Annotated in this window: 440 protein-coding genes, 4 tRNA genes, 4 pseudogenes and 2 riboswitches (1 of these 450 cut by a window edge); of the genes and pseudogenes, 230 read left to right on the top strand and 218 right to left on the bottom strand. The window is 71.7% G+C overall.

What is annotated here, in order from left to right; genetic code table 11:
• Positions 1 to 200 precede the first annotated feature (200 nt).
• Positions 201 to 494: a hypothetical protein gene (locus BKE41_RS05275; protein WP_012317876.1), complete on the top strand. Its 294-nt coding sequence runs from the start codon at positions 201 to 203 to the stop codon at positions 492 to 494.
• Positions 495 to 540: 46 nt separating this feature from the next.
• On the top strand, positions 541 to 1497 hold the full coding sequence (gene gshB, locus BKE41_RS05270) for a glutathione synthase (RefSeq protein ID WP_070998660.1): 957 nt from the start codon (positions 541 to 543) through the stop codon (positions 1495 to 1497).
• A gap of 12 nt (positions 1498 to 1509) precedes the next feature.
• On the opposite strand, the gene BKE41_RS05265 is transcribed toward gshB, so the two are convergent.
• Positions 1510 to 3045, bottom strand: coding sequence for a sodium:proton antiporter (locus BKE41_RS05265; RefSeq protein WP_024830921.1), 1536 nt, complete (start codon positions 3043 to 3045; stop codon positions 1510 to 1512).
• A 57-nt stretch (positions 3046 to 3102) separates the two neighbouring features.
• The gene (locus BKE41_RS05260) at positions 3103 to 4548 is read right to left on the bottom strand and encodes a carbohydrate porin (RefSeq protein ID WP_012317873.1); all 1446 of its coding nucleotides are present in this window, start codon (positions 4546 to 4548) and stop codon (positions 3103 to 3105) included.
• 121 nt (positions 4549 to 4669) lie between these two features.
• Between BKE41_RS05260 and BKE41_RS05255 the strand changes: the two genes are divergently transcribed.
• Positions 4670 to 6268, top strand: coding sequence for a gamma-glutamyltransferase family protein (locus tag BKE41_RS05255; RefSeq protein WP_029360173.1), 1599 nt, complete (start codon positions 4670 to 4672; stop codon positions 6266 to 6268).
• 38 nt (positions 6269 to 6306) lie between these two features.
• Here BKE41_RS05255 and BKE41_RS05250 read toward each other — a convergent pair whose 3' ends face one another.
• The 3 genes from BKE41_RS05250 to BKE41_RS05240 form a co-directional block, all read right to left on the bottom strand.
• Positions 6307 to 7164: a class I SAM-dependent methyltransferase gene (locus BKE41_RS05250; RefSeq protein WP_029360174.1), complete on the bottom strand. Its 858-nt coding sequence runs from the start codon at positions 7162 to 7164 to the stop codon at positions 6307 to 6309.
• Positions 7165 to 7175: 11 nt separating this feature from the next.
• Complete coding sequence (locus tag BKE41_RS05245) at positions 7176 to 7685, bottom strand: OsmC family protein (protein WP_012317870.1); 510 nt, start codon at positions 7683 to 7685, stop codon at positions 7176 to 7178.
• 116 nt (positions 7686 to 7801) lie between these two features.
• Positions 7802 to 8926 carry an 8-amino-7-oxononanoate synthase gene (locus tag BKE41_RS05240; RefSeq protein ID WP_012317869.1) on the bottom strand — a complete coding sequence of 375 codons (1125 nt, stop codon included), beginning with the start codon at positions 8924 to 8926 and terminating at the stop codon, positions 7802 to 7804.
• Between the two features lie 91 nt (positions 8927 to 9017).
• Between BKE41_RS05240 and BKE41_RS05235 the strand changes: the two genes are divergently transcribed.
• From BKE41_RS05235 to BKE41_RS05225, 3 genes are all read left to right on the top strand, one after another.
• A complete protein-coding gene (locus BKE41_RS05235) occupies positions 9018 to 10283 on the top strand; it encodes an adenosylmethionine--8-amino-7-oxononanoate transaminase (RefSeq protein WP_070998659.1) in 1266 nt (421 codons plus the stop codon).
• A 134-nt stretch (positions 10284 to 10417) separates the two neighbouring features.
• Complete coding sequence (locus BKE41_RS05230; protein ID WP_012317867.1) at positions 10418 to 10807, top strand: response regulator; 390 nt, start codon at positions 10418 to 10420, stop codon at positions 10805 to 10807.
• A 135-nt stretch (positions 10808 to 10942) separates the two neighbouring features.
• A complete protein-coding gene (locus BKE41_RS05225) occupies positions 10943 to 11518 on the top strand; it encodes a MarR family transcriptional regulator (protein WP_071000636.1) in 576 nt (191 codons plus the stop codon).
• Between the two features lie 9 nt (positions 11519 to 11527).
• Here BKE41_RS05225 and BKE41_RS05220 read toward each other — a convergent pair whose 3' ends face one another.
• Complete coding sequence (locus BKE41_RS05220) at positions 11528 to 12748, bottom strand: GTP-binding protein (RefSeq protein ID WP_070998657.1); 1221 nt, start codon at positions 12746 to 12748, stop codon at positions 11528 to 11530.
• 185 nt (positions 12749 to 12933) lie between these two features.
• Here BKE41_RS05220 and BKE41_RS05215 point away from each other — a divergent pair, with 185 nt between their 5' ends.
• Positions 12934 to 15078: a TonB-dependent receptor gene (locus BKE41_RS05215; protein ID WP_070998655.1), complete on the top strand. Its 2145-nt coding sequence runs from the start codon at positions 12934 to 12936 to the stop codon at positions 15076 to 15078.
• A 24-nt stretch (positions 15079 to 15102) separates the two neighbouring features.
• Here the strand turns inward: BKE41_RS05215 and BKE41_RS05210 are convergent, their stop codons facing one another.
• Both BKE41_RS05210 and BKE41_RS05205 read right to left on the bottom strand, forming a co-directional pair.
• Positions 15103 to 16572 carry a peptidase gene (locus BKE41_RS05210; RefSeq protein ID WP_029360177.1) on the bottom strand — a complete coding sequence of 490 codons (1470 nt, stop codon included), beginning with the start codon at positions 16570 to 16572 and terminating at the stop codon, positions 15103 to 15105.
• Positions 16566 to 18749 carry a TonB-dependent siderophore receptor gene (locus BKE41_RS05205; protein ID WP_070998653.1) on the bottom strand — a complete coding sequence of 728 codons (2184 nt, stop codon included), beginning with the start codon at positions 18747 to 18749 and terminating at the stop codon, positions 16566 to 16568. The genes BKE41_RS05210 and BKE41_RS05205 overlap by 7 nt, the downstream gene beginning before the upstream one ends.
• A 284-nt stretch (positions 18750 to 19033) precedes the next feature.
• Positions 19034 to 19227: riboswitch (cobalamin riboswitch) on the bottom strand.
• A 104-nt stretch (positions 19228 to 19331) separates the two neighbouring features.
• Between BKE41_RS05205 and BKE41_RS05200 the strand changes: the two genes are divergently transcribed.
• Together BKE41_RS05200 and BKE41_RS05195 are read left to right on the top strand one after the other, a co-directional pair.
• Entirely contained in the window at positions 19332 to 19799 is a 468-nt protein-coding gene (locus tag BKE41_RS05200) for an NUDIX domain-containing protein (protein WP_070998651.1), read from the top strand.
• Between the two features lie 563 nt (positions 19800 to 20362).
• A complete protein-coding gene (locus BKE41_RS05195) occupies positions 20363 to 21352 on the top strand; it encodes an RluA family pseudouridine synthase (RefSeq protein ID WP_245295902.1) in 990 nt (329 codons plus the stop codon).
• On the opposite strand, the gene BKE41_RS05190 is transcribed toward BKE41_RS05195, so the two are convergent.
• The gene (locus BKE41_RS05190; RefSeq protein ID WP_053620726.1) at positions 21319 to 22032 is read right to left on the bottom strand and encodes an alpha/beta fold hydrolase; all 714 of its coding nucleotides are present in this window, start codon (positions 22030 to 22032) and stop codon (positions 21319 to 21321) included. The two genes, BKE41_RS05195 and BKE41_RS05190, sit on opposite strands and share 34 nt — an antisense overlap.
• 198 nt (positions 22033 to 22230) lie before the next feature.
• Here BKE41_RS05190 and BKE41_RS05185 point away from each other — a divergent pair, with 198 nt between their 5' ends.
• From BKE41_RS05185 to BKE41_RS31040, 4 genes are all read left to right on the top strand, one after another.
• Positions 22231 to 22611 carry a hypothetical protein gene (locus BKE41_RS05185; protein ID WP_012317858.1) on the top strand — a complete coding sequence of 127 codons (381 nt, stop codon included), beginning with the start codon at positions 22231 to 22233 and terminating at the stop codon, positions 22609 to 22611.
• A gap of 58 nt (positions 22612 to 22669) precedes the next feature.
• On the top strand, positions 22670 to 23335 hold the full coding sequence (locus BKE41_RS05180; protein ID WP_024830931.1) for an HAD-IA family hydrolase: 666 nt from the start codon (positions 22670 to 22672) through the stop codon (positions 23333 to 23335).
• A gap of 46 nt (positions 23336 to 23381) precedes the next feature.
• Positions 23382 to 24173 carry an ATP12 family protein gene (locus tag BKE41_RS05175; RefSeq protein ID WP_012317856.1) on the top strand — a complete coding sequence of 264 codons (792 nt, stop codon included), beginning with the start codon at positions 23382 to 23384 and terminating at the stop codon, positions 24171 to 24173.
• Between the two features lie 122 nt (positions 24174 to 24295).
• Complete coding sequence (locus tag BKE41_RS31040; RefSeq protein WP_133250908.1) at positions 24296 to 24631, top strand: hypothetical protein; 336 nt, start codon at positions 24296 to 24298, stop codon at positions 24629 to 24631.
• A gap of 12 nt (positions 24632 to 24643) precedes the next feature.
• Here BKE41_RS31040 and BKE41_RS05170 read toward each other — a convergent pair whose 3' ends face one another.
• On the bottom strand, positions 24644 to 25129 hold the full coding sequence (locus BKE41_RS05170) for a glutathione peroxidase (protein ID WP_024830932.1): 486 nt from the start codon (positions 25127 to 25129) through the stop codon (positions 24644 to 24646).
• 198 nt (positions 25130 to 25327) lie between these two features.
• Here BKE41_RS05170 and BKE41_RS05165 point away from each other — a divergent pair, with 198 nt between their 5' ends.
• A complete protein-coding gene (locus tag BKE41_RS05165) occupies positions 25328 to 25588 on the top strand; it encodes a hypothetical protein (protein WP_024830933.1) in 261 nt (86 codons plus the stop codon).
• A 44-nt stretch (positions 25589 to 25632) separates the two neighbouring features.
• Here BKE41_RS05165 and BKE41_RS05160 read toward each other — a convergent pair whose 3' ends face one another.
• Positions 25633 to 26166 carry a hypothetical protein gene (locus tag BKE41_RS05160; RefSeq protein WP_012317852.1) on the bottom strand — a complete coding sequence of 178 codons (534 nt, stop codon included), beginning with the start codon at positions 26164 to 26166 and terminating at the stop codon, positions 25633 to 25635.
• A gap of 146 nt (positions 26167 to 26312) precedes the next feature.
• On the opposite strand from BKE41_RS05160, the gene BKE41_RS05155 reads away from it, so the two are divergent.
• Positions 26313 to 27701, top strand: a complete 1389-nt coding sequence (locus BKE41_RS05155; RefSeq protein ID WP_012317851.1) for an aminotransferase — start codon at positions 26313 to 26315, stop codon at positions 27699 to 27701.
• Between the two features lie 63 nt (positions 27702 to 27764).
• Here BKE41_RS05155 and BKE41_RS05150 read toward each other — a convergent pair whose 3' ends face one another.
• Entirely contained in the window at positions 27765 to 29087 is a 1323-nt protein-coding gene (locus tag BKE41_RS05150) for an HlyC/CorC family transporter (RefSeq protein ID WP_070998649.1), read from the bottom strand.
• 60 nt (positions 29088 to 29147) lie between these two features.
• Complete coding sequence (locus BKE41_RS05145; RefSeq protein ID WP_070998647.1) at positions 29148 to 30725, bottom strand: hypothetical protein; 1578 nt, start codon at positions 30723 to 30725, stop codon at positions 29148 to 29150.
• A gap of 192 nt (positions 30726 to 30917) precedes the next feature.
• On the opposite strand from BKE41_RS05145, the gene BKE41_RS05140 reads away from it, so the two are divergent.
• From BKE41_RS05140 to BKE41_RS05110, 7 genes are all read left to right on the top strand, one after another.
• On the top strand, positions 30918 to 31316 hold the full coding sequence (locus tag BKE41_RS05140; protein WP_012317848.1) for a DUF3775 domain-containing protein: 399 nt from the start codon (positions 30918 to 30920) through the stop codon (positions 31314 to 31316).
• Between the two features lie 23 nt (positions 31317 to 31339).
• A complete protein-coding gene (locus BKE41_RS05135) occupies positions 31340 to 32629 on the top strand; it encodes a phosphatase domain-containing protein (RefSeq protein WP_012317847.1) in 1290 nt (429 codons plus the stop codon).
• Between the two features lie 125 nt (positions 32630 to 32754).
• A complete protein-coding gene (locus BKE41_RS05130; RefSeq protein WP_024830935.1) occupies positions 32755 to 33867 on the top strand; it encodes an alpha/beta hydrolase in 1113 nt (370 codons plus the stop codon).
• Positions 33868 to 34017: 150 nt separating this feature from the next.
• Positions 34018 to 34275 (top strand): hypothetical protein, encoded by a 258-nt coding sequence (locus BKE41_RS05125; protein WP_012317845.1) that lies wholly within the window; start codon positions 34018 to 34020, stop codon positions 34273 to 34275.
• 180 nt (positions 34276 to 34455) lie between these two features.
• Complete coding sequence (locus tag BKE41_RS05120; protein WP_070998645.1) at positions 34456 to 35622, top strand: MFS transporter; 1167 nt, start codon at positions 34456 to 34458, stop codon at positions 35620 to 35622.
• 65 nt (positions 35623 to 35687) lie between these two features.
• Entirely contained in the window at positions 35688 to 37877 is a 2190-nt protein-coding gene (locus tag BKE41_RS05115) for a primosomal protein N' (protein WP_070998643.1), read from the top strand.
• Between the two features lie 177 nt (positions 37878 to 38054).
• Positions 38055 to 38417 carry an STAS/SEC14 domain-containing protein gene (locus BKE41_RS05110; protein ID WP_012317842.1) on the top strand — a complete coding sequence of 121 codons (363 nt, stop codon included), beginning with the start codon at positions 38055 to 38057 and terminating at the stop codon, positions 38415 to 38417.
• A gap of 6 nt (positions 38418 to 38423) precedes the next feature.
• On the opposite strand, the gene BKE41_RS05105 is transcribed toward BKE41_RS05110, so the two are convergent.
• The 6 genes from BKE41_RS05105 to BKE41_RS05080 all read right to left on the bottom strand — a co-directional run bounded on the left by BKE41_RS05105 (position 38424) and on the right by BKE41_RS05080 (position 42913).
• The gene (locus BKE41_RS05105) at positions 38424 to 38813 is read right to left on the bottom strand and encodes a hypothetical protein (RefSeq protein ID WP_012317841.1); all 390 of its coding nucleotides are present in this window, start codon (positions 38811 to 38813) and stop codon (positions 38424 to 38426) included.
• 502 nt (positions 38814 to 39315) lie between these two features.
• Positions 39316 to 39522, bottom strand: a complete 207-nt coding sequence (locus BKE41_RS05100) for a Trm112 family protein (protein ID WP_024830940.1) — start codon at positions 39520 to 39522, stop codon at positions 39316 to 39318.
• A 12-nt stretch (positions 39523 to 39534) separates the two neighbouring features.
• Positions 39535 to 40200, bottom strand: a complete 666-nt coding sequence (locus BKE41_RS05095; RefSeq protein ID WP_012317839.1) for an LON peptidase substrate-binding domain-containing protein — start codon at positions 40198 to 40200, stop codon at positions 39535 to 39537.
• Positions 40201 to 40249: 49 nt separating this feature from the next.
• Positions 40250 to 41164, bottom strand: a complete 915-nt coding sequence (gene trxA, locus BKE41_RS05090; protein ID WP_012317838.1) for a thioredoxin — start codon at positions 41162 to 41164, stop codon at positions 40250 to 40252.
• An 82-nt stretch (positions 41165 to 41246) separates the two neighbouring features.
• Entirely contained in the window at positions 41247 to 41714 is a 468-nt protein-coding gene (locus BKE41_RS05085) for a hypothetical protein (protein ID WP_012317837.1), read from the bottom strand.
• 221 nt (positions 41715 to 41935) lie between these two features.
• A complete protein-coding gene (locus tag BKE41_RS05080) occupies positions 41936 to 42913 on the bottom strand; it encodes a glutathione S-transferase family protein (RefSeq protein ID WP_029360915.1) in 978 nt (325 codons plus the stop codon).
• Between the two features lie 271 nt (positions 42914 to 43184).
• Between BKE41_RS05080 and BKE41_RS05075 the strand changes: the two genes are divergently transcribed.
• Positions 43185 to 43409: a hypothetical protein gene (locus BKE41_RS05075; RefSeq protein WP_012317835.1), complete on the top strand. Its 225-nt coding sequence runs from the start codon at positions 43185 to 43187 to the stop codon at positions 43407 to 43409.
• On the opposite strand, the gene BKE41_RS05070 is transcribed toward BKE41_RS05075, so the two are convergent.
• The gene (locus tag BKE41_RS05070) at positions 43403 to 44371 is read right to left on the bottom strand and encodes a hypothetical protein (protein ID WP_043073196.1); all 969 of its coding nucleotides are present in this window, start codon (positions 44369 to 44371) and stop codon (positions 43403 to 43405) included. The two genes, BKE41_RS05075 and BKE41_RS05070, sit on opposite strands and share 7 nt — an antisense overlap.
• Positions 44372 to 44551: 180 nt before the next feature.
• Between BKE41_RS05070 and BKE41_RS05065 the strand changes: the two genes are divergently transcribed.
• The 5 genes from BKE41_RS05065 to BKE41_RS05045 all read left to right on the top strand — a co-directional run bounded on the left by BKE41_RS05065 (position 44552) and on the right by BKE41_RS05045 (position 48764).
• The gene (locus tag BKE41_RS05065) at positions 44552 to 45574 is read left to right on the top strand and encodes a spore photoproduct lyase family protein (RefSeq protein ID WP_085985332.1); all 1023 of its coding nucleotides are present in this window, start codon (positions 44552 to 44554) and stop codon (positions 45572 to 45574) included.
• A gap of 25 nt (positions 45575 to 45599) precedes the next feature.
• Positions 45600 to 46118: a 2'-5' RNA ligase family protein gene (locus BKE41_RS05060; RefSeq protein WP_012317832.1), complete on the top strand. Its 519-nt coding sequence runs from the start codon at positions 45600 to 45602 to the stop codon at positions 46116 to 46118.
• A gap of 31 nt (positions 46119 to 46149) precedes the next feature.
• Positions 46150 to 46908, top strand: a complete 759-nt coding sequence (locus tag BKE41_RS05055; RefSeq protein ID WP_012317831.1) for a phosphatase PAP2 family protein — start codon at positions 46150 to 46152, stop codon at positions 46906 to 46908.
• Between the two features lie 102 nt (positions 46909 to 47010).
• Positions 47011 to 47379, top strand: a complete 369-nt coding sequence (locus BKE41_RS05050) for a PilZ domain-containing protein (protein ID WP_024830944.1) — start codon at positions 47011 to 47013, stop codon at positions 47377 to 47379.
• Positions 47380 to 47465: 86 nt separating this feature from the next.
• Entirely contained in the window at positions 47466 to 48764 is a 1299-nt protein-coding gene (locus BKE41_RS05045) for a Gfo/Idh/MocA family oxidoreductase (protein WP_012317829.1), read from the top strand.
• Positions 48765 to 48770: 6 nt separating this feature from the next.
• Here BKE41_RS05045 and flgH read toward each other — a convergent pair whose 3' ends face one another.
• Genes flgH through flgF form a run of 4 tightly spaced genes read right to left on the bottom strand, consistent with a single transcriptional unit; the run spans position 48771 to position 52277 of the window.
• Positions 48771 to 49520 carry a flagellar basal body L-ring protein FlgH gene (gene flgH / locus BKE41_RS05040; RefSeq protein WP_012317828.1) on the bottom strand — a complete coding sequence of 250 codons (750 nt, stop codon included), beginning with the start codon at positions 49518 to 49520 and terminating at the stop codon, positions 48771 to 48773.
• A gap of 36 nt (positions 49521 to 49556) precedes the next feature.
• The gene (gene flgA / locus BKE41_RS05035) at positions 49557 to 50684 is read right to left on the bottom strand and encodes a flagellar basal body P-ring formation chaperone FlgA (protein ID WP_245295901.1); all 1128 of its coding nucleotides are present in this window, start codon (positions 50682 to 50684) and stop codon (positions 49557 to 49559) included.
• A gap of 47 nt (positions 50685 to 50731) precedes the next feature.
• Entirely contained in the window at positions 50732 to 51523 is a 792-nt protein-coding gene (gene flgG, locus BKE41_RS05030) for a flagellar basal-body rod protein FlgG (RefSeq protein WP_024830946.1), read from the bottom strand.
• A 13-nt stretch (positions 51524 to 51536) separates the two neighbouring features.
• Positions 51537 to 52277: a flagellar basal-body rod protein FlgF gene (gene flgF / locus BKE41_RS05025; RefSeq protein ID WP_063110197.1), complete on the bottom strand. Its 741-nt coding sequence runs from the start codon at positions 52275 to 52277 to the stop codon at positions 51537 to 51539.
• A gap of 255 nt (positions 52278 to 52532) precedes the next feature.
• On the opposite strand from flgF, the gene fliL reads away from it, so the two are divergent.
• From fliL to BKE41_RS04985, 8 genes are all read left to right on the top strand, one after another.
• Positions 52533 to 53087 (top strand): flagellar basal body-associated protein FliL, encoded by a 555-nt coding sequence (gene fliL / locus BKE41_RS05020; protein WP_012317824.1) that lies wholly within the window; start codon positions 52533 to 52535, stop codon positions 53085 to 53087.
• Positions 53088 to 53151: 64 nt separating this feature from the next.
• A complete protein-coding gene (fliM, locus tag BKE41_RS05015) occupies positions 53152 to 54369 on the top strand; it encodes a flagellar motor switch protein FliM (protein ID WP_085985309.1) in 1218 nt (405 codons plus the stop codon).
• Between the two features lie 19 nt (positions 54370 to 54388).
• A complete protein-coding gene (locus tag BKE41_RS05010; protein ID WP_012317822.1) occupies positions 54389 to 54919 on the top strand; it encodes a DUF6468 domain-containing protein in 531 nt (176 codons plus the stop codon).
• Positions 54916 to 55776, top strand: a complete 861-nt coding sequence (locus BKE41_RS05005; protein WP_245295900.1) for a hypothetical protein — start codon at positions 54916 to 54918, stop codon at positions 55774 to 55776. Before BKE41_RS05010 ends, BKE41_RS05005 begins: the two co-directional genes overlap by 4 nt.
• Before the next feature lie 148 nt (positions 55777 to 55924).
• A complete protein-coding gene (locus BKE41_RS05000; protein ID WP_070998639.1) occupies positions 55925 to 57562 on the top strand; it encodes an ABC transporter ATP-binding protein in 1638 nt (545 codons plus the stop codon).
• Between the two features lie 2 nt (positions 57563 to 57564).
• Positions 57565 to 58785 carry a phosphopentomutase gene (locus tag BKE41_RS04995; RefSeq protein WP_070998637.1) on the top strand — a complete coding sequence of 407 codons (1221 nt, stop codon included), beginning with the start codon at positions 57565 to 57567 and terminating at the stop codon, positions 58783 to 58785.
• A gap of 12 nt (positions 58786 to 58797) precedes the next feature.
• The gene (locus BKE41_RS04990) at positions 58798 to 58989 is read left to right on the top strand and encodes a DUF1192 domain-containing protein (protein ID WP_012317818.1); all 192 of its coding nucleotides are present in this window, start codon (positions 58798 to 58800) and stop codon (positions 58987 to 58989) included.
• A 3-nt stretch (positions 58990 to 58992) separates the two neighbouring features.
• On the top strand, positions 58993 to 60291 hold the full coding sequence (locus BKE41_RS04985; RefSeq protein ID WP_070998636.1) for a leucine-rich repeat-containing protein kinase family protein: 1299 nt from the start codon (positions 58993 to 58995) through the stop codon (positions 60289 to 60291).
• A gap of 48 nt (positions 60292 to 60339) precedes the next feature.
• Here BKE41_RS04985 and BKE41_RS04980 read toward each other — a convergent pair whose 3' ends face one another.
• Positions 60340 to 60939 (bottom strand): cysteine hydrolase family protein, encoded by a 600-nt coding sequence (locus BKE41_RS04980; RefSeq protein ID WP_012317816.1) that lies wholly within the window; start codon positions 60937 to 60939, stop codon positions 60340 to 60342.
• A 170-nt stretch (positions 60940 to 61109) separates the two neighbouring features.
• Between BKE41_RS04980 and BKE41_RS04975 the strand changes: the two genes are divergently transcribed.
• The 3 genes from BKE41_RS04975 to BKE41_RS04965 all read left to right on the top strand — a co-directional run bounded on the left by BKE41_RS04975 (position 61110) and on the right by BKE41_RS04965 (position 64505).
• Entirely contained in the window at positions 61110 to 62066 is a 957-nt protein-coding gene (locus BKE41_RS04975; RefSeq protein ID WP_053620738.1) for a lytic transglycosylase domain-containing protein, read from the top strand.
• A gap of 83 nt (positions 62067 to 62149) precedes the next feature.
• Positions 62150 to 63052 carry an alpha/beta hydrolase gene (locus BKE41_RS04970; RefSeq protein ID WP_012317814.1) on the top strand — a complete coding sequence of 301 codons (903 nt, stop codon included), beginning with the start codon at positions 62150 to 62152 and terminating at the stop codon, positions 63050 to 63052.
• Between the two features lie 127 nt (positions 63053 to 63179).
• Positions 63180 to 64505: an O-antigen ligase gene (locus BKE41_RS04965; RefSeq protein WP_029360069.1), complete on the top strand. Its 1326-nt coding sequence runs from the start codon at positions 63180 to 63182 to the stop codon at positions 64503 to 64505.
• A gap of 445 nt (positions 64506 to 64950) precedes the next feature.
• Here the strand turns inward: BKE41_RS04965 and BKE41_RS04960 are convergent, their stop codons facing one another.
• Positions 64951 to 66708 carry a PQQ-binding-like beta-propeller repeat protein gene (locus BKE41_RS04960; RefSeq protein ID WP_012317812.1) on the bottom strand — a complete coding sequence of 586 codons (1758 nt, stop codon included), beginning with the start codon at positions 66706 to 66708 and terminating at the stop codon, positions 64951 to 64953.
• Positions 66709 to 66769: 61 nt separating this feature from the next.
• The gene (locus BKE41_RS04955) at positions 66770 to 67303 is read right to left on the bottom strand and encodes an ankyrin repeat domain-containing protein (protein WP_070998634.1); all 534 of its coding nucleotides are present in this window, start codon (positions 67301 to 67303) and stop codon (positions 66770 to 66772) included.
• 134 nt (positions 67304 to 67437) lie between these two features.
• Between BKE41_RS04955 and BKE41_RS04950 the strand changes: the two genes are divergently transcribed.
• A complete protein-coding gene (locus BKE41_RS04950) occupies positions 67438 to 67656 on the top strand; it encodes a hypothetical protein (RefSeq protein ID WP_012317810.1) in 219 nt (72 codons plus the stop codon).
• A 16-nt stretch (positions 67657 to 67672) separates the two neighbouring features.
• Here BKE41_RS04950 and uvrB read toward each other — a convergent pair whose 3' ends face one another.
• A complete protein-coding gene (gene uvrB / locus BKE41_RS04945) occupies positions 67673 to 70444 on the bottom strand; it encodes an excinuclease ABC subunit UvrB (RefSeq protein ID WP_029360072.1) in 2772 nt (923 codons plus the stop codon).
• A gap of 313 nt (positions 70445 to 70757) precedes the next feature.
• Between uvrB and BKE41_RS04940 the strand changes: the two genes are divergently transcribed.
• The 8 genes from BKE41_RS04940 (at position 70758) to BKE41_RS04905 (ending at position 78793) form a co-directional block, all read left to right on the top strand.
• Positions 70758 to 71375 (top strand): hypothetical protein, encoded by a 618-nt coding sequence (locus BKE41_RS04940; protein ID WP_012317808.1) that lies wholly within the window; start codon positions 70758 to 70760, stop codon positions 71373 to 71375.
• Positions 71362 to 71751: a transcriptional regulator gene (locus BKE41_RS04935; protein WP_012317807.1), complete on the top strand. Its 390-nt coding sequence runs from the start codon at positions 71362 to 71364 to the stop codon at positions 71749 to 71751. The genes BKE41_RS04940 and BKE41_RS04935 overlap by 14 nt, the downstream gene beginning before the upstream one ends.
• Before the next feature lie 76 nt (positions 71752 to 71827).
• The gene (locus BKE41_RS04930; protein ID WP_012317806.1) at positions 71828 to 72550 is read left to right on the top strand and encodes a di-trans,poly-cis-decaprenylcistransferase; all 723 of its coding nucleotides are present in this window, start codon (positions 71828 to 71830) and stop codon (positions 72548 to 72550) included.
• 43 nt (positions 72551 to 72593) lie between these two features.
• On the top strand, positions 72594 to 73817 hold the full coding sequence (coaBC, locus tag BKE41_RS04925) for a bifunctional phosphopantothenoylcysteine decarboxylase/phosphopantothenate--cysteine ligase CoaBC (protein WP_070998632.1): 1224 nt from the start codon (positions 72594 to 72596) through the stop codon (positions 73815 to 73817).
• 317 nt (positions 73818 to 74134) lie between these two features.
• Positions 74135 to 76231, top strand: a complete 2097-nt coding sequence (locus BKE41_RS04920; RefSeq protein ID WP_070998630.1) for a methyl-accepting chemotaxis protein — start codon at positions 74135 to 74137, stop codon at positions 76229 to 76231.
• Between the two features lie 107 nt (positions 76232 to 76338).
• Positions 76339 to 76755: an FKBP-type peptidyl-prolyl cis-trans isomerase gene (locus tag BKE41_RS04915; protein ID WP_012317803.1), complete on the top strand. Its 417-nt coding sequence runs from the start codon at positions 76339 to 76341 to the stop codon at positions 76753 to 76755.
• A 48-nt stretch (positions 76756 to 76803) separates the two neighbouring features.
• Positions 76804 to 78174 carry a Wadjet anti-phage system protein JetA family protein gene (locus tag BKE41_RS04910; RefSeq protein WP_012317802.1) on the top strand — a complete coding sequence of 457 codons (1371 nt, stop codon included), beginning with the start codon at positions 76804 to 76806 and terminating at the stop codon, positions 78172 to 78174.
• Entirely contained in the window at positions 78167 to 78793 is a 627-nt protein-coding gene (locus BKE41_RS04905) for a DUF4194 domain-containing protein (RefSeq protein WP_012317801.1), read from the top strand. Before BKE41_RS04910 ends, BKE41_RS04905 begins: the two co-directional genes overlap by 8 nt.
• Positions 78794 to 78853: 60 nt before the next feature.
• Here BKE41_RS04905 and BKE41_RS04900 read toward each other — a convergent pair whose 3' ends face one another.
• Positions 78854 to 80530: a methyl-accepting chemotaxis protein gene (locus BKE41_RS04900; protein WP_059409634.1), complete on the bottom strand. Its 1677-nt coding sequence runs from the start codon at positions 80528 to 80530 to the stop codon at positions 78854 to 78856.
• 176 nt (positions 80531 to 80706) lie between these two features.
• Between BKE41_RS04900 and BKE41_RS04895 the strand changes: the two genes are divergently transcribed.
• Positions 80707 to 84144 (top strand): SbcC/MukB-like Walker B domain-containing protein, encoded by a 3438-nt coding sequence (locus BKE41_RS04895; RefSeq protein ID WP_058607707.1) that lies wholly within the window; start codon positions 80707 to 80709, stop codon positions 84142 to 84144.
• A gap of 70 nt (positions 84145 to 84214) precedes the next feature.
• Here BKE41_RS04895 and BKE41_RS04890 read toward each other — a convergent pair whose 3' ends face one another.
• Positions 84215 to 84430 carry a hypothetical protein gene (locus BKE41_RS04890; protein ID WP_012317798.1) on the bottom strand — a complete coding sequence of 72 codons (216 nt, stop codon included), beginning with the start codon at positions 84428 to 84430 and terminating at the stop codon, positions 84215 to 84217.
• A 428-nt stretch (positions 84431 to 84858) separates the two neighbouring features.
• Here BKE41_RS04890 and BKE41_RS04885 point away from each other — a divergent pair, with 428 nt between their 5' ends.
• The 3 genes from BKE41_RS04885 to BKE41_RS04875 are packed head-to-tail and all read left to right on the top strand — an operon-like array spanning position 84859 to position 87005.
• Complete coding sequence (locus BKE41_RS04885) at positions 84859 to 85989, top strand: trypsin-like peptidase domain-containing protein (protein ID WP_012317797.1); 1131 nt, start codon at positions 84859 to 84861, stop codon at positions 85987 to 85989.
• Positions 85986 to 86240 carry a hypothetical protein gene (locus tag BKE41_RS04880; RefSeq protein WP_070998629.1) on the top strand — a complete coding sequence of 85 codons (255 nt, stop codon included), beginning with the start codon at positions 85986 to 85988 and terminating at the stop codon, positions 86238 to 86240. Before BKE41_RS04885 ends, BKE41_RS04880 begins: the two co-directional genes overlap by 4 nt.
• A 3-nt stretch (positions 86241 to 86243) precedes the next feature.
• On the top strand, positions 86244 to 87005 hold the full coding sequence (locus BKE41_RS04875) for a DnaJ domain-containing protein (RefSeq protein WP_063110128.1): 762 nt from the start codon (positions 86244 to 86246) through the stop codon (positions 87003 to 87005).
• A 105-nt stretch (positions 87006 to 87110) separates the two neighbouring features.
• Here BKE41_RS04875 and BKE41_RS04870 read toward each other — a convergent pair whose 3' ends face one another.
• Complete coding sequence (locus tag BKE41_RS04870) at positions 87111 to 88580, bottom strand: D-alanyl-D-alanine carboxypeptidase (RefSeq protein ID WP_029361563.1); 1470 nt, start codon at positions 88578 to 88580, stop codon at positions 87111 to 87113.
• Between the two features lie 336 nt (positions 88581 to 88916).
• On the opposite strand from BKE41_RS04870, the gene BKE41_RS04865 reads away from it, so the two are divergent.
• From BKE41_RS04865 to BKE41_RS04845, 5 genes are all read left to right on the top strand, one after another.
• Positions 88917 to 89264: a phasin family protein gene (locus tag BKE41_RS04865; RefSeq protein WP_024830960.1), complete on the top strand. Its 348-nt coding sequence runs from the start codon at positions 88917 to 88919 to the stop codon at positions 89262 to 89264.
• A gap of 190 nt (positions 89265 to 89454) precedes the next feature.
• Complete coding sequence (gene clpS / locus BKE41_RS04860; RefSeq protein WP_024830961.1) at positions 89455 to 89856, top strand: ATP-dependent Clp protease adapter ClpS; 402 nt, start codon at positions 89455 to 89457, stop codon at positions 89854 to 89856.
• Between the two features lie 38 nt (positions 89857 to 89894).
• Positions 89895 to 92381 carry an ATP-dependent Clp protease ATP-binding subunit ClpA gene (gene clpA, locus BKE41_RS04855; RefSeq protein ID WP_012317791.1) on the top strand — a complete coding sequence of 829 codons (2487 nt, stop codon included), beginning with the start codon at positions 89895 to 89897 and terminating at the stop codon, positions 92379 to 92381.
• Positions 92382 to 92473: 92 nt separating this feature from the next.
• Positions 92474 to 92758 (top strand): hypothetical protein, encoded by a 285-nt coding sequence (locus tag BKE41_RS04850; RefSeq protein ID WP_012317790.1) that lies wholly within the window; start codon positions 92474 to 92476, stop codon positions 92756 to 92758.
• Between the two features lie 61 nt (positions 92759 to 92819).
• Entirely contained in the window at positions 92820 to 94100 is a 1281-nt protein-coding gene (locus BKE41_RS04845; protein WP_070998627.1) for an FAD-dependent oxidoreductase, read from the top strand.
• A 38-nt stretch (positions 94101 to 94138) separates the two neighbouring features.
• On the opposite strand, the pseudogene BKE41_RS30010 reads toward BKE41_RS04845, so the two are convergent.
• The 3 genes and pseudogenes from BKE41_RS30010 to egtB all read right to left on the bottom strand — a co-directional run bounded on the left by BKE41_RS30010 (position 94139) and on the right by egtB (position 97488).
• Positions 94139 to 95199 (bottom strand): annotated as a pseudogene (locus tag BKE41_RS30010) (adenylate/guanylate cyclase domain-containing protein).
• Between the two features lie 27 nt (positions 95200 to 95226).
• Positions 95227 to 96201 (bottom strand): L-histidine N(alpha)-methyltransferase, encoded by a 975-nt coding sequence (egtD, locus tag BKE41_RS04835; RefSeq protein ID WP_070998624.1) that lies wholly within the window; start codon positions 96199 to 96201, stop codon positions 95227 to 95229.
• An 18-nt stretch (positions 96202 to 96219) separates the two neighbouring features.
• Positions 96220 to 97488: an ergothioneine biosynthesis protein EgtB gene (gene egtB, locus BKE41_RS04830; protein WP_059409630.1), complete on the bottom strand. Its 1269-nt coding sequence runs from the start codon at positions 97486 to 97488 to the stop codon at positions 96220 to 96222.
• 298 nt (positions 97489 to 97786) lie between these two features.
• On the opposite strand from egtB, the gene murI reads away from it, so the two are divergent.
• Positions 97787 to 98662, top strand: a complete 876-nt coding sequence (gene murI / locus BKE41_RS04825) for a glutamate racemase (protein ID WP_012317785.1) — start codon at positions 97787 to 97789, stop codon at positions 98660 to 98662.
• A gap of 166 nt (positions 98663 to 98828) precedes the next feature.
• Here murI and BKE41_RS04820 read toward each other — a convergent pair whose 3' ends face one another.
• Together BKE41_RS04820 and BKE41_RS04815 are read right to left on the bottom strand one after the other, a co-directional pair.
• Positions 98829 to 99026 (bottom strand): hypothetical protein, encoded by a 198-nt coding sequence (locus BKE41_RS04820; RefSeq protein WP_012317784.1) that lies wholly within the window; start codon positions 99024 to 99026, stop codon positions 98829 to 98831.
• 422 nt (positions 99027 to 99448) lie between these two features.
• Positions 99449 to 99661, bottom strand: coding sequence for a hypothetical protein (locus BKE41_RS04815; RefSeq protein WP_012317783.1), 213 nt, complete (start codon positions 99659 to 99661; stop codon positions 99449 to 99451).
• Positions 99662 to 99919: 258 nt separating this feature from the next.
• On the opposite strand from BKE41_RS04815, the gene BKE41_RS04810 reads away from it, so the two are divergent.
• The 4 genes from BKE41_RS04810 (at position 99920) to BKE41_RS04795 (ending at position 102278) form a co-directional block, all read left to right on the top strand.
• Positions 99920 to 100132, top strand: a complete 213-nt coding sequence (locus tag BKE41_RS04810) for a hypothetical protein (RefSeq protein WP_012317782.1) — start codon at positions 99920 to 99922, stop codon at positions 100130 to 100132.
• Positions 100133 to 100238: 106 nt separating this feature from the next.
• Positions 100239 to 100496, top strand: coding sequence for a hypothetical protein (locus BKE41_RS04805; protein ID WP_012317781.1), 258 nt, complete (start codon positions 100239 to 100241; stop codon positions 100494 to 100496).
• Between the two features lie 138 nt (positions 100497 to 100634).
• Positions 100635 to 101276, top strand: coding sequence for a DUF47 family protein (locus tag BKE41_RS04800; protein ID WP_012317780.1), 642 nt, complete (start codon positions 100635 to 100637; stop codon positions 101274 to 101276).
• A gap of 15 nt (positions 101277 to 101291) precedes the next feature.
• Positions 101292 to 102278, top strand: a complete 987-nt coding sequence (locus BKE41_RS04795) for an inorganic phosphate transporter (protein WP_012317779.1) — start codon at positions 101292 to 101294, stop codon at positions 102276 to 102278.
• Between the two features lie 30 nt (positions 102279 to 102308).
• Here the strand turns inward: BKE41_RS04795 and BKE41_RS04790 are convergent, their stop codons facing one another.
• The 4 genes from BKE41_RS04790 to BKE41_RS04775 form a co-directional block, all read right to left on the bottom strand.
• Positions 102309 to 102629, bottom strand: coding sequence for a hypothetical protein (locus BKE41_RS04790; protein ID WP_070998622.1), 321 nt, complete (start codon positions 102627 to 102629; stop codon positions 102309 to 102311).
• Between the two features lie 66 nt (positions 102630 to 102695).
• The gene (locus BKE41_RS04785) at positions 102696 to 102959 is read right to left on the bottom strand and encodes a hypothetical protein (protein WP_012317777.1); all 264 of its coding nucleotides are present in this window, start codon (positions 102957 to 102959) and stop codon (positions 102696 to 102698) included.
• Positions 102960 to 103140: 181 nt separating this feature from the next.
• Positions 103141 to 104514: a HAMP domain-containing sensor histidine kinase gene (locus BKE41_RS04780; RefSeq protein ID WP_059409629.1), complete on the bottom strand. Its 1374-nt coding sequence runs from the start codon at positions 104512 to 104514 to the stop codon at positions 103141 to 103143.
• Complete coding sequence (locus tag BKE41_RS04775) at positions 104514 to 105248, bottom strand: response regulator transcription factor (protein ID WP_012317775.1); 735 nt, start codon at positions 105246 to 105248, stop codon at positions 104514 to 104516. The genes BKE41_RS04780 and BKE41_RS04775 overlap by 1 nt, the downstream gene beginning before the upstream one ends.
• Before the next feature lie 149 nt (positions 105249 to 105397).
• Here BKE41_RS04775 and BKE41_RS04770 point away from each other — a divergent pair, with 149 nt between their 5' ends.
• Positions 105398 to 106477 carry a tartrate dehydrogenase gene (locus tag BKE41_RS04770; protein WP_024830968.1) on the top strand — a complete coding sequence of 360 codons (1080 nt, stop codon included), beginning with the start codon at positions 105398 to 105400 and terminating at the stop codon, positions 106475 to 106477.
• A gap of 25 nt (positions 106478 to 106502) precedes the next feature.
• Here the strand turns inward: BKE41_RS04770 and BKE41_RS04765 are convergent, their stop codons facing one another.
• Entirely contained in the window at positions 106503 to 107558 is a 1056-nt protein-coding gene (locus BKE41_RS04765) for a zinc ribbon domain-containing protein (RefSeq protein ID WP_024830969.1), read from the bottom strand.
• 268 nt (positions 107559 to 107826) lie between these two features.
• On the opposite strand from BKE41_RS04765, the gene BKE41_RS04760 reads away from it, so the two are divergent.
• From BKE41_RS04760 to BKE41_RS32380, 4 genes are all read left to right on the top strand, one after another.
• The gene (locus BKE41_RS04760; RefSeq protein ID WP_024830970.1) at positions 107827 to 108279 is read left to right on the top strand and encodes a hypothetical protein; all 453 of its coding nucleotides are present in this window, start codon (positions 107827 to 107829) and stop codon (positions 108277 to 108279) included.
• Positions 108280 to 108283: 4 nt separating this feature from the next.
• Positions 108284 to 108703 carry a DUF393 domain-containing protein gene (locus tag BKE41_RS04755; protein WP_070998621.1) on the top strand — a complete coding sequence of 140 codons (420 nt, stop codon included), beginning with the start codon at positions 108284 to 108286 and terminating at the stop codon, positions 108701 to 108703.
• A 4-nt stretch (positions 108704 to 108707) separates the two neighbouring features.
• On the top strand, positions 108708 to 108923 hold the full coding sequence (locus BKE41_RS04750; RefSeq protein ID WP_012317770.1) for a hypothetical protein: 216 nt from the start codon (positions 108708 to 108710) through the stop codon (positions 108921 to 108923).
• Positions 108924 to 109338: 415 nt separating this feature from the next.
• Complete coding sequence (locus BKE41_RS32380) at positions 109339 to 109473, top strand: hypothetical protein (RefSeq protein ID WP_012317769.1); 135 nt, start codon at positions 109339 to 109341, stop codon at positions 109471 to 109473.
• 560 nt (positions 109474 to 110033) lie between these two features.
• Here BKE41_RS32380 and BKE41_RS04745 read toward each other — a convergent pair.
• Both BKE41_RS04745 and leuC read right to left on the bottom strand, forming a co-directional pair.
• Positions 110034 to 110118 (bottom strand) — tRNA-Leu (locus tag BKE41_RS04745).
• Positions 110119 to 110185: 67 nt separating this feature from the next.
• On the bottom strand, positions 110186 to 111598 hold the full coding sequence (leuC, locus tag BKE41_RS04740; RefSeq protein ID WP_012317768.1) for a 3-isopropylmalate dehydratase large subunit: 1413 nt from the start codon (positions 111596 to 111598) through the stop codon (positions 110186 to 110188).
• A 243-nt stretch (positions 111599 to 111841) separates the two neighbouring features.
• Between leuC and BKE41_RS04735 the strand changes: the two genes are divergently transcribed.
• On the top strand, positions 111842 to 112807 hold the full coding sequence (locus BKE41_RS04735; protein ID WP_012317767.1) for a 2-hydroxyacid dehydrogenase: 966 nt from the start codon (positions 111842 to 111844) through the stop codon (positions 112805 to 112807).
• Positions 112804 to 113694 (top strand): AprI/Inh family metalloprotease inhibitor, encoded by an 891-nt coding sequence (locus tag BKE41_RS04730; RefSeq protein WP_012317766.1) that lies wholly within the window; start codon positions 112804 to 112806, stop codon positions 113692 to 113694. The genes BKE41_RS04735 and BKE41_RS04730 overlap by 4 nt, the downstream gene beginning before the upstream one ends.
• A 28-nt stretch (positions 113695 to 113722) precedes the next feature.
• Here BKE41_RS04730 and BKE41_RS04725 read toward each other — a convergent pair whose 3' ends face one another.
• The 4 genes from BKE41_RS04725 to BKE41_RS04710 form a co-directional block, all read right to left on the bottom strand.
• Complete coding sequence (locus BKE41_RS04725; RefSeq protein WP_024830974.1) at positions 113723 to 114337, bottom strand: cytochrome b; 615 nt, start codon at positions 114335 to 114337, stop codon at positions 113723 to 113725.
• 67 nt (positions 114338 to 114404) lie between these two features.
• The gene (locus tag BKE41_RS04720) at positions 114405 to 114971 is read right to left on the bottom strand and encodes an NAD(P)H-dependent oxidoreductase (RefSeq protein WP_024830975.1); all 567 of its coding nucleotides are present in this window, start codon (positions 114969 to 114971) and stop codon (positions 114405 to 114407) included.
• A gap of 184 nt (positions 114972 to 115155) precedes the next feature.
• Positions 115156 to 115815 (bottom strand): methyltransferase, encoded by a 660-nt coding sequence (locus BKE41_RS04715; protein ID WP_012317763.1) that lies wholly within the window; start codon positions 115813 to 115815, stop codon positions 115156 to 115158.
• 2 nt (positions 115816 to 115817) lie between these two features.
• Positions 115818 to 116981 (bottom strand): glycosyltransferase, encoded by a 1164-nt coding sequence (locus BKE41_RS04710; RefSeq protein WP_071000633.1) that lies wholly within the window; start codon positions 116979 to 116981, stop codon positions 115818 to 115820.
• 136 nt (positions 116982 to 117117) lie between these two features.
• On the opposite strand from BKE41_RS04710, the gene BKE41_RS04705 reads away from it, so the two are divergent.
• On the top strand, positions 117118 to 118332 hold the full coding sequence (locus BKE41_RS04705) for a DNA topoisomerase IB (protein ID WP_024830978.1): 1215 nt from the start codon (positions 117118 to 117120) through the stop codon (positions 118330 to 118332).
• A gap of 35 nt (positions 118333 to 118367) precedes the next feature.
• Here the strand turns inward: BKE41_RS04705 and BKE41_RS04700 are convergent, their stop codons facing one another.
• A complete protein-coding gene (locus tag BKE41_RS04700) occupies positions 118368 to 119054 on the bottom strand; it encodes a response regulator transcription factor (RefSeq protein ID WP_012317760.1) in 687 nt (228 codons plus the stop codon).
• 212 nt (positions 119055 to 119266) lie between these two features.
• Positions 119267 to 120163: a diguanylate cyclase gene (locus BKE41_RS04695; protein ID WP_029360606.1), complete on the bottom strand. Its 897-nt coding sequence runs from the start codon at positions 120161 to 120163 to the stop codon at positions 119267 to 119269.
• 74 nt (positions 120164 to 120237) lie between these two features.
• Between BKE41_RS04695 and BKE41_RS04690 the strand changes: the two genes are divergently transcribed.
• Positions 120238 to 120594 (top strand): hypothetical protein, encoded by a 357-nt coding sequence (locus tag BKE41_RS04690; RefSeq protein ID WP_070998617.1) that lies wholly within the window; start codon positions 120238 to 120240, stop codon positions 120592 to 120594.
• Here the strand turns inward: BKE41_RS04690 and BKE41_RS04685 are convergent.
• Positions 120566 to 120955, bottom strand: a complete 390-nt coding sequence (locus BKE41_RS04685) for a hypothetical protein (protein ID WP_070998616.1) — start codon at positions 120953 to 120955, stop codon at positions 120566 to 120568. The genes BKE41_RS04690 and BKE41_RS04685 overlap by 29 nt on opposite strands.
• A 146-nt stretch (positions 120956 to 121101) precedes the next feature.
• Positions 121102 to 121332 (bottom strand): hypothetical protein, encoded by a 231-nt coding sequence (locus tag BKE41_RS04680; RefSeq protein ID WP_029360603.1) that lies wholly within the window; start codon positions 121330 to 121332, stop codon positions 121102 to 121104.
• Between the two features lie 292 nt (positions 121333 to 121624).
• Here BKE41_RS04680 and ruvB point away from each other — a divergent pair, with 292 nt between their 5' ends.
• The 3 genes from ruvB to ybgC all read left to right on the top strand — a co-directional run bounded on the left by ruvB (position 121625) and on the right by ybgC (position 124315).
• Positions 121625 to 122680 (top strand): Holliday junction branch migration DNA helicase RuvB, encoded by a 1056-nt coding sequence (gene ruvB, locus BKE41_RS04675; RefSeq protein ID WP_012317755.1) that lies wholly within the window; start codon positions 121625 to 121627, stop codon positions 122678 to 122680.
• Between the two features lie 367 nt (positions 122681 to 123047).
• Positions 123048 to 123773 carry a DUF4142 domain-containing protein gene (locus BKE41_RS04670; protein ID WP_012317754.1) on the top strand — a complete coding sequence of 242 codons (726 nt, stop codon included), beginning with the start codon at positions 123048 to 123050 and terminating at the stop codon, positions 123771 to 123773.
• 89 nt (positions 123774 to 123862) lie between these two features.
• Positions 123863 to 124315, top strand: a complete 453-nt coding sequence (gene ybgC / locus BKE41_RS04665; RefSeq protein ID WP_058608334.1) for a tol-pal system-associated acyl-CoA thioesterase — start codon at positions 123863 to 123865, stop codon at positions 124313 to 124315.
• Between the two features lie 14 nt (positions 124316 to 124329).
• Here the strand turns inward: ybgC and BKE41_RS04660 are convergent, their stop codons facing one another.
• The gene (locus BKE41_RS04660; protein WP_012317752.1) at positions 124330 to 125118 is read right to left on the bottom strand and encodes an aldolase/citrate lyase family protein; all 789 of its coding nucleotides are present in this window, start codon (positions 125116 to 125118) and stop codon (positions 124330 to 124332) included.
• Positions 125119 to 125426: 308 nt separating this feature from the next.
• Between BKE41_RS04660 and tolQ the strand changes: the two genes are divergently transcribed.
• The 4 genes from tolQ (at position 125427) to tolB (ending at position 129385) form a co-directional block, all read left to right on the top strand.
• Positions 125427 to 126143: a protein TolQ gene (gene tolQ, locus BKE41_RS04655; RefSeq protein ID WP_012317751.1), complete on the top strand. Its 717-nt coding sequence runs from the start codon at positions 125427 to 125429 to the stop codon at positions 126141 to 126143.
• Positions 126144 to 126170: 27 nt separating this feature from the next.
• Positions 126171 to 126617: an ExbD/TolR family protein gene (locus tag BKE41_RS04650; RefSeq protein WP_012317750.1), complete on the top strand. Its 447-nt coding sequence runs from the start codon at positions 126171 to 126173 to the stop codon at positions 126615 to 126617.
• Between the two features lie 9 nt (positions 126618 to 126626).
• Complete coding sequence (gene tolA, locus BKE41_RS04645) at positions 126627 to 127979, top strand: cell envelope integrity protein TolA (RefSeq protein ID WP_012317749.1); 1353 nt, start codon at positions 126627 to 126629, stop codon at positions 127977 to 127979.
• A gap of 68 nt (positions 127980 to 128047) precedes the next feature.
• Complete coding sequence (gene tolB / locus BKE41_RS04640; protein WP_012317748.1) at positions 128048 to 129385, top strand: Tol-Pal system beta propeller repeat protein TolB; 1338 nt, start codon at positions 128048 to 128050, stop codon at positions 129383 to 129385.
• A 198-nt stretch (positions 129386 to 129583) separates the two neighbouring features.
• Here tolB and BKE41_RS04635 read toward each other — a convergent pair whose 3' ends face one another.
• The 7 genes from BKE41_RS04635 to secA form a co-directional block, all read right to left on the bottom strand.
• Entirely contained in the window at positions 129584 to 130816 is a 1233-nt protein-coding gene (locus BKE41_RS04635) for an MFS transporter (RefSeq protein ID WP_012317747.1), read from the bottom strand.
• Positions 130817 to 130853: 37 nt separating this feature from the next.
• Complete coding sequence (locus tag BKE41_RS04630) at positions 130854 to 133442, bottom strand: PAS domain-containing sensor histidine kinase (RefSeq protein ID WP_012317746.1); 2589 nt, start codon at positions 133440 to 133442, stop codon at positions 130854 to 130856.
• Between the two features lie 372 nt (positions 133443 to 133814).
• Positions 133815 to 135215: an adenosylhomocysteinase gene (ahcY, locus tag BKE41_RS04625; protein ID WP_012317745.1), complete on the bottom strand. Its 1401-nt coding sequence runs from the start codon at positions 135213 to 135215 to the stop codon at positions 133815 to 133817.
• 157 nt (positions 135216 to 135372) lie between these two features.
• Complete coding sequence (locus tag BKE41_RS04620) at positions 135373 to 135777, bottom strand: CsbD family protein (RefSeq protein ID WP_070998614.1); 405 nt, start codon at positions 135775 to 135777, stop codon at positions 135373 to 135375.
• A gap of 307 nt (positions 135778 to 136084) precedes the next feature.
• Positions 136085 to 138028: a KUP/HAK/KT family potassium transporter gene (locus BKE41_RS04615; RefSeq protein ID WP_070998612.1), complete on the bottom strand. Its 1944-nt coding sequence runs from the start codon at positions 138026 to 138028 to the stop codon at positions 136085 to 136087.
• 114 nt (positions 138029 to 138142) lie between these two features.
• Positions 138143 to 138814, bottom strand: coding sequence for a dethiobiotin synthase (gene bioD, locus BKE41_RS04610; RefSeq protein WP_070998610.1), 672 nt, complete (start codon positions 138812 to 138814; stop codon positions 138143 to 138145).
• Between the two features lie 19 nt (positions 138815 to 138833).
• Positions 138834 to 141725: a preprotein translocase subunit SecA gene (secA, locus tag BKE41_RS04605; RefSeq protein WP_012317741.1), complete on the bottom strand. Its 2892-nt coding sequence runs from the start codon at positions 141723 to 141725 to the stop codon at positions 138834 to 138836.
• A 261-nt stretch (positions 141726 to 141986) separates the two neighbouring features.
• On the opposite strand from secA, the gene BKE41_RS04600 reads away from it, so the two are divergent.
• Positions 141987 to 142907, top strand: coding sequence for a peptidylprolyl isomerase (locus BKE41_RS04600; RefSeq protein ID WP_029360420.1), 921 nt, complete (start codon positions 141987 to 141989; stop codon positions 142905 to 142907).
• Positions 142908 to 142952: 45 nt separating this feature from the next.
• Here BKE41_RS04600 and BKE41_RS31535 read toward each other — a convergent pair whose 3' ends face one another.
• Together BKE41_RS31535 and hemH are read right to left on the bottom strand one after the other, a co-directional pair.
• A complete protein-coding gene (locus tag BKE41_RS31535) occupies positions 142953 to 143111 on the bottom strand; it encodes a hypothetical protein (protein ID WP_012317739.1) in 159 nt (52 codons plus the stop codon).
• Positions 143112 to 143204: 93 nt separating this feature from the next.
• The gene (gene hemH, locus BKE41_RS04595) at positions 143205 to 144287 is read right to left on the bottom strand and encodes a ferrochelatase (RefSeq protein ID WP_012317738.1); all 1083 of its coding nucleotides are present in this window, start codon (positions 144285 to 144287) and stop codon (positions 143205 to 143207) included.
• A gap of 282 nt (positions 144288 to 144569) precedes the next feature.
• Here hemH and BKE41_RS04590 point away from each other — a divergent pair, with 282 nt between their 5' ends.
• Positions 144570 to 145259, top strand: coding sequence for a uracil-DNA glycosylase (locus tag BKE41_RS04590; protein ID WP_070998608.1), 690 nt, complete (start codon positions 144570 to 144572; stop codon positions 145257 to 145259).
• A 28-nt stretch (positions 145260 to 145287) separates the two neighbouring features.
• Here BKE41_RS04590 and BKE41_RS04585 read toward each other — a convergent pair whose 3' ends face one another.
• Entirely contained in the window at positions 145288 to 145698 is a 411-nt protein-coding gene (locus BKE41_RS04585; protein WP_012317736.1) for a hypothetical protein, read from the bottom strand.
• A 402-nt stretch (positions 145699 to 146100) separates the two neighbouring features.
• On the opposite strand from BKE41_RS04585, the gene BKE41_RS04580 reads away from it, so the two are divergent.
• From BKE41_RS04580 to BKE41_RS04565, 4 genes are all read left to right on the top strand, one after another.
• A complete protein-coding gene (locus BKE41_RS04580) occupies positions 146101 to 146454 on the top strand; it encodes an AMP-dependent synthetase (protein ID WP_234741342.1) in 354 nt (117 codons plus the stop codon).
• A gap of 117 nt (positions 146455 to 146571) precedes the next feature.
• Positions 146572 to 147384: an enoyl-CoA hydratase gene (locus BKE41_RS04575; RefSeq protein WP_012317734.1), complete on the top strand. Its 813-nt coding sequence runs from the start codon at positions 146572 to 146574 to the stop codon at positions 147382 to 147384.
• 127 nt (positions 147385 to 147511) lie between these two features.
• Entirely contained in the window at positions 147512 to 147823 is a 312-nt protein-coding gene (locus tag BKE41_RS04570; protein WP_070998605.1) for a hypothetical protein, read from the top strand.
• 65 nt (positions 147824 to 147888) lie between these two features.
• On the top strand, positions 147889 to 149325 hold the full coding sequence (locus tag BKE41_RS04565) for a phospholipase D-like domain-containing protein (protein WP_029360418.1): 1437 nt from the start codon (positions 147889 to 147891) through the stop codon (positions 149323 to 149325).
• On the opposite strand, the gene BKE41_RS04560 is transcribed toward BKE41_RS04565, so the two are convergent.
• The gene (locus BKE41_RS04560; protein ID WP_179239977.1) at positions 149243 to 150028 is read right to left on the bottom strand and encodes an endonuclease/exonuclease/phosphatase family protein; all 786 of its coding nucleotides are present in this window, start codon (positions 150026 to 150028) and stop codon (positions 149243 to 149245) included. The two genes, BKE41_RS04565 and BKE41_RS04560, sit on opposite strands and share 83 nt — an antisense overlap.
• A gap of 307 nt (positions 150029 to 150335) precedes the next feature.
• On the opposite strand from BKE41_RS04560, the gene BKE41_RS04555 reads away from it, so the two are divergent.
• The 3 genes and pseudogenes from BKE41_RS04555 to BKE41_RS31955 all read left to right on the top strand — a co-directional run bounded on the left by BKE41_RS04555 (position 150336) and on the right by BKE41_RS31955 (position 155068).
• On the top strand, positions 150336 to 151574 hold the full coding sequence (locus BKE41_RS04555; protein ID WP_070998603.1) for a DNA repair exonuclease: 1239 nt from the start codon (positions 150336 to 150338) through the stop codon (positions 151572 to 151574).
• 22 nt (positions 151575 to 151596) lie between these two features.
• Positions 151597 to 152154 (top strand): annotated as a pseudogene (locus BKE41_RS31960) (AAA family ATPase); the annotation flags it as partial.
• Positions 152155 to 153490: 1336 nt separating this feature from the next.
• On the top strand, positions 153491 to 155068 hold the full coding sequence (locus tag BKE41_RS31955; RefSeq protein ID WP_245295899.1) for a hypothetical protein: 1578 nt from the start codon (positions 153491 to 153493) through the stop codon (positions 155066 to 155068).
• 48 nt (positions 155069 to 155116) lie between these two features.
• On the opposite strand, the gene BKE41_RS04545 is transcribed toward BKE41_RS31955, so the two are convergent.
• The 5 genes from BKE41_RS04545 to BKE41_RS04525 form a co-directional block, all read right to left on the bottom strand.
• Positions 155117 to 156616, bottom strand: a complete 1500-nt coding sequence (locus tag BKE41_RS04545) for a carboxypeptidase M32 (RefSeq protein WP_012317728.1) — start codon at positions 156614 to 156616, stop codon at positions 155117 to 155119.
• 43 nt (positions 156617 to 156659) lie between these two features.
• Positions 156660 to 158459: an ATP-binding cassette domain-containing protein gene (locus BKE41_RS04540; RefSeq protein ID WP_043073167.1), complete on the bottom strand. Its 1800-nt coding sequence runs from the start codon at positions 158457 to 158459 to the stop codon at positions 156660 to 156662.
• Between the two features lie 66 nt (positions 158460 to 158525).
• The gene (locus BKE41_RS04535; RefSeq protein ID WP_012317726.1) at positions 158526 to 158762 is read right to left on the bottom strand and encodes a hypothetical protein; all 237 of its coding nucleotides are present in this window, start codon (positions 158760 to 158762) and stop codon (positions 158526 to 158528) included.
• Positions 158763 to 158841: 79 nt separating this feature from the next.
• Positions 158842 to 159156 (bottom strand): polyhydroxyalkanoic acid system family protein, encoded by a 315-nt coding sequence (locus BKE41_RS04530; protein ID WP_012317725.1) that lies wholly within the window; start codon positions 159154 to 159156, stop codon positions 158842 to 158844.
• 124 nt (positions 159157 to 159280) lie between these two features.
• A complete protein-coding gene (locus BKE41_RS04525; protein ID WP_012317724.1) occupies positions 159281 to 159631 on the bottom strand; it encodes a septal ring lytic transglycosylase RlpA family protein in 351 nt (116 codons plus the stop codon).
• A 586-nt stretch (positions 159632 to 160217) separates the two neighbouring features.
• On the opposite strand from BKE41_RS04525, the gene BKE41_RS04520 reads away from it, so the two are divergent.
• Positions 160218 to 161408 carry a site-specific DNA-methyltransferase gene (locus BKE41_RS04520; protein WP_280944485.1) on the top strand — a complete coding sequence of 397 codons (1191 nt, stop codon included), beginning with the start codon at positions 160218 to 160220 and terminating at the stop codon, positions 161406 to 161408.
• A gap of 104 nt (positions 161409 to 161512) precedes the next feature.
• Here BKE41_RS04520 and mutY read toward each other — a convergent pair whose 3' ends face one another.
• Entirely contained in the window at positions 161513 to 162856 is a 1344-nt protein-coding gene (mutY, locus tag BKE41_RS04515; protein WP_063110043.1) for an A/G-specific adenine glycosylase, read from the bottom strand.
• 133 nt (positions 162857 to 162989) lie between these two features.
• Between mutY and BKE41_RS04510 the strand changes: the two genes are divergently transcribed.
• The 8 genes from BKE41_RS04510 (at position 162990) to BKE41_RS04475 (ending at position 168620) form a co-directional block, all read left to right on the top strand.
• Positions 162990 to 163472, top strand: coding sequence for a DciA family protein (locus tag BKE41_RS04510; protein ID WP_070998601.1), 483 nt, complete (start codon positions 162990 to 162992; stop codon positions 163470 to 163472).
• Between the two features lie 89 nt (positions 163473 to 163561).
• Positions 163562 to 164206: a DsbA family protein gene (locus BKE41_RS04505; protein ID WP_012317720.1), complete on the top strand. Its 645-nt coding sequence runs from the start codon at positions 163562 to 163564 to the stop codon at positions 164204 to 164206.
• Between the two features lie 191 nt (positions 164207 to 164397).
• Positions 164398 to 164772 (top strand): AtpZ/AtpI family protein, encoded by a 375-nt coding sequence (locus BKE41_RS04500; protein WP_012317719.1) that lies wholly within the window; start codon positions 164398 to 164400, stop codon positions 164770 to 164772.
• 74 nt (positions 164773 to 164846) lie between these two features.
• Positions 164847 to 165602, top strand: coding sequence for a F0F1 ATP synthase subunit A (locus BKE41_RS04495; RefSeq protein ID WP_012317718.1), 756 nt, complete (start codon positions 164847 to 164849; stop codon positions 165600 to 165602).
• Positions 165603 to 165668: 66 nt separating this feature from the next.
• Positions 165669 to 165896, top strand: coding sequence for a F0F1 ATP synthase subunit C (locus tag BKE41_RS04490; RefSeq protein WP_007566773.1), 228 nt, complete (start codon positions 165669 to 165671; stop codon positions 165894 to 165896).
• A 144-nt stretch (positions 165897 to 166040) separates the two neighbouring features.
• Positions 166041 to 166619 (top strand): ATP synthase subunit b 2, encoded by a 579-nt coding sequence (locus BKE41_RS04485; protein ID WP_012317717.1) that lies wholly within the window; start codon positions 166041 to 166043, stop codon positions 166617 to 166619.
• A gap of 15 nt (positions 166620 to 166634) precedes the next feature.
• Positions 166635 to 167120 (top strand): ATP F0F1 synthase subunit B, encoded by a 486-nt coding sequence (locus BKE41_RS04480; RefSeq protein WP_174805088.1) that lies wholly within the window; start codon positions 166635 to 166637, stop codon positions 167118 to 167120.
• A 219-nt stretch (positions 167121 to 167339) separates the two neighbouring features.
• Entirely contained in the window at positions 167340 to 168620 is a 1281-nt protein-coding gene (locus tag BKE41_RS04475; protein ID WP_070998600.1) for an NAD(P)/FAD-dependent oxidoreductase, read from the top strand.
• Positions 168621 to 168700: 80 nt separating this feature from the next.
• On the opposite strand, the gene BKE41_RS04470 is transcribed toward BKE41_RS04475, so the two are convergent.
• Together BKE41_RS04470 and BKE41_RS04465 are read right to left on the bottom strand one after the other, a co-directional pair.
• Entirely contained in the window at positions 168701 to 169570 is an 870-nt protein-coding gene (locus tag BKE41_RS04470) for a formate/nitrite transporter family protein (RefSeq protein WP_012317714.1), read from the bottom strand.
• Positions 169571 to 169613: 43 nt separating this feature from the next.
• A complete protein-coding gene (locus tag BKE41_RS04465) occupies positions 169614 to 170354 on the bottom strand; it encodes a molybdopterin-binding protein (protein ID WP_012317713.1) in 741 nt (246 codons plus the stop codon).
• 77 nt (positions 170355 to 170431) lie between these two features.
• On the opposite strand from BKE41_RS04465, the gene sfsA reads away from it, so the two are divergent.
• Complete coding sequence (gene sfsA, locus BKE41_RS04460) at positions 170432 to 171145, top strand: DNA/RNA nuclease SfsA (RefSeq protein ID WP_012317712.1); 714 nt, start codon at positions 170432 to 170434, stop codon at positions 171143 to 171145.
• On the opposite strand, the gene BKE41_RS04455 is transcribed toward sfsA, so the two are convergent.
• Positions 171132 to 171974, bottom strand: a complete 843-nt coding sequence (locus BKE41_RS04455) for an FkbM family methyltransferase (protein WP_012317711.1) — start codon at positions 171972 to 171974, stop codon at positions 171132 to 171134. The genes sfsA and BKE41_RS04455 overlap by 14 nt on opposite strands.
• A gap of 116 nt (positions 171975 to 172090) precedes the next feature.
• Here BKE41_RS04455 and BKE41_RS04450 point away from each other — a divergent pair, with 116 nt between their 5' ends.
• The gene (locus BKE41_RS04450; protein WP_070998598.1) at positions 172091 to 172855 is read left to right on the top strand and encodes an alpha/beta fold hydrolase; all 765 of its coding nucleotides are present in this window, start codon (positions 172091 to 172093) and stop codon (positions 172853 to 172855) included.
• A 4-nt stretch (positions 172856 to 172859) separates the two neighbouring features.
• On the opposite strand, the gene BKE41_RS04445 is transcribed toward BKE41_RS04450, so the two are convergent.
• From BKE41_RS04445 to BKE41_RS04390, 12 genes are all read right to left on the bottom strand, one after another.
• Positions 172860 to 173621, bottom strand: a complete 762-nt coding sequence (locus tag BKE41_RS04445; protein ID WP_041372495.1) for an ABC transporter permease — start codon at positions 173619 to 173621, stop codon at positions 172860 to 172862.
• 14 nt (positions 173622 to 173635) lie between these two features.
• A complete protein-coding gene (locus BKE41_RS04440) occupies positions 173636 to 174571 on the bottom strand; it encodes an ABC transporter ATP-binding protein (protein WP_071000632.1) in 936 nt (311 codons plus the stop codon).
• A gap of 172 nt (positions 174572 to 174743) precedes the next feature.
• The gene (locus tag BKE41_RS04435) at positions 174744 to 174995 is read right to left on the bottom strand and encodes a hypothetical protein (protein ID WP_012317707.1); all 252 of its coding nucleotides are present in this window, start codon (positions 174993 to 174995) and stop codon (positions 174744 to 174746) included.
• A 274-nt stretch (positions 174996 to 175269) separates the two neighbouring features.
• Positions 175270 to 175596 (bottom strand): hypothetical protein, encoded by a 327-nt coding sequence (locus tag BKE41_RS04430; protein ID WP_083374282.1) that lies wholly within the window; start codon positions 175594 to 175596, stop codon positions 175270 to 175272.
• Positions 175597 to 175896: 300 nt separating this feature from the next.
• Positions 175897 to 176229, bottom strand: coding sequence for a hypothetical protein (locus BKE41_RS04425; protein ID WP_012317705.1), 333 nt, complete (start codon positions 176227 to 176229; stop codon positions 175897 to 175899).
• A gap of 246 nt (positions 176230 to 176475) precedes the next feature.
• A complete protein-coding gene (locus BKE41_RS04420; protein WP_244413263.1) occupies positions 176476 to 176829 on the bottom strand; it encodes an SUF system Fe-S cluster assembly protein in 354 nt (117 codons plus the stop codon).
• 78 nt (positions 176830 to 176907) lie between these two features.
• Positions 176908 to 178152, bottom strand: coding sequence for a cysteine desulfurase (locus BKE41_RS04415; RefSeq protein WP_012317704.1), 1245 nt, complete (start codon positions 178150 to 178152; stop codon positions 176908 to 176910).
• A gap of 204 nt (positions 178153 to 178356) precedes the next feature.
• Positions 178357 to 179679, bottom strand: coding sequence for a SufD family Fe-S cluster assembly protein (locus BKE41_RS04410; protein WP_070998596.1), 1323 nt, complete (start codon positions 179677 to 179679; stop codon positions 178357 to 178359).
• A gap of 3 nt (positions 179680 to 179682) precedes the next feature.
• Positions 179683 to 180435: a Fe-S cluster assembly ATPase SufC gene (gene sufC / locus BKE41_RS04405; RefSeq protein WP_012317702.1), complete on the bottom strand. Its 753-nt coding sequence runs from the start codon at positions 180433 to 180435 to the stop codon at positions 179683 to 179685.
• A 15-nt stretch (positions 180436 to 180450) separates the two neighbouring features.
• Positions 180451 to 180690, bottom strand: coding sequence for a hypothetical protein (locus tag BKE41_RS04400; protein WP_024831006.1), 240 nt, complete (start codon positions 180688 to 180690; stop codon positions 180451 to 180453).
• A gap of 22 nt (positions 180691 to 180712) precedes the next feature.
• Positions 180713 to 182182, bottom strand: coding sequence for a Fe-S cluster assembly protein SufB (gene sufB, locus BKE41_RS04395; RefSeq protein WP_012317700.1), 1470 nt, complete (start codon positions 182180 to 182182; stop codon positions 180713 to 180715).
• A 69-nt stretch (positions 182183 to 182251) separates the two neighbouring features.
• Positions 182252 to 183421, bottom strand: coding sequence for a cysteine desulfurase family protein (locus BKE41_RS04390; protein WP_012317699.1), 1170 nt, complete (start codon positions 183419 to 183421; stop codon positions 182252 to 182254).
• Between the two features lie 273 nt (positions 183422 to 183694).
• Between BKE41_RS04390 and BKE41_RS04385 the strand changes: the two genes are divergently transcribed.
• The 3 genes from BKE41_RS04385 to BKE41_RS04375 all read left to right on the top strand — a co-directional run bounded on the left by BKE41_RS04385 (position 183695) and on the right by BKE41_RS04375 (position 186174).
• Positions 183695 to 184351, top strand: coding sequence for an alpha/beta hydrolase (locus tag BKE41_RS04385; protein ID WP_010686946.1), 657 nt, complete (start codon positions 183695 to 183697; stop codon positions 184349 to 184351).
• An 85-nt stretch (positions 184352 to 184436) separates the two neighbouring features.
• Entirely contained in the window at positions 184437 to 184823 is a 387-nt protein-coding gene (locus BKE41_RS04380) for a response regulator (protein ID WP_012317698.1), read from the top strand.
• A 58-nt stretch (positions 184824 to 184881) separates the two neighbouring features.
• Entirely contained in the window at positions 184882 to 186174 is a 1293-nt protein-coding gene (locus tag BKE41_RS04375; protein WP_012317697.1) for an O-acetylhomoserine aminocarboxypropyltransferase/cysteine synthase family protein, read from the top strand.
• Positions 186175 to 186304: 130 nt separating this feature from the next.
• Here the strand turns inward: BKE41_RS04375 and BKE41_RS04370 are convergent, their stop codons facing one another.
• On the bottom strand, positions 186305 to 187474 hold the full coding sequence (locus BKE41_RS04370) for an acetyl-CoA acetyltransferase (RefSeq protein WP_012317696.1): 1170 nt from the start codon (positions 187472 to 187474) through the stop codon (positions 186305 to 186307).
• 194 nt (positions 187475 to 187668) lie between these two features.
• Complete coding sequence (locus tag BKE41_RS04365) at positions 187669 to 188238, bottom strand: NUDIX hydrolase (protein ID WP_012317695.1); 570 nt, start codon at positions 188236 to 188238, stop codon at positions 187669 to 187671.
• Between the two features lie 129 nt (positions 188239 to 188367).
• On the opposite strand from BKE41_RS04365, the gene BKE41_RS04360 reads away from it, so the two are divergent.
• The 7 genes from BKE41_RS04360 to BKE41_RS04330 are packed head-to-tail and all read left to right on the top strand — an operon-like array spanning position 188368 to position 192573.
• The gene (locus BKE41_RS04360; protein WP_070998594.1) at positions 188368 to 188856 is read left to right on the top strand and encodes a hypothetical protein; all 489 of its coding nucleotides are present in this window, start codon (positions 188368 to 188370) and stop codon (positions 188854 to 188856) included.
• Entirely contained in the window at positions 188853 to 189104 is a 252-nt protein-coding gene (locus BKE41_RS04355) for a monovalent cation/H+ antiporter complex subunit F (protein WP_012317693.1), read from the top strand. Before BKE41_RS04360 ends, BKE41_RS04355 begins: the two co-directional genes overlap by 4 nt.
• The gene (locus BKE41_RS04350) at positions 189101 to 189385 is read left to right on the top strand and encodes a monovalent cation/H(+) antiporter subunit G (protein ID WP_070998592.1); all 285 of its coding nucleotides are present in this window, start codon (positions 189101 to 189103) and stop codon (positions 189383 to 189385) included. Before BKE41_RS04355 ends, BKE41_RS04350 begins: the two co-directional genes overlap by 4 nt.
• Positions 189382 to 189633, top strand: a complete 252-nt coding sequence (locus BKE41_RS04345; protein WP_012317691.1) for a DUF4040 domain-containing protein — start codon at positions 189382 to 189384, stop codon at positions 189631 to 189633. Before BKE41_RS04350 ends, BKE41_RS04345 begins: the two co-directional genes overlap by 4 nt.
• Positions 189630 to 190406 carry an MnhB domain-containing protein gene (locus BKE41_RS04340; RefSeq protein ID WP_012317690.1) on the top strand — a complete coding sequence of 259 codons (777 nt, stop codon included), beginning with the start codon at positions 189630 to 189632 and terminating at the stop codon, positions 190404 to 190406. The genes BKE41_RS04345 and BKE41_RS04340 overlap by 4 nt, the downstream gene beginning before the upstream one ends.
• Positions 190403 to 190822: a cation:proton antiporter subunit C gene (locus tag BKE41_RS04335; RefSeq protein ID WP_012317689.1), complete on the top strand. Its 420-nt coding sequence runs from the start codon at positions 190403 to 190405 to the stop codon at positions 190820 to 190822. The genes BKE41_RS04340 and BKE41_RS04335 overlap by 4 nt, the downstream gene beginning before the upstream one ends.
• Positions 190819 to 192573, top strand: coding sequence for a proton-conducting transporter membrane subunit (locus BKE41_RS04330; RefSeq protein ID WP_070998591.1), 1755 nt, complete (start codon positions 190819 to 190821; stop codon positions 192571 to 192573). The genes BKE41_RS04335 and BKE41_RS04330 overlap by 4 nt, the downstream gene beginning before the upstream one ends.
• 106 nt (positions 192574 to 192679) lie before the next feature.
• On the opposite strand, the gene BKE41_RS04325 is transcribed toward BKE41_RS04330, so the two are convergent.
• From BKE41_RS04325 to BKE41_RS04315, 3 genes are all read right to left on the bottom strand, one after another.
• Positions 192680 to 192755, bottom strand: a tRNA-Thr gene (locus BKE41_RS04325).
• Positions 192756 to 192864: 109 nt separating this feature from the next.
• Positions 192865 to 194004 carry a 3-dehydroquinate synthase gene (gene aroB, locus BKE41_RS04320; RefSeq protein ID WP_043073160.1) on the bottom strand — a complete coding sequence of 380 codons (1140 nt, stop codon included), beginning with the start codon at positions 194002 to 194004 and terminating at the stop codon, positions 192865 to 192867.
• 19 nt (positions 194005 to 194023) lie between these two features.
• A complete protein-coding gene (locus BKE41_RS04315; protein WP_076729417.1) occupies positions 194024 to 194647 on the bottom strand; it encodes a shikimate kinase in 624 nt (207 codons plus the stop codon).
• Positions 194648 to 194891: 244 nt separating this feature from the next.
• Between BKE41_RS04315 and BKE41_RS04310 the strand changes: the two genes are divergently transcribed.
• The 3 genes from BKE41_RS04310 (at position 194892) to BKE41_RS04300 (ending at position 196633) form a co-directional block, all read left to right on the top strand.
• On the top strand, positions 194892 to 195044 hold the full coding sequence (locus BKE41_RS04310) for a hypothetical protein (protein WP_012317685.1): 153 nt from the start codon (positions 194892 to 194894) through the stop codon (positions 195042 to 195044).
• A 65-nt stretch (positions 195045 to 195109) separates the two neighbouring features.
• On the top strand, positions 195110 to 195985 hold the full coding sequence (locus BKE41_RS04305) for a site-specific tyrosine recombinase XerD (RefSeq protein WP_245295962.1): 876 nt from the start codon (positions 195110 to 195112) through the stop codon (positions 195983 to 195985).
• 129 nt (positions 195986 to 196114) lie between these two features.
• Complete coding sequence (locus BKE41_RS04300; protein WP_012317683.1) at positions 196115 to 196633, top strand: MarR family transcriptional regulator; 519 nt, start codon at positions 196115 to 196117, stop codon at positions 196631 to 196633.
• A 76-nt stretch (positions 196634 to 196709) separates the two neighbouring features.
• On the opposite strand, the gene BKE41_RS04295 is transcribed toward BKE41_RS04300, so the two are convergent.
• Positions 196710 to 197075 carry a cytochrome c family protein gene (locus tag BKE41_RS04295; RefSeq protein ID WP_024831013.1) on the bottom strand — a complete coding sequence of 122 codons (366 nt, stop codon included), beginning with the start codon at positions 197073 to 197075 and terminating at the stop codon, positions 196710 to 196712.
• A 210-nt stretch (positions 197076 to 197285) separates the two neighbouring features.
• Complete coding sequence (locus BKE41_RS04290; protein WP_024831014.1) at positions 197286 to 198302, bottom strand: NAD-dependent epimerase; 1017 nt, start codon at positions 198300 to 198302, stop codon at positions 197286 to 197288.
• Between the two features lie 164 nt (positions 198303 to 198466).
• Between BKE41_RS04290 and BKE41_RS04285 the strand changes: the two genes are divergently transcribed.
• The 7 genes from BKE41_RS04285 to xseA all read left to right on the top strand — a co-directional run bounded on the left by BKE41_RS04285 (position 198467) and on the right by xseA (position 204539).
• Complete coding sequence (locus BKE41_RS04285; RefSeq protein WP_024831015.1) at positions 198467 to 198706, top strand: hypothetical protein; 240 nt, start codon at positions 198467 to 198469, stop codon at positions 198704 to 198706.
• A gap of 137 nt (positions 198707 to 198843) precedes the next feature.
• The gene (locus BKE41_RS04280; RefSeq protein WP_024831016.1) at positions 198844 to 199107 is read left to right on the top strand and encodes a hypothetical protein; all 264 of its coding nucleotides are present in this window, start codon (positions 198844 to 198846) and stop codon (positions 199105 to 199107) included.
• Between the two features lie 105 nt (positions 199108 to 199212).
• Positions 199213 to 199470, top strand: a complete 258-nt coding sequence (locus BKE41_RS04275) for a hypothetical protein (RefSeq protein ID WP_070998587.1) — start codon at positions 199213 to 199215, stop codon at positions 199468 to 199470.
• A gap of 67 nt (positions 199471 to 199537) precedes the next feature.
• Entirely contained in the window at positions 199538 to 199744 is a 207-nt protein-coding gene (locus BKE41_RS04270; protein WP_070998585.1) for an Rmf/CrpP family protein, read from the top strand.
• Complete coding sequence (locus tag BKE41_RS04265; protein WP_070998584.1) at positions 199744 to 201060, top strand: MFS transporter; 1317 nt, start codon at positions 199744 to 199746, stop codon at positions 201058 to 201060. Before BKE41_RS04270 ends, BKE41_RS04265 begins: the two co-directional genes overlap by 1 nt.
• 181 nt (positions 201061 to 201241) lie before the next feature.
• The gene (locus BKE41_RS04260) at positions 201242 to 202714 is read left to right on the top strand and encodes an MDR family MFS transporter (protein ID WP_012317675.1); all 1473 of its coding nucleotides are present in this window, start codon (positions 201242 to 201244) and stop codon (positions 202712 to 202714) included.
• Positions 202715 to 202838: 124 nt separating this feature from the next.
• A complete protein-coding gene (gene xseA / locus BKE41_RS04255; protein WP_059409047.1) occupies positions 202839 to 204539 on the top strand; it encodes an exodeoxyribonuclease VII large subunit in 1701 nt (566 codons plus the stop codon).
• Between the two features lie 51 nt (positions 204540 to 204590).
• On the opposite strand, the gene BKE41_RS04250 is transcribed toward xseA, so the two are convergent.
• Positions 204591 to 205343: a GNAT family N-acetyltransferase gene (locus BKE41_RS04250; protein WP_070998582.1), complete on the bottom strand. Its 753-nt coding sequence runs from the start codon at positions 205341 to 205343 to the stop codon at positions 204591 to 204593.
• A gap of 125 nt (positions 205344 to 205468) precedes the next feature.
• On the opposite strand from BKE41_RS04250, the gene BKE41_RS04245 reads away from it, so the two are divergent.
• Both BKE41_RS04245 and BKE41_RS04240 read left to right on the top strand, forming a co-directional pair.
• On the top strand, positions 205469 to 206896 hold the full coding sequence (locus BKE41_RS04245; protein ID WP_071000630.1) for an alpha/beta hydrolase: 1428 nt from the start codon (positions 205469 to 205471) through the stop codon (positions 206894 to 206896).
• Positions 206893 to 208440 carry a GMC family oxidoreductase gene (locus BKE41_RS04240; RefSeq protein ID WP_012317671.1) on the top strand — a complete coding sequence of 516 codons (1548 nt, stop codon included), beginning with the start codon at positions 206893 to 206895 and terminating at the stop codon, positions 208438 to 208440. Before BKE41_RS04245 ends, BKE41_RS04240 begins: the two co-directional genes overlap by 4 nt.
• Before the next feature lie 6 nt (positions 208441 to 208446).
• Here the strand turns inward: BKE41_RS04240 and BKE41_RS04235 are convergent, their stop codons facing one another.
• Together BKE41_RS04235 and BKE41_RS04230 are read right to left on the bottom strand one after the other, a co-directional pair.
• On the bottom strand, positions 208447 to 209163 hold the full coding sequence (locus BKE41_RS04235) for a GNAT family protein (protein WP_070998580.1): 717 nt from the start codon (positions 209161 to 209163) through the stop codon (positions 208447 to 208449).
• Complete coding sequence (locus tag BKE41_RS04230; RefSeq protein ID WP_012317669.1) at positions 209160 to 209786, bottom strand: FMN-binding negative transcriptional regulator; 627 nt, start codon at positions 209784 to 209786, stop codon at positions 209160 to 209162. The genes BKE41_RS04235 and BKE41_RS04230 overlap by 4 nt, the downstream gene beginning before the upstream one ends.
• 98 nt (positions 209787 to 209884) lie before the next feature.
• Between BKE41_RS04230 and BKE41_RS04225 the strand changes: the two genes are divergently transcribed.
• The gene (locus tag BKE41_RS04225; protein WP_070998578.1) at positions 209885 to 211426 is read left to right on the top strand and encodes a PLP-dependent aminotransferase family protein; all 1542 of its coding nucleotides are present in this window, start codon (positions 209885 to 209887) and stop codon (positions 211424 to 211426) included.
• Here the strand turns inward: BKE41_RS04225 and BKE41_RS04220 are convergent.
• The 9 genes from BKE41_RS04220 to BKE41_RS04180 form a co-directional block, all read right to left on the bottom strand.
• The gene (locus BKE41_RS04220; RefSeq protein WP_070998576.1) at positions 211398 to 212657 is read right to left on the bottom strand and encodes a hypothetical protein; all 1260 of its coding nucleotides are present in this window, start codon (positions 212655 to 212657) and stop codon (positions 211398 to 211400) included. The two genes, BKE41_RS04225 and BKE41_RS04220, sit on opposite strands and share 29 nt — an antisense overlap.
• 88 nt (positions 212658 to 212745) lie before the next feature.
• Positions 212746 to 213771 carry an ABC transporter ATP-binding protein gene (locus BKE41_RS04215; protein ID WP_107088342.1) on the bottom strand — a complete coding sequence of 342 codons (1026 nt, stop codon included), beginning with the start codon at positions 213769 to 213771 and terminating at the stop codon, positions 212746 to 212748.
• Between the two features lie 8 nt (positions 213772 to 213779).
• Positions 213780 to 214835 (bottom strand): ABC transporter ATP-binding protein, encoded by a 1056-nt coding sequence (locus BKE41_RS04210; protein WP_012317665.1) that lies wholly within the window; start codon positions 214833 to 214835, stop codon positions 213780 to 213782.
• On the bottom strand, positions 214832 to 215767 hold the full coding sequence (locus BKE41_RS04205; RefSeq protein WP_012317664.1) for an ABC transporter permease: 936 nt from the start codon (positions 215765 to 215767) through the stop codon (positions 214832 to 214834). Before BKE41_RS04205 ends, BKE41_RS04210 begins: the two co-directional genes overlap by 4 nt.
• Positions 215768 to 215781: 14 nt before the next feature.
• Entirely contained in the window at positions 215782 to 216735 is a 954-nt protein-coding gene (locus BKE41_RS04200) for an ABC transporter permease (protein ID WP_012317663.1), read from the bottom strand.
• Positions 216736 to 216805: 70 nt separating this feature from the next.
• Entirely contained in the window at positions 216806 to 218428 is a 1623-nt protein-coding gene (locus BKE41_RS04195; protein ID WP_012317662.1) for an ABC transporter substrate-binding protein, read from the bottom strand.
• 108 nt (positions 218429 to 218536) lie between these two features.
• Positions 218537 to 218920: an oxalurate catabolism protein HpxZ gene (gene hpxZ / locus BKE41_RS04190; RefSeq protein ID WP_024831028.1), complete on the bottom strand. Its 384-nt coding sequence runs from the start codon at positions 218918 to 218920 to the stop codon at positions 218537 to 218539.
• Entirely contained in the window at positions 218917 to 220317 is a 1401-nt protein-coding gene (locus tag BKE41_RS04185) for an AtzE family amidohydrolase (protein WP_070998574.1), read from the bottom strand. Before BKE41_RS04185 ends, hpxZ begins: the two co-directional genes overlap by 4 nt.
• Positions 220314 to 220508, bottom strand: a complete 195-nt coding sequence (locus BKE41_RS04180) for an AtzG-like protein (RefSeq protein WP_012317659.1) — start codon at positions 220506 to 220508, stop codon at positions 220314 to 220316. The genes BKE41_RS04185 and BKE41_RS04180 overlap by 4 nt, the downstream gene beginning before the upstream one ends.
• An 800-nt stretch (positions 220509 to 221308) precedes the next feature.
• On the opposite strand from BKE41_RS04180, the gene BKE41_RS04175 reads away from it, so the two are divergent.
• The 3 genes from BKE41_RS04175 (at position 221309) to BKE41_RS04165 (ending at position 222557) form a co-directional block, all read left to right on the top strand.
• Positions 221309 to 221689, top strand: coding sequence for a DUF6481 family protein (locus tag BKE41_RS04175; RefSeq protein ID WP_012317658.1), 381 nt, complete (start codon positions 221309 to 221311; stop codon positions 221687 to 221689).
• A gap of 170 nt (positions 221690 to 221859) precedes the next feature.
• Positions 221860 to 222165, top strand: a complete 306-nt coding sequence (locus tag BKE41_RS04170; protein WP_012317657.1) for a hypothetical protein — start codon at positions 221860 to 221862, stop codon at positions 222163 to 222165.
• Positions 222166 to 222269: 104 nt separating this feature from the next.
• On the top strand, positions 222270 to 222557 hold the full coding sequence (locus BKE41_RS04165; protein WP_012317656.1) for a hypothetical protein: 288 nt from the start codon (positions 222270 to 222272) through the stop codon (positions 222555 to 222557).
• A gap of 15 nt (positions 222558 to 222572) precedes the next feature.
• On the opposite strand, the gene BKE41_RS04160 is transcribed toward BKE41_RS04165, so the two are convergent.
• From BKE41_RS04160 to BKE41_RS04145, 4 genes are all read right to left on the bottom strand, one after another.
• Positions 222573 to 222779: a hypothetical protein gene (locus tag BKE41_RS04160; protein ID WP_012317655.1), complete on the bottom strand. Its 207-nt coding sequence runs from the start codon at positions 222777 to 222779 to the stop codon at positions 222573 to 222575.
• A 189-nt stretch (positions 222780 to 222968) separates the two neighbouring features.
• Complete coding sequence (locus tag BKE41_RS04155; RefSeq protein ID WP_070998572.1) at positions 222969 to 223634, bottom strand: HAD family hydrolase; 666 nt, start codon at positions 223632 to 223634, stop codon at positions 222969 to 222971.
• Between the two features lie 168 nt (positions 223635 to 223802).
• Entirely contained in the window at positions 223803 to 224243 is a 441-nt protein-coding gene (locus BKE41_RS04150; protein ID WP_070998570.1) for a DUF2934 domain-containing protein, read from the bottom strand.
• Between the two features lie 111 nt (positions 224244 to 224354).
• Positions 224355 to 224816 carry an atp-dependent helicase gene (locus tag BKE41_RS04145; RefSeq protein WP_106427809.1) on the bottom strand — a complete coding sequence of 154 codons (462 nt, stop codon included), beginning with the start codon at positions 224814 to 224816 and terminating at the stop codon, positions 224355 to 224357.
• Between the two features lie 183 nt (positions 224817 to 224999).
• On the opposite strand from BKE41_RS04145, the gene BKE41_RS04140 reads away from it, so the two are divergent.
• The 11 genes from BKE41_RS04140 to BKE41_RS04090 all read left to right on the top strand — a co-directional run bounded on the left by BKE41_RS04140 (position 225000) and on the right by BKE41_RS04090 (position 237271).
• The gene (locus tag BKE41_RS04140) at positions 225000 to 225566 is read left to right on the top strand and encodes a NifU family protein (RefSeq protein WP_012317651.1); all 567 of its coding nucleotides are present in this window, start codon (positions 225000 to 225002) and stop codon (positions 225564 to 225566) included.
• Between the two features lie 349 nt (positions 225567 to 225915).
• Entirely contained in the window at positions 225916 to 226590 is a 675-nt protein-coding gene (gene tsaB / locus BKE41_RS04135; RefSeq protein WP_012317650.1) for a tRNA (adenosine(37)-N6)-threonylcarbamoyltransferase complex dimerization subunit type 1 TsaB, read from the top strand.
• A complete protein-coding gene (locus tag BKE41_RS04130) occupies positions 226587 to 227102 on the top strand; it encodes a GNAT family N-acetyltransferase (protein WP_012317649.1) in 516 nt (171 codons plus the stop codon). The genes tsaB and BKE41_RS04130 overlap by 4 nt, the downstream gene beginning before the upstream one ends.
• 4 nt (positions 227103 to 227106) lie before the next feature.
• Entirely contained in the window at positions 227107 to 227973 is an 867-nt protein-coding gene (locus tag BKE41_RS04125) for a lysophospholipid acyltransferase family protein (protein WP_012317648.1), read from the top strand.
• Positions 227974 to 228257: 284 nt separating this feature from the next.
• Positions 228258 to 229994: an L-lactate permease gene (locus BKE41_RS04120; protein ID WP_012317647.1), complete on the top strand. Its 1737-nt coding sequence runs from the start codon at positions 228258 to 228260 to the stop codon at positions 229992 to 229994.
• Between the two features lie 209 nt (positions 229995 to 230203).
• On the top strand, positions 230204 to 231541 hold the full coding sequence (gene miaB, locus BKE41_RS04115; RefSeq protein WP_070998569.1) for a tRNA (N6-isopentenyl adenosine(37)-C2)-methylthiotransferase MiaB: 1338 nt from the start codon (positions 230204 to 230206) through the stop codon (positions 231539 to 231541).
• A gap of 118 nt (positions 231542 to 231659) precedes the next feature.
• Positions 231660 to 232685, top strand: coding sequence for a PhoH family protein (locus BKE41_RS04110; RefSeq protein ID WP_234742064.1), 1026 nt, complete (start codon positions 231660 to 231662; stop codon positions 232683 to 232685).
• Positions 232686 to 232687: 2 nt separating this feature from the next.
• Positions 232688 to 233167, top strand: coding sequence for an rRNA maturation RNase YbeY (gene ybeY / locus BKE41_RS04105; protein WP_029361556.1), 480 nt, complete (start codon positions 232688 to 232690; stop codon positions 233165 to 233167).
• 36 nt (positions 233168 to 233203) lie between these two features.
• On the top strand, positions 233204 to 234337 hold the full coding sequence (locus tag BKE41_RS04100) for a hemolysin family protein (protein WP_070998567.1): 1134 nt from the start codon (positions 233204 to 233206) through the stop codon (positions 234335 to 234337).
• An 88-nt stretch (positions 234338 to 234425) separates the two neighbouring features.
• The gene (gene lnt, locus BKE41_RS04095) at positions 234426 to 236057 is read left to right on the top strand and encodes an apolipoprotein N-acyltransferase (protein ID WP_245295898.1); all 1632 of its coding nucleotides are present in this window, start codon (positions 234426 to 234428) and stop codon (positions 236055 to 236057) included.
• Positions 236054 to 237271: an MFS transporter gene (locus BKE41_RS04090; RefSeq protein WP_012317641.1), complete on the top strand. Its 1218-nt coding sequence runs from the start codon at positions 236054 to 236056 to the stop codon at positions 237269 to 237271. Before lnt ends, BKE41_RS04090 begins: the two co-directional genes overlap by 4 nt.
• Here the strand turns inward: BKE41_RS04090 and BKE41_RS04085 are convergent.
• Entirely contained in the window at positions 237261 to 237737 is a 477-nt protein-coding gene (locus BKE41_RS04085) for a cupin domain-containing protein (protein WP_012317640.1), read from the bottom strand. The genes BKE41_RS04090 and BKE41_RS04085 overlap by 11 nt on opposite strands.
• Positions 237738 to 237821: 84 nt before the next feature.
• Positions 237822 to 239411 (bottom strand): catalase, encoded by a 1590-nt coding sequence (locus BKE41_RS04080; RefSeq protein ID WP_024831040.1) that lies wholly within the window; start codon positions 239409 to 239411, stop codon positions 237822 to 237824.
• A gap of 136 nt (positions 239412 to 239547) precedes the next feature.
• Here BKE41_RS04080 and BKE41_RS04075 point away from each other — a divergent pair, with 136 nt between their 5' ends.
• The 5 genes from BKE41_RS04075 (at position 239548) to ilvA (ending at position 245194) form a co-directional block, all read left to right on the top strand.
• The gene (locus tag BKE41_RS04075; RefSeq protein WP_012317638.1) at positions 239548 to 240483 is read left to right on the top strand and encodes a LysR substrate-binding domain-containing protein; all 936 of its coding nucleotides are present in this window, start codon (positions 239548 to 239550) and stop codon (positions 240481 to 240483) included.
• 89 nt (positions 240484 to 240572) lie between these two features.
• A complete protein-coding gene (locus BKE41_RS04070; protein WP_024831041.1) occupies positions 240573 to 242063 on the top strand; it encodes an argininosuccinate lyase in 1491 nt (496 codons plus the stop codon).
• A 110-nt stretch (positions 242064 to 242173) separates the two neighbouring features.
• Positions 242174 to 243232 (top strand): AbrB family transcriptional regulator, encoded by a 1059-nt coding sequence (locus BKE41_RS04065; RefSeq protein ID WP_012317636.1) that lies wholly within the window; start codon positions 242174 to 242176, stop codon positions 243230 to 243232.
• Positions 243229 to 243576, top strand: coding sequence for a diacylglycerol kinase (locus tag BKE41_RS04060; protein WP_012317635.1), 348 nt, complete (start codon positions 243229 to 243231; stop codon positions 243574 to 243576). Before BKE41_RS04065 ends, BKE41_RS04060 begins: the two co-directional genes overlap by 4 nt.
• Positions 243577 to 243664: 88 nt before the next feature.
• Complete coding sequence (gene ilvA, locus BKE41_RS04055; RefSeq protein ID WP_012317634.1) at positions 243665 to 245194, top strand: threonine ammonia-lyase, biosynthetic; 1530 nt, start codon at positions 243665 to 243667, stop codon at positions 245192 to 245194.
• 18 nt (positions 245195 to 245212) lie between these two features.
• Here ilvA and BKE41_RS04050 read toward each other — a convergent pair whose 3' ends face one another.
• From BKE41_RS04050 to BKE41_RS04040, 3 genes are all read right to left on the bottom strand, one after another.
• Positions 245213 to 245872 (bottom strand): MgtC/SapB family protein, encoded by a 660-nt coding sequence (locus tag BKE41_RS04050; protein ID WP_012317633.1) that lies wholly within the window; start codon positions 245870 to 245872, stop codon positions 245213 to 245215.
• Positions 245873 to 245954: 82 nt separating this feature from the next.
• Positions 245955 to 246893, bottom strand: a complete 939-nt coding sequence (locus tag BKE41_RS04045; protein WP_070998566.1) for an EcsC family protein — start codon at positions 246891 to 246893, stop codon at positions 245955 to 245957.
• A 25-nt stretch (positions 246894 to 246918) separates the two neighbouring features.
• The gene (locus BKE41_RS04040; RefSeq protein WP_070998565.1) at positions 246919 to 248304 is read right to left on the bottom strand and encodes an AmpG family muropeptide MFS transporter; all 1386 of its coding nucleotides are present in this window, start codon (positions 248302 to 248304) and stop codon (positions 246919 to 246921) included.
• Positions 248305 to 248579: 275 nt separating this feature from the next.
• Here BKE41_RS04040 and BKE41_RS04035 point away from each other — a divergent pair, with 275 nt between their 5' ends.
• The gene (locus BKE41_RS04035) at positions 248580 to 249584 is read left to right on the top strand and encodes a histidine kinase dimerization/phosphoacceptor domain -containing protein (protein WP_012317630.1); all 1005 of its coding nucleotides are present in this window, start codon (positions 248580 to 248582) and stop codon (positions 249582 to 249584) included.
• A 57-nt stretch (positions 249585 to 249641) separates the two neighbouring features.
• Positions 249642 to 250079, top strand: coding sequence for a response regulator (locus BKE41_RS04030; protein WP_029359876.1), 438 nt, complete (start codon positions 249642 to 249644; stop codon positions 250077 to 250079).
• A 40-nt stretch (positions 250080 to 250119) separates the two neighbouring features.
• Here the strand turns inward: BKE41_RS04030 and mutS are convergent, their stop codons facing one another.
• The 5 genes from mutS to BKE41_RS04005 form a co-directional block, all read right to left on the bottom strand.
• Positions 250120 to 252837 carry a DNA mismatch repair protein MutS gene (gene mutS, locus BKE41_RS04025; RefSeq protein WP_058607327.1) on the bottom strand — a complete coding sequence of 906 codons (2718 nt, stop codon included), beginning with the start codon at positions 252835 to 252837 and terminating at the stop codon, positions 250120 to 250122.
• Positions 252838 to 252979: 142 nt separating this feature from the next.
• Complete coding sequence (locus BKE41_RS04020; protein WP_026604979.1) at positions 252980 to 253288, bottom strand: hypothetical protein; 309 nt, start codon at positions 253286 to 253288, stop codon at positions 252980 to 252982.
• Between the two features lie 239 nt (positions 253289 to 253527).
• Complete coding sequence (locus BKE41_RS04015; protein WP_071000629.1) at positions 253528 to 254385, bottom strand: alpha/beta fold hydrolase; 858 nt, start codon at positions 254383 to 254385, stop codon at positions 253528 to 253530.
• A 69-nt stretch (positions 254386 to 254454) separates the two neighbouring features.
• Entirely contained in the window at positions 254455 to 254658 is a 204-nt protein-coding gene (locus BKE41_RS04010; RefSeq protein ID WP_029359879.1) for a hypothetical protein, read from the bottom strand.
• A gap of 101 nt (positions 254659 to 254759) precedes the next feature.
• Complete coding sequence (locus BKE41_RS04005) at positions 254760 to 256493, bottom strand: patatin-like phospholipase family protein (RefSeq protein WP_012317624.1); 1734 nt, start codon at positions 256491 to 256493, stop codon at positions 254760 to 254762.
• A 210-nt stretch (positions 256494 to 256703) separates the two neighbouring features.
• On the opposite strand from BKE41_RS04005, the gene BKE41_RS04000 reads away from it, so the two are divergent.
• From BKE41_RS04000 to mmsB, 4 genes are all read left to right on the top strand, one after another.
• Positions 256704 to 257453 (top strand): SDR family oxidoreductase, encoded by a 750-nt coding sequence (locus tag BKE41_RS04000; RefSeq protein WP_012317623.1) that lies wholly within the window; start codon positions 256704 to 256706, stop codon positions 257451 to 257453.
• A 575-nt stretch (positions 257454 to 258028) separates the two neighbouring features.
• Positions 258029 to 259102: a multiple monosaccharide ABC transporter substrate-binding protein gene (gene chvE / locus BKE41_RS03995; RefSeq protein WP_107088282.1), complete on the top strand. Its 1074-nt coding sequence runs from the start codon at positions 258029 to 258031 to the stop codon at positions 259100 to 259102.
• Positions 259103 to 259203: 101 nt separating this feature from the next.
• On the top strand, positions 259204 to 260739 hold the full coding sequence (mmsA, locus tag BKE41_RS03990) for a multiple monosaccharide ABC transporter ATP-binding protein (protein WP_070998563.1): 1536 nt from the start codon (positions 259204 to 259206) through the stop codon (positions 260737 to 260739).
• Positions 260736 to 261968 (top strand): multiple monosaccharide ABC transporter permease, encoded by a 1233-nt coding sequence (gene mmsB, locus BKE41_RS03985; RefSeq protein ID WP_070998561.1) that lies wholly within the window; start codon positions 260736 to 260738, stop codon positions 261966 to 261968. The genes mmsA and mmsB overlap by 4 nt, the downstream gene beginning before the upstream one ends.
• A gap of 216 nt (positions 261969 to 262184) precedes the next feature.
• Here the strand turns inward: mmsB and BKE41_RS03980 are convergent, their stop codons facing one another.
• On the bottom strand, positions 262185 to 263156 hold the full coding sequence (locus tag BKE41_RS03980) for a polyprenyl synthetase family protein (RefSeq protein WP_012317619.1): 972 nt from the start codon (positions 263154 to 263156) through the stop codon (positions 262185 to 262187).
• A 155-nt stretch (positions 263157 to 263311) separates the two neighbouring features.
• Here BKE41_RS03980 and mtgA point away from each other — a divergent pair, with 155 nt between their 5' ends.
• The gene (gene mtgA, locus BKE41_RS03975; protein ID WP_245295897.1) at positions 263312 to 263962 is read left to right on the top strand and encodes a monofunctional biosynthetic peptidoglycan transglycosylase; all 651 of its coding nucleotides are present in this window, start codon (positions 263312 to 263314) and stop codon (positions 263960 to 263962) included.
• A gap of 62 nt (positions 263963 to 264024) precedes the next feature.
• Positions 264025 to 264669, top strand: a complete 645-nt coding sequence (locus BKE41_RS03970; RefSeq protein WP_012317617.1) for a hypothetical protein — start codon at positions 264025 to 264027, stop codon at positions 264667 to 264669.
• 46 nt (positions 264670 to 264715) lie between these two features.
• Here BKE41_RS03970 and BKE41_RS03965 read toward each other — a convergent pair whose 3' ends face one another.
• Positions 264716 to 265954: an argininosuccinate synthase gene (locus BKE41_RS03965; RefSeq protein ID WP_058607323.1), complete on the bottom strand. Its 1239-nt coding sequence runs from the start codon at positions 265952 to 265954 to the stop codon at positions 264716 to 264718.
• Positions 265955 to 266155: 201 nt separating this feature from the next.
• On the opposite strand from BKE41_RS03965, the gene BKE41_RS03960 reads away from it, so the two are divergent.
• The 7 genes from BKE41_RS03960 (at position 266156) to BKE41_RS03930 (ending at position 273049) form a co-directional block, all read left to right on the top strand.
• Complete coding sequence (locus tag BKE41_RS03960; RefSeq protein WP_029359885.1) at positions 266156 to 266782, top strand: 2-hydroxychromene-2-carboxylate isomerase; 627 nt, start codon at positions 266156 to 266158, stop codon at positions 266780 to 266782.
• Between the two features lie 127 nt (positions 266783 to 266909).
• Entirely contained in the window at positions 266910 to 267608 is a 699-nt protein-coding gene (locus BKE41_RS03955) for a DsbA family protein (RefSeq protein ID WP_070998559.1), read from the top strand.
• A gap of 216 nt (positions 267609 to 267824) precedes the next feature.
• Positions 267825 to 268397 carry a F0F1 ATP synthase subunit delta gene (locus BKE41_RS03950; protein WP_012317613.1) on the top strand — a complete coding sequence of 191 codons (573 nt, stop codon included), beginning with the start codon at positions 267825 to 267827 and terminating at the stop codon, positions 268395 to 268397.
• A 54-nt stretch (positions 268398 to 268451) separates the two neighbouring features.
• Positions 268452 to 269984, top strand: a complete 1533-nt coding sequence (gene atpA / locus BKE41_RS03945; protein ID WP_012317612.1) for a F0F1 ATP synthase subunit alpha — start codon at positions 268452 to 268454, stop codon at positions 269982 to 269984.
• Between the two features lie 134 nt (positions 269985 to 270118).
• A complete protein-coding gene (locus BKE41_RS03940) occupies positions 270119 to 271009 on the top strand; it encodes a F0F1 ATP synthase subunit gamma (protein WP_012317611.1) in 891 nt (296 codons plus the stop codon).
• A 42-nt stretch (positions 271010 to 271051) separates the two neighbouring features.
• Positions 271052 to 272506, top strand: coding sequence for a F0F1 ATP synthase subunit beta (gene atpD, locus BKE41_RS03935; RefSeq protein ID WP_012317610.1), 1455 nt, complete (start codon positions 271052 to 271054; stop codon positions 272504 to 272506).
• Between the two features lie 141 nt (positions 272507 to 272647).
• The gene (locus BKE41_RS03930) at positions 272648 to 273049 is read left to right on the top strand and encodes a F0F1 ATP synthase subunit epsilon (RefSeq protein WP_012317609.1); all 402 of its coding nucleotides are present in this window, start codon (positions 272648 to 272650) and stop codon (positions 273047 to 273049) included.
• Between the two features lie 6 nt (positions 273050 to 273055).
• On the opposite strand, the gene BKE41_RS03925 is transcribed toward BKE41_RS03930, so the two are convergent.
• The 8 genes and pseudogenes from BKE41_RS03925 to hrpB all read right to left on the bottom strand — a co-directional run.
• Positions 273056 to 274294 (bottom strand): CCA tRNA nucleotidyltransferase, encoded by a 1239-nt coding sequence (locus BKE41_RS03925; RefSeq protein ID WP_024831052.1) that lies wholly within the window; start codon positions 274292 to 274294, stop codon positions 273056 to 273058.
• Positions 274291 to 274548: a DUF6111 family protein gene (locus tag BKE41_RS03920; RefSeq protein ID WP_012317607.1), complete on the bottom strand. Its 258-nt coding sequence runs from the start codon at positions 274546 to 274548 to the stop codon at positions 274291 to 274293. The genes BKE41_RS03925 and BKE41_RS03920 overlap by 4 nt, the downstream gene beginning before the upstream one ends.
• Positions 274549 to 274557: 9 nt before the next feature.
• A complete protein-coding gene (locus BKE41_RS03915) occupies positions 274558 to 275229 on the bottom strand; it encodes a CoA pyrophosphatase (RefSeq protein WP_024831053.1) in 672 nt (223 codons plus the stop codon).
• Entirely contained in the window at positions 275226 to 275810 is a 585-nt protein-coding gene (locus tag BKE41_RS03910) for a DUF1285 domain-containing protein (protein WP_012317605.1), read from the bottom strand. Before BKE41_RS03910 ends, BKE41_RS03915 begins: the two co-directional genes overlap by 4 nt.
• A gap of 90 nt (positions 275811 to 275900) precedes the next feature.
• Positions 275901 to 277124, bottom strand: a complete 1224-nt coding sequence (locus BKE41_RS03905) for an SMP-30/gluconolactonase/LRE family protein (RefSeq protein WP_070998558.1) — start codon at positions 277122 to 277124, stop codon at positions 275901 to 275903.
• Positions 277125 to 277197: 73 nt separating this feature from the next.
• Complete coding sequence (locus BKE41_RS03900; RefSeq protein ID WP_012317603.1) at positions 277198 to 277623, bottom strand: PaaI family thioesterase; 426 nt, start codon at positions 277621 to 277623, stop codon at positions 277198 to 277200.
• Between the two features lie 41 nt (positions 277624 to 277664).
• Positions 277665 to 278834: an ATP-dependent helicase C-terminal domain-containing protein gene (locus BKE41_RS31950; RefSeq protein ID WP_245295896.1), complete on the bottom strand. Its 1170-nt coding sequence runs from the start codon at positions 278832 to 278834 to the stop codon at positions 277665 to 277667.
• A 1-nt stretch (position 278835) separates the two neighbouring features.
• A pseudogene (gene hrpB, locus BKE41_RS31945) lies at positions 278836 to 280128 on the bottom strand (ATP-dependent helicase HrpB); the annotation flags it as partial.
• 184 nt (positions 280129 to 280312) lie between these two features.
• Here hrpB and BKE41_RS03890 point away from each other — a divergent pair.
• From BKE41_RS03890 to BKE41_RS03875, 4 genes are all read left to right on the top strand, one after another.
• Positions 280313 to 280948, top strand: a complete 636-nt coding sequence (locus tag BKE41_RS03890; protein WP_053620242.1) for a 4-carboxymuconolactone decarboxylase — start codon at positions 280313 to 280315, stop codon at positions 280946 to 280948.
• A 150-nt stretch (positions 280949 to 281098) separates the two neighbouring features.
• Positions 281099 to 281332, top strand: coding sequence for a hypothetical protein (locus BKE41_RS03885; protein ID WP_012317600.1), 234 nt, complete (start codon positions 281099 to 281101; stop codon positions 281330 to 281332).
• A gap of 106 nt (positions 281333 to 281438) precedes the next feature.
• Complete coding sequence (locus tag BKE41_RS03880) at positions 281439 to 281810, top strand: hypothetical protein (RefSeq protein ID WP_029361406.1); 372 nt, start codon at positions 281439 to 281441, stop codon at positions 281808 to 281810.
• Positions 281811 to 281921: 111 nt separating this feature from the next.
• Positions 281922 to 282620, top strand: coding sequence for a YoaK family protein (locus tag BKE41_RS03875; protein ID WP_012317598.1), 699 nt, complete (start codon positions 281922 to 281924; stop codon positions 282618 to 282620).
• Here the strand turns inward: BKE41_RS03875 and BKE41_RS03870 are convergent.
• From BKE41_RS03870 to BKE41_RS03855, 5 genes are all read right to left on the bottom strand, one after another.
• The gene (locus BKE41_RS03870; protein ID WP_070998556.1) at positions 282610 to 282858 is read right to left on the bottom strand and encodes a flagellar protein; all 249 of its coding nucleotides are present in this window, start codon (positions 282856 to 282858) and stop codon (positions 282610 to 282612) included. The genes BKE41_RS03875 and BKE41_RS03870 overlap by 11 nt on opposite strands.
• Positions 282859 to 282960: 102 nt before the next feature.
• Positions 282961 to 283125: a hypothetical protein gene (locus tag BKE41_RS31035; protein ID WP_012317596.1), complete on the bottom strand. Its 165-nt coding sequence runs from the start codon at positions 283123 to 283125 to the stop codon at positions 282961 to 282963.
• A gap of 43 nt (positions 283126 to 283168) precedes the next feature.
• A tRNA-Leu gene (locus BKE41_RS03865) sits at positions 283169 to 283255 on the bottom strand.
• Positions 283256 to 283288: 33 nt separating this feature from the next.
• Positions 283289 to 284482 carry an FAD-dependent monooxygenase gene (locus BKE41_RS03860; RefSeq protein ID WP_024831056.1) on the bottom strand — a complete coding sequence of 398 codons (1194 nt, stop codon included), beginning with the start codon at positions 284480 to 284482 and terminating at the stop codon, positions 283289 to 283291.
• A 12-nt stretch (positions 284483 to 284494) separates the two neighbouring features.
• Positions 284495 to 284752, bottom strand: coding sequence for a zinc-finger domain-containing protein (locus BKE41_RS03855; protein WP_024831057.1), 258 nt, complete (start codon positions 284750 to 284752; stop codon positions 284495 to 284497).
• Positions 284753 to 284949: 197 nt separating this feature from the next.
• Between BKE41_RS03855 and map the strand changes: the two genes are divergently transcribed.
• The 6 genes from map to BKE41_RS03825 all read left to right on the top strand — a co-directional run bounded on the left by map (position 284950) and on the right by BKE41_RS03825 (position 290728).
• A complete protein-coding gene (map, locus tag BKE41_RS03850; protein ID WP_024831058.1) occupies positions 284950 to 285780 on the top strand; it encodes a type I methionyl aminopeptidase in 831 nt (276 codons plus the stop codon).
• 6 nt (positions 285781 to 285786) lie between these two features.
• Positions 285787 to 286533, top strand: a complete 747-nt coding sequence (radC, locus tag BKE41_RS03845; RefSeq protein ID WP_012317592.1) for a DNA repair protein RadC — start codon at positions 285787 to 285789, stop codon at positions 286531 to 286533.
• Positions 286534 to 286629: 96 nt separating this feature from the next.
• Complete coding sequence (locus BKE41_RS03840) at positions 286630 to 288069, top strand: circularly permuted type 2 ATP-grasp protein (protein WP_024831059.1); 1440 nt, start codon at positions 286630 to 286632, stop codon at positions 288067 to 288069.
• Between the two features lie 65 nt (positions 288070 to 288134).
• Positions 288135 to 289082, top strand: coding sequence for an alpha-E domain-containing protein (locus BKE41_RS03835; RefSeq protein WP_012317590.1), 948 nt, complete (start codon positions 288135 to 288137; stop codon positions 289080 to 289082).
• 21 nt (positions 289083 to 289103) lie between these two features.
• Positions 289104 to 289931 carry a transglutaminase family protein gene (locus BKE41_RS03830; protein WP_012317589.1) on the top strand — a complete coding sequence of 276 codons (828 nt, stop codon included), beginning with the start codon at positions 289104 to 289106 and terminating at the stop codon, positions 289929 to 289931.
• A 44-nt stretch (positions 289932 to 289975) separates the two neighbouring features.
• Complete coding sequence (locus BKE41_RS03825) at positions 289976 to 290728, top strand: peptidase (protein WP_012317588.1); 753 nt, start codon at positions 289976 to 289978, stop codon at positions 290726 to 290728.
• 136 nt (positions 290729 to 290864) lie between these two features.
• On the opposite strand, the gene BKE41_RS03820 is transcribed toward BKE41_RS03825, so the two are convergent.
• The 4 genes from BKE41_RS03820 to thiO are packed head-to-tail and all read right to left on the bottom strand — an operon-like array spanning position 290865 to position 293756.
• Entirely contained in the window at positions 290865 to 291521 is a 657-nt protein-coding gene (locus BKE41_RS03820) for a thiamine phosphate synthase (protein ID WP_070998554.1), read from the bottom strand.
• Complete coding sequence (locus tag BKE41_RS03815; protein WP_024831061.1) at positions 291518 to 292321, bottom strand: thiazole synthase; 804 nt, start codon at positions 292319 to 292321, stop codon at positions 291518 to 291520. The genes BKE41_RS03820 and BKE41_RS03815 overlap by 4 nt, the downstream gene beginning before the upstream one ends.
• Positions 292322 to 292323: 2 nt before the next feature.
• Entirely contained in the window at positions 292324 to 292536 is a 213-nt protein-coding gene (gene thiS, locus BKE41_RS03810) for a sulfur carrier protein ThiS (RefSeq protein WP_012317585.1), read from the bottom strand.
• Positions 292533 to 293756 (bottom strand): glycine oxidase ThiO, encoded by a 1224-nt coding sequence (gene thiO, locus BKE41_RS03805; RefSeq protein WP_053620249.1) that lies wholly within the window; start codon positions 293754 to 293756, stop codon positions 292533 to 292535. Before thiO ends, thiS begins: the two co-directional genes overlap by 4 nt.
• A 64-nt stretch (positions 293757 to 293820) precedes the next feature.
• A riboswitch (TPP riboswitch) is annotated at positions 293821 to 293949 on the bottom strand.
• 233 nt (positions 293950 to 294182) lie between these two features.
• On the opposite strand from thiO, the gene BKE41_RS03800 reads away from it, so the two are divergent.
• Together BKE41_RS03800 and BKE41_RS03795 are read left to right on the top strand one after the other, a co-directional pair.
• The gene (locus BKE41_RS03800) at positions 294183 to 294698 is read left to right on the top strand and encodes a TIGR02281 family clan AA aspartic protease (RefSeq protein WP_076729403.1); all 516 of its coding nucleotides are present in this window, start codon (positions 294183 to 294185) and stop codon (positions 294696 to 294698) included.
• Positions 294699 to 295083: 385 nt separating this feature from the next.
• Positions 295084 to 296205 carry a glycosyltransferase gene (locus tag BKE41_RS03795; protein ID WP_106427808.1) on the top strand — a complete coding sequence of 374 codons (1122 nt, stop codon included), beginning with the start codon at positions 295084 to 295086 and terminating at the stop codon, positions 296203 to 296205.
• A gap of 96 nt (positions 296206 to 296301) precedes the next feature.
• Here the strand turns inward: BKE41_RS03795 and BKE41_RS03790 are convergent, their stop codons facing one another.
• From BKE41_RS03790 to BKE41_RS03775, 4 genes are all read right to left on the bottom strand, one after another.
• On the bottom strand, positions 296302 to 297561 hold the full coding sequence (locus BKE41_RS03790) for an adenylate/guanylate cyclase domain-containing protein (protein WP_071000627.1): 1260 nt from the start codon (positions 297559 to 297561) through the stop codon (positions 296302 to 296304).
• Between the two features lie 76 nt (positions 297562 to 297637).
• A complete protein-coding gene (gene rpoD / locus BKE41_RS03785; RefSeq protein WP_012317580.1) occupies positions 297638 to 299617 on the bottom strand; it encodes an RNA polymerase sigma factor RpoD in 1980 nt (659 codons plus the stop codon).
• Between the two features lie 198 nt (positions 299618 to 299815).
• The gene (gene dnaG / locus BKE41_RS03780; RefSeq protein WP_024831065.1) at positions 299816 to 301705 is read right to left on the bottom strand and encodes a DNA primase; all 1890 of its coding nucleotides are present in this window, start codon (positions 301703 to 301705) and stop codon (positions 299816 to 299818) included.
• A 114-nt stretch (positions 301706 to 301819) separates the two neighbouring features.
• The gene (locus tag BKE41_RS03775) at positions 301820 to 302281 is read right to left on the bottom strand and encodes a GatB/YqeY domain-containing protein (protein ID WP_012317578.1); all 462 of its coding nucleotides are present in this window, start codon (positions 302279 to 302281) and stop codon (positions 301820 to 301822) included.
• A 191-nt stretch (positions 302282 to 302472) separates the two neighbouring features.
• Between BKE41_RS03775 and carA the strand changes: the two genes are divergently transcribed.
• Both carA and BKE41_RS03765 read left to right on the top strand, forming a co-directional pair.
• Positions 302473 to 303705, top strand: a complete 1233-nt coding sequence (gene carA, locus BKE41_RS03770) for a glutamine-hydrolyzing carbamoyl-phosphate synthase small subunit (RefSeq protein WP_012317577.1) — start codon at positions 302473 to 302475, stop codon at positions 303703 to 303705.
• A gap of 205 nt (positions 303706 to 303910) precedes the next feature.
• Positions 303911 to 304288, top strand: coding sequence for a hypothetical protein (locus tag BKE41_RS03765; RefSeq protein WP_012317576.1), 378 nt, complete (start codon positions 303911 to 303913; stop codon positions 304286 to 304288).
• A 38-nt stretch (positions 304289 to 304326) separates the two neighbouring features.
• On the opposite strand, the gene BKE41_RS03760 is transcribed toward BKE41_RS03765, so the two are convergent.
• Positions 304327 to 304761, bottom strand: a complete 435-nt coding sequence (locus BKE41_RS03760; protein ID WP_024831066.1) for a pseudoazurin — start codon at positions 304759 to 304761, stop codon at positions 304327 to 304329.
• Between the two features lie 308 nt (positions 304762 to 305069).
• Between BKE41_RS03760 and carB the strand changes: the two genes are divergently transcribed.
• From carB to BKE41_RS03725, 7 genes are all read left to right on the top strand, one after another.
• Positions 305070 to 308543, top strand: coding sequence for a carbamoyl-phosphate synthase large subunit (gene carB / locus BKE41_RS03755; protein ID WP_024831067.1), 3474 nt, complete (start codon positions 305070 to 305072; stop codon positions 308541 to 308543).
• A gap of 90 nt (positions 308544 to 308633) precedes the next feature.
• A complete protein-coding gene (gene greA / locus BKE41_RS03750) occupies positions 308634 to 309110 on the top strand; it encodes a transcription elongation factor GreA (protein ID WP_170855149.1) in 477 nt (158 codons plus the stop codon).
• A gap of 4 nt (positions 309111 to 309114) precedes the next feature.
• The gene (locus BKE41_RS03745) at positions 309115 to 309615 is read left to right on the top strand and encodes a hypothetical protein (RefSeq protein WP_012317572.1); all 501 of its coding nucleotides are present in this window, start codon (positions 309115 to 309117) and stop codon (positions 309613 to 309615) included.
• A gap of 51 nt (positions 309616 to 309666) precedes the next feature.
• Positions 309667 to 310716: a mitochondrial fission ELM1 family protein gene (locus tag BKE41_RS03740; protein WP_012317571.1), complete on the top strand. Its 1050-nt coding sequence runs from the start codon at positions 309667 to 309669 to the stop codon at positions 310714 to 310716.
• Between the two features lie 14 nt (positions 310717 to 310730).
• On the top strand, positions 310731 to 311711 hold the full coding sequence (trxB, locus tag BKE41_RS03735; protein ID WP_058606284.1) for a thioredoxin-disulfide reductase: 981 nt from the start codon (positions 310731 to 310733) through the stop codon (positions 311709 to 311711).
• Between the two features lie 267 nt (positions 311712 to 311978).
• Entirely contained in the window at positions 311979 to 312869 is an 891-nt protein-coding gene (locus BKE41_RS03730; RefSeq protein ID WP_012317569.1) for a LysR family transcriptional regulator, read from the top strand.
• Between the two features lie 41 nt (positions 312870 to 312910).
• Entirely contained in the window at positions 312911 to 313171 is a 261-nt protein-coding gene (locus tag BKE41_RS03725) for a YARHG domain-containing protein (RefSeq protein WP_012317568.1), read from the top strand.
• A 96-nt stretch (positions 313172 to 313267) separates the two neighbouring features.
• On the opposite strand, the gene msrP is transcribed toward BKE41_RS03725, so the two are convergent.
• From msrP to BKE41_RS03705, 4 genes are all read right to left on the bottom strand, one after another.
• Positions 313268 to 314221: a protein-methionine-sulfoxide reductase catalytic subunit MsrP gene (msrP, locus tag BKE41_RS03720; protein WP_070998552.1), complete on the bottom strand. Its 954-nt coding sequence runs from the start codon at positions 314219 to 314221 to the stop codon at positions 313268 to 313270.
• Positions 314222 to 314382: 161 nt separating this feature from the next.
• Positions 314383 to 316083 carry an AMP-binding protein gene (locus tag BKE41_RS03715; protein WP_059408490.1) on the bottom strand — a complete coding sequence of 567 codons (1701 nt, stop codon included), beginning with the start codon at positions 316081 to 316083 and terminating at the stop codon, positions 314383 to 314385.
• Between the two features lie 153 nt (positions 316084 to 316236).
• Positions 316237 to 316968: a hypothetical protein gene (locus BKE41_RS03710; protein ID WP_070998550.1), complete on the bottom strand. Its 732-nt coding sequence runs from the start codon at positions 316966 to 316968 to the stop codon at positions 316237 to 316239.
• Positions 316969 to 317017: 49 nt separating this feature from the next.
• Positions 317018 to 318529 (bottom strand): leucyl aminopeptidase, encoded by a 1512-nt coding sequence (locus tag BKE41_RS03705; protein WP_043073116.1) that lies wholly within the window; start codon positions 318527 to 318529, stop codon positions 317018 to 317020.
• Positions 318530 to 318713: 184 nt separating this feature from the next.
• Here BKE41_RS03705 and lptF point away from each other — a divergent pair, with 184 nt between their 5' ends.
• The 5 genes from lptF to rsmA all read left to right on the top strand — a co-directional run bounded on the left by lptF (position 318714) and on the right by rsmA (position 325773).
• On the top strand, positions 318714 to 319874 hold the full coding sequence (lptF, locus tag BKE41_RS03700; protein WP_059408453.1) for an LPS export ABC transporter permease LptF: 1161 nt from the start codon (positions 318714 to 318716) through the stop codon (positions 319872 to 319874).
• 8 nt (positions 319875 to 319882) lie between these two features.
• Positions 319883 to 320971 carry an LPS export ABC transporter permease LptG gene (gene lptG / locus BKE41_RS03695; protein WP_024831071.1) on the top strand — a complete coding sequence of 363 codons (1089 nt, stop codon included), beginning with the start codon at positions 319883 to 319885 and terminating at the stop codon, positions 320969 to 320971.
• A 77-nt stretch (positions 320972 to 321048) separates the two neighbouring features.
• Positions 321049 to 323628 (top strand): LPS-assembly protein LptD, encoded by a 2580-nt coding sequence (locus BKE41_RS03690; protein ID WP_070998549.1) that lies wholly within the window; start codon positions 321049 to 321051, stop codon positions 323626 to 323628.
• A gap of 140 nt (positions 323629 to 323768) precedes the next feature.
• Complete coding sequence (pdxA, locus tag BKE41_RS03685) at positions 323769 to 324884, top strand: 4-hydroxythreonine-4-phosphate dehydrogenase PdxA (protein ID WP_070998547.1); 1116 nt, start codon at positions 323769 to 323771, stop codon at positions 324882 to 324884.
• Between the two features lie 10 nt (positions 324885 to 324894).
• Positions 324895 to 325773: a 16S rRNA (adenine(1518)-N(6)/adenine(1519)-N(6))-dimethyltransferase RsmA gene (rsmA, locus tag BKE41_RS03680; protein WP_012317559.1), complete on the top strand. Its 879-nt coding sequence runs from the start codon at positions 324895 to 324897 to the stop codon at positions 325771 to 325773.
• A 43-nt stretch (positions 325774 to 325816) separates the two neighbouring features.
• Here the strand turns inward: rsmA and BKE41_RS03675 are convergent, their stop codons facing one another.
• The 3 genes from BKE41_RS03675 to BKE41_RS03665 form a co-directional block, all read right to left on the bottom strand.
• Positions 325817 to 326791, bottom strand: coding sequence for a TIM44-like domain-containing protein (locus BKE41_RS03675; protein WP_029358422.1), 975 nt, complete (start codon positions 326789 to 326791; stop codon positions 325817 to 325819).
• A gap of 173 nt (positions 326792 to 326964) precedes the next feature.
• Positions 326965 to 328062 carry an ATP-binding protein gene (locus BKE41_RS03670; RefSeq protein WP_070998546.1) on the bottom strand — a complete coding sequence of 366 codons (1098 nt, stop codon included), beginning with the start codon at positions 328060 to 328062 and terminating at the stop codon, positions 326965 to 326967.
• Between the two features lie 106 nt (positions 328063 to 328168).
• Entirely contained in the window at positions 328169 to 328801 is a 633-nt protein-coding gene (locus BKE41_RS03665) for a helix-turn-helix transcriptional regulator (protein WP_012317556.1), read from the bottom strand.
• A 316-nt stretch (positions 328802 to 329117) separates the two neighbouring features.
• Between BKE41_RS03665 and BKE41_RS03660 the strand changes: the two genes are divergently transcribed.
• From BKE41_RS03660 to BKE41_RS03645, 4 genes are all read left to right on the top strand, one after another.
• A complete protein-coding gene (locus BKE41_RS03660; protein WP_024831074.1) occupies positions 329118 to 329468 on the top strand; it encodes a DUF952 domain-containing protein in 351 nt (116 codons plus the stop codon).
• Positions 329465 to 330541 (top strand): quinone-dependent dihydroorotate dehydrogenase, encoded by a 1077-nt coding sequence (locus tag BKE41_RS03655; RefSeq protein WP_070998544.1) that lies wholly within the window; start codon positions 329465 to 329467, stop codon positions 330539 to 330541. Before BKE41_RS03660 ends, BKE41_RS03655 begins: the two co-directional genes overlap by 4 nt.
• Before the next feature lie 245 nt (positions 330542 to 330786).
• Complete coding sequence (locus tag BKE41_RS03650) at positions 330787 to 333084, top strand: FdhF/YdeP family oxidoreductase (protein ID WP_059408458.1); 2298 nt, start codon at positions 330787 to 330789, stop codon at positions 333082 to 333084.
• Positions 333081 to 333389 carry a MarR family transcriptional regulator gene (locus BKE41_RS03645; RefSeq protein ID WP_059408459.1) on the top strand — a complete coding sequence of 103 codons (309 nt, stop codon included), beginning with the start codon at positions 333081 to 333083 and terminating at the stop codon, positions 333387 to 333389. The genes BKE41_RS03650 and BKE41_RS03645 overlap by 4 nt, the downstream gene beginning before the upstream one ends.
• Before the next feature lie 102 nt (positions 333390 to 333491).
• Here the strand turns inward: BKE41_RS03645 and BKE41_RS03640 are convergent, their stop codons facing one another.
• Positions 333492 to 334385, bottom strand: coding sequence for a CoA ester lyase (locus BKE41_RS03640; RefSeq protein WP_012317551.1), 894 nt, complete (start codon positions 334383 to 334385; stop codon positions 333492 to 333494).
• A gap of 215 nt (positions 334386 to 334600) precedes the next feature.
• Here BKE41_RS03640 and BKE41_RS03635 point away from each other — a divergent pair, with 215 nt between their 5' ends.
• On the top strand, positions 334601 to 334942 hold the full coding sequence (locus tag BKE41_RS03635) for a hypothetical protein (RefSeq protein WP_012317550.1): 342 nt from the start codon (positions 334601 to 334603) through the stop codon (positions 334940 to 334942).
• A gap of 29 nt (positions 334943 to 334971) precedes the next feature.
• Here the strand turns inward: BKE41_RS03635 and BKE41_RS03630 are convergent, their stop codons facing one another.
• Both BKE41_RS03630 and BKE41_RS03625 read right to left on the bottom strand, forming a co-directional pair.
• The gene (locus BKE41_RS03630; protein WP_024831079.1) at positions 334972 to 336336 is read right to left on the bottom strand and encodes an MATE family efflux transporter; all 1365 of its coding nucleotides are present in this window, start codon (positions 336334 to 336336) and stop codon (positions 334972 to 334974) included.
• 142 nt (positions 336337 to 336478) lie between these two features.
• A complete protein-coding gene (locus tag BKE41_RS03625) occupies positions 336479 to 336832 on the bottom strand; it encodes a DUF6460 domain-containing protein (protein ID WP_012317548.1) in 354 nt (117 codons plus the stop codon).
• A gap of 275 nt (positions 336833 to 337107) precedes the next feature.
• On the opposite strand from BKE41_RS03625, the gene BKE41_RS03620 reads away from it, so the two are divergent.
• From BKE41_RS03620 to pdeM, 3 genes are read left to right on the top strand one after another with little or no spacing between them, the layout of a single operon-like run.
• Positions 337108 to 338064 carry an alpha/beta hydrolase gene (locus BKE41_RS03620; RefSeq protein WP_070998542.1) on the top strand — a complete coding sequence of 319 codons (957 nt, stop codon included), beginning with the start codon at positions 337108 to 337110 and terminating at the stop codon, positions 338062 to 338064.
• Positions 338061 to 340742 (top strand): ligase-associated DNA damage response DEXH box helicase, encoded by a 2682-nt coding sequence (locus BKE41_RS03615; RefSeq protein ID WP_107645330.1) that lies wholly within the window; start codon positions 338061 to 338063, stop codon positions 340740 to 340742. Before BKE41_RS03620 ends, BKE41_RS03615 begins: the two co-directional genes overlap by 4 nt.
• A gap of 41 nt (positions 340743 to 340783) precedes the next feature.
• Complete coding sequence (gene pdeM, locus BKE41_RS03610) at positions 340784 to 341497, top strand: ligase-associated DNA damage response endonuclease PdeM (protein WP_070998539.1); 714 nt, start codon at positions 340784 to 340786, stop codon at positions 341495 to 341497.
• A 10-nt stretch (positions 341498 to 341507) separates the two neighbouring features.
• On the opposite strand, the gene BKE41_RS03605 is transcribed toward pdeM, so the two are convergent.
• Together BKE41_RS03605 and BKE41_RS03600 are read right to left on the bottom strand one after the other, a co-directional pair.
• The gene (locus BKE41_RS03605; RefSeq protein ID WP_024831083.1) at positions 341508 to 342968 is read right to left on the bottom strand and encodes a PAS domain-containing methyl-accepting chemotaxis protein; all 1461 of its coding nucleotides are present in this window, start codon (positions 342966 to 342968) and stop codon (positions 341508 to 341510) included.
• A gap of 208 nt (positions 342969 to 343176) precedes the next feature.
• Positions 343177 to 344163, bottom strand: a complete 987-nt coding sequence (locus tag BKE41_RS03600) for a CorA family divalent cation transporter (protein WP_029358410.1) — start codon at positions 344161 to 344163, stop codon at positions 343177 to 343179.
• 211 nt (positions 344164 to 344374) lie between these two features.
• Here BKE41_RS03600 and groES point away from each other — a divergent pair, with 211 nt between their 5' ends.
• Together groES and groL are read left to right on the top strand one after the other, a co-directional pair.
• Positions 344375 to 344665, top strand: coding sequence for a co-chaperone GroES (groES, locus tag BKE41_RS03595; RefSeq protein WP_012317542.1), 291 nt, complete (start codon positions 344375 to 344377; stop codon positions 344663 to 344665).
• 71 nt (positions 344666 to 344736) lie between these two features.
• A complete protein-coding gene (gene groL, locus BKE41_RS03590) occupies positions 344737 to 346377 on the top strand; it encodes a chaperonin GroEL (RefSeq protein ID WP_058606288.1) in 1641 nt (546 codons plus the stop codon).
• A 106-nt stretch (positions 346378 to 346483) separates the two neighbouring features.
• On the opposite strand, the gene BKE41_RS03585 is transcribed toward groL, so the two are convergent.
• From BKE41_RS03585 to BKE41_RS03550, 8 genes are all read right to left on the bottom strand, one after another.
• The gene (locus tag BKE41_RS03585; RefSeq protein WP_070998537.1) at positions 346484 to 346777 is read right to left on the bottom strand and encodes a hypothetical protein; all 294 of its coding nucleotides are present in this window, start codon (positions 346775 to 346777) and stop codon (positions 346484 to 346486) included.
• 403 nt (positions 346778 to 347180) lie between these two features.
• On the bottom strand, positions 347181 to 347693 hold the full coding sequence (gene fae, locus BKE41_RS03580) for a 5,6,7,8-tetrahydromethanopterin hydro-lyase (RefSeq protein WP_012317540.1): 513 nt from the start codon (positions 347691 to 347693) through the stop codon (positions 347181 to 347183).
• Between the two features lie 238 nt (positions 347694 to 347931).
• Positions 347932 to 348771 carry a triphosphoribosyl-dephospho-CoA synthase gene (locus BKE41_RS03575; RefSeq protein ID WP_070998534.1) on the bottom strand — a complete coding sequence of 280 codons (840 nt, stop codon included), beginning with the start codon at positions 348769 to 348771 and terminating at the stop codon, positions 347932 to 347934.
• The gene (locus BKE41_RS03570) at positions 348768 to 349676 is read right to left on the bottom strand and encodes a RimK family alpha-L-glutamate ligase (RefSeq protein ID WP_070998532.1); all 909 of its coding nucleotides are present in this window, start codon (positions 349674 to 349676) and stop codon (positions 348768 to 348770) included. The genes BKE41_RS03575 and BKE41_RS03570 overlap by 4 nt, the downstream gene beginning before the upstream one ends.
• 110 nt (positions 349677 to 349786) lie before the next feature.
• A complete protein-coding gene (gene mch / locus BKE41_RS03565; RefSeq protein ID WP_012317537.1) occupies positions 349787 to 350761 on the bottom strand; it encodes a methenyltetrahydromethanopterin cyclohydrolase in 975 nt (324 codons plus the stop codon).
• Entirely contained in the window at positions 350758 to 351909 is a 1152-nt protein-coding gene (locus BKE41_RS03560) for an ATP-grasp domain-containing protein (RefSeq protein ID WP_071000626.1), read from the bottom strand. Before BKE41_RS03560 ends, mch begins: the two co-directional genes overlap by 4 nt.
• Positions 351910 to 351931: 22 nt before the next feature.
• Positions 351932 to 352825 carry an NAD(P)-dependent methylenetetrahydromethanopterin dehydrogenase gene (locus BKE41_RS03555; RefSeq protein ID WP_056521160.1) on the bottom strand — a complete coding sequence of 298 codons (894 nt, stop codon included), beginning with the start codon at positions 352823 to 352825 and terminating at the stop codon, positions 351932 to 351934.
• Between the two features lie 86 nt (positions 352826 to 352911).
• On the bottom strand, positions 352912 to 353889 hold the full coding sequence (locus BKE41_RS03550; RefSeq protein ID WP_058606291.1) for a beta-ribofuranosylaminobenzene 5'-phosphate synthase family protein: 978 nt from the start codon (positions 353887 to 353889) through the stop codon (positions 352912 to 352914).
• Positions 353890 to 354330: 441 nt separating this feature from the next.
• On the opposite strand from BKE41_RS03550, the gene BKE41_RS03545 reads away from it, so the two are divergent.
• The 16 genes from BKE41_RS03545 to folK all read left to right on the top strand — a co-directional run bounded on the left by BKE41_RS03545 (position 354331) and on the right by folK (position 368169).
• Positions 354331 to 355401 (top strand): formyltransferase, encoded by a 1071-nt coding sequence (locus tag BKE41_RS03545; RefSeq protein ID WP_070998530.1) that lies wholly within the window; start codon positions 354331 to 354333, stop codon positions 355399 to 355401.
• Entirely contained in the window at positions 355395 to 357041 is a 1647-nt protein-coding gene (locus tag BKE41_RS03540) for a formylmethanofuran dehydrogenase subunit A (RefSeq protein ID WP_012317532.1), read from the top strand. Before BKE41_RS03545 ends, BKE41_RS03540 begins: the two co-directional genes overlap by 7 nt.
• 27 nt (positions 357042 to 357068) lie before the next feature.
• Complete coding sequence (gene fhcD, locus BKE41_RS03535) at positions 357069 to 358016, top strand: formylmethanofuran--tetrahydromethanopterin N-formyltransferase (protein WP_012317531.1); 948 nt, start codon at positions 357069 to 357071, stop codon at positions 358014 to 358016.
• A gap of 3 nt (positions 358017 to 358019) precedes the next feature.
• Positions 358020 to 358814, top strand: coding sequence for a formylmethanofuran dehydrogenase subunit C (locus BKE41_RS03530; RefSeq protein ID WP_012317530.1), 795 nt, complete (start codon positions 358020 to 358022; stop codon positions 358812 to 358814).
• An 84-nt stretch (positions 358815 to 358898) separates the two neighbouring features.
• Complete coding sequence (locus BKE41_RS03525) at positions 358899 to 359105, top strand: hypothetical protein (protein WP_012317529.1); 207 nt, start codon at positions 358899 to 358901, stop codon at positions 359103 to 359105.
• Positions 359106 to 359195: 90 nt separating this feature from the next.
• Complete coding sequence (locus BKE41_RS03520; protein WP_012317528.1) at positions 359196 to 360842, top strand: ATP-binding protein; 1647 nt, start codon at positions 359196 to 359198, stop codon at positions 360840 to 360842.
• The gene (locus BKE41_RS03515) at positions 360839 to 361543 is read left to right on the top strand and encodes a response regulator transcription factor (RefSeq protein ID WP_012317527.1); all 705 of its coding nucleotides are present in this window, start codon (positions 360839 to 360841) and stop codon (positions 361541 to 361543) included. The genes BKE41_RS03520 and BKE41_RS03515 overlap by 4 nt, the downstream gene beginning before the upstream one ends.
• A gap of 224 nt (positions 361544 to 361767) precedes the next feature.
• Positions 361768 to 361857: a pyrroloquinoline quinone precursor peptide PqqA gene (pqqA, locus tag BKE41_RS03510; RefSeq protein WP_012317526.1), complete on the top strand. Its 90-nt coding sequence runs from the start codon at positions 361768 to 361770 to the stop codon at positions 361855 to 361857.
• A 33-nt stretch (positions 361858 to 361890) separates the two neighbouring features.
• The gene (gene pqqB / locus BKE41_RS03505; RefSeq protein ID WP_070998528.1) at positions 361891 to 362790 is read left to right on the top strand and encodes a pyrroloquinoline quinone biosynthesis protein PqqB; all 900 of its coding nucleotides are present in this window, start codon (positions 361891 to 361893) and stop codon (positions 362788 to 362790) included.
• A 318-nt stretch (positions 362791 to 363108) separates the two neighbouring features.
• On the top strand, positions 363109 to 364194 hold the full coding sequence (gene pqqC, locus BKE41_RS03500; RefSeq protein WP_012317524.1) for a pyrroloquinoline-quinone synthase PqqC: 1086 nt from the start codon (positions 363109 to 363111) through the stop codon (positions 364192 to 364194).
• A complete protein-coding gene (gene pqqE / locus BKE41_RS03495) occupies positions 364191 to 365336 on the top strand; it encodes a pyrroloquinoline quinone biosynthesis protein PqqE (RefSeq protein WP_012317523.1) in 1146 nt (381 codons plus the stop codon). Before pqqC ends, pqqE begins: the two co-directional genes overlap by 4 nt.
• 11 nt (positions 365337 to 365347) lie before the next feature.
• Positions 365348 to 366058 (top strand): hypothetical protein, encoded by a 711-nt coding sequence (locus BKE41_RS03490; protein WP_041372250.1) that lies wholly within the window; start codon positions 365348 to 365350, stop codon positions 366056 to 366058.
• On the top strand, positions 366039 to 366401 hold the full coding sequence (locus BKE41_RS03485; RefSeq protein WP_012317521.1) for a hypothetical protein: 363 nt from the start codon (positions 366039 to 366041) through the stop codon (positions 366399 to 366401). Before BKE41_RS03490 ends, BKE41_RS03485 begins: the two co-directional genes overlap by 20 nt.
• Positions 366402 to 366485: 84 nt before the next feature.
• On the top strand, positions 366486 to 367322 hold the full coding sequence (gene folP / locus BKE41_RS03480; RefSeq protein WP_059408473.1) for a dihydropteroate synthase: 837 nt from the start codon (positions 366486 to 366488) through the stop codon (positions 367320 to 367322).
• Positions 367323 to 367324: 2 nt separating this feature from the next.
• Positions 367325 to 367702 (top strand): dihydroneopterin aldolase, encoded by a 378-nt coding sequence (folB, locus tag BKE41_RS03475; RefSeq protein WP_058606299.1) that lies wholly within the window; start codon positions 367325 to 367327, stop codon positions 367700 to 367702.
• Entirely contained in the window at positions 367699 to 368169 is a 471-nt protein-coding gene (gene folK / locus BKE41_RS03470) for a 2-amino-4-hydroxy-6-hydroxymethyldihydropteridine diphosphokinase (RefSeq protein WP_012317518.1), read from the top strand. The genes folB and folK overlap by 4 nt, the downstream gene beginning before the upstream one ends.
• Positions 368170 to 368189: 20 nt before the next feature.
• Here folK and xoxJ read toward each other — a convergent pair whose 3' ends face one another.
• From xoxJ to BKE41_RS03440, 6 genes are all read right to left on the bottom strand, one after another.
• Entirely contained in the window at positions 368190 to 369035 is an 846-nt protein-coding gene (xoxJ, locus tag BKE41_RS03465; protein ID WP_234741296.1) for a rare earth element methanol dehydrogenase accessory protein XoxJ, read from the bottom strand.
• Positions 369035 to 369646, bottom strand: coding sequence for a c-type cytochrome, methanol metabolism-related (locus BKE41_RS03460; protein ID WP_012317516.1), 612 nt, complete (start codon positions 369644 to 369646; stop codon positions 369035 to 369037). Before BKE41_RS03460 ends, xoxJ begins: the two co-directional genes overlap by 1 nt.
• Positions 369647 to 369779: 133 nt before the next feature.
• Positions 369780 to 371585, bottom strand: coding sequence for a lanthanide-dependent methanol dehydrogenase XoxF1 (xoxF1, locus tag BKE41_RS03455; RefSeq protein ID WP_012317515.1), 1806 nt, complete (start codon positions 371583 to 371585; stop codon positions 369780 to 369782).
• A gap of 703 nt (positions 371586 to 372288) precedes the next feature.
• Complete coding sequence (locus BKE41_RS03450) at positions 372289 to 372504, bottom strand: hypothetical protein (RefSeq protein ID WP_234741295.1); 216 nt, start codon at positions 372502 to 372504, stop codon at positions 372289 to 372291.
• A 181-nt stretch (positions 372505 to 372685) separates the two neighbouring features.
• A complete protein-coding gene (gene rnd, locus BKE41_RS03445) occupies positions 372686 to 373873 on the bottom strand; it encodes a ribonuclease D (protein WP_012317513.1) in 1188 nt (395 codons plus the stop codon).
• A 93-nt stretch (positions 373874 to 373966) separates the two neighbouring features.
• Entirely contained in the window at positions 373967 to 374365 is a 399-nt protein-coding gene (locus BKE41_RS03440) for a hypothetical protein (RefSeq protein ID WP_053620378.1), read from the bottom strand.
• Between the two features lie 144 nt (positions 374366 to 374509).
• Here BKE41_RS03440 and aspS point away from each other — a divergent pair, with 144 nt between their 5' ends.
• The 4 genes from aspS to BKE41_RS03420 are packed head-to-tail and all read left to right on the top strand — an operon-like array spanning position 374510 to position 378650.
• A complete protein-coding gene (aspS, locus tag BKE41_RS03435; protein WP_029358375.1) occupies positions 374510 to 376354 on the top strand; it encodes an aspartate--tRNA ligase in 1845 nt (614 codons plus the stop codon).
• Positions 376355 to 376375: 21 nt separating this feature from the next.
• Positions 376376 to 377248, top strand: coding sequence for a glycosyltransferase family 2 protein (locus BKE41_RS03430; protein WP_070998526.1), 873 nt, complete (start codon positions 376376 to 376378; stop codon positions 377246 to 377248).
• Entirely contained in the window at positions 377245 to 378321 is a 1077-nt protein-coding gene (locus tag BKE41_RS03425) for an acyltransferase (RefSeq protein ID WP_070998525.1), read from the top strand. Before BKE41_RS03430 ends, BKE41_RS03425 begins: the two co-directional genes overlap by 4 nt.
• Complete coding sequence (locus BKE41_RS03420) at positions 378318 to 378650, top strand: hypothetical protein (protein WP_024831100.1); 333 nt, start codon at positions 378318 to 378320, stop codon at positions 378648 to 378650. Before BKE41_RS03425 ends, BKE41_RS03420 begins: the two co-directional genes overlap by 4 nt.
• Here the strand turns inward: BKE41_RS03420 and BKE41_RS03415 are convergent.
• Both BKE41_RS03415 and BKE41_RS03410 read right to left on the bottom strand, forming a co-directional pair.
• Complete coding sequence (locus BKE41_RS03415; protein WP_020091812.1) at positions 378620 to 378871, bottom strand: DUF3297 family protein; 252 nt, start codon at positions 378869 to 378871, stop codon at positions 378620 to 378622. The two genes, BKE41_RS03420 and BKE41_RS03415, sit on opposite strands and share 31 nt — an antisense overlap.
• Positions 378868 to 379530, bottom strand: coding sequence for a CatB-related O-acetyltransferase (locus BKE41_RS03410; protein WP_182177515.1), 663 nt, complete (start codon positions 379528 to 379530; stop codon positions 378868 to 378870). Before BKE41_RS03410 ends, BKE41_RS03415 begins: the two co-directional genes overlap by 4 nt.
• Positions 379531 to 379596: 66 nt before the next feature.
• Here BKE41_RS03410 and BKE41_RS03405 point away from each other — a divergent pair, with 66 nt between their 5' ends.
• Complete coding sequence (locus BKE41_RS03405) at positions 379597 to 381924, top strand: NADP-dependent malic enzyme (RefSeq protein ID WP_012317505.1); 2328 nt, start codon at positions 379597 to 379599, stop codon at positions 381922 to 381924.
• Between the two features lie 82 nt (positions 381925 to 382006).
• Positions 382007 to 383452, top strand: coding sequence for an acetamidase/formamidase family protein (locus tag BKE41_RS03400; protein WP_012317504.1), 1446 nt, complete (start codon positions 382007 to 382009; stop codon positions 383450 to 383452).
• Between the two features lie 12 nt (positions 383453 to 383464).
• Here the strand turns inward: BKE41_RS03400 and BKE41_RS03395 are convergent, their stop codons facing one another.
• From BKE41_RS03395 to BKE41_RS03375, 5 genes are all read right to left on the bottom strand, one after another.
• On the bottom strand, positions 383465 to 385981 hold the full coding sequence (locus BKE41_RS03395) for a methyl-accepting chemotaxis protein (RefSeq protein WP_058606301.1): 2517 nt from the start codon (positions 385979 to 385981) through the stop codon (positions 383465 to 383467).
• 450 nt (positions 385982 to 386431) lie between these two features.
• Positions 386432 to 387985 (bottom strand): exopolyphosphatase, encoded by a 1554-nt coding sequence (ppx, locus tag BKE41_RS03390; protein WP_029358363.1) that lies wholly within the window; start codon positions 387983 to 387985, stop codon positions 386432 to 386434.
• A gap of 82 nt (positions 387986 to 388067) precedes the next feature.
• Entirely contained in the window at positions 388068 to 390440 is a 2373-nt protein-coding gene (locus BKE41_RS03385) for an RNA degradosome polyphosphate kinase (RefSeq protein WP_070998523.1), read from the bottom strand.
• A 98-nt stretch (positions 390441 to 390538) separates the two neighbouring features.
• Entirely contained in the window at positions 390539 to 391249 is a 711-nt protein-coding gene (locus tag BKE41_RS03380) for a hypothetical protein (protein ID WP_043073094.1), read from the bottom strand.
• A 13-nt stretch (positions 391250 to 391262) separates the two neighbouring features.
• Entirely contained in the window at positions 391263 to 392387 is a 1125-nt protein-coding gene (locus BKE41_RS03375; RefSeq protein WP_012317499.1) for an AI-2E family transporter, read from the bottom strand.
• A gap of 142 nt (positions 392388 to 392529) precedes the next feature.
• On the opposite strand from BKE41_RS03375, the gene purM reads away from it, so the two are divergent.
• Together purM and purN are read left to right on the top strand one after the other, a co-directional pair.
• The gene (gene purM / locus BKE41_RS03370) at positions 392530 to 393609 is read left to right on the top strand and encodes a phosphoribosylformylglycinamidine cyclo-ligase (protein ID WP_024831106.1); all 1080 of its coding nucleotides are present in this window, start codon (positions 392530 to 392532) and stop codon (positions 393607 to 393609) included.
• Complete coding sequence (gene purN / locus BKE41_RS03365; RefSeq protein WP_012317497.1) at positions 393609 to 394259, top strand: phosphoribosylglycinamide formyltransferase; 651 nt, start codon at positions 393609 to 393611, stop codon at positions 394257 to 394259. Before purM ends, purN begins: the two co-directional genes overlap by 1 nt.
• A 139-nt stretch (positions 394260 to 394398) precedes the next feature.
• Here purN and BKE41_RS03360 read toward each other — a convergent pair whose 3' ends face one another.
• A complete protein-coding gene (locus BKE41_RS03360; RefSeq protein ID WP_012317496.1) occupies positions 394399 to 394764 on the bottom strand; it encodes a hypothetical protein in 366 nt (121 codons plus the stop codon).
• A 168-nt stretch (positions 394765 to 394932) separates the two neighbouring features.
• Positions 394933 to 395355 carry a nucleoside-diphosphate kinase gene (gene ndk / locus BKE41_RS03355; protein ID WP_012317495.1) on the bottom strand — a complete coding sequence of 141 codons (423 nt, stop codon included), beginning with the start codon at positions 395353 to 395355 and terminating at the stop codon, positions 394933 to 394935.
• A gap of 269 nt (positions 395356 to 395624) precedes the next feature.
• On the opposite strand from ndk, the gene BKE41_RS03350 reads away from it, so the two are divergent.
• The gene (locus tag BKE41_RS03350; RefSeq protein WP_070998521.1) at positions 395625 to 396089 is read left to right on the top strand and encodes a DUF2147 domain-containing protein; all 465 of its coding nucleotides are present in this window, start codon (positions 395625 to 395627) and stop codon (positions 396087 to 396089) included.
• 7 nt (positions 396090 to 396096) lie between these two features.
• Here BKE41_RS03350 and BKE41_RS03345 read toward each other — a convergent pair whose 3' ends face one another.
• Entirely contained in the window at positions 396097 to 396732 is a 636-nt protein-coding gene (locus tag BKE41_RS03345; RefSeq protein ID WP_012317493.1) for a glutathione S-transferase N-terminal domain-containing protein, read from the bottom strand.
• 238 nt (positions 396733 to 396970) lie between these two features.
• Between BKE41_RS03345 and BKE41_RS03340 the strand changes: the two genes are divergently transcribed.
• The 4 genes from BKE41_RS03340 to BKE41_RS03325 all read left to right on the top strand — a co-directional run bounded on the left by BKE41_RS03340 (position 396971) and on the right by BKE41_RS03325 (position 400730).
• The gene (locus BKE41_RS03340) at positions 396971 to 397291 is read left to right on the top strand and encodes a hypothetical protein (protein WP_012317492.1); all 321 of its coding nucleotides are present in this window, start codon (positions 396971 to 396973) and stop codon (positions 397289 to 397291) included.
• Between the two features lie 126 nt (positions 397292 to 397417).
• On the top strand, positions 397418 to 399457 hold the full coding sequence (locus tag BKE41_RS03335; RefSeq protein ID WP_070998519.1) for an FUSC family protein: 2040 nt from the start codon (positions 397418 to 397420) through the stop codon (positions 399455 to 399457).
• Positions 399458 to 399480: 23 nt separating this feature from the next.
• Complete coding sequence (locus tag BKE41_RS03330; RefSeq protein WP_012317490.1) at positions 399481 to 399675, top strand: DUF1656 domain-containing protein; 195 nt, start codon at positions 399481 to 399483, stop codon at positions 399673 to 399675.
• Positions 399675 to 400730, top strand: coding sequence for an HlyD family secretion protein (locus BKE41_RS03325; protein WP_058606306.1), 1056 nt, complete (start codon positions 399675 to 399677; stop codon positions 400728 to 400730). The genes BKE41_RS03330 and BKE41_RS03325 overlap by 1 nt, the downstream gene beginning before the upstream one ends.
• A gap of 865 nt (positions 400731 to 401595) precedes the next feature.
• Here BKE41_RS03325 and gatB read toward each other — a convergent pair.
• The 5 genes from gatB to BKE41_RS30740 all read right to left on the bottom strand — a co-directional run bounded on the left by gatB (position 401596) and on the right by BKE41_RS30740 (position 405705).
• Entirely contained in the window at positions 401596 to 403068 is a 1473-nt protein-coding gene (gene gatB / locus BKE41_RS03320; protein WP_024831111.1) for an Asp-tRNA(Asn)/Glu-tRNA(Gln) amidotransferase subunit GatB, read from the bottom strand.
• A 184-nt stretch (positions 403069 to 403252) separates the two neighbouring features.
• The gene (locus BKE41_RS03315; RefSeq protein ID WP_012317487.1) at positions 403253 to 403552 is read right to left on the bottom strand and encodes a hypothetical protein; all 300 of its coding nucleotides are present in this window, start codon (positions 403550 to 403552) and stop codon (positions 403253 to 403255) included.
• Positions 403549 to 405027, bottom strand: coding sequence for an Asp-tRNA(Asn)/Glu-tRNA(Gln) amidotransferase subunit GatA (gatA, locus tag BKE41_RS03310; RefSeq protein ID WP_024831112.1), 1479 nt, complete (start codon positions 405025 to 405027; stop codon positions 403549 to 403551). The genes BKE41_RS03315 and gatA overlap by 4 nt, the downstream gene beginning before the upstream one ends.
• A gap of 75 nt (positions 405028 to 405102) precedes the next feature.
• The gene (gatC, locus tag BKE41_RS03305) at positions 405103 to 405390 is read right to left on the bottom strand and encodes an Asp-tRNA(Asn)/Glu-tRNA(Gln) amidotransferase subunit GatC (RefSeq protein WP_070998517.1); all 288 of its coding nucleotides are present in this window, start codon (positions 405388 to 405390) and stop codon (positions 405103 to 405105) included.
• A 174-nt stretch (positions 405391 to 405564) separates the two neighbouring features.
• Positions 405565 to 405705: a hypothetical protein gene (locus tag BKE41_RS30740; RefSeq protein ID WP_012317484.1), complete on the bottom strand. Its 141-nt coding sequence runs from the start codon at positions 405703 to 405705 to the stop codon at positions 405565 to 405567.
• A 173-nt stretch (positions 405706 to 405878) separates the two neighbouring features.
• On the opposite strand from BKE41_RS30740, the gene BKE41_RS03295 reads away from it, so the two are divergent.
• Both BKE41_RS03295 and ruvX read left to right on the top strand, forming a co-directional pair.
• Positions 405879 to 406448 carry an SMI1/KNR4 family protein gene (locus BKE41_RS03295; protein WP_053620280.1) on the top strand — a complete coding sequence of 190 codons (570 nt, stop codon included), beginning with the start codon at positions 405879 to 405881 and terminating at the stop codon, positions 406446 to 406448.
• Positions 406445 to 406957 (top strand): Holliday junction resolvase RuvX, encoded by a 513-nt coding sequence (gene ruvX, locus BKE41_RS03290; RefSeq protein WP_012317482.1) that lies wholly within the window; start codon positions 406445 to 406447, stop codon positions 406955 to 406957. The genes BKE41_RS03295 and ruvX overlap by 4 nt, the downstream gene beginning before the upstream one ends.
• On the opposite strand, the gene dprA is transcribed toward ruvX, so the two are convergent.
• From dprA to BKE41_RS03185, 21 genes are all read right to left on the bottom strand, one after another.
• Positions 406947 to 408158: a DNA-processing protein DprA gene (gene dprA / locus BKE41_RS03285; protein ID WP_024831115.1), complete on the bottom strand. Its 1212-nt coding sequence runs from the start codon at positions 408156 to 408158 to the stop codon at positions 406947 to 406949. The two genes, ruvX and dprA, sit on opposite strands and share 11 nt — an antisense overlap.
• A 46-nt stretch (positions 408159 to 408204) precedes the next feature.
• Positions 408205 to 408807, bottom strand: a complete 603-nt coding sequence (gene plsY, locus BKE41_RS03280) for a glycerol-3-phosphate 1-O-acyltransferase PlsY (RefSeq protein WP_041372485.1) — start codon at positions 408805 to 408807, stop codon at positions 408205 to 408207.
• Entirely contained in the window at positions 408807 to 410111 is a 1305-nt protein-coding gene (locus tag BKE41_RS03275; RefSeq protein ID WP_029360477.1) for a dihydroorotase, read from the bottom strand. Before BKE41_RS03275 ends, plsY begins: the two co-directional genes overlap by 1 nt.
• Entirely contained in the window at positions 410108 to 410911 is an 804-nt protein-coding gene (gene hisF, locus BKE41_RS03270) for an imidazole glycerol phosphate synthase subunit HisF (protein ID WP_012317478.1), read from the bottom strand. Before hisF ends, BKE41_RS03275 begins: the two co-directional genes overlap by 4 nt.
• A gap of 32 nt (positions 410912 to 410943) precedes the next feature.
• Positions 410944 to 411687, bottom strand: coding sequence for a 1-(5-phosphoribosyl)-5-[(5-phosphoribosylamino)methylideneamino]imidazole-4-carboxamide isomerase (hisA, locus tag BKE41_RS03265; protein WP_012317477.1), 744 nt, complete (start codon positions 411685 to 411687; stop codon positions 410944 to 410946).
• A 37-nt stretch (positions 411688 to 411724) separates the two neighbouring features.
• Positions 411725 to 412384 carry an imidazole glycerol phosphate synthase subunit HisH gene (hisH, locus tag BKE41_RS03260; protein WP_012317476.1) on the bottom strand — a complete coding sequence of 220 codons (660 nt, stop codon included), beginning with the start codon at positions 412382 to 412384 and terminating at the stop codon, positions 411725 to 411727.
• Positions 412385 to 412403: 19 nt separating this feature from the next.
• Entirely contained in the window at positions 412404 to 412889 is a 486-nt protein-coding gene (locus tag BKE41_RS03255; RefSeq protein ID WP_012317475.1) for a DUF2628 domain-containing protein, read from the bottom strand.
• A gap of 67 nt (positions 412890 to 412956) precedes the next feature.
• Positions 412957 to 413544 carry an imidazoleglycerol-phosphate dehydratase HisB gene (gene hisB / locus BKE41_RS03250; protein WP_012317474.1) on the bottom strand — a complete coding sequence of 196 codons (588 nt, stop codon included), beginning with the start codon at positions 413542 to 413544 and terminating at the stop codon, positions 412957 to 412959.
• Positions 413545 to 413628: 84 nt separating this feature from the next.
• Positions 413629 to 414504: an S-methyl-5'-thioadenosine phosphorylase gene (locus BKE41_RS03245; protein WP_070998516.1), complete on the bottom strand. Its 876-nt coding sequence runs from the start codon at positions 414502 to 414504 to the stop codon at positions 413629 to 413631.
• A 299-nt stretch (positions 414505 to 414803) separates the two neighbouring features.
• Positions 414804 to 415715 (bottom strand): cytochrome c1, encoded by a 912-nt coding sequence (locus BKE41_RS03240; RefSeq protein WP_024831119.1) that lies wholly within the window; start codon positions 415713 to 415715, stop codon positions 414804 to 414806.
• Between the two features lie 18 nt (positions 415716 to 415733).
• Positions 415734 to 417020, bottom strand: a complete 1287-nt coding sequence (locus tag BKE41_RS03235; RefSeq protein WP_012317471.1) for a cytochrome b N-terminal domain-containing protein — start codon at positions 417018 to 417020, stop codon at positions 415734 to 415736.
• 13 nt (positions 417021 to 417033) lie between these two features.
• A complete protein-coding gene (petA, locus tag BKE41_RS03230) occupies positions 417034 to 417618 on the bottom strand; it encodes a ubiquinol-cytochrome c reductase iron-sulfur subunit (RefSeq protein WP_234741283.1) in 585 nt (194 codons plus the stop codon).
• A gap of 182 nt (positions 417619 to 417800) precedes the next feature.
• Positions 417801 to 419666, bottom strand: a complete 1866-nt coding sequence (locus tag BKE41_RS03225; RefSeq protein ID WP_012317469.1) for an ABC transporter ATP-binding protein — start codon at positions 419664 to 419666, stop codon at positions 417801 to 417803.
• Positions 419667 to 419754: 88 nt separating this feature from the next.
• Complete coding sequence (locus BKE41_RS03220) at positions 419755 to 420342, bottom strand: AprI/Inh family metalloprotease inhibitor (protein WP_012317468.1); 588 nt, start codon at positions 420340 to 420342, stop codon at positions 419755 to 419757.
• A gap of 170 nt (positions 420343 to 420512) precedes the next feature.
• Positions 420513 to 421337, bottom strand: coding sequence for a succinate dehydrogenase iron-sulfur subunit (locus tag BKE41_RS03215; protein WP_024831121.1), 825 nt, complete (start codon positions 421335 to 421337; stop codon positions 420513 to 420515).
• Between the two features lie 85 nt (positions 421338 to 421422).
• Positions 421423 to 423240, bottom strand: a complete 1818-nt coding sequence (gene sdhA / locus BKE41_RS03210) for a succinate dehydrogenase flavoprotein subunit (RefSeq protein ID WP_012317466.1) — start codon at positions 423238 to 423240, stop codon at positions 421423 to 421425.
• 31 nt (positions 423241 to 423271) lie between these two features.
• Positions 423272 to 423691 carry a succinate dehydrogenase, hydrophobic membrane anchor protein gene (gene sdhD / locus BKE41_RS03205; RefSeq protein ID WP_024831123.1) on the bottom strand — a complete coding sequence of 140 codons (420 nt, stop codon included), beginning with the start codon at positions 423689 to 423691 and terminating at the stop codon, positions 423272 to 423274.
• Positions 423692 to 423701: 10 nt separating this feature from the next.
• Complete coding sequence (gene sdhC, locus BKE41_RS03200; protein WP_012317464.1) at positions 423702 to 424103, bottom strand: succinate dehydrogenase, cytochrome b556 subunit; 402 nt, start codon at positions 424101 to 424103, stop codon at positions 423702 to 423704.
• Positions 424104 to 424232: 129 nt separating this feature from the next.
• On the bottom strand, positions 424233 to 425534 hold the full coding sequence (locus BKE41_RS03195; RefSeq protein ID WP_070998514.1) for an SLC13 family permease: 1302 nt from the start codon (positions 425532 to 425534) through the stop codon (positions 424233 to 424235).
• Between the two features lie 425 nt (positions 425535 to 425959).
• Positions 425960 to 426526: a hypothetical protein gene (locus tag BKE41_RS03190; RefSeq protein WP_070998513.1), complete on the bottom strand. Its 567-nt coding sequence runs from the start codon at positions 426524 to 426526 to the stop codon at positions 425960 to 425962.
• 156 nt (positions 426527 to 426682) lie between these two features.
• Positions 426683 to 428176 (bottom strand): AMP nucleosidase, encoded by a 1494-nt coding sequence (locus tag BKE41_RS03185; protein ID WP_012317461.1) that lies wholly within the window; start codon positions 428174 to 428176, stop codon positions 426683 to 426685.
• Between the two features lie 113 nt (positions 428177 to 428289).
• Here BKE41_RS03185 and tsaA point away from each other — a divergent pair, with 113 nt between their 5' ends.
• Both tsaA and BKE41_RS03175 read left to right on the top strand, forming a co-directional pair.
• Positions 428290 to 428787 (top strand): tRNA (N6-threonylcarbamoyladenosine(37)-N6)-methyltransferase TrmO, encoded by a 498-nt coding sequence (gene tsaA / locus BKE41_RS03180; RefSeq protein ID WP_071000625.1) that lies wholly within the window; start codon positions 428290 to 428292, stop codon positions 428785 to 428787.
• Entirely contained in the window at positions 428784 to 429476 is a 693-nt protein-coding gene (locus tag BKE41_RS03175; protein WP_012317459.1) for a GDSL-type esterase/lipase family protein, read from the top strand. The genes tsaA and BKE41_RS03175 overlap by 4 nt, the downstream gene beginning before the upstream one ends.
• A gap of 52 nt (positions 429477 to 429528) precedes the next feature.
• Here the strand turns inward: BKE41_RS03175 and guaA are convergent, their stop codons facing one another.
• The 8 genes from guaA to BKE41_RS03135 form a co-directional block, all read right to left on the bottom strand.
• Positions 429529 to 431085 carry a glutamine-hydrolyzing GMP synthase gene (gene guaA / locus BKE41_RS03170; protein ID WP_024831126.1) on the bottom strand — a complete coding sequence of 519 codons (1557 nt, stop codon included), beginning with the start codon at positions 431083 to 431085 and terminating at the stop codon, positions 429529 to 429531.
• A 186-nt stretch (positions 431086 to 431271) separates the two neighbouring features.
• Complete coding sequence (locus BKE41_RS03165; RefSeq protein WP_012317457.1) at positions 431272 to 431691, bottom strand: hypothetical protein; 420 nt, start codon at positions 431689 to 431691, stop codon at positions 431272 to 431274.
• Positions 431688 to 432080 carry a hypothetical protein gene (locus BKE41_RS03160; protein ID WP_024831127.1) on the bottom strand — a complete coding sequence of 131 codons (393 nt, stop codon included), beginning with the start codon at positions 432078 to 432080 and terminating at the stop codon, positions 431688 to 431690. Before BKE41_RS03160 ends, BKE41_RS03165 begins: the two co-directional genes overlap by 4 nt.
• A gap of 240 nt (positions 432081 to 432320) precedes the next feature.
• The gene (locus tag BKE41_RS03155; protein ID WP_053620289.1) at positions 432321 to 433694 is read right to left on the bottom strand and encodes an MFS transporter; all 1374 of its coding nucleotides are present in this window, start codon (positions 433692 to 433694) and stop codon (positions 432321 to 432323) included.
• A 107-nt stretch (positions 433695 to 433801) separates the two neighbouring features.
• A complete protein-coding gene (locus tag BKE41_RS03150) occupies positions 433802 to 434557 on the bottom strand; it encodes an NADPH-dependent F420 reductase (RefSeq protein WP_012317454.1) in 756 nt (251 codons plus the stop codon).
• Positions 434547 to 435452 (bottom strand): aldo/keto reductase, encoded by a 906-nt coding sequence (locus BKE41_RS03145; protein ID WP_070998511.1) that lies wholly within the window; start codon positions 435450 to 435452, stop codon positions 434547 to 434549. The genes BKE41_RS03150 and BKE41_RS03145 overlap by 11 nt, the downstream gene beginning before the upstream one ends.
• 113 nt (positions 435453 to 435565) lie before the next feature.
• Entirely contained in the window at positions 435566 to 435904 is a 339-nt protein-coding gene (locus BKE41_RS03140; RefSeq protein WP_012317452.1) for a hypothetical protein, read from the bottom strand.
• Between the two features lie 74 nt (positions 435905 to 435978).
• Positions 435979 to 436434, bottom strand: a complete 456-nt coding sequence (locus BKE41_RS03135; protein ID WP_058606545.1) for a CHRD domain-containing protein — start codon at positions 436432 to 436434, stop codon at positions 435979 to 435981.
• Positions 436435 to 436693: 259 nt separating this feature from the next.
• Here BKE41_RS03135 and BKE41_RS03130 point away from each other — a divergent pair.
• Together BKE41_RS03130 and BKE41_RS03125 are read left to right on the top strand one after the other, a co-directional pair.
• Positions 436694 to 436770: transfer RNA gene (locus tag BKE41_RS03130), tRNA-Met, on the top strand.
• 268 nt (positions 436771 to 437038) lie between these two features.
• Positions 437039 to 438147: pseudogene (locus tag BKE41_RS03125) on the top strand (IS5 family transposase).
• A 153-nt stretch (positions 438148 to 438300) separates the two neighbouring features.
• On the opposite strand, the gene BKE41_RS03120 reads toward BKE41_RS03125, so the two are convergent.
• Complete coding sequence (locus BKE41_RS03120) at positions 438301 to 438816, bottom strand: hypothetical protein (RefSeq protein ID WP_142585087.1); 516 nt, start codon at positions 438814 to 438816, stop codon at positions 438301 to 438303.
• Positions 438817 to 438917: 101 nt separating this feature from the next.
• Positions 438918 to 439250, bottom strand: a complete 333-nt coding sequence (locus BKE41_RS03115) for a hypothetical protein (protein WP_142585088.1) — start codon at positions 439248 to 439250, stop codon at positions 438918 to 438920.
• A gap of 282 nt (positions 439251 to 439532) precedes the next feature.
• Between BKE41_RS03115 and BKE41_RS03110 the strand changes: the two genes are divergently transcribed.
• The gene (locus BKE41_RS03110; protein WP_059408488.1) at positions 439533 to 439886 is read left to right on the top strand and encodes a hypothetical protein; all 354 of its coding nucleotides are present in this window, start codon (positions 439533 to 439535) and stop codon (positions 439884 to 439886) included.
• A 23-nt stretch (positions 439887 to 439909) separates the two neighbouring features.
• Here BKE41_RS03110 and BKE41_RS31030 read toward each other — a convergent pair whose 3' ends face one another.
• Both BKE41_RS31030 and BKE41_RS03105 read right to left on the bottom strand, forming a co-directional pair.
• A complete protein-coding gene (locus BKE41_RS31030) occupies positions 439910 to 440050 on the bottom strand; it encodes a hypothetical protein (RefSeq protein WP_159392712.1) in 141 nt (46 codons plus the stop codon).
• Entirely contained in the window at positions 440050 to 440445 is a 396-nt protein-coding gene (locus BKE41_RS03105) for a hypothetical protein (protein ID WP_070998510.1), read from the bottom strand. Before BKE41_RS03105 ends, BKE41_RS31030 begins: the two co-directional genes overlap by 1 nt.
• Positions 440446 to 440707: 262 nt before the next feature.
• Here BKE41_RS03105 and BKE41_RS03100 point away from each other — a divergent pair, with 262 nt between their 5' ends.
• The 3 genes from BKE41_RS03100 (at position 440708) to BKE41_RS03090 (ending at position 443685) form a co-directional block, all read left to right on the top strand.
• Entirely contained in the window at positions 440708 to 442291 is a 1584-nt protein-coding gene (locus tag BKE41_RS03100; protein WP_059407724.1) for an AAA family ATPase, read from the top strand.
• A 10-nt stretch (positions 442292 to 442301) separates the two neighbouring features.
• The gene (locus BKE41_RS03095; protein WP_059407727.1) at positions 442302 to 443003 is read left to right on the top strand and encodes a hypothetical protein; all 702 of its coding nucleotides are present in this window, start codon (positions 442302 to 442304) and stop codon (positions 443001 to 443003) included.
• 184 nt (positions 443004 to 443187) lie between these two features.
• Entirely contained in the window at positions 443188 to 443685 is a 498-nt protein-coding gene (locus BKE41_RS03090; RefSeq protein WP_245295895.1) for a hypothetical protein, read from the top strand.
• 580 nt (positions 443686 to 444265) lie between these two features.
• Here the strand turns inward: BKE41_RS03090 and BKE41_RS03080 are convergent.
• From BKE41_RS03080 to BKE41_RS03070, 3 genes are all read right to left on the bottom strand, one after another.
• Positions 444266 to 444565 carry a hypothetical protein gene (locus BKE41_RS03080; RefSeq protein ID WP_059407730.1) on the bottom strand — a complete coding sequence of 100 codons (300 nt, stop codon included), beginning with the start codon at positions 444563 to 444565 and terminating at the stop codon, positions 444266 to 444268.
• A gap of 246 nt (positions 444566 to 444811) precedes the next feature.
• Positions 444812 to 445762, bottom strand: coding sequence for a hypothetical protein (locus BKE41_RS03075; RefSeq protein ID WP_059407733.1), 951 nt, complete (start codon positions 445760 to 445762; stop codon positions 444812 to 444814).
• A 147-nt stretch (positions 445763 to 445909) separates the two neighbouring features.
• Positions 445910 to 446115, bottom strand: the 3' end of a protein-coding gene (locus BKE41_RS03070) for a hypothetical protein (RefSeq protein ID WP_059407734.1). Its footprint extends 1834 nt past the window's final position; only the last 206 of its 2040 coding nucleotides appear in the window; its start codon lies off the right edge, out of view; the stop codon is at positions 445910 to 445912.

Below are 446115 nucleotides of genomic sequence, written 5' to 3'. Positions count from 1 at the left end.
CCGGCCGGTCCCGCCGGGCGGCGACGCTGTGCGACCCGCGCGCCACACCGCGGCGAAGCGTGGCCGCGACGTTCCCGCGCGGAACCCGTCGGGACCCTCGGCGCTTGCCTACCGCCCGGCCCGACCGATATGCCGGACTCGGGCGATGGCGGGACTGCCGCGTCGGTTCTCCGCCCGATCGAGATTGAGGACACCGCTGAATGCGACTGGTTCCGGAACGATCCCTGCGCGCCTCCCGCCGCCGCGGGCTGGCTAGTGCGGCGCTGGCGCTGTTCGCGCTGACCGCCGGCCCCGCCTATGCCCAACGGGAGGACCAGGGCCTGCAGCTCGGCTGTGCCAACGACTATTTCCGCCTCTGCGCGGGCGTCGATCCGAACAGCCAGGACGCGGACCGCTGCATGATGCGCAACCGCAAGCGCCTGTCCCCCGAGTGCCGGTCCGCGATCGGCGACTACGACAAGCGCACGGGCAGCAAGTCTCTGTCCGACGATTGAGACGGGACCCGGTCGAGTTGCCCGCCGTTGGCGAGAGGCGTTTCGTATGAGCCTGACCGTCGCGGTTCAGATGGACCCGATCCAGAATATCCGGATCGCGGGTGACACCACCTTCGCCCTGCTGCTGGAGGCCCAGCGGCGGGGGCACGCGCTCGTCTACTACACGCCGGACCGGCTCTCGATGCAGGGCCGGCGCGTGACGGCCCGCGTCGAGCGGCTGAAAGTGCAGGACGTCGAGGGCGCGCATTTCACCCTGGCGCCGCCGGAGCAGCTCGACCTCGCCGAGGCGGACGTGGTGCTGATGCGCCAGGACCCGCCCTTCGACATGGCCTACATCACGGCCACCCACATGCTCGAGCGGATCCATCCGGAGACGCTCGTGGTCAACGACCCTTTCGAGGTGCGCAACGCGCCCGAGAAGCTGTTCGTCCTCGACTTCCCCGAGTTGATGCCGCCGACCCTGATCAGCCGCGACAAGGCGGAGATCGAGGCCTTCCGGCTGGAGCACGGGACCGTGGCGATGAAGCCGCTGCACGGGCACGGCGGCGCGGCCGTGTTCAAGGTCACCGAGAAGGATCCGAATTTCGGCTCGATGTTCGACCTGTTCGCCACGACCTTCCGGGAGGCCTGGGTCGTGCAGCGCTACCTCGACCGGGTCACGGAGGGCGACAAGCGCATCATCCTGGTCGACGGCGTCGCGATGGGGGCGGTCAACCGCGTCCCGGCCGCGAACGACATCCGCTCCAACATGGTCCGCGGCGGCGCCGCCTCCGCCTCCGAGCTCACCGACCGCGAGCGCGAGATCTGCGCCACGATCGGCCCGGAGCTCGCGCGGCGAGGCCTGATCCTGGTGGGCATCGACGTGATCGACGGGCACCTCACCGAGATCAACGTCACCTCCCCCACCGGCATCCGGGCGATCCAGCGGCTCGGGGGGCCTGACCTGTCGGTCGCCGTCTGGGACGCGATCGAGGCCCGGATCGCGGCGCGCAAGGGCGTCTGACGGGGCGCGCCCTCACGTCTCCGCGCGCGGGGTCGCGCTGAGTTCGGCCCAGTCGAATTCCTCCTCCAGCAGGTAGTAGGCGTCGTCGCCGATCCGACCCTGGCGGCGCAGCGCGAGCACCGCGTCGCGAGCGGCCTCGACGGCGCGCCGCCGCGCGGCATCCGCCGGCAGGCTCTCCGGCGCCAAGCCCTCGTCGTGCGCCTCCGCCTCCGCGAGCGCCGCGCGGAACTCGGCGCGCAGGGCGTCGGTCGCCGGCTCGTTCTCGGCGTCGGCGAGGCTCTCGAGAGCGGCCTCGTAGGCGGCCGCGCGGGCCCAGCCCGTCTCGCGGCCCACCGGGTCGTCGTCCTCAAGCCGCAGATGGGCGAGCAGCGGCCGCAGGGTCAGGCCCTGGACGATCAGCGTGCCGAGCACCGTGACGAAGGCCGTGACCACCACGAGGTCCCGGTGCGGGAACTCGGCGGGCAGCGCCAGGGCGGCCGCCACGGTGACGATCCCGCGCATGCCCGCCCACGACAGGGCGATCCCCGGGCCCAGCCGCGCCGCGGCTCCGGCCTGCCGGAGGCCGAAGCCGCGGATCCCGGTGGTCGGCAGCACCCAGGCGAGGCGAGTCAGCACCACGGTGGCGAAGGTCGCGCCCGCGAGGATCAGGGCCTGCCACGCGTCCGCGCCGCTCAGCCGCTCCCGGATCGGGTCGATCTGGATGCCGATGAGCACGAAGGCCAGGACGTTGAGCACGAACACCGCCGTGTCCCAGACCGCGTAGGAGATCACCCGGGCGCGGGGCGCGGTGATGCCGGGTGCCCGGCGGGCGACCGTCACCGCGAAGGTCACGATGGTCAGGACCCCCGACAGCTCCAGCCGCTCGGCGGCGAGCCAGATTCCGAAGGCGGCGACGAACTGCAGCACGATCGCGCTCGCCGGATCGGTCACGCGCCGCGTCAAGGCCACGAACAGCAGGCCGAGGCAGGGGCCGACCACGAGGCTCGCGACGACGCCCAGGAGGAACGCCGGCGCCACCTCCGCCGGGTGGAACGTGCCGGCCATCGCGGCCGTCACGCCGAGCCGGTAGATCAGCAGCGAGGCCGCGTCGTTGAGGAGGCTCTCGCCGCGCAGGATCGTGGCGAGCCGGTGCGGCATCGGCGCGTGCTTGAGCACCGCCAGAGCCGCCACGGCGTCGGGCGGCGCGACCACGGCGCCGAGCACGATGCAGGCGGACAGCGGCATGTCCGGCACGACGAGCCGCGCCACGACCGCGACCGCGGCGGTCGTCACGGCGACGGCTCCGACCGCGAGCCCGAAGACCGGGCGCCAGTTCTCCTTCAGGTCCCGCACGGAGGCGTCGAAGCCGGCGTCGAGCAGGACCGGGGCCAGGAACAGGGCGAGCGCCAGTTCGGGATCGAGGCGCAGGTTCGGGACGCCGGGGACGAAGGCGAGGCCGACGCCGCCCAGCGCCAGGAAGGCGGGATACGGCGCGCCGAGCCGGCGCGCGACGCCGGCCAGGAGGACGGCGCCGAACAGGACGCCGACGACCCACTCGAAGATCAACATGCTGCTGAAAGAGGCGGAGGCCCGGGACCGTTCCGGGTGCCGCGGTCGCAGGCCCGCTCAGTACTGCACGGTCGCGCGCAGGCCGAGCACCGCCGCGTTGCGCAGCCGGCGGCCGTCCGGACCGGCGATGCCGGCGCCGGGCCGGATGACGTACTGCGCGTCGGGCTGCACCGTGAAGCCCGGCACCACCACCGCCTGATAGGTCGCCTCGATCACCGCCTCGGCGCGGCGGCGCGGCATCGGCAGGCCCGTGTAGAGGATCGTGTCCCGGTCGGCCCGCTGCGCCTCGTCGCCGATGCGGGCGTAGGCGAAGCTGAGGCCGATCGTGTCGTCGTCGCGCCCGTCGAACAGGCCCTTGTAGGCGAGGCCGGTATCCACGTAGGCGTCGATCAGGCTGGAGCGGGTCGGCGACCACGCGGCGCGCACGAAGAAGCCGAGACCCTCGTCGTCCTTGCCGGATTCGCGGTACAGGGTCTGGTCGTAGATCGCGTAGAGGCCGGCATTGCCGCGCACCGGACGGCCGATCCCGGTGGCGTTCGGGTCGGCGAGCGGCACGCCGGTGATGTCGAAGCGCAGGCTGTCGAACCGGCCGAAATGCTGCCAGCCGCCGAGGGTGATGTCGCCGGGCAGGCCCTTCGATCCGGGGGCGATGTTGTACGCGTAGGTTGCCTCGGCGATGACGAGGGCCGGATCGCGCAGGCGGAAATTGGTGCCCGTGCGGTCGAGACGCTGCGCTTCCGGGTCGTCTCCCGGGCGGTTGGCGCCCGCCGGATCGCCGTCGTAGAGCCCGACCTGCAGGGAGAAGCCGTTGCCCGGCACGTACTTGGCCCGGATCGCCGGCGCCGCGAGCGGGTAGGCCGGTCCCCCGCTCGGCAGGTCGAGCCCGGTGATGGCCGGCCAGCCGAAGGTGGAGTTCACGAACAGGGTCGCGGTCTGGCTGACGAAGAACTCGGTATCGGCGGCCTGCTGGCCGATCCGGATCCCGAGCTGGCCGTCCATCAGGCTCTGGTCGAGCCAGAGCACGTAGAGTCGACTCGAGGGCAGCGCCTCGATGACGCTCGTCGTCAGCAGATTGCCGACATAGTAGCGCGACAGGCCCGTGCCGTGGATGAAGTAGGCGTTGGCGTGAACCGTGGCGCCCTGCCAGCCGACGAGTCGGTCGAGGTCGAGATTGAGGCGGAGGTTGAGGCGATCCTCGACGATCGCGCCCTGGCGAAGGCCGCCGACCGGATTGCCGAGGACGTCGACGATGTAGGTGAGGCTGTACTCGATGCCCCGCGCCTTCAGGGCGGGGCGGAGGGCCAGCGGATCGCCGAGCGGTCCGAGATACGGCTCCACCGACCGGACGTAGCCGCCGGAGGCCTGGCTGGTCGTCTCCGGCTGTGAGACCGAGATGCGGGGATCGGCGCCCGCACCCTCGAAGGCCGACGGGACACGTTGCTGAGCCGTGGCAGGCACGACCGAAAGGCCGAGGGCGATCCAGGGGGTGAGCTTCGGGACCATGGGCCGCTTCTGGGCGACAGCGCGCGCGCAGCATAGCACGGCGCACCGCTTGTACACGGCCGGCCTTTGCAGGAGGCACCGGCTCGCCTAACCCTGCGGCCGGTACAGCACAGGACCGTCGATGCCCGAGACTCCCGTCTTCACGTCCGCCGCCGTCGCCGCGCCCCACAGCCTCGCCGCCCAGGCCGGCCAGACCGTCCTGGCGCAGGGCGGCAACGCCATCGAGGCGATGGTGGCGATGGCCGCCTCCATCGCGGTGGTCTACCCGCACATGAACGGCATCGGCGGCGACGGCTTCTGGCTGGTGCGCGAGCGCGGCGGTCGGGTGCGCGGCATCGAGGCCTGCGGTCCGGCCGGGCGCCTCGCCACGATCCCGCGCTACCGGGAGAAGGGCTACGACGCGATACCGGCCCGCGGCCCCGACGCGATGGTGACGGTCGCGGGCGCGGTGGGCGGCTGGCGCCTCGCCCTCGAGCTGGCGCGGGCGCTCGGCGGCCGCCTTCCCCTGGAGACCCTGCTCGCCGACGCGATCGCGCAGGCGCGCGGCGGCGTCCCGGTCTCGCCCTCCGAGGCGCGCTACGTGCCCCAGGAGCTCGATACCCTCCACGACGCCCCGAACTTCGCGGGGACGTTCCTGAAGGACGGCAAGCCCTACCCGGCCGGCGAGACCCGCGCCCTGCCGCTGCTCGCCGCCACTCTGGAGCAGCTCGCCCATGCGGGCCTCGGGGACTTCTATCGCGGCGATATCGGCCGGGAGATCGCCGCCGACCTGGAGCGCCTCGGCGCGCCGGTCACCCGGGCGGATCTCGAGGCCTTCGCGGCGGTGGAGCGGGCGCCCCTGTCGATCCGGCGCCGCGACGCGACCCTCTACAACTTCCCGCCGCCGACCCAGGGGCTCGCCGCCCTGCTGATCCTCGGGATCTTCGACCGGCTGAACGTCACGGAGCCCGAGACCACAGCTCATTACCACGGCCTGATCGAGGCGACGAAGCGGGCCTTCGCGATCCGCGACCGGGTGGTCACCGATTTCGCCCGCTTGCGGCACGACCCGGCCACCTTCCTCACGCCGGAGCGGCTCGCCCGCGAGGCCGCACTCGTCGACATGGGCCGCGCCGGTCGGGTGCCCCTGCCCGACCCGGGTCACGGCGACACGGTGTGGATGGGCGCGATCGACAAGGACGGCCTCGCGGTCTCCTACATCCAGTCGGTCTACTGGGAGTACGGCTCGGGGACGGTCCTGCCCGCCACCGGCATCTGCTGGCAGAACCGGGGCATGTCGTTCTCCCTCGACCCGAAGGCCGTGAACCCCCTGGAGCCGGGGCGGCGCCCGTTCCACACGCTGATCCCCGCGCTCGCCGCCTTCGACGACGGGCGGGTGATGAGCTACGGCAGCATGGGCGGCGACGGGCAGCCGCAGTTCCAGGCCCAGATCTTCACCCGCTACGCCGATTACGGGCTGTCGGTGGCGGATGCCGTCGACGCGCCGCGCCTGCTCTACGGGCGCACCTGGGGGGCGCCCTCGCTCAGCGTGAAGGTGGAGGACCGGTTCGATCCGGCCTGCATCGCGGCCCTCGGCCGCCTCGGCCACGAGATCGAGGAGCTCGGCGGCCCCTACATCGACTCGCTCGGGCACGCGGGCATGCTGGTCCGCCATCCCCGGAACGGTCGGATCGAGGCGACCCACGACCCGCGCTCGGACGGCGGCGCCCTCGGGCTCTGAGAGGACGCGCCGCCCGCCCGGCGGCGCGGGACGCCGGCTCAGCCCGCCTGCACGAGCCAGCACGCGGCGCGCAGGCGCACGGCGCCGCCCGACGCGTGCCGCGCGAGGGCCTCCGCCACGGCCGCCTCGGCGCGCCCTCTGAGATCCGGTGCGGCCTCGCGCACGAGGTGGGAGCTCGGGCCGAGGTTCAGGGAGACGTGGGTGGCCGCCGCGGCCGCCGCCGCGTCGGTCTCGCCCTCCCCGACGACGATGTCGCGGTCGAGGGCGTCGCAGGTCACGGCGTCGAACCCGGCACCGCGCAGGAGCGCGACGAGCGGGTCGGCCTCGGCGAAGCGGAACGGCCCCGGCGTGTCGGGCTGCGGCGGTGGCGGCACTTCCGGGAGGAGCGGCAGCACCGCGTCGCGCGGCACGCCCACCCACGGGTTCTCGGACAGGGCCCGCCAGCACAGGAAGGTCATCCGGCCCCCCGGCCCGAGCATCCGGCGCACGTTGGCGAAGGCGCGGGCGGAATCCGCGAAGAACATCACGCCGAACCGCGACACGATCCGGTCGTACCGGCCGAGATCGGCCGTCTCGACATCGGCCTCGACGAAGCGGATCGGGGCGGCCCCGGGCGGCTCCGCCCCGGCGCGGTCCCGCCCCACGGCGAGGAGCGGCGCCGAGATGTCGGCGCCGGTCACGCCGCCGCCGGGTCCGACCCGGCGCGCGGCCTCCAGGGTCGTGGCCCCCGCGCCGCAGCCGATGTCGAGCACCGTCTCTCCGGCGGCGAGCCGCGCGCGGGCGAAGAGCGCCTCCGTCAGCGGCACGAACATCGCGTCGAGGACGGCCTGATTGCGCGCCCAGCGCGTGCCGACCTCGCCGTTCCAGTACTCGGCCTGGGTGACGCCGCCCGCCATGGTGACCCCCGTCAGGCCGTCGTCGCAGCGACCGACAGTTCCGGCTTGTGGTTGAGGGTCTGGAAGACCACGCAGTAGCGCTCGGTCAGCTTCAGGAGCTGCGCGAGCTTGTCCTCCGGCGCGTCGGTGTCGAGTTCGAAGAACAGGCGGATGCTGCGGAAGCCCACCGGCGCCTCCTTGTCGACCCCGAGGGTGCCGCGGAAATCGAGGTCGCCCTCGGCGCTGACCGTGCCGGCGCGCAGCGGGATCTCGAGGGCGGTCGCCACCGCCTTGAGCGTCACGCCCGCGCAGGCGACGAGCGCTTCCAGCAGCATGTCGCCCGAGCAGAGCTCCGCGCCCGAGCCGCCCGTGGCCGGATGCAGCCCGGCCTCCGCGATGGCGCGGCCCGTCTCGACCTTGCAGGCGATCTTGGTGTCGTCCAGCGTGCCCCTGGCCTTCAAGGTGATGACCGCCGCGTCCGGCGCGGTGCGGTACTTGTCCTTGATCGGAGCCTGGAGGGCTCGCAGCGCGGTGGCGTCCATGGCGTCGTCCTCTCGATCCCGGGGCCGTCCCGCTTCTCGGCGGCGGGCCGGCCGGAGCGCTCCGGCTCCGTCAGGGCCTCGGTATAGGTGCGCGCCGCGCGGACGGGAAGCGGCTCTCAGGCGCGCCCGGTGAGGGCGGCCACCGCCTCCGCCAGGGCGTCGACCTGGGCCTCGTCGTGGGCGGCCGAGAAGGCCACCCGCAGCCGCGCGGTCCCGGCCGGCACGGTCGGCGGGCGGATCGCCACCACCAGGAAGCCGGCGGCCTCCAGCGCGGCCGAGATGTCGAGCGCCGCCTGCGCCTCGCCCACCAGGACCGGCACGACCGCGCTCTCGGCCTCCGGGAGGCCCAGACGGGCGGTGAAGCGCCGGGCCAGGGCGAGCGGCCGGGCCCGGCGCTCGGGCTCCGCCTCCAGGATCGCCAGTGCCTCCAGGGCGGCGGCGGCGGAGGCCGGGGGCAGGCCGGTGGTGTAGACGAAGCTGCGGGCGCGGCTCGTCATCAGGTCGACGACCGGGCGCGAGGCGCAGAGATAGCCGCCGTACGAGCCGAGCGCCTTCGACAGGGTGCCCATCTCCAGGGGCGCCCGCGGTCCGTCCTCGACCACGCCGATGCCGTGGGCATCGTCCACCAGCGTCCAGGCGTCGTAGGATTCGGCGATGCCCAGGATGTCGCCGAGCGGCGCCCGGTCGCCGTCCATGCTGAACACCCGCTCGGTGAGCACGAGGGCGCGGCCGTGGTGGGGCCGGTGCTCGGCGAGCCGCGCCGCGAGGTCGCCGGGATCGTTGTGGCGGAAGGTCATGACCTGGGCGCCCGAGAGCCGCGCGCCGGCCCACATGCAGGCGTGGGACAGCTCGTCCAGCAGGACGAGGTCGCCCCGCCCGGCGAGCGCCGGGGTGATGCCGAGATTGGCGAGGTAGCCGCTGCCGAAGACCAGGGCGGCCTCCGCGCCCTTGTGGCGCGCCAAGCCGTCCTCCAGCGCGCCGAGATAGGGGTGGTCGCCGGTCACGAGCCGCGACCCGCCCGCCCCCGCGCCGTGGGACGCCGCGGCCGCCTGAGCCGCCGCGATCACCCGCGGGTGGTGCGAGAGGCCGAGGTAATCGTTGCACGAGAAGGAGACGAGCGCCCGCCCCCGCCGCGCCGCCGCGGCGCCGGAGCCGCGCTCCGTCGGCACAAGCTTGCGGCGCAGGCTGCCCGCCTCGAGGGCGTCGAGTTTCCCGGTGGCGAAGGCGTCGAGGCTGTCCATGGGGACGGGGATGGGCGGTTCCGCGCCGGCAAAGTCAAGCGGCGGGTGCCGGACCCTTGACCCTCGTCCGAGGCGCCCCCATGCCGGAGGCATGACCCTCGCGACGCCCGCAGGCCATCTCTGGCGGCCCTACACCCAGATGCGACACGCGGCGGCGCCCCTGGAGGCGGTCGCGACCCACGGCACCCGCATCCGCCTCGCCGACGGTCGCGAGCTCGTGGACGGCATCGCTTCCTGGTGGACCGCCGTGCACGGCTACAATCACCCGCACATAGCGGGCGCGGTGGCCGAGCAGCTCGCGCGCATGCCCCACGTGATGTTCGGCGGCCTCACCCACGCGCCGGCGGAGGCACTGGCCCGGCGGCTCGCCGCCCTGCTGCCGGGCGATCTCGACCACGTCTTCCTCAGCGATTCGGGCTCGGTCGCCGTGGAGGTCGCGCTCAAGATGGCGGCGCAGATGTGGATCAACCGCGGGGTGAGCGGTCGGACGAAGGTCCTCGCGTTCCGCGGCGGCTACCACGGCGACACGATGGGGGCGATGTCCGTCTGCGACCCCGAGGAGGGCATGCACCGCCGGTTCGGAGCCTACCTGCCGAGCCAGATCTTCTGCGACCTGCCGCGGGGCGCGGCCGAGACCGCGGCGCTCGATGCCGCCCTGGCGGCTTATCGCGACACCCTGGCGGCGGTGATCATCGAGCCGCTGGTGCAGGGGGCCGGCGGGATGCGGACCCACCCGCCGGAGGTGCTCGCGACGATCGCCGGGCTGGCGCGCCGCCACGGCCTGCCGCTGATCGCCGACGAGATCTTCACCGGCTTCGGGCGCACCGGCACCCTGTTCGCCTGCGAGCAGGCGGGGATCGTGCCCGACATCCTGTGCCTGTCGAAGGCGCTCACGGGCGGCACGATGGCGCTGGCCGCCACGGTCGCCCGCACGGAGGTGTTCGCGGCGTTCTGGTCCGAGGATCCGGCGGCGGCGCTGATGCACGGCCCGACCTTCATGGCCAATCCCCTCGCCTGCGCCGCGGCCAACGCCAGCCTCGACCTGTTCGAGACCGAGCCGCGCCTGAGCCAGGCCCGCGCCATCGCGGAGCGCCTCGCCGCGGGGCTGGCGCCGCTGCGGCGCGTGCCCGGCGTGGCGGATGTCCGCGTCCTCGGGGCCATCGGGGCGGTGCAGTTCGCGCGGGCGCCCGACCTGGCCGTCCTGAAGGCGGAGCTGCTCGCCCGCGGCGTCTGGGTGCGGCCGTTCGGCGACATCGTCTACCTCACCCCCGCCCTCACGATCGACGCGGTGGATCTCGACCGGCTGATCGAGGCCGTCGCCGGGGTGGTGACCGAGCTGGCGCCGGGATCGACATGACGCCCGCGCGTTCCACATTCCCGTGACCGGCCCTGGCGCCGGCCTGCAACCCGGGACCGTTTCTGCCGTTGGGCCTACGGCTGGAGATGCGTGCGGCGGCCCGCGCGGCCGGGCGCTGCCGAAGGGAGTACACAGTGGCGAGCGAGCAGACGGGTTCGAGCGGCGACCGGCCGGTAATCCTCCTCGTCGAGGACGAGGCGCTGACCATCATGGACCTCGGCGACGTGCTGGAGGAAGGCGGCTACGACACCGTCCAGTGCGCCTCGGCCGAGCGGGCGCTCAGCATCCTGCAGGCGCGCCCGGACATCTGCGGGCTGGTCACGGACGTGCAGCTCTCGGGAAAGACCGATGGCTTCGACCTCGCGAGTTCCGTGGCCGAGGCGCGGCCGCAATTGCCGATCCTGATCGTGTCCGGGCGCGCGGCCCCCGACCCGGCCCGCATGCCCAAGCACGCCGAGTTCATCGCCCGGCCCTGCACCGGCGAGGACATCCTGGACCGTCTCCAGCGTCTCATGCACTGCTGAGCGGACCTCCGCGCCGGCCCCGTCATCCCACCGTCACCGGTCGTCGCCACAGGGACCTGGGCGGCCGCTTGATGGGGGTGGACGGTGCAGATTCAGGATCGTCCGGCGGCCGCCGGCACTAATTCGGGCGCTCCGGTGGGCGACAAGCAGAAGCGCGATCATCGGGACGAGGCGGCCGCCGTGCTCGGCCTCCCGTCGAAGAAGCTGAGGCCACCCGGCGTGCGCAGCGTCGGCTGGGCCCTGGTCCAGGCGGCGCGCCTGCACCGGGCGCGGACCGGCGACCGCTTGGCCAAGCTCGGCCTGTTCGCCGGTCAGGAACAGGTGGTGCAGGCGCTGGCCGCGGCCGGCACGATGACGATGGGCGATCTCGCCGCCCTGCTGCGCGTCCGACCGCCCACCGCCTCCAAGACCGTCACGCGGCTCGCCGCCCTCGGCATCGTCGAGCGCCGGGCCGAATCGGGCGACGGCCGCGTGGTCCGGGTCCAGCTCACGGAGGCCGGCATGGCCAAGGCCGAGGCCATCGAGCGGATCCAGGAGGAGGTCGAGGCCGAGCTGCTCGACCACCTCGACAAGACCGATCGCCGCCGCCTCCGGAAGCTTCTGCGGAAGGCGGCCCGCGGCCTCGCCGAGGCGGCCGGCGCCTCCGGTCAGACGGCCGAGGCGGATGCCGAGATCGAGGCCGAGGACGAGGCCGAGGCGCTGGCGACCTGACCGCCGGCCTCAGGCCGCGCGGCTCCACGCCGGGAACGGGTCCGGCAGGCCGCGATAGGGCGCGGGATCGAACGGCTCCCGGTCCGCACCGGTCTCGATCAGGCAGGCGTCCAGCGCCGCCGTGAGGGCCGCCGCGTCCATGCCGGCGCCGATGAACACCAGTTCCTGGCGCCGGTCGCCCCAGACCTCGCTCCAGACGTCCTGGAGGCGCAGCCGGAACTCGGGCGCCTCCGGCCAGCGCCGCCGCGGCACGGCCGACCACCAGAACCCCATCGCCGAGACCCGGGCCACGGCGCCCGCCAGGGAGAACTCGCCCACCCAGTCCGGCCGGGTCGCGAGCCAGAAGTGGCCCTTCGCGCGGATCAGGCCCGGCCAGGTGGCGTTGACGAAGGCGTTGAAGCGCTCCGGGTCGAAGGGCCGCCGGGCCCGGTAGACGAAGGAGGCGATGCCGTACTCCTCCGTCTCCGGCACGTGCGCGTGGGCGCCGTAGAGTTCCTTGAACCAGAGCGGGTGCTGCTGGGCCTTGTCCTCGTCGAACAGGCCGGTGTCGAGGATATCGGCGAGCGGCGCGCGCCCGTGGTCGGTCTCGAGGATGCGGGCATCGGCGTTCAGGCCGCGCACGACGGAGCGCACCAGCGCGAGATGCTCGGCCGACACGTCGCGCGCCTTGTTGATCACCACCACGTCGGCGAACTCGATCTGCTCCACCAGCAGGTCCACGAGCGTGCGCGTGTCCTCGGCGCCGGCCGTCTCGCCGCGCTCGCGCAGGAAGGCGGCCGAGCCGTAATCCTTGAGCAGGTTCACCGCGTCGACCACCGTGACCATCGTGTCGAGCCGGGCGAGATCCGCGAGGGAGCGGCCGGCCTCGTCCCGGAACGAGAAGGTCGAGGCGATCGGCAGCGGCTCGGCGATGCCGGTCCCCTCGATCAGCAGGTAGTCGAACCGCCCCGTCTCCGACAGCCGCCGGACCTCGGCGAGCAGGTCGTCGCGCAGGGTGCAGCAGATGCAGCCGTTGGTCATTTCGACCAGGGTCTCGTCGGTCCGGGACAGGTCGGCGCCTCCGGCGCGGACCAGGTCGGCATCGATGTTCACCTCGCTCATGTCGTTGACGATCACCGCGACGCGGCGGCCGTCGCGATTGTTGAGCACGTGATTGAGGAGCGTCGTCTTCCCGGCTCCGAGGAAGCCGGACAGAACGGTGACGGGAAGGCGGGTATCTCGCTGGGTCATGACGCTATCAAAACGTTATAACATTTCATAGTCAACCTGGGTTAAGGGGCCGACCTGCCGCACCAGACGAGCGGCTGTTGCAACGATGTAACGTTTCTCGACCGTGTCCGGCGCGCGCGGGATTAACGCTTGCACCCGGGCGACGCGCCGCAACAATGAAACGATATAACACTGTGTGAGTCTCGATGCCTCCCTCGCGCCGCTTCGGCTTCCTCGCCAGCACGGTCCTGTCCTCGGCTGTCTGCGCCGGCCTCCTGACACCGTCCGCCGTGCGGGCGCAGCAGGCCGTCGCCCTCGACGAGATCAGCGTCACCAGTCCGAGCCCGATCCAGCCGTCGCGCGGCGCGGTCGCGGCGGACGCGGCGGTGCCGATCGGCGTCCTGCCGGTGGCGACCAACACGTTCTCACCGGTGACGGTGGTGACCCAGGATCAGATCGCGCGCGATCAGCCCCGGACCCTGGGCGACGCCCTGTTCGACAGGCCGGGCATCTCGGGCACGACCTACGCGCCGGGGGCGGCGTCCCGGCCGATCATCCGCGGCCTCGACAATGCCCGGGTGCGGATCCAGGAGAACGGCATCGTCAACGGCGGCGTGTCCGACCTCGGCGAGGACCACGCCGTGCCGGTCAACCCGCTGGTCGCCGACCGGATCGAGGTGATCCGCGGCCCCGCGACCCTGCGCTACGGCTCGGGGGCCATCGGCGGCGTCGTCTCGGCCGACAACAACCGGGTGCCGACCTTCATCCCGGCGAACGGGGTGCAGGGCCAGGTCACCAGCGGCTTCTCCAGCGTGGATAACGGCCGGCTCGGTGCCGCCACGGTGGATGCCGGCGGCGACGGCATCGCGGTCCATGCCGACGGCTTCAAGACCGCGAACGACAGCTACGCGATCCCCGGCGGGATCCAGCGCAATTCCTACAACGAGTCGCAGGGCGGCGCGGTCGGCATCTCGGCGATCGGCGACCGCGGGTTCGTGGGCATCTCCTTCAGCCACTACGACGCGGTCTACGCGATCCCCGGCGGCGTTGCCGAGCAGGACCGGACCCGCCTGACCCCCAACCAGGACCGCGTCCTGTCGCGGGGCGAGTACCGCCCGCTCGACGGACCCTTCGAGGTGATCCGCTACTGGGCGGGCTACTCGGTCTACCGCCACAACGAGGTCGGGATCGGCGACGACGGGATCGAGGGCGTCCAGGCGATCTTCAAGAACCGCGAGGCCGAGGGCCGCTTGGAGCTCCAGCACGTCCCGGTCTTCACCGAGTTCGGCAAGCTCACGGGCGCGCTCGGCTTCCAGTCGGATCGGCGCGTGATCAACACGCAGCTCGAATCGTTCCTGCCGAAGACGGAATCCCGCGCGAACGCGGTCTACCTGTTCGAGGAGCTGGAGCTGCAGCCGGGCACGCGGCTGCAGGCGGCCGGGCGCTACGAGGTCGACCGGCTGTCGAGCACGGCGGCGCAGTTCCCCGCCGACTACGTGCCGGTCGACGGGCAGGAGCCGTTCCAGTACGCGCGGACCCGGCGCTTCGCCCCGAAGAGCGCCAGCATCGGCGCCCTGCAGGACCTGCCCTACGGCTTCGTGGCGAGCCTCACCGGCTCCTACGTCGAGCGCGGGCCCACGGGCTACGAGCTGTTCTCGCAGGGCCCGCACGACGCCACCGCGACCTTCGAGATCGGCAACCCGAACCTCAAGAAGGAGCGCGCCCGGACCATCGAGGCCAGCATCCGGCGGGCCGAGGGGCCGTTCCGCCTCGACGCCACCGGCTACTTCACCCGCTACACCGGCTTCATCTACCGCAACTACACAGGTCTGACCTGCGACGACGACTTCGCGTCCTGCGGCACCGGCACCGACAATCGGCAGATCGTCTACCAGCAGCAGAACGCGACCTTCTACGGCGCCGAGATCATCGGCCAGTACGACCTCGTGCCGGTGGGCAACGGCTTCGCCGGCGTCGAGGCGCAGTTCGACTTCGTCCGCGCCCAGTTCGACAACGGCACCAACGTGCCGCGCATCCCGCCCTACCGGCTCGGCGGCGGCGTCTACCTGCGGGCCGACGGGTGGTTCGCGCGGGTGAACCTGCTCCACGCCTTCAGCCACGACGCCACGGCCGTGTACGAGACGCCGACCCCCGGCTACGACGACCTGCGCGCCGAGCTGAGCTACACCAAGGCCGTCGATCCCGCGGTCTACGGGGCGAGCGCGATCACCCTCGGCGTCCAGGGCCGCAACCTGCTGAACGACGACATCCGCAACTCGACCTCGTTCAAGAAGGACGAGATCCTGCTGCCGGGACGGAACGTGCGCCTGTTCCTGACGGCGCGGTTCTGAGCGCCGCGTCGGTCATCGAAGGTCCTATGCCGAGAGGGTCCGGCGCAGCCTGCGCCAGCCCGCGACGAGCCCCGTCAGGGCGATGCCGGCTGCCAGGAGGTTCAGGAGCCACTGCGCCGCGTCGTGGAGCGGGCGGCTGCCGGTGAGCCCGGGCAGGTCGAGGCGGTGCGCGGCGTCGAACAGCCAGCGGTTGATCCGGCCCGAGCGGTCCAGGCGCTGGAGGATGGTCCCGTCCCGGGGATCGACGTGCAGCCAGGTGGCGTCCGGGTCGCCGAACCGCAGGCGCAGCACCGGCAGCGGGCGCGGATCGGACCCGTGCGGGTACCAGTAGAGATCGTAGGCGGTCAGGTCCGCGACCGCCCGCAAGCCGCCGGGCAGCACCGGGCCGGCGGCCCGCGCGATCGCGGCCGCGTCGAGGGCCGCGCCGTCATCCGCGCGGCGCGCCGGGACGCCGGCCGGGCCGTCGGCGACGATCCACCACGAGCCGCCGATGGCAACGAAGCGCAGCGCCCGAGTCCCGGGCCCGGCGAAGCCGCTCAGGGCCTCGGCGGCGAGGCCGAGGGCCGGAGGCTGTCCGGCGTAGGCGGCGCGGATGGCGGCGGGCGCCGCGGTCGACGAGAACCAGCGGTTCGGGTTCATCGAGATCCAGCCGCTGAGGATGAAGGTGCTGAGCCCGATCCCGCCCGCGAGGCCGAACAGGTGGTGGAAGCGGGCGAGCCCGCGATAGGGCGTGACCGCCCCGCCCGCGTAGCGCCGCCGGAGTCGCAGGCGCCAGATCCCGATCGCCAGCCCGCTCAGCGCGCCCAGGGCGGCGAAGCCCGACAGCCACAGCAGGACCGTCCGCCACAGCTCGGGCCGGGCGCGCAGCGGCGTGAGGTAGATCCAGTGCACCACGGCGCCGACCCAGTTCCACGCCCGCTCGGACCGGGTCGTGTCGAGGGCGATCGCGCCGGTGACCTGCGAGACGTAGAGCTCGGTCCCTGCCGGGTCCCCGAGGGCGACCTTCAGGAAGGGGCGGAGCGGGTCGTACCGGGCCGTGACGGTCCACTGGTCGCGCTCGACCGGCGCGACCCGAGCATCCGGAGCCCCGTCCGGGATCCCGTCGGTCGCGAGACGCAGCGCGTCTTCGGGCGTCACCGGGCCGAGCCGCGCACCGGTCCGCGCCGAGACCGTGGCCCGGGCGCCGTCGCGGTCGGCGATCCGGTAGACCGCCTCGCCGCCCCGCATCTCCAACGCGAAGGCGGCCGGCGCGCCGCCGAGCCCGCCGGCCCTCAGCGCCGCCTCGGGCGCGACCGTGACCTGATCCCAGGCGATCGGGGCGAGCCGTGACAGCCGCTCGGCCTCGGTGAGTGCCGGGAACGGCACGTAGAGCATCACCAGCCCGGATCCGATCCACAGGGCGAAGAACAGCCCCGCGACGATCCCGGCCCAGCGGTGGAACAGGAGCAGCCAGCGCCGTCCCGCCTTGCCGAACCGGCGCGGCCGGCTCACCACGTCACCGTGTAGGCGACCTCGACCGAGCGCGGGCGCCCGAGCAGCCAGTTGGTGCCGACCCCGTTCACCGCGTTGCCCGAGATCGCGTAGACCTTGTCGAACAGGTTGTAGACCCGCACGGACAGGCGCGAATCCGCCGTCACCTGATGGTCCAGGACCGCGTTGACGAGGTTGTAGGCGGGGCGCCGCGCGGTGTTGCCGAAGTCGCTGTAGACCTGCCCGACGTTCTGCAGCCCGACCCGCGCGGTCCAGTCGCGGGTGACGTCCCAGGTCAGCCAGAGGTTGGCCACGCGCTCCGGCACGTCGATCGGCTGGTTGCCGGCATACGAGACCGTGGCGCCGTTCACCGTCTGGTCGAACCGGTCGTACTGCGCGTGCAGGAGCGCGAGGTTGCCGTCGAGGCGCCAGCCCGACGCGAAGCGCCAGCCGAGCGCCAGCTCGAAACCCTGCGAGGACTGGCTCCCGACCTGCGTCGAGAGCGTCGGCTGTCCGGGGATCGCCGAGATCAGGTTGTCCTTGACGATCCGGTAGCCCGCGACGGTCCATTCGAGGGCGCCGTCGAAGGCCAGACCCTTGGCGCCGATCTCGACCTGATCGCCGGTCGCGAGCTTGAAGCCGGCCAGCGACTGCGACAGCGTGATCAGGCTGTTCACCGGGTCGGTGGCGAAGCTGTACTGGGCGTAGAGCGCGCTGTCCGGCGTCGGGTTGTAGACGAGGCCGAACCGGTAGCCGAGCGCCCGGTAGGTCCTCTCGAACCGCGATCCCGTCTGCAGGTCTTCTCGATTGAGCGTCGGCACGTCGAGGCGCACGCCGGTCAGGAACGAGAGCTTGTCCGACAGGATCAGCCGGTCCTCGGCGAAGACCGAGGCCTGGCTCGTCTGCGTGGCGTAGGCCGGACGGGCCCGGCCGTTCTGCGGGAACAGGCCCGGATCGTAGCCGGTGAGCGGCACGCTGGTGGTCTGGTCGAAGTAGAAGTTGTTGGTGTGGCGGAAATCGATGTGGTTCACGTCGAACCCGGCCACGAACTGGTTCGGCAGCCCGAACAGGCTGCCCCGGAACGTCGCGTCGAGGCGGTCTCCGACCTGCTCCTGGCTGTGGTAGATCTCCAGGTAGTCGCCCCGGTCCACGAGCCCGGTGCCGCGGTTGTAGCTGTACTGCTCGACGTCGAGCCAGTGGCGCCGGCTGGTGAGCCGGTAGGCGGTGTTGCGGATCGTGATGTCGGCCGAGGGGGACCACTCGGTCTTGAGCTGGGTCCAGTTGTCGGCCCAGGTGATCTTCGCGTCGCGGACGTTGTAGTTGTTGAACCTTATGAGATCCGGGATCCGTCCCTCGACCAGCGGGGTGCCCCAGTAGCGCGCGGGCTCTTGGTAGCCGAGATCGTGGCTCAGGGTGAAGGCGAGGTCGGCGCTCGGCCGGAACAGCAGGGCGGCGGAGACCGCGAGGTTGCGGAAATCGCCCTCCGGCCGCATCCAGCCGTCGGCGCGGTTGCCGCTGACGTTGAGGCGGTACGCGAAGGTGTCGCCGTACTCCGCCTGGCCCAGCGGGCCGCCGGAATCGAGGGCGAGCCGCGCGACCCCGTCGGTGCCGATGACCGCGCGGGCGGCGTTGATCGGCACGAAGACCGGCTTCTTGGGCACCACGTTGATGACGCCGCCGATGGCGCCGTCGCCGTAGAGCACCGAGGACGGCCCGCGCAGCACCTCGATCCGCTCGACGTTCCACGTGTCGAACGGGAAGGTCACGGTGTTGGCGCCGACGTAGAAGCGCGTGCCGTCGTAGAGCTGCTGGATCGAGTTCGGCCCGGCGAAGCCGCGGGACGTGAACGCGCCGTTGCCGTTGCCGGGCGCCGCGATGGTGGTGATGCCGGTCGCGTCCTGGGTCACGGCCTCGGCGATCGTATCCTGTCCGCGGAGCCGCGCGGTCTCGCCCGACACGATGTCGAGGCTGGCCGGCGTCTCCAGCGGCGTCAGGCCGAGGCGACTCGCGGTCCGGTCGGGCGTGCGCAGGTTGAGGCCGTTCGGCGGGAGGCGGCTCGGGTCGCCGCCCGCGCCCGCGACGGACAGCTCATCCAGGGTGACCGCCTCCTGGGCGGCGGTCGGGCCGGCGAGGAGCGCGAGGAGAACGCCGCAGAGCGGGGCCCGCCCGCCGAGGCGGGAGCGATAGGTCGAGAATGACATGGGAGAAGCGGTCCGTGCACGGCGCGCGCCGGCCCCCGCGTCGTACACGCATTGTAATAACATTACAACGCGTCGGCCGTCCGGATGGCTCAGCCTGTGCGGGCGCGCGACGGCGTCCCGGGACAGGGCTCGAGGGTCTCGAGGCGGCGGAGACGGGCATGGGAAACGGCGTCGCGGGCGCGCTTGCTGTGGCACGTCACCGCGAACGAGGCCTCGGCGACTGCCTCCCCTCGGGACTGGCGGCGCCTCGACACCCGCCAGGACACCCCGCCCGGCGCGTTTCGCGTGTGACCACGGCTGACGGCAGGTCTCCTGGCTCGCGGGTCGCCGCCCTCGCACCGTCTTCCCGGGGTGACCCAGTGACGTGGTGGTGAAGGGCTCGCCGCTCACAGTTGCGGGGGCAGCCGCGGCTTCGGGGCGAACCCCTCACCGCGTTCCCTTTTGATCCCCGAGGGGAACCGTCGAGCACAGCTTGGCCGTAGCGGGCCCGGGCGTCAACCGCGTGTCCGTTTGTTGCCGTGGATCGGCGCGCGGGGCACCGAGCCGTTGCGGCCTCGCCGACGACGGGCTAGCCGGTGCGGGATGACGGTCTGGCGGCCCCCTGCGGAGATTCGCGTGAAGGCGCCGGGCCTGCCCCGGCGCGGCAACAGCCTGCTCGTGGCGGAGGTCCGCGCGGATGACGGGCGCCTGAAAGGCGTCCGGCCCCTCGGCGGCAGCGTCGCCTTCGGCGAGCGGGTCGAGGACGCCCTGATCCGGGAGTTCCGGGAGGAACTCGGCGTCACCGTCTCGGTGCTCGGCGGCCCCCGCGTCATGGAGAACATCTTCACGCACGAGGGGCAGGTCGGGCACGAGGTGCTGTTCCTGTTCCCCGTCGCCCTGCCGCCGGGGCTGTTCGACGGGCCGGAGCGCTTCGTCTTCCACGAGGATTCCGGCACCGCCTGCGTGGCCCGGTGGTGCGATCTGGACGGGCTCGACGTCCCGGGCGGTCCGGATCTCTTCCCCGCAGGCCTGAAGGCCCGGCTCCGCGACGCGTGGGACGCGGAGCCCTGACGGACCGAGCCGGCCCACCGCCTTTGCCGCTCGGCGCGGGCGATGCTACAGCCGGGCAATCCCATCGGTCCGGACGTCCGCGACGCCGCGGCCCATGCGCTTGGACGCTCCGTCCGACGCGAAGACGGGTGCCGGCGGAAGCATGACGACACGACCTCCCAGAAGCGGCGGGCCGAAGGGGCGCAAGCCCCAGGCCGGCAAGTTCGATGCGGGCAAGTTCAGGGGCGGCAAGGCCCAGGCCGACGGCCGCGCCCGCACGGGCCCGCGCACCAGCGCCCGCGACGCCGCCGAGCGCGCGGCCCGCAACCGCGGCGAGGATGCCGGCACCCGCGATCCTTGGGGATCGCAGGCGCTGCGGTCTCCGCGCGCCCGGCCCCCGAAGCCGCGCGCGACGCCGCCGCACCGCGCGACGACGCACCGCGGGACGCCGCGCGGCCAAGCCCGGCAGCCGGCCTCCGGCCAGGCGCTCGGCGGCCCCCTCCCCCGCCCTTGCCGCCGCCCCCGCGCCCGGTCCGACCCGGCGCGAGCAGCGCGCCGCCGCCTCCGCGACCCTCGCCTCCGGCGTGCAGACCCTGACGGTCGAGCCGGACGAGGCCGGGATGCGGATCGACCGCTTCCTCACCGCCCGCTTCCCGCTCCTGCCCTTCACCCGCGTGCAGACCATCGTGCGCAAGGGCGAATTGCGGGTCGACGGCAAGCGCGCCAAGCCGAACGACCGGCTGGAGCCGGGCATGAGCGTGCGCGTGCCGCCGCTGCGCCTGGACCAGCCTACCGAGCGGCCGCGCAGCGCCGCCCGCGAGCAGGACGACGCGGCGTTCATCCGGTCGCTGATCCTCTACGAGGACGCCGACATGATGATCCTCAACAAGCCCTTCGGCCTCGCGGTCCAGGGCGGTTCGGGGACGGTCCGCCACGTGGACGGCCTGCTCGCCGCCCTCACGGGTCCGGACGGCCAGAAGCCGCGCCTCGTCCACCGGCTGGACAAGGATACGGCCGGCTGCCTGATCATCGCCAAGACCCGACTCGCCGCCGCGACGCTGGCCAAGAGCTTCCGGTCCCGGGCGGCGCGGAAGATCTACTGGGCGCTCACCGCGGGCGTTCCCCGGGTGCGGCAGGGGCGCGTCTCGACCTACCTCGCCAAGGAGGAACCCACGGACGCCGACGCGCGGATGCGGGTCGCCAAGCACGGCGACGAGGGTGCGAGCCACGCGCTGACCTACTACGCGATGGTCGATCAGGCCGCCCAGAAGCTGTCCTGGCTGTCGTTCAAGCCGGTCACCGGCCGCACGCACCAGCTGCGCGCCCACGCGGCCCATATCGGCCACCCGATCGTGGGCGACCCGAAATACTTCTCGGTGGAGAACTGGGAGCTGCCGGGCGGAATCCAGAACCGCCTCCACCTGCTCGCCCGGCGGATCGTCATCCCGCATCCGCGCACCGGCAAGCCGGTGGACGTGAGCGCGCCGCTCCCGCCCCACATGGCCCAGAGCTGGAACCTCCTGGGCTTCGACGCCGCCCGCTACGACCCGATCGTCGAAGCCCCGGAGGCCTGAGCCCGCAGCCAGGGCACGATCGCGTCCGCCAGGGCGTCGGGGGCTTCGAGCGGCAGCATGTGGCCCGACCCGTCGATCACCGTCAGGGTCGCGCCCGGGATGCCGTCCCGGAGCTCCCGCGCCTCGTCGAGGCTCCGCAGGGCGTCCTGGGCCGCCGCCACGACCAGGGTCGGGCATCCGATCGCGCCGAGGCGGTCGCGGTCGGAGTCTCGCGCCTGCCCGGCCTGGCGCAGGAAGACCTCCCCGCCGAGCCGGTCGCCCATCTGCCGGATCCGTGTCAGGAGCGCGCCGTCGCCGGCCCGGTCCGGGTGCACCGACTGGAGGATCGCCGCGCGGCTGAGGCCACGGTAGCCCTGCTGGCGGATATGGGCGACGGCGGCGGCCTTCCGGCGCGCCTGGGCGAGCGTGTCGGCGCGCGACGAGGTGGCGACGAGGACGAGCGCCTCCACCCGGTCCGGCACGAGCCGGGCGACCGCCCGGGCGACGTAGCCGCCCATGGAGAAGCCGACGAGCCCGAAGCGCGCGGGCGCCTCCGCGGCGACGCGGCGCGCCATGTCGGCGATGGCGGCGTCCCGCGCGAGGTCGCCGTGCGCGATCGGGCCGACCTCGGCGAGACGCGCGACGATGTCCGACCAGAGGTCGGTATCGGTCATGAAGCCGGGCAGCAGGACGAGGTTCATCACCGGATCACCTTTTTCGTCACTGCAATAACCGTCCCGCGCGCCCTGCCGCGCCGCGGCATGTTTGTGAAATTGGGGCGCGATCCGGGCGTCCCGCGTGACGCATGCCTTGGCAACCGGCCGCGCCGCCTCATATGCTGCCCCGCGCCCCGCCGATCCGCCGCGGGGCGTTTTCCCGGCGGTTCGAGACCCTGACACATGAAGCTCGCGATGCTGGCCTGCCTCGCCGCCCTGTGCCTCACCGGGCCGATCGCGCATGCCGCACCGGGCGAGACGACCAAGGCGGCGCCGGCGGCGAACGGCACTCACCCGCCCGAGACGGCGGCCCCGCATCCGGCCGCCTCGCCCGCACCGGGCGCGGCGCCCGCGCAGGCCGCCCCGCGGACGGCCAACAATGCCCGCGCGGAGCGCCGGCGGCGCTCCTACGCGGCCTGCAACCGCGCCTCGCACCAGCGCGGGTTGCGCGGCGGCAAGCGCCGGCGCTTCCTGATCCGCTGCCGGCTCGGCTACGAGCGGACCCGCGTCCCCGGCGGGCAGCCCGCCGCGGCCGCGCCGGCACAGCCGGGCCGGAAGCCGTGACGGAGACCAGGATCTACCCACCCGCGCCGTCGGGGCGGCTCTCGGCACGTCGGCCGCGATGAGGCTCGTCGTCTTCGACGTCGACGGCACCCTCGTCGACAGCCAGCACCTGATCGTGGCGGCCCAGGAGGTGGCTTTCGCGGAGAACGGTCTGCCGGCACCGGGGCGGCGGGAGGCCCTGTCGGTGGTCGGCCTGTCGCTGCCGCAGGCGTTCCGGCGCCTGGTCGGCGAGGACGGCCCGGTCGCGGAACTCTCGGAGAGCTACAAGCAGGCCTACAACCGCCTGCGGCTCGACCCCGCGCACGAGGAGCCCCTGTTCCCCGGCATGGCCGACCTGCTCACCCGGCTGCGCGGGCGCTCCGACGTGCTGATCGGCCTCGCCACCGGGAAGTCGCGGCGCGGTGTCGACCGGCTGATCGCGCATCATGGCTGGGCGGGCTGGTTCGCCACCACCCAGAGCGCCGACGACGCGCCGTCGAAGCCGGATCCGACCATGCTGCAGCAGGCGATCCGCGAGGCCGGCTGCGAGCCCGAGGCCACCGTGATGGTCGGCGACACCACCTTCGACATCGCCATGGGCGTGGCGGCCGGCGCCACCGCGATCGGGGTCGCCTGGGGCTACCATCCTCCGGACGCGCTCTACGGGGCCGGGGCCGTGACGGTGGTTCCGAGCGCCGCGGCGCTGGAGGCGCTGCTTCTGGAGGGGCTCGCGACGGGCGCCTGATCGCGAGAGGCTCGCGCGCGGGGCCGGAAGCGCCTATCTCGCCTCCATGAGCGATCAGACGACAGACTGGCTCGGGCAGCCGAGCGACGGTGAGAAGCCCGATCCGGTGCGGGCAGCCCGCGGCCACGCCAAGCCGGCCCTGCCCCGGCGGTTCTACGACGAGGCCGCCTTCGCCGAGGACCAGGGCGGGTACCGGCTGACCCTGGACGGACGTCCGGCCAACACGCCGGCCCGCAACCCGCTGAGACTCCCCAGCCGGATCCTGGCCGAGCGTGTCGCGGCGGAATGGGGCGCCCAGGACACCGCGATCGACCCGGCGCGGATGCCGCTGACCCGGCTCGCCAACACGGCGATCGACGGTGTGACGCCCCGCCTGGCCGAGGTCGCGGCCGATCTCTGCGCCTACGCGGGTACCGATCTCCTGGCCTACCGCGCCGGCGACCCGGAGCGCCTCGTGGCGGCCCAGGCGGAGGCCTGGGATCCCATCCTCGCCTGGGCGCGGGACGCGTTCGGTGCGCGGGTGATCCTGAGCGAGGGCGTCATGCACGTCGCGCAGCCGGCCGACACGATCCGGGCCCTCTCCGAGGCGGTGAACGCGGTGACCGACCCGTTCCAGATGGCGGGCCTGCACACGCTCACGACGCTGACCGGCTCCCTGTTGATCGCCCTGGCGGTTCTCAAGGGCCGTCTGACGCCGGCCGAGGCCTGGGCCGCGGCCCATGTCGACGAGACCTACCAGGCCGCCGTCTGGGGGCGCGACGCCGAGGCGGAGGCCCGCCTCGAAGCGCGCCGGACGGAGTTCGAGGCGGCCGCCGCGTTCGTCGGGGCCGGCGACTGAGACCGGGCCGCCGGCCGGGGCCGTCGCGCAGATGCAATTGGGCAACAACCCCGCATTCGCGACGCTCGCCCCGTGCGGGCTGCTGACAAAGTGCGAACACTGTTTTAGAGTCGACCCACATTGTGTTCGAGTCGATGATGCGTGCCGATCAGCCTGCCCGATGCAGTTTTGAAGGCGAACTGGCTAGTTTGATCGCGACGAAGCAGTCTTCCCGGGATCTCGACGCGCGGTGCGCACTCTTCGACGCCCTGTCGGACCTTGAGCGCCGTGCTCAGAGCGCCGGAGCGCCCGACATGACCTTGCGCAAGATCGCCGAAATCCGGTTCCTGACCGGGATCCTGCGCGAGTCGGTGCGTCCGTTCCCGATCGCGCCGCTGCGGACCGTGCTGCGCGCGCGTGAACGGGGCGACGCGCGCCGCGTCGCCTCCGCCGCGGCCGCGGATCTCGACGCGGTCTGACGCCGGCGCGGCTCAGGCGGCCAGGGCGGCCTGGATCTTCGCCTCCAGGGCCGCGGGCTTCGTCCCGGGGGCGAACCGGGCGATGACCCGGCCGTCGCGCCCCACCAGGAATTTGGTGAAGTTCCACTTCACCGCCCGCGTGCCGAATAGGCCTGTCCGGGCCCGGGTAAGATGGGCGTAGAGCGGATCGGCTCCCGACCCGTTCACCGCGATCTTGGCGAGCACCGGGAAGCTCACGTCGTAGCGCAGGGCGCAGAAGCTCGCGATCTCGGCGGCGTCGCCCGGTTCCTGCGCGCCGAACTGGTTGCAGGGGAAGCCCAGGACCGTCAGGCCCGCTTCCCGGTGCCGGCGCCAGAGCGCCTCGAGCCCCTCGTACTGCGGGGTGAAGCCGCAGCGTGAGGCCGTGTTCACGATGAGCAGCACCTGACCGCGATGCTGCGCGAGCGGGTACGGTGTTCCGTCGGCCGCGGAGACGCTGAAATCGTGAACGGTCGTCATGCCGGATCACTCGGGCAAACCGGCCGGAACCGCAAGGCGCGCGCGTCGCGACATCGCGTCGGCCGCGATCCTAACGCCGTATATGGTCGATCGGGCGCGCGTGGCGTAACAGGTCCGTCAATCGCGGCGACGAGACTCGGCAGGGCCGCGAGTGAGGGGTACCGTCATCCCCCGCCTGGACCCGCCCGGGACGTGTGGATGCCGCGCTACCACTTCCACATCCACGACGGATCCACGATCCTGGACACCGCGGGGACGGACCTGCCGGACTGGCAATCCGCCCGGCTGGAAGCCGTCCGGCGCGCCGGCGACATCCTGAAGCAGGACGCCCAGCGCGTCGCCCTCGGCGAGGATTGGCGGATCGAGGTGACGGACCAGACGGGGCTGATCCTGTTCCAGATGACGTTCCTGGTGGTCGAATCCCCGGTCATGCGGCGGCACTTCGGCACCGAGCGCTGAGCCGGCCCGGATCCCCGAGCCCTGCCGGTCGGCCGTCGGCTGGTTCAGGCCGGCACTTTCCGGACGTCGAAGCTCGGGCCCTGGGGCGTCATCCGGTCGGTGGTGACGATGCGCTCGTCGGCGCCGACGATCCCGAGGCCGACGTCGCGGTCGGGCAGGATGACGGTGGTGCTCTTGTTGACGTGGACCAGCACGTGCCGCCGCAGGGGCACCGAGGCCACGGCCCAGCGCTTGAGCTGGCCGTAATAGGGCTCGCGCCGCCACGCGCCGGCCTGTCCGGGATCGACCTGCACGTTCATGTTGCGGGTGAGCGGGTCGAGGCTCAGCACCATCTTGGCGCGATCCGGCTTCCATTCCGGGCCGAGCCAGCCCTCGGTCATCCAGAGGCAGTGGAACGCCCGGCAATGGTCCGGGCGGGTGGCGTGGATGGCGCAGCCCTGGCCGGCCCTGGTGTGCCGGCACCACGTGCCCGCGACGCTCTCGACCGCGGGCACGTCGTAGACCTTGCAGCACAGCGTGCAGGCGCCGCAGGCGCGGCCGGGGGCGGGTTGTGCGACGTAGGCTTCCGGGTTGAGCATCGGTCGGGCGCGGCGAGGGGCGGTGCTGGGGGCGGTCTGACGGCATGCGTGCGGCAACGGCCGGACGCGGATCCTGTGGGCTACCTGCCGGGGCATCGGGTCGGTAGTGTGGCGGCGGTCACCCGCGCACGAGGACCTTGCGAACCATGCTCTCGAACCTCGCGACCCGCGACGTCGAAACCCTCCTGCATCCCTACACCAACCTGTCGGCGCACCGACAGACGGGCCCGCTGGTTCTCGAGCGCGGCGAGGGCGTGCACGTCTACGACACCGAGGGGCGCTCCTACATCGAGGGCATGTCCGGCCTGTGGTGCACGGCCCTCGGCTACTCGAACGCGGAGCTCGTGGAGGCGGCCCGGGCGCAGATGGCGCGCCTGCCCTTCACGCACCTGTTCTCCGGCCGCAGCCACGATCCGGGCATCGAGCTCGCCGAGACGCTCAAGGAGCTGATGCCGGTCCCGACCTCGAAGATCTTCTTCACCTCCTCGGGGTCGGAGGCCAACGACACGCAGGTCAAGCTGACTTGGTACTACAACAACGCCCTGGGCCGGCCGAAGAAGAAGAAGATCATCGCCCGCCAGAAGGGCTACCACGGCGTCACGGTAGCCAGCGCCTCGATGACCGGGCTCGCGGCGAACCACGCCGACTGGGACCTGCCGCTGCCGGGCTTCCTGCACGTCTCGCCCGCGCACCACTACCGGGGCGCGGAGCCGGGCGAGAGCGAGGAGGCCTACTCGGCGCGCCTCGCCGCCGAGCTGGAGGAGACGATCCTGCGCGAGGGCCCCGACACCGTCGCGGCCTTCATCGCCGAGCCGGTGATGGGCGCGGGCGGCGCGATCGTGCCGCCGCGGGGCTACTTCTCGGCGATCCAGGCGGTGCTGGCGAAGTACGACGTCCGCTTCATCGCCGACGAGGTGATCTGCGGCTTCGGCCGGCTCGGCACGTGGTTCGGCAGCGAGGCGGTGGGGGCCCGGCCCGACTCCATCTCCTTCGCCAAGGCCCTGACCTCGGCCTACATGCCGCTCGGCGGCGTCAGCATCGACGAGCCCCTCTACGAGGCGCTGATCGGACAGAGCGAGAAGATCGGCACCTTCGGCCACGGCACCACCTATTCCGGGCACCCGGTGGCCGCCGCGGTGGCGCTGAAGGCGATCGAGATCTACCGCCGCGAGCGGGTGATCGAGGGGGCGGCCGAGAAGGCGCCCCAGTTCCAGCGCCGTCTCGCGGCCCTCGCCGGGCACGACATCGTGGGCGAGGCGGGCGGGCTCGGGCTGATCGGCGGCCTGGAGATCGTCGCCGACAAGGCCACCAAGCGGCAGTACGACCCGAAGAAGGGGGTGGCCGCCCGCTGCGTCGCCTTCGCGCAGGGCGAGGGGCTGATCGTGCGCGCGCTCGCGGGGGACCGCGTCGCCGTCTGCCCGCCGCTCATCATCGCGCCGGACGAGATCGACGCCCTGTTCGACCGGCTCGGCCGCGCGCTGGACCGCACCCGCGACTGGATCCGCGCCGAGGGGCTGGAGGCGATGCCGGGCTGAGGACCGCCCCGCGCGCGTGGCGGCGCGGGCGCACATCCCGGCCGCGCTCGGCGCGCGCCGCCGTCACACCGCGTCGCGCGGCGCGTCCGGCAGCGCGGCGGCCTGGATCCCCGCCGAGGTCAGCGGCGTGATGCGCAGCGTGGTGATGCGGTTCTTGGCCTTCCGCAGCACCTGGAAGCGGAAGCCGTGGAAGTTGAAGGCCGTTCCCTGATCCGGGATGGTCCGGGCCTCGTGGATGACGAGGCCGGCGATCGTGGTCGCCTCCTCGTCGGGCAGGTTCCAGTCCATGGCCCGGTTCAGGTCGCGGATGGGCACGCCGCCGTCGACGTTCACCGACCCGTCCCCCTGCGGGCGCACGCCCGAGACGGTGACGTCGTGCTCGTCGGCGATGTCGCCGACGATCTCCTCCAGGATGTCCTCCAGGGTCACGAGCCCCATCACTTCGCCGTACTCGTCGACCACCAGGGCGAAGTGGGTCTTCTTGGTCAGGAAGGCCTTGAGCTGGGCGCGTAGCGACGTCGTGCCCGGCACGAACCACGTCTCGAGGGCCAGCGCCTCGACCTTGAGGCCGGAGGCGTCGCCGCCCGCGGCGTCGAGCGCCCGCAGCAGGTCCTTGGCGTGGAGGACGCCGACGATGTTCTCGGGCGTGCCGCGCCACAGCGGCATGCGGGTGTAGGGCGAGGACAGCACCGCCCGGACGATGTCCTCGGAGGGCTGGTCGGCGTCGATCGCCCGCATCTTGGTGCGGTGGACCATGACGTCGGAGACCGACAGGTCCGACAGGTCGAGCAGGCCGCCCAGCATGTCGCGCTCGGCCTTGGCGACGCCACCCTCCCGGTGCATCAGCGCCACCTGGCCGCGCAGCTCCTCGGCGGCGGTGAGGATCGACTGGTGCTCGCCGATCGTGACGCCGAACGGCTTCAGCATCACCCGCACGACCTGCTCGATGGCGAGCGCCAGCGGGCCCATCAGCGCCACCGCGAAGGCCACGGGCCGGGCGGTGAGCAGCGCGGTCTTGTCGGGCTTCGAGATCGCCAGCGTCTTCGGCAGCACCTCGGCGAAGACGATGACCAGCACCGACATGCCGACCGTCGCGTAGATGACGCCGCTCTTGCCGAACAGCGCGGTGAGCACGCTGGTGGTGAAGGCCGAGGCGCCGATCGCCACGATGTTGTAGCCGATCAGCATCGCGCCGATGAAGCGCTCGCGGATCGCCAGGATGCGGTTGACGATCGCGGCGCGCGGGTCGCCCGCCTGCTCGAGGGCGTGCATCCGGGCCCGCGAGGCGGCCGTGAAGGCGGTCTCCGCGCCCGCGAAGAAGGCCGAGAGCAGCAACGAGATCGCCACGATGCTCGCGGCGAACCACAGGTCGATATGGGTTTCCATCGGGTCCGTCAGGCACGCCTCGCGCGGCTTGTCGGCCGCCCATATAGCGCCTCCTGCGACTTATTGCGCGCCGATCGGGCGCACCGTCCACGTCGCCCAGTAGACGGGCCGCCCGTACAGGCTCGACGCGTCGCGCCCGGAGGCGGTCGGGGCGAGCCGGTCGAGCCAGGTCAGGAAGCCCGCCTTGTTCGGGTAGATCGCCGGCGTGTCGAGGTTGCCCTCCGCGTCGGTCATCCAGAAATGCGCGCTGCGGTCGTACCGGCCGCTGCCGTCGCCCCCCGAGCGCAGCCCGAGATAGGCGGCGGAGCGGCCCGCTTCCACCGGATCGGCGTAGAGCTTGAGGGCGCCGATCCCGTCGAGGTTCAGGTCGGCCGTGTACTGCAGGCAGATATCCGCCACCGGGCCGCCCGGGGCATTGGCGGGCCGCTGGCACGTGTAGGACACGGCCCAGCGCTGCATGCCCTTGGCCCGGGCCACCCGCACCAGGGTTCCGGGCGGCAGCGGCCCGGCGAGCTTGCGCGCCGTCGACCAGACCTTCGGCCCCGACAGGTCCTGCGCCGTGCGCAGGAACAGCCCGGTGCGGCGCTTCTCGGGGGCGAGGCCGCAATCCTCGGGCAGCACGTCGGTGTAGACGTAGTGATAGGTGCGGTCGACGACGCTGATCGAGCCGGCGAGGCCGTGGGTCTCGAAGGCGGGCGCCGCGCAGGCCGACGTGACGGGCTTGCCCGCCTCGTCGACCACCGCGGCGGGGACGGGCGGGTCGGCGCGCCGGCCGCGGCCGGCGCCGGCCTCGAACGGCGTCCAGGTCAGCCCGTAGCCGTCGGCGGTGCGGGTCCGGATCTCGAAGGTCTGGAAGTCGAGGGTGCGCGCCTCGATCTGGACGCGGCGCCGGACGTCCGCCGGCCCCGTGGCAGGCTCGTCCCGCTCCGTCCGCCGGCGCCGGCGCCGGCCGCGGCGCTCGGTGTCGGCCCCGTCGCCGCCGGTGACGCCCACGCGCTCCTGCCCGAGCAGGAAGACGTAGCTGTAGGCCTCGCCGGCCCAGGTCCGGCCCGTCACCGCGATCGGGTCGCGCGGGCCGATGCCCTCGGCGGACGGCGTCGGTTCGGACCAGCCCCGCGTCCGCGCGCGCTCCTCCGGCAGGTCGACCCAGAATCGGTCGGCCGAGGGCGGCAGCGTCGTGACCAGGGCTTCGAAGGTGCGGCCGGTGCGCAGGGCGCCGCCGTCGCGGCTGTCCGTGGCGCGCCGCTCCGGGCAGGGCTCGTCCCGGCGGGACGCCGCCGGGGTCTGGCCCTGGAACACGGCCTGGAGCGGGCCGGGCGCCTCGGAGCGTGCGAGCCGCAGGATCTGCACGCCGCGCACGAAGGCGCAGGGGGCCGGCGCGATCAGGACGCCCTCGGCCTCCGAGCCCTCGCGGCAGATCTCGAGCGCGCCGCCGCCGGTCAGGAAGCAGCTCGGGGCGCTCCCCTCGTAGCCGGTGGGCCGGGCCTCGGCGGATCGCGTCCCGATGAGCGAGGATCCGGCCAGCGCCGCGAGCGCCGCGAGGTGCAGGCGGCCGCCCGACCGCCGGGACGCGACGCCGCGTGCAGGAGGAATGACGGTATCGGCCGGCGACGTCCTGACAGTCTTAATAGAAATCACGTCTATCGCCGATGTCGATCCGGGTGTCGGATTAGTCTCGCAGCCTCTATCCCAGGGGCGCTGAGCCGGAAAGTGGCGCGGACCACGCAACCCACCTTCGATGGGGACGGGGCGAACCCGGCGCCCGCTCGCCCGTTGTCGCGGCTTGAGGGCCCCGCTTGCCCGACCCCGTCAGCGTCCGGAGATCAGCGCATGGATATCGCCGTCGAAACCGTCACCGACATCGTCATGCGGCTGCGCGCCGTCGAGGTGAAAGAGGGCAACACCGACCCGGATTCTGGTTCGAACCCGATCGACGACGGCGCCACCGACGTCCTGGTCTCCGGCACCGACGACGCGACGGAATCCGAGGTCCGGGGCATGATCGCCGGGCTCGACGACGATTCCCGTGCCGAACTGCTCGCCCTCCTCTACGTCGGGCGCGGCGACATGGAACCGGAAGAGTGGAGCGAGGCGGTGCGCTTCGCCCGCGAGCGCGAGGCCGCCGGCGAGGGCGCCGTGCGGGAACTGCTCGGCAGCCCCGATGCCGGCGATCTCCTGGAGGAGGGCCTCGACGCGATGGGGCTCAGCCCCGAACTGCCGCAGGCCTGAGCGCCTGACGGCGGCCGGTCGCCATGGTCTCGCGCGCGCGCAGGGGCGCCACCAAGGCCCTGCGGGTCCTCACCCGGCCGGTCCGTCGCGCGCAGGGGCGTGGCGGCAAGGGCCGGGGCGGGCTCGTGGTCGAGCCGTACCGCGGCTACGGATCCCGCGACGAGGTGTTCCTGATCGGCCGCGTCTTCCGGCAGTCGCCGGGGATCCCCGGCGAGGATCCCGAGTCCCTGCGGGCGCAGTGGCGCGACCTGCGCCGCCGCATCGCCCGGCGGACGATCGCCGGCGCGGGCGTGACCGCCCGGTTCGGCGACGACGCCGTGCGGGTCGAGACCGACCGGGACGGCTATTTCCGCGTGCACCTGCACCCGCGGACGCCCCCCACCGAGGCGGGTGACTGGCACGCGGTCGACCTCCTCCTCGATGCCGATCCGCCGATCCCCGCCGAGGGCGCGGTGTTCATCCCGCACGACCGCTGCCGCTGCGTCGTGGTCAGCGACATCGACGACACGGTGATGCGCACCGGCGTCGCCAACAAGCTGAAGATGCTCTGGCGCCTGTTCGTCGAGGATGCCGAGAGCCGGGTCGCCTTCCCGGGCGTCGCCGCCCTCTACCGCGCCCTCCACGCGGGCGCCGGAGGCGACGAGGGCAACCCGATGCTCTACGTGTCCCGCGCGCCCTGGGGCCTCTACGAGATGCTGTCCGAGTTCTTCCAGCGCCACGGCATCCCGGCCGGGCCGGTGCTGTTCCTGCGGGAATGGGGCCTGTCCTGGACTCACCCGCTGCCGCGCCGGGCCACCGACCACAAGCAGGCGCTGATCCGGCACATGCTTGCCCTCTACCGCGATCTGCCCTTCGTGCTGATCGGCGACAGCGGCCAGCACGACCCGGAGGTCTACGCGCAGATCGTCGAGGAGAATCCCGGGCGGGTGCTGGCCGTCTACATCCGCAACGTGTCCCGCGACGCCGCGCGGGTCGAGGAGATCGTCCGGCTCGCCGGTGCCGTCGCCCGGGCCGGATCGAGCCTCGTGCTCGCCGCCGACAGCGTCGCCATGGCCGAGCACGCCGCCGCCATCGGGCTGATCGCGCCCGGGGCGGTGGCCGGCGTCGCCGACGAGCACGCCGCGGCGGCCGAGACCGGGCCGCGCCGGGAGACTGCGCGGATCACGCCGGAGCCATCGGGCGTTGCCGACGCGACGGATGACCCGATCGGGCCCGAGGCGATCGCCGAGGCGCTCGCCGGCGACGGCACCGTGCCGGCGACCCTGGTGGTCGAGCCGGAGACGCCGGCCGCGCTCCCGCGGCTCGGCGCGTGAACGCGCGGCCACGATCGTAACCCGGGCCGCTGTCGCGCTCGGCCCCGTCCCATAGTTTCCGAGCCGGCGCAGCGGGCACCCGCCGGGACGGGTTCGCAGGCCGGGCTGCCGCTGGAGGAACCGAGATGCGTTCGAGCCTGTCCGCGCTGCTGATGATCGCCTGCGGCACCCAGGTCGCCTTCGGGCAGGCCGCGCCGGCGGAGAGGCCGGCTCCGGGTTTCGAGCAACTGGAAGCCGAGATGGGTGCCGCCAACGCCGCCCCGGGTCCGCGGACGGTCCCGGCCAAGGTCGTGCCCGTGCCCGACACGACGAGCCCGCAGTTCCGAACCGCCGTGGCGGCGCCCTACCGCGTGCCGGCCTGGAACGCGAACCCGCCGGACGCCGCGGCCTGGAAGGCGCTGGTCGACAAACTCGCTGCTGCCGGAGCCGCCACCCTCCCGGCCCTGCGCGAGAAGCTCGGCGTCACCAGCGAGGCCGCGGTGATCGGCGGCGTGAAGGCCTTCGTGGTCCAGCCCCGGCAGATGCCCGAGGCGAACCGCAACCGGCTGCTCCTGCACATCCACGGCGGCGGCTACGTCTACAATCCCGGCGAAGCCGGCACGCTGGAGGCGATCCTGATGGCCGGCCTCGGCGGCTACAAGGTCATCTCGGTCGATTACCGCATGCCGCCGGATGCCCCCTACCCGGCGGCCATGGACGACGCCACCGCCGTGTGGCGGGCGATGCTGTCCATGCAGAAGCCCGGGAATATGGCGGTCTTCGGCACTTCCACGGGCGGCGGCATGACCCTGGCCCTGATGCTGCGCGCCAAGGCCGAGGGTCTGGCGCTGCCGGCGGCGATCGGCCTCGGAACACCCTGGTCGGACATGACCGAGACCGGCGACAGCTACCGGACCAACGAGTGGCTCGACAACGTCCTCGTCAGCTATTCCGGCTACCTGACGCCGGCCGCGAAGCTCTACGCCGCCGGCCGCGACCTGAAGGACCCGCAGCTCTCGCCGATCTACGGCGACTTCACCGGCTTGCCGCCCGCGATCCTGGTCACCGGCACCCGCGACCTGTTCCTGTCGAACACGGTGCGCACCCACCGGAAGCTGCGCGCCGCCGGGATCGACGCGTCGCTGCAGGTGTTCGAGGGCATGTCCCACGCCCAGTACCTGTTCACGCCGGACGCGCCCGAGACCCGGGAGGTGTTCGGCGAGATGGCGCGCTTCTTCGACGGGCATCTCGGGCGCTGAGGCGCGGCGGGGCGGGCTTGCGCGGAGCTTGCGCTCACGAAATGGTGCAATGCAGCATTTCGGTGGGATGGGTTCACATCGCGGCCGCGATGCCTAGGTTCGGGCGCTCGCATGCCGGTTCACGCTCCTCGAGCCTCCTGGAGGCCATCCGTGCAAACCTACACCCTCGCCATCGCCGACGGCGTCCTGTTCGCCTGCCTGCCCGACGAGGCCGACATCTCGGCCGCGATCACGGACGCGACCGCCACCAATTACGGGTTCGGACTCAGCCTCGACATCGTCCGCGGGGCGACCCTCACCGACGCGGCGGGTCCAGAGGACGAGGTCGTGTGGCAGGAGGGGCCCGACAGCGAGCTGCTCGACGCGCAGGGACGGCGTTACCGCTACGCCGTCCGCCGGCCCTGCTGAGAACGCCGTGCCGAGCCGCTGACGCGGGCCCGTCCCGCAATGCTAGGCTCCGCCCGTCCGGGCGGGAGACTGTGGCGTGCGGGACTTTGCTCGAGGACTCGCTCCGGGCGCCGTCGTCCCGGGCAGGCCGTCCCCCGCGCGGAATGACGGGGTGAAGACCCGTCCGGTGCGAACATCCCGATGAGGGCCGAGGGGAGCAGCGCGGAACGGCGCGGCGGGCTCGCCCGGTTTCTCGCCCTGTACGCGGCGCTCTACGGCGCCTACGGCGTCCTGTCGCCGGTGCTGCCGGGCTTCCTCGCCGCGCGCGGTCTGACACCCGGCGAGATCGGTCTCCTCCTCGCGGCCGCGGGCGCCCTGCGCCTCGGGATCGGGCCCCTGGCCGGCGCCTTCGCCGACCGCCACCGGGCCGGCCGATCCGTCCTGGCAGCGAGTCTCGCGCTGGCCGGGCTCAGCGCCCTGGCGCACCTGCCCGGCGCCGGGCTAGCGCAATTGATCGGTCCGGCGCTCCTCTACGCGGCGGGCACCGCGGCCCCGGCGCCCCTCGCCGACGCGCTCGCGCTGGCCGCCGCACGGGGCGGTGCGGCGTTCCAGTACGGCTGGGTCCGCGGCGCGGGCTCGGCCGCGTTCATCGCCGGCACAGCCGCGGCCGGCTGGCTGATCGGCCTCTACGGCCTCGCCGCCGCCCTCGTGGCGAGCGGCAGCCTGTTCCTGGCCGCCGGCGCGGCGGCCCTGGCCCTGCCCGCCGGCCCGGGCGTCGCGGCTCGGGCCGGGGCGCCGTGGCACGGCTTCGCCGCCCTGGTCGCCCTGCCGCGCTTCCGCCGCACGGTGCTCGTCGCCGGCCTGGTGATCGGCGCGCACGCGATGCACGACGGCTTCGCCATGATCCTGTGGCGGTCCGCCGGGATCGCGGCGACCACCGCCGGCCTGCTCTGGTCGGTCTCGGTGGCCGCCGAGGTCCTGGTGTTCCTGCTGGTCGGGCCGCCCCTGCTGGCGCGGATCGGCCCCGCGGCCGGCGTCGCGGTGGCGGCCTGCGCGGGGGCCCTGCGCTGGGCGGTGCTGGGATCCACGACCGCGATCCCGTGGCTCGCCGCCGCCGAGTCCCTGCACGGGCTGAGCTTCGCCCTCCTGCACCTCGCCTGCCTGAGGCTCATCGAGGCGTCGACGCCGGCCGATCTCAGGACGACCGCGCTGGCGCTCTACGGGACGCTGGGCCTCGGCCTCTCAGGGGTCGCGGCGACCCTGGCCTCCGGGGCTCTGTACGGCGCGTTCGGCGCACCGGCCTTCTGGGCCATGGCGGCGCTGAGTCTCGCGGCCCTGCCGCTCGTGCCGGCGCTGCGGGATCGCTGAAGCGGCGGGTTCTTTTCCCGCGCCTATGGTACGGACCCGGAACGGACCCGCCCGAAAAGCCCCGCATGCCCGTCGTCGCCGAGATCCTGATCCCGCTCGCCCTCGATACGCCCTACAGCTACGTGGCGTCGGCCGGGCTCGACCTCGCCGCGGGCGACGTGGTGCAGGTGCCGCTCGGCCCGCGCGAGATCGTCGGGGTCGTCTGGGGCGTCGCCGAGACGCCCGGCGGCTCGAACCTCCGGCCGGTGACCGGCCGCCTGCCCTACCCGCCCCTCTCGGACCCGCTGCGCAGCCTCGTCGACTGGATCGCCCGCTACACGCTGGCGCCCAAGGGCTCGGCGCTGGCCATGGTGCTGCGGCTGCCCGACGAGGCGGCGGCCGGCGAGACCGCCCGGGTCGCCGTGCGCCTCACCGACAAGCCCCCGTCCCGGCCGACTCCGGCCCGCACCAAGGTGCTCGCCGCGGCGGCCGACGGCGCCCTGCGCGGCAAGAGCGCGCTCGCCAAGGAGGCCGGCGTCTCGCTCTCGGTGGTCGACGGGCTGATCGATGACGGCGTCCTCGAGACCGTGGCGGTTGAGCCCGAGCCGGTCGCGCCGCGGCCCGACCCGGACTTCCCGCGGGCGCCGCTCTCGCCCGCGCAGGCCGAGGCCGTGTCGGCCCTCGTCGCGCCCTTCCCGTGGGACCGGCCGCAGCCGCAGGAAGCCGACGATCTCCGCCCGGTCCTGCTGGAGGGCGTCACCGGCTCGGGCAAGACCGAGGTCTACTTCGAGGCGGTGGCGGCCTGCATCCGCGCCGGGCGCCAAGCACTGATCCTGATGCCCGAGATCGCCCTGACGGCGCAGTTCCTCGACCGGTTCGCCGCGCGGTTCGGGGTCCGGCCGGCCGCGTGGCATTCGGGGATCGGCGGCAGGCGGCGCGAGCGCCTGCGCGCCGCCGTGGCCGAGGGCGAGGCGCTCGTCGTGGTCGGCGCGCGCTCGGCCCTGTTCCTGCCCTTCGCGCGGCTCGGCCTGATCGTGGTCGATGAGGAGCACGAGACCGCCTACAAGCAGGAGGACGGCGTCCATTACCACGCCCGCGACATGGCGGTCGTGCGGGGGCGCCTCGAGGGCTGCCCGGTCGTCCTGACCTCGGCGACGCCCGCCATCGAGACCCGCGTCAACGCCGCGCGGGGGCGCTACCGGCACGTCCTGCTCCCCGAGCGCTTCGGCGGGCGGCGCCTGCCCGACATCGCCGCCATCGACATGCGCCTCGACCAGCCCGAGCGGGGCCGCTTCCTGAGCCCGCCGCTGGTCAACGCCGTGAAGAACACCCTGGAGCGCGGCGAGCAGGCGCTGCTGTTCCTCAACCGCCGGGGCTACGCGCCGCTGACCCTCTGCCGGGCCTGCGGCCACCGCTACCAGTGCAAGAACTGCTCGACCTGGCTCGTGGAGCACCGGTTCCGCCGGGCGCTGGTCTGCCACCAGTGCGGCTACGCGGAGCGCCGGCCGGAGGCCTGCACCGAGTGCGGGACCTTCGACAATCTCACCGCGTGCGGGCCCGGCGTCGAGCGGATCGCCGAAGAGGCCGCCGAGATGTTCCCCGACCGGCGCATCGTCGTCCTGTCGAGCGACTTCCCCGGCGGCGCCGAGCGTCTGCGCCAGGAACTCGACGCCGTGGCGGCGGGCGAGTGCGACGTCGTGATCGGCACGCAGCTCGTGGCCAAGGGCCACAACTTCCCGTTCCTGACCCTGGTCGGCGTCCTCGACGCCGATATCGGCCTGACATCGGGCGACCCGCGGGCAGCCGAGCGGACTTTCCAGCTGCTCCAGCAGGTCACCGGGCGCGCCGGACGCGGCGAAAAGCCCGGGCGCGCCCTGGTCCAGACCTACCAGCCGGACCACCCGGTGATCGCGGCGCTCCTCTCGGGCGACGCCGAGCGCTTCTACGCGGAGGAGATCCAGGCCCGCGAGGCGGCCGGCCTGCCGCCCTTCGGGCGGCTCGCGGCCCTGATCGTCTCGGCGAGCGAGCGCGAGGTCGCGGAGGCGCACGGTCAGGCCTTGGCCCGCGCCGCCGAGCCGCCGGAGGGCGTGATGGTGCTGGGGCCCGCCGAGGCGCCGCTCGCCCTGGTGCGCGGCCGCTACCGCTTCCGGCTGCTCGTGAAGACCGAGCGCAACGTCGATCTCCAGGCCTACCTGCGCGCCTGGATCGCCCGGGGCCCGAAGGTGCGGGGCAACGTGCGGGTCGCCATCGATGTCGACCCGCAGAGCTTTTTGTAGGAGACTTCGCGGACCTCCCGGCCTTGTGAACGCCGGTTCGCCTTCGGGAGGCACGTCAGAGCGAGGGTCCGGGGCCATACCGGTTCGTCCCGCGATCGGGTATGGCTCAGGTCACGGGCGGCGGACCCTGGTCGGAGACCGGCTACGGGACGCGTGCGGTTCCCGGAGGAGCGATCAGTGCTGACCTACACCAAGACGCCGGATTCGAATGTCGCCGAGATCGTGGTCGACGGGAAGATCACCGACGAGGAGATGAACGCGGCGATGACCGCGATGAAGGCCGACCTCGACAAGGGCGGCAAGATCAAGCTGCTCGAGGATATCCGCGCCTTCGAGGGCATGGAGCCGGCGGCCTTCTTCAAGGACCCGCGCTTCGGGTTCTCGATGATGAAGAGCGTCAGCCACGTCGCCCTGGTCACGGACGCTCCCTGGCTGAAGGCGCTCGCCGAGACCTTCAACTTCGTCTCGCCGACCCAGATCAAGGTATTCGAGCGCGCCCGCATCGACGAGGCGCGCAGCTGGCTCGCCGCGGCGGCCTGAGCGACCTCAATCGGCCTGCGCGGTGCGGGTGTCGCTGCGCCGCGCGGTCCAGTGACCGGAGCACAGGGACGAGACCTTCCAAGTGCCGGCGCCGCTGCCGGCCTGGAGCCGCCCGGTGCCGGTGCCGCTCGCCGTCCCGTTGCTGACGGTGATGCCGACGCTGCCGTCGGGCCGCACGTGGCCGTTCACCTGCGCCCCGGCGCTGCCGGAAATGAGCTGCACCTGCCCCTCGCGGATGGCGAGCGCGTAGGTGTAGCGGGCGCTGCACAGGCCGCTCTCCGTCACGAGCTCCACCGACCACCGCCCGTTATGCGTGCTCGGCCCCGCGCTGGCGGGCAGGCACGTCGGGAGGGACAGGCCGGCGGCGAGAGCCGCGACCGCGGTCAGCTTAATCATGCGATGCAATCTTTCAGCGAAGCGAGCGCCGCCCGGAGCGGCGTGCACGGTCACAATCATCGATCGAGGATGACCCGACGCTGAACGATGGAAGCGGCAAGAGTATGGCCGCCTCCCGCCTGTTCAAGATAGATTACGGCTGAGGAGCCCGCGAAGAATGGTCAAGCTCGACGCCGCCGATGCTGTCGCCTGATCTGGCGATCGGGCCGTCCAGGTCTCCGCTCATCACGGACACGCGCGGAGGTAGCCCAGCATCTCAACGGGGAGGACCGGAGCCGCCGGGCCCGCGGACGAGCGCCTTCGAACTGTTCCTGATCCCCTCTCCGCGGGCGTGCCCCGGGCGCCGGAGGCCGAATAGGCTCTCGGCGAAATAGCATCGGAAGGTCCGGGCCGGCCGCGTTCGGATCTGCCAGCGGGCGCGGGCAGCATTCCAGTCCCCCGCCCGTCCCGCGCGTCGTGTCAGGCCGCTCCGCCGCGCGACGGCCGGAGCGGCCGGTGGCGCTCAGTCAATCAGCGGACGGGCTTCCTCGGGCAGCATGATCGGGATCCCGTCGCGGATCGGGTAGGCGAGCTTCGCCGAGCGGCTGATCAGCTCCTGCCGGGCCGAATCGTATTCGAGGGTGCCCTTGGTCAGCGGGCAGACGAGGATCTCCAGGAGCTTCGGGTCGACGCGGGTCGCCTCGACGGGGGCGGTGAGATCGTTGGACATCGGTGAGGCAACCTATTGCATCGGCGACTCGGGGCCCGAGCCGCGAACCAGTTCCATCTGCGTGACCGCGATCAGGATCTCGGCCCGGGTCTTCAGGTCGGGAGCCTCCAGCATCGCCTGCTTCTCGCGCACCCCGAACGGGCTCATCATGCACAGGGCGTTGACCAGCGCCTCGTCGGGCGCCTCGTCGATCCCGGCCCAGTCCACCTTGAGGTCGTTCGACTCCACGAAATCGCGCAGCGCCTTGAGGACGCCGTCACGGTCGACCTGCTCCTCGCCCGCCCGCGGCTCGAAGTCCACCGCGAACTCGTCGTAGGAGACGTGGCAGCGGCGATAGGGGCCGATCGAGGCCAGCTCGCTCTCGACCCGGAACCGGGTGACGCCGGTGAGCGAGATCAGGTACCGACCGTCGCCGGTCTCGGCGTACTGGGTCACGCGGCCCGCGCAGCCGACGCGGTAGAGCTTCGGGTTCGCCCCGCTCGAACCTTCGGGATCGGGCTGGATCATGCCGATGATCCGGTCGGTGCGCATGGCATCGTCGACCATCGCGAGGTAGCGCGGCTCGAAGATGTTCAGCGGCATCTGTCCCCGCGGCAGCAGCAGCGCGCCGGACAGCGGGAAGACCGGGATGACGGGAGGGCAGTCCGCAGGGCCCTTGTAGCTCGCATGGGTGCTCATGGCGCCTCCCAGAGGGGCCGATCGGTGGGCCGGGGTGCGAGCCGGTGCCTCACGAGAATAGAAGCGCCGAGAGCTTGCGGCGGCCGCGGATCGTGTCCGGGTCCATCACACCCCAGGCCTCGAAGAACTGCAGCAGCTGCTTGCGCGCCCCGTCCTCGTTCCAGTCCTTGTCGCGCTTGCGCAGCTCGATCAGGTGATCGACGGCCTGGCCGCGCTCACCCCGGGCGGCGAGCCCGAGCGCGAGGTCGAACCGCGCCTGATGGGCGTCGGGGTTCGCCTCGACCTCCCGCTGCAGGCCCGCGAGATCGCCCAGCGACGCGGCCTGCTCGGCGAGTTCCAGGGCGGCGCGGATGCCGACGAGCGCCGGGTCGCCGGCCTTCGCCTCCGGAACCATCGCCAGCACGCGCTTGGCGTTCTCGATCTCGCCCGCGTCGAGCTGCATCTTCGCGAGGCCGGCCAGCGCGGTGACGTTGTCGGGCTGCTGCTCCAGCACGGCCGCGTAGATCTCGGCGGCGCCGGCGAGGTCGCCCTCCTGGATCAGGGCGGCCGCGTCGGCGAGGGCCGCCTCCAGCGGATCCTGCTGCGGGCCGGCCACGCGCCCGATCAGCTCCTTGATCTGGCTCTCCGGAACCGCGCCCATGAAGCCGTCGACCGGCTGGCCCTTCTGGAAGACGATCACCGCCGGGATCGACTGGATGCCGAGCTGACCGGCGATCGAGGGATGCTCGTCGATGTTCATCTTGGCCAGGACGACCGCGCCCGCGGCCTCCCGGACCACCTTCTCCAGAACCGGCGTGAGCTGCTTGCACGGCCCGCACCAGGGCGCCCAGAAGTCGACCAGGACCGGCCGGTGCATCGACTCGGCGATGACATCCTGACGGAAGCTCGCCGTGGTCGTGTCCTTGATGAGGGAGCCGGTGTCGCCGGCCGGGGCACCGCCCGCGGCGAGGGTGTCGTTGAGCATCGGTCTGGCTTCGGAACCTTTTTCGTGGAGCCCCTTAAATGGGGCTTCCGCCCCGATCTGACCAGCCCATAGACCGGTATCCTCAGCGCGGCGGCGCGGCGGCCGGCGCTCCCGCCGCCGCCTTGGCGGCGGTCACGAACGTGCCGGCGAAGGGGCGCCCGTCGGCGGTGCTGGCCTCGCAGGTGATCGCGGTGCGCCCGGGCTCCGGTGTCGAGAAGCGGCAGGCGCCGATCGCGAGGATCGGGGCACCGTCCTTGCCCGTGGTGACGACGTTGATCGGCTGCAGCGGATCGGTCTCCTCGGTGGCTTCCTGCTGGGCGCCGTTGCCGCTGAAGCTGAGGGTCTGGCCGTCGGCGGTGGTGAAGTCGAAGCTCGTGCGGTTGCGGCTGACCGCGTTCGTCAGGACGTTGCTGCAGGCACGGCTCAGGTCCTGCGTGCCGATGACGAGCTTCTCGCAGGTCCCCTCCAGCCGCAGCGCCGCCTGGGCGTGGGCCGCGGAGGGCAGGCTGACGAGGGCGCAGAGCAGCGCGAGGCGCAGGCGGTCGGTCATGGCGTGTCGGGCATCCTCCGGTTGAGAGCCGAACTAGGCGCGCGGCGACTGCCGTCGAGGGTCTCCGCCCGAGAACCGGCTCGACGGCGGGTGAGTCGGGGGCCCGCCGGGCGGAACGACGCGCGGATCCCCCGCTCCCGCAGGGGAGAGGGGGCATGTCGCGGCCGTCCGGACCGGAGAGGCCGGTCTTGCAGGCCGTCGCAGCACGATCGGGGCCGGCCCTAGCCCGCGAACCGCAGGGCCCGATCGTTCGGCGCGGCGAAGTCCAGCTCCGGCCCGAGGGGCACGATTCCCGTCGGATTGATGGTCGGATGGCTCTCGTAATAGTGCCGCTTGATGTGGGTGAGGTTCACGGTCGGCGCGACGCCGGGCAACGCGTAGAGGTCGCGGAGATAGTTCGACAGGTTCGGGTAGTCGGTGATCCGGCGCTTGTTGCACTTGAAGTGCCCGACATAAACGGCGTCGAACCGCACCAGGGTGGTGAACAGCCGGATGTCGGCCTCGGTCAGCCGCTCCCCGCAGAGGTAGCGGCTCCGGTCGAGGCGCGCCTCCAGCGCGTCGAGTTCGGCGAACAGGGCCTCGAAGGCCTGGGCGTAGGCCTCCTGCTTCGTCGCGAAGCCCGCCTTGTAGACCCCGTTGTTCACGCGGTCGTAGACGCGGGCGTTCACGGCGTCGATCTCGGCGCGCAGGTCCGGCGGATAGAGGTCGGGGCCGGTCCCTCCGAAGGCGTCGTTCAGCATCCGCAGGATCTCGGCGGATTCGTTCGACACGATGGTGGCGCGCTCCCGGTCCCAGAGGGTCGGGACGGTGACGCGGCCGCTGTAGGACGGATCCGCCGCCAGGTAGACCTCGTAGAGGCGCCGGGCGCCGTGGATCGGGTCCGGCGTCGCGCCCGGCGTGTCGCCGAAGACCCAGCCCTCCGCGCCCATGTGCGGGTCGACCACCGAGACCGAGATCGCGTCCTCCAGCCCCTTCAAGGCGCGGCCGATCAGCGTGCGGTGCGCCCAGGGGCAGGCCAGGGACACGTAGAGGTGGTAGCGCCCCGGCGCGCCGCGGAAGCCGCCCGCGCCGGATGGACCGGGCGACCCGTCGGCGGTGACCCAGTTGCGAAAGACGGAGGCCTTGCGCTCGAAGCGGCCGCCCGTCGCGGCGGTGTCGTACCACTGGTCGCACCAGATGCCGTCCACGAGGAGGCCCATCGTCGTCTCCGCTTGCTCGAATTATCCGACCAGATGGGCTTCGCGCGGCCGGTGTGAAGGCGCGTGCGGAGCGGCGCGCGACGCGCCACGTCGATCCGGGGCCGCGCCGCCCTCGGGCGGTCCCCGGTAGCCCGCGAACGCCACGCAAGGCAGGCCTGCGCCCGCCCGTCTGTTGCGGTGCAGCAAACTCGGCCATCTGTCGCGTCACCCACCCGTCGCCGTGCGCGTGCCGCAGCTGCCCGACCCGGTGGGGATCGATGGAGGTGAAGTGATGTCGTTCGCGCTGGTGCCCGTCGCCGAGGCGGCCCTGTTCACGTTCGGGTGCCTGGTGATCCACGCCCTGCGGCGCCACGCCGACGTGGTCACCGCGACGCTCGCGTGCCTCGCGACGCTCCTCGTCCTGATGATCGGCATCGCGTGCGCGCCGGAATCCTTCGCGAAGTACCAGGCGGCGAGCGTCGCCGACTTCGCCCGTCTGGATCCGGCGATCTACTGAGGCGGCGCCCCGCGTCCGACGGCGGCGAGGCCGCCGGTCCGGAGCTTCGCGAGGCGGCCGCCGGTCCCGCGCTGGCCGGCGACGGCCACGTCGAAATCGTCCTTCGGCAGCTTGGCGAGGAAGCGCTCGGCCAGCTCGAACAGCAGGATGTCGGCCCGGACCCGCTCGATATAGGCCCAGTCGAGGCTCGACGACCAGACGAAGTGCACCTCGCTGAAGCTCTCGGCGAGCAGCCCGGTCAGCAGGAACGGGTCGAAATGGGCGCAGGAATCGCCGAACAGGACGAGCCGGCGCGGATCGGCCGTCGCTGACGCGTTCCGGTAGACGACATGCGCGCCGACATGCACCTCCCGGTCGCGCCCCTCCGCCTCGTAGGCGGCGAGCAGCGGCCCGGTCTCCACCCGCGTCGCGTCGCGCTGCAGCATGAACCGCTCCAGGCGCTCGCGCGGCCGATCGGGCAGCTTCTCGCCGAGGTCCATCAGCTGGTCCGAGACGATGCCCGGACGCGCGCCGATATCGGCCGGCGGGATCGCCCCGAGCGCCCGCATGATCTCGCGGTAGGCCAGCAGGCAGCCCTGCGCCGTCCAGTGGGTGTCGGTGCGCAGGTAGAGCGGCACCGGTCCGTTCCGGGCGGCGCGGAGCGGGGCGAGGAGATCGAGATAGGCCGGGTCCCGGGCGAGGCTCCGGGCCAGCCGCCGGGTCGAGGCCTTGCCGGGGGCGTAGCGCAGGCCGTCGGTCTTGTCGTCGTAGACCGACAGCTTCTCCGGCACGATCACGTGGAGGCAGCGGATGCCGAGGCCCTCGGCCCGCCGCGCGCGGGCCCTGATCAGCCGCGTCCAGCCGCGCAGCAGCAGCCAGTGCCGCAGGCCGCCGCGATACCGGTCCATGACCCGGTTGGTCCCTCCGGTGAGGAATAACCAGCCGTCGCGGCCGACATGTACGCTCTCCCTGCCTGCAGCCATGACGGTGCTTTAGCCGCACCGCGACCGGGCGACTAGGCCGGACCCGGTGCCGGCACCGCGCGTTCGTCAGGCATGCCGCCCTCGCCCGCCCCGGCCGTTGAGACCCGCGATCGCCCGGAGCGCCCGGGCCCGGCGCCCGATCGCCCGGCGCGCCTGTGGCGCCCGCGCCGGGTGCTGGTGATGCCCGCTGCCCTCGAGCACGCTCACGGGCGAGCCATGCTGGCCCGCGCCGAGGCGCTGGGCCTGCCGGTGGAGCGGCTGCCGTCGAACCGCCTGCCGAGCCCGCGCGAGGCGGATCCTCGCCGGGCCTACGCGGCCGCCAAGGCGACCCTCGCGCTCACGGTCGCGCCGCCGACCAAGCTGCGGCTGCAGCCGATCCCGCCCTCGGCCGACTGGCGCTTCGACCTCGCCGAGGGCTGCCCAGCCCACTGCCAGTACTGCTACCTCGCGGGCTCGCTGTCCGGGCCGCCGGTGACCCGCGCCTACGCCAATCTGGCGGCGATTCTCGGCAGCCTCGCGGACTACGCGGGGCGCGGCGCGGTGACCTCGGCCTCCGCCGAGCGGGCCCAGGAGGGGACCACCTTCGAGGCGTCCTGCTACACCGATCCCCTCGGCATCGAGCACCTCACCGGCTCGCTCTCGGCGGCGATCCGGCATTTCGGCGCCTGGGACGCGCCGGTGCAGCTGCGCTTCACCACCAAGTTCGCCGCGGTCGAGCCGCTCCTCGACCTGCCGCACAACCGGCGCACGCGCATCCGCTTCTCAGTCAATCCGCGGGCGGCCGCGCATTACGAGGGCGGCACCGATCCCCTCGACGCGCGGCTCGCCGCCATGGCGGCGGCGGCGCGGGCCGGCTATCCGGTCGGCCTCACCGTCGCGCCGATCCTGCCCGTCCCGGACTGGGAGGGCGCCTATGCCGGACTGATCCGCGCCGCCGCCGACGCGCTGGCCGGCGTGCCCGATCTGGATCTCACCGCCGAACTCATCACCCACCGGTTCACGCCGGGCTCGAAGGCGGTGCTGCGCGGCTGGTATCCCGGCTCGGACCTGCCCCTCGACGAGGCGGAGCGCGTCGAGAAGCGCACGAAGTTCGGCTCGGTGAAGCACGTCTTCCCGAAGCCCCTGATGCAGGCCATGCGCGCCCATCTCACCGCGTGCCTCGCCCGCGACCTGCCGGCAGCGCGGATCCTGTACTGGACCTGAGACCCGCGGGCGCCATCTGGCCCCGATGATCGACGCGGACCCCCTGATCCTGACGCTCGCCTTCGACGAACCGACCTTCGCGCGGTTCGACGGCGAGCGGCGGCGCCACTTCCCCGAAGCCCTGAACCGCATCCCGGCGCACGCGACGCTGTTCCACCACCTGCCGGGGGATCGGGAGCGGGGCGTGATCGAGGCGATCACCGCCCTCGCCCGCACGGTGCCGCCGCCGGAGGTCGCGGTGACCGGCCTGCGCTTCACCGGCCGCGGCGTCGCCTACGCGCTCGACTCCGACGCGTTGGCGCGGTTCCGGGCCCGTCTCGCACAGGAATTCGCCGCCCACCTGACCGCCCAGGATCGGCAGGGCTGGCGCCCGCACGTCACGGTGCAGAACAAGGTGTCGCCGGACACGGCCCGGGCACTGCACGCAGACCTCTCGGCCGGGTTCGCGCCGTTCCGCTTCACCGCGCCCGGCACCCTGCTCTGGCGCTACCGCGGCGGCCCCTGGGACGCCGTCGCCCGCCTGCCCTTCGGAGAGAATACCTGATGGTCATCGACGCGCGCCGGAGGACGGCAGCATGAGGGCGCCGGGCAACCTGCGGCAGAACCGGCTGATCGAGCCCGCCCTGGCAGTGTGGCTGCGGTTGCGCCTGAACGAGGTCGGCCCCCTCGTCGCCCTGCTCTGCCTGAGCATCCTCGGTTACGGCTTCTTCTACCTCGCGCACGAGGTCGGCGAGGGCTCCACCGCGGCCCTCGACCGGCGGATCCTGCTCGCCCTGCGCAACCCCGCCGATCTCGCCGACCCGATCGGGCCGCCCTGGCTCGAGGAATCGATGCGCGACATCACCGGGCTCGGCAGCGTCTTCACCGTGCTGTTCCTGACCTGCGCGGTGGCGGCCTATCTCGGCGTGTCCGGGCGCCGGCGCATCGGCCTCTACGTCCTCGCCGCGGTGGGCAGCGGCGAGCTGGTCTCGACGGTGCTGAAGATCTTCTACCATCGGCCGCGGCCGGACCTCGTGCCCCACGGCATGGAGGTGTTCACGGCGAGCTTCCCGAGCGGCCACGCCACGATGTCGGCGATCGCCTACCTGACCCTGGCGACGCTGATCGCCCGTGTCGAGCGCAACCGCCGCGCCAAGGCGCTGGTCCTCGCGCTCGGGGTGAGCGTGACGCTCCTCGTCGGCATCAGCCGCATCTATCTCGGCGTGCACTGGCCGAGCGATGTCCTGGCCGGCTGGTGCATCGGCGCCGCCTGGGCCTCCCTGTGCTGGTTCGTCGCCCTGCAGCTGCAGCGCCGCGGCGAGGTCGAGGCGCCCGACCCGCCGCCGCCCGCCTGAGCCCGGCGTTAAGGTAAACGCGCGGTTAAAGTGGACGGGCGGGGCTCGTCCAGGCTGGATGGTGGTTGTCCCCGCAACCGGAACCATCAGGGTCAAGCGATCGTGCCCGAGCGCCGCCGTACTGCCCGACGCCGCGTCTGCCTGGGCGGTCGGCTGCGCGTCGCGGCCTTCCTGCCGGAGATCGACTGCACGGTCCGCGACGTGTCCCTCGACGGGGCGCGAGTCCGGCTGCCGGCGGAAGCCGTGCTCTCCGACTGCGTCGAGCTGTTCATCCCCTGTCGCGGCGAGGCTCGGCGCGCCTTCGTGGCCTGGCGGTCGGGCGAGTCGGTCGGCCTCGGCTTCGCCGAGACCCGCGCGGCGACGGAGCCCGAGGCGATCGCGCGCCGGCTCGCCGCCAGCGAGGCGGAGGTGGCGCGTCTGCGCGCCGCGCTGCTCGACGGAAACAGCCCGGAGCCGGGTCGCGTTCACTGAGGGCGCGCGGTCCCGCCACCCGGCGGTTCCCGGCGCGGGCGGCGCCCCGGGCGCGGCCCTCCCGATCCGGCAACACGGCGAGGCACATGGCGGACGACACCCGGCTCTCACGACGCACTCTCCTCGCGGCCGGAGGCGCCCTGGCCGGCGCCGCGGTGGGCGGCGGCGCGCAGGCCGCCCCGCCTGGCCCCTCGGTTCCCGCCGATACCGGCGCCGTTCAGGGCGGACGGGTGATGTTCCCGAACTGGCGCGGGCCGGGCGACAGGCCGCCCGCCCCGAGCCCGGCGCCGCAGCCGCCGGCCCAGCGCGTCGGCTACTGCGTCGTGGGTCTCGGGCGCCTGAGCCTCGACGAGATCCTGCCGGCCTTCGGCGAGACCAAGCGCGCCCGTCTCGCGGCGGTGATGTCGGGCTCACCCGACAAGGCGAAGCTCGTGGCGCGGCAGTACGGGCTGCCGGAGGACGCCGTCTACGGCTACGACGCGTGGGACCGCCTGAAGGCCAACCCCGATGTCCAGGCGGTCTACATCGTCACGCCGAACGGCGTGCACCGGGACAACGTCGTGGCGGCCGCGGCGGCCGGCAAGCAGGTCCTCTGCGAGAAGCCGATGGCCGTGAACTCGGACGAGTGCCGGGAGATGATCGCGGCCTGCGCGAAGGCCGGCGTCAAGCTGATGATCGCCTACCGGTGCCAGTACGAGCCCCACAACCGGGCCGTGATCAAGCTCGCCCGCTCGGGCGAGTTCGGCCGGCCCCGGCTGATCCAGGCGTTCAACGGCCAGACCACGGGACTGCCGGAGCAGTGGCGCCTGCGGAAGGCGCTGGCGGGCGGCGGATCCCTGCCGGATATCGGGCTCTACTGCCTGAACACCGCCCGCGCGGTGCTCGGCGAGGAGCCGAACCTGATCCAGGCCCAGATCCACTCGCCGCCGGACGATCCCAAGTACCGCGAGGTCGAGGAGACGGCGAGCTTCACCCTCCACTTCCCGTCCGGCGTGATCGCCCAGTGCCTGTCGAGCTACGGGGTCTACGAGGCGCGGAGCCTGACCCTGCACACCGGTACCGCCTCCGTCGATCTCCAGAACGCCTTCGCCTACCAGGGCCAGCGTCTCTATGTCGGCCACCGCGACGGCAAGAACGCCGCCCGGGACGAGAAGGTCCTGAGCCCGAAGAACCAGTTCGCCCTGGAGCTGGACCATTTCGCGCGGTGCATCCAGGAGAACCTGCGGCCGCGCACGCCCGGCGAGGAGGGGCTGCAGGACCAGGTCCTGATGGAGGCGATCTACGAGGCGGCCCGGACCGGCACGCCGGTCAAGGTCGGGCCGCCCCCCGGCGCCGGTTCCGGCCTCGACGTCACGCGCGGGCCGGAGCCGGAGGAGCCGGGTTGAGGGGCCTCAGAACGGCAGCAGGATGTCGACGATCTGCTGGCCGTAGCGCGGCTGCTGCACGTCGGTGATCTGGCCCCGGCCGCCGTAGGCGATGCGGGCCTGGGCGATCTTGGCCGAGTCGATGGTGTTGTCGGACTCGATGTCCTCGGGCCGCACCACGCCGGCGACGATCATCTCGCGCACCTCGAAGTTGACCCGGATCTCCTGCTTGCCCTCGACCACGAGGTTGCCGTTGGGCAGGACCTGGGTCACCACCGCGGCGACGTTCGTGGTGACGGATTCGGTGCGCTGGACCGACCCGGCCCCGTCATTGGCGGTGGCCGAGGTGGCGGAGAGCAGCGCGGTGCTGCCGACGCCGAAGGACTTGCCGACCGTGTTGTTCTCCAGGCCCAGGGCGTTGGGCAGGCCGAAGCTCTCGGTGTTGGCCCGGGAGCGCTTGGTCTCGTTGCTGATGTTCGCCTGGTCGGTGACCTTGACCTTCACGGTCAGGATGTCGCCGAGCTTGGCGGCACGCTGATCCTTGAAGAACGCGCGGGAGCCCGTGCGCCACAGCGAGTTCGGGGCGTAGGAGACCGGCTGCACGTCCGGCATCGGCATCCGCACCGGCTTGTAGCCCGGCTGCGCCGTCGGGTCCTCGATCGCCGACAGCGCCGGGGTCGCGCCGACCTGCGAGAGGCGGTCGGCGGTGTTGCAGGCCCCGAGCGCGCCGGCGATCAGAGCGGCGGCGAGCGGGTTCAGGACGGTGCGACGGGCCATCGGGCAATCACTCTTCGACGCGTGCAGGGCGGGCGGTCAGCGCAGGGACGCGGTCGCCTGGACCGGGGCGGCGGCGGCCTGCTGAGCCGCGGGGCTGGGGCTCACCGAGACCCGGCCGGGGCCGATCACGGTGGCCTGCAGGATCTTCTTGGAGGCGACGTTGACGACGTTGACGACGGCGCCCATGCGGCCGGAATCGTTCGACAGGCCGCGCATCGACAGGCTGATGCTCGGCGTCTCGTACACGATGGTCACGGTCTCGCCGCGCGCCACCAGCTCGGGCGGAGCCGTGTCGGTGACCCGCAGCACGGTGCCGGCCATCAGCGTGTTCTGGGCGACCTCGCCGAGGATGGTCGTCACGCTCCCCTGCGCGTCGGGCGCGACGGAGTCGCGCGGGCGCTGCTCCAGGGCGACGTCGCCCTCCTTCACCGGCTCGCCGCGGTTGAGGTTCCGGGTGAGCACCGCGACCTCGCGCAGCTCCATGACCACGCCGGAGACGCGCAGCGACGCCTGCCGCTCGCCGAGGCTGACGAGGCCCGCGACGCGGCGCGTCCGCGGGTCGTAGGTCAGGTCCAGGGCCACGGCCTGCCCTTCGAGGTCCACCGGCGCCAGCAGGGTCGGGCCGTCCCCGTCGAAGCGAACCGCGATGTTGCGCACGTTGAGCCCGTAGCCGGCCTCGAGGCCGCGCTTGAGCGCCGCCTCGATCTCCGGCGGGCCGAGGCGGCGGGCGGCGCGCTGCACGGCGATCTGCAGCCGACCGCCGGTCTCCAGGCCGGTGAGGCCCAGGGCGGACGCCGCGTCGAGGATGCGACGGGTCTGGATCGTCCCGGTGGCGCCGAGGGCGGGCGCGCGGAACAGGGGGCGCGTGGAGAGGCGATCGGGTGCGCCCTCGACGAGATCGGCCAGAGTCAGGACGTCGCCGCGGGCGGTGACGTCGCCGCGCAGCCGCAGGACGTCCGCCCGCGCCATGGCGGGGATCGCCAGGGCGCCGAGGACCGCGAAGGTCAGGAAGGCCAGCACCGCGCGCAGGATGACGGCGCCGCCGAGGGGCATCACCCGCGGCGGGACGCGCCGGACGATCGGGCTGATGTCGTCCCCGTCCCCCGCGGCGACGCGGGGCAGGTCGAGGGTCTCGAAATCGGGATCGAGCGGGTCGGGATGCATGCCGGCATACATGGTCAGGGGCCTGAAGCGGGGTGCGGGTCGCGCGGTTAGCTGCGGAACATCTGCGTGGTGGTGGAGAGCATCTGGTCGGCGGCGGTGACGACCTTCGAGTTCATCTCGTAGGCGCGCTGCGCGGCGATCAGGGACGAGATCTCCGTGACGGCGTTCACGTTCGCCTCCTCCAGGTAGCTCTGCTGGAGGTTGCCGAAGCCGTCGGCGCCCGGCAGGCCGCTGATCGCCTGTCCGGAGGCGGCGGTCTCGACGAACAGGTTGTCGCCGATCGACTCGAGGCCGACCTTGTTGACGAAGCGCGACAGCTGGAACTGGCCCAGCGCCTGCGGCGCCGTCTGGCCCGGGATGTTCGCCTGCACGGCGCCCGTGGCGCTGATCGTCACGGACGTCGCGTTCTGCGGCACGGTGATCGCCGGATCGAGCAGGTAGCCGTCGCGGGTGACGAGCTGGCCCTGGGCCGAGAGGTCGAAGGAGCCGTCGCGGGAATAGGCGGTGCGGCCGTCCGGCAGCGTCACCCGGAAGAACCCGTCGCCGCGGATCGCGACGTCGTAATCCTTCTCGGTCGAGGAGAGCGTCCCCTGCGACATCACGCGGGCCGTCGAGGTGGTCTTCACGCCCGAGCCGAGGCTGAGCCCGGCCGGGAGCTGGGTGTTCTGCTGCGAGGTCGAGGCGCCGGCCCGGCGCAGGTTCTGATAGAGCAGATCCTGGAAGTGCACCTGCTGGCGCTTGTAGCCGGTGGTGCGCAGGTTCGCGATGTTGTTGGAGATGACCTGGACGTTGAGTTCCTGGGCCGCCATGCCGGTGGCGGCGGAGTAGAGGGCGCGCATCGGTCAGGCCTCCTCAGGCGACGTCGGCGAGGCGGCGGATCGCCGTGCCCCGCAGGTCGTCGAGGCGCGAGATCATGCTCGACACCATGGCGTAGGACCGGTTCACGTCCATGAGCCGGGTCATCTCGATCACCGGGCGGACGTTGGAGCGCTCCAGCGACTCGGGCTCGAGGCGCCCGTCGATCCCGGCGGCGCGCGCGGGCTCCGGCGAGGCGTAGAGGTTGGCCCCCTCGTTGGTCAGCCGCTGCGGGTTGGCGAAGGTCACGAGCTTGATCCGCCCGCGGATGCCGAGATTGGTCGAGACGGTGCCGTCGGGCCCGATGGCGAGGCCGGTCTCCTGCGGGTTGATGCTGATCGGCCCCCCCTCGCCCACGACCTTGTAGCCGTCGCTGGTGACGAGCGTGCCCTGCGCGTCGAGTTCGAAGGCGCCGTTCCGGGTGTAGCGCTCGCCCTGGGGGGACTGCACGGCGATGAAGGCCGCGCCCTTGACCGCCACGTTGAGCGGGTTGCCGGTCTGCTCGATCGGGCCCTGCCCGAGGTCGAGGGTGGTGCCCTGGTCGATGACGTAGGACAGGCGCCGGTCGGGCCGGGCGAACGAGTCCGCGCTGGCCACCGGCATGAGGTACTCCTCGAAGCGGGTGTTGCGCGCCTTGAAGCCCGTGGTCGAGACGTTCGCCATGTTGTTGGCGATCACGTCCAGCTCGCGCTGGAGCGCCATCTGACTCGACACGCCGACGAAGAGGGCATTCTGCATCGTGGACTCTGGGACTCGCGGGCCGCGGAGGCGGCAACGATCCATTCAGCATCCGCTGTGCCAACCTCAATCGCGGCAAATTCTATCGCTGTGACAGAGACTTGATTAGCTTTGCCGGGGACTTCCGGCCGCGCCGGGGCTGCGCCGCGGCAAACCTGACCCGGCAGGAATTGCCTCCTTAACGGCGCGTTAACCGTGATGCTCCGATATCCAGGTGTACCTGGCGCGCAGTCTCCCGCGAGAGAGCATTATTCCATGGCCAAGAAGCCGAAGAAGGCCTCCGCCGAGGAAGGCGAGACCGGAGCCGAGGGCGCCCCGAAGGGCAAGAAGAAGCTCATGATCATGGTGGCCGTCGCGGTCCTGGTCGTGGGCGGCGCCGGCGCTGGCGCGTTCGTGATGATGGGCCGCGGCGACAGCAAGCAAGCCGCGCAGGGCGGCGACCACGGCGGGGGGCACGGCGGCGGCGACGCCAAGGGCGCCGGCCCGGAGGGCAAGAAGCCCGTGGTCTTCGTCGACGTGCGCGAGATGCTCCTCAACCTCTCGCCCGAGCTGCCGCAGGACAAGGGCCGGTTCGCGAAGGTCCGGATTTCCCTGGAGCTGAAGGACGCCAAGGTCGAGGAGGAGGTGCGGCCTCTGATGCCCCGGGTCGAGGACGCGCTGCAGGTCTACATGCGCGAGCTGCGCGCCAGCGACATCACGAACTCGGTGGGCCTGTTCCGGCTGCGCGAGGAGCTGCTGCGCCGGGTCAACATCGCCCTGTACCCCGCCAAGGTCGACGCGGTGCTGTTCAAGGACGTGATCGTCCAGTGAGCGCGCCCGCGATTCCGGTCCTCTCCTCGAGCGCCGCGCCGCGCCGGGCCCCGATCGAGCACGCCTGATGGAACCCGAGGACGAACTCCCCGAGGACGACTGGTCGGCAGCACTCCTGGAGCAGGGTGCCGAGGGCGGCGACACGTCGCTGGCCGAGGAATGGGGCGCGGCGCTCGCCGAGCAGGGCACCACGCGCAACGCGGGCGACGTCGCCGCCGAATGGGCGACGATGATCGAGGACGGGGAGAGCGACAACCTCCCCGAACTCGCCGGCAACGACCGGGTGCTGAACCAGGACGAGATCGACGGCGTCCTCGGCTTCTCCATGCGCGAGCTCTCGGCCTCCGGGGCCGGTGGCGTGCAGGCCATCGTCGATTCGGGCGTCGTCCAGTACGAACGCCTGCCGATGCTGGAGATCGTCTTCGACCGGATGATCCGGTTGCTGTCGACCTCCCTGCGCAACCTGTTCCAGGACAACGTCGAGGTGACCCTCGACAACATCACCTCGGTGCGCTTCGGCGACTACCTGAACGCGATCCCGCTGCCGACGCTGCTCGGCGTGTTCCGGGCCGAGCAGTGGGAGAACTCCGGCCTCGTCACGGTCGACTCGAACCTCGCCTACGCGACCTTCGACCTGCTGCTCGGCGGCAAGCGCGGCGGCTCGTCGAGCCGCCTCGACGGGCGGCCCTTCACCGCCATCGAGATGACGCTGGTGCGCCGCCTCGTGGAGATCGTGCTTGGCGACCTGGAGATGTCGTTCCAGCCGCTCTCGCCCGTGAGCTTCGGCATCGACCGGATCGAGACCAACCCGCGCTTCGCCACCATCACGCGGCCGGGCAACGCCGCGATCCTGATCAGCCTGCGCCTCGACGTCGATGGGCGCGGCGGCATGCTGCAGATCCTGTTCCCCTACGCGACGATCGAGCCGATCCGGGAGCTCCTGACCCAGAGCTTCATGGGCGAGAAGCTCGGCCGCGACCACGTCTGGGAGGGTCACCTCGCCACCGAGATCTGGCAGGCCGACGTGACCATGGACGCGGTGCTGCACGAGATGATGCTGCCGCTGAAGCAGGTCATGAGCCTGAAGGTCGGCGAGACGCTGATGTTCGACGCCAAGCCCTCGGACCTCATCACCGTGCGCTGCGGCGACTGGGCGCTCACCCAGGGGCGGATCGGCCGGGTCGACGGGCATATCGCCGTCCAGGTCACCCGGCCGCTGCGCCGCTCCCGCACGACGATCCAGGCCTACGAGGCCTCGATGAACAACCGCTCGGACAGCTAGTGCCGATGAGGGTCCGGTCATGAGTCTCTTCGTCACCCTCGCGGCCGACATCCTGGTCGCCGTCCTCCTGGCGGCGACCATCGTCACGTCCCTCCGGCTCTCGCGCCGCATCGGTCAGATGAAGGGCGACGAGGCCGCGCTCCGCCAGACCATCGGGGACCTGATGGTCGCGACCGGAACGGCCGAGCGGGCGATTGCGGGCCTGCGGGCGGCGATCGACGAGGGCGACCGCACCCTGAATGCGAGCCTGGAGACCGCGACGATCCGCGCCGGCGAGCTGCGGCTGCAGGTCGAGGCCGGCGAGGGCGTGATCACCCGCATCGGCGCCATCGTGGCGCAGATGCGCGCCGTGCCGGTCCGTCCCGAGCCCGCGCCGGAGCCGAGGCCCGCGCCGCAGGCCGTCCCCGAGCCGACGCGCGCGCCGGAGATCCCGGCCGAGCGCCGGCCGGAGCACGCCGGTCCGAACGGGGAGCGCCTCGGCGTGGCGGCCGCGGCGGCCCTCGCCATGAGCGAGCGCGCCCTCGCCCGCGTCCGGGCGCGCGCCGCGTGACCGGGGTCAAGGCCCCGAAGATCCCGCCGCCGAAGCCGGATCCCGAGGAGAGGATACGCCGCGCCGCGACGCCGGAGCGGCGCGCGCGCCGGAAGCCCGTCCGGCAGTTTCGGCTGCGCCTCATCGACGCCGTGGCGCTCGCGGCCGGCGGGCTGCTCGTGCTCAAGCTGCTCAGCCTGCTGCAGGCCGGCCTGCCGGAGAGCGCCGCGCTGCCGGAGTACGGGCGCGCGGTCGCCCGGGCGCGCACCGGCTACGAGCCCTTCGACCCGGTGACGACCGGATCGGTGGGCGCCAAGGAGGCGCCGGCCGCCGCGACCGAGAAGGCGCCGGAGCCGCCCCCGCCGCGGCCCGGATCGCCCGCGGCCGGGAGCCCGGCCTCGCCGACCGAACGCCTGCTCCTCGAGAAGCTCGGCGCCCGGCGCGACGCCCTGCGCCAGAAGAGCGACGAGCTGGAGCTGCGCGAGAAGATGCTGGGCGAGGCCGAGCGCAAGCTCGAGACCGGCCTCGGCGACCTCAAGAAGGCCGAGGACAAGGTCGACGCCGCCGCGAAGGCCAAGGAGGAGGCCGAGAAGCAGGGCCTGAAGAACATCGTCACGATGTACGAGGCGATGAAGCCCAAGGACGCCGCCCGGGTGTTCGACCGGCTCGGGCTCGACGTGCTGGTCCCGATCGTGCTGGCCATGAACCCCCGGAAGATGTCCGAGGTGCTGGCGGTGATGCAGCCCGAGACCGCCGAGCGCCTGACCGTGGCCCTCGCGAACCGCGCCCGTGGCGCCGCAGGGCCGCAGGCCCAGGCGGGAACGGGGCTCCCGGCGAACGAGCTGCCGGCGATCGATCCCGGGGCGCCCGTGCGGTAGCTCCGCGGCGCCGCAGGGCGCCGAGCCGATCTTCCGAGGCTGCCGGCGGATCCGTCCGGCCGGCTCTGTCCGCGCGGCCCTCCCCGCTCGACCCCGTGCGGCGTCCGCGCGGACTAGGGTCCGGGGCCGGGCGCGCTATAAGGGGCTCATGTCAGAGGCCGATCCCCAGCCGCTCCTCGCCGTCGAGGACCTCTCCGTGGCGTTCCGCGCGCGGGAGGGCGAGACCGTGGCGGTCGACGGCGTCTCCTTCACCATCCGCCGGGGCGAGACCGTCGCGCTCGTGGGCGAATCGGGGTCCGGCAAGTCGGTGACGGCGCTGGCGATCCTGCGCCTCCTCGACCCCGCGGCCCGTCAGGACGGGCGGATCCTGTTCGCGGGCCGCGACCTCGCACGGCTGCCCGAGCGGGCGATGCGGGACGTGCGCGGCGCCGACATCACCATGGTGTTCCAGGAGCCGATGACCTCGCTGAACCCGCTCCACACGATCGAGCGGCAGATCGGCGAGGTGCTCGGCCTGCACCGCGGCCTCACCGGCAAGGCGGCCCGCCGGCGGATCCTGGAACTTCTGGAACTCGTGGGCCTGCGCGACGCCGAGCGGCGCATGGGCGCCTACCCGCACGAGCTCTCCGGCGGCCAGCGCCAGCGCGTGATGATCGCCATGGCGCTCGCCTGCGAGCCCGACCTCCTGGTCGCCGACGAGCCGACCACGGCCCTCGACGTGACCGTGCAGGCGCAGATCCTGGCGCTGCTCGCCGACCTGCAGAAGCGCCTCGGCATGGCGATGCTGTTCATCACCCACGATCTCAGCATCGTCGAGCGCATCGCCGACCGCGTCTGCGTGATGCTGAAGGGCAGGATCGTGGAGGCCGGCGCCACCAAGGCCGTCTTCGCGGACCCGCAGCACGAGTACACGCGCCGCCTGATCGCGTCCGAGCCCAAGGGCCGGGCCAACCCCGTCCCGGCCGACGCCGCGCCGCTCCTGGAGGCCGGCCCCCTGAAGGTCTGGTTCCCGCTGAAGTCGGGCCTGCTCCGGCGCGTTACCGGCCATGTCAGGGCCGTGGACGGCGTCTCCCTGCGGGTCCGGACCGGCGAGACCATCGGCGTCGTCGGCGAGTCCGGCTCGGGCAAGACGACCCTCGGCCTCGCCCTCTTGCGGCTCACGGGCTCGGAGGGGCCGATCGTCTTCCTCGGCCAGGCGATCGACGGCTACGGCGTGGCGCAGATGCGCCCGCTGCGGAAGGACATGCAGGTGGTCTTCCAGGATCCCTACGGCTCGCTGTCGCCTCGCATGTCGGTGGCCGACATCGTGGCCGAGGGGCTGGTGGTGCAGGGCGCCGCGCGCTCGCGGGCGGAGCGCCGGGCCGTGGTCGCCAAGGCACTGACCGATGTCGGGCTCGATCCGGCCGCCATGGACCGGTACCCGCACGAGTTCTCCGGTGGCCAGCGCCAGCGCATCGCCATCGCCCGGGCGATGGTGCTCAACCCCCGCTTCGTCGTCCTCGACGAGCCGACCTCGGCCCTCGATCGCTCGGTCCAGGCACAGATCGTGACCCTGCTGCGCGACCTCCAGCGCGAGCGGGGACTCGCCTACCTGTTCATCAGCCACGACCTGAAGGTGGTGCGGGCGCTCGCCAACTACGTGATCGTCATGCAGAACGGCCACGTGGTCGAGGAGGGCGCCGCGGAGACGATCTTCGCGAATCCCCGGACCCCCTACACCCGCGCCCTGTTCAAGGCCGCCTTCGCCCTCGAGAGCGACGCGGCCGCCGAGCTGGAGTCCGCCTGACCGTGGCGCGCGCCCTCATCATCGTCCTCGATTCCGTGGGCGTCGGCGGGGCCCCGGACGCGGACCGCTACGGCGATGCCGGGTCCGACACGCTGGGGCACATCGCCGAGCGCTGCGCGGAGGGCCGCGGCGACCGGGCGGGGCTGCGCGCGGGTCCCCTGCGCCTGCCCCACCTCGCCGAACTCGGGCTCGGCCTGGCGGCCGCCGGGGCCTCGGGCCGCATCCCGCCGAACCTCACCCCGGTCGGCCCGCCGCGCGGCGTCTACGGCCACGCGGTGGAGACGGCCGCCGGCAAGGACACGCCCTCCGGTCACTGGGAGATCGCCGGCCTGCCCCTGACCGAGCCCTGGGGGCATTTTCCCGATACGCGGCCGGCCTTCCCGCCGGAGCTGACCCGCGCGCTCGTCGCCGAGGGCGACCTCCCGGGCATCCTCGGCGATTGCCACGCGCCGGGCGTCGCGATCATCGACGCGCTGGGCGCCGAGCACCTCCGGACCGGCCGGCCGATCTGCTACACCTCGGCCGACAGCGTGTTCCAGATCGCCGCCCACGAGGAGGCGTTCGGGCTGGAGCGGCTCTACGACCTGTGCCGCGTGGCGCGCCGCCTGTGCGACCCCTACCGCGTCTGCCGGGTGATCGCCCGGCCCTTCGTGGGCTCGCCGGAGGCGGGCTTTCGCCGGACCGGCAACCGCAAGGATCTCGCCGTCGCCCCGCCCGGGCGCACGCTGCTCGACCGCGCCGAGGCGGCCGGTCGCGCGGTCGTGAGCGTCGGCAAGATCGGCGACATCTTCGCCCACCGCGCCACAGGCCGCGAAATCAAGCCGGGCCCGAACGCGGCCTGCGTGACGGCGGGGCTCGACGCGCTGGCGACGCTGCCGGAGGGAGGCCTGATCTTCGTCAACCTCGTCGATTTCGACACGGAGCACGGCCACCGCCGCGACGTGCCGGGCTACGCCGCGGAGCTGGAGGCGTTCGACGCCCGGATCCCCGAGATCCTGGCGGCGCTGGCACCGGGCGACCTCGCGGTCATCACGGCCGACCACGGCAACGACCCGACCTGGACCGGGACCGATCACACCCGCGAACAGGTCCCGGTCTTGGCCTTCGGCCCCGGCGTGGCCGCCCGACCGATCGGGCGGCGCGAGACCTTCGCGGATATCGGCGCCACCGTGGCGGCCCATCTCGGCCTCGCCTGGGACGGGGCCGGAACACCGTTCCTGTAGGGAGGACACGACGTGCGGGACGACGACGACCGGCCGCGCAAGGCCGTTGCCCACGAGATCGGGCAGCCCCTCGACACGCTCTCGCTCGGGGATCTCGACGAGCGCGTCGCGCTCCTGCGCGCCGAGATCGCCCGGCTCGAGGCGGCGCGGGCCGCCAAGCAGGCGGCGCAGGGCGCGGCCGACGCCTTCTTCAAGCGGGGCTGAGGCTTGGACCGGAGCGAAACCCTCGCCGCCCTGCGGCGCGGCGAACTCGGCGGCGCGCGGGAGCTGCGGCTGCCCGACGGGCTGACGGCGGTGCCGCGCGAGGTCTTCGCCCTCGCCGACACGCTGGAGGTACTGGATCTCGGCCGGGGCAGCCTCGTCGACCTGCCGGACGATCTCGGCCGCCTCCACCGCCTGCGCGTCCTGTTCTGCTCCGGCAACCCGTTCCCGCGCCTGCCGCCGGTGCTCGGCGCCTGCCCGGCGCTGAGCCAGCTGGGCTTCCGCGGCTGTGGCATCCGCGAGGTTCCGGCGGAGTCGCTGCCGCGCGAGCTGCGCTGGCTGACGCTGACCGACAACGCGATCGCCGAGCTGCCCGCCGCCCTCGGCGAGCGGCCGCGCCTGCGGAAGCTGATGCTGGCGGGCAACCGGCTCACCGCGCTGCCCGACAGCCTGTCGGGGGCGGACGAACTCGAGCTGATCCGACTCGCCTGCAACCGTCTCGCGGCGCTCCCGCCGTGGCTCGCGCGCCTGCCCCGCCTCGCCTGGATCGCCTACGCCGGCAACCCCGCCGAGCCGCCGACGGCGCCGGTGGCGGCGCCCGCGGTGCCGTGGGCCGACCTCGCCCTCGGCGAGCTGCTCGGCGAGGGCGCCTCGGGGCGGGTCCACCGGGCCCGCTGGCGGGGGCCGGCCGGCGGGGAGGACGTGGCCCTGAAGCTGTTCAAGGGCGCGATGACCAGCGACGGCCTGCCCGAGCGGGAGATGGAGGCCTGCCTCGCCGCCGGGATGCACCCGGCCCTCACGGGCGCGCTCGGCCGGCTCGACGGCCATCCCGACGGCGCGACGGGATTGCTGCTCCGGCTCCTGCCGGCGCACTGGCGCCCGCTCGCCGGGCCGCCGAGCCTCGCGAGCTGCAGCCGCGACGTCTACGACCCGGACCTGCGCCTCGACGGCGACGCGGCCCTGCGGATCGCCCGCGCCGTGGCCGAGGCGGTGGCGCACCTGCACGGGCGGGGCCTGCTGCACGGCGACGTCTACGCCCACAACACGCTCTGGGACGCCGGAACCGGCGCGGCCGTGCTCAGCGATTTCGGGGCGGCCTCGGCCCTGCCGGACGGGCCGCTCGGCGCGGCTTGGGCGCGGGTCGAGGTCCGCGCCGTCGGCATCCTGATCGGCGAGCTGCTCGACCGCTGCGCGGCGCCTCCGGAAACCCTGCGCGCCCTGGCGCAGGCGTGCACGGGGCCGGATGTCGACGGGCGGCCGGACCTCGGGGCGGTGATCGCCGAGATCGGGCGGCTCCAGGCCTGAGCGCGGCGTCGACCGGTCCCGGGACCCTTCCGCCGCCCTCGCCCCGGCTCAGTCCGGGATGTCGCCCTGCCCGCGCGCGACCACCGCGAACAGGTCGCCGAGGGCCGCGAGGCTCGCCGCCTGGAGCTGGGCCGCCGGCACCACGCCGCCGTCCGGTCCGGGCAGGTCCCGCGTCGCCGTGGCGGCGGCCACGACGGTGGGGCGGAACCCGAGGTTGAAGGCGCTCCGGGCCGTGGAGTTGACGCACATGTGCGTCATGAAGCCCGCCAGGACGACGTCCTTTACGCCGGCCTGCTCGAGCCGCGCCTGGAGGTCCGTGCCCACGAAGGAGCTCGGATAGGCCTTGGTGATCACCGGCTCGTCGCCCTGCGGCGCCACTTCCGGGCTGATCTGGCCGATCGGGGCGGTCACGTCGTAGGGCGTGCCCGGCCCGGCATCGTGGCGGACGTGGATCACCGGGATCCCCGCGTCGCGCGCCCGTCGCAGGAGCGCGGCCGCCTCCCGGAGCGCGGGCTCGACGCCGTCGAGCCGCATCACGCCCTCCCGGTAGGTCTGCTGCAGGTCGATCATCACGAGCGCCGAGCCCTTGAGCGGGGCCGGCGCGGGGCTCAGGCCGGACAGGCCGCGCAGGGTTGCCAGATCGGACATCGGCGGTTCCTCCAAGGGGCCGCCTCGGAGGCGGCTCTCTGAACCCGGGACGCTACGACGGTGCGGCCCGGTCGCGCCAGTGGGCAAAGGTGCAACGCTCGGGCACGCGGGCCGGATGTTCCCCCAGGAAGGTTGGCCGCGCGGATTGATCCGCCCCGGCGCGTCGCTACATGCGCGGCGTGACCGCCCCGCCCCTGCGCCTCGGCGCGCTGCTCCTCGCCCTCGCCTGCGCGCATCCGGCCGCGGCCGCCCCGTCCGAGGGAGCGACCGAGACGGTCGAGCAGGCGCTGTGCCGCCTCATCGACGACTCCGCCAAGGCCCGCGGCCTGCCGGTGCCGTTCCTGACACGCCTGATCTGGCGCGAGAGCAGCTTCCGCGTGGGCGTCGTCAGCCCGGCCGGGGCGCAGGGCGTCGCGCAGTTCATGCCCGGGACGGCCCGCGAGCGCGGCCTCCTCGACCCGTTCGACCCCGAGCAGGCGATCCCGCACGCGGCCCATCTGCTCGCCGACCTGAGGACCCAGTTCGGCAATCTGGGTCTTGCCGCCGCGGCCTATAACGGCGGCGCCGCGCGGGTCAGCAAGTGGCTCGCCGGCGACGGTGGCCTGCCCGCCGAGACCCGGGCCTACGTGGCCGCCATCACGGGCCGGCCGGTGGACGACTGGCGGACCGGCCCGGCCAAGGGGATCGAGTTTCCGGAAGGCGGCGCGCCCGCCAAGCCCGAGAGCAAGCCCGAGGGCAAGGACGCGAAGGACCAGAAGGACGCCAAGGTGGAGGTGAAGCCGGATGCGCCGCAGACCTGCCTGCAGGTCACCGCGAGCCTGCGCGTCCCGTCGCGCGGCGACCGCTTCGCCCTCGGCCTCAACGAGGGGCCGGCCGCCCCGTGGGGCATCCAGCTCGCCGGCAATTTCTCCAAGGCGCTGGCGCTGCAGAGCTTCAACCGCGCGCGGAGCGCCTACGCGGGGGTGATCGGCGAGGTGCGGCCGATGATCATCGGCACGCGCCTGCGCAACCGCGGGACCCGCGCCTTCTACCGGATCCGCATCCCGGCGCAGAGCCGACAGGCGGCCGACGACCTGTGCGGCCGCATCCGCAAGGTCGGCGGCGCCTGCATCGTGCTGCGGACCTGATTTTTCGTGCCCCGCCCCGAGACCGTCATCAATCCGCCCCGAGGGCGGTGCGGTATGGCCCGGTCGGGACAACCGGATGGGATATGACACGTCTCCTCACCGCGCTCGCTAGCCTCCTCTGCCTCGGGCTCGCCGCGTTCGGCTTCACCGCTGCCTCGCCGCTCGCGCTGTTCGACGCGATCGGCCCGCGCGATCCGGGAGGGCGGCTCGCCGCGAAGGACCAGCCCTTCGGCGAGGGCCCGCGGCGGCGGCTCGACGTCTACGTACCCACCGCGGGCGCCGAGAACGCGCCGGTCCTGGTGTTCTTCTACGGCGGCTCCTGGCAGAGCGGCGCCAAGGACGACTACGCCTTCGTCGGGCACGCCCTCGCGGCGCAGGGCTTCGTCACGGTGCTGCCCGATTACCGGCTCTACCCGGAGGCGCCGTTCCCCGGTTTCCTCGAGGACGGCGCCGAGGCCATCGCGTGGGTGCGCGACAACATCGCCGGATACGGCGGCGACCCGCGCCGCATCGTGCTCGCCGGCCACTCGGCGGGCGCCTACAACGCCGTGATGCTCGGCCTCGACCCGCGCTACGTGATCGCCGCCGGGGTCGATCCCAAGGTGATCAAGGCCGTCGCCGGCCTGTCCGGCCCCTACGACTTCCTGCCGTTCGACCAGGACACCACCGTCAAGGTGTTCGGCAAGGCCCCCGACCCGGAAGCCACGCAGCCCGTCGCCTTCGCGGGCCCGCTCTCGCCCCCCGCCTTCCTGGCGACCGGCGACGCCGACACCGTGGTGAAGCCGCGGCACACGGTCAGCCTCGCCGCCAAGCTGCGGGCGGAGCACGTTCCGGTCCAGGAGCGGCTCTACCCGGGCCTCGACCACAAGGACACGCTGCTGGCGCTGTCCGTCACCTTCCGCTCGAAGGCGCCGGAACTCGCCGAGATGGCGTCCTTCCTGATGCGGCAATCCGCCGGGCGCTCGCAGTACACGATGCGGCGGTGATCGCCCCGGGCCCGCGTCAAGGTTATCGCGCGATCGTCGGCCGCAACCGTCCGATTTCCCGTCGCCCGGCACCCGCGGCCCGCTAGAATGATCCTGGCCGCGCGGCGCGGCCTCGCGGTGGGACGGCATGGCTTCTGCGGACGCGGCGATCGGGATCCCGGCCGACGGGCGGCAGCGCGGCGTCGCGGGCCGCGACGTGCCGGACGTGCTGCGCGTGCTCCTGAACGGAGCCGTCTTCGTCCTGCTCTGGAACCACGTCTGGCTGAAGGACCTGTCCGACCGGTCGATGCTGGCGGCCTCCGAGGACGGCAGCCTGCTGACGCAGATCCTGTTCCTCTCCGCCGGCGCCGCCATGGCGGCGGCGATCCACCGGATCGGCGTGCGCCACCTCCGTCCTCTGGTGACGCGCCCGCTCGTGCTCTGCGCCCTCTGGCTCGGGGCGACGGCGCTGCTCTCCATCGAGCCGAGCCTGTCGCTGCGGCGGCTCGCGCTGTTCGCCATCGCCGCGATGCTCTCGGCGGGCGTGCTGATCGTCGCCCGCTCCCCCCGGCAGCTGGCCCTGACCATGGCCGGGTCCGCCCTGGTGATCGTGCTCGCCTCCTACCTCGCGGTCGGTCTCGTGCCGAACCTCGCGATCCACTCGGCCTTCGATGTCAATTCCGATCCGAGCCATCCGGGTCTCTGGCGCGGGATCTTCCCGCAGAAGAACGAGGCCGGCGCCGCCATGGTTATACTGGTGATCGTGGGCCTCTACGTCGCCACCGTGGCGAGCCGCGTCCTCGGCTGGGCGATCGTCCTGCTGGCGACCGGGTTCCTGGTTGCGAGCGGCTCCAAGACCGCGATCCTGCTCCTGCCGGTCATCCTCGCCGTGACCGGCCTGTGCCAAGTCCTGACCGGCGGGTTCCTGCGCCGCCTGCTGCTCCTCGGCCCGGTGATCGGGTTCTCGCTGATCTCGATCGGCTCGGTGCTCGCGCCGCCGATCCAGGAGGCGGTGGGCTCGCTGCTCACCGACGCGACCTTCACGGGCCGAAGCGAGATCTGGCAGTTCGCTATCGACAACATCATGATCCGACCCTGGCGCGGCTGGGGGATCGGCGCTTTCTGGATGACCGAGCGGACCATGTATGCCGGCTCCGAGGAGCTGACCTGGGTCAATACCGTCGACCACGCCCACAACGCCTATCTCGACACGGCGCTGATCGGCGGCCTGCCGTTCCTCGCCCTGACGGTCGTGGCCTTCGTGCTCGCCCCGGTGCGCGACCTGCAGCGCGTGGCCGGCGGCACGCGCCTCGACGCGGAGACCCTGCTGTTCCTGAGGCTGTGGTTCCTCGGGCTCGTCTCGGCCTCCTTCGAGACGGTGCTCTACAACGGCAACAACGCCACCTGCTGCATGTTCATGATGGCGGTGTTCGGCCTGCGCCTGCGCACCCGCTACGCCGTCGCGGCGGGCTGAGGCGGTCCAGGCGCCCGGAAGTCGCGCGCCGTCCGCGGGGGTCCGCGCGTCGTGGGCGCGCCTGTCCCGGCCGGCGCCCCCGCGCGAACGCCCCGTCGCCCCGCGCTGACGGCTTCTGTCCGGTAGCGGACGGCAACAACTTGTCCGGGAATTTGTTGTTCAGAATTCTCGCGGAGATTCTGCATGCCGGGCAGGACTCGTTTCGCTTGGACCGACGTGACGTTCGCCCTGGGTGTGAGCATCCTGTGCGCACTGTCCCTCTTCGTAGCGCACTAGCCGCGGAGCCGCGTCGAGGCCCGTCACGCGGATCGGTCCGCGCGGCCGCTCCCGTCACGCCGCGCGCCGCGGCGTCGAGAGCCCGGCGCGCCGTGACCTCCGAACGCGCCGGCCGCCAGCCCGCGAGGACGTCGCCGGCGGACTTCCGCGAACCGTCGCCCGGCCGCGGTCAGTCGGGCAGTGCGAAGACCAGCAGCGCGTCGCCGGTCCCGAAGCCGGACGCACGGGTGAAGGAGGCGCCGCCCGCCGCCACCGCGACGTACTGCTTGCCGTCGAGTGCGTAGGTCATCGCCGGCCCGCTGATGCCGGCCCCGCACTGGAAGCGCCAGAGGATCCGGCCGTCCCGCGCGTCGTGGGCGTCGAGATGCCCGTCCTCCTCGCCCGAGAAGACGAGCCCGCCGGCGGTCGCCAGCGTGCCCCCGGACAGGCGGCTCGCGCCGCGGACCGACCACGCGATGCGACCGCCCTCCGCGAGGTCGACGGCGGTGAGCGTGCTGAAGGACGGCTCGCCCCTGGCCTCGCCGGTCTCCGTGTAGCGGATCTCCGGTCGCCCCGCGGCGGCCGGCACGGTCTTCACCGTGTAGGTCGTCGCGCCGTGGCGGACCTGCACGTAGGCGCGCGTCCCGTCATAGGCGGTCGGCGGCCACGAGACGGCACCGAGGGGGCCGGGCGCCACCACCGTGCCCTGCGGGGTCGGCGGCGCGAACAGGTTCTTCTGCGCGAGGAGCGGGGCCGAGCGGGCTAGCAGTTTCCCCGTGGCGCGGTCGTGGACGTAGATCCAGCCGGTCTTGCTCGCCGAGGCCACCGCCCTGGCGCCGCCCGGCATGTCCAGCAGGAAGGGCGGCGCGGCGACGTCGTAGCCCCACTCGTCGTGCGGCACCTGCTGATAGTACCAGCGCAGCGTGCCGGTTTTCACGTCGAGGGCGACGAGGCACATCGTGTAGAGGTTGTCGCCCGGACGCGACAGGCCGAAATTCTGCGGCGCCGGGTTGCCGGTCCCGAGGAAGATCAGGCCGAGATCGGGGTCGTAGGCGGGCGTCATCCAGAGGGAGCCGCCGCCCACCCGCCACGCGTCTCGGTTGGCGGGGGCCGCCGCCTTCTCGGCGGCGATGTCGCGGTGGAGCGCCGTGCCGTCGGCGGTCCTCTCCACGAAGCCCCCCTCCCAGCCCTCCGCGGGCGTGACGTACCAGCGCCAGCGCTCGTCGCCGGTCTTCGCGTCGTAGGCCGCGAGCCAGCCGCGCCGCCCGTAGCCGCCCTCGATGCCGACCACCGCGCCGCCGTCGAGGCCGCCCGCCTCGTCCTCGATGTGGAGCCCGTAGCCGGCGCCGGTGACGCCGACGATGACGAGCCCGTCGGCGACGAGCGGCGGCATCTTGAAGCCGAGGCGGCTCGAGCCCTGGACGGGCTTGCCGCCGAGGGTCGCGGCGAGGCCCGAGGCGGTCTCGGTCTCGCCCTCCTCCGGGCGCACCGCCTCCTTCTCCCAGACGACCTTGCCGGTCTTGGCGTCCAGGGCGATCAGCTGCCCGTCCATGGTCGCCTCGTAGACCAGGCCCCCCGACACCGCGACCCCGCGGTTCGAGGGCGGCCCGAAGATCTTCTCGGTGCGCGGCCTGTGGGTGTAGGTCCAGAGGGGCTTGCCGGTCCGTGCGTCGAGGGCGGCGACGTTGTTCTGCGTCGTAGAGACGTAGAGGGTGCCGTCCACCATCACCGGCTGGGCCTGGAAGTAGCCGGTCACCCCGGTCTGGAAGATCCAGGCGGGGCGCAGACGCCCGACCGTGTCGCGGTTGATCTGGGTCAGGTCGGAGAAATTGCGGTTGCTCGGATCGTGCCCGAAGGCCGGCCAGGGCGTCTCGGCGGCGGAGGCCGGGCCAAGGGAAGCAGGTCCTGCAAGGCAGGCCAGCAGGGCGGCCCCGATCCATCGCGTCAAAGCTGTGCTCCCGTGTGCGGCGACCGTGGCGCCCGAGCAGGTGTGTTCCCGAAGCGTGGCCTTAGGCCTCCCGACGGACCGCCGCGTCGAGCTGCGCCAGCGTCGCCTGGGCGCCCATCGCCCGGGCCATGTCGGCGGCGCTCTGGCCGGAGGCGTCGCGGCGATCCGGGTCGGCGCCGTGCTGGAGGAGCAGGTCGATCATGTCGGTGCGGTCGAACATGGCCGCGGTCATCAGGGCCGTGCGGGTGCCGTCGCCGGTCCCGTCCACCGCGGCCCCGTGCCGGAGCAGGAGCTGCGCGATGGCGAGGTCGTTCTTGAAGGCCGCGCCGGCGAGCGGCGTCTGGCCGCGGTCGTTGGCGAGTTCCGGGTCGCCGCCGGCCTCCAGGATCACCCGGACGGCGTCCGCCTGGCCATTGTAGGCGGCCAGCATCAGCAGGCTGTCACCCTTGTTGTTGCGCAGGTTCGCCGGCAGCCCCTGCCCGAACAGGTCGGCGAGTTCCTCCGCGTGGCCCATCCGCGCGTACTGGAAGACCCGGGCCGCGAAAGCCAGGGTCGCGTCGTCGAGGGTCGGGGGCGTGTTCGTCTCTGAGGCCATCGCGTGCTCGTCTCTCATCGCGGCTGATCTGGGCCGCTGCGGCATCGACGTCCAGCGGCGGCGGGAACAGTTTCGTCGCGCGGCTCGTTCCAGCCGCCAATCCGGGCGAGGCCCGGCGTCTCCGGAGCGCGACGATGCCCCGACCGTTTGAGCCGTACGCCGACGCACTGCGCACCGCCCGCGAGATCGTGCGCGAGCGGGCGGGAGCCGTCGTCGAGGCGGCGGTCCGCGCGGATTCCCAGGCCTTCGACGAGGCCTGCAACGTCCTGGTCGTCCGCATCGCGGAAGCCATCGTCGATGCCGGCGAAGCCGGGCGCGGGCACGGCCTCGGCCGGGGCAGCGAGGCCGCCTGAGACGCGGGCCGCCGGGTCAGCCCCGCCGTCGCCCGCCGCCGCCCTTGTACTTGGGCTTCTGCCCGCCGAGCCCCTGCGTCGAGCGCGGCTTCGGCCGCTCCTGCCAGACCGGCGCCGCGCCGCCCACCGGCAGCTCCCGGTCCGTGCCCGGGCCCATATGGTCGAGGTCGGGCTTGGCGATGCGGCTGCCCCCGCCCCCGCGCGGCGCCTTCCGGCCGAACTTCCCCGCCTCGCGCTCCACGTCGCTCTGCCGCGCCATCGGGTCGTCCGAGACCAGCAGCTCGGTCGCCTGAAGCCGCTTCAGCTCGTCGCGCAGCCGCGCCGCCTCCTCGAAGTCGAGGTCCGCGGCCGCCGCGCGCATGCGCTTCTCGAGGTCCGCCATCACGGCCTTGAGGTTGTGGCCCACCGTGATCGCGTCCTTGGCGAGCCCGGTATCGACCTGGACGTGGTCGCGCTCGAACACGCTGCTCAGGATGTCGGCGATCCCGCGCTTCACGCTCTGCGGCGTGATCCCGTGCTCTTCGTTGTAGGCGAGCTGCTTGGCGCGTCGGCGCTCGGTCTCGGCCATCGCCCGCTCCATCGAGCCGGTGATCGAGTCCGCGTACAGGATGCAGCGCGCGTCGGCGTTGCGGGCGGCGCGGCCGATCGTCTGGATCAGAGAGGTCTCTGAGCGCAGGAAGCCCTCCTTGTCGGCGTCGAGGATCGCCACCAGGGCGCATTCCGGGATGTCGAGGCCCTCGCGCAGCAGGTTGATGCCGATCAGCACGTCGAAGGCGCCGAGCCGCAGGTCGCGGATGATCTCGATCCGCTCCAGCGTGTCGATATCGGAGTGCATGTAGCGCACCCGCACGCTGTTCTCGTGCAGGTACTCGGTGAGGTCCTCGGCCATGCGCTTGGTCAGCGTGGTCACGAGCGTCCGGTAGCCGGCCTGCGCCACTTCGCGGACCTCGCCCAGCAGGTCGTCGACCTGGCTGCGGGCCGGGCGCACCTCGATCACCGGATCGACGAGGCCGGTCGGGCGGATGACCTGCTCGGCGAAGACGCCGCCGGTCTGCTCCATCTCCCATTTGCCGGGCGTGGCCGAGACGTGGACCGTCTGGGGCCGCATCGCGTCCCACTCCTCGAAGCGCAGCGGCCGGTTGTCCAGGCAGGAGGGCAGCCGGAAGCCGTACTCGGCGAGCGTCGCCTTCCGGCGGAAGTCGCCCCGGTACATGCCGCCGATCTGCGGCACGGTGACGTGGCTCTCGTCGGTGAAGACCAGGGCGTTGTCGGGCAGGTACTCGAACAGGGTCGGCGGCGGCTCGCCGGGCTTCCGGCCGGTGAGGTACCGCGAATAGTTCTCGATCCCGTTGCAGGCGCCGGTGGCCTCGATCATCTCGATGTCGAAGGTGCAGCGCTGGTCGATGCGCTGCGCTTCGATGAGCCGGCCCATCTTGGTCAGCTCCTCGATCCGGCCCTTCAGCTCGTGCTTGATGCCCTTGATCGCCTGCTGCAGCGTCGGGCGCGGCGTGACGTAGTGCGAGTTCGCGTAGACCTTCACGAACTTCAGCTCGGAGATGGTCTTGCCGGTGAGCGGGTCGAACTCGACGATGCTCTCGACCTCGTCGCCGAACAGCCCGATCCGCCAGCCGCGATCCTCCAAGTGGGCCGGCCACAGCTCGATCGAATCGCCGCGCACCCGGAAGGTGCCGCGGGCGAAGTCGGACTGGATGCGCTTGTACTGCAGGGCCACGAGGTCGGCGATCAGCTGGCGCTGCTCGATCCGCTCGCCGAGCGAGACCGTGAACGACATCGCCGTGTAGGTCTCGACCGAGCCGATACCGTAGATGCACGAGACCGAGGCGACGATGATGACGTCGTCGCGCTCCAGCAGGGCGCGGGTGGCGGCGTGGCGCATCCGGTCGATCTGCTCGTTGATCGAGGATTCCTTCTCGATGAACGTGTCGGAGCGCGGGACGTAGGCCTCGGGCTGGTAGTAATCGTAGTAGGAGACAAAGTACTCGACCGCGTTGTCGGGGAAGAACGCCTTGAACTCCCCGTAGAGCTGCGCGGCGAGCGTCTTGTTGGGGGCGAGGATCAGCGCCGGGCGCTGCGTCTCCTCGATGATCTTCGCCATCGTGAAGGTCTTGCCCGAGCCGGTGACGCCGAGCAGAACCTGGTCGCGCTCCAGCGCCTGCACGCCGCCGACCAGTTCGGCGATGGCGCGGGGCTGGTCGCCGGCCGGCGTGAAGTCGGATTTGAGCGTGAACCGGACGCCGCCCTCGGATTTCTGCGGCCGCTCAGGCCGGTGGGGCGTCCAAGTCTTGCCGTCCTTGAAGAGCGGATTGCCCTCGGTGAGCAGCCGCTCCAGCGCCGTCACCGTCGCCGAGGCGCCGCCGTCGCCGCCGGGATCCGGCAGGTCGGCACCCTCCGGCGCGGGGCCGTCCTCGGGCGGCGTCAGGCCGAGCGCCTGGGCCAGGCGCGGGTCGACGTCGGCCGCGTCGCCGAGGGCGTAGCCGGCCTGGGGCGCCTCCGCGAAGCCGTCGCGGGCGATCTCGGCCCTCCGGGTCGCGGCCGCCGACGTCCCGTCCTTCGGACCACCCTTCCCGCCGCCCGGCTTGCCGCCTGTCTTGCGGCCGGGCCGCGCGGGCGCCTCGGGCGGCGGCTCGACGGCGGCCGGACGGTTCCGGTTGAGCGCTGGGTTCAGCAGCTCCGCCAGATAGGTGTCCAGGGGCTTTAGCTCGGGCTTCGACGCCTTGGCGGACGTGGCCGTCACGGAGGCGGCGCGCGGTTTCTTCGGTGCGGGCATGAGAACAATATGGGCCCGGACCGCGCTCCGAGAAACCCTGCGCGGGTGCGGTTTGACGGCTTTCGTCTGCCGCCGGCGGCAGCGGGGACCGGCTGCGGACCGGCCGCGGAGCGCCGCGCCTTTCCACTAAAGACGGTGTGGCGAATACAACCGTTAGGTAGAATTCACCCGGGAGCGAACTCGACCGCGGTCCCGGATGCTGAGAAGATCCGCCTCCGTACACGGGAAATCGGCTTGCCGTGGGCCGACCCCGGCGATACTTTGCGATGCAAAGCGGGGTGGACGGCATGCTGCGGCCGGGGGCTTGAGGCACATGCAGGACCTGGACAAGGCGCTGGCCGACATCGTGGCCATCCGGTCGCAGATCGCCCGCGATACGGCGTTCCGCGGATTGGGAGCGGCGACGGTGGCCGGCACCGGCGGCCTCGCGCTCGCCTGCGCGGCGGGACAGGCCCTGTGGCTCGGGGATCCCGCGGCGCGGCCGGGCCTGTTCTTCGGTCTCTGGATCGCGGCGGCGCTGGCGGCCTTCGCGATGATCGGCGTCGAGGCGGTCCGGCGCAGCCGGCGCCTGCATTCCGGCCTCGCCGACGCGATGGTGTGGAACGCCATCGAGGTTTTCCTGCCGGCCGCGGGCGCGGGGGCCTGCCTCGCCCTGGTCATCGCCCGCTTCGCCCCCGACGAGGTCTGGATGCTGCCGGGTCTCTGGCAGGTGCTGGTCGGCCTCGGCCTGTTCGCCTCGGCGCGGATCCTGCCCCGGGCGGTCCAGGGCGTCGGGGCCTGGTACCTGCTCGCCGGGCTCGCCGTGCTGGCGATCTCGGCCGAGACGCGGGCCCTGTCACCCTGGACGATGGGCCTGCCCTTCCTGTTCGGCCAAGCGTGGCTGGCCGGGATCATCCATCACGGGGCCCGGGCCTTCGATGACGACCGCTGACCGTTCCGACGGGCGCTTCTCCTACGAGGGGCTCGACAGGATCATCCACGAGCGGGCGCGCCTCAGCGTCCTGACGTCGCTGGTGGCGCATCCGAAGGGGCTGCCCTTTCCGGACCTCAAGCGCCTGTGCGGGCTCACCGACGGCAACCTGAGCCGCCACCTCGCCGTGCTGAGCGAGGCGGACCTGGTGAGTCTCGAGAAACGCTTCGCGCAGAGCCGGTCGCAGACAATCTGCCGCCTAACCCCGGTCGGGCGTCAGCGCTTCATCGGCTATCTCGGTGTGCTGGAGCAGGTGGTGCGCGACGCCGCGGATGCGGCCGAGCGCGGCCCCGAATCCGGTGTCCGCGGCCTCGATCCGGCCACGAAAACGGCGTGAGACCGCCCGTCCCGCCGGGAATGTTAACCCCGTTTCGATAGACCTCTGCGCCACGCCCATGCCGGGAGACTTTACGATGCAAAGCGAAGCGGTGCCGGGAGCCCTGCACGCCGCGATCATCATGGACGGCAACGGGCGCTGGGCGACGCAGCGCGGCTTGCCGCGGCTGGCCGGCCACCACCGGGGCGTCGAGGCGATCCGCCGCACCGCCGAGGCCTGCCCGGATCACGGCATCGGCACGCTCACGCTCTACGCCTTCTCGGCGGACAACTGGCAGCGGCCGGCCGAGGAGGTGGGCGGCCTGATGCGGCTCCTGCGCTCGTACCTGCGCAACGAGACGCAGCGCCTCGCCCGCACCGGTACCCGCCTCAGCGTCGTCGGCCGGCGCGACCGTCTGCCGGACGGCATTCCCCAGGCGATCGCGGCCGCGGAGGCTGCCACGGCGGGGGGAACCCGGCTGCACCTGCGGATCTGCGTCGACTACTCGGCCCGCGACGCGATCATCGCGGCGGCCCAAGGCCTCGCCGGCGAGGAGCCGACGCGCGAGAGCTTCGGCAAGCTGGTCGCCGGCCCGATGCACGGCTCCCCGGTGGATGTCGATCTGCTGATCCGCACAGGCGGCGAGCGGCGCCTCTCCGACTTCATGCTGTGGGAAGCCGCCTACGCCGAGCTGCTGTTCACCGAGCGGATGTGGCCCGATTTCGGCCCCGACGACCTCGCCGAGGCCGTGGCCGAGTTCGGCCGCCGCGAGCGCCGGTTCGGCGGGCTGAAGGCACCGGCCGTTCCGGCCGCGGCCTGAGGCCGCTTGACGCGCGCGCGCCGGCGCGCAGAGGGTCGGCGGCATGACCGAGACCCTCGCCCAACGCCGCGTCCTCCTCGTCATCGGCGGCGGCATCGCGGCCTACAAGGCCCTCGACCTGATTCGGCGGCTGCGCGAGCGGGGCGCCAGCGTCTGCCCGGTGCTGACCGCGGGGGCCCAGGAATTCGTGACGCCGCTGGCGGCGGCCGCGCTCGCGGGTGAGCGGGCGCATACCGACCTGTTCGACCGGGCCTCCGAGGCCGAGATCGGCCACATCAAGCTCGCCCGTCAGGCCGATGCCGTGGTGGTGGCGCCCGCCACCGCCAACCTGATGGCCCGCATGGCCGGCGGCCACGCGGCCGACCTCGCGACCACGATCCTGCTGGCCACGACCCTGCCGATCCTGATCGCGCCGGCCATGAACGTCCAGATGTGGGCGCACCCCGCCACCCGCCGGAACCGCGCGATCCTGGAGGGCGACGGCGTCCGGATCGTCGGCCCGAACGCCGGCCGGATGGCCGAACCCGAATCCGGGCCCGGCCGCATGGCCGAGCCCAACGAGATCGCCGACGCGCTGGAGCGGATGCTCGGCGCCCCGGCCGGGGACAGGCCCCTGGCCGGCCGCCGGGTGCTCGTGTCGTCGGGGCCCACCCACGAGCCGATCGACCCGGTCCGCTACATCGCCAACCGCTCCTCCGGCCGCCAGGGTCACGCCATCGCCGCGGCCGCCGCTGCGGCCGGTGCCGCCGTGACCCTGGTCTCCGGGCCGGTGGCGATCCCCGACCCGCCGGGCGTCGCCGTCGTGCGGGTCGAGACCGCCCGGCAGATGCTGGCCGCCGTCGAGGCGGCGCTGCCGGCCGACATCGCGGTCCTCGCCGCCGCGGTCGCCGACTGGCGCCCGGAGCAGGAGGCCGGCAGCAAGAAGATCAAGAAGGACGGCACCGGGCCGGCGCCGATGCCGCTGGTCGAGAATCCCGACATCCTCGCCACGGTGGCGCGCCGGCCGTCCGGGCGCCCGCCCCTCGTGGTCGGGTTCGCCGCCGAGACCGACGCGGTGGTCGAGCACGCCCGGACGAAGATCGCCCGGAAGGGCTGCGACCTGATCGTGGCCAACGACGTGTCGGCCGAGGGCGGCGTCATGGGCGGCGTCGACAACACGGTGCACCTGATCGGGCGGGACGGCGCGGTAGAGACCTGGCCGCGCCTCGGAAAGGACGAGGTCGCGCGCCGGCTCGTGGCCCATCTCGCGGCCCTGCTGGCCGGCTGACGCCGCCCTGCGGGTTCGCCGCCAGTATCCGAGCCGGACTCGCCAAACGGCGTGACTCGTTCCGGGGCCGAAGGCCGTTGCGCACAGGGAAGATAGAAGTCTCTCTCGCGCCGTCTGCGCTGTCTATCGAGAGCAGGCACAGTGTTTCGGTAGAGATGAGCGGTCGTTTTCGGGCCGTTCCGCGACATATCCGGGTGCGAAAAGTCAATTCGAGATCGGACGCTGCCTGCGTCCTCGCGCGTTGCCCGGATCGTTCCGGGAAAAACTTGCTATGATCCGGTTCGCCCGGCCGATCGGGCGACCGGAGACCAGGCACGATGCGCGTACGGGACCTGTCCATCCGGACGACCATGAGCCTCGTCCTCGTCGTCATGGCCACGATTCTGCTCGGCTTCGCGACGGGCACCGTGCGGGAGGCGCGGCAGCAGGCCGCCGAGGCCGACCGGGTCATCGCGCTGGTGCGGGCGAGCCGCGCCCTCCTCCAGACGCTGAACGTGACCCGGTTCGAGCGGGGCGCGACACTGCAGTTCCTGGCCGCCGCCGAGCCGGTCGAGGCCGAGACCCGCGCGTCGCTCTACGCTGACCGGGAGCGGGCGGTCGCGGGGCTCGCCGCGGCGCGGCCGCTCCTCGACGGGCTGGAACTTCCCGCCGTGACGGCGACCCTCGGCGGGCTGCACGAGGCGAGCGGACGCGTCGAGCGCCTCCGGCCGCGGGTCGACGCGGTTCTGAATGTGTCGGGCGCGCAGCGCGACGGCGCGGTGATGGCGGAGGCGAGGGCCGCCTTCCAGGCCATGCTCGATGCCCTGATCGCGACCAGCGACGCCGTGGACGGCGCGATCCCGCTGTCCGACGCGATCCTCCGGCGCGACCTCGCCCTGAAGCGGGCGGCATGGGCGACCCGCATGGCCAACGGCGCCGTCGCGCTGCGCGTGCAGACGTCGCTGGCGGCCGGGGCATCGTGGTCGCTGGACGAGACCGTCGCGGCCGCCGAGGAGCGGGGACGGCTCGACGCGGCGTGGAGCGCGGCGACCGAGGCGGCGGCCGAGGCCTCGGAGACGGTCGGGGCCGCGTTCCGACGGGCCGGGGAGAACAATTTCGCGGGTAGCCCCCTCGCCCGCCGGCGCGCCGTGGCGCAGGCACTGGCTCGCGGCGCGCCGCCGGGGCTGACGCTCGCGCAGGCGCGCAAGCTCGACACGCCCGAGCAGGTCACCCTCGTCGACCTCGCCTTCGTCTGCCTCGACGAGATGGTCGCGCGGGCCGAGACCCTGGCCAACGCGGCGCGCAGCACCCTGTGGCGCGACGGAGCGGCCCTGGTCGCAACCCTGCTGCTCGTCGCGCTCGGTCTGCTCGCCCTGTTCCGCGGCGTGCTGCGGCCGATCCGGGTGATCACTGCGGCCATGGAGGCCCTCGCGGCCGGAAACGCCGCCGTGGCCGTCCCGGGCCTGAGGCGGCGCAACGAGATCGGCGCCATGGCGGCGGCCGTGCAGGTGTTCAAGGACAACCTGATCCGCAGTCGGCAGCTCGAGGCCGAGGCCGAGGCGGCCCGGCAGGACGCGGAGCGCCAGCGCAGCCTCGTCATGCGGCAGATCGCCGACCGGTTCGCCGACACCGTCGGCGGGATCGTCGCGCAGGTCTCGGCCGCGGCGACCGGCCTGCAGGCGACGGCCCGGAGCATGACCGAGACCGCCGCGCAGACCGCCGAGCAGTCGAGCACCGTCGCGGCCGCGGCCGAGCAGGCGGCCAGCAATGTCGGCACCGTGGCGGCGGCGGCCGAGGAACTCGGCACTTCGGTCCAGGAGATCGGCCGGCAGGTCGACGGCTCGGCCAGCCTCGCGCGCGCGGCCGTCGCCGAGGCCGATCAGACCGGCGCGCTGGTCCAGGAGCTGAGCGAGGCGGTGACGCGGATCGGCGACGTGGTCGGGCTGATCTCGACCATCGCGGGCCAGACCAACCTGCTGGCGCTCAACGCCACGATCGAGGCCGCGCGTGCCGGTGCGGCCGGTCGCGGTTTCGCCGTCGTGGCCACCGAGGTGAAGGCGCTGGCCGAGCAGACCGCCCGGGCGACCGAGGAGATCGCCGGCCAGATCGGGCGGGTCCAGGCCTCGACCGGTCAGGCCGTGGCGGCGATCGGGACGATCACGGCGCGGATCCGCGACATCGACGGCGTCGCGACCTCCATCGCGGCGGCGGTCGAGCAGCAGGGCGCGGCCACCCACGAGATCGTCCGCAACGTCGGGCAGGCGGCGCAGGGCGCGGCCGCGGTCACCGGCCACGTCGCCGGCGTCGCCGCGGCCTCCGGCGCGACCGAGGCGGCCGCGGGCGAGGTCCTGGGCGCGGCCGCCGCCCTGTCGACCCAGGCCGTGCAGCTGACCGCCGAGGTCGGCCGCTTCCTCGACGGCGTCCGGGCCGCCTGAGAGCGCCCCGGGGGGCACCAACCGTCTCTCCCTGGCCTGGACGGGTCCGAGGCGATAGAAGGCCTCCCGACGGCCGGCGCGCACGGCGCCGGCTCCAGGGAGAAACCATGCCTCGCCTGTCCCCCCTCTTCGGAGCCGCGTTGATCGCCATGACCACTGCCGCCAATGCCGAGACCGTGACCACCCCGTCGGGCCTTAAGTATCAGGACGAGGTCGTCGGCACCGGGCCTGAGCCGAAGGCCGGCCAGACGGTCACCGTCCAGTACACCGGCTGGCTCGACGAGGGCGGCAAGAAGGGCAAGAAGTTCGACTCGTCCCGCGACCGCAACCAGCCCTTCAGCTTCCCCCTGGGCGCCGGCCAGGTGATCAAGGGCTGGGACGAGGGCGTCGCCACCATGAAGGCCGGCGGCAAGCGCACCCTGATCATCCCGCCGCAGCTCGGCTACGGCGCCCGGGGCGCCGGCGGCGTGATCCCGCCGAACGCCACGCTGATCTTCGACGTCGAGCTCCTCGGCGCGAAGTAAGGCAACGATCGGGGCTCGGGCTGCGCGACGGCGAGAGTTCACAGTACCATGCTGTTCGCGCAGCTGTCCGACGAGCTGTTCAAGCCGCTGGCCTCGCCGAGCCGCGGCTTCAACGCCGCCCTGCTCCTGCACCTGCACCGGCGCGTCCTCGGGGCCGAGCCGGTGCGCAAGGCCGAGCTCCTGGCGGAGATCGGCGACTTCGCCGCCGGCTGGAGCGACCCCGAGGTCAGCGGCGACGAGCCGATCTCGGCCGACCCGGCCGAGCGCCGCACGGCGCTCTACCGGCGCCTCCTCGACACCGGCTGGCTGATCGAGCGCCGCGAGCGCTACGTCCCGGTCGCGGAGTTCGACCCCGAGGCCCGCCTCCTGCTGGAGGAGCTGTCCCGGCTCGAAAGGGGCGAGACGCGCTCCTACGGCGGCGCCGTGCTGGAGGTGCTGGGCGGGCTCGAGAGCGCCCTGTCGGACCCGGCGAACCGCTCCGAGGCGCTGTCCAACGCCGCCCGGGCCGCTGCCGCCTTCCTGTCGCACGTGCGCGGCCTCGCGGCCGGCATGCGCAAGGTCGAGGAGCGCATCCTGCGCGAGCCCGACCGCGCCAAGACCTTCCGGCTGTTCTTCGAGGATTTCGTCGAGCGCCACCTGATCAGCGACTACCGGACGCTGCACACCCGCTTCAACCCGTTCCGCTTCCGCGCCAGCGTGGTGCGCGAGGCCGGTCGGGCGCTGCGCGACGCCCTCACGGTCCGGGCGCTGGCCGAGGGCCTGATCCGCGAGGGGCGGAGCGCCGACCTCGACGCGGCGCAGAAGGCCGTCCGGGCGGATCTCGCCCAGATCCTCGCGGTGTTCGAGGGCCTCGACAACCACCTCGACGCCGTCGACGCCGTGGTGGCGCGGCTGGAGCGCCGGATCGCTTCCGCCCTGCACGTGATGGACCGCCCGGACCCGAGCGGCGTCGAGCGCGTGGCGGCGATGCTGCGCGCCGTCGGCGGGTCCGAGATCGCCCCCGAGGTGCCGGGGGACGTCTCGCTGCTGCGGCCGCCGATCGGCCACGCGCATCTCCAGGCGCCGCGGGCCCGCAAGTCGGCCATCGACATGGAGCCCCTGCCCGACATCGAGGACGACCCCGTGGTCGACGCCTTCGCGGCCGCCAAGGCGGAGTTCCGGCGCCGCACCACCGTGACCCCGGAGAGCATGAGCGCCTTCGTGGAGGCCCGCCTCGGCAAGGCCGTGCGCCTGCGCGGGTCGCAGATCGTGATCGCGGGCGTCGACGACTTCATCGTGTTCCAGCGCCTGCGCGAGATCGACGTGCTGTTCGACGCCAAGCTCGGCGCGCGCTACGCCCTGACCCGGCTGCCCGAGCGGGTTGTCAACGGCTGGCTGGACTGCCCGGACTTCCTGCTGGAGCGCCGTCCCCGTGCTTGAGGGCTTCCGCGCGATCATCGACGGCGACGAGCCGCCGCCCCCCGGCGCCCGGGCGCCGGACGCCGAGGAGCTGTGCCGCGCTCTCCAGGTTCTGCTGAAGGGGCAGGTGATCTACGCCGAGACGCAGGGGATCGGACGGTCCTACGAGCTCGCCCGGCACTACGCGCCGTTCTTCACCGACTACTTCGCCTGCCTCGGCTACGCGCTGACCGTCTCGCACCGCGACCAGATGGTCTCGCTGAGCCCGGCCGCCGACGCCCCGCGGCACGACATCGTCTCGGAGCGCCTGCGCAAGGACGAGACCCTGGTGCTGCTGGCGCTCCGGCTCCTCTACGAGGAGGGCCTGCGCGACCACCGGGCCGGCACGGACGGGATCGTCGACTGCACCACCGACGAGATCGTCGAGAAGATCCGCGCCGTGGCCCGCAACGAGCCCCCCGAGGAGGGCCGGCTCGCCGACATCCTGCGCCTCTACGCCAAGCGCGGCGGCCTGCGCCTCGGCGAGCGCGACCGGGTCGAGCGGGTCACGCCGCTTTCGCTCCTGCCGGGCGTGACGGTGCTGGCCTCCGACGCCTGGATGGAGCGCCTGCGGGCGTGGTCCGAGGCCGGCGAGGCCTGAGCTCACCGCCGATCGCTCCGGAGGGAGCGACCCGGACCACCGCGCCCGCCGGTTCCCGGTTCAGGCCGCCCGGACCGTCGCCAGGAAGTGCTCGACCTCGCTGCCGAGATGGGCCGCTTGGCGGGCCATCTCGGACGCCGAGGCCAGAACCTGCGCGGCGGCCGCGCCGGTCTCCTCGGCGGCGCCCGCGACGCCGCTGACGTTGGCGGTCACCGACTCGGTCCCGGTCGCGGCCTCGGCGACGTTGCGGACGATCTCCTGGGTGGCCGCGCCCTGCTCCTCCACCGCCGCCGCGATGGAGTTGGCCATGCCGCTGATCTCGCGGATGCGGCCGGCGATGCCGTCGATGGCCTGGACGGCCTGGCCGGTCGAGCCCTGGATCTGGGCGATCTGGGCCGAGATCTCGGCCGTGGCCTTGGCGGTCTGGTCGGCCAGCGCCTTCACCTCGGTGGCGACGACCGCGAAGCCGCGGCCGGCGACCCCGGCCCGGGCCGCCTCGATCGTGGCGTTCAGCGCCAGCAGGTTGGTCTGGCTGGCGATCGCCGAGATCAGGTCCACCACCTCGCCGACCCGGCGCGCGCCGGTGCTCAGGGCCTGGACGAGGTCGGCCGTGGCGGCCGCCTCGCGGACGGCGGCCTGCGCCAGGTCCGCGGAGGAGCCGACCTGGCGGCCGATCTCGTTGACCGAAGAGCCCAGCTCCTCGGCCGCCGCCGCGACCGTGGTGACGTTGGAGGAGGCCTCCTCGGCGGCGGCCGCGGCGCTGGTCGACTGGCCGGCCGTCTGCGTCGCCGTCGCGGTGAGGCTCTGGGCGGTAGACTGGAGCTGCGTCGCTGCCGACGTCACCGAGCCGACGATACCGCCGATGGCCGACTCGAACCGGTCGGCGAGTTCGCGCGTCGCCTGCCGGCGCTGGGCCTCGGCGCCGGCCCGGGCCTGCGCGGTCTCGGCCTCCAGGGCGCGGGCGTGCAGCAGGTTCTCGCGGAAGACCGCGACGGTCGCCGACATGGCGCCGATCTCGTCCCGCCGCGCGGCGTAGGGGATCTCGGCCTGCGTGTCGCCGTCGGCGAGCCGCCGCATCGACAGCGTCATCCCGGCGAGCGGCCGCGAGACGCCCGTGAAGGCGTACAGCATGGCGCCGAGCGCGATGACGAGGCTGACGAGCAGGCTCACGACGGTAGTCCGAACCGCGTCCGCCTGGCTGTCGCGGGCCGCGCGTCCGGCCGCCTCACCGTTCCGGATGTTCAGGTCGGCGAGGGCGCGGGTCGCGGTCGAGGCCGCGAGGTAGTTGGCGTTCATCGGCCCGCGGAAATAGGCGAGCGCCTGGTCGTGCTGGTCGGCCGGGAAGGCGCGCAGACGGGTCCAGTCGGCCTGCTGCACCGCCAGCTTGGCGAGCAGGTCGTCGTAGATGGTCTGCTCCTCCTTCGACGCCACCAGGCCGCGGTACGCCTCGGCCTTCGCCTGGCGATTCCGTATCATCTCGTCGGCGTTCTTCAGGCTGGTCTCGCGCTCGGCGTCGGTATCCGCCGTCACGTAGCGGAACTGCCACAGTCGCGAGCGCATCACGAGGGCGTTGATCGCCTGGGCCTCGTTGATCGACGGCACGGCGTTGTCGATCAGCTCCGCGAGCCGCTGGTCGACCGCCTGCATCTTGTAGAGGGTCACGCCGCCCTGAACCATCGCCGCCAGGAGCATGAGGGCGAAGAGGCCGCTGAGTTTTGCTTTGAGACTGAGACGCATCGGTCGGTTCCGGTCGTGCGAACGGCACCCGCAGGACATGAACGGCTTGTGCTAACAGTGTCATAACCTGAGGTAGGATCAGGCATCATGGGTTCGCGCGTGTCGGCTTGCATACGCGGCCGAGTCCGGCCAACTGGGCCGCACATCCCTCATCACCGGTCCGACCCACCGACACCGTGTACGTCCTCACCGACATCGCCATCTCGAACTGGTACCTGATCCGCCGCGAGCAGATCCGCCTGCGCGGCGCCGCGGCGCTGGTCGGGCCGACCGGGGCCGGGAAGTCGACGATCTTCGACGCGGTCGGCACCGTGCTGGCCGGCAACAACGCCAGCCGCCTCGCCCTCAACGCCTCGGCCTCCGGCCGCAGCGCCCGCACGGTGCGCGACTACTGCCTCGGCTGGATCAGCGACCCGGCGGAGGGCGGCCGCCCGACGCGGGAATCCTGCGAGACCGTGCTGGTCCTGGTCTTCGAGAACCCCGATTCCGGCCGCGTGGTCTCGGTCGGCCTCGCCCTGGCGGCCCGGGCCGTGGAGCCGAAGGAGACCGTGCTGTCGCGCTTCATCGCGGTCGGGCACCGGTTCGAGGTCGCCGACTACGCGCGCACCGCTCCCGGCGGCACCTACACGGCGCCCTGGAGCGAGATCGCCGCCGACCTGCGCGCCCGCGCGTCGAGCTTCACCGAGTACCGCACCTCCGGCGAGCGCTTCACGGCCGACGTGCTCGCGACCCTGCGCGAGGGGGCGCCGGCGCCGGAGCCGCGCCACTTCCTGCGCAGCTTCGCCAACGCGGTGGCGTTCAAGCCGATCTTCGACACCAGCGCGTTCGTGCGCGCCTTCGTGCTCGACCCGGAGCCCCTCGACGTCGAGCGCGTGCGCCACTCGATCGCCAACTGGCGGCGCCTCCTGGAGACCATCGCCGAACTGGAGAGCCGGCTCGGGCGCCTGCGGCGCCTGCGCGACCGCTACGAGGCCTGGGGCGAGGCGGTCCTGGCCGCCGCGACCCACGAGCTGCGGGCGGCGAGCGCCGAGCTGCGCCGCCGCAGCCTCGACCTCATCGCCGTCCGGAGCCGCCTCCGCGAGGGCGCCGACACCCTGCGCATCGCGCGCGAACGCGTCACCGCGAGCCGAGGCTACGTCCGCGAGATCGACGGCGAGATCGCCGAGAAGAAGGCGCTGGCCGCCGCGAGCGCCGCCGAGGGCCGGCTCGCGGCCTCGACGCTGGGCCTGTCCATGCTGGAGCGGGACCGGAAGGAGCTGATCGGCCGGATCGGCGACCTCGTGGGGCTCGTCGGGCAGATGGCCAAGCTCCAGCCCGTCGCCCCGCTCCTGCGCCAGAGCTGCCCGCAGGCGGCCCGCCTCGCCGAGGCCTGCGCCCGGGCGGGCCTGCGCCGGGAATCCTCGCCCGAGGAGATCCTGCGCCCCGAGGGCCCGCTGGCCGAGCTGGCAGACGGGCTGGCGCGCCTGCCCGATTTCGACGAGGCTTTGGAGCGGGCCGCCGAGGACGCGGCGCTCAAGGCCCGGGCCCAGGAGAGCGAGGCCGAGCGCACGGCCCCGCGCACCGGCGGCGGCCCGGCGGCGCGCCTGTCCTCCGATACGGTGGCGTTTCGCGGCGAGCTGGAGCGGCGCGGCATCGACGCGCTGCCGATCTGCGAGCTGGCCGAGATCGTCGATCCGACCTGGGGCCCGGCCCTCGAAGGCCTGCTCGGGCGCGCCCGCGAGGCGCTGGTGGTCGCCCCCGACCGGCTGAGCGAGGCGCTCGGCGTGCTGCAATCGGGCCGCGACCGCTTCAGCCGTTGCATCCTGGTGAAGACCACCGACACCGCCAAGCAGCGGTCCCGCCGCTACGACGACGGGCCGCTCACCGTGATCGAGACTAGCGACCCCCATGCGGAGGCCTTCCTCGGCGTGCGGCTCGGCGGCTACGACCTCGCCCGGGACGATGCCGAACTGGCGCGCCTGTCCCGCGCCGTGGCGCCGAGCGGTCGGACCACGGCCGGCATGGCCTACACGGTGACCCGCAACGTCGACCTGCTGATGACTCGCGGTCATCGCGGGCCGACCGCCGACAGCCGCCGCGCCCACGAGATCGCCGTCGCGGAGGCGCGGCGCCTGCGCGGCGAGGCCGCGGTCCTGCGCGAGGCCGCCCGGACGGCCGCCGCGATCCGGGCCCGCGTCGCCCGGGGTCTCGACGACGTGGAGGCCTTGCGGGCCGAGCTCGACGGGCTCGAGGGACGGCGGCGCACGCTCCAGACCGAGCGGGAGGGCATCGAGAAGCGCGACACGGCGGGGCTCACCGCCGAGATCGCCGCGCTGACCGCCGAGCGGGTCGGCTACCTGCGGGAACTGTCGGAGGAGCTGGAGCCGAAGCTCGATCGTCTGCTCGCCGACGAGGCGGCCCTGCGCGCCCGGATGGGACCTGTGCGCGAGGCCGTCCGCGCCGCCCTGTCGGCCCGCCGCGCGGCCCTGCGCCAGCTGAGCGGGGGCGACGCGGCGCGGGTGCGCCTCGCCCGCGCCGAGCCGTTCGACCTCGGTGCGGTCGCCGAGGCGCGGCGGTCGCTTGCCGGACTCGACGCCAAGGCGGCCGGGGCCCGGGTGAGTGCCGAGCGCGGCCTCGCCCGCGATTCCGCCGAGGCCGCTCGCTCGCACGGCCGGATCGCCGAGCGCGAGCTGGCGGAGGCCTGCGCCGCCTGGCGGGTGGAGAACCCGCTCGCCTCCGGGGACGCCCCGGCGATCGACGGCTTCGCCTGGGTGCGGCGGGAATACGAGGCGGTCGAGGGGCACGAGCTGCGCCGCTACCGGGCGCAGGCCGAGCGGGCCGAGGCCGAGATGCGCCGCCTGATGACCGAGGACCTGCTGACACGCCTCGCCGACCGGTTCGAGCGGGTCCACGCCCGCCTCGCGGCCCTGAACGAGCGGCTCTCGGCGCGCAGCTTCACCGGCCAGACCTACGCGTTCGAGGCGGCGGTCGACCGCCGCTACGCCGCCGTCCACGCGCTGGCCACCGAGACCGCCCGCTCGCCCGAGGCCGCGCAGGCGCTGCTCGCCGGCGAGGCCGAGGGGCCGATGGCGGCCGCGCTCGAGGAGATCACCGCGCTGATCGCCGGCGAGGAGGACGCGGCGCGGCTCGCCGATTACCGCAACTACTTCGTCTACGAGATCGGCATGCGCGACCGGGCGGGCAACCGCACCACCATGTCGGCCCGGGCGCTGCGCGGCTCCGGCGGCGAGGCGCAGGCGCCGTTCTACGTGGCGATCGCCGCGTCGCTGGCCAGCGCCTACTATCCGGGCGACCGGCCGGGCGACGAGAATCCGGGGCTCGGCCTGTGCCTGCTCGACGAGGCGTTCTCGAAGCTCGACGTGCGCAACAGCCAGGCGCTGGTCGATCTCTACCGCGCCTGGGGGCTGCAGCTCCTCATCGCCGCCCCCGAGGACAAGCGCACCACGCTGACCGAGGTGATGGACACGATCGTGACGGTCTACAAGAGCCCGGATCTCACCTCGGTGCGGATCGAGGCCGAGCACCCCCTCGAGGCGGCCCGGCGGGCGCTGCACGCGATCAATCCCGACCAGATCGGGATCGAGGGCTTCCGCCGGTCGGACGCCGCCGAGTGAACCCGCGGGGTACCGGGGCGGGGCTTCGCGCCGCCGTCCCCGGTATCCCCGTTCTTCGGGTGACGGATCGTCAGTTCAGGTAGGTGCGGATCCAGTTCGGCGAGAGGATCTCGCCCTCTTCGGTGATGATCCAGGGCTGCTTGGCCGGGTCGGCCAGGGCGCCGGCCGCGGCGGCGATCGCCTCCCGCAGGGTTTGGTAGCGCTCGGGCTGCGCGAGCGGGGCGCTCGCCGGGGCCGTGCGCCAGATCGTCAGATCCGCGGGCCGTTCCAGAGCTTCGGTTTCCATCTGTACTCGTCCTTCCGAACCGTTTTGGACCGTTCAGACCGCCGCCGCCGGGCTCTGCCGAGGGGCTGCGGCGATCGATGGTCTGAGCGTCAATGCAAGCATCTCTGCGGCAGCTTTGCGATCAATTCGGGCGGTTTTCGAAACCAGCATCCGGTGCCGAGGCAGGAGTCCGGGCGCGGCTCGGTGTTCCATGTCCGTATTGAGCGCAACTGAGCTGCCCTGGACTTGCGAGAATTGTGGCTCCTGAATGATGACCATTCCGTTAGCCAGTCTGCGCCGGTCGCCGACGTGCGCCAGAACACGTCAGGGGCCTGTCGGCGGCGGTGCCCCTCTGTGTTGACGCCCCGATCCTGAACGCGCACTTAAGGCTCCGCCCGTCGCGGGCCCGCCCGCGCGCGTTCCCGCGCGCCCATGCATCGGAGACACCCGTGCCGGATCGTACCGTGCGCATCCTGTTCGCCGCGGTCGTGGTCCTGCTGGCGCTCTACGTCGCCCAGCCCTACCTGCAGCCGCTGCTCTACGCGGCCGACACCCCCCGGGCCGTGACGGCCCGCGGCGATCTGGCGCCGGCCGAGGCCTCGACGGTGGCGCTGTTCGAGCGCGCGAGCCCGTCCGTCGTTCACGTTTTCGCGCAGAGCGCCGCTCAGAACCGCGACCTCCTCGACCTCGACGACCAGGGCGGCGAGCAGGGCGGGACCCAGACCGGCACCGGCTTCGTCTGGGACGGCGCCGGCCACATCGTCACCAACACCCATGTCGTGCAGAACGCCGCGCGGAGCGGCGGCTCGGTCTCGGTCCGGATGAGCGACGGCGAGGTCGTGCCCGCCACCCTCGTCGGGATGGCGCCGTCCTACGACCTCGCGGTCCTGCAGCTCGGGCGGGTGCGGAACATGCCGCCGCCGCTGGCGATCGGCACCTCGGCGGATCTCAAGGTCGGGCAGTCGGCCTTCGCCATCGGCAACCCGTTCGGCCTCGACCACACGCTGACGACCGGCGTCATCAGCGCCGTGCGGCGGCGGATGCCGACGAGCGAGGGCCGCGAATTGTCCGGCGTGATCCAGACGGACGCGGCGATCAACCCCGGCAATTCCGGCGGCCCGCTCCTCGATTCCGCGGGCCGGCTGATCGGGGTCAACACCGCCATCGTGTCGCCGTCCGGCGCCAGCGCCGGGATCGGGTTCGCGATCCCCGTCGACGTGGTGAACCGGATCGTGCCGGAGCTGATCAAGGCCGGACGGGTGCGCAATCCCGGCATCGGCATCATCGCCGCCCAGGAGGCGGCCACCGCGCGGCTCGGCATCGACGGCGTGGTGATCGTGCGGGTGCTGCCCGGCTCCCCGGCCGCGCAGGCCGGCCTGCGCGGCGTCGATCCGCAGACCGGCGACATCGGCGACGTGATCGTCGAGGCCAATGACCGCCCCGTCCACCGCCTCGCCGACCTGACGGCGGCCATCGAGGAGGCCGGCCTCGGCGCCGGCGTGACCCTCAAGGTCGAGCGCGACGGCCGGATCCGGCAGGTCCGGGTCACCACCGCCGAGGTCGCGGAGAACCGGCGATGACGCCCCCGAACCGCCGCCTGCTCCTGCCCCTGCTCCTCGTCGCCGGCGCCGCGCAGGCCGGCGACGCCCCCACCCGCGCGCGCCTCTGCCCGGAGAACCTCCCCGAGGGCGTGCGCCTGCCGCCGCAGCCCGGCTGCGACACCGCGACCCGCCCGCCGAGGCCGCCCCGGCCGGGCCACTTCGATCTCGGCGACGGCACGAGTATCCGGATCGGCGGGAGCGCGTCGGCCATCTACGGCGTGCGGCGCTGAGCGATGGCGCTGTTCGCCGGCCTGCTCGCCTGCCTGACCCTGTGGTGGCTCTCGAAGAACTCGGGCGGCCTCGGCCGTCGGCTGCGCCGCGGTCTCCGGGCGGGCCTCGACGCCGCCCGCGGGCGGGCGCGTCTGCCGACCTTCGGCGCCTTCGCGCTGCTCGCCGCGGGGTTCCTGCTCCTGCGCGGGAACATCGTCCTCGCGGCGCTGCTCGGGCTCAGCGGCGTCTGGATGATCGAGGGTCAGGCGGCTATGACCGCGCGGCTCCGCCGCCTGATCCAGCCGCGATCCGGCGACCGCCCCCGCGACCCGCAGGACCGCCGCTTCCGCACGGTCCTGATCGACGCCCTCCTGCGCCCGGACGGCAGCCTGCGCACCGGCCGCGTCATCGCGGGGCCGGGCGCCGGCGCGTGGCTCGACAGCATGCCCACCGGGGCCGTGGTCGAGCTGCTGCGGCTCTGCCGGATCCGCGACGCCGCGGGCGCCGCCCTGCTAGAGCCGTATCTCGACCGCCGGGCGCCCGGATGGCGTGTAGACGCTGAGGGCGATCGCGACCCGCGGCCGCGCCGTCCGCCGCACCCAGGGACGATGACGCAGGAGGAGGCGTACGAGATCCTGGGGCTTCAGCGCGGGGCGACCGCTGAGCAGATCCGGTCGGCCCACAGGTCTCTCATGAAGCGCGCCCACCCCGACCAGGGCGGCAGCGCCGAGGGAGCGGCGCGCGTCAACGCGGCCCGGGACAGGCTTCTGAACCGACATCGCTGAACTCCACGCGCGTTGTCAGAGAGATACCGATCGTCGGCCGCGGGCGAACTCGGTCGCGGCCGTTCCGTATCCGGCGCGCGGGCGCGCCGTCGGGTCTCGCGGGCCTCAGCTCCGGGTGGCGAAGCAGCTGAAGCCGCTGCGCTTCAGGGCCGAGCAGGCCTCCTGGGCGGAATCCTGCTCGGCGAAGCCCGAGAAGCGGGCGCGGAACAGCGTGGTGCCGCCGTGCTCGACCTTGACCGTGTACGGCGCCGCCTTCGACAGGCTGCCGCCGACCTTGGCGCGCGCCTCCGAGAGCATCGAGCGGGCCTTGCCCTCGTCGTCCATGGCGCCGAGCTGGATCACCCAGGCGGTCGGCACGACGCGGGCGCCGGAGACCGCCTTCGGCGGCTCGTCGCGCTCGAGGGAGGCCACCCGGGCCGTGGACTTGGACGCGCCCGGGAAGGGCGGCTGGGCGTTGCCGCCGCCGGCATAGGCCTGGGCCGCCTTCGGGATCGCCTGCGGGCCCGGCTTCCAGGTGCCGCCCGGCGTCGTCGTCTTGGAGGGAGACAGGTCGAGGGGCTCGCCGGTGGTGCCGGTGGTCTCGACGTCCTCGTCGTCCGCGGAGGCGACCTGCGTGCGGGTCCGCGAGACCGCGTCGGCGACGACCGCCGGGCGGGCGCGCTCCGCGACCTCGGTGACCGGCGCCGAGATCCGGGCACCGGCATAGGCGCGCGGCAGGCTGGATCGGACGAGGTCGGCCATGATCCGGTCGCGGCCCGCTCCGGACTTGCCGCCCAGCACGATCGCCACGATCTGGCGGCCCTCGGACTTCGCCGCGGTCATCAGGTTGAAGCCGGAATCGCGGGTGTATCCGGTCTTGATCCCGTCGACGCCCTGGACATTGCCCAGCAGGTGGTTGTGGTTGCCGATCACGCGCCCGCGGAACGCGAAGGACCGGGTCTGGAAGTAGCGGTAATAGTGGGGGAAGCGGTCCTGGATCGCCCGGGCCAGCACGGTCAGGTCGCGGGCGGTGGTGAGCTGCTCCGGATCGGGCAGGCCCGAGGCGTTGGCGTAGTGGGTCCGGCTCATGCCGAGGGCGTGGGCCTTCGCGGTCATCATCTGGGCGAAGCGCTCCTCGGAGCCGGCGATGTTCTCGCCGATCGCGCAGGCCACGTCGTTCGCCGACTTCGTCACGATCGCCTTGATGGCGTCCTCGACCGAGATGGTCTGGCCGGGGCGCAGGCCGAGCTTCGACGGTGCCTGGGCGGCGGCGTGGGCCGAGATGGTCAGATCGGAATCGAGGGCGAACTTGCCCCGCTCCATCTGCTCGAACAGCAGGTAGAGCGTCATCACCTTGGTGATGGAGGCCGGGTGCCGCAGCGCGTCCTCGTTGACCGCGTGCAGCGTCTTGCCGCTCTTCACGTCCACGACCATGGCGGCGTAGGGCGGGTTGTAGCCGCCGGCCGCGCGGGCGTGGTGGTGGTGCCGGCCGCGCCGGGCCTCCGCCGGCGAGGCCAGTGCCGTCAGGACCGCGGCCGCCAGGATCGCGGCCGGGAGCGCTGGAATCGATCGAGAGCGGCCTACTACGCTACGCATCACGCCTGATTGCCTCGCGAGACCGGTCCGGCCGGTCGTATCCCCTGCGGAGCCTCCCGCCGATCGCGTGGCCCCGCTGCATCAGTGGAGAGTTAGGCAAGTGCAGTTACAGGCCCGTTAATGCGGTCGCGGCGAATGCCGGATCGTGTCGTCCCTGCCATCGCTTACCGGTCGTCCCCGACCCGCTGTCGCCGCGCGGCCATCGCCAGCCGGCTCCTGGCAGGGGGCTTACCGGCCCGAGCTTGACGCTGGCTGTCGTGCCGCACACTCTCGCGGCGGTCCGAAACGGCCGGTCGCCCATGGCCAGCCGGCTCGGCTGCGGTCCGGAGATCGGCGATGCAGAGACCCCCTGCCCTTCCTCTGGGCCCGGCCGTCCTCGGGTTCGGCACGCCGCTGCGGCGGTTCGGGATCGCGAGCCGGGCGGCCCAGTCCCTCGGCATCGAGTATCTCGACTCGTTCAAGACGGCTCTCGACGACCTCGGCGCCACCTGGGGGGCGCTGGCGGCGGCCCGCAGCCCGACCGAGATCCTGGCGGTGCAGACCGCGTACCTGCACCGGGCCGGAGAGCGCGCCGCGGCCCGCTCCGCCGCCGCCGGCGACGCGCTGCTGGGCCTGAGCGGCGAACTCCTGCGGCCGAGAGCGGGGTCGCCGGCGCCCGCGGCCCGTCCCGGCCCGACACGCTAGCGGGTCGGCGGTGATGCGCCGAAGACGCGCCGTGCGGGGCGGACAAGTGCGCACAGGCGTCTGGCGAAGTCGGCTCACCGTCTGTAGATTGATCGGCGCGGAGCTGAGCGCTGCTCCCGGCAGGCCAGGATCAGGATCGGCCGTCAGGGCCGGCGGCGCCCGCTCCGAGCGAGGGATCGGTTCGACGCACATGACACAGGTCCCCATGCAGGGCACCGCGACTTCGACGAGGGACCACCGGCCGGCGCGCATCGCGGTCACGGCATCCGGTTCGCGCGCCCCCGGGGGCGACGACCGGTCCAACACCGCGATCATCACGCGGACCAAGCCGCGGACAAAGCGGCCCAGCCTGTACCGGGTACTCCTTCTGAACGACGACTATACGCCGATGGAGTTCGTGGTCCTGGTGGTCGAGCGGTTCTTCAACAAGAGCCACGAGGACGCCTACCACATCATGATGCACGTGCATCAGAACGGGGTCGGCGAGTGCGGGGTCTTCACCTACGAGGTGGCGGAGACCAAGGTGACGCAGGTCATGGACTTCGCGCGCAAACACCAACATCCTCTCCAGTGCGTTATGGAAAAGAAATAGGCGCCGCTCGCGGTAGGCACGAAGGACAGAGGCCAGCTTTGCCAAGCTTCTCACGCAGCCTAGAACAAGCCCTCCACCGCGCCCTGGCGCTCGCCGGCGAGCGCCGGCACGAATACGCGACGCTGGAGCATCTCCTGCTCGCCCTGGTGGATGACCAAGATGCGGCCGCGGTCATGCGCGCCTGCAACGTCGAGATCGACACGCTCAAGCGCAGCCTGGTCGACTACGTCGACACCGAGCTCTCCAACCTGACCGGCGACGGCCGTCAGGACGCCAAGCCCACGGCCGGATTCCAGCGCGTCATCCAGCGCGCGGTGATCCACGTCCAGTCCTCGGGCCGCGAGGAAGTGACCGGCGCCAACGTGCTGGTGGCGATCTTCGCCGAGCGCGAGAGCCACGCCGCCTACTTCCTGCAGGAGCAGGACATGACCCGCTACGACGCGGTCAACTACATCAGCCACGGCATCGCCAAGCGGCCCGGCGCCTCCGAGGCGAAGCCGGTGCGCGGCGCCGACGAGGAGGGCGCCTCCGAGCGGCCGAGCGACGACGGCGATCCCCGCGGCGCCAAGAAGAAGGGCGACGCGCTCGACGCCTACTGCGTCAACCTCAACAAGAAGGCGCGCGACGGCAAGATCGACCCGCTGATCGGCCGCGAGAGCGAGGTCCAGCGCACCATCCAGGTGCTCTGCCGGCGGCAGAAGAACAACCCGCTGCTCGTGGGCGATCCCGGCGTCGGCAAGACCGCGATCGCCGAGGGTCTGGCGCGCAAGATCATCCAGCACGAAGTGCCGGAGGTTCTGGCCGACGCGACCGTCTTCTCCCTCGACATGGGCACGCTGCTCGCCGGCACCCGCTATCGCGGAGACTTCGAGGAGCGCCTCAAGCAGGTGATGAAGGAGATCGAGGCGCACCCGAACGCCATCATGTTCATCGACGAGATCCACACGGTGATCGGCGCCGGGGCGACCTCGGGCGGGGCCATGGACGCGTCGAACCTGCTGAAGCCTGCCCTGGCCTCCGGCACGCTGCGCTGCATCGGCTCGACCACCTACAAGGAGTACCGCCAGTACTTCGAGAAGGACCGCGCCCTGGTGCGCCGGTTCCAGAAGATCGACGTCAACGAGCCGTCGATCCCCGACACGATCGAGATCGTGAAGGGCCTGCGGCCGTACTTCGAGGAGTTCCACAAGCTCAAGTACACGACCGAGGCCGTGAAGGCCGCGGTGGAGCTGTCGGCCCGCTACATCAACGACCGCAAGCTGCCCGACAAGGCGATCGACGTGATCGACGAGACCGGTGCCTCGCAGATGCTGGTGCCCGAGGCGCGCCGCAAGCGCACCATCGGCATCAAGGAGATCGAGGCGACCATCGCCACGATGGCCCGGATCCCGCCGAAGACCGTCTCCAAGGACGACGCGGTGGTGCTCCAGCACCTGACCGAGAACCTGAAGCGGGTGGTCTACGGCCAGCCGAACGCCATCGAGGCCCTGACCTCGGCGATCAAGCTGGCCCGGGCCGGCCTGCGCGACCCGGACAAGCCGATCGGCTCGTACCTGTTCGCGGGCCCGACCGGCGTCGGCAAGACCGAGGCCGCCAAGCAGCTCGCCGCATCCCTCGGCGTCGAGATGCTGCGCTTCGACATGTCGGAGTACATGGAGCGCCACACGGTGAGCCGCCTGATCGGCGCGCCCCCCGGCTACGTGGGCTTCGACCAGGGCGGCCTGCTCACCGACGGGATCGATCAGCACCCGCACTGCGTGCTGCTCCTCGACGAGATCGAGAAGGCGCATCCGGACCTGTTCAACATCCTGCTGCAGGTGATGGACCACGGGAAGCTGACCGACCACAACGGCAAGCAGGTCGATTTCCGCAACGTCATCATCATCATGACGTCGAATGCGGGCGCGTCCGATCTGGCCAAGGCCGCCTACGGCTTCACGCAGTCGAAGCGCTCCGGCGACGACGTCGAGGCGATCAACCGCCTGTTCGCGCCGGAATTCCGCAACCGGCTCGACGCGATCATCTCGTTCGGCCACCTGCCGAAGGAGGTGGTGGCGAAGGTGGTGGACAAGTTCGTCCTCCAGCTCGAGGCGCAGCTCGCCGACCGCAACGTCACGATCGAGCTCTCCGACGAGGCTCGGGACTGGCTGGTGGAGCACGGCTACGACGACGCGATGGGCGCCCGGCCCATGGCCCGGCTGATCCAGTCGACCATCAAGACGCCGCTCGCCGACGAGGTCCTGTTCGGCCGGCTGAAAGACGGCGGCGCGGTCCGCGTGGTCGTCCGCAAGCCGGAGGACGGCGAGGCCAAGACCGGCGCGAAGGACGGCCTGACCTTCGAGTTCCCGGCCGGCCCGGTCACGCCCAAGCCCGAGAAGGACGTGACCAACGCCGCCAAGCGCCACAAGCGCGCCAAGCCCCGCACCGCGTCCCGGAAGAAGACGCCGAAGGACAACAAGGGTGGCGGCGGCAGCTCGGGCGGCGGCGTCCGGACCGTGCCGAAGGTGCCACTCGTGCGCGCCTAATGCTGTGCGCGCCGGCCGGCGGCCTTCCGGACTCGGGGGCCGCCGGTCTATGACCGCCGCGACGCGCATGCGCCGCGGCGAGGAGGCGCCCGATGACTGACAACCTGCACGAGGGACCTCTGTCCCCCGTCGCGCAGCCGGCGCCCCCCAAGAAGCTCACCCGGCGCGAGGAGCGGCGCCGGCGTCGCCAGCGGCGCCGCCGCGGCGAGGAGGTGCTCGCCTGGGTGCTCGTGCCGTTCATCTGCTTCGGCATCTACTGGGGCATCGCCGCCGGCTTCGACTTCTTCGGCACCTCGCCGGGCCAGGTCTGGGACCAGCTGATGCAGGTCAAGGCCATGATGGAGAAGCGCTCGGGCAGCCAGGGCGCGCGCGGGTAGCGCGCCGCGCAGCCCGCGCGCGGAGGCCGACGCCTCCGGACGGATCCGCGCGGGCGCGTTCATGACACCGACTCGACGATCGCTTCTCGCTGCTCCCCTCCTGGCGATGCCGGCCCTCCGCGGCCGGGCCAGCGGCGGACCCGTGGTCGTCGTCGGCGCCGGAGCCGCCGGGCTCGCCGCATCCGCCCTCCTGCGGGCCGCCGGGCAGAGTTTCACCCTCGTCGAGGCGCGGGAGCGGATCGGCGGCCGCGCCTTCACCGACCGGGCGCTCGGCGCCGCGTGCCGGTTCGACGCTGGCGCCGAGTACATCCACTGGGCCGAGCGCAACCCCTGGGCCCCGATCGCCCGGGCGGCGCAGGCGCCCGTCGCCCGCGAGGACGGCTGGGCGCGCAAGCTCGTGATCGACGGCCGTCCCGCCACCGCCGCCGAGGCGGCGCAGCGGCGCGCCGGCTTCTCCGGCCTCGACGCGCTGCTCGCCCCGAAGGCCGGCGACCCGTCCCTGGCGGAGGCGGCCCGGGCCGGCGGTCCGGACGCCGCCACGGCCGCGGCCGGTCTGAGCCGGCTCTCCCTCGGCGAGGATCCCGAGCGGGTCTCGGCCGTCGACTACGACCGGCTCTGGTCCGGCTCCGACCTGTGGATCGACGGCTACGGCGACCTCGTGGCGCGGCACTTCGCCGACCTCCCGGTCAGCCTCGGCTGCCCCGTGCGGGCGATCGACTGGTCGGGCCGCGGGGTCCGGGTCGAGTCGGCGCGGGGCACGATCGCGGCCGCCGCCGCGATCGTCACGGTGCCGGTCGGCGTGCTCAAGGCCGGGGCCGTGGCGTTCATGCCGGCCCTGCCGGAGCCCGCCCGGACGGCGCTCGACGGCCTGTCGATGGGCGCCTACACCAAGATCGGCCTGCGCCTCGACCCGGCACGCCTCGACGGGTCCGCCCTCGGCGACGCGGTCTCGGCCGCGACGGGCGGACCGACCATGTACTTCGAGATGCAGCCCTTCGGCCGGTCCCTGGCGGTGGCCAATCTCGGGGGCGACTTGGCGCGGGACCTGTGCCGGGCCGGCGAGGCGGAGGCGGTGGCGCTCGCCACCGAGCGACTCGTCGCGGTGCTCGGCGGCGGCGCCCGGAGCGCCGTCGAGGCGGGCCGTCTCGCCGGCTGGTGGACGGACCCGCACGCGCGAGGCTCCTACTCGATCGCCGCCCCCGGCCACGCGGAGGCCCGCGACCGCCTGCGGGCGCCGGTGGGCGGGCGCCTGTTCTTCGCCGGCGAGGCGTTGGCCGGCGGCGGCGCCATGACGGTCGGCGGGGCGACGCTCGACGGCGAGCGCGCCGCGCGGCGGTGCTGAAGGCTGGGCGCCTGAGCGGCCGACCGCCGCGCGCCGGATCAGGGCGTCGCGCGCGCGCCCGCAGCGCCGCACGGCGCCGCGACGGCGACCCGGCGCCGGACGCCGCGCCACGCCAGGGGCTCGGCGCGGCCGGCAGGGCGTGGCTGCCGAGATCCTCCGCCACGAGGTCGTCCGGCAGCGGCCCCATCCGGGCGAGGAGGTCGGCCGAGACGAGGACGTCGACCCCCAGGGTCTTCGACAGCGCCTCCAGCCGGGCCGTCGTGTTCACGACGTCGCCGAAATACGCGATCTTGTGCCGCTCCAGCCCGATCTCGGCGGTGACCACCGGCCCGCAATGCAGCGCCGCGCGGAACTGCGGCACCTGTCCGAAGCGGCCGCGCCAGTTCTCCGCCTCGGCGGCGAGCCGCTCCTGGAACGCGAAGACGCAGCGCAGGCAGGCGGCGTCGCGCAGGCCCCGCTCCATCGTCCAGGTCACCAGCGCCAGGTCGCCGACGTAGTCATCGATGGAGCCGCGGGCGCGCGCCACCGGCAGCGCCAGGGCGTTGAAGACCTGCCCGAGATAGGCCTGCGCCGCCCGGTCGCCGTACCGGTCGGCGAAGCGCGTCGACCCCGTCACGTCGAGGAAGAGGAAGATCCGCTCCTCGCTGATCGGCCGGTGGTAACGCCCGATCAGCAGGTTGGCGAAGACGCCGGGGCCGATCAGGTCGCGGACCCGGAACACGAACACCACCAGGGCCGAGATGCCGAGCGCGTAGAGCAGGCCGGACTGCGACATCAGCATCGCGTTCCGCTCGCTGTACATGAAGCGGAATAGCTGGTTCAGCACCGTGCTGGCGACCGCGTTCCCGACCACGATCAGCGCGATGTAGAGCGCCACCGTGGCGAGCAGGAACAGCGGCGTCGCGAGGCCGCGAATGCGGTCGCGCAGGCGCGGCGCCAGTAGCTGGCGCTCGTAGAGCAGGATCGGCGTGCCGATGATCGCGCCGCGGATCGCCGTCCCGGTCAGCGGGGCGATCCCGAAGATCACCCCGTAGAGGAGCCCCGCCAGGGCCCCCAGGGCGGGCGCCACCAGCAGGAACCAGCGCGGGCCGTAGCACATGAATCCGCGTGCCCCGCCCGGCCCCGCTCAGTCCAGCCGGAGCGCGTGGACCGAGAACAGCTGCTCCGGGTCCGTCCAGACCGTCAGCCACGTCCAGCCGGCGCGCTCGGTGAGCGCCCGGAACGTGGCCGGCGTGTACTTGTAGCTGCTCTCAGTGTGGATCGTCTCGCCCGCCGCGAAGCGGAAGGTGTCGGCGCCGACCCGCACGGCCTGCGCGTCGCGGGCCACGAGATGCATCTCGATCCGCGACGCGTCGGTGTTGAACACCGCCCGGTGGCTGAAGGCGCCGGGCTCGAAGCGGCCGGCGAGCTCCCGGTTGATCCGGGTCAGCAGGTTGAGGTTGAAGGCCGCCGTGACGCCCTGCGCGTCGTCGTAGGCGGTCTCCAGTACCGCGGCGTCCTTCACGAGGTCGACGCCCACGATCATGTGGGCGCCCGGCCCCAGGATCCGGCCGAACCGGCGCAGCAGCGCCTCGGCCTCGTGCGGGTCGAAATTGCCGATGGTCGAGCCCGGGAAGAACCCGGCGCGCGGCAGGCCGTTCAGGCTCTCCGGCAGGTCGAAGTCGCGGGTGAAGTCGGCGACGACCGGCTCGACCCGCAGGTCGGGGAAGTCGCCCCGCAGGACCTCCGCCTGCCCGCGCAGGAACTCGCCCGAGACGTCCACCGGCACGTAGGCGGCCAGCGTGTCGAGATGGTGCAGGAGCCGGCGCAGCTTCACGGTCGAGCCGCTGCCGAACTCCACCAGCGCCGCGTGGGCCGGCATCAGCGCGGCGATCTCGGGGCCGCAGGCCTCGAGGATGCCGATCTCCGTGCGGGTCGGGTAGTATTCCGGCAACTGCGTGATCGCCTCGAACAGCGCGGAGCCGGCCGCGTCGTAGAAGTATTTCGGCGACAGGCTCTTCTGGGGCTTCGAGAGGCCCGCGCGGACGTCGTCGAGGAAGCTCAGCGGCGGCGCGTCCAGCGTGACCGGCGTCGCGTCGGTGAAGGTAGGCTTGATGGTCAAGGGCGGCTCCGGGGCGCGTCAGGCGGCATCGGCGAGGCGCAGGCCCGTGAACTGCCAGCGCTGGTGCGGATAGAAGAAGTTGCGGTACGGCAGGCGGGCATGGCCCTCGGGAGTCGCCACCGACGAGCCCCGCAGCACGAACTGGTTGGCCATGAACTTGCCGTTGTACTCGCCGAGCGCGCCCGGGAGCGGCCGGTAGCCCGGATACGGGACGTAGGCGCTGCGGGTCCATTGCCAGACGAGGCCGAAGGCGTCCGGCAGGCCGCCGTCGCGGGCCGCGACCTCCCACTCGAACTCGGTCGGCAGGAAGCGGCCGGCCCATCGGGCGTAGGCGTCGGCCTCGTAGTAGCTGACGTGGGTGACGGGCGCGTCGAGGTCCACGGGGCGCTCGCCGCCCAGCGTCATGGTCGCCCACCCCTCCCCGGCGCGGCGCCAGTAGCCGGGAGCCTCCCAGCCCTCCGCCGGCCCGGCATACCAGCCGTCCGAGAGCCACAGCTCCGGCTTGGCGTAGCCGCCATCCTCCATGAAGGCGAGCCACTGGCGGTTGGTCACGAGCGCCCGATCGATCCGGCCGGCCGGGATCAGCGTCTCGTGCCTCGGGGATTCGTTGTCGAACGAGAAGCCCTCCCCCGCGTGCCCGATCCAGGCGATCGCGCGGTCGAGCGTGACTTGGCCGTCCTGCGCCGCCGCCTTCGGGAACCGCCAGTCCGGGTCGTAGGCCGGGTTGAGCGGGTTCTGCGCGAAGGCGTGCAGGATGTCGGTGAGGAGGAGCTCTTGGTGCTGCTGCTCGTGGTAGAGGCCGATCTCTAGGATCGGCAGCACCGCCTCCAGGGCGCGCTCGGAGGCCTGGCCCAGCAGGGCCTCGACGGCGCGGTCGATATGGGCCCGGTAGGCGGCGACCTCCGCCATGGTCGGGCGGGTGATCATGCCGCGCTGGATGCGCGGCTGACGGGGACCCGCCGCCACGTAGTACGAATTGAACAGATAGTGCAGCCGCGCGTCGTAGATCGCGTAGCCCGGCAGGTGCTCCCGGAGCAGGAACTGCTCGAAGAACCACGTGACGTGCGCCCGGTGCCACTTGGTCGGGCTGGCGTCGGCCATGGACTGGACCTGCTGATCCTCCGGGGAGAGCGGCGCGGCGCGGCGCTCGGTCTCGCTCCGGACCTGCCGGTAGGCGGCGATCCAGGCGGCCCGGTCGATCGGCCGGGCGGTGACCGGCGGCGGCGGGAAGGCCGGTGCCGCAGGGTCGCGTGTCTCGTCCGGGCGCAGTGCGGCTGTCGCTGCCATGACGATGGTCCCTTGTTTCGGGCCTGACCGAGAACCGTCTTCTCGACCTTGGCCGGCGCGCAGAAGATATGTTCCGGCCGTGCTCCGACAACCTCTGCGACAGCGCTCTTCCGCGACAGGGGGCTCGCTCGACGTCGAGGTCGGGCGGCCACCTGCGCGTCCCCGGCTTCTTCGCCGCGGCCGCGCGGCGGTTAACGGAACGGGTTGGGGATCACGGGTCTTTCTCTCGCCGCAGTGAGACTGCCTTAACCCTCGCTGCCGAGATTTTGGGACGCTCTTCGAGGAGTCCGGGGTTCTCATGCGGATCGATCTGATGGCCGGGGCCAGCCTGTCCGCCGCCGCGCTGCGCTGCGCCGCCGAGCCGACCATCCTGGTGTTCGATTCCGGCCTCGGCGGCCTGACCGTTCTCGACGCCGTGCGCCGCGCCCGCCCGGACGCCCGCTACGTCTACGTGGGCGACGACGCGGCCTTCCCGTATGGCCGGCTCTCGGAGGCGACCCTCGTCGCGCGCGTCCTCACGGTGATGGAACGGCTGGTCGCGACCCACCGGCCCGACCTCGTGGTGATCGCCTGCAACACCGCCTCGACGCTGGTCCTCCCGGCTCTGCGCCAGCGCTTCACCACGCCCTTCGTGGGGGTCGTGCCGCCGATCAAACCGGCCGCCGAGGCGACGCGCTCGCGGCTCGTCACGCTGCTGGCGACGCCCGGCACGGTGGCGCGCTCCTATACCCACGACCTGATCGCGACCTATGCCGGCACCTGCGCGGTGACGCTGGTCGGCTCGCAGAACCTCGCCGGCTTCGCGGAGGCCGAGCTCGCGGGCGCGCCGGTGGACGACGCCGCCCTCGCCGCCGAGATCGCCCCCTGCTTCGTCGCCGAGGCCGACGGGCGGCGCACCGACGTGGTCTGCCTCGCCTGCACCCATTACCCGCTGCTGCTACCGCGCCTCCAGGCGGTGGCGCCCTGGCCGGTCACCTGGATCGACCCGGCGCCCGCCATTGCCCGGCGCGTGGTGCAGCTGATCGGCCCCCGCCCCCGCGAGGCGGACCGGCACGGCTCGGCGCTCGGCGCCTTCACGGCCGGCACCTGCCTGACCGATGCCCTGCGCGCGGCCCTCGCCGACCGGGGCATCGGCGACGTCGCCGTCGAGGCGGTCCCGCTGCCGATGCAGTGAGGCGCCGCGGCGCCTCGCGTCCTGCCAGGACTCGATCGACCAGGACTCGATCGATCAGGACTCGATCGGGGCGTGACCGGCTCAGCCCGGCAGGTCTCTCGCTGCGCCGCTTCGGCCGGACAGGTCGCTCGGGTGCCGCGTAGGGCGTCCTCCGAGAGGGCGCTGCCTACCGAGTGGTGTGCTCACCCGCGGTCTGCGCCGTCGCGACCGGGGCCGCGGCCGCGTCTGCCTCGGCGGGGACGACGAGATGGACGAACAGCATGCCGGCCGCGACGATCAGCGCGAGGGCGAGGATGCGCCACAGCTCCAGGATCGGCTCCTGCGCCGGGGCATCCTGAGTCACTCGGTTCGTCTCGCTCGGCATCGCTTCCGCTTTCCCGCCTCTGACAACCCGGATCGGACACCCGGAGGATGAACGCTTCGTAAAACCCGCCCCGATCGGGCCGGCCCGCGACGACGGCGCTGGGCGCGGCGTCGGGATCGTCGCCGCCACCGCGAGGCACCGGGAGCGGACGCTGGCGATCGCCACGCCGATCCGGGCGCTGTCGCAGCGGAATGGGGCCACAGCAGGACGGGCTCGGTTCCGCGGCGTGCGGTGCCGCACCGGGCGACGCTGCGGTCGGGGTGCGGTCTATGTCTCGAGGCCGAGCGGAGGCAGCACCCCGTCATCCCGGGGCCGCGTCGCGGAGCCCGGGCGCCGGATCCGCCGGATTGTCCCGGTCGTCCGGGCCGGAGATGCCTGTCTGCCGGATCGATCTTCTCGCCCGCGGGGCCGCTCCGGCGGGCCTACGCGGCGACCGGCAGGGCCGCGACCTCGCAGCTGTCGGCGCGCAGGCGCCAGTCGACCACCCGGGCGTCGGCGCAGAGAAGCGCCTTGGCCTGCCAGACGGCCGACACCTCCGACGACGCCCGGACCAGGATCGAGCGCTGCCGCACCCGGTGCTCGTGGCCAGTATCGTCCGCGACGGTCTTGTAGAAGGTGACGCGATAGAGGCGCATGGTTCGGGCTCCGGTCTGGCGCGGGGATCGTCGGAGACCTGGGCGGCGCGCGCATTGATCCCGCGCAAGGACAGATCCTGCGCAAGGACACGGCGCCCGCGTCGACCCTGGGCGGTCGAGGTGACGCAATCAGTTGTCGACAGTTGAATACCGCTCGATACAGAGCGTTGATTGCACTACCGGGAATGTTCTAGCTTCCTCCACGATCGTGCGCGTCCCCGAGTGGTCCGCGGCGGGGCTCCGGTCCGGGAGTGCCTGATGTTCGAGAGTGTGTTCTGGGGCGCGGTACTCGTCGCGCTGATCGGGTCAGCCGCGCTGGTGGCGATCGGCGCCAGCGTCCAGCCGCGGTTGGGTCGCAAGATGGACGTGGACGCGCGCCTCTCCGATTCCCGCCGGACCTTCGGGCGCAAGCGGCGCTGGGCGCGCCCGCCGCGGACAACGCGGCGCCTCCGCCTGCTCCCCCTGCGGTGACGGGCGCTGCACCAAAGACGTACATCTCCCGCCGACGGCCCGCGTGATAGCCTCCGATCGACTGCGGAAATGCAGTGTTCACGCCGGGCTGGAGGGATCGGTACTGATGAGCGTGCGTCAGATTTGTGATCAGGTTCGGATCGCCGAGCAGGCGTTCACCGCCGCGCTCGGCAACATGAAGGCCACAGGCCTGCGCGAGGCGCTGACCCGCGAGCTGCAGGAGATGGAGAGCGCCGAGATCGACGCCGGTCAGGACGCGGCCTCGGCGCGGTCGGCCTCGTGGAAGCGGGTGAAGATGCTGCACGGGCTCGGCTACCCGGTCGATTTCGGCTGGCTTCACGCCGCCGCCAGCCCGGCCCGCTGAGCGGGGCCGGCCGCCGGCCGGCGATGCTCCCGACGGATTGTTTGCCGGCTTCCGGATCGGGTCGGCGCGTTCGCCCGTTGTGCCTGCCGGGTGTTGTCGCACCCGGCCGACGCGCCGACCTCTCGATCCGGACACGACATGCTGGCTTGGTTTCGCGCCCTGATGCCGCGGGAGGACCGGTTCTTCGACCTCTTCGAGCGCCACGCGCGAACGCTCGAGGATGGCGCGGCCGCGCTGCGTTCCCTTCTCGACGGGACTCAGGCCGTGCCGGCGGCCTACGCGGCGATCGCGGCCCACGAGGACGCGGCGGATGAGATCACCCGGGAGGCGCTGCTGGCGGTCCGCCGGACCTTCATCACGCCGTTCGACCGCGGCGACATCCAGGCCCTGGTCGGCTCCCTCGACGACGCCATCGACCAGATGCTCAAGACCGCCAAGGCGGTCCAGCTCTTCGAGGTCAGCACCTTCGAGCCGGCGATGCGTGAGATGGGCGCGGTCATCCAGGAAGCCGCACAGGTCACCGCCGAGGCGCTGCCGAAGCTGCGGGCCCTCGGCGAGAACGCCGCCGCGCTGAACAGCCTGACCGAGCGCGTCATCGAGCTGGAGGGGCGGGCCGACGACCTGCACAATGACGGCCTGAAGGCCCTGTTCAAGGCCTCGGGGCGGGACCCCATGGCCTTCCTCGTCGGGTCCGAACTGTACGGCCATCTGGAGAAGGTCATGGACCGGTTCGAGGACGTGGCGAACCAGATCAGCAGCATCGTCGTCGAACATGTCTGAGCCGCAGGTCGCCGCGTGACGCTCCTCGTCGTCCTCATCGTCCTCGCCCTGGTCTTCGACTTCCTGAACGGGCTGCACGACGCCGCCAACTCCATCGCCACCATCGTGTCGACGCGGGTGCTGGCGCCCCGCTACGCCGTGTTCTGGGCGGCGTTCTTCAACTTCGTCGCCTTCCTGGTCTTCGGCCTGCACGTCGCCGGCACGGTGGGCTCGGGCATCATCGACGTCGCCACGGTGGACGACCGGGTCATCATGGGCGCCCTCGGCGGCGCCATCACGTGGAACCTCGTCACGTGGTACGCCGGGATCCCGTCCTCCAGCTCCCACGCCCTGATCGGCGGCCTGCTGGGCGCCGGCATCGCCAAGGCGGGAGTCGGCGTGATCGTCTGGCCCGGCGTCATCGCCACCAGCGCCGCCATCGTCCTCTCGCCGGCCCTCGGCTTCGCCCTGGGGCTGCTGCTGATGCTGGCCGTCTCGTGGATCTTCGTCCGCGCGACGCCGCACGCCGTCGACCGCCTGTTCCGGGGCCTGCAATTCGTCTCGGCCTCGCTCTACTCGCTCGGCCACGGCGGCAACGACGCCCAGAAGACCATGGGCATCATCGCGGCCCTGCTCTACGCTCACGGCGAGAGCGGGGCCTTCCACGTGCCGCTCTGGGTGGTGCTGTCCTGCCAGACCGCCATGGCCCTCGGCACCCTTCTGGGCGGCTGGCGCATCGTCCACACGATGGGCTCGAAGATCACGCGGCTGTCGCCCATGCAGGGCTTCTGCGCCGAGACCGGCGGCGCCGCGACGCTGTTCGCCGCGACCGCCTTCGGCATCCCGGTCTCGACCACCCACACGATCACGGGCGCCATCGTCGGCGTCGGCGCGGCGCGGCGGGTCTCGGCGGTCCGCTGGAACGTCGCGCAGGGCATCGTGATCGCCTGGGTGATCACGATGCCGGCCGCGGCCCTGGTCGCGGCCCTGACCTACGCGGCGTCGGGGCTCGTCCTGCCATAGGGGACGGGCGCGGCCGGATCCGGCACCGGTTCACCAGCGATGGCGCCAGCCGCCATGATGCCAGCCGCCGTGCCATCCCCCATGCCAGCCGGCATGGCGGAACCCGCCCCAGCGATAGCCGCCCCACGCGAACCGCCGGTGCCAAGGGTAGCGGTAGCCGTAGTGCCACCGATAGCCGACCCGCGGATAGACCGGGACGTAGCCGAACGGCCGATAACCGAGATTCGGGCGGCACCAGCCGTAGGGATTGCGGTGAAAGCCGGGACCGCAGCCGTCGCGCGCCTCGGCGCTCGAACCGGCCATCAGAACCCCAGCGGCGAGCGCCACGGGCATGACGAGGGTGCGGATCATGACTCAACTCCAGCGAAGTCTCGACGGGAGTCCGGCCGCGGGGCCGGGCGAGGAACGGGGGGCGGCTCAGTTCGGCCAGCAACGGCGCCCATAGGGACCGATGTGGAAGCCCGCCGGGCACGAGCGGCCGCGAACGTAGCCGCCCCACTGGCCGCCGGTGCGGCAGCCGCCGTAGGGGCCGCGATGCCCGTAGGGACCGCAGCCGCCGTAGACCTGGATGATCCGGGCGCCGTCGGCCCCGTCGGAGACCGCGTCCTGAACCAGCGGCAGCGCCGAGGCGGGGACCGCGAGGCCGACGAGGAGCGCGGCCGGGACGAGAACCTTCAACATCGATGATCTCCTTCCGCTCGATCGGGCAGTCCGGCCTTGAGCCGACCGCCGCCGCCGGGGCGGAGGATCCGCCGCGGCGTGTGAGCGAAGGTTCGTCCGCGCGCGCTTCCCGGATGTGACCGGGCCGCGCCGTCCTGTAACGATGTGTAACGGCCGGTTGCCTGCTCGTTGCCGCCCGCGTTCAGGACAGGCTCGGCAGGGTCACGACGAGCCGCGCGCCGCCTTCCGCACCGGCCTCCGCCACTACCGTGCCGCCGTGGGCCTCGGCGATCTGCCGGCTGATGGCGAGGCCGAGGCCGGTCCCGCCGGTCTGCCGGCTGCGCGAGCGCTCGACCCGGTAGTACGGGCTGAACACCGCCGTCCGCTCGGCCTCGGGAATGCCCGGCCCGTCATCCTCGACCACGATCCGGCAGACCGTCCCGGCCCGGCTCACCGCCACCGCCACCGAGGAGCGCCCGAACTTGACGGCGTTCCCGATCAGGTTGGCGACGACCCGGCGCAGGGCGACCGCGTCGCCGGCCACCGTGGCGTCCCGCACCTCCTCGCCGGTCAGGCTGATCGTGGCGCCCTGCGCGGCGTGCTCGGCCACCTCGACGGCGACGAGATCGGCGAGGTCCACAGGCGCCCGCGTCGCCTCGACCGCGGTGCCGCGGGCGAATCCCAGCGACGCGTCGATCAGCTCGGTCATGGCGTCGAGATCCGCCACCAGCTTGTCCCGGAGCGTCGGCTCCGCCACCGCCTCCGCGCGCAGGCGCAGCCGGGTCAGGTAGGTCTTGAGGTCGTGCGAGATGGCGCCGATCAGCAGCGAGCGCTCGGCCATGAGGCCCGCGATCCGCTCCTGCATGCCCTGCACCGCCTGGGCGAGGCGCCGGATCTCCGGCGCGCCCCGGGGCGCGCTCACCCGCTCCGGGGCGCGGCCGTCGAACCGGGTGACCGCGTCGGTCAGGCGCCGCAGCGGCGCGAGTTCGTGGCGCGTGCCGACCAGGACGAGTCCCGCCGCCGCGGCGCCCAGCACCGCCACCCAGAGGCTCAGCGGCTGGCCGAACAGCCACGGCATGAGCGAGCGATGGTGCTGGGCCGCGGTGATCACCGCGTACCGGCCGTCGGGCAGCCGGTAGGTCGCCAGCGCGAGGCGCCCGACCGGTCCGGTGCGCTCCGCTGGGTCGATGTTGGCCGGATCGACGCCGCGGCGCAGCAGGGTGGCGTCGGTGTAGGCCTGGACGCGGTCGGCCGGCTCCGCCGTCATCCGGCGAAGCCGGGCTTCGAGGTGGGGCTCGCGGATCAGGTCGGTCGTCTCGGGCGACGCGTCGACGATCTCCGCCCGCAGCACCTCGCCGCTCACCGCCCTCAGGATGGCCGGTCTCTGGGCGGGATCCGCGTCGCGCAGCAGCGTCATGATGCCGGCAGCCTGATCGACCCGCGGGAAGCGGGAGCCGGTGGGCCACCGCTCCTCCCGGCGCTGCCAGTGATCCAGGGCCACCGTGGCGAGGACGAGGAGTGAGAGGGCGCCCAGCAGGAGCAGCATGATGCGCCCGAGGAGCCCGATGCGGCCCATCACGGGGCTCCGGAGCGGACCGGGGCGGCGAGGATGTAGCCGGCGTTGCGCACGGTCTTGAGCAGGGACGCGGCCTGGCTGCCCGAGGCGTCGAGCTTGTGCCGCAGTCGGCTCACCTGGACGTCGATGGTGCGATCGAAGGCGTCGGCGGTCCGGCCGCGGGTCCAGTCGAGGAGCTGGTCGCGCGAGAGCACACGCTGCGGCCGGGTGACGAAGCAGTGGAGCAGGTCGTACTCGGCGCTGGTCAGCGGGACCTCGGCGGCGGGCTCACCGGTGAGCACCGTGCGGGCCGCGAGATCGACCACGAGGTCGGCGACGCTCAGCCGCTCGCTCGCGGCCTCGGCGGCCTGGACGCCGGCGCCGTGGGCCCGTCGCAGGACCGCGCGGATCCGGGCCAGCAGGACCCGCGGGTTGAACGGCTTCGAGACGTAGTCGTCGGCGCCCATCTCCAGTCCGAGGACCCGGTCGATGTCCTCATCCTTGGCGGTCAGCATCACGATGGGTGGCCCGCCCGATTCACGCAGGCGGCGGCAGATGGACAGGCCGTCCTCGCCGGGCAGCATCCAGTCGAGGACGACGAGGTGCGGCGCGACGCCCGACGCGAGCAGGCGGTCGAGGGCCGCGCCACCGTCGAGGGCGACGGTGCGGAACCCCTCGCCCTCCAGGTAGCCGGCGAGCAGGGCCCGGATGTCGGGATCGTCCTCGACGATGGCGATGGTGGTGCCCTCGTGCATCGGGCGAGCATAGGGGCGGCGGACGGCACGGCAACGCGAAACTGCGCGGTGTCACAAAACGTTACACGTCCCGATCCGGACGCCGAGCCCGCGCCACCGTCAGGGTTCGCTTACTCGCCTCGCCCCCGAAGACGCTCGAGAAGACACCTATGACGAAGACCTACACCATCGCGGCCATTCCCGCGGACGGCATCGGCGTCGAGGTCATCGCCGCCGGCATCGAGGTGCTCGACGCGCTGGCCGAGAAGGCCGGCTCCTTCGCCTTCCGGTTCGACCATTTCGACTGGGGTTCGGACTACTACAAGAAGCACGGCGTGATGATGCCGGCCGACGGCCGCGAGCAGATCCGGAACCACGACGCGATCTTCTTCGGCGCCGTGGGGGCGCCGGACGTGCCCGATCACATCACCCTCTGGGGCCTGCGGCTCGCGATCTGCCAGCCCTTCGACCAATACGCCAATGTCCGCCCGACCCGGATCCTGCCGGGCATCACCAGCCCGCTGCGCAACGTCTCGGGTCCGGAACTCGACTGGGTGATCGTGCGCGAGAACTCGGAGGGCGAGTATGCGGGCGTCGGCGGCCGGGTCCACCAGGGCCATCCCAACGAGGTCGCCACCGACGTCTCGATGATGACCCGCTCGGGCGTGGACCGGATCATCCGCTACGCCTTCGAGCTCGCCCGCACCCGCCCGCGCAAGTTGCTCACCGTCGTCACCAAGTCCAACGCCCAGCGCCACGCCATGGTGATGTGGGACGAGATCGCCGCCGAGGTCGCGAAGGACTTCCCGGACGTGACCTGGGACAAGATGCTGGTCGACGCCATGACGATGCGGATGGTGACGAAGCCCGAGACCCTCGACACGATCGTGGCGACGAACCTGCACGCCGACATCCTGTCGGACCTCGCGGCGGCGCTCGCCGGGTCGCTCGGCATCGCACCGACCGCCAACATCAACCCGGAGCGGACCTTCCCGTCGATGTTCGAGCCGATCCACGGCTCGGCCTTCGACATCGCCGGCAAGGGCATCGCCAACCCGATCGCGACCTTCTGGACGGCGTGTCAGATGCTCGAGCACCTCGGCGAGAAGCCGGCGGCCGACCGGCTGATGCGCGCGGTCGAGCGGGTCACGGCGGATCCAGAGTTGCACACGCCGGACCTCGGCGGCACGGCGACGACCCGTCAGGTCACCGACGCGGTCATCGCGGCGATCCGGGGCGACAACGCCTGAGGCGCAACCGGGTGTCCGGGCGGCCTCAGGTCACCGCGCTCGCGAGATCCGGGCTCCGGGTGCCGCAGGCGCGGCAGAAGCGCTCGAAGGTGCTCTTGCGCTGCGCGCAGGACGGGCAGTGCGCGAAGATGCCGAGGCCGCAATGGGGGCAGAAGTTCGTGCTCGCGTCGTCGAGGGCGATCGGCCGCTCGCAGCCGGGGCACGCCTTCTTGGCGAGGCGCGCCAGGGCCTGGTCGGTGGCGATCTCGGTCCGCCGCTCGGCGTCCGGGCGCGCCTCCACCACCGCCTGCCTGGTGCGGTAGGCGTGCAGCGCGTTGATCGCCGCGCGACCCGCGACCAGCGTGACGATCACGCCGACGCCGTACTGCACGTAGCCGCCGTAGCTCGGCATGTAGGGGACGAGCTCGACGAAGAACGCGAAGGCCGCCGCGAAGGCGAAGCCCCACACGAACGGCCAGTTGCGGGTGCGGCGGCGCTTGAGCAGGAGCCATCCGGCGAGGGCCAGCAGCGGCAGCGTCAGGGCGAGGCGATAGCCGAAGACGCGCAGTTCCTGGCCGCGCTCGGCCGCGTCGAGCCGCGCCTGCGCCGCCGCCCGCAGATCGCTGTCCACGCGCAGCTGCGCCGCCTCGCGCTCCGACAGGTCGAGCCCCGTCCGCGCCAGGGCCGCGAGCCGCTCCTCGACGCTGCGCTCGGCGGCCTTCAGCGCGTCGAGTTGCTGGGTGCGCGCGACGAGGCCGGGATCCTGGTCGACCCGCTGGGTGGCGTCCCGAGTCTTCAGCCAGTTGGCGAAGGTCTCGCGCGCGCCCTCGGAGGCGGACTGCGCAGCCTCGAGGGCGAGCTGATCCTGCTCGACCTTCCGTCGGTTGTCGTCCTGCTCCCGGCGGATCTGCTTGAGGGCCTCGGCCGACGCCGTGCCCTGGTCGGTGTCGAGGAACTGGTCGAGGGTGTAGCGGTGCTCCACCTGCGGCAGATCGCCGACGACCAGCGATCCCAGCCCGATCAGGAACCACGCGAAGACGAGCGCGACGAGCCAGAGCGCCAGCGTGAACCAGCGTTCGGAGAGCCTTGAACCGGACCGCACGCGAATCGACCTCGCCGAAAACCGTAGCGGGTCCTTATATCCCGCGTCGCGTTCCGGGATACGCGGGCCGAACCTGAGGGGAGAGTGCCGCCACCGCGGACGGGCGGCTCCACCGGGGCCGCGAGCGCGATCGGCGGCATCCCGACAATCGGACCCCTCCGTACCCGGACGGGTGCGGCGTTGCGCCCGGGAACGTCGCCGAGCGCACCGCCTTTTCCGGCGGTGCGCTCGCGGGCCGCGCCGACCCTCCAACCGGGACTGACTCCACATGCTGACACTCGTGCGCGGATCGGCGACGCTCCTGGTTCTCCTGGCCGCAGGGCCGGCTCTCGCTCAGGGCAAGCCCCTGCCGCAGCCTGCCACCGACGCGATGCCGCCCGTGGAACTGACGATCAGCCTGAAGGACGGCAAGCCGGTCTGCGCCCCGGCCGAGCTCAAGCTTCCGGCCGACACCAACGTCGCGCTGAACATCGTGAGCAGCGCCGACGCGCCGGTCACGATCACCGCGCCCGGGCAGTTCGAGAACGGCCTCGTGCTGCACGCCGACGGCGACCTGGTGCATGTCGCCAGCGAGAAGGGCTACACGGTCAAGCAGAACGGGAAGGGCACGCTGCGCCTGCGGACGATGAAGGCCGGGCAGGAAGAGTACGCCTGCACCAGCACGCGCAACGCCGACGCGCCCTTCAAGGGCAAGCTGGTCCTGAGCCCGGCGGCGAACTGAGACCGTGGGCACCGGCGCGGCCACGGCCGACGAACGCTCCGACGGGCCGCTCAGCGTCTACTACGACGGCGGCTGCCCGCTGTGCCGCGCCGAGATCGACCAGTATCGCCGATGCGCCGGCGCGGGCCAGGTCGCCTTCGTCGATGTCGGCCGCGGAGCGACCGAGCCGGTGCTCGGCCCGGATCTCGACCGGGATCGGGCCCTGCGGCGCTTCCACGTCCGGACCGCGGACGGGCAGCTGATCTCCGGTGCGGCCGCGTTCGCGCGCCTCTGGCGGACCCTGCCCGGCTGGCGCTGGCTCGACCGCGTGGTCGACCTGCGCGTCCTGGGCGCGCGCCCGGTGCTCCCGCTCGCCGAATTGGCCTACCGGCTGTCCCTGCCGCTGCGGCCGCGCTTGGCCCGGCTGATCGCCCGCCTGCGGTGAGCCGATGGCCACCCGCTGCGTCCACTACGTCGGCTTCCGTGATGACCGGTACTGGAACGCCTACCGGATCTTCGGCGGCCCGCGCGTGATCCACCGGCGCTGGGATTTCTACGCGACCCGCGATGTCGGACCGGACGACGTGGTGGTCTTCGCCGAGGGTGACGAGACGCAGCCCGTCGCCGACCGGAACGCGACCGACCTCGACGAGCGCTGGCTGTAGCGGCCCAGCCCGGCCTGCGCACTCCTGTCGCGACGCGGCGCGGGCGGCAGGTCGGACATAGGATCGGGACGCGGCAGAAGGCTTGCCAGGCCGCCGCCCGCTCTCGGCCCCGCCCCGATCTGCTCACGGGGCGGGGGAGCGCCTGATCTCACCAGCGAGTGAGCCGAGCCGATACGCAACTTGGCTCGAGGATAGATTGACCGACCGGGGTTACCGATACGTGCCCGTGCCGCGGAACGGCGGTCCCGCGCGGGGATTCCGGAAACAGGACCGGCGCCGGTGGACCGGGCGCTTCCGCGGACGGCGCCCCGCGCGTCCGCGTCGGGCGCCGTCCAGCATCTTAAGAGGTATTGATCCCGCACAAGAAATCGTCAGTCTGACAGCAAGGTTCTACCCGAGATCGAGGAGGTCCGCGGTGGTCGAGATCCGTATGTCGGAGGACAACGACGGCCGCTGGACGGTCTACGCGCCGGGGCTCGTGGTCACCGATCTGACGCACGAGGAAGCCGAGGCGTTCGCCGCGAGCTACCGTCGCGTCACCGCAGCCTGATCGAGGACGCTCCGCGCGGCGGTGCCGGCGGGGCCGAGCGACGATCCCCGGAGGGATGTCGCGCCGTCGCGAGCACCGCGCCAGCGGAACGCCCGGCGCGAAAAAACCGCCGCGGCCGGAGCCGGGCGGTTCGAGGTGATCTCGCTGGGGAATGTCGAGGCCCGGTCTACGCGCGGGACGGTGGCGCGGTTCCGTGGCCGCGGCGCACGGCGGCTGGCCCGGGCCCGGGATCTTCCGTCGAAACGGCCAGGCCCCTCGCCCCTCAGCCTGTCCGACGGCCGCCAGCACGATTCGCGTGAGGGCCGGCAGACCACGCCATCGAGCGCCTCGTTCTGCAGACCACTGCCTCCGCGCGCCCGATCCTCGGCAGGTCCGCGTCGGCGAAGACCCGACACCCGGATGCGCGCCGCCGATCCCCGAACGAGGGAGGCGCGACCGGTATCCGGGCCGTCAACCGAACCTCGACGGCTCGCGGCGGGGTCCCGGAGACCGGTCCGGAGTTCTCGGCCTCTAGAAACAACAAAGCCCGCCAAGGCTTTGGCGGGCTGCTGTCAGGCATTTGGTGCCCAGGAAAGGACTCGAACCTTCACCTCTCGCGAGACTGGTACCTGAAACCAGCGCGTCTACCAATTCCGCCACCTGGGCTCGCCGTCGGCCATCGGCCGGCGACGGCTCCGTTTAGGCAACGGAGCCGCCGGCGTCAATCGGGATTTCAGCCCTGCGGCCACTCCCGGATGTCGACGAAGCGTCCGGCCACCGCCGCGGCCGCCGCCATGGCGGGAGACACGAGGTGTGTGCGCCCGCGCGGACCCTGCCGGCCCTCGAAGTTGCGGTTCGACGTCGAGGCGCAGCGCTCGCCCGGACGCAGCTTGTCCGGGTTCATGCCGAGGCACATCGAGCAGCCCGGCTCGCGCCAGTCGAAACCCGCCGCCTTCAGGATCTTGTCGAGACCTTCGGCCTCCGCCTGCGCCTTCACGAGGCCGGAGCCCGGCACGATCATCGCCGAAACACCCTCGTGCACCTTCCGGTCGCCGACGACCCGCGCGACCTCGCGCAGATCCTCGATGCGGCCGTTGGTGCAGGAGCCGATGAAGATCCGGTCCAGGGTGATGTCGGTGATCCGGGTCCCCGGCGTCAGGCCCATGTAGGCCAGCGCCTTCTCCTTCGACTGCCGCTTGTTCTCGTCGGCGATCTCGGACGGGTCCGGGATGCGGCCCTGCACCGAGATCACGTCCTCGGGGCTCGTGCCCCAGCTGACGATCGGCGGCAGGTTGGCCGCGTCGAGGCGCACCTCGCGGTCGAAATGCGCGCCCGCGTCGGTGACGAGGCTCTCCCAGTAGCGGCGGGCCGCGTCGAAGGCCGCGCCCTTCGGCGCCTTGGGGCGGTCCTTCACGTAGGCGAAGGTCGTCGCGTCGGGGGCGACCATGCCGGCGCGGGCCCCTCCCTCGATCGACATGTTGCAGATCGTCATCCGGCCCTCCATCGAGAGGGCGCGGATCGCCTCGCCGGCGTACTCGATGACGTGGCCGGTGCCGCCGGCGGTCCCGATCTCGCCGATGATCGCCAGGATGATGTCCTTCGCGGTCACGCCGGGCGGCAGCGTGCCGTCGACGGAGACGCGCATGTTCCTGGCCTTGCGCTGCACCAGCGTCTGGGTGGCGAGCACGTGCTCGACCTCCGAGGTGCCGATGCCGTGGGCCAGCGCCCCGAAGGCGCCGTGCGTCGAGGTGTGCGAATCGCCGCACACGATCGTCTGGCCGGGCAGCGTGAAGCCCTGCTCGGGGCCGATGATGTGGACGATGCCCTGGCGGCGGTCGAGGGCGTCGTAGAACTCGATGCCGAAGTCGCGCACGTTCTCGGCGAGCGCCTCAAGCTGCGTGCGGCTCTCGGGATCGTCGATGCCCTGCGACCGGTCGGAGGTCTGGACGTTGTGGTCCACGACGGCCAGCGTCTTCTCCGGATGGCGCACCTTGCGGCCCGCCACGCGGAGACCCTCGAACGCCTGCGGGCTCGTCACTTCGTGAACGAGGTGCCGGTCGATGTAGAGGAGGCTGGAGCCGTCCGGCTGGACATCGACGACGTGGTCGTCCCAAATCTTGTCGTAGAGGGTGCGCGGGCTGGTCATCGGTCTTCGTCTTCGGCGAATGGGGTCGGTGCAGAACTCTCGCGATGATGCGTGGTCCTTAGTAGGCATCGCGCGCGGTTTTCGAAAGAGGCGAGCCCTGTGCCGGTCGATTGGCCGCCCGGCTGATCCGCGCGGTTGTCACCGCGGCGGCTCCGACGCGCTGGCGCGCCACCCCGCACAGGCTCTATGCCGGGACGGGGGAGGCGGCCGGCACCGACGAACGGCCGAACGTGGGAGTGAACGATGGCTGAGGCCCCGGCAGAGATCCTGTTGCTCCGGAAGATGCACCCGCTCGTGGAGAAAGCCTTCGACGGACGGTACGGGGTCCACCGGCTGGCGGAGGCCGCGGACCCGGAGGCTCTGCTCGCCGAGATCGGCCCGCGGATCCGCGCGCTCTGCGTCGGCGGCGCGGTGGACGGGGCGCTGATGGATCGGCTGCCGAACCTCGAGCTGATCGCGAATTTCGGCGTGGGCTACGATGCCGTCGACGCCGCCGGAGCGCGGCAGCGCGGCATCGTCGTCACCAACACGCCGGACGTGCTCACCGACGAGGTCGCCGACCTCGCCCTCGGCCTCGTCCTCGCCACCCTGCGGCGGATCCCGCAGGCCGACCGCTACCTGCGCGACGGCCACTGGCCCAAGGCGCCCTTCCCGCTCACGGCGTCCCTGCGCGGGCGGCGGGTCGGCATCCTCGGGCTCGGCCGGATCGGGCGGGCGATCGCCCGCCGGCTGGAGAGCTTCGGCGTCGAGATCGACTATCACGGCCGCAGCCGGCAGGCGGACGTGCCCTACACGTATCACGACACGCTGCTCGGCCTCGCCCGCGCGGTCCACATCCTGATCGTGGTGGCGCCCGGCGGCGCCGACACGCGCAACCTCGTGAACGCGGCCGTGCTGGAGGCGCTCGGTCCCGAGGGCATCCTGATCAACGTCGCCCGCGGCACCCTCGTCGACGAGGCGGCGCTGACCGCGGCGCTGCGGGCCGGTACGATCCTCGGCGCCGGCCTCGACGTGTTCGAGAACGAGCCGCACGTGCCCGCGGATCTCGCCGCCCTCGACAACACGGTGCTGCTGCCGCATGTCGGGTCGGCCTCCGAGCACACCCGCGCGGCGATGGCCCAGCTCGTCGTCGACAACGTCGTCTCGTGGTTCGAGGGGCGGGGTCCGCTGACGCCCGTGGCCGAGACCCCCTGGAGACCCACCGCGTGAGACAGGCTCAGGCCGCCCTGCTGACCGCGTCGGCACTGATCGCGACCGCCGCGATCGTCCGGCCGGCCGCCGCCCAGGACGTGCCCGACGCGACCGACCTGGCCGCGCCCCCGCCCCCGGCCGCGGAGACGCTCGCGGCGCCTCCGGCTCCGACCGCGCCGCCGAGCCTGCCCGAGAAGCTCGGACAGGTGCCGGGCACCTGGGACCTGTCCCGCGACGGCACCAACCGCCGCTGCGTCATGACCCTGGTGCTCGACAGCGGCGAGGCGGGGCAGCGGCTGCGCTTCCCGGCCGGTTGCCGGCGGGCCCTGCCGGTCCTGAACGGGGTCGCCGGCTGGCTCTTCGTCGACGGCGCCCTCCGCCTCGTCGACCGCAACGTCCGCCCCGTCCTCGAATTCGCCAGGCGGCCGGACCAGCGCAGCCTCGTCGCCCAGGCCGAGGGCGGCGAGCGCTACAGTCTCGTTCCCCTCGACATCGTCGCGATGCGGCCGGCCGACGCGGCGGCCGCGCCCGAGATCGCGCCGGCGGATCCGGCAAACCCGGCCCCCTCCCCGCTCCGAACGGCGGCCCGGGTCCCGGCCGAGCTGCAGCCGGCGGCGACCGCCTCGGCGGGGCCGGCGCCGGGCCTCTACGCCCTCGACCGCTTCCAGCAGCGCGACACCTGCCGGATCAACCTCGATGGGAGCGGCGGCGGCGTCCACATCGTTCCCGGCTGCCACGACAGTGGCCTGGAGGTGTTCGACCCGGTGCGCTGGCGCTACACGAACGGCCGGATGACGCTGACCGCCAAGCGCGGCCACAGCATCGACCTCGTGCCGAGCGGCGACGGTCGCTGGCGGCGCGATCCCGAGGTCGGCACCACCTTCGTCCTGCGCCGCGTCGATTGACCGCCCGCGCGGCCCGATGTCGGTCGGGTCAGCGAGACGAGCCGCGCCCGTCCTGGACCGGGAGCATCCGCTCCAGCAGCCCGTCGCGCCGGATGACCAGGTGCCACGCCGTGCCGGCGATATGCAGCAGGACCAGGGCGTAGACGAGCCACTGGCCGAAGACGTGGATCGACTCGAAGACCTTCTGGGTCGCGTCGTCCTTCGGCAGTCCCGGAATCGTGAACAGCCAGAAATACGGCGTGTCGCGTCCCGACAGCGCGCTCAGCAGGTAGCCGCTGATCGGCATGATCAGGAAGATCGCGTACAGCAGGTAGTGGTTGACGCGCCCGATCAGCGTCAGGAGCCGGGGCGCCTGCGGGTCCGGCGGCGCGGGCCGGACCATCCGCCAGACGATCCGCAGGACCACGATCGCCAGGATCGTCAGGCCGACCGACTTGTGCAGCACGAACATGCTGCCCTTGGCGGGGGTCGGCGGCAGGCTGATCGCGACCCAGGCGAGCGGCAGCACCGCCAGGACCAGGGCGGCGTTCAGCCAGTGCAGCGCCTGCGACACCGGGTGGTAGCGCGGCAGTCCGGACGCCGTGACGTAGGTGGCGGGCAGCGCGGTCGGCGCCTTGCCGGCCGTGAGCGGAGAGCCTGACATGATCCCTCGCGGATGAGCGTGGTCCCGCATCGATCTAGGGCCCGCCTCAGGTCGGGGGAGTCTCCCGTCAGGCTGATGGGCCGGAGGCGGCCGTCCGCGACACGTCGAGCAGGGCGGATAGTTCCGCGGCCGCGGCGCGCAGCCGGACCGACACGGTCTCGTCGACGATGCGTCCGTCCACGAGGTCGTCGGAGCCGGCATAGACCGAGGTCGGCGCGACATGGGCCGCGAAGAAGCCGAACAGCGGCCGGAGCCCGTGCTCGACCACCAGGGCGTGGCGCAGGCCCCCGCCCGTCGCGGTCAGCGCCACCGGCATACCGATCATCCGGGCCGGGTCGACGAAGTCGAAGACGTGCTTGAACAGCCCGGCATAGCCGCCCTGGTAGACGGGCGTCCCGACGATCAGGGCGTCCGCCGCCTCGATCGCCTCGATGAGGCGCGCGGCCGGCGCCGACAGGTCGTCCCGCTGCGTCGCGCCGAGGCCCGGACCGGCATCGATCAGGTCGTAGACGGCGAGGTCGATCCCGCGCAGGCGCCCGAGCTCGGCGCCGAGGGCCTCGACCAGGATGCGGGTGCGCGAGGGCCGCTTGGCGCTACCCGAGAAGGCGACGACGCGGGCACGGCTGGGCTTCACACTCGACTCGACACTCACCACGAAACCTTCCGCCGCAGCACGCCCCGATCCGGGCCTTCCAACACTCTGGCGCATGCGCGGCACGCGACACGAGTCGATTCGACGGTAACGCATTCCCGCGCCGGATAAAGCCTCGGCGCGGCCGCGCGGGTGGCGGTCCGGCGGGACGGTCTCGACGGAACCGTCATCCCCGGAGCCGCCAGACATGGCTGCGCTTGATCTCGGAATCCTCCAGCGTGCGCGAGACCGGCACCGCGTAGGTCGCGAGGCAGTCGAGGCGGTCCCGTGGCAGGTAGGTGCGGCCCGGGTCGCCGATCAGCACGGTGACGCCCCGCGCCTGCAGGCCGACGAGCCAGGCGGTCACGGCCTCGGCCAGGTCGCGCTCGTAGAACACGTCGGCCGCCAGGACGAGATCGGCCTGGGGATCCGTGGCGAGGAGATCGTCGGAGGTTGCGGCGACGCGGTCGCCGACGCCGTTGGCCGCGGCGTTCAGCCCGATCGCCGCGACGGCGAAGGGGTCGAGGTCGCTGGCGACGACGTGGCGCGCCCCGGCGCGGGCCGCCGCGATCGCCACCAGGCCGGACCCCGAGGCAAAATCCACCACGCGCGCCCCGTCCGCGACGTCCGGGTTGTCGAGGACGTAGCGGGCGAGCGCCTGGCCGCCCGCCCAGGCGAATGCCCAGAACGGTGGCGGCAGCCCGATCGCCTGCAATTCCTCCTCGGTCCGCTGCCAGAGATCCGTCGCCTCATCGGCGACGTGCAGGCGGATCTCGGGCGCGTGGGGGACGGGCAGCAGGCGGGTGTTGCTGCGGATGAAGCCGGCGGGATCGTCCGGTGCGCGCACGGTCAGGCCTCCAGCAGGTCGCGCCACACGGCGCGGACCCGGTCGGTCACCGCGTCCTCGGTGAAGCCACCGGTCTCGATCCGGGCCCGCGCGGCCGCGCCCAGGCCGGCGACGAGACCGGCATCGCCGCTCAGGCGCGCCAGGGCGGCGGCCAGGGCCGGCGCGTCGTCGGGGGGGACCAGCAGGCCCTCGACACCGTCGCGCACGAGGCTGCGGCAGCCCGGGACGTCGGACGCGACCAGCGCCCGGCCGCAGGCGGCGGCCTCCAGCAGCGTCCGCGGCAGGCCCTCGCCGCCGCGGGACGGCAGGCAGGCGACGTGGTGGCCGGCCCAGACCGCCGCCACGTCGGTCGTCGGCCCGTGCCAGACGATGCCGTCGCGGCTCCAGGCGCGCAGGGTGGCGGCGTCGATCGCCCGCCGGTTCGACGGGTCTGGCGCGCCGTACAGCGCCAGCTCCACCGGCGCGCCCTCGGCCCGGGCGAGGCGGACCGCCTCGACGGCGACGTCGATCCCCTTCGACCAGAGCATCCGGGCGACGAGTGCCACTCGCAGCGGCGGCATCGGCGGCAGCGTATGCGGGACGAAGATCGTCGGATCGACGCCGGCGCCGCCCACGACGGTCACCGACCGGTCGAGCGGGTCCAGGCCCAGGGCCACGGCGTCGTCGGGGTTCTCGAACAGGAAGCGCGTGCGGGACGAGGCCAGCGGTCCCCGGATCAGCGCGCGCAGGGCGAGGCGCGCCGCCCGCCCGAGCCGGTCGCTGCGGGCGCCGACGAGGCCGAGGCCGGTCAGGGCGAAGACGCGGGCCGGGATGCCCGCCATGGCGGCGGCCGTGCCGCCGACCAGGATGCCGCGCAGGGCGATGCAGTGGACGACGTCGGCCTTCAGCGCCTTCAGGATCGCCGCGAGCTGCCCGGCCGCGTAGCCCGCGGCCATGGGGTTGAGGCTCGCTCGCTCGGCCTCCAGGGGGACGACCTGCGCCCCGGTCGCCTCGATGGCGGCCCGGTGCGCGCGGACCCGCGTCACCACCGCGACCGAGAGACCCATGCCGATGGCGGCGCGGGCCATCGGCAGGAAATGGGAGGCGAAGAACCAGTCCTCGGTCACCACGAAGACCAGGCGGCGCATCGGAACGGGCAGATTCCCGGGGGCGGCATCGGCGTGCATCCCCCCCTCTAGCACGGCGCCGCGGCCCGTCCTGCGGCGGATGTGCAGGCCCGGAACGGCGATCGCGTGCCGCCGGTTGTCCAAGGCCTTCTCGCCGGGCGAGGCAGCCGGGCGGCGTCGATGGGAGGGGCAGGTCATGGCGTGTGTCGAGACGGCGGAGAGCGGCGGAGACCTCCGCGCCGCGGCCGAGGAGGCCGGACTCGTCTACGTCGACGACGGCCGGCCCGGGCTGACCCGCCGCCGCAGCGGCACCGGCTTCCGCTACCTCGACGCGAAGGGCGCGCCGGTGCGCGACAAGGCGGTGCTGGCCCGCATCCGCAGCCTCGCGATCCCGCCGGCCTACACGGATGTCTGGATCTGTCCCCGCCGCAACGGCCACATCCAGGCGACGGGCCGCGACGCCAAGGGGCGCAAGCAGTACCGCTACCACCCGGACTTCCGGCAGGCGCGGGAGGCCAACAAGTTCTCGCGGATCATGGCCTTCGCGGACGCGCTGCCCGGGATCCGCCGGCGCGTCGACGCCGACATGAAGCGGCCGGGCCTCTCCCGCGACAAGGTGCTGGCCACCGTGGTCCACCTGCTCGAGACCACGCTGATCCGCGTCGGCAACGACGACTACGCGCGGACCAACAAGAGCTACGGCCTCACGACCCTGCGCGACCCCCACGTCCGGATCGAGGGGGCGGCCCTGTCGTTCCGCTTCAAGGGCAAGAGCGGCAAGACCTGGGACGTGTCGCTGAAGGACCGGCGGGTCGCCCGGATCGTCAAGGCCTGCCAGGATCTGCCGGGGCAGGAGCTGTTCCAGTATCTGGATCCGGACGGCACCCAGCGCGACGTCACCTCCTCGGACGTGAACGCGTACCTGCGCGAGATCACCGGCGAGGACTTCACCGCGAAGGATTTCCGCACCTGGGCCGGCACCGTGCTGGCGGCGCTGGCGCTGCGGGAGTTCGAGACCTTCGACAGCGAGGCGGGGGCCAAGCGCAACATCCGCGCGGCCATCGAGAACGTCGCGGGCCGCCTCGGCAACACGCCGACGATCTGCCGCAAGTGCTACATCCACCCGCAGATCCTCGACTGCTATCTGGAGGGCGGTCTGCTCCTGCAGGTGAAGGACGCGGTCGAATCGGAACTCAGCGAGGACCTCTCCAGCCTCCGGCCCGAGGAGGCGGCGGTGCTGGGACTGCTGCAGGCGCGCCTCTCAGCCGCGGAGGACGCCGTCAAGGCCAAGGGACGGGTCAAGCCGGCAGGCGCGCGCGGGCGGGGGGCGAAGGCACCCGAGCGGTCCAAGAGCGGGACGGCAGCGGCCAAGCGCGCGTCCGGAGCCCGGAAGGCGGCCGCGGCCGCCTAGGGGGGCGGTCTCCACGAGACCGCCCGATCCCCCTCTCAGTGCCGGGATTGGTTGTCGTTGCCCGAGGAGCGGCTGTCGGTGCCGCGCCGGACCTGGTCGCCGGAGTCGACCACGGGGGCCAGGCCCAGCTGGCGGGCCAGCGAGACCAGGTCCTTCAGCCGGCCGGTCTGGGTCTTGCGCCGCAGGTTGAGCCGGTGGGTCTCCACCGTGCGCACGCTGAGCGCCAGCCGCCGCGCGACCTCCTTGTTGCTGAACCCGGAGCTGAGGAAGCGCAGGACCTCCGCCTCGCGGGGCGTCAGCCCGAGGCTCTCGCCCGCCTCCGGCGGCATCGCCACCGGCTGCTCCGACGGGACCAGGACGTCGGAGCCCTCCGCGAGGGCGAGCAGTGCCGCGCCGAGCTCGCGCGGCGACTTGGAGCGCGCCACGAAGGCGTCGGCGCCCGCGGCCAGCAGGGCGCGGAGGTCGTCCGCCGTGAGGGCGCCGAAGGCGACCAGCGTGCGGAGCGCCGGCTGACGCTCCTTCAGGGCGACGATGCGGGCGATCCCGTCGGCCAGCCGGATCTCGTCGAGGAAGACCAGGGCGACGCTGCTGCCGGCGTCGGCGCGGTCGAGATCGGCCTCGCCGATGGTGTGGAATTCGGGCATGTGCTCGAGGGTGGCGCGAACCGTCGCGCTCAGGTCCTCCGGCTCATCCAGGATCAGGACGCCAACGGCCGTACTCATGACCTCGCACCTCTCTCTCCCGGCTTGATACAGGCGGCCGGGATCGAAGGCGAAGTTCCAAGATCCGTTCCAGCAACAGCTCGCGAATATTAAGCTTTATATGGGCAGAATCGCTGCCCGAAAACGGATACTCGGCGGATCAATGCGCCGATCTGGGACGACCGTGGGACACCGCCCGACCGACTGTGCCGATCTGGTACGGGCGGTCCGTGTCAGCCCGCGACGGCGTGGACGCCCGCGCCCTGATCCGGGACCACCCGGTTCCGGCCGCCGCCCTTGGCCGCGTAGAGCGCGACGTCCGCCCGCTTGACCAGGGCCTCGACGCTGTCGCCGTCACGCCACGTGCTGACGCCGAAGCTGCAGCTCAGCGCGATCGGACCCTTGGCCCCGCGGATCCGCAGGGCCTGGACGTCGCCGCGCAGGCGCTCGGCATGCGCCACGGCCTCCCCGAGGCCGCGCCCCGGGAGGATGACGGCGAATTCCTCGCCGCCGAGGCGTCCGGCGATCCCGGAGCCGGAGATCAAGTCGGCCACGGCCTTGATCGCCACGTCGCCGACATCGTGCCCGTGCTCGTCGTTGATGCGCTTGAAGTGATCGATGTCGAGGAGGATGGCCGAGACGGCGTCCGGCCGCGGGTCCTGCGCCACGGCGGCGCGCGCGCGGTTGAAGAAGGCGCGCCGGTTGTAGGAGCCGGTCAGTGGATCCGTCTCGGCGAGGCGGATCAGTTCCTCCTGCATGGTGGTCAGGCGCTCGGCCGCGCGCAGGCGCGCGTTCAGCTCCTCGGCGCTCGGCGGCTTCTCGATGAAGTCGTCCGCGCCGCTGTCGAGGGCCTCGGCGAGGCTGCGGACGTTGCGCGCCGACGACATGGTGATGACGTGCAGCGGCCCGCGGGATTCCGCGAGCAGCCGTGCCGACCAGCAGAGTTCGAGTCCGCAGAGCGGCCGCACCTCCAGGCTGGTGATGAGGACACGGACCGCCGGCGTCGCCGCCAGGAATTCCAGCGCCCGCTCCGAATCCGTGAAGGGGTGCACGGCGTGGCCGCGCGGCTCGATCAGGGACGCGATGATCTGCAGCACAACGCGGCTCGAGTCGACGATGACGATCTGCATGGCGTGACCCGCAACTGATATCCGCCGTGTAAGCTGGAAGGCTTAACCTCCCCCCAACGGAGCTGAACCCCGGCATGAGCCTGGCCATTACCACTCCGGATCGGCGCTACATCGTTGTCTGGGGTCGTCTGTGGCGCCGCGCCAATCCCGATCTGTCGGACGCCTGCCGCGCGGCGCTGGTGAAGCGCCTCATGGCGGCGCGGCGGGGTGTGAAGGAGGCCAAGCGGGCCGAGCGGGCAGGCGCGGCGGCCGCGGCGGGCGCGCTGGCTTCCGCCAGGGCCGAGGTCGACGCGGCCAAGATCGCGCTCGGCGAGCGCGGGCCGGTCTGGTGGACGGACGGTGCCCCGGACCTCAACCGGCACCTCGTCCGCAACACGCCCTACGCGGCGTGGTTCGCGGCGCTCAGCGCCGGGGAACCTGAACCGCGATGACCCGGGCGCCCGCGACCGGGGCGGCGCCGGCGGCGCGCTCGCCGCGGCGGCCGCGGGGGACGGCGTCGATCACCGTCAGGGTCGGCTGGGCCGCCGGAGCGGCCGGGATGCCGGTCACCGTCGGGACGCCGTAGGTGCCGTAGCTCCAGGGACTGGGCACGATCTGGGTCGGGCGCGGCACCCGCGTCAGCGGGGCGCCGATATAGGTCCCGCGCACGAACTCGCCGGCGAAACTCGGATCGGCGGCGTAGCCGGGCGCGTAGGCCACCGGTGCATAGGGATCGGGGCTCCGGACAGTCTGCGCCGAGGCGGTCGTCGCGGCCGCTACGGCGAGCACCGTCAGGATCATCCGGTTCGCCATGGGGCCGGCTCCGATGGTTGTCGGCGCGCGGTCCGCGCCGGATGCAGGGCCAACAGACCGGATCATCGGCCGTTCCGCGTCTCCAGTCGCGCAGAGTGCGTAAGGCCCCGTCATCCCCGACCGATGGCCCCCAGAGGTGGGCCCGGTCAGCGGCAGGTGGTGATCCGCCGGACCACCCAGCCCTCGCCCTCGATCCACAGGCGACGGCGGGCCCGACTGCAGGTGACGTCGTCGTCCCGCTCCGCCGAGACGGGATGAACCTGCGGATTGGCCTCGGCGACCTTGGTCTCGGCCGGGCCGTTGGCGGCCTGGGCCGCGAGCGGCCCGGCGAGCATGACGGTGCCGGCTGCGGCGGCAGCGATCGTACGGAGTCTCATGGGGAAATGCGCCCTGCGGCCGTGCTTGGAGGTTCGGTCCAGGAATGCGCGGGCCGACGGTTCGGTTGCATCGCGGTTGCACCGACGGCGCGGCCGGTGCGCTCGCTCACATCGCCGGTGACGGTACCCGGCCAGCGCCGGGTCATGTCGTCGGGGCATGCCGCCCGGCGACGGCGCTTAGACTTCGCGGCTTTCACGGGTAAGGAAGAACAAAACCGGACGCGCCGGTGCCCAGCCGTCCTGCGTGGCCGCCCATCGCGGGCCGCGCGGCACGGTCCACGAAGCAGGGTTCATGAGCAAGCCGAAGCCTCCGACCAACGCGCTCCTGACGCCGGAGAAGCGCACCGACGACGTGGACCAGACGATCCGCCCTCTGAGCCTGTCGGAGTTCATCGGTCAGCGTGCGGCGCGTGCGAACATGCAGGTGTTCATCGAGGCTGCGAAGAAGACCGGTCAGGCGCTCGACCACGTGCTGTTCGTCGGTCCGCCGGGGCTGGGCAAGACGACGCTGGCCCAGATCGTGGCGCGCGAGCTGGGCGTGAACTTCCGCTCGACCTCCGGGCCGGTGATCGCCAAGGCCGGCGACCTGGCCGCGCAGCTCACCAACCTGGAGGAGCGCGACGTCCTGTTCATCGACGAGATCCACCGGCTCAACCCGGCGGTCGAGGAGATCCTCTACCCGGCCATGGAAGACTACCAGCTCGACCTGATCATCGGCGAGGGCCCGGCGGCGCGCTCGGTCAAGATCGAGCTGCCGAAGTTCACCCTGGTCGGCGCCACGACGCGGGCGGGGCTGCTGACGACGCCGCTGCGCGACCGGTTCGGGATCCCGATCCGGCTGGAGTTCTACGAGATCGACGAGCTGGAGCAGATCGTGGCGCGCGGCGCGCGGGTCCTGGGCTTGGGCATGTCGGCGGAGGGCGCCAACGAGATCGCCCGGCGGGCGCGGGGCACGCCGCGGATCGCGGGGCGGCTGTTGCGGCGGGTGCGGGATTTCGCGGTCGTGGCGGAGGCCGAGACGGTGACGCGGGCGATCGCCGACCGGGCGCTGCAGCTCCTGGACGTGGACGGGGCGGGTCTGGACGTGATGGACCGCAAGTACCTGAGCCTGATCGCGCGCGCGTTCGGGGGCGGCCCGGTGGGGATCGAGACCATCGGCGCGGCCTTGTCGGAGCCGCGCGACGCCATCGAGGACATCATCGAGCCCTACCTGATCCAGCGCGGCTTCGTGCAGCGCACGCCCCGCGGCCGCGTCCTCACACGACACGCGTACCGGCACATGCAGATCCCGGAACCGACGCGCGAGACCCCCGGGCAGTTCGGCTTCTTCGGCGACGAGGAGCCGTGAGGCGGCCCCGACCGCTCTATGCACTGAGTTCGGACCAGCGTTTCCCGCGGCACATGCGCTCCGCGCGCCCCGATCCGCGCCCCTGCCGGCGCGATCGCGCCCCGCGGCATCGGCAAGTCGCTGCGACGCAATCCGTTTTCCCGACGGTTGCCGGACAATATTGCCAAGCTTAGGTCGGGTCATCACGGATCTGTGTACTGTAAAAATGTGCCGGATCGCGTGGAACAGGCCCGAAACGCGACAGTTGTGGAGGCGGCCGCGCCGGGTCCGCTCGGCGCCGGCAAGGCTGTCTCGATCGGGGTCCTGCCTCTGCGATCGCGGCAGATCTTCGCGATCTCAAGAACAACGTCAGGGATAAACTTCCGCCATGAAGAAGCTCACGCTCGCCGTTCTCGGCCTGTCCGTCGCCGCGATCTCGGCGCCCGCCTTCGCGCAGGACGCCCTGCCGATCCGCGTGCTGCCCTTCGCCAACCAGGACGGCGTCGGCGCCGCCGCGACCGAGACGCCCGCCTTCCGGGCCGAGGCGCTCCGTTCGGACGCCGCCAGCATCGAGGCGAGCCGCATCGCCCTTCAGCGGTCGCGCAACCCGCAGGTCCGCAACTACGCCAACCGCGTCCTCGTCGAGCGCAAGGCGACCACGGACGCGCTGCTGCCGCCGAACACCTCCCTGACCCGCAACGGCTCGGTGGTCTCCGACAACCAGGGCATCCGCACCGACCTGAGCAACCCGGTGGGCCTCGTGCTCGCGCCGGTGACGGTGGCCGCCAACATCGGCACCGGAATCGTCGGCGGCGCCCTCGGCGCGGTCGGCATCGTCGACAACAGCCCGGCCGAGCCGGGCCGTCGCGTCGCCCTCGGCGAGCGCGGCCAGGCGCGGCTGGCGCAGCTCCAGGCGGCCCCGAACGGCCGGGCCTTCGACCGGACCTACATCGATCAGCAGGCCCGCTCGGACGCCCGCACCCTGGCGCTCTACGACGCCTACGCCAAGCAGGGCGACAACGCCCAGGGCCGCAAGTTCGCCACCGAGGCCCTGCCGTACATCGCCGACGAGCACGCCCACTCGGCGACCATCGCGGCCCGCATCGGCGGCTGAACCGCGCGCACCGCGTGACCCCGCGAGGGCCGCCCCAGGGCGGCCCTCGTCGTGTTGCGCCCCTGCGCCGCCCGTCGCTAAAGGGGCGCATGAGCGCGATCGAGCCCGGCACCGACCGACCTTCGGAGGACGGCACCCCACCGCACCGGCTGGGCGTGCGCGTCTACTACGAGGACACCGACTTCTCGGGCTTCGTCTACCACGCCAGCTACCTGCGCTTCCTCGAGCGCGGCCGCACGGAGCTGCTGCGGGCGCTCGCCGGCGACCAGTCGGACCTGCACCGCGACGCGCGCGGCCTCGTCTTCGTGGTGCGGCGGATGAGTCTCGATTTCCTCCGCCCGGCCAGGATGGACGACCTGCTGACCGTCGTCACCCGCACGCGCGCCCTGCGCGGGGCCTCGATGCAGCTCGCCCAGGAGGTGCGGCGGGGCGACGCGGTGCTGGTCGCCGCGGAGGTCACCGTCGCCTGCGTGCGCGACGGCCGCGCCGTTCGCCTGCCCGACGCGCTGCGGCGGCAGCTCGCACCGGGCGACGCCGCCTAGGCACCGGCCGGAGGTCAGCCGGCCCGCGACGGGTCGGCCTCGCAGAGGACCCGGGCGAAGGCGTTGACGATCGTCAGGGCGTCGTACTCGACCGAGACCAGCTGGTAGCCCATCCCGACCATCTCCCGGGCCCGCGCCGGCGACGGCGCGAAGGCGCAGGGAATCTTGCCCGCCGCCCGCGTCTTGCGCGCGATCTCGCCGAGGGCCGCCGTCACCGCCGATCCCAGGGGGTCGATGACCGCCCCCTTCGACAGGGCGATCGACAGGTCGGCGGGCCCGACCAGCACCCCGTCGATGCCCGGCACGGCGAGGATCGCCTCCAGGTCGGCGATCCCCGCCTCGGTCTCGCACATGGCGATCGTGAGCGCCCGGTCGTTGGCGCCCGCGAGGTAGTCCGCGCCGTTCCGGAGCCCCGAGAGCCACATGGCCCGGTCCGGTCCCCAGCTCCGCTGGCCCACCGGCGGGAACTTCGCGGCGGCGGCCAGGGCCTCGGCATCCGCGACGGTGTTGATCATCGGCGCCACGATTCCGGCGGCGCCCGCGTCGAGCATCCGCGAGACCATGGCGAAGTCGCCCACCGGCACGCGCACGAGGCTCGATTTGCCGGCGAGGGCGACCTCGGTGATCGCCGCACAGGACGATTTGTAGTCGTAGGTGCCGTGCTGCTGGTCCAGCAGGACGGCGTCGAATCCCGCGCGCGCCAGGAAGCCGGCCAGCATCGGGTCGGCGATCATGGACCAGCCCAGGAACCGGGCCGGGCCGGTGGGCAGCAGATCGGGCAGGCTGGGAACGGGGAGGGTCATGCGCGTCCTGCGTATCTCAGGGCTGTCGACTCGGCGCCGCTTGCCGCGACCATACGGGAGGCGCTTTCGGCAGGTCCAGCCCGCACGGCCCGGCCTTCGCCGCCGCGTGCCTCAGGATCGCCCGGATCGAAACCGATCCTTAACCCTGCCGCGCCCTTAACGGAGGCGATGCCACGGCGGGGCGCGGGGGTCGTCGACGGCCCTTACTTTCGACAGATTCGCGGGCGACAGCCTTGATATCGCTCACGGATCCGGCGGACGCGGGCCTCGCCCGGCGCATCGCGATCCGGAGCAGGAGACCTCGACGGATGAACCCAGCCGACGCGATGCAGGCCGCGCCTGTCGCCGACATGACGCTGCTCGGCCTGTTCCTTCAGGCCCACTTCGTCGTGAAGATCGTGATGATCGGGCTGCTCAGCGCCTCGATCTGGTGCTGGTCGATCATCGTCGACAAGACGCTGCTGTTCCGCCGGACCAAGGCCGAGATGGACGCGTTCGAGGACGCGTTCTGGTCCGGCCGCTCGCTGGAGGAGCTGTTCCGCTCGTTCAACGACCGGCCGGCCACGGGCCTCGCCGCCGTGTTCGTCGCCGCCATGCGGGAGTGGAAGCGCAGCTTCGAGGGCTCCGGCCGGCAGATCCAGTCGCTGTCGCAGCGCATCGAGAAGCAGCTCGACGTCACCATCCACCGCGAGGTCGAGCGGCTCGAATCGCGCCTGCTGTTCCTCGCCTCGATCGGCTCGGCCGGCCCGTATATCGGCCTGTTCGGTACGGTCTGGGGCATCATGACCGCGTTCACGTCGATCGCCGCCTCGAAGAACACCTCGCTCGCGGTCGTCGCCCCCGGCATCGCCGAGGCGCTGTTCGCCACCGCCATCGGCCTGTTCGCCGCGATCCCGGCGGTGCTCGCCTACAACAAGCTCCAGGCCGAGGTCTCCAAGGCGCAGTCGCGGCTGGAGAGTTTCGCCGACGAGTTCTCCGCCATCCTCTCCCGCCAGATCGACGAGCGGCTGCCGCTCGCCGCCTGAGCCGGCTGATCCAGAGGAGACCGATCCATGGGCATGGCAGCGGGCGCATCGCAGGGCGGCAAGCGCCGCCGGCGCCGGGGCCGCCGCGGCGGCCCCATCAACGAGATCAACATGACGCCGTTCATCGACGTCGTGCTCGTGCTCCTGATCATCTTCATGGTCGCGGCGCCGATGATGACCGTGGGCGTGCCCCTCGACCTGCCGCAGTCCAAGGCCGCGCCGCTCAATTCGGACGTGAAGCCGATCACCCTGTCGATCCGCCAGACCGGCCAGGTCTTCCTCGGCGAGGACGAGCTCACCGACGACACGATCGTGCCGAAGCTCATGGAGACCGCCAAGACCGGCACCGAGGAGCGCGTCTTCGTGCGCGGCGACAAGCGGGTCGATTACGGCCGGGTGGCGCAGGTGATGGCGATCGTGACCGGCGGCGGCTTCAAGAAAGTCGCCCTCGTCACCGAGCCTGAGCATCAGTAGGGCCGTCCCGTGGAGTTCCGCTTCGACCGCAAGGAACCGGGTGTCTGGATCTCCGCCGGCACCCACGTCGCGCTCCTCGCGCTGGCGCTGGTCAGTGTCGCGGCCCCGGCCCTGCCGGAGGCCCAGGAGGGCGTGCCCGTCGAGGTGATCACCGAGAACCAGTTCTCCGAGATCACCAAGGGCGAGCGTCAGGCCGACAAGCCGATGCCGAACGCCACGTCGCGGGCCGACCGCAAGGCGGAGAAGTTCGAGGATCGCGAGCCCGAGAATGCCAAGCAGGACGCGCCCACCGCGCCGACCCGCACGGCCGAGATGAAGCTCGCCAACGCGGACGAGATGCCGCTGCGCGGCGAGCCCGACCCGCAGGAGGCGGCCCAGGCCGCCAAGGCGGCGGAGAAGGCGGCGCAGGAGAAGCGCGACGCCGAGAAGGCCGCCGCCAAGGCGGCCGAGAAGGCAGCAGAGAAGGCGGCCGAGAAGGCCGCGGCGGAGAAGGCTGCCGCCGCCAAGGCCGAGGCGAAGGCCAAGGCCGAGGCCGTCGCGAAGGCCGAGGCCGAGAAGCGCGAGCAGCTCGAGAAGCTGATCGAGAAGCAGGAAGCCGAGGCCGCGGCGGCCGCCCAGAAGGCCGCCGCCGCGAAGAAGGCCGAAGCCGCCAAGGAGGCGGCCAAGGAGGCGGCCAAGAAGGCCGCCGACGCGAAGGCCAAGGCCGAGGCGGAAGCCGAGCGCCAGAAGGAGATCGCGGAGGCCAAGGCCGAAGCCGAGCGCGAGAAGGCGGAGGCCGCCGCCAAGGCGAAGGCGGAGGCCGCCAAGGCCGAGGCGGCCGCCAAAGCCGAGGCCGCCGCCAAGGCGAAGGCGAAGGCCATGGCGGACGCGAAGGCCAAGGCCGACGCCGAGGCCAAGGCACGCAAGCAGGCCGAGCTCGCCGACAAGTTCAACGCGGGCGACATCCGCTCGATGCTCGCCTCGAAGGCGCCGTCGCAGTCGACCGGCGCCACCGGCCACGCGGTGCAGAAGGTGGCGGCGCTCGGCGCCGCGACCGGCAACGCGCAGCGCCTGTCGCCGTCGCTGCGCGACGCCCTGGTCGGGCTGCTCCAGCAGCAGATCGAGCGCTGCTACTCGGCGCCGCCCGGCGCGGCCCAGGGCGTGGTCCTGCCGGTGCTCGACATCCGCCTGAACCCCAACGGCTCGCTCAGCACCGAGCCGCGGATCATGCGCGGCGGGGCGAGCGCGGTGGACCAGTCGATCGCGCAGGCCGCGCTCCGGGCGGTCCGCCGCTGCGCGCCGTACAACATCCCGGCCACCTACGCGCCGTACTACAACGACTGGAAGGCCATCAACGCGGAGTTCGAGTTCACGGCGACTTGAGGGCGTCCAGCCCTTCTTCCGCCCTGATCCGGCCGCCTCGTCAGATCGTCACTCGGATCCGACCCACCATGCTGCACCTGCCCTCCGTCGGGCGACTCCCGACGTCCTTCGCCGCGCGCCTGATCGCGGTCTTCACCCTGCTGACGGCCGTCCTGGCCGGGCCCGCCCAGGCGCAGCTGCAGCTGCGCATCGGCGGCGGCAACTTCCAGCCGATGCCCATCGCCATCGCGGATTTCGGCGGCGATCCGAGCCTCGCCGGCCTCGTCTCCGGCGTGGTCACCAACGACCTGCGCCGCTCCGGCTACTTCACGCCACTCGATCACGCCCGCTTCCCCGAGCAGCCGAACTTCGACGCCGCCCCGAACTTCGAGAAGTGGCGCGCCACCGGCGTCCAGGGCCTCGTCACCGGCCGCGTCGTCCGCGAGGGCGGCCGGGTCAAGGTCGAGTTCCGGCTCTGGGACGTGACCAACGGCCAGCAGATGACCGGCCAGCAATACGGCACCGACGCCGCCAACGTCCGGCGCACCGGCCACCTGATCTCCGACGGGGTCTACACCAAGATCACCGGCCTCGGGCCCTGGTTCGACAGCCGCATCGCCTTCGTGGACGAGACCGGCCCGAAGGAGAACCGCCGCAAGCGCCTGATGGTCATGGACCAGGACGGCGCCAATGTCCGGGCGATCACCACCGGCGAGATGTCGATCGTGGCGCCGCGCTACTCGCCGGCCACCCAGGACATCGCCTTCATGGCCCAGGCCACCGGCCACCAGCCGCGGGTGCAGATGATCAACCTGGAGACCGGCTCCCGCCAGGCGCTCGGCAACGTCGATTCGATGAGCGCGAGCCCGCGCTTCTCGCCGGACGGCCGGAAGATCGTGATGAGCGTCCAGCAGGGCGGCAACGCCGACATCGTGACGATGGACCTCGCCTCGAAGGCCCAGCGCTCGATCACCAACGGCATGGCGATCGACACCTCGCCGACCTACTCGCCGGACGGATCGCAGATCGCCTTCGAGTCCGACCGCGGCGGCTCCCAGCAGGTCTACGTGATGGGGGCGGACGGCTCGAACCCGCACCGGATCACCTTCGGTCCCGGCTCGGCCTCGCAGCCGGCCTTCTCGCCCCGCGGCGACCTGATCGCCTACACGCGCCAGCGCAACGGCGGCTTCGCCATCTGCGTCTCGAAGCCCGACGGCTCGGGCGAGCGCGTGCTCACCGAGGGCTTCCACAACGAGGGCCCGACCTTCGCGCCGAACGGCCAGTACGTGCTGTTCTTCCGCGATCCGGGCGGCCAGGGCGGCGGCAAGCTGTTCATGGTCGACATCACCGGCAAGGTGGAGCAGCCGGTCCCGACGCCCGCCTACGCGTCCGACCCGACCTGGTCGCCGCTGCTGTCGGGCCGCTGAGCCCGTCGCGGAGCCCGGCTCGCGGGGCGGGCTCCGGGACCGTTCCCGGTCGTGGTGCAACGGTTCTGAAGTGGGCGCGCCCCTCACCCTGTCCCTCGCCCGCACGGGAGAGGGGCCGCGCGCTCCGTGCGGCGCCGGCTCGCGGCGCTACGATCGCCACCGCGGTCATCCGAGACGCGCCGTGTCCGGAACCGCGCGCTAACCCTGCACCATCAGCCGGTCGCGGGCCCGCAGCGCCGGGAAGAGCTTGCCCCAGAGCAGCGCGACCCCGACCGTCGCGGCGCCGCCGACCACCACCGCCGGGACCGCGCCGATCGCGGCGGCCAGCAGCCCCGATTCGAACTCGCCGAGCTCGTTCGAGGCGCCGATGAACACCGTGTTCACCGCCGAGACGCGGCCGCGCATCGCGTCCGGCGTCTCGCCCTGCACGAAGGTCTGGCGCACGTAGACCGAGATCATGTCGGCGGCGCCCGTGACGAACAGGCAGGCCATCGACAGCGGCAGCGACGTCGACAGCCCGAACGCGACCGTGGCGGCCCCGAACACCGCGGCGGCGCGGAGCATGCGCACGCCCGCGTGGCGCCGCAGGGGGTAGTTCGCCAGCAGCACCGCCATGGCGACCGCCCCGAAGGCCGGCATGCTCCGCAGCGCGCCCAGGCCCAGGGGCCCGACATGCAGCACCTCCGCCGCGTAGATCGGCAGGAGCGCCGTGGCGCCGCCGAGCAGCACCGTGAACAGGTCGAGGCTGATCGCCCCGAGCACCACCGGCTGCGAGCGAATGTAGTCGATGCCGGCCGACAGCGCCGCCCAGGTGATCGGCGGCCGCTCGCTCACCGCCGCCGGCCGGAAGCGGATCAGCAGGGTCAGGACGCTGGCCAGGGCGAAGCTGCCCCCTGCCAGGCCGAACACGACCCCGGGACCGAGGGCGTAGAGGAAGCCGCCGAGCGCCGGCCCCATCACGGACGCGCTCTGCCAGAGGGACGCGTTCCACGCGATCGCCGAGCTGAATTGCGGTCCGGGCACCAGGGTCGGCAGCAGCGCCTGCAGGGCCGGATTGGCGAAAGCCCGGGCCGTGCCCACGACGATGACGAGGGCGTAGATCGGCCAGACGGAGTGCACGCCCGTGAGGGCGCAGGCGAGGAGCCCGAGGCTCGCCGCGCTCTGCAGGGCGAAGGCGGCGCCACCGACGAGGCGCCGGTCGTAGGCGTCCGCGACGTGGCCGGTGATCAGCGCGCACAGAACCGCCGGCAGGAAGCCCGCGAGGCCCACGAGGCCCAGCGCCAGGGCGGAATGGGTCAGGTCGTAGACGAACCAGCCGATCGCCACGGCCTGCATCTGGTAGGCGAGGCCCGTGAGGAACCGCGCCGAGCCGAACAGGCGGAAGTCGCCGATGCCGAAGACGGCCCAGCCGGAACGATCGTGCGCGGACATGCCCCCTGCTGCGCGGGACCGGCCGAAGAATCAAGCGCTACGGCGAGGTTCGCCGGTCGGATGTCGGGGGTTCCGGCCGGATCGGCTGCAGCGTCAGGATGGGCTTGCGCGGCGGTGGTGGCGGGAGCGGCGCTTTGGGTTCGGGCGGGGCGCGCCGGGCCTCGCCCGCATGGTCGGTCGGGAACGTGCAGGTGACGCGGGTGCCGCTGCCCGGCGCCGTCTCCAGCAGGACGCGGCCGCCGTGCAACTCGACGAAGGAGCGCACGATCGACAGGCCGAGGCCGACGCCCCGGTGCCGGGTTCCGAGCGTGTGGCTCTCGAAGCGGTTGAACACCGAATCGGCGATCTCGGGCGGCATGCCCCGTCCGTGGTCCCGCACGCTCAGGAGCAGCTCCTGCGCGGTCCGGCGGGCCTGGACCTCCACGCGCTGGCCGGCATCCGAGAAGCCGACGGCGTTCGAGAGCAGGTTGAACAGGATCTGGCGCACCCGCTTCCCGTCGGCGTGGACGCTGCCGATATCCTCCGGCACGTCGAGGGCGAGGGTGATGTGCGATTCCGCGAGCCGGTCCTCGATGCCGCGCACCGCGGCCTCGACGGTGGCCTGGACGTCGACCTCCTCCCGCTGCAGCTCGAGCGAGCCGGCGTCGATCGAGGCGAGGTCGAGGATGTCGTTGATGATGACGAGCAGCGCCGCCGAGGAGCGCATGATGTGGTCGGCGTACTCGCGCTGCCGCTCGTTGAGCGCGCCGACGGTCTCGTCGCCGAGAAGCTGGGTGAAGCCGATGATGTTGGTGAGCGGGGAGCGCAGCTCGTAGGAGACGTGGTGCACGAAGGTGTCGCGCAGCTGCGCGGCCTTCTCCAGGGCGTCGTTCTTCTCGGTGAGCGCCCGCTCGACGTTCACGCTCGCCGTGACGTCGATCAGGGTCAGGAGCGTCGCGCCTTCCGGGAGCGGCTGCGCGGCGCAGTCGAGGACCGTGCCGTCCACCACCTCCAGGCGGCACGTCCGGGCGGTGCGAGCTTCGAGGCCGACCACCGCGTCGCGGATGTCGAGCCACGGCTCCTCGGCGGGGGCAAGCGCGCGGCAGGCGGCGATCACCGCGTCGACGTGCGGGCGCTCCTCGACCATCTCGGGGTCGAGCCGCCACACGGTGAAGAAGGCGCGGTTGGCGAGGGACAGGCGCCCGTCCGCGCCGAACACGGCCACCGGCTCGGCCAGCGTGTCCAGGGTCTCCGCCTGCAGGCGGCGCAGGGCGTTGTAGCGCGATTCGGCGTTCAGGCGGTCGGAGACGTCGTCGAACAGGTAGGTCAGGCCGCCCTGCGGGTTCGGATCCGCGACCACGCGCAGGGTCCGGCCGTCGGGCAGGTACCACCAGGTCTGGTTCGCCTCCGCGGCCCGGTAGGCGGACAGAACGCCCTGCTTCCAGCCGCGGAAATCCGCGTGCTCCTCGAGCTTCCGCTCCGCCCGCAGGTGGTCGAGGATCTCCCCGTCGGAGGGCCGGCTGTCGAGGAAGGCCTGGTCGAGGTCCCAGAGCTGCCGATAGGCGGCGTTGTGGAAGATCAGACGCTGCGAGACGTCGAACATCGCGACCGCGGTCGGAAGCTGGTCCAGGGTCCGGACGTTGGCGTTCATCTGCCGCTGCAGGTCAGCGCGCACGCTCTCGAGTTCCGAGACGTCGATGGCGATGCCGACGCGGCCGGTCTCGAGCCCGGTCTCGAACACGTCGAGCATCCGCCGGTTGCCGGCCACGATGGCCGAGAGGCGCGGGACGCTCCGGGTCAGGCCGGCGAACCGGGCCGCCTCCTCGCGGGCGATCGTCTCCCGGGCCGGGCGGTCGAACAGCTCCAGGCCGGCGTCGAGGGCGGCCTCGCGGCTCTCCGCCTCGACCGCCGCCACGTAGGCCGCGTTGACCCAGCTCAGCCCGCCGTCGCGGTTGCGCCGCCAGACCGGCTGCGGGATCGCGTCGAGGAGTCCCGACAGGGCCGAGAGCCCGCGGCGGGTCTCGTCCAGGGCCGCGCGCAGGTCGGCGATCTCGCAGCGCTCCTGGCTGGTCTCGCGCAGGCGCAGGAGCGCCCGCCCCGCCACGGCCTGCCCGTGGGCCTCGATGCTCCGGCCGGTCTGGCTCCGCAGGCTCAGCGCGAAGCCGGTGCCGCGCGCCCGCAGGGTCTCCACGGCGGTCTCCACGGCGGTCGCGTCCGCGGGGACGAGCCACGTGCCGAAAGCCAGCACGCGGCGGGCGTAGCCGGAGGTCGGCCGCTCGCCGTGGATGGCGAGGCTGATGTCGCCCTCGACCACCGGCTCGCTGCGCTGATCCCAGGTGACGATGATCTGCCGCTCGGCGTTGAGCAGCATCTCGGCCCGGTCGTGGGCGCCGCGCAGGACGTCGAGGGTCGCGGCGAGCTCGCGCTCGCGGCGGGTCCACCGGCCGCGCTCGTAGAGGTGGAGGAGCGACAGGATCACCGCGAAGGCCACGAGCCCGCCGAAGATCGCCAGGGCGGCCACGCTGTGAATCTCCCGCGCGGGATGCGCGGCGGCGGCCTCCGGCAGCTCGGCGAAGGCCGCGCTCGCCGTCGTCAGCGCGAGCGCGCCCACGCCGATCCGAACGTGTGTCGCACGACCGACACCCATGGTTTGCCCCGCCCCCGTACCCGATGGCTGTCCGACCGGCGCGCGTCGCCGCGCGGCGCAGAAGGCACCGATCCCGCGGCGCTCGTCCCGAACTGCCGCAGCCCCATCGATCTAAGATTCGCCCGCACTCTACAGTGCGGCGGAATCGCCCCGGAAGGGGAACGAAGCGTGGCTTTGGGCGAAGTCGGCATAATCAGCCGTTAACGACACACAGAAGACACAGTTCGATTCGGCCGTCGGCGGTTGACAAACGAGAAAGCCCGGCGCAGCACGCCGGGCTCTCGGATCGTCCGATCGGACCTCTCCGCCGGATCGCGGCGGCGCGGTGCTGACCCCGGGAACGGGGCCGTCCGCGCCGTCGCCGATGCGGGCTCAGTAGCGGTAGTGCTCGGGCTTGAACGGGCCGCTCTCGGAGACGCCGATATAGGCGGCCTGATCGGGGCGGAGCTTCGAGAGCTTCACGCCGATCTTCTCCAGGTGCAGGGCCGCGACCTTCTCGTCGAGCGTCTTCGGCAGGGTGTAGACCTGCTTCTGGTACTTGCCCGGGTTGGACCACAGCTCGATCTGGGCCAGCGTCTGGTTGGTGAACGAGGCCGACATCACGAAGGACGGGTGACCGGTCGCGTTGCCGAGGTTCACCAGGCGGCCCTCCGACAGGAGGATGATCCGGTGGCCGTCCGCGAAGGTGATCTCGTCCACCTGCGGCTTGATGTTCGACCACTTGAGGTTCTTCAGGCCGGCGACCTGAATCTCGTTGTCGAAGTGGCCGATGTTGCAGACGATCGCCCGGTCCTTCATCGCCCGCATGTGGTCGATGGTGATGATGTCCTTGTTGCCCGTGGCGGTGACGAAGATGTCGGCGCGCGGCGCGGCATCCTCCATGGTCACGACCTCGTAGCCCTCCATGGCGGCCTGGAGCGCGCAGATCGGGTCGATCTCCGACACGAGCACGCGGCAGCCGGCGTTGCGCAGGGACGCGGCCGAGCCCTTGCCCACGTCGCCGAAGCCCGCGACCATCGCGACCTTGCCGGCCATCATCACGTCGGTGCCGCGGCGGATGCCGTCGACCAGCGACTCCTTGCAGCCGTACAGGTTGTCGAACTTCGACTTGGTGACCGAGTCGTTCACGTTGATCGCCGGGAAGAGCAGCTTGCCCTCCTTGGCCAGCACGTAGAGGCGGTGGACGCCCGTGGTCGTCTCCTCGGAGACGCCCTTGATGCTGTCCGCGAGGCCCGCGAACCAGCCCTTCGGCTTCTCGGCGAGCTTGCGCTTGAGGAGCGCGAAGAAGACCTCCTCCTCCTCGCTCGCCGGCTTGTCGAGGAACGCGGTGTCGCCGTTCTCGGCGCGCAGGCCGAGATGGACGAACATGGTCGCGTCGCCGCCGTCGTCGAGGATCATGTTCGGCATGCCGCCGTCGTGCCAGTCGAACAGGCGCGAGGTGTAGTCCCAGTACTCCTCCAGGGTCTCGCCCTTCACGGCGAAGACCGGGATGCCGGCGGCCGCGATGGCGGCGGCGGCGTGGTCCTGGGTCGAGTAGATGTTGCAGGAGACCCAGCGGATGTCGGCGCCGAGCGCCTTCAGGGTCTCGATCAGCACGGCGGTCTGGATCGTCATGTGCAGCGAGCCGGCGATCTTCGCGCCCTTCAGGGGCTGCGCGGCGCCGTACTCCTCGCGGACCGCCATCAGGCCCGGCATCTCCGTCTCGGCGATCGAGATCTCCTTCCGGCCGTAATCGGCCAGCCCGATATCCTTGACGATGTAATCCTTGGCCATGAGTCGATGGCTCCGTGTTCGCGTTGCGGGTCGGGGCAACCCCTATCACCGCGCGGCCTACGAAGCAATCAAGACATAAAGATGTCTTTATGCGTTCTGTTCGGCGGGGCGGCCGCGCGAACGCCCGCCCCGCTCCGGATCAGGTCCCGTCCGCCGCTCAGCGGGCCGGCCGCGCCAGCCACCCGAGGCCGAACGCGACGGCGGCCACGAGGGCGAGGGTCGTGCCGCGGTTCTCGTCCGCGCGCGCCGCGAGGGTGCGGCCGTGGCGCACGGCCTGCGCGCGGTAGTGCTGGCCGCGCTCGAGCGCCTCGTCCGCCAGGGCGTGCCCGCGCTCGCTGACGTCGCGGAACCGGGTGCGGCCCTCCTCGATGAGGTGCTCGCCGCCGTGGCGCAGGTCGCGGACCGTGTCCCGGGCCTCGCCGTAGGCGTACTGGGCGGCGCCGGCGGCCTGATCGTAGGCGCCGTCGAGCTGGTCGGCGGCCCGGCCGCGCACCGCGCCCGCAGCCGTCTTGATCCGGCCGTGCAGATGGCGGACGCCGCCCTCGAGATGATCCCTGTTCATGCTGTCTCTCCAATCCGGCGCGCAGCCCGGGGGCGCGACGCCTGCGTCGGGGCGGAACGATGGCGGAAGGCTCCGGTTCCCGGCGGCGCGGCAGAGCGGCCTCAAGTTTTCGTGCGTCGGCGCGCCCGTGCCGGAAACAGGTCCGGACCGGCGCGACGTCACCGGCCGCGGCGTCGCCAATCGCCGGGCGCTGATCGAGGCATATCGCGGCTGAGCCGGCGCTCCGATCTCTCGGCACCACTCGGCCTGTTCTCGACCGCGCCGCGGCGGTGACTTGCCGGGCGGCGGGAATGTCTGCGGCGGAGGTCTAGATCTCGATCTCGGTCCCGACCTCCACGACCTGCCGGGTCGGCACCCCGAAGAAGGCGCCGGTGCGCTCGGCGTTGCGCTGCATGAAGGCGAACAGGTTCTCCCGCCAGGGCGCCATGCCGCGCTTGTCCCGGCGCGGGATGATCGTCTCGTGCCCGACGAAGACGGTCATGTCGTCGAGGACGTGCGGCGGCAGGTGGCGCGATTCGACCGCGCAGGCCAGCCCCTCGGGGATCGAGGCCTCCTCCATGAAGCCGTAGCGCAGGATCACCCTGTAGAAATCCGGCGCCAGGATCGTCACGTGGGCGCGCCGGTCCCGCGGGACGGTGGGCGTCTCCTCGTAGAGCGCCGTGATGATCAGGATGCGCTCCATCAGGGCGTGGTTGCGCTCCACGAAGCGCGAGAGATGCAGCGGGATGCCGTGCTCGGCCGCCGAGAGGAACGCCGCCGTGCCCGGCAGCCGCAGCAGGTCGCGGTGCTGGAGACCGCCGAGGAAGACGTCCTCCGGCAGGCGCAGCGCGGCCCTCGCCTCCTCGACCAGCTCGTTCCCCTTCTTCCAGGTCAGCATCATCGCGGCGACGAGACCGGCGAGCACCAGGGGAAACCACCCGCCTTCCAGGATCTTCACGCTGTTGGCGGCGAAGAACACGAGGTCGATGCCGAGGAAGAAGCCGTTGACCGCGAAGACCAGGAGCGGGTTATAGCCCCAGCGGAGCGCGATCAGCGCGGCGAGCAGCGTCGTGATGCCCATCAGCATCGAGACCGCGATACCGTAGGCGCCGGCGAGCGCGTCGGAGGAGCCGAACACCACCACGGCCGTCAGCGTCGCCGCGGCGAGCAGCCAGTTCACCGCCGGCACGTAGATCTGCCCGCGCTCGTCGTGCGCCGTCTGGACGATGCGCATGGCCGGCAGGAAGCCGAGCTGGACCGATTGCTGTGTCAGGGAGAAAACGCCCGAGATGATCGCCTGCGAGGCGATGATGGTCGCCATCGTGGCGAGCGCGACGAGGGGCAGATGGCCCCAGTCGGGGCTGAGGCGGAAGAACGGGTTCTCCAGGGCGTCGGGCGCGGCGATCAGCAGGGCGCCCTGGCCGAAATAGTTAAGCACCAGCGCGGGCAGGACCAGCACGAACCAGGCGACGCGGATCGGCAGGGCACCGAAATGGCCGAGATCGGCGTACATCGCCTCGCCCCCGGTCACCGCCAGGAACGCCGCGCCCAGCATCGCGAAGCTGACGTGCCAGCCGGCGTGGAGCATGAAATCGACGGCCCGGACCGGGTTGGCCGCCGACAGGATCCCGGGCTCGGCGACGATGCCGGAGATCCCGAGGAGCCCCAGGACGGCGAACCAGACGAGCATGACGGGTCCGAAGACCCGGCCGATGGCGGCCACGCCCTTGTGCTGGACGAGGAACAGCCCGACCAGGATGGCGAGGGTGATCGGCACGACGTACGGGCCGAGTGACGGCGCGTCGACCTTCAGCCCCTCGATCGCCGACAGGACCGAGATCGCCGGCGTGATCGCGCCGTCGCCGTAGAGCAGGGCCGCGCCGACCAGCCCGACCACCAGGAGCAGCGCCTTCCACGTGCCCGGCCGGGCCTGACGGGCGCCGAGCAGCGCCAGCATGGCGACGATGCCGCCCTCGCCGCGGTTGTCGGCCCGCAGGATCAGCACCGCGTATTTCAGCGACACGATCAGGATCAGCGCCCACAGGATCAGCGACACCGCGCCCGTGGCGGCTGCCGGCACCGAGGCGCCGCCCGCGGTCGCCGCCTTCACCGCCTCCTTGAACGCGTAGAGCGGGCTCGTGCCGATGTCGCCGTACACGACGCCCAGCGCGCCGAAAACGAGGGCCGGCCGGAGCCTGTCGCGCGCCGTCTCGGCGTCGACCGCGCCCGTATCGGATCGGGGACTCGCCGCCGGCGCAAGGGTCTGACTCACCGCAGGGCCTCCAAGGGCATCACCCGGCCGAGACGATTCGAGCGCCGGGTTCGACGCCGCAGCGGTAAAGCTAGGGGCAGCGGTCGCGCCGTCCAGCAACGGCGCGGCAGGCCATCAGATCAGGGCGGCCAGGTCATCCGGGCAGGCCTCGCCGCGACGCAGGCAGGCGACGGGCGCCCCGGCGTGCCGGGCGATGGCGGTGGCCACGGTCGCGGCGGGCGCCGGCGCGTCCGGGCTCTCGCTGACCACTACGGCGCGCAGCGCCACGCCGTGGAAGCGCAGGGTCTCGCAGGCGGTGAGCGCGTGGCTGATCGCCCCGAGATAGCTCCCGGACACGAGCAGCGCCGGGAGGCCGAGGGCCCGGAGCCAGTCGAGGCCGGTGGCGGCCCCGGTGACCGGGCTCATGAGGCCGCCGACGCCCTCGATCAGCAGGGTGCCCTCCGTGCGGGCGATCTCATCCCGGCACCAGCCGACGAGGTCGGCTAGGTCCAGGGATCGCCCCTCCAGCACGGCGGCCTGATCGGGCGAGAGCGGTGCCGAGAACCGCCAGGGCGAGCAGGCCTCCACGGCCTCCTCGTCCAGGGCGAGGCCCTGCGCGTCCAGCAGCCGGGCGGTGTCGCTCTCGATGAAGCCGGGATCGCTCAGCGGCGGGACACCGCTCGCGAGCGGCTTCACCGTCCGGACCGCCCGACCCTGCGCCCGCAGGCTGCGGGTCAGGGCGGCGGTGACGTAGGTCTTGCCGATCTCGGTGCCGGCCCCGGCGATGAACAGCGCCCGCGCGGTCATCCCCGCCGCGATCCCCGCCTCAGGCCTGGAGGCTGCCGTGGCAGTGCTTGTACTTCTTGCCCGAGCCGCAGGGGCACGGCTCGTTGCGGCCGACGCGGCCCCAGGTGTTGGCGTCGGTCGGGTCACGCTCCAGCACCGCCCCGTCGGCCGCGAGGCCCTGGGCGGCGAAGCCGTAGGCCGGGCCCCCGCCGCCGTCGCTGCCCGAGCCGAAGCCGGCGTAGTCCATCTCGTTCTCGCCGGTGACCGGGTCGAGATGCTGGGCGAACATCGGCGGCAGCGCCGGACCGCCGGCCGGGAACTCCGCCGGCGGCTCCTGCAGCATGATCTCGACCCGCGAGAGCTGCGCGGTGACCTGCTCGCGCAGGGCGGTCACGAGCCCGTTGAACAGGTCGAAGGCCTCGGACTTGTACTCGTTCAGCGGGTCCCGCTGGGCGAAGCCGCGCCAGCCGATCACCTGCCGGAGGTGGTCCAGCGTCACGAGGTGCTCGCGCCAGAGATGGTCGAGCGTCTGGAGCAGGACCTGCTTCTCGATGTAGGCCGTGACTTCGGCGCCGTTCTTCTCCGTCCGCTCGGCGTAGGCTGTCTCGGCCGCCTTCAGCAGGCGCTCGCGCATCTCCTCGTCGGCGATGCCCTCCTCCTTGGCCCAGTCCTCGACCGGCACGTCGAGATTGAGGATCTCCTTCACCTGCTCGCGCAGGCCGGCGACGTCCCACTGCTCGGCGTAGGCGTTCTCCGGGATGTGCCGGGCGACGAGGTCGTCGATCACGCCCTCGCGCATCTCGTCCACGGTCTCGCGGACGCTGTCCTGGCCCATGAAGTCGCGGCGCTGCTCGAACACGACCTTGCGCTGGTCGTTCATGACGTTGTCGTACTTGAGCACGTTCTTGCGCATGTCGAAGTTGCGCGCCTCGACCTTCTGCTGCGCCTTCTCGATCGCCTTGTTGATCCAGGGGTGGATGATCGCCTCGCCCTGCTCGAGGCCGAGCTTCTGCAGCATCCCGTCCATGCGGTCGGAGCCGAAGATGCGCATCAGGTCATCCTGAAGCGACAGGTAGAACTTCGAGCGGCCGGGATCGCCCTGACGCCCGGAGCGGCCGCGGAGCTGGTTGTCGATGCGCCGCGATTCGTGGCGCTCGGTGCCGATGATGTAGAGGCCGCCCGGCAGGTCCTTCTTCCGGCCCGCCGCCGGATCGGCCGGCTCGCCCGAGGCCAACACCTTGGTCCGGTTCTCGGCGATCTCGGCCTTGATCGCCGCGATCGCGGCGTCGCGCTCCGGACCGTCGGCGAGATGGCCCAGCTCCTTCTCGATGCGCATCTCGAGGTTGCCGCCGAGTTTGATGTCGGTGCCGCGTCCGGCCATGTTGGTGGCGATGGTGATCGCGCCCGGCACGCCCGCCTCGGCCACGATGTAGGCCTCCTGCTCGTGGAAGCGGGCGTTCAGCACGGCGAAGCGCTTGGTCACCCGGCCCTCGCGGGCGGCGGCGTAGACGTCGGTCAGGGCGTTCGGGTCGGAGTAGTCGAGCAGGCTGTAGCCGGCCTTCTTGAGCATCTCGGCGAGGTGCTCCGACTTCTCGATCGAGCCGGTGCCGACCAGGATCGGCTGGTGGCGCGCATGCGCCTTGTCGATCTCGGCGATGATGCCCTCGTACTTCTCGCCGACGGTCCGGTAGACCTCGTCGTCCTCGTCGACGCGCTCGACCTCCTTGTTGGTCGGGATGTCGACCACGTCGAGCTTGTAGATCTCGGCGAACTCGTCGGCCTCGGTCGAGGCGGTACCGGTCATGCCGGCCAGCTTCTTGTACAGGCGGAAGTAGTTCTGGAAGGTGATCGACGCGAGCGTCTGGTTCTCGGGCTGGATCGTGACCCGCTCCTTCGCCTCCAGCGCCTGATGCAGGCCTTCCGAGTAGCGCCGGCCCTGCATCATGCGGCCGGTGAACTCGTCGATGATCACCACCTCGTCGTTCTTGACGATGTAGTCCTTGTCGCGGGTGAACAGCGTGTGGGCGCGCAGCGCCTGGTTCACGTGGTGGACGAGCGTCACGTTGTGGGCGTCGTAGAGGTCGCCCTCCTTCAGGAGGCCCGCCTCGCGCATCGCCTCCTCGATGAATTCGTTGCCCTCCTCGGTCAGCGAGACGGTGCGCTGCTTCTCGTCGAGGTCGTAGAACTCCTTGCGCAGGCGCGGCATCAGCGCGTCCACCGCCACGTAGAGTTCCGACCGGTCGTCCACCGGGCCCGAGATGATCAGCGGCGTGCGCGCCTCGTCGATCAGGATCGAATCGACCTCGTCGACGATCGCGAAGTTGTGCCCGCGCTGCGCCAGCTGGGACAGCTCGTACTTCATGTTGTCGCGCAGGTAGTCGAAGCCGTACTCGTTGTTGGTGCCGTAGGTGATGTCGCAGGCATAGGCCTCCTTGCGCTGCGCATCGTCGAGGCCGTGCACGATCGTGCCGACGCTGAGGCCCAGGAACCGGTAGACCTGACCCATCCACTCGGCGTCGCGCGAGGCGAGGTAGTCGTTCACCGTGACGACGTGGACGCCCTTGCCCTCCAGGGCGTTGAGGTAGACCGGCAGCGTCGCCACCAGGGTCTTGCCCTCGCCGGTCTTCATCTCGGCGATGCCGCCCTCGTGGAGCACCATGCCGCCGATGAGCTGCACGTCGAAGTGGCGCTGGCCGAAGACGCGCTTGGCCGCCTCGCGGACGGTGGCGAAGGCCGGCACGAGGATGTCGTCGAGGCTCTTGCCGTTGGCGAGTTCGGCCTTCAGCATGTCGGTGCGGGCGCGCAGGGCCTCGTCCGAGAGGGCCTGGATCTCCGGTTCCAGCGCGTTGATCTGCGCGACGCGCGGGCGGTAGCCCTTGACGCGGCGGTCATTCGAGGAGCCGAAAATCTTCTTGGCGATGGAGCCGAGCATCGTGGACCTGCGGACGCGCGAGCCCGCCCACGGGTGAGCGTGGCGGGCCGGCCTGGACGGAGTTGGCCGGGCTTATAGAGGTAAACATCGCCCGGCGCACCTGGAAGGGGCAGCCCTCAACGCATGCCGGTACGGTCACGGTTCCGGCACCGGCGAAATGGCCGCGCTTGCCTTCTCGCCCGACGCGGGCCACCTGTGCCGCGGCGCGACGCCCGGCCGATCCGGCGCGACGCCGAGACGTGAGCCGAGGACTTCGCCCGTATGCCGAACACCGCCCTTCTCCGGCGCGTCAGCGCGCTCGCCGTCATGATCGCGATGCCGGGACTGGCGCTGGCCCAGGCACCCCAGAAGGCCCCGACGCCGGCCGCCAACACGCCGGCGGCCCCCGCCGCGACGCCGGCTGCCGCGCCGAGCGCGGACGCGGTCGTGGCGAGCGTCAACGGCAAGCCGATCACCCAGGGCGACCTCGCCATCGCGGCCGATGACCCGGCCCTGTCGCTGCCCGGCGTCGACGAGGCGCAGAAGAAGAACCTGCTCGTCGACTACATGGTCGACCTCCGCGTCGGTGCGCAGGCCGCCGAGGCCGCCAAGATCGGCGACACGCCGGAGTTCAAGCGCAAGCTCGCCTATTTCCGCGACAAGCTCCTGCTCGACGACTACCTGGAGCAGGAGGCCAAGCGCGCGGTCACGCCCGAGGCGGAGCACGCGATCTACGACCAGACCGTCAAGCTGATGAAGCCCGAGGAGGAGGTGCACGCGCGCCACATCCTGGTGGACAACGAGGCCGAGGCCAAGAAGATCGCCGCGCGCATCAAGGGCGGCGAGGATTTCGCCAAGGTCGCCGCCGAGGCGTCGAAGGACCCGGGCTCGAAGGCCGAGGGCGGCGATCTCGGCTGGTTCACCAAGGAGCGGATGGTGCCCGACTTCGCCAACGCCGCCTTCGCGATGAAGGCCGGCCAGGTCTCCGACCCGATCAAGACCCAGTTCGGCTGGCACGTGATCAAGGTCGAGGAGAAGCGGACCAAGCCGCAGCCGACCTTCGACGAGCTCAAGGAGCAGATCGACCAGCACCTGATCCGCAAGGCGCAGCAGGACATGATCCTGAAGCTCCGCTCGGAGGCCAAGATCGAGCGCGCCGACGCGCCGCCGGCCGCGCAGACTGCGCCCGAACCGAAGAAGTAGCGCTCGGCGCCCGACCGGCGCGGCCCCCGGGGCCGCGCCCCGTCGTCAGTACGGCCGGTCCGGGACGAGGTAGCTGGACTGCGCCGGGGCCGGCTGGGGCGTGATCCCGAGGGCCGAGAGTTCGGCGCTGCGGCGCCCCTCGGCGATCCTGTCGAGCACCGCGATCAGCAGCCACGGACACGCGATGCCGATGAAGAACGCCATGTGATCCTCCCGCGCCGAACCTCTGGGCCCGCTCGGCTTGGGAGAAGAATAGGCGGGCCGGGCCGCGCCGCAAGCGGCATCCCGGCCGGGATCTCAGATCCAGCCCTGCAGCTCGCGGCGCACCACGTGCTCGATCACCCGCATGCCGAGGTCGCTGTCGTTCAGGCACGGGATGTAGGCGAAGCGCTCGCCGCCATTCTCCTCGAAGTAGTGGCGATTCTCGCCGTCGAGTTCCTCAAGGGTCTCCAGGCAATCGGCCGTGAAGCCCGGGGCGACGATCGCCATCCGCTTCACGCCCGACTTCGCGAGCTCCATCACGGTCTCGTCGGTGTAGGGCTTCAGCCACTCCTCGTTGCCGAAGCGCGACTGGAAGGTCACCCGCATCTTCTCCGGCGACAGGCCCAGCGCCTCGCGGATCAGCCGCCCGGTCTTGTGGCACTGGCAATGGTAGGGATCGCCCTTGAGCAGGTAGCTCCGCGGCACCCCGTGGAACGAGGTGAGGATCACCTCCGGCTCGAAATCGAGCTTGGCCAGACCCTCGCGGATCGAATCGGCCATGGCGGCGATGTAGACCGGGTCGTCGTGATAGGGCGGCGAGACGCGCACCGTCGGCTGCCAGCGCATGTCCATCAGCGCCCGGAAGGCCTGGTCGCAGGCTGTGGCCGAGGTCGCGGCGGCGTATTGCGGGTAGAGCGGCACCAGCAGGATGCGGTCGCAGCCCTGGTCCAGCAGCGCCTGGATCCGGCCGGCGACCTCGGGCTTGCCGTAGCGCATCGCCCAGTCGACCACCACGGACTCGCCCATCGCGGCCTGGAGGCGCTCGCACTGGCCGCGGGTGATCGTCTTCAGCGGCCCCTCGTTCAGCGCATTGTTCCAGACGCTGGCGTAGTCGCGGCCCTTCGGGCCGGGGCGCTTCGTCAGGATGATCAGGTTGAGCAGCGGCCACCAGATCAGCCGCGGCACCTCGATCACGCGGCGGTCCGACAGGAACTCCTTGAGGTACCGGCGCATCGGCCAGTAGGACGTGCCCTCGGGCGTCCCGAGATTCATCAGGAGCACGCCGACGCGGCCCCAGGCCACCTTCGGGTGGTCGGCCGGCAGGGCGTTCGCCGCGGGCTGCAGCGGTGCGAGGGGCCGGCCATTCGCCAGCGCGGCGGGTTCGACGCGTTCGTTCATGGCAGCGTTCCGGCGCCGCGCGCCGAGATCCTTCCTCTGGTTCCGATATCCGGCGGCCGGCGCGGACGCCTCGAGCTTGGCCGGAGCTTAAACCCCGTCGGGTGCGCCCCCATGTAGGGTGCGAAGCCGCCCGGCGAAGACCGGACGCGCCATGTCGCACCGCGATAGGCGGGACGCTCGACCCCAGTCCCTAAACACGGGCGGCTCCCGGCCGCAACCGCCGCGCCCGTGACGATGCTCCCCAGCCCCCTATCTGGCCGCGGAACCCGACCGCGAGAGACCATGACCGACACGCCCGTCGCCGACGCCCTCACCGCCTTCCGCGCCTCGGGTTCGCCCTGGCTGAGCCTGCCCTTCTTCGCCGGCGGGGAGGCCGACGCCGTGGCGGCGCGGGTCGATGCGCGAATCGCCGCGGGCGCCCGCGTCCTGCCGGCGCCGGACCGGATCTTCCGCGCCCTGACAGAGACCCCGCCGCAGGACGTGCGGGCCGTGATCCTCGGCCAGGATCCGTACCCGACCCCGGGCGACGCCAACGGCCTCGCCTTCTCGTTCGTGGGCTCCGGTCGCCTGCCGGCCTCGCTGAAGGTGATCCTGGCGGAGGCGGGCTCCGACCGCGCCGCGGGCGGCGACCTGACGCCCTGGGCGCGGCAGGGCGTGCTCCTGCTCAACAGCGCGCTCACCGTCGAGGCCGGCAAGGCCGGGGCGCATCTGCGTTACGGCTGGGCCGCGCTGACCGACGAGGCGGTGAGCGCCGTGTCGGCGCGTCCCGAGCCCGCGGTATTCCTGCTCTGGGGGGCCCAGGCGCGGGCCCGGGCCACGCTGATCGACGCGACCCGCCACGGCGTGTTCCAGAGCGGACACCCCTCGCCGCTCAACCGCGCCCGGGATTTTCCGGGCTCCGACCCGTTCGGGCGGGCCAACCGGTGGCTCGCCGAGCACGGGCGTCGGCCGATCGAGTGGCGCCTCGGCTGAGGCCGGCGTCGATCCGGAGCGCGACCGATCACGGCTTGGCGGGCTCGGCGGGCTTCGCAGGAGCGGCCGGCTCCTGGCCCGCGGGCAGGAGCACGTTCTTGGCCACCGTGCCCTCGGGTCCGTACTCGCCGGCCACCGCGAGGCAGGCCTGGTCGCGGTTCTGCGCCATCTGGTTCGACATCAGCGTGAACATGGTCTGCACCCGGTTGCCGAACGGCCCCCGCGGCTGGACGTCGCCGATCTGCACGTTCTGCTTCGCCAGCAACGCCTCGAACTGGTCGCTGCCGATCCGATAGCCGCAGACGTTCGAGGCCGCGAAGATGTAGGCGGCGAATTCCAGCGCCCGCGGCGACGGGGCGTTCCGGATCTGCGCCTGCGCCGGCAGGGCCGCGAGCGTGGCGGCGGCGAGGAGAGAGATCCGGGTCGTTGTGGGACGCATGCGCGGCGGTTCCTCGATCGTGGGCGGCCTCTGGCGGGCGGCCTCTGGCGCGCGGGACATAGGCCGGACCCGCGCGCGCGCCAATGCGACCGAAGATGCGGCCCGAGATGCCGACGATTCGCCCGTCGCCGTTCACGGCCCGTTGGCCATGGCGGCAGTCGCCGGCCCGCGCGCCGACGAAAATGCGGTCGTTTTTCGGCGGAACGCCGGCGCGTGAGAGAGTGTTAACCTGCTCGCGTCACGCCAGGACCTGCAGTGTGTCCAGATTCAGGCGGTCCGCATCGCATGTACGGCGTCCATTCCCCGGCGGCCTCCATCCCTCTCCCGGCTCGAGACGCCGACCGGCGCGCCCGGCCCGGCGCGCAAGGAATCGCCAACGCGGAGCGGCGTGTCGGGCCGGCCGTGCCGGTCGCCGCGATCTGTCCGCACCGCTTCTCGCGCTGGGCCTGGGGCGAGGGCCTGCGGGCCGGCCAGACCGTGGCGCTCATGGTGCAGGATCTCGGGCAGGCGGAGGCCATGCGCCTCGGCCTCACCCGTCTCGGCCTGCGCGTCGTCTGCCTCGACTGCGCCGGCCGTGACCGGGCGCTCGCCGACAGCCTCTCCGAGGCGGGCGCCGTGCTGGTGGTCGTCGATACCGCGCTCGCCGATGCCTATGCCGGCGTGATGGGTCGGCTCGACGCCTATCCCACGCTGTGGTGGAACGGGCCGGGCGCCGACTACGCGAGCCTCGACCTCGCCCTGGCCGAGCAGGCCTGACAGTCGGCTCATCGCGGAGGTCGGGCCGCGGCGCCGTCGCGAACCCAGAACCCGCGTGCTACCGTCCGGCGACGCGACCGGCCCGCCGCAGGGAGGCCGGCGCCGGGAGACGCCGCCATGACCGCAGCCCTTGCCACGGCCCCCGCCGCCACCCCGGAGGCGCCTGTGCTGCTGCGCAGCGACGCCGACGGGGTCGCGACCCTGACGCTGAACCGGCCGCAGGCCCGCAACGCCCTGTCGATGGCCCTGATGGGCGCGCTCCAGGCGCAGCTCGACGCGATCCGCGCGGATCCGTCCGTGCGGGTCGTGATCCTGCAGGGGGCAGGCCCCGCCTTCTGCGCCGGGCACGACCTCAAGGAGATGCGCGCCGACCCGTCCCGGGAGGCCACCGAGGCGGTGTTCCGCACCTGCGCCCGGCTGATGCTGAGCCTCACGCGCCTGCCGCAACCGGTGATCGCCCGGGTGCACGGCATCGCCACCGCCGCCGGGTGCCAGCTCGTCGCCACCTGCGACCTCGCCGTCTGCGCCGAGACCGCCCGCTTCGCCACGCCGGGGGTGCAGATCGGCCTGTTCTGCTCGACCCCGATGGTCGCCCTGTCGCGGGCCGTGTCGCGCAAGGCCGCCCTGGAGATGCTGCTGGTCGGCGACCCGATCGACGCCGCGGAGGCTCTGCGGATCGGGCTCGTGAACCGCGCCGTGCCGGAGGCGGATCTCGACGCGGCGGTGAGCGCCCTCGCGGCCCGGATCGCCGGCAAGGCCCGGCGCGTCCTGGCGATCGGCAAGGAGGCGTTCGGCCGGCAGATCGAGATGAGCCTGGAGGACGCCTACGGTTACACGGCGGAGGTCATGACCCGGAACATGATGATGGCCGACGCGCAGGAGGGGATCGACGCCTTCCTGGGCAAGCGGCCGCCCCGCTGGGAGCCGTGAGCTGGCCTCCTGGCGCGATACGACGCAGGCGGTTGTGCGCGGCGCGCGTAGGTGATGGCGCCGCCCTGCTCTAGGATGAGGGCCTGTCCGATCCTGCCGGGCTCGGCGCCGCAACGCGGAACGGCTGATGAGCACCATCGACCTGCTCGGTCTGACGCTGTCCTTCTACGGCACGATGCCGCCGCCGCGGCCATCGCGGCCGAACCGCAACGGTGCGACCTGGGCCGCCGCCGTGATCTTCGGCGGCGTCTGCATCGCGACGGTCGGGCCGATGATCACCATCTGGAGCTTCCACCGCCCCTACGCCGAGGCCAAGGCGCGCTGCATCGCCTCCGGCGGCCGGGTCCTGTACGGGGCCCTCGACGGCAGCGGACCCTATCGCTGCGAGCGGCCCGCGGCCGCGGCGGCCATTGCGCATCCGGCCAAGCCGGCGGATTGATCCGCCCGCCGCATGGGCTTTAGGTCGATCCGGCGCCCCTCGACGCGAACCCGGATAGCCGCACCTTGGAAAACGCGATCACCCGCTGGGTCCAGTCGACCGCCCTGATGCGGTCGGATGTCGAGGCCCTGCTCGGCTTCGCGCTGGCGATCGGCGTCACCCTGCACGCCCTGCTGCGCAAGCGCCGGGTCAGCGTGGCGGTGGGCTGGATCGGGCTCGCGTGGCTGTCGCCGATCTTCGGTACCGCCCTGTACCTGACCTTCGGCATCAACCGCGTCTCGCGCCGCGCGCGGCGGCTGCGGACCAAGCCCTCCGACGCGACGCAGCTGCCCGATACCGACGACGCCGTGGTGCCGGAGGCGCTCTGGCCCCTCGACCGGGCGATCCGGCGGATCACCGGCCTGCCGGCCTTCGCCGGCAACACCGTGCAGATGTTCCGCAACGGCGACGCGGCCTACCCGGTGATGCTCGCGGCGATCCGGGAGGCGCGGACAAGCATCGGTCTGTCGAGCTACATCTTCCGGGACGACGCCACCGGCCGCGAGTTCTGCGACGCGCTGGTCGAGGCGCAGGCCCGGGGCGTGAAGGTCCGCGTCATCATCGACGGGATCGGCGGCGGCTACTTCCGGGCGCCGGTCTACCGCCGGCTGACGGCAGCCGGGGTGCCGGCGGCCCTGTTCATGCACTCCGCCCTCCCCTGGCGGATGCCGTTCCTCAACCTGCGCTCGCACAAGAAATTGCTGGTCATCGACGGGCGGATCGCCTTCACCGGCGGCCTCAACATCTCCCACCCGAACCGCGTCGCCCTGAAGCCCGAGCACCCGATCCGCGACACCCATTTCCGGATGACCGGCCCCGTGGTCGAGCAGCTCGCCGCCGCCTTCGCGGCCGACTGGGCCTTCGTGGACGGCGAGATCCTCGACGGCCCCCCGTGGTTCGTCGACCTCGAGCCGTGCGGACCGAGCGTCGCCCGGGCCGTCACATCCGGCCCGGACGCGGACGTCGAGAAGATCGAGCAGGTCATCCTCCAGGCCCTCGCCTGCGCGCGCCGGTCGGTGCGCTTCGTGACGCCCTACTTCCTGCCCGACGAGCTGGTGACCGGCGCGCTCGCCCAGGCCGCGACCCGGGGCATCACCGTCGACGTCATCATCCCGCGGGTCAGCGACCACCCGTACATCGACTGGGCGACCCGGGCGCATCTCGATCCGCTGTTGCGGGCCGGCGTGAACGTCTGGCTCGACGAGCCGCCCTTCGACCATTCCAAGGCGATGGTGGTCGACGACATCTGGTGCTTCGTCGGCAGCGCCAACTGGGACATGCGCAGCTTCCGGCTCAATTTCGAGCTGAACGTCGAGATCATCGACGCGGACCTCGCGGCCCACCTCGACCGGTTCATGCGCGGCAAGATGGAGGCGCGGCTCAGCCGGGAGGATCTCGCCGCGCGCGGCCTGCCGCTCCGTCTGCGCGACGCAGGCGTGCGACTGCTGCTGCCATACCTTTGAACCGGGCGGGCGCGTGCGCCTCCGGCGCCGGGCCGAGATGGACGACGATCGGCCGGTGATCGGAGCGCCCCCGCGGCAGCACCGCGTGCGCGTGGCAGACGAGCCCGCGGGCGAGGCAGCGGTCGAGCCGCAGCGGCAGGACCTCGACCATCGCGTGGGTCGGTTGCCGCGGTCCGACATCGCGGAACCCCGGGATCAGCGCCGGGCCGACGATGTTGTAGTCGCCGAGCACGGCCGCCCGCGGCGGCAGCTCGCTGACGATGCGGCGCAGCTGGCGCCGGTTCAGCATCTGTCCGTGCGAGAGGTGGACATTGGCCACGCCGAACTCGCCGAGGTCGAGGATCTGGCAGACCCGGTGCACGAGGGCGCCGGAGGGGAGTGCGATGACCCGGGGCGGGGCCGTCCAGGGCTTCGGGCTCCACATGGCGAGCCCGTGGATCCGGCCCGGCAGGGGGGCCCAGGCGTAGTGGCCGCCGATCCGGTCCAGCAGGAAGCCGATGGCGCGGGTCGCCTCCTGCATCAGCAGCAGGTCCGGCTTCTCCTGCGCCACGAGGGCGGCGACGTCGTCCACCGCCGCGCCGGTGCGCCGCAGCAGGTTCCAGCTCACGATCTTGAAGGGCTGGTGCGGCCGGTCTGCCGGGCGGATGGGAGTGACGGGTGACGGTGCGGGGTTGGAGCGGGCCGGGCGTGCAGAAGGATTCATCGGGCCGGTCTCGTACCTCAACGCGCGGCGCTCCCGCCACCGCCACGCTCTAACGCGCCCGGAGCCGGGACGTTCGACCGGTGCCGCGCCGTGATCGGGCTTGCAATCGGGCTTGCCGTGATCGGAAAGGGGCCGCGATAGCGGTGCCGCTCGCGGACGCGCCCGGGGCCGATCTCTTCGCCCCACAGCGCATCGCAGGACGGTGCTTGAGGCGGACCCGGTCGGCGGCCTAAGAGCCGGCACGGCGCTGCGCCGGCCGCTCCGCGGACCGCCGCGTGCCGCCATCCACCGATCCCGTCCGGAGGCCATGACGGCGTTCAGCTTCATCCATGCCGCCGACCTGCACCTCGGCAGCCCGCTGGCGGGGCTCGCCGCGCGCGACGCGGATCTGGCCCGTCGCCTCGCCTCGGCGAGTCGGCAGGCCTTCGAGGATCTGGTGAGCCAGGCGATCGAGCGGTCGGTCGCCTTCGTGGTGGTGGCGGGCGACGTCTACGACGGCGACTGGGCCGACACCACGATCGGCCTGTTCTTCGCCCGGCAGGTGGCGCGCCTCGACCGCGCCGGCATCCCGACGATCCTCGTGCGCGGTAACCACGACGCCGAGAGCGTCATCACGCGCTCGATCACGCTGCCGGCCTCCGTGCACGTCTTCCCGACCGCCCGCGCCGGCACCCTGCGCCTCGACGCGCTCCGCGTCGCGGTCCACGGCCGCAGCTTCCAGGGCCGGGCCGTCGAGGAGAACCTCTCGCTGACCTACCCGGCCGCCGTGCCGGGCTGGTTCAACCTCGGGGTCCTGCACACCTCCTGCACCGGCCACGCGGCCCACGAGACCTACGCCCCCTGCTCGGTCGCCGACCTCGCGGCCCGGGGCTACGAGTACTGGGCGCTCGGCCACATCCACGAGTACGCGGAGCTGTCCCGGGATCCCTGGATCGTGTTCCCCGGCAATCTCCAGGGCCGGAGCGTGCGCGAGTGCGGCGAGAAGGGGGCCGTCGTGGTCGACGTCGCCGACGGTCGGGTGACGGGGGTGAGCCGCCTGCCCCTCGACCGGGCGCGGTTCGAGCGCGTCACGGTCGATCTCGGGGCGGTGGCCGACGCGCGCGGCGCCGTCGAGGCCGTCGAGGCGGCGCTTGCGCCCCTGGCGCCGATCGCGGCGCGCCGGCTGCTCCTGGTCCGCGTCCACCTCGCCGGGACGACGCGGGCCCACGACGCCCTCGCGGCCGACCGCGAGTCCCTGACGGCCGAGATCCAGGCGGCCGCGCACCGGCTGCACGAGGACATCTGGCTGGAGCGCCTGAAGATCGAGACCCGCCGCCCGCGCGCCACGGCGGAGCCGACCGGAGCCGCCATCGACCCCGCGGCCCTGCTCGCCGACCTCGACCGCGACCCCGAGTTCCGCGCGCGGGCGAAGGCGGCGCTGGCCGAGATCGGCGGCCGTATGCCGGGGACGGCCGCCGCGGAGGCCGACCTCGACGCGGAGTTCGACGCGCTCTGCGCCGAGGCCGAGGCGCTCGTCCTCGGCCGCCTCGGCGGCCGGCACTGCTGAGGCGCGCGCCCATGGACCCCCGATGCGCCTGATCCGCCTCGCCCTGGAGCGCTACGGCGCCTTCACGGACCGCACCGTCGCGTTCCGGCCGGACGCGCGCCTGCACGTCGTGCTGGGCGCCAACGAGGCCGGCAAGAGCACCGCCCTGGCGGCGGTCACGGACCTGCTGTTCGGCTTCGGCAAGACCACGCCCTACGCCTTCCTGCACGACATGCCGCAGCTGCGCCTCGGTGCGGAGATCGCCGCCGCCGACGGACGCCGGCTGTCCTTCCGGCGCCGGAAGGGCAACAGCCGCACCCTCATCGACGCCGCCGACACACCGCTCGCCGACGACGCCCTCGCCCCCTACCTCGGCGGCCTGTCCCGGACGGTGTTCTGCCGGGCCTTCGGGCTCGACGCGGCGAGCCTCCGGGCCGGGGGCCGCGAGATGGTCGACGTCGAGGGCGAGGTCGGCGCGAGCCTGTTCGCGGCGGGCTCCGGCCTGCGCGGCCTCACGGATCTGCAGACGACGCTCGACGCGGAGGCCGACGCCATCTTCGCCACGCGCCAGGCGAAGCACCGGACCTTCTACCAGGCGCTGGAGCGCCACGAGACGGCCCGGCGGGCGATCCGCGAGCGGGGCCTGCGCGCCGGCGACTGGCGCGCCCTGAACGACGAGATCGCCGCGGCGGCCGCGCAGCTCGAGGCGCTCCGGGCCGAGCAGAAGGCCGGCGCGGTCGCGCGCGCCCGGCTGGAGCGGTTCAAGCGCGTCCGGCCGATCATCGCCGAGATCGACGCGCTGGAGCAGCGCATCGCCGCCGAGACCGACCTCGTCGACGCGGATCCCGCCTGGATCGCCCGTCTCGGGGCCGCCCTGGACGCGTGCCGCGCCGCCGATTCCGAGGCGGAGCGGGCCGAGGCCGCGCTCGACCGGGCCCGCAGCGAGGCCGAATCCGTCCCGGTCGAGCCGGGGCTGACCCACCGGGCAGACGAGATCCTGGCGGCATTCAGCGGCACCAGGGAGTTCGAGAAGGGCGGCACCGACCTGCCCCGCCTCGAGGGCGACGCCCACAAGGTCGGGCTGGAGCTGGAGCGGCTGCGCGCCCGGATCGGCGTGCCCGACCTCGCCGCGCTGGAGGCCCGCCAGCCCCCGGACGCCGCGCGGGCGCGAACCGAGCGGCTGATCCGCGACGGCCGGACCTTGGCGGCCGCCGAGGAGCAGGTCGCCCGCGACCTCGCCGCCGCCCGCGCCGAGCGGGAGCGCCTCGCCCGCGAGGTGGAGGCGGCGGACGCGGCCCGGGATCCGACCCCGCTCCGGGAGGCGCTGAAGCCCCTCGTCCGGCTCCACGAGTGGATCGCGGCCCGCGATACCCTGGACGGCGCGGTCCGCCGGGAGGCGGCGCTGCTGCGCAACCAGGCCGAGCGGCTGTCGCCCCCGGTCCCCGACCTCGCCGCCCTCGTCCGGACGCCCCTGCCCGCCCCCGACACGGTGGCGCGCTACCGTCAGCGCCTGGAGGCCAAGACCCGCGAGCACGAGCGGGCCGCCGACCGGTGCGACACGGCCCGCCGGCAGGTCGCGGTCACCCGGGCGCGGCTGCGGGAGCGCGAGGCCGGCCGGCCCGTCGCCACCCGGGAGCGGCTCGACGCCCTGCGGGCAACCCGCGACGCGGCGTTCGCGCCCCTGGCGACGCTCTCGCGGCCGCGCGGCCGCCGTCGCCGAGATCGCGGCCTTCGAGCGTGCGCTCCTCGAGGCCGACGCGCGTCGCGGACGAGCGGGCCTCGACGCCGCCCGGGTCGCCGCCCACGCGGCCGACCTGGAGCGGCTCGCCGCCGAGGAGGCGGAGGCCGCGCGGGCCGACGACGTCCTCGCCGGTCTCGCCGCGGAGATCGCGGCGGGCGAGGCGGCATGGGGCGAGGCCTGGCGGCCCGCCGGCCTCGTGCCCGGGCCGCCGGCCGAGATGGCGGCCTGGCTCGCCGAGGTGGAGAGCCTGATCGAGGCCGAGCAGCGCCTCGCGGCGCAGCGGATCGAGGCCGACCGCCTCCTGGCGCGGATCGAGACCGCGCGGGGGCCCTTGGCCGACCTGCGTACCCGAGCCGGGCTCGACGCCGCACCGGACCTCGAGATCGCCGCCGCGCTGGACGGTCTCGAAGCGCGCATCGCCGCCCTGGCGAGCCGCTGGGAGGCCAATCTGCAGACCGGCGGGCTGCTGCGCGCCGCGGGACTCGCCGTGGAGCGGCTGGAGGCGAGCCTCGCCGAGACCGCTGCCCGTCGCGCCGCGTGGCGGGCGGATTGGGCGGCGGCGCTCCTGCCCCTCGGCCTCGACGGTTCGGCCGGTCCCGAGGAGGCGGAGGGCGCGCTGGAGGCGTGGCGAAGCGTGCCGGACCGGCTGGCGGAACGGGCCGCCCTTCAGCGCCGCTCCGCCGGGATCCGGCGGGACATGGAGGCGTTCCGGTCCACGGCGGCCACCCTGGTCGGGGCCCTGGCGCCCGACCTCGCGGAGGTGTCGTCCGCCGGCGCGATCCGATCGCTCCACGGCCGCCTCGTGGCCGCGCAGGCCCGCGAGGCGCGGCGCGCCGAGCTGGACCGCCGCCGCGACGAGGCCGAGGCGGCCCATCGCGCCGCCGCCGAGGCGCGCGACGCCGCGCGGGCGACGCTCGTCCGGCAGGTGGCCGAGGTGATGCCGGACCTCGCCGCGGCACCGACGCCGGAGATCGACCGGCTGTTCGGCCGCCTCAGCGCGCGGGAGGCGCTGCGCGCCGAGCGCCTGCGGCTCCGCGGCACCCTCGCGGGCGCGGCCGACGGGCTTCCCGAGGCCGAGCTGCGCGCCGGCCTGGAGACCTTGTCCCCGGAGGCGATCGAGGCGGAGCTGGCGCGGCTGTCGCTCGAGGCCGATGAGCAGGCCGAGCGCGGCCAGGTCATCTTCGCGGACCGCGACCGGGCGGAGCGGCGGCGTGCGGAGCTCGAGGGCGGCACCGGCGCCGAGCTGGCCCTCGCGGAGCGCAAGGCCGCGGAGGCGGATCTCCAGGCGGCGGCCCGGTCCTGGGCCGTGCTGCGGCTCGCCGGGCTGATGCTCGGGCAGGCCGTGGCCCGCCACCGCGCGGGGCAGCAGGATCCGCTCGTCACCCGGGCGGGCGCGCTGTTCAGCGCGCTGACCGGCGGCGCGTTCTCCGGCCTGGCGCAGATCTACGACGAGGCCGACACGCCGAAGCTCGCCGGGCAGCGTGCCGGGGGCGGCACGGTCGCGATCGAGGGCATGAGCGAGGGCACCCGCGACCAGCTCTATCTCGCCCTGCGGCTGGCCTATCTGGAGGATTACGCCGGCCGCGCCGAGCCGGCCCCGTTCATCGGCGACGACCTGTTCTCGACCTTCGACGAGACCCGGACCGGGTACGGTCTGGACGCGCTGGCCGCGATCGGCACCCGCGTCCAGCCGATCCTGTTCACGCACCACCGCCACGTCGCGGACATCGCCCGCGACCGGCTCGGCGACTCCGTCGACGTGGTGACGCTCTAGGGGGGCTGGCGGAGGGGGCCGATCCGCCCCCTCCCCGTCCGCAGCCGCTCAGGCGCCCGCGCCCCCGAGATAGCGCGCCTCCAGGTGGGCCCGGAACGCCGCCGTGCCGAGCTTCGTCCCGGTGGCGCGGGTGAGCAGGTCGTCGGTGTCGAGCAGGCTCCCCACCGCGTGCACGTGCGCGCGGAGCCAGTCCCGCAAGGGTCCGAAGTCGCCCTGCGCGAGGCAGCCCGGCAGCGCGGGCTCGGTCGTGCGGGCCGCCCGGAACAGCTGCGCGGCCGCCAGGGCGCCGAGCGTGTAGGTCGGGAAATAGCCGAACGCGCCGCTCGGCCAGTGGATGTCCTGGAGGCAGCCGACCCGGTCGTCCGGCACGGTGAGCCCGAGCAGATCGCGCAGCCCGTCGTTGAACGCCCCCGGCAGGTCGCGCACCGCGAGGTCGCCCGCGATCATCGCGGTCTCCAGCCGGTAGCGCAGGAGGATGTGGGCCGGGTAGGTCGCCTCGTCGGCATCCACCCGGATGAAGCCCGGCGCGACCCGGGTGTTGAGCGCGTGAAGGTTCTCTGGCGACCATTCGGGCCCGGATCGCCCGAACGCCGCCTGCAGGAGCGGCGCCAGGAAGGTGAAGAACTCCCGGCTCCGGCAGGCCTGCATCTCGACGATGAGCGACTGGCTCTCGTGCAGGCTCATCCCGCGCGCCGCGCCGACCGGCTGGTTCCGCCACGCCGCCGGCCGGCCCTGCTCGTAGAGGGCGTGCCCGGTCTCGTGGAGAACGCCCATCAGCGACCGGCCGAAATCGGCCGCGTCGTAGCGGGTGGTGATCCGCACGTCGTCGGTGGCGCCGCCGCAGAACGGGTGCAGGCTGATGTCGAGCCGGCCGCGGGTGAAGTCGAAGCCCACCGCCTTCATCAGCGTCAGGCCGAGGTCGCGCTGCACCGTCACGTCGAACGGTCCGTCGAGCGGGAGCGGCGCCGGCCGGGACGCCTGGATCTCCCGGGCGCGGGCGATCAGGTCCGGCAGCCAGCCGGTCAGATCCGCGAAGAGCGGGTCGATGGTCGCCCGGCGCATGCCGGGATCGTAGCTGTCGAGCAGCGCGTCGTAGGGATCGAGGCCGAGGGCCGCGCCCTTCGCCTGGCCGATCTCCCGCTGGAGCCGCAGCACCTCGGCGAGGTGGGGTTCGAGGCGGGCGAAGTCGGCGTCGCGCCGCGCCTCGCGCCAGACCATCTCGGAGCGGGACACGGCGCGGGAGCTCGCCTCGACGAGGTCGCGGGGCACCGCGGTGGCGTGGGCCTGGGCGCGGCGCATCTCCCGCAGGTTGGCGGCGGCCCAGGGTTCGAGGTCCCCGGCCTGCTCGGCCGCCGCCAGCTCCTCGGCGGCCTCGGGGGCGGTGAGCATCCCGTGGGCGAGCCCGCGCAGGATCGCGAGCTGGTCGCCGCGGGCCTCGGCGGCACCCTCCGGCATCAGGGTCTGCGCGTCCCAGCCGAGGATCCCGGCCGCGCCCTCGAGGGCGGCGAGCCGGGCGAAGCGCTGTTCGAGGGTCTGATAGGCGGTCATGCGGTCTCCGTCGGAAAGGTCTCGCGGCGCGACGCTGCGGCTCTCACCCCGCCTGAAGCATCTCCAGTTCCAGCCAGCGGTCCTCCGCCTGCGACAGCTCGGTCTCGGCCTGGGCCAGCATGGTCGAGGCCTTGTCGAACCGCGCCGGGTCGCGGGCGTAGAGCTCGGGGTCGGCGAGGATCGTCCGGAGCTGGGCGATCGCCGCCTCCAGCTTCTCGATGCGGGCCGGCAGGGTCTTCAACTCGTGCTGGTCCTTGAAGCCGAGCTTGGGCTTGCCCGACGGCTGGGCCGCCGGAGCGGCGCGCTCGCGCGGCTCCTTGGTCTTCGGCGCGACGGTGCGCGCCTCGACGCCCTGCCCGCGCTGGACCAGCATGTCGCTGTAGCCGCCGGCATACTCGACCCACCGGCCGGCGCCCTCGGAGACCAGCACGCTGCCGACCACGCGGTCGAGGAAGTCGCGGTCGTGGCTGACCAGGATCAGCGTGCCCTGGTAGTCGCCCAGCATCTCCTGGAGCAGGTCGAGGGTCTCGAGGTCGAGGTCGTTGGTCGGCTCGTCGAGGACGAGGAGGTTGGCCGGCTGGGCCAGGGCCCGGGCGATCAGCAGCCGGTTGCGCTCGCCGCCGGACAGCACCGAGACCGGCGTGCGGGCCTGCTCGGGCGTGAACAGGAAGTCCTTGAGGTAGCCGATCACGTGGCGGCTCTGTCCGTTCACCGTGACACTGTCGCCGCGACCGCCGGTCAGCACGTCGGTGACGGTCATCCCGGGCTCCAGCACGGCGCGGGCCTGATCGAGCACCACCGGCAGCAGGTTCGTGCCGAGCACGACCTGCCCGGCATCCGGCGCGAGCCGGCCCATGAGCAGGTTGATCAGGGTGCTCTTGCCCGCGCCGTTCGCCCCGACGATGCCGAGCCGGTCGCCCCGCATCACCCGCAGGGACAGGCCGTCGACGATCTTGCGCTCGCCGTAGCTCTTCGCGATGTCGCGGGCCTCGACGACGAGGCTTCCCGAGGATTCCGCGTCGGAGGCCTGCATGCTGACGCTGCCCACCGGGCGACGCACCTCGCGGCGGTTCTTGCGCAGCTCGTGCAGGTTGCCGAGCCGGCGGACATTGCGCTTGCGCCGCGCGGTGACCCCGTAGCGCAGCCAGTGCTCCTCGGCGGCGATCTTGCGGTCGAGCTTGTGCTGGTCCCGCTCCTCCTCCTCGAAGAAGGCGTCGCGCCACGCCTCGAAGCTGGAGAAGCCCTGGTCGATCCGGCGCGTCTCGCCGCGGTCGAGCCAGATCGTGGCCCGGGACAGCGCCGAGAGGAAGCGCCGGTCGTGGCTGATGAGTACGAGGGCCGCGCGGGTGCCCTTCAGCTCCGTCTCGAGCCACTCGATCGCCGGCAGGTCGAGGTGGTTGGTGGGCTCGTCGAGGAGCAGCACGTCGGGCTCCGGAGCGAGCGCCTGCGCCAGCGCGGTGCGGCGTCCCTCGCCGCCGGAGAGCTTGCTCGGATCCTCCTCGCCGGTCAGGCCGAGGCTCTCCAGCAGGTAGCGGGCGCGGTGGGTCGATTCGCCCGGCGGCAGGCCGGCCTCGACGAAGTCCAGGGTCGTGGAGAAGCCCGTGAAGTCGGGTTCCTGCGCGAGGTAGCGGATCGTCGTGCCGGGCTGGACGAATCGCCGGCCCCTGTCGGGCTCCGCGAGGCCCGCGGCGATCTTCATGAGCGTCGACTTCCCGGACCCGTTCCGGCCGACGAGGCAGGTGCGCTCGCCCGGCGCGATGGCGAGGCTCGCGCTCGTGATCAGCGGCGTGCCGCCGAAGGTGAGCGCGACGTCCTGGAGGGTGAGGAGCGGGGGAGCGGCCATGGGCCGGCTTATGGCAGCGTGGGGCGGCCTGTTCAAACGGCGCCGCCCCCGTCGATCGACTCCCGGTCAGGCGATCGGGTTGGCCGGTCCCGTCGGCGGGCTGATCTCCGGCGCGCCCGGATCGTTGACCGGGACCTCGGGCGGATGGACGCCCGGCGCCTCGGCCGGGGTGTTCCCGGGGATTTCCGGTCCGGGCGGCTGCGTCGGGGCCTGCGGCGGATCGTAGGGCCGGTCCGGCACGGGCGCCGGCTGCGGCGGAACCTCGGGGACCTGCCCCGGGTCGGCGAGCGTGAAATCGGGCACCGTTATCCTCCGCGAGACCGACGGTGCAGATCCGCACCGTTTCCGCGGAAACAAGGTCCGGCCGATCCGGTTCCGAGCCCTACTTCTTCGTCAGCAGGAGATTGCCCTCCTTGCTCGCCACCTTCTGGATCTTCTCGGCGAACAGGGCGAGCAGGAAAGGCAGCTTCACTTCGAGACGGACGCTCTCCGCGCCCACGTCGATCGTGCCGGCGATCTTCTGCGCCACCGCGGACACACCGAAATCGAGGCGGTCTCCCGTCCAGGCGAGCTGGTCCACCGTGATACCGCTCTTGGCCAGGAAGGCCCGCGCCTGATCCGTGCCGTGCTCGAGGCGCCGCTTGGCCTCGTCGCGGCCGAGGTCGTGCGGGATGTCGACGATGAGGGGCTTGGGCATGGGCGGGTGATCCGAGCTGAACCCGGCAGCAGATGGTGCGTCCGGGTCCGGCAGACAACGCCCCGGAGGCCGCCCCGCCCGCGCGGAGCGGGAGCGGGCCGGGGCGTGGAATACCCCTGAGGGCTCAGTGCACGACCTGCAGCGACACGTAGGTCGTGCCGCCCATGCCGAGGGCGCGGGCGGAGCCGCGCGACAGATCGATGATGCGGCCGCGCACGAAGGGGCCGCGGTCGTTGATGCGGACGACGACCGAGCGGCCGGTCCGCTTGTTCTCGACGCGGACCCGGGTTCCGAACGGCAGGCTGCGATGGGCGGCGGTCAGTCCGTTGGGGTTGAAACGCTCGCCGTTGGCGGTGCGATGGCCGCTCCCGTACCAGGAGGCCGCTCCGCTCTGCGCGGCGGCCGGGAGGCTTGTTCCGACGACGGTGGACAGCATTCCAAGTGAGACAACGAGCTTACCGAAACCAAACGACATTCTCGACGCATTCCCTTTGTTTTTGTCGGGGCGGCGCCAGTCGTGTCCGAAATCGGCCGGAATATGGCAGGCGTTTTCCGGTCGCTGGGGTCATATTTTGGCCGATTTCGTGCTGGTCATGCTGATTACATGAGGGCTTATTTCAGCTTATTTGCGCTCTTGTTGCGGGTGATGCATTGGCGCGTCGTTCCGTGTATTCACCAAGAACTGCCCATGTCGGCCCGCGAAGCCGCAGAATAGGATATCATTCTTAAGCCCTGCGCCGGGTGTGACCCTGCGTCCCGCTGAGGTGGAAGCGGCGGGTGCCGGGCTGCCCGCTGACGACGATGATTGTCGTGCGCGGCTGTTGCCGAAGGATAGGCCGCCGCGGCGGCGCGCGGCCCGCAACGATAGAGTGTTGTCGCCTGGTCGCGGAGGCGCGGTGCGGCGCAGTAACGGTTGCTTAACCTGTCGGATCCTTGTCCGAGCGCCCGGTCGGCAAAATCTGCAGCCCCAGAACGGGACGCGCCGGACGCGAATTCGACAACGTGACCTTTACCGTACCCGGCGCATGGTCTGCAGGTCAGTCGCGTAACCGGTGTTTGCCATGGCTTCCCCGCGTACCGTGGCTGCCGACGCCGTCGCCCGGAAACAGGTCTCGCGTGCCGGGCGGCCCGCGTCGGCGCCACGGATGGGTCTCGTACCCGCCCAGCGTTCCCTGCCCCTCGACCAGGTTCTCGTCGGGGACTGCATCGCGGCCATGAACGCCCTGCCGGCGTCGAGCGTCGACTGCGTGTTCGCCGATCCGCCCTACAATCTCCAGCTCGGCGACGCCGGCCTCCTGCGCCCGGACCAGAGTCGCGTCGACGCGGTCGACGACGACTGGGACAAGTTCGCGACCTTCGAGGCCTACGACACCTTCACCCGGGACTGGCTCTCCGCCTGCCGCCGCGTGATGAAGCCGAACGCGACCCTCTGGGTGATCGGGTCGTACCACAACATCTTCCGGGTCGGGAGCGCGTTGCAGGATCTCGGTTACTGGATCCTCAACGACATCGTCTGGCGCAAGGCCAACCCGATGCCGAACTTCCGCGGCAAGCGCTTCACCAACGCCCACGAGACCCTGATCTGGGCCTCGCGCTCGGCCGACTCGAAGGGCTACACCTTCCATTACGAGGCGCTGAAAGGGGGCAACGAGGACCTCCAGATGCGCTCGGACTGGTTCATCCCCCTCTGCACCGGCGAGGAGCGGCTGAAGGATGCGGAGGGCCGCAAGGTCCACCCGACCCAGAAGCCCGAGGCCCTGCTCGCCCGGACGCTGCTCGCGGCGACCAATCCCGGCGACGTGGTGCTCGACCCGTTCTTCGGCACCGGCACCACCGGCGCCGTCGCCAAGCGCCTCGGCCGCCGCTTCATCGGCATCGAGCGCGAGGCGACCTACGCTGAGGCCGCCCGGGAGCGGATCGCCGCCGTCGAGACCCTGTCGAGGGCCGCCCTCATGGTGGCGCCGACCAAGCGCGCCGAGCCGCGGGTGCCGTTCCTGTCGGTGATCGAGGCGGGCCACATCCGCCCCGGCGAGACCGTGACCGACGAGCGCCGCCGGTTCCGCGCCACGGTGCGCCCGGACGGCCAGCTCGACAACGGCCTCGTCATCGGCTCGATCCACAAGATCGGCGCGCTGGTGCAGGGCCTTCCGGCCTGCAACGGCTGGACCTTCTGGCACGTGGAGCGCGGCGGCAAGCCGGTGGTGATCGACACCTACCGGGCCGGTCTCCGCCAGGCGATGGCGAACGGCTGAATTGCCGCCGTCTTCGCGGGCGCGGCGAAGCGAGCCGGTCGCGCGACGTCTCGAGGCCTCGCGCTGCCCTGGGTCGCTTCGCTGCGCCCGCGATGACGGTTGTCCTACCGCTTCCGGGCCGGCCCCGGCCGCCGCGGCGATGACCGGATCCGCGCCGGTGCGGGCGATGGCTCGACCTCCCCGTCGAACAACTCGTCCGCCTCGGGCGGCGGCGCCGGCGGCGCCTTCGGCTGAGGCTTGGGGACGGCGCGCACGCGCGGACGCGGCTCGGGATCCGGCATCGAGACCGGCGCCTCCATCGCCGCCAGCAGCGGCATCGGCGGCGGTTCCTTCCTGGGGCGCCCGCGCGGCTTCTTCTCGGGCTCCGGCTTCGGGTCGAAGGCGTGCGCCAGGACCTTGCGCATGAGGCCGGGCAGCGGCTCGTCGTCGAGGGCGCTGCGCGGCGTGAAGCGCGTGCCGGCCGGAGCCGGTGTCGCCAGCGCGACGCGGGCCACGAAGACCGTCAGCTCCAGGGGGAAGTGCGTGAAGCCGTGGCGGACCAGCCCCGGGAGCCGCTTCCACCGCGCGTCGAGCGGCGCGTCCAGCAGGGCGGCGGCGACGTCGTAATCCGGCTCCCAGGCGCTCCCCGGCGGCTCGGCCATGTTGCCGAGCAGACCCTCGGGCGGGCGTGTCCGCAGCAGCACCGCCTCGTCGCCGCTGCGGATCGCCACGAAGGCGGCGCCGCGGCGGAGCGCCCCCTTGGCGACCTTGATCTTGCGCGGGAAGCTCTCCTGCGTGCCGAGCGACCGGGCGCGGCAGGGCCGCATCCACGGGCAGAGCGCGCAGGCGGGGCGCTTGGGCGTGCAGATCGTCGCGCCGAGATCCATCAGCGCCTGGGCGAAGTCGCCCGGCCTGTCCGGCGGCACGAGCGCCTGCGTCAGGCGGCGGATCTCCGGCCGGCTCCCCGGGAGCGGGGCCTCCACCGCGTAGGCGCGGCTCAGGACCCGCTCGACATTGCCGTCGACGGCCGCCTCTTGCCGGTCGAAGGCGATCGCGGCGATCGCGCCGGCCGTGTAGGCGCCGATTCCCGGGAGCTTGCGCAGGCCCTCGGCGGTGTCGGGGAAGCGCCCGCCGGCCGCCGCGACCGTTCTGGCGCAGGCGTGGAGGTTGCGGGCCCGGGAGTAGTAGCCGAGGCCGGCCCAGGCGGACATCACCGCCTCCTCGGGGGCCTCGGCGAGGGCGAAGATGTCGGGAAAGCGCGTCAGGAAGCGCTCGAAGTACGGCCGCACCGCCGCGATGGTGGTCTGCTGCAGCATCACCTCGGACAGCCAGACCCGGTAGGGATCCGGGGCCGCGCCGGCGAGCGCCCGCCAGGGCAGCACCCGCCGATGCCGGTCGTACCAGGCGAGCAGGTCGTCGGCGCGCGGTCCGGGACCGGCTTCAGGATCCGTGGCTGTGCGAGGCGGCATGGGCAGGTCGACAGGGGTCGCGCTGAATAGCCGGAGCGCCGCGGCGATCATAGGGCGTCGAAAGCGCCGGCGCGTGCTCCCTTCGTCAACCATCCTGCGCTAACCTTCGCGGATCCACAGGGCCGGAACCACCATGGCGCGCGTCAAACCGCTGGCCGAGCTGATCGAGAGTTGCATCGGGCCGGCCTTCGCGGCGCAGGGATTCGCCTCGACCGACATCCTGGCCGCCTGGCCGGAGATCGTCGGCGAGCGGCTGGCCCGCTACTGCCGGCCGTCCAAGCTGGAATGGCCGAAGCGCCGCCGGAGCGAGTCCGCCACGCCCGAATCCGGCACGCTGGTCGTGCGCGTCGAGGGCGTCTTCGCGCTCGAGTTGCAGCATCTCGCGCCGGTGGTGATCCAGCGGATCAACGCCCATTACGGCTGGGCCTGCGTCTCCCGGATCGTGCTGCAGCAGGACCGGGTCGGGCGCGGCGGGCGAGCGCCCGCGCGCGCGCGCGTCGATCCGGCCGCCGCCGTCGAGGTCCAGCGCGCCGTGGCGGGGATCGTCGATGACGGCCTGCGCGCCGCCCTCGACCGCCTCGGCACCGCCGCCGTGGCGACGCGTCCGGAGCGGTGAACGGTCGATTCGGTCACCTTGCCAGGACGGTCGCGCCCGAGTACCGGCATCCGGACGCCACGACTGATCAATCCGGCGGAGCCTGCCCGATGACGACGCGACGCGACGCTCTCAAGTTCTCCGGCCTCGCCCTCGGCGCCGGCCTCGCCCTGCCCTATCTCGGGCGGCCTGCCCAGGCGCAGAATTCCGAGATGGCGGCCCTGCTGCAGCCGGGCCCGCTCGGCGACGTCTGGCTGGGCCCGGCGGACGCGAAGTGCACGATCATCGAGTACGCCTCGATGACCTGCTCGCACTGCGCCGCCTTCCACCGGAACACGTGGCCGACCCTCAAGGAACGCTACATCGACACCGGCAAGGTGCGGTTCACCCTGCGCGAATTCCCCCTCGACCCGCTGGCCACCGCGGCCTTCATGCTCGCGCGCTGCCAGGGCGATTCCAAGTACTACCCGATCACCGACCTGCTGTTCGACCAGCAGGCGGCCTGGGCCTTCACGCCGAAGCCCGTGGACGCGCTGGAGCAGATGCTCCGGCAGGCGGGCTACAACAAGCAGACCTTCGAGGCCTGCCTGAAGGACCAGAAGATCTACAGCGCGGTCAACGCCGTGAAGCAGCGCGGCCTCGACGTCTTCAAGGTGGATTCGACCCCGACCTTCTTCATCAACGGCGAGCGCTACACCGGCGAGATGACCGTGGAGGGCATGGAGAAGGTGATCAAGCCGATCATCGGCGCCTGATCGACCGGTCGGAGCCTCGTGCGCGGCGCGGCTCCGGCGCATCGCCCGAAGTTGGAATACCAAACTGAAATCAATTACTTACGGTGTATGGGGTTCGCCTTGACACTCAAGATAGGCGAAACTATGGTGCGCCCCGCTTGCTGGGGGTGTCCAGCCGGTTCCACAGCCTCCCGCCCGATGAGTTTTGAGCCGTGAACGGCGACGATCCGAGGGACGGGAAAGGGACCGAGCAGACGCCGACGGACAGCGAACTCTCCGCGAGGCTCAGACGTCTCGAGACGCAGATCGAACGGAAGCGGCCGCAGGCCGCTCCCGATCCTTCCACGCGCCCTCGGAACGGCGGGCCATCCTCGCTGGGCCAGGCCATGACGCTCTCCACGGAGTTCGTCGCGGGCGTGATCGCGGGGGGCATACTCGGCTGGATCGTCGATCATGTCTTCGGGACGAAGCCCTGGGGCCTGATCGTCCTCCTGATGCTGGGGTTCGTCGCGGGGGTCTACAACGTGATGCGGGTGTCGGGTTTCGCCGGCGCGCGTCCGGGACGGCGCGATCGGCAGGAGCCATAAGGCGCGCCGGTCAGTGGGGAATGTGGGGCGGCCGACACCCGTCGGCGCGCCGGACAAGAAGGGCGGAAGCGGGAATGGCGGTCACGATCGACCCGATCCATCAGTTCGAGCTGAAGCCGCTCGTTTCGCTGGGCCATATCGGCCACCAGCAGCTCGCGTTCACGCAGTCGGCCCTCTACATGTTCGCCGCCGTCGGTGTGATCGCGCTCATCACCATCGTGGCGACCGCGTCCCGCTCGATCGTTCCGGGCCGCATGCAGTCGCTGGCCGAGATTTTCTACGAGTTCATCGCCGACACCGTGCACCAGGCGACGGGCGACGGCGGCAAGCGGTTCATGCCGCTCGTGTTCTCGCTGTTCATGTTCGTGCTCGTCCTGAACCTGTTCGGGATGATCCCCTACGCCTTCGCGGTGACCAGCCACCTGATCATCACCTTCGGCCTCGCGGCGCTGGTGATCTCCACCGTGGTGATCTTCGGCGTGATGAAGCACGGCACCCACTTCTTCGGCCTGTTCGTGCCGTCGGGCGTGCCGAAGCCGCTCCTCGCGATCCTGGTGCCGATCGAGGTGATCTCGTTCATCTCGCGCCCGATCAGCCTGTCGGTCCGTCTGTTCGCCAACATGCTGGCCGGCCACATCGCGATGAAGATCTTCGCCTTCTTCGTGGTTCAGCTCCTTCTCGCGGGCGCCTGGAGCGTGCTATCGCCGCTCCCGCTGTTCCTGACGATCGCGCTGACCGCTCTCGAGTTCCTCGTTGCGGCGCTTCAGGCCTACGTCTTCGCGACGCTGACGGCGATCTACCTCAACGACGCCCTTCACCCCGGCCACTGATCGGCCGGCTCCACCCGCCGCAAACGTCATCGCACGTTTCGATCTGAAGAGACCTCAGGAGTTACCATGGATCCCGTCGCTGCGAAGTACATCGGCGCCGGCCTCGCCTGCCTCGGCATGGCGGGTGCGGGCATCGGCCTCGGCAACCTGTTCGGTCAGTTCCTCGCCGGCGCCCTTCGCAACCCGTCCGCGGCCGACGGCCAGCGCGCCACCCTGCTCCTGGGCTTCGCCCTCACCGAGGCGCTCGGCATCTTCTCGCTGCTGATCGCGCTGCTGCTGCTCTTCGCCGTCTGATCGGCGCCGGAGCCCGCGGTCCCCGCGGTCTCCTCCCGGGCTCCGGCCCGATGAACGGGTGGACGCTCCCGCGACGGGGCGTCCGCCTTCGTCCGTCACCGCGCCGGCGGTGGCCTCAGCGAACGGTGTCAGTGTAGCGGTCTCATGGCGCAGCCCAATCCCCTCACCACGCCGCCCCCGGGCGCCGACACGCAGGTCGTGCCGGGCCATGTCGAGCATACGGAAGCGCATTCGGGCGCCTTCCCGCCCTTCGAGACCTCGGGCTTCCTGGCGCAGCTTATCTGGCTCGCCCTGGCCTTCGGGCTCCTCTACTACCTGATGGACAAGATCGCGCTGCCGCGGATCCAGTCGATCCTGCACGCCCGCGCCGAGCGCCTGCGTGCCGATCTGGACCAGGCGCAGGCGATGAAGGCCGAGGCGGACGCCGCCGGCGTGGCCTTCGAGACCGCCCTCCGGGATGCCCAGGGCAAGGCGCGCGACATCGCGCAGACCACCCGGAACGAGCTGGCCGCCGAGGCCGAGACCAAGCGCAAGGCGCTGGAGGACGAGCTGAACGCCAAGCTCTCCGCCTCCGAGGCGACGATCCGCACGCGGACCGAGGCCGCCATGGGCAACGTCCGCACCATCGCGGGCGAAGCCGCGTCGGCGATCGTCGAGCGTCTGACCGGGCAGGCCCCGGACCGGACGAGCCTCGACCGCGCCCTCGACGCCACCGCACACTGACGGGATCCCACGATGCTGCTCGAAGCCGAATTCTGGGTCGCCGTCGCGTTCTTCATCTTCATGGGCATCGCCTGGAAGGTCGGCGCCTTCTCGGCGATGACCAAGGGCCTGGACGGCCGCGCCAACCGCGTCCGCCACGAGCTCGACGAGGCCAAGCGCCTGCGCGAGGAGGCCGCCGCCGTGCTGGCCGACTACAAGCGCCGCCGCGCCGAGGCCGAGAAGGAGGCCGAGGCGATCGTCGCCGGTGCCCGGGAGGAGGCCGAGCGCGCCGCCGAGGAAGGTCACCGCAAGCTGGACGATTTCCTCGCCCGCCGCACCAAGGCCGCCGAGACCAAGATCGCTCAGGCCGAGGCCCAGGCCGAGGCTCAGGTCCGCGCCGCCGCCGCGGAGGCTGCCGTGAAGGTCTCCGAGACGATCCTGCGCGAGCGGATGCAGGGCGACGCCGCCCAGAACCTGATCCGCGCGAGCCTCGGCGAGGTGCGGACCCGCATGCGCTCCTGAACCGGACGCAGCGCCGCGACGTTCGAGAAAGCCGCCTCCGGGCGGCTTTTTTCATGGGCGACGGCCCTCCCGGCGCGCGCCGATGCGGTCTCCGCCGGCGCCGGGTCGGGGGACGCGCCGCGCAAGAGGTGCTGCCGACGACGGGCGGGATCGGCGCGGCCCGCGGCGAACACCGAGGCCGTGACCGGCGTTCCCGATCGGTGAGGATGCGGAGACGTCATGGCGGAGAGACCACGGATCGTGATCGTCGGCGGCGGCGTCGCCGGGATCGAGGTGGCCACGAGCCTCGGACGCGGCGGGCGGGCCGACGTCACCCTCGCCGATCGCAGCCTCTCGCATGTCTGGAAGCCGATGCTGCACACCTTCGCGGCCGGCACCGCCCGGGCCGACCGGCAGAAGGTGGACTTCTTCGCCCAGGCGCGCCGCAACGGCTTCCGTTTCCAGCCCGGCGCCCTCGTCGGCATCGACCGGCAAGCCAGGCGCGTCCGGCTCGCGGTCGAGGCCGCGGAGGGGCTCCCGGAGGTGGAGCGCGCCTACGACCTGCTGGTGCTCGCCATCGGCAGCCGCGCCAACGATTTCGGCACGCCGGGCGTGTCCGAGCATTGCCTGACGATCGACGACCTGACCGAGGCCGAGCACTTCCACCAACAGCTGCGGTGCCATCTCCTGGCCCGGCTCGACGGCGGCGGTCTGCTGCAGATCGCCATCGTCGGCGGCGGTGCGACCGGTGTCGAGCTGGCCGCCGAGCTCAAGCACGCCATCAACCTCCTCGCCGACTACGGCTCGCCCGACCTGCCGGGGCGCCTGCGCCTGACGCTGATCGAGAGCGGGCCGCGCCTGCTGCCGGCCTTCCCCGACAAGGTCTCCCGCGCCGCCGCCCGCACGCTGTCGGATCTCGACGTGGAGGTCCGGACCAACGCGACGGTGACGGCGGCGGACGCGCAGGGATTCGTCCTGAAGGACTGCAGCCGCATCCCGGCCGGGCTGAAGGTCTGGGCCGCCGGCGTGAAGGCGCCGGACGTGCTCGCCGGCCTCGACGGCCTGGAGCGCTCCCGGACCGGGCAGCTCGTCGTCCGCCCGGACCTGCGCACGACCCGGGATCCGGCCATCGTCGCCCTCGGCGACTGTTCAAGCCTCACCGATCCCCGGACCGGCCGACCCGTACCGGCGACCGCGCAGGCCGCCCGCCAGGAGGCGCAGCACCTCGCGCGGCATCTCGGCCGCGCGCTGGCGCGCGGGGACGGGACGGCCTCGGACCTGCCGCCGTTCCACTACGTCGAGAAGGGCGCGATCGTCTCGCTGGCCGACTTCAACGGCTGGGGAACCCTCGGCCGCTACACCTTCGGCGGCGGGCACCTCAACGGGCTCTCGGCGCGGCTGACGCACGACCTCCTGTACCGGCAGCACCAGATCGGGCTCTACGGGCCGCTGCGCGGGACGATGACGTGGGTCCTCGACGATCTTGACCACCTGATCAGCCCGCCGGTGCGGCTCGACTGAGGCGGCCGGCGCGGATCCGGAGTCCCGGGGGCCGCGCCGTGCCGGCAGCGGCTCGCGCCTGCGATCCGCGTCCCGCGGCCTCAATCCGGCCGTTCGCCCTCCACCGCCTTGGTCTCCTCGACCTCGGGGGCGACCTGCCCGTAGTTCAGCACCGCCACCAGCGTCACGCCGCCGAAGGTGTTGCCGAGGAGGGTCGGCAGGAAGAACTTCACCGCGTAGTCGTGCAGCGACGCGGCGTCCGTGACCACGAGGTAGAAGGCCTCGACGGAGCCGGCCACGATGTGGGCGAGGCTGCAGAGCGCGACCAGCCACGTCATCAGGAGGATCACGAACGGCGCCGCGCTGGCGGTGGCCGGTAGGAACCAGACCATCAGGGCGATCATCCACCCGGCGAAGACGGCCTTGATGAAGGTCACCCAGAAGCCGTGCGCGATGGCGTCGTGGCTGATCTCCGCGAAGGCCCTGAGGACCGGCGGCTCGAAGGCGCCCGAATAGGCCAGCAGCGCCGCGATCGCGAGCGTTCCCAGGATGTTGCCCGACAGCACGATCATCCAGAGCCGGATGACACGGACAGCCGTCTTCACGGAGCGGTCGTGCAGCAGCGGCAGGATCGGCGTGATGGTGTTCTCGGTGAAGAGCTGCTGGCGCCCGAGAACGACGACGAGGAAGCCGACCGCGTAGCCCATCGAGCTGACGATCTTGGCCCAGTCGGTTTCCGGCAGGTGGCTGCGCAGGACGCCGGGTACGATCAGCGACAGGGCGATGCTGAGGCCGGCGGAGAACGCCGAGAGGAACAGCGCGAGGCCGTGGCGCCGCAACTCCTCGTCGCCCTCGAGACGTATGACCTCGTGCAGCACGTAGGCGTCGGGCCTGCCGATCTCGGAGACTTCCTTCAGCAGTTCGTCCCGCCGCGCCTCGGGATTGGCCCGCTTGTCCTTGTCCCGCACCATCCGACAGCTCCGCTACGCAACCCGATCGATCGGATGGGACAAGTCAGGCCGAGAGCCGCGCCAGCAGCGCCTCGACGGCGCTCCGCGCCTCGGCCAGGGCTTCGCGATCCCGGCTGCGCACGACGATCCGGTTGCGGAAGCCCTCCGGCGTGATCGCCGGATACGAGCCGATCGAGACGGCGGGCCGCGCTCTCGCGATCTCCCCGAGCCCGCCCGCGTAGGTGCCCTCCGGGAGACCGGCCGCCTCGATCGTCTCGGAGATGATCGCGGCGCCGCCCGTCAGCGTGGGGGCGATCGAGTCCAGCATGGCCTGCATGATGCTGGGCACGCCGGCCATCACGTGGACGTTCCCGATGCGGAAGCCCGGCGCCTTCGAGACGGGATTGGCGATGAGGTCGGCCCCGAACGGGATCCGCGCCATGCGCAGGCGCGCCTCGTTGAGATCCTCGGGCCTGTGCCGCTCCAGCAGCATCGCCCGGGCGCGCTCGTCGACGTCGATGCCGACCCCGAAGGCCTCGGCCACGCAATCGGCGGTGATGTCGTCGTGGGTCGGGCCGATCCCGCCGGTGGTGAACAGGTAGGTGTAGCGGCTGCGCAGGGCATTGACCGCCTCGACGATCATGGCGGCCTCGTCGGGCACGATCCGCACCTCGCGCAGGTCGATCCCGGCGGCGGTGAGGAAGTCGGCGATCGTGCCGATGTTCTTGTCCTTGGTTCGACCCGAGAGGATCTCATCGCCGATGACGAGGATTGCGGCGGTGACGGATTCGGAAGGCTGGCTCATGGGTCTCTGGTGTCGGGCGGATCCGGCAGGCACATAGCGCAACCGCCGCCCCCGACTACGTGAACCCCGAGGACCCCATGCAGTTCGCCGCGCCGCTCGTGCCGGGACGGCTCGTGCAGCGCTACAAGCGCTTCCTGGCCGACATCGACACCGACGACGGCCGCGTCACCGTCCACTGCCCCAATCCCGGAGCCATGCTCGGGCTGAACGCGCCGGGTGCCCGCGTGCTGCTGTCGCGCTCGTCCAACCCGGCGCGCAAGCTCCCGCTCACGTGGGAACTGGTCGAGGCCGAGCTCCCCGGCGGGGCGCAGTGGGTCGGCATCAACACGCAGCGGCCGAACGCGCTCGTCGCCGAGGCCTTCCGGGCCGGCGCGATCGCGGCGCTCGCCGGCCACGACGCGCTGAGGCCCGAGGTGCGCTACGCCGAGGCCAGCCGGGTCGATTTCCTCGCGAGCGGCGCGGAGGCCGGGCCCTGCCACGTCGAGGTCAAGAACTGCCACCTGATGCGGCGGGCGGGTCTGGCCGAGTTCCCGGACTGCAAGGCCGCCCGCAGCGCCCGGCACATGCGCGACCTGGCCCAGGTCGTGGCCGACGGCGGCCGGGCGCTCGTGGTGATCGTCGTGCAGATGCGGGCCGAGGCCTTCGACGTCGCCCGGGACATCGATCCGGCCTTCGACCGGGCGTTCCGGGAGGCGCGCGCGGCGGGCGTCGCGGTCAGGGCCTACCGCTGCGCCGTCGGGCCGGAGGGCGTCGCCATCGCCGAGGAGATCCCGGTGATCACGCCGCCCTGACGGCGCCGCGCTCGAACATCAGGTTGAGCCGCGAGCGCGCGATCTCGTGGTAGCCGTAGCTCGCCAAGTGCTGCAGCAGGTCGAGCTGCCACTGGCCGGTGCCGTTCTCGACCAGCAGGATCCGCGGCAGGAGCGCATCCGGCGCCTCGCGGAGGAACGGCTCCAGGATCAGGTCCTCGGCGCCCTCGACGTCGAGCTTGATGGCGTCGACCCGGGTCAGGCCCTCGCTGTGCAGCAGGTCGAGCAGCGTCACCGCCGGCACGGTGATCCGCGCGCCCTCGTTGGTGCCGACGATGCGCAGGCTCGACTCGCCGCGGTTGCGCGGATCGATGAACAGGGTGAGCTCGCCGGCCTTGTCGGCCACCGCGCAGGCGACCGCCTTGACGGTGTGGAACGGGTTCTGGGCGATGTTGTAGGTCAGGCGATCGAACACGTCGGGCTGCGGCTCGACCGCCACGATCCGCGCCCCCGGGCCCGAGAAGGCGGCGACGCAGAGGGCGTAGGCGCCGACATTGGCGCCGATGTCGAGGAACACGCAGTCCTGCGGCAGGCGCTCCCGGAGCAGCGCCCGCTCCTCCGGATCGAAGAACTGCGGGGTGAAGAGCACCTTCTTCTCGCAGTTGTTGTTGTAGGGGTGCAGCCGCATCCGCGCGCCGTAGCGGGTCACGTCGAGGGGCTTGCCGCCGAGCCGCGCGATGGCGATCCGGCGCAGGAACAGCGCGAGGCGCCGCCCGTACCAGGACTCGGCCGGGATCCGGTTCGTGCGGCGGGTGATCGCCGCCACGAGACCGGACGGTTCGTAGGTGCCGTAGGGCTGCGTGTCCGTCATGACCGGGGCGGTTTGCCAGCCGGCGCCACGACCCGCAAGCGGATCGATCCGCGTTGCTCCCGCGCGCCCGGGTGGTCTAAGCCGTGGCCGAGCTTGATGAACACAGGTTGCGCGGCATGGAGTCCTTCAATTCCGACGGCGTGCGGATCGCCTATATCGACGTGCCGCCGACGGACCGGGCCGGCAAGCCGATCCTGCTGATCCACGGCTTCGCGTCGAACCACGCGGTCAACTGGGTCAACACCCAGTGGGTGAAGGCCCTGACCCAGGCGGGCTACCGCGCGATCGCGCTGGACAACCGCGGCCACGGCGAGAGCGAGAAGCTCTACGACCCGGCCGCCTACAGCTCCGAGGCGATGGCCGGCGACGCGATCCGGCTCCTCGACCATCTCGGCATCGCGCGCGCCCACGTCATGGGCTACTCGATGGGCGGGCGGATCACCGCCCATATCGCGCTGGACCACGCGGACCGGGTGCGCTCGGCCCTGATCGGCGGCCTCGGGATGCACCTGATCGAGGGCAAGGGCCTGCCGTCCGGCATCGCCGAGGCGCTGGAGGCGCCGGCCGGCACGCCCGCGCCGAACCCGACGGCCGCGGCCTTCCGCATGTTCGCCGAGCAGACCCGGAGCGACCTGCGGGCGCTCGCCGCCTGCATGCGCGGCTCGCGCCAGACGCTCAGCCGGGGGGAGCTCGCGCAGATCGAGGTGCCGGTCCTGGTCTCGGTCGGGACCCTCGACACGGTCGCGGGCTCGGGCCCGGGGCTCGCCGCCCTGATCCCGGACGCCCGGGCCCTCGAGATCGAGGGCAAGGACCATTCCACGGCGGTCGGCGCCAAGCCGCACCGGGACGGGGTGCTGGCCTTCCTGGCCGCGCAGCCGTGAGGCCTCAGCTCTTCAGCCGGTAGCCCGTGCGGAAGATGTAGGTCACGAGGCCGAGGCAGATCACGAGGAACAGCGCGGTCATGCCGAGGCTGATCGCGATGTTCACGTCCGCCTTGCCGAAGAAGGCCCAGCGGAACCCGCTGATCAGGTACACGACCGGGTTCAGCAGGCTCACCGCGTGCCAGAACGGCGGCAGCATGCCGATCGCGTAGAAGCTGCCGCCCAGGAAGGTGAGCGGGGTCACGACGAGGAGCGGCACCAGCTGCAGCTTCTCGAACCCGTCCGCCCACAGGCCGATGACGAAGCCGAACAGGCTGAACGTCACCGCGGTGAGCAGCAGGAAGCCGATCATCCAGAGCGGATGGTCGATCCGCAGCGGCACGAACAGGGCCGAGGTCGCCAGGATGATCAGCCCGATCAGGATCGACTTCGAGGCCGCTGCGCCGACGAAGCCCAGCACCACCTCCAGCGGCGAGATCGGCGCCGACAGGATCTCGTAGATCGTGCCGGCGAAGCGCGGGAAATAGATGCCGAACGAGGCGTTCGAGATGCTCTGCGTCAGCAGCGAGAGCATGATCAGGCCGGGCACGATGAACAGCCCGTAGGGCACATCGTCGACCGCCGAGACCCGGGAGCCGATCGCCGCGCCGAAGACCACGAAGTACAGGGTTGTCGAGATGACGGGGGCCAGGATGCTCTGCCCGGCGGTGCGCCAGAAGCGCCCCATCTCGAACAGGTAGATGGCCCGGACCGCCGGCCAGTTCATGCTGAACGCCGCGCTCATGCCTGTGCCCTCTCCTCGCGCACGAGGCCCACGAAGATGTCCTCCAGCGAACTCTGTTCGGTGTGGAGGTCCTTGAAGCGGATGCCCGCGGCCGCCAGGCCGGTCAGGAGCCCGGTGATGCCGGTGCGCTCGGCGCGGGTGTCGTAGGTGTAGACCAGCTCGGTCCCCTCACCGCCGAGCGCCAGGCCGTAATCGGCCAGCTCCGGCGGCACCGCGGCGATCGGCTGCTGGAGATGCAGGGTCAGCTGCTTGCGCCCGAGCTTGCGCATCAGCGCGGCCTTCTCCTCCACCAGGATGATCGAGCCCCGGCGGATCACGCCGATGCGGTCGGCCATCTCCTCGGCCTCCTCGATGTAGTGCGTGGTGAGGATGACGGTGACGCTCTGCTGGCGCAGGTCGCGCACGAGGCGCCACATGTCCTGGCGCAGCTCGACGTCGACGCCCGCCGTGGGCTCGTCGAGGAACAGCACGCGGGGCTCGTGCGACAGCGCCTTGGCGATGAGCACCCGCCGCTTCATGCCGCCCGACAGGGTCATCAGCCGGCTGTCGCGCTTGTCCCAGAGGGAGAGCGCCCGCAGGATCCGCTCGATGTGACCGGGATCCGGCCGCAGCCCGAACAGGCCGCGGGAGAAGCTCACGGTGTTCAGCACCGTCTCGAAGGCGTCGGTGGTGAGCTCCTGCGGGACGAGCCCGATGGCCCGGCGCGCGGCGCGGTAATCGGCCACGATATCGTGGCCGTCGACCAGAACGGTCCCCGAACTCGCGGTGACGATGCCGCAGACAATGTTGATGAGCGTCGACTTGCCCGCCCCGTTCGGACCGAGCAGCGCGAAGATCTCCCCGCGCTCGATGGCGAGGTCGATGTCGCGCAGGGCGGTGAAGCCGGACGTGTAGGTCTTCGACAGCTTCGAGATGGAGATGATCGGCATCAGGGCCTGGCGCGAGCGGGGGCATGCACGCGACCGGCGACCAGGATTCCGGCACCGGACACGCGGTTGGCCGACCGAGCGGGACGCCACCGGCGGCGGGCGCCCCTATAGCACGCGGACTTTCCGGCGCTGACCGAGCCCGTGTGTGCCACCGCACCGCGAGGACGCCCGCCGCTCACGTGCGGCTGAAGCGCTCCGCCAGCGCGAGGCATTCCTTTCGGAGCTCCGGGTCCTCGATGCGCGAGAAGGCGTTCAGCAGGGCGGTGCATTCCGCGGCGCTCGGGCCGCGGGGCGCGGAAGCGCCCGGCGGTCTCCGGAAGATCGAGACCGGGATGTTCAGCGCGTCGGCGATCTGGCGAAGCAGCACGTCCCGCTCGTGAGCAGATTTCGCCGCGCCGTCGAGATCGAATCCGCCCGCGTCCGTCATGATCTCTTCGAGGCCAATCCTTCAGTCGAGCTCGGATGCACGGTTTGCCCGGCAGACGCCGATCACCCGGCGCGCGGCACAGCCATTCACACTTTCTCGGTGGGTGCAACCTACCGTTATAGTTTCGCCTCGGCAGGGCCGTTCGGCGCGGCACACGCGGCCGGCGATTTCGATGCGAGATGTCGTGCCGATCTCCCGCAATCGGCGAAGTCGGAGCAGATTTCGTCCTGAATTGCCTCGAAGAAATACAATTGCCGGTCGCAGAGTTCCGGCACTAGGCCGCGCGCCGGAAGGTGATCAGCGCGGCCAGACCGAGAAGGGTCGCGGCACCGAGGATCCGGCGCCAGGGGTTCACGCCGCGCACGAGCTCGTCGATCGCCCACCATGTCAGTGCGATGTCGGCCCCGAAGGACAGCGAGGAGGTCGGCAGCCAGCAGGCCAGCTGTCCCCTGTCCTGGGCCAGCCAGACCGCGAGGCTGAGGCCCGCGAACAGCCAGAGCGGCAGGTTCGGCCACTGCGCGACGGTGATCGCGCCGGTGGTCCGGTCGCGAAACATCCAGTCGACGGCCCGCCCGATGGTTGTGCGCGGACGTGGAGACATGGCTCGAACCTTCGTGCGCTCCGGCCGGCCCGTCCCGGGCCGCGTCGCCGGACCAGACTGGGCCGACAGCTCCTGACCGCGCCTTAACACATCGGTAACGTTAGCAAAGGGAAACCGTCGGTAAATCCCTAACGGATCCTGAAAGGACTCGCGAAAGATTCGTTAATCTGGTGATCATCGATCATCGGAACGGCGGCCAGTCGGCCGAACATCGAGGATCGATCATGGGCGCCCGTCTCGAAGACCTGAAATTCATGCTGACGCTCAGCGCCGTGGTCCTGTTCGGCAGCGGTCTCGACATCATCCTGCGCTGATCGCGCCGGTCAGCCCGGCCCGCGGCGCCGGGCCGCCGGACGTGAAGGCGCGCCCGAGCGCCGCGCGGGCGGCCGACGGACGGGCGGTCGCACCGTCGCCCCGGCCGGACGTGTACGGGACGGCGGTCGCGCGCGAGGCGGAGCCCGCGAGACGGCGCATCCCGGCGGTGTCGACGGTCGGGATCTGTCCGGAGCGGAGAAAGCTCCGCAGTTCCGCGGCCCGCGCCTGCCGCTCCGTCCGCATCTTGAGCACGGCGATCACGAGGCCGACCAGCCCGGCCGCCTCCAAGAACGCCGCGACCACGTAGCCCGCAGCCATCCGCTTCCACCAACCTTATCGAGGGAGTGGCCGCTCTCGCGGCGGCCGGCCCCCGATCTGCGGGGTCATGGTTAGCGGGACCTTAACGGCTACGTAGTTGGCCCGGATCGCGCCGCGATCGAAGCGCCACGCCCACGTCGAGCACGCGGCGCAAGCGCTTCCGGTATAACGGAGATCGGGCGCCGCGCCGGGAGCTGCGCCGCGCCCGGGGCGCGTCTTCAGGAAGCCGTGAGGCGCCGTGACGGCCTACCACATGTCGAGGGCGACGCGGGCCTCGTCCGACATGCGGCTCTGGTCCCACGGCGGATCGAACACCATGGTCACCGCGCAGGACTGGACGCCCGGCACGGCGGACACCGCGTTCTCGACCCAGCCGGGCATCTCGCCCGCCACCGGGCAGCCGGGCGCGGTGAGGGTCATGTCGATCGCGACGTTCCGATCGTCGCCGATATCGACCTTGTAGATCAGGCCGAGCTCGTAGATGTCGGCCGGGATCTCGGGATCGTAGACCGTCTTCAGCGCCGCGACGATGTCGTCGGTCAGGCGGTCCAGCTCCGCCTGCGGGATCGTCGAGTCGCCGGCGACGGCGGGGGCGTTCATGCCGCCCGTGATGGTGGCGTCGGTGCTCATCGCTTCACTCTCCCCGGGCCCGCGGGCGGGACCAGCCTCATCCCAGTATCAGGTGAACAGCATTTCTGCCCTGCCGAGCGCCTCGGCAAGGGCATCGATCTCGGCGGTGGTGTTGTAAAGCCCGAACGAGGCGCGGCAGGTCGAGGTGACGCCGAACCGCTTGAGCAGCGGCATCGCGCAGTGGGTCCCGGCGCGCACGGCGACGCCCTGCCGGTCGATCACCGTGGCGATGTCGTGGGCGTGCGCACCCTTCATCTCGAAGGCGATCACGCCGCCCTTGCCCGGTGCGGTCCCGATCAGGCGCAGGGAATTCATCGCGCCGAGCCGCTCCTGCGCGTAGGCGGTGAGCTTCGCCTCGTGGGCGGCGATCGCGTCGCGCCCGAGCGTCATCATGTACTCGAGCGCGGCGCCGAGACCGACCGCTTCGATGATGGCCGGGGTGCCGGCCTCGAACCGGTGAGGCGGATCGTTGTAGGTGATCGCGTCCTCGCTCACTGTCCGGATCATCTCGCCCCCGCCCTGATAGGGCGGCAGGCGCTCCAGCCACGCCTTCTTGCCGTAGAGCACGCCGATCCCGGTCGGTCCGTAGACCTTGTGGCCGGTGAAGACGAAGAAGTCGCAATCGAGCGCCTGCACGTCGACGGGCTGATGCACCGCGCTCTGCGCACCGTCGAGCAGGACCGGGACGCCGTGGGCGTGGGCGATGCGGACGATCTCGGCGGCCGGCGTCACGGTGCCGAGCACGTTCGACATGTGGGTGATCGCCACCATCTTGGTCCGGGGCGAGAACAGCTTCTCGTACTCCTCGACCAGGAAGTTGCCCTGGTCGTCCACCGGCGCCCACTTGATCACGGCGCCCCGGCGCTCGCGCAGGAAGTGCCAGGGCACGATGTTGGAGTGGTGCTCCATGATCGAGAGGATGATCTCGTCGCCCTCCCCGATCAGGCCGGCCCAGCCCATCGACGAGGCCACGAGGTTGTAGGCCTCGGTGGCGTTGCGGGTGAAGATGATCTCGTCCGTGGAGGCGGCGTTGAGGAACTGGCGCGTGGTCTCGCGCGCGCCCTCGAAGCCCTCCGTGGCGGCGTTCGCCATGTAGTGGAGGCCGCGGTGGACGTTGGCGTAGCCGGTCTCCATGCAGGAGACCATCGCGTCGATCACCTGCCGGGGCTTCTGCGCCGAGGCGGCGTTGTCGAGGTAGACGAGCGGCTTGCCGTAGACCTGCTGCGCCAGGATCGGGAAATCCTTCCGGATCGCCTCGACGTCGTAGGCGGGGGTGAGGACGGGTGCGTTCATGGTCGCGACCTTCCGAAGACTTCGCCGATCCCGGGAACAGCCCTCATCCTGAGGTGCCGGAGCGAAGCGGAGGCCTCGGCGGAGGCCTCCGGCTGGCATTGCGAGCCCTGGATCCCTCGCTCGGGGCCCGCCGACGCGGACATCTCGGGCAGAGATCCAGGTTCGGAGAAGCGGCCGGTCCCGTGAGGGGGCCGGCCGGGATGGTCAGCCCCGCGCCTCGAGCCAAGCCTCGATCGCGCCGATCAAAGCCGCGCGCGCGCCCTCGTGCGTCACCGCTTCCACGGCCTCGCCCACGAAGGCCTGCACGAGCAGGCTCTCGGCAGTCGCGCGCGGAAGGCCGCGGGCCATCAGGTAGAACAGCAGATCCTCGTCCGGCGCGCCGCAGGTGGCCCCGTGGCCGCAGGCCACGTCGTCGGCGAAGATCTCCAGCTCCGGCTTGTTCATCATCTGCCCCTCGTCGGTGAGGAGGAGACAGTCGGACTTCATCTTGCCGTCGGTCTGCTGCGCGGCCTGCCGGACGATGATCTTGCCCTGGAACACGCCGGTGGCGTCGCCGTCGATGATCCACTTGAACTGCTCGCGGCCGACGCCGCCGACCGCGGCATGGTCCGCGAGCAGGGTCGAGTCGGCGAGCTGGCCCTTGCGCAGCATGGCGGCGCCGTTGACGACCAGGTTCGTGTCCTCGCCCGCGACGTGGACGAAGATCTGGTGACGCGACAGCACCGCCCCGGTCACGAGGTTGACGGTCTCGACCTGACCCTCGGCCTCGACCTTCAGCGACAGGGTCGAGAGCGCGATGGCCGCATCGCCCTCCGTGTTCAGGCGCGTGTGACGGAAGGCGGCCCTGGGGCCGACCACCACGTCGAGGGCGTCGTTCGGCTGGCAGGTGAGGCCGTCCGGTCCCTCGTGGCTCTCCAGGAGGCTGAACTCCGCGCCTTCGCCCAGCTGGACGAGCACGCGCGTCGCCGTCGAGAACGGGGCATCGCCGGCGCCGACGAAGCGCAGGTGCAGCGGCCGCGCCGGCTTCGCGCCGGGCGCCACCGTGATCAGGGCGCCGTCGGCCAGGAAGGCGGTGTTGAGCTGGTAGACCGGGTTATCCCGGGCCTGCGGCACCGGGGCGAGCTGCTTCAGGTCGACATGCGCCCGCGTCAGCGCGTCCGACATCGGCACGACCGTGACGCCCTCGGGGATCCCGTCGAGGTCCGACAGCTCGCGGACGAGATGGCCGTTCACGAAGGTCAGGCGCGCGGCCTCGATCCCGGAGAACCCCTTCGCCCGGGCGACGGCCGCCTCGGCGACGTCGAGGCTCGGCGCCTCGGCCGGGGGCGCGGCCTCCGTGATGGCGGCGCGCAGGTCCGTGTACTTGAACGCCTCGACCCGCCGGCTCGGCAGGCCGGTCGCCTCGAAGAAGCGGAAGGCCTCCTCGCGGGCGATCGCCTTCTCGCTGGCGAAGCTCTGGCGGGCCGACTCGAACAGCTTCGACAGGCCGGCCTCGGCGGGGGAGCGGAGGTTGGTCACGTCGGCCATGGCTCAGGCGGCCTCGCTGGTGCGGTACTCGGCGTAGCCGGAGGCCTCGAGCTCGAGGGCGAGCTCCTTGCCGCCGGTCTTCACGATCTGACCCTTCGACATGACGTGCACGGTGTCGGGCACGATGTGGTTGAGCAGCCGCTGGTAGTGGGTGATCACCAGGAACGAGCGGCCCTGGTCGCGGAGCGCGTTCACGCCCTCGGAGACGATGCGCAGGGCGTCGATGTCGAGGCCGGAATCGGTCTCGTCGAGCACGCAGAACTTCGGCTGCAGCAGCGCCATCTGGAGGATCTCCATGCGCTTCTTCTCGCCGCCGGAGAAGCCGACGTTGAGGGCGCGCTTGAGCATCTCCTTGTTGATCTCGAGCTTGTCGGCCGCGCCGTTCACCGCGCGGATGAAGTCCGGGGTCGACAGCTCGGCCTCGCCGCGCGCCTTGCGCTGCGCGTTCAGGCAGGCCTTCAGGAAGGTCATGGTGCCGACGCCGGGGATCTCCAGCGGGTACTGGAAGGCCAGGAACACGCCGGCCGCGGCGCGCTCGTCGGCGGCCATCTCCAGCACGTTCTGCCCGTCGAGCAGGATCTCGCCGTCGAGGACCTCGTAATCCTCCTTGCCGGCGATGACGTAGGAGAGGGTCGACTTGCCCGAGCCGTTCGGGCCCATGATCGCCGCGACCTCGCCGTCGTTCACGGTCAGATTGAGGCCGTTCAGGATGCGGTTGTCCTCGATCTGCACGACGAGGTTCTTGATTTCCAGCATGTCAGTCCAAGTCCTTCAAAACCATTCGTCCCGCATCGCCCGCAGGAACGCGGCGTTCCCGGCCGGGTAGCCGGAGAGGTCGCCGATCACCGCGTCGATGCCGCACCGGGGACAGAGGGCGGTGCCGTCACCGGCGATCCAGCCCGCGATCTCGTCCGGCGCGAAAACTTCGAGGCAGAAGAAGCATCCGCACAGGACGCTGCTCCTCACCTCGTCGGCGTGCCGCGCGCTGTGCCGATGGGCCGCCCGCAGCACCTCGTCGTATCCGCCCAGGCGGTCAGCCCACCGAGCCTTCCAGGCTGATCGAGATCAGCTTCTGGGCCTCCACGGCGAACTCCATGGGCAGCTGCTGCAGCACGTCCCGGACGAAGCCGTTGACGATGAGCGCGGTCGCCTCCTCCTCGGAGAGGCCGCGCTGCTGGCAGTAGAACTTCTGCTCCTCGGAGATCTTCGAGGTGGTCGCCTCGTGCTCGAACACGGCCGAGGCGTTCTTCGACTCGATGTAGGGCACGGTGTGCGCGCCGCACTGGTCGCCGATCAGCAGGGAGTCGCAGTTCGTGAAGTTGCGCGCGCCCTTGGCCTTCCGGTGCGCCGAGACGAGGCCCCGGTAGGTGTTCTGCGACCGGCCGGCCGAGATGCCCTTCGAGATGATCCGGCTCGTCGTGTTCTTGCCGAGATGGATCATCTTGGTGCCGGAATCGACCTGCTGCATGCCGTTCGACACCGCGATCGAGTAGAACTCACCGCGGGAATCGTCGCCGCGCAGGATGCAGGACGGGTACTTCCAGGTGATCGCCGAGCCGGTCTCGACCTGCGTCCACGAGATCTTCGAGCGGGCGCCGCGGCAATCGCCGCGCTTCGTCACGAAGTTGTAGATGCCGCCCTTCCCGTCGTTGTCGCCCGGGTACCAGTTCTGGACCGTCGAGTACTTGATCTCAGCATCGTCCAGGGCGACGAGCTCGACCACGGCGGCGTGGAGCTGGTTGTCGTCGCGCTTCGGAGCGGTGCAGCCCTCCAGATACGAGACGTAAGAGCCCTTGTCGGCGATGATCAGCGTGCGCTCGAACTGGCCGGTGTCGCGCTCGTTGATGCGGAAATAGGTCGACAGCTCCATCGGGCAGCGCACGCCCGGCGGGATGTAGACGAAGGACCCGTCGGAGAAGACGGCCGAGTTCAGCGTCGCGAAGAAGTTGTCGGTCACCGGGACGACCGAGCCGAGGTACTTCTTCACCAGCTCGGGATGCTCGCGCACGGCCTCGGAGATCGGCATGAAGATCACGCCGGCCTTCTCGAGCTCCTTCTTGAAGGTGGTGGCCACCGAGACCGAGTCGAACACGGCGTCGACCGCGACGCGGCGCTCCGGCGCGATGCCCTCAAGCACCTCGACCTCGCGCAGCGGGATGCCGAGCTTCTCGTAGGTCTTCAGGATCTCGGGATCGATCTCGTCGAGCGATTCCGGCCCCTGCCGCTTGGGGGCGGCGTAATAGTAGATGTCGTTGTAGTCGACCTTGTCGTAGGAGACGCGGGCCCACTCCGGCTCCTTCATGGTCAGCCAGCGCCGGTAGGCGTCGAGGCGCCACTCCAGCAGCCACGCGGGCTCGTTCTTCTTGGCCGAGATGAAGCGGACGACGTCCTCGGAGATGCCCTTCTCGGACTTCTCCATCTCGATGGTGGTCTCGAACCCGTACTTGTACTGGTCGAGGTCGATCGAGCGGACCCGGTCAATGGTTTCCTGCACGGCAGGCATCAGCGTCTCCTAGGCATCTCCGGCGTCAAGGACCGGGAAGCGTCTGTCGGAAAGCGGGGGATGCGGCCCTCAGGCCGCCTGTCCTCTCCGCTTATATAGGGGCTGCAAGGCCCGTTCGAAGGCGTCGAGGAAGCATGCCACCTCCTCGTCCACCGTGTTCCAGCCGAGGCTGACGCGCAGCGCCCCCCCGGCGAGGTCAGGACCGACGCCCATCGCGGCGAGCGTCGCCGAGCGCGCGACCTTGCCCGAGGAGCAGGCCGAGCCCGACGACACCGCCACGCCGGCGAGGTCGAGGGCGATCAGGGCCGAGGGCGCGTCGAGGCCCGGGACCGAGAAACTCAGGGTGTTGGGCAGGCGCCGCGCTCCGGCGGCGAACACCACCGCGTCGGGCGCCATGGCCAGCACGCCGGCCTCGATCCGGTCGCGCAGGGCCGCCAGGCGCGCGGCCTCGCCGTCGAGCGTCTCGCGGGCGATCCGCGCGGCCTCGCCCATGCCGACGAGGGCCGGCAGGCACTCGGTGCCGCAGCGTTGCCGCCGCTCCTGGCCACCGCCGCGCAGGAAGGCGGTCTCCAGGGTGACGCCCTCGGCCAGAACGAGCGCGCCGACGCCCTTGGGCGCCGCGAACTTGTGGCCCGACAGGGTCAGCGCGTCGAGGCCGAGCGCCGCGGTGTCGAGGGGGATCTTGCCGGCTGCCTGCACCGCGTCGCTGTGGATCAGGGTCCGGCCGTGCGCCCGCGCCAGCTCGACGATCTCGGCCAGCGGCTGCACCGCGCCCGTCTCGTTGTTGGCGGCATGGACCGAGAGGAGCAGGGTCTCGTCCGCCAGAGCGGCGAGGCGCGCCTCCAGCGCGGCGAGATCGACCACGCCCTCGGCGGTGACCGGCACTTCCTCCACGGCCGCGTCCGGAAACCGGTGACCGGCCGCCACGCAGGGATGCTCCGTGGCCGAGTGGAGCAGCCGCGTCGGTGCCGCCTCGCCGCGGCGACGGAGGGCACCCGACAGGACCGCGTTCGCCGCCTCCGTCCCGCCGCTGGTGAACACGACCTGCTCGGGTCGGGCGTTCACGAGAGACGCGACCTCGGTCCGCGCCGCTTCCAGAGCTGCCCGCGCGGCCCTTCCCTCCGCGTGGATCGAGGACGGGTTCCCGGGAAGCGTGAGCGCGCGCGCGACCGACTCCGCGACGGCCGGCCGGACCGGGGCGGTGGCGTTGTAGTCGAGATAGGCGCGTGCCCGGCTCATCCGCGTTCCGTTAAGCCCTCTGCTGCGGCGCGTCACAATTCCTTGCCCGCGCACCGGCTCGCCGTGCTAAGGCGCGCCGAGAAAATGAGATCCCGCCGACCCAGCACGGTCGGCGCGGTAGCCAACGCGGTGCTTCGGACGGCTTGTTTAGAACGGTTCTAATCGACTAGAACTGTTCTAAGACTGCTTTTATGGTGCGCGCGCGACGAGTCAAGGCTGCTGCGCCGCCGCGTCGATCGCCCGGCGGGCGATCTCCGGAGCGAGAGACGAGCGATGCCCGAAGTGATCTTCACCGGCCCGGCCGGCCGCCTGGAAGGCCGTTACCAAGCCCCCAAGAAGCGCGGCGCGCCGATCGCCATCATCCTGCACCCGCACCCCCAGTTCGGGGGTACGATGAACAATCAAATTGTGTACAACCTTTTCTATACCTTCGCCAACCGCGGTTTCGCAGCCCTGCGCTTCAATTTCCGCGGGGTCGGGCGCAGCCAGGGCTCGTTCGACCACGGTTCGGGCGAGCTGTCGGACGCCGCGGCCGCCCTCGACTGGGTGCAGTCGGTCAATCCGGAGGCGAAGTCCTGCTGGATCGCGGGCGTGTCCTTCGGCTCGTGGATCGGCATGCAGCTCCTGATGCGCCGCCCCGAGATCGAGGGCTTCATCTCCATCGCCGCCATGGCGAACCGCTACGACTTCACCTTCCTGGCCCCCTGCCCCTCCTCCGGCCTGTTCGTGCACGGCTCCGAGGACCGGGTTGCGCCCGCCCGCGAGGTCATGCCGGTGATCGAGAAGGTGAAGACCCAGAAGGGCGTCATCATCGAGCACCAGATGGTCGAGGGCGCGAACCATTTCTTCGACGGGAAGGTCGAGGAACTGACCCAGACGGTCGACACCTACCTCGACAAGCGCCTCGGCAAGCGCGAGGAGGCGGCCTGACGGATCCGGCCCCGCGCCTTGACGGGGGGAGCCCCGGAGGAATAGGGCGCGGGCTTCGGAATTAAGACTCACCTTCGCAGGTCTGATGTCAGATAGCCCGTCCGACCAACCCGTCGTTCTCCTGGTGGAAGATGACGGCCTCCTGCTGATGGAGGCCTCGGACACCCTCGCGGATGCGGGCTTCACCGTCGTCGAGGCGACACACGCCGACAAGGCGCTGAAGGTCCTGGAGAACCGCGACGACGTCGGTGTCCTGATGACCGACGTCGACATGCCGCAGGGGTCTATGGACGGCTTCGCACTGGCGCGCCTCGTCGCGCATCGCTGGCCGTCGATTCCCGTGCTGGTCGTATCGGGCATGGGCACGCCCGGACCCAACGACATGCCGGAGGGCGCCCGGTTCATCCCGAAGCCCTACGAGCCGACCACCCTGGTCCGGACCCTGCAGGCCTTCATCCGCCGCGCGGCTTGACGCGGGGATCCGCCCGGGCTGACACCCGGTTCGGGCCCCGAACACCCGACCGAGAGCCATGACGGACCAGAACCGACCGCACCGCTTCGCGACCCGGGCGATCCACGCCGGCGCGGCGCCGGATCCCGCCACGGGCGCGCGGGTCCAGCCGATCTACTTCACCAACGGCTTCGTCTTCGACTCGACCGAGCAGGCCGCCGACATCTTCGCCGGCCGCCGGACCGGCTTCTCCTACTCGCGCGGTTCCAACCCGACGGTCGCCGCGCTGGAGCGCCGGATCGCCGACCTGGAGGGCGCGAAGGCGGGGGTGGCGGTGTCCTCCGGGCAGTCCGCCATGCAGCTGGTCCTCATGACGCTGATGAAGAGCGGCGACGCCTATGTGGCATCCCCGCGTCTGTTCGGCGGCTCGCTCGGCCTGATGCGCCGCCTCGACGGGCGCTACGACCTGAAGCCGCGCTTCGCGCGCGGCATGGCCCCCGAGGACTTCGAGGCGGCCATCACGCCGGACTGCCGGGCCATCTTCTGCGAATCGATCGTGAATCCCTGCGCGTCGGTGGTGGACCTCGACGGGATCGCCGCGGTGGCCCGCCGCCACAATCTGCCGCTCGTCGTGGACAACACCCTGGCCTCGCCGGCCCTGATCCGGCCGATCGAGCACGGCGCCGACATCGTCTGGCACTCCACCTCCAAGTTCCTGAGCGGCTCCGGCCAGACCATCGGCGGCGTGATCTGCGACGCCGGCCGCTTCGACTGGGCGAAGGCCGGCGGCTACAACCTGATCACCGAGCCTTGGCCGGACTACGACGGGCTGGTGCTCACCGAGGCCTTCCCGGCGACCCCCTTCGCGGCGGCGTGCCGGTTCTTCGGCCTGCGGGACCTCGGGCCCGGCCTGTCGCCGATGAACGCGTTCCTGACGCTCATGGGGATCGAGACCCTGCCGCTGCGCATGGAGCGGCACTGCGCCAACGCCCGGGCGGTGGCGGCCTTCCTGAAGGATCACCCGGCTGTGGCGTGGGTGAGCTACCCGATGCTGCCGGGCCAGCCCGGCGAGGACCTCGCCCGCCGCTATACCCCGGACGGGCCGGGCTCGATCTTCACCTTCGCGCTGAAGGGCGGTGAGCCGGCGGCGCTGCGGTTCATCGCCGGACTGGAGCTGATCTCGCATCTGGTGAATATCGGCGAGATCAAGTCGCTGGCGATCCACCCGTCCTCGACCACGCACCGGCAGCTGCCGGAGCACGAGAAGGCCGCCGCGCAGGTCGGGCCGGAGACCGTGCGGCTGTCGATCGGGCTGGAGAACGAGGCCGACCTGATCGCGGATCTCAAGCAGGCGCTGGACCGCCTCCCCTGATCCGTCATCGCGCGCGCGGCGAAGCGACCCGGAGCCGCGCGATCGCGATCGCTGTGGCGCCGCTGAATCGCTCCGCTCCGCTCGCAAGGACGGCCGCGGCGGGCGGAGAGTGGTCGCGGCCGGGATGGCCTCAGCGCCGCCGCTCCAGGATCGACACGTAGTTGGCCACCGCCGCGCCGCCCATGTTGAAGATCCCGGCGAGCTCCGCCCCGGGCACCTGCATCTCGCCGGCCTCGCCCATGAGTTGGAGGCAGGCCATGACGTGCATCGACACGCCGGTCGCCCCCACGGGGTGACCCTTGGCCTTGAGGCCGCCGGACGGGTTGATCGGCAGCCGGCCCCCCTTCTCGGCGAGTCCCTCGCGCACCACACGAAACCCCTCGCCCGGGGCGGCGAGGCCCATCGCCTCGTACTCGATCAGCTCGGCGATGGTGAAGCAGTCGTGCGTCTCCACGAAGGAGAGGTCCTCGTTGGCGATTCCGGCCTGGGCCCGCGCCTTCTCCCAGGCCATCCGCGCGCCCTTGAACTCCGCCGGGTCGCGGCGGGACAGGGGCAGGATGTCGTTGACGTGGGCCCGGGCGCGGAAGCCGATCGCCCGCTCCAGGCCCTCGGCGGTCTCGGCGTCGGCCACGACCAGGGCCGCCGCCCCGTCCGAGATCAGCGAGCAGTCCGTGCGCCGCAGGGGGGCGGCCACGTAGGGGTTCTTCTCTGAGACCCGGTTGCAGAAGTCGAAGCCGAGATCCTTGCGCAGCTGCGCGTAGGGGTTGCCGACGCCGTTGCGGTGGTTCTTGGCGGCGATGCGGGCCAGCTCCTCGCTGCGGTCGCCGTAGCGCTGGAAGTAGCCCGCCGCGATCCGCCCGAACACGCCCGCGAAGCCGCCTTCGATGTCGGCCTCCTCCTTGCGGTAGGAGGCGCCCAGCAGGATGTCGCCGGTCTCGGCCACGCTCTTGGCCGTCATCTTCTCGGCCCCGATCACCAGGGCGATCCGGCCGCGGCCGCTGTCGACGAAGTCGAGGGCCGCGTAGAGGGCCGCCGACCCCGTGGCGCAGGCGTTCTCCAGATGGGTCGCCGGAGCGTGGGCGAGGCCCGGCCGGCTCACCGCCACCAGGGAGCCCTCGAAGCCCTGCTTCGAGAAGCCGGTATTCATCGAGCCCACGTAGATGCCGTCGACCTGCGCCTCCTCGACGCCGGCATGGGCCAGAGCCTCGCCCGAGACCCGGGCGATCAGCCCCTCGACGTCGGGCTCCTCGAGCTTGCCGAAGGGGGTGTGGGCCCAGCCCACGATGCAGGCGCGCGTCATCCGGTGACCTCCCGAGTCTGGTCCGGACGATGGGCCCGCCGCGGCCGGCGATCAAGACATGCGCGGGTTCTTCGACGCGCCGGACCCGTCCGGACGAGGAGCGTCCGCGCCCGTTCAGCGCAGGTGGACGGCGACCCACGCGACGCCGACGAGCACCAGTGCGGTCAGCAGCCCGCGGGCGAGCGCGCGGCGTCTCACGGGGCGAACAGCTCCGGATGGCGCGCGCGAAGCGCCAGGATCAGGGCGAGGGTCTTCAGATCGGCGATCTCGGCGCTGTCGGCGCGGGCGGCGAGCTCGGCCAGCGGCATCTCGACCACCCGGATGTTCTCGTGCTCGCCCTCGGCCCCGCCGCCCGCCTCCGCGCGATCCGCCCGGCCGTAGGGCGCGAGGTAGAGGTGGATCTTCTCGGTCGTCAGGCTGGCGCAGGAATAGGTGGCGCCGACGAACTCGAGCGTTTGCAGGCGCAGCCCCACCTCCTCCATCGCCTCCCGGCGGGCATTCTCCTCCGGGCCGCCGCCGTCGATCAGTCCGGCCGGGGCCTCCAGCTGGACCTGCTCGCCGGCCGCGAACAGCGGCGGCACCCGCAGCTCGCGCACGAGGGTCGCGACCTTCCGCTCCGGGTCGTAGGGCAGGATCCCGACCGAGTTGCCGTGGTCCTCGATCTCGCGCTCGACGACGGCGCCGTCGGCGAGGCGCACCCGCGCGATCCCGAAGCGGCTCCAGCCCTCGTGAACGAAGCGGACAGTGAGGATCTCAGCTTTCATGGGCACTCCCATCCCTCATCGCCCTACACGGAACCGTGTCTCCGGGTTCCGGGAACGCCGAAGCCCGCGGCCACGTTTGGTCGGACATGCGCATGGTCACGCTTCCGCGGGGCGCGCCGGTCAGGATCGATGCGGGCAGGACCGATCAGCGGGATCAGGAAGCGCTCACGGCGCGACGGCGCCGCGATCTGGATCGTGCTCGCCCTCACCTACATGGTCTTCGCCGGCTCGGTGAGCCTGAACGAAGGGATGGCCGCGGTCGGCTGCGCCAGCCTCGGCACGCTCTGGTGGTGGGGCGTCGCACGGCGCGGCGGGCTGCGCTTCCGTTTCGACTCTGCGTCGCTCCGTCCACTCGGTCCGGCCATCCGCGCCGTGCCGCGCCGGACCGCCCGCGTCGGGCTTCACCTCCTCCGCGCCGTCGTCGGGCACGCCGGCGGCGGCGCGATACGGGAGCGGAGCGCCGTCGAGATCGCCTGGGCCACGCCGGACGGTGAAACGGCGCCGGCCGCGCGGGCCGTCGGACTGCTGGCCGCATCGCTCGCCCCCGACAGCTACGTGCTCACCCTCGACCGCGCGCACGGAACAGTGGTGACGCACGGCCTGGAGGAGGCGCGATGAGCGTCTGGACGGTCGCCATCCTGGCGCTGCTGCCGCCGCTCGCCGTGGCCGCGGCGCTCGCGTGGCGGGGCCGGCCCGGCCAGCGTTTCGCCGCCTACCAGCTCGCCGGAAGCGTCACGGTGCTGATCCTGACGCTCATGGCCTTCGCCACCGATCAAGCGTCCATCACCGATCTGGCCCTCACCCTGGTCCTGCTCAACCTGCCCGGCACGATGCTGCTCGCGGTCTTCCTGGAGCGCTGGATATGAGCGTCGTGATCGGCTCCGTCCTGGCCCTCGCCGTGGCGGCCGCGTGGCTCGCGGCCCTCGCCCTCTGGCGTCTGCCCCGGGCGCTCGACCGGATGCACGCCCTCGCGTTCCTGAACGTCACGGCCTCGATCCTCGTGACGGTGGCGGCCTTCCTGGCCGACGGCCTCTCCGGGCGCTCGCTCAAGATCCTGGTGATGATGGTCGTGTTCCTCGCCTGGGCGGCGGTCCTGTCGCACGTCTCCGGCCGGGCCGTGCTGATGCGCGAGGGCCGCTCGGCATGACGGTGATCCTGCCGCTGCTCTTCCTGTTCACCGCGATCTCCGGCACCGCCGTGGTTCTGGTGCGCGACCCCGCGCGGCAGGTCTTCGCCATCGCGGTCAACGGGCTCGTCCTGGCGATCCTGTTCGACGCCCTCCAGGCCCCCGACGTCGCGCTCTCGGAGCTGGCGGTGGGCTCGGCGGCGGTGCCGCTCCTCTTCCTCGTGGCTCTGATGGCCGTACGGGCGCAGCCGCCCGAGGAGGAATCGTGAACCCGCGCGTCCGCGTCGCGCTCCTGGCCCTCGCGGGCCTCGTCCTCCTTCCCGGCGCGGCCGAGGTGATCGCCGGCCTGCCGCCCTTCGGGTCGACGATCGCCCAGTACGGCGCACGCATCAACGCGATCACGCCGGAAGCCCGGCACGTCGCCAACATGGTCAGTGCCATCAACTTCGACCTGCGCGGCCTCGACACCCTCGGCGAGGAGTTCATGCTGCTCGCCGCGATCACCGGGACGGTGGTGCTGCTGCGCGGACGGCGCGGCGAGGGCACGACCGAGCGCGCCATGCGCCGGCCCGGCCGGGCCGTGATCCCGCGCTCCGAGGCCGTGGTGCTCGCTTGCCGCATCGCCGGCCCGCTCACCGCGCTGTTCGGCCTCTACGTCGTGCTGCACGCGACGGTCACGCCCGGCGGCGGCTTCCAGGGCGGCGTCATCCTCGCCTCCGGGACCCTGCTGATCTACCTCGGCGAGGGCTATGCCGGCTGGCGCGACGCCATCCGCAGCCACTGGCTCGACGCTCTGGAAGGCGGTGGAGCGCTGCTCTTCGCCCTGTGCGGGCTGGCGCCGATGCTCACCGGCGCCGCCTTCATGCAGAACATCCTGCCGCTCGGCACCTTCCGCGACCTGTTCTCGGGGGGGCTGATGCTGATCGAGAACCTCGGCGTCGCCCTGGCGGTGACGGGCGGCTTCACGCAGCTCTTCCTGGAATTCATGGAGGAGACCCGCGAGGCCGACGCGCCCGAGGAGCCGGGGGAGGAATCGGCGTGAGTGCGGTCACCAGTTTCCTGCCCTACGCGGTCGCCGCGTGGCTGTTCGGGATCGGCCTCTACGGCATCGCCACGAGCCGCAACTTCATCCACCTCGTGGGCTGCCTCGGCGTCTGCCAGTCGGCGACCTACGTGCTCCTGCTCGGCCTCGGCTATCGCTGGGGCAGCATCGCGCCGATCTTCTACGATCACCCGCCGGGAACGCCCGCCGTCGACCCGGTGATGCAGGCGCTGGTGCTCACCGACATCGTGGTCGGCGCGACGCTGACCGCCCTCCTCCTCGTCCTGACCATCCAGGCCTACAAGCGCGGCGGCAGCCTGGACCCGGAGAAGCTCCGGCCGATGCGCGCGGGCGGCAAGTCCGGGCGCGACCCGGAATCGAGCCGGGTGCGCGGGGCGGAGCGAAGCGCGCCGTGACCGCCTTCCCGGCCGCCCTCCTGCCCCTGCCCGTCGCCATACCGCTCGTGATCTGCGCGGCGATGCTGGCCACCGCGCACCTCCTGCCCGGCCGCCTCCCCGACATCCTGGCGACGCTGTCGGCTCTCACCGTCGCGGCGCTCTGCGGTGTCATCGCCACCCACGCCGCCGGCGAGCCTCTGGTCTACTGGTTCGGCGGCTGGGCGCCGCGCGACGGCGTCCATCTCGGCATCGGCTTCTCCGTGGACGAGGCCAGCGCTTGGGTCGCGGCCTTCATCGGGCTGCTCTACGCGCTGACCTTCGTGTTCGCCTGGGGTTTCTTCGACCGCACCCACGGCCACTTCCACATCCTGATGCTGCTGTTCCTGGCCGCCATGGTCGGGTTCTGCTTCACCCGCGACATGTTCAATCTGTTCGTGTGGTTCGAGGTGATGAGCGTCGCCGCCTTCGCGCTCACGGCCTACCATCTGGCGGAATCGTCGCTGGCGGGCGCCATCAACTTCACGGTGGTCAACAGCCTCGCGGGCTTCCTGATGCTCGGCGGCATCGGGCTGATCTACGCCCAGACCGGCACGCTCGACTTCGAGGGCATCGCGGCCGCGGTGGCGCGGGGCGGCCGGGATCCGGTGGTGGCCGGGGCGTTCTGCCTCGTGGCGGCCGCCCTGATGATCAAGGGCGCGATCGTGCCGTTCCAGTTCTGGCTCGCCGACGCCCACGCGGTGGCGCCGAGCCCGGTCTCGGTGATCTTCTCCGGATCGATGGTCTCGCTCGGGCTGTTCGGCCTCGCGAAGGTGAGCGCCGTCGTGTTCGGCGGCTCCGATCAGGTCCAGCACGCCCTGCCGGCCCTCCTCATCGGCCTGGGCAGCTTCACCGCCCTCCTGGGTGGCTGGATGGCGCTGCTGCAGCGGCACCTCAAGCGCATGCTCGCCTTCTCGACGATCTCGCATGCCGGGATCATGCTCACCGGTCTCGGCGCCCTCACGGTGGACGGGACCGGCGGGATGCTCGTCTACGTGGTGGGGCACGGGCTGGTGAAGGGGGCCCTGTTCATGATCGCCGGCATCCTGCTCGCCACCCAGGCCAGCATCGACGAGATCGCCCTGCGCGGCCTCGGGCGGGGGATCTGGCCCGCCGGGGTCGCCATGGCTCTGGCCGGGCTGCTGCTCTGCGGCCTGCCCCTCGGGGTGCTCGACCAGGGCACGCGCCTCGTTCAGGGTGCGCTGGCGCAGCAGGGCCACGGGATCGCCCTGGCGGCCGGCGCCATCGGTGCGGCGCTGACCGGGGCCGCGGTGCTGCGCGCCGCGGGCCGGATCTTCCTCGGGCTCGGGCCCGATCCCGGCGACGAGGCCGGGGCCCCGAGCGAGGACGAGCGCGAGAAGGCCAACCGGCCGCTCTGGCTGATGCTGGCGCCGTGCTGCCTCCTCCTCGCCCTCGATATCGGTCTGCCGGCTGGCCTTATCGAGCACGCCCTCCCGCGGGCGGCGTCGGCCTTCATGCATCGGCCGGCCGTGGTCGCGCTGGCGGAGGGGCCGGTCTGGCTTCCCTGGGCCTCGCTCGCCGCCGCCCTCGCCGGCGCGGGCTACGGCCTGTTCCGGAGGCACCTGCCCGCATCGGTGGTCCGGCCAGTCAGCGCCTCGCAATCGGCGCCGACCCGCGCGCTGGAAGTGCTCCACAGCGGCTTGATCGGCGACTACGCGGCGTGGCTCGCGGTCGGCGTGGCGGTGATCGCGGCCGTGCTGGCCATGGCGTGAGGGCGACCCGCGACAGGGCTTCGCGGGCTCGTGCCGGCGCGGGTCGTCGAACGGAGGTCCGGCCGCGCCAGACCTTCCAGGAGGAGGATTCGGTTATCGAGGAAAGTGGTGCCGCAAGAGGGATTCGAACCCCCGACCCCCTCATTACGAATGAGGTGCTCTACCAGCTGAGCTATTGCGGCCCTGGCCCCGACGGGACCGTCAGCGACGCGCGGTATCCGGCGCCGGACGTGGCAGGCTCATAGCGGCCCGGCCCGCGTTAGGCAAGGCCACAGCCGGCCCTCGCGGGCGTCAGACGGCCCGGTCCGCCGCCAATTCGTCCCGCAGGAATGCCGCCACCTCCGCGCGGTCCACGCCGGGGGCGATGAAGCTCTGGCCGATCCCCCGCGCGAGGATGAAGGTCAGCGCGCCGTCGCGGACCTTCTTGTCCTGGGTCATCGCGTCGAGGAGCGCCTCGACGTCGCCGCACCCGCCCGGGACGGCCTGCAGACGGGTCGGCAGGCCGGCGAGCGCGAGGTGGTTGGCGACGCGGCCGGCATCCTGGCCGGCGCAGAGCCCGAGCCGGGCCGAGAAGCGGAAGGCGAGGGCCATCCCGATCGCCACGCCCTCGCCGTGGACCAATCGGGCAGAATCGTAGCCGGTCAGGCGCTCCAGGGCGTGGCCGAAGGTGTGCCCGAGATTGAGCAGCGCACGCTCGCCGTCCTCCCGCTCGTCCCGGGTCACCACCGCGGCCTTGGCCCGGCAGCAGGACGCGACCGCCTGCTCGCGCTCCGGGCCGCCCGCGAAGATCCCGCGCCAGTTCGCCTCGCACCAGTCGAAGAAACCCGGATCGGCGATCAGCCCGTACTTGGCGACCTCGGCGTAGCCGGCGCGCATCTCGCGCTCGGACAGCGTGTCGAGCGCCGCCGTGTCGGCCAGGACGAGGCGCGGCTGGTGGAACGCGCCGATCAGGTTCTTGCCCAGCGGCGCGTTGATCCCGGTCTTTCCGCCGACCGAGGAATCGACCTGTGCGAGCAGGCTCGTCGGCACCTGCACGAAGCGCACGCCCCGCCGAAGAGTGGCGGCCGCGAAGCCCGCGAGGTCGCCGACCACGCCGCCGCCCAGCGCCACGACGAGGTCGCCGCGCTCGACCTTCAGGGCCAGGAGCCCGTCACAGACCTCCGCGTAGCCCGCGTAGGATTTGGAGGCCTCGCCCGGCGCCACCGTCACCACGCCCGCCTGAAGGCCGGCGCGCTCCAGGCTCGTCCGCAGCCGCGCGGCGTAGAGCGCGCCCACCGTCGCGTCCGTCACGATCGCCGCCCGGCGGCCCCCGAGCGCGGCGACGGCGGGGCCGGCCGTGTCGATCAGCCCCCGCCCGATCTGGATGTCGTAGGCGCGGCCGGCGTCGAGGGGCACGTGGACGGTCAGGAGGTCCGGACGGGGCTCGGTCATGGGTCGGTTCGCTCGGGTCTCACTGGGCGGCTACGGGGATGGATCCTTCGCCGCTGAGATGGGCGTCCAGCGCCTCCAGCACGTCCTGGACGACCCGGTCGTGCGACACCTCCCGCGAGATGACCATCACGTCGGCGGCGGCGTAGACCGGGTGCCGCACGGCCATCAGGTCCCGCATCGTCGCCTCCGGATCCTCGGTCTGCAGCAGCGGACGGTTGCCGCGCTTGCGCACGCGCCGCATCAGCACGTCCAGATCGGCCTTCAGCCAGACGGAGACCGCCGATTCCGCGATGCGCGCGCGGGTGGCCTCGCGCAGGTAGGCGCCGCCGCCGGTCGCCAGGACCAGCGGGCCGGCCCGCAGCAGGCGCGAGATCACCCGCTCCTCGCCGTCGCGGAAGCTCGGCTCGCCGTAGATCGCGAAGATGTCGGGGATCGTCAGGCCGGCCGCGGCCTCGATCTCGATATCGGCATCCTTGAAGATCAGCCCGAGGCGGCTCGCCAGGCGCCGGCCGACGGTGCTCTTGCCCGCCCCCATGAGGCCGACGAGCACGATCGAGCGCAGGCCGAGCGCGCGGCGCAGACGCGCCTCGATCGGTTCCCCCGCCTCCTCCCCGCTCATGGCCTCCTGCATCGGCTCCTGCATCGCATCCGTGCGGCGTCCCCGCCTCTCCACCGGCCCCCGCGCGCCTGTCGCCCGGGCAGCCACACATCCTGCGGCAGGCTCTTAGCGCGATTCAAGCGGCCTGCGAAACGCATCGCTGTGTCGTCGCGGGCCTTGTCAGCGCCTTGTTCACGTGGTCGAACCCGGGCACCGGCGGCGGCTCGCAGAAGGCCTTCGCCCGCCCCCTCTCCGCCGCCAGCGCCCGTCTGCCCGAGGTTCGACCGACGTGCCGACCCTGTTCCGTTTCTTTGCCACCCTCGCGATCCTGGCGGGTCTGGTCTACGCGGCCATGTTCGCGCTCGCGCATTTCGTCCAGCCGACGCCGCGGGAGATGAGCGTGACCATCCCCGCCTCGAAGCTGCAGCCGGGCAACCGTTGAGCGGGGCGGAGAGCGGCGGCGACGCCGCCCGGGCACCCCGTCCCGAGGTCGCCGAGTACCTCGACATGCTGGCCGCCGAGCGCGGGGCCGGCCTCAACACCCTGAGCGCCTACCGGCGGGACCTCGACGACTACCTCGGTTATCTCGCGCGCTCGGGCACGGCGCTCGGCGACGTGGATGCCGGCACGCTGCGAGCCTTCCTCATCGACCTCGAGACGCGGGGCCTGAAGGCGTCCTCGGCGGCGCGGCGCCTGTCCTGCGTCCGCGGTTTCCACAAGTTCCTGTACGCCGAGGGCGGTGCCGAGAGCGATCCGAGCGTCGCGGTGTCCGGTCCGCGCCGGGGGCGCGCGCTCCCCAAGGTGCTGTCGATCGCGGAGGTCGACCGGCTGCTCGCCACGGCGCAGGCCGCCGCCGGCGCCGACCAGCCCCCGGGCCCGGCCCGCCGGGCGCGCCGGATGGTGTGCCTGCTCGAGCTGCTCTACGCCACGGGCCTGCGCGTCTCGGAACTGGTCGCCCTGCCCCGCACGGCGGGCGCGAGTCGCGAGCACTACCTGATCGTCAGGGGCAAGGGCGGCCGCGAGCGCCTCGTGCCCCTGACCGAGGCGGCCCGCGCCGCCATGGCGGCGCATCTTCCGGCCGTGCCGGAGGATTCCCCGTGGCTGTTTCCCGCCGACAGCGACAGCGGCTATCTCACCCGGCAGGCCTTCGCCCGCGATCTCAAGGTGCTGGCCGCGGCGGCCGGTCTCCACCCGGACCGCGTGAGCCCCCACGTGCTCCGCCACGCCTTCGCCAGTCACCTCCTGCAGAACGGCGCCGATCTGCGCATCGTCCAAGAGCTTCTCGGCCATGCCGACATCTCGACGACGCAGATCTACACGCACGTGCTCGACGAGCGCCTGAAGGCGATGGTCCGCGATCTGCATCCGCTGATGGATCGCTGAGCGGTCCCGCGCGGAACGCCTGGCAACTCCTGGTGGGTCGCCCCAATTGTATAGGTTTAGCGAACTGCCTAAGAGTAGCCCCTCGCCATACCGGTACGCGAGCCCGTCTTTACCAGAGAGAGTTTTCCTATGTCAGGCCCCACGGCCTCGCAGGTCGGCATCGAGCCGGACCGGGCGGGGCACACGCGTGCCGACCAGCTTTCCCAGCAGGAGCGGCAGCGCCTCGACAACCAGCTGTGCTTCGCGGTCTACGCCGCCGCTCACGCCTTCGGCCGCGCCTACCGCAACCTTCTCGGGCGCCACGAACTGACGTATCCGCAATACCTCGTCCTGCTGGTTTTGTGGGAGCAGGACGGATTGTCGGTCAAGGAGATCGGGAACCGCCTGTTCCTGGACTCGGGGACGCTGACACCGCTCCTGAAGCGCCTGGAAGCCTCCGGGCGGGTGCGCCGCGCCCGCGACCGGGTCGACGAGCGTCAGGTCAGTATCTTCCTCACCGCCGCCGGCGAGGCCTTGCGCGATGAGCTCGCCTGCCTTCCCGACGAGGCGGGCGGCATGACCGGCCTCGATATCCAGGGCCGCAAGGATCTGCTTCACGATCTCGTCACCCTCAGGCTGAGCCTGCAGGCCGGGCTCATGCCTGATTGAGGCCGGCGCGCCTGGGCCGGGAGCGGCCGGGTGGCCGCTCCCGTCTGCGCGCGAGCCTGCGCCTCAGGACTGCGCCTCAGGACTGCGTCTTGAGGTAGGCGATGACGTCGTTGATCTTCTTGTCGTCGGGGTAGCCCTGGAAGATCATCTTGGTGCCGGGCACCTTCGCCTTCGGGTTCTTCAGCCACTCGTGCAGGTTGGCCTCGTCCCAGGTGATGCCCGAGTTCTTCAGGGCGGCCGAGTAGTTGTAGCCCTCGTAGGTGCCCGCCTTGCGGCCGACGACGCCCTTCAGGTCGGGGCCCACGCCGTTCTTCTGGAAGTTGTGGCACGCCTTGCAGGGGGCGAACGCCTTCTCGCCGGCGGCGGCGTCACCGGCCTCCTGGGCCTGCGCGGCGAGGGGCATGACGACGGCAAGGACGGCGCCGAAAACGAGTGAACGCATGGATTTCCTCCTGTTGGCCGCCGCTGCGGCAGCGATGCGGGCAGAGCGTGGCTGCCTGGAACAGCTCTAAATGAATCTGCCCGGCGGGCGCAACGGCCTAGTCTGGGATGGCCGTCGGCCACGGGCCGATCTGCGGCCGTTCCAGGTCGCCGCTTCCCTCAACACCGCGTGATCGGATTGGCTCCGCGGGACGGCCGCGGCGTCGCTCTCTCAGGCCCCGTGATAGGTCCGGTACCAGTCGACGAAGTGCCCGATCCCCGTCTTCAGCGGTGTGGCGGGCCGGAAGCCGGCATCCCGCACGAGATCGTCGATGTCGGCGTAGGTCGCGGGAACGTCGCCGGGCTGCATCGGCAGAAGGATCTTCTCTGCTTTCCGGCCCAGCGCGTCCTCGAGGAGGGTGATCATCTCCAGGAGTGCCACCGGCTCGTTGTTGCCGATGTTGTAGATCCGGTAGGGCGCGGAGCTCGTTCCGGGATCCGGCGCCGCGCCGCTCCACGCGGGGTCCGGCGCGGCCGGCCGTTCCGCCAGCGCCTGGATCCCCGCGACGATGTCGTCGATGTAGGTGAAGTCCCGGAGCATCCGCCCCTCGTTGAACACGCGGATCGGCTCGCCCGCCAGGATGGCGCGGGTGAACAGGTACAGCGCCATGTCCGGCCGACCCCAGGGACCGTAGACGGTGAAGAAGCGCAGACCCGTGGTCGGCAGGCCGTAGAGGTGGCTGTAGCTGTGCGCCATCAGCTCGTTCGCCTTCTTGGTCGCGGCGTAGAGGCTGAGCGGATGGTCGACGTTCTGGTGCACCGAGAACGGCATCGCCGTGACGCCGCCGTAGACGGAACTGGAGGAGGCGTAGAGCAGGTGTCCCACACCGCCGTGGCGGCAGGCCTCGAGGATGTTCAGGAAGCCGACGAGGTTGCTCGCCGCGTAGGCGTGCGGATCGGTGAGCGAGTAGCGGACGCCGGCTTGGGCGGCGAGATGGATCACCGTGCGGAACGCGTGGCGGCGGAACAGCGCGTCGAGCCCGTCGCGGTCGGCGAGGTCGAGGCGCGCGAAGCTGTAGCCCGGGAAGCCCGCGAGGCGCTGCAGACGGGCTTCCTTGAGCCGCACGTCGTAGTAGGCGTTGACGCTGTCCAGGCCGACCACCGGCCGCCCGGCCTCCAGGAGGCGCAGGGCGAGCTGGTTCCCGATGAAGCCGGCGACGCCGGTGATCAAAACAGGTGGCAGGGACATGCGCGCGGACCGACGGGCTGACTGGCCGCCCCGGGATCGAGCCGCCCCGGGATCGAGCTGTAGCATGGGGTCGGTACGCGAGAAATCGGTCCGCTGCCGTGGACCTGCTCATGCCCCGCGCGGCTTGTCGCGCGGGCGCGTGACCCGTTAGGCTCGCGGCTGCCGTGCAGCCCGACCCCAGACCGCTCCCCGACAGCCTGACGCGCCTGCTCGCCGCGCCGAAGCCGCGCCCGGTCCGGGCGCGTCCGAAGCCTTCGCGGCAAGACGGTGCGCTACGGGCGCGGGAGCCGCACTCCGCGCACGCCGCACTCGAGACGGCGATCCTCCGCGGGTTCGTGTTCGGTCTCACGGGCCTCGTCTGGCTCGTCGTGCTGGCGCTGTCGGTCCGGCACATCGCGCACTGAGGACGGCCGTGGCCCTCGCGCGGGGCTGTGGATATCGGTAGTGCGCCGGTTCGCCCGCGTCTTCATCAGTACGCGAACGGCCAAGTTCGCTATTGAGGCGGCCAGACCGGGGGCGGCTCGACGGCGAGGATGGGACGATGTCTCTGACGGGGCGTTTCTGGTTCCGGAAGACCTGGACGGGACGGCTGGTACTCCTGGTCGAGGAGGAGCGCCCTCGCTGGTTCGGCCGCGGGGCCGGCAAGCCGCGCTGGCGCAACGCCAAGCTCCTCGACTTCGCCGAGCCCGAATTGCGGCCGCTGATGGCGATGGAGAAGCAGCACCGCGCGGGCGGCGTCACCGGCCAGGTCCGGTCGCTCCGCCCGGTCCCGTCCGCGCCGGAGGCGCGGGCCGCGAACGGCTGAGGGCCGACGGGGCGGGTTGCGCCGAGGGCTGGTCCGGCGCGCGGCCGTCACCACCTGTAGCGGGTCGCTCCGCTCCAAGTGGCGCCCCCGCAACCGGTGAAGGCCATGCCGCGCTACTTCTTCCACACGCAGATCGGCGAGGACGTCATCTCCGATCCGACCGGGATCGAGCTGCGGGATCCGGACGCGGCCTGGGAGGCGGCGCGGGAGACGATCCGCGCCGCCCTGCGCCACCCGCAGGATCAGGCCCGGCTGATGAGCGCGTGCCTCGTGGTCACGGACGCCGACGGCGAGGTCGTGCTGGAATTCCCGTTCAGCGAGGCCGTGGCGCTGCCCGCGGACGGGACCCCGACGCGTCACTGAGATCGACGACGCGCGCGTTCCGCGCCCTACATCGCGCCGCAGCCAACCGGAACGGAGCTGCGCCCGCATGGATACGCCACCGAACGACCTCGATGCCCGCGCCCTCGGCCGGGCCGCGCCCGCCAAGGGGCTGGCCCGGGAAGCCTGCCCCTACGCGGAGGGGACGGAGGCGTGCACGCTCTGGTTGTCCGGCTACGACGAGGCGATGGCTGAGGGCGAGACGCCCGTCTCCGGCGGTCTCGCCAAGCACCCGGTCGACGGATCGTCCCGCTGATGGACGCCCGGACCGCACCGCATCCCGGCGCGCATCATCCCGCCCTCGACCGCAAGTCGGTCGGGGCCGTCGTCCTGGGCAACGCCCTCGAGTTCTACGATTTCACCGTCTACGCCTTCTTCGCCAAGCCGATCGGCGAGGCCTTCTTCCCGGCGAACGACCCGACCCACAGCCTGCTGGCATCGCTCGCCCTGTTCGGCATCGGCTACGTCATGCGGCCCATCGGCGGCGTGCTGATCGGCGCTTTCGCGGACCGGGCCGGCCGCAAGCCCGCGATGCTGATCACCATCGCGCTGATGGCGGTCGGCATGGTCCTGCTGGCCGCCTGCCCCTCCTACGCGACGATCGGCGGCTGGGCGCAGGTCATCGTCATTGCCGGCCGCCTCGTGCAGGGTCTCGCCCTCGGCGGCGAGGTCGGCCCCTCGACGGCCTTCCTGCTGGAAGCCGCGCCCCCGGACCGGCGCGGCTTCGTGACGAGCTGGCAGATCGCGAGCCAGGGCTGCGCGGCCCTGTTCGCCGGGATCGTCGCGACCGCCCTGGCGCTCGCGGTCGGCGATCAGGCGATGGCGCAGTGGGGCTGGCGGCTGATGTTCGCCCTCGGCCTGTGCGTCGTGCCGGTCGGCCTCGTCATCCGCAGTCACCTGCCCGAGACGGCCGGCGCCGGGGAGGATCCGCACGCGGCGGCCTCGACGACGGCGGTGGTCGGCCGGCTCCTGCGCGAGCACGGCCGCCTGCTGGGCCTGACCTTCCTGGTCATCGCGGCCTCGACCGTGTCGAACGCGGTCGGCACCAACATGCCGGTCTTCGCCGGCGCAACCCTCGGCCTGAGCGAGACAGCCGCCACGGCGGTGCCGATCGCGCTCGGGCTCGCCTCGGTGATCTTCCCGCTGCTCGGCGGCTGGCTGGCCGACCGGTACGGGCGGCGACCGGTGATGATCTGGCCGCGGGCGCTGATCCTGATCCTGGCGATCCCGGCCTTCGCCTGGGTGGTGCGGGCGCCGAGCGCCGCCAGCGTCTACGCGGTCACCTTCCTGCTCTCGGCCCTGTCGTCCATCAACGCCGCGGCGGTGATCGTCGGCATCCCCGAGGCCCTGCCCCGGGCTGTGCGCAGCGCCGGATTGTCGATCGTCTACGCGGTCTCCGTCTCGGTGTTCGGCGGCAGCACCAACTACGTGGTGAACTGGCTGATCGCCGCGACCGGCGACCGGCTCGCGCCGGCCTACTACCTCGCCGCGTTCAGCCTCGTCGGGACGATCGCGGCTGTCCTGCTGCCCGAGACGCGCGGGCGCGACCTCGACGCCGAGTCCGAGGCGTGATCGGCGGGTTCGGGCCATCGCGGATTATGTATGCATGGATCGCATCGCGGCGCCCCATCCATGCGTCCGACGCGGAGCCCGCGCCCCGGGTATGTGCGCTCGCGCACGGATCTCGCCGCGGAGGAGCCGGATGCCGTGTTCAACGCTAGGTAGGCAGGCGCGGCGGGCCTAGACCGGCGCGATGCCCACGCCCTCAGAGACGCGCCGCCCGCTGGTCCTCGCCGCGGTGATGGCGGCGATGTTCATGATCGCCATCGAGGCGACGATCGTCTCGACGGCGATGCCGCAGATCGCCGGCCAGCTCGGCGACCTCCACCTCTACGCCTGGGTGTTCGCCTCCTTCCTGCTGACCCAGACGGCCACCACGGTGGTGTTCGGCAAGCTCTCGGATCTGTACGGGCGTCGGCCGGTGCTGCTGTTCGGCATCGCGGTTTTTCTGGCGGGCTCACTCCTGTGCGGGCTCGCGTGGTCGATGCCCTCGCTGATCCTGTTCCGCCTCATCCAGGGCGTCGGCGCCGGGGCGATCCAGCCGGTGAGCCTGACCGTCGTCGGCGACCTGTACGCGGCGCGGGAACGCGGCCGGGTCCAGGGCTATCTCGCCAGCGTCTGGGGCATCTCCTCGGTGGCCGGCCCGCTGGTCGGCGGCCTGATCATCGGTCACCTGAGCTGGCCCTGGATCTTCTGGATCAACCTGCCGGTCGGCGTGATCGCGGCCGGCCTGTTCCTGCGCTTCCTCCACGAGGGCGTCGAGCGCCGCCCTCGCCAGATCGACGCGATCGGCGCGGCCCTGTTCACCGCCGCCATCGCGGCGCTGATGATCGCGCTGACCGAGGCGGGCGAGTCGGCCGAGGCCGCCCTGTGGCCGGCGCTGGCCTTCGTGGTGGCCGCGCTCCTGTTCGTCGTCCAGGAGCGGCGCGCGCCGGACCCGATGCTCGACATCCGCCTGTGGATGCAGCGCCCCATCGCCACCGCCAACACCGCGACGCTCCTCTCCGGCATGACGGTGATCGGGCTCACGGCGTTCCTGCCGATGTACGTGCAGGGCGTGCTGCGGCAATCGCCCCTGATCGCCGGCCTGACCCTGACCCTGATGGTGCTCGGCTGGCCGATCGGCGCCACCACGGCGGCGCGCAGCTTCGTCCGGTTCGGCCTGCGCCCCATCCTGCTGGTCGGCGCGACGCTCCTGCCCCTCGGCGCGGTCGCCTTCGTGGCGCTCGGAACGGACACCTCCCCGGTGGTGGCGGCCTGCGGCTCGGTCGTGATGGGGCTCGGCATGGGCTTCCTGTCCACCGCCGCCATCGTGATCATCCAGGACAGCGTCGCCTGGGCGCAGCGCGGGGCGGCGACGGCCTCGAACATCTTCTCGCGCAACCTCGGCTCGACGCTCGGCGCGACCGTCCTCGGGGCCGTGCTGAATTACCGGCTCGCCAATCCGTCGAGCGGCCCGGCGGTGAATTCCGATCAGCTCCGCCGCCTGCTCGACGATCCGGCAAGCCTCGGGGCCGGCGGGGAGGCGATCCGGGGCGGCCTGCAGCACGCGCTGCACGGCACGTTCTGGACGGTGTTCGCCGTGGCGGTGCTGACCCTGCTCCTGTCGCTGCTGGTCCCGCCGGTGGCGATCTCCGACCGGCCGCGCGAGCTCGCCGTGGAGTAGGCGGCGGAACCTTCCGATAGGACAGACGGCGCCGCTGTCGCGGCCAGCCCGGCTCGGGACGCGCACGAGCCCGTCTCCACAGCGGCCCTTTGACTGTCCCGCCGGAGCCCCCTAGCGTCCGGCCATGCCCCTCGTGCCGCCCCCGCGCCCCGCAGCCCAGCCCGCGGCGGACATCCCGCCGACCAGCGTGCTCAACGCGAACCAGCCGGAATGGTCGGTGGGCGAGCTCGCGGGCGCCCTGAAGCGCACCCTCGAGGACGCCTTCGGGCACGTCCGCCTGCGCGGCGAGATCTCGGGGTATCGCGGCCAGCACGGCTCGGGCCACGCCTACTTCTCCCTGAAGGACGGGCAGGCGCGGATCGACGCGGTGGTCTGGAAGGGCGTGTTCGGACGACTTCGCCAGAGACCTCAGGAGGGTCTGGAAGTCGTCGCCACCGGCCGTATCACGACCTTCGCGGGCAAGTCCTCGTACCAGATCGTCATCGAGAGCCTGGAGCCTGCCGGGCTCGGCGCCTGGATGGCGCTCCTGGAGGAGCGCAAGAAGCAGCTCGCCGCCGAGGGTCTCTTCGCCCCGGACCACAAGCGGCCGATCCCCTACCTGCCGCGGGTGGTCGGCGTCGTCACCTCGCCGACCGGCGCGGTGATCCGCGACATCCTCCACCGGCTGGAGGACCGCTTCCCCCGGCCGGTCCTGGTCTGGCCGGTGCGGGTTCAGGGCGACGGCGCGGCCGAGGAGGTCGCGGCCGCGATCCGCGGCTTCAACGCCCTCCCGGCCGAGGGCCCGATCCCGCGCCCGGACGTGCTCATCGTGGCCCGCGGCGGCGGCTCCATCGAGGATCTCTGGGCCTTCAACGAGGAGTGCGTCGTCCGCGCCGCCTTCGCGAGCGCGATCCCGCTGATCTCGGCGGTGGGGCACGAGACCGACACCACGCTGATCGACTACGTCTCGGATCGCCGCGCGCCGACCCCGACGGGCGCCGCCGAGATGGCGGTGCCGGTCCGCGCCGACCTGATCGCCACGGTGGCGGACCTGGCGGCCCGCGGCAGGGGAGCGGTCGGGCGCCGGATCGACCGCGACCGCTCCGACCTGCGCGCTCTCGGGCGCGCCTTGCCGAGCGCCGACGCCCTGCTGGCGGCCAAGCGCCAGCGGCTCGACCTCGCCGAGGCGCGCCTCGCCCCGGCGCTCGCGGCGGGCGCGAGCCGCCACCGCGCGCGGCTCCAGCTCCTGCTCGACCGGATGGCCCGGCGCTCGCCCGACGTGGCCCTCGCCAACGCACGCGCGCGGCTGGCGCGGATCGACCACCGGCCGCTCCACGCCCTGCGCAACGATGTCCAGCGCAAGGGCGAGGCCCTGATCCAGCTCGGGCGACGCCTCGTCGTCGCGCGCGAGGCCAGCCTGGAACGGGCCCGGGCGCTGCAGGCGCGCCGTACCGACCGGCTGCTCGCCCTGTCGGAGCGCCTCGCCCAGGCGGGTGCGCGCGGCATCGAGCGGCGCCGCGACCGGCTCGACGGTCTCGCGGGCCTGCTCGGCTCCCTGAGCTACCGCGCGGTGCTCGACCGGGGCTACGTGCTGGTGCGCGACGCCGCGGGGCTCCCCGTCCGCCGCGCGGCGGCGGCGGCGGCGGCGCAGCGTCTCAGCCTGCAATTCGCCGACGGGACCGTGACGGCCGTGCCCGACGGGACGGACGATCCGTCCCTGCCGGTCGATCCGTCCCGGCCGGCGAAGCCCGGACGTCGCGGCGGCGCGGCCGCACCGGCGGCGCCGGGCAAGCGGACCGGCACGCGCCCTGCCGCGACGCGGCAGGGATCGCTGTTCGACGCCTGAGACGACGGCCGGGGCCGGATGAAGGAACTGGGCCGAGCCCCCCACCGCGTCTCAGCTAGGCTCCGGGCCGACCCGATAGTGATAGCGGTACAACTCGTGCTCGAAGCCGAGGGTGCGGTAGAGCGCCCGTGCCGGCGTGTTCGCGGCGACGACCTGCAGGCAGGCGGCCCGGGCGCCCTCCGCCCGGCCCCAGCGCAGCAGCGCGCCGACCGCGCGCCGGGCATGGCCGCGGCCCCGCAGGGGTTCGGGCGTCGCCACCGCCTCGATGACCATCAGCTCGCGATCGAGCACCCCGAAGGCGATGGCGCCGATGCCGCCCTCGGCCGCGGCGGCCGCGAAGGCCCGCGGCAGGGCCAGGGCGTTGACGGTGTCGCGGAACACCTGCGCGGCCGCGGCATCGGCGCGGTTCACCGCGTCGCGCAGGGCCAGCCAGTCCGGCCGCGGCGCCGCGGCGACTGCCACCGTTGGATCGGGCGCGGTCGGCACGTCGTCGAGGGCGCGGATCAGCGTGCAGGTCTCGTCGACTACGGTGTAATCGCCGCCGGCGAGGAGCGGCTCCATCTGCGGCGCAATCGCCGGCACGCGGAAGATCGGGCGCTGTCCCAGGCGTCCGTAGATCGCGCGCGCGGCCTCGACGGCCGGTCCGGGCGCGCCGCTGCCGCGCATGGGGTTCACGGAATTCTGCCGCTTCGAGCGGCCTCCGGCGGCGCGCAGCAGATAACCGTGCACTAGGAGCTCGCGCGGGCTCGGCCAAGCGTTGAGGCAGGCCTCCTCCACGCGCCAGGCCTGTTCGAGATCCGCCATCGCCGCCTCCTCCGACCCTCCTGATCGCACGCGGTCACGACTGGGCCAACGGGTCCGGGACAAGACTTCGCGCATGCGGCGTCGCGTACGCTTGAAGCATTGTGGCGCCGCGCGATGTCTCGGCGATGTCTGAACCCGAAGTCCTGTTCTGCCTGCACTTCCTGGGCGGAAGTGCCCGAAGTTGGGAGCGTCTCGCGCGCGCCCTCGACGGGATGCCGTTGACTTGCGTGCCGGTAGACTTGCCGGGATTCGGCGACGCCGCGGACACGCCGGGCTATTCCGTCGCCGCGATGGCCGATCACGTGGCCGAGGCCATCCGCGCGCGGGCACCGGCGCGGTTCGGAATCGCCGGGCACAGCATGGGGGCCAAGGTGGCCCTGGCGCTCGCGCGCCGGGCCGAGGATGGCGAGGCGGGACTGACGGGCCTCACCGACCTCATCCTGGTCTCCGGCTCGCCGCCGAGCCCGGAGCCGATCCCGGAGGACCGGCGTGCCGAGATGCTCGCCTGGATCGACGCGGACCCCGAGACTCGGCGCCGCGAGGCCGAGGCCTTCGTGCGCGCCAACGTGGGCGACGGCCTGGATCCGGAGACCGAGGCGCGGGCGGTGGCCGACGTCCTGCGGGCCGAGCCCGCCGCCTGGAAGGCGTGGCTCGAGGAGGGCGCGAACGAGGATTGGTGCCGCCGCATCGGGATCCTGCGCACCCCGGCGCTGATCCTGGCCGGTTCCGAGGATGCCGACCTCGGGCCGGACGCGCAGCGGGCCCTCACGGTGCCCCATCTCGCGCACCATCACCTCGTCACCGTCGACGGCGTCGGCCACCTCCTGCCGCTGGAGCGACCCGCCGCCCTGGCCGACCACCTGCGCGCCCATCTCGGCGACCGGCCACGCCGGTCCGTGGAGGCCGGCCCGGCGGTCCCGCCGGACTACGCGGCGCTGATCGCCTCCGAACGGGTGAACAGCCGCCTGCGCGGCACCCTGGCGGCGCGCGTCGCGCCGGACGATCCCGCCTATCAACCGGCGGCCCTCGACGCGGTGGAGCTCGCGATCCTGCGGGCCGCCCTCGCCCGCGCGATGCCGGTTCCGCACCTCGATCTGGCCGCCCGCCTCGACCGGCGGCTGGCATCCGGCGACGGCGATGGCTGGCGCTTCGCGGCGCTGCCGCCGGACGCGGAGGCCTACCGCGCCGCCCTGCGCACCCTCGACGCCGCCGCCCGCGTCGCCCGGGACCGCCCCTTCGTCGCCCTCGACGCGGCCGAGCAGGACGGGCTGCTCACCCTGTGCGAGCGCGCGGGGCTGAAGGTTCCGGAGAGCCTCGGTGGACGCCTCGACGCCGACCGGATGCGGTTCTGGTTCGAGGATCTCCGTGCCGACGCGGTCCGTCTCTGGCTCGGCCACCCGGCAGCGCTGGCGCGGATCGGCTTCTCGGGCATCGGTGCCGGCGGCGACCGGCCGGGCGAGATCGCCGACGACCTGCCGGGCTTCCGCGCCGTCGGGCTCGACGCGCCGGAACCCTGGGAGCCACGGGCGCTGCGGACGGAGGCGGGACGATGAACCTCGCGGGGATGCGGACCTACCGCGCGGACGAGGTCGTCGACGCGGTCGTGGTGGGGACCGGCGCGGGCGGCGCGCCGCTCCTCGCGCGCCTCGCCGCTTCGGGGCTGAAGGTCGTGGCCCTGGAGGCCGGACCGAACTTCACGCCGGAGCGCTTCGCCTTCGACGAGACGCTCGCGGACGAGATCTACTGGACCGAGGAGCGGCTGAGCGGCGGCTCGACTCCGGAAGCCTTCGGGGCGAACAACAGCGGCACCGGCGTCGGCGGCTCGACGCTGCACTGGGGCGCCTTCGTGCCCCGGGCCGACGCCCGCGACCTGCGTCTGCACACGGAGTCGGGGGAAGGTGTCGACTGGCCGCTGACCTACGAGGACCTGCTCCCGTTCTACGAGCGGGTCGAAAGGTTCCTCGGCGTCTCGGGCGCGCAGAGCTACCCGTGGGATGCCGACCGCCGCTATCCCCTGCCCCCGGTCCCGCGCAACGGTCCGGCGCAGATCATGGCCCGGGCCTGCGAGGCCCGCGGCATCCGTTGGGCGGACGCGCCCGCCGCCGTGGTCTCGCGGGACTTCCAGTCCGAGGACGGACCGCGCCGCAACGCCTGCATCAATTGCGGCTTCTGCCACCAGGGCTGCCGCACGGGCGCCAAGGCCAGCATGGACGTGACCTACCTGCCCTACGCGGTCGCCCGCGGCGCCGAGATCCGGGCCGAGGCCTTCGTCCACGGCCTGGAGCGCGGCGCCGACGGCCGGATCACCGGCGTGGTCTACCGGCAGGACGGCGCGGAGCGGCGGCAGCGCTGCGGCGCGGTCTTCCTCTGCGCCGGGGCCGTGGAGACGCCGCGCCTGTTGCTCCATCTCGGGCTCGCCAATTCCAGCGGCCAGATCGGGCGCAACTACATGGGCCACGTGGCGACGCAGGTCTGGGGTACCTTCGACCACGAGGTGCGCATGAACCGGGGCTACCCGTCCTCGCTGATCACCGAGGACTTCGTCCGCGCCGGCGCCGACTTCGCGGGCGGCTACCTGATCCAGAGCCTCGGCGTGGTGCCGGTGACCTTCGGCAACTCGGCGGCGCGGGGGCGTGGCCTGTGGGGGCAGCCGCTCCTCGACTACCTCGACCGCTACAACCACCTCGCCGGCATCGGCATCAACGGCGAGACGCTGCCCTGCGACGCCAACGTGCTGACCCTCGCCGACGAGACCGACGCGCACGGGATGCGCAAGGCCCAGATCAGCTTCGGCTACAGCACCAATGAGAACCGCCTCAACGCGCACGCCACGAAGGTCATGCGCGGACTCTGGGAGGAGGCGGGGGCGGACGACATCTGGGTGCTGGAGCGCGTCGCCCACACCCTCGGAACCTGTCGGATGGGCCGCGACGGCTCGAGCGCCGTGGTCGACCCGCACGGCCGCAGCTTCGATATCGACAATCTGTGGATCTGCGACGGCTCGACCTTCCCGAGTTCGCTCGCGGCGAACCCGGCCCTGACCATCATGGCGCTCAGCCTGCGCAGCGCGGAGGCGTTCCTGGCCGGCGGCCCCTGAGTCGGCTCAGCCCGCGGCGACGCGCAGGTCCGCGAGCCCGCGCCGCTGGCGACCCGCCCCGTCGAAGTTCGACGGGTCCAGCCACGCCGCGAAGCCGGCGCGGACCCGCGGCCACTCGGCGTCGGTGATGGAGAACCACGCCGTGTCGCGGGAGCGGCGCTTCACCACCACGGCGTTGCGGAAGATGCCCTCGAAGGTGAAGCCGAGCCGCAGCGCCGCCGCCCGGGACGGGGCGTTGAGGCTGTCGCATTTCCACTCGTAGCGTCGGTAGCCGAGCTCGTCGAAGGCCCGCATCATCATCAGCGCCATGGCCTCCGTGGCGGCGGGCGCCCGCTGCAGCCGCGGGCCGAAGTGGAGGTGGCCGACCTCGATCACGCCGTTGCCGGGATCGATCCGGAGATACGAGGCGATCCCGAGGGCGTCGCCGCTCGCGGGATCCAGGATCGCGTGGAACAGCGGGTCCTCGCTCGCCTGCTGCGTCGCCAGGCGCGCCCGATAAGCCTCCGCGCTCTCCGGCATCTCGTCGCCGAGATAGGTCCAGCCGCGCGTGTCGGGGGCGGCGCTGTAGGTGGCGTAGAGCGCGTCCGCGTGCGCCGCGGCGTCGAGGGGTACCAGCCGGCAGAACCGGCCCTCCATCGGCGCGCGGGGCGGACGCGGGCGCGGGCTCCAGTCCGGCAAGGCCGGGCCAATGGGCTGGCCGAAGCCGTTGAGGCGCGCGCTCACAGCCCGCTCCGCTCGGCGACTAGCCCGGCGAGACCCGCCTCGCCCTCGGCGCGCAGCCCCGCGATGACCCCGTGTCGGTCGGCCTCGGGCCTGTTCTGGCTCATCTTCCACTTCCCCTCGATCCGCGTGATCGGAATCTCGATGCCGAGGATCCCCCGGACCTGCGCGGCCACGAAGGGCGCCGGCGCGTCCGCGACCGCCCACGGCTCGGCCCGGGGCGCCTCACGCAGAGCGGTGAGGTCGGCGATCTGGCGCCCGAGCCAGTCCGCATCCTCGATCACCCGCGGCCGGCCCCAGGCGTGGACGGTGGCGTAGTTCCAGGTCGGGACCACCCGGCCGTGCTCGCTCTTGCTCGCGTACCAGCTCGGCGTGACGTAGCCCTGAGGCCCCTGGAACACGACCAGGCACTCTTCCGCCGCGGCGAGATCCTGACCCTGCGGGTTGGCGCGGGCGAGGTGCGCCCGCAGCACCCCGTGGGGACCGGCATCGTCCAGCAGGAACGGGATCGGGTTGGCCGTCAGGCCACCCGCCCCGGCGGTCACCAGCAGGCCGAGCGGGTTGGCGCGGATCAGCGCGTGCTGCGCGGCGCGGGAATCGTCCCGGAAATGCGGCGGCTGGTACATGGGCCTGTCCTGCGGCGGTCGTGCGGACCCGTGCTTGACCGTTCGGCGGTCCAGGCGAAAGGTCCAATTCTCGAACTGCGACTGGACCAATTTGCTGCATGGCCCGGGCTCCCCTGCCCCTGACGCTGACCCTCGACGCCGCGGCCGCGGCGCCACTGCACGCCCAGCTCCGGGAGGCTCTGCGCGCGGCGATCCTCGAACGCCGGCTGCCGCGCGGGGCCCGGCTCCCGGCCTCGCGGGTCCTGGCCGCCGACCTCGGCTGCGCGCGCGGCACCGTCGTCCTGGCGCTGGAGCAGCTGACCGCCGAGGGCTACCTGACGGCGCGGCCGGGCTCCGCGACGCGCGTCGCCGCGACCTTGCCGGACGACGCGCTGCCGGCGCCCGGTCCGCTCCGGCGGCCGGGCACCGAGCCGGCCCCGAACCTGTCCCGGCGGGGCACCCGCCTCGTGGCCGCGCCGCCGCGGCGCTACATGGCGGGTCCGGCGGTGCCCGACGCTTTCGCCCTCGGCCGGCCGGCCCAGGACGCCTTTCCGTTCGAGGTCTGGGGCCGCCTGCTCCAGGCCGAATGGCGCCACGGCCCGACCGAGCGGCCGGACCCGCGCGGCTCGCCGGCCCTGCGCGGCGCCATCGCCGCCTATCTGGGCCAAGCGCGCGGCGTCGCCTGCGAGGCCGACGACGTCATCGTCACCGCGGGCATCCGCCAGAGCCTGCGCCTGCTCGCCGAGCTGCTCCTGGATCCCGGCGAGGCCGCCCTGGTCGAGGAGCCCGGCTTCCCCGGCATCGCGCAGGCCCTCGCCAGCGCGGGCCTGAACCCGATCCCTGTCCCGGTCGGTCCCGGGGGCCTGTCGGTGACCCCGGCCGCCGCGCGGACGCCCGGCGCGCGGCTCGCGGTGGTGACGCCGGCCCACCATTACCCCCTCGGGCACGCCATGAGCCTGGAGAACCGCCTCGACCTCCTGGCCTGGGCCGAGGCGGTCTCGGGCTGGGTCGTGGAGGACGATTACGACGGCGCCTACCGCTATGCCGGGCGCCCGCTCGCGCCCCTGCGCACCCTCGATCGCGGCGGCCGGGTGATCTACGTCGGCAGCTTCTCGAAGCTGCTGCTGCCCGCCCTCGGCCTGAGCTACCTCGTGCTGCCCCGCGGCCTCGTGGCACCCGTCAATCAGGCGCTGGCCGAGACGGGCCCCGCCCCGCCCGGGATCGGCCAGTGGGCGCTGGCGCGCTTCATCGAGGACGGACACCTCGCCGGTCATCTCCGGCGGACCCGCCGCCTCTACGCCCTGCGCCAGGAGGCGCTGATCGAGGCCGCGTGCCGCCACGCCGGGGACGTCGCGGCGGTCGCCGCCATGGAGGGCGGGATGCACGTCATCGCCCGGCCGGGGCCGGCCTGGGGCCCGGCCCTGAGCGACGTGGCCGCCGCGGCGGCGCTCGGGCGCGCGGGGATCTCGGCGGTCGCGCTCTCGGCCTACCACGCCGGGCCGGCGGAGCCGGGCCTGCTCCTCGGCTACGCCGCCGTGCCGGAGCGGGCGATCGAGCCGGCCGTGCGGCGCTTGGCGGAGACCCTGCGCGGTGCGCCGGATCCCCGTCCGAACGGCCACCCTCGAGACGCGCTCAGTGCACGATCGCGCCCGTCTCCATGAACCGGTTCAGCCGCTCGATCAGCGGCGCGACCATCACCCGCTCGAGCTGCGGCAGCAATCCGCGCCGCGCGTGGGCCACGTTGGCCTCGGCCTGTTCCCGGGCGAGGCGATGCCAGTGTGCCCGGTCGTCCCGGCACGCGGCCCAGGCGCGCTCGATCGACCGGAACACGAGCGGCAGGCGCTCGGCCGGGTCGGGCACGAGGTCGTAATGGTGGTCGATCAGGCCGCCGAAGGTCTGGAAGCCCAGCTCGGACAGCCGCTCCACGGCGCGCGGCGCGCCCACCGTCACGAAGGGCAGGCCCGTCGCCGCCGCCTTGAGGGACTTCTCGGTGATCCGCTCGACGCCCGGCTCGAAGAAGTCGGTCTCCGAGATGACCGTGAGGTCGCACGCCGCGTAGGCGCGGGTGTCCAGGGTCATGACCATGTCGGTGCCCTGATCGGCATCGATCCGCCGCGCCCGGCGCGGGATCCAGCTGCCGACATCGGCGAGCAGCGGCCCGAAGGCCGCCTCGATCTCCGGCGGCGCGTGGAAGACGTTGATGCCGCCGGCCTTCGGGTTGTCCTCGCCGATGCCGTGGAAGGAGATCAGCCCGTCCCGGTCCAGCCCGCTGAGCTGGAACCAGCGGTAGAGCAGCACCCGGTGCCAGCGCAGGGCCGCGTTCTGGCAGAGGAACCGGGCCGGGCCGGCGGCGCGGGCGAAGGGCGCGTAGCCGGTGCGGTCGAGGGGATGCTGGGGGAAGAGCCGCGGACCCGCGGCGTCGTCCAGCCAGAGGGCGACCTGGAGCGGGAAGAACTCGAAGATCCAGAACCGCAGGCCCTCGCCGTAGAGGCGCTCGTAGTCGAGCCGCAGCAGCCGGTTCTGCGTGACCAGGATCACCCGCTCGCGCGGGATCGCGCGTTCTTCGAGGTTCCGGTGCAGTGCCTCGAAGGTCGGCGCGTGCAGGCCCGGCCCCTCGTTCGAGAGGTCGAGGAGCAGCGCGGCGCGCCCGGCGCGGAGGTTCTCGGCATCCCCCGGTTCGAGGAGGTCGAGGCGCCCGTTCGCCTCCGGGAAGCCGAGGCGCACGAAATCGAGGACCGGCAGGCAGAGGACGTGGTTCGCCGGGCCGGGTTGGGCGGTGACGGTGACCCGCTTGCCCAGCCAGCCGAGGGCCGCCGGCAGGAAGTGCCCGGCCTCGCCCCGGGGAACGAGCAGGATCTCGGACGGGACTGGCCCGGATAGGACTTGGCTCATCGTGACGCCCGCGCGGCCGGTTCGGACGCGGTCCGCCGCCGCGGGACCGCGCCGAGCCGGATAATGCCTCGGCGCGGGGGCGTCGAGGTCAGGCCGGGACCGGCTCGGCGGCGCGCACCGGGGTCGGCCCGGCCCGGTAGGCCGCCGAGGCCTCCTCGGTCCGCCAGCAGGCGACGCGGTGGCCGGGCGCGATCTCGGCGACCGGCGGCATCTCGCGGCGGCAGCGCTCCTCGGCCAGGAAGCAGCGCGGCGCGAACGGGCAGCCCGGCGGGCGGTTCGCGAGATCCGGCGGGCTGCCCGGGATGGTCTCGAGCCGCGAGCCCTTGGCGAGCGCCCCTTCCGCCCGGCTGCGCAGCAGGCCGATCGTGTAGGGGTGGTGCGGGTTCAGCACCACCTGATGCGCCGTGCCGGTCTCGACGATCTTGCCCGCGTACATCACGGCGATCCGGTCGGCGACCTCCACGGCCGCGCCGAGGTCGTGGGTGACGATCACGATCGACAGGCCGAGGTCGCGCTGCAGCTCGCGCAGGAGCAGCAGCACCTGGATCTGCACCGTGGCGTCGAGCGCCGTCGTCGGCTCGTCGGCGAGCAGCACCTGCGGCCGGCAGGCCAGCGCGAGCGCGATCATGGCCCGCTGGCGCATGCCGCCCGACATCTCGTGCGGGTAGTTGTCGAGGCGCCGCTCCGGGCTCGGGATCCGCACCCGCTCGAACAGGGCGAGCGCCCGCTTGCGGGCCTCGTCCTTGGAGATCGTCTCGTGCCGCAGGATCGCCTCGGTGATCTGCCGGCCGACCGTGTAGACCGGGTCGAAGGCGAGCAGCGGCTCCTGGAAGATCATCGAGACGTCGCCGCCGCGGAAATCGGCGAGCTGGCGCCGGGTCAGCGCCTGCACGTCCTTGCCGGCGGCCCGGATGCCGCCCTCGATCCGGCTGCGCCCCTCCGGGAACAGCCGCAGGATCGCCCGCAGGGTCACGCTCTTGCCGGAGCCGGATTCGCCGATGAGCGCCAGCGCCTGACCGCGCTCCAGGGTCAGGTCGACGCCGTCGACGACCTGGACCTTGCCGAAGGCGACGCGCAGGTCCTTCAGGGCGACCGCGGGTTCTGAACCGGACATCGGGGTGCTCATGCTGCCAGCGCGCCCGCGGGGGCCGCGGAGTGGCCCGAGCCGGGCTGCCGGGCGAGGCAGGCGACGCGGTGCAGCGGCCGGATCGTGTCGAGGGGCGGCTCCGTCCGGCCGCAGACGTCCTCCGCCAGGGCGCAGCGCGGGTGGAAGCGGCAGCCCGCGGGCGGGTCGATCGGGTTCGGCGGGTCGCCCGCGAGCAGCGCCGCCTGGGTGCGGTTGTCGGGATCGAGCGACGGCATCGAGGCGAGCAGCGCCTCGGTGTAGGGGTGCGCCGGCGCGTCCAGTACCGTGTCGGACGGGCCGATCTCGGAGACCCGGCCGAGATACATCACCATGACCCGGTCGGAGATGAAGCGCACGACGTTGAGGTCGTGGCTGATGAAGATGTAGGTCAGGCCGAACTCGGCCTTGAGGTCGAGGAGCAGGTTCAGGACCTGCGCCTCCACCGACTTGTCCAGCGCCGAGACCGCCTCGTCGAGGAGCACCAGCCGCGGCTCCAGGGCGAGGGATCGGGCGATGTTCACCCGCTGGCGCTGGCCGCCGGAGATCTCGTGCGGGTAGCGGCCGGCGAAGCGCTTCGGCTCCAGGCCGACCCGGGCGAGCAGCCCGCGGGCGCGCTCCACCGCCTCCCGGGCGGGCACGCCGTTGACCTTCGGGCCGAAGGCGATCGACTGCTCGACGGTCATGCGCGGGTTGAGCGACGCGTAGCTGTCCTGGAACACCATCTGGGCCTGGCGGCGGTAGGACCGCCAGGGCATGGCGCGCTCGCCGACCGCTTGGCCGTCGTACAGCAGCGTGCCGGAATCGCGCTCGATGAGGCCCATCAGCAGCTTGGCGGTGGTCGACTTCCCGCAGCCGGACTCGCCGACGATGCCGAGCGTCTCGCCCTTCAGGACGTCGAAGTCGACGCCGTCGACCGCGCGGACCACCTGGCGCTTGCCGCCGGCCTTGCGGACCGGGAAGTGCTTCACGAGGCCCGAGACCGAGAGGAGCGGCTGGGCGGGTCCGCCGCGGTCGCGGGCGAACGGGTCGGGGGCGTCCGGGATGACGCTCACTGGCGAATCTCCATGGCGGACCGGAGGCCGTCCGAGAACAGGTTGAAGGCGATCGAGACGATGAAGATGCAGACGCCCGGGAGGGCGGCCACGACCGGGTTGACGTAGATCGCCGTGCGCAGGGTGTTGAGCATCAGGCCCCATTCGGGCTCGGGCGGCCGCACGCCGAGGCCGAGGAAGGACAGGCCGGAGGCCAGGATCATCGACACCGAGATCAGGCTGGTCGCGTAGACGAAGATCGGCCCGACGACGTTGCCGAGCACCTGCACGCGCATGATCGTCAGGGCCGAGGCGCCCGACAGCTTGGCGGCGTCGATGTAGTCGCGCTTGCGGATGCCCGTGGTGACGCTCTCGGCGACGCGGGCGATCTGGGGCACGAACACGCAGGTCAGCGACACGATCGAGTTGAAGATGCCGGCGCCGAGCGCGCCGGACAGCGCGATCGCCAGCAGCACCGACGGGAAGGCGAAGAACACGTCGATGGTGCGCATCAGGATCGTGTTGGTCCAGCCGCCGACGTAGCCGGCGAGGATCCCGATCCCGGAGCCGATCACGAAGGCGATCAGCACCGGGGTGACGCCGATGAACAGCGACAGCCGCGAGCCCAGCATCAGCCGGCTGATCATGTCGCGGCCGAGCTCGTCCGAGCCCAGCCAGTAGGTGGCGTCGCCCACGTGCTTGAGGCGGCGCAGCATGGAGCCCTTGTAGGGGTCCATGGGCGTGATCCAGGGCGACAGGATCGCGATCAGCACGACGATCAGGATCACGGCGCCCGCGCCCATGGCGACGGGGTCGCGCACGAGCCGGTGGCCGACATGGCCCCAGAAGCCCCGCGACGGGGCGAAGGCGGCCTCGGGCCCGTGGGCCACGTCCTCGGCGGCGAGCACGCCGCCGTCGAGGGCGACGGAGGCCGCGGTGACGGGAGCGGTCATCATCGGGCTCCGGCTCAGGCGCGCTCGATGCGCGGGTCGAGGGCGGTCTGCATCACGTCCACCAGCAGGTTGAGGACCACGAAGAACATCGCCAGCACGAGGATCGAGCCCTGGAGCAGGGGCAGGTCGCGCTGGAAGATCGCGGCGTTGAGGAGGAAGCCGGTGCCGGGCCACGCGAACACGGTCTCGACCAGGATCGAGCCGCCCAGCAGGTAGCCGAGCTGCAGGCCCATGATGGCGAGCGCCGTCGGGGCGGCGTTGCGCACGACGTGGCGGAACACGCCGCGCTCGTCCATGCCTTTGGCGCGCAGGGCCTCGACGAAGTCCTGGGACAGGATGTCGGCCACGAGCGCCCGGACCGTGCGGGCGATGATGCCCATGGGGATCACCGACATCGTGATCGCCGGCAGGATCAGGTAGCGCAGGTGCTCGAAGTCGGGGCGCCAGTTGCTGGAGCCGTCGGGCCCGGCCCCGGTGGGCGGCAGCCAGCCGAGATTGGCCGAGAACACGATCACCAGGACCATGCCGAGCCAGTAATGCGGCACGCTCACGCCGAAGACCGACACGGCGGAGGCCGCGCGGTCGGCCACCGAGTTGCGGTGATAGCCCGCCACGAAGCCGAACAGGGTGCCGAAGGTGAAGCCGATCACGGTCGCCACGGAGGCGAGGATCAGCGAGTTCACCACGGCGCGGCTGACCTCGCCGAGCACCGGCCGGCCGGTGGCGATGGAGGTGCCGAGATCGCCGTGCAGCACGTGCCAGAGCCAGATCAGGTACTGGACCGGCAGGGGCTTATCGAAGCCGTAGGCGGCCCGCATCTCGTCGATGGTGGCCTGGGTGGCGTCGGCGGGCAGGACCGCGCTGAGGGGATCCCCCGGCGCGAGGTGGACGAGGAGGAAGCAGACGACGCTGACCCCGAACGCCACGGGCGTCACGTAGACCAGCCGTTTGAGGATGTAGAGCAGCATTCAAGGCCCTGTTGTCACGCCCGACCGTAAGGGCTCTCCTCCCCGCGCGAGGGAGGAGAGCCGCGTCTCGCTACCGCCCCGCGGTCGCCATCGTGATCTTCGAGAAATCTTGGAACCAGTTCTGCGCCTGGACGAAGCCCTTCACCTTGGGGCTCATCGCCCGCGGATTGACGTCGTGCGTGATCATGACGAACAGCGCGTCGTCGACGTACTTCTCGTGGACCTTTTCCAGGACTTTCGTCTGCTCGGCCTTGTCGAAGGTGTTGCGGACCTGATCGAACAGCTTGTCCATCGCCGGGTCGCAGTAATAGCCCCAGTTCGTGCCGTTCGGCGGAGCGAAATTGCACTGCAGGTGGCGGATGAAGCCGGTGAACGGGTCCTGGATGAAGTAGGAATAGTTGATCGCCGAGACGCCGCGGGAGATGTCGGCCTTGGCGCCGGCCCGCCAGATATTGATGAGGGTGTTCCACTCCACGACCTCGTAGTCGACCTGGATCCCCACGTCGGCGAGGTTCTGCTGGACGAACTCGTTCATCGGAAGCGGCTGCATCTGGCCCGAGCCGGAGGCCGAGATCGCGACCTTGATCTTCAGGGGCTTGGCCGGGCTGTAGCCGGCCTCGGCCAGCAGCTTCTTGGCGGCCTCCGGATCGTACTTGATGTCGAAGGTCGGGTGGCCGAACCACTGGTGGCCGGGCGGCATGAAGCCCTTGGCCGGGATGGCGAGGCCGCCGAGCAGCTCCTTCAGGCCCTCGCGGTCGATGGCGAGGTTCGCCGCCTTGCGGACGCGGATGTCGTTCCAGGGCGAGCCCTCGACCCGCGACAGATGCCACGTCCAGTTGTGCGGGTAGGCGTTGGTGACGATGGTGAAGCCGGCGCTCTTGAGCGAGGCCACGGCATCCGGCGCGGGCGCCTCGATCCAGTCCACCTGACCGGAGCGCAGGGCCGCGGTCCGGGCATTGGCCTCCGGCAGCGGGATCAGCACGAGCTTGTCGAGCTTCGGGACGCGGTCCTTGTCCCAGTACTCCTTGAACGGGACCATCTCGGCGCGCTCGCGCGGGGCGAACAGGGTCAGCTTCCACGGGCCGGTGCCCGAGGGCTGCTTGGCGAAGGCGTCCCAGGACTTGCCGAGCTTCTCCCACTGGGCCGGCGACGACATCATGATCCAGGCGATCTGGTAGGGCAGCGTCGCGTCGGGGGCCTTGGTGGTGATCTCGACGGTCAGCGGGTCGACCGCGCGGTAGCTCGCGACCGCCGGGATGCGGGTCTTGCCCTGCGCGGACTGGCGCGGGTCGTATTGCGGCGCGTCGGCCTTCAGGAGCTTGTCGAGGTTCCAGACCACCGCGTCGGCGGTGAAGTCCGAGCCGTCGTGGAATTTCACGCCCGGCCGGAGCTTGAAGGTCCACTTGGTCTTGTCGGCGGCGTCGACGCCCCAGCTCGTGGCGAGGCCGGGCACGAGGTCGGAGGCCAGCTCGGCGCTCGACAGGTCCCAATTGATGAGCCCGTCATAGACCGTGTAGCCCATGAACCGCATGCCCTCGCCGCCGTTGTCGGTCTGGCCGGTGGTCAGCGGGATGTCGGAGGCGGTCATGCCGATCCGCAGCGTCCCCTGCGCGAGGGCAGCGGTGCTCGCGGAGAGCGCCAGGGCGCCGGCCAGCGCCGCACGGGCGCCGAGTTTTCTCAGACGGGACAGCATCTTGGGTCGGGTACTCGCGTTGGTCCGCGCCAGACGGCACGGAATACGCTCGACCTTATGCAAGCCCGCGGCCACACGCCCCGCCGCGGGGGCGCGGGCCGGTTGCGCCTACGCGGCGTCGATCAGGCTCACGTGGGCGGCGACCACCCGCCAGCCCTCCGGGAAGCGCGCCCAGGTCTGGCTCTGGCGGCCGATCTTGCCCGGCGCGCTGGCGCGGGTGAACAGCGTCATCGCGGTGGCGAAGTCGCGCCCGTAGGTCGTGATCTGCGTCTGCGCCAGGGTCCTCTCCAGGCCCACCGGGGAGCGGGCCCGGCGGAAGGCGCGGATCGCGTCCATGCCGTAGAGGTTCTCGCCGATCCCGTAGCGGACGGTCAGCGGATCGTCCCGGAACAGCGCCTCCAGGGTGGGGACGTCGTTGGTGGTCAGCGCCGTCTCGTAGGCCCGGAACGCGGCCTCGACTTCGGCCTTCACGGCGGGATCGTCGATGATCATCGGGCAAGCTCCGCGACGGGCGACGCGCTGACGCCCATTCGTTCGAGGTGGTGCGCCACGCGCAAGGCGAGATCCTCGCGCCAGGGGGCGGCGATGACTTGGACCCCCAGCGGCAACCCGGCGTCGAGCCGGATCGGCGCCGCCACGACCGGGAGGCCGATGAAGGAGATCGGCTGCGTGAAGACCCCGATATTGGCGCGCACCGGCAGCGTCACGCCGTCGAGGACGAAGTGGGTCTGGCCGCCCCGCGGGGCGCGGCAGGGCGTGGCCGGGGCCAGGATCACGTCGACGGTCTCGAACAGAGCGAGCACCCGCGCCCGGTACCAGCGGCGGAAGCGCTGCGCCCGCTCCACGTGGGGCGCCGGGATCATCGCCCCGGCGATCAGCCGGTCGCGCACCGCCGGGTCGAAATCCTGCGGCCGGGTGCGGAGACGGTCGAGGTGGAGCGTCGCGCCCTCGGCCGCGGTGATCAGGTACGCGGCCGCGCGGGCGCGGTGCGCCTCCGGCAGCTCGACCGCGCGCCGCGCGCCCAGGGCCTCGGCCGCGCGCGCCACCGCCGCGAAGGCCTCCGGATCGCCGCCGCGGGCGAAATAGCCGCCGGCCACCGCGACGCGCAGCCCGTCCAGGCCCGCGTCGAGCCCGGGCAGGACCGGCTCGGCCGGGCGGAGCGTCGCCACCGGATCGTCCGGATCGGGACCCTGCATGGCGTCGTAGGCGAGCGCGAGGTCGGTCACGCTCCGCGCCATCGGCCCGAGATGATCGAGGCTGCCCACGAACGGGAAGCTCCCGGCCCGCGACAGGCGGCCGTAGGTCGGCTTGAGGCCGAAGCAGCCGCAGAAGGCGGCCGGGACGCGGATCGAGCCGTTCGTGTCGGAGCCCAGGGTCAGGGGCACCATCCCGGCGGCGAGGGCCGCGCCCGAGCCGCCCGACGAGCCGCCGGTCATGTGATCCAGGGCGTGCGGGTTGTGGGCGTCGCCGTCGTGGATGTTCTCGCCGGTGAAGTCGTAGGCGTACTCGCCCATGTTGAGGGCGCCCACGAGGATCGCCCCCGCGGCCTCCAGGCGCCGGACCAGGGCGCCGTCCCGCTCGGCCGGCGGCCGCTCCCGGTTGATCTTCGATCCGGCGCGGGTGGGCAGGCCGTCGATGTCGATCAGATTCTTCACCGCGAAGGGCACGCCGGCCAGCGGGCCCGGCGGCGACCCGTTCCGCAGCGCCGCGTCCTGCGCGTCGGCCCGGGCCAGGGCGCGGGCGGACAGCACGTCGGTGAAGGCGCCGACCCGGCCGTCCAATCGGCCGATCCGGTCGAGCGCCGCCGCGACGACCTGGCGCGCGGTGGTTCGACCCTCCGCGATCGCTGCGGCGATCGTGGCGGCCGTCGCGGGGCTGCTCGCGCTCACGCTTCGAACCTCGGCGCCGCGTCGATCTCGTCGGCGAGCGGGAAGGCCTCCACCAACTCGGCCGCGGCGGCCAGGACGCGCAGGTTCGCGGTCACCGGCGCGATCCACGCCGGATCGAGGGTGAGGCCGAGAAGGGCCGCCGCGGCCGCGGCGTAGCTCTCGGGTTCGTACGGGGGGGATGTCTCGGGCATGGCGTTCCTCAAGCCGACCGCACGGGTCGCATCGATCGCGGCTAGCAGGCCCCGTGCCGCGAGCGCCCCGGCGCCTCCGCCCGCTGGCCGGGCGATCTGCCCAGAACGTAGGCAGTTTCCCGGGTGCTGGCGATCGATTCGAAGGGCTTCACGGCACGTGCACAGAAAATAGGCTGTGGCGGATGGGCAGATCCTGGGCAGATGGTCGCCCCCGGGCGGGAGCCGGGCCGGGGCCGGGCGTCGGGGGAACCACGAGGAATACTCTGTCGAATTTGCAGGTCTGCTTTGTGATGGAAGTATAGGTCCATCCCTCAGCCATCGGTTCGGCGCTCGCCGGGCTGCGGCGCGCGTCGCTCGGCCAGGATGCACCCGCGGGGACCCGCCGGCGAATCTTGTCGTCGTCCCGTGCGCGACCTATCTGCCGCGTGCAGCGAAGTCCTCGGGACGGATGCAGACCCGGGCAGCGGGCCTCGGCCAGACGCCGGTCTGAGGTTTTTGCGCATCGCCGGCCAGGACTCTTACAGAGAGGGCCGGGATTGTCGCTGTGCCGGCCGCCTGCGCAGGTCTCGCCGATTGCATCTGGCGTGAAGCTCTGATTAAGGGCTTTGCGATCTTCGAACAATGGTCCGACCCGAGCGTTCAGACGCAGGCGAACGCTCGGGTCGGACCATCGGTACAGCCGGTGGATCGGTGCGGTTCCGGGGCGCGGGGATGGCGTCGGAACCTGCAGACTCAGTACGTGCCCGGCCCCGCCGGATGTCCCCGCGACACGCGAGACGTACCCAACTGAGAAAGGTCAGATGAGCGCATTCGACTACAGGAATTTCGACGACCGTCGCCAGAACTCGCAGAACGCCAAGGCCGCCCTGCTGGCCAAGTTCAAGGCACGCCCCGCGGCCGATGACCCCGAGGTGATCGCCAAGGCCAAGGCCCGCGCCGAAGTGGCCAAGGCCCGCGAGGAGCGCTCCCGCGAGCGCGAGGCCGCCCGGATCGCCGCCGAGCGCAAGGCCGCCGAGGAGAAGCGTCAGCGGGAGGAGGCGGAACTCGCCGCCCAGCTCGCGCGCGAGGCCGCCGAGCTGGCCGCCGCGCAGGAGCGCAAGTCGGCCGACCTGGCCGCCAAGAAGGCCCAGCGCGACGCGCGCTACGCGGCCCGCAAGGCGAAGGTGAAGACCAAGCGCTGAGCGCCGGCCGTCGGCTCCCCCGAGCTTCGGACGCCCACGACGCCCGCCCGCAAGGCGGGCGTCGTCGCGTCCGGGGTCCGCTTCCGCCGCCGGCAACCAACGCGCGCGACGACGCGTTGAGGGCGTCCGAACCGCGACGCGCCCGTGCGGCGCGGGCAGCCGAGGCCGCGATGCGATCCCGATCCCCGCTGGCGCCCATCGCGGCGCTCGTCCTCCTCGCCCTCCCCCTCGGCCTCGCGCCCCGGAACGCCCGCGCCCAGGGGACCGACTCGGTGATCGCCTGCGAGACTCTGATCGCCGCCCGCCGGATCGACGCGGCCTCGGGCAGCGGTGGCCCCGCCCCATCGGAGGCCGGCTGCAGGCGGATCCCGCGCGGCGCGATCGGCACCGTGGAGCAGCGGGCCCTGATCGGCGGCGCGCCCTACGAATGCCTGACCGTGTCCGGCGGGGGTCCGTGCCTCTGGATCGTGCCCTGAGGCGCGCGCCGTCGATTTTTGCCGGAGCCGGCACTCTGACCAAGCTTCACGGGTGATCGAGACGCTCTATCTCGGTCCTGAGCGAGTGAGGTCCGAACGTCCGTATGCCGAGTACCCTGGCAAGCACACGAGTATCGATCATCGCAGCGACCTGGATCGTCTCGGCCCTGGCCTGCGGGGCCGCCCGCGCCGAGCCGCCGATCCGGAGCCCGGAGGACGCGGCCTGCCGCAATGAGGCCCGCGCGAAGGTGTTCTCGGCGCCCAACCCGCAGGGTCTCGAACTGGAGGAGATCGGACGCCGCATCTACTTCGCCTGCATGGACCGCGTCGCGAAGGCGGCCGCACCGGCGGCGAGGAGCGGTGGCCGGCGCCATCGGCACCGGCGGCATTGACCCGCGGCGCGGGCGTCAGGCGTCGAGCGGCGCGCCGATCCGGGCGCGGAGCCGCAGCCGCAGGGCCTCGTTGCCGCCTTCGGCATCGAGGGCGGCCATCAGGCGGAGCAGCTGGCTGAGCGGGGTCGACCGGCTCTCGACCGCGTCGGCGATCTGCTCCGGCAGCGACTTGGCGGCCGGTACGAAGCGCGGTGCCGGGCCGGCCTGGTGAGTCTGGGGCATGCGAGGCGCTCGTCCTTCGAAGGAGTCCAGATTGGCGGGCGGGTCGCTACGCCTTTCGATCGACCGACACCAGTCCCTTTCGCGTGAATACGTAGCCGGCATCGCTCCGCGTCACCGCGCGGCAACAGCGTGGCGGGAAAGTGTGGACGACGTCGGGCCGGTCGCGGAATCCGCTTGCCGGTCTGCCGCTCAGCTGTCCGCCAGCGGCGACTGCGCGAATCGGTTGAGCAGATCCTCGGGGTCCCGGTAGATCGCCACGCAGCCGGCGCTTCTCAGGTCCGCCTCCGGGAAGCCGCCGCAGAGGAGGCCGACGGTGCGCAGCCCCGCCTTCGCGGCCGCCTCGGCATCGTAGGGGGTATCGCCGATGACGATGATCGCGTCGCGGGGCGCGCCGTCGAGCTTCTCCAGCGCGGCTTCGAAGATGTCCGGATGCGGCTTCGACCGGTCCGCGTCGTCCGAGCTGGTGGCCACATCCACGAGGTCGCCGATCTGCAGGATCTCGGTGTAGTGCTCGACCTCGGAGCGCTTCCCCGACGATGCGAGCGCGATTGTCAGGCCGGCGGCGCGGATGTGCTCGAACAGCGGCCGGACACCGGGGAAGGGTCGGACCTCGGACAGGTAGCGACGCTTGAACAGGTCCGAGCGGTAGGCTTCGATCGTCTCGCCGTCCCGCGCGATCCGCTCCTCCGACAGGAAGACCGGCATCAGCTCGTCGCCGCCCTTGCCGATCTGCCGGCGGACGTCCGCGAAGTCGGTCGTCACGCCGAAATGCGCGAAGGCCTCCACCCAGGCGCGGGCATGCAGGTCGACGCTGTCGAGCAGGGTCCCGTCGATGTCGAAAATCACCGCGCGCATCGCAGCCCCGTCGCGGAGCCCGGCGCCCGCGTCAGGGCGGACAACCGATCGGCGCCGGGCCTGTTCCGTCCGGGCGCCGCGAACGCGGCTCCCTTCGACGACGGAAGCCCGCCCCTGCGCGAGGGACGGGCTTCGGAGAAGGTCCTGGCGGCGCCGGGGCGCCGGCCGTCAGTGCATCGAGGCCGGGGTCCGGGCGGGCTTCGCCTTGGCGGCGAGGCCGGCAGTCACCGCCGCCTTGGAGGCGCGGGCGGGCTTCGGGGCGGCCGGCTTCGCGGCGGCCTTCACGGTCGCGGGCTTCACGGTCGCGGGCTTGGCGACCGCGGTCTTGGCGGCCGCAGGCTTGGCGGTGGCCTTCGACGCGGCGGGCTTCGACGCGGCGGGCTTGGCGCTGGCAGGCTTGGCGCTGGCAGGCTTGGCGGCGGTCTTCGCCGGCGCGGCCTTCGGGGCGGCCTCGGCGACCACGACCGTCGCGGCGGCAGCGAGCATCGCGTTGGCGCGCAGCTCGGCCTCGGCGCGGATCCAGTGGGCGGCGGCCTGCCCGTGGATCCGGCCCTCGTTTTCCCAGATGTAGTAGGCGCACTCGCGCACGTGGTGCTCGCTGATCAGCATGCGATCGATCTCCTGTCCGTCCCGGGACGACGATGGGAGAGCCGGGTTAAGCGTCGGTTAACCCTGCCGCCCGCGACCGGTCGCGGCGCGTCGGAGCCGTCGGAGCGGGGGCTACTCGGCGATCCCCAGCACCCGCCGCGCCTCGGTCAGCAGCACCGCGTGCCGGGCCGCGCCCGGGCCCTGATCCGGCGCCTCGCGGCCGGCCCGGGCGATCAGGTCCTGGAAGCGCCGCCGGTCGAGGGCCCGGTGCCCGATGCTCGCGAGCACCGCGCCGAGGACCGTCCGGACCGCCTCGGTGCGCTCGTCGGCCATCGCGGCGGCTTCGGACGAGGCCGCGCTCGCCTGGGCCTCCGCCCGCGCGACGGTCGCCGCCTCCGCGCGGGCCTGCGCATCCGCGAGCGCCGCGGCGAGGCGCTGTCCCTCCTGCCAGGCCTGGTCGTGCTGATGCGTGCGCAGCGCCAGCAGCACCTTGAGCGAGGCCGCTTCCGCCCGCGCCGCGTCCAGCTTGGTTTGGGCCTCGCGCAGATCCTTCAGCAAGTCCTGCGCGAGGGTCTGGTCCGCGGTCACGTCCACTGCCGGCTCCTCTGGCATTCGATGGCATTCGTCCTGTCGCGCCGCCGTCCGAATGTCCACTCTCGCGGGCCGGCGGGACGGGGCGACAGGTTGAGAAAATCCGCTCGCCGGTCCACATGGACAGTGGCGCCTCGGGCGCCTGTCCCGGCCGGCCTTGAACCGGCGCAGCGGAGTGTTGCCACCATGTTCATCCAGACCGAAGCCACGCCGAACCCGGCCACCCTGAAGTTCCTGCCCGGCCGCGTCGTGCTGGCGGAATCGACCTTCGAGGCGCGGGACGCCGAGGCGGCCGCCCGGTCGCCCCTCGCCGCGGCGCTGTTCACCGTCCCGGGCGTGGCGGGCGTCTATTTCGGGCACGATTTCATCTCGGTGACCAAGGCCGAGGACGGTTCGGAATGGGCGCAGGTCAAGCCGGCGGTGCTCGGCGCGATCATGGAGCACTTCCAGTCCGGCGCGCCCGTGATGGCCGAGGGCGGCCACGGCGAGATCGAGCCGGGCGACGAGTTCTACGACGAGGCGGACCACGACACCGTCGTGACCATCAAGGACCTGCTCGAGACCCGGGTCCGGCCGGCGGTGGCCGGCGACGGCGGCGACATCACCTTCCGCGGCTACAAGGAGGGTGTGGTCTACCTGGAGATGAAGGGGGCCTGCTCGGGCTGCCCGTCCTCCACCGCGACCCTGCGGCACGGCGTGCAGAACCTGTTCCGGCACTTCCTGCCGGAGATCCGCGAGGTCCAGGCGATCTGAGGGTCGACGCCCGCGCGGCGGCGTGAGCGGCCGAGCGGCCATGCCGCGCGGCCTGCTCCGCGTCCCTGAGATTCCGCGTCACTGAGGCGGCAGGCCGACCGGTCGGACCGGTCGGCGTGCCGCGTTCCGGTCCCTGCCCCGGCGTCGGAGCTTCGGGCCGACGCGGCGGCCCCGTCCGGGGCCGCGGGCGCGCACCGGCGCAAGCCGGCAACACTCCGCCGGTGATCGGCGCGGCGCGGTCGCCCCGACGCTGACGAGGCGGCGGCTTTGTTCTAACACTGGAGGCTCTTGGCGCCCGTCGCGGCGCGGGGAGGCAGCGGCCGGTGCGGACCGGCTTGTGGGAGTGAGCGTGCGTATTCTGGCCATCGACACAGCGCTGGACACCTGCGCCGCCTGCGTCATGGCGGAGGAGGTCGAGGCGCCCCTCGCCGCCGAGTCGCTGCCGATGGCGCGCGGCCACGCGGAGTCGCTGCTGCCGCTGATCGAGCGGGTGATCGCCCGGGTCGAGGGCGGATTTGAGGCGATCGACCGGGTCGCCGTGACGGTCGGGCCGGGCAGCTATACCGGCCTGCGGGTCGGCCTGTCGGCGGCCCGCGCCATCGGCCTCTCGACCGGCAAGCCGGTCGTCGGCGTCGGCACCCTCTCGGCGCTCCTCGCGCCGCTCCTGGCCGAGACCGTCGAGGGGACGATCGCCGCGGTGATCGACGCCCGCCACGGCGCCGTCTACGTGCAGGCGCTGGGACCGGGCGACGGCCTCGCCCCCGCGCACCTCGCCGTCGAGGCCGCGGCCGAGCAGCTGGGCGCTGGCCCGGTGGTGCTGACCGGCTCGGGCGCGCCCATGCTGGCCGCCGCGCTCGCCGCGCGCGGCGTCGCGGCGCGCGTCGCCCATGTCGGCGGTCCCGATATCGCGTCGGTGGCCTCCCTCGGTCTCGTCGCCGACCCGGCGCAGGCGCTGGCCCGCCCCCTCTACCTGCGGGGACCGGATGCCCGGCCGCAGGACCACGCGCGGATCGCACGGCGATGACGCGCCCGCTGCCCTTCTGGCCCTTCGACTGGTGGTTCGCGTGGTGGGACGCGCTGACGCCGGAGCCCTACGTCGCCCCGCTCCGCGACGCCGCGCAGGCCCCCGCCCTCGCCCGTCTCCACGCGACCGCCTTCGCGCGGCCCTGGGACGCGCACGAGTTCGAGCGCATGCTCTGCGAGCGCTCGACCCACGCGCACGCCCTCTGGCGCGCGGGCGTGCTCCAGGGTTTCGTGCTCTCGCGCCGGGCCGCCGACGAGGCCGAGATCCTGACGGTCGTGCTGTCCCCGGCGCTGCGCGGCGGCGGCCACAGCCGCAAGTTGCTCCGCGAGCACCTGGCGAGCCTCGCCCTGGACGGCGTCGCCCGGGTTCATCTGGAGGTCGACGAGGGCAACGCCCCCGCCCTGCGGCTCTACGCCCGGCACGGCTTCCGGCAGGTGGGCTCGCGCACCGGCTACTATCTCAAGGCCGACGGCAGCCGGGCGACCGCGCTGACGATGAGCGCCGACCTGTGACGCCGTGAGCCGCCTCGGCATCGCCTGGCGGGTCGCGGCCCTCGCCCTCGCCTTCGCTGTGCTGGGACCGCCCCACTGGATCGCCCTGCGGCTCCTCGGCCGCCGCGCCACCCTGGCGCCGATCCTGTTCCACCGCGTCTTCCTGCGCCTGTTCGGCGTCCGCGTCACGCAGAGCGGCACGCCGCCGGCCCCCGGCGAGGCGGCGCTGGTGCTCGCCAACCACGTCTCGTGGCTCGACATCATCGCGGTCGGCTCGCTGCGGCCGCTCTCCTTCGTGGCGAAGTCCGAGATCGCCGGCTGGCCGCTGATCGGCGCTCTCGCGGGGCTGCAGCGGACGATCTACATCGACCGGCAGCGCCGCGGCGCGACCGCCGCGGTCAGCACCGCCATGGGCCACCGCCTCGCCGAAGGTGAGCTGGTCGTCCTGTTCGCGGAGGGGACGACCGGCGACGGCACCCGGCTCCTGCCGTTCCGCTCCTCCCTCGTCGGCGCGGCCCGCGCGGCGCTCCAGGCCGAGGCCGGGCGCGGCCGGGTGCGCCTCCAGCCCCTCGCCATCGCCTATCCCCGGCGCAATGGCCTGCCGGTGACGCGCGCCGAGCGCGCGGAGATCGCGTGGTACGGCGACATGGAGCTGGTGCCGCACCTCGCGGCCTTCGTGCAGGGTGGACCCATCGACGTGCACGTGGTCTGGGGGGCGCCGATCGCCTTCGAGGCGACCACCGACCGGAAGGCCGCCACGGCGGCCGCCGAGGCGGAGGTGCGCGCGGCCCTGCGGGGCGCCGGCAGCGGCGTCGGGACCCTGCCGGCGCCGGATCCCAGGCCGGCGGCCCCGGGGATCGGCCTCCAGGGGCCGGAGATCGCGACGGTCTGACCGGTCGGCGCCGCGGGAGCCGCGATGCCCGCGCTGCTCAAGGGCTAAGGTCCTGAGCCGGCGGGGAATCCGGTCTCAGGGCTTGGATGTAGGCCCGCGCTGGACGGGTCAGATCCGCTATCACCCGGAGAGGCGCTGTTGCGCCGGGTGAATCCGGGGATCCGCGCAAGAGTAATGTGTAGGAATCACCGCCAGAATACATGATGCAACGCATTGAGCGGTCGGAACGCCTCTGCTAGCTAGGCCGCAACCCGGAACAGACGGGACTTTGTGGAGGACGCCCGGTGCAAACCTGGAACCAGGTTTATGATCCGTTCGGGAGCCCGTGGCTCTCGACGCTCGCCGCTTCAGTGCCGGTCATCGCACTGCTCGCCATGATCGCCAGCGGGCGCGTGAAGGCCCATATCGCGGCCGTCATCGCTCTCGGCCTCGCCATGCTGGTGGCCATCGTCGGCTTCGGCATGCCGACCGATCTCGCCACCCGCGCCGCCATCCTCGGGATGGTCACGGGCTTCTTCCCGATCGGCTGGATCATCCTCAACGTGATCTTCCTCTACCGGCTGACGGTGGAGAAGGGCTGGTTCGCGATCCTGCAGCAATCGGTGGCCGGCATCACCGCCGACCGGCGGTTGCAGCTGCTCCTGGTGGCCTTCGCGTTCGGCGCCTTCTTCGAGGGCGCGGGCGGCTTCGGCACGCCGGTGGCCGTCACGGGCGCGATCCTGATCGGCCTGGGCTTCTCGCCGCTGGCCGCCTCCGGCCTGTCGCTGATCGCCAACACCGCCCCGGTGGCCTTCGGGGCGCTCGGCGCGCCGATCCAGGGCCTCGCCTCGGTCACCGGCTACCCGCCGGAGATCCTCGGCGCGATGATCGGCCGGCAGCTGCCGCTGTTCTCGCTGATCGTGCCGTTCTGGCTGATCTGGGTCTTCGCGGGCTTCCGCGGCATGATCCGGGTGTGGCCGCCGATCCTGGTCTGCGGCGCCTCCTTCGCGGTCGCGCAGTTCCTGATCTCGAACTACGTCAACCCGTGGATCGTCGATATCGGCGCCTCGCTCGCCTCGATGCTGGCCCTCGTGCTGTTCCTGAAGGTCTGGCAGCCCAAGGAGATCTGGTCGTCGCCGGCCCTGCGCGGCCACGATCCGTCGCTCGCCGTCGCCGGCCCGCGGCCCGTGGCGCTCGGCGCCGGCGTGCCCGGCACGCCCCCCGTCCATGTCGGCGCCCGCACCGCCTCGCAGGGCGAGATCCTGATGGCCTGGGTGCCGTGGATCGTCCTCTCGGTCATCGTCGCGATCTGGGGGACCGGCTGGTTCAAGGGCATCGTCAACCCGCTCTTCACCTGGAAGTACGAGGTGCCGGGCCTGCACAACGTGATCATGAAGGTGCCGCCGGTGGTGGCCAAGCCCGTCCCGGAGGGCGCGGTCTTCCTGTTCACCTACATGTCGTACACCGGCACGGGCGTGCTGATCGCGGCGATCATCTCCGGCCTGATCATGCGGTTCTCGCCGCTGCGCCTCGTCACGGCCTACTTCGAGACCATCTGGGCCCTGCGCTACTCGCTGATCACCATCGCGGCGATGCTCGCGCTCGGCGTCCTCACCCGCTACGCGGGCGTCGACGCCACGCTCGGCCTCGCCTTCGCGGGCACCGGCATCCTCTACCCGTTCTTCGGGACGCTGCTCGGCTGGCTCGGCGTGGCGCTCACGGGTTCGGACACGGCCTCGAACGTGCTGTTCGGCGGCCTCCAGAGGATCACCTCCGAGCAGCTCGGCCTCTCGGGCGTGCTGATGGCCGCCGCGAACTCGTCGGGCGGCGTGATGGGCAAGATGGTCGACGCCCAGTCGATCGTCGTCGCCTCCACGGCGACCGGCTATTTCGGTCAGGAAGGCAAGATCCTGCGCTTCGTGTTCTGGCACTCGATCGCGCTCGCCTGCCTCGTCGGCCTGTTCGTGATGCTGCAGGCCTACGTGCCGTTCTTCCAGCAGATGGTCATCGACCTGCCCGCCGCGGCACCGGCGGCCCACTGAGGCGGACCGGGGAGCGCCCCTCCCCGGGAGCCGCGCGCCGGACCGGGCGCCAGACTATGCGCCAAGCCATGCGCCGGCCGCCTGCGGGCGGCCGGTCGCGTCTCGAGGGCGCCGCGACGGGGCGCGCGAAGCGTGCTACAGGCCTCCCGCCGGCCCCGTCCCCGCGGGCCCGGCGCGGAGTGGGGCGGATCGGTTCGGGACGGCGCGCGTTGAAGAAGGCTTTCGTCAAATCCTACGGTTGCCAGATGAACGCCTACGACGCGGCCCGCATGGCCGACGTCCTCGGCGCCGAGGGCTACACGGCGACCGACACGGTCGAGGACGCGGACGTCGTCGTCCTCAACACCTGCCACATCCGCGAGAAGGCCGCCGAGAAGGTCTATTCCGAACTCGGCCGCCTGCGCGTGCTCAAGGGTGAGCGGAAGGCGCAGGGCCTCGACACGCGCATCGTGGTCGCGGGCTGCGTCGCCCAGGCCGAGGGCGCCGAGATCCAGGCGCGCCAGCCCGCCGTCGACGTGGTCGTCGGCCCGCAGAGCTATCACCGGCTGCCGGACCTGCTGGCGCGCTCCCGCGAGCGCCGCGTCGTCGACACCGAGTTCCCGATCGAGGACAAGTTCGACCACCTGCCCCGCCGGCGGACCCTCGGGGCGTCGGCCTTCCTGACCGTGCAGGAGGGCTGCGACAAGTTCTGCGCCTTCTGCGTGGTCCCCTACACGCGGGGCGCGGAGGTCTCGCGCTCCGTGGCGGCGGTGCTCGCCGAGGCCGAGAAGCTCGCCGACGGGGGCGTGCGCGAGATCACGCTCATCGGCCAGAACGTCAACGCCTATCACGGCGACGGCCCCGACGGCGCGCCCGCGGGCCTCGCCGATCTGGTGCGCGCGGTGGCGAAGATCCCCGGCATCGCGCGGATCCGCTACACGACGAGCCACCCGAACGATTTCGACGACGCCCTGATCCGGGCCCACGCGGAGGTGCCGGCGCTGATGCCCTACCTGCACCTGCCGGTGCAGTCGGGCTCCGACCGGATCCTCGCCGCGATGAACCGCAAGCACACCGGCGACGCGTACCGCCGGCTGATCGAGCGGATCCGGGCCGCCCGGCCCGACATCGCCCTCTCGTCCGACTTCATCGTCGGCTTCCCGGGCGAGACCGACGCGGACTTCGCCGAGACCCTGCGGCTCGTGCGCGACGTCGGGTTCGAGAGCGCCTTCTCGTTCAAGTACAGCACGCGCCCCGGCACGCCGGCCGCGGACCGCACCGATCAGGTGCCGGAGGCCGTCATGGCGGCGCGGCTCGCCGAGCTGCAGGCACTCCTCGACAGCCAGCGCCACGCCTATCAGCGGGCGGCCGCGGGCCGGGTCTTCGAAGTGCTGGTGGAGAAGCGCGGGCGCCATCCCGGCCAGGTCGCGGGCAAGACGCCGCACCTGCTGGCCGTCCAGTTCGACGCCGCGCCTCACCATATCGGGCAGGTCGTGCCGGTGCGGATCACCGAGGCGGGGTCCAACAGCCTGTTCGGGGAACTCGTCTCCGAGGCTGCGGCGGCGTGAGGATCGGAGCGGTGGGGATGATGGCGAGGATGACGGCTTGAGCGCATCGGACGGTGCGGGCGCGCGCGGCGCGCTCCGGGGTCGCGGCCCGGCGGCGCGGCCGACCGGATCGGACGAGGTGGTCGAGGTGCCGCTGACCTTCGACGACAACCGCCTCGCGAGCCTCGTCTTCGGACAATACGACCAGAACGTCGCCCATATCGAGCGCCGGCTGGAAGTCACCGCCACCGCGCTCGGGAACCACCTCGTCATCAAGGGGCCGGCCGACGCCGCCGAGACGGCGCGGCGGGTCTTCCAGAAGCTCTACGCCCGGGTTCGGACCGGCGGCAGCACGCTGACCCTCGGCGAGGTGGACGGCGCCATCCGCGAGGCCACCGCGCAGGCGACCCTGTTCCCCGCCGAGGCGATCGCCGCCGAGGCCGACAGGCCGCATTTCGAGCAGATCGCCACCCGCAAGCGCGGGGCCGTGCGCGCGCGCAACCCGGCGCAGGACGCGTACATCAAGCTCCTGCGCACCAACGAGCTGGTCTTCGCCGAGGGCCCGGCCGGGACCGGCAAGACCTGGCTGGCCGTCGGTCACGCCGTCTCGCTCCTGGAACAGGGCCACGCCGAGCGGCTGATCCTGTCCCGACCGGCGGTCGAGGCCGGCGAGCGCCTGGGCTTCCTGCCGGGCGACATGCGCGAGAAGGTCGACCCGTACCTGCGCCCGATCTACGACGCCCTCTACGACTTCATGGAGGCCCGCCACGTCGACCGCGGCCTGCAGACCGGCACGATCGAGATCGCGCCGCTCGCCTTCATGCGCGGCCGGACCCTCACCAACGCGGTGGTGCTCCTCGACGAGGCGCAGAACACGACCTCCATGCAGATGAAGATGTTCCTCACCCGCCTGGGCGAGGGCTCGCGCATGATCATCACCGGCGATCCCAGTCAGATCGACCTGCCGCCGGGTCAGAAATCCGGCCTCGTGGAAGCGGTCAGCGTGCTGGAGGGCGTCGAGGGGATCGGACACGTGCGGTTCAAGGACGTCGACGTGGTCCGCCACGACCTCGTGCGCCGGATCGTCACCGCCTACGAGCGCGCCGCCCACGGCAGCGAGGAGGCCGACCGCAATCCGAATCCCCGCCGCCGGCCCCTGGCGTGACCATGCCCCACGAGATCGACCTCGCCGTCGAGGACGCGCGCTGGGAGACGGCGGTCGCCGACCTCGAGGCCCTCGTCACCCGCGCCGTCGAGGCCGGGCTCGCCGTGGCTCCCGAGAAGCCGGACGGACCCGTCGAGGTCAGCGTCCTGCTGACGGACGACGCCGCCGTCCGGGAGCTCAACCGGACCTGGCGCGGCAAGGACAAGCCGACCAACGTCCTGTCCTTCCCGGCCGCCCCGCAGCCGCGGCATGCCGGCACCGCCGCGCCCCTCGGCGACGTGGTCCTTGCGTACGAGACCCTGGTGCGCGAGAGTGCGGAGCAGTCGAAGCCGCTCCAGAATCACCTCGCCCACCTCCTCGTCCATGGCACCCTGCATTGTCTCGGTCAGGACCACGAGATCGGCGAGACCGAGGCCGATGCCATGGAAGCCCTCGAGGTCGCGGCACTCGCGACCCTCGGCATCCCGGATCCCTATGCCTGAGCGCGCGACGTCCGAGCGACCCCAGACCCGAGAGACATGAGCAACGATCGAAGTCGCGGCGCGGCCCTGGCCGCGCCCAGTTCCACCGAGGGCGAATCCCAGCACCGGGAGCCCTGGTACGACCGCCTGCTCCAGGCGCTCCACCTCAAGCCGCGCGATTCGCTGCGCGAGGGTCTTGAGGAGGCGCTGGCGGAGCCGGATGCCGGCGAGAGCGGCCTCACCCCGCTCGAGCGTGTCATGCTCAAGAACGTCCTCGGCCTGCACAAGGTGCGCGTCGACGACGTGATGGTCCCCCGGGCCGACATCGTCGCCGTCTCGAACGACACGAGCCTCGGCGACCTGCTCAAGCTGTTCCGCACGGCCGGCCATTCCCGGCTGCCGGTCTACGGCGAGACCCTCGACGATCCCCGCGGCATGGTCCACATCCGCGACCTCGTCGACCACATCGCCGCCAAGGCCGAGCCGGCCCGGCGCAGCGCGCCCGCCGTCGCGAAGCCGGTCGAGGTCGCGGTCGACGGCGCGGCGGACACGCCGGCCGCCCCGCGCCCGCGCCGGCCCGCGGCGCGCCTGCCGCGCGGGCTGGACCTCGGCAAGGTCGACCTGACGACGACGCTCGCGGCGGCCCGTATCCAGCGGCCGGTCCTGTTCGTGCCGCCTTCCATGCCGGCGATCGACCTGCTGGTGCGGATGCAGGCCACCCGCACCCACATGGCGCTGGTCATCGACGAGTACGGCGGCACAGACGGGCTGATCTCCATCGAGGATCTGATCGAGGTCGTGGTCGGCGACATCGAGGACGAGCACGACGTCGCCGAGGACAAGCACGTCCAGCGGGTCGAGGGCGAGGGCGAGGTCTTCGTGGCCGACGCGCGCACGCCGCTGGCCGAGGTCTCCGAGGTGACGGGCGTCGACCTCGTCGCGGCCGTCGGCGAGATGGCCGAGGAGATCGACACGCTGGGCGGCATGATCGTGACCCTGGCGGGCCGCGTTCCCTCGCGCGGCGAGCTGATCGCCGGCCCGGGCGACCTCGAGTTCGAGGTGCTCGACGCCGATCCGCGGCGCCTGAAGCGCCTCCGGTTCCACAAGGGCGCGGCGCGGATCGGCAACGTCGTGCCGCTCGCCCTGCCCCCGCCCGCGAACGCCCCGGTCGCCGAGACGCCGCACCCGTGACGGTCGCGGCGTGACGAGCTTGGCGGACGGTTTCGCCCGGTCGCCCGCGGCGGCCGGCGCGCCGATGCGCGGGCCGGTTCCGGGTCCGATGTCCGATCCGGAGCGGGCGCGCGTGCCCGGCGCGGTGCTGGCGATCGCGCGCCTGACCGGCTGGCGCCGCCTCGGTGTGGCGTGGCTCGCGGGCGCCCTCGGGGCGCTGGCCATGCCGCCCTACGGTCTCCTGCCGGCCCTCGCGGTCTCCCTGACGGTCGCGGTCTGGCTGCAGGACGGTGCCGCCGCCGACCGGACCACCCTCCGGCGGTTCTGGCCCTGCTTCCTGATCGGCTGGGCCTGGGGCTTCGGCTACCTCACGGCCGGGCTCTGGTGGCTGGGCCAGGCCTTCCTGGTGGAGGCCGACGAGTTTCTCTGGGCTCTGCCGCTCGGCGTGATCGGACTGCCCTTCGTCCTCGGCCTGTTCTACGGCGCCGGTTTCGGCGCCGCGGGCCTGCTGTGGGGCCGCGGCGCGGCGCGGATCGCCGCCCTCGCCTTCGGGCTCGGCGCGGCGGACTGGCTGCGCGGCCACCTGTTCACGGGGTTTCCCTGGAACACCCTCGGGATGGCTCTGGCCCAGAACCTCTGGCTGATGCAGTGGGCGGCCGCGATCGGGCTCTACGGCCTGGGCATCCTGGCCGCCCTGATCTGCGCGGCGCCCGCGACGATCGCCACCGGGGCGAACCCGCGCACCCGGTTCGGGCCGAGCGCGGCCGCCGCGATCGCGCTCGTCGGCATGGCGCTCTACGGCGCCGAGCGGCTCGGGCCGCCCGACCCGGTGGTGGCCGGTGTCCGGCTGCGGCTCGTTCAGCCCAATTTGCCCCAGGACGCCAAGTTCAGGCCCGAGAACCGGGCCGACATCGTCGACCGCTACATCGAGCTGAGCCAGCGCCCGACGGAGGCCGGCGCGCCGAAGCCGACCCACATCGTCTGGCCGGAATCCGCCTTCCCGTTCCTGATCCAGCGCGATCCCGACGCCCTGGCCAAGGTGGCGGCGGGCCTGAAGCCCGGGCAGCAGCTGATCACGGGGGCGGCCCGCGCCGAGGAGCCGCTGCCGGGCGAGCGCCTGCGCTTCTACAACGCCGTCATGGTGATCGGTCCGGACGGCCGGATCTCCGACAGCTACGACAAGGTCCACCTCGTCCCGTTCGGGGAGTACCTGCCGGGTCCCCTGGACGCTGCCCTGCGGGCCGTGGGCCTGCGCCAGTTCGTGGCGGTACCCGGCGGGTTCTCGGCCGGGTCGCTCGCCGGCCAGCGGATCCTGACGGTGCCGGGCCTGCCGCCGGTGGCGGCGACGATCTGCTACGAGGCGATCTTCCCGGGCGCGATCCTGCCGGCCGGCCACGCCGCCCCGGCGCCGCGGCCGCCGGGGCTGATCCTGAACGTCACCAACGACGCGTGGTTCGGCGACACGCCGGGACCGCGCCAGCACCTGGCCCAGGCGCGCCTGCGCGCCGTCGAGGAGGGGCTGCCGCTCGTGCGCGACGCCAATACCGGGATCTCCGCGGTGATCGACCCGCATGGCCGCGTCGTCGCCCGCACCGCGCTCGACGCGGAGACTTGGCTGGACGCGGACCTGCCCGCCCGCATCGTCGGCGGCACGCTCTACGGCCAGTTCGGCGACGCCGCCTTCGCGCTGATGCTGGCCGCCTGCCTGGGCGGGGCCGTGATCGCGCGGCGGCGGCCGTGAGTTCGGACAGGGCGACCGCGAACCGGTTCCTGCTCGGCCTCGCGCTGATGCTGGTCGCGTTCAACCTGCGCCCGGCGCTCAGCACGGTCGGCCCCCTGCTGGCGACGATCCGGGACGGCACGGGCCTCGGTGCCGGCGGCGCCGCCATCCTCACGACGCTGCCGGTCCTGTGCCTCGGCATCGCCTGCGCGCTCGCCGCCCCGCTGATCCGCCGGATCGGGCCCGACCTCGCGGTGCTCGCCGGCTCGACGATCCTCGTCGCCGGCCTGACGCTCCGCGGTCTCGGCGGCCTCGTGCCGCTCTTCGCCGGGACGGCGCTGGCGGCGATCGGGATCGGGCTCGACAACGTCCTGCTGCCGGCGCTGGTGAAGCGCGATTTCGCCGGCAACGGCGGCCTGATGACCGGCCTCTACACGATGACCCTGTGCCTCGGCGCGGCCGCGGGCGCCGGCGCGTCGGTGCCGGTGGAGCACGCCCTCGGCGGCGGCTGGCCCTCCGCCCTGGCGGTCTGGTCGCTGCCCGCGCTGGTCGCGGCCTTCGTGTGGATCCCGTTCGCCCGCCGGACCGCCTCGACGGCCGCGCCCTCGGCCGGGCGGCTGCTCCGCAACCCGCTGGCATGGTGGGTGACGGGCTTCATGGGCCTGCAATCCTCGCTCGCCTACATCCTGTTCGGCTGGCTGCCGCTGCTGCTGCAGGGCCGCGGCCTGACGCCGCTCAACGCCGGGTTGTACGCCTCGCTGGCGACGCTGGTGCAGGCGCCGGGCGCGCTGCTGGTCGCCATGCTGGCGGCCCGAGCCCGCGACCAGCGCGCCTGGATCGTCGTGATTCCCGGCCTGACCGCCGCGGCCTTCGTCGTCCTCGCCTTCGGGGCGGACTCCCTCCGGATCCCCGCCGCCTGCGCGCTGGGCTTCGGGATCGGCGGCTGCTTCGGGCTCGGCCTGACCTTGATCGTGCTGCGCGCGGCGGACGCGGCCAGCGCCGCCGGCCTCTCGGCCATGGCGCAGGGCATCGGCTACACCTGCGCCGCGCTGGGGCCGCTGGTCTTCGGTCTGGCCCACGAGGCGACCGGCGGCTGGGCCGTCCCCGGGGCCCTGTTCGTCGGCATCACCGTGGCGGCGATCCTGATCGGCCTCGCCGCCGGGCGCGACCGGAAGGTCAGCGCGGCCGAGCCCGAGCCGCGGGATGCGGCCGCTCAGCCGCTGCTCAGCCGCTGACGGTGCTCCAGCCGGCGAAGCCGGCCAGCGGTTCCTGATCGTAGCGCGCCATCAGGTCGGTCATCGCGGCCGGATCGGCGAGGCGTCCCTCCGCGGCCAGCCGTGCCAGACCCTCGAAGAAGCCCTCGCGACCGAGAGCCGGCGCGAAGCTCAGCGTGAAGCGCACCGGCCGGTCGCCGGGGTTGGCGAAGGCGTGCGCGATGCCGGGCGGGATCAGCGCGAAGTCGCCCGGGCCGAGCTCGTGGTCCGCACCGTCGACGCGGAGCGCGAGCCGGCCCGCCTCGACCGAGAACGTCTCGGTCAGCCGGGCGTGGCGGTGCAGCCCGGCACCCGGTGTCCGGGGATCCATCGCGACCCGGTAGATGCCGAGGCCGTCGGCCGTCTCGTCGCTGCGCGCCAGGTAGGTGACCCGCATGCCGCCGATGACGGCGTTCGGGCCGGGCCCGCGGTGCACGACACTCGCCATCTTCGCCCCGTCCGTTCCCCAAACGAGAACCCCGCGCGGCCGGGTGACCGCGCGGGGCTGCATCGGTGAGCGCGCGCCCGAGGCTTACTCGGCGGCGACCCGGTGGGCCTGCGAGCCGTCCGTGTAGGTCTCGGACTGCAGGCGCTTGCCCGGGGCGGCGCGGCCCGGCAGCGGCGGCAGGGCCTTGGCCTTCTCCAGATCGATCCCGGCGCCCTCGGCGACGCGGCGGCCGTAATCCTCGTCGGCGTGCCAGAAGTGCCAGACCATCCGCAGCTGGATCGGCTCCGGGCACTGCTTCATGTCGGCCACGAGGTTGGCGATCAGGTCGTCGCGCTCCCAATCCGCGAAGGAGCGGTAGCGCACGCCGGCCTGGGTGTAGTCGTCCTCGGTGCGCGAGGTCTGGTAGCGGCCGAGATTGCCCTGGACCGGCTGGTGGTAGTCCTTCGCGGGCTTCGGCGCCTCGCGCAGGCCCTCGGCCAGCGTCGACGGCTCGTAGTTGATGTGCTTGTTCGGGCCGGTGCCGTCGACCGTGTAGGCCATCTGACCGTCGCGCTGGTTCGAGTAGACCTTCACGCCGGGCTGCGGCGCGTTGATCGGCAGCTGCAGGTAGTTGGCGCCGACGCGGTAGCGCTGCGTGTCCGAGTAGGACAGCGTCCGGCCCTGGAGCATCTTGTCGTCCGAGAAGTCGATGCCGTCGACCAGCACGCCGGTCCCGAAGGCCGACTGCTCGACCTCGGCGAAGAAGTTGTCCGGCACCCGGTCGAGGACCATCCGGCCGCAGGGCAGCAGCGGGAACTGGTCGACCGGCCACAGCTTCGTGTCGTCCAGCGGGTCGAACGACAGGTGGTCGTTCGGGCCGTCCGGCATGATCTGCACGGCGAACTCCCACTCGGGGAAATTGCCGGCCTTGATGTTGTCGTACAGGTCGCGGGTCGCGTGGCCGACATCCTTGGCCTGGATCTCGGAGGCCTGCTGCGAGGTCAGGTTCCGGACGCCCTGCTTGGGGATCCAGTGGAACTTGCAGAGCACCGCCTCGCCCTGGTCGTTGACCAGCTTGTAGGTGTTGACGCCGGAGCCTTCCATCTCGCGGTAATTGGCCGGGATGCCCCAGGGCGACTTCAGGTGCGTCACCATGTGGATCGACTCGGGGTGCTGGGCCACGAAGTCGAAGAAGCGCCACGCCTCCTGGCGGTTCGTGACCGGATCCGGCTTGAACGCGTGGATCATGTCGGGGAACTTGATCGCGTCGCGGATGAAGAAGACCTTGAGGTTGTTGCCCACGAGGTCCCAGTTGCCGTCGACGGTCTTGAACTTGACCGCGAAGCCGCGCGGGTCGCGCTCCGTCTCCGGGCTCTCCTTGGCGCCGGCCACGGTGGAGAAGCGCACGAACATCGGCGTCTTGACGCCGGTCTCGTTCAGCACGCGGGCGCGGGTGTACTTGGAGGCCGGCTCGTCGCCGATCTTGCCGTAGGCCTCGAACCAGCCGTGGGCGCCGGCGCCGCGGGCGTGGACGACGCGCTCGGGGATCCGCTCGCGGTCGAAATGCGTGATCTTCTCGATGAACTGGTAGTTCTCGAGCGTGGCCGGGCCCCGCTCACCGACCGTGCGGGTGCTCTGGTTGTCGCGGACCGGGTGGCCCTGGCGGGTGGTCAGGATCGGGCGTTGATCGCTCATGCGTACCGTCTCTCCGTTCTGCGAAGGCTCTCGGTGGACAGCGGGGTCAGCCTGGAACCGTTCTGGTGAAGGGTTATGACCGCGGCATGACCCCGAGGCAAATGCATCGTCACAAAGGTTCTGATAGACGCAGCCTATGAACCTGGCCGGTCTCTCGCTCCGCGATCTCGAATACGTCGTCGCCGTCGCCGACGAGGGGCATTTCGGCCGGGCCGCCGAGCGCTGCAACGTCAGCCAGCCGACGCTGAGCGTGCAGGTTCGTAAGCTGGAAACCGCGCTCGGCCTGACTTTGTTCGAGCGGTCGAACCGGCGGATCCTGCTGACCGAAGCGGGGCAGGCCATCGTCCGGCAGGCGCGGGTCGTCCTGGCGGAGGCGCAGCGTCTGCTGGCGCTGGCCAGCGAGGGCCGCGGCTCGCCGCTCACCGGGCGTCTCGTGCTGGCGGCGATCCAGACGCTCGGTCCCTACTTCTTCCCGCTGGTGCTGCGGCCCCTGCGCGAGCAGTACCCCTTGCTGATGCTCTCGCTGTCGGAATCCCGGACGGCCGACATCGTCGAGGGCCTGCGCGACGGCCGCATCGACGCGGCCCTGGTCTCGCTGCCGCTGCCGTCCCACGGGCTCGCGGTCTCGCCGCTGTTCGTCGAGCCGTTCTGGCTCGCTTGCCCGGCCGAGCACGCCCTCGCCCGGGGCGGCGCGCTCTCCGCGACCGAGATCGCCGGCCCGGATCTGCTGCTGCTCGACGAGGGCAACTGCCTGCGCGACCAGACGATCGCGGCCTGCGGCGCCGGCTCCTCGGTCGGCCGCCACGCCACCAGCCTGGAGACGCTCCGCTCGATGGTGGCGGCCGGCGCCGGCTACACGCTGCTCCCGGCCCTGGCGGTGCCGTCGAATCCCGATCCCAGCGGCCTGACGGTCACCCGCGCCTTCGACCTCGACGGTCCCGGGCGGACCATCGCGCTGGTCTGGCGCGCGAGCGACCCGCGGGCCGCCGGGCTCGCGAGCCTGGCCGCCTTCTTCCGCGCGCACGCGCCGGCGGGCACGGCCGCCTGCCGCGACGGCGAGACCGTCGCCTGAGCCGCCGCAAACGCCCGCATTATACAGTTGTGAATAGGAAGGCGGGCCGCGACGGGTCTATCAGGACCGAGACGGCAGGGAGCGGCTCGATGCGGCGCACGATGGTCTGGGTCGCACTGGCGCTGCTGGTGCCCGCGGGGGCCCGCGCCGAGCCGAAGGACAGCTTCGCCCGGATCGACCAGATCAACCGCGCCTCTCTGGTCATGACGGTGGAGACCGGCATCGTGCCGCGGGCGCTGGGCGCGACCATCGCCCGCGCCCTCGACCGGGTCGCCGCCGACGCCGCGAAGCCGGGTGCGGAGCGGCCGGACGACTACCTGCGGATCGAGCCGCTGATCACCGCCATCGCGGGCGCCGACGCGACCCGGATGCATTCCGGGCGCAGCCGCCAGGACATCATCCCGACGGTGCTGAAGCTCGAGCAGCGCGACCGCCTCCTGAACCTCGCCAAGGCGCTCGACGAGACCCGGGCGGCCCTGCTGACCGTGGCCGAGCGCGAGGCCGACACGATCGTCCCGGCCTACACCAACGGCGTCCAGGCCCAGCCGACGACGCTCGGCCACATCTATCTGGGCTACGCGGCCGTCCTCGCCCGCGACGCGGACCGTCTCCGGGAGACCTGGGCGCGGCTGAACCTGTCGCCCCTGGGCGCGGCCGCCCTGGGAACGTCGAGCTTCCCGGTGAACCGCGAGCGGCTGGCGGCGCTGCTCGGCTTCGACGCGCCGGTGGAGAACAGCTACGATTCCGGCCAGCTCGCGCCGATGGATATGGGGATCGAGCTGACCGGGCTCGCGGCGAACCTCGCCACCACGGCCGGCAGCTTCGCGCAGGACCTCTACGCGCAGTACCACCAGACCCGGCCCTGGATCCTGCTGCGGGAGGGCGCGCTGACCGGGCCCAGCAGCATCATGCCGCAGAAGCGCAACCCCGTCGCGCTCTACAGCCTGCGCATGAAGGCCAGCGACGTCGTGGGGGCCGCGCAGGCCTTCGTCATCATGGCGCACAACGTCGATTCCGGCATGCCGGACTACAAGCGCAACCAGGCCGAGCCGCCCGGGCGGACCCTGGCCGAGGCCGCCGAGATGTGCCGGCGCTGGACCCGCGTCCTCGACGGGCTGGTCGTCGACCGGGCGCGCGCCGCCGACGAGGTCGCGGCGGACTATTCCACCACCACCGAGCTCGCCGACACGCTCCAGCGCGAGGCCGACGTTCCGTTCCGGCTCGGCCACCACTTCGCGTCCGAGCTGGTGAGCTACGGCCGCAGCCACGACCTGCGCCCGGCCGACCTGCCCTTCCCGGAGGTGCGGCGCATCTACGCCGAGGCCGCGGCGGGGTCGGGGCTGACGCCGGACCTGCCCCTCGACGAGGCCCGCTTCCGGGCGGCTCTCTCGGCCCGCGGCATGATCGACGCCGCGAAGGGCCTCGGCGGTCCGCAGCCCGCGGAGGTCCGGCGGATGCTGGGCGCCGCGCAGGCGCGGCTGCGGACCGACCGCGACTGGCTCGACGCCCGCCGCACGGGCCTGGCCGACGCCCGGGCGCGGCTCGACGCCGCCTTCGCGGCCCTGACGCGCGAGCCCTGAGCCCGGCGCGGGGGCGCCGTGCCGAAACTCTGCCGTGACAGGGCCAATATTGCGGTATAGCGCGCGCCTGACGCCTGCCGGCTGAAGCGGGCCTCTCCCGATCGGTCGCCTTGCCCCCTCTCCGCACTCTCGGCCTCTGGGCCGCCCTCGCCGCCGCGTCGGCGGCCGTGTCGTACGGCCTGATGCAGGCGCAGTTCCCGGCCGCGCTGCTGCTCGGGCCGATGATCGCGGCCATCGCCTTCGGTGTCGGCGGGTCGCGCCTGCGCGTCCCGCGGGCCGCGTTCCAGGCCTCCCAGGCGGCGATCGGTTGCCTCGTCGCGCACGCCGTCACCGGGCAGATCGCCCAGACCCTGCTGGAGGACGGGCCGCTCATCGTCGCCGTCGTGCTGGTCACCGTCGCGGTCAGCGGCCTCGTCGGCTGGATCCTGACCCGCCTGCGCGTGCTTCCCGGCACCACGGCGGCCTGGGGATCTTCCCCCGGCGGCGCCTCCGCCATGGTGGCGATGGCCGAGGATTTCGGCGCCGATCCGCGCCTCGTCGCCTTCATGCAGTACGTGCGCGTCGCCGCCGTGGTGTTCTCGGCCTCGCTGGCGGCCCGCTTCCTGATGGAGACGCCGGTCGCGGGCGCGTCGGCCGGCGTCGGCGAGGTCACCGGCCCGCTCTCGCTGCTCGCGACGCTCGCGGTCGCCGTCGTGGGCGCGGGCGCGGCGCTCGCCCTGCGGGTTCCCGCGGGCGCGCAGGTCGGGCCGATGGTGCTCGGCAGCCTGCTCCACGCCACCGGGCTCGTGCGCATGGCGCTGCCGGTGCCGCTCCTCGAGCTCGCCTACGCCTGCATCGGCATCTACGTGGGCCTGCGCTTCACCCGGGAAACCCTGCGCCTGACCGTCACCGCCCTGCCGGGCATCCTGGCGGCGACCTCCTCGGTCATCGCCCTCTGCGCGGCCTGGGGCTGGGGGCTGACCCTGCTGCTGCCCATCGACCTGCTGACCGCGATCCTCGCCACGAGCCCGGGCGGGCTCGACTCGGTGGCGATCATCGCGGTCGGCTCGAAGGCGGACGTCTCCTTCGTGCTCGCCGTCCAGACCCTGCGCCTGTTCGTGGTGCTGCTCACCGGCCCGCTGCTCGCCAAGTGGATCAGCCGGTCCGTGCCGGAGGCCGCCATCCGATGAACGCCCTGGTCCTCGCCTTCCTCAACTCCTGGCGCGGCCTGCGCCACGGCGCGCGCACCGAGCGGGCCGTGCGCCAGGAACTCGTGCTCCTGGCCCTGGGCATCCCGGTCGCCCTGTTCCTCGGCGCGACGCTCTGGGTGCGCGTCGCCCTGATGGTCAGCCTCCTGCTGATGCTGGCCGCGGAGTTCCTGAACACCGCCGTCGAGAAGCTCTGCGACCACGTCCATCCGGGGCATCACCCGATGATCGGCACCGTGAAGGACCTCGCCTCCGCCGGCACCTTCATGGCGCAGATGGCGGCGCTGCTCGTCTGGGTGGCGGCGCTGGTGGAACGCCTCGGCTGACCTGCCGCGCGCGGGCCGCGCTCGCATCCGCGGGCCGGAGGGTCTATCTGGCCGGCATCGCCCCGCGCATCGGCCGAGACTCCACACCGTGACGGACTACATCCGCAAGATCCTCACCGCCCGCGTCTACGACGTGGCGATCGAGAGCCCCCTCGATCCGATGCCGCGCCTGACGCAGCGGCTCGGCCGGCCGGTCCTGCTCAAGCGCGAGGATCTCCAGCCGGTCTTCTCGTTCAAGCTGCGCGGCGCCTACAACAAGATGTCGGGCCTGCAGCCCGACCAGATCGCCCGCGGCGTGGTCTGCGCCTCCGCGGGCAACCACGCGCAGGGCGTCGCGCTCGCCGCCGCCAAGCTCGGTGCGCGGGCCGTGATCGTGATGCCGCGCACCACCCCCTCCATCAAGGTCGATGCCTGCCGGGCCCGCGGGGCCGAGGTCGTGCTGCACGGCGACGCCTTCGACGAGGCGCTGGCGCAGGCCAAGATCCTCGAGGCCGAGCAGGGCCTGACCTTCCTACATCCCTTCGACGATCCGGACGTGATCGCCGGCCAGGGCACCATCGGCAAGGAGATCCTGGAGCAGCATACCGGCCCGATCGAGGCGATCTTCGTGCCGGTGGGCGGCGGCGGGCTCGCCGCCGGGATCGCCACCTTCGTGAAGTACCTGCGGCCCGGCACCAAGGTGATCGGCGTCGAGCCCGAGGACGCCGCCTGCATGGCCGCCGCGCTCGCGGCCGACACCCGGGTCAGCCTGCCCAGCGTCGGCCTGTTCGCCGACGGCGTCGCGGTGCGGCAGGCCGGCGAGGAGACCTTCCGGCTCTGCCGCGAGCACCTCGACGAGGTCATCACCGTGGACACCGACGCCATGTGCGCCGCGGTGAAGGACATCTTCGACGACACCCGCGCGGTCTCCGAGCCGTCCGGGGCGCTGAGCCTCGCCGGTGCCAAGCTCTACGCCGAGCGCGAGGGCGGCGACGGCACGCTGATCGCGATCTCGTCGGGGGCGAACCTGAACTTCGACCGCCTGCGCCACATCGCCGAGCGCGCCGAGATCGGCGAACAGCGCGAGGTCCTGATCGGCGTGACGATCCCGGAACGTCCGGGCGCCTATCGCGCCTTCATCCAGGCGCTCGGTCCGCGCGCCGTCACCGAGTTCAACTACCGCCACGCCCCGGGCTCCGAGGCGCAGATCTTCGTGGGCATCAACGTCGGCGGCGGCAAGCGCGAGAAGCAGGAGCTGATCGGCTCGCTGCGGGAGGCCGGCTACCGCGTCCTCGACATGAGCGACAACGAGATGGCGAAGGTCCACGTCCGCTACATGGTCGGCGGCCGGGCCGTCGGCGTGGCGCACGAGCGCCTGTTCCGCTTCCAGTTCCCGGAGCGGCCGGGCGCGCTGATGAAGTTCCTGGAAGCGCTGGGCCCGGACTTCGACATCACGCTGTTCCACTACCGCAACCACGGCGCCGATTACGGCCGGGTGCTCGCCGGGATCGCGGTGCCGCCGGCCGAGCGCGCCCGGTTCGACGCCGTCATCGAGGCGCTCGGCTACCCGGCCACCGACGAGACCGAGAACCCGGCGTACCGCCTGTTCCTCGACGGCGAGGGCGCCGGGGCGCGCTGAGCACCGCGTCGGACGCGGTCAGCTCTCCGCCACGTCGACGGAGGTGACGTCCGGCATCGCCCGCAGCTTCGCCGCGATCGTCTCGAAGCTCGTCCGCGACAGGCGCACGAAGGTGATGGTGACCTCGTCGTGGTCGGGGTCGGGGCCCGGACGGACCGTGAAGGTCCGGACGCGCGAGGCGCGCTCGCCCGTCGCCGCCTGCAGGGTGTCGATCGACATGGTGCCCCGACGGGCGGTCAGCCGCAGCGTCTGGGCGCGCATCCGGTCGCGCCAGCGCTCCTCGAAGGGCTTCACGCCGGCCAGGATGCCGACGATGAGCGCGGTCGCGGCCAGCGCCGGAACGTAGAGGCCGCTGCCGATCGCCAGCCCGATCGCCGCCACGCCCCACAGGCTCGCCGCCGTGGTGAGGCCCTTCACGACCTCGCCCCGCAGCAGGATCGTCCCCGCGCCGAGGAAGCCGATGCCGGAGACCACCTGCGCGGCGATGCGGGACGGGTCGAGCACGACGTGCTCGGCGCCCAGCACGTCGGCGAAGCCGAAGGCCGAGACCAGCATGATCAGGCAGGAACCGACGCAGACCAGCATGTGGGTCCGCAGGCCGGCCGCCCAGAGCAGCCGCTCCCGCTCCAGGCCGATCACGCTGCCGAACAGGGCCGCCATCGCCAGCCGGGCCACCATCTCGCCGTTGCCGATCAGAGCCGCCTCCGTGCCTCCGCCCCGTGCGGATGGCGCGGATCCTTGCGGCTTAACCGCGGGCGGATCAAGCGATCCCGAGGGCCGCCTTCTCGACCTCGTAGGCGGCCCGCACGGCGGCGGCACCGTAGGCGCGCTCCAGTCGCCGCACGGTGAAATGCGCCCGCGCGGTCAACTGGAAGTGATTCATGAAGGCGGTGTTGACCGCCGCCCCGCCGAAGGCGCCGAGGATCGGCACCGCCTGCGCGGCGACCTTCTGGGAGACCACCAGACCGAAGCGCGCCGCGATCTGGGCGGTGAAGCGGATCAGCGCCGGCGCCGACTGGTCGAGGAGCGTCTTGCTCCCGGCGTAGCGGGCGGCCTCCGACAGCGTCTTGGCCAGGGCGGCGCGGACCGCGAAGTAGCCGCTCTCGGTGAGCGCCGAGCCCGCCTCGGTCTCGGCCATGGCCCGGCCGCCGAGGGCGAAGACCTGCACGCAGGCGAGCGCGCCCTCGGGCGTCTCCAGATTCTCCCCCTCCTCCCGGGCGATCTCGGCGATCGAGCGCAGCATCAGCGTGGTCGAGACCGGAAGCTCGACCGCCAGCGTGGCGAGGCCGAACGCGCCGCCGACCGCGCCCGAGAGCGCCGCCATCGCCTTGTGCTTGGCGTCGCCCGAGCCGAGCAGCCGCGCGAGACGGCCCTCGGCCTTCGCGGCGACGGCGCCGAACCCCTCGCCCTCGGCCGGGACGAGCTCCTTGCGCGGCAGCGTCGCCAGGGCGACCCGCAGCGCCCCCCGCATGGCCACCTCGGTGCTGCGGCTGACCGCCTCGGTGACCGGGGCCGGCAGCGATCGGCCGATGATGTCGAGGGGCGCGCCGGCCGCCGCGGAGAGCCGCGCCGCGAGGCTCGGTCGCTCCAGCACCTGCACGGCACGGCGCAGGGCGGCGAGATCCGCGTCGCTCAGCACCGTCTCTGGCGTCTCCGCCGGCAGCGTCTCGCCGGCGAGGGTGAGGTCGCTCGTGCTCATCCGTCGATCCCTGGATCTGTCCCGCTCACGCGGCCCCCGGGGCGCGCGCCGTGGTAGGAAGCTCGGGCCCCGGGATGCGGTTCCCCGGCTCCTGGGCGTCCCGCGCCGGCGCCGCGGCCTCCGTCCGCCCGCTCCGCCGCCCGACCGCGAGGCAGAGCGCCAGGACGGGGATTCCCACCAGGGAGGTCATGACGAAGAAGGCCGGATAGCCGATCGCCGCGACCACGAAGCCCGACGAGCCGGCGATCAGCTTGCCCGGCAGCGCGTAGAGCGAGGAGAACAGCGCGTACTGCGTCGCCGCGTAGGCCGGGCTGGTGAGGCTCGACATGTAGGCGATCAGCACGATCCCCGCGAAGGAGCCGCAGAAATTCTCGATGGAGATGGCTACCGTCAGGCGCCAGATCTCGGGCGCGCCGGCCGCCAGCCACGCGAAGGCGAGGTGCGAGGCGGCGGCCAGGAAGGCGCCCAGCAGCAGCGTCGGGAACAGGCCGAGCCGTGCCAGCGCCCAGCCGCCCGCGAAGCCGCCCGCGATGCCGACCCAGATGCCGTAGAGCTTGGTGACGGTGGCGATCTCCTTCAGGTCGAAGCCCAGCGTCCGGTAGAGCGGGCTCGCCATCACGCCGGACAGGAAGTCGGGCAGCCGGAACAGGGCCACGAGCAGGAGGATGCCCCAGAGCGCGCCGCCGAACCGGCCGTGCAGCTCGGTCAGCGGCTCCAGGATGGCGCGGCGCATCGACCAGAACCGGGACCGGCCGGGCGTCTCGGCTCGCGCCGCGCGCGGCGCGTCGAAGGCCGGGGCCAGCAGGGCGGCGATCATCCCGACCAGCATGAGCGCGGCCATGATCAGGTAGGCCAGCGTCCAGCCCCCCGCCGAGGCGATGAACAGCGCCCCCGCGCCGGCGGTGATCAGGCCGATGCGGTAGCCGAGGTTCGAGGTCGCCGCCAGGATGCCCTGGAAGTCGCTGCCGGCGGCGTCGATGCGCCAGCCGTCGATCACGACGTCCTGGCTGGCCGCGCAGAACGCCACCAGGAAGGCCCCGAGGCCCAGGAGCGCGAGGTTCGTCTTCGGATCCGAGAAGGCCATCAGGATCAGGCACAGGGCGACCGCGGCCTGCGTCGTCACCATCCAGGCGCGGCGGCGCCCGAGGCGGGCGCTCAGCACCGGCACGTTCAGGCGGTCGATGGCGGGCGCCCAGAGGAACTTCAGCGAGTAGGGCAGCGCCACGTAGCTGAACAGGCCGATCGCCCGCACGTCGATGTCCGAGAAGGCGAGGCGGAGCGTGAAGGTCCCCAGCACCAGGAGCAGCGGCAGGCCGGACGAGAATCCGAGGGCCAGCATGAGCACGATCCGCCGGTCCTCGACGATGTCGCGGAGCCGGAAGCGACGCGTCGCCTGTGGCTGGTTCGCCATGGCATGGAACTCCTGAGCGTTCGTGGCCTTGATCCCGCGAAATCGTGGCAGCCTTACGCCGCACCTGTTCTCGCTGGATCGTGCTGTCTTGCGCCCCAATCTTGGTAGAAGCTTGCTTAACGCGGTGTCCACGTCCCGCGGTCGGAGCGCGATGGTGGCGCCGCCGGACGAACGGGATCACCGCCTGACTGTGGAATGATGCGTTGAGTGCCCGATCCGAGACCGGTCCGCCCCTCGCGACGCTCGTCGACGCGTTCGCGTCGAGCCCGTCGCCGATGGTCATCACCGATGCCCGCGCCCCCGACAACCCGATCGCCTGGGCCAACGACGCGTTCCTGACCGCCACCGGCTACGCCGCCGACGAGATCGTCGGGCGCAACTGCCGCATGCTGCAGGGCCCGGCCACCGACCGGTCGACGGTGCAGCGCATCCGCTCGGCCGTCGAGGCCGCCGAGCCGATCTCCGTGGAGCTGCTGAACTACCGCAAGGACGGGTCGTCGTTCTGGAACGCGATGACCATCACCCCGGTGCGCGACGCGGAGGGGCTCGCCTATTTCTACGCCGCCCAGGCCGACATGACCCACGTCCACCAGATGGAAGTGGCGATGCGCGGCACCAACGACGAGCTGGAGCGCCTCGTCGCGGCCCGGACCCAGGACCTGACAGCGGCCCTGGAGCAGAAGACCGCCCTGCTGCACGAGGTCGATCACCGGGTGAAGAACAATCTTCAGGTGATCTCCTCGCTGATGCTCCTGAAGGCGCGGCGTACGCCCGAGGGCGAGGCGCGGGACGCGCTCCAGGGCATGGCGGAGCGGATCGGCGCCCTCTCGACGGCGCACCGGATGCTCTACTCCGAGGGCGACTGCACGCACTTCAACCTCGGCGACTTCGCGGCCGAGTTCCTGGCCGACATGAATGCCGGCCTCGACCCGGAGCGGCGCCGGGTGGAGGCCGATGTCGAACCGATCGCGGTGGCCGCCGCGATGGCGGCCCCCCTCGCGCTGATGATCCACGAACTGACGGCCAACGCCCTGCGCCACGCCTTCCCGGACGAGCGGGAGGGACGCGTGTCGATCGTCGCCCGCCGCACCGATGGCGGGATGCACATGACGATCCGCGACAACGGCGTCGGCGTCGCCGCGGCGGCGCCGAACCCGGCGGGTTTCGGTCGCAATCTCGTGGAGATGGTGGTCCGGCAGATGCGCGGGACGATCGCCTGGGCGGATGCCGGTCCGGGCACGACCGTCGAGATCGACATCCCGCTCAAGCAGCTGGCTTGAGAAATCGACGTGGAGGCATCAAGCTCGTCGGCCGCGGGGCCGGAGGACGAGGAGCGCATGGGGACCGGGAACGCCGCCGCGGACGCCGCGCTCCGCATCCTCGTCGTGGAAGACGAGGCCCTGATCGCCCTCGAGCTGGAATCCCTGCTGGACGATCTCGGGCACGTCACGGTCGGCGTCGCCGGCAACGCGACGGAGGCCATCGCGCTCGGCCGGTCCACGGCGCCCGACGTCGCCCTCGTGGATATCCACCTCGTCGACGGCCCGACCGGGATCGACGTGGCTCGGGCGCTGTCGGCCGACCGGCGCACCACGGTGGTGTTCATGACCGCCAACGCCAAGCGCATCCCGGCCGATTTCGCCGGCGCGATCGGGGTGATCGCCAAGCCCTATTCCGAGCGCGTCGTGGCCAGCACCCTCGACTACGTGGCCGATCGTCGGGCCGGCCGCGACGGGCCGGCCTGCCCGGACGGGTTCTCGCCCGCGCCGGCCTGAGGTTCTTCGGGCCGAGCCGCCGCGGCGCGGCCGCCGGGTCTCAGCCCCGCGCCGCGCGCTCGCGCTTCAGGCGGTAGAGCGCGTCGAGCGCCTCGCGCGGCGTCAGCGCGTCCGGATCGATCGCGTCGAGCAGCGCGCCCAGCGGATCCTCCGGCGGAGGTTCCGGTGGCGGCGGAGGAGCGAGCGCGGCGAACAGCGGCAGGTCGTCGATCCGGGCGCGGGCCGGGCGGCCCCGCTCGGCTTTCTCGAGGCTCTTGAGGATCGCCCCGGCCCGGGTCACGACGCTGCCCGGGAGTCCGGCGAGCCGGGCCACCTGCAGCCCGTAGCTGCGCTCGGCGACCCCCGGCACGACCTCGTGCAGGAACACGACGCCGTCCCGGTGCTCGGCCACCTTCAGCGTCGCGTTCTCGAGGCGCGCCAGCCGGTCGCCGAGGGCCGTCAGCTCGTGGAAATGCGTGGCGAACAGCGCCCGGCAGGCGTTCACCTCGTGGAGATGCTCGAGGCAGGCCCAGGCGATCGACAGGCCGTCGAAGGTCGCGGTGCCGCGGCCGATCTCGTCCAGGATCACCAGGGAGCGCCGCGTCGCCTGATTGAGGATCGCCGCCGTCTCGACCATCTCGACCATGAAGGTCGACTGCCCCCGGGCGAGGTCGTCGGCGGCGCCGACGCGGGAGAACAGCCGGTCGACCCGGCCGATCCGCGCCTCCGCGGCCGGCACGAAGGCGCCCATCTGGGCGAGCACCGCGATCAGCGCGTTCTGGCGCAGGAAGGTCGATTTGCCGCCCATGTTCGGGCCGGTGATCAGGCGGATCCGGCCGCGCGTGTCGCCGGACAGGTCGCAATCGTTGGCGATGAACGGCTCGCCGGCCCGGCGCAGGGCCGCCTCGACCACCGGGTGGCGGCCGCCGACCACGACGAAGCTGAGCGATTCGTCGACCACGGGGCGCCGCCAGTCGAGCTCGACGGCGAGTTCCGCGTGGCTCGCCGCCACGTCGAGCCCGGCCAGCGCCTCGGCCACCTCGGCGATGGGCTCGGCCCGGGCCAGCACGCGGGCCGCGAGGTCGTCGAAGACGGCGGCCTCCAGGGCCAGCGCGCGGTCGGAGGCGCCCGAGATCTTCGACTCCAGCTCGCCCAGCTCGACGCTGGTGAAGCGCATGGCGTCCACCATGGTCTGGCGGTGGACGAACTCGCTCTGCAGGCCCTTCAGGCAGGCCTCGCCGACGGATTGCGGGACCTCGATGAAGTAGCCCAGCAGGTTGTTGTGCTTGATCCGCAGGGTCCGGCAGCCGGTCTGCTCGGCGTAGCGCGCCTGCAGGGCCGCGATCACCTTGCGGGAATCCTGGCCGAGGGTCCGCGCCTCGTCGATCTCCGGGTGGTAGCCCGCGCGCACGAAGCCGCCGTCGCGCCGGCTCAGGGGCAGCTCGTCGGCGAGCGCCGCCGCCAGCGTCGCGATGAGCTCCGGGTCGGCCTCGGCCAGGTGCTCGGCCAGCCGGGCGAGATCCACCGGGAGACCGGGGATGGCGGCGAGGCGGGCGCCGAGATCCGCCGCCACCGCGAGGCCGTCCCGGATGGCCGCGAGGTCGCGCGGGCCCGCACGGCCGAGCCCGGTCCGCGAGAGCGCCCGGGCGAGGTCGGGGGCCCGCGCCAGGGCGTCGCGCAGGCCGCCGCGCAGGCGCGCGTCCTCCACCAGGTACGCCACCGCCGCGTGCCGCCGGGCGATGGCGTCGAGGTGGGTGAGCGGGCCCGCGAGGTGCTCGGCGAGCAGCCGCGCTCCGTTCGCCGTCACGGTCCGGTCGATCGTGGCGAGGAGGCTCCCGGCGCGCTCCCCCGACAGGGTGCGGGTGAGTTCGAGGTTGGCCCGCGTCGCCGCGTCGATCGCCAGAGTCGCGCCGCCATCCTCGCGGGTCGGGACGGCCAGGGGCGGACGGGCCGCGAGCTGCGTCCGGGCGATGTAGAGGAGCGCCGCCCCGGCCGCCGCGATCTCGGCTCGGGTGAACTGGCCGAACCCCTCCAGGGTCGAGACGCCGTACTGCTCGCGCAGGCGCCGTTCGGCGGCGGCGGGCTCAAGCTCGGCCTGTGCCAGGGGCACGACGGCGGCGCGGCTCTCCTGCCAGAGCCGCGCGAGGGCCGGATCGGCGTGGATCGCCTCCGACAGGACGATCTCCCGCGGGTCGTGCCGGGCGATGGCGCCGGACAGGTCGCCGCCCGCGACCTCGCTCAGGGAGAAGCGGCCGGTGGAGATGTCCACCGCGGCGAGGCCGTAGGCGACTGCCCCCTCCCCGGTCTTCCGGCGGCCGATCGCCAGGAGGAGGTTGGCGCGGGCCGGGTCGAGGAGCCGGTCCTCCGTGATCGTGCCGGGGGTGACGAGCCGCACGACCTCGCGGCGGACCACGGATTTGGGCCCGCGCTTCTTGGCCTCGGCCGGATCCTCGGTCTGCTCGCACACCGCCACCCGGTGGCCGAGGGCGATGAGACGGTTGAGGTAGTCGTCGGACCGTTCGACCGGCACGCCGCACATCGGGATCTCGCTGCCCGCGTGCTTGCCGCGCTTCGTCAGGACGATGCCGAGCGCCCGGGACGCGGTCTCCGCATCCTCGAAGAACAGCTCGTAGAAGTCGCCCATCCGGTAGAACAGGAGGCAGTCCGGATTGGCGGCCTTGATCTCGATGTACTGCGCCATCATCGGCGTCGCGCCGGCCGGGTCCAGGCCGGGCGGGGGCGTCGTGTCGGCGGTGGGGCGGACGGCAGTTCGGGCCATGCCGCGTCTTAGCAGAGCGCCGCGGGCGAATCAGGCCGCGCGAACCGACGCGGCTGGGGAGAAGGCGCCCGGACGGCGCATCGCCGGTGGATGGCGCCCGGATCCGGCGCAGCCTGTGCGGGATCCGGACGCGGGTCGGATGTCAGTAGCGCGGGCCGCCCGTGGTGTTGCCGAGCTGCTGCTGGTAGCCCGGGCGCGACGGATTGCGGGCGTTCGGGTTGCCGTGCCGCATCGTGTTCATGCGCCGCATCCGGCGCTCGTGCCGGGTCGAGTGATGGCGGTGCATCCGGTGATGATGCATGCGGTGGTGGCGATGCATCGCCACGGTCTCGACCATGTCGGATCCGGCGAAGCCGGGCTGCGCGATCGCGGGCGCGGCCTGCGACGCGACGGTTCCGGCCAGGAGGCCGCCGAAGACCACACCCGCGGTCAGGAAAGAACGAAAAGACATCGTGGAGTAGCTCCGATCAGCCCTCGTGGGCCACCACTAAGTGGCAAGTGCTCGTCATGTTCCGGATTCGGAGGCGAAAAATGTTGCGGGGCTCCCGGAAGGCGCACGGATTACCGCTGCGGCCGGCGCGTGCTCGAACGCGCCGGCGCCGAGACTTCCGAGAACCGTCCGTGCACTGAATAGCGTTCTGCAACTTGCCCGCGTGAACCGGCCGGCGTTCCTGCGCGGGGCCCCGGCGGCTAACGGAGGAACGCGGCGAGATCGGCGTTGACCGCTTCGGGTTCCTCGTGGGCGAGCCAGTGGCTGGCCCGCTCGTACCAGCGGAGTTGGCCGGCGTCACAGTACGCGAGGCTCGCCTCCGCCAGGCCGGGTTGCAGCGCGGTGTCCCGCCGCCCCCAGAGGATCAGCACCGGCACCCGCACCCGCGGCGGCCGCGCCCGGGGCAGCTGCACCAGGGCCCGGTACCAGTTCAGCATGCCGGTCATCGCGCCGGGTTGGAGCCACGCCGCGACGTAGTGGTCGAGATCGGCCTCCGCGAAGGCGCCCGGACGGCTGGAGCTCGTCAGCGCGCGCCGCAGGGCACGGCAGCGATCCGCCGTGAGCAGCCGCTCGGGCAGGCGCGGCAGCTGGAAGAGGCCCACGTAGGTGCTGCGCAGCCACTGGCCCGGATGGTGCCGCATGTAGGCGCCGACGACGGCCGGATGCGGCGCGTTGAGGATCGCCAGCCGGTCGATCCGCTCGGGGTGCCGGCTCGCCACCCACCAGGCGACGAGGCCGCCCCAGTCGTGGCCGACCAGCCGCACCGCGGGCGCGCCGCAGGCGTCGGCCAGCGCCAGGACGTCGCCGGCCAGCCGGTCCAGGTGGTAGGCGGCGATCCCCGCAGGCTTGTCGCTGAGGCCGTAGCCCCGCTGGTCCGGCGCGATGATCCGCAGACCCGTCTCGGCGAGGGGCCCGATCTGGTGGCGCCACCCGTACCAGGATTCCGGGAAGCCGTGCAGCAGGATGGTCGGCGGACCCGTCTCGGGGCCCGCCTCGGCCACGTGCAGGGCGACCTCAGGCAGGGCGATCCGGCGAAACTTCACTCCCGCGACGGTCATCCTCGCGCGCTCCGTCATGCCCGGCATCCCTCGCGGCGGGGAACGCGCGCGGCTGCCGGTCCGATCCGCTCAGAAGCCGAGCGCGGCGCCGTCGCCGGCTTCCGGGGAGAGCTGGTCGCGCAGGCGCTCCGGCGCGGTCCGCGTCCAGAGGCACAGCAGCACGAAGGCGGCGCCGTGCAGCAGGGATTGCGGCGCGGAATGGTCGGTCGCGGTGCGCCGATCTTGCGCGGAACCGGGCACGGTGCCGGTCAGGGGCGTGGCGAGCTGGGTCATGGGTCCGGTCTCCGAACGACGCGTTGCAGCGGAGATCGTCGCCGGACGCCCTGGGTTACAGGGCCACGGGCGCCGCGCGTGCGCCTGCGCACGCGGACATCTCACCGCACCGGGTCGAGCCAGCGCGCGAGGGTGCCGGTCGCGATGCCCGCGCGGGTTTCCCGGTAGCCCAGCTCCGCCGATTCCCGGAAGCGCGACCACGCCCGCAGGTCGATGCCGGAGAGCTGCGGCTTGAGCACCGCGGTCGCGTGGGCGGCCGCCATCAGGCTCTGCGAGTCGCTCGACACGGTGGCGGCGCGCAGCAGCAGCGGTGCCAGTCCCGGCATCGCCAGCGGCGAGCCGATCAGCTTGCGCATGAGCCGGCCGCTCCAGCCGCGCCGCGGCATGTCCTGGAACGCCCGGTCGGTCCCGACATCGACGGCCAGGACCGGCCCGCGCTCCAGCCCGGCGGCGACGTCGGCCGGAAGGTTGTTCATCATGCCGCCGTCGACCAGGACGCCCTCGTCGCAGAGCACGGGCGGCAGGAGGCCGGGGATCGCGATGCTGGCGCGCAGGGCCTTCGGCAGGTCGCCCGAGCGGTGAACCATGGTGTTGCCGGTCGTCAGGTTCGACGAGACGCAGAAGAACGGCAGCCAGAGGTCCTCGATGCGCACGCCGCCGTAGCGCGCCGCGAGGCCGGCATCGACCTTGGCGCCGCGGGTCAGCGCGTGCAGCGGCAGCGTGTAGTCGTTGATCGGGTTGCTGGTGGCGAAGAACGCCTCGATCTGCGCCTGGATCTCCGCGACGCTCCAGCCCATGGCGAGGCTCGCCGCGATGATCGCGCCCATGCTGGTCCCGCCGACGAAGTCCGGCGCGCAGGAGACCTCGTCGAGGGCCTTGAGCACCCCGAGATGGGCGAGCCCCCGCGCGCCGCCGCCGCCGAGGACGAGGCCCCGCGCCGACCCGCTGGCGAGCCGCGCGAGGCGATGCAGATCCGCGCGGTCGCCGTCCCGGACCTGGATGCGCATCGCCGCCGGCAGCGCGGCGACTTCCGGATGGAGGGCCTTCGGGCGCCGGGCCCCGGGATCCTGGCGCACGACGAGATCCATGCGGATCCAGTCGGAGCGCACCCGGTCGAGATAGGCCGCCGCGCCCGGACGCGGCGGCGCGCCGGGCTCGGCCAGGAGCAGGACGTGGTCGCCCCGCCGCTGGCTCTGCCGGCACCAGGGGCAATCGATGTCGTGCGCCGCGAAGATCGTGCGCGCGTGGTCGCCCTCGAAGGCCTGGAACCACGCCTCGTCGGCGCCCTCCGGCCAGTCGGTCAGGCAGCCGGTCTCCCCGGGCAGCAGGACGTCGAAGGCGGCGGCGAGCTGCCGCGCCACCCGCGCCGGATCCGGCCCCTCGGTCACCGCCAGGATCGTGAAGATCCGCGGCGCGTGGTGGACGGAGTAGCCGTCGTAGATCGCCCGCAGGCGGTCGGCGAGCATCCGGGCGAAGTAGAGGAGCGTGTGCGGGTGCTCGGCGATCACCGCCTCGAACGCGTCCCTGGTGAGCTGCAGGAGGTGCGAATCGCGCAGTGCCATCACGGTGGCCGCCCGCGGGGCGTCCGACAGCAGGGCCATCTCCCCGAACGTCTCGGGCGGCCGCAGGCGCGCGATCCGAGTCGGCCGCCCGGCATGGTCGCGGGCCGAGACGCCGACCGCCCCGGAGACCAGCGTGTACAGGGCGTCCCCGGTATCGCCCTGCTCGAACAGAGTGCGGCCGCCCGGCACCGCCACCGGCACCATCCGGGCCCGCACGGCCGCGACCGCCGGCGCGTCGAGCCCGGCCAGGAACGGGATCTCGGGTGCGCTCACGCCGGAACCGCCGCGTCGATCGTCCCGCGCAGGCCTGCCGACGAACCCAGCCCCATCGTTCCGTTCCCATCCCCGCGTCTTTCAGACCATCATAGCGCATGGCGCGCGCCGGTACGCCCCGTGACCGCGGCCCGCATCTGAAACGCCGACGCCTTCGCGCGGCGGCGGCCATCCGCTACAGGCGGTGCAACACCGGAACCGGAGGAACGCATGTCGGGGCTTGAGCGGATCGCGATCGTGACCGGGGCCGGGACGGGTGTCGGCAAGGCCGCCGCCCTGGCGCTCGCCGGGGCCGGATGGCGCGTCGTCCTCTCCGGGCGGCGTCAGGCCCCCCTCGACGAGGTCAGCGCGCAGATCGGCCACGGGGCCCTGGCGGTCCCCACCGACGTGACCGATCCCGACTCGATCGCCGCCCTGTTCGCGCGCACCAAGGCGGAGTTCGGCCGTCTCGACCTGCTGTTCAACAATGCCGGGATCGGCGCTCCGGCGGTCCCCCTCGAGGACCTGCCCCTCGAGACTTGGCGGCAGGTGGTCGACACCAACCTCACGGCGCTGTTCCTGTGCACGCAGCACGCCTTCCGGATCATGCGCGACCAGGATCCCCGGGGCGGCCGGATCATCAACAACGGCTCGATCTCGGCCCACGCGCCCCGCCCGAACTCCATCGCCTACACGGCGACCAAGCACGCCGTCACCGGGCTGACCAAAGCGACCTCCCTCGACGGGCGGGCCTACGACATCGCCTGCGGCCAGATCGATATCGGTAACGCCGACACGCCCATGGGCGGCAAGATGAAGGCCGGCGTCCCGCAGGCGGACGGGTCCCTGCGGGCCGAAGCGGTGATGGATCCGGACCATGTCGGTCAGGCCGTGCTCTCCATGGCGAGCCTGCCGCTGGAGGCCAACGTGCAGTTCATGACCATCATGGCCACCAAGATGCCGTTCGTCGGCCGCGGCTGACACGACGCGGTTCTCGGGTCCGCGCAGCGACGCGCGCCGACTCCGCCCGACGAGACAAGGCTCGACACAGCCCACCCCCGATCCGATCGCGCCGAGCGGCCGCGGCCGCCGCACCGATCGAGCGGCCGCGCGACCCCGACCGGCTGCCTGCCCCCGGGGCCGTGCGCCCCGCCGCGCCCGAACGGAGCGCGCCAGCAGGCGATCGAACCGCGCCCGAGCCCGCTTCGCACCCACCCCTGCCCGAGCCCGCGCGGCGTGCCGGCACCCTGTCCGGGCCGATTGACGGCCCGTTTCATAACTCATACAAATTTGGAGGCCGGCGAGTCCGGGGTCGCGGTCGGTCTCCCGAAGGGGACGTCGGCGGCGCCGGACTCTCGCTGCGCCTTGCCGATCCGGCGACGTCATCCGGGCCGGCTGGCGCGACGTCGGACGGGCCGACATCAGCTGAGGACTGTCCATAGATCCGGGCAGTCAGAGAGCAATTCGCAGTAACAAGAGCAACGCGTCGATAAAAACAAAAGCACGGACTCGCTTCAGCTCAGAACGAAGTCCAGCTGTGAACATGAGGGGGGCTTATGAACGCCAGGCAGACCTTTCTCACATACTTCCTGGGCCTGTCGCTCCTGGGAGCGTCGGCCGTGACATCGGTGCAGGCGGCCGGTGGGGATCCGATCGGGGTCGCCATGCCGACCAAGTCGTCGCAGCGCTGGATCGACGACGGCAACAACATCGTCAGGCTTCTGAAGGCCAAGGGCTACAAGCCGGACCTGCAATACGCCGACGACGACATCCCGACGCAGCTCGCCCAGATCGAGAACATGCTCACCACGGGCGCGAAGATCCTGGTGATCGCTTCCATCGACGGCACGACCCTCAGCGATGTGCTGTCGAAGGCGGGCGAGCGCGGCGTCCGGGTGATCGCCTACGACCGGCTCATCAGAGGGACGCCGCACGTTGATTACTACGCCACCTTCGACAACTACAAGGTCGGCGTTCAGCAGGCGACATCCATCGTCGACGCCCTCGGCCTGAAGGACGGGAAGGGCCCCTTCAACATCGAGCTGTTCGGCGGTTCGCCCGACGACAATAACGCATACTTTTTCTACGACGGCGCCCTGTCGGTGCTGAAGCCCTACATCGACGCGAGGAGGCTCGTGGTGCGCTCGGGCCAGTTCGGCATGGACAAGGTGTCCACCCTGCGCTGGGACGCGGCGACCGCTCAGGCGCGGATGGATAACCTGCTCTCGGCCTATTACGGCACCGCCCATCTCGACGCCGTGCTCTCGCCCTACGACGGCATCTCCACGGCGATCCTCTCGTCGGTGAAGAGCGTCGGCTACGGTTCGGGCGACGTGAAGCTGCCGGTGATCAGCGGCCAGGACGCCGAGCTGCAATCGGTCAAGTCGATCATCGCCGGAGAGCAGACGGCGACCATCTTCAAGGACACCCGGGATCTGGCCAAGGTGGCGGTGGCGATGATCGACGCCATCGAGGCCGGCCGACAGCCCGAAGTCAACGATGTGAAGACCTACAGCAACGGCAAGAAGGTCGTCCCCTCCTACCTGCTCACGCCGGTGATCGTCACCCAGGCCAACTGGAAGCAGGCCCTGGTCGATACCGGGTACTACACGCTCGACCAGCTCAAGTGATCGCAGCCGGGATGGAGCCCGGCGGCTCCGCCCGATCCCATCCCCGCGCCGCGATGGCCGGCGCGGGGGCCGAACGTGCAGTCCGAGCTGGTAGGCGCCGCATGCAGCCCGTCCTCGAAATGCGGGGAATCTCCAAGACCTTCCCCGGTGTGAAGGCTCTCGACGACGTGAATCTCACCGTCGAGCCCGCCGAGATCCTCGCCCTGATCGGCGAGAACGGGGCCGGCAAGTCGACGCTGATGAAGGTTCTGAGCGGCGTGTATCCCCACGGGTCCTACACGGGCGACATCACCTACGAGGGCCGGCCGGGCCACTTCCGGGACATCACGGACAGCGAGCGCCTCGGCATCGTGATCATCCACCAGGAATTGGCCCTGGTGCCGTACCTGTCGATCGCCGAGAACATCTTCCTCGGCAACGAGCCGGCCCGCTTCGGCATCATCGACCAGGACCGTGTTTACGCCCGCGCCCGCGCGCTGATGGCGACGGTGGGACTCGACGAGTGCCCCGACACCCTCGTCACCCATCTCGGTGTTGGCAAGCAGCAGCTCGTGGAGATCGCCAAGGCGCTCTCCAAGGAGGTCAAGCTGCTGATCCTCGACGAGCCGACCGCGTCGTTGAGCGAGACCGACAGCGCGGCGCTGCTGCAACTGCTGCTGCGCTTCAAGGCGCAGGGCATCGCGTCGATCCTGATCTCCCACAAGCTCAGCGAGATCGCCAAGGTGGCCGATCGGATCACGGTCCTGCGCGACGGCACCACCGTCGAGACCCTCGACTGCCGCGGCGGCCCGATCGACGAGGACCGCATCATCCGGGCGATGGTCGGCCGCACGCTGGAGAACCGCTACCCCGTCCGCACGCCGCGGATCGGCGCGGTGCTGATGGAGGTGCGCGACTGGACGGTTCATCACCCGGTCCACGCCGAGCGGGCGGTGGTGCGCGACGTCGGCCTGAGCCTGCGCAAGGGCGAGATCGTCGGGATCGCGGGCCTGATGGGCTCCGGTCGGACCGAGCTCGCCATGAGCCTCTTCGGCCGGTCCTACGGGCAGGGCATCCGGGGCACCGTCCGGATCGACGGTGTCGAGGTCGACGTCTCGACGATCGACCGGGCGATCGCGGCCGGCCTCGCCTACGTCACCGAGGATCGCAAGCAGCTCGGGCTGGTGCTCGGCGAGGACATCGCCCGGAACACGACCCTCGCGAACCTGCCGGGCATCTCCACCGCCGCGGTGATCGACGAGGCGGCCGAGCACCGGGTCGCGACCGGCTACCGCACCAAGATGCGCATCCGCTCCCTCGGGGTGACGCAGCCGACCGTGCACCTGTCGGGCGGCAATCAGCAGAAGGTCGTGCTGAGCAAGTGGCTGTTCACGCAGCCCAAGGTGCTGATCCTCGACGAGCCGACGCGCGGCATCGATGTCGGCGCCAAGTACGAGATCTACAGCATCATCAACGAGCTGGCCGAGGACGGGCGCGGCGTCCTCATGATCTCGTCCGAGATGCCGGAACTGCTCGGCCTCTGCGACCGCATCTACGTGATGAACGAGGGGCGGTTCGTGGGCGCGTTCGATCGCGGCGAGGCCAGCCAGGAAGCGATCATGCGCGCGATCATGCGCTCCAGGGGCCTGAACGGATGACCGACATCACAGCGAGCAAATCCATGAGACCCGGCAGCGACATCATCCCGGCCGCCGCGGTCGCGACGGGGGAGGTCCGGGCCCGGCGCGGCCGCCTGCCGGTGGCGCAGCTGCGCGCCTACGGGCTCGTCGTCGCACTGGCGGTGATCACGCTGTTCTTCGAGGTCGCGACGGGCGGCGTCCTGTTCCAGCCGCTGAACCTGACCAACCTGATTCTCCAGAACAGCTACGTCGTGGTGATGGCGCTCGGGATGCTGCTGGTCATCGTGGCCGGGCATATCGACCTGTCGATCGGCTCGGTGGTCGGATTCGTGGGGGCGCTCGCAGCCCTGCTGATGGTCCGCTTCCACGTCGACCCGGTCCCGGCCGCCCTCCTGTGCCTCGCGGTGGGGGCGGCCATCGGCGGTCTGCAGGGCTACTTCGTGGCCTACCTCGCCATACCGAGCTTCATCGTCACCCTGGCCGGCATGATGGTGTTCCGCGGCCTGACGCAGGTGCTGCTCCAGGGCACCTCCGTCGGGCCGTTCCCGGAGGTGTTCCAGCTCCTCGCCAAGGGCTTCCTCGTCAATGTCGCCGGACCCTGGACCTCCGCCCTGATCGCCCTCGCGCTGGTCGCGACGCTGATCGGGCTCGGCTGGCGAAGGCGGCAGGCGCGGCTGCGGAACGGGAGCCCGGCGGACTCCGTGGCGGCGTTCATCGGCCGCAACGGCGTGACCGCCATCCTGATCCTGGCCTTCGCCTGGCAGATGAGCGCCTACCGGGGCCTGCCCAACGTGCTCCTCGTGCTGCTGGCGCTGGTGACGCTCTACGGCTTCGTGACGACGCGGACGACGATCGGGCGCCGGATCTACGCGCTGGGCGGGAACATCAAGGCCGCGCGCCTCTCTGGCATCAAGACCGAGAGGCTGACCTTCCTGACCTTCGTCAACATGGGCGCGCTGGCGGGCCTCGCCGGAATGATCTTCGTCGCCCGGCTCAACACCGCGAACTCGAAGGCCGGCGTCGGCATGGAGCTCGACGTGATCGCCGCGTGCTTCATCGGCGGCGCCTCGGCGGCGGGCGGCATCGGCAAGGTCTCGGGTGTCGTGATCGGCGCCTTCATCATCGGCATCATGAACAACGGCATGTCGATCCTGGGGATCGGCGTCGACTGGCAGCAGGTGATCAAGGGCGTCGTCCTGCTCGCCGCCGTGTGCCTCGACGTCCACAACAAGAACAACCGGCTCTGACGGGCGCTCCGAGGCGCCGCGCCGCGTCCGCTTCGGAGGGCCTCGGTCGGGACAGCGCCGGGCCGCCCCACGAGGGCGGCGAGGCGATCCGGGAACGCCTGGACCGTCCGGGGCGCGCCGCCCTCGGTCACGTCGCGGCGCGCACGACGGCCGGGCCGCCGGGCCAGGATCGGCAGCCCGCCCGGGACGGCGGGCGGGTTATCCCGGCCGGCGCGATCAGGTCTTGCGGGCGACCGTGAAGCGGGCGGCGTCGCGCAGGACGCGGGCGCCCTCCCCCCAGGACGACACCGCGTCCTCGCAGACGCCGACGAGGCGGTCGCACTCGGCGCGGGCGCCGTCGATGCCGAGACGGTCGACGAGCGTCGCCTTGCCGGCATCCTTGTCCTTGCCGGTGGCCTTGCCCATGGCCTCGGGCGAGGCTTCCCGGTCGAGGATGTCGTCGGCGATCTGGAAGGCCTGCCCCAGGGCGAGGCCGTAGCGCAGGAGGGCGGCCCGCTGGTCCTTGTCGGCGCCGCCGACGATCGCCCCGGCCTCGACCGAGAAGGCCAGGATCGCCCCGGTCTTCATCGCCTGCATCCGCAGGGTGTCGTCCACGTCCATGTTGGCCGCGCCGAACCGGCCCTCGGCGGTGAGATCGAGGAGCTGGCCGCCGACCATGCCGCCCAGGCCCGAGGCGCGGGCGAGGCCGAGCACGAGATCGGCGCGGACGCGCGCGTCCGGCTGCCAGGCCGGGTCGGCGACGATCTCGAAGGCCAGCGTCTGCAGGGCGTCACCGACCAGGATGGCGGTGGCCTCGTCGTAGGCCTTGTGGACCGTGGGCTTGCCGCGGCGCATGTCGTCGTCGTCCATCGCCGGCAGGTCGTCGTGGACGAGGCTGTAGCAATGGACCAGCTCGACGCCGGCGCCGGCCGCCAGCGCGGCGGCCTCGGAGCCGCCGAGCATCCGGGCGGTCTCGATGGCCAGGAACGGCCGGAGGCGCTTGCCGCCGCCGAGCACCGCGTGGCGCATCGCCTCCATCAGGCGCGGCGGCCGGGCGATCTCGCCGGGTCCGACCGCGGGGCCGAGGCGCTCGACCAGGAAGGTCTCGACGGTGCCGGCGACCTCCGTCAACCTGTGGGTAAAATCGGCGGCCGGCGTGACTGCCTTGACCGAACCGGTCGGTGCCTGCGTTGAGGGGGTCGGGGTCATCGGGCTTACGTCCGGTCCTGGCCTTGCGGAAACCAATCGGGTGTCAGTTGGGCGGGGACGGACTCACGGTGGACGGGGCTCGACGCAGGCGGGAGACGGCAGGTCGCGACCTTCCGCTCGCGCGCCCGCGCCGTTCCCGCCGCGTCCGCCAGGCCGTGGGAGCGCTGCTGCTGCTCCCCGCCGTCGGGTTCGTCCTCGCGCTGACGTTGGCGCTCGTCTATAGCGCGGTGATGCCGCCGTCGACCCTGATGCTGGGACGGTGGTTGACGCTTCAGCCGGTGAGCCGCGATCCGGTCCCGCTCTCCGCCATCGCGCCGGCCCTGCCCCAGGCCGTGATCGCCTCGGAGGATCAGCGCTTCTGCCTGGATCACGGCGTCGATTTCGGCGCGATCCGCGACGTGGTCGAGGACGAGGACTCGCCGAGCCGCGGCGCCTCCACGATCGCCATGCAGACGGTCAAGAACGTCTTCCTCTGGCCCGGCCGCTCCTACATCCGCAAGGCCATCGAGATCCCGCTGGCGCTGGCGCTCGACACGCTCTGGGGCAAGCGCCGCATGATGGAGATATACCTCAACGTCGCCGAGTGGGGCGACGGGATCTACGGTGCGCAGGCCGCGAGCCGGCACTGGTTCGGCAAGGACGCGAGCCGGCTGACCCGCAACGAGGCCGCCCTCCTCGCCGCCGTCCTGCCGAATCCGATCACCCGCAGCGCCGGCCGGCCCTCTCCCGGCGTGCGCCGACGGGCCGCGCGGATCCACGCCATGATGGGGCAGATCGACGGGCTGACGGGCTGCCTGCGGCGGTAGCAGGGGGCGGTGCGCCTCTGTAAGACGGGCCTTCCAAGCGTGAGACCCGGGACCGACCCACGATGAGCGATGCCGTTTACGACCTGAGCCTGGAGCGCATCGCCCTGATCCGCCGGATGGTCGTCGCCTGGGGCGGCGCCGCGCCGGGCGCACCGACCATCCACCCCGCGGCGCCCTACGGCAGCCTGGATCGCGACGGCGACATCGCCAACGTTACCGGCGACGACGAGGGCGCCGAGGAGGAGCACCGGGCGCTGGAGGACGGCCTCGCGGTCTTCGTCCAGAACGCGCACTTGAAGCCGGGCCGGTACCAGTACCACAACGGCCTGGCGAAGCTCGACCCGAGCGCGGTCGGCGACGTCTTCCGCGACGCGGCGACCGGCGAGACACCGGACGTCATCACCTTCGCGGTGACGCCCGAGCACCTCGCCCTGATCCCGCGGCTGCATATCGGGTGGAATGCCGAGCAGGGGGTGCCGCGCGTCGATCCGGAGCGGCCCTACGGCGCGGACGGCGCCTACACGGACGCGATGAAGCGCCATCTCGCCGGCGTGCCGGGCGCGGCCGCGAACGACGACGAGGACGCGGAGACGCGGCTCGTGCGCCTCCACCGCGAGCTGCAGCCCGCGCTGCAGATCTTCCTGCGCTACGCCGATCTCGGACCCGGTGACTTCCGTCGGGCGGCCGAGCGCTGGCTGCCCGCCTGACGGCCGAGGCCGGTCGCCGCCCGCGCGGCGGCGACCGGAAGCGGGCTCAGCCCTCGCGCTTCTTCCGCTGGGCCAGCGTGCGCAGCCGCAGGGCGTTGAGCTTGATGAAACCGGCCGCGTCGCGGTGATCGTAGGCGACCGCGCCCTCCTCGAAGGTCACGAGGTCCTGGTCGTAGAGCGAGTGCGGGCTCTCGCGGCCGACGACGTGGACGCCGCCCTTGTAGAGCTTCAGCCGCACCGTGCCGGTGACCTTCTCCTGGCTCTTGTCGATCAGGGCCTGGATCATCTCGCGCTCCGGCGAGAACCAGAAGCCGTTGTAGATCAGCTCGGCATATTGCGGCATGAGCTGGTCCTTGAGGTGCGCGGCGCCCCGGTCCAGCGTGATCGACTCGATGGCGCGGTGCGCCGGCAGCAGGATCGTGCCGCCGGGCGTCTCGTACATGCCGCGGCTCTTCATGCCGACGAAGCGGTTCTCCACGAGGTCGAGCCGGCCGATGCCGTTGGCGCGGCCGAGCTCGTTGAGCTTGGCCAGCAGGCTCGCGGGCGACAGGGCCTCGCCGTCGATCGAGACGGCGTCGCCGCGCTCGAACCCGATCGTGATGATCGTCGGCTGGTCGGGCGCCTCCTCGGGCGAGAGCGTGCGCGAGTAGACGTAGTCCGGCACCTCGACGGCCGGATCCTCCAGCACCTTACCCTCGGAGGAGGCGTGCAGGAGGTTGGCGTCCACCGAGAACGGGCTCTCGCCGCGCTTGTCCTTGGCGATCGGGATCTGGTGCTGCTCGGCGAAGGCGATGAGCTGCTCGCGGGAGCGCAGGTCCCACTCGCGCCAGGGCGCGATCACCGTGACGTCGGGCTTGAGCGCGTAGTAGCCGAGCTCGAACCGGACCTGGTCGTTCCCCTTGCCGGTGGCGCCGTGGCAGACCGCGTCGGCGCCGACCTTCTCGGCGATCTCGATCTGCTTCTTGGCGATCAGCGGCCGGGCGATCGAGGTGCCGAGCAGGTAGACGCCCTCGTAGACGGCGTTCGCCCGGAACATCGGGAAGACGTAGTCGCGGACGAATTCCTCGCGCAGGTCCTCGATGTAGATGTTCTCGGGCTTGATGCCGAGCAGCTCCGCCTTGCGGCGGGCGGGCTCCAGCTCCTCGCCCTGGCCGAGATCGGCCGTGAAGGTCACGACCTCGCAGCCGTAGGTGGTCTGCAGCCACTTCAGGATGATCGATGTGTCGAGGCCGCCGGAATAGGCCAGCACGACCTTCTTCACGGGGCTCTTCGCGGGGACGGACATGCGGCTTCCGGAACTGGGACGGGGCGTCTGCGGCTTATCGCGGGTGTCACCGGCCTGCAACCGGCGCGCCATCTCGCGCGTAGGCCAAATGCCGGAGGATCGGCCGCGTTTCGCCTCACGGCGGCCTTGCGGCTGTGTCAGAAACGGCGCGGGCGTTGCCAGTCGTCATCGCCGCGAGAGTGCATCGGAGAAGCGAAGTCTATGGCGCGCCAGCCAATTCTGGAGTTCTGGTACGAATTCGCCTCCACCTACTCCTACCTCGCGGCCATGCGCGTCGAGGCCGCCGCCGCCGAGGCGGACGTGGCGATCCGGTGGCGCCCCTTCCTGGTCGGGCCGCTCTTCGCCGCGCAGGGCTGGACCACCTCGCCGTTCAACCTCTACGCGGCCAAGGGCAAGAACATGTGGCGCGACGTCGAGCGCGAGGCCGCCCGCCTCGGCCTGCCGCCGGTGACGCGCCCCGCCCAGTTTCCACAGAACAGCCTCAGCGCGGTGCGGGTCGCGATCCTCGGCCAGGACCAGGCGTGGCTGGTGCCGTTCTCGAAGGCGGTCTTCACCGCGAGCTTCGCCGAGGGCCGCTCGATCGCGGAGCCGGCGGCCGTGGCGGAGATTCTCGATTCGCTCGGGCTCGACGGCACGCAGACCGTGCGGGCCGCCGCCGCCGAGACCAACAAGACCAAGCTCCGGGTCAGCGTCGAGGAGGCGCGCTCCCGCGGGATCTACGGGGCGCCGACCTTCCTGGCCGACGACGGCGAGCTGTTCTGGGGCAACGACCGGCTGGAGCAGGCCCTGGCCTGGGCGACCGGCGACCGGCCGAAGGGGCTGCGCTAGGCCGCGCCGGCCACGCGGTAGGGCGACGTTCACGCCGCTCGGCCATCAAACCGACTCGACCCCCTGGTTCTGGTCCGGCTCCGCTTCGGCGCGGCCGGAGCGGGACAGCCACGCCCCGGACGAGTCCATGCCTGTTTCGAAGCCTGTCTCGCGACGCCTCCTCCTCGCCGCGGCCGCCGCCCTCGGGGCCGGCCTGACCGGCGCCTCCGCGCAATCCTACGGCCAGCGCGTCGCGGTCACCGGTGACGACGGGCGCGCGGTGGCGAACTCGATCCTGCCGGGCGAGATCACCGGGCAGATCCCGGGCCTGCGCGGCGTGACCTATGTCGGGCCGCGGGATGCCGGCACCACGCTCTACGAGTTCTTCGACTTCAACTGCCCGTACTGCCGGAAGGCGGCCGCCGACGTGGTCACCCTGCACGACAGCGACCCGGAATTGCGGATCGGTCTTGTCCACAACCCGATCCTGTCGCCGCAATCGGCGCAGGCCGCCAAGGTGATGCTGGCGGTGCAGCGCAAGCTCGGCTCCGAGGCGGCGTGGCGCTTCTACCAGACGCTGCTGGGCAAGCCCGGCCGCATCGACGGGCCGGGCGCGCTCACGGCCGCGGCCGCGCTCGGGATCCCGCAGGCAGAAGTGGAGGCGATCGCCGACAGCGAGGAGGTGCGCGCGGCGCTCAAGAGCCAGATGCGGATGGCCGCGGATCTCGGCCTCTACGCGACGCCGTCCTACGTCCTCGGCAACAGCGGCATCCTCGGCCATCCGGGCGCCGGCGCCATGGCCAAGATGATCGCGAGCGTGCGGCGCTGCGACCGGCTCGCCTGCTGACGCGTTCCCCGCGTCACACTTCCGCCGTCCTGACGCGCAGCGACGCGCGCCTGCCGTGTTGCGCGCGGCCATGCTGGCATGCTAGGCGGTCGCCGCGCCACGAGGACAGTTCTCGACCTGTCCGCTGTCGGCGCGATCCCACGTCCCGAACGGTCTCGCACCGCGCTCCAGCCGGAGCGCGCGGAGCGGGCGGGCAACCAGAGAAGAGAGCGACGGGTGGCGCAGAACGGTTCCGAGGCTGGTCCCCTGGTCGCAGGCGTGGCGGGCCGGTACGCTTCCGCCCTGTTCGAACTCGCGCGCGACGAGCGCCAGGTCGACGCGGTCGCCGAGTCCCTCAATCAATTCGATGGGCTGCTGAAGGAGAGCGCGGATCTCCGCCGCCTCGTCCGCAGCCCGGTCTTCAGCGCCGAGGAGCAGGAGGCCGCGATCGGCGCCGTGCTCGACAAGGCCGGGATCGGCGGCCTGGCCGGAAACTTCATCCGCCTCGCGGCCTCGAACCGCCGGCTCTTCGCGCTCCCCGACATGATCGACGCGTTCCGGGCCCTGGTCCAGGACTCGAAGGGCATCGTCCGGGCCCAGGTGCGCGTGGCCGAGAGGCCGTCCGACGCGGTGATCGAGGAGATCAAGGCGTCGCTGCGCGACATCGCCAAGGCCGACGTCGACGTCGACCTCGTGGTCGACCCGAGCCTGATCGGCGGCCTCGTCGTGAAGATGGGCTCGCGCATGGTCGACGCCTCTCTCAAGACCAAGCTCAACGGTATCCGCCTCGCGATGCGGGCCGCGCGATAAGCGCCCCCATCCGAACCGAACACGCATAGACGCATCAGCGACAGAGGCCCGAGTATGGACATCCGCGCCGCCGAGATCTCCGCGATCCTGAAAGACCAGATCAAGAACTTCGGCGAAGAGGCCGAGGTCTCCGAGGTCGGGCAGGTCCTGTCCGTCGGCGACGGCATCGCCCGCGCCTACGGCCTCGACAACGTCCAGGCCGGCGAGATGGTCGAGTTCGAGTCGGGCGTGCGCGGCATGGCCCTGAACCTCGAGCAGGACAACGTCGGCATCGTGATCTTCGGCTCCGACCGCGAGATCAAGGAAGGTCAGACCGTCAAGCGCACCGGCGCCATCGTGGACGTGCCGGTCGGCAAGGGGCTCCTCGGCCGCGTCGTCGACGCCCTCGGCAACCCGATCGACGGCAAGGGACCGATCCAGTCCACCGAGCGTCGCCGCGTCGACGTGAAGGCCCCGGGCATCATCCCGCGCAAGTCGGTGCACGAGCCGATGGCCACGGGCCTCAAGGCGATCGACGCCCTGATCCCGGTGGGCCGCGGCCAGCGCGAGCTGATCATCGGCGATCGCCAGACCGGCAAGACCGCCATCGCCCTCGACACGATCCTCAACCAGAAGCCGGGCCACACCGCCGGCGGTGACGAGAAGGCCAAGCTCTACTGCATCTACGTCGCCATCGGCCAGAAGCGCTCGACGGTGGCCCAGTTCGTGAAGGTGCTGGAGGACCAGGGCGCCCTGGAATACTCCATCGTCATCGCCGCCACCGCGTCGGACGCCGCGCCGATGCAGTTCATCGCGCCCTTCGCCGGCTGCGCCATGGGCGAGTACTTCCGCGACAACGGCATGCACGCCGTGATCGTGTACGACGACCTGTCCAAGCAGGCCGTGGCCTACCGCCAGATGTCGCTCCTGCTGCGCCGCCCGCCGGGCCGCGAGGCCTATCCGGGCGACGTGTTCTACCTCCACAGCCGCCTGCTGGAGCGCGCCGCCAAGATGGGCGACGCCGCCGGCGCCGGCTCGCTGACGGCCCTGCCGGTCATCGAGACTCAGGCCAACGACGTCTCGGCCTACATTCCGACGAACGTGATCTCCATCACCGACGGCCAGATCTTCCTCGAGACCGACCTGTTCTACCAGGGCGTGCGCCCGGCGGTGAACGTCGGCCTCTCGGTGTCGCGGGTGGGCTCCTCGGCCCAGACCAAGGCGATGAAGAAGGTCGCCGGCAAGATCAAGGGCGAGCTCGCGCAGTACCGCGAGATGGCGGCCTTCGCGCAGTTCGGCTCGGATCTCGACGCCTCGACTCAGGCGCTGCTGAACCGCGGCTCCCGCCTCACCGAGCTCCTCAAGCAGCCGCAGTTCTCGCCGCTGAAGATGGAGGAGCAGGTCGCGGTGATCTACGCCGGCGTGAACGGCTACCTGGACAAGCTCCCGGTGACCAAGGTCCGCGCCTTCGAGGACTCGCTGCTGAGCACCCTGCGCTCCAAGCACAAGGACCTGCTCGACTCGATCGCCGCCTCCAAGGACCTGTCGGACGAGAACGCCGGCAAGCTCAAGAGCGTCGTCGAGAGCGTCGCCAAGTCGATCGGCTGATGTGAGGCCCCTCCCCGCGGGGAGGGATCTCGGGTGGTGCGGGGGGATCCCGGTCCCCGCTGCACCGCCCGCACTTCCGGCTCCTTCCCGCCGAGGGAAGGAGAGGCCCATAGAACGGACCTGGACCTCACCCGATGGCGAGTTTGAAGGACCTGCGCAACCGCATCACCTCGGTGAAGGCGACGCAGAAGATCACCAAGGCCATGCAGATGGTCGCCGCCGCCAAGCTGCGCCGGGCGCAGATGGCCGCCGAGGCCGGCCGTCCCTACGCCGAGAAGATGTCCGCGGTGCTCGGCAACCTCGCCGGCAACCTCGTCGGCGGCGTCGGCGCCCCGAAGCTTCTCTCCGGCACCGGCTCGGAGCAGACGCACCTGCTGGTGGTCTGCACCGGTGACCGCGGCCTCGCCGGCGCGTTCAACTCGTCGATCGTCCGCCTCGCGGTGCGCGAATACGCTCAGAAGCTCGCCGCCGAGGGCAAGACCGTCAAGATCATGACGGTGGGCAAGAAGGGCCTCGACGCGCTGCGCCGCCAGTACCGCGACCAGATCGTCGAGAGCATGGATATCCGCGGCAACCGGCCGGTGGATTACGAGTTCGCCGCCAGCATCGCCGACAAGATCCTGACGCGCTTCGAGGCCGGCGAGTTCGACGTCGCGACCCTGTTCTACTCCGAGTTCCGCTCGGTGATCTCGCAGATCCCGACCGCCCAGCGCCTGATCCCGGCGGAGCTGCCCGCTGCCGACACGACCGCGAAGGCGGCTGCCGGCAACGCCGCCCTGGAATTCGAGCCGTCCGAGGAGGCGATCCTGGAGACCCTGCTGCCGAAGAACCTGACGGTGCAGATCTACCGGGCGCTCCTGGAGAACGCCGCCTCCGAGCAGGGCGCCCGCATGAGCGCCATGGACTCGGCCACCCGCAACGCGGGCGAGATGATCAAGAAGCAGACGCTGGTCTACAACCGGACCCGTCAGGCCATGATCACCAAGGAACTCATCGAGATCATCTCGGGCGCGGAAGCCCTCTGAGGCACCGCGACCCGACCGCACAGCTTGAAGGGTAGGTTTACCATGGCGAACACCGCACTCCCCGGCACCGGCTCCAACAAGGTCGGCAAGATCACCCAGGTCATCGGCCCCGTGGTCGACGTGCAGTTCGAGGGCCACCTGCCCGAGATCCTGAACGCCCTGGAGACCAAGAACAACGGCGCCCGCCTCGTCCTCGAGGTCGCCCAGCAGCTCGGCGAGAACACCGTCCGCTGCATCGCCATGGACACGTCGGAGGGCCTGACCCGCGGCCAGGAGTGCACCGACACCGGCGAGCCGATCAAGGTTCCCGTCGGCATGAACACCCTCGGCCGCATCATGAACGTCATCGGCGAGCCGATCGACGAGGCCGGCCCGGTCCAGGCCACCACCTACCGCGCCATCCACCAGCCGGCCCCCTCCTACGCCGAGCAGTCGACCGAGGCGCAGATCCTCGTCACCGGCATCAAGGTGGTGGACCTGCTCGCCCCCTACGCCAAGGGCGGCAAGATCGGCCTGTTCGGCGGCGCCGGCGTCGGCAAGACCGTGCTGATCATGGAGCTGATCAACAACATCGCGAAGGTGCACTCGGGCTACTCGGTCTTCGCCGGCGTGGGTGAGCGCACCCGCGAGGGCAACGACCTCTACCACGAGATGATCGAGTCCAAGGTGAACGTCGACCCGAAGGAGCACGGCTCCGCCGAGGGCTCGAAGTGCGCCCTGGTCTACGGCCAGATGAACGAGTCGCCCGGCGCTCGCTCGCGCGTCGCCCTGACCGGCCTGACCATCGCCGAGCAGTTCCGCGACGACGGCCAGGACGTGCTGTTCTTCGTCGACAACATCTTCCGCTTCACGCAGGCGGGCTCCGAGGTGTCGGCGCTCCTCGGCCGCATCCCCTCGGCGGTGGGCTACCAGCCGACCCTCGCCACCGACATGGGCGCCCTCCAGGAGCGCATCACCACCACGACCAAGGGCTCGATCACCTCGGTGCAGGCCATCTACGTGCCGGCCGACGACCTGACCGACCCGGCGCCCGCCGCCTCCTTCGCCCACCTCGACGCCACGACCGTGCTGTCGCGCTCGATCGCCGAGAAGGGCATCTACCCGGCGGTGGATCCGCTGGACTCGACCTCGCGCATGCTGTCGCCGGCGATCCTCGGCGAGGAGCACTACGACGTCGCCCGCCGCGTCCAGCAGACCCTGCAGCGCTACAAGGCGCTCCAGGACATCATCGCGATTCTGGGCATGGACGAGCTGTCCGAGGAGGATAAGCTGACCGTCGCCCGCGCCCGCAAGATCGAGCGCTTCTTCTCGCAGCCCTTCTCCGTCGCCGAGGTCTTCACCGGCTCGCCGGGCAAGCAGGTGGCGCTGGAAGACACCATCAAGGGCTTCAAGGGCCTGGTGAACGGCGACTACGACGACCTCCCGGAGGCCGCCTTCTACATGGTCGGCACCATCGAGGAGGCCCAGGAGAAGGCCAAGAAGCTCAAGGCCGCGTAAGACGACACCACCCCTTCCCCGCGCGGGAAGGGGGCAGAGGCTGCGCGGGCGACCCTGACCGGTGCCGTCCGCGCAGCCTTTTCCGAGACGCTCCGCCCGCGAGGCGGGGCGCGCGCCGCCGATCCGGGAACACGTCAGGCCATGGCCACCTTCCACTTCGATTTCGTCGGCCCCGAGCGGACGCTGTATTCCGGCGAGGTGACCGCCGTTCAGCTGCCCGGCACCGAGGGCGAGATGACCGTGATGCCGGGCCACGCGCCCGTGCTGACCTCCCTGCGCGTCGGCGTCATCGTGATCACCGAGAGCCAGGGCAGCGGCAAGCGGATCTACGTCCGCGGCGGCTTCGCCGATATCGGGCCGACGGCCGTGACCGTGCTGGCCGAGCGCGCAGCCCCGATCGAGGAGCTGACCCACGAATCCCTCGACCGGGACATCGAGGCGGTCGAGATGCAGCGCGACGCCACCGAGGACCTGCAGAAGCGCGAGGAGCTGAACGGCCAGATCGTCCAGCTCCAGGAGACCAAGGCGCTCCTCAAGCTCTGATCCCGGTCAGCGGGCGCTCTCCAGCGCCCGCGCCAGCAGGTCGGCCCGCGCGGCGGCGTCCGTCGGGCAGCCCCGCTCCAGCCAGACTTTCCGCGCCGCGGCCAGCCCGCGCCCGATGCCGGGGCCCGGCGCCACCCCGGCCGCCACCAGGTCCGCACCCGCCAGGGGGAAGGCGGGCGACGCCCCCTCCCCCTCCAGGGCCCGCAGGGCCGCCCGCGCCGCCTCCGTCACGACGGGCCGCGGCTCCCCGGCCAGGATCGCCAGCGTGTCGGCCAAGGGCGACAGGCCGTACCGCGCCGCCAGGGCCCGCGCCGCGACGGCGTCCAGCGCCGCGCATCCGTGGAGATCGGCCAGCACCTCGGCGTAGCCGAGGAGGTGTCCGTGCTCGCTCTTCGAGAGACGCAGCCGCTCGCGCAGCCGGTCGGCATCGTGCCGGGCGCCGACGGCGAGAGCCGCGAGGCGCTTCACCGGGGGCAGGCCCGCCGCGGCGGCGCGCGCGAGCCGTCCGAGTTCCCCGACGCCGCCGGTGATCCGCGCCAGCAGGCCGGTCGCGCTCAGCGTCGTCATTAGTGCCGGGCCGCCGGGGGCCGCCAGCAGCTTCAGGAACTCCGCGCGCACGCGCTCGCGCGAGAGCCGGTCGAGGCTGTCCCGCGCGGCCACGCAGGCAGCCAGGGCCGCGGCGTCGGGCGCGCCGGCACCGAACCGGGCATGGAAGCGGAAGAAGCGCAGGATCCGCAGCGCGTCCTCGCGGATCCGTGTCGCCGGGTCACCGATGAAGCGCACCCGCCCGGCCGCGAGGTCGGGGCGGCCGCCCACCGGGTCGTGCAGGCTCCCGTCGGCGCCGAGGGAGAGCGCGTTGACGGTGAAGTCCCGGCGCTCGGCGTCGCGCAGGAAGTCGGTGCCGAAGCGGACGACCGCGTGCCGCCCGTCGGTCTCGACGTCCTCGCGCAGGGTCGTGACCTCGATCGGCCCGTCCTCGGTCACCAGGGTGACGGTGCCGTGCTCGATGCCGGTCGGCACCGCCTTGAGGCCGTGCGCCCGCTGCGCCGCCCGCATCACCGCCTCGGGCCGGTGCGTGGTCGCCATGTCGATGTCGGCGGTCTGCGCGCCGAGGAGCGCGTCGCGGACGCAGCCGCCGACCAGCCGGGTCTCCGCGCCCGGCGCGTCCAGGGCGGCGAGGACGCGGCGCACCCCCGGGCGTTCGAGCAGCGCGCTCAGGCCCGCCGGATCGAGGGCGCGGCTCACCGGAAGCCGCCGGGCACGAGGCGGCCGTTCTCCATGTGGGTCGGCACGTAGCCCCCCTGGCGGCGTTCGGAGAACAGCCCCTCGTAGACGAGGGTGCCGATCACCACCGCCAGCCCGGCCAGGACGAGGCGGAACAGGTGGGCGTCCCAGTGGACCCGCCGCAGGGGATTGCGGCCGGACAGCAGCAGGTAGACCAGGAACAGCGCGAAGGGGACGAGGAAGAGGCCGAACTCTTCGAGGACGCGGCGGAGCATGGGGCCAGCCTAACGCGCCGGGCGCCCGGCGTCGCCCGGCCCGGCCTCCGGGTAGAGCCGTTCGCGCAGATTATTCAGGATTCCGGCGGTGACGCCCCAGATCAGCCGCTCGCCGAAGGTCAGGGCGTAGAACCAGCGCTCGCGGCCCTGCCACGCGCGGGAGCGCAGGCGGTAGCGTTCCGGGTCCAAGAGGAACGCGAGCGGCACCTCGAAGACGTCGGCCACCTCGTTCGGGTTCGGCGTCAGGACCGCGCCGGGATCGACCAAGCCGATGACCGGGGTCACGAGGAAGCCGGTGCCCGAGAGGTACGGGTCGAGATAGCCGAGGAGCCGCACCGACTCGGGCGGAAGCCCGATCTCCTCGAACGCCTCGCGCAGGGCCGCGTCCGCGGGCCCGGGATCGGCGGGATCGATCTTGCCCCCCGGCAGCGCCACCTGCCCGGAATGGTCGCGCAGGTTGGCGGCCCGCATCGTCAGGATCAGGGTCGGCCCGTCCGCGCGCGGCACGACCGGCACGAGGACGGCGGCTCGGCGGTGCGGCGGCGGCGGGATCACGGCCGTCCCGTCCGGATCGAGGCTGTGGTCGCCTCGCGGATTGGAGGTCGGATCGTCCGGCCCGGGCGGAGCCGGCGACAGGCCGGCGGCGGCGCGGGCGAGGAAATCGGCGAGCGGGTCGCTCACGCGGCGGCGACCGGCGCGATCGTGTGGAAGGCGCCGCCGGCCCACAGGCCGAGCCAGGGCTTCCCGTCGACGACGCGCTCCTCGGCGAGATCCACGAGGTCGTAGGTGAGCGCCCGGGTCACGAGCGCCCACAGCCCGCGGCGGACATGGAGGTAGGGCTTCAGCGCCCCGTCCGGTGCCGCCTCGAAGCGAAGGGCGTGCTCGGCATCGACGCTGACCAGATCGTCGACGTTGGTCCGGAAGGAGACGCGCCGCTCCGCCCCGCTCCCGTCCACCGCCATCTCGACGGCCACGAAGGCCGCGTCGTCCACGGTGATGCCGACGCTCTCCACCGGCGTGACCAGGACGGTCCGGCCGTCCGGCTCGCGCCGCAGGATGCTGGCGAACAGCCTGACCAGCTTGTCCCGGCGGATCGGCGAGCCGTTGTGGAACCACGTCCCGTCCGCCGCGATGCGGATGTCGATGGCGCCGCAATAGGGCGGGTCCCACCGCTCCACCGGCGGCAGTCCGCGCTTCGGCAGCTCCCCCAGGGCCGCGCTGAGGCGGCTCAAGGTCGGGTCGGGGGCGGGATCCTCGCTCATGCCCGTGACAGATAGCGTCCCGATGCCCGCTCAGCCATGGCCGACCGGAGGATCGGCGCCGCTCCCTTGCCGGACCGCAGGGGCGGGATCCTAGGCCGGACCGGCACCCTGGGTGTTCACCGTCACGGCGTAGAGCGACTGGCTCGCCGCCATGAACAGGCGGTTGCGCTTGGGACCGCCGAAGGTGAGATTCCCGCACACTTCCGGCAGGCGGATCCGCCCGATGAGCTTGCCCCGCGGTGTCCAGACGGTGACGCCGTTGTAGCCCACGGCACGACCGGCGTTGCTCGACACCCAGAGATTGCCGTCGACGTCGGCCCGCAGGCCGTCGGGCCCGCATTTCACCCCGTCCACGACGCAGTCCGAGAACAGGCGCTTGTTCGACAGCGCCGCCCCGGTCCCGACGTCGAAGGCGTAGATCTCGCCCTTGCCGCCGGGTCCGGTATCGCCGGGCCCCTTCCCGGTGGAGCAGACGTAGAGCGTCCGGTGATCGGGCGAGAAGCACAGGCCGTTGGGGTCGGGCACCTCGTCGTCGGTGAGAATCCGGTCGACCCGCCCGGACGGGTCGATCCGGTAGACCGCGTTCGGCAGCACGCGGCGCCGCGGGCCGGTCCCGGCCGGCTGGCCGAGCCGCGGATCGAGATGGCCGTGCGGGTTGCTCGGACCGCCCGCCGCGTCGGGGAGGCCCTCGTAGAGGAGCGCGCCGTAGGGCGGATCGGAGAACCAGTACGCGCCGTCCGGGTGCTGGACCACGTCGTTGGGGGAGTTGAGCGGCTTCCCGTCGAACGAATCGGCCAGGACCGTCGCCGAGCCGTCGAGCTCGTAGCGGACGACGCGCCCGGTGGCATGCTCGCAGGTGAGCTGCCGCCCCTGGCGATCGAAGCTGTTGCCGTTGGAATTGTTGCTCGGCATGCGGAAGGTCGAGACGTGCCCGTCCTCCTCCAGCCAGCGCATCTGTCGGTTGTTCGGGATGTCGCTCCAGACGAGGTAGCGGCCGACGGCGTTCCAGGCCGGTCCCTCCGCCCAGAGGGCGCCGGTCCAGAGCCGGCGGATGGCGCTGTTCGGCACGATGTAGGGCTCGAAGGCCGGGTCGACCGTGACGATGTCCGGATCGGTGAAGTAGGTGGTCGGCGGCGCTCCCGGGCGGAAGTCGCGCGGCGGGCTCGTCACCGTGCTGGGCGGCGCGGGCTGCGCCGCCGCGTCGCCGGCCGTGACGGCGAGTGTTCCCAGGGCCGCGAGGACCGTGCGCCGGGAGGGCGGGACACGGCCGCGCTCGGCCGCGATCCCGGATGCATCGGTCCGCGACGGTCGCATACGATCCTCCCCCGCGCATCCTGCAACGGGCCGCGGCGCGCGCCGGCAGGCTAGGACACCTGTCCTGAGCCGGTCAACTGGGCCGGCGCCGCAGGATCTTCCAGACGCCGTCCGCCGAGGCGAGGAGACGGGTGCCGTCGCGGACGTCGCCGCGCATGAACACGAGGGAGCCGGTGCGCTTGACGACCTGCGGCCGGATCTCGATCCAGTCGCCGAGGCGGCCGACATCGATGAACTTCATCTCCAGCTGGATCGTCACGCAGTTGGCGCCTTCGGCGGCGCGCATCGCGGTCTCGCCGAGAGCCCGGTCGGCGAAGCTCATCAGCATGCCGCCGTGGACGACGCCGATCAGGTTGGCGTGCTTCTGATCGGCCCGGAACGCGTAGGCGCCGTCCGCGCCGCGGACGTGCAGCGGCCCGACATGGGCGATGAAGCCCTTGTCCTCCACCAGCGCCCAGCCCTCGGCGGCGGGATCGTAGGCATCCTTATCCGTAGTCATCGCGTCGGGTCCGTTCGTGTCGAGGTTTCGGTGGGCGGATGTCAGGTTCCCCGGGGCTTGGCCCGCCGGGTCGGCGCCTCGCTGAGCGGATCCTCCGGCCAGGGATGGCGCGGGTAGCGCCCGCGCATCTCGGACCGCACCGCCGCCCAGGAGCCGCGCCAGAAGCCCGGCAGGTCCCGGGTGATCTGGATCGGCCGCTGCGCCGGCGACAGCAGGTGCAAGACCAGCGGCCGGCCACCGGCCCGCGGGTGCCGGTCGAGGCCGAACAGCTCCTGCACCCGGACCGCCAGCGCCGGTTCCTCGGCCGTGTAATCCACGGGGATGCGCGAGCCGGTCGGCACCTCGACATGGGTCGGCGCCTCCGCGTCGAGCCGAGCGCGCAGGTCCCAGGGCAGCAGCGCCTGGAGAGCGTCCGCCAGATCGCCCGCCGTGACCGACGCCAGGCCGGCGCGACCCACGATGGACGGCGCCAGCCACGTCTCCGCCGTCCGGGCCAGCGCCTGGTCCGACAGGTCGGGCCAGGCAGCGCCCTCGGCGGCGCGGAGGAAGTTCACCCGGGCTCGCCACTGCGCCAGGGCCGGCGTCCACGGAAGCCGGTCGATCCCGAGATCGGCGATGCCGCGCGCCAGAATCGCGGCGCTGTCCATGTCTGACGGCACCGGCAGCGGCCGTGATCCGAGACTGACCGCGCCGAGTCGCCGGACCGCCCGCGCCCGCAGGGCGGCTGCCGGCGGATCGAAGGCGATCTCGGTGCGCGACTCGATCCGGTCGGCGAACAGCCGTTCGATCGCCTCGGCGCCGATCGCCGCCGCGGCGAGGATCCGGGCGTTCCCGGCCGATCCGGCGAGGTCGGCGATCACCAGATGGGTCTCGCGGGCGAGCGGGCTCGCCGGGTCGAGGCGCCCGGCCCGGCCGCTCGCCATCACGAACTCGCCCTCGCGGCCGCGCGCCCGGGCCACGCGGTCCGGATAGGCGAGCGCCAGGAGCGGCCCGGCGCCGGAGGGGCCGGCGTCCGGGCTCGCGGGACCTCCCGCCCCGGCGATCCGGGCCCAGCTCTCGGCGAGCCGGCGCATGTCGGCGGCGCGCCCGCCCCGGTCGCGGCGGAACCGCTCGACCCGCTCGTCGAGGTCGACCCCGTCGCCCCCGAGGCCCGTCCACCAGCACGGCGGCGAGGTCGGCGGCGCCCGGGCCTGACCGGTGCCGCGCCGCACCGTCACCATCCGGGCGAGCCGCGCGGCGCGCGGCAGCGCCCGCAGCGCGCGCGCCGACCGGCGTCAGGCGGCCGTCGGCGTCGAGCGCGCCCAGCTCGCTCAGCAGGGCGCGGGCCTCCGCCAGGGCGGGCGCCGGGGGCGGGTCGAGGAAGGCGAGCGCGCCGGGGTCGGTCACGCCCCAGGCGGCGCAGTCGAGGAGCAGCCCGGCGAGGTCGGCCGACAGGATCTCGGGCCGCGTGAACGGCTCCAGGGCGTTCGTGCCGGCCTCGGACCAGAGCCGCCAGCAGAGGCCGGGCTCGGTGCGTCCGGCACGGCCCCGGCGCTGGTCCACGGAAGCGCGAGAGGCGCGGGCCGTGACCAGACGGGTCAGGCCGAGGCCCGGCTCGTAGACCGGGACCCGCGCCAGCCCCGAATCGACCACGATCCGGACGCCCTCGATGGTCAGGGAGGTCTCGGCGATGCTGGTCGCGAGGACGACCTTCCGCGTGCCGGCGGATGCCGGCGCGACGGCGCGGTCCTGCTCGGCGGGCGTCAGCGCGCCGTAGAGCGGCGCGAGCTGCACGTCGGGCCCGACCGTCTCGGCCAGCAGGTCGGTGGTCCGGCGGATCTCCGCCTGTCCGGGCAGGAACACCAGGATCGAGCCCGGATCCGCCCGCAGGGCGCGCAAGGTGACCTCGGCGACCGAGTCCTCGACCCGCCGGTTCGGGTCGCGCTCCACGTACCGGGTCTCCACCGGGAAGGCGCGGCCCTCGGAGGCGACCACCGGGGCGTCGCCCATCAGCCGCGCGACCCGGGCGCCGTCGAGGGTCGCCGACATGACGAGGATCCGCAGGTCCTCCCGCAGGCCGCCCTGCGCGTCGAGCGCCAGCGCGAGGCCGAGATCGGCGTCGAGGGAACGCTCGTGGAACTCGTCGAACAGGACGGCGCCGATTCCGGACAGCTCCGGATCGTCCAGGATCATCCGGGTGAAGACGCCCTCGGTGACGACCTCGATCCGCGTGCGGCCCGAGATCTTCGAGCCGAGGCGGACGCGCAGGCCGACCGTGCCGCCGACCGGCTCGCCCAGCGTCTGGGCCATCCGCGCGGCGGCGGCCCGGGCCGCGAGGCGGCGCGGCTCCAGCAGGATGATCTTGCGCCCGTCGAGCCAGGGCGCCGCCAGGAGGTCGAGGGGCACGCGGGTCGTCTTGCCGGCGCCCGGGGGCGCCACCAGGACGGCGGCGTTCCGCGCGGCGAGCGCGCGGCGCAGATCGGGGAGCGCCGCCTCGATCGGCAGCACGGGTGCGGGACCGGCCATCGCGGCCGCTGATGGCGCGGCGCGGCGCCGAGCGCAACCGGCGCGAACCCGGGTCGGCGCCGCGTCCGGCGTCCCGTGACGCCGGGCACGATTCGACACGGGCTCCCCGTCCCGAGCTCTGGCAACTGCGCGGCGCCGCCGCGATCGTGCGGCGCGACTGCACAGATCCGACGGGAGCGAAACGATGACCCTCCGCCGCCGCGCGCTGACCCTGGCCGCCCTCTCCCTGGCCCTGCCGCTGGCGACCGGCGCGGCGCGGGCGCAGGACCGGCTGCCGACCATCCCGCCCCAGGACTACACGCCCGAGCAGAAGCAGGCGGCCGAGGCCTTCGCGCAGGCACGCGGCAAGCCGCCCTTCGGGCCGTTCGAGCCGCTCATGTACTCGCCGGAGGTGATGACGCTCGCCCGGTCGATGGGCGACTATCTCCGCTTCAAGCCGAAGATCGGCACTACGCTCTCGGAACTGGTGATCCTGATGACCGCCCGCCGCTGGACGCAGGACTACGAGTGGTACGTCCACGCGCCGATCGCCGAGAAGGCCGGCATCTCCGCCGACATCATCGCGGCGATCCGCGACGGCCGCCGGCCGGCCAAGATGAGCGACGACGAGACCCTCGTGTACGATTTCACCGCCGAGCTCCAAGACACGAGGCGCGTCTCCGACGCGACCTTCGCGCGCGCCGAGGCCCGGTTCGGCAAGCCCGGCGTCGTCGATCTGGCGGCGATCTCGGGCTACTACACGTTCCTGGCGATGGAGCTGAACGCGGCCCGCTACCCGATTCCCGCCGACGGCAAGCCGCTGCCGCGCATGCCCGAGTAAGCCGGCTTATCCACAGCTGCCCGGCACCGGAAACGGCGTTGTCCACAGGGTTTGGCCGGTCGAGCGCGGCCGGCCCGGCCGCCGTTGACGGAACGTTAACCCTTATGGCTTGTTCTCTTTTCGTTCCCGGACGCGACGAAGGAGAACCCGATGCTGACCCAGGTCCTGGCCCAGCGCGACGATCACGTATGCCCCGTCGAGGCGATCAGCTCCGCCTATCTCGGCTTCGCGGGCGGCGATGCCGGGATCGCCCTGCGCTGCGCGATCGCCGACGCCCTGTCCGACCTGATGGAGGCGGAGCGGCGCACGCGCGAGCGCAGCCGCCTGATCTCCCGCGGCTACGTCCGGACCGCCCCCGATCCGGAGGCCGGGCCGACAAGCTGAACCGTGGCTGCAGGCCGGCTTCAGCTTCGGTGCAGCGCGGGCGCGGCATTGTCCCTCGTGTGATCCGGGGCGCCCAGGCGCTTCGTGCTTCCTCTGGAGACAGGTCATGACACGCATCGCTCTGCTCTCGGCCGCCGCGCTGATCGGCGCGGGCACCCTGGCCTCCACCGCCGCCGAGGCCCGCGGCGGCGGCGCCATCGCGGCCGGCATCATCGGCGGCCTCGCGGCCGGCGCCCTGATCGGCGCCGCGACCCAGGCCCACGCGGCGCCCAGCTACGGTTACGGCGACGCGGATTACGGCTACGCCCCGGCCCCCGTGGTCGTGCGGCCGGCCCCAGTCTACCGCGTCTACGAGGAGGAGGCGCCGGTCTACGCCACCCGCCGGACCGTGACCTACGAGCGGGTCCCGGTCGGCTACGGCCCGGCCCGCCACTGGCGCGGCGAATACGAGGGTGGCTACGGCTATCGCGGCTGGTGAGCCGGGGGTTGCGCCGGGCGCCGTGACGGGGCCCGGGCGCGTGGCTTAAGACGGTGGCGGCGCCGGCCGAATCCGGCGGTCCGCACCCACCGACGGGTCATCGACGGGTCCATGCTGGTCCACGAAGGCGAGACGCGCACCCCGGAGGCCGACAGGGCGCTCGCCCTCTCCCTCGCCGGGGTGGCCGGCGCGTTGAACACCGCCGGCTTCTACGCCGTGGGCCTCTACGCCTCGAACATGACCGGGAACGTCTCGGCCATCTCCGACCGGACCGGCACGGGTGACCTTCTGCTGGCCTTGCAGGCGGGCCTGCTCGTCATCCTGTTCGTCCTCGGCGCCGCCACCGCGACGCTGCTGATCCGCCGCCGCCGCCGCGGGCGCCGTCCGGGCGCCTACGCCTACGGAGTCTGCGCGGAGGCGATCCTCCTCGTCGCCGTCGGCCTGCTCGTGCTGCCGCTCCACGAGCCGGCACGGAGCCACGCCCTCGTGCTCGGCCTGAGCTTCGTCCTCGGTCTCCAGAACGCGGCCGTGACCAAGATCTCCGAGTCGCGGGTCCGGACCACGCACGTGACCGGCATGATCACCGATATCGGCATCGAGCTCGCGCGCTGGCTCGATCGCGGCGCGCCGGGCGCCGACCCGCTGAAGGCCCACGATCCGGTGCGGCTGCGGCTGTACCTCTCGACCGTGGGCGCCTTCCTGGCGGGCGGCGTGGTGGGGGTCGTGGCCTACCGCCTCGTCGGCGTGACGCTGCTCTTCGCGGCGGCCGCGATCCTGGCCGGTCTCGCCCTCCCCGCCCTCAGGCGGTGACGTCGAGGAGCTGACCCATCATGCGGTCGGCGGAGCGCGCCACCGCGGCGTTCAGCGCGAAGGCCGACCGCGACCCGATCAGGTCCAGCGCGGCCCCCGACAGGTCCACCTGCGCGGCCGGCGGCAGGACCGCGTCGCCGACGGGCGCGCCGCTCGCCGCGATGGTCTCGGCGGCCTTCCCGAGCCGATCGGTGGCCCGGGTCATGCCGGTCGCGGCGGTCTGAAGGGCGTCGATCATGCCGGAATCTCCCGGGCCTGACCCTGGCAGGGAGGCGCGAAGAGCCGGTTTCGGCGATCGCTCGAATGCGACCGATCCCGCGCATTCCGGACCGCCCGGCGCTCACCCCTTCGGCGCGCACACGGTGACCGGGGAGGCGCCGCCATAGGGCCGTTCGGCGTCCGCGATCTGCTTCGCGGCGGCCTCGCAGGCCTGCCGGGTGTTGAACTCCACGGACCCGATCGCCGAGCCCGAGCCGGCCAGCATGATGATTAGCACGTAGACCACGCCATTCCCCTCCGGAGCCCCGGTCCGGCGTCGCGATGCGTGCTGGTGCGGACGGCGGGACTCGAACCCGCACGGCCTTGCGGCCGCAAGATTTTAAGTCTCGTGCGTCTACCGGTTCCGCCACGTCCGCATGCGCCCTCGGTAGCGGGGGCGGCGGGTCCGATCAAGCGGGGGGCGTCCAGCCGTACAGCCACGCGTAGCGGTCCCGCATGCCGTCCGGGCCGAGGCGGGCCATCACGGCGTTGCGCACGAACGCCACCACGCCGCCGGCGTGGTAAGTCCGGCCGTTGCTCCGCGCCGCCTTCTGGACCCGCCGCACCCGGGCGGTCCGCGCGCCCGAGAACGCCACGAGCGCGGCCGGCACGTCGGCGTGGTCCGCGAGGGCACGGGTCAGGACCGCGGCGTCCTCGATCGCCAGGGCCGCTCCCTGCGCCAGGTAGGGCAGCACCGGGTGGGCGGCATCGCCGATCAGCGCGAGCCGGTCGCGGGCGAGCGGGCGCGCCACGGCCCGGTCGGCGAGCGACCAGACCAGCCAGGAATCCGGCAGGCTCAGGAGGTCGCGCAGCGACGCGGCGCAGCCGCGCAGATGCCCGCGCAGCACGGCCGGCTCGCCGAGCCGGCCCCAGCCCTCGTCGCCCACAGCTTCGGGCACGACCGCCACCACGTTGAGGAACTGCCCGTCCCGCACCGGGTAATGCACCACGTGCCGGCCGCGGCCGAGCCACAGGCCGGTGGCGGCACCGCGCAGCGCCTGCGGGGCCGCCTCCATGGGGATCAGCGCCCGCCACGCCGCGGCCTGTCCGGGCCGGAGCGGGGCCGGATCGAGATGCGCGCGCAGGCGCGACCGCAGCCCGTCCGCGCCGATCACGAGGTCGAAGGCGGCCGGCTGGGCCCCGCTCGCGCCCTCGACGGTGAGGACGGCCTCCGAGGCCGTCCGGGACACGGCCGTGACGGTGCGGCCCATCAGCAGGCGGATCGTCGAGCGACTCCGGAGCGCGTCGAGCAGCAGCGTCTGCAGGTCGGCGCGGTGGATCACGTAGTAGGGCGCGCCGAACCGGCTCAGCGCCTGCGCGCCGAGCGCCACGCCGCCGATGCGGCGGCCGCTGTCGAGGGCGCGCACCTCGACGGCGGGCGGCTCGCTCGCCGCCCGACGCAGGGCCGCCGAGAGCCCGAGCCCGGCCAGGATCCGGCTCGCGTTGGGCGAGATCTGGATCCCGGCCCCGACCTCGCTGAAGCCGGTCCGGCGCTCGATCACCGTGACGGCGTGGCCGGCATCCGACAGAGCCAGCGCCGCCGTCAGGCCGCCGATCCCGGCCCCGACGATCCCGATCCGCAGAGATGGACTGCCAGAGGGCACGGTCGGCGGCGCCTACTCCGCCGCGACCTTGGCGTCGTCCCGCCACACGCAGGCCTGCGGCTCCGCCTGATCGGCCTTCAGGCCGGCCCTGTACCGGTAGAGCGTCGAGCAGTACTGGCAGATGATCTCGCTGTCGGCGCCCATGTCGAGGAACACGTGCGGGTGGTCGAACGGCGGCAGCGCGCCGATGCACATGAACTCCTTAACGCCCACGGTGATCACCGGCACGCCCGGCTCGTTGTGGAAGTGCGGTACCGCCTTGCCTGCCATCCGGCCCTCGCCTGCCCCGCGACCGACCGCGCGGCGAATCTGCCTGCGCGCACCCGGGCGTCTCGCGGCCGCTTATGCCGCCAGCCCCGCGACCGGCGCAAGCCTCGCCCGACCGGTGACCGATGCGGCTTGGACTCCCGCGCCCCGCGCCGTACATAAGGCGGAGCCCGATTGACGCCGCCGCGAAAAAAGTCCCGATCATGCAGCAGGAACAGGCCAGTGCGCAGGGTGCGCGCCGCGCCCCGGAACCGCCGATCCACGGTCCCGAGGGATTCGAGGGCATGCGCCGCGCAGGGCGGCTCACCGCCGAGGCCCTCGACCTGCTGATGGAGGCGACGCAGCCCGGCGTCACCACCGAGGAACTCGACAAGCTCGCCTACACCTTCGCGATGGATCACGGCGCCTATCCGGCCTCGCTCCTCTACCGCGGCTACCCGAAGTCGATCTGCACCTCGATCAACCACGTGGTCTGCCACGGCATCCCCAACGACAAGCCGCTGCGCGAGGGCGACATCGTCAACCTCGACATCTGCCTGATCCTCGACGGCTGGCACGGCGATTCGAGCCGGATGGCCTATGTCGGCGAGGTGCCCCGCAAGGCCCAGCGCCTGTGCGAGATCACCTACGAGGCGCTGATGCGCGGCGTCGCCGCCGTGAAGCCCGGCGGCTCGACCAACGATATCGGCCGGGCGATCCAGTCCTACGCCGAGGGCGAGCGCTGCTCGGTGGTGCGCGACTTCTGCGGCCACGGCCTCGGGCGCACCTACCACGACGCGCCCACGATCCTGCACTACGTCGAGGCCAGCTACGACGTGCCGTTCAAGCCCGGACAGTTCTTCACGATCGAGCCGATGATCAATCTCGGCCGGCCCGCCGTGAAGGTCCTGGGCGACGGCTGGACCGCCGTGACCCGCGACCGCTCGCTCTCCGCCCAGTTCGAGCACACGGTCGGCGTCACCGAGACCGGCGTCGAGATCTTCACGATCTCGCCGAAGGGGCTGCATCAGCCCGTCAACCCGGCCGCCTGACCGGCCGTGTCGCCGCGGCCGGACGACGGTGAGGCGGGGCTGTTCGCCGACAGCGCCGCCCCGTCCCCGGTCGAGAAGGAGGCGCCGCACTACCACGGCCATCGCGACCGCCTGCGGGAGAAGTTCGCGACGGCGGGGGCCGACGCGCTGCCCGATTACGAGCTGCTGGAGCTGGTCCTGTTCCGGGCGATACCCCGGCGGGACGTCAAGCCCCTCGCCAAGGCGCTGGTCGCCCGGTTCGGCAGCTTCGCCGAGGTGGTCAGCGCCGAGCCGGCGCGGCTGATGGAAGTGGAGGGCGTGAGCGCCGGGGTCGCGTCCGACCTCAAGGTGATCGAGGCCGCGGCGCGGCGGCTCGCCCGGGGCGCGATCCGGGAGCGCGCGCTCCTGGGCTCGTGGAGCGCGCTGCACGAGTACCTGCGCGCCACCATGGCGTTCGCCCCGCGCGAGGAGTTCCGCGTCCTGTTCCTCGACAAGCGCAACCACCTCATCGCCGACGAGGTGCAGGGACGCGGCACCGTCGACCACACGCCGGTCTATCCGCGCGAAGTCGCCCGCCGGGCGCTCGAACTGTCGGCCACGGCCATCATCCTGGCCCACAACCACCCGTCCGGCGACCCGGCCCCCTCCGCGGCCGACGTGGCGATGACCCGCGAGATCGTGGCGGTCCTGGCGCCGCTCAAGATCGTCGTCCACGACCACGTGATCCTCGGCCGAAACGGTCACGCCAGCCTGAAAGGCCTCAAGTTGATCTGATCCTCCGGCCGCCTTGAGCGTTATCGCCCGCGGATATAGCCATGAACGGGTGGCGCGCCTCTTGCCTCAAGAGCGGGAGCGTACGGGAGGAGCGAGATGGCGGTGACGGCCTTCGACGAGATGAACGGACTCGGCACCGGCGCCGCCGATCCGGCCGCCGTTCGCGACGCCTACGGCCAGCTCAAGGCGTGGCTGGACTCGACGCCGCCGGAGCACTTCAACACCCGCCGCAGCCAGGCCGAGCTGCTGTTCCGCCGGATCGGCATCACCTTCGCGGTCTACGGCGACAACGAATCGACCGAGCGGCTGATCCCGTTCGACATCATCCCCCGGGTGATCACCAAGCCGGAATGGGCCTTCCTGGAGCGCGGGCTGACGCAGCGGGTCACGGCCATCAACCTGTTCCTGAAGGACATCTACGGCGCCCAGGAATGCATCAAGGCCGGCATCATCCCGGCCGACCTCGTCTACCGCAACGCCCATTACCGCATGGAGATGCGGTCCTTCCGCGTGCCGCACGACCTCTACGTCCACATCGCGGGCATCGACATCGTCCGGACCGGCGAGAACGACTTCTTCGTGCTGGAGGACAACGCCCGCATCCCCTCGGGAGTCTCCTACATGCTGGAGAACCGGGAGGTGATGCTGCGCCTGTTCCCGGACCTGTTCTCGAAGCACCGGGTCGCGCCGGTGGAGAACTACCCGGACGCCCTGCTCGCCACGCTGCGCAGCCTCGCGCCGGGCTCGGCGACCCGCGACCCGACCGTCGTGCTCCTGACCCCCGGGCGCTACAATTCCGCGTTCTACGAGCACTCGTTCCTGGCCGACAAGCTCGGCGTCGAGCTGGTGGAGGCGTCCGACCTCTTCACCAAGGACGACGTCGTCTACATGCGCACCACCGAGGGGCCGCGGAAGGTCGACGTGATCTACCGCCGTCTCGACGACGACTTCCTCGACCCGCTGGTCTTCCGCCCGGATTCGGTCCTCGGCGTGCCGGGGCTGATGAACGCCTACGAGCGCGGCTCGGTGACCCTCGCCAACGCGGTCGGGACCGGCATCTCGGACGATAAGGCGGTCTACAGCTACATGCCCGAGATCGTGAAGTTCTTCACCGGCGAGGAGCCGATCCTGCACAACGTGCCGACCTACCGCTGCCGCGAGAAGGACGCCTTCGCGTACGTGATGGACAACCTGTCCGACCTGGTGGTGAAGGAGGTCAACGGCTCGGGCGGCTACGGGATGCTGGTCGGGCCGCACGCCAGCAAGCGCGAGCTCGACGACTTCGCCAAGAAGCTCAAGCACGCCCCGGACGGGTTCATCGCCCAGCCGACCCTGTCGCTCTCCACCTGCCCGACCTTCGTGGCCTCGGGCGTCGCGCCCCGCCACGTCGACCTGCGGCCCTTCGTGCTGTGCGGGGCCGACAAGATCCGCATCGTCCCGGGCGGCCTGACCCGGGTGGCGCTGAAGGAAGGCTCCCTGGTGGTCAATTCCAGCCAGGGCGGTGGCACGAAGGACACCTGGGTGCTCGACGCCTGAGGTCCAGGCCGTCCCGACGTTCCGAGGCGCGGACATTGTGGTCCGCACGACTTGGCTGAAGACCGATGCTCTCCAGGACTGCCGACAACCTCTTCTGGCTCTCGCGCTACGTCGAGCGCGCCGATTTCGTCGCCCGCATCCTCGACGCGGCGCACCGCTTCGCGTCGCTGCCGACGAGCTACGGCGGCGGCGGGAGCAACGAGTGGGAATCGGCCCTCGCCTCGGCCGGCGACCCCGACGCGTTCAAGACGCACTACAGCGCGGTCAACGCCGACACGGTCTGCGACTTCCTGGCCTTCAGCCCGCACAACCCGTCCTCGATCCGCTCCTGCATCGAGGCGGCCCGCGAGAATGCCCGCTCGGTGCGCACCGCGCTGACCACCGAGATGTGGGACGCGATCAACGGCGCGTGGCTGGAGCTGCGCAACTATTCCGGCAAGGACCTCAACCGCGACGAGTTCGGCCGCTTCCTCGACTGGGTGAAGACGGTCTCGCTCACCTTCGACGGCTCGGCCTTCCGGACGATGCTGCGCAACGACGCCTTTTGGTTCACGCGGCTCGGCACGGCGATCGAGCGGGCCGACAACACCGCCCGGATCCTCGACGTCAAGTACCAGATCCTGCTGCCGCACGACGAGACGGTGGGCGGCAGCCTCGACTACTTCCAGTGGACCACGATCCTGCGCGAAGTGTCGGCCTTCAACGCCTACCACTGGGTCTACCGGGAGAGCATCAAGCCGCTGCTGGTGGCCGACCTCCTGATGCTCAACAAGCAGATGCCGCGCTCCTTCGCGAACTGCTACGGCGTGATCGTCGAGTATCTCGACCTGATCGCCGACGCCTACGGCCGCCGGGGACCGAGCCAGCGCCTCGCGGGCAACATGCTGGCGAAGCTGGAGGGCGAGGACATCGACCGGGTCTTCGCCACGGGGCTGCACGAGTTCGTCGAGGCGTTCATCGCCGAGAACAACAGGGTGGGCGAGGCGATCGCCAAGCAGTATCTGGTCGGCTGAACGAGACGGACGGGACGGCGCATGCGCATCCGCGTGGTTCACGAGACCATCTACACCTACGAGCAGCCGGCCCGCGGGCTCGTGCAGGTCCTACGGCTGACGCCGCGGGATCATGACGGGCAGTACGTCCGCGGGTGGCGAATCGATACCACTGTCGACGGGCGGCTGACTGCCCGCGAGGACGGGTTCGGCAACGTCGTCCACTGGTTCACCCCGGACGAGCCGGCCGACGCCCTGACCATCCGGGTCACCGGCGAGGTCGATACCGACGACACGCACGGCGTCGTCCGCGGAACGGTGGAGCGCCTGCCGGACGAGTTCTACCTCCGCGACACGGACCTGTGTGCCGCCAGCCCGGAGCTGCACGCCTTCGCGGAGCGCGTTGCCGCCGAGGGCGACGGCGCCGTCCTCGGCTTGCTCCACCGGCTGATGGGGGCAGTCCACGGCGCGGTGGCCTACGAGGCCGGACCTGCGAGCAACGCGGTGCCGGCCGCCAAGGCGTTCGCGGCCGGAAGCGGCGTCTGTCAGGACCTCGCGCACGTCTTCATCGCCGCCGCGCGTCACATCGGCGTCCCGGCCCGCTACGTCGCCGGCTACCGGGCCCGGGACGACGGGCAGGCGGATGTCGAGGCGCCCCACGGGTGGGTCGAGGCCCTGGTGCCGGATCTCGGTTGGGTGGCGTTCGACCCGTGCTACGACGTGAGCCCGGCGGACAATTACATCCGCGTCGCCACCGGCCTGGACTACCTCGGGGCCGCGCCGATTCGCGGCAGCCGCACCGGCGGTGGCACCGAGACACTGGACGTGAAGCTGCGGGTCGAGCAAGGCAGGGCCGCCGCTCAATCCTGATCGTTCCGACACCGGTCCGCCGACCGCACGAGAGCCCGAAGACGATGACCTACTGCGTCGGTGTCCTGGTGGAGGAAGGGTTGGTCATGGTCGCCGATACCCGCACCAATGCGGGGCTCGACGATATCTCGACCTACCGCAAGCTCCACCATTTCAACGTTCCCGGCGAGCGGGTGATGATGCTCGCCTCCGCGGGCAACCTCTCGATCACCCAGTCGGTCCTCAGCTTGCTCCAGGAGGGTGTCCCCGGCGAGGAGGAGGGCGAGCCGCTGCAGAAACTCGTCGAGGCGCCGACCATGTTCCAGGCGGCACAGCTGATCGGCCGCGCCATCCGGCGGGTGCGCGCCATCGAGAAGGACGGGTTCGAGGCGGCCAACATCCGCTTCTCGATCTCGCTGCTGTTCGGCGGCCAGATCGGGGACGGCGAGATGCGGCTGTACCTGATCTACTCGGCGGGCAACTTCATCGAGTGCAGCACTGACGCGCCGTTCCTCCAGATCGGTGAGCACAAGTACGGCAAGCCGATCCTCGACCGGGCGGTGAAGTACACGACCGACCTCTACGACGCCCTCAAGGTGAGCCTCGTCTCGATGGACTCGACCATGCGGTCGAACCTCGGTGTTGGCCTGCCGATCGACATCGCGGTCGCCCGCCGGAACGCGCTGACGCTCGAGGTGAATCACCGGATCGAGGCCGGCGAGGGCTATTTCCACGATCTGCGCGAGCGCTGGTCGGCGGCGCTCCGCGCAGCGCACCGGGCGATCCCGCGGCCGCCCTACGGGCCTACCAGCTCCTAGTGCTGCCCCAGCATCGGCCGTTCTAGCGCGGCGCGGGCGATCGAGGGCCGCGCGGCATCGCCGGACGTCGCGCGTCCCCGGATGGCTTCGCTGTGCTCGCAGAGCCGGCGGCTGACTTTCACGGTGTGGCGGAGATCTACGTGGCGGTCCGAGCCGCCGACGTCTCCGCGGCGCCCCAGACCTTCAGGAGCGCCCGTGTCGCTTCGATGGGATCCGCGGCTCGCATCAGGCCGCCCATGATAGCGAAACCCGCCGCCCCTGCCGCGCGACAGGGCCCGACCGCCCCGGGACCGAGACCGCCGAGCGCCACCACGGGCAGGCCGGCGCCGACGCTATCCGTGAGTCCCTCGAGACCCAGCGCCGGCCCGTAGCCGGGTTTGCTCGCGGTCGCGTAGATCGGGCTGAGGGTGACGTAATCGGCGCCGGCCTGCGCGGCGGCCGCGGCCTCGCGCGGCGCGTGGACCGAGACGCCGATCAGCGCGCTCGGACCGAGCGCCGACCGCGCCGCGGCGATCGCCTCCGGCCCCGCGCCGCCGCCGAGATGCGCGCCGTCGGCCCTCAGCGCCCGCGCCAGCGCGACGTCGCCGCCGACCGTCAGGAAGCCCCCCAGGGCCCGCACGCGCGCGGCGACGCCCGCGCCGAGGCGCCGACGCGCCTCCGGCTCCATGTCCTTGTCGCGGAACCAGATCCAGCGCCCGCCGCCGTCGAGGACCGCCTGCACGGTCTCGGCGAGGGGCCGCGGATGCCCGTGCCGATCCGTCACCGTGAGCAGCGGCGACGGCAGCCCCCTCACGAGCCGACGAGGCCGAGCTGCGGGCTCGACGGCTCCGCCCGGCCGCGGCGGGGGATCCGCCCGGCGCGGTGCGCGTCGCGCCCGGCCTCCACGGCCCGGCCCATGGCGCGGGCCATCCGCACCGGATCGTCGGCTTTGGCGACGGCGGTGTTGATCAGGCAGGCGGAGGCGCCGAGCTCCATGGCGATCACCGCGTCCGAGGCGGTGCCGATGCCGGCATCGACCACCACCGGCACCGTCGCCCGGCGGCAGATCAGCTCGAGGTTGGCCGGGTTGGCGACACCCATCCCGGAGCCGATCAGCGAGCCCATGGGCATCACGGCGGCGCAGCCGAGATCCTCCAGGCGCTGGCACACGATCGGGTCGTCGTTGCAGTAGGGCAGCACCACGAAGCCGTCGTCCACGAGATGGCGGCAGGCCTCGATCAGCTCCATCACGTCCGGGTAGAGCGTCTCGCGGTCGCCGATCACCTCGACCTTGATCCAGTTGGTGTCGAGCGCCTCGCGGGCGAGTTCGGCGGTCATGATCGCGTCCCGGGCGGTCTCGCAGCCGGCCGTGTTCGGCAGGAAGCGCTTGCCCTTCAGGATCTTGACCGTGTCCGAGCCGTGGCCCTGGAGCGAGACCCGTCGGATCGAGGCCGTGACCACGTCGGCGCCGCTCGCCGCGACGGCGTCGCGCATGATCGCCTGCGTCGGGTAGCCGGCGGTGCCGATGAACAGCCGGGACGACAGCGTCACCCCGGCGATGGTCAGGCTGTCGTCCCCGCCCTCGGGGCGCGGTGGCGTGTGACTCTGGTCCATGCTCAACCTCCCTGCATGGCGCGGACGATCTCGACGCGGTCACCCTCCGAGACCGGGGTCTCGACCCAGTCCCGGCGGCGCAGAACCCGGCCGTTCAGCGCGATGGCGACGCCCTGCGGGCTCTCGATGCCGCTCTCCTCCGCCTCGAGGCGGAACAGGGCGTCCACCGTCTCGACCGCGCACTCGCGCGGCTCGCCGTTGACGAGGAGTTTCATGCCGAGGCCCTCAGCGCTTCCGGCTGGCCGAAGCGCGCGCGGGTGAAGGGACGCGCCACCGCCGGCAGCGCGCCGCGCAGCACCAGCGCGGCGACCGCGTCGGCGGTGACCGGGGCGAGCAGGTAGCCGTTGCGGTGATGCCCGGTGGCGGCGACGAGGCCCGGGGCGATCGCGTCCAGGATCGGCGCGTCGTCGTCGGAGGTCGGACGGTAGCCGCTCCACACCGCCTCCACCTCCATCTCCTCGATGCCGGGCAGCACCCGGCGGGCACCCTCGAGCAGGGCGTAGAGGCCGCCCGCGGTGACGCCGGGCCGGAAGCCGCAATCCTCGACCGTCGCGCCCACGATGAGTTGGCCGTCGCTCTTCGGCGCCATGTGGACCTGCTCGGTCCAGACCATCCGCGCCAGGGTACCGGTGCGGGCGGTCGTGCGCAGGGCCAGGGACTGGCCCTTCAGCGGGCGGACCGGCAGGGCGAGCGCGTCGGGCAGCAGGCCGCCCTCCCCGCTCCAGGCGCCGGAGGCGAGGATGACGGTCTCCGCCGCGACGACGCGGTCGCCGGCGCGGATCCCGGTCACGCGGCCGCCCGACCAGTCCAGGGCGGTGACGGGGGTCCGCTCCACCAGGATCACGCCGGCCCGGCGGCAGGCTTCGGTGAGGGCGTCCATCACCAGACGGGGGTCGACCTGATGGTCGAGCGGGCAGTGGATGCCGGCAGTGACGGAGGGGCGCAGGCCCGGCTCGAGGCGCCGCACCTCGCTGCCCGGCATCCAGGTCGCCTCGAGCCCCGAGCGGCGCTGCAGGTCGTAGCGGAAGCGCAGCCGTTCGACCTCGTCGCGGCCGACCGCCAGCACCAGGGTGCCGTCGGCCCGGTAGTCGATCGCGCGGCCGGACTCCGCCTCCAGGGCGTCGCGGAACTCGGGCCAGAGCCGGAGCGAGTCCAGGGCGAGCGGGAGCAGCGGGTCGGAGCCCGGCTCGTGCTCGGCCGCCGGGGCCAGCATGCCGGTGGCCGCGAGGCTCGCGCCCGCCCCGATCGTGTCCCGCTCCAGCACTGTCACGGCGCTGCCGGCCTGGGCGAGGCGCCACGCGATCGACAGCCCGATCAGCCCGGCGCCGACCACGGCGACGTCGGTCCGCGCCGGAAGGGTTTCGGGCGCGACACAGCCGTCGGGGCTGCGGCGGCGGCCGATCGGTGAGGCGGGGCGGTCGAGGGGCACGGGCATCTCCGCGAATTGCCGTCGCGGGGACCGGGCCGTCTGCTTCTGTGAGAAGCTGTGGCCTGCCTTTCGGGCGGCCGCGGTCCAATCCCTACGCCGGTATGAGCCGGATCAGGTTCGAAGGATTTCCGCGCCGCAGGTCCTGACGGACGTGCCAGCGGTTTCTCAGCCCCTTGCCGGGGATCTCCCTGGAACAGATGCAGATGTGGCCTCCCGGCCGGTGCCGGTCAACCCCGCGCCGCGTCCAGGACGGCTCTCCCGCGACAATCGGCCGATCGCGGTGACGGACTGGACACCAAGCGGAGCGGAATCCGTCCGCCGGTCGCGGCCGCGCTCGCGATCGCGCACCATCCCTTCACGGGTCTGGCATCTCATCGCCGGGATCCGGGAACTCCGCGGATCGCCGCCACTCCACGTCACGGGCGAATTCGCGTGCGTACAATCCTCTTGATCTGCATGCTCGGCTTCCTCGGTGTCACGGCACTTCTGAAGCTGCGTGACGGCGCGCGGTCGGTGCCGGTAGCACTCGCCATCGCGCCGGCGCCGGCGCCGGAACCGGATCTCGCGGGCGCTGCCGTCGCCGGCGTAGCCCTCCAGGCCGGCCGCAACGGCCACTTCTTCGTCAACGCCCTCGTGGACGGCCGTTCGCTACCGATGATGGTGGATACGGGGGCGAGCGCCTGCGCGTTCTCGGAGGAGGACGCCGCGCGGATCGGGATCCAGGTCGGACCGTCCGATTTCACGCGCGTCTGGAATACCGCCAACGGGACGGTCCGCGTCGCGCCGATCCGGATCGCGATCGTGCAGATCGGATCGATAACGGTGCGGGACGTCGACGCGGTCGTGATCCCGCGCGGGCTCCTGTCGACCAGCCTGTTGGGCATGTCGTTCCTGAGGCGCCTGCGCGATTTCGGCGTCTCCGGCAGCACGATGACGCTCAGGGGCTGAAACGCGCGCGATGCGTGCAGATCTCCGGGCCGCGGCAGGACGGCTGGAAGGCCGCCCGGCTTGCCTTCCGAGATCGATCAGGGGAGCCGGTCGACCGCGCACTCCGTCCTGAGCCGTTGGAGTTTCCGGCACCGGTCTCACGCTTCCACCAAATCGAGTCATCTCGAATCATGTATATATGAGCCGTAGTTCGCTATAATTCCGTATCCGGCACGCACTTATTTCGAAGATTGACCCGTTTAATCGAAGCTTTACCTACAATCTCGATCGATTTGTCAATGCATGTCGGCGGTGCTAGATGCATCGACGGCCGCGGATGCGAGTTCTGAGCGCGCGGTGGGGCAGATTCAGGATGAAAAATCGCGGATCGACGATCTGTTTGTCCATGATCGTGAAGGACGAGGCCCACGTTATCCGTCGGTGCCTCGATTCTGTTCGACCGCTCATCGATCACTGGGTCATCGTCGATACCGGGTCGACGGACGGAACCCAGGATATCGTCCGCGCGGCGCTCGCGGACATTCCGGGGGCGCTGGTCGAGCGACCGTGGGTCGATTTCGCCTACAATCGAAACGAGGCCCTGAAACTCGCGCGGCGTCATGCGCAGTACACCCTGATCATCGACGCTGACGATGAGCTGATCATCCCCGCGGACTTCACGATGCCGAAGCTGCGCGCGCCCGGCTATCGGTTCGAGATCATCGACGAGCACACGCGATACTGGCGCAACCAGCTCGTCAGCAACCGGGAGAACTGGCGCTACCGGGGCGTCCTGCACGAATTCCTCAGCTGCCCCGGCGTGTCGGAGACTCCGATCCTCCCCCTCGCGATGCGCCGGGGCGACGACGGCGCCCGGCACCGCGACACGACTGCGGACGCGCGGGATATCGCCGTCCTCGAGAAGGCGCTGGCGGTCGAGACAGACCCCTTCATGATCGCCCGCTACACGATGTACCTCGGGACCACCTACGATGCCGCCGGCGAGTACCGGAAGGCCCTCGCATGCTTCCTGAAGCGCGCCGATCTCGGCGGATGGGACGAGGAGATCTATTTCAACCTGCTGATGGCCGCGGTGAACGCGGAGCGCCTCGATGAGCCGGAGGACAGGGTGCTGCAGCTCTACGAGCGCGCGACCTCCGTCCGTCCGGCGCGGGCGGAAGCGCGCCACGGGGCTAGTCGGTTCTGCAGGCTCAGGAAGCGGTTCGCGGACGGGTATCGATACGCGGAGGCGGGCCTTGCGCTCGCGCTTCCGAGCGAGGGGATCTCCCTGAATCCGTGGGTCTACGAGTACGGCTTGCTCGATGAATTCGCCCTCAACGCGTACCATCTCGGCCAGTACAGCGCCTGCGGACACGCCTGCCTGAAGATCCTCGAACGGACCCACGTCCCGAGGGAGGTCGCCATACGCGCCGGCGCCCTGGCACGGGACGTGATGGCGAAGATGATCGACCCGGTCTGGGGATGCCGGCACACCCCCTACGCGATGCCGTTCGTGCCGACGTGGTGAGGCGGCCGGCGCACAGGCACGCTGCGGGCTCGCGAGCGGATGTTGGCGGCCGCCGCGCGACGTCGGGACCGGGCCGGACCGCGATCGGAGACCTGGTCAGCTGGATCTGCGCGGGCGCAGGAACTTCGGCCGGAACACCGCCATCGGCTCGTCGAAGCCGTTGAGCCGGTGCTCGCCCAGCGGGATCGGGTCGCCCCAGAGGAAGTCCACGAACGGCTTCGACATCAGCAGCGGCTCGCCGAGGGCGCGGTTCAGCTGCGCGATGCGGCTCGCGAGATTCACGTCGCGCCCGATCACCGTGAAGTCGAGGCGGGAGCCGGACCCGACATTGCCGTAGGCGGCCTCGCCGTGGTGGAGCGCGATGCCCGCGGCCACCGGCACCGGGAACTGGTGCAGGGCGTTCGCCTCGTCGAGGGCCGCCAGGGCGTGCTGCGCCGCGGTGAGCGCGCCCTTGGCCGCGCCGCCGAGGTCGTCGCCGGACTCCCGGAAGATCGCCAGCAGGCCGTCGCCGAGATACTTCAGGACCTCGCCGCCCTCCCGCTCGATCGGCGGCACGAGGCAGTCGAAGAACACGTTGAGCAGGCCCACGGCCTCCTCGGGCGTCATGTCGGCGGTGGTGCGGGTGTAGTCGCGCATGTCTGCGAACAGGATCGCCGAGCGGATCCGGGTCACCTGCCCGCGGCGGATGTCCCCGGCCAGGATCGCCCGGTGCGGCTCGTCGCCGACGTAGAGCCGGAGCACGTGGTCGAGCTGCTTGTTGAGGACGCGCATCTCCATCACGGCCGCCAGCGCCGGCATGACGAAGCGCAGGATCGCGATGTCGTCGTCCCGGAACCCTTCGGGTGCGCGGGTGGCGAAGGTGATTCCGTTCTGCGTGCCGTTCGTGAAGAACAGGGGCGCCACCACGTAGTGGGTGTAGCCGCCGGCTTTCAGGTCCGGAACGATCGCGTAGGCGTCGTCCGGGGTCTTCGGCAGGTCGAGGATCAGCCACTCGCCGGTCTCGTGGACCGTGTGGAACGGGCTGTTGAGATAGGCGTCCGTCGAGCGGGCGCCGTGCGGGAACAGCCGCACGGTGGTGCCGCCGTCCCGGGTCCAGATGCGGCCGACGCCGGCATATTCCGAGTGCAGGGTGTCGATGGCCGTGGAGGCCCGGTCCACCGGCACGCCGATCGCGATCAGGCGCTCGGCGAGCCCGGCCAGCATCTCCTCGGCGTTGGGCATCCGCGCGCCCTCGCCGAGCAGCCAGTCGCGGATGCCCACGGAGGGCTGGAGCGCGCCGAAGGGCACGTCGTCAGCCTCCGAGCCGTCCGCGAAGGCCGTCGGGGATCCGGGCGTTGGCGGGCGGCGTTCGAGCATGGCGCCAGACTGGATGCCGCGCGGCACCGGGGCAACGCGGGCGACGGGGAAGCGCCGCGCGATCCGCGGCGCAGGCTCAGTTGTCCAGGAAGCTCCTCAGCTTCCGGCTGCGCGACGGGTGCTTCAGCTTCCGCAGCGCCTTCGCCTCGATCTGGCGGATGCGCTCGCGGGTCACCGAGAACTGCTGGCCGACCTCCTCGAGGGTGTGGTCGGTGTTCATGCCGATGCCGAAGCGCATGCGCAGCACGCGCTCCTCGCGGGGCGTGAGCGAGGCCAGCACGCGCGTCGTGGTCTCGCGCAGGTTCGACTGGATCGCCGCGTCGATCGGCAGGACGACGTTCTTGTCCTCGATGAAGTCGCCGAGATGGCTGTCCTCCTCGTCGCCGATCGGCGTCTCGAGGGAGATCGGCTCCTTGGCGATCTTCAGGACCTTGCGGACCTTCTCCAGCGGCATGGCCAGCTTCTCGGCCAGCTCCTCCGGGGTCGGCTCGCGGCCGATCTCGTGCAGCATCTGGCGCGAAGTGCGGACGATCTTGTTGATCGTCTCGATCATGTGCACCGGGATGCGGATCGTGCGCGCTTGGTCGGCGATCGAGCGGGTGATCGCCTGCCGGATCCACCACGTGGCGTAGGTCGAGAACTTGTAGCCGCGCCGGTACTCGAACTTGTCGACCGCCTTCATCAGGCCGATGTTGCCCTCCTGGATCAGGTCGAGGAACTGCAGGCCGCGGTTCGTGTACTTCTTGGCGATCGAGATCACGAGGCGCAGGTTCGCCTCGATCATCTCCTTCTTCGCCTGCCGGGCCTCGCGCTCGCCCTTCTGAACCATGTTGACGATGCGGCGGTACTCGCCGATCTCCAGGCCCGTCTCGGAGGCGAGGTCGAGGATCTGCGCGCGCAGCTCCGCGACCTGCTTCGAGCCGCGCTCGACCAGGTTCTTCCAACCCTTGCCGCCCAGCGTCCCGACGCGCTCCATCCAGTTCGGGTCGAGCTCGTAGCCCTGGTAGTGGCGCAGGAACTCGTCGCGGGCCACGCCGTGGCTCTCGGCGAAGCGCATCAGCCGGCCTTCGTGGCCGATCAGCTGCTTGTTGATCGAGTAGAGCTGGCCGACCAGCGCCTCGATGCGGTTGTTGTTCAGCGAGAGGGACTTCACGTCGGCGACGACGATGTCCTTCAGCTCGGCCTGCTTCTGGTCCTGAGCGGGCGTGTTCTGCTCGCCGGCGGCCTTGCGCTCGGTGCCCTCGATCTGGAACTTGCGCAGCTTGCGGTAGTTCGCGGCGATCGCGTCGAAGGTCTCGAGGACCCGCGGCTTGATCTCCGCCTCCATCGCGGCGAGCGAGACGTTGTTCTCGAGGTCGTCCTCGTCGTCGCCGCCCTCCGGGGGCGCCGGCGGCTCGCCGTCCTCGGATTCCTCGCCCTCGGCGAGCTGCGGCGCGTTCTTGCCGTCCGGGCCCGCGTAGGTCGCCTCGAGGTCGATGATGTCGCGCAGGAGGACCTTGCCCTCCACGAGCTCGTCCCGCCAGATGATGATCGCCTGGAAGGTCAGCGGGCTCTCGCAGAGACCCGCGATCATCGCCTCGCGGCCGGCCTCGATGCGCTTGGCGATCGCGATCTCGCCCTCGCGGGACAGGAGCTCCACCGAACCCATCTCGCGCAGGTACATGCGCACCGGATCGTCGGTGCGGTCGGTCGGCTCCTTGGTGGTCGTGGCGACCGCGACGGCGCGCGCCGGAGCGACCTCGGCGACCTCGCCGCCCTCCGCCTCCTCCTCCTCGCCGTCCGCGGCCTTCTCGCCGGCGGCCTCGTCGGTCTCCTCGGCCTCGACGACGTTGATGCCCATCTCGGAGAGCTGCGACAGCACGTCCTCGAGCTGGTCCGGATCGGACTGGCCCTCGGGCAGAACCTCGTTGACCTCCTCGTAGGTCACGTAGCCGCGCTTCTTGGCGAGCTTGACCATCCGCTTGACCGAAGCATCCGTCAGGTCGAGGAGCGGCCCGTCGGTCTGCTGCTCGGGGGCAGCGTCCGTCTCGTCCCGTTCCGTTGCCTTCGTCGCCATGATCAGCCTATTGTTTCGCACGCGGCGCGTTGCGGAGGCCCTGATGAGGCCGGTCCACGCCGTCGGCGCCGCTGTATGAGGTCGGCGCCGGATCGCTCCAGTCGCCGTGAGTCGTCGGTTTCCGTATGCAAGCCCGAGGCTTGACCGATTGTTAACTATGGCGGGACCGGGTCCCCCGCCACCGCCATGACACAGGCATTACACGGCCGTCGAGTCGCTCGACACCGGTGTATCGGCCTCCGCCTCGGCGGCGATGACGGTCTCCAGCCTCGCCTTCACTTCGCAGAGCCATGCCCACCCGGCATCGGTCGGATCGTCCTCAAACGCCTGCCGTGCTTCGCGAAGTTCGCTATGTAGCGCTCCTGCCTGCCGGTGCAAGATCATCGCCTGTCGGAGCGCGTCTGCGCGGTGGGCCGGATCGGCGTGCGGAGCCAGGGTCGTGCGGTCCCGCGAGCGGGCCAAGGCGAGGATTCGGTCGGCCGCCCCTGTGAGTCCGGCGCGATTGATGCGGTTCTGCAACACCTCGGGCGCCGCGTGCTCGTCCTCGGCCGCGCAGGCCAGCAGGACCGACAGCAGCGCCCGCGCGTCCGGATCCTCGAAGTCGAGTTCGGCCGCCTCCTCGCCGAACTCCGCCATCATCTCGGGATGGGCCAGCAGGGTACCGACGATGACCGCCTCGCGGACCGAAGCGGCGCCCGTGAAGCCCGCCGAGGCCGTGACCGAGGGGCTCGGACTCCCGGTGATGCGCGGCGAGACGGGCTCGCCGGGGCGGGTGAAGCGCTGCCGCCCGCGCGGGGCCGCGCCGGCGGCGCGGTTGCCGCGGGGCGACAGGCCGCGCAGGCGCTCCTCGATATCGTCGCGGTAGTAGCGCCGCACGGTCTCGTCGCGAATCGTCGCGACGGTGGTGCGCAGGGTCTGCGTCAGGCCGGCGCGGCGCTCCGGCGTGTCGACCGGTCCCGCCTCGAGGGCGCGCCGCCACAGCAGTTCCGACAGGGGGAGCGCCGCCGTCAGCACCTGGTCGATGGCCGTCGGGCCGCCCGAGCGCAGCAGGTCGTCCGGGTCCTGGCCGCCCGGCAGCAGCGCGATCCGCAGCGAGCGGCCGGGTTCGAGGAGCGGCAGCGCGATGTCGAGGGCCCGGTAGGCCGCCCGTTGGCCGGCCTTGTCGCCGTCGAAGCAGAGAATCGGCTCGTCGGCGTGGCGCCAGAGCAGGGCGAGCTGGTCCTCCGTCAGGGCGGTGCCCAGCGGCGCCACCGTCTCGGGGTGGCCGGCGAGCGTCATGGCGATGACGTCGACGTAGCCCTCGACCGCGATGATCGATCCGCGCTCGTGGGCGGCCTTGCGGGCGCCGTGCAGGTTGTAGAGCGTCCGGCCCTTGTGGAAGAGCGGCGTCTCCGGCGAGTTGAGGTACTTGGCGCGCACCTCCTTGGCGAGCGCCCGACCACCGAAGGCCACGACCCGGCCGCGGGTGTCGGTGATCGGGAACATCACCCGGTCGCGGAAATAGTCGTAGGGGACCGAGACGCCCTCCCCGGCCGCGAGCAGGCCGAGTTCGACCATCAGCGCCTTCTCGACGCCCTGCCCGGCGAGGTGGTCGCGCAGGGCGTAGCGGTCGTTCGGAGCGTAGCCGAGGCGGAAGGCCCGCTGAGTCTCGTCCCGCAATCCGCGGCGCTCGAGGTAGGCACGGGCCTCGCTGCCCTGGCCCGACCGCAGGCGCTCCTCGAACCAGCGGGCGGCCATCTCCATGACCTCGATCGCCCCGGCGCGCTTCTGCTCGCTGGCGCGGTTGTCCTCGGTGGGCGCCGGCAGGCTGACGCCGGCCTCGCCCGCCAGCCGCTCGACCGCCTCGGGGAAGCTGAGGCCTTCCGTCTCCATGAGGAAGGTGAAGATGTCGCCGTGCTTCGAGGACGAGAAGCAGTGGTAGAACTGCTTCTGGTCGTTCACGTAGAAGGACGGCGTCTTCTCGGCGTTGAACGGCGAAAGGCCGCGCCACTCGCGGCCGGCCTTCTTCAACTGCACGCGGCGGCCGACCACCGACGAGGCCGGCAGCCGGGAGCGGATCTCTTCCAGGATGTGGGGCGGATAGCGCACGGGGCCTGGGACGGGTTGCGTGAACCCGCTCCTATAGCGCGAGAGGCGTGACCGAGTCCCTCACATCCCCGGAACTCGGCGGAGGATTGCGGGGAGAGGCTCGGCCCTAGAGGGTCAGCCCTTCGCCGCCAGCGCCGCCTTCACGAGCCCGCTCGCCTTGCCGAAATCCATGCGGCCCGCGAACGTGCCCTTCAGGGCGGCGATCACCTTGCCCATGTCCTTCGGCCCGGCCGCGCCGGTCTCGAGGATCGCCGCCTCGACCGCCGCCTTCATCTCGGTCTCGTCCATCTGCTTCGGCAGGAAGCTCTCGATGATGGCGATCTCGGCGCGCTCGTTGGCGGCGAGTTCCGGGCGACCGCCCTGCTCGTAGACCGAGGCCGATTCAGTGCGCTGCTTAACCATCTTCTGGAGAAGCGACAGGATCTCCTCGTCGGAGATCGGCTCCTTGCCGTTGCCGCGAGCCTCGATGTCCCGGTCCTTGAGGGCGGCCTGGATCATCCGGATCGTGGCGAGCCTGTCCTTGTCGCCGGCCTTCATGGCCTCCTTCATCTCGGTGGTGAAACGCGCGCGCAGCATCTCGGTGACCTTCCAACGATCGAAGCGGGGGGCTGGCCTGCGGTTTGCGGGTGTTGAGCCCTGCGGGAGGCGGAGCCACATTGACCCCATCGCGGGCCGCTCGCTAAGAGCGCCGCACACGATCATGCCGCAAGCCGAGAGCGCCGAAACCCGGCGCCCGCCTTCGGCCGGACATAAGCGAGACTCAGCCCATGCTGCAAGACGCCGCCGCGCATGCCCCCGAGCCTCAGGCTCCCGAGCCCTGGGCCGAGCCCGTCGCGACGGCTCTGCTGGTGCTGGCCGACGGCACCATCCTGGAGGGCTTCGGCATCGGCCAGACCGGCGTGGCCGACGGGGAGGTCTGCTTCAACACCGCGATGACCGGCTACCAGGAGATCCTGACGGACCCGTCCTATGCCGGTCAGATCGTCACCTTCACCTTCCCGCATATCGGCAATGTCGGCACCAACGACGAGGACCTCGAGAGCCTCGAGGCGGCGCCGGCCTCGGGCGTCCGCGGCACCGTCGTCGCCTCGGCGGTGACGAACCCGTCGAACTGGCGATCCTCGTCGCATCTCGACGGGTGGCTCAGGGCCCGCGGCATCGTCGGCATCACGGGGGTCGACACCCGGGCACTCACGGCCCGCATCCGCGACCAGGGCATGCCGAACGCGGTGATCGCCAACGATCCCGAAGGCAAGTTCGACCGCGAGGCCCTCAAGGCCCGCGCGGCGGCCCTCGCGCCCATGGAGGGGCTCGACCTCGTGCCGCCGGTGACCAGCCGCGCGTCGTCGGAGTGGTCCGAGACCGTCTGGGCACTCGGCAACGGTTACGGCAAGCGCGCACCCGGCGAGGGCCTCAAGGTCGTGGCCATCGACTACGGCGTGAAGCGCAACATCCTGCGCCTCCTCGCCCAGGCCGGCTGCGACGTCACCGTGGTGCCGGCCACCACGACGGCCGACGAGATCCTGGCGCTGAAGCCGGACGGCGTGTTCCTGTCCAACGGTCCCGGCGACCCGGCCGCCACCGGCGCCTACGCGGTCCCGGTGATTCGCAAGCTGCTGGACGAGAAGGTGCCGACCTTCGGCATCTGCCTCGGCCACCAGCTCATGGGTCTGGCCCTCGGCGGCCGGACCGTGAAGATGGGCCAGGGCCATCACGGCGCGAACCACCCGGTGAAGGACAAGACCACCGGGAAGGTCGAGATCGTGTCGATGAACCACGGCTTCGCGGTGGACCCGGGCAGCCTCCCGGAGACGGCGGTGGAGACGCACGTGTCGCTGTTCGACGGCTCGAATTGCGGCCTGACCCTCACCGACCGCCCGGCCTTCTCGGTGCAGCACCACCCGGAGGCCTCACCCGGCCCGCGCGACAGCCACTACCTGTTCGAGCGCTTCGTGACGCTGATGCGCTCCGGCGCGCCGGAGACCGCGAAGGGCGCCTGAGACCCGGGCGCCGGCATCGGCCCGCCGTCATCGCTCCGCAGCGCGGTGACGGCCGGGGACAGATAAGCCGGCGCCGCGATCCCAATCGGGCCGCGGCGGGGCCATAAAATCCGCCAGATCGGACGGCTTAAGAGAGCCCACGACGGTCCCTGAACGGCGGCGCATCCGCGCCCGGCGACGGCGGTCCGTTGCAGGGGATTGCCGGATGACCATCGACGAGGCGCGCGACGATTTCTCCCGCCTGCACCGCAGCTTCACCTTCCATCTCGGCGTCGCCGTGGGCCTGTCCTGGCTGACCGCCCTCTACGCCGCCTTCTACGCTCCGTGGGTGCGCAACATCCGGGCCCTGATCGATCCGACCGGCGGCTTCGACCGCGTCGAGAGCACGGTGTCCTACCTGTTCGCCATGCCCGCCGTCCTCGCCCTCGCCTGGGTCTCGGTCTATTTCGGCCGCGAGGCCCTGCGCCGCGCGCAGACGCTCTCGAACGTCGCCGTCGAGTTTGCCGCCGCCGCCGTGGTGGCCTTCGGTGTGTTCTACCTCTCGATCGACCGGGCGGTCGCGGCGCTCCACGCCGGATTCTGAGGCGGGACGGGGCGGTTCGCGCCGCCCCGACGGCCGACCTACTGGATCTTCTCGAATAGCGGCTCGAACCGCTTGGCGGCCAGCTTGTTCTGCGGCACCGCCTTGGCCGCCTCCAGATTGTCGGGTCTGTCGCCGACCTGGACGAGGCCGACCATCCCCATGATGTAGTGCGGCGAGCACTTGATGCCGTAGAGGCCGGGCTTCTCGAAGGCCACGGTCTCCTCCTTGCCGACCACCGTCTTGAACGGCGCCGCGCCGTCGGGCGCCATGCCCTTGATCAGTTCGGCATTGTGGCCCTTGTCGGTCGGCACGAACCGGACCGTGTCGCCGGGCTGGATTTTCACGAAGGCCGGGTCGAAGACCATCATCCCGCCCGGGCCGCTGTTCAGGGTCTTGATGGCAACTTCCGAAGCGTTCGCGCTCACGATCGTGCCGATCAGAAGCATCGCGGACAAGGGGGTTCGGCTGATCATCTTCTATCTCGAATAATTACGATATCGATCGGCGGGATGGCCGGTCGGCCGAGTCCTACGTTCGGCTCCGAAGTCCGCCAAGAACTTCGTGCAATCGTGCGCGCGTTTATAAATACTCCACTTCGACGGACTGCCGGCGCATCCATGCGCCGGGCGCGCGTCCAATCTGCGCGGTCGTCCCGGCCTTCCAATGCGCCCGTGGCCCGTGTAAACGCGGGGCTCAACGACATTCCCGCCACGCGCGTCCGGGAGCAGGGCCTCAGTCGAGCCGTGCCCGATCGGGCGCGCTTGGCCTGAGAAGGCCCACGATGCCCAAACGCACCGACATCTCCTCGATCCTGATCATCGGTGCGGGTCCGATCATCATCGGACAGGCCTGCGAGTTCGATTATTCCGGCACGCAGGCGTGCAAGGCGCTCCGCGAGGAGGGCTACCGCATCGTCCTGGTGAACTCGAATCCCGCGACCATCATGACCGACCCGGACATGGCGGACGCGACCTACGTCGAGCCGATCACGCCGGAGATCGTCGCCAAGATCATCGAGAAGGAGCGCCCCGACGCGATCCTGCCCACGATGGGCGGCCAGACGGCGCTCAACTGCGCCCTGTCGCTGCAGAAGATGGGCGTGCTCGCCAAGTACGGCGTGCAGATGATCGGCGCCACCGCCGAGGCCATCGACAAGGCGGAGGACCGGAGCCTGTTCCGCGACGCCATGACCAAGATCGGGCTCGACACCCCGAAATCGGCGCTCGCCAACGCCTCGGCCGCGAAGAAGGCCGACCGCCAGGCCTACCTGGCCGAGATCGCCCGGATCGAGGCGGCCAACACCGATCCGGCGGCGCGCCAGGCGGCGCTGGCGGCCTACGAGAAGAGCTGGGCGGCGGGCGAGACCGAGCGGCGCAAGCGTTACGGCGAGCACGCCCTCGGGCAGGCGCTGATCGCGCTGGCCGAGGTCGGCCTGCCGGCCATCATCCGACCGTCCTTCACCATGGGCGGCACCGGCGGCGGCATCGCGTACAACCGCGAGGAGTTCCTCGACATCGTCGAGCGCGGCATCGACGCGTCTCCGACCAACGAGGTGCTGATCGAGGAGAGCGTGCTCGGCTGGAAAGAGTACGAGATGGAGGTCGTTCGCGATAAGAACGACAACTGCATCATCGTCTGCTCCATCGAGAACATCGACCCGATGGGCGTCCATACGGGTGATTCGATCACCGTCGCACCCGCGCTGACGCTCACCGACAAGGAGTACCAAGTGATGCGCGACGCGTCGCTGGCAGTGCTCCGCGAGATCGGCGTCGAGACCGGCGGCTCGAACGTGCAGTTCGCGATCAACCCCGAGAACGGGCGCATGATCGTGATCGAGATGAACCCGCGCGTGTCGCGCTCCTCGGCGCTCGCCTCGAAGGCCACCGGCTTCCCGATCGCCAAGGTCGCGGCCAAGCTCGCGGTCGGCTACACCCTCGACGAGATCGCCAACGACATCACCGGCGGCGCGACCCCGGCCTCGTTCGAGCCGACGATCGACTATGTCGTCACCAAGATCCCGCGCTTCGCCTTCGAGAAGTTCCCGGGCGCCGAGCCGACGCTGACCACCGCCATGAAGTCGGTGGGCGAGGCCATGGCGATCGGCCGCTGCTTCGCCGAATCGCTGCAGAAGGCCCTCCGCTCGCTGGAGACCGGCCTGACCGGCCTCGACGACATCGAGATCGAGGGGCTGGGCAAGGGCGACGACCACAACGCCATCAAGGCGGCCATCGGCACGCCGACCCCGGACCGGCTGCTCAAGGTCGCGCAGGCGCTGCGGCTCGGCGTCAGCCATGAGCAGGTCTACGCCTCCTGCAAGATCGACCCGTGGTTCCTGGAGCAGCTCCAGGCGATCATCGACCTGGAGAACCGCGTGAAGGCCCACGGCCTGCCGAAGACGGCCGGCGCCTTCCGCCAGCTCAAGGCCGCCGGCTTCTCGGATGCCCGCCTCGCGGTGCTGGCCAAGATCGACGAGGCCGCCGTCCGCGCGGCCCGGCGCGCCCTGGCGGTGCGCCCGGTCTACAAGCGGATCGACACCTGCGCGGCCGAGTTCAAGTCGCCCACCGCCTACATGTACTCGACCTACGTGGCGCCGTTCGCGGGCGCGGTGGTGGACGAGGCGCAGCCCTCGGACCGCAAGAAGGTCGTGATCCTCGGCGGCGGCCCGAACCGGATCGGTCAGGGTATCGAGTTCGACTATTGCTGCTGCCACGCCTGCTTCGCGCTGTCGGACGCGGGCTACGAGACCATCATGGTCAACTGCAACCCGGAGACGGTCTCGACCGATTACGACACCTCGGACCGGCTCTACTTCGAGCCGCTGACCGCCGAGGACGTGCTGGAGATCATCGAGACCGAGCGGCAGGCCGGCACTCTGCACGGGGTGATCGTGCAGTTCGGCGGCCAGACTCCGCTGAAGCTCGCCCGCGCCCTGGAATCCGCCGGCGTGCCGATCCTCGGCACCTCGCCCGACGCCATCGACCTCGCCGAGGACCGCGACCAGTTCAAGCGGCTCCTCGACAAGCTCGCGATGAAGCAGCCGAAGAACGGCATCGCCTACTCGGTGGAGCAGAGCCGGCTGGTCGCCGCGGATCTCGGCCTGCCCTTCGTGGTCCGCCCGAGCTACGTGCTAGGCGGCCGCGCGATGGCGATCATCCGCGACGAGACGCAGTTCGCCGACTACCTCCTCGACACGCTGCCGAGCCTGATCCCCTCCGAGGTGAAGGCCCGCTACCCGAACGACAAGACCGGCCAGATCAACACGGTGCTGGGCAAGAACCCGCTCCTGTTCGACCGCTACCTGTCGGACGCGGTCGAGGTCGACGTCGACGCGGTCTGCGACGGCAAGGACGTGTTCATCGCCGGCATCATGGAGCACATCGAGGAGGCCGGCATCCATTCGGGTGATTCGGCCTGCTCCCTGCCGCCGCGCTCGCTCTCGACCGAGATCATGGACGAGCTGGAGCGGCAGACGAAGGCCATGGCGCTGGCGCTCAACGTCGTCGGCCTGATGAACGTGCAGTACGCCATCAAGGACGGCACCATCTACGTGCTGGAGGTGAACCCCCGCGCCTCGCGCACGGTGCCGTTCGTCGCCAAGGTCATCGGCGAGCCGATCGCCAAGATCGCCGCCCGGATCATGGCGGGCGAGCCGCTCGCGACCTTCGGCCTGCGGCCGAAGACCCTGCCGCACATCGCCGTGAAGGAGGCGGTCTTCCCCTTCGCCCGCTTCCCCGGCGTCGACGTGCTGCTCGGACCGGAGATGCGCAGCACCGGCGAGGTGATCGGGCTCGACGCGAGCTTCGGCGTGGCCTTCGCCAAGAGCCAGCTCGGCTCGGGCACGCAGGTGCCGAAGGCCGGCGCCGTGTTCGTCTCGGTGCGGGATGCCGACAAGGCGCGCATCCTGCCGACCATGAAGCTCCTGTCGGACCTCGGCTTCACCATCCTGGCGACCGGCGGCACGCAGCGCTATCTGGTGGAGAACGGCGTGCCGGCGGAGCGGATCAACAAGGTTCTCGAGGGCCGGCCGCACGTGGTCGACGCGATCAAGAACGGCGGGATCCACCTCGTCCTGAACACGACCGAGGGGGCCGGCGCCCTGTCGGACTCGCGCTCGCTCCGGCGCGCGGCCCTCTTGCATAAGGTGCCGTATTACACCACTCTAGCCGGCGCGATGGCCGCGGCCGAGGGGATCAAGGCCTATCTAGAAGGCGATCTCAAGGTCCGCGCGTTGCAGGAATACTTCGCGGCCTGAACCTCAGGGTTCCGCTGACTTCATTTCATGGCCCGGGGAGAGTGCTTCACTCTCGGCCGGGCCTCTTCATTGTGGCGCGAGACGATGGCGATAGACAAGGTTCCGATCACCGTGCGCGGGCTGGCAGCCCTCGAAGAGGAGCTGAAGCACCGCCAGCAGGTGGAGCGCCAGCGCATCATCCAGGCGATCGCGGAAGCCCGCGCGCTCGGCGACCTGTCGGAGAACGCCGAGTACCACGCCGCCAAGGAGGCGCAGTCCCACAACGAGGGCCGCGTCCTCGAGCTCGAGAGCATGATCGCGCGGGCCGAAGTGATCGACGTCACGAAGCTCTCGGGCGACAGGATCAAGTTCGGCGCCACCGTGAAGCTCGTCGACGAGGACACGGAGGAGGAGAAGACCTACCAGATCGTGGGCGAGCCGGAGGCCGACGTGCGCTCGGGCCGCGTCTCGATCACCTCGCCGATCGCCCGCGCGCTGATCGGCAAAGGCGTCGGCGACACGGTCGAGGTCACGACCCCCGGTGGCGGCAAGTCCTACGAGGTCGTCGCCGTCCAGTACGGCGGCTGAGCCGATGCGCCCGCGTTCCTGGGGCCGGCTCGCCGGCCTGATCCTCGGTGCCGTCGCGGGATCCGCGGCGGCGAGCGACTTCCCGCCGACTCCGGTCTTCTCCGACGTCCGGGTGGACGTGCGGCCGCTCCTCGACAAGGGCGCGGGGCTGCAGGCCGAGGCGCTGGCCGGCGACCTGACCGACGCCCTGCGGAAGAACTTCGCCGGACGGATCGGCGGACGGGGGCCGCGCCTCGTCGTGGTCGTGACGAGCCTGTCGCTGCGGCCCTATGCCGGCAGCGGTGCCCTGCGCGGCTACGGCGGCAATTTCCAGACCGACTATATGGAGGGCGAGGCGCTGCTCGTCGGGCCCAAGGGGCAGGTGCTCGGGCGCTACCCGCAGATGACCGCGACGCCGTCGAGCTACGGCGGGGCGTGGTACGATCCGCAATTCGAGCAGCGCCGGCTCGCCGCCATCGCCGACATCTACGCCCAGTGGCTCGCCCGCGACCTGCCGCGGGACTAGAAGACGGCCGCCGGCCCCGGCCGGCGGCGTGGGGCGTATCCGGTGAGGAGCATGGCAAGCATCGACGTGTCGGAGGCGCAGACCGCGCCGGTCAGCAGTCCGGATCCGCGGCGTGCGCGCCTGCCCGAACTCGCCCGCGCCCGCGCCTGGATCGTCACGGACGGCAAGGCCGGCGACGAGAACCAGTGCGTCGGCATCGCCGAGACCCTGGGCCTCGACTTCGAGATCCGGCAGGTGCCGGCTTCCGGGCCGTTCGGCTGGATGGCGCCCTGGGGACCGATCGACCCGCGCGAGGGGCCGCGCCGCCGCGCCGGCGCCCTGTCGGGTCCCTACCCCGACATCCTGATCGCCTCCGGGCGTCGGTCGGTCCCGTACCTGCGGACGGTGCGGCGCGCGACCGGCGGCCGGACGTTCACGGCCTTCCTGAAAGATCCGCGGACCGGCGCGGACAGCGCCGACTTCATCTGGGTGCCGGATTACGACGACCTGCGCGGCCCCAACGTGTTCACGACGCTGACGGCGCCCCACCTCGTCACGGCGGCGCGCCTGGCCGCGGCCCGGGCGCGGCCGGATCCCCGGCTCGCGCGCCTCGACGGCCCCCGCGTGGCGGTGCTGGTCGGCGGCGACAGCCGTCACCTGAGCTATCGCAAGACCGACATGATCCGCCTCGTGGAGGATCTGCGCGGACTGGCCGAGCAGGGCTGCCGGCTGATGGTGACGATCTCCCGCCGGACCCCGAACCCGCTGCGCGAGGCCGTCAAGGCGCTCGCCGCCGAGACCGGCGGGTTCCTCTGGGACGGCAGCGGCGACAACCCCTACGTGGCCATGCTGGCGCTCGCCGAGGCGATCGTCGTGACCTCCGACTCGGCCAACATGGTCAGCGAGGCGGTGGCCACCGGCGCGCCGGTCCTGCTGTTCGACCTGCCCCGTACCTATATCCGGCACCGTCGCATGTTCGCCGGGTTGGCGATCGCCGGAGCGCTGCGGCCGTTCACCGGTCAGTTGGCAGATCTGACGTACAAGCCGATCGACGCGACGCCGGTGATCGCCCAGGCGCTCGCCGACGCCTATGCCGCGCGCCGCGCGGCCGGACCGGCCTGAGGAGACCGAGACAGATGGCCCACACCCACGCCAAGCTCGTGATCATCGGCTCGGGACCCGCCGGCTACACGGCGGCGATCTACGCGGCCCGCGCCATGGTCGAGCCGCTGCTGATCTCCGGCTTCCAGCCGGGCGGCCAGCTCATGATCACCACGGACGTCGAGAATTACCCGGGTTTCGCCGAGGCGATCCAGGGCCCGTGGCTGATGGAGCAGATGCGACTCCAGGCCGAGCATGTCGGCACTCGGATCGTCTCGGAATACATCACGAAGGTCGACCTCAAGCAGCGGCCCTTCCGCCTCGAGGCCGATTCCGGCGAGACCTACTCGTGCGACGCCCTCGTCATCGCCACCGGCGCCCAGGCCAAGTGGCTCGGCATCCCCTCCGAGGCGGCTTTCCAGGGCGGCGGCGTCTCGGCCTGCGCGACCTGCGACGGGTTCTTCTTCCGCGGCAAGGAGGTCGTGGTGGTCGGCGGCGGCAACACCGCGGTCGAGGAGGCCCTGTACCTCGCCAACATCGCCAGCAAGGTCACGGTGGTCCATCGCCGCGACAGCTTCCGCGCCGAGCGGATCCTGCAGGAGCGCCTGTTCAAGCACCCGAACGTCGAGGTGCTCTGGCACCGCGAGATCGCCGAGATCTGCGGAGTGCAGAAGCCGGCGCCGACCGTGACCCACGTCCGTCTCAAGGATCCGCGCTCGGGCGAGATCAGCGAGGCGAAGGCCGACGGCGTGTTCGTGGCGATCGGTCACCAGCCGGCCACCGCGATCTTCGAGGGGCAGCTGCCCATGCGCCACGGCGGCTACCTCACCGTGAAGCCGGGGACGACCGAGACCGAGATCCCGGGCGTCTTCGCCGCGGGCGACGTCACGGACGACGTCTACCGCCAGGCGATCACCGCCGCCGGCATGGGCTGCATGGCGGCGCTCGAGGCCGAGAAGTTCCTGGCCAACCTCGACATCGGCGAGAGTCCCGTCCAGGCCGCCGCGGCGGAATGACGGCTGCGCCGGTCTCCGCGCCCCCCGCGCGGAGCCGCCGCGCCTAGCATTTCAACAAGTTCGCGCTGCTCGCGCTTGCGCAGCACCATGCACCGTGTGCATAGGAGTGCTGACTGCGCCGGGATGCACGGATTGCATGCCCGCGCGGTGCCGCGAGCGGCCATCCGCGCGCGGCACCGCGCAGTTCGCCCGGTGATCTGCCCGCCGCTTCGCGCCCACTCCACCCCGGGCGCGTCCCGCGGGCGCGCGCTGGTAGGGGTTCTCGCCTTGGACTGGGACAAGATCCGGATCTTCCTCAACGTCGCGGAGGCGGGGAGCTTCACCAAGGCGGGTGACGATATCGGGCTCAGCCAATCGGCGGTGAGCCGCCAGATCAGCGCCCTGGAGCGCGAGCTGAAGGCGCCGCTGTTCCACCGCCATGCCCGCGGCCTGCTGCTGACCGAGCAGGGCGACCTGCTGTTCCGCGCCGCGCGAGATATGAAGCTGCGCCTGGAGAATACCCGGGCCCGGCTCGTGGAGACCTCCGAGCGGCCGACCGGCGATCTCAAGGTGACCACCACGGTCGGCCTCGGCACGTCCTGGCTGTCGCAGCGTGTGGGCGAGTTCCTCGACCTCTACCCGGACGTGCGCATCGAGCTGATCCTGACCAACGAGGAGCTCGATCTGGCCATGCGCGAGGCCGACGTGGCGATCCGCATGCGGCGCCCGGCGCAGCCGGACCTGATCCAGCGGCGGCTGTTCACCGTGCACTACCACGCCTTCGCGAGCCCGGATTACGTCAAGCGCTTCGGCGAGCCCAAGACCATCGAGGAGCTCGACGACCACCGCCTCGTCTCCTTCGGCGGCAACGAGCCCTCGTACCTGCTGGCCGCCCACTGGCTCGCCGATGCCGGCCGCGAGGGTCGCGAGCGTCGCCAGGTTCACCTGACGGTGAACAATATCGGCGCCCTGCAACGCGCGATGGAGGCCGGCGCCGGCATCGGCATCCTGCCCGACTACGCGGTGGATGGCGGGCAGCAACTCGTGCAGGTGTTGCGCGAGACCGAGATGCCGAGCCTCGAGAGTTACCTCGTCTACGCCGAGGAGATGCGCTCGGTCGCCCGCGTGCAGGCGTTCCGCGACTTCCTCGTCTCGAAGGCGCAGCGCTGGACCTACTGAGCATCCGATGGTTGACTCCGCCTCCTCACGGAGACGATTCGATGCGCGCTGCTCTCTACGCTCTGATCCTCGTCGCGGGACCGACCGGCGTGATGGCGGATGACTGCGCGGAAGCTTGGTACCAGCGCAACCTGATCTACAAGCAGGCGGGCTACTGCTTCAGCACGCCGCGGGCGATCCGAACCTTCGGCAACGCCGATTGCCGGTACGACGCCATGGATCGCGTGCCGCTCTCGCGGCAGGAGCAGGCGACCGTGGCGGATCTGCAGGCCTTCGAACGGGCCCACGCCTGCCCGCGCTAGTCCGCGGGCCGTCGAGGGGGACGGCTGGGCGGCGTCGGGGCCGCGTTGTCGAAACGGGAGCCACCCCGGCGCCGACGCGGCTCCACCGGGTCCGCCTCAGACGAACAGGCGCTCGCCTTCAAGGCCCTTGTAGAGGCCGGCGACCTGCTCGCCGTAGCCGTTGTAGATCAGCGTCGGCACCCGCTGGTCGGTGCCGAGGACGCGCTCCGTCGCCTGGCTCCAGCGCGGGTGCGGCACGGCCGGGTTCACGTTGGCCCAGAAGCCGTACTCGGAGGCCTGCAGCCCCTCCCAGAAGGTCTTCGGCCGATCGGCGGTGAACGAGATCTTCACCAACGACTTGGCCGATTTGAACCCGTATTTCCACGGCACCGCGAGGCGGATCGGTGCGCCGAACTGGTTGGGCAGCGACTTGCCGTAGATTCCCGTCACCATGAAGGCGAGGTCGTTGCCGGCCTCCGCCAGAGTCAGGCCTTCCGTGTAGGGCCAGGGATAGAAGAAGGCCCGCTGGCCGGGCGCCATCGCCTTGTCCAGGAAGGTCTCGAAGCGGATGTACTTCGCGCCGGAGGTGGGCTTGGCGAGCGCCACGAGCTTCGCCAGCGGGAATCCGGTCCACGGCACCGCCATCGACCACGCCTCGACGCAGCGGTGGCGGTAGAGCCGCTCCTCCAGGCCGACCTTCCGGATCAGGTCGTCGACGCCGATCTCGAACGGCTTCTCCACGAGGCCGTCGATCTTCAGCGTCCAGGGTTGCGTCTTGAGGGCGTTGGCCGCCGGCAGCACGGTCTTCGACGTGCCGAACTCGTAGAAATTGTTGTAGTCGGCGCTGAAGCGCTCCGGAGTCAGCGGGCGATCGAGCGTGTAGGCGGAGTTCTGCGGCGCCGGGTAGAGCGCCTGGTCGCCCGCGGCCGCCCAGGCGGCGCGGCCGCCCAGGAGCGAGCCGGCCGCCAGACCGGCCGCGCCGCCGATCAGGGTCCGCCGATCGAGGAAGACGGCCTCCGGTGTCGCCAGATGGTCCGGTATCTCCCAGCCGCGCCTGCGCTTGATCAACATGGCCGTCTCCTCGGATCTCCTGCGCGCACAACCCACAGATCGGCCGCGGCCGACAGGGGCACAAGCGCCGCAGCCTCACCTTTCGGCGAACGGCCCGCAGGGGTTACACCGCCCGCGAGCGGCACGGGGCCGCAGGCGCCGAGCCGCCGCGCCGGCGACTCTCAGGCCGGCGGCGTCTCGTCGCGCAGCATCCGCCGCAGCACCTTGCCGACATTGGTCTTCGGCAGGGTCTCGTGGAGCACCACGCGGCGGGGCACTTTGTAGCCGGTGAGTTGTGTGCGCGCGTGCGCCCGCAGGACATCGATGGAGACCGCCGGGTCCTTCAGGACCACGTGGGCCACCACCATCTCGCCGGTCTCCTCGCTCGGCGCGCCGACCACGGCGCATTCGAGCACGGCCGGATGAGCCGCCAGCACATCCTCGACCTCGTTCGGATAGACGTTGAAGCCGGAGACGAGGATCATGTCCTTCATCCGGTCGACGATCCGGACCTGCCCGTCCGCCTGCAGGATCGCGACGTCGCCGGTCCGGAAGAACCCGTCCGCGGTCATCGCCCGCGCGGTCTCCTCCGGCCGGTTCCAGTAGCCGCGCATCACCTGCGGGCCGCGCACGCAGATCTCGCCCGGCTGCCCGTTCGGGAGGGAGGCACCGGAGATGTCGCGGATCGAGACTTCTGTCGACGGCAGCGGGTAGCCGATCGTGCCGGAGAAGTCGCGCATGCCCCGCGGGTTGACGCACACGACCGGCGAGGTCTCGGACAGGCCGTAGCCTTCGATGATCGTGTTGCCGGTCAGGGCCTTCCAGCGCTCGGCCACGGCGCGCTGGACGGCCGTGCCGCCGCCGACCACGAAGTCGAGGTTGGCGAAATCCACCGTTCCGATCTTCGGGTGGTTGATCAGCACGTTGAACAGGGTGTTCACGCCCATCAGGTGGGTGAAGCGCGTGCGACTCAGCGTCTTGACCATGCCGTCGCAGTCGCGCGGATTGGGGATCAGCAGGCAGGAGCCGCCGCTGCGCATGAACTGGAAGAAGCACGCGGTGAGCGCGAAGATGTGGTAGAGCGGCAGGGCCGTGACCACGCAGCGCGTGACGCTCGGATCCTTCGAGTTGAACCAGAGCTGCGACTGCTCGACATTCGCCATGATGTTGCGGTGGCTCAGCATCGCCGCCTTGGCGATGCCCGTCGTGCCCCCGGTATACTGCAGGAAGGCGAGGTCCTCCGGCTCCACCGCTGCCGAGACGCGCGGCAGCGACCGGCCCCGGCGGAGCACCGTGGCGAAGGGGATCGCGAGGCCCTCGGGCAGGCGGAACGCCGGCACCGCCTTGCGGACGTGCCGGCTCGCGAGGTTGATCACCTGCCCCTTGAGCCCGAGCCCGTCGCCCGGGCCCACGAGGACGACCCGCTCCAGAGCCACGTCCGGCAGGGCCGCGGCGATCGTGGCGCCGAAATTCTCCAGGACGATCAGGATCCGCGCGCCGGAATCGCCGATCTGCTGGGCGCATTCGCGGGGCGTGTAGAGCGGGTTGGTGTTGACCACCGTACCGCCTGCCAGGAGCACGCCGAAGATCGCCACCGCGTAGGCGGGGACGTTCGGCAGCATGATCGCCACGCGGTCGCCCTTCGCCAGCCCCTGCCCGCGCAGCCAAGCAGCGAGGTCGCGCGCCTGCTGGCCGAGCGTCGCGTAGGTCATGGTCGAGCCGAAGCACAGCATCGCCGGCCGGCCCGCGAAGGCGGTCACGCTGGTCTCGAACAGGTCGACCAGGGTCCCGAGGCCCGCGACGTCGATCTCCGCCGGGACGCCGGGCGGATAGGCGGCCAGCCAGGGCCTGTCGGAGGCCCCGTTGCCCAGCGCGCCCGGCATCGCTCCGGCGGTGGCGGCTTGAGCGCCGTGCTCCATCACGTTCGCCTGATGCATCGCGATGCCTCCCGCGGGCCCGACTCTCGGGGGCCGAGTCCCGCAACGCCTGTCGCGCCGACTCTGCGGGAACGGAGGCCGGCCCGCAAGGCAGGCGGCTCAGCGGGCTGGACGATGCCGGAGCAATGTCGCCAGCGCGGCGTGCGGCAGAGCCGCGGCGACCAGCAGGCCGGCGGCGAGTGCGGCCTCCTCCGGCCGCATCGCGCGGCGGGGCCAGGGGCCGACACCGAGGTCGCCCGCGAGTCCGATCAGGATCGCGCCGAACCACAGGGCCAGGAAGGCGAGCGCCCCGTACACGATCCGGCGCAGGCGCGGCCGCAGGGGCCGGTTGGCCGCGATCGCGAACAGGCCGAGGACGCCGCCGAACATCAGGGCGCCGACGGCTGTGCCGAGCCCGTAGGCCAGCCACAGGGGCTGGTGGGTGAGGAAGGCCATGCCGCCGGTCGCGAAGGCACCGCGCAGGACGAGGCCGCCGAAGGTCGGGTAGAGCCCGGCGGCGAGGAGCGCGGCCGCGCCCGCGAGGCCGAACACGAGCCGGCGCGGTGCGGAGGCCGGGCCCGGGCCCGTCGCCACCCGCGCGAGGTGCCCGAGCCCGTAGACCAGCGCGAACGCGAAGAGCGGGTAGCGGCCGATGAAGTAGCCGAAGATCCAGGGCTCGAGCGCCTCCGGCACGGCGTCGCGCTGGCTCAGCCCGGTCGCCGCGACGAGCGCCAGGGCGGCCAGCATGGCGAGGATCGGCCCCGCCGCCGCCAGCGGGCCGCCGGCGCGGCCCCCGGACGTCCCGGCGACCGGGCCGGCCCGGTCGAGCGCGGCGTTGGCGTGTGCGGCCATGCTGGGATCGCCCGGACAGGCGCGCGGCGTCAGGAGCGCCGCGGCCGCCTCAGCGGGCCTCGTAATGGTCGCGGATCAGCCGGTCGAGGAGGCGCACGCCCCAGCCCGCGCCCCAGCTGCGGTTGATCTCGCTGGCGTTCGACGACATCGCGACGCCGGCGATGTCGAGATGCGCCCACGGCACGTCCTCGACGTAGCGCTTGATGAACGAGGCCGCGGTGGCGGCGCCGCCGTGGCGGCCACCGGTGTTCTTCATGTCGGCGAACTTGGAATCGATCGCCTTGTCGTAGGCAGGGATCAGCGGCATCCGCCACACCTTCTCGCCGGTCGCCTCGCCGGCGGCGTGAATGTTGCCCGCCAGCGTGTCGTCGTTCGAGAACATGCCGGCGATGTCCTGACCGAGGGCCACGATGATCGCGCCGGTCAGCGTCGCGAGGTCGACGATCGCCTTGGGCTTCGTGCTGCGGATGACGTGGGTGATCACGTCGGCCAGCACCAGACGGCCCTCGGCGTCGGTGTTGATCACCTCGATGGTCTGGCCGGACATGGAGGTCAGGATGTCGGACGGGCGGTACGCGCCACCGTCCGGCATGTTCTCCACGATGCCGATGGCGCCGACCACGTTGCAGCGCGCCTTGCGGGCCGCCAGCGCGTGGAGCGCCCCGACCACGGCGGCGGCGCCGCCCATGTCGCCCTTCATGTCCTCCATGCCGCCGCCCGGCTTGATCGAGACGCCGCCGGAATCGAACACGACGCCCTTGCCGATCAGGGCGACGGGCGCCTCGGCCGCGGGGCCGCCGTTCCAGCGCATGATCACGATCCGCGGCTCCCGGGCCGAGCCCTGCGCCACCGCGAGCAGCGCGCCCATGCCGAGCTCCCGCATCCGGGCCGGCTCCAGCACCTCGATCTCGACGCCGAGCTTGGCGAGTTCCGAGGCGCGGCGGGCGAATTCCGCCGGGAAGAGCACGTTCGGCGGCTCGTTCACGAGGTCGCGGGCCAGGATCACGCCGTCCGACAGGCTCCGGGCGCCCTCGCCCTCGCGGGCGGCCGCGCCGTGATCGGCGAGCAGCAGGGTCAGCGCGGTGACGGACTTGTCGTCGGCGTCGGGCTTCTTCTTTGTCTTGTAGCGGTCGAACGCGTAGGTCCGCAGGCGCGCGCCGAGGGCGAACTCGCCGGCCTGCGCCGCCGTGACCGTCGTGCCGGGCCAGTCGAGCACGACCCGGGCGGTCCGTCCCGCCACCTTGCTCGCGGTGAAGCCGCCGAGCGCCGGCCAGTCGGTCTTGGCCCGGTCCTTCTCGGAGCCGAGACCCACGACCACGAGGCGGTCGGCACCGACGCCCGCCGGCGCCGGCAGGGACAGGGCGCTGAGCGAGCGGCCCTTGAACTTCTCCGAAGCCGCCGCGCGGGCCACGAGATCGGCCCCTGAGGCGCCCAGCGCCTCGCGGGCCGCCGACCCGAGCGACAGGTCATCGCCGACGAAGACCACGAGATCGCCGGATCCGCCGGGGCCCTGGCCGCTCTGCTCCAGGGGACCGAAACCGATCTCGATACCGTCCGCCATACCCGTCGCCCTGCCCGTTATCCCGGAGCCGTACTACGCACCCGCGCGCCACGGCGCGGGCCATCCGCCCTGTGTAGCCGCTGAGACGGAGAACGCAACGCGGCGTGACAGCCCTGGAATCGCCCCTTTTGTCGGGTCCCTGCCGCCCCGAGGGCGCGAGAGGACGAGCGGGACTGCCGGGCCGATGAGGCAGATCGAGCGCTACATCTTTCGGATCGCCCTGGGCGCCACCCTCGCCTGCCTGATCGGGCTGACGGGCACCATCTGGCTGACGCAGGCCCTGCGCGAGCTCGATCTCGTGACCGCCAAGGGCCAGACGCTGCTGGTCTTCCTCTTCGTCACGGGCCTGTCGCTGCCGACCCTCGTCGTCGTCATCGCCCCCGTGGCGCTGTTCATCGGCACGATCTACGCGCTCAACAAGTTGAACGGCGATTCCGAGTTGATCGTTATGTCGGCGGCCGGGATGCCGCCGCGCTCGCTGCTGCGGCCCTTCCTCACCCTGGCGCTGTTCGTCAGCTTCCTGGTGGGGTTCCTGGTCGTGGTGGTGATGCCCGCGAGCTTCCAGGAGCTGCGCGACGTGATCACCCGGGTGCGCGGCGACTTCATCGCGAACGTCGTCAAGGAAGGGCAGTTCACCCAGCTCGACAACGGCATCACCTTCCACTTCCGCGAGCGCGGGCCGGGCGGCACCCTGAAGGGGCTGTTCATCCAGGACCGGCGCGAGGCCGGGAAGACCAAGGTCTACCTCGCCGAGCGCGGCAACGCGGTCGACGTCGACGGCCAGAGCTACCTGATCCTGGAGAACGGCAGCGTCCACCAGCAGCAGAGGGAGTCGCGCGATTCCTCGATCCTGACCTTCGAGCGCTACACGATCGACCTCGCGGCCTTCGCGCCCCCGGATTCCGACACGATCTACAAGCCGCGCGAGCGCTCGACGGCGCAGCTCCTGTTCCCCGACACGACGGAGGGCTACTACAAGCTGCAGAAGGGCCGGTTCCGTGCCGAGCTGCACGACCGCCTCTCGGCCTGCCTCTACCCGCTGGCCCTGGTCTTCATCGCCTTCGCGGCCCTGGGTGATCCCCGCACGACCCGGCAGGGGCGCGGCGTCGCGATCGCGGGCGCGATCGTCGCCGTCGTGGCGCTGCGCATCGGCGGCTTCGCGGCGGTCAGCGCCGCCGCGCGCAGCCCCGCGGCAGTCCTGGCGGTCTACGGCGTGCCGCTTGTCGCGATCCTCCTGTCGAGCCTTCTCATCTTCTACGGCCCCCGGGTGCGCGCGTTCAACGCCGCCCTGGCCCGCGCCGTTCGCGGGCGGTTCCGCGGTCCGCGCCTCGCGCCGGCGGCCTGATTCCGATGATGCTGATCGGCCCCACCCTCGGGCGGTACTTCGCCGCCCGCTTCCTCCGCACGGTGCTCGGCGTCTTCGTCACCGTGTTCGCGCTGGTCTACACCCTCGACTTCGTCGAGCTGCTCCGCCGCGCCGGCGAGGCCCAGGGCGCGTCCGCGGGCCTGATGGCGCAGCTCTCGCTCTACCGCACCCCCGCGGTGGCGGAGGGCGTGCTCCCCTTCGCGGTCCTGTTCGGCTCCATGGCGGCCCTGCTCCAGCTGTCGCGCAAGCTGGAGCTGGTGGTCGCCCGCGCGGCCGGGATCTCGGCCTGGCAGTTCCTGCAGCCCGGCCTCTTCGTGGCCCTCGCCCTCGGCGCCCTGGCGGTCGGCGTCTACAACCCGGTCTCGGCGATGCTGAAGCAGCGCTCCACCGAGATCGAGGCGAAGATCTTCGCCAAATCCACCAAGGCGAGTTCGGGCAAGGACCTGTGGATCCGCCAGAAGGGCCTCGACGGCGAGGCGATCCTCCGCGCCGAGACCGCCGTCGAAGGTACGACCACCCTGGCGGGAGTATCGGTCTTCACCTTCGACGCGGCCGGGAAGTTCGCCGAGCAGCTCGTCGCGGCCCGCGCCATGCTCCACGACGGCTACTGGGAGCTCTCCGATGTGCGCGTTCTCACACCGGACGCACCGCCCGAGTCGTTCGACACGTATCTGATCGCCTCGAACCTCGACCCCGGGCAGGTCCGGCAGCGCTTCACCCCCCCGGAATCTGTGCCTTTCTGGCAACTTCCCACAACCATCGCGCGGACCGAGCGGGCCGGTTTGGACGCCACCCGCTACCGTCTCCAGTACGACGTCCTGTGGGCGCGGCCGGTGCTGTTCGTGGCCATGGTCATCGTCGCCGCAACCGTTTCCTTACGGTTCTTCCGCTTTGGTGGGGTCGGTAAACTCGTCCTCGGTGGCGTCGCGGCCGGCTTCGCTCTCTACGTGGTCCGACAGGTCATGGAGGGGCTCGGAGCGTCCGGACTCGTCGCCGCACCGGTGGCGGCCTGGTTCCCGGCCGTGGTAGGCAGTCTTCTCGGTACGCTCACGCTTCTGTACCAGGAAGACGGCTGACTTCCGCGATCCTTCGCGGGACGGGAGACGGGTGTTGAGGTTGGTGGCGGCAGACGTCACAGGGGTTGGGACGCGCGTTGCGTAAGGTCGCCGACATCCTGCGGAAGGCTGGTTTCCGGGCCGCGCTGGCGCTCGCCGCGCCGCTGGCGGGTGGCCTGTCCGCCCATGCCCAGGGCCTGCCCGCCGTCGCGGCCGGCAAGCCCGGCGACAAGCTGCTCGTCGAGGCCGACGAGCTGATCTACGACAACGACCGCGGCACAGTGACGGCGCGGGGCAACGCCGAGCTGCATTACGGCCCGCGGACCCTGCAGGCCGACCGCGTGCGCTACGACCGGAATTCCGGCCGGGTCTTCGCCGAGGGCAATGTCCGCCTCACCGAGGCCGACGGCGGCGTCGTGACCGGCGCGCGCATGGAACTCACCGACGACTTCAAGACCGGCTTCGTCGACGCCTTCCGCGGCCAGCAGACCGTCCAGCGCAAGTTCGAGACCGTGCGCACCCGGTTCTCCGCGCCGCGGGCCGAGCGCCTGAACGGCGAGCAGACCAGCTTCGAGTCCGGCAGCTACACGGCCTGCGAGCCGTGCAAGGACAACCCTGAGACGCCGCCGCTGTGGCAGATCAAGGCGAAGAAGATCATCCACGACAACGAGACCCACACGGTCTACTTCGACGATTCGACGCTCGAGATCGCCGGCATCCCGGTGGCCTACCTGCCGTATTTCGAGGCGCCGGACCCGACGGTGAAGCGCAAGACCGGCTTCCTGACGCCGCGCTTCGTCACGACGACCGCGCTCGGCAACGGCGTGTCGCTCCCGTACTTCATCAACCTCGCGCCGAGCTACGACCTGACGCTGACGCCGACCCTGCTCAGCCGCCAGGGCCTGCTCGCGCAGGGCGAATTCCGCCAGCGGATCGACAACGGCTTCTACAACATCCGCCTGTCGGGCATCTCGCAGACGACGCCCTCGGCCTTCCTCCCGAGCCCGCTCGGCGCCGGCGAGCGGGACTTCCGCGGCTCGGTCGAATCGCAGGGCCGGTTCTACATCAACCCGCGCTGGCGCACGGGCTGGGACCTCGTCGGCGTGACCGACAAGTGGTTCCTCGACAATTACCGGATCCGCAACCAGAACATCACCACGGACTATTTCCGCGAGGCGACCTCGACCGCCTTCCTGATCGGCCAGGGCGACCGCTCGTGGTTCGAGGCCCGGGGCTACTACTTCAAGGGCCTGTCGAGCTTCGATTGGCAGAAGCAGCAGCCGATCGTCGCGCCGGTGATCGACTACGACAAGCGGGTCAACGGCCCTTCGGAGATCGGCGGCGAGGTGCGCTTCCAGGCGAACATCACCAGCCTGACCCGCGAGACGACCCAGTACCAGGGCCTGCCGCGGACCTCGAGCTACCTGTTCTCGCCGAGCGTCAACGGCGTCAGCTTCCCGCTTTACCAGACCTGCACGGTCTTCCAGCGCGGCCTGTGCGCCATCGACGGGCTTGCCGGCACCAACACCCGCGCCTCCGCGGAGCTGTCCTGGCGCCGCAGCTTCATCGACGACTGGGGCCAGAAGTTCACGCCGTTCGCGTACCTGCGCACCGACGCGTTCTTCACCAACCCGAGCTTCTCCGGGTACCAGAACGACCTCGCGCCGCAGGTGGCGAAGATCGACGACGGCTTCGCCGGCCGGGTCATGCCGGCGATCGGCCTCGACTACCGCTACCCGTTCGTCGCCAATTTCGGCGCGCTCGGCGTCCACACCCTGGAGCCGATCGGCCAGATCATCGCGCGTCCGTCCGAGACCCGGATCGGCCGCCTGCCGAACGAGGACGCGCAGAGCCTCGTCTTCGACGACACCTCGCTGTTCGAGTGGGACAAGTTCTCGGGCTACGACCGGGTCGAGGGCGGCGTGCGCACCAACCTCGGCGGCCAGTACTCCGTCGTGACGCCGTCGGGCTGGTACGCGAACGTCCTGTTCGGCGAGTCCATCCAGCTCGCGGGCGTCAACTCGTTCCGCCGGGGCGACATCGCCAATGTCGGCCTGGATTCCGGGCTCGAGACGCAGCGGTCGGACTTCGTCGGCCGCTTCCAGGTCTCGCCGAACCAGAACATCACGTTCATCAGCCGGGCCCGGTTCAACCAGTCCGACTTCCACGTGGCGCGGTTCGAGACCGGCGCGACGGCGCGGTTCGCGCCGTTCCTGCCGCTCACCGTCTCGGCCTTCTACTCGTACTACGAGGCGCAGCCGCTGCTGGGCTACAGCCACTACCGCGAGGGCATCACCGCCACCGCGACCTACAACATCACGCCGAACTGGTTCGTGTCGGGCTCGCTGCTCGTCGACCTGACCCACTACCTCGACGTGCGCAACACCTACACGGACGCGCTGAGCTCCTACCTGGCGAACCCGATCGGGACCGTGCCGATCTACCAGAACCCGGGCCGCTTCTACCTGTCGGGCGCGAGCTTCGGCGGCGGCTACCAGGATGAGTGCACCACCGTCTCGCTGAACTACATCAACTCGCCGATCGCCACCGCGACGGGCGTGCGCGAGCGCAACCAGACGGTGCTGCTGCGGGTCGAGCTGAAGACGCTGGGTGAGGCCGACCTGCGCCAGAACGTCGGCACCGCCACCACCGCGGACGGCATCGCCTCGGTGCGGTGAGGAACCGGGACCGGCGGCGCTCCGTTTCGGCGCCGCGTCCGTCGCGGTCCCATCGCGCGCCGGGCGGCGGGATCCGGCTCCGCGCACGGCCGCGCTCCGCGGAGGATGCGCCCGCGCCGCGCGGGCGCTATAGAGCGCCCATGCCGCCCCTCGCCCTCACCCTCGGAGATCCCGCCGGCATCGGTCCGGAGCTGGCGCTCAGCGCGTGGCTCGGTCGGGGCGGCGCAGATCCGCTGCCGCCCTTCTTCCTGGTGGCCGACCCGGACTTCGTCGAGCGCCTCGCTCACCGCCTCGACCGCCCCGTGCCGGTGGCGGAGGTGGATCCCGAGACCGCCGCCGAGGTGTTCCCGCGCGCGCTCCCCGTGGTGCCCCTGCCGAGCGGCGCCCGCGTCGCCGCCGAGCCGGGGGTACCCGATTCGGTGAATGCCGGCGCGACCATCGAGTCGATCACCGCGGCGGTGGAGTTCGTGAAGGCCGGGCGCGCGGGCGCGGTGGTGACCAACCCGATCGCCAAGTTCGTGCTGACCCGGACGGGCTTCGCCCATCCCGGCCACACCGAGTTCCTGGCCGCCCTCGCGGTGCCGCCCGGCGTGACGCCGCCCCGGCCGGTGATGATGATCTGGAGCGCAGGCCTCTCGGTGGTGCCGGTGACGATCCACGTCCCGCTGAAGGACGTGCCGGACCTGCTCACCCAGGAGCTCGTCGAGGAGACCGCCGCGATCGTCGCCCGCGACCTGCGGGAGCGGTTCGGCCTGCCCGAGCCGCGCCTCGTCCTCGCGGGTCTGAACCCGCACGCGGGCGAGGCCGGGACGATCGGCCACGAGGACCGCGACGTCCTCGCCCCCGCGGTGGCACGGCTGCGGGCGCGGGGCATCGACATCCGCGGGCCACTCCCCGCCGACACCCTGTTCCACGCCCGCGCCCGTGAGACCTACGACGTCGCCCTCGCACCGACGCACGACCAGGCCCTCATCCCGATCAAGACGATCGCGTTCGACGACGGCGTGAACGTCACCCTCGGCCTGCCGTTCGTGCGCACCTCCCCGGACCACGGCACGGCCTTCGACATCGCCGGTAAGGGCGTCGCCCGGCCCGACAGCCTCGTGGCGGCCCTGCGCCTCGCCGACCGGCTGGCCGCCAACGCGGCGGCGCAGGACGAGGCCCCCGGCGGGGCCGAGATCATCCCGTTCAGCGTCTATGCCGGCCGGCCGCGCCCCGCGGGGGCCCGCCATTTCGATCCCGAGGACGAGCTGTGAGGGACCCAGCATGAGCGCCGGGGACGGGCTTCCGCCGCTGCGCGAGGTGGTCGCCCGCCACGGCCTGGAGCCGAAGAAGGCGCTCGGCCAGAACTTCCTCTACGACCTCAACCTGACCGGGCGGATCGCCCGGGCCGCCGGTCCCCTCGCGGGCGTGACGGTGGTGGAGGTCGGTCCGGGACCCGGCGGCCTCACGCGCGCGCTCCTCGCCGAGGGGGCCGCCCGCGTGGTGGCGATCGAGCGCGACCCGCGGGCGCTCCCGGCGCTCGCCGAGATCGCCGCCCACTATCCGGGACGCCTCGAGGTGGTCGACGCCGACGCCCTCGCCTTCGATCCGCGGCCGCTGGTGGGCGACGCCCCGGCGCGGATCGTCGCCAATCTGCCCTACAATGTCGGCACGGCCCTGCTCACCGGCTGGCTCGACGGGGAGGCTTGGCCGCCCTGGTGGGATCAGGCCGTGCTGATGTTCCAGCGGGAGGTGGCCGAGCGGATCGTCGCCGGCCCGGAGGAGCGGGCCGATTACGGCCGGCTCGGCGTCCTGTGCGGCTGGCGCACGGAGGCCGAGATCCTGTTCGACGTCAGCCCCTCGGCTTTCGTGCCGCCGCCGAAGGTCACGTCGAGCGTGGTTCGGCTGGTGCCCCGCGCCCAGCCCCTGCCGTGCCGCGCCGGCGCGCTCGAGGCCGTCACCCGCGCGGCCTTCGGCCAGCGCCGGAAGATGCTGCGCCAGAGCCTCAAGGCCTTGACCCCCGCGGCCGGCGACCTGCTGGCCGCCGCCGGCCTGTCCGAGACCGCGCGGGCCGAGGAGATCCCGGTGGCGGGCTTCGTCGATCTCGCCAATCGGTGGGACGCGCACAGAAAGGCCGGCGCCCCGGTGGGGACGCCGGCCTGAATGAGCATCGTGACTCCGGCCCGAAGGCCGGAGCGCGATCGGATCACCGGGTCTGCTGGATCGCCGAGAGCACCCAGCCGCGGCCGGGCTGGCGCAGGAACGTCCAGAGCTCCGTCGCCTCGGACGAGTCCGTGGAGACGACGCGGCCGCTCGACCGCTCGATCATCACGTCCTTGAGGGCGTAGCGCATGGCCACGGTCGCGTAGTCGGTGCGGTCCTCGCCCCAGGCCTCCGCGAGGTCGCCCTGCAGCAGCTTCACGTCCGAGATCTTGTTCACCACGCCGCGGGCCGCGTTGCCGCGCAGCTCCTCGTCGAAGTAGCCGACCATCTCGGGCGTCGACAGGTTACCCAGGGTCACCCGATCCTCGCGGGAATAGGCGTCCTGAATGTCGCCGAGCAGGCGCTCGAAGGCCTGGTAATCGGCCGGTCCGATCTGCACCGGGCGCGTCTGCGGCGGGCGCTGCCCACCGCCGAACATGCCGCCGGCGGCGGGGCCGCCCGGAGCGCCGCCCATCGGGCCGCGGGCGCCCGGCTGATCGTCGAGCGACGTGCGGGCGTAGGGCGCGCCGGCGCCGGCCGGCTCGTTCCGGCGGCGGAAGAACCGCAGGGCCAGCATCACCACCAGCACGACGAGCCCGACCTGGAACAGCAGGCCGATCATCGAGGCGAGGCCGCCGAGGCCGCCGAAGAAGCCGCCGCCGAGCAGCGCGCCGATCAGGCCGGCGCCGAGCAGGCCCGCGAAGAACCCGCCGCCGAAACGGCGACCCTGCGCGGCCGGAGCCTGCATGCCTGGGCTGCCCATGCCGGGCGACGGCGCGGTCTGGGAGCGCTGCATCGTCATGCCGCCGCCCGGAGCGGTCGGCGTGGCGGAGGGCGCCGTGTAGGTGCGCGATCCGCGGGACCCGAAGGACCCACCGCCGCCCGGACGGGCTTCCGCGACGGGCGCCGCGACGGTCAGCGCAGCGGCCAGCGCCAGGAGGGCGGCCACACGCCGGCGGCGCGAAATCTCAGTAAACATGTACACGCCTCAGAGGACGAGAACCGGATGGCGCGGAGCGCCAGTGACGATATGGGAACGGTCGGGCGGCGGTTTTAGTCCAGCCCGCCGTCGCTCGGACGAGGTTTTCCACCGGATCCTCGCGCCGCCCGGACGACGCTCTCGCCGAGGCCGCTCTCCGGGACGGCGCGGCTCTAGTGGAGCGTGCGCTCGGGCGCGGCCGGGAAGGACAGGCGGACCTGCGTCCCCTCCCCGCTCCGGCTGTCGAGGGTGATGGTCCCGTTCTGCCGCTTCATCAGCCCGTGCACGATCGCGAGGCCCGCGCCGCGCCCCGCCTCGTGGCTGGTCTGGAACGGTGCGAGGGCCCGGGCCAGCATCTCGGGGGACATGCCCTGCCCGGTGTCGCCCACCGCGATCCCGACGCTGCCCTGGCCCGGCTGCTGCAGGGACCGGTCGCCGGGATCTACCCGGAAGGTCGACAGGGTCAGGGTCCCGCCCGACGGCATGGCCTCGCAGGCATTGGCGACGAGATGACGCAGGGCGAACTCGATCTGCGTCGGATTGCTGATCGCCCGCGGCAGGCCCGGCGTCGCCGCCACAGTGAGGCGGATGCCGGGCGGCAGGTCGGGTTCGAGGCGCCCGGCGAGGTCGGCCACGATGGCGTCGAGGTCGACCGACCGGACGTCGGGCGCGATGCGGCGGGAATAGGCGAGCAGGTGCCGGGTCAGGATCGCCGCGCGCTCGGTGGCGTCGGCCGAGCGGGCGATCGCCCGCTGGACGAACGGCTCCTGCCGGTCCCCGAGCCGCCGCTTGAGGCCGTCGATGTAGCCGATCAGGATCTGCAGGAAGTTGTTGAACTCGTGGGCGACGCTGTTGGTCAGGAGCCCCAGGGCCTCGCGCTGGCGGGAGAGCGCGAGCGCGCCCTCCGCCTCCCGCCGGGCCGTCTCGTCGCGGATCTGGCCGATCCGGAACGGGGTCCCTGGCAGGGGCGCGGTCTCCAGGCGGGCCCAGAAGCTCGTCCCGTCCGCGCGAGCCGCCAGGAAATCCTGAGGCTTGGCGCCGGCGGGATCGAGCGGCGCCGTGCGCTGCGCCAGGATCAGGTCGAGCCCCTGCGCCACGAGTCGCTCCGCCGAGTAGCCGGCGAGCTCCTCCAGGGCGGGATTGGCGTGGCGGACACGGCCCTGCGGATCGAGCAGGAGGCTGGGCGTCGGCAGCGCGTCCAGGAGCGTGCGGGCCTCGTCCGCGAGCGGCGCGGCTTCGGCCGCGCTGTGATCCGTCCCGGGCTGCGCCATGCTGCGTTCGCGCTCAGCGGATGCGGAAGGTCCGCGACGGGCCAGCGATAGCGATGAACGGCCTCACGGCCAAGCGCCGAACCACCGTGACCCGTCCGGGCACCGCCTACTGGCGCACCCACATCACCCGCGCCATCCAGGCCACCTCGCCGAGGTTCAGGACCCGGTCCTCGTGCTCGGGGTTCAGGGAGGCCAGTTCCACGGTCCGGGCGGTGCGCCGCCGCAGCTCCTTGGCCAGGACCTCGCCGCCGTGCAAACGGACAACGACGCGATCGCCCTTGCGGACGCTGGCCGTGGGCGACACGATCAGAACGTCGCCGTCCCGGAACAGCGGCAGCATGGAATCGCCCTGGATCTCCAGCGCGAAGGCCCGCTCCTCGCCGAGATCCGGAAACTCGATCTCCTCCCAGCCGGCGCCGCCGGTGGGCATGCCCTCGTCGGTGAACAGGCGGCCGGCCCCGGCCTGCGTCAGGCCGATCAGCGGGACCATCGTGCGAGCGGGGATTTCGCGCGCCTCGATGAGCCGCAGGAACTCGTCGAGGCTCGATCCGGTGGCGGCCAGGACCTTCGACACGGATTCGGTGGACGGCCAGCGCTTGCGGCCGTCGGCGCCCACGCGCTTCGACCGGTTGAAGCTGGTCGCGTCGAGGCCGGCACGGCGGGCGAGGCCCGAGGCCGAGTAGCCGTGGCGCTCGGCGAGCCGGTCGATGGCGTTCCAGATCTGCTCGTGCGACAGCATAGCGGGCTCGGAAGCTCACCCTGAGCGGGCCGGCACCCCCGTCTCACCAGCCGGAATCCGGCTGCCTCGGAGGCACGGAGACGGTTCGCCCGCCGGGTCCGTTCGACACCCGCCGGGTACGCGCGGAGATACTTGACAATTTGCTTTCCGGATCCGCTCTGCCGGTCCGGACAGGGCAGTGTGACGTCCAGCCTAGTCGTAGGAAAGTAGAACTACGGGCGGCAGATTGCAATCGCTCCTCGAATCACGCGCGGCGCGGCGCGGTTGCCGCCGCGGCCGGGCGCCTCTATCGCAGCGTCGTTTCGGGGGAGCTTCGATGCCGCTCATCTACAAGATCTGTCCGCGCGCCCTGTGGCGCGAGGCCGAGGCCGCGGGCCGGTTCACGGGCGCGCCGGTCGATCACCAGGACGGCTTCATCCACTTCTCCACGGCCGCCCAGGTCGCCGAGACGGCGGCCCGTCACTTCGCCGGCCAGGACGACCTGCTCCTCGTCGCGGTCGAGGCCGGCGCGCTGGGCGACGGCCTGCGCTACGAGCCGTCGCGCGGCGGCGACCTGTTCCCGCACCTCTACGGCCCGCTGCCGCTCTCCGCCGTGGTCGCGGTGGACGAAATGCCGCTGGACGCCGACGGGCGGCACGCCTTCCCGGCCGGGATCCTGCCGGCATGATCGCCGCCGCCTTCCCCCTCGTCCGGCCGCTGCTCCACCGCCTCGACGCGGAGCGCGCGCACGACCTGACGCTCCGCGCCCTGGCGCTCCTGCCCGCCGGCCCCCGGCCGGCGGACGACCCGCGCCTCGCCGTCGACCTGCTGGGCCGCCGCTTCCCCAACCCGGTCGGCCTCGCGGCCGGATTCGACAAGGGCGCGCGCGTGCCCGACGCGCTGCTGGGCCTCGGCTTCGGCTTCGTCGAGGTGGGCGGGGTCGTCCCGCGGCCCCAGCCCGGCAACCCCCGGCCGCGGGTGTTCCGCCTCGCCGCCGACCGCGCCGTGATCAACCGCTTCGGCCTCAACAGCGAGGGGCTGCAGGTGGTGGCCGACAGGCTCCGCGTCCGGAAGGGCCGGCCCGGGATCGTCGGTGTCAACATCGGTGCGAACAAGGACTCCGCCGACCGCCTCGCCGACTACGCCGCCTGCACCGCCACCCTGGCCCCGCTCGTCGACTTCGTCACGGTCAACGTCTCCTCGCCCAACACGCCGGGCCTGCGCGACCTCCAGGGTGAGGCCTTCCTCGACGAGCTGCTCGCCCGCACGGTCGAGGCCCGGGACGCGGCGGGTGCCGGCGCGGCGATCCTCCTCAAGATCGCCCCCGACATGGCGCTGGACGCCCTCGATACGGTCTGCGCCACGGCGCAGCGGCGCGGTGTCCAGGCCCTCGTCGTGTCGAACACCACGGTGGCCCGCCCGGCGAGCCTGCGCGAGCAGGGTCTAGCGCGGGAGACCGGCGGCCTCTCGGGGCGGCCGCTCTTCGGCCCGGCGACGCGCATGCTCGCCCAGACGCGCCTGCGCGTCGGGGACGCGCTGCCGCTCATCGGGGTCGGCGGTGTGGATTCGGCCGAGGCGGCCTGGACCAAGATCCGGGCCGGCGCGAGCCTCGTGCAGCTCTACTCGGCCTTGGTCTACGAGGGGCCGGGCCTGGTCGGGCGCATCAAGGACGGGCTCCTGCGGCGCATGAGCGAGGCCGGTGTCGCCTCTCTCCGGCACGCCGTCGGGCGTGACGCCGCCGATCTGGCCCGCGGAGATTGAGCGGCCGCGGCGCGGTGCAGCCGGTCTCGCACCGCCGCGGATCGCGTCGCCGGCCATGGCGCGCGTGAACGGGACCGGGCAGACAAATTTTTTGCGGGGGCAGTTTAGAAAGGCTTTGCACAGCGGGAGCTTAGCCTGTGCCCCGTGCATGAGGGGCCTGCGCCGGCACGCCGTTGTGAGAGACCTGGAGAGACGCTTATCTCGCGCTTGCGAGACACGTCGCGTCAGCCAATCCAGGACGGTTCATGGCCCAGTCTGAAGGGTCCACCAAGCGCTCCTCCGCCGCCGGCGGGTGGGGTGCTCTGAAGAGCTGCGGCAAGCACCTGCTCGGCAGCCGCGCACCCCTCACCGGCGCCCGCGCGCTGCTGAAGGCGAACCAGCCCGACGGGTTCGACTGCCCCGGCTGCGCCTGGGGCGACCCGGAGCACGGCTCGTCCTTCGAGTTCTGCGAGAATGGCGTGAAGGCGGTCTCTTGGGAGGCGACCGACAAGCGCACGACGCCGTCCTTCTTCGCCAAGCACACCCTGACCGAGCTGCGCGGCTGGAGCGACTACGCCCTGGAGGGCCAGGGCCGCCTCACGCATCCGATGCGCTACGACGCGGCGAGCGATCGCTACCTGCCGGTTGGCTGGGACGAGGCTTTCGCGGAGATCGGCGCGACCCTGCGGGGGCTCGACCGTCCCGACCAGGCCGAGTTCTACACTTCGGGCCGGGCCTCCAACGAGGCGGCGTACCTGTACCAGCTCTTCGCCCGCGCCTACGGGACCAACAACTTCCCCGACTGCTCGAACATGTGCCACGAGGCCAGCGGCGTCGCGCTGATCGACGCGATCGGCATCGGCAAGGGCACGGTCCTGCTGGAGGATTTCGAGAAGGCGGACGCGATCTTCTGCGTCGGCCAGAATCCCGGCACCAACCATCCGCGGATGCTCGGCGACCTGCGCCGGGCAGCTGAGCGCGGCGCCAAGGTGGTGGTCCTGAACCCGGTCCGCGAGCGCGGCCTGGAGCGGTTCGCCGACCCGCAGAACACCGTCGAGATGCTGCGCGGCGCCAGCCGACCCATCGCCAGCCACTACCTGCAGCCGCGCTCGGGCGGCGACATGGCGGCCTTCCGGGGCATCGCCAAGGTCGTGTTCGCGCGCGACGCCGAGGCGCTGGCGGCCGGCCGGACCTCGCTCCTCGACCGCGCCTTCCTGGAGCACCACACCGCCGGGCTCGACGCGTATCGCGCCGCCGTCGAGGCGACGTCCTGGGACGCGATCCTCGATCAGTCGGGCCTGACCATGGACGAGATCGCCGCGATGGCGGACGTCTATCTCGGCGCCCAGCGGGTCATCGCCACCTGGGCCATGGGCGTGACCCAGCACCGGCACTCGGTGGCGACGATCCGGGAGATCGCCAACCTGCTGTTCCTGCGCGGCCATATCGGCCGGCCCGGCGCGGGCCTCTGCCCGGTGCGCGGCCATTCCAACGTGCAGGGCGACCGCACGGTCGGCATCAACGAGCGCCCCTCCGCCGCCTTCCTGGATTCCCTGGAGCGCCATTTCGGGCTCGCCATGCCGCGCCGGCACGGCCACAACGTCCTGGCGGCGATCCGCGCCATGCGGGACGGCACGTCGAAGGCCTTCATCGGGCTCGGCGGCAACTTCCTCCGGGCGACGCCCGACACGCCGGTCGTGGCGCAGGCGCTGGCCTCGTGCCGGCTCACCGTGCACATCGCCACCAAGCTCAACCACGCCCATCTCGTGCCCGGCGCGGTCGGCTACCTGCTCCCCTGCCTCGGCCGCACCGAGATCGACCGGGGCGCCGAGGGCAAGATCCAGATCGTGACCGTCGAGGATTCGATGAGCATGGTCCACGGGTCGGGCGGCATCAACAAGCCGGCCTCGAAGGAGCTGCGCTCCGAGATCGCCATCATCGCCGGCATGGCGCAGGCCACCGTCGGCTCCGCCGCCATCGACTGGGCCGGGTTCGCCGCCGATTACGACCGGATCCGCGAGGCGATCGCCGCCACGATCCCGGGCTTCACCGGCTACAACACCCGGGTGCGCAAGCCGCGCGGCTTCATGCTGCGCAACCTCGCCGCCGAGCGGGTGTTCGAGACGGCCACGGGCCGGGCCAACTTCTCGGCCGACGCCCTCCCGACCGAGACCGAGCATCAGGCCGCCCGGAAGACCCGCGACACCTACGTGTTGCAGACCTTCCGCAGCCACGACCAGTACAACACGACGATCTACGGCCTGGATGACCGCTACCGCGGCGTTTACGGCGAGCGCCGCGTGATCTTCGCCCACCCGGACGACCTCGCGGAGATCCGCGACCGGCTCGGCGATCGGGTCGACGTCGTCGGCACGCACGACGACGGCATCACCCGCCGGGCGGAGGATTTCCGCCTCGTGCCGTTCGACATGCCGCGGGGCGCCCTGGCTGGCTACTACCCGGAGCTGAACGTGCTGGTGCCGCTCTCGACCTTCGGCGAGAAGAGCGACACGCCGACCTCCAAGTCGGTTCTGGTCACCCTGCAGGCGCGCGCGGCGGCGTGAGCGGGGGGCCTGACGAGGCGGCGTTCGTCGCCGCCCTCGACCGGGTCTCGGCCGCCCGGCCGGATCTCGACCCGCTGGCGGCGGGCCTCGTGGCGGCGCTGGACCTCGGCCTTCCGGGCGACAGCCGCGCCTTCGCCCGCACCTTCGGGGTGGAGCACGCCCTCGTGCTGCGCGCCCTCTCGGGCCTGGAGGAGGCCGGGCTCGTCGCCGTCACGGCGCGCGACGGGCGCACGCAGCGGACGCGCTACACGACCTCCGGTTCACGAGCTTCGGTGCCGTCGCCTCCGGCGTCATCGCGCGCGTAGCGCAGTGACCTGGGCAGCGCGATGCCGCAGAGCGTGGCGCTGCTGGATGGCCTCGTCCCGCTCGCAGGGTCGGATGTTAACCGACATCGGACGGAGCCGCGCTCAGAACCCCTTCGCCCTGATGGCCTCGGCCCAGGTGACCGCCCGGCGGTTCACGCCGAGATGCTGCCGCTCGTAGAGCCGGCCCTCCAGCTTGATCGCGCCGCGCTTGGCGTATTCCGGGCGCTCGAACGCCTCGATCACCAGCTTGGCGCGGCGCACCTCCTCCTCGGTGGGGGCGAAGGACGTGTTGGCCGGCTCCAGCTGCGTCGGGTGGATCAGGGTCTTGCCGTCGAAGCCGAGGTCGCGCGCCTGCCGGCACTCGTCGCGGCAGCCCTCGGTGTCGGCAATGTCGTTGTAGACGCCGTCGAGGATCGCGAGCCCCTCCGCCCGGGCTGCGGCCAGCGCCATCATCATCCAGGGCAGCATCGGCACGCGGCCGGGGACGATCTTGGCCCAGGTGTCCTTGGCGAGGTCGTTGGTGCCGAGGACGAGGCAGGTCAGGCGGTTGCGCGGGTCGCGCTTCGCCCGGGCAATCTCCTGGATGTTGAGGATCGAGGCCGGGGTCTCGATCATCGCCCAGATCGCGATGCCGTCCGGCGCGTCGAGGGATTCGAGCCGGTCGGCGATGCTCTCCAGCACGGCCGGGGACGAGACCTTCGGCATCAGGATCGCGTCGGGCTTGGCCTCGATGGCGGCGTGGAGATCCGCCTCGCCCCACGGGGTCTGTGGGGCGTTGACCCGGATGACCAGCTCGCGGCTGCCATAAGCGCCGCTCTTCACCGCGGCGCAGACCTGCTCGCGGGCGATGTCCTTCTCCTCCGGGCCGACGGCGTCCTCGAGGTCGAGGATGATGCTGTCCACCGGCAGGGTCTTGGCCTTGTCGAGCGCCCGCTGGTTCGAGCCGGGCATGTACAGCACACTCCGGCGCAGGCGCAGATCGGTCGTCGTGGCCATCGGCTTCTCCCTCCTGGGCCGTCGCGCGGCCTCCCGTCGTTGCGCTGCACCCTAAAGCACGAACCCGGCCGCGCCACACCCTAAAGGTCGGGGCGGGTGAGTCCCCGCGCGGTTTGATACCGCGCCGTCTCTCCGCAGATCGAAGCCCCGGTTTGGTCATGTTCCGCCGCTTAAAGGCCGACCGAAACCAATTCTCGGAGTCCGGGATCTCTACGATGCGCAAAGTCTTGGTCACCCTCGCCTTGCTCGGGACATTGGCTGCACCCGAGGCGGCCCGGGCCCAGAGCCGGACCACCCTCGGCGTCGGCTCCGGCGCGGTCGCCGGGGCGCTGGTCGGCGGGCCGATCGGCGCCGTCGCGGGGGCCGTGGTCGGCGGCTTCGTCGGGAACTCGACGGAGCGCGGGCGCCGCCACGTCCGCCGGGGCCGCCGCTACGGCTACGCAGCGCCGCGCCGCTCCTATCCGCGGCGCGCGGAGGCGGTCGTGCCGCGGACGACGGGCTCCGTGGCCCGCGCCGCGCCGCCGGCCCAGCCCACCACCTGGAAGGACCCGCGCTAGCAGGCCTCAAGGCCGCGCGCGGCTGCCGCCTAGGCTGCCGGTTCGAGGGCGGCCGGGGCGGGCGTCCGGAACGTGTCCCGGGCGAGGCGCGGGAAGGCGATCGCCTGCCCGAGACCGCGGGCGCCCAGGAAGCTCACGAAGGCGAGCCACAGCCCGGTATTGCCGAAGCCCAGGCTCTCGACCAGCGCGAGGATCGCGCAGTAGGCGGCGAGCGCGCACACCATGAGGTTGCGCATCGCCCGCGTCCAGGTCGCGCCGATATAGATCCCGTCATACGCGAAGGGCGCCGCGGCGGCGAGCGGCGCCAGGGCGGCGAGGACGAGGTAGGACCGGGCCGCCTCGCGGACCGGACCGTTCGTGGTCACGGCATCGATGAAGGCCGGGCCGCCCGCCAGAGACACTAGGCTGACCGCGAGGCCGAAGCCGAGGCACCAGCGCAGGCTCAGGGCGGCGGCCGCGTCGAACGCCTCCCGGTCCCGGGCGCCGACGGCCTGGCCGCACAGGGTCTCGGCCGCCGTGGCGAAGCCGTCGAGGAAGAAGCCGCCGATCAGGAAGAGATTCCACAGGACCGAGTTCGCGGCCAGGACCACGTCGCCCTGCCGGGCGCCGAGCGCCGAGAACAGCACGATGCCGGTGATCAGCGCGAGCGTCCGCAGGATGACGTCGCCGTTGACGCTGAGCGTCCGGCGCAGCGCCGCGGCGTCGCGGAGGTCGCGCAGCGGCACTCGGAAGGGCCGGGAGCCGAGCCGCGCCAGGAGGGTCAGCCCGAGGCCGAGTCCGAGCGCCTCGGCGCCGAGGGTCGCCAGCGCCGCGCCGGCGAGGCCCAGGCCGAAGCCCAGGACCAGGGTGAGCGTCAGCGCGACGTTGGTCAGGTTGATGGCGATCTGCAGCAGCAGGCCGAGATCGGTGCGCCCGCGCCCCAGGACCGAGCCGAGCACGCCGTAGCTCGCCAGCACGAAGGGCGCTGACAGGATGCGAATGTGGAAGTAAGTCGCGAGACCGGCGATGACTGCCGCGCTCGCCCCGCTGATCGCGAAGGCGAGCTGCGCGAGAGGGCCTTGCAGGGCCACCAGGACGAGGCCGATCAGGGCGCCCGCCGCCAGCGCCCGCGCCAGGATGCGGTCGACCTCGGCGTCGTCCCGTCCGCCGACCGCCTGCGCGGTCAGGCCGGCGGTCGCCATGCGGAGCGCCCCGAACGACCAGAAGATCGCGTCGAAGATCACGGCGCCGAGGGCGATGGCGCCGAGCAGCGCCGCGTCGCCGAGCCGCCCGATCACCGCCGCGCCGACGAAGCCGAGCATCGGCGTCGTGACGTTGGCGATCGTCATGGGCAGCGCCAGGGCCAGGACGCGGCGGTTCGTCGGGCGGGCCGAGCTGGCGACGGTGTGCATCATGCCGCACGCTAAGAAGCCGAGCCCTCCGCGCAAAGCGGGGTGATCGCATCGGCGGGTTGCGATGGCGGGCGGCCGATCTGCCCGAACCCACGGCGCGCCGGGCCGTCGGGGCGCGACCGTGTCGGATCGGCCCCCGACTCCGTCAGCGGGAGACGGCGAAGAGGCGCGCGATCAGCCAGAGCGGTACGACCACGATCGCCCCGGCGACGATCCAGCCGCCGAAATCGTGGAGCGAGGCGAGCCCGACCTCCACCAGCGCCCGCGCCGAATCGTAGACGTGCCAGAACAGCCGCCCCGGCGTCAGGCCGAGCATCGACATGAAGGCGCCTACCAGCACCGACAGGAACAGCAGCCGCAGGAACACGCCGGCGGGCGAGCCGCCGAGGAACCGCCGCAGCGCGGAGGGATGGGACCGGTAGCCCTCCGCGCCGTAGGGGGCGTTCGGCGGGGCGCCCTGCTGATAGCCTTGCCGGCGCCGGTCGTGATCGACGAGCATTGCGTCCTCGTGAAGCCTCAGGGCCCTCGGATCGGCGACGAAGCGGGCGGAACCGTGGCCGGCACACCACACCGCTTCGAAACCCGAGCGCGGATCAGGCGTTGGCGGGTTTCTCGCGCGCCGTGCACATGGCAAGCGGCGTCGCGCGCGCCAAGATGCGGGACGGGGTGGATTGCGACGCGCGACTCGCGCGGCGCGGCCTCGACCAAAGGGAGAACTCCCGGGAATCGGGATTGGTGTGAGAGGCTCTGAGTGCCGACGGGACCATACGCACGATGATCGACCACGCCCTGTTCGACCCGGCGACGATCGATCCCGAGACGCTCCGGCTCAATGCCGAGATCGTCGCGGCGCACGCCGCGCTGCCCGATCCCTGGTCGCTGCCGATCGCCGAGGTTCGCGAGCGCCGCCGTCTGGGCACCAAGGCGGCCCCCGCCATGCCGCAAAGCGCCCGGGCGGAGTGGCTGACGATCGACGGGCCGGGCGGTCCGCTCAAGCTCCGCGTGGTCCGGCCCAAGCCCGGCGTGAAGCTGCGCGGCGCCTACCTGCACATTCACCGCGGCGGCTGGGTCTGGGGCTCCGCCGACGAGCAGGATCCCTGGCTGGAGCGCATCGCCGACACCTGCGGCTTCGTCGCCCTGTCGGTCGAGTATCGCCTCGCCCCCGAGCATCCCTATCCGGCGGCCCTGCTCGACTGCGAGGCCGCGGCCCTGTGGCTGGCCGGTCCGGGGAAGACCGAGTTCGGCATCCACGCCCTGACCATCGGCGGCGAGTCGGTGGGCGCGCACCTCGCCGTGATGGTGCTGCTGCGGCTGCGCGACAAACACAACCTCCCGCGGGCCTTCCGGGGCGCCAACCTCAACGCCGGCTTCTTCGATCTCGGCCTCACCCCGTCGGTGCGGAACTGGGGCGAGGAGCGGCTGGTCGTGAACACCCGCGACCTGACCAAGTTCGCCGACGGCTACGTCCGCGAGGGCATCGACCGGCGCCGGCCGGACGTGTCGCCGATCTACGCCGACCTGAAGGGCCTGCCGCCCGCCCTGTTCACCATCGGCACCGCCGATCCCCTCCTCGACGACACGCTGTACATGTCGGCGCGCTGGGCCGCGGCCGGCAATGGCGGACACACGGCGATCTATCCCGGCGGCTGCCATGTCTTCGCCCGCTACCCGAGCCCGATGAGCGAGCGGGCGCTGGAGCTGATCGACCGCTTCCTGATGGCGCTCGCCTGAGCGTCCCGTCCGAGATCCTGCCGGAAGGATTCCGCGCCTGGTTCGCGGGCCGCGGCTGGGCGCCCCGGTCGCACCAGCTCGATCTCCTGCGGATCGCCGGCGCCGGCCGCTCGGCGCTGCTGGTGGCGCCGACCGGGGCCGGCAAGACGCTGGCCGGCTTCCTGCCGAGTCTCGTCGACCTCGCCGAGCGCGGGCCGCAGAAGAAGGCGGCGGGCCTCCACACCCTCTACGTCTCGCCCCTGAAGGCGCTGGCGGTGGACATTGCCCGCAACCTCGACGCGCCGATCGCCGAGATGGCGCTGCCGGTGCGCGTCGAGACCCGCACCGGTGACACGCCGGCCCACAAGCGCACCCGCCAGATCAGCCGGCCGCCGGACATCCTTCTGACCACGCCCGAGCAGCTGGCCCTGCTGATCGCCCACCGCGAGGCGGCTGAGTTTTTTGCCGGACTGCGCTGCGTGGTGCTCGACGAGCTGCACGCGCTGGTCACCTCGAAGCGCGGCGACCTGCTGGCGCTGGCGCTGGCGCGGTTGCACCGGCTGAGCCCGGGACTGGCGGCGATCGGGCTTTCCGCGACGGTGCGGGAGCCGGACGAGCTGCGGAAGTATCTGGTGCCGCAGGGGCCGCTCCCCCCTCCTCCCTCTGCGAGCAGGCAACCGGGATCGCATCGCGACGAGGGTCATACGGCTGCGGAACATGACGGGGACCCCCTTGCCGGTGCAGGAGTGGGAAAGGGTGAGGGTCGGAGCCTTCCGGGAGGAGGCTCGGCCTCCTCGCGACTTTCTCCCGCACGGGAGAGGGCACCCGTCGAGACGCCCATGGCCGACCTCGTCACGGTGGCCGGCGGCGCGAAGGCGGATCTTCGCATGCTCGACCTCGGCCGGGCGCTGCCGATCTCCGGCCACACGGCCTGGCACTCGATGCCGGCAATCTACGAGCTCATCAAGGAACACCGGACCACGCTTGTCTTCGTGAACACCCGGCTCCAGGCCGAGTACACGTTCCAGGAGCTGTGGCGGCTCAACGAGGACGCGCTGCCGATCGCGATCCACCACGGCTCGCTCGATGCCCAGCAGCGCCGCCGGGTCGAGGCCGCCATGGCGGCAGGGCAGCTCCGCGCGATCGTCTGCACCGCAACCCTCGACCTCGGCATCGACTGGGGCGACGTCGACCTCGTGGTCAATGTCGGCGCGCCGAAGGGGGCGAGCCGGATCATGCAGCGGATCGGCCGCGCCAACCACCGCATGGACGAGCCCTCGAAGGCCTACCTCGTCCCGGGCAACCGCTTCGAGATGCTGGAGTGCCAGGCGGCGCTGGACGCCGTCGAGGAGGCCGCGCAGGACACGCCCGACGCCCGCCAGGGCGCCCTCGACGTCCTCGCCCAGCACGTGCTCGGCATGGCCTGCGCCGACGCCTTCGACCCGCTCGAGCTCTACGACGAGATCGTCTCGGCCGCGCCCTACGCCGGTCTCTCCTGGGAAGCGTTCGAGCAGGTCGTCGACTACGTCGCGACCGGCGGCTACGCGCTGCGCGCCTACGAGCGGTTCGCGAAGATCCTGCGCGGGCCGGACGGGCTCTGGCGCGTCCGCGACGCCCGCACCGCGCAGGCCTACCGGATGAATGTCGGCACCATCGTGGAGGCGGCGCGGGTGAAGGTCCGGCTCGGCCGGACCCTGCGCGGCAAGCCCGGCACGGTGTTGCCGAAGACCGGCCGGGTGCTCGGCGAGATCGAGGACGAGTTCGCCGAGACGCTCACCGTCGGCGACACGTTCCTGTTCGCGGGCGAGACCCTGCGGTTCGAGGGGCTCTCCGAGGACGAGTGCCTCGTCACCCGCGCGCCGGCCGGCACCGATCCGGCGATCCCGTCCTACGCGGGCGCAAAGTTCCCGCTCTCGACCTTCCTGGCCGCGCGGGTCCGGGCGCTCATCGCCGACCCGTTCGCGTGGGACCGGCTGCCGAAGCAGATCGGCGAGTACCTGCTGCAGCAGCGCCGACGCTCGGTCTTGCCGGGCGAGCGCGACCTCCTCGTGGAGACGTTCCCGCGGGGCAAGCGCTTCTACCTGACCGCCTTCCCGTTCGAGGGCCGCCTCGCCCACCAGACGCTGGGCATGCTGCTGACCCGGCGCCTGGAGCGCGCCGGCCTGCGGCCCCTCGGCTTCGCGGCCAACGATTACGGCATCGCCATCTGGTCGACCCGCGACGTCTCGGAGCGCGCCGCGATCGATCCGGACTTCATCGGCGACCTGTTCGCGGTCGACATGCTGGGCGACGACCTCGAGGCGTGGCTCGACGAATCCGCCATGATGAAGCGCACGTTCCGCCAGTGCGCGGTGATCGCCGGCCTGATCGAGCGCCACCATCCGGGTCAGAAGAAGTCCGGCCGGCAGGTCACGATCTCGACCGATCTGATCTACGACGTGCTGCGCAAGCACCAGCCCGACCACCTCCTGCTGCGGGCGGCGCGGCAGGATGCGGCAACCGGACTCCTCGACGTGAGGCGCCTCGGCATGATGCTAGAGCGCATCCAGGGGCGAATCATCCACAGGTCTCTCGACCGGGTCTCGCCGCTCTCCGTGTCCGTGATGCTCGAGATCGGGCGCGAGCGGGTCTACGGCGAGGGCGCCGACGAGATCCTGGCCGAGGCCGAGGCGGAGCTTCTCCAAGAGGCTCTGTCCTGACCGCCGATCCGCCCTCCCCCGACGACACCGAGGATGCGATCTTGGCGGCCGGCCTGAGACTCGAGAAGACTCACAAGCACCCCACCCTGCTTCTCGCGGGCGAGACCCTGGTGCTCGACCTCTGCGGCGGCCTCTGGCTGCCGGAGCACCGGACGCTGATCGTGTCCGATCTCCATCTGGAGAAGGGCTCGTCCTACGCGGCCCGCTCCGGCCAGTTCCTGCCGCCCTACGACACCCGCGAGACGCTCGCCTGCCTGCACGAGGCGGTGGTGCGCCACGATCCCGCCCGCGTGGTCGCGCTGGGCGATTCCTTCCACGACGCCCGCGGTCCCGAGCGCATGGAGCCCGGCGACCGCGCCCTGGTGGCGGCCCTGCAGGAGGGGCGGGACTGGGTCTGGATCGCCGGCAACCACGACGCGGCCGTGAACGAGGGCGTGGGCGGCCGTTACGCCGACGCGCTCACGCTGGGCGGCCTCATCCTGCGCCACGAGCCGAGCCCGGAGCCCGTCCCCGGTGAGATCGCGGGCCATCTCCATCCCTGCGGGAAGGTGGCGATGCGCGGGCGAGCGGTGCGCCGCCGCTGCTTCGTCACGGACGGCACCCGCCTCGTCATGCCGGCCTTCGGAGCCTACGCGGGCGGCCTGAACGTCCGCGGCAGGGCGATCGAGAGCCTGTTCCCCGACGGGTTCACCGCCCATCTCCTCGGAGACGGGCGGGTCTTCGCCATCGGCCGGGCGCAGCTCGCCCGGGATTGAGCCGCGCGGATCAGGCCGTCTTCATGAAGCGGATCACGCTCTCCGACAGGCTCGTCGAGTGGCCGGCGAGGCTCTCGGCGATGCCCTGGACCGTCTGCGCCAGCTGACCGGTGGCGTTGGCGGCCTCGGAAACGCCGCCGATATTGCCCGCCATCTCGTGGGTCGAGACCGCCTGCTCCTCGACGGCGCTCGCCATCGCCAGGGTAAGCTTGGACAGTTCGTCCACCGCCGCGGTGATCATCTCGATGGCGCCCACGGCGTCGCCGGTGGCGCTCTGGATCGCCGAGACCTGCTGGGTGATCTCGCCGGTCGCCTTGGCCGTCTGCTCGGCGAGTGCCTTCACCTCGGAGGCGACGACCGCGAAGCCGCGTCCGGCGGCGCCGGCCCGGGCCGCCTCGATCGTGGCGTTCAGCGCCAGCAGGTTGGTCTGGTCGGCGATCGACTTGATCATGCTCACCACCGCGTCGACCTTGCGGGCGTTCTCGGCGAGCTGGCGCATGGTCGCGTCGGTCGTCCCCGCCTGGGCGGCGATCTGCTGCGCGCGCTCCGAGACCCGCCCGACCTGGCCGGAAATTTCCTGGATCGCGCCGTTCATCTGCTCGGAGCTCGACGCGACCGACGAGGCCTTGTGGCGCGCGGATTCGGCTGACTGCATCAGGCCCTCGGCCGAGCTCTGCATCTCCTGGATGGCGGAGCCGACGGCCTCCACGACGCGCTTGACGTCGGTCTCCATGTTCACCTGCGCGGTGACCACCGCCCAGGTCAGCATCGGGCCGAGGTACTGCCCCTTCTCGTCGTTCACCGCCGTGACCCGCAGGTTGAGGGTCTCGGGCCCGACCCTGATCTTGGTGCTGTGCGGCAGCCGGCTCGCGTCCGCCAGCATGGTGCGCTGGTGGCTCGGGTTCTTGTGGAAGATATCGAAGGAGCGGCCGAGCATGTCGTCGACTCTGACCGGCAGGTGCTGGTCGATCGTGCCGAGCGTCTTGCGCGACGTGGCGTTCATGTAGTCGATCTTGAAGTTGTCCTTCAGGTCGGCCGTCATGACGGCCACCGGTACGTTGTCGATCATCGTCAGGAGCCGATTGATCTCCTTCTTCTTCGCGGAGATGTCCGCGGCGAACTTTACGACCTTGATCGGCTTGCCCCGCGCGTCGAGGACGGGATTGTACGTCGCCTCGAGCCAGACCGAGTCGCCCTCCTTGTCGAGGCGCAGGAACTCGCCCGTGACGTACTGACCGTCCTTGAGCTTGTCCCAGAACGCGGCGTACTCCGCGGTCTCGGCATAGCTCTTGTCCACGAAGATGCGGTGATGCCGGCTCTGGACGTCGCTGAGGCTGTACTTCATCAGCCGCAGGAAGTTCTGGTTCGCGTGGAGGACGGTCCCGTCCATCGAGAATTCGATGATCGCGAGTGAGCGGTCCAGGGCGTCGATCTTGGCCTGGGCCTCGTTGAAGACAGTACGATTGAACATGGTCCCGCTCGCGTTCCCCCCGCGCCGGGTCTAGCGCCGCATCGTTAATGAATTGCTTATTTCGGAATTCGTTCAGGTTAAGCGCGGGCGAAGATCGAACGAATGCTTGCGACGCCGTGTCCGCTCTGTGCTCGTGTCCGGACCGGCGCCGCCCTCGGCGGCTGAGATGCGATGTGGTGTTTCCAATGCTATAATTTTTCGGTCAATATTAGAACCAGCCCCGCATGCGGAAGTATATGATCGGCGCGACCGCGCTCAAGAGGATCAGGCCGAGCGCGTAGGGATATCCGAGAGCCCAATCCAGCTCGGGCATGTGCTTGAAGTTCATGCCGTAGATCGACGCGATCAGCGTCGGCGGGACGCCGACCACCGAGACCACGGTGAGGACCCGGAAGACGTTGTTCTGCTCGATCGTGATGAGGCCGAGGGCGGCGTCGAGCAGGAACTGGACGTTCTCGGCGAGCCGCGTCTCGAACTCGTCGAGGGACTCGATGTCCCGCTTGATCGTCTCGAAGCGGGAATCCTCCGGCAGGCCGAGGCCGTCGCAGGCCGCGGCGACGAACGGGATGATCCGTTCGAGGCCGAGCAGGCTCGACCGGATCTTTCCCAGAACCTTCCCGCGGTTGCTGATGCCGCGCAGGATCCGGCGCAGGGCGAGATCGCGGCGCCGGGGCGGGGGGCGCTCCAGGCGCCGCCGCTCGGCACCGCGGACGTCGAAGTCGAAGATGCGGGTGGAGAGCGTGTCGAGCTCGGATCCCATGTCTTCCAGGGCGTCGGCGAGGCTGTCGACCAGCTCTTCCAGGACGACGAGGAAGATCTCGCTGGGTGTCGTGCTGCCGTCGCCGTCCGCGATGCGCTTCGCGGAGGTCTCGAAGGCGCGCAGCTCGTGGAAGCGGATCGTGACGAGGTGATCCTTGGTCAGCAGGAAGCCCAGCGGCTTCAGCTGCGACGCGCTCTGCTCGAAGGTGATCATCGGCGTCGAGAGCGAGAGCCCGCCCTTCACCCGGCGCAGGCGGCTCGACGTCTCCACTTCCGAGAGCGCCGCCCGGGACGGCACGCGCAGACCGGTCGCGGCCTCGACCGCTGCGGCCTCTTCCGGCGTGGGATCGTTCAGGTCGAGCCACACGGTGTCGCGCGCGACCGGCCTGCCGGGTTGCAGCGCCACCGGGCCTTCGGGTCCGTGCAGGCTCAGCATGAGAGCGCGTTATCCATGAGGGGGAAAGGAGCCGCCGGCGCGTCATCGCACCGTCGCGCGGGGGTGCGACAGCCTTGACTCGGAACCCGCCCGCGCCTATCTCGCGGCCGTCTTTGGCACTCGCCGAGACAGAGTGCTAACAGTCGAGTTCGCGAGCGGTCCCGCCGGCCGCATCAACGCCAACTCCAGACCTGAAGCAAGAGGGCAGCTCATGAAGTTCCGTCCGCTGCACGACCGCGTGGTCGTCCGTCGCATCGAGAGCGAAGAGAAGACCAAGGGCGGCATCATCATCCCGGACACCGCCAAGGAGAAGCCGCAGGAGGGCGAAGTCGTCGCCGTCGGCCCCGGCGCCCGCGACGAGCAGGGCCGCGTCAACGCGCTCGACGTGAAGGCCGGCGACCGCGTCCTGTTCGGCAAGTGGTCCGGCACCGAGGTCAAGATCGACGGTCAGGACCTCCTGATCATGAAGGAATCCGACATCATGGGCGTCGTCGCCCTCTGATCGGATCACCCGTCATCGCCCTTTGAGGCCGTCCCGGCCTTGGGGTTCAACCAGTAGCTAAGAGGCACACAATGGCAGCGAAAGACGTTCGTTTCTCCGCCGACGCCCGCGATAAGATGCTGCGCGGCGTCGACATCCTCGCGGATGCGGTGAAGGTGACGCTCGGCCCGAAGGGCCGCAACGTCGTGATCGAGAAGAGCTTCGGCGCCCCGCGCATCACCAAGGACGGTGTGACGGTCGCCAAGGAGATCGAGCTCGCCGACAAGTTCGAGAACATGGGCGCCCAGATGGTGCGCGAAGTGGCCTCGAAGACCAACGACATCGCGGGTGACGGCACCACCACCGCGACCGTGCTGGCCCAGGCCATCGTCCGCGAGGGCGCCAAGTACGTCGCCGCCGGCATCAACCCGATGGACCTGAAGCGCGGCATCGACCTCGCCACCCAGGCGGCCGTCAAGGACATCACCTCGCGCGCCAAGAAGGTCTCGACCTCCGACGAGGTCGCCCAGGTCGGCACGATCTCCGCCAACGGCGACAAGGAGATCGGCGAGATGATCGCCCACGCCATGCAGAAGGTGGGCAACGAGGGCGTGATCACGGTCGAGGAGGCCAAGACGGCCGAGACCGAGCTCGACGTCGTCGAGGGCATGCAGTTCGACCGCGGCTACCTCTCCCCGTACTTCATCACGAACGCGGAGAAGATGGTCGCCGAGCTCGAGGACCCCTACATCCTCATCCACGAGAAGAAGCTCTCCTCGCTCCAGGCCATGCTGCCGGTGCTCGAGGCCGTTGTTCAGACCGGCAAGCCGCTCCTGATCATCGCCGAGGACATCGAGGGCGAGGCGCTCGCCACGCTCGTCGTCAACAAGCTCCGCGGCGGCCTGAAGGTCGCGGCCGTCAAGGCGCCGGGCTTCGGTGATCGCCGCAAGGCGATGCTCGAGGACATCGCGATCCTGACCAAGGGCCAGATGATCGCCGAGGATCTCGGCATCAAACTCGAGAACGTGACGCTCCCCATGCTCGGCCGCGCCAAGCGCGTGCGCATCGAGAAGGAGAACACCACGATCATCGACGGCGTCGGCGAGAAGTCCGACATCGAGGGCCGCATCTCGCAGATCAAGGCGCAGATCGAGGAGACCACCTCGGACTACGACCGTGAGAAGCTGCAGGAGCGTCTGGCCAAGCTCGCGGGCGGCGTCGCGGTGATCCGCGTCGGCGGCGCGACCGAGGTCGAGGTGAAGGAGAAGAAGGACCGCGTCGACGACGCCCTCAACGCCACCCGCGCGGCGGTCGAGGAAGGCATCGTCCCCGGCGGCGGCACCGCGCTGCTGCGCGCCAAGAAGGCGGTCGCCGAGCTGAAGTCCGACATCCCGGACGTTCAGGCCGGCATCAAGATCGTCCTCAAGGCTCTCGAGGCCCCGCTCCGCCAGATCGCCCAGAACGCGGGCGTGGAAGGGTCGATCGTGGTCGGCAAGATCACCGACAACACCTCCTCGGAGACCTTCGGCTTCAACGCCCAGACCGAAGAGTACGTCGACATGATCCAGGCCGGCATCGTCGACCCGGCCAAGGTGGTGCGCACCGCTCTGCAGGACGCGGCTTCGGTCGCCGGCCTGCTGGTCACCACCGAGGCGATGGTCGCCGACGCGCCGAAGAAGGACAGCCCCGCTCCGGCCATGCCGGGCGGCGGCATGGGCGGCATGGACTTCTAAGTCCGCGCCACCGCGCATGACGGGGGAAAGGGGTCGCCGTGAGGCGGCCCCTTTTCTTTTGATGGCGGCACGCTCCAGCGGCGCGCGAGGCGCAGTCCGGTCAGCCTCATCGGCCGTGACGCGGCGAAGCCCGCGCCGCGAGGCGCGCCCACACAGTAGCGATCAAGGATTGCCGGACGCGGCCGGTCGCCCGGACCGGAATTTCGAAGTTCAGGCTGTGGTCGATCAGGTTTCGGATCCCGTCCTGATCGGGGCCTTCCCCGCCGACCTCGATGAACTCCAGGATCCAGGCATGGATCGCCGCGTGATCCGATGGATCGGGATCCGCAGCGAGAATAAGCCGGCCACCGTGTATCCAGTCATCGCGGAGGGCAGCCGAATCCCTGGCGGATGAAGTCATGGCCTGACCTCGCGGTCGCGCTCGACGCCGCCGCTCCATCCTCGCGTCCGCAGGCGGTACTTGGGGCGCCGATCACGCTTGGCGGAGGCTCGACGCGGGCGAGGACGCCGCGTCCGCGGGGAGATCAAGCCTGCTCCCGCCGCGTGATCGCGCGGAGGTCGAGGGAGGGGGCAGCAGCGCGGATCGCGTCCGCGCGGCGGGCTCGCCGACCGTTTCGGATCCGGGGAGCCGAGGCCCGGCGCCGCCCCGCGGCGGGTCGGGCGGCCGGCCCAAACGAGAAACGGGACGGCTCGCGCCGTCCCGTTCAGGGGCCTACCTATCGGCCAAGGAAGATCGAAGCCAGTCGCTGGAGCAGGCCCCGCGGTGCGGGCGGAGGCTCGCTCTGCCCAGGACCGTCCCCGATCTAAGCGTTGGCGGCGAAGGGGTGCTGCGCGGAGTTGCGCTGCTCGGTGACCGTCGAGGCCTTCGGCTCGCCGTTGACGGCGCGCTGGATCGACAGCTTGGTGGCCTCGTAGTTGTACTTCTGGATCTTGGCGTCGTCGGCCGCCTCCCAGTGGATGAACACGCCGACCAGGATGTACAGGTCGTCGGCCTCGTCCGCCGGGATGATGCCCTCGGCCACCGCGTCCTGCACAGCCTTGGCAACGCCGTGCTGGGCCGGGCCGAACATCTGGACGGCCTGACGGGCGTCGTTGATGGTGACCTTGTTGAACATCAGGGTGTTCGGCTTGCACGGCAGGTTCGGCGCGATGACCGCGAGCAGGCTGGTGAAGCCGTGCTTGTTGTTCACGAGGCCGTTGCAGAAGGCCGTCTCAGCCGGCGAACCGCGCGGTCCGATGATGAGGTCGATGTGGGCGACCTCGTTGCCGTCGCCGACGAGGGCCTCGCCGACCTGAACCTTGGTGATCTTCGCCATTCGGTGTCTCTCCCTGGATTCCGAAATAGAGCCGCGCGCCGGGCGGTGCCGCGGCCGGGAAGCCATCCTTGTTATCGGCGCCCGACCATGCCGGCCGAGCCGGATGGGCCGAGCCGGTTGGGCCGGACAGCGCGGCGGACCCTACAGCGGGGCCCTGCGGCTCACAACCCGCGCAAGGCTCTGACACGGAGGAATTTCCATCCGTCCGGCGCTATGAACACCGGATCGTGCACGCGGCTCAGGCCAGCCGGGCACCGGCGCCCGCGAGCGCGTCCCAGAACAGCGTCGCGACGGTGAAATCCGCGCTCGTACCGGGATTGATCGACCGCCCTTTCAGCGACGCGTCGAGGGCCAGCAGCGCGTCCACCGGCCGCGCGGCGAGGTCGATCCCGGCGAGCGTCGCTTCTACCTCCCGGCGGACGCCCTCGGCCGCGGCCGCGCCGTGCTTGCGGGCGACGTGGCTGTCCGGGACGGCGCGCAGGAAGGCGAGGTGGATCGCAGTCGTGCACCAAGTCGGGTCGAGCCCGGCGGTGCGGGCCTCGCGCAGGGCCGCGAGCCCGATCGCCGGCACGTCCGCGAAACCCGTGACGTAGGCGCGGGCGATCCGGTCCCGGTCGGCGGCCTCCGCCATGGCGTCTCGCAGCGATCCGGGCGCCGGCTCGGCAACGTCGTGCCGGGCGGCCTCGCCGAGGCCGCCCGGATTGGCGCGCCGGATGCCCGCGAAGACGGCCTCCGCATCCGCGCCGTCCAGGGTGTCGAGCACCGAGGCGACGGTCCGCCCACGCTCGGCCGCGACCGCGAGCGGCGCGCAGAGCAGCAGGATGCCGAGATTGGTGTTCTGGCCCACCGCCGCCATGGTGGCGGCGACGCCGTCGCGGACCCGCGTCCCGACGCCCGCGCCCGCTCTGGCCAGGGCGGGCGCCGAGACGTCGGCACTCGTGACGAAATCCGCCAGCACCATGCGGTGGCCGGGCGCGTGGGCGTGGACGTTGCCGGGCTTGAGGGCGTCGAGCTCCGCGAGGCAGGCCGCTTGGTACAGCGTGCCGATCAGGGCCGGATCGAGGCCGCCCCCGCTCATGCCACCACGAGCCGAGGACGGCTGGCACCGCGGGCCGCGGCGAGGAAACCGCGCACCACCGCGGCGGCGATGTCGGTCTCGCACACGGTCTGCAGGCCCGACCAGGCCGGCATCGAGTTGACCTCGAGGACCGAGAACCCGCCCTCCCCGTCCTCAACGAGGTCGACGCCGGAATAGTCGACGCCGACCGCGGCGGCCGCCGCCTCGGCCAGCTCGGCGGCGCCGTGCGGCATCGCCCAGGGGAGCGGCCGGCCGCCCCGGTGGACGTTGGTGATCCAGCCGTCGCCCTCGCGGATCATGCCGGCGATGGCCCGGCCGTCGCAGACGAACACCCGGTAGTCGCGCCACAGGCCGTCCCGGCGCGGCACGTAGCGCTGGAGGTAGTAGACCCGCGCCACCGACTCCTCGTCGGGCAGGTCCTCCGGGCGCTCGATCAGGGCGAGCCCCTCCCCTTGCGAGCCGAACAGCGGCTTCAGGACCAGCGGCGCGCCCGGACGCGCCTCGGCGGCGACCAAGGCCGCGGCCGCCTCGCGCTTCGAGAACACCCAGGTGGCCGGCGTGGGCAGCCCGGCGCGATCGATGAGCAGCGAGGTCGCCGCCTTGTCCACCGAGCGCTCGATCGCGGTCGGCGCGTTCCAGACGGTGACACCCGCCGCGACCAGCGCGTGCAGTACGCCGAGCCGCATCGTCGTCGCCTCGAAGGTCCCGCCCGCGATGGTTCGCATCAGGACGCCGTCCGGCAGCGCGTCCGGGAAGCCCGGAACGCGGAGAGGTTCGGCGCCGCCCGTCACGACGGCCACGTCGGCGAGCGAGAACAGCACCGGCTCGACGCCGTTCGCGCGCAGGGCGGCGAGCAGGCGGCTCTTGTGCCAGGTGCCGTTATCGGCCGCGAGCCCGATGCGCATGGGTGTCCTGATCGTCACGGCGCCGCCCGCCTCCGGGGCGGCCCAGGGAGATGTCACTGAGCGGGGCCGGACTCCCCGTCCCGTGCGGGAGAGCGAGCCCGGCTCGCCTCTCAGGCGAAGGACGCGTCCACCAGCGTCGGCTCCAGGCGGCCGCCGCGATAGGTCGCGCCGGAGCGCACCGACGTGACGATCGCCTCGGCCGGCGAGAACAGGGCGCCGTCGATCTTGTAGAAGTCGCCGTTCACCCGCGCAAAGATCTCGGCGAAGGGCGCGCCGTGGTCGCTCGACGTCGTCGAGGGCAGCTGCTCGGCGAGCTGCTTGGCGTCGGCATCGTCGGCATCCACGAAGAGCTGGACCCGCCCGCCGTAGATGATCGCGTCGTTGGTGCGGCCCATCGCCTTGATGAAGTCCGGGTGCGGCGGCGACAGCGGCGCCGAGCCGATCCCGTCCACGATGGCGTGCAGGTCGAAGCCGACCGTGTGAGCCTTGTGGAGGGCGACCTCGAGGACGCGGGCGACGACCTGGGTGGAGCCCGCGAGGCTCTGCGTCGGCGCGTAGATGAAGGTCAGGTCCTCGGGCTTGAGGCCGGAGGCCTCGGCGACCTTGGCGACGACGCTCTCCGGCGGGCCGCCCGCCGCCTCCAGAACGAGGGCGGTCTTGGTGGCGGAATCGCGGAAGCCGAGCTCCTGGTAGAGATCCTCGACGGCCGCCACGGCGCGGCCCGGGCCCGAGCCGAGGGCGAAGAAGCCGGAATCACCGGTCTCGTCCGCGAGGCTCCAGCCGGCGTACTGGCTGCCCAGGCAGGCGAGCACCGGGTCGGCGGAATGCACCGTCACCGAGTAGGGCCAGGACGCAATCGGCCCGCTCGGCGCGATGGTGACGGTGCCGAGGCCGCCGAGGCAGATCTCGGCGATGCGCCGCCCGGCCTCGATCGAGCCCCGCGCCTGCGCGCCGGCATCGACCATGCGGGCGCCGCCGGCGGCCTGCGACACGGACAGCCGCAGCGTCGGCGCATCGGCTACGAGCCGCTCGACCAGGGGGCCTGAGAGCGCGTTGATGCTGGGATAGGACTGGCTGGCACTCATGACGGGGCTTCCTCGGGGTGTGTTTTCTTCGCCGCGCAGACGGCCCGCAGGTGTGCCGTCCGCGTTTCCAACAGGGCGAGCACCTCCGCCCGGTCCGCGCCTTCGGCCAGCACCGTGCAGAGCGGCGCGTCGCGGCGGACCGCCGAGCCGGGGCACGGGCGGTCGCGCACACAGTCCGGCCAGTCGATGTCCGGCACAGGCGCAAGCTCACGGTCCGCGTAACAGATCTGCGCGGCCGCCGCACCCGCCGGATGCGGTCCGGGATCCGGCATCGTGCCCAGGCAGGCGGCGATGTGGGCCGCGAGCAGCGGCGTCCCGCGCCGGTCCAGGACGTCGAGGGTCGCGCCGGGCCGCGGGTTGATCTCGGTGAGCCACCAGTCGGCCCCGTCGACCAGCAGGTCGGCGCTGGCGAGGCCGCGCAGGCCCGTCGCGGCGACGATCCTCTCGATGCCGGCGGCGACGGCCTCGACGACCGAAGCGGGAAGCGCCGGGGCTTCTCCGGCGCCGCGGACGAGCGCCCCGGCATAGCGGAACGGGCGGATCGGCGACGGCGCGCACCACTGCTCGGTGACCGCGAGGACGCGGATCGTGCGCCCGTCGGCGAGGACGTTCAGGGCGTGCGGCCGCCCCGGCACGCGCGCCTGGAAGTAGTAGCCCGGCGGCGCGAGCGACCGCGTGGCCGGCCGGATGTGGCTGCCGCCGGAGCCCCCGGCCCGCTTGAGCAGCCAGAACGCGGGATCCGCCGGCGGCCCGGCCGCCAAGGCCGGATGCGGCACGCCGAGGCGCGCGCACAGGGCCGCGAAGGCCACGGGATCCTTCAGGGCGGCGACGGTCCCGGCCGAGGCGCCGATGAGCCGGTGCCGCGCGGAGAGGCGCGCGATCAGGTCGGGCGCGTCCTCGAAGCCGCTGCCCAGGATCAGGCCGACCGGGTTCCCGGCCCGCGCCGCGAGGTCGTCGAGCGCCGCCAGGGTGGCGTCGGCGGCGGGGGCGGTGCCGAAGCGGCCCGGCAGTTGCCGGTAGGCCTCGGCCAGCACGCGGGTGTCGGAATCGCCGAACAGGTCGGCGACGTAGGGCCGAAGCCCCGCGCGTCGCGCCGCCTCGGCCAGGGCGCGCCCGGCCTGCGCGGCGATCAGGACCGCGTCCGCCATCGGCATCCGGTCCGGGAGCGGCCTAGCCGGCGATCTCCACGGCGAGCTCGTAGGCGTCGCGGAAGTCGAGGCACAGCGGCGTGTCGGAGGCGAGCATCCGGTCGAACAGGCGCCGCTGCGTCTTGTACTTCACGTCGCCGACGGCCAGCGCGCCGATGCCGACCCCCTTGCCGGTGGGCAGCGCGACGTCCACCGCGTTGACGTCGATCCCCGCGATGCCGGCGGGCGGCACGGCGTTGACGTCGGACGCCACGAGCAGCTTCGGCGCGGATTTCAGATCCTCCGCGGTGAGGATCGGGATGCCCGCCGGGCCGGCCGAGAGGATGACGTCGGCGTCGCGGATGGCCGCGCGCCGGTCGTCGGGCGTCGTGCCGTCGACGGCGCCGACCTCGATGCCGAAGCGCCACTTCATCGTGAAGGCGATCTTCGAGACGCGCTCCTCGCCGTCGTGGCCGACCAGGACGGTGGTCGCGCCCTGCAGGGCGCCGATCACCGCGGCCACGTAGGCGACGACGCCCGCGCCGCCGAAGATCACGATGCGCTTGCCCTTGAGGTCGGTGTTGAACTTCTGCCGCAGGGCGCGGGAGACCTGCGCCACCATGGCGGCGCCGGTGGTGAACGAGCCCGCCGGGTCGGCGAACACGTGGTTCACGAAGGGCGGCACGAAGGCCTTCTTGGCGCGGTCGACCATGTCGAGGGCGTCCTCGGCGTTCTTGCCGCCGATGAAGATGCCCGTTCGCGTCCCGTCGGCCGGCGACCGCGAGAAGATCGAATCCTGGGTCAGGGTGACGACGTCGGCGAGGCTGACCTCCGCGTAGGTCACCACCGTCTCGAAGCCGGCATCCACGGCCATGTTCACGTCGAACGGGCTCATGTGCCGGAGCGGCGTCAGCATGTGGAGGATCGAGCGGGCCATGGAATCCTCGTGCGGCGCGCGAGAGAGGCGCCTTCCCTCCGTCCAAACCCGGAGCGGCGCCCCGGGTCAAGCCCGGGGCGGCCGGCTCACGCCGGACCGGTTACCGAAGCGCCACCGTTGCGGCCGCGGGCGATGACGAACCGGAGGGGGCCGCCGCGATCGAGGCTGGCCACCAGGGCGCGGGCCTCCGCCTCGGACGGGACCAGCGCGAAGCCGGTCGGCCCCCAGGAGGACTGGCCGTAGCCCGCGACGCCCCGCGCGGCGACGCTGGCGAGCGCCTCCGCCACCGCGGCGCTGGCGTAGCGACCGCCCTGATGGGGCGCGAAATGGTCGCCGATCAGCGTCTGGATCCGGGTGATGCCGGCGCCGAAGCCCTGCGGCTCCGCCAGGGCGACGGCGGGCAGCACCTGCATCAGCGCGATCCGGCAGATCTCGGCGGCCTGGGCCTCGGGGAAGCGCGGCAGGTCGCGGAAGGCCTCGACCTCGCGCGTCCCGTGCACGCCGGCCATGCTCGGATCGAGGATCAGGACGATCCGCCAGGCCTCGGGATAGGGCAGGCGCGCGATCACCGGCGGCGGCCCGCCATCCGCGCCGCGGCCGCCGTCGACGATGAGGCCGCCCTCGGTGAAGGCGCACAGGCCGACGCCGGACCGGTTGCCCCGGTCCAGGGTCGCCGCGAAGGATTCCGCCGCGAAGGGCTCGCCGTTCAGGCGGGCCATCGCGGCCGTCACCGCGAGGGCGAGCTGCGTGCCCGAGCCGAACCCGGCATGGGCCGGGATCACCCGCTCGACCGCGATGGCGACGTCGCCGCCGCGCCCGAGATGGGCGGCGGCGGCCCCGACGTAGCCGCGGACGCGGTCGGCCTCGGGACCCGTGACGTCGGGCCGGGGCGCCCGGCGGGCGGTCAGGACCAGCGACGGCGCGTCGATGGCCAGCCCGATGCTGCCGAAGCGGCGGCCGAGCCCGCCGTGCAGGTCCAGGAACCCGAAATGCAGCCGCGCCGGCGCCTCGACCCGCACGGCACCGTCCGCCGCCGCCTCGTTCCGTTCGGGGACCTCGCCCAACGCACTTCCCTCGAATCCCGCAGGTCCGGCGCCCGCGCGGCGCGCTTTTCACACGCGTCCCCGGACCGGGCAACGTGGGCGCGCGCGGATCGTGCCCGCCGGCGGCGCAGAACAGACCGCCCGGAGCGACCGCAAGGCCGTCCCGCGGCGCCGATGCCCCGCGATCCGGGGCCCGGTCGCGGCGCCGCGCGCGGCGGCGAACCGATACCCGCGATTCACTTCCCGACGCGCAACGCCGCCGGACCCCCTTGCCGCGGTGCGCGGATGAATGCAAACCTAAGGCCGCGACGGCGCGCCGAGTTTGCCGCCTGCCCGGACACGCCGGGCGGATGAGCCATTCCGATTCGGTGGGGAACCCTCGGGCTCGAGGGGCACCCGCTTCGTCCGGTCTTACGGCCGTCGCCCGCTCCGAAACCAAGCAAGAACGTTGCGAGAGGGAGCATGGCAGCCTGGGTGAAGGGTGGCGCGACGGACGCTGGCACCGCCATCGAGGCGGCCGCGTCCCTGCTCGCCAAGGCGCGCGCGCCGGTGATCGCCGGCCTCAGCGCCGACGTGGCCGCGATCCGCGCGGCCTACGATCTCGCGGGCCGCATCGGCGCCTCCGTCGACACCGCCGGCTCGGCCGGCACCTACGCGGAACTCGGATCGCTGAGCCGGGTCGGGGCGCTGACCTCGACGCCCGCCGAGGCTGTCGGCCGCGCCGACGTGGTGCTGGTGGTGGGCGCCGCCCCCTGGCAGGCGCCGCTCCTGAAGCGCCTCGTCGACGGCAAGCCGAGCCGCGGTCGCGCCGCCGGGTCGGACCGCACCCTTCTGGCCGTCGGCGCCAACGCCACCGCGTCGCTGTCCTGGCCGGCCGAGGGCGGGCTGACCGAGGCGGTCGGCGTGCTGCGCGCCCACGCCCGCGGCCACCTGGCCGGCGACGATCTGCCCGGCCAGATCGCCGCCCGGCTCGCCGCCGCGCAGTACGGCGTGCTCCTCTACGACGCGGCCGAACTCGGCGAGGTCGGCATCGAGATGCTCCAGGGCCTCGCCATGGAGCTCAGCGAGACGACGCGCTGCTTCACCCTCGCGGTCGGCGGCACCGGTCAGGACCGGGTGGTGGTGCCGGTCTCGGCCTGGCTCACCGGGCAGGCGCCGCGCAGCGGCTTCGGGCGCCGCGTGCCCGAGCACGATCCCTGGCGCTTCGACGCCGCCCGGCAGGTCGCCGCCGGCGAGGTCGACGCGGTCCTCTGGCTCGGCGCCGTCCCGGTGTCGCGCCCGGACTGGTTGTCGAACATCCCCTCCGTCGCGCTGGTCGCGGACGGTGAGGCCAAGGCCGCCGAGGTGGTGATCTCGGTCGGCCAGCCCGGCCGCGACCACGGCGGCGTGTTGTGGAACGAGCAGCGCGCCGCGCTGACTTTCTGGCCGGCCTCGGCGCCGTCGGATCTGCCGTCGGCCGCGTCGGTGCTGGGCGCCCTCAGGGAGCGCCTGGTCACGGGCCCGGCCGCGTCGAGGAGTGAACCCGCATGCTGAGCGTGATCCGGGGCGGGCGCGTCGTCGATCCGACCGCGTCCCGCGATTCCGTGGGCGACGTCTGGATCGAGGACGGCCGCGTCGTCGATCCGCCGGGCCGCGAGCCCGACGCGGTGATCGACGCCGCCGGCTGCGTGGTGATGGCCGGCGGCGTCGAGGTGCACTCGCACATCGCCGGCGGCAACGTGATCACCTCGCGGCTGCTGCTGCCGGACCTCTACGTCAGCGAGGCGGCGCCCGACGGCCATCCCTTCGCCCACGCGGGCGGCGCGGCGGCCTGGATCGGCTCGACCTACGCGCGGATGGGCTACACGACGGCCGTCGAGCCGGCGATGCCGCCGACCCACGCGCTGGGCACGCAGCTCGAACTCGCCGACATCCCGCTCCTCGACCGCGGCGCCCTGACCGTAATGGGCAACGACGACCAGCTCCTGCAGCTCCTGCGCGAGCGCCAGGGCGGCAACGCCGTGCGCGACCTCGTCGCCCTGTCGGTCGCCCAGTCGCGCGGCCTCGGGGTGAAGTGCATCAACGCGGGCGGCGCCTCCGCCTTCAAGGACGGGGCCCTGCGCCTGTCGCTCGACGACGAGATCCCCTGCTACGGTCTCTCGACCCGGCAGATCATGGGCTCGCTCCTCGACGCGGTCGAGGAGATCGGCGTCCCGCACCCGCTGCACGTCCACTGCAACAACCTGGGCCTGCCCGGAGCCGACGACAGCTTCATGGCGACGCTCGACGCGGCGGAGGGGCGGCGCATCCACTTCGCCCACGCGCAGTTCTACGCCTACGGCGCGGTCGACCCGGCCAATCCCGGCACCGGCGGCTTCCGCTCGGCCGCCGAGCGGATCGCCCAGGCGATCACCGACAACCCGAACGCCACCCTCGATATCGGGCAGGTCGTGTTCGGCCAGACCGTGACGGTGTCCCTCGACATCCTCCGCCAGTTCGCCGGCCGCAAGGGCGCCAAGCCGAAGAAGTGGGTCCTGAACGCGGGCGACGCCGAGGGCGGCGGCGTGGTGCCGTTCCTGTACCGGCCCCGGGGCCCGACCAGCTCGCTGCAATGGGCGATCGGCCTGGAGATCATGCTGCTCTCCACCGACCCGGAGCGGACGATCCTGACCACCGACCACCCGAACGGCGGCCCGTTCACGCAGTACCCGCGCATCATCCACCTGCTGATGGACAAGTCGGAGCGCGACCGCGAGATCGCGACGCTGCCGAGCGTCGTGGGGGAGCGCTCGAGCCTGCCGGGACTGGAGCGCGAGTACACGCTCTCGGAGATCGCGCAGCTGACCCGGTCCGGACCGGCGAAGCTCCTCGGCCTCGCCGACCGCGGCCACCTGCGGGCCGGCGCCCGGGCCGACGTCGCGGTCTACCGCGACGACGCGAACCGCACCGCGATGTTCACCGCGGCCAAGCTCGTCCTGAAGGACGGCGTGCCGATCGTCGAGGACGGCGAGGTCGTGGAGTGGCGCGCCGGTCGCACGCTGTCGCTGACCGTCGAGTCCGACAAGGCCATGGCGAAGCGCGCCGACACCTACCTCACGGAGCGGTTCGGCGAGGGTCTCGACAGCTTCGCCGTGCCCGACGCGGCCTTCGGCGAGGGCCGGGAGACTTTCGAGGCGGTGCCATGCCGGGCGTGATCAGCGGGGCGAGCCGCGGGAAGTACGATGTCTGACCTCACCCTCAACGGCATCCCGGTCGTCGACACCTTCGCGGAGGCGTTCGACGTGGCCGGCACGGCCATCATCGTCACGAACGACACCGCCAAGTGGGCGATGATCGCCGCGACCACGATGACGGGCTTCGCCACCTCGGTCATCGGCTGCGGCGCCGAGGCCGGCATCGACGCCGAGCTGTCGCCGGAGGAGACTCCGGACGGGCGGCCCGGCGTGCGCATCCTGCTGTTCGGCTTCGAGCCGAACGGCCTGAAGGACCAGCTGATCAAGCGGGTCGGCCAGTGCATCCTCACCTGCCCGGGCACCGCCTGCTACGCGGGCGTCGACGGGCCGACCAAGATCAAGCTCGGCGGCGCGATCCGGTACTTCGGCGACGGCTTCGCGGTGGCCAAGCGCCTGCACGACGCCACCGGCAAGGCCCGGCGCTACTGGCGCATCCCGGTGATGGACGGCGAGTTCCTCTGCGAGGACGCGGTCCGGGCCGTCGACGGCGCGGTCGGCGGCGGCAACCTGCTGTTCCTCGGCCGCACCCACGCCGAGACACTCAAGGTCGCCGAGATCGCCGTCGAGGCCGCCAAGGCGGTGCCGGGCGCGATCCTCCCGTTCCCCGGCGGCATCGTCCGCTCCGGCTCCAAGGTCGGCGGCCGGACCAAGGGCATGATGGCCTCGACCAACGACGCCTACTGCCCGACCCTGAAGGGCCGCGCCGGCTCGGCGCTGCCGGCCGAGTGCGGCGTGGTCTTGGAGATCGTGATCGACGCCCTCACCTCGCAGGGCGTGTCCGACTCGATGCGCGCCGGCCTGCACGCCGCCACCGAGATCGGCGGCAAGCACGGCCTGATCGCCGTCACGGCCGGCAATTACGGCGGCAATCTCGGCCGCCACCACTACCACCTGCGCGACCTGATCGCGCGCGACGACGCCAAGCCGGAGGGCTGAGCCGTGAGCACCCTCACCCTGCGCGCGGCCCCGCCCGAGCGGCTGGACCTCCTGAACATCAACCCGCTCGCCCTGAGCCGCTTGTCCCAGGGCGAGGTCGAGCGCCTCGAGATCGGCACGACCCGCACCGGCGTGCGCCTCGGCGACTGCTTCGCGGTCGCGCTGGACGGTTCCGACACCCTGACCATCGAGGGCGGCCACGAGCGCCTCGACCGTGTCGGCGCGTCGCTGGCCGAGGGCACGATCCGGGTCACCGGCGATGTCGGCCAGCGCCTCGGGGCCGGCATGGCGGGCGGCAGCCTGATCGTCACCGGCAATGCCGGGCCCTACGCGGCCTCCGGCGCCACGGGCGGCACGATCACCGTCGAGGGCGACGCCGGTGACTATGCCGGGGGCGCGGTCTACGCCGCGAAGGCGGGCCTCGACGGCGCGACGCTGATCATCCGCGGTGCGGCCGGCGCGCATCTCGGCGACCGGATGCGGCGCGGGACGATCGTGGCCGGGCGCGCGGGGGCGTACGCCGGCTCGCGCATGATCGCCGGCACGCTGGTGGCGCTCGCGGTCGGCGACCACCCCGGCTTCGGCATGCGCCGCGGGACGCTCCTCGTCGGCGCCCACGGCCGGATGTCGCCGACCTTCGTGGAGACCGGGACGCACGACCTCGTGTTCCTGCGGCTGCTGGCCAAGGCCCTGCGCGGCCTGAGCGCCGAGCACGCCGACCTTCTGGGCAAGCCGCTGCGCCGCTATTCCGGCGACCTCGCGACGATCGCCAAGGGCGAGATCTGGGTCGCGGCCTGACGTCGCCTGGGCAATGGGCGTGGGCGCGTCCTATTCTCCCGTCCAAGCCGGCCCGCTCGAGGCCGGCAGCCCGGGGAGGCGCCCATGCTGCTGCTGCTGTCGATCTGTCTCGTCGCCCAGCCCTCGACCTGCCGCGAGGACCGGATCGAGATGTCCTTCGAGAAATCGAGCCCTTTCGTGTGCCTGCGCAACTCGCAGAGCGCGCTCGCGACCTGGCAGGCCGCGCATCCGGAATGGCACGTGGAGCGGTGGCGCTGCGCCGCCAAGGGCAGCCTGCCGAAGGACCTGTGACGACGCCCTCGACGGCACCTTGGTTCGGCGACCCGGCGGTGCCATGCTCGGGCTCGCCCGCGGAGCGGGATTGAGGGCGGGACGGGGACGATGCGCTCGCTGAAGGTCCGCTTCGCGCTGCTGCTCGGCGGCACCGCCATCGTGGTGGTGCTGGCCGCCGCGGCCGCGCTGGCGGCGATCGGGGCGGCGGAGCGGACCGTCGACCGGACCCTCGAGGCTCAGCGGCGCCTGGAGCTGCTGGCCGAGCTGTCCGGCCGCCTCACCCAGTTCGGTCTCGCGGCCGTGGAGACCGTCGGCAACCCCGACGGCCAGCCCGAGGCGATGGCGATCGCCCGCGACAACGCCGATCGGGCCCTGACCACCGTGGACGAGGCGCTCGCCAAGAGCTTCCCGCCGAGCGACGACCCGGCCGACCGGATGCAGTACGCCGCGCGCACCCGCCCGATGGCGCAGCTGCGCGCGGCCCGCGCGGTGCTGGACCGGCAGGTCTCGCTGATCAGCCGCCAGACCGATCAGGAGCGGCGTCAGGACGCGATCAAGGGCGCGCTCAACGGCTTCGGCGCCATGACCGGCCAGCCCCTCTCCTTCCTCATCGAGGCCGAGCGGCGCAGCATGGCGCTCGGCTCCGAGCAGGCCCGGGCGCTGTCCGAGCGCCTGCGGGTGGCCGCCGCGGCCGCGGTGGCGGCGGCCCTGGTGCTGCTGGCGATCCTGTACCGGGGCGTCACCCGGCCGACCCTGGCGCGCATCGAGGAGGTCCGCCGCGCCGCGAGCGCCATCGGCCACGGCGCCCTCGACACGCGCCTCTCCGTCGCCACGCGGGACGAGCTCGGCCTGCTGATGACCAACGTCAACCGCATGGCCGCCCGGCTGGCACGGCGGGAATCGCGGGTCGCGGCCGACCGGGCGGCGCTGGAGGACACGGTGGCGGCGCGCACCGCCGACCTGCGCGCCGCCAACGCCCGGCTGGAGGCGGTCGATCAGTCCCGCCGCCGCTTCTTCGCCGATGTCAGCCACGAGCTGCGCACGCCCCTGACGGTGATCCTGGGCGAGTGCGACCTCGCCCTGCGCGGCGCGTCCCGGGGCGCCGATCCGGGGCCGGTCTTCGCCACAATCAAGAAGCGGGCGCAGCGCCTCAAGCTGCGCGTCGAGGACCTTCTCCGCGTCGCCCGCTCGGAGTCCGGCGAGATCGCGTTCGACAAGCGCCGTCTGGGGCTCGCCCAAGTCCTCGCGGAGGCCGTGGACAACATGAGCTCCGAGGCGGCGCGCCGCCGGGTCGGTCTCACCCTCGATCCGGGCAGCCGGGACGTCGAGAGCCTCGCCGACCGCGAGTGGATGCGCCAGACGGTCGAGAGCCTCGTCGACAACGCGCTCCGCCACGCCGCCGGCCTCACCCGGGTCGAGGTCGCCCTGGCGGCAGGTCCGGGACCGGTCGGGCGGATCACCATCACGGATGATGGTCCCGGCTTCGGTGCCCCGGAGGAGGCGCTGTTCGAGCGCTTCAAGCGCGGCACGGGCGCCGGGCCGGACGAGACCGGGTTCGGCATCGGGCTCGCCCTGGCGCGCTGGATCGTCGAGCAGCACGGCGGCACGATCCGACTCGGGCCCGGGCCGGACGGACGCGGGGCCCGGGTCACCCTGGACATCCCGGCCTGCGATCCGGCATGGGAAACGGGCGCGGCCGACGGCGCTGCTGTCGGTGCCCGAGTGGGCGCGCAGGTGAAGGAGTCGGCCGCATGACGCGGATCCTGATCGTCGAGGACGATATCGACATTCGCGGCCTCCTCGCCCGGGGTCTCGAAGCCGAGGGATTCGAGGTCGGGACGGCGGCCTGCGTCGACGAAGCGCTGAAGGCCGCCCACGATCCGGCCCCGGGCGCCGTGCTCCTCGACATCAACCTCCCGGACGGATCGGGCCACGACGTCTGCCGGTCCCTGCGGGAGGGCGGCTTCCCCGGAGCGATCCTGTTCCTCTCTGCCCGGGACGAGATCCGCGACCGCGCCGAAGGCCTGGCGCTCGGCGCCGACGACTACATCGTCAAGCCGTTCGAGTTCGACGAATTGGTCGCCCGCCTGCGGACCCATCTGATGCGGCGCGAGCAGGCGGAGGCGCCGCGCTCGCGCATCACCGCCGGCAAGCTGATGCTCGACCTCGAGACCCGGCAAGCGAGCTGCGGCGAGGCCAGCGCCCGCCTCACGCCCCGCGAGGCCGACCTGCTCGCCATGCTGATGGAGAATATCGGCAAGCCGGTCTCCCGCGCCGACATCTTCGACCGGCTCTGGGCCAGCCAGGGCGGGCTCTCCCTCAACGTGGTCGACGTCTATATCGGCTACCTGCGCTCCAAGATGGCCGATTTCGTGCGCTACGGCGGGCCGGGCCTCGTCACCGTGCGCGGCAAAGGATTCATGCTCGAACTGCGCGGTCCCGACTTCCGCCAGTGAGCCACTGTACTTTAGTCGCAGGGTCGCCTGTTTCGTGATGGTTTCCTGACGCTTAGGAAGTCTCTCACGAAAAATTTGGGAGGATCCGGCAACTTAGTGCTTGAAGCCCGCGCGTGAATCGTCGATACCTCTCTCGCGCCGGAAATGAGAGCGCCATCAGTGTCTTAGGGTCCTCTTAGGATCCGCGCGACACGCGGTGATGATATCGCCTGAGGAGAAACACCATGAAGTGGGCTGCCCCGATCGTGTCCGAGATCTGCGTCGGCATGGAAGTGACGAGCTACGAGTCGGCCGAGATCGACACCTTCAACTGAGTTTTACGGGCCGGGGATCTCGGGAGCCGCACCATGCGCGTCGTGATCCTCGGTTCCGCGGCCGGCGGCGGCCTTCCCCAGTGGAATTGCCGCTGCCCCATCTGCACGCTGGCGCGGTCCGAACCGGACCGGGTGCGGCCCCGAACCCAGTCGAGCATCGCGGTCTCTGCGGACGGGTCGGATTGGCTGCTGATCAACGCCTCGCCGGATATCCGGCAACAGCTCTTCGACAATCCGCAGATGCATCCGCGCGAGGGCCTGCGCCACTCGCCGATCCGCGCGGTTCTCCTGACCAACGGCGACGTCGACCATGTCGCGGGTCTCCTGACCCTGCGCGAAGGTCAGCCCTACACGCTCTACGGCACGCGCGGGATCCTCGACTCCGTCAATGCCAACCGCGTCTTCGACGTGATGGCCGAGGGCGTCGTCGCCCGGCAGCCGATCGGCATGGACCAACGCTTCGAGCCCCTGCCCGGCCTGTCGGTCACCCTCTTCCCGGTGCCCGGCAAGGTGCCGCTCTGGCTGGAGGACGAGACGATGGAGATCGGTGGCGAGACCGAGACCACCGTCGGGGCCTTGATCGAGGCCGGTGGCCGCCGCCTCGCCTACATTCCCGGTTGTGCCCGGGTGACGGACGGTCTGCGCGCGCGGATCGCGGGCGTCGACGCTCTGCTGTTCGACGGAACCGTCCTGCACGATGACGACATGATCCGGGCCGGCGTCGGTACCAAGACCGGATGGCGCATGGGTCACGTGCCGATGCGCGGCGCGAACGGCTCGATCGACGCCTTGGCGGCGGTCGAGATCGGGCGGCGCGTCTTCGTGCACATCAACAACACCAACCCGGTGCTGGTCGAAGGATCGCCGGAGCGGGTGGATGTCGAGGCGGCCGGCTGGACCGTGGCGCACGACGGGCTGTGTCTGTCGCTGTAGGCGGTGCGCGGTCGGGATCCCCGACCCGGACCCCACCGGGAAGGGCCCGCGCGGGCGAGCCTCGAACGAGGGCTGAGGTCGAAGTCCGGTCGCACCCGAGGCTCGATGATCGGCACTTCCTGGTCAGGTCGGCACGACGACGATCAGGGCCCTGTGCCGCAGGCATCGGCGCCGCGAACGGGCGGTCCGCAGGCGACCGACGGTTGGGCCCGTCGGTTGCCGGCACTATATCGTCCCTGAGCCCGGACATTCGCCCCACAGACGAGGGCGGGATCAGGATACAGGAAACGCAGGTCGAGAACGGACGCCGGACACGCCATGAACGCCATCTTCCCGACCCCGGACACCGCCGACAGTCAGCGTCTCCTGAGTCCCGAGGAGCTGGAGGCGGCCCTGCGCGATATCGGCGCGCGCCGCTACCACAACCTGCACCCGTTCCACCGGCTGCTGCACGACGGCAAGCTGTCGAAGGATCAGGTCCGGGCCTGGGCCCTGAATCGCTACTACTACCAGGCGATGATCCCGGTGAAGGACGCGGCCGTGCTGGCCCGCATGACCGACGCGTCGCTGCGGCGGATCTGGCGCCAGCGCATCGTCGACCACGACGGCGACCACGAGGGTGACGGCGGCATCGAGCGCTGGCTCAAGCTGGCGGAGGGCGTCGGCTTCGACCGCGACTACGTCCTGTCCACCCGCGGCATCCTCTCGGCCACGAAGTTCTCGGTGGAGGCCTACGTCCACTTCGTCTCCGAGCGGACGCTCCTGGAGGCGATCGCCTCCTCGCTGACCGAGATGTTCTCGCCGACGATCATCTCCGAGCGCGTGGCCGGGATGCTGAAGAACTACGACTTCATCACCAAGGACACGCTGGCCTACTTCGACAAGCGCCTGACCCAGGCGCCGCGGGATGCGGACTTCGCCCTGGACTACGTCAAGCAGCACGCCACGACCCCGGAGCTGCAGCGGCAGGCGATGGCGGCGCTGACGTTCAAGTGCACCGTGCTCTGGACGCAGCTCGACGCCCTGTACTTCGCCTATGTCGCCCCCGGCATGGTCCCCCCGGACGCCTGGCAGCCCGGCGAGGGTCTCGTGTCCGAGGCGTCCCAGGCCAAGCCGGGCGCGTCCGGCGGTAAGATGGCGGCCGGCGATCGCCCGCGGCTGCCGCGCGGCGTTCGGCTGCGCAACGACGAGACCCGTGGGAAGTGGGTCCTGCTCGCCCCCGAGCGCACCTTCGATCTCGACGACAACGCCGTCGCGGTCCTCAAGCTGGTGGACGGCGCGCGCAGCGTGTCCGACATCGCGGACGAGCTGGGCAAGACCTACGCGGCCGATCCGCGCGCCATCGAGGCGGACATCCTGGTGATGCTCGACGGCCTCGCGGAGAAACGGGTTCTCGAGCGATGAACGCGCCGACGCCGAACCGCCCCGATGCGCCGGCACCGGTCGGTCTGCTCGCCGAGCTGACCCACCGCTGCCCGCTGCGCTGCCCGTACTGCTCGAACCCGCTGGAGCTCGACCGCCGGTCGGGCGAGCTCGACACGCAGACTTGGCAGCGCGTCCTCGGGGAGGCCGCGGCGCTCGGCGTCCTGCACGTGCACCTGTCCGGCGGAGAGCCGACCGCCCGCAACGACATCGTCGAGATCACCAAGACCTGCGCCGATCTCGGCCTGTACTCCAACCTGATCACCTCCGGCGTCGGCGGGGCGCTGGCGAAGCTCCAGGCGCTCTACGACGTCGGGCTCGACCACGTGCAGCTGTCGGTGCAGGGCGTCGACGCGCAGAACGCCGAGAAGATCGGCGGCCTGAAGAACGCGCAGCCGCAGAAGTTCGAGTTCGCCGCCAAGGTGGTCGAACTCGGCCTGCCCCTCACGCTGAATTCGGTGATTCACCGCGGCAACATCCACGAGGTGGCGGGCTTCATCGATCTCGCGGTGAAGATGGGCGCCAAGCGGCTCGAGGTGGCGCACACGCAGTATTACGGCTGGGCCTACGTCAACCGCGCCGCCCTGATGCCCGACAAGGCGCAGGTCGACGAGTCGATCCGGATCGTCGAGGCGGCCCGCGAGCGCCTGAAGGGCCAGCTCGTCATCGACCTCGTCGTGCCCGACTACTACGCGAAGTACCCGAAGGCCTGCGCGGGCGGCTGGGGCCGCAAGCTCATGAACGTCACGCCGCAGGGCAAGGTTCTGCCGTGCCACGCGGCTGAGACGATCCCGGGGCTGGAATTCTGGAACGTCAACGACCACGCCCTCGGCGAGATCTGGCGCGACTCCCCCGCCTTCACGGCCTATCGCGGCACGGACTGGATGAAGGAGCCCTGCCGATCCTGCGACCGGCGCGAGAAGGACTGGGGCGGCTGCCGCTGCCAAGCGCTCGCGCTCGCGGGCGACGCGGCCGCCACGGATCCGGCCTGCTCGCTCTCGCCGCTCCACGCCAAGGTGCGGGCGCTGGCCACCGAGGAGGCGGCCGAGAACCCGCCCGACTACGTCTACCGGACGATCGGCAGCAACGTCCGGTCGCCGCTCAAGGAGGAAGTGAACTCGTGAGAAGTCTTGTCGTGAGGAGCCTCGCGGCGACGTCGGTCGCGCTGGTTCTGGCCGCGCTGCCGGCCCTCGCCGAGGACGCGCCGAAGCCCGCCACCGTCACCCAGGCGAACGCCGCCGCCCCGCCCTCCGCGGCGGATCTGCTGTTCGACCAGCCGCACATGAAGAACACGGCGCCGGGCTCGACGCTGACCTACGATTACCTGCGTCGCTCTGGGATCTCGAAGGGCCCGTTCGGGGCGCCGCTGGAGGACACGGTTCAGCTCAAGGTGACGCCCGGGAAGAGCGCCGAGGGCCGCGACATCAGCGTCGTGATGTTCTCCGGGCTGAACCGGATGCCGGCCGGCCCGTTCGAGGACATGTCGGGTAATCCGGTCGTCTCGCTGTTCCTGGAGAACCACCTGCGCGCCGTCGCGAAGGTGCTGGAGGCGAACCCGCGCTACCTCAAGCTCGCGATCCGCAAGGGCCTGCGCGAGAAGGCGACCGTGACGCCAACCAAAGTGGATATCGGCGGCCGCGAGGTCGACGGCTGGCGCGTGGTCACGAAGCCGTTCGCGGGCGACGCGATGGCGCAGCGCATGCGCGGCATGGACGACATGACCTATACCTTCGTCACCGCCCCCTCGGTCCCGGGCGAGATCGTCTCGATCGAGGCGTCGTCGAAGAGCCCGGACGGGGGCGAACTGCTCGAGGAGAAGCTGAGCTATGATCAGAAGGCTGGCTGAACGGGGCGCGCTGGCCGCCCTCGCCCTGACGCTGTCGGGCCTGGCCGGCTGGGCCGCCGAGGAGAACGACTACCCGACCGACGCGCGGGTCGACTACGTGTTCGGCTGCATGGCCGCCAACGGCCAGACCCGCGAGAGCCTGCAGAAATGCTCGTGCTCGCTGGATCAGCTCGCCGCGATCCTGCCGTACGATAAGTACGTCCAGGCGAGCACGGTGCTCTCGATGCGACAGGGGATCGGCAACCGGGCGAACGAGTTCAAGTCGACCAAGATCTTCGACGACAAGGTCGCGGAGCTGCGCCGCGCCCAGGCCGAGGCCGAGATCCGCTGCTATCGCGGCTGAATCGAACGGCGAGGCCGGCGTTGCGCCGGCCTCCCGATTCGCGCACACCGGCTCCCGAACCGCGTTCGTGAACGGGACCCGCCTGTGACCCCCTCCTCCCGCCTGTCCGACCTGCTGCCCGCCCTCGGCGGCCGCACGCTGGTCATGGGCATCCTCAACGTCACGCCCGATTCCTTCTCGGATGGCGGCCTCTTCGCCGGGGAGGCCGAGGCGGTGACCCAGGCCGAACGGCTGGTCGCTGAGGGGGCGGCGATCCTCGACGTCGGGGGGGAATCGACGCGGCCCGGCCACGTTCCTGTCCCCGCCGAGGAGGAGCAGGCCCGCGTCGTGCCGGTCATCCGGGCCGTGGCGCCGCGGCTGCCGGTGCCGATCTCCATCGACACCTACAAGGCCTCGACCGCGCGCGTCGCGCTGGAGGCGGGCGCGCGGATCGTCAACGACGTCTGGGGCCTCCAGCGCGAGCCCGACATCGCCACCGTGGCGGCCGCGCACGGCGCACCGGTCATCATCATGCACAACCGCGAGACGATCGAGCCGGATCTCGATATCGTCGCCGACATGCTGGCCTTCTTCGAGCGGTCGCTGGCGATCGCCCACCGCGCGGGTCTCGCCGATTCGGAGATCGTGCTCGACCCGGGGGTCGGCTTCGGCAAGACCTGGAATCAGCATCTCGAGGCGCTGCGCCGGCTGCCCGAGATCCGCGCCCTCGGATTCCCGGTCCTGGTCGGCGTGTCCCGCAAGTCGCTCCTCGGACGCCTGCACGACCGTGAAACCCGTCCGGCGGATCGCCTGCACGGATCCATCGCCGCCCACGCCGTCGCGGCCACCCTCGGGGCCGACATCGTGCGCGTGCACGACGTCGCGGCGCATATCGACGCGATGCGCGTCGTCGACGCCGTGATGCGGCCGGAGGCGCGCTGAGCATGGCGGGCGACCTGATCCGCGTCACCCGGATCGCCGTGTTCGGCCGGCACGGCGTGCTGGCCGAGGAGGCGGTGCTCGGCCAGCGATTCTACATCTCCCTGGAAGCCGAACTCGATCTCGGCCCGGCGGGACGCTCCGACGACGTGGCCGGCACGGTGAGCTACGCGGATCTCACGGCGGTGGCCGTCGAGATCGCCACCGCGCGCCGGTTCAACCTGATCGAGGCCCTGGCCGAGACGATCGCGGCGGAGATCCTCGCGCGCTTCGCGCGCGTCGCGGCGATCACCGTGCAGGTCGACAAGCCGAGCGCGCCCGTCCCCGCCATCCTGGACAGCGTCGGCGTCGCGATCACGCGCCGCCGCGGGGCGAGCCGATGAGGGCGTATCTCGGCATCGGCAGCAATGTCGGCGACATGGCCGCGATGCTCGACCGCGCGGTCACCGGCCTCGCGGCGATCCCGGGCATCGACGTCGTGGCGCGCTCGGCCGACTATCGGACGCCGCCCTGGGGCAAGACCGATCAGCCGTGGTTCCTCAACGGCGCCGTGGCGGTGGAGACGGAGCTGGATCCACACGGCCTGCTCGACGCCTGTCTGCGGGTGGAGCACGACCTCGGCCGGATCCGCGAGGAGCGCTGGGGGCCGCGGGTGATCGACATCGATGTCCTGGCCTACGAAGGTGCCAGCATCGACGACGCTCGCCTCGTGCTGCCGCACCGCTACGTGCGCGAGCGGGCCTTCGTGCTGGTTCCCCTGGCCGAGATCGCGCCGGACCTCGTCATCGGCGGCGAGCGCGTGGTGGATGCCCTGGCGAAGCTCGACCGGACCGGCATCGCGCGCGCCTGACCGCGGCCCGCGGCGGCGCGTCAGCGCTCGCCGGGGGCGACGAGCTTGTTCTCTTCCTCGTCGAGGAGCGGCACGTCGTAGTCGCGCAGGACCTTGTCGATGTCGGCCTTGCGCTTGCGCAGGATGGTGTTCAGCGAGCGCTTCCAGTCGTTCTCGCCGATCCGGACGCCCATGGCGATCCGGTACGCCATCGGCGGGCGCTCCGGCTCCTTCAGCAGCGGCACCACGTTCATGGGCGTGCCGGACTGCTTGGCGAGCCAGCCGGCGGCCGGCCCCCAGAGTACCGCCGCGTCGATCTCCTTGGCGGCCAGCGCCGCGATGATCTCCGCGCTGACCGTCTGGTACTTCCGCGACGGATCGAGCTGGTAGGGCGCGTAGGCCTTCATGGCCGAGACGAGGCCGACTTCGCCCATCCGGTTGACGGGCGGCGTCCCGGCGATCACGCCGATGCTCTTGCCCTTCAGGCGCGGGTCGTCGAGGGCCGTCACGCCATCGAGCTCACCGGCGCGGGTGACCAGCGTGTAGGCGGAGCGGTAGTAGGGATTGGTGGTCTGGACGAGGTCGCTGCCGAAGGCCTGGCCCATGATGACGTCGCAGAGGCCGGTTCCGAGCGTGTTGCGCACGAAGCCGGGTCCCTGGGTCAACCAGTAATAGCGGACCTTGATCTTCAGTTCGTCGGCGATGATCGCCGCGATCTTGTTTTCGAAGCCGTCCTCCTTGCGTTCGGAGAACGGCATGTTGCCCGGATCACCGCAGACGCGCAGCACGTCCGTGGTGACGGTATCCGGCAGATGCTGGGCGAGAGCCCCCTGCGCCCCGGTCAGTGTCAGGGCGCAGAGAATGGCGATCCGGGCAAGAGACGACATCAGCCGCCCATGCATTCCTTCTCCGCCTTCTTGGCGGTGTCAGGCTTGTCCTCGTGCTCCGAGGGACGGATACGCCCGATCGCTCCGGCGGCGCGCGCCTTGAGGTAGACGTAGAGGTCGTCCGAGTAGCACATGACGTTCTTGTTGTCGCCGAAGGCAGGCATGACCTTCTGCTCGGCGGCGTTCACGTCCTGCTTGCCGCCCGCCAGGATGCCGATGAACTCCTCGTAGGAGAGGTGCTTCAGCGAGTCCTTGAGCGCCGGCGCGTAGGTCGAGCCCATGCCGTCCGGACCGTGGCAGACGTGGCACTCGGCGTGATACCGGCGGTAGCCCGAATACGTGTACCAGTCGAGCATCTTGCCGTCCTGGGTCACGTGGAACGTCGGGTGGCCTTCGGCATCGAAATACTTGCCGTCGTCGACCTTCACGGCAGCATCCTGCTTCAGCAGCTTGGGATCCTGCTCGGCGGTCTTGTCGTTCGCGTTCAGCGAATTGGCGAGCTTGGGGTCGGCAGGCTTGGCATCCTCAGCATGTACGGCAACCGTCGAGACGGTCGCTAGGGCGAGGGCGGCGATAACCGGCCGCGTTACGATCTTGCTGAGGTTGAGCAACGCATGTGTCTCCCTGGATCGAGGCTCTTCGTCTCCCTCCGAGCCGCAGCCTCTTGCGAGAAAGTCTAATCACAAGGGTGCCGGCGCGGGAACCCGCGCCGGCACCGTTTTTCACGTCAAACCCTGCGGCCGATTAGTTCGGCAGGGCGAAGACCGTCAGCTGACCGCCGAGGTTGGTGTACTGCGACAGAGCCGCGTAGCCGCCCACCGCGCCGAGACCGGCATTCGGGTCGGTCAGGCCGGCCGCGAGGCCGATGCCGGCCCAGCCGCCGACGCCCGACAGGACGCCCACGTACTGCTTGCCCTTGTGCTGGTAGGTCATCACGTTGCCGATGATGCCCGACGGGGTCTTGAACTTGAACAGCTCCTTGCCGGTCTTGTCGTCGACCGCCTTCAGGTAGCCCTCAAGCGTGCCGTAGAACACGACGTCGCCAGCGGTGGCCAGAGCACCGGACCACACCGAGAACTGCTCGGGGTTGGACCACTTGATCTTGCCGTTGACGCCGTCCCACGCGATGAAGTTGCCCATGCCGCCGTGCGAGTTCGGGGCCGGGTACATCGAGAGGGTCGCACCGACGTAGGGCTGGCCCGGGGTGTAGGTCACCCGGAACGGCTCGTAGTCCATGCAGACGTGGTTGGTGGGCACGTAGAACAGGTTGGTCTTCGGCGAGAAGGCCGCAGGCTGCTGATCCTTGGTGCCCAGCGCCGCCGGGCAGATGCCCTTGGAGTTGGTGTCCTCACCGTTCTGCTCGGTCGAGTACTTCGACACGACCAGCGGACGGCCGTAGTTCTTCGAGCCCTTGTCCATGTCGACCTTGGTCGCCCAGTTGACGGCCGGGTCGAACTTCTCGGCGACCAGCAGCTCGCCCGTGGCGCGGTTCAGCGTGTAGCCGAAGCCGTTACGGTCGAAGTGCGTCAGGAGCGGCTGCTCCTTGCCGTCGATCTTCTGATCCGTGAGGATCATCTCGTTGATGCCGTCATAGTCCCACTCGTCGTGGGGGGTCATCTGGTAGACCCACTTGGCCATGCCGGTGTCCGGGTTACGCGCCCAGATGGTCATGGACCACTTGTTGTCGCCCGGACGCTGCTTGGGGTTCCAGGTCGAGGGGTTGCCCGAGCCGTAGTACATCAGGTCGAGCTTGGGGTCGTACGAGAACCAGCCCCAGGTGCAGCCGCCGCCGGTCTTCCACTGATCGCCTTCCCAGGTCTTCAGCGAGGAGTCCTTGCCGATCGGCTTGCCGAGCGAGGTGGTCTTCTCCGGGTCGACGATCAGCTGATCGTCCGGGCCCTCGGAGTAGCCGCGCCACACCTTCTTGCCGGTCTTCAGGTCGTAGGCGGTGACGTGGCACTGCACGCCGAACTCGCCGCCCGAGATGCCGACGATGACCTTGTCCTTGACCGGCAGAACCGTCGCGGTGTTGGTCTCGCCCTTCTTCGGGTCGCCGTTCACGACCGACCAGTTGACCTTGCCGGTCTTGGCGTCGAGCGACACGAGGGTGGTGTCGGCCTGATGCAGGAGGATGGCGCCGTCGGCGTAGGCCAGGCCACGGTTGACCGTGTCACAGCACATGACCGGGATCACGGACGGATCCTGCTTCGGCTCGTACTTCCAGAGGATCTTCGCCTCGTGGTCGAGGTCGAGGGCATACACGATGTTCGGGAACGGCGTGTGCACGTACATCACGTTGCCGACGACGAGCGGCGAGCCCTCGTGGCCGCGCAGCACGCCGGTCGAGAACGTCCAGGCGACCTGCAGGTCCTTGACGTTCTTGGCGTTGATCTGGTCGAGCTTCGAGTAACGCGTATTCGCGTAGTCCACCGTCTGAAGAACCTGTTCCGCCGGGTTGGCGATGCCCTTCATGACGCTTTCATTGGCCAGCGCCGGCGCGGCGACGGCCGCGACACCTGCGCCGAGCGCAAGGAGATGTACCGCTCTCATGGGTTCCTCCGACAAGTCTTGAGAGTTCTCGCGGCGCGCGACGAGAGTGGCGTCGCTCGGACTCCGACCTGACTGTTTGCGACAGGGATGGACGCCTCGGTAGCGGGCATAGTGGACTTCGAGGAGATCTACTGATCCCCTAGCCAGGAACCGCCATCCCTGAGGCGGCTCCCTCGAAACCGAGGCTTGCCCGGACCTTAAGAGATTTTTGAGCGCCGTCAACTCGCTGTTCCGCGCCTGTGGGCACACGGTGAAAGCTTCTTTTAGGGTGACACGGGCCCCGCCGATGTCATGCTTTTGCGAAAAGAAATGTTGCGACGCACAAGCGTTCTTCGGTCGTCTCGCCCCGATCTCACGGGCACGTGTGCGTGTCCCATGCAGACCTTGCACACGAACGAGCTTTGCTGGGCCTGAGCATGCGTCGTCCGCGCGGACGAGGGTCGCAGGGGCATCGGGCGCCCGCGGCGGAGGCCCCCCGCTTGACCGCACTGCGAGACGCTTCGGTGGCTATTCGTTGCCGAATTTTCCCAAAACCCGGCCGTGCGCCCAGTCGCCGCATCCGATTTTTTTGAGGATCCCCTCCCGTTCGGTGGGGTTCGCGCGCGACAAATTGCCGAATCGTCCCGTTCTCAAGAATCGCTGCCGGGACGCGCGCATTGATCCGTGACGCCGTCCGGGATTCCGCAGAAGGTCCCCGGCGGCGTCAGAGCGCCCCGACCGGCCCGGTGCTCTCGAAGTCGGCGACGTCGCCGATCAGATCGGTCACGGAGATGTTGAGGCGACGGCCGCTGGACAGACGGAGTTGGGCATCCGGCTCGAGCCAGACCGGTCGCAGGCCCGCGTAGCTGCCGTAGAGGTTGCCGTAGGCGACGACGCCGCCCTCGCGCCGCTCGATGACAACCCGGTAGCGGACGCGCACGGACTCGCACCCTTCAGCCGATACGAGACCGCGCCCGGTCAGCGTCTTCAAAATCTCGTTCGGCTCGAACATACGCGGGACGCAGGGCGGGATTAAGCGGCAATCCAATTGCCATTTAATCCCGGACCTGCGGCGAGTCACGCCCGACCGCGGAGTTTGTGCCGTCAGCGTCGCCCCGGCGTCATCCGTTCGCGTCGGCGCCGGCGGCCGCGGGCTCGGCCTCGAGAGGGCGGACCACGATCCGGCCCGACTCGACCGACAGCGCCAGCCGGCCCTGCTTCAGCGCCAGCGCCTTCTCCCCGAACAGCGTCCGACGCCACCCCTGCAGCGCCGGTACCTCGGCGGCATCGTCGTCAGCGACGGCTTCCAGGTCGTCGACCGTGGCGATGATCTTGGGCGCGACGCCCTCGGCCTCGCAGACCGCCTTCAGCAGGACCTTCAGCAGTTCGACGATCGCGCCGTTGCCGCCGCTCCGCCGCACGCGCTCGGGCATCCGGACGGCGCTGGTGTCGCGGGCGAGGCCGCGCTCGACGGCGGCGACGATGTCGGCGCCCGTCCGGGACCGCTCGAAGCCCGCCGGGATCGTCCGCAGGCGCCCGAGCGCCTCGGCGCTCCGCGGCGCCGCCGACGCGATGTCGATGACCGCCTCATCCTTCAGGACGCGCCCGCGCGGGACGTTGCGCGTCTGCGCCTCGCTCTCGCGCCAGGCCGCCACCTCCATCAGCACGGCGATCTCGCGCGGCTTGCGCATCCGGCCGGAGAGGCGGCGCCACGCCTGGGCGGGATCGGCGCGGTAGGTCTCCGGCGAGGTCAGCACCGCCATCTCCTCGTCGAGCCACGCGCCGCGGTCTGTCCGCAGCAACTCGGCGACGAGGACCTCGTAGATCTTCACCAAGTGGGTGACGTCGGACAGCGCGTAGGTCAGCTGCGCCTCCGACAGCGGCCGCCGAGACCAGTCGGTGAAGCGGGACGACTTGTCGATCTTGGCCTTGGCGACGTCGTTGACGAGCTGCTCGTACGAGACGGAGTCGCCGTAGCCGCAGACCATGGCGGCGACCTGCGTGTCGAAGAACGGGTGCGGCAGGATCCCGCCGATCAGCCAGATGATCTCCAGGTCCTGACGGGCGGAATGGAACACCTTGACGGTGCGCTCGTCGGCCATGAGCGCGATGAACGGATCCAGGTCGATCCCGGGCGCCAGAGGGTCGACCAGGACGGCGGTCCCGTCCGGTGCCGCCATCTGGATCAGGCAGAGTTTCGGATAATACGTCGTCTCACGCATGAACTCCGTGTCGACGGTCACGAAGGGCTGCTCGGCGAGACGTGTGCAGATCTGGCGCAGCGCGTCAGTGGTGGTGATCAGGTCCATGCACCGGCTATACGCAACCGCGGCGGACATGGGGAGACGCGGCTTCGCAGGTCCCCATCTTTCGCGCTTTCACGCGCGGCTCGGCGACCGCGGTCACGCCACGGCCGCGACCGCCGCCTTCCGGCGCGCCCGGGCCTGCCGGCGGATCCGCAGCGCGTCGGCACGGCGCTGCGCCTCGGCGCGGCCCAGCAGGCGGTCGAGGATGCCGGTCTCGATGCGCTCGCCGGTGGCCCGATCGACGAGACGCCGGATCCGGTCGACGCGGAACCCGCGATAGCCGCCGCGCCGGGCGTCGATGCCGCCGAGCAGCGTCCGGCCGGGACCGAGCCTGAGCTCGCGCGCGTCGAGGGACCGGTTGCTCCAGGCCCCGGTCGCGTCCTCGTAGACGAGGTCGAAACGGCCCTCGAGGGGCAGCGTCCGCCACCCGGCGGGGACGCGTTCGGGCGCCGGCTTCGCGGGCCGCTCCAGATCGAAAAAGACGTTGTCGTTCATGGAGTTCATATGGGGATCGGGAGCCTCTTCCGGTAGGCCGGCGGGCGAGTCGCGCGCGGCTTTCGGCGCCGTTCTGCGCGCCCCGCGCTTGACTTGGGGGGCCTCGCGTGAATGGTGCCGGCCTTCCCACAGAAGAAGCCCGTCATGCACCGTTACCGTTCCCACACCTGCGGGGCGCTCCGCCCGTCCGACGTCGGGCAGAGTGTCCGCCTCTCCGGCTGGTGCCACCGCATCCGCGACCACGGGGGCGTGCTGTTCGTGGATCTGCGGGACCATTACGGCCTGACGCAGTGCGTGATCGATTCCGATTCCCCGGCCTTCAAGGCCGCCGAGACCGTCCGCTCGGAATGGGTCGTGCGGATCGACGGCCGCGTCCGCACGCGACCGGCCGGTACCGAGAATGCCGAGCTGCCGACCGGCGCGGTCGAGGTCTACATCGACGACCTCGAGGTGCTGGGTCCGGCCGGCGAGCTGCCGCTGCCGGTCTTCGGCGACCTCGAGTACCCGGAGGAGACGCGGCTCCGGTACCGCTTCCTCGACCTGCGCCGGGAGAAGCTGCACGCCAACATCATGAAGCGCGGCGCGATCATCGACTCGCTCCGCCGCCGGATGCGCGAGGGCGGCTTCTTCGAGTTCCAGACGCCGATCCTGACCGCGTCGAGCCCGGAAGGCGCGCGCGACTACCTCGTGCCGTCGCGGGTCCATCCCGGCAAGTTCTACGCGCTCCCGCAGGCGCCGCAGCAGTTCAAGCAGCTGACGATGATCGCGGGCTTCGACCGCTACTTCCAGATCGCGCCCTGCTTCCGCGACGAGGATGCCCGCGCCGACCGGTCGCCGGGCGAGTTCTACCAGCTCGACATCGAGATGAGCTTCGTCACCCAGGAGGACGTGTTCCAGGCGGTGGAACCGGTGCTGCGCGGCGTGTTCGAGGAGTTCGCCGAGGGCAAGCGCGTCACCAAGGAATTCCCGCGGATCACCTACGCGGACTCGATGCTGAAGTACGGCGTCGACAAGCCGGATCTGCGCAATCCGCTGATCATCGCCGACGTCACCGACCTGTTCGCCCGCGAGGACGTGGCCTTCAAGGCGTTCAAGGGCGTGATCGCTTCCGGCGGTGTGGTCCGGGCGATCCCGGCGACCGGTGCGGCGGCGCAGTCGCGCTCGTTCTTCGACAAGCTCAACGACTGGGCCCGTTCGGAGGGCGCGCCGGGGCTCGGCTATGTCGTGTTCGAGGAGGAGAACGGGCAGCTCACCGGCAAGGGGCCGATCGCCAAGTTCATCCCGGCCGAGGTCCAGGCGCTGATCGCCGAGCGGGCCGGTGCCAAGGCGGGCGACGCGGTGTTCTTCTCGGCCGGCGCTGAGGGCAAGGCGGCCGGCCTCGCCGGCAAGGCGCGCATCCGCATCGGCGACGAGCTAGGCCTCTGCGACAAGGACCAGTACGCCTTCTGCTGGATCACCGACTTCCCGATGTACGAGTGGAGCGAGGAAGAGAAGCGGATCGACTTCTCCCACAACCCGTTCTCGATGCCGAACATCGACCGCGAGGCGTTCCTGGCGCTCGACCTCGACGCGCTCTCCAGCGAGGACGAGAACGGCGCGAACACCAAGCGGATCCTGGACATCAAGGCGTTCCAGTACGACATCGTCTGCAACGGCGTGGAGCTGTCGTCGGGCGCGATCCGCAACCACCGTCCGGACGTGATGGAGAAGGCCTTCGCGATCGCCGGCTACGGCCACGAGGTCCTGGAGCAGAAGTTCGGCGGCATGCTGAACGCCCTGCGCATGGGCGCTCCGCCGCACGGCGGCATCGCGCCGGGTGTGGACCGCATCGTCATGCTCCTGTGCAACGAGCCGAACATCCGCGAGGTGGTGCTGTTCCCGATGAACCAGCGCGCCGAGGACCTGATGATGGGCGCGCCCTCCGAGGCGACGCCCAAGCAGCTGCGCGAGCTGCACATCCGGCTCAACCTGCCCGAGAAGAAGGCCTGAGGCGGCGCGAACCGCCGCCCGGTGCCGAGTCTCGTCGCGATCGTCGTCGCGCATGACAGCGCCGACGTGCTGCCCGGCTGCCTCGCGGCGCTGGCCGGGCAGCATGTGCCGGCGATCGTGGTCGACAATGCCAGCCGGGACGCCTCCGCGTCCGTCGCGGAGGCCGCGGGCGCCCAGGTGATCCGCAACGCCCGCAACGAGGGCTACGGTCGCGCCAACAACCGGGGCGTCCGCGCGGCCGAGACGGCGGAGCACGTCCTCATCGTCAACCCGGACGTCGTGCTGCGGCCGGGCGCCGTTGACGCCCTGCTGGAGGCGGCCCGATCCTGGCCGGACGCGGGCCTGCTCGCCCCGCGCCTCGTCGAGCCCGACGGGCGCTTCTTCTTCCAGGCGCGGTCCCTGCTCGCGACCTACCTGACCAATCCCGCCGGCCGGCTCGCGCTCCCGCAGGGCGATGCCTGCGCGCCGTTCCTCTCCGGGGCCTGCTTGCTGATGCCGCGCGCCCTGTTCCTCGACCTCGGCGGCTTCGACGAGAACATCTTCCTGTTCTACGAGGACGACGACCTGTGCCGGCGCGTGGCCGATCGCGGTCGTGCGCTGATCCATGTTCACCGCGCCGAAGCGCTGCACGGGCGCGGCCGGTCGTCGGCGCCCGAGCCGGGACGGGTGTTTCGCGCGCGCTGGCATCAGGCGTGGTCGCGCGCCTATGTCAGCCGGAAATACGGCCTCGCGGACCCAAGCCTCGCCGCGCTGGCGGCCAATGTGCCGAAGGCGCTGCTGTCCGGGCTGGTCCTGCGTCGGGCGGGACTGGAGCGCTACGGCGGCTCGGCCGCCGGCGCCCTCGCCTTCCTGCGGGGCCGGACCGCGCTGGCCCGCGAGGGGCTGACCGGATGAGCGCGCCGACGATCGCGACCGCGCTGGAACGCGGGCGCAACGGCTTTACCGGCTTGCGGCTGCTGCTGGCTCTCGCCGTCGTGGTGTCCCACGCGTTCAGCGTCGCGACCGGCGCGGCCGGCGACGAGCCCCTCGCCCGGCTCACCGGCTACACGCTGGGCGAGCACGCGGTGAACGGCTTCTTCGCCGTCTCGGGATTCCTGGTCACGATGAGCTGCGACCGCCGCGGCATCCGGGACTACGCCCTCGCCCGGACCTTGCGAATCCTGCCCGGATTGGTCGCCGCGACCCTCGTTGTGTCGCTGGGTCTCGGGGCGGCGCTGACGCGCCTGCCGGTCGCCGAGTACCTGCGCGATCCGGCCTTATGGTCGTTCATCCGCGGGACGCTGACGACCTTCAAGAGCAACGCCGCCCTCCCCGGCGTCTTCGAAGCCAATCCCTACCGGGCGCCGCTCGGCACGGTCTGGACGCTGAAATACGAGGTGCTGTGCTACCTCGGCGTTCTCGTGGCCGCCCTGTCCGGCCTGCTCCGGCGCCGGTGGTCGGCCCCCCTGATCGTGGCCGGACTGGCACTCGCCCTGTCGATCGCCTGCGGCCTCCGCGGTCCCGACCTGCCCAAGGGCACCGAGACGGCGCTGCGCCTGCCGCTGATCTTCGCGGCCGGCGCGTGCCTCTACCTGTGGCGCGACCGCCTGCGGGTCTCGGCCGCCGCCCTCGCCTGTCTGGTCTTCGGCGCCTTCGCCCTCGCGCGAACGCCGGCCTACCCGGCCCTGCTGTTCCTCGCCGAGGCCTACGGCGTGGTCTGGCTAGCCCTCTGCCCCCTCGCGCGCGGCCTGTGCGACCCGTCGGCCGATCTCTCCTACGGGATCTATCTCTACGGCTGGCCGATCCAGCAGAGCTTGAACGCGCTGTGGCCCGCTGCCTCCGGACCCGCGCTCCTGGCGCCGGCCCTCGCCCTCACCCTGCCGGTCGCGGCCCTGTCCTGGTACGGGGTCGAGCGGCCGGCCCTGGCGCTCAAGGCGCGGGCGCTCGGGCGGCGCCGCCTCGGCACGATCGAGCCGGCCGGCCCATGACCGCCGACAGCTCGCTCCCGCCGCTCGAGGCGCTGGGGCTCGCGGCGCGGATGCTGCAGGCGCAGGGCTTCGCGATCGTCGCCCGGAACGAGCGCGGCGACAGCCTGTACCTGCGGCGACCGGACTGCGCCTGGCACCTGCGCGTCTCGAACCACGCGCGCACCGCCAAGCAGCGTGCCCGCCGCTCCGACATCCTCGCGAGCCTCGTCATCGACGGGCCGCGCTCGCCGGATCGGGTCGGGAAGCTCGTCCGGGAGGCCGTCCGGAACTTCGAGGCCGCGCTGGCGCGGGTGGCGGATCAGGCGTCCGCGGCGGGGTCGCGGAAATAGGGCTCCACGGTGCCCTTCAGCTTCACCGTCATCGGATTGCCGGCCCGGTCGAGAGCCTTGCCGGCCGAGAGCCGGACCCAGCCCTCGCTCACGCAGTACTCCTCGACGTTGGTCTTCTCGACGCCCTTGAACCGGACACCGACCCCGCGCTCCAGCACCTTCTCGTCGTAGAACGGGCTGTTCGGGTTGGAGGCGAGGCGGTCAGGGGGGGTGTCGGTCATCGTCCGGATCTCGGATGGTCTTCGTGATGTGCCCCGCCGGTACGGGAAACCGCGCCGGCGCGCAACGCCGCGAGCAGGTCCGTGATCCGCCCGCTCTGGAGCAGCGGCACGAGCCGCGTCACCGCATCGTGCGGCAGGTCCCACCACGCCGACCCCACGAGCGCCTCGGCGGTCGCCGCGTCGAAGCGGCGGCGCACGACCCGGGCCGGGTTGCCGGCTACGACGGTGTAGGCCGGCACGTCGCGGGTCACCACGGCGCGGGCGGCCACCACGGCGCCGTGGCCGACCGTCACGCCCGACAGGATCATGCAGCCTGATCCCAGCCAGACATCGTTGCCGATCACCACGTCGCCCCGGGAGGCGTGGTAATCCTCCGGCGCTTCGGCGTCCGGGAACAGGCCGCGCATCGCGGCGAACGGGTAGGTCGACGCCCAGTCGAGGCGATGATCGCCGCCGAGCAGGATCTCGACCTTGTCGGCGATGGAACAATAGCGGCCGATCGTCAGCCGCCGTCCGCTCTCCGGGAAGCGGACTTTTGGACGCCCGTACGAATAAGCGCCTATGGAGAAGCCGTAGGTCCTCGCCAGCTTGGCAAGGTGGATCCGGGTCTCGTTGTGCGGGTTGCGCCCCCTGCGCAGCCGGTGCAACAGACCGGTCATGACGCGAGCCTGCGCGATGCGCGGCCGCGTCGTCCTCGGTGAAGAAGGTGAGCGGGAGCGTGGGCGATGGCCGATAACATGTCCGAGGACCTCAAGGCCGGGGCGCTCGTCTACCACCGCCTGCCCAAGCCCGGGAAGCTGGAGATCCAGGCGACCAAGCCGCTCGGCAACCAGCGCGACCTCGCCCTGGCCTACTCGCCCGGCGTCGCCGCCGCCTGCATGGCGATCCACGACGACCCGCAGCAGGCCGCCGAGCTCACGATCCGCCAGAACCTCGTGGCGGTGCTCTCCAACGGCACGGCCGTGCTGGGCCTGGGCGATATCGGCCCGCTGGCCTCGAAGCCCGTGATGGAGGGCAAGGCCGTCCTGTTCAAGAAATTCGCCGGCATCGACGTCTTCGACATCGAGGTCGACCAGAAGGACGTGTCCAAGCTCGTCGACGTGGTCTGCGCCCTCGAGCCGACCTTCGGCGGCATCAACCTGGAGGACATCAAGGCGCCCGAGTGCTTCGAGGTCGAGGAGCAGTGCCGGGCCCGGATGAACATCCCGGTTTTCCACGACGATCAGCACGGCACAGCGATCATCGTGGCGGCGGCCGTCCTCAACGGCCTGGAACTCGCCGGCAAGAACCTGTCCGACGTCCGGATCGTCACGTCCGGTGCCGGCGCGGCGGCCCTCGCCTGCCTCAACCTGCTCGTGTCGCTCGGCGCGACCCGCGAGAACATCACGGTCACCGACATCAAGGGCGTCGTCTACAAGGGCCGCCCCGAGCTGATGGACCGCTGGAAGGACGTCTACGCGCAGGAGACCGACAAGCGGACGCTCGCCGAGGTGATCCCGGGGGCGGACGTGTTCATCGGCCTGTCGGCCGGCGGCGTGCTCAAGCCCGAGTACCTGAAGGAGATGGCCGAGAAGCCGCTGATCATGGCGCTCGCCAACCCCTATCCGGAGATCATGCCGGACCTGGCCGAGAAGGAGCGGCCTGACGCGATGATCTGCACCGGCCGGTCGGACTTCCCGAACCAGGTCAACAACGTCCTGTGCTTCCCCTACATCTTCCGCGGCGCGCTCGATGTCGGGGCCCACAAGATCAACGAGGAGATGAAGAAGGCGGCCGTGAAGGCGATCGCGGGCCTGGCCCACGAGACGACCTCCGACGTGGTCGCCCGCGCCTACGGCGGCGAGGCCCGGCCGTTCGGGCCGAAATCCCTGATCCCGAGCCCGTTCGACCCGCGCCTGATCCTGCGCATCGCCCCGGCCGTGGCCAAGGCCGCGATGGATTCGGGCGTCGCCGGCCGGCCGCTCCCGGATCTCGACGCCTACGTCGAGAGCCTCGACCGGTTCGTGCACCGGTCCGGCCTGATCATGAAGCCCCTGTTCTCGAAGGCGAAGGCCGAGCCCAAGCGCGTGATCTACGCCGAGGGCGAGGACGAGCGCGTGCTCCGCGCCGTCCAGGCGATCGTCGAGGACAAGGTCGCCTTCCCGATCCTGGTCGGCCGGCCGCGGGTCGTGGAGACCCGGCTGAAGCGCTTCGGCCTGTCGATCGAGCACGGCCGCGACTTCGAGCTGATCGATCCCGAGGACGATCCCCGCTACCGCGCCTACGTGCAGACCTATCTGGAGGTGGCGGGTCGCCGGGGCATCACCCCCGACGCGGCGCGCACCCTGGTGCGCACCAACAGCACGGTGATCGGCGCCATCGCGGTCCGCCGCGGCGAGGCCGACGCACTGATCTGCGGCCTCGAGGGCCGGTTCGAGACGCGGCTGCGCATCATCCGCGACGTGATCGGGCTCGCCCCCGGCGTGGAGCAGTGCGCCGCGATGAGCCTCGTCGTGACGCATAACGGCGCCTACTTCCTGGCCGACACCCACGTCCGCCAGAACCCGACCGCCGAGGAGATCGCCGACGTGGCGCAGGCCTGCGCCAGCCATGTCAGCCGCTTCGGGATGACGCCGAAGATCGCGCTGCTCAGCCACTCGGATTTCGGCCAGTCGGATTCGCCCTCCGCGATGAAGATGCGCGACGCCCTCGCGCTCCTGCACGCGCGGGATCCCGAGCTGCAGGTCGACGGCGAGATGCAGGCGGATTCGGCCCTCAACGAGATGGTGCGCGAGCGCGTGCTGCCCGGCTCCCGCCTCAAGGGCGCGGCCAACGTCCTGATCTTCCCGAACCTCGACGCGGCCAACATCGCCTTCCAGTTCGCGAAGGTGCTGGCGGACGCCCTGCCGGTCGGCCCGCTCCTGATCGGTCCGGCCAAGCCCGCCCACATCCTGACGCCGTCGGTGACGGCGCGCGGCATCGTCAATGTCACGGCCGCCGCCGTGGTCGAGGCCCAGGCGGACGAGGCCGCCCCGCGAGCCGAGGAGCGCGGTGTCGGCATGATCTCGGAATGAGGCGTGCCCGTCGGCGGCCGCGAGCGTGGCCGTCGATTTGCTTTCCGGTCCCGGTGCCACGAAATCACCGGGAGACGACGCGATGTGCGCGGGCGACGATCCAACCTGCCACGCCTTCGAGGAGCACCGCCGCCGGTTCCGGCGGGATCTGGAGCCTGAGCGGCGCGCCTTCCTGAAGAGCGGCTTCGCGGCGACCGGCGCCGCCGCTGCGGCCCTCGCGGCCGGCGGCCCGTCGCTGGTGAGCCCGGCCCTGGCCCAGGCGAGCGGGGCCAAGATCGCCGCCACGGCGCATTACCACCTGCCGGCGAATGCCGAGACCGTCCACTGGGGCTTCTTCAGCCGCAGCCTCAAGCCCAAGGTCGAGATCGGTTCGGGCGATTTCGTCACGATCGAGACGCTCACGCATCAGGCGAGCGACGACGCCGAGCGGATGATCCAGGGCGATCCGGGCGCCGAGAGTGTCTATCTCTGGACGAAGGACAAGATGGGCGTCTCGCCCCGCGGTGCCGGCGCCATGGACGCCAAGATCGGCCCCGGCGGCGGCCTCGGCGTGCATATCTGCACCGGCCCGGTGGCGATCCGCGGCGCCGAGCCCGGCGATGTCCTGGAGGTGCGCATCCTCGACGTCGCTCCCCGCCCCTGCGCCAATCCCAAGTACAAGGGACTGGCCTTCGGCAGCAACGCGGCGGCGTGGTGGGGCTACCACTACAACGACCTGATCACCGGCGATAAGCCCCGGGAGGTCGTGACCATCTACGAGGTCGACGCCACCGGCGAGCGCGACTGGGCCCGGGCGGTCTACAGTTTCCGCTGGCCGGGCGTCACCGACCCGTTCGGCGTCTCTCACCCGACCATCGACTATCCCGGCCTGCCGGTCGATCATTCCAAGACGCAGAAGACCTTCGAGGTCCTCAAGGGCATCCGTGTGCCGATCCGGCCGCATTTCGGCACGATGGGCGTCGCACCCGCCGAGGCCGACCGGGTCAACACGATCCCGCCGAGCTACACCGGCGGCAACATCGACAACTGGCGGATCGGCAAGGGCGCGACGCTGTACTACCCGGTGGCGGTGCCGGGCGCCCTGTTCTCGGTGGGCGACCCCCACGCCAGCCAGGGCGATTCCGAATTGTGCGGCACCGCGATCGAGTGCTCGCTCACCGGAACCTTCCAGTTCATCCTGCACAAGAAGGCCGACCTGCCCGGCACGCCGCTGGAGGCCCTCGACTTCCCGATGATCGAGACCCGGGACGACTGGGTGCTGTCCGGCTTCAGCTACCCGAACTACCTGCGCGACCTCGGTCCGGACGCCCAGAGCGCGATCTTCCAGAAGTCCTCCATCGACCTCGCCATGCGCGACGCCTTCCGGAAGATGCGCCAGTTCCTGATGCACGCGAAGGGCCTCACCGAGGACGAGGCCATCTCGCTGATGTCGGTGGCGGTCGATTTCGGGATCACGCAGGTCGTGGACGGCAACTGGGGCGTCCACGCCGTGGTCAGGAAGGCGATCTTCTCGGATCGCGTCGCCTGACGTCGGGCCGGATCACGCGGCCTTCGCGGTTCCGGCCATCGTCATCAGGCCGGTGATGACCCGGTAGGTCTCGACCCAGGCCTCCCGGAGTTCCGGAGTGAAGTCCGGGCCGAGCTCCTGTTCCAGCGTCCAGATCAGGGCCGCGCCGACCGGCTCGTAGTGCGCCTGCAGCGCGCCGTAGCCGGCGTGCCGGTCCCCGAGATCGCGCACGGTCGCGACCAGGGCCTCGGGCTTGTCGAGGTTGGACACCGCCAGCGCCAGCATGGCGACGAGCTTCCGCTTCTGCGCGGTCATGTCGTCCGGGAAGAGCGACCGGACCTGCGGCGCGATGTCGAACAGGCGTCCGTAGAACAGGTCCGCCACGGCATCGCCCAGCGTCTGCACCGTCTCGAAACTGTCCCGGACCAGCGCGACCTGCGCGGCGGAGACCGCGTAGGAAACGCGGACGCTCGCCAGAAACCGCCCGACCTCCGCGGTCAGGCGGTCGGACTGGTCCGACAGGGCGGAGGCCGCGTCGAGAACCTGGCCGGCGGCCAGACCGGTGCTCTCGGCCGCCTGCGCGACCCCGGTGATGGTGGTGGTGACCTCGCCGGTGCCGACAGCCGCCTCCCCGACGTTGCGGACGATCTCCTGGGTTGCCGCACCCTGTTCCTCGACGGCCGCCGCGATCGAGGCCGCCACGCCGTTGATCTCGCGGATCCGCGCGGTGATCGCCGCGATGGCCTCCACCGCTTGACCGGTGGAGGCCTGCACCTGCGCGATCTGTCCGGAGATCTCGTCGGTGGCCTTGGCCGTCTGCTCGGCCAGCGCCTTCACCTCGGAAGCCACGACCGCGAAGCCGCGGCCGGCGACGCCCGCGCGCGCTGCCTCGATGGTCGCGTTGAGCGCCAGCAGATTGGTCTGCTCGGCGATCGATGAGATGAGCCCCACGACGGCGCCGATCTTGTTCACGGCGCTGTTCAGGTCCTGCACGCGCGCGGCGGTCCGATCGGCCTCGGCCGCGGCCTGCCGTGCGAGAGCCGCCGAGCCGTCGGCCTGCCGCCCGATCTCCTGCACGGAGGTGCCGAGCTCCTCGGCGGCCGCCGCCACGGTGTTGACGTTGCTGGAGGCTCGTTCGGCGGCGGTCGCGACCGTCGTCGACTGTCCCGCCGTCCGTGTGGCCGTCGCCGTCATCGTCCGCGCCGTGACCTGCAGCGCGGTGGCCGAGGCCGCGACCTGGCCGATCATGCCCCCGACCGCCTGCTCGAACCGTTGCGCCATCTGGCGCAGGCTGTCCCGCCGCTGGTCGTCGGCGTCCAAACGCGCCCGCTCGGCCTCGCCTTCGAGCTCGCGTGTGCGGATCAGATTGTCCCGGAACGCCTGCACGGCCACCATGATCGGCGCGAACTCGTTCCGGTAGGCCTGCACCGGGAGTGCGACGGCGGTCTCACCCCCGGTCAGCGCGCGCATCGCCGTGGCGATGATCCGGATCGGCCGCAATACGCCCTCGAACAGGGCGACGAGACCGAGGCCGACGAGCAGCAGGACGGCCAGCAGCGCCGCGGCGTTGTGCAGGAGAACCCGGTCCGCTGCCGCAGCGAGGGTCTCGGCCCGTCCCACCATCTCGTCGAGGGCGGCATCGGCCAGATCGACGATCGTCATCTGCTCGAGGGTGTTCCGTTTGCGGATGTCCTGGAAGGTGTAGGGGGACGCCCGCTGCTGACTCAGGGCATCGAAGACCGCCCTCGCCGCTTCCGCCGCCTCGCCCTCGAAATTGCTGCGCTTGGCTCTCTCGAACGCCGCGCGCGTGGCGTCCGAGAGTTGGGCTGCGGCCTCGCTGGTGCTCGACCAAGCCGACTGGAGTCGCGCCCGCTCCTCGGCCGCAGCCACGGTCTCGGGCAGCGACCACGACGTTCCGGCGGCCAGCGACGTCTGGACGCGCAGGGCAACGTTGCCGATCGCGACGCGGGTCGACCAGGCTGACCGCTTGAGGACGAGGTAGCGCTGCAGGATCGCGTCGGAGCGCGGAATGGCCGAATCCACGGCATCCGTGGTCGCCGTCAGCGCGTCGAGGAGATCTTGGAAAGCCGCCAGCACGGCGGGTAACAGCGCCGGGTCCCGCTTCGGCTTCGCGACGCGCAGAGCCTCGTCGATGCGGGGGCGGAGCCGGTTCGCGGCGTCCTGCGCCGCGTTCAGCCTCGCCAACGTCGCCGACACGGCGGGCAGATCCTGGTTCTGCAACAGGTCCTGAAGGCTCTTGAAGCCCGCGATCATCGCCTCCCGGTTCACCGCGTAGGCTCTCAGGCCCTCCGCGTCGGCGGCCGCGTCTCCGCCCAAGGCGAGGGCTGCCCCCCGCTCGAGACGCGCTGGGAGGATCGTCTTGAGGAGTTGGCGGCTCGCGCGAGTCAACGTGACCGCAGACTGGGCCTGCTGCGTCTGGTGCCGCGCATCGATCAGAGAATTTCCCGCATATCCCAGTAACATCAGCGCCATTGCGAATATCGTTGTGCACATAGCGGCACGAATTGAGAGATAGCTAAGCAATCTCATTGCGCGAACGCTCCAGCGTGCGAGTTCGGTCAGTTGTCCGGTCGCATCATAGGACGAAGTTCGCGCACAATCACGCTGTGTGCTGCCGTAATTCTAAAGTATACCGAACCTGATTACTGTTAAAATGGCGTTGCTTTTCTTGGAAACTGTATAAAACCATCATTAACAATCAGAAAAATTACTTGAGAAATTAAATAGGCGTTACGGCGCCTTTATCTATCCGCCGGTGGGCGGACGACACTGGGGGCGCGCGGTGTCCACCTTCGCGACTGTCACGATGCCGTCGTCGGCCCCTGCGGGCGCGGCGCGCACTCGGCAAGCCGGCTCTCGAACGCGAGAGCGGAACGTGGCTTCGAGCGAGATCATCCCTGAACCGGCGGCCATGGGCCGCCGTGCAACGCCGGATCCACGTCTCACTGCTCTCGGGGCGCCGGGGCCGCGAGGCGCGGTTCAGGCGGCGGCGCCCGTGATCTCGACACGCCCATCGAGACCAACAACGCGCCCGAGGCCGCGAACACGGTTCAACAGGCGATCCCCGTTCAGGGCCTCCCACTCCTGCGGCAGACGCAGCACCACGCGGCCATCCTCGACGGTGAGCGGCGCCCGTCCGAGCGCGCCGTCCATGCCGGCCGAGATCGGGAAGGCGATCCGGAGCAGCGCGCCCAGGAGGCGCGCGCGCTCGAACAGGCGCGGACCGGCCACGCTGCGGAGCATCGCGTTCGCCTTCTCGGGCGCCAAGCCGATGTGTTTCAGGGACACCGCCAGGGCGAGATAGGCCCGCCCCGGATGATCCACGCCCACGAAGGCGGCGTTCTGGATCACCGCGATGCTCTGCTCGCCGCGGTAATCCGGATGCGCCCGCCAGCCGACATCCGACAGCAGGCAGCCCGCGTGGCGCAGGCGGCGCTCGTCGGCGGTCTCGTGACCGTCCAGGGTCGCGACGAACCGATCCGTCCAGGCGATCAACTCCTCGCCGTGGCGCGGCGAGCGCGCGCGCAGGACGTTGAATTCCGACGCCGAGGCCAGCAGCGGATCGACCAGCCTTGTGTCCCGGTCGAGCTGCTCGAACAGCAGGCCCTCGCGGACGCCCGATGCCGAGATCGCCACCTCGCGCGGGCGCCCGACCCGGATGATCTCCTCCAGCACGACGGCTCCGTAGGCGAGCAGCGGGCGCCGCGCCTCCGAGATCGCGTCGACGTCCTGCAGCAGCGCCACGTCGGTCTGCTCGACGACCTGCAGGAAGCTGAGCTCGTCGGTGGGCTCCACCGCGTAGCCGTGCATCACGTGGACGGGGTAGCCGCGGGCCGCCTGGTGGAGCCGCGCGATCGCCCGCCACGTGCCGCCGACCGCGTAGAAGGTCCGCCCGCGCAGGGTCTCCAGCTGCGGGGCGGCCTTGCGCATGTACTCGCGGACGATCTTGGCGGCCTTCTTGACCGAGCCGCCGGACAGGTCCTGCAGGGCGAGACCGCCGAGGGGCATGGTCACCCCCTGGCCGACGACGGCCCCGCGGACGTCCACGAGTTCGAGGGAGCCGCCGCCCATGTCGCCCACCACGCCGTTCGGCGCGTGGAAGCCCGAGACCACGCCGAGCGCGGACAGCTCCGCCTCCCGCCGTCCGGAGAGCAGCTGGATCTCCTGACCGCAGGCTGCCTCGGCGGCGCGGAGGAAGTCGGGACCGTTCTCGGCGTCCCGCGCCGCCGCGGTGGCGAGCACGAAGACCTGCCTGACGCGCATCGTCTGGCACAGCACCCGGAATCGACCCAGGGCGGCGAGTGCGCGGGCCACCGCCTCCTCGTTCAGCCGGCCGGTCGTCAGGACATTGCGGCCCAGGCCGCAGAGCACTTTCTCGTTGTAGAGCGGCGTCGGCGCCCGGGTCAGTCCGTCATACGCGACGAGGCGGACCGAGTTGGAGCCGATATCGATGATCGCCACCGGATGGTGCGCGGCGCGGTCGATCGCCTCCGCGTCCCGCGCGAGGGTGAGATTGGCAAGAGGGCTGCCCAAACGTCCGAGTCCTTCATCAGCCCGGCGTACCTGCCGGCGCGCCGTGCGGGAGGTTTAACCCAGCGACGGCGCGCGGCGAAACTCAGCTGCGTTGCGCGCGTCGGCTGAGGGCCCGCGGGCTCGACTTCTTCGAGGCCTTGCCGCGTCCCGAGAGGCTGGGATTGGTCATGAAATACTTGTGGGCATTGAACGGCTCCTCGCCCTCGGCGGGCTGGATCCGTTCGCAGCCGCCCGAGGCGAGGAGCCGCCAGCTCTGACGGTTGTCGAGAAGGTTGGCCAGCATGATCTGGTCGAGCACCTGCTGATGCACCGTCGGGTTCGTGATCGGCAGCAGCGCCTCGACACGGCGGTCGAGGTTCCGGCTCATCAGGTCGGCCGAGGAGATGTAGACCGTGGCCTTGGGGTGCGGCAGCCCGACGCCGTTGCCGAAGGCGTAGATGCGCCCGTGCTCGAGGAAGCGCCCGACGATCGACTTCACCCGGATCGTCTCCGACAGGCCGGGGATGCCCGGGCGCAGGCAGCAGATGCCCCGGACCACGCAGTCGATCTGAACGCCGGCTCCCGAGGCGTCGTAGAGCGCGTCGATGATCTGGCCGTCGACTAGGGAGTTGCACTTGATCCAGATCGCGGCCGGGCGCCCGGCCTTCGCGTGGGCCACCTCCGCCTCGATATGCTCCAGGAGGCGGTTCTTCAGCGTCAGCGGCGAGACCGCCATGCGCTCCAACTCGGCCGGCTCGGCGTAGCCGGTGATGAAGTTGAAGATGCGCGACACGTCCCGCGCGATCGCGGGATCCGCCGTGAAGAACGACAGGTCCGTGTAGATGCGCGCGGTGATCGGGTGGTAGTTGCCGGTGCCGACGTGGCAGTAGGTGACGAGCTTGTCGCCCTCCCGTCGGACCACCAGCGACAGCTTGGCGTGCGTCTTGAGCTCGACGAAGCCGAACACGACCTGCGCGCCCGCCTTCTCGAGATTGCGCGCCCAGCGGATGTTGGCTTCCTCGTCGAACCGCGCCTTCAGCTCCACGAGGGCGGTCACGGACTTGCCGAGCTCGGCGGCCTCGGCGAGGGCCGCGACGATCGGAGAGTTCGACGAGGTGCGGTAGAGCGTCTGCTTGATCGCGACGACGTTCGGGTCGCGCGCGGCCTGGGCCAGGAACTGCACCACCGAGTCGAAGGATTCGTAGGGGTGGTGGACGATGAAGTCCTTCTGGCGGATCGCCGCGAAGACGTCGCCGCCGCTCTCGCGGATGCGCTCGGGGAAGCGCGGGTTGTAGGGTTTGAACTTTAGGTCGGGCCTGTCGATGCCGACGACCTGGGACAGCTCGTTCAGGGCCAGCATGCCCTCCACGAGGAAGATCGCGTCCGCGGCGATCTCGAGCTCGTCGGCGACGAAGCTGCGCAGATCCTCCGACATGCCCGCCTCGACCTCGAGGCGGATCACGACGCCGCGGCGGCGCTGCTTCAGCGCGGTCTCGAAATGCAGGACAAGGTCTTCGGCCTCCTCCTCGATCTCCAGGTCGGAGTCGCGGACCACGCGGAACGCGCCGCTGCCCTTCACGAGGTAGCCCGGGAAGAGCCGGCCGGTGAACATCCCGATCACCTGCTCGATCGGCATCAGCCGCGCCGCGGTCTCGCTCTCGGTCACCGGCAGGCGCACGAAGCGGTCGATGACGCCAGGCAGGCGGATGAGCGCGCGCAGCAGCCTTCCGTCCTTCGGCCGAACCAGCATCAGCGCGATGGTGGTGCCGAGATTTGGGATGAACGGGAACGGGTGGGCCGGATCGATCGCCAGCGGCGTCAGGACCGGGAAGACGTGGTTGAGGAAGTACTCCTCCAGCCACGCCGCCTGCTCGGCCGTGAGGGCGGCGGGCTCGACGATGTCGATGTCGGCCGCGTGCAGCTCCTCGCGCAGCTCCCGCCAGCGGGCCTGCTGGTCGGCGGCGAGGCGCGAGACCTCGGCGCCGATCCGGACCAGCTGCTCGGACGGCGACAGGCCGTCCTGCGACGGCACCGTGATCCCGGCCCGGACCTGATCGATCAGGCCGGCGACGCGGACCATGAAGAACTCGTCGAGGTTGTTGGCCGAGATCGACAGGAAGCGGAGGCGCTCCAGGAGCGGGTGGTTCGGATTCGACGCCTCCTCCAGCACGCGCCGATTGAACTGCAGCCAGGACAGCTCGCGGTTCACGAACCGCTCCGGCGTGTGACGCAGGGACCGCCCCGCTTCCAGAACCGACTCACGGGCCGCCCCGACCGACGGCTCCGCCGGGGCCGCGGCGGCCGGCCACTCGTCGTTGGCATCGGCCGCCGGCGCGGCCGCCGTGCCGGACGGGTCGACCGGCACGCGCCGGGCCGCCGGCACGCGCCGCGTCGCCGGATTGGCCGCCGCGCGCCGACGGGGCTCGGCGGCCTCGTCGGCGGCGTCGCGGTCCACGGGCTTCTGCGTCGATTCCATCCCGGATCCCTGTCTCTGCTCCTCGCGGCGGCGGAGCGTGTATCACCCTAGACGGGCGGCCTTCACGACGGTTTCGTGACGACTGCCGCATTCCGCGCTCAGCCGGTCGGGTCGGGCTCGTCCTCCAGCCCCATGCGCCGCAGGACGGCCAGCGCGAGCGGCCGGCTGATCCGCCGACCGCGCCCGAGGGCGTCGCGGTCGAGCTCGGCGACGACGTCCCGGGCGCGACCCAGCGACCGGTCGATCCGCAGGGCCAGCGCGTCGATGACGCCGAGATCGACGACCAGCTGCCGGTCCACGAACAGCTTGACCAGCACGGCGCGCAGCAGGGCGTCGTCCGGCGCCTCGATGGCGCTGCGCGGGGCGAGGCGAAGCCGCGAGCGCAGGTCCGGCGTCGCGAGTCCCAAGGCGTCGATGCCCGTGGCGCTGGTCAGCAGGACCGGGCAGCGTCGCTCGCGCGCCCGGTTGAGCAGGTGGAACAGCGCCGCCTCGTCGAGCCGCTCCGCCCGGTCGATGTCCTCGACGACCAGCGCCCCGTTGGAGACGAGGTGCTGGACCGCGTCGCCGCCCAGCTCGGCGGCCGGGAGGGTCCAGGCGTGGGCGCGCTCGGCCCAGATCGCCGCGAGGTGGCTCTTGCCGCTGCCCGAGGGTCCGGTGAGGACCAGGACGCTGTCCGGCCAGTCCGGCCACGCCTCGATCAGCGCGTAGGCCGCCTCGTTGGCCGGTCCCACGAGGAAATCCTCCCGCCCGAAGCGAGGGTCGAGCGGCAGGTCGAAGGCCAGCTGCCGGGGTGGGGCGTTCTCGCGCATGTGCCGCTCAGGATCATCCCGCGCCCGCGGAGGTCAAGGCCGAAGGGGTCTTGCCGTCGTGCTCGATCAGGATCGGCTGGCCCGCGTGGTAGAGGCGGCTCTCCAGGTAGCGGGCCAGGGCGAACCGGACCAGCACGCCGATCGAGGCCGCGATCGGGACGGCGAGCAGCAGCCCGACGAAGCCGAACAGGGTCCCGAAGGCGAGCAGCGCGAACATTAACCAGACCGGGTGCAGCCCGGTGGAATCACCGACGAGCTTCGGCGAGATGACGTTCCCCTCCAGGAACTGGCCGACGAGGAACACGCCGACGGTCAGGCCGAGGTGCAGCCAGTCGGCGGAGGGCCAGAACTGAACCAGCGCGACGCCCACCGAGAGCAGGAAGCCGGTGAGCGTGCCGACGTAGGGGATGAAGGTGAGGAACCCCGCGATCAGGCCGATCAGCACGCCGAAGTTGAGGCCGACGAGCCAGAGGCCGATGGCGTAGAAGCTGCCCAGGATGAGGCAGACCAGCGTCTGTCCGCGCACGTATCCGGTGACCGCCCCGTCGATCTGGCGCGCCAGCTCGCGCACCGTCGCCCGGTGCCGGGGCGGTACCCAGCCGTCGATCGCAGCGACCATCCGGTCCCAGTCGACGAGGATGTAGAAGGCGACGACCGGCGTCACGACGAGCAGCGAAGCGATCGAGATCAGCGCCTGGCTGCCCGACCAGAGCGACTTCAGGAAGGCCAGGAGCCACGTCCCGGCCTGGGTGGCGAGCGTGCCGACGGAGGATTGCAGCTCGTTGAGGACGTTCGCGCCGCCGACGCGCTCGAGCAGGGTCCCGGACCGCTCGGCGATGATCGCCTGGAGCCGCGACACCATCCCGGGCAGCGCGTTGACGAGCGCCACGACCTGGTTGGCCGTGAGCGGGATCAGGATCAGCAGCGTCACGACGAGGGCGACGACGAACAGCGCCAGGATCAGCAGGCTCGCCGCCAGACGCCCGAGGCCGAGCCGCTCCAGCCGGTCGGCCAGGGGGTCGAGGAGATAGGCGAGCGTGATGCCGGCCACGAAGGGCAGCATCACCTCCCGGAGGAGGTAGACGATCAACCCGAGGGCGACGACAGCGGCCAGCCCGATCACAGCCCGTGCGCGCACGATGACGCTCCCCCCGCAGCACACCACGCCAGCGGGCAGAGTGGGTATGCGAGGCGCGCCGATCAAGGCGCCGCCGTGCCGACTCGCGCGCCGCGCGCGAAGTCGCTAGAGCGGGGCCTGGATAGAACGAGGTGGCGCGGGCATGACGGCCAAGGACGGCAACGAGCCGAAGACGGGGCTGACCTACGCGGCGGCGGGCGTCGATATCGATGCCGGCAACGCCATGGTCGAGACGATCAAGCCGCTGGTGCGCTCGACCCGGCGCCCGGGCGCCGACGCCGAGATCGGCGGGTTCGGCGGCCTGTTCGACCTGAAGGCCGCGGGCTTCCGCGACCCGATCCTGGTCGCGGCCAACGACGGCGTCGGCACCAAGGTGAAGATCGCCATCGAGACCGGCCGCCACGACACGATCGGCATCGACCTCGTGGCCATGTGCGTGAACGACATCATCGTCCAGGGCGCCGAGCCGCTGTTCTTCCTCGACTACTACGCCACCGGCAAGCTGGTGCCGGGCGTCGGCGCCGACATCGTGCGCGGCATCGCCGAGGGCTGCCGGCAGGCCGGCTGCGCGCTGATCGGCGGCGAGACCGCCGAGATGCCGGGCCTCTACGACGGGTCCGACTACGATCTCGCGGGCTTCTCGGTCGGCGCCGCCGAGCGCGGCGCGCTGCTGCCGCGGCCCGGCATCCGGCCCGGCGACGTCGTGCTCGGCCTGCCCTCCTCCGGCGTCCATTCCAACGGCTTCTCGCTGGTGCGCCGGATCGTCGCGAAGACCGGCCTCGGCTGGGACGCGCCGGCGCCGTTCGCCCCGGGCCGGAGTCTCGGCGAGGCGCTGCTGGAGCCGACCCGGATCTACGTGAAGCCGCTCCTCGCGGCTCTGGGGGCCACCGACGGGATCCGGGCGCTCGCCCACATCACGGGCGGCGGCTTCCCCGACAATCTCCCGCGGGTCCTGCCGGACGATGTCGGCATCGCCGTCGACCTCGACGCCGTGACTCCGCCGCCGGTCTTCAACTGGCTCGCCCGCGAGGGCGGCGTCGCCGAGGCCGAGATGCTGCGCACCTTCAACTGCGGGATCGGCATGGTGGTGATCGCCGCCGCTGACGCGGTCGACGACGTCGACGAGGCGTTGACCCGGGCCGGCGAGACCCCGGTCCGCCTCGGGCGGATCACGGCGCGCGGGCCCGAGCCGGTCACCTTCGCCGGCCGCCTCGCCCTCTGATGGCGGCCGCCCGCAAGACCCGCGTCGCCGTCCTGATCTCGGGGCGCGGTTCGAACATGGTCGCGCTGCTCGAGGCCGCGAAGGATCCCGCCTTCCCGGCCGAGATCGTGCTGGTCCTGTCGAACCGCCCGGCGGCCGCCGGCCTCGCCCGGGCGGCCGCGGCTGGCATCCCGACGCAGGCGATCGATCACCGGGCCTTCGCCGACCGGGCCGGCTTCGACGCCGCCCTCGACGCGGCGCTGCGGGCGGCCGAGATCGACCTCGTCTGCCTCGCGGGTTTCATGCGGATCCTCACGACGGAGTTCGTGGCGTCCTGGGCCGGCCGGATGCTCAACATCCACCCGTCGCTCCTGCCCCTGTTCAAGGGCACGCACACCCACCGGCAGGCGCTGGACGCGGGCGTGCGCCTGCACGGCTGCACGGTCCACTTCGTCGTGCCGGAGCTCGATGCCGGCCCGATCGTCGCCCAGGCCGCGATCCCCGTCCGCCAGGACGACGATCCCGACAGCCTCGCCGACCGGGTGATCGTGCAGGAGCGCCGCCTCTACCCGGCGGTGCTCGCCCTCGTGGCGGGCGGCCGCGCCCGCCTGGAGGGCGAGCGCGTGGTCATCGCCGACGCGGCGCCGGACGGCGCGCTGTTCAGCGTCTAGCGGGCGGCAGCACGGGCGTTTCCGTCCTGGCGCGCGGGGCGAAGCTATCCGGTAACGCCACGCTCGCCGACGTCTTGCTCAACGGGTTGCTGCGCTCCGCGCGCCAGGACGGTGCGCGGAGCCGGGAGCCTTCGGGCGCTCAGACCGGGCGCTGCAGCTTGCAGCTGTCCAGGGCCGAGAGCGCCTTGGCGCGGGCGGTGTCGTTGAAGTAGCCGGTGGTCCGGTAGGCCTCGATCTCGGAGGCGTCGAGGCTGCGCAGGGTCTGACGGGCGTAGCAGCCGCAGGGGCGCTCGAGGGACGCCTCGGTGGCGCTGGTCATGCGCGCCTGGACGACGGTGCAGGCGTGGCGCACGCGGCCTTCGAGATTGGTCTTGCTGGCGGTCTTGAGGGCCGGGTCGGGCTCGTACTGCTGGAACGGGGCTGAGGATCCGCCCGCGAGGGCGGCGGTCGCGCCGAGGGCGATCAGGCCGGTCGCGATCAGCAGGGGCAGGCGGCGCATCGTCATGGTCGGGGTCGTCCGGGGGCTGAGATTGGCTAAGCTCGGCCGTTGGACGCTTCCGGGCTCTGTCCCGTCAAGGACGACCCGGTCACACAGGGCGGCATTCCCGGCGGCACCGGGTCCGGGGCGCGCGAATGGCGGGCCGGTGTGCCCAACCCGCCACCGCGCCGCGCCTCAGGCGGCGATGTCGGAATCCTTGAAGAACTGCGCGATCTCGAGCTTGGCGTTCTCGGCGCTGTCCGAACCGTGGACGGTGTTCTCACCGACGGACTCGGCGAACTTCTTGCGGATCGTGCCCTCGGCGGCCTGGGCCGGGTTCGTGGCGCCCATGACCTCACGGTACTTGGCGACCGCGTTCTCGCCCTCGAGGACCTGAACCACCACCGGGCCGGAGGTCATGAAGGTCACGAGCTCGCCGAAGAACGGGCGCTCCTTGTGCACCTCGTAGAACTTCTCGGCCTGCTCCTTGGTCATGCGGATGCGGCGCTGGCCGACGATGCGCAGGCCGGCCTCCTCGATGACCGCGTTGACCGCGCCGGTCAGGTTCCGCCGCGTCGCGTCGGGCTTCAGGATCGAGAAGGTGCGCTCGGTGGCCATGGTGCGTCCGGTCTGTCTGTGGAAAAGATCTGCGGCGCGCCGGCGATCCGGACACGCCGCGGCAGCGAGAATTTCGCTTCGGCGCCGGGCTTATAGCGGGCGCCCCCCGGTGTCTCAAGCCGCGCGGCGGGACCGGGCGGGACAAGCGCGGCCGTGGCTCTGCCGCAACACCGCCGAAAAATCGCCCGAATGCGACGGCTCAGTCGCGCACCAACCGACTTCGTCCACCCCTCGGGCGTCCGCGGACGCCCCAACACCGGAGACGAACCATGCGCTTCGCTCTCAGCGCCAGCCTGCTTCTCGCCGGCCTCTCCGCCGCCGCCGCCGACACCGCCAAGGACCCGTCCGGCACGTGGCTCACCGGCGACGGTCGCGCCAAGATCCGGATCGATCGCTGCGGCCCCGGCCAGAAGCTGGTCTGCGGCAAGGTCGTCTGGCTCAAGACGCCGACCTTCGACAACGGCGCCCCGCGCACCGACCTCAAGAATCCCGATCCGAAGAAGCGTGCCCGTCCGGTGATCGGTCTGCAGCTGATCGATGGTCTGAAGCCGGACGACGCGAAGTTTACCGGCGAACTCTACAATATCGAGGAAGGCAAGATCTACACGGTCAGCCTGGAGCGCGAGAACGAGGCCGAGCTCAACGTCTCGGGCTGCATGCTCAAGATCCTGTGCGGGTCGCAGACCTGGACCCGCGTCCCGGACGTGAACCAGCAGGCCGCCAACAAGAACTGATTGCCCGTCAGATCGCCGCGAGGCCGCGCTGCACCGCCGGCCTCGCCAAGATGCTCTCGAGCCAGCGGGCGACGTTCGGCAGGGTGTCGATGGCGACGCCCTGCTTGAAGTTGAGCTTGGCCCAGGTGAACGTCGCGATGTCGGCGATGGAGTACTCGTCGGCCAGGAAGGCGCGGCCCTCGAGCCGCCGCTCCAGCACGCCGTACAGGCGTTTGGCCTCGGCGGTGAACCGGTCGATCGCGTACGGCACCTTCTCGGGCGCGTAGATCTTGAAGTGGTGCGTCTGCCCGAGCATCGGCCCGAATCCCGCCACCTGCCAGAACAGCCACTCGTCGACCTGCACGCGGGCGCGCTCGTCGGCCGGGTAGAATTGTCCGGTCTTCCGGCCGAGATACTGCAGGATCGCGCCCGATTCGAAGACGGAGATCGGCTGTCCGCCGGGCCCGTCCGGGTCGACGATGGCCGGGATCTTGTTGTTGGGCGAGATCGCCAGGAAATCGGGCGCGAACTGCTCGTTCTTGGCGATGTCCACGGGAACGATGCGGTAGGGCAGCCCGCACTCCTCCAGCATGATCGGGATCTTCCAGCCGTTCGGCGTGCTCCATGTGTGGACGTCGATCGGCCGCCCGGACACCGCTGCCATGCTCTGCCTGCTCCTGGACCCGATCGTCGGCGGCGCGGTGGTCCTCCGCCATTTCCAAACAACCCCGGCAGTGAAGACGATTTCCCGGCCGCGCTCAAGGGCAGCGGCCCGGGAGCCCGACGATTCGGCGAAGCTGCGCCGGAGCTGTCGTCGGCCGCCGGGGCGGGCTTGCCGGCCCCGCGCGAGAGCGGCGAGATTGCGGCTCGGGCGTGGTACGTCGCCCGAGGGGGAACATCCGATGATCGATCGTCTCGTCAGGATCGCGGTCCTGTCCGTGCCGCTGCTCGCCGCCTGTCCGGTCCTCGCCAAGGACCCGCCTGCCAAGGATACGCCCGCCCGGGACGCGGCGGCCAGGGAGGCACCCGCGAAGGCGCCCGCCGCCGAGGCGCCGGCCGCCAGGACGCCGAGTCAGGGCCAGTCCGCCACCCGCGAACGGCAGAAGACCTGCGGCGCCGAGTGGCGCGCCCTTACCGACGCGCAGAAGGCCGCGCAGGGGCCGAAATGGCCGCAGTTCTGGAGCAAGTGCAACAAGCGCCTGAAAGGTGGCGACAAGGCCTGACCGGCTAGAACCGCGGGGCGTCCCGTTCGTTCAGACATCCGCGGCGCGTTGGCGGGAGACACGAGGCGATGACGGACCCTTCTCCGTCCGGACGGGCGGTGGACAGCGCGCCGCGCCCGGTCCGGCATGGCTGAGGCCCCCGCCGCATCCGCCGCGGATCGCCGCGCCGAACCGTTCGTCGACCGCGTCGTGGCGTTCCTCGATGCCTGGGTGCCGAAGCCGGCCGCCTGGGCCTTCGCGCTGCGGATCTGGATCGCCATGATGCTGGCACTGGCCGCCGCCTTCTGGCTCCAGCTCGACAGCGCCTCGTCCGCCGCCACCTGCGTGGCGATCCTCGCCCAGCCCAAGCGCGGGCAGGCGATCTCGAAGGCGGTCTACCGCCTCCTCGGTACGCTGATCGGCGCCGTGGTGGCGCTCGTCTTCATGGCCCTGTTCGGCCAGGACCGGGTGCTGCTGCTCCTCAGCTTCACCGTGTGGCTCGGCCTCTGCGTCTTCGTCGCCCAGTTCCTGCAAGACACGCGGGCCTACGGCGCGATGCTGTCCGGCTACACCGTGGCGATCATCGCGCTGGGTCAGATCGACGAGCCGCAGGGCACCTTCGACGCCGCCGTGTCCCGCGTCGCCGTGATCGTGCTCGGCATCGTCGTGATCACCTTCATCAACGACGCCCTCGCCTCGCCGAGCACGTGGCGGGCCCTGCTGCCGCAGTTGCGCGAAGCCTGGGACGAGACGCGCGGCTACGCCCGCGAGACGCTGGCGGTGGGCGACCTCGGCGCCACGCGCACCGCCGCGCTGATCCGCGCCATCGCGCCGATGCGGGCCGATGCCAGCGCCATCGCGGGCGAACTGGACGATGGCCGGTACCGCGCGGCCGGCGCGCGCAGCTGCATCGCCGCGCTCTACGTGATGGCGGCCGCGATCCGCAGCCTCGGGGCCGCGGCGGCCGGCCTGCGCAACCCGAGCCCGGCCGTCGCGGAGGCGATGGCGATCTGCCGGCGGGTGGCCGACGCACCGGATCCCGACGCCCTCGACCGCGACGACGAGCGCCTGCGCGACCTGATCGACGCGGCCATCCGCGACGGGACCCGCCCCCTCGACGAGGTGGTGGTGCTTCAGCGCGCCCTCGACTTCGTCTGCGCCGCGACCTTCGCGCAGGACGGCATTCGTGCCGTCGCCGACGGCCACCGGCCGCTGCGCGACGCCGCGCTGCCGACCCATCGCGACTTCCCGGTCGCCGTGCGCGGTGCCCTGCGAGTGGCCCTGAGCTTCGCGGTGACCGCCGCCACCTTCGTGGCGCTCGGCCTGCCGCAGGCCTCCTTCGCGCTGGTCCAAGTGGCCGCCACCGCGGCGCTCTCGTCGGTCACGCCGGATCCGAAGAAGTTCGCCAACGGGGTCGTCATCGGGATGACCCTCGCCGCCACCTTCGCGGGCATCGCCCGGTTCGCGCTCCTCAACGGTGTCCAGGGCTTCCCGATGCTGGCCATGGTGATGGCCCCCGTGATCTTCTTCGGCTGCTTCCTGTCGCTGAACCCGAAGACCTTCGGCATCGGCTTCATCGTGATCGTCTTCTTCCCCGTGCTGCTCGGGCCCTCGAATCCCCAGTCGTACGATGCGCTGACCTTCCTCCTGAACGCCTTCCTGGTGGTCGTCGCGGCCGTGATCCTGTCGATCGTCGTCCGCCTCATCCTGCCGATCGCGCCCGCCCAGCAGCGGGTCTTCGCCCTGGATTCGGCGCGGCGCGCGCTCGCCGACGCCCTCGTCGGCCAGGGGGGCGACGCCACCACCCGCACCAGCCTGAACGCCGACCGGCTGTTCCAGTTCGCGAATTACAGCTCGGGGAGCGGCGCCGTACGGCGGGCGAACCTGCACCACGCCTTCGCCCTCGCCCGGCTGGAGGCCGCCGCCGCCCGCGCCCACGCGGAGCTGCGCCGCCTCTGGTCGATCGGGGCCCTGCGCGGCGCGATCCCGCGGGCGCGGGACGCCCTGGCGGCCGGCGACGATCGCGGCCTCGAGACGGCGGCGCGCGAGCTGATCCGCGCCGCGTCCGGCCAGGACCGGGCGGTGCGGCTGACGACGGCCCGCGCCGCCAGCGACCTCGTCACAGCGTCGCGAACCATCACCCGCCACCGGCGATTCCTCCATCGCCTCGACGTCGCGCTATTCTGACGGCCGCTTCTTCCGGAATCACCATGCACGAGGACATCCATGTCGGCGGAGTGCTGGTCACGGCCTTCGTCGCTTACGCGCTGGCCGCCTTCGTGATCCTGGTCGTCCTGCGCCTCGTCTTCGCCCGCATCCACTTCAGCCGCTACGTCGCCAACGCCCCGCTCGCCGAGGCCGGCCTCTACGTCTGTGTCCTCGCCCTCCTGATCGCGTTCATCTGATGCCCGACACGACCGCCGACGAGGACGATCCGAAGTCCGCCTCCCGTGACAGCGCCCCCGGGCGGAGCGACCCGCTGCCCGCGGTGCCGCGCCGGGGCCGCGCCGCCAAGGTGTTCCGCCTCGCGGCCACGGGCGCGATCCTGCTGGCGGCGATCGTCGCGGCGGCCTTCGTGTGGGAATTCTACGTGGCGGCGCCCTGGACGCGCGACGGCACGGTCCGGGTGCAGGTCGCCAACATCGCGCCCCAGGTCGCCGGGCAGATCGTCGAGGTCCGGGTTCAGGACAACCAGACCGTCCGCAAGGGCGACGTCCTCTACGTCATCGATCCGGTCGACTTCGAGGTCGCGGTCACCTCGGCGGACGCCGAGGTGAAGAACCGCGAGGCCGACCTGCAGGTGAAGAACGCCCAGTCAGCCCGCCGGCAGGCGCTCACGACCGTGTCGACCTCGATCGAGGAGAAGCAGCAATTCGCCGGCGCCGCGAAGATCGCCGAGGCGTCGCTGGAGAGTGCCCAGGCGCAATTGCGGCAGGCCAAGGTGAACCTCGAGCGCACCCAGGTGAAGTCCACCGTCAACGGCCGGGTGACCAACCTGCTGATGCGCGTCGGCGACTACGCCCGGACCGGCACCTCGAACATCAGCGTAATCGACACCGATTCCTTCTGGATCGACGGCTATTTCGAGGAGACGAAGATGCCCAACATTCACGTCGGCGATCGCGCCGACGTGAAGCTGATGGGCTTCGACCCGCACCTGACCGGCACGGTCCACAGCATCACGCTCGGCATCTCCACGGCGAACGCCGCCGCCAGCACGCAGGGATTGCCGGACGTTAACCCGGTCTACACCTGGGTCCGCCTCGCTCAGCGGGTGCCGGTCCGCATCCGCATCGACCATGTCCCGGCGGGCGTCCCGCTCATCGCCGGCATGACCGCGACGGTGTTCGTCAATGGTGGCCGCGGCCCGGCGCCGAACTGGTTCATGGACTTGCGCGACCGCGTCTCCGCTCTGACCACGCCGGCGGCCGGGCCGGCCCAGGAGGCCGAGCGGCGCTGAACCGTCGCCCGGGCGACCGCGCCCGCAGGCGCGGCGCCGGCGTGGTCGGCCAGGCAACACGTCCGATACGGCCGGCGGCGACGACCTGCGCGGCGGCACGGAAGAGGCCGTCGACCGCAGGATCCGCCGTCCCATCGAGGACGATATGGGCGCCGACAAGTCGCTCGCGCGCGACACAATATTTCGCAGTGCCGCAGGATCGATCCAAGTCCTTGAGCCGGCACGCGCTGCGGCGCGGCGGCGCCGCGAAGTGAAGCAAAAAGGTCCGTTGCCGAGAAAATAGCTATTGACCGACCCGGATGACGGGCGCAGTTTCTCACTGTGCTTGGCGAGAGCGGGCACGGGCCGGCAGGAAACCTTGATGAGATCAGGTTTCGCAGCGGTGTCGGTCGCTGGAAGCTGGAGGAGACAGGGATGACTCCACCGCAGCGGAATGCCGCCTAGACGGTCCAGGGACAGGTTCGGCCCGAGACCTAGCGGCGCAACACGGACAGCCGGACGGACGCGGCTCCAGGGGCGCAGAAGCGGCCACGCATGGCACGCCTTCGAATGCGCGAAAGGCCCCACTTCGAGCCGTTCCGCCGCGGTTTCTCGCCGAGGGATTCGAATGCCCCACCTGCCCGGCAGCGCCGCGGCGGGATCTCGTCGTGGTCGAGGCGATGACGGGATCCGTCGAGCCCGCCGGATCCGCCGACTTCGACGTGAGTGCCGTCCGCTCGCGCCCCCGCGGCGAGGTGCGAGCGCGGCGAGCCGCGACGGAGTCCTCTGGCTGGTCGCCCCGTCCCTGTAGCTCCTCCTCGAGGCCCGCTGATGCGGGTGCTTCAGGATGAGGCCACGCGCGGGATGGCCGGTCGCCGCGGAACGCTCACTCGATCCCGAGCTTCGCCTTGAGCAGCGCGTTCACCGCCGCGGGGTTCGCCTTGCCGCCGGTGGCCTTCATGGTCTGACCGACGAACCACCCGAGCAGGGTCGGCTTCTCCTTGGCCTGCGCGACCTTGTCGGGATTGGCCGCGATGATCTGATCCACCGCCGCCTCGATGGCGCCCGTGTCGGTCACCTGCTTCATGCCGCGGCTCTCGACGACGGCGCGCGGGTCGCCGCCCTCGGTCCAGACGATCTCGAACAGGTCCTTAGCGATCTTGCCGGAGATCACGCCCTCGCCGATCAGGTCGATGATCGTGCCGAGCTGATCCGCCGAGACCGGGGTCGCTTCGATGGACAGGCCCTCCTTGTTGAGGCGCCCGAACAGCTCGTTGATCACCCAGTTGGCCGCGGCCTTGCCGTCCCGGCCCTTGGCCACCGCCTCGTAGTAGTCGGCGGAGGCGCGCTCGGCGACCAGCACGCCGGCATCGTAGGGCGAGAGGCCGAACGCCGAGACGAACCGCGCCTTCTTGGCGTCCGGCAGTTCGGGCAGCCCCTCGGCGAGGGCGTCGACGTAGGCCTGGTCGAATTCGAGCGGCAGCAGATCCGGATCGGGGAAGTAGCGGTAGTCGTGCGCCTCCTCCTTGGAGCGCATCGAGCGCGTCTCGCCCTTGGTCGGGTCGAACAGGCGCGTCTCCTGGTCGATCGTGCCGCCGTCCTCGAGGATGGCGATCTGGCGCCGCGCCTCGGTCTCGATCGCCTGCCCGATGAAGCGGATCGAGTTGACGTTCTTGATCTCGCAGCGGGTGCCCAGCGGCTCGCCGGGGCGGCGCACCGACACGTTCACGTCGGCGCGGAGCGAGCCCTTTTCCATGTCACCGTCGCAGGTGCCGAGATACCGCAGGATCGTGCGCAGCTTGGTGACGTAGGCCTTCGCCTCCTCGGAGGAGCGCAGGTCGGGCCGGGAAACGATCTCCATCAGCGCCACGCCCGACCGGTTGAGGTCGACGAAGCTCCGGGTCGGATCCTGGTCGTGCAGCGACTTGCCGGCATCCTGCTCGAGGTGCAGGCGCTCGATGCCCACGGTGATCGACGCGCCGTCGGCCAAGTCGACCAGGACCTCGCCCTCGCCGACGATCGGGTCCTTGTACTGCGAGATCTGGTAGCCCTGCGGCAGGTCCGGGTAGAAGTAGTTCTTCCGGTCGAACACGGAGCGCAGGTTGATCTTGGCCTTCAGGCCGAGGCCGGTGCGCACCGCCTGGGCGACGCACTCGGCGTTGATCACCGGCAGCATCCCGGGCATCGCGGCATCGACCAGCGAGACGTGGTCGTTCGGCTCGGCCCCGAACTCCGTCGAGGCGCCGGAGAACAGCTTCGCCCGGCTGGACACCTGGGCGTGGATCTCCATGCCGACGATCACCTCCCAGTCGTGGAGGCCGCCCTTGATCAGCTTCTTGGGGTCGACGGGTGCGTTCATGGTCGGTCCGAAAGGCGGCTGGCATTCGAGGCGTCGCCGTCTCGGCGAGCGGAGCGAAGCGATCCGGGGAAGCGCACGGTTCTCGCACGCGGCGCCGCTGGATCGCTTCGCTCCGCTCGCCGAGACGGTGGCGTCGTCGGGTGCGTCGAGCGAGAGATTTTCTAGGAGGCCCCTGCCCGCAGGGTCAAGCGCGGCGTCCGACCGCCTGCCGGGCGCCGTAGCCCAGGATTGCCCAGAGCAGGGCCGCGACGGCGCGCACCGGGAAGAAGGTCGGGCCGTCGTGGGTGATCGGCGCCGGCCAGGGGATGCCGGCGGCGCTGACCGCGTAGGAGAACAGCACCGAGAAACCGAGCGCCGCGATCGCCGCGATGAAGACCTTGCCGAACTGGCTGGCGGTCCAGCCGAGATAGACCGCCACCACGATCAGCGCCGGATCGAAGCCGGCCCAGATCCAGACCGTCCAGGGATAGTACGGGACGGTCATGACCACCACGGCTCAGGAAGGACCGTCCGGCCGGCGGAGTCCTCGATCACCTGCGCGACCGCGAACAGCGTCTCCTCATCGAAGGGCCGGCCGATGAGTTGCAGGCCCAGCGGCAGGCCCTGTCCGTCGAGACCGGCCGGCACGGCGATGCCGGGAAGCCCGGCCATGTTCACCGTCACGGTGAACACGTCGTTGAGGTACATCTCCACCGGGTCGGCCGAGGCCTTCTCGCCGATGCCGAAAGCGGCCGACGGCGTCGCCGGCGTCAGGATCGCGTCGACGCCGGACGCGTAGGCGGCCTCGAAGTCGCGCTTGATCAGCGTGCGAATCTTCTGAGCGCGGACATAGTAGGCGTCGTAGTAGCCGGCCGAGAGCACGTAGGTACCGATCATGATCCGCCGCTTCACCTCGCGGCCGAAGCCGGCAGCGCGGGTGTTCTCGTACATCCCGGCGATGTCCTTGCCGGGCACGCGCAGGCCGTAGCGGACGCCGTCGTAGCGGGCGAGGTTCGAGGAGGCCTCGGCCGGGGCCACGATGTAGTAGGCCGGCAGCGCGTAGGAGGTGTGCGGCAGCGAGATCTCCTTGATCGTCGCGCCGGCCGCCTTCAGCCACGCGGCCCCCTCGTCCCAGAGCTTCTGGATCTCGGCGGGCATCCCGTCGACCCGGTATTCCTTTGGGATGCCGATGGTCAGGCCCTTCACGCCCCGCGACACCGCGGCCTCGAAATCGGGTACCGCGAGGTCGGCGCACGTCGTGTCCCGGGCGTCGGAGCCCGCCATGGAGCCGAGGAGGATGGCGCAGTCGCGCACCGTGCGGGCGATCGGGCCCGCCTGGTCGAGGGAGGAGGCGAAGGCCACCGTGCCCCAGCGCGAGCAGCGCCCGTAGGTCGGCTTGATCCCCACAGTGCCCGTGAAGGCGGCGGGCTGCCGGATGGAGCCACCGGTATCGGTCGCGGTGGCGCCGAGGCAGAGCCGCGCGGCGACCGCCGCGGCGGAGCCGCCGGAGGAGCCGCCGGGCACGATCGGTGCGTCCGATCCCGCGCGCCGCCACGGCGAGATCACGTTGCCGTAGGCGCTGGTCTCGTTGGACGAGCCCATGGCGAACTCGTCGAGGTTCAGTTTGCCGAGCATCACGGCGCCGTCGCGCCACAGATTGGCGGACACGGCCGATTCGTAGTGCGGCTCGAAGGTCTCGAGGATCTTGGACCCAGCCGTGGTCGTCACGCCGTGCGTACAGAACAGGTCCTTGATGCCGAGGGGAATGCCCTCGAGCGGCCGCGCCTCGCCGGACGCGATCTTCCGGTCGGAGGCCTCGGCCATCGTCAGGGCCCGGTCCGGGGTCTCCCGGATATACGCGTTCAGGACTCGGGCCTTCGCCATGGCGTCGAGATGCGCCTGGGTCAGCTCGCGGGCCGAGATCCGCTTCGCCTTGAGGGCGTCGCGCGCTTCGGCCAGGGTAAGTTCGTTCGGATCCACGCTGTTCACGTCCTCGCGCGCGCCGCGCGCCTGCCCGCCAGAAATCCGGTCCGCAAGGTCCGGGCCGCGCTCGGCCTACTCGACCACCTTCGGGACCAGGAAGTAATTGTCCTCGGTCTCGGGCGCGTTGGCGACGACGTCGGCGGCGCGGCCGCCCTCCGTGACGACGTCCGCGCGCTTCTTCATCGCCATCGGCGTCACCGAGGTCATCGGCTCGACGCCCGCGACGTCGACCGTGCCGAGCTGCTCGACGAAGGCCAGGATGGCGTTCAGCTCGCCCTGCAGGGGCCCGACTTCGTCGTCGGTGACCGCGATCCGCGCCAGATGCGCGATGCGCCGAACCGTCTTCTCGTCGACCGACATGCCGTCCCGTTCGTCCCTTGCCGGGAGCACTTTCCCGAAGTCGGTCGGGCTATAGCATCGGCTCTCGACGCGCCGCAACGCGGGTGGACACCGCCACACGCTCGGGGCCGACGGGCGGCGCGCCGCCCGAGGGCATCGGGTCGAGCCGAGCGGTGCGGCGTGATGCGGGGCGGGTCAGGTCACGACGTGGTGGGGCGTCACCGACATCTCGATGGTGATTCCCGGTTGCCGGACCGGCTGGATCATGGCTTGGGTGAAGCCCGCGACCAGGACCTCGAAGGCGAGGAGAAGCATCCAGCGGTGCTTGCGCGGCATCGCCCGCCGGCGCCCGTGCGGTGCGGAACAGGAGAGCTGGCCGTTCGTCGACAAGGCGGGCCCCTTTAGCGTGGTTTAACGGAACATTAACCTACCTAGACGCGAACGGCTCCGCGCGCACCGGGGGGCGATCTGCGGAGGAGCCGAAGCCTGTGGACGGTGGAGCGGGAGCGATGTGGGACAAGGTTTTCGAGGAGCTCGCGCCGGGCTTCGTACCGGACGCGGCCGCCCTCGACCGCGCGTCCGAGGCGCTGGGCTTCGCCCTCCCGGCCTCCTATCGCGACTTCTGCCGGAGCTGCGGCGTCGGCCTCGCGGGGGGACAGTTCCGCGTCGCCGTGCCGGCGCCGTTCGAGGCCTGCGATCTGGTGAGCCAAGCGGCCCTCATCGCCCACAGCGTCGGCGCCGCGGTCGCCATGCTCGAGGACGGCGCGGAGCCGCATCGCTTCGACGTCGAGGGCGGCGATGCCGGTATCGTCGAGCGCGCCTGCTTCTTCGGCACCGGCGAGGATGGCAGCTTCCTGTTCTGGGACGTCACCGGGACCGACGGGGAATACGACGTCTGGCTGCTCGCGCCCGACCTGGAGACGGTGCGGTTCGGCGGCGAGAGCCTCGACGACTTCTTCACCCGGGTCACGGCACCGTCCGCGGCGCTGGTCCTGGGACCGGGTTCGGAGCCCCTCCCCGCCCGCTTCGAGGGCGTCACCGAGGCCACCCTCGCGCGCGCCGCGCAGGCGGAGTCATGAACTTCGACGCGATCCGCGCCTTCGCGGCCGAATCCCGCGGCGGCGCCCGCCTGATCGGCATCGATCTCGGCACCAAAACGATCGGGCTCGCCCTGTCGGATCTCGGCCGCCAGATCGCGACACCGCTTGAGACCATCCGCCGGGTGAAGTTCACCCCCGACGCGCAGCGGCTCGCCGCCCTGTGCCGGCAGCACGCGGTCGGCGGCCTCGTGGTCGGACTGCCGCTCAACATGGACGGCAGTGAGGGGCCGCGGGTGCAGTCGACCCGCGCCTTCATGCGCAACCTCGCGCCGATCCTCCCCCTGCCCCACGTCTTCTTCGACGAGCGCCTCTCGACCGCCGTGGTCACCCGCGCGCTGATCGAGGCCGACGCCTCGCGGGCGCGGCGCGGCCAGCTCGTCGACAAGCTCGCCGCCGCCTACATCCTCCAGGGCTGCCTCGACGTTATGCGCAACCTCGCGGACGCCGACGCGGACGACGACACCGAGGACGGGTCCCTCAGCCGCTGATCAGAGAGACGGTGCCGCTGCCGTGGCGCTCGATCCGTCCGTCGAGCTCCAATTCCAGCAGCACGCTCTGCACGATCCGGGCACCGACCCCGGCGCTCCGCGCCAGCTCGTCGGTGCCGACCGGACTCGGGCCGAGCAGCGCGACGATCCGCGCCCGGTCGTCCTGCGGCTCCGGTGGCCGGTCGTCCCGGGCGGGGCTCGGGGCGGACGCGCCGGCGCGCCGCTGCGGGAGCGGGTGAAGCGGCGCGTCGTCCGCGTCGAGGGCGATCTCGTCCCAGAAGTCCGGCTGCTCGGCGAGGTCCGGCCGCGCGCGCGCCGGCGTCGCCTCGGCGTCCGGGCCGCGCTCGATGATCGGGCCCAGCACCTCGAGGACGTGGGACACCTCGGCGACCAGGGTGGCGCCCTGGCGGATCAGGTCGTTGGTGCCCTCGGCGCGCGGGTCGAGCGGCGAGCCCGGGACGGCGAAGACCTCCCGATTCTGCTCGAGGGCGTACCGCGCCGTGATCAGCGAGCCGGAGCGCCGGGCGGCCTCCACCACCACGGTCCCGTAGGACAGGCCGGAGATGATCCGGTTGCGCCGGGGAAAGTCGCGCCCGCGGGGCTCCCAGCCCATCGGCATCTCGGCGAGGACGGCGCCGCCCTCCGCCAGGATCGCCTCGACCAGGGCCGCGTGGTTCGCCGGGTAGATCCGGTCCTGACCACCGGCCATGACGGCGATCGTGCCGGTCCGCAGGCTGGCCTTGTGGGCGCGAGCGTCGATCCCGCGAGCGAGGCCGGAGACCACCGTCAGGCCGGCTTCGCCGAGACCGCGGGCGAGCCGCTCGGTGAAGGCGAGCCCCGCCGATGAGGCGTTCCGCGAGCCGACGAGGGCGGCGGCGGGCCGGTTGAGGATCGGTGCGCCGCGCAGGGCCAGGAGGGGCGGCGCGGCGTCGACCTGGGCGAGGAGCCGCGGGTACTCCGCCTCGCCGGTGGCGACCAGCCGGCCGCCGAGGCGCGTCAAGGCCGCGAGTTCGGCCTCGGCTTCGCCGCAGGTGGGTGGCACGACCCTCCGTCCCTGGCGGCCGGTGAGCTCAGGCAGGGCCTCAAGGGCGGCGGCCGCGCCGCCGAACCGGTTCACGAGCCTCCGGAAGGTGCGGGGGCCGACGCCCTCGGTCCGGATCAGTCGCAGCCAGTCGAGCCGCTGGGCCTCGGTGAGCTGCATCAACCACCCCCACCCCTGCCCGAAGGTCGGCGCGGCGCGCCGGCACTCAGCCCTTCTGGCCGATGCGCCCCTCGGTGCCGGACGCGAGTCGGCGGATGTTGGGCGCGTGCTTCCACCATAGCAGCAGGCCGAGGAGCAGGAACAGCAAGGCCTGTGTCGGGGCACCGAGCGCCCAGAGGACGAGGGGCGTAGCCGCCGAGGCGGCGAGCGCCGCCAGCGACGAGTACCTGAGCGCGAAGGCGAGCCCGAGCCAGATCGCCGCGAACGCCGCGAGGGCAAGCGGGCTGAAGGCGAGCAGTACCCCGATGAAGGTCGCGACGCCCTTGCCGCCCTTGAAGCCCAGCCAGACCGGGAAGAGGTGGCCGAGGAAGGCGCCGAGCCCCGCGGCGAGCGCCGGGCCCTCGCCCAGCTGGCGCGCGATGAGGACGGCCGCCGTGCCCTTGAGGGCGTCGCCCAGCAGCGTCGCCGCGGCGAGGCCCTTGCGGCCGGTGCGCAGCACGTTGGTGGCGCCGATATTGCCGGAGCCGATCGCCCGCACGTCGCCGAGGCCGGCGAACTTCGTGAGGATCAGCCCGAACGGGATCGAGCCCAGGGCGTAGCCGAGGGCGAGACCGCCGAGGGCGGCCGGGGTCGCGAGATCCGGCGGCATCATGCGGCCGCCGCGAGGTCGTCGACCGCGTGGACGATCCGGCCGCCGACCAGCGTCAGCACCGCCGCGCCCTGGAGGCGCGCCTCGTCGAAGGGAGAGTTCTTGGAGCGCGACTTCAGCCGGCGCTTGTCGAGGACGTAGGGGAGGTCGGGATCGATCAGCACCAGGTCGGCGGGGGCGCCCACCGCCAGCCGGCCGGCCTCGCGGCCGAGGATCCGTGCCGGATTGACGGTGAGCGCGGCGACGAGCTTGGGCAACGCGAGGTCGCCGGTGTGGACGAGGCGCATCGCGGCGCCGAGCAGGGTCTCGATGCCGAGCGCCCCGTCCGCCGCCTCGGCGAAGGGCAAGCGCTTGGTCTCCACGTCCTGCGGGTTGTGGTCGGACACGACCACGTCGATCACGCCCTCGCCGAGGGCGCCCACCACCGCCTGCCGGTCGGTCTCGTGGCGCAGGGGCGGCGAGAGCCGGCAGAAGGTGCGGTAATGGCCGATGTCGTTCTCGTTGAGGACGAGGTTGTTCACCGAGACGCCGCAGGTCACCGGCAGGCCGTCCTGCTTGGCCCGGCGGACGATCTCCACCGAATCCGCGCAGGAGATCATCGCCGCGTGGTAGCGGGCGCCGGTCAGCCGCACGAGGCGGATGTCGCGCTCCAGCATCACGGTCTCGGCCTCGCGGGGGATGCCCATCAGCCCGAGGCGCGAGGCGAGCTCGCCCTCGTTCATCACGCCCTCGGCGACGAGGGCGGATTCCTCCACGTGCTGCACGATCAGCGCGTCGAAATCCCGGGCATACGTCAGGGCGCGACGCAGCACCTGGGCATTGGCCACGGCCCGGAGCCCGTCCGTGAAGGCGACCGCGCCGGCCTCCTTGAGCAGGCCGAACTCGGTCATTTCCCGGCCGGCCAGCCCCTTGGTGATGGCGGCCGCCGGCAGGACGTTGACACTCGCCGTGTCGCGGGCTCGCCGGAGCACGAAGTCGACGATGGCCGGCTCGTCGATCACCGGGTTGGTGTCGGGCATGCAGACGAGCGTCGTGACGCCGCCCGCCGCCGCCGCGGCGCTCGCCGAGGCCAGGGTCTCGCGGTGCTCGGCTCCCGGCTCACCCACGAAGGCGCGCATGTCGATCAGCCCCGGGGTCAGCACGCGGCCGGCACAGTCGACGCGCTTCGCATCGGCCGGGGCGCCCGGCGCCGCGCCGGCGGCGATGTCGGCGATGCGGCCGTCCCGCACCAGCACCGCGCCGGCGGTCTCGCGGCCGGTCGCGGGATCGAGGAGGTTGGCGTTCGCCAGAAGGTAGCTGCTCACAGGGGCGCCCTCGCGGAAGAGGCCGGACCGTCGAGGCGCATGGCGAGACCGGCCGCCGCCATGTGCGCCTTCGCCTCGGCGACGCTCGCCTGCCCGAAATGGAAGATGGAGGCCGCCAGCACGGCGCTGGCGCCGCCCTCGGCCACGCCGGCCACGAGGTCGTCGAGGCCGCCGACGCCGCCCGAGGCTATCACCGGCACGGTGACGGCGTCGCTGATCGCGCGCGTGAGGGCGAGGTCGTAGCCGGAGCGGGTCCCGTCCTTGTCCATGGAGGTGACGAGCAGCTCGCCCGCGCCCTTCTCGGCGACGAGGCGCGCGAAGGCCACGGCGTCGATCCCGGTCGGGTCGCGGCCGCCGTGGGTGAAGATCTCCCAGGCGGCCGGCGCGCCGGGGGGCGAGACGCGCTTGGCGTCGATCGCCACCACGATGCACTGCGCGCCGAACTTCTCGGCGGCCCGGGCCACGAGGTCGGGATCCTTCACGGCCGCGGTGTTGATCGCGACCTTGTCGGCGCCGGCGAGCAGCAGCGCGCGCACGTCCTCGACGGTGCGCACGCCGCCGCCGACCGTGAGCGGCATGAAGCAGGCCTCGGCGGTCCGGCTGACGATGTCGAGCAGCGTGCCGCGGGCCTCGCGGCTCGCGGTAATATCGAGGAAGCACAGCTCGTCGGCGCCGGCCGCGTCGTAGACCTTGGCGGCCTCGACGGGATCGCCGGCGTCGCGCAGGCCCTCGAAGCGCACGCCCTTCACGACGCGCCCGTCCTTCACGTCGAGGCAGGGGATGATGCGGGTCTTCAGCACGGGCGGCGTCTCATGTCGCGAGTCTCTGGATATCACGCCACCGGGCCGCGCGCCGCAGCGATCGCGGCCAGGGCCGCCTCCGGATCGATGCGGCCGTCGTAGAGCGCCCGGCCGGTGATCGCGCCCGCGATCAGGGCGCAATCCGGCTTCAGCAGGCGGTGGACGTCGTCGATCGACGCGAGGCCGCCCGAGGCGATCACCGGGATGCGCACGGCCTGGGCGAGCGCCAGGGTCATCTCGACGTTGAGGCCCTTCAGGATCCCGTCGCGGGCGATGTCGGTGTAGATGATGGCCGCGACGCCCGCGTCCTCGAACCGGCGCCCCAGCTCCTCCGCGGTCATGCTGGAGGTCTGCGCCCAGCCCTCGACCGCGACGCGGCCGTCCTTGGCGTCGATGCCGACCGCGATCTTCCCGGGATACTTGCGGGCGGCCTCCCGGACGAAGCCGGGATCGCGCACCGCCGCGGTGCCGATGATCGCCCGGGCGACGCCCTTGCTCAGCCAGCCCTCCAGGGTCTTCATCTCGCGGATCCCGCCGCCGAGCTGGACCGGGATCTTCACCCGCGCGAGGATCGCGTCGACCGCCTCCGCGTTCCGCGGCGCCCCCGCGAAGGCGCCGTCGAGATCGACCACGTGGAGCCAGGAGAAGCCCTGCGCCTCGAAGATCGCGGCCTGCGCGGCCGGATCGTCGCCGAAGACCTTGGCCTGCGCCATGTCCCCCTGGATGAGGCGGACGCAACGCCCCTCTTTCAGGTCGATCGCCGGGTACAGGATCACGGGCGCTTCCGTCCTTCTTGCCTGGGCCGAACGGCGCTCACGGGCGCCAGTTCAGGAAGTTGGCGATGAGCGCGAGGCCCAGCCGCTGGCTCTTCTCGGGGTGGAACTGCGTGCCGGCGACGTTGTCGCGTGCGACGAGGGCGGTGACCGGGCCGCCGTACTCGGCGCGCGCCACCACGTCGTCCGGGCGCTCGGCCTTCAGCGCGTAGCTGTGCACGAAGTAGGCGTGCAGCCCGTCCTCGCCGGTGGGAATACCGGCGAGCAGCGGGTGGTCGCGCTCGGTCCGCAGGGTGTTCCAGCCCATATGGGGGACCTTCAGCGCCGGGTCCGACGGCCGGATCGGACCGACGTCGCCGGGGATCCAGCCGAGCCCCGGCGTGGTCGTGTACTCGAGCCCGCGGCTCGCCAGCAGCTGCATCCCGACGCAGATCCCGAGGAACGGGCGGCCGGCCCCGTGGGCGACCTGCGTCATCGCCTCGACCATGCCGGGGACGGCGTCGAGACCGCGGCGGCAATCCGCGAAGGCGCCAACACCGGGCAGCACCACGCGGTCGGCCGCAGCCACCACGTCGGGGTCCGAGGTCAGGCAGATCCGCGCGTCGCGCCCGCTCTCGCGAGCGGCGCGCTCGAAGGCCTTAGCGGCGGAGTGGAGGTTGCCCGACCCGTAATCGATGATCGCGACGGTCTCGGTGCTCATGCGCGTCTCGCCCGGGAACTCACCGGGCGCCTTCCTGGGCGGGGAACAGCCCGATCACCGGCTCGGCCCGCCGGCTGGGGCCGCTCGGGAACGGGGCCCGCGGCGCGGCCGGGCTCGCCTCGAGCCAGCGGTTCAGAGCCCGGGCTTCGGCCTCCTCGGGCGTCGCGGCGACCACCGCGTCGCGCGCCGGCCAGCCGCGCCGCGCCAGCGTCCAGCGGCGCAGGCTCGAAGCCTCGAGGCCGATCAGCCAGCCGGCCAGCAGGGTGACGATCAGGCCGGCGCCGGCCGGCAGCCCGAGGGCGATACCGGCGGCGGCCAGCGCCACGAGCCCGACGAGCACGAGCAGGGCGGCGAGCCAGAGCCGGTGGAACAGGAACCACAGCACCGTGAAGGCGAAGGCCGGCCAGGAGAAGCCGTCCCGCACCAGCAGCGCCCGGTCGAGCCCGAGCGATTCGCCCGGCCGCGCGTCGGCTGGCAGGTGGAGCGTGTAGCTGCGCATCCGCATCGCGAAACTCCGACAGCGTGCGCCGCGACGGCCGCGTGGCCGATCCGGGCGCCCGGCGACAACAGGTCTACAGGGAGCCCTTGGTGGAGGGAACGCGCCCCTCCTCCCGCGGATCGATCGCCACGGCCTTCCGCAAGGCGCGGGCCAGCCCCTTGTAGCAGCTCTCCGCGATGTGGTGAGCGTTGTCGCCGTAGAGGGTCTCCACGTGCAGGGTCAGGCCGGCATTCATCGCGAAGGCCTGGAACCACTCGCGCACCAGCTCGGTGTCGAAGGTCCCGATCTTCTCCACTCGGAAGGTCGTGCGGAACACCAGGAAGGGCCGGCCCGAGATGTCGACGCAGACCCGGGTCAGCGCCTCGTCCATCGGCAGGTGGATGTCGGCGTAGCGCGTGACCCCGCGCTTGTCGCCGAGCGCCTTGGCGAACGCCTGTCCCAGGGCGATGCCGCAATCCTCGGCCGAGTGGTGCTGGTCGATATGCAGGTCGCCGTCGACCTTCACGTCCAGGTCGAACAGGGCGTGCCGCGCCAGCAGATCCAGCATGTGGTCGAGGAAGCCGATCCCGGTGGCGATGTTCGACCGCCCGGTCCCGTCGAGATTGACGGAGACCGCAATGTCGGTCTCCGCGGTCTTCCGGCTGATGGAGGCGCTGCGCATTTCGGTCTGGACTTCGCGTCGGGGGCGGCCAGGGCCGCCCGCGCCTTCTAGAGGGACTCGTCGCCGAATGGAAAGGGCGGCCGGCTAGCCGTTGAGGACCCGCCCCGCCACGGCGTCGAGCTTGGCGAGCAGTGCCGGGTCCCGGACGGCGGGCGCCGTCATGATCGCGCCGGCGAGCGCCCGGTGCGAGCCCGCCGGGCACGGCTCGCGCTCGGCCGGGAAGTCGCGGGCGAGGCGGGCCACGAGGCGCGCCGCCTTGTCGGCGTTGGCGCGGGCGACCGCGATCACCGAGGCGACGTCGACCGCGTCGTGGCCGGGGTGCCAGCAATCGTAGTCGGTCACCATCGCGATCGTCGCGTAGGTGATCTCCGCCTCGCGGGCGAGCTTGGCCTCGGGCATGTTGGTCATGCCGATCACGTCGAAGCCCTGGGCCTTGTAGGCGCGGGACTCGGCGAGGGAGGAGAATTGCGGCCCCTCCATGCAGACATATGTGCCGCCGCGATGGACCGCGATGTCCTCGGCCTTCGCGGCCTGGGCGATCCGCGCCTGCAGGCCGGGGCCGACCGGATGGGCCAGGGACACGTGGGCGACGCAGCCGTCGCCGAAGAACGACGAGGCGCGCCCGTGCGTGCGGTCGACGAACTGGTCGACGAGCACGAAGAGGCCTGGGGGCAGATCCTCGCGGAACGAGCCGCAGGCCGAGAGGGCGACGAGGTCGGTCACCCCGGCCCGTTTCAGGGCGTCGATATTGGCGCGGTAGTTGATGCCCGACGGCGAGAGCCGGTGCCCCCGCCCGTGGCGGGCCAGGAACACGACCTTGGTGTCGCCGATGCGCCCGATCCGCAGGGCGTCCGACGGCTCGCCCCAGGGCGACACCACGCGCTCCTCGCGCACGTCCTCGAGACCCGGCAGGTCGTAGACGCCGGAGCCACCCATGACACCCAGTACCGCTGCGCTCATGCCGGAATCCCTCAACGCGCGACGCCTCGGCAGCGCGGCTTATCCCACCCGGCACCTCATCCTGAGGTGCCGGAGCAATGCGGAGGCCGCGAAGGAGACCTCCCGAAGCCGCTCTGATCCCTGGAGCCCGCCTTCGAGGCCCGCTGACGCGGTCACCTCAGGATGAGGTGGTGCAGGGGACGGGCAGTGTCGGAAGGAGGACCGTCGCGGCGGGCGAGCGGTAGCATGGAGAGCCGACCAAAAAAAAGATGGACCTCCCGAGGGAGGCCCATCCGAACAGCGGACTGATCTGGCCGGCCTCAGTAGGTCTTGTGCAGCTCCGGCTGGAGGCCGTGGACCTCGCCGCCAACATCGGCCCAGATCTTCTTCTTCACGTAGTAGAGCAGCCCCGACAGGATGATCAGGAACAGGATCACCCGAAAGCCCAGGGCCTTGCGGTCCATCATGTGCGGCTCGGCCGCCCACATCAGGAAGGCCGAAACGTCCTTGCCGTACTGGTCGACCGTCTCGGGCACGACCGGCTGGCCCTGATCGTTCTTCGGGTACGAGACCTGCCCGTCGGTGATCGGCGGTGGCATCGCGATGATGTGGCCGGGATAGTACTTGTTGTAGTGGCCGCCCTCCGGCAGCGCGAAGTCCTTCGGCGGATCCTCGTAGCCGTTGATCAGGGCATGGATATAGTCCGGCCCCTGCTCCGAGTAGCCGACGAAGGGCAGCCAGTCGGTCAGGAAGTAGAGCGAGCCGCGGGAGAAGGTCCGCGCCTTGGCGATGACCGAGAAGTCCGGCGGTGCCTTGCCGCCGTTAGCGGCGGCGGCCGCCTGGTCGTTCGGGAACGGCGGCGGGAACGTGTCGGCCGGCCGGCCCGGACGGTCGAACATGTCGCCGGCATCGTTCGGCCCGTCCTTCACCTGGTAGGTCGCGGCCAGCGCCTTGACCTGCCCGGCCGAGAAATGCGGCCCGCCCTCCTGCGCGAGGTTGCGGAAGGAGACCAGCTTCATCGAGTGACAGGCGGAGCAGACCTCCTTGTAGACTTGGAAGCCGCGCTGCAGCTGCGCGGTGTCGAAGCGGCCGAACACGCCGGCAAAGCTCCAGTTCACGCGGGCCGGGATCGGCCCGCCATGCCCTTCCTGGGCAGAGACCGGCACGGCGCCGATCAGCAGGGCCGCCAGGGCGGCCGCGGCGGTCGTCGAGAGGACGCGGGTCATCATCATGGTCCTGTCGTCAGCCCGTCAGCCTTTGGTGGTCGGAGCGGCGGCGGCGCCGGCCGGCATGCCGGACCCGCTCACCTGCTTGCCCGGCCCGGTCACGCTCTCGAGGATCGAGCCCGGCAGCTTCTTCGGCGTCTCGAACAGGCCGCAGAGCGGCATGACGATCAGGAAGTGCGCGAAGTAGTAGGCGGTGCAGACCTGCGCGGCGAGCACGTAGCCGCCCTCCGGGGGCTGCGAGCCGAGCCAGCCGAGGAGCAGCGTGGCGCCGACGAAGACCCAGAAGAACTGGCGGTAGAGCGGCCGGTAGTTGCACGAGCGGATCCGCGACGTGTCGAGCCAGGGCGCGAAGGCCAGGATGATCACCGCCGAGAACATCAGGATCACGCCGCCGAGCTTGCTCGGGACCGCGCGCAGGATCGCGTAGAACGGCAGGAAGTACCATTCCGGCACGATGTGCGCGGGCGTCACCGCCGGGTTCGCCTGGATGTAGTTGTCGGCGTGGCCGAGATAGTTCGGCTGGTAGAACAGGAACCAAGAGAACAGGATCATGAACACGCAGACGGCGAACACGTCCTTGATCGTCGCGTATGGCGTGAACGGGACCGCGTCCTTGCCCGACTTGATCGGGATGCCGACCGGGTTGTTCTGGCCGGTGACGTGCAGCGCCCAGACGTGCAGCACGACGACCCCGGCGATCATCCACGGCAGCAGGTAGTGCAGCGAGAAGAAGCGGTTGACCGTCGGATTGCCGACCGAGTAGCCGCCCCAGAGCAGGGTCTGGATCGTGTCGCCGACCACCGGGATCGCCGCCAGGATGTTGGTGATGACGGTGGCGCCCCAGAAGCTCATCTGGCCCCAGGGCAGCGTGTAGCCGAGGAAGGCCGTCGCCATCATCAGCAGGTAGATCACGACGCCGAGGATGTAGAGCACCTCGCGCGGGGCTTTGTAGGACCCGTAGTAGAGGTTGCGGAACATGTGCAGGTACACGGCGACGAAGAACATCGACGCGCCGTTGGCGTGCGCGTAGCGCAGCAGCCAACCGTAATTCACGTCGCGCATGATCTTCTCGACGGAGGTGAAGGCACCCGTCGCCGAAGGCTCGTAGTGCATCGCCAGCCAGACGCCGGTGACGATCTGGATGCCGAGGAAGGCGATCAGGATCGCCCCGAAGGTCCAGAAGTAGTTCAGGTTGCGGGGAACCGGGAAGGCCACGAACGAGGAGTGCACCAGCCCGACGATGGGCAGGCGCGCCTCGAACCATTTGGCCACGCGGCTCTTGGGGACGTAGGTGCTGGCTGTCGCGCTCATGCTTCCGTCCTCCTCAGGCCGCTTCCTTGCCGCCCTCGCCGATCCGGATCTTGGAATCCGTCTCGAAGGCGTAGGGCGGGATCGGCAGGTTGATGGGCGCCGGTCCGTGGCGCACGCGGCCCACCGCGTCGAACTGCGAGCCGTGGCACGGGCAGGCCCAGCCCTCGAAATTGCCCTGGTGGCCGATCGGCACGCAGCCGAGATGCGTGCAATTGCCGTAGACGACGAGCCACTGGTCGTGGCCGCTCTTGACCCGCGTCGGGAAGGCGGCCGGATCGATCATCGCCGAGAGCGGGACCGCCTTCATGTCGGCCACTTCCTTGGCGGTCAGCTTGCGCACGAAGATCAGCTTGCCGCGCCAGAAGACGTTGACGATCTGGCCGTCCTGGATCGGCGTGAGATCGACCTCGATCGGCGCGCCCGCGGCGATCGTGTCGGCGTCGGGCGCCATGGAAGAGATCAGCGGCCACACGGCGGCCCCCGCCCCGACCGCCAGCCCGGCGCCGGTCGCCAGGAACAGGAAGTCACGGCGGCTGCCGTCATGACCAGAGACCGCGGGAGCGGCGGCTGATGTGTTCGCCAAGGTTCGGAACTCCATGCGTCGGCGTCAGGGCCGCAGGTGCCCTCGTCCCGGCTCGGTCCGGGAACAAAGCATTATGGTTCTAATCTGAGCAATGAGACCGTCTGCCGCCCCCGAGTCAAGCCGCTGTGTGCGGCGCGGCGATAAGGTCGCCCCTCGATCGTAGCGGTATGTTGCCGGCAATCGCGCCAGCGCACCACTCAGGCGACCACGCTGTCGTACCGCGGCGTCCCGTCGTCGAGGAAACCGCCCGACTGGCGCGACCAGAGGCCGGCGTAGACGCCGCCGGCGGCGACCAGCTCGGCATGCGTCCCCTCCTCGATGATCCGGCCGCGGTCGATCACGACCAGTCGGTCGAGGGCCGCGATGGTCGACAGGCGGTGCGCGATCGCCAGCACGGTCTTGCCGGCCATCAGCGTGTCGAGGGAGTCCTGGATCGCCGCCTCGACCTGGCTGTCCAGGGCCGAGGTCGCCTCGTCCAGGATGAGGATCGGCGCGTCCTTCAGCATGACCCGGGCTATGGCGATGCGCTGGCGCTGCCCGCCGGATAGCTTGACGCCGCGCTCGCCGACCTGGGCGTCGTAGCCGCGCCGGCCCTTGTGGTCGACGAGGTCGGCGATGAACGCGTCCGCGTGGGCGAGGCGGGCCGCCCGCTCGATCTCCGCCTGGGTCGCGCCGGGGCGGCCGTAGGCGATGTTGTCGCGGATGGAGCGGTGCAGCAGGGACGTGTCCTGGCTGACCATCGCGATCGCTTCGCGCAGGGATTGCTGCGTCACCGTCGCGATGTCCTGGCCGTCCACCAGGATGCGCCCGCTCTCCACGTCGTAGAGCCGCAGGAGCAGGCCCGCCAGGGTCGACTTGCCCGCGCCGCTGACGCCGACCAGCCCGACCTTCTCGCCCGGACGGATCGTCAGGGAGAAATCCTCGATGACGGTGGCGTCGCCGCGCCCGTAGTGGAAGCCGACCTCCTCGAACCGGATCTCGCCGCCGGTGACGGTCAGCGTCCGCGCGTCCGGCGCGTCGACGAGGCCGTGCGGCCGGGCCATCGTCTGCATGCTCTCCTGGACCACGCCGACGTTCTCGAAGACGCCGCGCACGGTCTGCATGACCCAGCCCGACATGGCGATGAGGCGCAGGACCAGGGCGAGCCCCGCCGAAGCCTCGCCGGTACTCATGCCGCCGTCGCGCCACAGGACGAGGCAGGCGGCGCCGGTGGCGATCAGCAGCGCGCTGTTGAGCAGCCCGAGAAGGCTCGTGGTCAGGGTCACCAGCCGGAACTGGTGGAGGTAGGCGGCGGTGTGGACCTCCACGGCGTCCTGGACGGCGGCCCGCTCCTCGCGATCGCGGGCGAAGAGCTTCACCGTCAGGATATTGGTGTAGCTGTCGACGATGCGGCCGATGAGGGTCGAGCGGGTGTCGGCGGTCTTGTGCGAGCGCGCCCGGGCCCGGGGCACGAACCACGCGGTCAGGGCCGCGTAGGCGGCGATCCAGAGCAGCACCGGGACCGCGAGCCACGGCGAGATCGCGCTGAACAACCCGACCGCGGTGATCGCGTAGATCGCCACGTACAGCAGCGTGTCGATGAAGACGACGGCGAGTTCCCGCACCGCCGGGCCCACTTGGACGACGCGGTTGGCCAGACGGCCCGAGAAGTCGCCCTGGAAATACGAGAGCGCGTGCCCGAGGGTGTAGAGATGCGCCCGCCAGCGGATCTGGCTGGTGGATTGCGGCACGACGAGCTGGTTGGACAGCACCTCGTGGGCCCAGATCGACAGCGGTCGCACCACGGCGATCAGCAGGACCACCAGCCCGAGCTCGACTGCGTGATCCGACAGCACCGTCGCCCGGTCGGCCGAGCCGAGCAGGTCGATGAACCAGCGCATCACGAGGTAGAGGGAGGCCTCGACCGTGCCGGCGACCACCGCGATGACGAACAGCGCCGCCAGGGCGGCGCGGATCGGGCGCAGGTAGAACCAGGCGAAACCGAGAACCGACCGCGGCGGCATCCGCGCCTCGTCGAAGGGCGCGAAGGGGTCGACGCGGCGTTCAAGCCAATCGAGGAACATGTTTACGGAGGCGTGACGCGGCGGGAGCCCCTCATGTAAGCGCCTCCCGCCGCGCGCCAACCGCGCGGCGTGGTCGCGCCGCGCGGCCTCAGCGGTTGAGGGCGAGCGCCGCGCCGGACTTGGTCAGGGCGCCTTCCAGGCCGCCGCCGCCCTGGCGAAGCCGCGCCGCCACCGAGCCGCCCGGCTGGTAGAGGTAGACCTCGCCGTCGCGGAAGTCCCAGGCCGAGACCCGCGCCAGATCCTTGTTGGCGCAGCCCGAGGCCGTCGCCCGGTAGAGGTCGAGGGCCGGCGTGCTCGAGAGCGTGACCTTGCAGTTCGCCCCTGTCGCGTCCCGGGCATCCCAGCTACCGACCACCGCGGAGCGGCCGCCCGTGGCGACCGGTGGCGGCGGCGGCGGCGGCGCGACCGGCTCGGCGATCACGGTCGGACCACCGGGCGGCGTCGCGGCCGCCTGGGCGCCGGGTGGGGGCGGCGCGTCGGGGCTCGCGGCGACGCCGGGCGGCGGCGCCAGCGGGGCCGCCGTCACGGTGCCCGACGGCATGGCCGGCACGGTGTCGAGGGACGCCTGGGGCGACGGACCCCGGGTGCGCGGACCGTCGAGGCGGCTCGAGGCGCAGGCGCCGAGGCTGGCGCTCAGACAGAGAACGGCGAACGTCGACAGGCTCGGGCGCAGCATCGGTCCACTTCGGATCAGGCTTCAGAGCGCGGAGGCGCTTCGACCCTGACTCCGTGCCAATTGCGCTGACCGCAAGGCAGCGCTCCCAGCCCGGGCCGACTCCGCTGCGGAGAGCCGGCCTTTTCGGCCGAGTGTGGCCCTCAGGCCTCATGCCCGGCCGGACTCTGCAATCAGAGCGTGCGCTCGACCATCATCTTCTTGATCTCGGCGATGGCCTTCGCCGGGTTCAGGCTCTTCGGGCAGGTATTGGCGCAGTTCATGATGGTGTGGCAGCGATACAGCCGGAAGGGATCGTGCAGCCCATCGAGGCGGTGGCCTGTGTTCTCGTCGCGCGAGTCGATCAGCCAGCGATAGGCCTGGAGCAGGGCCGCGGGGCCGAGGAACTTGTCGCCGTTCCACCAGTAGCTCGGGCACGACGTGGTGCAGCACGCGCACAGGATGCACTCGTAGAGGCCGTCGAGGCGGGACCGGTCCTCCGGCGTCTGGCGCCACTCCTTCTCGGGCGCGGGCGTCTCCGTCTGGAGCCAGGGCTCGATGGCGGCGTGCTGGGCGTAGAAATTCGTCAGGTCCGGCACGAGGTCCTTCAGGACCGGCATGTGCGGCAGCGGGTAGATGCGGATCGCCCCGTCCTTGTCCTTGCGGGTCATGACCGGCAGGGCGTTGTCGGGGCTCTTGCACTCGTCGATGCCCATCGTGCAGGCGAGCGCGTTCTGCCCCTCGATGTTCATCGCGCAGGAGCCGCAGATGCCCTCGCGGCAGGAGCGGCGGAAGACCAGCGTCGAGTCGACCTTGTTCTTGATCCACAGCAGCGCGTCCAGGACCATCGGGCCGCAATCCTCACGGTCGACCTGGTAGGTGTCGATCCGCGGATTGGCCCCGTCGTCCGGGTTCCACCGGTAGATCTTGAAGGTCTGCAGGTTCCTGGCGCCGGGCGGGGCCGGCCAGGACTTGCCCTGCGTGATCTGGGAGTTCTTCGGAAGGTTGAACTGAGCCATGGTTCTCGACGGCTTCCGCTAGAGCAGGACGCGGCGGCCGGAGGGGCAAGGCCCCGCCGCCGCAGTCGTGGTGCAGAGTTGCAGATCAGTACACGCGCGCTTTCGGCTCGATGTACTGGATCTCGTTCGACATCGTGTAGGTGTGGACCGGCCGGTAGTCGATGTTTACCTGATGCCGGCTCTCGTCGAGCCAGGACAGCGTGTGCTTCATCCAGTCCTTGTCGTCGCGGTCCGGGAAGTCCTCGCGCGCGTGGGCGCCGCGGGATTCGGTGCGGTTGGCGGCCGATTCCATCGTTACCACCGCCTGACCGATCAGGTTGTCGAACTCCAGGGTCTCGAGGAGATCGGTGTTCCAGACCAGCGACCGGTCGGTGACCTTCACGTCGGCGGCGGCGTTCCAGACCTTGTGGATCAGGCCCTTGCCCTCCTCCAGCACCTCGCCGGTGCGGAACACGGCGCAGTTGTTCTGCATCGTCTTCTGCATCTCGGCGCGGAGCTCGGCTGTCGGCGTCGAGCCGTTGGCGTAGCGGAACCGGTCCAGGCGCTCGAGCGCCTTGTCGGTCGCGCCCTTCGGCAGCTCCATGGCCCGGCCGTTCGGCTCGACGATCTCGGCGCAGCGCTTGCCGGCGGCGCGGCCGAAGACCACGAGGTCGATCAGCGAGTTCGAGCCGAGGCGGTTGGCGCCGTGGACCGAGACGCAGGCCGCCTCGCCGATCGCCATCAGGCCCGGAACCACCGTGTCGGGGTTGCCGTCGCGCAGCGTCAGCACCTCGCCGTGATAGTTCGTGGGGATGCCGCCCATGTTGTAGTGGACGGTCGGGATGACCGGGATCGGTTCCTTGGTCACGTCGACGCCCGCGAAGATCCGCGCGGATTCCGAGATGCCCGGCAGGCGCTCGTGCAGGATCTTCGGGTCCAGGTGGTCGAGGTGCAGGTAGATGTGGTCCTTGTTCTTGCCGACGCCGCGGCCGTCGCGGATCTCCATGGTCATGGAGCGCGAGACGACGTCGCGCGAGGCGAGGTCCTTCGCCGACGGCGCGTAGCGCTCCATGAAGCGCTCGCCCTCGGAATTGGTGAGGTAGCCGCCCTCGCCGCGGGAGCCTTCCGTGATCAGGCAGCCCGCGCCGTAGATGCCGGTCGGGTGGAACTGCACGAACTCCATGTCCTGCAGCGGCAGGCCGGCGCGCAGCACCATGGCGTTGCCGTCGCCCGTGCAGGTATGGGCGGAGGTCGCCGAGAAGTAGGCGCGGCCGTAGCCGCCGGTCGCCAGGATGGTCATCTGGGCGCGGAAGCGGTGGATCTCGCCGGTGGCCTGATCGAGCGCGATCACGCCGCGGCAGCGGCCCTCGTCGTCCATGATCAGGTCAAGGGCGAAGTACTCGATAAAGAAGTCAGTCTGGTTCTTCACCGCCTGCCCGTAGAGGGTGTGCAGCATGGCGTGACCGGTGCGGTCGGCCGCCGCGCAGGTGCGCTGGGCGGTGCCCTTGCCGTAGTCCGTGGTCATGCCGCCGAACGGGCGCTGGTAGATCTTGCCTTCCTCCGTGCGGGAGAAGGGCACGCCCCAGTGCTCCAACTCGTAGACGGCGGCGGGCGCGTTGCGCACGAGATACTCGATGGCGTCCTGGTCGCCGAGCCAGTCCGACCCCTTCACGGTGTCGTACATGTGCCAGCGCCAGTCGTCCGGGCCCATGTTGCCGAGGGAGGCCGAGATGCCGCCCTGCGCTGCCACCGTGTGGGAGCGGGTCGGGAACACCTTGGTGATGCAGGCGGTGCGCAGGCCCGCCTCCGAGCAGCCGACCGTGGCGCGCAGGCCGGCGCCGCCCGCGCCGACGATCACGACGTCGAAGGCGTGATCGTGGATGGTGTAGGCAGGCCCGCTGCCGTTGGTGCCGTTGGCGGCCATGTTCGGCTCCTCGAGATCGTTGTTGGCGGGGTCAGGCCGGCTGTCCGAAGCCGATGCGCAGGACCGCGTAGAGGCAGGCGACGGCCACGACGACCGCGTAAGCGTTGTTGGCGAACACCGCCGCGATCTTCGTCGCCGGCGCGTGCACGTAGTCCTCGATGATCACCTGCATGCCGAGGCGCATGTGGACCGTCACCGACAGCAGCGCCAGGATCAGGAGGATCGAGACCAGGGGGGTCGCGACGAGGAGCCGCGCCTCCGCGTAGCCGCGGCCCGCCATCTTGGCGATGATCACCACGAAGCTCAGCATCAGCACGACGTTGGCGACGGCGGTCAGCCGCTGCAGCCACCAGTGGTCGGCGCCGTGATGGGAGACGCCGAGGCCGCGCACCCGTGCGCGCGGGGTGCGGATCGAGACGCGCGTGTCCTGCCGGACCTCTTCCTTAGCCATGTCGGCCTCCTCAGCGGACCAGAAGGGCGACCGCCCAGATGACGAGGGTGAGGGCCACCGAGCCGATCAGCGTCAGCCGGGCCATCGAGAGACGCTTGTCGCGGTCGAACCCGACGCCGGTATCCCAGATCAGGTGCCGGATGCCGCCGAGCATGTGGTGCATCAGGATCCACGTGTAGACGAACAGGATCAGGCGCCCGAAGATCGAGCCGAAGAAGCCGGCCACGTAAGAGTAGCCCACCGGGCCCGAAGCCAGAGCCACGAGCCAGATCGCGACCAGAGCAGTCCCGCCATAGAGCGCGGTTCCGGTGATGCGGTGGAACACCGACATCGCCATCGTCCAGGTCCAGCGATAGATCTGGAGATGCGGCGACATCGGCTGTGCCACTGTCGGGCGGGCGGTGGGTGCCATCGGGTTGAAGCCTCGCAGCTGCGAACTGGACCGTCTCTAATCTGGTAGCGCTAGTGGCTGAGCGGGCAACCCGCAATCCGCCATGGTGCGGCGCAATGTGCCGTCCGGGGCGACACTTTGCCGATTCTGTCACTTTAGCTGTCCCAGGATGCGCCACCACGCGTAGTCGAGCGGCGCCGCCACCAGCAGCGACAGCACCCCGAAGCTCAGGGTCAGTCGCGTCGCGTCCCGGAGGCGGACCCGCCCGAGTTCGCTCGCGAACACGATCGGGGGCGCCTGATAGGGGAAGAACACGGTCGAGTAGCCGATCACCTGCAGCGAGACGACCGCCAAGGGTGACAGGCCGCTCGCCTCCGTCATCTCGCCCGCCAGAGCCGTGTAGAGGGCTGGGGCGCCGTTGGCAGTGACGAGGAGGGTCACCACCGTGGCGATGCCTGTGAGCACCGCGAAGTTCTGCGTCGGCGCGTCGTGCGCCAGCGGCGCCACCGTCAGAAGCAGATGGCCGAGGCGCTCGCCCAGCCCGGTCTCATTGACCAGAGCGACGAGGCCGAGGAGCGCCGCGATGTAGAAGCAGGTCCGCAGATTCACCTGCTGGAACGCCTCCGGCGGAAGCACGCCGATCCGGGGCAGCAGGCAGACCACCGCGGCGGCGAGGCCGACCCAGGCGGGCGCGAGGCCGTGCAGGCTGTCGGTCATCCAGAGGATCAAGGTGCAGGCGAGGATCACCGCGAGGCGCCGCTCGGGCGCCGAGAGCGGCGGCCGCTCGGCCAGCGACGGAGCGGCCGAGGCGAGGTCGTCGGGGAATAACCGGACGATCAGCGCGACCAGCAGCACGCCCTTCACCAGGGCCAGGACCGGGGCGTGCAGGAGGAAGTAGGAGAGGTAGGAGAGATGCAGGCCGAGCAGGTGCTCCGCCGAGCCGGCCATGACGAGGTTCGGGACGTTGGCGGGAAGGATCGCCGCCGACAGGATCGGCGTGGCGAGGCCGACGGCCAGGACCGCGCCGGTACGCCCAGGGCGCCCGGCCGCGAGCCCGAAGGCGTCGCAGAGTGCCAGGGTCACCGGGATCATCAGGGCGATGCGGCCCAGATTCGACGGCATGACGAAGGCGATGAGGAAGCTCAGCGTCACCAGCCCGGCGATGAAGCGCCCGTAGGAACCCGAGAGCCGCAGCGCGAGCGTCCGCGCCATCCGGGCGCCGAGGCCGGTTCGGGTCATGCCCTGCCCGACCACGATGCCGGACAGGACGAGCCAGAAGGCGGAGGACGAGAAGCCCGAGAACACCGTGGCGGCAGAGCCGAGCCGCAGCAGCATCGCCATCCCGAAGAAGGCGAGCGCCGTGACGATCTCGGGCAGCAGCGCGGTCGACCAGAGGCCCATGCACAGCACGAGCAGCGCCGCCGTCGCCGCAACCAATCCCTCGCCGCTCACCGCGATCGTCCCCGCACCACGCTACACCGGAGGCGGCATCGTCACCGGATTGGAACGGTTCGCAATTCGGCAGATGTTGAGCAAGCCTTCGTGGACGGCGAAGGCTGTGGGCGCCACCGCTTCCTCGGTCGGCAGGGAGGGGTTTGCTCGGCACGGCTCTATCGGCAGGCGAACGCGGCCCGCTTCACATCGCGGCCGCGCAGCGGGATCCGGGCGCCTCGGAAGCCGGCGGAGACACGTGCGGCATCGACAGGGGTTCTCGGATCTGCGTCCCGCAGTCGACGCTCCGGGATGCCGGCGCGGAGCGTACCGTCACCCGCGGCATGACGGGCACGGGTGTCCCCGAACGGTATCGCCCGGCCTCGAGGGCCGGGCGCGGACGCGTCGCTAAGCCGGAGCGCGGGCACCGCGCCCGCGCGGCGGACTCAGTAGCCGTAGCCGTAATAGCTGTCGCAGGCGGCCGGATCGTAGGCGCCGTAGCCGTAATTGTAGGCGCAGTGGTCGTAGCCGTAGTCGAGACCGCCCAGGCCGTACCCGACGCCGAGGCCGAGCCCGAGGCCGGCGAGTCCGTAGCCGACACCGCGGCCGTAGCGGTGGCCGTAATAGCCGCGGTTGACGAAGCCGCGACCGGCGAGGCCGCGGTTTCCGACCCCGCCGAACCGGCCGGCCTGATTGTATCCGCCGGTCCGGACGCCACCGACGCCGGCCGCGCCGAGCCCCGCACCGCGGAAGCCGCCGCCCGATCCACCGACCCGCGCCCCGCCGACGCCGCCGTTCTGGAAGGCGCCGCCGCCGAAGCCGCCGTTCCGGAAGGCTCCGCCGCCGACCCCGGTCCCGCGGAAGCCGCCGCCGAAACCGCCGCCGTGGAATCCGCCCCCGCCGAAGCCGCCGCCGTGGAATCCACCCCCGCCGAGGCCGCGGGCCTCGGCGCCGGACGGCGCGAGAGCCACGGCCGCCAGGAGGGCGGTGGAAACGAGTGCCATACGGGTCATGGGAAATCTCAGCTTGGTGTGTGGTGTCTTAACCTCTCAACACCGCTCACAGAGGCTGTATCCAAGCTTGAGTATTGTTGACGGCGTGGCGGTCGGTCGCTGAGACGGGGCCGTGCACGCCGCGACCCTGCGCTCCTCTCCGGTTTTCGCGAGACTTTACCGGAAGGGCGGTTCGTCGAAGCTTCGCAGCTTGCGCGAGTGGAGACCTTGCCGGTCGGCCCGCAGCACGTCGAGGGCCGCCAGCCCCACCTGGAGATGCTCCGAGACCGCCCGATCGTAGAAGGCGTTGGCGGCGCCTGGCAGCTTGATCTCGCCGTGGAGCGGCTTGTCGGAGACGCAGAGCAGCGCGCCGTAGGGCACGCGCAGGCGGAAGCCCTGGGCGGCGACCGTGCCGCTCTCCATGTCCACCGCGACCGCGCGCGACTGGTTGATCCGACGCCGCTCCTGGCTGAAGCGCAGTTCCCAGTTGCGGTCGTCGTAGGTCACCACCGTGCCGGTGCGCAGGCGCCGCTTGAGCGCGTCGGCCTGCTCGCCCGTCACCGCGGCGGCGGCATCCTGGAGGGCGACCTGCACCTCGGCGAGGGCCGGCACCGGGACGTCCGGCGGCACGAGCTCGTCGAGGATCCGGTCGCGGCGGAGGTAGGCGTGCGCCAGCACGTAGTCGCCGATGGTCTGCGACTGCCGCAGGCCGCCGCAATGGCCGACCATCAGCCAGCAATCCGGGCGCAGGACGGCGAGATGGTCGGTGATCGTCTTCGCGTTCGACGGCCCGACGCCGATATTGACCAGCGTCGTGCCCTGCTGGGTCCCGTCGGCGTCGCGCGCCACCAGGTGGTAGGCCGGCATCTGGTGCCGGTGCCAGGGCGAGGCGGCAATGACCGCCGCGGGGTCGGCATCGGCCGCCTCGGCGCGGGTCACGGACACGCCGCCCGGCAGGACCAGCCGCTCGAACCCCTCCGCGCCCGAGGCGAGCCGCTCCAGCCCGTGGCGGACGAACTGGTCGACGTAGCGGTGATAGTTCGTGAGCAGGATCCAGGGCTGGACGTCGCGCCAGTCGCAGCCGGTGTAATGGACCAGACGCCGAAGCGAGTAATCGACCCGCACCGCGTCGAACAGCGCCAGCGGCAGCGGCTCGCCGGCGATCTGGTCGAATGTCCCGTCGGCGATCTCGTCGCCCACGAGAGACAGGAGCGGGACCGGGAAGTAGGTAGCGAGGTCGGCGCCGTCGACGGTCCGCCCGCGTGCGTCCAGCCCCGCCTCCAGCACGTAGGGGTAGGGAATCTCCTGCGCGCTCAGGCCGACCTCGATGGCGATGCCGTAGTCGGCGATCAGCGGCTCCAGCTGGCGGGTCAGATAGGTCCGGAAAAAGCCCGGATGCGTGACCGTGGTGGCGTAGGTGCCGGCGGCCTGGAGCTTGGCGGTGGCGCGCCTGACCCGCGGCAGCGGTCCGTCCGGGCGGTAGCTGATCCGCAGCTCCGGGTAGCGGAAGGCGAGCCGCTCCGTGGCGTCAGGCGGCGGCCCGCCGGCGAGGTATCGCTCCAGCGCGGTCCGCAGGGCTCCGGCCGCGTCGTCGTAGAGCTCGACGAGCCGGTCGATGGCGGTCCCGGCGTCGGCCACCGCCTGCATCGGCCGCAATTCCCGCTCGATCATGTCGCCTCCGTTCCTGCTGCCGGATCTACACCCCGCGCCATCCGGGGGCGAGATGCGGGGTTGCGGGCCGCGAACACATGGCCGACAAGCCGGCCGGCGCGGAGCGAGGCGGCATGGACGCGGATGAGTTCGGGACCCGTCCCGGTGAAGTGAGGGCCGCGCTGCCCGCGGCCTTCGACGCGGGCATCCACTTCATCGGTCGGCTGCGGACGCCCTGGCTGACGCGGTCCGACTGTCCCAAGAACGGGCTCCAGACGGACACGGTCTGCACCGTGGAGGTCGATCCGGCCTACGCCCCCGCCCTGCGCAATGTCACGGGCTGCACGCACCTGATCCTGCTCTACTGGATGGACCGGGCGACGCGCGGCCTCGTGGTCCAGCGTCCGCGCCACGCCGACGGCCCTCGCGGCACCTTCTCGTTGCGCTCGCCCGCGCGTCCCAACCCGATCGCCCTGTCCGTCGTGGAACTGCTCGGCCGCGACGGCGACGCGCTCCGCGTGCGCGGGCTCGACTGCCTCGACGGCACGCCGCTCCTCGACATCAAGCCCTACTACGCCACCACGGACGCGCGGCCGGACGCCCAGGTCGACCGAGCCGGGGCCGAGCCGTGAAGCGCGCCGTCCTCCTCGGTCTCGGCGGGCTCGCCCTGCTGGCGATCGGCGGGTTCGCCGGGTGGCGCCTGCATCGGCCAGGGGCCGACGCGCGGGCCTACGCGGAGATGCGCCTGATCGCCGTGCAGGTCAGCCTCGACGAGGCGCCGCCGGACTACGTGTTCTGGGCCGGCGATTCGCAGGTGGAACTGCAGCCCGGGGGCCAGCGGCCCTGCGGCCTCGAGTTCCTCAACGGCGGCATCAGCGGCGCGACCGCGGCCAGCTACGCGGACTACCTCGCGCGCCTGTCCTTCAAGGTGAGTCCCCGGCTCGCCGTCCTGACCATCGGGACCAACGACATCCTGGTGAAGAACAACCCGCAACTGCACAAGCCGACGGAACAGTTCGAGGCCGCCGCCGAGACCATCGTCAGGCGGCTCCAGACCTTGAGCCCGCGCGTCGTGGTGACCGCCCTCCCCCCGGTCGGTCGCGAGATCGGCAAGCTGGTCGACGCGGGAGCGGTCGCGGATTACTCGCGTCGATTGCAGAACCTCTGTGGGCGGCTCGGGTGCATCTTCACGGACCCGTTCGCGGCCCTGCGCGACGGCGACACCGGCTACGCGAAGCCCGGCGCGCTCCGCGACGGGCTGCATCTCGCGGCGTTCCGGCCGGCGATGAAGGCGGTCGAACCGGCGCTCTGCAATCCGTGACGACCGAGCTGGTCGCGCTCCGCCGCGCCTGTGCCGACCGCTCGGCGGCCGCTCACTCCCACTCGATCGTGCCGGGCGGCTTGGAGGTGATGTCGTAGGTCACCCGGTTGATGCCCTTCACCTCGTTGATGATACGAGTCGCGACCCGGCCCAGGAAGGCCATGTCGAACGGGTAGAAGTCGGCGGTCATGCCATCGACCGAGGTGACGGCGCGCAGCGCGCAGACATGGTCATAGGTGCGGCCGTCGCCCATCACGCCGACAGTCTTCACCGGCAGGATCACCGCGAAGGCCTGCCAGATCGTGTCGTAGAGGCCGGCCTGCCGGATCTCATCCAGGTAGATCGCGTCGGCCTTGCGCAGGGCCTCGAGCTTCTCGCCGGTGATCGTGCCGGGGCAGCGGATCGCCAGGCCCGGACCCGGGAACGGGTGGCGGCCGACGAAGCCCTCGGGCAGGCCGAGTTCCTTGCCGAGTACCCGGACCTCGTCCTTGAACAGCTCGCGCAGCGGCTCGACGAGCTTCATGTTCATGCGTTCGGGCAGGCCTCCGACGTTGTGGTGGCTCTTGATCGTCACCGACGGGCCGCCGGTGAACGACACGCTTTCGATCACGTCCGGGTACAGCGTGCCCTGCGCGAGGAACTTCGCCCCGCCGATCTTCTTCGATTCGGCCTCGAACACGTCGATGAACAGGCGGCCGATCGTCTTGCGCTTGACCTCGGGATCGCTGACGCCCTCGAGTGCCGCGAGGAACATCCCCGAGGCCTCCACGTGGACCAGCGGAATGTTGTAGTGGTCGCGGAACAGGGCCACGACCTGCTCGGCCTCGCCGAGGCGCAGGAGCCCGTGATCGACGAACACGCAGGTGAGCTGGTCGCCGATCGCCTCGTGGATCAGCACCGCCGCCACCGCCGAGTCGACACCGCCCGACAGGCCGCAGATCACCTTCTCGGAGCCGACCTGCTCGCGGATCTTGGCGATGGCTTCCTCGCGGTAGGCGCCCATGGTCCAGTCGCCCGAGCAGCCGGCGACGTCGCGCACGAAGTTCCGGATCAGCAGGGCGCCGTGGGGAGTGTGCGCCACCTCCGGGTGGAACTGCACCGCGTAGTAGTTGCGTGCCTCGTCGGCCACCGCCGCGAAGGGTGCGTTCCGAGAGATCGCCACGGTGGTGAAGCCGTCCGGCAGCTTGGTGACGCGGTCACCGTGGCTCATCCAGACCGGGTACTTCTCGCCCTTGTGCCACACGCCCTTGAACAGCGGGCAATCGGCCAGGATCTCGACCTCGGCGCGGCCGAACTCCGCGTGGTGACCGCCCTCGACGGCACCGCCGAGCTGGGCCGCCATAGTCTGCTGGCCGTAGCAGATGCCGAAGACCGGGACGCCAGAATCGAACACGAGCTGCGGCGCGCGGGGCGATGCCTCCACGGTCACCGATTCGGGGCCGCCGGAGAGGATCACGCCCTTGGGCTTCTGCTCGCGGAACGCCGCCTCGGCCTTCGTGAAGGGGACGATCTCACAGTAGACGCCCTCCTCGCGCACCCGGCGGGCGATGAGCTGCGTCACCTGAGAGCCGAAATCGACGATCAGGATCTTGTCGTGGTCGGTGTTCATCGCGGGCGATTATCCGAAGGCCGCGGCGCGTGCAACGCACAAGTCCGGGTTGTCCGACCTTCCGACGTGCCGTCACCGAAGGAATGCCGGACGCCGGTACTCAATCGTGCGCATTTCTGCCGGTCCGGCGCCGCGCGGCGCGGCCAGCCGCGCGCGGCGGTCTCGGCTGGCCAAACGCGTCGGCTCTCAGTCGAAGTTGCGGACCTTGGCCGAGCCGCCGAGGCTGATCGCGGGCTTCGCGGCGGCACCGGCGAGGCTCACCTTCTTCTGGCCGGGCGGAGTCTTGGCGCGCAGCTGCGGGGCCGCCTCGGGCGCCGGCCGCGACGGCTTGAGGTGTGCCTGCCCGTGGATCACCGAGCCGATCTCGCCGGCCACGCGGATCAGGTCGTCGCGCTCGCAGGAGCGGGCAACCTTCAGCCCGAGCTTGTGCATGTGGCTCTTGCCGTAGAGGTAGGCGGCGAGCTGCGCGCGCTTGAGCGGCGGAATCTGCTCCAGAATCAGCGGTAGGTCGAAGTCGTCGGCCCGGTACACGGAGCCCAGAACCTCGAGGGTCACCGGGCAATCGACTTCGGGCTCGGCGCCGCTGGTCGGATGCGCTTGCGTCATGGATGCCTCTCGGAGGTCGATGAATCGGGATGGGGCCCGGATGCCCCGGAGCCGGGGTCGAGTTCAACCCCTAACGAAACGGTGAGGTTCGCAATCCTGTCGTCGGCCGGCGCGGGAGTCGGGGCCGGCGCCGGCTCGGGCTTCCAGGCGCCGAGGCAACCGGTGCACACGGACTCGATCACCGCGCGGGCATGGGCCTGCCTGCGGGCCCAGAGCATCTCTCGAGCGACGCGTGCCGCCTCGGCGTCCGCCAGCGGGCGGATGCGGATGTAGAGCGGCTCCTGCGCGGCGGCCGGCGCCGGCGACAGGGCGAGGAGCCCGAGGACGGCCATCGCGGGAGCGGCGGCGCGCCACCCGCGCCGCGGCGCCGACCATGCGGGTCCCGCCATGTCTCTCTCTCGCGCCCGGACCGAGCGCGATACGTCGCCCGTCAGGGTAAACCGCGTCTTAACGGGGCGCCGCGGCCGAACGGAACTTCACCCGGCCACACCGGTAGAACCAGGGGAGCGAGCGGGAGACGGCTTGATGCCTCAGATGTTCGACTGGATCTTCTTCGCGATCATGCTGCCGTTCCCGGCCTATCTGGTCTGGGACTTCATGCGGCACCGGTAGGCGGGGGACAGCGGTCCTCACCCGCTGGACGAGGCCGCGGCGCGGACGATAGGCGGGGTCCGCTCGGGCTCACTGCCCGACAGCGCCGCCTGCTCGGCCCGGCGACGCTCCTGCGCGCGCCCGAGCCAGACGCTGTTCACGAGCCATGCCATCGACAGCGGAATCGCGGCGCCGGCCACGCTGGCGCTTCCGAGCCCTATTCCCTGGATGCCGGTGAACGACCAGGCGCCGACCTGATCACCCAGCCGGTAGACCACCGTGTCGATGAAGCTCTTGGCCTTGTAGCGATCCTCCCGCGGGACGACGGTGAACAGGACCTCCCTGACCGGCCGGGCTATGGCGAAGTTGCCGGCCCGACGCAGCACTTGGAACGCCACGATCACGCCGATCGTCGGCCAGAGGGCGAGTGCCGCGAAGCCGAGGATGCTGAAGGCCGGGAGGATCGCCAGAGTCAGGGCGACGCCGATTCGGTTCACGATCCGGCCGGTGAGGAACAGCTGGATCCCTAGGGTGAGGACGTTCACCGCGAGGTCGACGCTGGCGAAAAACGCCGTCTGCGCGCCGCGATCCGGGAAGCTCCGCTTCGCGATGCCCGCCTGCTCGAAATAGAGGAAGGTCGATGTCACCGAGAACAGCAGCAGGAACAGCGAGATGTTGATCAGATAGGGCGACGCGAGGGTCCGGGTGACGCCGGCAAGCACGCTCCCGCCGATCGTCCGATCCTGCCCGTCCGCGACGCCCCCGTGGCTGCCGGGCACCTCGTGCAGCTGCGTCGACAGCGCGGAGAGCCCGCGCATGCAGAACACCGCGACCTCGAGAAGTACCACCGCGCAGAGCATCAGGCCCCAGGTCGGGACATTCTTGGCCAGGATCGCGGTGGTGGCCGAGCCCGCGATGGCGCCGAGCGTCGCGCCGGCCGCGATGAAGCCGAACAGCCGCTTGCCCTGGGCGTTCGAGAACACGTCGACGATCGTCGCCCAAAAGATCGACACCACGAACAGGTTGAAGATCGACAGCCAGACGAAGAACACCCGGCCGATCCACACGCCCCACTCGGGGGGCGCGAGATAGAGCGTCAGCGCGAAGGCGAGGATGTTGGCCGCGAAGAACCGGTAGGTGATCGGCACGAACCGCGCCCGCGGCATCCGCTTCACCAGGTAGGCGAAGGGCAGGTTCAGGGCGAGCATCCCGACCAGGGTAGCGGTGAACAGCCAGGGCAGGTTCTCGATGCCGCCAGCGACGCCCATCTGATCCCGGATGGGGCGCAGGACGTAGTAGGCGGCGAGGATCGAGAAGATGTAGGCCCAGGACCATGCCAGCGCCCGACCCTCCCCGGGCTGAACGTCGATCAGGCGCGCGAGGGTGCCGCGGGCGGGGGCGGATTCAGGCATGGGCCGATCTCACCGAGACGAGCGTCTTCCCCGGACAAGTCTCCCTCGGGGAGACGCGGTCGCACCCCTCGCCGCCGCAGGGCGCGGCGAGGGGTCGGGCGAAGCGCCTATTTCGCCAGTCCGAGTTTCCCGCGCATCTCAGGCGCGGTGACGTCGTGGCCGAAGCCCGGGCTGCCCATGGCGAACTTGTCGGCGTCCTTGAGCGGGCCGACCACCACCGGATCGAATCCGGCGTCGCGGACAAGACCCTCGGCGACCTTCAGCGCCTCCGGGTCGTCCCCGGCGATCGGGATCGCCATCCGACCGCCCGCGCGCCCCTTGCCGCCGTCCGCGCCCTCCTTGGCGAAGACCTTGTAGTTGGCCGCGTTGAAGGCGCGCACGAGCTTGGCGCCGGCGAAGTACTTGGCCGAGGTGGCGCCGATCCCGCTGGCCTGGACCTCGTCGTAGAGCGCGCCGTCGCGCTTCTGCGTGGCATTGCCGGCGTCGAGGACGACCTTGCCCTTGAGGGACGGGCCGATCTCCTTCGCGAGGTCCGGATAGGCCTTGTAGGGGACGGCGATGAAGACCGCGTCCCCGAACGTGATCGCCTCCTCGGGCGTGCCGGCCTTCGCCTTCGGCCCGAGCTCCGAGACCATGGCGGCGAGCTGCTCCGGGTGGCGGGAGGCGAACATCACCTCGTGGCCGTCCCTGACCCAGAGCGTCCCGATCGTGCCACCGATATTCCCGGCCCCGATGACGCCGATCCGGATCTTTTTCGGGCCGTCCTGGGCCAGGGCGGGCACGGCCGCCGGGAGAGCCGCGGCCACGGCCAGTCCGCCCGCGAGGGCGAGCGCCGCGCGGCGCGAGGTGAGATCAGACCGCATCGATGAACGTCTCCATCTGCTTGCGCTGCGCCGCATCCGGGAGCTTGCCCCGCGCGGCGCCGAGGTTGTCCTCGACGTAGGCAGCCTTCGCCATGCCGGGGATCGGGCAGGTCACGGCGGGGTTGCCGAGGACGTATTTCAGGAAGAATTGCGGCCAGCTCGCGCAGCCGAGATCCTTGGCGACCGCCGGCAGCTCCTTGCCCTGGACCGCCTTGAACAGTCGGTCGCGGCCGAAGGGCACGTTGGTCATCACCGCCGTGCCACGATCCGCGGCCAGCGGGAGCACGCGCTCGGCGGCGGCGCGGTTGTCGATGGCGTAGTTGACCTGGATGAAGTCGAGACTCTCGCGCCTCATGACGGCTTCCAGCGCGTCGAGCTGGTTGTCGCGCCAGACCGTGACGCCGACGTATCGGATGCGCTTCTGCGCCTTCAGGTCGCGCAGGGCCGCCAGATTCTCGGTCACGTCGATCAGGTTGTGGACCGCTACCAGATCGAGAGTGTCGACCTTCATTCGCTTGAGCGACCGGTCGAATTCCGCGAGCGTCGCGTCGCGGCCGGTCGTGTCCACCTTGCTGGCGAGGAAGATCTTCCGACGCAGGCCGGGCTCCGCCAGGATCAGGCCGAGGACGTCCTCGGCGGTGCCGTAGCTCGGGGCCGTGTCGATCACCGATCCGCCGAGATCGACGAAGGTTCTCACGGCCTCCCTCAAAGGCGCCACTGCCTCGGGCGCCGGTTCGACCTCGTAACGCCGGGACGTACCGATCCCGATGGCCGGGAGCATCTCGCCGGTCGATGGAATCGGCCGACGGATCAGAGGCTCCGCCGGCGCGGCGAGGCGGCCGGCGAGCGGAGCGAGGGCGGCTGCGGCGATGACGGCGCGACGGGATACGGGCATGGCCGGCCTCCGACGAATTGAGGACCCGCCGGGAGATAGGGCGCGCCCGTAATGTGTGTATTCTAAATTCTCACGCTTCCATGAGCGCGGTGAACCGTGCCGATGAGGTGAGGTTAATCTTCCTCGGGAGGGTCCTCGAATTCCGCGCCCTCGGTGTCGGGGGCGATGCGGAACCGGTACTCGTCGATCGCCAGGAAGGCCCGGTGGGCGACCTGGGGATCGATCCCGTCGCGGACGACCACGGTCTGGAAGTCGATGAAGAGGCGCGCGATGCGCGCTTCCTCTGACAGGGTGGCCAGGGCGGACGAGCTGGCGCCGGCGCGCATCATGTAGCGCTTGGCCTCTCCGGCGGTGTCGGGCGCGGGCAGGATGACGACCTGCCCGGCGGTTTCCGGCTTCAGCTCCGCCCAGCGGACGGGTGTCCAGGCGATGATGGCGTCGGTGTGCTTCATCGAAGGCTCCGGCAGGTGGACGGGATCCGCCTACCGGGCGCGGCCCGGATCGTCGAGGCTTCCGCTGTTCCGGATCAGGGTGCGCGTTCCAGCTGGCCGCGGATTTCGCCCTTCGGGTTCGCGGCGGTGTGGAGGTTGAAGTACAGCTTGCCGGCCGCGAGATCGGCGGCCTTGGCGTCGTCGAGGGTCGCCTCGCCGGTGAAGGGACTGCTCGCCGCCGTCACCGGAACAAGCACGCCGGCGTTCTCGCCCACCTTGGCCGGCCCGTGGAAATGGGCGGCCGTGACCGGACCGGTGAGGCCGCTGTACCGGCCTGACCAGCTCAGGCGCTTGGTGGCGGGATCGAAGGTCGCGGTGACCTCGCCCTCGCCGTGGGACGCGGTCGCCGGGACCTCGCTGCCGCCGTTGAGGGCGGCGCGGTAGGTGACCTCCTTGCCCGCCGCGACGGCCGGACCGGCGGCGAGCGGCAGCCCAAGGACGAGAAGGACGGCGATGCTGGTCGTCCTGCGATGGCTCATGCGCGCTGTCATCGAACGCTCCGTGATCTCACGGGCCGTCGCGCGGCCCGTGCGGCAACCTAGCGGCCTCGGGCGAGTCGGACATGGCCGCCGCGTCGGCGACCGTCGGCTCCGGGTGACAGCCGAGCATTTCCTTCCGCGATCCGTGCGGCGCGGAACGCGACAGTTCCGCGTCCGCGATTTGCGCACGGAGAACCGTTGACACCGAGCGCCCGCTCTCCCTATACCGCCGCCACTGCACGCATCGTCCTCGCGGACGATCGCTGCTCGTGGCGGGGTAGCTCAGCTGGTTAGAGCAGAGGAATCATAATCCTTGTGTCGGGGGTTCAAATCCCTCCCTCGCTACCAAAAATACTCTCAAAATCGCAGGAATTTACGTTCTAGGCCCTGGACCCATCGTCCGGGGCTTTCTCGTTCTCGGGCGGATCTCGGGCGGACTTTTTTGCACGCTTGCCGGGCGATCCGCCCGATTCCGAGCGTTCGGGCGGACCATCGGGCAGCCTCGCACCGCCCCTGTGTCCCGTTCCAGGGCACGGCCCAGCCGAACACCTCCAAAAACCTCGCGGTTTGAGGGGTTTCGTGGTGTGATGGCGTCGGCGGTCGGTGAGGTGCTGCGATGCGCGGTCAGCCCGGTTTTTCGACGTCGATGAGCGTCAGAAGGATCTCTCGGCCAAGGGCGACGCGCGGGAGCGGTTGAGCCGCATCGTCGATTTCGAGCTGTTCCGGGACGACCTCGCCCGTTCCGTGTCTCGTTCAGACGGATCGAAGGGCGGTCGCCCACCGTTCGACCTCGTCTTCATGTTCAAGGTGCTGATCCTCCAGGCCAGCCACTCGCTGTCGGACGAGCGCACGGAGTTCCTGATCACGGACAGGCTCTCCTTCATGCGCTTCCTTTTCATGCGCTTCTTTGGGCTCGGGCTGTCCGACCCGGTGCCCGACGCCAACACGATCTTGACCTTCCGCGAGGCGCTCACCCGGGCAGAAATTGCGGGAAAGCCGGCCATCGCAGTGCTGTTCTCGGTCTACGAGGCGGCCCCGCGGCACGCCGGTTTCCTGGCGATGGGTGGGCAGATCGTCGACGCGACCGTGATGGCCGCGCCCAAGCAGCGCAACACCGAGGCCGAGAAGGCGGATCTGAAGGCCAGCCGTGTGCCCGACGCCTGGAAGGCCAAGCCGGCCAAGCTCGCTCAGAAGGACCGCGACGCGCGCTGGACGATCAAATGGTCGAAGGCCACGCCGGCCGAGGACGGGGCGAAGCGCGTGGACATTGCCGTGCCGGCCTTCGGCTACAAGAACCACGTCGGCATCGACTGCCGTCATGGGCTGATCCGGGCCTGGACCGCCACCGACGCGGCTCGCCACGACGGGGCGCAGTTGCCCAACCTGGTGTCGAAAGCCAACACCGCCGGCGACGTCTGGGCTGACACCGCCTACCGCTTGAAGGCTAACGAGGCACACTTGGCGGGCAACGGCTTCCGCTCCCGCATCCATCGCAAGAAGCCGCCGGGCAAGCCGATGGCCAGGAACGTCGCCCGGGCCAACGGCGAGAAGTCGAAGGTCCGCGCGGCCGTCGAGCATGTCTTTGCCCGGCAGAAGGGGCCGATGAGGCTCGTGGTGCGGCCCATCGGCTTGGCGAGAGCTCGGACGAAGATCGGCTTGGCCAACCTGTTCTACAACATGACCCGTGCGGTGTGGCTCATCGGCTACCACGCGAGGACTGCCTGAGGGTCGGGATCGAGGGCTTATCGCCCCGCCTGGGACCAGCGTGAGGACAGCATCAGATCGCCAAAGCGCTCAGCGTCCCGCTGAACCCTCCCAGGGACCGCCGTCATCACGGTAATTGGAGGTCCCCAGCCGGTTGCCGGCGACGATCTGCGGTCACTCAGTCCAAGTGAGGCCGAGGCCGAAGGCGCGCCCGTCCAGATGCGCCTCCACCCACCGGGCGTCCGGATGCCGGTCGTAGACGTCGGCCGCGAACGTGGCCGCCTCCGCCGACTCGAACAGGTAGTATGCCACGGGGAGGTGCTCGGCCTGGCCCCGCTCCAAGATACGCTGGAGGTGCGCGACACCCCTGACGACAAGATAGCCGATCCCGCCGCGCTTCTTGCGGTACACGCCGATGACGACGGGGGCGCCGAAGAGATCGTTCATGTACGCGGCTGGGTCGCCGCCGGACCTCCTTAGCTCAGCGACGCGGCCCACGTGTTCGGCCCCCGTCGAGAACATGTCCGTCAGTTGCTGTTGGGTGAAGGGCATATCTGTCAGCCTCTTTAGACCGGCGGCGCCGGCGAGGCCTGCTGATATAAACACATCCCCTTTCACGAAGCTTAGCGAGAAAATGGATTTATTTGCGATAAATTGTAGTGATCTTGTCAGTTCATAGTATTTGGTCAAATTTGAGCGATGCTTCTAAATATTCGTTCATTTTCGCGGGCGCACAGGGGGCACACAGACCGGTGGCGTGATCCCTTTTTAAGGCAACCTCCGGATTTGACTTAAACAGGCTTCACCCCGCCGGTGACCTCAGCCACGATGGAGTCCAGCGTCGAGAGCCTGGACGGCACGACGATCCGGGCCTCCGGATCCCCGGCGAGCGACAGGCCAAGCTGGCCGCCCCCGGGGGCGTAGATTACCACCGGGTCGAGCTCAGATACCCATGCCCCCAGCATCCGGATGACCTCCGCCGCGAGGGCGGCGACCAGGCGCGCCTTGACGACCTCGAAGTCCGCGGGCCGGGTGACCGGTGGCGTCGGGCGGTCCCAGTCGGGATGGATAACTACGGCCTGGGGCAGCGTGATCCGCACGGGCGTCTCGGGGTAGATCCGCATCGCCATACCTCTGCCTGGAACCGTGCCCTTCGGCATCTTGCTGAACTTGGCTCACTCCACAATCCGCATCATCCCCTCCCCTCAGCTTTAGGCCGACCAGACGGCGGGCAGGGCGGCCCCCGTCCGGATTCGAGCGCCCCGGACCGCCAGGCGCTCCAGCGCGAGTTCGGTGTGCCCGCCCCGCGGGGTCGGGGATCTCGCCTCGCCGTCTACGTGCTCTGGCACGTGCCGTGGCACGTGCCGGGCTTGCTTCTCCGAGGGGGCGGGCCGAGAATCCGTGGCATGCCCGACGACGAGTATCCACCCGAGTCTATCCGCGTCCTCGCCGGCTTGGAGCCCCCGGTCCAGGACCCGAATGACCCCCGAGTGCGCTGGTGCCGGGAGTTCCTGGAGGACCCCCGCGAGCCCCTCCTTCCGGTCACCTCGCCCCGGGTTCGGGCTGCCCTGGAGAGCATCATGCGCGACATCGGGTTCTCGGAGGACATGATCCGGGGGCGGTTCCCCACCGCCCCCGGCGAGCGTGTCGCCCGGCCGATCGGGCCCGACTACAGCCTCGACGACATCCCCGACGACCCGCGCGCGCCAGGCGGCGTGAACGGGGGATCCCGGAAACCTGCGGGCAAGCCGATCGAGTAGGTCGGCGGAGGGTGCGGGGCGGCTCATGGGCAGGCCTCCCCCGCGGGAGTGGTCGCCCCGCTCGAATCCGAGCGGTCCAGCGCCGAGAGGATCCCCGTCGCGAGGACGCCCATCAGAAGGACGGCCGAACCGGCCGAGCACACGAAGAGGGTGAGCTCGCCCATCAGGCCGGGTCCCTCTGAAGGAGCCCGTGGCTCTCCAAGACGACCGTGACCGCCCCGGCGATCTGGCGGTCGTTCAGGCCGTCCAGCCGGGCGCGGTCGAGGACCTGGCGAACGAGGCGGATGGGCGACGTCTGCCCGTTGAACTGCCCGAAGAGCACCCGCTCGACGTCGGGGCGCGCGTCGGCGGGCAGCTCGGCGAGCCCGTCGCTGACCAAGTCGTGAAGGGTCACGACCGGCCGCATCAGGTCGGTGACGCTGGCCTCGACGAACGCCTCGACCGCCTTCTCGTCGCCGCAGCGCGCATCGCGGACCGCCTCGCGGAATGCCGTCTGCGCGGCCTCCGGCATGCGGTAGAAGTCCCAAGCCGACCTGTGCTCCCAATACTTGTGCGCCATCACCCGCTCCCGCCATCGGCATCGCCAGGATAGCACTCTGAGCGATTCGGAACGGGACGGCGCGGTCGCCCATCGCCCAGGGAAAACCTAACCTTCTCTGGGACTTCCGATTGCGCACCGGGGCCGCCCCAGGCATGGTGGAGCCTCACCGGAAGGACGACCCCCGTGACCCTCGCTCGCTGCTTAAAACGGATAGCCCGCACCGCCTGAGCCCTGCTCGGCGCCCGTCTGCGCGTGCCCTCCGTTTCCAGCGAGCCTCCCCATGACATCCGACGACTTCCAGCGCCTTGCCCGGCGTGCTGCCCGGCAGGCTGCCTACAAGGAAAGTGAAGAGCATTTCCGGCGCGACATCGTCTACGCGTCGAACGGATTCCCCACGCTGGGGCAACTGTTCGCCGGAGCGATGCCGGCGGGCGGGACAGTGACGGAGGATGCCCGACGCTGGACGTCAGACCTCCTGAACTCGGCCATCGGCAAGCAGCTGTCAGATGCGCTCAAGGACGCCCTGGAGCTGCTCGGGAGCGAGCCGTGCCCCCGTTATGCCGAGGAAGTCGAGGCCCTCGCGCTGCAGGAAGGAAAGTTCAATCCGAACATCGCGCTGGAGGACCTGTGCGGCGAGATCGCCGACCGTGCAACGCTCTACGGCGCCATGCTGGCTAACCCTCAAGCGGCCGCCCGGGCCGTCGCGCTGCTGAGCGACACACTGCACAGCTACGCACACGTGGCGCAAAGCGATCCCGTCGCCGTGCGCGAGATCGCCGTCACGATGCTTCAGTGCGTGGCGCTCTGCCAGCGCGACCTCGTCCCGCCGATCGACCTTGAGCTAATCCCGTCCTGGCAGCTGACGCGATCGACCGCCCGCCGCGTCCTGGAGATGATCGCCAGCGTGGCCGCCCCGCCGGAGGAGCTGCTCCGTGCGGCCGATCCCCCTGACGATAAGTATGCGGATGCTCGTGTCATCCCGGACGACAGCCCTGTCCCGGGGTTCGTGGACGCGCGGCATCCCACGCGTGTCGTGCTGCCCACAGCTCTCGAATCGAAGAAGCCGGCCGGCGCCGCGCGGGCACTTGTCGGCCAGGCCCTTCCGCTGCATCGCATGCCAGACATCACCGTACTGGGCGAGCACCTCGTGGCGCGGCGGCCATGGCTCGCGACGCAGATCGCCCGCATTCTCGGTACGCTCGCTGGGCGGGACACCGTAGCCGTCCCGAACCTGCTCCTCGTCGGAGCGCCCGGAACGGGAAAGACCGAGCTTGCGCGGGACATCGCCGAAGGCCTGGGCGTGCCAACGGTCGTCTACGGATGCGCCGGGATCGCGGACTCCTCGATCTCGGGAACGTCGAAGCAGTGGTCTACGGCTCGGCTCAGCCTGTTCACGCAGCTCCTCGTCGATAACCAGTCCGGCGATGGCATCGTCATCCTCGACGAACTGGACAAGAGTGGAGCGACGGGTGGACACAATGGATCCCTCAGGGAGGCGATCGTCGCCGTGGGCGAACTATCGGCCCGCCGCCGCTTCTTCGATCTTGGGGTCGATGGGGTCGTCGACATCAGCGGTGTGTCGCTCGTTGCCACTGCCAACGACGTTGCAAGCCTTCGGGGCCCCCTGCTCGACCGTTTCGCGGTCGTCGAGATCCCCGGCCCCCGGCGGCAGGACCTCCCGATCGTCGCCAGAGGCATTATCGAAAAGATGAGGTCCGAGATGGGGGACGGCAGGTGGCTCGGCGACCTAGACGCAGCTGAGCTCGACAGCCTCTCGTCCTGGCGCGGCGGCTCGATCCGTCCCCTCCGCCGCGCCGTCGAGCATCTCGTCGCGCTTCGTTCAGACCGTCGCTTCGCGCACTGAGGAGGCCGCCATGGACATGCGTGCCCGCCGGGCCGCGCGCGAGCTGCGCAGCTACCTCGAACTCCTATACGGCAGCCAACCCGCGCTGCGCATCGTGCAGCACCCCACACCGGAGGGCCAGACCTTCATTCGTCTGTCCTGCACGGGACTGGAGCCGCCCATGCCGGGGGACACCGGGGACGACGGCCAGACGTACTCGGATGTGCCGCCTCATGCCTTCACGCGGCGGCACATGGACGTCGTTACGCAGATCGCTGAACGATACGTGGCCATCCGTTCAGACAGGTACCTCCCGGGGGGCGGCCTGGTCCCTGAGGACCATGGCGACATGTGCGACCGCATGTGGGCGGAGTACGGAGAGCTATTTCCATCCGGCACAGTAGAAGTTGGCGTACCATGGCAAGAGCTTGCCTGCGCCGGCGCATCTACCATGCGGTTTCACGGTGTCCTGAACGGCATCGTGACAACGCAGCTCAAGAGTAAGTTCGCCAGCCTACGCTGGTACATGAGCGGCAAGAACAACGTCGATACCGAAATGCTGGAGTTGATCCGTTCAGCTCTGGAGACGCTGTCCGTCGTCGTCTGCGAGCATTGCGGTGCGCCGGGCATTCACCGCCCGGGGGGATGGCACATCATCCTCTGCGACTCCTGCCACGAGGTACGCGAACAGGAGCGCAAGGCGGCCAAGGCCAAGAACAAGAAGGGTGGCTGATGTCTACTGGAACCTCACCCGCCGCTGTTGGTCGGTCCGCGACGGCGGCCGAGTCGTCGACCACGTCGCGGAAATTGCGCTCGTCGGCGTGAGGTTCCGGGCGAGCGAGGCCAGCCGCCTTCGCTGCCTCGGGACCGCGGTCCGAGACGTCCACGCCTGGGCCCGCGGGATCCCGCTCGCAGGCGTGCCGCGGCCGGCCGGGGCCATCCCTTTCACGTATCGTCTCGGCCAACCGGGATTCCGCATCCCGGACGACAGCATCCTCACCGCCGCGGCCGCCGCCTGGTTCGATCAGGACGGCCGGGCGTGGTGCCTCGCCCCCCGTTCGGAAGAACCTGTCATGCGTGCCGTCGCCCTCGCCATTGCCCTGGCCGCCCTCGCCGTCCCGGCGGCCGCCGACACGACATGGCTCCTGCCGCCGCCCGGGCTGTACTGCCCGAGCGCCGGAGAGAACGTCTTCGCGATCGTCGTTGGTGATGATCGGGGGCTGGGGATCGACGGGCTCGACTGCAAGGCTGTCCGGTTGCGACACGGGCGGGTGACGGCGGCCACGTGCTTCGCGAACGGCGGCTCGGAAGTGAGCCTGGACACCGACCTGCTCATCCTACCGAGCGGCGCGATGCTCCACGACTCGGTCCTCTTCCGGCGGCGTCAGGGGCCGCCCCCCTGCCCGACGAGGTGACCGCTAGTCCCTCTCACGAACCGATCCGATGATGGCGCCGAGGAGATCGTCATGCGCCCCCTGTCCCTTCGTGACCTCGTCCGGCGGCGGGCGGATGCCAGCCGCGACATCGACTTGCTGAGCTCGGGGTGGATTCCGGACGCGCGAACGCTCGCCGAGGCACCGTGCCTGTCCGACTACGTAGAGACCACGTACCCGGGCACGGACCTGCCGTGCCTCCACGGCTATGTCAGCGGGCATCCCCTGCTGCCCCCGGGTCCGGTCACGACCAGCCCGATCCTCGCCAGGGGGCCGGGATGGATCCGAACGGAGTCGCGGTGGTACGTCATCGGGGATCCACTCCGGATCCCCCCAGAGCCCGCGGCTCCGGACGCCCAGCCCAAGCCTGCCCCGGAGCATCATGACCTGCCCAACGGCGGGGTCACCACGCCCGACGGGTTCGTGGGCTTCTAGCCCTTGGCGGCCTCGCGGAGGCTGGCGGCATCGAGGGCAAAGGAAGCGAAGTACGCTTCGGTATCATTTTGCCGCATCGGTCGGCGGGGGCGGCGCGGGGCCGCCCCGGCGCAGATTTTCTAATGGGTCAGACGCCCGGGATGAGGGGCTGGCGGGTCGCCTGCGCGCCCCGGCAGAAGTGCTCGGCAAGCCCGGCTATTCCCGCAGACGTGAGGTGCGGATGGAACGCCGTGACGATACGGCCGTCCTCGCGCCGGACTTCCTTGGGGCACTGCCGGATCCATCCAGCCTTGGCGCCCGCCATCGTGGAGCGGAGCCGTTCACGCTTCCCGACGCCGATGCCACCGAGCTTCGAGAGGGTCTGGCGGACCCGGCGGACGTTCACGCCGCGGCGAATGAGCTCGGCCAGCGCCGAGGTGTCGTCCATGCCCTCGTCGACGATGACCCCGACGGCACGCTCGGCGAAGCGCCGGACGGCGTGGTCAGTGGCCCGGGCGCGGATCCCCCGGGGATTGCCGCGCTGGGGCTGGCTGACGAATGTGGGGGAGGCTGGGACGGACGTAGGGGCTGGCGGCACGGGGATCGCTCCTGTGCCCCGAGCGTCCCCCGACCGCGGTATTCGGATAGCCCGGGTTCCCCATGTCGTGGGGCTGTCGGTCCCGGCCGGGCAGCCTCAGCGGAGGTAGGTGCCCTTCTTCATCATGTGCGCCAGGTTGTCGTTGAGCTGCTGGCTCATGATCTCGGGCACGCGCGAGGCGGCATCGGAGCAGGCCTCGTCCCACGGCTTCTGCAAGATGGGCTTATACAGGGCCTTGTCGACAGCAAGGAACAGCACCCTGGGGTGGTCGACGTCCTTGAGCTTCCGGCCGATCCGGCGCAGGTCCCCGCCCCGGGTCTGGATGACCTGGTCCAGCGCCGAGTGCCCCCGATGGAGGACGTCCTGCTCGGTCACGGGCACCCGGGGCGGCCGGGCGATGTAGCCCTCATGGGCCTGCCCGTGGATCTTGATGGCCCCGTAGTAGACGCCCCACCGCCCCTGCGTGCCCGAGCGCTTCGGCGAACGGTCGGCCGAGACCTCGCGCGCCAACCGGGACAGGAATGCCCGGGGCACCCCGCCATCCTTCGTGGGGCGGACGCCCTGCGTCTTCGTGATGTTGTCCCACCACGGGATGAGGATCCGGTTCCGCGCGAGCCCGACGTCGCCGGGAAGGCGGATGTTCGGCTCCATGCCGAAGAGATACTTCAAATAGACCGACTGCTTGGCCTTCACGAAGAAGTGGGCGTAGACGTCCTCCGGGCTGCGCTCGCCCCTTTCCAGAGCGTTCAGCTCCGCCTTGCTCAGTCGCTTGTAGGCGACCGCGGATTCGGTCCACGGCGACCTGCGCTTCATGGTCGAGTGGAAGCGGTAGCGGATGTTGAGGACGGCCTGCCGGGCAACCTCGTCCACTGCCCAGCCCGCGGCACGCCTGTACTTGGCCATGCCCCGGTTCGGGTCGGTCATGCCGACCGTTCGGACGAACTCATCCCTCCAGCGGTCGATCGCCTCGCCGAGGTCGAGCGCGAGGTCGACGCCATCGAAGCCGTCGAGGTTGAAGCCGGAGGAGGATTGCTTGCGGCGTGCCATGCCGGGGAGGCTGCCACGGGGCCCGTGTCCCGGTCAGCGCCACGCAGGGGCCCGAAATAGATGAAGGCCTCCCCGGCGATCCGGAGATGCCTTCGAGATGTGCTGCATCTCGCCCGAACCCCAGGCGTCCCGACAATACCGCGTCGCCTAGGCTGCCACAAGCGCCAGGGAGCGGCGAGGCGTAGTCCAGCCCCCGGAGGCATCCGCGTAAGCCTCGGCCTCGCGAGAAAGGTCCAGCTGGGGCAGCGGGGCGGCCCTGGAAGGGGGCGCGAGGCGGCACTGACCCCGAGCGCCATCTCGCCGGGCAGACCGTCTGGCGGGCCCGACGATGGGCCTGGAGAGGTCCTGGAGAG

This window comes from Methylobacterium sp. C1, from assembly GCF_001854385.1.
Taxonomy (GTDB): domain Bacteria; phylum Pseudomonadota; class Alphaproteobacteria; order Rhizobiales; family Beijerinckiaceae; genus Methylobacterium; species Methylobacterium radiotolerans.
This window is presented reverse-complemented; position numbering and strand designations above follow the sequence as displayed.

Coding starts and splice junctions, on each gene's coding strand:
- BKE41_RS05275 (WP_012317876.1), top strand. CDS start 201: ATGCGACTGGTTCCGGAACGATCCCTGCGCGCCTCCCGCCGCCGCGGG.
- gshB (WP_070998660.1), top strand. CDS start 541: ATGAGCCTGACCGTCGCGGTTCAGATGGACCCGATCCAGAATATCCGG.
- BKE41_RS05265 (WP_024830921.1), bottom strand. CDS start 3,045: ATGTTGATCTTCGAGTGGGTCGTCGGCGTCCTGTTCGGCGCCGTCCTC.
- BKE41_RS05260 (WP_012317873.1), bottom strand. CDS start 4,548: ATGGTCCCGAAGCTCACCCCCTGGATCGCCCTCGGCCTTTCGGTCGTG.
- BKE41_RS05255 (WP_029360173.1), top strand. CDS start 4,670: ATGCCCGAGACTCCCGTCTTCACGTCCGCCGCCGTCGCCGCGCCCCAC.
- BKE41_RS05250 (WP_029360174.1), bottom strand. CDS start 7,164: ATGGCGGGCGGCGTCACCCAGGCCGAGTACTGGAACGGCGAGGTCGGC.
- BKE41_RS05245 (WP_012317870.1), bottom strand. CDS start 7,685: ATGGACGCCACCGCGCTGCGAGCCCTCCAGGCTCCGATCAAGGACAAG.
- BKE41_RS05240 (WP_012317869.1), bottom strand. CDS start 8,926: ATGGACAGCCTCGACGCCTTCGCCACCGGGAAACTCGACGCCCTCGAG.
- BKE41_RS05235 (WP_070998659.1), top strand. CDS start 9,018: ATGACCCTCGCGACGCCCGCAGGCCATCTCTGGCGGCCCTACACCCAG.
- BKE41_RS05220 (WP_070998657.1), bottom strand. CDS start 12,748: ATGACCCAGCGAGATACCCGCCTTCCCGTCACCGTTCTGTCCGGCTTC.
- BKE41_RS05215 (WP_070998655.1), top strand. CDS start 12,934: ATGCCTCCCTCGCGCCGCTTCGGCTTCCTCGCCAGCACGGTCCTGTCC.
- BKE41_RS05205 (WP_070998653.1), bottom strand. CDS start 18,749: ATGTCATTCTCGACCTATCGCTCCCGCCTCGGCGGGCGGGCCCCGCTC.
- BKE41_RS05200 (WP_070998651.1), top strand. CDS start 19,332: ATGACGGTCTGGCGGCCCCCTGCGGAGATTCGCGTGAAGGCGCCGGGC.
- BKE41_RS05190 (WP_053620726.1), bottom strand. CDS start 22,032: ATGAACCTCGTCCTGCTGCCCGGCTTCATGACCGATACCGACCTCTGG.
- BKE41_RS05185 (WP_012317858.1), top strand. CDS start 22,231: ATGAAGCTCGCGATGCTGGCCTGCCTCGCCGCCCTGTGCCTCACCGGG.
- BKE41_RS05180 (WP_024830931.1), top strand. CDS start 22,670: ATGAGGCTCGTCGTCTTCGACGTCGACGGCACCCTCGTCGACAGCCAG.
- BKE41_RS05175 (WP_012317856.1), top strand. CDS start 23,382: ATGAGCGATCAGACGACAGACTGGCTCGGGCAGCCGAGCGACGGTGAG.
- BKE41_RS05170 (WP_024830932.1), bottom strand. CDS start 25,129: ATGACGACCGTTCACGATTTCAGCGTCTCCGCGGCCGACGGAACACCG.
- BKE41_RS05165 (WP_024830933.1), top strand. CDS start 25,328: ATGCCGCGCTACCACTTCCACATCCACGACGGATCCACGATCCTGGAC.
- BKE41_RS05160 (WP_012317852.1), bottom strand. CDS start 26,166: ATGCTCAACCCGGAAGCCTACGTCGCACAACCCGCCCCCGGCCGCGCC.
- BKE41_RS05155 (WP_012317851.1), top strand. CDS start 26,313: ATGCTCTCGAACCTCGCGACCCGCGACGTCGAAACCCTCCTGCATCCC.
- BKE41_RS05150 (WP_070998649.1), bottom strand. CDS start 29,087: ATGGAAACCCATATCGACCTGTGGTTCGCCGCGAGCATCGTGGCGATC.
- BKE41_RS05140 (WP_012317848.1), top strand. CDS start 30,918: ATGGATATCGCCGTCGAAACCGTCACCGACATCGTCATGCGGCTGCGC.
- BKE41_RS05135 (WP_012317847.1), top strand. CDS start 31,340: ATGGTCTCGCGCGCGCGCAGGGGCGCCACCAAGGCCCTGCGGGTCCTC.
- BKE41_RS05130 (WP_024830935.1), top strand. CDS start 32,755: ATGCGTTCGAGCCTGTCCGCGCTGCTGATGATCGCCTGCGGCACCCAG.
- BKE41_RS05120 (WP_070998645.1), top strand. CDS start 34,456: ATGAGGGCCGAGGGGAGCAGCGCGGAACGGCGCGGCGGGCTCGCCCGG.
- BKE41_RS05115 (WP_070998643.1), top strand. CDS start 35,688: ATGCCCGTCGTCGCCGAGATCCTGATCCCGCTCGCCCTCGATACGCCC.
- BKE41_RS05105 (WP_012317841.1), bottom strand. CDS start 38,813: ATGATTAAGCTGACCGCGGTCGCGGCTCTCGCCGCCGGCCTGTCCCTC.
- BKE41_RS05100 (WP_024830940.1), bottom strand. CDS start 39,522: ATGTCCAACGATCTCACCGCCCCCGTCGAGGCGACCCGCGTCGACCCG.
- BKE41_RS05095 (WP_012317839.1), bottom strand. CDS start 40,200: ATGAGCACCCATGCGAGCTACAAGGGCCCTGCGGACTGCCCTCCCGTC.
- trxA (WP_012317838.1), bottom strand. CDS start 41,164: ATGCTCAACGACACCCTCGCCGCGGGCGGTGCCCCGGCCGGCGACACC.
- BKE41_RS05085 (WP_012317837.1), bottom strand. CDS start 41,714: ATGACCGACCGCCTGCGCCTCGCGCTGCTCTGCGCCCTCGTCAGCCTG.
- BKE41_RS05080 (WP_029360915.1), bottom strand. CDS start 42,913: ATGGGCCTCCTCGTGGACGGCATCTGGTGCGACCAGTGGTACGACACC.
- BKE41_RS05075 (WP_012317835.1), top strand. CDS start 43,185: ATGTCGTTCGCGCTGGTGCCCGTCGCCGAGGCGGCCCTGTTCACGTTC.
- BKE41_RS05070 (WP_043073196.1), bottom strand. CDS start 44,371: ATGGCTGCAGGCAGGGAGAGCGTACATGTCGGCCGCGACGGCTGGTTA.
- BKE41_RS05065 (WP_085985332.1), top strand. CDS start 44,552: ATGCCCGCTGCCCTCGAGCACGCTCACGGGCGAGCCATGCTGGCCCGC.
- BKE41_RS05060 (WP_012317832.1), top strand. CDS start 45,600: ATGATCGACGCGGACCCCCTGATCCTGACGCTCGCCTTCGACGAACCG.
- BKE41_RS05055 (WP_012317831.1), top strand. CDS start 46,150: ATGAGGGCGCCGGGCAACCTGCGGCAGAACCGGCTGATCGAGCCCGCC.
- BKE41_RS05045 (WP_012317829.1), top strand. CDS start 47,466: ATGGCGGACGACACCCGGCTCTCACGACGCACTCTCCTCGCGGCCGGA.
- flgH (WP_012317828.1), bottom strand. CDS start 49,520: ATGGCCCGTCGCACCGTCCTGAACCCGCTCGCCGCCGCTCTGATCGCC.
- flgA (WP_245295901.1), bottom strand. CDS start 50,684: ATGCATCCCGACCCGCTCGATCCCGATTTCGAGACCCTCGACCTGCCC.
- flgG (WP_024830946.1), bottom strand. CDS start 51,523: ATGCGCGCCCTCTACTCCGCCGCCACCGGCATGGCGGCCCAGGAACTC.
- flgF (WP_063110197.1), bottom strand. CDS start 52,277: ATGCAGAATGCCCTCTTCGTCGGCGTGTCGAGTCAGATGGCGCTCCAG.
- fliL (WP_012317824.1), top strand. CDS start 52,533: ATGGCCAAGAAGCCGAAGAAGGCCTCCGCCGAGGAAGGCGAGACCGGA.
- BKE41_RS05010 (WP_012317822.1), top strand. CDS start 54,389: ATGAGTCTCTTCGTCACCCTCGCGGCCGACATCCTGGTCGCCGTCCTC.
- BKE41_RS05000 (WP_070998639.1), top strand. CDS start 55,925: ATGTCAGAGGCCGATCCCCAGCCGCTCCTCGCCGTCGAGGACCTCTCC.
- BKE41_RS04980 (WP_012317816.1), bottom strand. CDS start 60,939: ATGTCCGATCTGGCAACCCTGCGCGGCCTGTCCGGCCTGAGCCCCGCG.
- BKE41_RS04975 (WP_053620738.1), top strand. CDS start 61,110: ATGCGCGGCGTGACCGCCCCGCCCCTGCGCCTCGGCGCGCTGCTCCTC.
- BKE41_RS04970 (WP_012317814.1), top strand. CDS start 62,150: ATGACACGTCTCCTCACCGCGCTCGCTAGCCTCCTCTGCCTCGGGCTC.
- BKE41_RS04965 (WP_029360069.1), top strand. CDS start 63,180: ATGGCTTCTGCGGACGCGGCGATCGGGATCCCGGCCGACGGGCGGCAG.
- BKE41_RS04955 (WP_070998634.1), bottom strand. CDS start 67,303: ATGGCCTCAGAGACGAACACGCCCCCGACCCTCGACGACGCGACCCTG.
- BKE41_RS04950 (WP_012317810.1), top strand. CDS start 67,438: ATGCCCCGACCGTTTGAGCCGTACGCCGACGCACTGCGCACCGCCCGC.
- uvrB (WP_029360072.1), bottom strand. CDS start 70,444: ATGCCCGCACCGAAGAAACCGCGCGCCGCCTCCGTGACGGCCACGTCC.
- BKE41_RS04940 (WP_012317808.1), top strand. CDS start 70,758: ATGCAGGACCTGGACAAGGCGCTGGCCGACATCGTGGCCATCCGGTCG.
- BKE41_RS04935 (WP_012317807.1), top strand. CDS start 71,362: ATGACGACCGCTGACCGTTCCGACGGGCGCTTCTCCTACGAGGGGCTC.
- BKE41_RS04930 (WP_012317806.1), top strand. CDS start 71,828: ATGCAAAGCGAAGCGGTGCCGGGAGCCCTGCACGCCGCGATCATCATG.
- coaBC (WP_070998632.1), top strand. CDS start 72,594: ATGACCGAGACCCTCGCCCAACGCCGCGTCCTCCTCGTCATCGGCGGC.
- BKE41_RS04920 (WP_070998630.1), top strand. CDS start 74,135: ATGCGCGTACGGGACCTGTCCATCCGGACGACCATGAGCCTCGTCCTC.
- BKE41_RS04915 (WP_012317803.1), top strand. CDS start 76,339: ATGCCTCGCCTGTCCCCCCTCTTCGGAGCCGCGTTGATCGCCATGACC.
- BKE41_RS04910 (WP_012317802.1), top strand. CDS start 76,804: ATGCTGTTCGCGCAGCTGTCCGACGAGCTGTTCAAGCCGCTGGCCTCG.
- BKE41_RS04900 (WP_059409634.1), bottom strand. CDS start 80,530: ATGCGTCTCAGTCTCAAAGCAAAACTCAGCGGCCTCTTCGCCCTCATG.
- BKE41_RS04890 (WP_012317798.1), bottom strand. CDS start 84,430: ATGGAAACCGAAGCTCTGGAACGGCCCGCGGATCTGACGATCTGGCGC.
- BKE41_RS04880 (WP_070998629.1), top strand. CDS start 85,986: ATGACGCCCCCGAACCGCCGCCTGCTCCTGCCCCTGCTCCTCGTCGCC.
- BKE41_RS04875 (WP_063110128.1), top strand. CDS start 86,244: ATGGCGCTGTTCGCCGGCCTGCTCGCCTGCCTGACCCTGTGGTGGCTC.
- BKE41_RS04870 (WP_029361563.1), bottom strand. CDS start 88,580: ATGCGTAGCGTAGTAGGCCGCTCTCGATCGATTCCAGCGCTCCCGGCC.
- BKE41_RS04865 (WP_024830960.1), top strand. CDS start 88,917: ATGCAGAGACCCCCTGCCCTTCCTCTGGGCCCGGCCGTCCTCGGGTTC.
- clpS (WP_024830961.1), top strand. CDS start 89,455: ATGACACAGGTCCCCATGCAGGGCACCGCGACTTCGACGAGGGACCAC.
- BKE41_RS04850 (WP_012317790.1), top strand. CDS start 92,474: ATGACTGACAACCTGCACGAGGGACCTCTGTCCCCCGTCGCGCAGCCG.
- BKE41_RS04845 (WP_070998627.1), top strand. CDS start 92,820: ATGACACCGACTCGACGATCGCTTCTCGCTGCTCCCCTCCTGGCGATG.
- egtB (WP_059409630.1), bottom strand. CDS start 97,488: ATGGCAGCGACAGCCGCACTGCGCCCGGACGAGACACGCGACCCTGCG.
- murI (WP_012317785.1), top strand. CDS start 97,787: ATGCGGATCGATCTGATGGCCGGGGCCAGCCTGTCCGCCGCCGCGCTG.
- BKE41_RS04820 (WP_012317784.1), bottom strand. CDS start 99,026: ATGCCGAGCGAGACGAACCGAGTGACTCAGGATGCCCCGGCGCAGGAG.
- BKE41_RS04815 (WP_012317783.1), bottom strand. CDS start 99,661: ATGCGCCTCTATCGCGTCACCTTCTACAAGACCGTCGCGGACGATACT.
- BKE41_RS04810 (WP_012317782.1), top strand. CDS start 99,920: ATGTTCGAGAGTGTGTTCTGGGGCGCGGTACTCGTCGCGCTGATCGGG.
- BKE41_RS04805 (WP_012317781.1), top strand. CDS start 100,239: ATGAGCGTGCGTCAGATTTGTGATCAGGTTCGGATCGCCGAGCAGGCG.
- BKE41_RS04800 (WP_012317780.1), top strand. CDS start 100,635: ATGCTGGCTTGGTTTCGCGCCCTGATGCCGCGGGAGGACCGGTTCTTC.
- BKE41_RS04790 (WP_070998622.1), bottom strand. CDS start 102,629: ATGATCCGCACCCTCGTCATGCCCGTGGCGCTCGCCGCTGGGGTTCTG.
- BKE41_RS04785 (WP_012317777.1), bottom strand. CDS start 102,959: ATGTTGAAGGTTCTCGTCCCGGCCGCGCTCCTCGTCGGCCTCGCGGTC.
- BKE41_RS04780 (WP_059409629.1), bottom strand. CDS start 104,514: ATGGGCCGCATCGGGCTCCTCGGGCGCATCATGCTGCTCCTGCTGGGC.
- BKE41_RS04775 (WP_012317775.1), bottom strand. CDS start 105,248: ATGCACGAGGGCACCACCATCGCCATCGTCGAGGACGATCCCGACATC.
- BKE41_RS04770 (WP_024830968.1), top strand. CDS start 105,398: ATGACGAAGACCTACACCATCGCGGCCATTCCCGCGGACGGCATCGGC.
- BKE41_RS04760 (WP_024830970.1), top strand. CDS start 107,827: ATGCTGACACTCGTGCGCGGATCGGCGACGCTCCTGGTTCTCCTGGCC.
- BKE41_RS04750 (WP_012317770.1), top strand. CDS start 108,708: ATGGCCACCCGCTGCGTCCACTACGTCGGCTTCCGTGATGACCGGTAC.
- leuC (WP_012317768.1), bottom strand. CDS start 111,598: ATGACCAGCCCGCGCACCCTCTACGACAAGATTTGGGACGACCACGTC.
- BKE41_RS04735 (WP_012317767.1), top strand. CDS start 111,842: ATGGCTGAGGCCCCGGCAGAGATCCTGTTGCTCCGGAAGATGCACCCG.
- BKE41_RS04725 (WP_024830974.1), bottom strand. CDS start 114,337: ATGTCAGGCTCTCCGCTCACGGCCGGCAAGGCGCCGACCGCGCTGCCC.
- BKE41_RS04710 (WP_071000633.1), bottom strand. CDS start 116,981: ATGCACGCCGATGCCGCCCCCGGGAATCTGCCCGTTCCGATGCGCCGC.
- BKE41_RS04705 (WP_024830978.1), top strand. CDS start 117,118: ATGGCGTGTGTCGAGACGGCGGAGAGCGGCGGAGACCTCCGCGCCGCG.
- BKE41_RS04700 (WP_012317760.1), bottom strand. CDS start 119,054: ATGAGTACGGCCGTTGGCGTCCTGATCCTGGATGAGCCGGAGGACCTG.
- BKE41_RS04695 (WP_029360606.1), bottom strand. CDS start 120,163: ATGCAGATCGTCATCGTCGACTCGAGCCGCGTTGTGCTGCAGATCATC.
- BKE41_RS04690 (WP_070998617.1), top strand. CDS start 120,238: ATGAGCCTGGCCATTACCACTCCGGATCGGCGCTACATCGTTGTCTGG.
- BKE41_RS04685 (WP_070998616.1), bottom strand. CDS start 120,955: ATGGCGAACCGGATGATCCTGACGGTGCTCGCCGTAGCGGCCGCGACG.
- BKE41_RS04680 (WP_029360603.1), bottom strand. CDS start 121,332: ATGAGACTCCGTACGATCGCTGCCGCCGCAGCCGGCACCGTCATGCTC.
- ruvB (WP_012317755.1), top strand. CDS start 121,625: ATGAGCAAGCCGAAGCCTCCGACCAACGCGCTCCTGACGCCGGAGAAG.
- BKE41_RS04670 (WP_012317754.1), top strand. CDS start 123,048: ATGAAGAAGCTCACGCTCGCCGTTCTCGGCCTGTCCGTCGCCGCGATC.
- ybgC (WP_058608334.1), top strand. CDS start 123,863: ATGAGCGCGATCGAGCCCGGCACCGACCGACCTTCGGAGGACGGCACC.
- BKE41_RS04660 (WP_012317752.1), bottom strand. CDS start 125,118: ATGACCCTCCCCGTTCCCAGCCTGCCCGATCTGCTGCCCACCGGCCCG.
- tolQ (WP_012317751.1), top strand. CDS start 125,427: ATGAACCCAGCCGACGCGATGCAGGCCGCGCCTGTCGCCGACATGACG.
- BKE41_RS04650 (WP_012317750.1), top strand. CDS start 126,171: ATGGGCATGGCAGCGGGCGCATCGCAGGGCGGCAAGCGCCGCCGGCGC.
- tolB (WP_012317748.1), top strand. CDS start 128,048: ATGCTGCACCTGCCCTCCGTCGGGCGACTCCCGACGTCCTTCGCCGCG.
- BKE41_RS04635 (WP_012317747.1), bottom strand. CDS start 130,816: ATGTCCGCGCACGATCGTTCCGGCTGGGCCGTCTTCGGCATCGGCGAC.
- BKE41_RS04630 (WP_012317746.1), bottom strand. CDS start 133,442: ATGGGTGTCGGTCGTGCGACACACGTTCGGATCGGCGTGGGCGCGCTC.
- ahcY (WP_012317745.1), bottom strand. CDS start 135,215: ATGGCCAAGGATTACATCGTCAAGGATATCGGGCTGGCCGATTACGGC.
- BKE41_RS04620 (WP_070998614.1), bottom strand. CDS start 135,777: ATGAACAGGGATCATCTCGAGGGCGGCGTCCGCCATCTGCACGGCCGG.
- bioD (WP_070998610.1), bottom strand. CDS start 138,814: ATGACCGCGCGGGCGCTGTTCATCGCCGGGGCCGGCACCGAGATCGGC.
- secA (WP_012317741.1), bottom strand. CDS start 141,725: ATGCTCGGCTCCATCGCCAAGAAGATTTTCGGCTCCTCGAATGACCGC.
- BKE41_RS04600 (WP_029360420.1), top strand. CDS start 141,987: ATGCCGAACACCGCCCTTCTCCGGCGCGTCAGCGCGCTCGCCGTCATG.
- BKE41_RS31535 (WP_012317739.1), bottom strand. CDS start 143,111: ATGGCGTTCTTCATCGGCATCGCGTGTCCGTGGCTGCTGATCGCGGTG.
- hemH (WP_012317738.1), bottom strand. CDS start 144,287: ATGAACGAACGCGTCGAACCCGCCGCGCTGGCGAATGGCCGGCCCCTC.
- BKE41_RS04590 (WP_070998608.1), top strand. CDS start 144,570: ATGACCGACACGCCCGTCGCCGACGCCCTCACCGCCTTCCGCGCCTCG.
- BKE41_RS04585 (WP_012317736.1), bottom strand. CDS start 145,698: ATGCGTCCCACAACGACCCGGATCTCTCTCCTCGCCGCCGCCACGCTC.
- BKE41_RS04575 (WP_012317734.1), top strand. CDS start 146,572: ATGACCGCAGCCCTTGCCACGGCCCCCGCCGCCACCCCGGAGGCGCCT.
- BKE41_RS04570 (WP_070998605.1), top strand. CDS start 147,512: ATGAGCACCATCGACCTGCTCGGTCTGACGCTGTCCTTCTACGGCACG.
- BKE41_RS04560 (WP_179239977.1), bottom strand. CDS start 150,028: ATGAATCCTTCTGCACGCCCGGCCCGCTCCAACCCCGCACCGTCACCC.
- BKE41_RS04555 (WP_070998603.1), top strand. CDS start 150,336: ATGACGGCGTTCAGCTTCATCCATGCCGCCGACCTGCACCTCGGCAGC.
- BKE41_RS04545 (WP_012317728.1), bottom strand. CDS start 156,616: ATGACCGCCTATCAGACCCTCGAACAGCGCTTCGCCCGGCTCGCCGCC.
- BKE41_RS04540 (WP_043073167.1), bottom strand. CDS start 158,459: ATGGCCGCTCCCCCGCTCCTCACCCTCCAGGACGTCGCGCTCACCTTC.
- BKE41_RS04530 (WP_012317725.1), bottom strand. CDS start 159,156: ATGCCCAAGCCCCTCATCGTCGACATCCCGCACGACCTCGGCCGCGAC.
- BKE41_RS04525 (WP_012317724.1), bottom strand. CDS start 159,631: ATGTCGTTTGGTTTCGGTAAGCTCGTTGTCTCACTTGGAATGCTGTCC.
- BKE41_RS04520 (WP_280944485.1), top strand. CDS start 160,218: ATGGCTTCCCCGCGTACCGTGGCTGCCGACGCCGTCGCCCGGAAACAG.
- mutY (WP_063110043.1), bottom strand. CDS start 162,856: ATGCCGCCTCGCACAGCCACGGATCCTGAAGCCGGTCCCGGACCGCGC.
- BKE41_RS04510 (WP_070998601.1), top strand. CDS start 162,990: ATGGCGCGCGTCAAACCGCTGGCCGAGCTGATCGAGAGTTGCATCGGG.
- BKE41_RS04505 (WP_012317720.1), top strand. CDS start 163,562: ATGACGACGCGACGCGACGCTCTCAAGTTCTCCGGCCTCGCCCTCGGC.
- BKE41_RS04495 (WP_012317718.1), top strand. CDS start 164,847: ATGGCGGTCACGATCGACCCGATCCATCAGTTCGAGCTGAAGCCGCTC.
- BKE41_RS04490 (WP_007566773.1), top strand. CDS start 165,669: ATGGATCCCGTCGCTGCGAAGTACATCGGCGCCGGCCTCGCCTGCCTC.
- BKE41_RS04485 (WP_012317717.1), top strand. CDS start 166,041: ATGGCGCAGCCCAATCCCCTCACCACGCCGCCCCCGGGCGCCGACACG.
- BKE41_RS04475 (WP_070998600.1), top strand. CDS start 167,340: ATGGCGGAGAGACCACGGATCGTGATCGTCGGCGGCGGCGTCGCCGGG.
- BKE41_RS04470 (WP_012317714.1), bottom strand. CDS start 169,570: ATGGTGCGGGACAAGGACAAGCGGGCCAATCCCGAGGCGCGGCGGGAC.
- BKE41_RS04465 (WP_012317713.1), bottom strand. CDS start 170,354: ATGAGCCAGCCTTCCGAATCCGTCACCGCCGCAATCCTCGTCATCGGC.
- sfsA (WP_012317712.1), top strand. CDS start 170,432: ATGCAGTTCGCCGCGCCGCTCGTGCCGGGACGGCTCGTGCAGCGCTAC.
- BKE41_RS04455 (WP_012317711.1), bottom strand. CDS start 171,974: ATGACGGACACGCAGCCCTACGGCACCTACGAACCGTCCGGTCTCGTG.
- BKE41_RS04450 (WP_070998598.1), top strand. CDS start 172,091: ATGGAGTCCTTCAATTCCGACGGCGTGCGGATCGCCTATATCGACGTG.
- BKE41_RS04445 (WP_041372495.1), bottom strand. CDS start 173,621: ATGAACTGGCCGGCGGTCCGGGCCATCTACCTGTTCGAGATGGGGCGC.
- BKE41_RS04435 (WP_012317707.1), bottom strand. CDS start 174,995: ATGACGGACGCGGGCGGATTCGATCTCGACGGCGCGGCGAAATCTGCT.
- BKE41_RS04430 (WP_083374282.1), bottom strand. CDS start 175,596: ATGTCTCCACGTCCGCGCACAACCATCGGGCGGGCCGTCGACTGGATG.
- BKE41_RS04425 (WP_012317705.1), bottom strand. CDS start 176,229: ATGGCTGCGGGCTACGTGGTCGCGGCGTTCTTGGAGGCGGCCGGGCTG.
- BKE41_RS04420 (WP_244413263.1), bottom strand. CDS start 176,829: ATGAACGCCCCCGCCGTCGCCGGCGACTCGACGATCCCGCAGGCGGAG.
- BKE41_RS04415 (WP_012317704.1), bottom strand. CDS start 178,152: ATGAACGCACCCGTCCTCACCCCCGCCTACGACGTCGAGGCGATCCGG.
- BKE41_RS04410 (WP_070998596.1), bottom strand. CDS start 179,679: ATGGCCGACGTGACCAACCTCCGCTCCCCCGCCGAGGCCGGCCTGTCG.
- sufC (WP_012317702.1), bottom strand. CDS start 180,435: ATGCTGGAAATCAAGAACCTCGTCGTGCAGATCGAGGACAACCGCATC.
- sufB (WP_012317700.1), bottom strand. CDS start 182,182: ATGCCTGCCGTGCAGGAAACCATTGACCGGGTCCGCTCGATCGACCTC.
- BKE41_RS04390 (WP_012317699.1), bottom strand. CDS start 183,421: ATGAGCCGGGCACGCGCCTATCTCGACTACAACGCCACCGCCCCGGTC.
- BKE41_RS04385 (WP_010686946.1), top strand. CDS start 183,695: ATGCCCGAAGTGATCTTCACCGGCCCGGCCGGCCGCCTGGAAGGCCGT.
- BKE41_RS04380 (WP_012317698.1), top strand. CDS start 184,437: ATGTCAGATAGCCCGTCCGACCAACCCGTCGTTCTCCTGGTGGAAGAT.
- BKE41_RS04375 (WP_012317697.1), top strand. CDS start 184,882: ATGACGGACCAGAACCGACCGCACCGCTTCGCGACCCGGGCGATCCAC.
- BKE41_RS04370 (WP_012317696.1), bottom strand. CDS start 187,474: ATGACGCGCGCCTGCATCGTGGGCTGGGCCCACACCCCCTTCGGCAAG.
- BKE41_RS04365 (WP_012317695.1), bottom strand. CDS start 188,238: ATGAAAGCTGAGATCCTCACTGTCCGCTTCGTTCACGAGGGCTGGAGC.
- BKE41_RS04360 (WP_070998594.1), top strand. CDS start 188,368: ATGCGGGCAGGACCGATCAGCGGGATCAGGAAGCGCTCACGGCGCGAC.
- BKE41_RS04355 (WP_012317693.1), top strand. CDS start 188,853: ATGAGCGTCTGGACGGTCGCCATCCTGGCGCTGCTGCCGCCGCTCGCC.
- BKE41_RS04350 (WP_070998592.1), top strand. CDS start 189,101: ATGAGCGTCGTGATCGGCTCCGTCCTGGCCCTCGCCGTGGCGGCCGCG.
- BKE41_RS04345 (WP_012317691.1), top strand. CDS start 189,382: ATGACGGTGATCCTGCCGCTGCTCTTCCTGTTCACCGCGATCTCCGGC.
- aroB (WP_043073160.1), bottom strand. CDS start 194,004: ATGACCGAGCCCCGTCCGGACCTCCTGACCGTCCACGTGCCCCTCGAC.
- BKE41_RS04315 (WP_076729417.1), bottom strand. CDS start 194,647: ATGCAGGAGCCGATGCAGGAGGCCATGAGCGGGGAGGAGGCGGGGGAA.
- BKE41_RS04305 (WP_245295962.1), top strand. CDS start 195,110: ATGCTGGCCGCCGAGCGCGGGGCCGGCCTCAACACCCTGAGCGCCTAC.
- BKE41_RS04300 (WP_012317683.1), top strand. CDS start 196,115: ATGTCAGGCCCCACGGCCTCGCAGGTCGGCATCGAGCCGGACCGGGCG.
- BKE41_RS04295 (WP_024831013.1), bottom strand. CDS start 197,075: ATGCGTTCACTCGTTTTCGGCGCCGTCCTTGCCGTCGTCATGCCCCTC.
- BKE41_RS04290 (WP_024831014.1), bottom strand. CDS start 198,302: ATGTCCCTGCCACCTGTTTTGATCACCGGCGTCGCCGGCTTCATCGGG.
- BKE41_RS04280 (WP_024831016.1), top strand. CDS start 198,844: ATGTCTCTGACGGGGCGTTTCTGGTTCCGGAAGACCTGGACGGGACGG.
- BKE41_RS04275 (WP_070998587.1), top strand. CDS start 199,213: ATGCCGCGCTACTTCTTCCACACGCAGATCGGCGAGGACGTCATCTCC.
- BKE41_RS04270 (WP_070998585.1), top strand. CDS start 199,538: ATGGATACGCCACCGAACGACCTCGATGCCCGCGCCCTCGGCCGGGCC.
- BKE41_RS04265 (WP_070998584.1), top strand. CDS start 199,744: ATGGACGCCCGGACCGCACCGCATCCCGGCGCGCATCATCCCGCCCTC.
- BKE41_RS04260 (WP_012317675.1), top strand. CDS start 201,242: ATGCCCACGCCCTCAGAGACGCGCCGCCCGCTGGTCCTCGCCGCGGTG.
- xseA (WP_059409047.1), top strand. CDS start 202,839: ATGCCCCTCGTGCCGCCCCCGCGCCCCGCAGCCCAGCCCGCGGCGGAC.
- BKE41_RS04250 (WP_070998582.1), bottom strand. CDS start 205,343: ATGGCGGATCTCGAACAGGCCTGGCGCGTGGAGGAGGCCTGCCTCAAC.
- BKE41_RS04245 (WP_071000630.1), top strand. CDS start 205,469: ATGTCTGAACCCGAAGTCCTGTTCTGCCTGCACTTCCTGGGCGGAAGT.
- BKE41_RS04240 (WP_012317671.1), top strand. CDS start 206,893: ATGAACCTCGCGGGGATGCGGACCTACCGCGCGGACGAGGTCGTCGAC.
- BKE41_RS04230 (WP_012317669.1), bottom strand. CDS start 209,786: ATGTACCAGCCGCCGCATTTCCGGGACGATTCCCGCGCCGCGCAGCAC.
- BKE41_RS04225 (WP_070998578.1), top strand. CDS start 209,885: ATGGCCCGGGCTCCCCTGCCCCTGACGCTGACCCTCGACGCCGCGGCC.
- BKE41_RS04220 (WP_070998576.1), bottom strand. CDS start 212,657: ATGAGCCAAGTCCTATCCGGGCCAGTCCCGTCCGAGATCCTGCTCGTT.
- BKE41_RS04215 (WP_107088342.1), bottom strand. CDS start 213,771: ATGTCCGGTTCAGAACCCGCGGTCGCCCTGAAGGACCTGCGCGTCGCC.
- BKE41_RS04205 (WP_012317664.1), bottom strand. CDS start 215,767: ATGACCGCTCCCGTCACCGCGGCCTCCGTCGCCCTCGACGGCGGCGTG.
- BKE41_RS04200 (WP_012317663.1), bottom strand. CDS start 216,735: ATGCTGCTCTACATCCTCAAACGGCTGGTCTACGTGACGCCCGTGGCG.
- BKE41_RS04195 (WP_012317662.1), bottom strand. CDS start 218,428: ATGCTGTCCCGTCTGAGAAAACTCGGCGCCCGTGCGGCGCTGGCCGGC.
- hpxZ (WP_024831028.1), bottom strand. CDS start 218,920: ATGATCATCGACGATCCCGCCGTGAAGGCCGAAGTCGAGGCCGCGTTC.
- BKE41_RS04180 (WP_012317659.1), bottom strand. CDS start 220,508: ATGCCCGAGACATCCCCCCCGTACGAACCCGAGAGCTACGCCGCGGCC.
- BKE41_RS04175 (WP_012317658.1), top strand. CDS start 221,309: ATGAGCGCATTCGACTACAGGAATTTCGACGACCGTCGCCAGAACTCG.
- BKE41_RS04170 (WP_012317657.1), top strand. CDS start 221,860: ATGCGATCCCGATCCCCGCTGGCGCCCATCGCGGCGCTCGTCCTCCTC.
- BKE41_RS04165 (WP_012317656.1), top strand. CDS start 222,270: ATGCCGAGTACCCTGGCAAGCACACGAGTATCGATCATCGCAGCGACC.
- BKE41_RS04160 (WP_012317655.1), bottom strand. CDS start 222,779: ATGCCCCAGACTCACCAGGCCGGCCCGGCACCGCGCTTCGTACCGGCC.
- BKE41_RS04155 (WP_070998572.1), bottom strand. CDS start 223,634: ATGCGCGCGGTGATTTTCGACATCGACGGGACCCTGCTCGACAGCGTC.
- BKE41_RS04150 (WP_070998570.1), bottom strand. CDS start 224,243: ATGCTGATCAGCGAGCACCACGTGCGCGAGTGCGCCTACTACATCTGG.
- BKE41_RS04140 (WP_012317651.1), top strand. CDS start 225,000: ATGTTCATCCAGACCGAAGCCACGCCGAACCCGGCCACCCTGAAGTTC.
- BKE41_RS04130 (WP_012317649.1), top strand. CDS start 226,587: ATGACGCGCCCGCTGCCCTTCTGGCCCTTCGACTGGTGGTTCGCGTGG.
- ybeY (WP_029361556.1), top strand. CDS start 232,688: ATGCCCCACGAGATCGACCTCGCCGTCGAGGACGCGCGCTGGGAGACG.
- BKE41_RS04100 (WP_070998567.1), top strand. CDS start 233,204: ATGAGCAACGATCGAAGTCGCGGCGCGGCCCTGGCCGCGCCCAGTTCC.
- lnt (WP_245295898.1), top strand. CDS start 234,426: ATGTCCGATCCGGAGCGGGCGCGCGTGCCCGGCGCGGTGCTGGCGATC.
- BKE41_RS04085 (WP_012317640.1), bottom strand. CDS start 237,737: ATGGCGAGTGTCGTGCACCGCGGGCCCGGCCCGAACGCCGTCATCGGC.
- BKE41_RS04080 (WP_024831040.1), bottom strand. CDS start 239,411: ATGAGCGATCAACGCCCGATCCTGACCACCCGCCAGGGCCACCCGGTC.
- BKE41_RS04075 (WP_012317638.1), top strand. CDS start 239,548: ATGAACCTGGCCGGTCTCTCGCTCCGCGATCTCGAATACGTCGTCGCC.
- BKE41_RS04070 (WP_024831041.1), top strand. CDS start 240,573: ATGCGGCGCACGATGGTCTGGGTCGCACTGGCGCTGCTGGTGCCCGCG.
- BKE41_RS04060 (WP_012317635.1), top strand. CDS start 243,229: ATGAACGCCCTGGTCCTCGCCTTCCTCAACTCCTGGCGCGGCCTGCGC.
- BKE41_RS04050 (WP_012317633.1), bottom strand. CDS start 245,872: ATGGTGGCCCGGCTGGCGATGGCGGCCCTGTTCGGCAGCGTGATCGGC.
- BKE41_RS04045 (WP_070998566.1), bottom strand. CDS start 246,893: ATGAGCACGAGCGACCTCACCCTCGCCGGCGAGACGCTGCCGGCGGAG.
- BKE41_RS04040 (WP_070998565.1), bottom strand. CDS start 248,304: ATGGCGAACCAGCCACAGGCGACGCGTCGCTTCCGGCTCCGCGACATC.
- BKE41_RS04035 (WP_012317630.1), top strand. CDS start 248,580: ATGGTCATCACCGATGCCCGCGCCCCCGACAACCCGATCGCCTGGGCC.
- BKE41_RS04030 (WP_029359876.1), top strand. CDS start 249,642: ATGGGGACCGGGAACGCCGCCGCGGACGCCGCGCTCCGCATCCTCGTC.
- mutS (WP_058607327.1), bottom strand. CDS start 252,837: ATGGCCCGAACTGCCGTCCGCCCCACCGCCGACACGACGCCCCCGCCC.
- BKE41_RS04020 (WP_026604979.1), bottom strand. CDS start 253,288: ATGTCTTTTCGTTCTTTCCTGACCGCGGGTGTGGTCTTCGGCGGCCTC.
- BKE41_RS04015 (WP_071000629.1), bottom strand. CDS start 254,385: ATGACCGTCGCGGGAGTGAAGTTTCGCCGGATCGCCCTGCCTGAGGTC.
- BKE41_RS04010 (WP_029359879.1), bottom strand. CDS start 254,658: ATGACCCAGCTCGCCACGCCCCTGACCGGCACCGTGCCCGGTTCCGCG.
- BKE41_RS04000 (WP_012317623.1), top strand. CDS start 256,704: ATGTCGGGGCTTGAGCGGATCGCGATCGTGACCGGGGCCGGGACGGGT.
- chvE (WP_107088282.1), top strand. CDS start 258,029: ATGAACGCCAGGCAGACCTTTCTCACATACTTCCTGGGCCTGTCGCTC.
- mmsA (WP_070998563.1), top strand. CDS start 259,204: ATGCAGCCCGTCCTCGAAATGCGGGGAATCTCCAAGACCTTCCCCGGT.
- mmsB (WP_070998561.1), top strand. CDS start 260,736: ATGACCGACATCACAGCGAGCAAATCCATGAGACCCGGCAGCGACATC.
- BKE41_RS03980 (WP_012317619.1), bottom strand. CDS start 263,156: ATGACCCCGACCCCCTCAACGCAGGCACCGACCGGTTCGGTCAAGGCA.
- BKE41_RS03970 (WP_012317617.1), top strand. CDS start 264,025: ATGAGCGATGCCGTTTACGACCTGAGCCTGGAGCGCATCGCCCTGATC.
- BKE41_RS03965 (WP_058607323.1), bottom strand. CDS start 265,954: ATGTCCGTCCCCGCGAAGAGCCCCGTGAAGAAGGTCGTGCTGGCCTAT.
- BKE41_RS03960 (WP_029359885.1), top strand. CDS start 266,156: ATGGCGCGCCAGCCAATTCTGGAGTTCTGGTACGAATTCGCCTCCACC.
- BKE41_RS03955 (WP_070998559.1), top strand. CDS start 266,910: ATGCCTGTTTCGAAGCCTGTCTCGCGACGCCTCCTCCTCGCCGCGGCC.
- atpA (WP_012317612.1), top strand. CDS start 268,452: ATGGACATCCGCGCCGCCGAGATCTCCGCGATCCTGAAAGACCAGATC.
- BKE41_RS03940 (WP_012317611.1), top strand. CDS start 270,119: ATGGCGAGTTTGAAGGACCTGCGCAACCGCATCACCTCGGTGAAGGCG.
- atpD (WP_012317610.1), top strand. CDS start 271,052: ATGGCGAACACCGCACTCCCCGGCACCGGCTCCAACAAGGTCGGCAAG.
- BKE41_RS03930 (WP_012317609.1), top strand. CDS start 272,648: ATGGCCACCTTCCACTTCGATTTCGTCGGCCCCGAGCGGACGCTGTAT.
- BKE41_RS03920 (WP_012317607.1), bottom strand. CDS start 274,548: ATGCTCCGCCGCGTCCTCGAAGAGTTCGGCCTCTTCCTCGTCCCCTTC.
- BKE41_RS03910 (WP_012317605.1), bottom strand. CDS start 275,810: ATGAGCGAGGATCCCGCCCCCGACCCGACCTTGAGCCGCCTCAGCGCG.
- BKE41_RS03905 (WP_070998558.1), bottom strand. CDS start 277,124: ATGCGACCGTCGCGGACCGATGCATCCGGGATCGCGGCCGAGCGCGGC.
- BKE41_RS03900 (WP_012317603.1), bottom strand. CDS start 277,623: ATGACTACGGATAAGGATGCCTACGATCCCGCCGCCGAGGGCTGGGCG.
- BKE41_RS03890 (WP_053620242.1), top strand. CDS start 280,313: ATGACCCTCCGCCGCCGCGCGCTGACCCTGGCCGCCCTCTCCCTGGCC.
- BKE41_RS03885 (WP_012317600.1), top strand. CDS start 281,099: ATGCTGACCCAGGTCCTGGCCCAGCGCGACGATCACGTATGCCCCGTC.
- BKE41_RS03880 (WP_029361406.1), top strand. CDS start 281,439: ATGACACGCATCGCTCTGCTCTCGGCCGCCGCGCTGATCGGCGCGGGC.
- BKE41_RS03875 (WP_012317598.1), top strand. CDS start 281,922: ATGCTGGTCCACGAAGGCGAGACGCGCACCCCGGAGGCCGACAGGGCG.
- BKE41_RS03870 (WP_070998556.1), bottom strand. CDS start 282,858: ATGATCGACGCCCTTCAGACCGCCGCGACCGGCATGACCCGGGCCACC.
- BKE41_RS03855 (WP_024831057.1), bottom strand. CDS start 284,752: ATGGCAGGCAAGGCGGTACCGCACTTCCACAACGAGCCGGGCGTGCCG.
- BKE41_RS03840 (WP_024831059.1), top strand. CDS start 286,630: ATGGCGGTGACGGCCTTCGACGAGATGAACGGACTCGGCACCGGCGCC.
- BKE41_RS03835 (WP_012317590.1), top strand. CDS start 288,135: ATGCTCTCCAGGACTGCCGACAACCTCTTCTGGCTCTCGCGCTACGTC.
- BKE41_RS03830 (WP_012317589.1), top strand. CDS start 289,104: ATGCGCATCCGCGTGGTTCACGAGACCATCTACACCTACGAGCAGCCG.
- BKE41_RS03825 (WP_012317588.1), top strand. CDS start 289,976: ATGACCTACTGCGTCGGTGTCCTGGTGGAGGAAGGGTTGGTCATGGTC.
- BKE41_RS03815 (WP_024831061.1), bottom strand. CDS start 292,321: ATGGACCAGAGTCACACGCCACCGCGCCCCGAGGGCGGGGACGACAGC.
- thiS (WP_012317585.1), bottom strand. CDS start 292,536: ATGAAACTCCTCGTCAACGGCGAGCCGCGCGAGTGCGCGGTCGAGACG.
- thiO (WP_053620249.1), bottom strand. CDS start 293,756: ATGCCCGTGCCCCTCGACCGCCCCGCCTCACCGATCGGCCGCCGCCGC.
- BKE41_RS03795 (WP_106427808.1), top strand. CDS start 295,084: ATGATCGTGAAGGACGAGGCCCACGTTATCCGTCGGTGCCTCGATTCT.
- BKE41_RS03790 (WP_071000627.1), bottom strand. CDS start 297,561: ATGCTCGAACGCCGCCCGCCAACGCCCGGATCCCCGACGGCCTTCGCG.
- rpoD (WP_012317580.1), bottom strand. CDS start 299,617: ATGGCGACGAAGGCAACGGAACGGGACGAGACGGACGCTGCCCCCGAG.
- BKE41_RS03775 (WP_012317578.1), bottom strand. CDS start 302,281: ATGCTGCGCGCGCGTTTCACCACCGAGATGAAGGAGGCCATGAAGGCC.
- carA (WP_012317577.1), top strand. CDS start 302,473: ATGCTGCAAGACGCCGCCGCGCATGCCCCCGAGCCTCAGGCTCCCGAG.
- BKE41_RS03765 (WP_012317576.1), top strand. CDS start 303,911: ATGACCATCGACGAGGCGCGCGACGATTTCTCCCGCCTGCACCGCAGC.
- BKE41_RS03760 (WP_024831066.1), bottom strand. CDS start 304,761: ATGATCAGCCGAACCCCCTTGTCCGCGATGCTTCTGATCGGCACGATC.
- carB (WP_024831067.1), top strand. CDS start 305,070: ATGCCCAAACGCACCGACATCTCCTCGATCCTGATCATCGGTGCGGGT.
- BKE41_RS03745 (WP_012317572.1), top strand. CDS start 309,115: ATGCGCCCGCGTTCCTGGGGCCGGCTCGCCGGCCTGATCCTCGGTGCC.
- BKE41_RS03740 (WP_012317571.1), top strand. CDS start 309,667: ATGGCAAGCATCGACGTGTCGGAGGCGCAGACCGCGCCGGTCAGCAGT.
- trxB (WP_058606284.1), top strand. CDS start 310,731: ATGGCCCACACCCACGCCAAGCTCGTGATCATCGGCTCGGGACCCGCC.
- BKE41_RS03725 (WP_012317568.1), top strand. CDS start 312,911: ATGCGCGCTGCTCTCTACGCTCTGATCCTCGTCGCGGGACCGACCGGC.
- msrP (WP_070998552.1), bottom strand. CDS start 314,221: ATGTTGATCAAGCGCAGGCGCGGCTGGGAGATACCGGACCATCTGGCG.
- BKE41_RS03715 (WP_059408490.1), bottom strand. CDS start 316,083: ATGCCGGGCGCGCTGGGCAACGGGGCCTCCGACAGGCCCTGGCTGGCC.
- BKE41_RS03710 (WP_070998550.1), bottom strand. CDS start 316,968: ATGGCCGCACACGCCAACGCCGCGCTCGACCGGGCCGGCCCGGTCGCC.
- BKE41_RS03705 (WP_043073116.1), bottom strand. CDS start 318,529: ATGGCGGACGGTATCGAGATCGGTTTCGGTCCCCTGGAGCAGAGCGGC.
- lptF (WP_059408453.1), top strand. CDS start 318,714: ATGAGGCAGATCGAGCGCTACATCTTTCGGATCGCCCTGGGCGCCACC.
- lptG (WP_024831071.1), top strand. CDS start 319,883: ATGCTGATCGGCCCCACCCTCGGGCGGTACTTCGCCGCCCGCTTCCTC.
- pdxA (WP_070998547.1), top strand. CDS start 323,769: ATGCCGCCCCTCGCCCTCACCCTCGGAGATCCCGCCGGCATCGGTCCG.
- rsmA (WP_012317559.1), top strand. CDS start 324,895: ATGAGCGCCGGGGACGGGCTTCCGCCGCTGCGCGAGGTGGTCGCCCGC.
- BKE41_RS03675 (WP_029358422.1), bottom strand. CDS start 326,791: ATGTTTACTGAGATTTCGCGCCGCCGGCGTGTGGCCGCCCTCCTGGCG.
- BKE41_RS03670 (WP_070998546.1), bottom strand. CDS start 328,062: ATGGCGCAGCCCGGGACGGATCACAGCGCGGCCGAAGCCGCGCCGCTC.
- BKE41_RS03665 (WP_012317556.1), bottom strand. CDS start 328,801: ATGCTGTCGCACGAGCAGATCTGGAACGCCATCGACCGGCTCGCCGAG.
- BKE41_RS03660 (WP_024831074.1), top strand. CDS start 329,118: ATGCCGCTCATCTACAAGATCTGTCCGCGCGCCCTGTGGCGCGAGGCC.
- BKE41_RS03655 (WP_070998544.1), top strand. CDS start 329,465: ATGATCGCCGCCGCCTTCCCCCTCGTCCGGCCGCTGCTCCACCGCCTC.
- BKE41_RS03650 (WP_059408458.1), top strand. CDS start 330,787: ATGGCCCAGTCTGAAGGGTCCACCAAGCGCTCCTCCGCCGCCGGCGGG.
- BKE41_RS03640 (WP_012317551.1), bottom strand. CDS start 334,385: ATGGCCACGACGACCGATCTGCGCCTGCGCCGGAGTGTGCTGTACATG.
- BKE41_RS03635 (WP_012317550.1), top strand. CDS start 334,601: ATGCGCAAAGTCTTGGTCACCCTCGCCTTGCTCGGGACATTGGCTGCA.
- BKE41_RS03630 (WP_024831079.1), bottom strand. CDS start 336,336: ATGATGCACACCGTCGCCAGCTCGGCCCGCCCGACGAACCGCCGCGTC.
- BKE41_RS03625 (WP_012317548.1), bottom strand. CDS start 336,832: ATGCTCGTCGATCACGACCGGCGCCGGCAAGGCTATCAGCAGGGCGCC.
- BKE41_RS03620 (WP_070998542.1), top strand. CDS start 337,108: ATGATCGACCACGCCCTGTTCGACCCGGCGACGATCGATCCCGAGACG.
- BKE41_RS03605 (WP_024831083.1), bottom strand. CDS start 342,968: ATGTTCAATCGTACTGTCTTCAACGAGGCCCAGGCCAAGATCGACGCC.
- BKE41_RS03600 (WP_029358410.1), bottom strand. CDS start 344,163: ATGCTGAGCCTGCACGGACCCGAAGGCCCGGTGGCGCTGCAACCCGGC.
- groES (WP_012317542.1), top strand. CDS start 344,375: ATGAAGTTCCGTCCGCTGCACGACCGCGTGGTCGTCCGTCGCATCGAG.
- groL (WP_058606288.1), top strand. CDS start 344,737: ATGGCAGCGAAAGACGTTCGTTTCTCCGCCGACGCCCGCGATAAGATG.
- BKE41_RS03585 (WP_070998537.1), bottom strand. CDS start 346,777: ATGACTTCATCCGCCAGGGATTCGGCTGCCCTCCGCGATGACTGGATA.
- fae (WP_012317540.1), bottom strand. CDS start 347,693: ATGGCGAAGATCACCAAGGTTCAGGTCGGCGAGGCCCTCGTCGGCGAC.
- BKE41_RS03575 (WP_070998534.1), bottom strand. CDS start 348,771: ATGAGCGGGGGCGGCCTCGATCCGGCCCTGATCGGCACGCTGTACCAA.
- BKE41_RS03570 (WP_070998532.1), bottom strand. CDS start 349,676: ATGCGCATCGGGCTCGCGGCCGATAACGGCACCTGGCACAAGAGCCGC.
- mch (WP_012317537.1), bottom strand. CDS start 350,761: ATGAGTGCCAGCCAGTCCTATCCCAGCATCAACGCGCTCTCAGGCCCC.
- BKE41_RS03560 (WP_071000626.1), bottom strand. CDS start 351,909: ATGGCGGACGCGGTCCTGATCGCCGCGCAGGCCGGGCGCGCCCTGGCC.
- BKE41_RS03555 (WP_056521160.1), bottom strand. CDS start 352,825: ATGGCCCGCTCGATCCTCCACATGCTGACGCCGCTCCGGCACATGAGC.
- BKE41_RS03545 (WP_070998530.1), top strand. CDS start 354,331: ATGGCAGCCTGGGTGAAGGGTGGCGCGACGGACGCTGGCACCGCCATC.
- BKE41_RS03540 (WP_012317532.1), top strand. CDS start 355,395: ATGCTGAGCGTGATCCGGGGCGGGCGCGTCGTCGATCCGACCGCGTCC.
- fhcD (WP_012317531.1), top strand. CDS start 357,069: ATGTCTGACCTCACCCTCAACGGCATCCCGGTCGTCGACACCTTCGCG.
- BKE41_RS03525 (WP_012317529.1), top strand. CDS start 358,899: ATGCTGCTGCTGCTGTCGATCTGTCTCGTCGCCCAGCCCTCGACCTGC.
- BKE41_RS03520 (WP_012317528.1), top strand. CDS start 359,196: ATGCGCTCGCTGAAGGTCCGCTTCGCGCTGCTGCTCGGCGGCACCGCC.
- BKE41_RS03515 (WP_012317527.1), top strand. CDS start 360,839: ATGACGCGGATCCTGATCGTCGAGGACGATATCGACATTCGCGGCCTC.
- pqqA (WP_012317526.1), top strand. CDS start 361,768: ATGAAGTGGGCTGCCCCGATCGTGTCCGAGATCTGCGTCGGCATGGAA.
- pqqB (WP_070998528.1), top strand. CDS start 361,891: ATGCGCGTCGTGATCCTCGGTTCCGCGGCCGGCGGCGGCCTTCCCCAG.
- pqqC (WP_012317524.1), top strand. CDS start 363,109: ATGAACGCCATCTTCCCGACCCCGGACACCGCCGACAGTCAGCGTCTC.
- pqqE (WP_012317523.1), top strand. CDS start 364,191: ATGAACGCGCCGACGCCGAACCGCCCCGATGCGCCGGCACCGGTCGGT.
- BKE41_RS03485 (WP_012317521.1), top strand. CDS start 366,039: ATGATCAGAAGGCTGGCTGAACGGGGCGCGCTGGCCGCCCTCGCCCTG.
- folB (WP_058606299.1), top strand. CDS start 367,325: ATGGCGGGCGACCTGATCCGCGTCACCCGGATCGCCGTGTTCGGCCGG.
- folK (WP_012317518.1), top strand. CDS start 367,699: ATGAGGGCGTATCTCGGCATCGGCAGCAATGTCGGCGACATGGCCGCG.
- xoxJ (WP_234741296.1), bottom strand. CDS start 369,035: ATGTCGTCTCTTGCCCGGATCGCCATTCTCTGCGCCCTGACACTGACC.
- xoxF1 (WP_012317515.1), bottom strand. CDS start 371,585: ATGAGAGCGGTACATCTCCTTGCGCTCGGCGCAGGTGTCGCGGCCGTC.
- rnd (WP_012317513.1), bottom strand. CDS start 373,873: ATGGACCTGATCACCACCACTGACGCGCTGCGCCAGATCTGCACACGT.
- BKE41_RS03440 (WP_053620378.1), bottom strand. CDS start 374,365: ATGAACGACAACGTCTTTTTCGATCTGGAGCGGCCCGCGAAGCCGGCG.
- aspS (WP_029358375.1), top strand. CDS start 374,510: ATGCACCGTTACCGTTCCCACACCTGCGGGGCGCTCCGCCCGTCCGAC.
- BKE41_RS03425 (WP_070998525.1), top strand. CDS start 377,245: ATGAGCGCGCCGACGATCGCGACCGCGCTGGAACGCGGGCGCAACGGC.
- BKE41_RS03420 (WP_024831100.1), top strand. CDS start 378,318: ATGACCGCCGACAGCTCGCTCCCGCCGCTCGAGGCGCTGGGGCTCGCG.
- BKE41_RS03415 (WP_020091812.1), bottom strand. CDS start 378,871: ATGACCGACACCCCCCCTGACCGCCTCGCCTCCAACCCGAACAGCCCG.
- BKE41_RS03410 (WP_182177515.1), bottom strand. CDS start 379,530: ATGACCGGTCTGTTGCACCGGCTGCGCAGGGGGCGCAACCCGCACAAC.
- BKE41_RS03405 (WP_012317505.1), top strand. CDS start 379,597: ATGGCCGATAACATGTCCGAGGACCTCAAGGCCGGGGCGCTCGTCTAC.
- BKE41_RS03400 (WP_012317504.1), top strand. CDS start 382,007: ATGTGCGCGGGCGACGATCCAACCTGCCACGCCTTCGAGGAGCACCGC.
- BKE41_RS03395 (WP_058606301.1), bottom strand. CDS start 385,981: ATGAGATTGCTTAGCTATCTCTCAATTCGTGCCGCTATGTGCACAACG.
- BKE41_RS03385 (WP_070998523.1), bottom strand. CDS start 390,440: ATGGAATCGACGCAGAAGCCCGTGGACCGCGACGCCGCCGACGAGGCC.
- BKE41_RS03380 (WP_043073094.1), bottom strand. CDS start 391,249: ATGCGCGAGAACGCCCCACCCCGGCAGCTGGCCTTCGACCTGCCGCTC.
- purM (WP_024831106.1), top strand. CDS start 392,530: ATGACGGCCAAGGACGGCAACGAGCCGAAGACGGGGCTGACCTACGCG.
- purN (WP_012317497.1), top strand. CDS start 393,609: ATGGCGGCCGCCCGCAAGACCCGCGTCGCCGTCCTGATCTCGGGGCGC.
- BKE41_RS03360 (WP_012317496.1), bottom strand. CDS start 394,764: ATGACGATGCGCCGCCTGCCCCTGCTGATCGCGACCGGCCTGATCGCC.
- ndk (WP_012317495.1), bottom strand. CDS start 395,355: ATGGCCACCGAGCGCACCTTCTCGATCCTGAAGCCCGACGCGACGCGG.
- BKE41_RS03350 (WP_070998521.1), top strand. CDS start 395,625: ATGCGCTTCGCTCTCAGCGCCAGCCTGCTTCTCGCCGGCCTCTCCGCC.
- BKE41_RS03345 (WP_012317493.1), bottom strand. CDS start 396,732: ATGGCAGCGGTGTCCGGGCGGCCGATCGACGTCCACACATGGAGCACG.
- BKE41_RS03340 (WP_012317492.1), top strand. CDS start 396,971: ATGATCGATCGTCTCGTCAGGATCGCGGTCCTGTCCGTGCCGCTGCTC.
- BKE41_RS03335 (WP_070998519.1), top strand. CDS start 397,418: ATGGCTGAGGCCCCCGCCGCATCCGCCGCGGATCGCCGCGCCGAACCG.
- BKE41_RS03330 (WP_012317490.1), top strand. CDS start 399,481: ATGCACGAGGACATCCATGTCGGCGGAGTGCTGGTCACGGCCTTCGTC.
- BKE41_RS03325 (WP_058606306.1), top strand. CDS start 399,675: ATGCCCGACACGACCGCCGACGAGGACGATCCGAAGTCCGCCTCCCGT.
- gatB (WP_024831111.1), bottom strand. CDS start 403,068: ATGAACGCACCCGTCGACCCCAAGAAGCTGATCAAGGGCGGCCTCCAC.
- BKE41_RS03315 (WP_012317487.1), bottom strand. CDS start 403,552: ATGACCGTCCCGTACTATCCCTGGACGGTCTGGATCTGGGCCGGCTTC.
- gatC (WP_070998517.1), bottom strand. CDS start 405,390: ATGTCGGTCGACGAGAAGACGGTTCGGCGCATCGCGCATCTGGCGCGG.
- BKE41_RS30740 (WP_012317484.1), bottom strand. CDS start 405,705: ATGCCGCGCAAGCACCGCTGGATGCTTCTCCTCGCCTTCGAGGTCCTG.
- BKE41_RS03295 (WP_053620280.1), top strand. CDS start 405,879: ATGTGGGACAAGGTTTTCGAGGAGCTCGCGCCGGGCTTCGTACCGGAC.
- ruvX (WP_012317482.1), top strand. CDS start 406,445: ATGAACTTCGACGCGATCCGCGCCTTCGCGGCCGAATCCCGCGGCGGC.
- dprA (WP_024831115.1), bottom strand. CDS start 408,158: ATGCAGCTCACCGAGGCCCAGCGGCTCGACTGGCTGCGACTGATCCGG.
- plsY (WP_041372485.1), bottom strand. CDS start 408,807: ATGCCGCCGGATCTCGCGACCCCGGCCGCCCTCGGCGGTCTCGCCCTC.
- hisH (WP_012317476.1), bottom strand. CDS start 412,384: ATGAGCACCGAGACCGTCGCGATCATCGATTACGGGTCGGGCAACCTC.
- BKE41_RS03255 (WP_012317475.1), bottom strand. CDS start 412,889: ATGCGGATGCGCAGCTACACGCTCCACCTGCCAGCCGACGCGCGGCCG.
- hisB (WP_012317474.1), bottom strand. CDS start 413,544: ATGCGCAGCGCCTCCATCAGCCGGAAGACCGCGGAGACCGACATTGCG.
- BKE41_RS03245 (WP_070998516.1), bottom strand. CDS start 414,504: ATGAGCGCAGCGGTACTGGGTGTCATGGGTGGCTCCGGCGTCTACGAC.
- BKE41_RS03240 (WP_024831119.1), bottom strand. CDS start 415,715: ATGATGATGACCCGCGTCCTCTCGACGACCGCCGCGGCCGCCCTGGCG.
- BKE41_RS03235 (WP_012317471.1), bottom strand. CDS start 417,020: ATGAGCGCGACAGCCAGCACCTACGTCCCCAAGAGCCGCGTGGCCAAA.
- petA (WP_234741283.1), bottom strand. CDS start 417,618: ATGGAGTTCCGAACCTTGGCGAACACATCAGCCGCCGCTCCCGCGGTC.
- BKE41_RS03225 (WP_012317469.1), bottom strand. CDS start 419,666: ATGTTCCTCGATTGGCTTGAACGCCGCGTCGACCCCTTCGCGCCCTTC.
- BKE41_RS03220 (WP_012317468.1), bottom strand. CDS start 420,342: ATGCTGCGCCCGAGCCTGTCGACGTTCGCCGTTCTCTGTCTGAGCGCC.
- BKE41_RS03215 (WP_024831121.1), bottom strand. CDS start 421,337: ATGGCTCAGTTCAACCTTCCGAAGAACTCCCAGATCACGCAGGGCAAG.
- sdhA (WP_012317466.1), bottom strand. CDS start 423,240: ATGGCCGCCAACGGCACCAACGGCAGCGGGCCTGCCTACACCATCCAC.
- sdhD (WP_024831123.1), bottom strand. CDS start 423,691: ATGGCTAAGGAAGAGGTCCGGCAGGACACGCGCGTCTCGATCCGCACC.
- sdhC (WP_012317464.1), bottom strand. CDS start 424,103: ATGGCACCCACCGCCCGCCCGACAGTGGCACAGCCGATGTCGCCGCAT.
- BKE41_RS03190 (WP_070998513.1), bottom strand. CDS start 426,526: ATGACCCGTATGGCACTCGTTTCCACCGCCCTCCTGGCGGCCGTGGCT.
- BKE41_RS03185 (WP_012317461.1), bottom strand. CDS start 428,176: ATGATCGAGCGGGAATTGCGGCCGATGCAGGCGGTGGCCGACGCCGGG.
- tsaA (WP_071000625.1), top strand. CDS start 428,290: ATGGACGCGGATGAGTTCGGGACCCGTCCCGGTGAAGTGAGGGCCGCG.
- guaA (WP_024831126.1), bottom strand. CDS start 431,085: ATGAACACCGACCACGACAAGATCCTGATCGTCGATTTCGGCTCTCAG.
- BKE41_RS03165 (WP_012317457.1), bottom strand. CDS start 431,691: ATGACGCAAGCGCATCCGACCAGCGGCGCCGAGCCCGAAGTCGATTGC.
- BKE41_RS03160 (WP_024831127.1), bottom strand. CDS start 432,080: ATGGCGGGACCCGCATGGTCGGCGCCGCGGCGCGGGTGGCGCGCCGCC.
- BKE41_RS03155 (WP_053620289.1), bottom strand. CDS start 433,694: ATGCCTGAATCCGCCCCCGCCCGCGGCACCCTCGCGCGCCTGATCGAC.
- BKE41_RS03150 (WP_012317454.1), bottom strand. CDS start 434,557: ATGCGGTCTGATCTCACCTCGCGCCGCGCGGCGCTCGCCCTCGCGGGC.
- BKE41_RS03145 (WP_070998511.1), bottom strand. CDS start 435,452: ATGCCCGTATCCCGTCGCGCCGTCATCGCCGCAGCCGCCCTCGCTCCG.
- BKE41_RS03140 (WP_012317452.1), bottom strand. CDS start 435,904: ATGAAGCACACCGACGCCATCATCGCCTGGACACCCGTCCGCTGGGCG.
- BKE41_RS03135 (WP_058606545.1), bottom strand. CDS start 436,434: ATGACAGCGCGCATGAGCCATCGCAGGACGACCAGCATCGCCGTCCTT.
- BKE41_RS03115 (WP_142585088.1), bottom strand. CDS start 439,250: ATGCGGATCTACCCCGAGACGCCCGTGCGGATCACGCTGCCCCAGGCC.
- BKE41_RS03110 (WP_059408488.1), top strand. CDS start 439,533: ATGCCCGACGACGAGTATCCACCCGAGTCTATCCGCGTCCTCGCCGGC.
- BKE41_RS31030 (WP_159392712.1), bottom strand. CDS start 440,050: ATGGGCGAGCTCACCCTCTTCGTGTGCTCGGCCGGTTCGGCCGTCCTT.
- BKE41_RS03105 (WP_070998510.1), bottom strand. CDS start 440,445: ATGGCGCACAAGTATTGGGAGCACAGGTCGGCTTGGGACTTCTACCGC.
- BKE41_RS03100 (WP_059407724.1), top strand. CDS start 440,708: ATGACATCCGACGACTTCCAGCGCCTTGCCCGGCGTGCTGCCCGGCAG.
- BKE41_RS03095 (WP_059407727.1), top strand. CDS start 442,302: ATGGACATGCGTGCCCGCCGGGCCGCGCGCGAGCTGCGCAGCTACCTC.
- BKE41_RS03080 (WP_059407730.1), bottom strand. CDS start 444,565: ATGGACGACACCTCGGCGCTGGCCGAGCTCATTCGCCGCGGCGTGAAC.
- BKE41_RS03075 (WP_059407733.1), bottom strand. CDS start 445,762: ATGGCACGCCGCAAGCAATCCTCCTCCGGCTTCAACCTCGACGGCTTC.